Here is a 454914-nt window from a genome sequence, read left to right as displayed (position 1 = left end):
CGATCTGCCGGTCCGCCAGGTCGGCCAGCTCGACGCGCTCGAGCGCGTGGTCGACGGCCGCGCGGTCCGCTGCGCGGGGGCGGCGGGTGAAGCCCTGGAACCCGTACCGCCCGGTCATGACGACGTCGCGCACGCTCAGCGGGAACGCCCAGTCGACGTCCTCGCTCTGCGGCACGTACCCCACGGCCTGGGCGCGCCGGGCGCGGGCGGGCGGGGCGCCGTCGAGCAGCACCGTGCCGTGGTCCGGGCGGAGCATGCCCATGATCGCCTTGAACAGCGTGGACTTCCCGGAGCCGTTCATCCCGACGAGCCCGCACACCGTCCCCGGTCCCCGGGTCGAGCCGACGGTCAGGGTCGCGGCGTCCAGGGCGAGGACCTCACCGTGGTGGACGGTGAGGTCGCGCACCTCGATCGCCGGCACGTCGCTCGTGCCCGACGTCGCGTGGTCGCGCGCCATCAGCCCTCGCCTCCCGGGTTCTCGCCCGTGAGGCCGTCGACGATCGTGCTCGCGTCGTGGCGCAGGAGGTCGAGGTAGGTCGGGACGGGTCCGTCGGGCTCGGACAGGGAGTCGACGTAGAGCACGCCGCCGAACGTCGCGCCGGTCGCTTCGACGACCCGCTGCATGGGCGCGTCGGACACGGTGGACTCGCAGAAGACGGCCGGCACGTCGTCGCGCTCGACGAGCTCGATCGTGCCCGCGACCTGGCGCGGCGTGGCCTGCTGCTCCGCGTTGACGGCCCACAGGTAGTGCTCGGTGAGGCCTGCGTCGCGCGCGAGGTAGGAGAACGCGCCCTCGCACGTGACGAGCGCGCGGTGCTCGTCGGGCAGGGTGTCGAGCGCCGCGGTGAGCTCGTCGTGGACGGCGCCGATCTCGGCGGCGTAGTCGGCGGCGGCGGCGCGGTAGTCGTCGGCGTGCTCGGGGTCGAGCTCGGCGAACGCCTCGGCGATGTTGTGCACGTACAGCTGTCCGTTCACGGGCGACATCCAGGCGTGGGGGTTGGCCGTGCCCTGGTACGCCTCGGCGGTGTCGTCGCCGAGCGGGATCGTGTCGACCCCGTCGCTCACGACGGCGTGCGGCACGTCGAGGTCGCCGACGAACCGGTCGAACCACGCCTCGAGCCCGAGCCCGTTGTCGAGGATCAGGTCGGCGTCCGCCGCGCGCCGCAGGTCGCCCGGGGTGGGCTCGTAGCCGTGGATCTCCGCCCCGACCTTGGTGATCGACTCGACGCGCAGGTGGTCGCCCGCGACGTTGCGTGCCATGTCCGCGAGCACGGTGAACGTGGTGAGGACGACCGGGCGGTCGTCGGCAGCGCTGCCCGACGACCCGGCGTCCGTGCCGGTCAAGCACCCGCCGAGCGTCAACGCGAGCGCGACCAGCCCCGTGGTGGCCACCGCCGGGACGGCGAGCCGGAGAGAAAAGTTCGGCATGCCGAACAATCTAGCGCGGGTGCTCGCTGCTCTCCAGTGCACGCGCGAGGTAGAGCCCTGGTCGCCGAGGTAGAGCCCTGGTGGGCGAGATAGAGCCCTGGTCGGCGAGATAGAGCCCTAGGGCGCGTCTCCCAACGTCTGAGGCACACGGGCGAGGTAGTCGATGAGGAGACGCGACCCCAGCTGGGCCGGCGGGTGCGCTCGGCGGGTCGCGCGCACCGGTCCGGCCGGCTGCTCGGGGCTCAGGTTTCATCAGAGTCGTGGGTACCCGATCTGTGCAAGGTCGTCCGCCAGCGTCTCCATGTCGGCATCGGGGTTGAGGCGCTGCACGAGGTCCTGAGTAAGGGGCTCGAGAGCGAAGATCGCGCTGACGGCGCTCGAGTCGACGTCTGCCTCGTAGTAGTCCTCGGCGAATCGCTCATAGGCCTCGGGGGAGTAGCGCACCAGCATCTCGAGGAGCCAGTTCGCGCCGTCAGGATCGTCGCCGGGTGGGAAACTCATGTCGCCGGCGCGCCAGCCGTCGTCCTCGACTTGGCGCCACAGGCATACCGTGGCCAGCAACGTCGCGCCGTCACAAAACGCCGGCTCGGTGAGATGGGCAGTGAAGACCGGTGGCACCTTATCGACGAGTCCGGGCCACAACTTCCCGTCGTTGGCGTACGGGCTCATGTCCGATTCGTGGTCGAACCCGCGGACGAAGCCCCCGGCTGACGAGAAGACGATCGACCACTCATCGCCCGATCCGTTACGCATGGACGCCATGTCCTCACCCGGCGCCCAGCGCGAGTCGAACGAGAAGTACCGCCAGTCCCACTCCGGGCTCATCACGGCGTCCAGGGTCGCCAACACGCGACACCGGTCACGGAGCAACGAGATCTCCGGCAGGGCGCGGGCTACGTCGTGAGCGGTCATCCGGACATTGAACGCCGAGCCCACGTCCGACTCGGATGAGGACGGTGGTGACACGCGGGGAACGCCGACGAGTGGTGCCCAAGTCCGTTTGGGAGACACGTCCTAGTTCTTGGTGCCCGACGGCGGGTGGTTGCGTTGTGTGGTCGGGGTGGGTGGGGGCGCCGCGTCTCCCATCCGCGCTGCTCGTTCCTCGCGGCGCTCCCGCCAGGCCCGACCCCACGACGCGGCGCCCCCACCCGCCCCTCCCGGCGTCGTCTCGCCGTGTCTGTGGTCACCGCGAGACACAGCCCTGGTCGCCGAAGGAGAGCTCTACGTCACCGACCTCGGTTCTACTTCGCGGACCAGGGCTCTATCGCGGACCACGGCTCTACCTCGCGGACCGCGGTTCTACCTCGGCGGCCAGGGCTCTCTCTCGGCGGGAGCGGGGTGCGGGCGCCGAGGCGGCGGCTGATCTCGCTCGCGGCCCGACCCACCGCGTCGGCGAGCTCCGCGCGCCGGGCCGGCGGGACGTCGTCGGACACGAACGTGAGCGCGATGCCCGCGACGGGCGAGCCCGTGTGGTCCACGGCCGCCCGGGCGACCGACGCGAGACCGGGGGAGACCTCGCCGTCCTCCGTCGCCCAGCCGCGCGCGCGGACCTCGCGCAGCACGTCGCGCAGCGCGCGCAGGGACTGCGGGCCGACGCCGGTCCGGTCGGCGAACGCCGACGGGCCAGGGAACAGGGCACGGACCTGGGCGGCGGGCAGCCGCGCGAGCACGGCGCGCCCGCTCGCGGTGAGGTGCGCGGGCAGGCGGACGTCGACGTCGGTCACGAGCGCGGGCCGGCGCGGTGCCCGCTGCTCCACGAGGTAGAGCACCTCCCGGCCGTTCAGCACCGCGAGGTGGGCGCTCTCGCCGGTCGACTCGACGAGGCGGCCGACCACCGGGCGGGCGAGGCGCGCGAGCGGCGCCTGGCGCGCGTACGCGGACCCGAGGGCGAGAGACGCCGTGCCCAGCCCGTACCGGTGCTCCTCGGGCAGGTGGGTCACGAAACCCTCCTCCACGAGGACCGACAGCAGGTGGTACACCGTCGAGCGGGGCAGCCCGAGGTGCTGCGCCACCGCGGCCGCGGGCGACGGTCCGGCCTGGGCGGCGAGGTAGGCGAGCACGCGCACGGCGCCGCGCGCGGCCGGGACGTCGGCGATGGTCGCCTCCTCGGGGTGTCTGGGATCCCAGACTGAACCTCGTACGGGGCCCTGTCGAGAGCGCAGCGGCCGGTGTGTCCTGGTCGTATGGCAACGACGCACACCCCGCGCCCGGCGCCGCCCGGCGCCTCGGCGGGCGACCGCACCCCGGTGGCAGACCTTGGCGAGCAGCCGGTCGTCGTGGGGGAGCGGCCGCTGTCGGTCGACGACGTCGTCGCGGTCGCGCGGCACGGCGCGGGCGTCCGCGTGGCCGACGTCGCGCTCGACGCGATGGCCGCGAGCCGCGCGGTCGTCGACGCGCTCGCCGACGACGACCGTCCGCACTACGGCGTCTCGACCGGCTTCGGTGCGCTCGCCCGGCGGCACATCCCGGTCGAGCGGCGCGCGCAGCTCCAGACGAGCCTCGTGCGCTCCCACGCCGCCGGTTCGGGCCCGGAGGTCGAGACGGAGGTCGTGCGCGCGCTGCAGCTCCTGCGCCTCGCGACGCTCGCGACGGGTCGCACCGGTGCGCGGCCGGTCGTCGCGACGACGTACGCCGCGATGCTGGACGCCCACGTCACGCCGGTGGTCCGCGAGTTCGGGTCCCTCGGCTGCTCGGGCGACCTCGCGCCGCTCGCGCACGTCGCGCTCGCGGCGCTGGGCGAGGGCGAGGCGCGCGACGCGGGTGGCATGCTGCGGCCGTCGCGCGAGGCCCTCGCGGACGCCGGGATCCTGCCCCTCGTCCTGCGCGAGAAGGAGGGCCTCGCACTCCTCAACGGCACGGACGGCATGCTCGGCATGCTGTGCCTCGCGCTCCACGACCTGCGCTCGCTGCTCCGGACGGCGGACGTCGCGGCCGCCGTGAGCGTCGAGGCGCTCCTCGGTTCCGACGCCCCGTTCGCCGAGGATCTCGTGGCGCTGCGTCCGCACCCGGGCCAGGCGGCGTCGGCCGCGAACCTGCGGTCGATGCTGGCGGGGTCGCCGGTGGTCGCGAGCCACCGAACGCTCGACGCGCACGGCCGGCCCGAGTGCACGCGCGTCCAGGACGCCTACTCGTTGCGCTGCGCGCCGCAGGTCCACGGTGCGGCGCGCGACACGCTCGACCACGCCGCGACCGTCGCGGGTCGCGAGCTCGCCGCGGCGATCGACAACCCCGTCGTCACCGTCGACGGCCGGGTCGAGTCCAACGGCAACTTCCACGGCGCGCCGGTGGGGTACGTGCTCGACTTCCTCGCGGTCGCCGTGGCCGACGTCGCGAGCATCAGCGAGCGCCGCACCGACCGGTTCCTCGACAAGGCCCGCAACGAGGGCCTGCCGCCGTTCCTCGCGGACGACCCGGGCGTCGACTCCGGCCTGATGATCGCGCAGTACACGGCCGCGGGGATCGTGTCGGAGCTCAAGCGGCTCGCGGTGCCGGCGAGCGTGGACTCGATCCCGTCGTCGGCGATGCAGGAGGACCACGTGTCGATGGGCTGGGCCGCGGCGCGCAAGCTGCGGCGCGCGCTCGACGGGCTCGCGCAGGTGCTGGCGATCGAGCTGCTGACGGCGACGCGCGCGCTCGACCTGCGCTGCGCGCCCGAGCTGTCAGCGCCCCACGGGTCCGTAGACCGGCCGGCGGCTGACAGCTCTGGGCGCGGCGCGTTGCCAGCGCCCGACGGGCCCCTGGGCCGGGCCAGTGCTGACAACTCGCGGGGGGTGATCGCGCCCGCTCGCGGCACCGGCGCCGTGCGCGACCTCGTGCGCAGCGTCGCCGACGGCCCGGGCCCCGACCGCTACCTGTCGCCCGAGATCGAGGCCGTCACCCGGCTCGTCACCCGGGGCGACGTGGTCGCGGTGGCGAGCGACGCCGTCGGGCACCTGGCCTGAACCCGCGCAGCGAGAGGAGCGACCCCCGATGAGACCGCCGCAGACCCATCCCCAGACTCAGCGCCCCGCGCACGACCTCGGTACGCCCGTCCCCGTCCGAGCACCGCGCGGCACGACGCTGACCGCGCGCTCGTGGCAGACGGAGGCGCCGCTGCGCATGCTCATGAACAACCTCGACCCCGAGGTCGCGGAGCGTCCGGACGACCTCGTCGTCTACGGCGGGACGGGCCGCGCGGCGCGCGACTGGCCGAGCTACCACGCGATCGTCCGCACGCTCAGGACCCTGGCCGACGACGAGACCCTCCTCGTCCAGTCCGGCAAGCCCGTCGGGGTGCTGCGGACGCACGAGTGGGCGCCGCGCGTGCTGCTCGCGAACAGCAACCTCGTGGGCGACTGGGCGACGTGGCCCGAGTTCCGGCGGCTCGAGGCGATGGGCCTGACGACGTACGGCCAGATGACGGCCGGGTCGTGGATCTACATCGGCGCCCAGGGCATCCTCCAGGGCACGTACGAGACGCTCGCTGCCGTGGCCGCGCAACGGTTCGGCGGCACGCTCGCCGGGACGCTCACGCTCACGGGCGGGTGCGGCGGGATGGGCGGGGCGCAGCCGCTCGCGGTGACGCTCAACGGGGGCGCGTGCCTCGTGGTCGACGTCGACCGGTCGCGCCTCGAGCGCCGGGTCCGGGAGCGGTACCTCGACCAGGTCGCGGACGATCTCGACATCGCGGTGCGGCTCGTCGAGGACGCGCGCCGCGAGCGTCGGGCGTTGTCGGTGGGCGTCGTGGGCAACAGCGCGCACGTCGTGCCCGAGCTGCTGCGCCGGGGCGTGGAGGTCGACGTCGTGACGGACCAGACGTCGGCGCACGACCCGCTCGCGTACCTGCCGCTCGGGGTGCCCGTCGACGAGTGGGCCGACGCCGCCGCACGGGACCCCGAGGGCTTCACCGCGCGGGCGCGGGAGTCGATGGCCCGGCACGTCGAGGGGATGGTGGGGTTCCTCGACGCGGGCGCGGAGGTGTTCGACTACGGCAACTCGATCCGCGACGAGGCGCGCCACGGCGGGTACGACCGGGCGTTCGCGTTCCCCGGCTTCGTGCCCGCGTACATCCGCCCGCTGTTCGCGCAGGGGAAGGGGCCGTTCCGGTGGGCGGCGCTGTCCGGCGACCCGCGCGACATCGCCGCGACCGACGCGGCCGTGCTCGACCTGTTCGACGACGACCACCTGCACCGCTGGATCCGCGCCGCGCAGGAGCGGGTCGCGTTCCAGGGCCTGCCCGCCCGCATCTGCTGGCTCGGGCACGGCGAGCGCGACCGGGCGGGCCTGCGGTTCAACGAGCTCGTCGCGTCGGGCGAGGTCCGCGCGCCCGTCGTCATCGGGCGTGACCACCTCGACGCCGGGTCGGTCGCGTCGCCGTACCGCGAGACGGAGGCGATGGCCGACGGCTCCGACGCGATCGCCGACTGGCCGCTGCTCAACGCGCTGACCGCCGCGTCGTCGGGCGCGACGTGGGTGTCGATCCACCACGGCGGCGGCGTGGGGATGGGCCGGTCGATCCACGCGGGCCAGGTGTCGGTCGCGGACGGCACGCCCCTCGCGGCGGCGAAGCTCGCGCGCGTGCTGGCGAACGACCCGGGCCTCGGCGTCCTGCGGCACGTCGACGCCGGGTACGACGACGCCACGGACGCCGCCGAGCGCGGCGGCCTGCGCGTCCCGATGCGGGAGTCGTGATGGCCCACCCTCCGGCGGGTCGGGCGACGCTCGTCACGGGGGTCGCCGAGCTCACGACCAACGTCCCCGGCGGCCCGGGGACGCGCGACGGCGACCCGACCGGACTAGTGACGGACGCCGTCGTGCTGCTCGCCGGCGACCGCGTCGCCTGGGCGGGGCCCGCGCGCGAGGCGAGGGACGGCGTCGGGCACGCGCTGGCAGGGCGGGAACCGGACCGGACGGTCGACGCGCACGGCCGGGCCGCGATCCCCGGCTTCGTCGACTCGCACACCCACCTCGTGTTCGCCGGGGACCGCGCGGCGGAGTTCGAGGCCCGGATGGCCGGGCGGCCCTACGAGGCCGGGGGGATCCGGTCGACCGTCGCCGCGACGCGCGCGGCGTCCGACGACGCGCTGCGGGCGAACCTCGCACGGCACGTCCGCGAGGCGCTCGGGCAGGGCACGACGACCGTCGAGGTCAAGAGCGGCTACGGCCTCACCGTCGCGGACGAGGAACGGTCGGTCCGCCTCGCGCGCGAGGTCGCCGACGAGGTGACGTTCCTCGGGGCGCACGTCGTCCCGCGCGAGCACGCGGGCCGGCCCGAGGAGTACGTCGACCTGGTGTGCGGTGACATGCTCGCCGCGTGCGCGCCGTACGCCCGGTGGGTCGACGCGTTCTGCGAGACGGGCGCGTTCACGCCCGAGCAGACCCGACGCGTCCTCGAGGCGGGCGCCGCGGCAGGGCTCGGCGTGCGCGTGCACGCCGGCCAGCTCGGTCCCGGCGACGGCGTGCGGCTCGCCGTCGGGCTCGGCGCCGCGGCGGTCGACCACTGCACGTACCTCACCGACGCGGACGTCGAGGCGCTCGCGGGCTCGTGGTCGGGCGGCGCGGCGGCGGCACGCCGAGCGGCCGCAGGGAGCGGCACCGTCGCGACGCTGCTGCCGGGAGTCGAGCTCTCCACGCGCCGGCCCTATCCGGACGCGCGCCGGCTGCTCGACGCGGGCGCCGTCGTCGCGCTCGCGAGCGACTGCAACCCGGGATCGAGCTACACGTCGTCCATGGCGCTGTGCGTGGCGCTCGCGGTGCACGAGACCGGCATGACCGTCGCGGAGGCGGTGTGGGCCGCGACCGCGGGCGGGGCGCTCGCGCTGCGGCGTGACGACGTCGGCGTGCTCGCCCCGGGCGCGCGGGCCGACCTCGTGCTGCTCGACGCGCCGAGCCGGGTCCACCTCGCGTACCGGCCGGGAGTCCCGCTCGTCGCGGCCGTCTGGAAGGACGGCGTCCGCGTCGCGCTCGGAGGGAACCCCGGCACCGCGGGGTAGTTCGCCGGTCCACGACCGGGGTGCTCCGTCGCGGGACCGGGGCACTCCGTCGTGAGGCTGAGGTCGTCCGTACCGCGACGGTGTCAGACGGCGCGGGCTCCCGGAGCGCCGGGGCGCAGCGCGAGACCGGCGAGCGACTCCAGGACGCACAGCGCGGCGAGGCGTACCGTCCGGCCGTCCGGGGCGTCGGCGGTCGCGTCGACCTCGACGACGTCGAGCGACCGCACGCGCTCGTCGCGCACCGCCTCGCGGACGAGCGCCCGCAGCTCCCACGCCGCGAGCCCGCCCGGCACGCTCGCGGGGCACCCGGGCGCGACCGACCGGTCGCACACGTCGACGTCGACGTCCACGTGCACCGGGCCGCCCGCGGCGCCCGCGACGGTCAGCGCGGCGCGCACGACGTCCCACGGCCCGCGCCGGCGCACCTCGTCCACGTGCACGACCGTGATCCCCAGCTCCGCCGCGCGCCGCGCGTACGCGGCGGAGTTCGCGAAGTCCGCGATCCCGACCTGGACGACCCGGGCCGGGTCGAGACCCGCCTCGACGAGCCGCCGCACGGGCGACCCGTTGGAGACGCCGTCGCGCAGGTCGTGGTGGGCGTCGAACGTGACGAGCCCCGCGGTGGCGAGATCGTCGCCCCACGCGCCGAGCGCCGTCGCGACCGTCACGGAGTTGTCGCCGCCGAGAGCGACGAGCAGCCGGGCGTGCGCGAGCGCCGCACCCACCGCGGCACGGGTCCGGGCCTCGCCCTCCGGACCGTCCGGCTCGTCGACGTCCTCGTGATCCGCGAGCGCGAGCTCCGCGAGGTCGACCGGCCCGACCGGGCCCGTTCCGGCCCGCGTCCCGGCCGGACGCACGCGCGCGGAGGGACCGCCGTCCGTCAGGGGGCGGTCGGGGACGAGCGCAGGGCTGAACCGGCGCAGCGCGTCGCGGACCGCGGCGGGCGTGGCGTGCGCGCCCGTGGGGGAGAGCGACGTGCGCCACGCCGGGACGCCGAGCAGCGCGACGTCGACGGCGGCCCCCGTCGGGCCAGGCCAGTCGCCGGCGCGGGGCCACGAGGGGTCGTGCGACGACGGCTGCGCGGCGCTGGTCACAGGTCCGACGCTAGCGCGACCACGACCGTCCCGACCGTCGGGACCCCGACCACGCTCGCCGTCGACCCCGACCCCGCTCGCTGTCGAGCACGACCTGGAGGTCGCCGTCCGCCGGATCACGACCCTCAGGTCGTGCTCGGCAGGGTCAGGGCTTGGCCGCGTGCACGACGGCGACGGGGCCGTCGGCGTGGTGGAGCACGTCCTGGCTCACCGAGCCGAGCAGCATGCCCTGCACGTCGCCGCGCCCGCGGGACCCGACGACCGTGAGCGCCGCGCTCCGGCCGGCCTCGTGGAGCGCGACGCCGGGCCGCCCTTCGACGACGAACGTCTCGACGCCCACGCCGTCGTGCTCGGTGGTGCGCACGCGCGCGAGCGCCGCCTCGACGGTGCGTGCCGCGGCCCGTCGCGCGTCGCGCTCCGCCTGGGTGTCGAACGCGAAGGCCTCGTCGGTCAGCAGGTTCGGGGGCAGGCGCCACGCGGACACCGCCACCACGCGCCCGCCCGTCGCGGCCGCCTCGTCGAGCGCGAAGCGCAGCGCGGCGTCGCCGTGCACGGAACCGTCGACCCCCACCACGACGTCCGCCGTCCGGTGCCGGCACGCGTCGACGGGCGGCACCACGATCACGGGGGCCGGGCTGCGGGCCGCGAGCCGCGTCGAGACGGAGCCGAAGAACGCGGACCCGACGGAGCCGAGGCCGCGCGTCCCGACCACGACGAGGTCGGCGTCCTTCGCGGCGTCGAGCAGCACCTCGCTCGGCGTGCCGGATCGCAGGACCGTCTGCACGCGCACCGCCGGGTCGACGCGCGCGGCGCGGTCCACGGCGGCGTCGAGGATGGGCCGGGCGATGGCGTCGACCTCGTCGACCGTCGGGTAGTAGACGCCGCCCACGAACGGGGACGACACGACGGGTACGTACGCGACGTGCACGACACGCAGCGTCGCGCCGCGGCGGGCAGCCTCACGGACCGCGACGTCGAGCGCCCGCCCGCTCGTCGTGCTGCCGTCGACGCCGACCAGCACCACCGGCCCGCGTCCCACGTCCGTCGCGTCCCTGCTCATCGTCCTCACCTCGCCCTCCGTGACGGGAACGTCCCGTCCTCTCCTGGATATCTCCCGCCGAGCGGCGCCGACGCAGGTCTCCCGGCCCCCGCTCGCGGCCGGACGGCCCCGCGCACGGGGACCAAGGTCCCGACCTCGCGTCGCGGGCCCGCTCCGACGCGAGAACGCGTTCCCGAGCGGCTACGTTGAGGGACATGGGCTCTCCCCACCCGATCCGCGTGTTCCTGCTCGACGACCACGAGGTGGTCCGCCGCGGCGTCGCCGCCCTGCTCGAGGCGGCCGGCGACATCACGGTCGTCGGCGAGGCCGGCACCGCCGCATCCGCGCTGCCCCGCATCCGCGCCACGCGCCCTGACGTCGCGATCCTCGACGTGCGCCTGCCCGACGGCTCGGGCGTCGAGGTGTGCCGCGAGGTGCGCTCGGAGCTCCCGGACATCGGCTGCCTCATGCTCACGTCGTTCGCCGACGACGAGGCGTTGTTCCAGGCCGTGCTCGCCGGAGCCTCGGGCTACGTGCTCAAGCAGATCCACGGCTCCGACCTCGTGGGCGCCGTCCGGACGGTCGCCGCGGGCGGCTCGCTCCTGGACCCGTCGAGCACCGCGCGCGTCCTCGAGCGGCTGCGGCACGCTGCGGACGAGACCCCCGACCGGCTCGAGGGGCTCTCGCAGCAGGAGCGCCAGATCGTCGCGCTCATCGGCGAGGGCCTGACGAACCGGGAGATCGGCCAGCGCCTCTACCTCGCCGAGAAGACGGTGAAGAACTACGTGTCGCACGTGCTCGCGACGCTCGGCCTCCAGCGCCGCACCCAGGTGGCCGTGCTCGCGACGGAGATCCGCACCGACGAGGGGCGTGGTGGCGCCACCGGAGCAGCGGGCTCGGCGGGCGGGGCTCCCGGTGGGCACCGGCCCCGTCCCTGACCGGCCCGGCCCTGAGGGCGCCGGCCCTCACGGCGCCGGACCCGTCGTCCCCGGGGCCGGCGACCGCTCGTCGTCGGGACCTTCGGCACTCACGGATCTGACACCGCGGCGCGACGATGGTGACATGACGATCACCGGTACCCGCGGCGGGCTCGCCTCGGCCGGGCTCACGGAGCTCGCGCCGGAGGAGAGCTACGCCCTCCTCGCGACGGTGCCCGTGGGACGCATCGTCTTCACCGACCACGCCCTGCCCGCGATCCAGCCGGTCAACTTCGTGCTCGACGGCCCCGACATCGTCTTCCGCACGGGCGAGGGGTCGAAGCTCGCGGTCGCGACGAGCCGCGCCGTCGTGGCGTTCGAGGCCGACTGGTTCGACGCCGAGGCCCGCTCGGGCTGGTCCGTCGTCCTCGTCGGCCGCACGTACGAGGTGACGGACCCGGACGAGCGCGCGCGCCTGCTCTCCCTGCCGCTCGTCACGTTCGTGCCGGGGGAGCGCGACCGCGTCATCAAGGTCGTGCCGCGCATCGTCACGGGCCGCCGCATCGCACGATCGGCCTGACGGTCCGGCTAGCCTCGACGGGTGACCAGCACAGCGCGCCCCGTACCGGTCCGCGACGCCACCTCCGCCGACTGGCCCGGGATCTGGCGCGTCCTGGAACCGGCCTTCCGCGCCGGTGAGACGTACACGTACCCGCGCGACATCACCGAGGACGACGCCCGCTCGGCCTGGACGGGGTCGCCCGGCGCGCGGGTCCTCGTCGCGGTCGACGACGCCGGCCAGGTCCTCGGCACCGCGAAGTACCTGCCCAACCACCCGGGCGCGGGCGCCCACGTCGCGAACGCGAGCTTCGTCGTCGGGCCGGACGCCGCGGGTCGCGGCGTCGGGAGAGCGCTGGCCCGCGCGGTGCTCGACGGCGCCCGCGCCGACGGCTATCGCGCGATGCAGTTCAACGCCGTGGTCGAGACCAACGAGCGCGCCGTGCGCCTCTGGGAGTCCGTGGGCTTCACGGTCCTCGCGACCGTCCCCGAGGCGTTCGACCATCCGGCGCACGGGCTCGTGGGCCTGCACGTCATGCACCGCACGCTCTGAGCCCGGCGACTACCCGAGGGGAGCCCACCACTCGAGCCGCGTGCCGCCGTCGGGCAGCGCCGTGACGGTGCAGCCGCCCCCGAGCGCGGACGCCCGCGCGTCCATGTTGCGCAGCCCGGAGCGGCGTCCGCCCTCGCGGATGCCGACGCCGTCGTCGGTGACGGTCAGGCGCGCCTCGTGCGCGGTCACGCCGAGGTGCACGACGACGGCGCTCGCCCCCGCGTGCCGCGCGACGTTGGTCAGCGCCTCGCCCAGCACGACGACGAGCTGGTCGGCGACCTCGGCCGGCATGCTCGGGGCGCCGTCGGTCACGCCGGCGCCGGAGCGCTCGCCCGCGACCTCCACCTGGACGTCGGGCGCGAACCCGAGCACCGTCGTCGCCGCCGCGGCCTGGGCGCGCAGGCGGTCCTCGATGGACGGCGCGTCGGGGTCGGCGGCGGTGTGCAGCGCGAAGATCGTCGAGCGGATCTGCCGGATCGTGTCGTCGAGGTCGGCGACGGTCTCCTCGATGCGCGTGCGCGCCGTCGGGTCGGCGACGAGAGGCTGCACGCTCATGAGCGACATCGCGGACGCGAAGAGGCGCTGGATGACGACGTCGTGCAGGTCGCGCGCGATGCGGTCGCGGTCCTCGAGGACGCCGACCTGCTTCGCCCTCCCGTAGAGGCGCGCGTTCTCGATCGCGACACCCGCCGCCGCGGCGAGCGCCACGACGGCCGCCTCGTCCTGCGCGGTGAACGGCTCCCCGCCCGCCTTGTCGGTGAGGTACAGGTTGCCGAACACCGTGTCCCGCACCCGCACGGGCACGCCGAGGAACGTGTGCATCGGGGGATGGCCCTCGGGGAAGCCGGCCGAGCGCACGTCGTCCGCGATCTCCGGGACGCGGATCGGCTCCGGGTGGTCGATGAGCTCGCCGAGCAGGCCCTCGCCGTGCGGCCAGTGGTCGATCGCCGCGACCTCGTCGTCGGTGAGCCCGAGCGGGACGAACCGCGCGAGCCGCTCGCGCCCCGAGGGGTCCAGCACGCCGAGCGCGCCGTAGCGCGCCCCGGTCAGGTCCATGGTGGCCCGGACGATGCGCTGCAGCACCTGGTCGAGGTCCAGGTCGCTCGTCACCGCGACCACGGCGTCCAGCACGCGCTGCCCGACGGCGGCCGGCAGTTCGGTCTCTCCGCTCACCGGTGCAGTCTCCCAGACGGGCCCGGACGCGCCGCCCGCCCGGCGCGTCGGGTGTGACCCACGCGACAACGTGGTGCGCTAGGGTGCGTCCACGCCGACGCGGGGGGACGGAAGGACGCGCTGCCATGTCCACCCTGCCCTCCACCCGTGAGAGCGCTCTCGCGGACCTGCGTGCCGCGGTCGCCCACCTGCACCCGGACGACCCGGCCGAGCTCGTCGCCATCGCCGACGACCTGTGCGCGCTCGGCACCCCGGACGCCGCGGTCCCGTTCTACGAGGAGGCCGTCGGCCGGGAGGTCCCCGGGGCGCTCTACCGCCTCGGCCTCGCGCGCTACGACGCGGGCGACGACGCCGAGGCGTTCCGCTGCTTCGAGCTCGCCGGCCTCGCGGGCGACGCGCTCGGGGCGTTCATGGCCGCGCAGGTCGCGCAGGAGCGTGGCGACCTCCACGCCGCGCGCCGCTGGTACGAGCAGGCGGAGGGCGTCGACGGCGCGTCGGAGCGCCTCGCACTGGTCCTCGCCGCGCTGGGGGCCGCGTCCGGCGGGCCCTTCGGCGCGAGGACGGCCGGGCCGCCCGGCGGGACGGCCCGCGAGGACTGGGAGATCGCCGTCGAGCAGGCACGGTCCGGTGTGCTCGGACCCGATGCCGCGGTCGCGCTCCTCGAGTCCTGGGCCGAGGCGGGGGAGCCGCGGGTAGCGCCCGCGCTGGCGGACCTGTACGCCCGCGCGGGGCGCGGTCCCGACGCCGAGGACCTGCTGGAGCAGGCAGCGCTCGCGGGGGACGCGGCGTCGGCCACGGCTCTCGGCGTGCTGCACCTGAAGGCTGGGCGGGTGCCGGAGGCCATGGAGCTGTGGCGCGACGCCGCTGCGGGCGGCGACCAGGACGCGACGGAGCTGCTGACCCGGTTCGGCTGACGTCCCTGGGAGGGCGCTCCCAGGGCACGACTCAGGGTGTGCGGGTGGTCTCCCCACCACCCGCACACCCTGTTCCCCCCGGGGCGGCCTGCGCTGCGACGGCCTCAGAATCGTCGCGCGGTCCTGGGTCCTGCCCCCGTGGCCCGCCGTTCGCGGCGGGCGGTCCGGTGCGTCACACGAGCCAGCGGTTGCGGCGGACGACCGGGAGGTTCTTCCAGGCCTTGCCCAGACCGAGCACGTCACCGCCGCCGATGAGGGCGAGCGCGACGATCGTCAGCGCCATCGTGATGTGGTCGTCGATGATCGGGTTCGTGTCCAGCGGGAGCGCCGCGAGGTACATGAAGAGCAGGAGCAGCGCGCCGCTGACCGCGGCGATGCGCATCCCGATGCCCAGGACCAGCGCCAGCCCGATGCCGAGCAGGCCCGCCATGAACAGCCAGTCGGCCCAGGCGGCGCCCGCCATGCCGTGGAAGAACCCGGCGAACGGACCCTCGACGCCCGAGAGGAAGCCGGTCGTCGGGCTCCCGCCGTTGACCCAGGCCCTCTCGGCCGGCGTCGCGAAGCCGAGCCCGAACATCTTGTCGAAGAACGCCCAGAGGAAGTAGAACCCCAGGGCGATGCGCAGCACGCCGAGCACGACCTGCGCAGGCCGGCTCGCACGTGCGGCGAGGCTGAGCGTCTCGGGCGTCGTGCCCGCGACCGTCGAGAGCGGCGCGTTGGTGTTCCGCTCGATCGTCCCCGTCATGGTCGTGCCCTTCTCGTCGACCCGGTCCCTGTGGCCGGGCTCCTCGGTATCCATCTCACTCCGTGAAGGAGCCGTGGACGCCGGGAGAAGGTCGCGCGACGGGGGGACCTTGGTCCCCGCGGGCGCCGCGCGGCCCGTCAGGACGTCGAGGAGTCCAGCCCGGCGCGCAGCTCGTCGACCTGGGCGCTGAGGTCCTCGAGCGACTCGCGCACCGCGGCGTCCGCGTCCGAGAGCGACGACACGACGTCGTCGAGCTGGTCGGACGCCGCGTCCAGACGCTCCTGCGCGTCCGCGAGCCGCTGCTCGGCCTCGGCACGCTCGGCCTCCGTGGCAGACGCCGCGTCGTCCACCGCGGTCCTGGCCTCGTCCGCGGCCTCCTGGGCCGCGGTGACGGCCTCCTCGGCGCGGGCGCGGGCGTCGTCGGGCAGCGAGCCGAGGTCGTCGGTGAGCGAGCGGACGTCGTCGCCGATCGTCTCCGCCTGCGAGCGGGCGTCCTCGAGGAGCTGCTCCAGCCCGTCGCCGGTGAGGGTGAACTCCGGCACGGAGACGGAACCGTCGTCGGCGCACGCCGTGAGCGCGAACGAGCCCGCCACGACGACGGCGGCGACCGCGCCGCGCGACCTTGACCAGGGATGACGCGCAGATGAGCTCATGGATCCGATTCTCGCGCCCGATCGTGACCACATGGTGAGGGCCGTGAGGACGCGGTGTACCGTAATCGGACGAGGCACTGCGGCGGTCCGACATCGCAGCGCCCGGGCGCGACGACGCGCGCGACCGGGCATCACCCTGCACGACCAGGACCGCCACGGTGCGACACGTCCGGCGTACGAGGGAGTCACGGTGAGCACGGAGACGCACAGCGAGGACGCGGGCGACCGCGCGCTGCCCGCCTCGTCGAGCCGCGCCCGCACCGTCTCGCAGGTCCTCATCTCGTCCGCGCTCGGCATCACGCTCGTCGCGGCGCTCGCCGGAAGCGCCCAGCCCCAGCAGGGCGCGTCCTTCTTCGCGACCCCCGTGTCGACCACCGTCGAGCCGGTCACGAGCGTGCTCGGCACCGGGCTCGACGAGTCGCAGCAGCTCGACGGTGCGATCGAGGTCCTCGCGACGGCGAACGCGCTCGAGTCGGGCGTCGTGAGCCCGTCGATCGAGCAGGCGCGGTCCGAGCTCGGGATGCTGCTCGCGACCTACCTCGCGCAGCAGGACGCCGCGCGCCGCGTGCCCGTGCAGGTCGTCCCCGACGACGAGCTCGACCTCGACTCCTCGCTCGACGAGCCCACGCTCCCGAGCCTGCCCGACCCGCTCGCGCCCCCCGCGGACGGCCTGGACGGCGACGCCCCGCTGGAGGAGGCACCACCGGAGGACGCGCCGGTCGGCGACGGCCCCGGGACGACGGTGCCGAAGGACGTCAGACCCGGTACGGACGCACCGGACGACGAGCCGGCGACGCTCGCGTCGTCGACGCCCGCGCCCACGCCCACCGGCACGCCGTCGGCGACGCCGACCGGCGAGCCGACCGACGTGCCGACCGACAGCCCGACCGACCTGCCGAGCGGGCCGTCGGGCGGGCCGTCGGACCGGCCGGACGACACGCCGTCGGGCACGGAGCTGCCGGACGGCTCGGGGGAGCGCGTGCTCCCCGAGGACGCCGTGCCCGCGCCGGACGGCGTCGCGCCCGGCGAGCTCGAGGGTGACGCCGAGGGCGACGACAGCACCGGCGACGCGGACGACGACGCCCACCACGACGAGGACGGACACGACCACGGGGCGGTCTCGCTGGACGACGTCGTGGTCTCCGCGACGCACCTCGCCGACCTGCTCGGCACGACCACCCAGTTCCCCGAGGTCGGTGTCCTCCCCGCGGACGGCATCGACCCGGCGACCGGTGCACCGGCCGGGTCGGCGCTCGCCGACCGCCTCGCCGAGGTCGTCGCGAAGTACGCCGGCTCGACGGCCGACTACGAGAACGGGCGCATCCCCGCGAACGTCCTGTGCGACCTGTCGTTCGCGCCCGGCCAGTCGCTGCGGTGCGACGCCGCGGAGCAGCTCGAGGCCCTGGCCGCCGAGTTCGAGAAGGAGTTCGGGTACGCGCTGCGGATCACGGACTCGTACCGGGCGTACGAGGACCAGGTGCGGCTCAAGGCCATCAAGCCCTACCTCGCCGCGGTGCCCGGCACGTCGCAGCACGGGTGGGGGCTCGCGATCGACGTCGGGGGCAACGTCCCGTCCGGGACGTCCGCCGAGTACGTGTGGCTGCGCATGCACGCGCCCGACTACGGGTGGGACAACCCGTCGTGGGCCCGGCCGAACGGGTCGAAGCCCGAGCCGTGGCACTTCGAGTTCTTCGGTGCCGGCGCGATGCCGGACCGGTACACGCCGGGCGAGACGACCGTGCCGAGCCCGTCCCCGGACCCCGCACCCGGGCCCAAGCCCACCGTTCCTCCGGCGCCCGCGCCGTCGCCGAGCCCGAAGCCGACGCCGACCCCCACCCCGACGCCGACGCCGACGGACCCGCCGACCAAGCCGACCGATCCGCCGACGAAGCCTCCGACGGACCCGCCGACCGATCCGCCCACGGACCCGCCGACCGATCCTCCGACGGACCCGCCGACCGATCCGCCCACGGACCCGCCGACCGATCCGCCCACGGACCCGCCGACCGATCCGCCCACGGACCCGCCCGTCGAGCCGACCCCGGACCCCACGGAGGAGCCCACGTCCTCGCCGACCGCGATCCCGTCGCCGTCGCCGACCGACGCGGTCACCGAGGCGCCCTGAGCCGCCTCGCGCGGAAAATGTCGTGACCTCGTCGTGCGTACCGCGTAGCGTCGTGCCCGATGTGATCCTCACCTGCCCCGACCGGCCCGTCCGTCCCCGCCCGTAGCCGGCCCGCGCCTCGTCGCGCGGAGCCCCGGGCACCCCTTGGCAGGTGATCCCATGAACCCCGTCCTTCGTGCGTCCGACGTCCACATGTCCTACGACGGCCGCGCCGTGCTGCGCGGCGTCGACCTCGCCGTCGACCCCGGCCACCGCGCCGGTCTCGTCGGGGAGAACGGCGCCGGCAAGTCCACGCTCCTGCGCGTCCTCGCCGGCACGACCACCCCGGACTCCGGCACGGTCGAGCGCCCGCCCGACCTCGGGTTCCTCCACCAGGAGTTCCCGTACGCGCCGTCGACGACGGTCCGTGCCGTCGTCGACGACGCGTTGGCGGAGGTGCGGGCGATCGAGGCCGCGCTGGAGGCGGCGGCCACGGCGCTCGCGGACCCGCGAGCGCCCGGTGCGGCGTCGGGCCGTGCGCCCGACCCCGCCGCCGCGTACGACGCCGCCCTCACGCGGGCTCAGCTCGCCGACGTGTGGGACGCCGACGCGCGGGCCGCGCGGACCCTCGCCGGGCTCGGCCTGGACGTCGAGGGCGTCGCGGACCGGCCCGTCGGGACGCTCTCCGGCGGTCAGCGCACGCGTCTCGGGCTGGCAGCCCTGCTCGTGCGCCAGCCCGGCGCGCTCCTGCTCGACGAGCCGACGAACCACCTCGACGACGGCGCCGCCGAGTTCCTCGCGGCCGCGCTGCGCGCCCTGCCCGGTGCCGTCGTGCTCGCGAGCCACGACCGCGTGTTCCTCGACGAGGTGTGCACGGAGATCCTCGACCTCGACCCGTCGGCGGGGCCGCACCGCGAGGCGTCGGGCGACGGCGCGTCGTCGGGCATCACCGCCTACGGAGGGACGTACAGCGACTACCTGGAGGCCAAGCGCGTCGAGCGCGAGCGCTGGGAGCAGCGGTTCGCGGCGGAGCAGGCGGAGCTCGCGGAGCTGCGTCGGGCCGTGGCGGTGACCGCGCGGGACGTGAGCAAGAACCGCGAGCGCGGCAACCAGGCGAAGATCCTCTACGACTTCAAGGGCGAACGGGTCCAGAGCCAGGTCTCGCGGCGCGTGCGCAACGCGCAGCTGCGCCTCGACACGCTCGACCGCGAGCAGGTCCGCAAGCCGCCGCCGCCCCTGCGCTTCGCGCCGCCCGCCGCGGCGTCGCGGTCCGCGCGCGGCGAGGCCCTGGGAGGTGACCTCGCGGTGTGGGCGCGGGACGTCGTCGTGCGCCGGGACGGTCCCGTGCCGCCGGGGGAGCGGGCCGCGCGGCTCGACCTCGTCGCGTCGGGCGCGCCGTCGATCGAGGTCGCGCGCGGCGCGCGCCTGCTGGTCACGGGCGCGAACGGGGCCGGGAAGTCGACCCTGCTGCACGTGCTCGCGGGCGACCTCGTGCCCGACGCCGGGACGGTGGGCCGGGCGCGCGGCGTCCGGGTGGGCCTCCTCGAGCAGGACGTCCACCTGCACGACGACGACCGCACCCCGCGCGAGCTCCTCGCGCTCGTCCAGGGCGTGGGGGAGGGGGAGGACGCGCGCGACGCACGGGTCGACGCGCACGGGCTCGTCGCGCCACGTGACCTGGGCCGTCCGCTCGCGGACCTGTCCGTCGGGCAGCGCCGCCGGGTCGTCATCGCGATGCTCGTGTCCCAGGCGCCCGACGTGCTCCTGCTCGACGAGCCGACGAACCACGTCTCGCTCACGCTCGCGACCGAGCTCCTGGAGGCGGTCGAGGACTGGCCGGGAGCAGTCGTCGTCGCGTCGCACGACCGGTGGCTGCGGCGCCGGTGGACGGGCGACGTCGTGCACCTCGCGTGAGCGCGCGCGTGTCAGCGCTCCACCGGTCCGGGGACCGGTGCGGTGCTGACACGTTCTGGTCCCGGGCGCGTGTCAGCGCTCCACGGGTCCCGGGACCGGTGCGGTGCTGACAGCTCCGTGGCCGCCGTAGGGTCGGGGTCATGGACAGCACGCCCCCGGTCCCGGACAACGCCTGGAAGCAGGTCGTCGCCTCGCTCGCGGACGACGGGCGGCTGCGCCTGTTCGGCCGCGTCGTCGTCGAGTCGCCCGCCGAGGCGGACCTCACGACCGACGACCGGCGCCGGCTCGCGCCGCTGCTCGCGGCGGGGATCGTCGTGCGCGACGACGCCGGGTCGCTGCGGGCGGACCACGGTCGGTTCGCGGCGCTGCTCGCGGGCGGGTCCGCGCCGCAGCAAACGGGACCGGAGCGGTTCCTCAGCGACGGCCGCCTCGTGCGCAGCCCGAAGCGGCTGCGCGACCGACAGCTCGTCGTGCGGTACCTCGCGTCGCAGGTGCTGCCGCTCGACGAGCCGGTCACCGAGCTCACGCTGACGAAGCGCCTCGCGGAGCGGGCGGCCGACCCGGTGTCGCTGCGCCGCTCGATGGTCGACGCGGGCCTCGTGCACCGCACGCGCGACGGCGCCGAGTACTGGCGCACGGTCGTCACCGAGTTCGACGACGTGTGACGTCTCGCGACGGGTAGCGCCTCGCCGGTCGTGGACCGGCAGGCGTGCGGTCAGCCGCGGGGTACCCAGCGCGCCCCGAGCTCGTCCTGCGTCGGAGCGCTCCCGGGGAGCGGGCGCCCCTCCGCGGAGGCCGCGCGCAGCCCGGCGAGGTGCAGCTCGAGGTACCGACGGCGCAGGTCAGCGACGCGGTCGGGGTCGCCCAGGCGGATCGCGGCGAGCTGCTCGTAGACCATCGGCAGGTCGGTGTCGGTGACGTCGGCACGGACGACGCCCGCCTCCTGGGCGCGCCGGAGCACCGTGCCCGCGAGCGCGCCGGCCTCGACGGCGAGCTCGCGGTGCTGCGGCGTCGGCGTGAACCGGCCCGCGAGCTGGACCGTCAGGGAGTGCACGTCGGCGTCGACGATGCCGCGCAGGAAGGTCTCGAACGCCCTCCACGGGTCGTCGACATCGAGCGCGCCGCGCGCGACCTCGACGAACCGGCGCAGGCCGTCGAGGCACAGCGTCGCCAGCAGCGCCTCCTTGCTCGGGTAGCGCCGGTACAGGGCGCTGATGCCGACGCCCGCGGCCTGCGCGACGGCGGCGACCGGCGCGTCCGGCTCGGCGACGAAGACGTCGCGCGCGGCCGTGAGGATCGCGGTGTCGTTGCGTGCCGCCTGCGCGCGGCGGCCGCTGAGCGGCGGGCTGCTCTCGGTCGTCATGAGGACGACGATAGCACTTGTACGGAACGGAACATTCCGCTACTGTAGAGGGAGAACGGAACGATCCATTCCGTTCCTGGCGATCTCTCTCGACCGCCAGCGGTGACGCCACCACGGAGGACCTCATGACCACCTACACGGAACCGACGGCAGTGATCGACCGCGCGCACGCCGCGCTGCGCGAGGTCGTCGCCGGCCTCTCCGGCACCGACCTGACGCTGCCGACGCCGTGCGACGCCTGGACGGTCGCCCAGGTCCTCCAGCACGCCGCGGGGGACCAGCGGGCCTACGTCGCCGCGCTCACCGGGCGGGGTGGGCCGGAGGAGGACCCGTTCACCCCCTCGGGGGAGCTCGCCGAGAGCCCGAGCGGGCTCGTCGAGGCCGCCCTCGCCGCGTCCGCCGCGGCGTTCGCGCTCGTCGACCCGGACGGCGAGGTCTCCACCCCGCTGCCGATCGGCCCCGTGCCCGCTCTGACGGCGGCGGGCGCAGCGGCGATCGACGCGGCAGTCCACGCGTGGGACGTCGCCGTGGCCACCGGGCAGGACTCCCCGCTCGACGACGACCTCGCGGCGTTCCTTCTCACCGTCGCGCCGGGGCTCGTCGAACCGGTCCGCCCCTACGGCGTCTACGCCGCGGCTCTGGACGCCCCCGACGGCGCGGACCCGCGCCCCGCCGACGCGCTCCTGCGCTACCTCGGCCGCGACCCGCGCTGGACCGCGGCCTCCTGACTCCGACAACCGGCCCGGACGTCCCGACGGCCCCGCACCGCAGCACTCGCCCCAGCACCCGCATCACGCAGCACCGACCGAGGAGACGAACCATGGACACGCAGGTCATCCCGACCCGGATCGAGATCCCCCAGGCCGACCTCGACGACGTCCGCGAGCGCCTCGCGCGCACGCGCTTCGCCGACGCGCTCGACCCCGACGAGGGCTACGGCACCACCGTCGCGTCGGTCCGGGAGCTGGTCCGGTACTGGCTCGAGGACTTCGACTGGCGCGCGCTCGAGGTGCGGATCAACGCGTACCCGCAGGTCGAGACCGTGATCGACGGCCAGCGCGTGCACGCGCTGCACGTGCTGTCGGGCCGGCCGGACGCCGTCGGGCTGATCCTCACGCACGGCTGGCCGGGGTCGGTCGTGGAGTACCTCGACGTGATCGAGCCGCTCACGGCGGCGGGGTACGACGTCGTCCTCCCCTCGATCCCCGGCTTCGGCTTCTCCGGCCCCACGACGGAGCGAGGCTGGGACAACCGGCGCGTCGCGCGCGCCTGGGTCGAGCTCATGCGCCGGCTCGGGTACGAGCGGTACGGGGCGGTCGGGAACGACGCCGGGTCGATGATCTCGCCGGAGGTCGGGCGGCTGGACCCGGAGCACGTCGTCGGCGTGCACGTCACGCAGCTCTACTCGTTCCCGTCGGGGGACCCGGCCGAGATGGCCGACCTGAGCGACGAGGAGCAGGCGGCGCTCGCCCACCTCGGCTGGTTCTGGGAGAACATGGGCGGGTTCAACGTGCTGCAGTCGCAGCAGCCGCAGACCCTCGCGCACGCTCTCGCCGACTCCCCGGCCGGGCTGCTCGGCTGGAACTCCCAGCTCATGGGCGACGTCGGCACCGAGTTCGTCGTCGCGAACGCCGCGGTGTACTGGTTCACCGGGACGCAGGGGTCCGCGCTGCGGATGTACCGCGAGAACGCGCTCGCCGAGCAGCGGGCGGCAGCGGGTGAGGGGGCGGGCGCGTCGGGCCCGACGACCGCACCGACCGCGCTCGCCCAGGCCACGGGCGACTTCGCGTCGATCCGCCGCTTCGCGGAGCGGGACCACGCGGACATCCGGCAGTGGACCACGTACGAGCGGGGCGGTCACTTCGCGGCCCACCTCGAGCCGGAGCAGACGGCGGGCGACGTCGTGCGGTTCTTCGACGGGCTCTGAGCCGCCCGGCGCGTAGGGTCGGGTGCCATGAGCAGCGAGCGCGCCGAGGCGGCGCTGGAGGCGTCCGGCATCGACTTCACGATCACGCGGCACGGGGCGGTCTCCTCCTTGGAGGAGGCCGCCGCGGCGCGGGGCGTCGACCCGTCCCAGGTCCTCAAGACGATCGTCGTGCGTCGCGCGGAGGACGACTACCTCTTCGTCCTCGTACCCGGCGACCGCCAGATCTCGTGGCCGAAGCTGCGCGCGCTGCTCGGGGTCTCGCGGCTCTCGATGCCCGACAAGGAGGTCGCGCGCGACGTCACCGGCTACGAGCGCGGCACGATCACGCCCTTCGGCGCGACGCACGCGTGGCCGGTCGTCGCGGACCTGCGCGTCGTCGCGCGCGGGCGAGGTGACGAGATGGACGTGTCCGGGGACTCCGCCGATGCCGGTGCCGGGGACAGCGCGGGCAAGGTGTCGATCGGTGCCGGTGCCCACGGTGTCGCGGCCACCGTCGACGGCGCGGCGCTCGTCCGGGCCCTCGGCGCGCAGGTCGCCGACGTCACCGACCCCGCGTAGCCTTCCGGGGCTGTGGCCGGCGGTGTGCCGCCGGGACCACCGGTGAGCGTCCCGGCCGTCGTCGCTCCGGCGGCTGTGGACGTCTCGCGCAGATCGTCCCGAGGGCCCCGCACGGGGTGGTGCGCTCGGCGCGGCGGGTGCAGACTCGGGGTGCTCCGGCCGCGATCGTCCGTACGGAACGTCGTCCCAGGTGCTCCCTCCGGGGAACAGGGGTCGTTCTCCGGGCGTTGTACGAGGTCGGGACAGGGGCGCGACAGCAGTCGGTTCGAGAGACGGTGGAGCTGGAACGCATGGAGACAGTCAGTGCGATCGACCGCGCGAACGGGATCACGTACGCGCCGCACGAGGACGGCGTCGTCGTGACGATGTGGGGCGAGGTGGACGCCGCGCTCCGTGACCGGGCGAGCGAGGCGATGTCCTACGTCCTGGACACGCGCGGGCCGGTGACGGTCGACGTCGCCGACGTGTCGTTCATCGACTCCTCGGGCATCGCGTTCATCATCCAGCTCTACATGCTGGGCGAGGAGGACGGGCGCCCCGTCACGCTGCGCGACCCGTCGGAGAGCATGGTCGAGCTGCTCGAGATGATCGGCATGGGCGGGCGCATCCCCGTGGTCCGCAGCGGCGCGCCGACCGGACCGATCGAGGTCGTCCGCGTCGGCTGAGACGTCGGGCGCCCCTGCCTCGTGCGTCAGGCCGACCCGTAGGGCGGGTCGTCGGCGCGCGGCACCGGCCGGTCCTGGGGCTCGGTCGTGCCCGGCGCAGGCCGCGGGGGGTTCTGCGGCGCGAGCTTCTGCCGGAACGCCGCCCAGTAGAGACTGACGAGCACGCCGCCGCCCGCCGCGATCGGCACGAGGGCCGACGAGAACCACATCGCCGACGCCCCCACGAGCGCTCCGTAGATGACGGGTACTGCGACGTCGAGGGTGCGCTGGTCCACGGGAGGCTCCGTCCTGGGGGTGGCTGGTCCCGTGGAGCCTAGCGGTCCGTGTGGGCGAGGGCGGCTACGTTTCATGGCATGCGGTTCCTGCACACGTCCGACTGGCACCTCGGGCGCACGCTCCACGGGGTCGACCTCCTGGAGCACCAGGCCGCTTTCGTCGACCACCTGGTGGAGCTCGTCCGCGCGGAGCGCGTCGACGCGGTGCTCGTCGCGGGCGACGTGTACGACCGGGCCATCCCACCCGTCGAGGCGGTCTCGCTCCTGTCCGACGCCGTGTCCCGCCTCGCCGAGCACGCGCACGTCGTCCTCACGCCCGGCAACCACGACTCCGCGATCCGTCTCGGCTTCGCCGAGCAGCTCCTGCGGCCGGGCGTGCACCTGCGCACGCGCGTGCCCGACGTCGGCGCCCCGGTGGTCCTGACGCCTCGCCCGCGGACCGGGGCGGGGGAGGACGACGAGGCGGTGCTCGTGTACGCGCTGCCCTACCTCGACCCCGACGCCGCGCGGTCCGCCCTCGCGGACGACCCGTCGAACCCGCTCGCGCGGTCGCACGAGGCGGTCATGGGGGCGGCGATGCGCCGCGTGGGCGCGGACCTCGCCCGCCGCCGCGCGAGCGGTCTCGCGGGCCCGGCGGTCGTCATGGGGCACGCGTTCGTCGTGGGCGGGCTGGCGTCCGAGTCCGAGCGCGACATCCGCGTCGGCGGTGTCGACGCGGTGCCCGCGGGGACGTTCGGCGGGTGGGGCCTCGACTACGTGGCGCTCGGGCACCTGCACGGGCCGCAGCGCGTCGTCGTGCCCGAGGTCGCGTGCGACGTCCGTGCCGGGGCGGACGCCGTGGGCACCGTGGAGGGTGCGGTCGGGCCGCGGGTCGCGGCGCCCGTCGCGCGGTACTCCGGATCGCCGCTCGCGTTCTCGTTCTCGGAGGCGCGCCAGCACAAGTCGACCGCGCTCGTCGACCTGGCACGGCTGCGGGCGGGGGCCGACGACGCGGTGGAGCTCGTGCCCGCGCCCGTCCCTCGCCGGCTCGCCGACCTCACCGGGACGCTCGACGACCTGCTCGGTGCCGCGGGGGAGGAGCACGTCGAGGACTGGCTGCGCGTCGTCGTCACGGACGCGGTGCGCCCCGCCGAGCTCTACGCGCGCGTCCGGGGGCGGTTCCCGCACGCGCTCCAGGTGACGCACCGTCCGCCGCGCCCGGCGGAGCGCGAGACCGTCACGGCCGTCGGGGCGGGGCACGACCCGCTCGACGTCGCGCGCGACTTCGTCGAGCACGTCTCGGGGCGTGCGCCGTCGGACGCCGAGGTCGTCGTGCTCCGGGGCGCTCTCGAGGGCGCGCTCGCCGCGGACCGGAGCGCCTGATGCACCTGCACTCGTTGACCTTCCAGGCCGTCGGCCCGTTCCCCGGGCGGCACCGGATCGACCTCGCGACGCTCGGCGCGTCGGGGATCTTCCTGCTCGACGGGCCGACGGGTGCGGGCAAGTCGACGATCATCGACACGATCGTGTTCGCCCTGTACGGCAAGGTCGCGTCGGAGGCGACGAGCGACGACCGGCTGCGCTCGGCGTTCGCGGCGGGCGACGTCGAGTCGTACGTCGACCTCGTGCTCGAGGTCCCGGCCGGCGTGTTCCGCGTGCGCCGGACCCCCGAGTACCGCCGGCCCAAGAAGCGCGGCGAGGGCATGACGACGCAGCAGGCGTCGGTGCGTCTGTGGCGGCTCCCGGGGGCTCCGTCCTTCACGGACGAGGACCCGCAGGGCGAGCTCCTGTCCGCGCGGCTCGACGAGGCGGGGGCGGAGATCCAGCGTCTGGTCGGTCTGGACCGGCGCCAGCTCGTGCAGACCGTCGTGCTGCCGCAGGGCGAGTTCGCGAGCTTCCTGCGCGCCGAGCCCGAGAAGCGCCGCGACCTGCTGCAGAAGGTCTTCGGCACCGAGGTCTACGAGCGCGCCGCCGCACGGCTCGGTGAGCTCGCGCGGGCCGCCCGTGCGCGGACGGAGGTCGCGCGGCAGGGTGTCACGGGCGCCGTCGAGCACTTCGCGGGGGCGGCGGGCCTCGCCGCCGACGCCGCGCACGGGCTGCGGGAGGCTGCCCGCGACGACGCGTGCCTGCGCCGCGCCACCACGGACGAGGTCGACGCTCTGCTCGACGCCGACGTGACGGACACCGTCACCGTCGCCCACTCCGCCGACGCCGACGCCGACGCCGACGCCGACGCCGACGACGCCGTGAGCCTGGGCGACGGTCCGGGGTCGACGGACGACCGGGGGCGGAGTGGCACGAGCCCCGGGGTGCACGCGCTCGCGCTGGCGCACGCCCGGCGTCGCGCGACGGAGACGGACGAGCTCCTGGCCGCCGAGCTCGGCACGAACGAGGCGCTCGTCGTCGCACGGGACCGGCTGGAGGCGGAGCGGTCGACGGCCGCGGCGCTCGACCGCCGTGCCGCGCTGCGCGCCGAGCGCGCGCGTCTGGCGGAGGCCGAGCCGCGGGTCGCGGAGCACCGCCGCCGCCTCGATGCGGCCGCACGCGCGGCGGTCGTCGCGCCGGCGGCGCGGGGCGCGGTCGCGGCCGCCCGTGCGCTCGCGGCCGCGCTCGAGCGCGAGGAGCTCGCGCGCGCCGGTGTCCCCGCGGAGCTCGCGGGCGCGGACGAGACGACGCTCGAGGCCGTGCGCTCCGACCTGCTCACGGCGTCCGTGCGGATCGAGCGGCTCCTGCCCGTGGGTGCCGCGCTGCCGGTGCGCGAGCGAGAGCTCGCCGACGGGCGCAAGGACGTGGAGCGCGCCGCCGAGGAGCGGCACCGCGTGCTGGCCGAGCTCGCGCGCCGTCCGGCGGCGCGCGACGCGCTCCGGCAGCGCGTCGTCGTGCTCGCCGACACCGCGGGGCGGCTGGGCGAGCTCCAGGAGCGCGCGCTGCGGGCGCGCGCGGTCTCGACCGCCGCGAGCGAGGCCGAGGCGCTGGAGGTCGAGCTGGCCCGCGCCGTCGCCGACCGGGCAGACGCCGCCGAGCACGCTCGCGGTGCCGTGGAGGTCGAACGGCGCGTGCGCACGGCACGGATCGCCGGGATCGCGGGAGAGCTCGCCTCCGGCCTCGCCGCGGCGGAGCCGTGCCCGGTGTGCGGCTCGCCCGAGCACCCCCGTCCCGCCACGCGGACCGACGACCACGCGACGCCGGCCGACGTCGAGGCAGCCGAGGCGGCGCGCGCCGCGGCCGAGGCCACGCTCTCCGACGTGTCCGGCCGCGTCGTCGCGCTCACCGAACGGCGCGACGCGCTGCGGCACGCGGCGGAAGGTCTCGACGCCCGCGCGGCGCGCAAGCGGGTGGCTGCCGTCGAGGCCGAGGTCCGGGTCGCGCAGGACGCCGCGGTCGCGCGCACGACCGCGGAGCGCGCGCTCGACGAGCACGACGCGGACACGGCCGCGCTCCAGGAGCAGGCGGCAGCGCTGGCCGAGAGCGTCGCGGCGGGCACGTCCCGGCTCGACGAGCTCGCCGCGGCGGTCGACGCCGACCGGGAAGAGATCGCGCGCGAGACCGCTGCCGCGCTGACGCTCGTCGACGGCCCGGACGGCGCTGCCCTCACCGGTGCCCCGGACGCCGACGCTGAACGCGCCGGCGCACCTCAGGGCGGGGCGCGCAACCCCGTCGCGGTGCTCTCCACGCGGCTGGCCGAGCGCGTCCGGTCCGTCGCCGCTCTCGCCGAGGCGCACGCCGCGGTCGCCGTCGCGCGGCGCGACGTCGAGCGACGGGACGCGGAGGTCGCGACGCTCGTGGCCGACGGCGGCTTCTCCGATCCGGCGGACGCGCTCGCCGCGGTCCTCGACGACGCAGAGCGTGCGCGGCTCGAGGACGAGGTGTCCCGGCACACCTCGACGCTCGCGATGCTCCGCGCCGGGCTCGCCGAGCCGTCCGTCGTGGCGCTCGCCGAGGACGCGACGGCGGACGTCGACGCGGCGCGTGCGGCGGTCGTGGCGGCCGAGGACGCAGCACGCACCGCGACACGACGCCACGAGTTCGCCGCGCGCCAGGCGGCGGCCGCGGCCGACGGCGCGGACGCGATCGGCTCTGCCGTCGACGCCTGGCACGCGGCCCGGGGCGAGGCCGCGCCCGTGACCCGGATGGCCGCGCTGGCCTCCGGGACCAGCAGCGACAACGTCCACGCCCTGTCCCTCGCGACGTTCGTCCTGGTCCAGCGGTTCGAGGACGTCGTCGCGGCCGCGAACGACCGCCTCACCGAGATGTCCTCCGGACGGTACGAGCTCGTCCGCAGCGCCACCCGCGAGGACGTGCGGTCGCACCGGACGGGTCTCGCGATGAAGGTCCTCGACCACGTCACGGAGCGCTCGCGCGACCCGCGGACCCTCTCGGGGGGAGAGACGTTCTACGTGTCCTTGTGCCTCGCCCTCGGCCTCGCCGACGTCGTGACCGCGGAGGCGGGGGGCGTCGAGCTCGGGACGCTGTTCGTCGACGAGGGCTTCGGCAGCCTCGACGCGGAGACGCTCGACGTGGTGCTCGGGGCGCTCGGGCGGCTGCGCGCGGGCGGTCGGGTGGTCGGCGTGGTGTCGCACGTCGAGGCGCTCAAGCAGGCCGTCGCGGAGCGCGTCGAGGTCCGCCGCACGCCCGGAGGCGGGAGCACGCTGACCGTCCGAGCGTGACGCGAGGGAGCGTCGTCGAGCGGTCGCGGTGCGGCACCCCTCGGCGTCATCGAGCGGGTCGCGGTGCGCACACCCGCTCGACCAGCTCCGTCACCGCGCGGCGCACCGCGTCGCGACCCGCTCCGTCGCCGTCGTCCGACGCGAGCGCGGCACGGTCGAACGCGGCCGAGAGCAGGAGCGCCAGGGCGTCGAGGTCGACGGGGTCAGGCCCGTCCGCTCGCAACGCCGCCTCCAGACCCTCGCGCAGGGTGCGGCGCGCATGCCGGGCATCGAGGTCGTCGGCCTCTGCGGCGCCGAGGACGGCAGGGGCGTCGACCAGCAGGAGCCGCGTGCGGCCCGGGACGGCCATCGCGTCGAGGTAGGCCGTGGCACCCGCCGCGAGCTGCCGTCGGGCCTCTGCGGCCTGGACGCCCGACGCCTCGGTCGCCGTGATCTCGGCCCCCGGCGCCTCGGTCGCCGCGGTCTCGATCTCCGTCGCGACGGCCTCCGCCTCGGCCTCGACGACGGCGCGGAACAGGGCTTGCTTGTCGGCGAAGTGGTGGTAGAGCGCGCCGCGCGTGACGTGCGCCGCGGTGGCGATCTGGGGCGTCGACGTCGCGGCGTACCCCTTCTCGACGAACAGAGCCCGAGCGGCCGCGACGAGCGCCGCGCGCGTGGTGCGCGTCCGCTCCTCGTTGCTGCGGCGCACGGGCCGACCGACGGTTCCTTCTTGCATACCGACAGACTGTACGTCACGATGAAGAAACAAACAGCCTGTATGTACACGCCCCGGCGCCGGCGAGGCCCAGGGCACGACGCGAGGAGACCCATCGTGCGCATCACGAGCTGGTACCCGGTGATCATGACCGGCGACGTGGCGAGCACCGCCGCGTTCTACGTCGACCACCTGGACTTCCGGCCGCTCTTCACGAGCGACTGGTACGTGCACCTGCAGTCGGTGCACGACCCGTCCGTGAACCTCGCCGTGCTCGACGGCGACCACGAGACGATCCCGGAGAGCGGGCGGGGCCGTGCGGGCGGTCTGCTGCTCAACCTCGAGGTCGAGGACGTCGACACGGTCCACGAGCGCGCCGTCGACGCGGGCCTCCCCGTCCTGAGGTCGCTGCGCGACGAGGCGTTCGGTCAGCGGCACTTCATCACCGCCGACCCGAACGGCGTGCTGATCGACGTCATCACGCCGATCCCGCCGACGGGCGAGTTCGTCGACCAGTACGACGCCTCGGCGCTGCCCACGACGTGACGCTCTCGATGTCACGAACCGGCGCCGCGACCGTCCCTCCCCAAGGGGCGCACAAGCGACACGACGGTCCGGTCGAAGGAGAGCAGCATGGCAGCAGCATCGTCCCCGCTCGAGCGTGAGCTGCGGCGCATGGAGGTCATCGAGCGTCGCGAACAGCTCCGGCTCGTCGGCCGGGTCGCGCCGCGCGTCGCCGAGCGCCGTCGGTGGGCCGACGCCCCCCGGCGCCAGTCCCCGGCGACCGCCGCCCGCTGACCCGGCACCGAGGGCTGCGTCACTCGACCGGGACGTCGGGCGACGGCAGTCCGGCGAGCTCGCGCGCCCGCACCAGGACGCCGTCGAGCATCCCGGGCGTGAGCCGTCCCGTGAAGGTGTTCTGCTGGCTCACGTGGAAGCACCCCAGGAGGGTGAGGGTCTGCTCCTCGGTCGCGCCCGCGCCGTCGGGCACCGGTGCACGACGCCGCAGCGTCACCTCCGCGCCGTGCGCGAACCGGGGGCGCGGGCGGGGCACGCCCCACCCCTGCTCGGCGAGCGTCGCGAGCAGCGCCTGCCAGCCGAACCCGCCGAGCACGACGGCGACCCGGACCGTCGCGCTCAGGAGCTCGACCTCGCGCGCGAGGTAGGGGCCGCACCGCTGCCGCTCGGCGGGCAGAGGCTTGTTGTCGGGCGGCGCGCACCGGACGGGCGCGGTGACGCGGATGCCGGTGAGCCGCAGGCCGTCGTCGGCGCGCACGGACGTGGGCTGGTTCGCGAGGCCGGTGCGGTGCATCGCCGCGAAGAGGAAGTCGCCGCTGCGGTCGCCCGTGAACATGCGCCCCGTGCGGTTCGCCCCGTGCGCGGCGGGCGCGAGCCCGACGACGAGGATCCCCGGGCTGTCGTCGCCGAAGCTCGGGACCGGCCGCGCCCAGTACTCCTCGTCGCGGAACGCCGCGCGCCGGACGTCCGCGACGTGCTCGCGCCACGCCACGAGCCGCGGGCACGCGCGGCACTCCACGAGGTGGGCGTCGAGCACGTCGAGCGACGGTGCGTCGCGCACCGCGCGAGGGTAGGCGTCGTCGTCGGGCGTCACCGTCCCATCCTCCGCCGAGCACGGGACCATCCACGGCCGAACACGGGGTTGCCCACCGAAATCTCCCGAAGGTGGTGGGCAACCCCGTGTTCGGCGGCCGACCGGTCGGGCGTCAGGCGTCGACCCGTGCGACCGCGGGTGCCAGGGCCGCGGGGAGCGCCTCCGCGGTGTCCTCCGTGGTGTCGGGCGGAGCGGCGGCGAACGTCCGCCGCACGGCGAGGAGCACCACCCCGGCGACGGTGACGACGCCGAACATCACGGCCGCCATGGTCACGGCGGGCGACCCGCCGAGCAGGCCGGTGACCGGCGCGACGACCGCCCCGACGCCGAACTGCGCCGCACCGATGAGCGCCGCGGCGCTGCCCGCCTGGTGCGCGTTGCGCTCCAGCGCGATCGCCGGCACGGACGGCATGACGAACCCCGCCGTGCCGAGCGTGAGCACGATGAGCGGGACCAGCACGCCGAGCCCGCCGCCCGCGAGCGCCGCGACCAGGAGCGCGCCCGACAGCACGAAGCCCGCGGCGATCGCCGCCTGGAGGATCCGTTCGGGCCGGACCCGCCCCACGAGCGCGCCGTTGATCTGCGACCCGGCGGTCACGGAGACGGCACCGGCGCCGAACACGATCGCGTACTGCTGCGCGGACATCCCGAACGTCTCCTGGAAGACGAACGTCGACGCGGAGATGTAGGTGAACATGGCCGCCATGTAGAAGCCGGCGATGAGGGCCAGCCCGACGAAGGACCAGTCGGTGAGCAGCGACCCGTACGAGCGCAGCGCCGCGGACGTGCCCCCGGTGCGGCGGCGCTCGACGGGCAGCGACTCGCGCAGGCGCAGCAGCACGACGACGAACAGCACGACCCCGACGACGGCGAGCGCGACGAACATCGACCGCCACGTCCACAGGTGGAGGAACTGCGCGCCGATGGTCGGCGCGAGGATCGGCGCGACGCCGACCACGAGCATGAGACGCGCGATGACCTTGCCGATGCGGTAGCCGTCGAACAGGTCGCGCACGATCGCCATCGACAGGACCATCCCCGCCGCGGCCGACAGGCCCTGGACGAACCGCAGGACTGTCAGTGCCTCGACCGACCCGGCGAACACGATCCCGGCCGACGCGGCGACGTACACCGCGAGCGACACGAGCAGGGGGCGTCGTCGTCCGAGCGCGTCCGACATCGACCCGATGAGCAGCTGCCCGAGGGCGAGGCCGGCGAGCGTCGCGGTGAGCGTGAGCTGGACGCGCGACGCGGTGGTGCCGAGCTCGTCGACGATCTCGGGGAACGCGGCGAGGTAGAGGTCGATCGTCAGCGGGCCGACCGCGGTCAGCGCGGACAGGAGGATCACGAGGCCCGCGGGGATCCGCTGGTCGCGGGGGAGCCGGGTGCGGCGAGCGGGTGCCGTCGCGGCGGCTGCGTCGTGGGTGGTCGACGCGGGGGGTTCGGAGGACATGTGAGCGGCAACCGTGATCGCGTACGGCGTGTTCCCGCACGCCGTACGCGATCACCTGCTGAGACGGCCGCGCGGTCCCGTCAGCCCTGCGCGTCGCGCCAGTTCACCCACTCCTTGGTGAGCGAGAGGTCGTAGTCGGGGCCGTCGGTGTCCGTCGTGAAGAGCGTCGCACCGGCGGCGACGAGCTCGTCCGCGACCTCGCTCGGGGGCCGGGAGACGCCGATCGACCGCTCGACGAGCGCCCCGGTGTCGCGCCCGACCGCCACGCCGTGCTCGTCGAGGATCGCGCTCTTGCGCGCGAGGGACGTCGCGTCGCCGAACGAGTGCCACACGTCGGCGTGCTCGGCGACGAGGCGGAGCATCTTCTTCTCACCGCTCGCGCCGATCAGCACCGGGATGTCGCGGGTCGGCGCGGGGTTCTTCGCGGCCCAGCGGGCGCGGATGCGGGGGAGGGCGTCGGCCAGGTCGGCGATGCGCGACCCGGCGGTCCCGAACTCGTAGCCGTACTCGGTGTAGTCGCGCTCGAACCAGCCCGCGCCGATCCCCAGGAGCAGCCGGCCCCCCGAGATGTGGTCGACGGTGTGCGCCATGTCGGCGAGCAGGTCCGGGTTGCGGTAGCTGTTGCACGTCACGAGCGCGCCGATCTCGACACGCTCGGTCTGCTCGGCCCACGCCGCGAGCATCGTCCAGCACTCGAAGTGCTTGCCGTCCGGGTCGCCGCTGAGCGGGAAGAAGTGGTCCCAGTTGAAGATCACGTCCACGCCGAGGTCCTCCGCGCGCAGCACGGCGTCGCGGATCTGGGCGTAGTCGGCGTGCTGCGGCTGGATCTGGACGCCGATGCGGAAGGGGTGCTGCGAAGAGGTCATGGCGGCAATGTACGTCCCCGTCGAGCACGACGTCGCGCGCGGTCGAGCACGACCTCAAGGACGCGAAGCGGCTCAGAACGACCGTCATGTCGTGCTCGCCGACCTAGGGTGGGCGCATGAAACGCCTCGTGGGTTGGGTCGTCGTCGTGCTCGTCGTGCTCGGGGGAGTCGCCGTGGTCGCGGACCGGCTCGCCGTGCGGTCGGCCGAGCGGGGGGCCGTCACCGCGTTCGAGCAGGAGGCGGACGACGTCACGGGCGCGCAGATCGACATCACGGGCTTCCCGTTCCTCACCCAGGTCGTGCGCGGCGAGCTCGACCACGTGACCGGTTCGGCCGACTCGGCGACCTTCGCCGGTTATGCCGTCTCGGACCTCCGGGTCGACGCGCGCGGCGTCGGCACGTCGGAGCCGTTCACGGTCGCGTCGGGGACCGCGTCGGGCGTGCTCGCGGAGTCGTCGCTCCAGGAGGCGGTCCAGGAGCAGTCCGGCCTCGACGTCACGGTCACCTCCGCCGGCGACGTGCTCGCCCTCGGGGTCGAGGTGCTGGGCCTGCCCGTCACGGTCGACGTCACGCCGCGCGTCTCCGGTCCCGAGACGCTCGCCGTCGACGTCGAGGCGGTCCGGACAGGCCTCGGCGTGGTCTCGGTCGAGGACCTCCCGGCAGGGGTCTCCGACGCGCTCACCGACCTGCAGATCGCCCTCGACCTGCCCCACGGCGTCGCGCTCGACGCCGTCGCCGTCGCGGAGGGCGGTGTCCGGGTCACGGTCACGGGGACCGACGTCGTCGCCACGGACCTCGTCGCGTCATGAGCGCGTCATGAGCCCTGTCCGCGAGCGCCCACCAGCGCCGGGCACACCCCCGGTCGACGGCGACCGGGTGCGCGCCGCGCGCCTCGCCGCGCACCACCTGCGGTCACCCGACCTGCCGGACGTCGCGGGCGCCGTCGGGCACCTCGTGGCCGTGCAGGGCCAGGAGTTCCACCCCGCGCTGTGGGGGCTCGCGCGCCGGCTCGACCCGGCGGCGCGGCCGGGCGCCGGGGGTGCCGTCGCGGCGTGCGACCGGGGCGAGGTCCTGCGCACGCACGTCCTGCGTCCCACGTGGCACCTCGTGGGGCCCGACGACGCGCGCTGGCTGCTCGAGCTCAGCGCGCCGCGCGTGCACGGCACCAACGGGACGATGTACCGGCAGGTCGGCACGGCGGACCACGCGCGTCAGCGCGACCTCGTCGTCGAGGCGGTCCACGACAGCCCGCGCACCCGTCGCGAGCTCGCCGCCCTCCTCGCCGAGCACGACCTGGCGCTCGACGGCATGGCCCTCGGGTACGTCCTCATGGCGGCGGAGCTCGACCGCCAGGTGATCAGCGGCCCGGTGCGGGGCAAGCAGCAGACCTACGCAGCGTTCGACGACCGCGTCCCCGCCGGGTACGGGCCGCTGGGCTCGACGTTCGACCGCGACGCGGCGCTCGTCGAGCTCGCGCGCCGGTACCTCGCAGGCAGGGCGTACGCGACGGTCACGGACGTCGCGCAGTGGTCGGGCCTCACGCTCACGGACGTGCGCCGCGCGCTCGACCTGCTCGGCGAGGGCGTCGTCGCCGTGCCGGGCGCCGGGACGCTCGACGGGCTCGTGCTGTGGCGGCTCGCCGACGACGCCGCGGGGGAGCGCGTGCTCGACCCCGAGCGCCACCTCGTCGTCACGGACCCCGACGGCCACCGGGCGAGCGGCCCCGTCGTCGACCTCCTGCAGAGCTACGACGAGCTGTTCATGTCCTACGGCGAGAGCCGCGGCGTCGTCGTCGCGCCCGGCGTCGACCTGGGCGACCGGCTCGGGTCGTTCATCCACGGGATCGCGGTCGACGGCGTGGTCGTCGGGCGCTGGCGGTGGGTCGTCGGGTCGCGCGACGTCGCGGTCGAGACCCAGTGGCGCCGCGACCCGTCCGCGGCGGAGCGTGCGGCGTTCGCCGCGCAGGCCCGGGAGGTCACGACGCACTGGGGTCTCCCGCTGCGCGACGTCACGTCGTAGGGTTCCGTCGAGCGGTCGGGACACCGGCCGAGGTCAGGGGGACCCGATGACGTGGGAGCGACCGGGAACGCGGCCGACCAGGACCGCCCGGGTCCCGTCGCGAGCCGTGCTCGTCCTTGCCGGCGGGGTCGTCGTGCTGCTCGCGGGCGTCGGGCTCGCGATCGGTCCGGCGCTGGCGCCGGTCCCTGGGGGAGCGACCGTCGAGCACCGCGTAGCAGCGCACGTCCCCGACCCGCCGGTCGAGCCGAGGACCGGCCGCGAGTCCCTCGAACCGCAGCCCGCCGAGCAGGCGCGCCCGGTGCTCCCGACGAACGGCATCCGCGACTGCTCGTCGGCCGACCAGCCGTCGCAGGGCTCCGTGACCGTCCTCGGGGAGGACGGCGTGGAGTACGAGCACAGCGGCATGGAGGGGCCGTGGAGCCGCTTCGCGGCGGACGAGGAGGGGAACGTCCTCCCGGTCGAGCAGTGGCCGCTGTCGGACCTGGAGCACGCGGTGATCGCCCAGGTCGAGACGACCACCCGCACGGTCCTCATGACCTTCGACCGGCGGACGTGCGCACCGGTCCCCGACTACGTCGCGCCCGCGCTCGACCACCTGCCGCCCTCGACCGTCGTGGTGCTCGACGTCGAGACCGGCGAGGTTGTCGCCCAGGAGCCGGTCAGGCTCGTCGGGGCAGGGTCGACGCCGTGACCGCCGGCCGCGTCACGAGGTGGACGAGCACGGCCGTGAGCAGGACGACGCCGACGTACACCGCCATGCCGACCGGCGCGGTGATCGCGAGCAGCCCCAGGGCGGTGTTGCCCGCGAGGTGCAGGAGGACCGCGGCGGGGACGCCGCCGTGCAGCCGCTCGGAGACGAACCAGTAGGCCGACGACATCGGGACCATCGCGACGAGGAACAGCACCGTCTCGACCGGCCCGAGCGTGGACTGCCAGGTCCCGTCGAGCAGGAACAGCGGCAGGTGCCACACGGACCACACCGCTCCCAGCAGGGCCGACGCCCCGAGCGGCGAGAGGTGACGCCGCAGCCGCGGCTGGGCGTACCCGCGCCACCCGAGCTCCTCGGACAGCGGCCCGGCGAGCAGAGAGACCGCCGCGAACGCGAGCAGCCCGCCGGACTCGGCGACGACGCGGGCGGCGTCGGACAGGTCGACGGACGGCCCGCCGAGCAGCGGGGTGACGGCCGCGGTCACGACCGCGGGCGCGATGCCGAGCCCGACGGCGGCGGGGAGACATCGTCCGGCGGCGCCCCACCGCAGCGCGCGCGGGCTGCGTCGCCCGGTGGCGGCGAGGAGCAGGGCGGCGAGGCTCGGTCCGCAGCCGCCGAGCGCGTAGAGCGCGAACGTCAGCGGGTCGTCGATGTCGCCGCCCGTCGCCAGCGCGGCGGCCCACGGCCCCCAGCTCAGCCCGAACGCGAGGAGCCAGAACGCGGGCAGCCCGCCGCGCACGGGGGAGACCGCAGCGGCGGGTCGGGTCGATGTCGTCGTCGTCATGCTCCGATCCAACCGAGCGGCACGGCGCACCGGACCCCGGCACGCACCCGCTCTCGGGTGGGGACAACCCCCGGCGTGCCGGCGCATGGCAGGGTGGGCCCGTGACGACGCCGACGACCCGCACGAGCCACGCCACGAACTGGGCGGGCAACCTCACGTACTCCGCGGCGCGCGTGGTGCGCCCGACGACGCCCGACGAGCTCGCCGACGTCGTCCGGACCTCACCGCGCGTCAAGGCACTCGGCTCGCGCCACTCGTTCGACGACGTCGCCGACACGACCGGGACGCACGTCGTCCTCGACGCGTTCGACGACGGCCGCCCGCCCGTCGTGGTCGACCCGCAGACCGGGGTCGCGTCGGTCGCCGCGGGGCTGCGCTACGGCGACGTGACGCGCCACGTCCAGGGCGCCGGGCGCGCGCTCGCGAACCTCGCGTCGCTCCCGCACATCTCCGTCGCCGGCTCCGTCGCCACCGCGACCCACGGCTCGGGTGACGGCGTCGGGTCGCTCGCGAGCGCCGTCGTCGGGGTCGAGCTCGTCACGGGCGAGGGCGACGTGCGCACGGTGCGGCGCCGCGACCCCGACTTCTCGGGGGTCGTCGTGGCGCTGGGCGCGCTGGGGGTCGTCACGCGGCTCGAGCTCGAGACCGAGCCGACGTTCGACGTCCGCCAGGACGTGCACCTCGGGCTGTCGTGGGACGCGATCACGTCCCATCTCGACGAGATCACCGGCTCCGCCTACTCGGTGAGCCTCTTCACGGACTGGGGGCCCGACGGCGCGCAGCAGGTCTGGCGCAAGACGCGCCTCGTGCCCGGGGACGAGGGGGCGGCGATCGAGGACTTCTTCGGGACGCGGCTCGCGGCGACGCCCGTCCACATGCTCGACGGCATCGACCCCGTGCACTGCACGCCCCAGCTCGGCGAGGCGGGCCCGTGGAACGAGCGCCTGCCGCACTTCCGGCTCGACTTCACGCCGAGCAACGGCGAGGAGCTGCAGTCGGAGTACCTCGTGCCGCGCGAGCACGCGCTCGCGGGGGTGGAGGCGTTGCGCGCGCTCGGCCCCCGGGTCGCGCCCCTGCTCCAGGTCTCCGAGATCCGCACGGTCGCGGCGGACCGCGAGCCGCTGTGGCTCAGCCCCTTCCACGGCCCCACGGTCGGCTTCCACTTCACGTGGAAGCACCTGCCCGACGACGTCGCACGCCTCCTGCCCGACGTCGAGGCCGCGCTCGCGCCCCTCGGCGCGCGCCCGCACTGGGGCAAGCTGTCGCACGCGGTCGCCGCCGGGGTCGACCCGGACGCGCTCGCGCGCCTCGCGGACGCGTACCCGCACCTCGCCGACTTCCGGTCCCTCGCGGAGCGCTACGACCCCTCGGGCCGCTTCCGCGGCGGTTTCGTGGAGCGCCTGCTCGCGCTCTGACGGTCCCGCGGCGCGGAAGGCCCCGGGACTCTCCTCGCGAGGCCGACGCACGGGTGCGTGCGCCGTCCCCGTTCGCGCGCGGCCAGGGCCCTCGGTACGGTCGATGCGGACGATCCGGCCCGCCGTCGTGCCTCCGTGCCGACGCGCGAGCCACCGCACGGCACCGAGGAGACCTGTGACGACGACACCGAGCACAGCGGGCGGGGCAGCCGCCCAGGACGCCCCGCGCGAGGAGTGGACCGGGCAGGTCGGCTTCATCATCGCGGCGATCGGCTCGGCCGTCGGGCTGGGCAACATCTGGCGCTTCCCGGGCGTGGCGTACGAGAACGGTGGCGGCGCGTTCCTCGTGCCGTACCTCGTCGCCCTGCTGACGGCCGGGATCCCCATCCTGTTCCTCGACTACGCGCTCGGGCACCGCTTCCGCGGTTCCGCGCCCACCGCGTTCCGTCGCGTCGCACGCTGGCTCGAGGGCCTGGGCTGGTTCCAGGTGATGATCTGCTTCGTCATCGCGATCTACTACACCGCGGTCATCGCGTGGGCCGTGAGCTTCTTCGTCTTCTCGTTCGACCTGCGCTGGGGCGACGACCCGGCCGCGTTCTTCACCGGCGAGTACCTCCGGCTCGCGGACCCCGGGATCTCCTTCGACTTCGTGCCGGCCGTGCTGATCCCGCTCGTGCTCGTGTGGATCGTGACGATCGTGGTCCTCGCGGCCGGCGTCGCCAAGGGCGTGCAGCGGGCCAACATGGTCTTCCTGCCGCTGCTCGTCGTGGCGTTCCTCGTGCTCGTCGTGCGCTCGCTCTTCCTCGAGGGCGCGACCGACGGCCTCGACGCGCTGTTCACGCCCAACTGGTCCGCGCTCGGCGACGCCAACGTGTGGATCGCGGCGTACAGCCAGATCTTCTTCTCGCTGTCCGTCGCGTTCGGGATCATGATCACCTACGCGTCGTACCGCAAGCGCCGGGCGAACCTCACCTCGCCGGGCCTCGTCGTCGCGTTCTCCAACTCGTCGTTCGAGATCCTCGCGGGCATCGGCGTGTTCGCCACGCTCGGGTTCCTCGCGCACGAGCAGGGCATCGGGGTCGGCGAGCTGGAGGGCATCAGCGGGCCGATCCTGTCGTTCGTCACCTTCCCGGCGATCGTGTCCGAGATGCCCGGCGGCCCCATCTTCGGGGCCCTGTTCTTCGGGTCGCTCGCCATGGCCGGGTTCACGTCGCTGCTGTCGATCCTCCAGGTGGTCTCCGCGGCGTTCCAGGAGAAGTTCGGCTGGACACCCCGCGGGGCGGCGCTGCGCGTCGGCGTCGTGAGCGCCGTCGTGTCCGTCCTGCTGTTCTCCACGACCACCGGCCTCATCGCTCTCGACACCGCGGACCAGTGGGCCAACAACATCGGGATCGTCGCGTCGGCCGTCCTCACGACGATCCTCGTCGTGTGGGTCCAGCGTCGGGGCGAGGAGATGCGGTACCACCTCAACGCGGTGTCGACGTTCCAGGTCGGGCGCTGGTGGGTGTGGCTCGTCGGCCTCCTGGCGCCCGTGGTCCTCGGCTACATGCTCGTGTCCCGCATCGTCACGCTCCTCACCGACGGCTACGAGGGCTACCCGGCGTGGTACCTGGCCGTCTTCGGCTGGGGCGCCGTGCTGCTCATCGTGGTGGGCGCCGCGGTGCTCACCGCCATGCGCTGGCGCCGCAGCCCCGACGACTTCGCGGCCTGGCCGCCCTTCCCGCCCGACCGGGCGACGTCGACCCGCCGCACCGAGCCGGAGGTGACCCGATGAGCCCGGACGCCGTCGTCGTGCTGGTGCTCGCCATCGTCGTCGTGTGGGGCGGGCTCGTGGCGAGCGCGCTCGCCCTGCGGGCCCGGCCCGAGCGGACCGACTTCCCGCCGGGCGGGGAGGACGACCGGCGTGAGGACGCGGCGCCCCTCGAGCGCGACACGTAGGCCACGACGGGTCGGTGCGTCGCGGCGCCGTGCCTCCCGGTTTGGCGTGCGGGGCCCGTCTCCCGCACACTCGTCCCCTGGTGCTGCGCACCGCCGGGTCCTCTGTTCCCCGTACGTCCCCCGCCCCCGGGTGCTGACGTAACACGACGGAGACGATCGGTGCATACGCTGCCCCTGCCCGGCCCACCCCCGATCGGAGACCCTCATGCGTTCGACCCCGCGCAAGCTGTCCCTCACCGGTCTCGTCGCGCTGACCGCGACGAGCGCCCTCCTCCTCACCGCGTGCACCGACGCGTCCCAGTCCGGGACCGACGGCAGCACCGCCAGCACGGACGGCGAGTCCAGCGCCGCACCGTCGTTCGACCCGTCGACCATCGAGGTCGACGAGGCGGCGGCCGCGCTGCTCCCCGAGGACATCGCGTCCGCTGGCGTGCTCACCGTCGGCTCCAACACCGAGTACGCGCCGGCCGAGTTCATCGGCGAGGACGGGCAGACGCCCGTCGGCTTCGACATCGACACGATCAAGGCCGTCGGCGCGACGCTCGGCCTCGAGGTCGAGATCCAGTCGGCCGACTTCCCTGCGATCATCCCCGCGCTCGGGACCAAGTACGACGCCGGCATCTCCTCCTTCACGATCACGGAGGAGCGCATGCAGGAGGCGAACATGATCTCGTTCCTCAACGCCGGCTCGGCGTACGCGGTGGCCTCGGGCAACCCGGACGACATCGACCCGGAGAGCCTGTGCGGCGTCACGGTCGCGGTCCAGACGGGCACGATCCAGGACGAGGACATCGCCGTGCAGAGCGAGGAGTGCGAGGCCGCCGGCGAGGAGGCGGTCGACATCCTCCAGTACGAGTCCCAGGCCGACGCGACGACGAACCTCGTGGGCGGCAAGGCGCAGGTCATGTACGCCGACTCCCCGGTCATCGGCTACGCCGTCGAGCAGACCGGCGGCCAGATCGAGCAGCTCGGCGACGTGTTCGACGCCGCGCCGCAGGGCATCGTGGTCGCCAAGGACGCGACCGACCTCGCCGCGGCGATCCAGGCCGCGCTCCAGACGCTCATGGACGACGGGACCCTCGTCGAGGTCCTCGACGGCTGGGGCTCCGGCGACGCCGCGCTCGAGACCGCCGAGATCAACCCGTCGGTCGGCTGACCCGCGCGGGCCGGCTCGCAACCGGTTCCGAGCCGGCTCCGAACCAGCACGTGAATCAGCCCTGACCCGCCGGTCGCGGCGCCCGACGACGCATCGGGCCCGCGACCGGCACACTGGTCGTCGGCGGGCGCGAGGACGCACCCGCCGCGGTCGCTCGGTGACCCGAGCCCGAACCCCGAGGTGGACCCATGGCCCTGCCCGGACCGAACACCCTGCACCGCGGCGACGACACGTCGACCGACCCGGTGCCCGACCGGATCCACGCCCGACCGGTGCCGCGCCCCGGCCGCTGGATCTCCGCCGTCGTGCTGCTCGTGCTCGCCGCGATGGCGGTGCACGGACTGGTGACCAACGAGAAGTTCCGCTGGGACGTCGTGTGGCTGTACCTGCGCGACGTCAACGTCATCCGCGGCGTCGGGTGGACGCTCGTCCTGACGTTCGGCTCGATGGTGATCGCCATCGTGCTCGCCGTGGGCCTGGCGGTCATGCGGCGCTCCGACAACCCGGTCATGCGGTCCGTGAGCTGGGCGTACATCTGGTTCTTCCGCGGGACGCCGATCTACACGCAGCTCGTGTTCTGGGGCCTGCTCGCGGTGCTCTACCCGCGGCTGAGCCTCGGCATCCCGTTCGGGCCCGAGTTCTTCGAGTTCCGCACCCAGGACGTCATCACGGCGTTCTGGGCCGCGATGCTCGGCCTCGCGCTCAACGAGGCCGCGTACCTCGCGGAGATCGTGCGCGCGGGCCTCGGGTCGGTCGATCCCGGGCAGAGCGAGGCGGCGCGGGCGCTCGGCATGAAGGACCGCAAGATCCTCACGCGCGTCGTGCTGCCGCAGGCGATGCGCGTCATCGTGCCGCCGACGGGCAACGAGACGATCTCCATGCTGAAGACGACGTCCCTCGTGCTCGCCGTGCCGTTCACGCTCGACCTCACGTACGCGACGAACGCGATCGGCAACCGCACGTTCCTGCCCATCCCGCTGCTCATGGTCGCGGCGTTCTGGTACCTGCTCATCACGAGCATCCTCATGGTGGGCCAGTACTACATCGAGCGGTACTACGGCCGCGGGTTCGGCGACCAGACCGGCGCCCGACGACGCGGTGGCGGCCCGGGCGGAGGGCGTCGTCGCGGGAAGCCCAGCAAGCAGGAGCTCATCGCGGCCTCCCGCACGACCAAGGACGACCCCTTCCTGGAGGTGACCCCGTGAGCGGGACGGACGGAACGGCGTCGGGCACGGCAGCCTCGGCTGCGGGGCCGACCGACGGGGCCGACGCGCCCATGGTGCAGGTCGAGGGCCTGCACAAGATGTTCGGCGACCTGCACGTCCTGCGCGGCGTGGACCTCGAGGTGCCGCGCGGGTCGGTGTGCGTCGTGCTCGGGCCCTCGGGCTCCGGCAAGTCCACGCTCCTGCGGTGCGTCAACGAGCTCGAGGAGATCACAGGCGGGCGCATCCGGGTCGCGGGCGAGCTCATGGGCTACCGCGAGGTGACCAAGAACGGGCGGACGGTCCTGCACCGCCTGCACCCGCGGGTGGTCGCGCGACAGCGCGCGCGCATCGGCATGGTGTTCCAGCGCTTCAACCTGTTCCCGCACATGACGGCGCTCGAGAACGTCATGGAGGCGCCCGTCCAGGTGCGTGGGCTCAGCAGGGCGGAGGCGCGGACCCGCGCGAACGAGCTCTTGGACCGCGTCGGTCTCGCGGACCGCGCCGACCACTACCCGGCACAGCTCTCCGGCGGCCAGCAGCAGCGCGTCGCCATCGCGCGGGCCCTCGCGATGGACCCCGACCTCATGCTGTTCGACGAGCCGACGTCCGCGCTCGACCCCGAGCTCGTCGGCGAGGTGCTCGCCGTCATGCGCGACCTCGCGCGCTCCGGCATGACGATGATGGTCGTCACGCACGAGATCGGGTTCGCGCGCGAGGTGGCCGACACGGTCGTCTTCATGGACGAGGGCGCCATCGTCGAGCAGGGCACGCCCGACCAGGTCCTGGGCGACCCGCAGCACGAGCGCACGAAGGGGTTCCTCGCGCACGTGCTGTGAGCGTTGACGCCGAGATCGACCCGAGCGCGCCGAGATCGACCCTCAGAGGGTCGACGCCGCGCCGCTCGGGTCGATCTCGCGTCAGGAGGCGCGACGGCGCGGGAGGACGGGGACGTCCTGCGACGGGACGATCCGGGGCTCGAGGCCGACCGGACGCGCCACCGTCACCATCTCGCCGCTCAGCGCCCTGCCCAGGTGGAGGAGCGGGAGCTGGTTCTCGTGCTCGACGACGAGGGCGTCGAAGATCGGGGTCTCGCTGTCAGTGGTTCTGGTGTCGGTCCTGCGCACCCGACAACTCTCGGCGAAGCGCGTGAAGACCGCGACCGGAAGCGGTGACGTGTCGGTGACGACGTCGTGCGCAGGCGGTCCGGGTGCGCCGTCGTCCGGTGGCGCATCGTGCCGCCCCGCGGTTCGATAGGGCCGTCCCCGCGTCCGGGATCCCGGAGGGTCCGATGAGTCTCGCTCCGATCGTCCACGAGCTGCGCCTCGCGTGCGCCGTCGACACCGCGTTCGACACGTACGCGCGGCGCATGGGCGAGTGGTGGCCGCCGCAGTACACGGCGCACGCCGCGACCTTCTCGGGACTGGCCGTGGAGCCGTCCGTCGGCGGTCGGCTCGTCGCGTCGTACGGGGCGGTCGAGCACGAGTGGGGGCGCGTCACGCTCTGGGAGCCGACGGCGCACCTCGCCCACACCTTCACGCTCGCCCAGCCGTCGGGCCAGGAGTCGCTCGTGCGGGTGGACGTGCACGCGACGCGGCACGGCACTGCCGTGCGAGTGGAGCACGGCGGGTGGGCGCAGGGGACCGAGGGCGTCCGTGCGCGGTTCACGGACTGGCCGCTCATCCTCAGCCGGTACGCGTTCCTCGCGGAGCATCCCGACCCGGAGAAGTGAGGCGCGGAGAGCCGCCGACGACGCGCGGTGCCGAGCGGCGGACGACGACCCCGCGGGCCGGGGCTCAGCCCCAGCCGCCGAGGTCTCCCCAGGACCAGCCGGAGTCGTCGCCCTCCCCGGTCCCCTGGTCCTGGTTCCCGTCCTGGTTCTGGTTGCCGTTCTGGTTGCCGTTCTGGTTCTGGTTCTCGCGGTCGCGCCGCTCCTGCTCCGCCTTCGAGTCGTCGAGCTCCTTCTGGCGTGCGGCGGCGTCCTCCTCGGCCTTCGCGACGGCGGCCTCGCGCTCGGCGAGACCGGCCTGTGCGGCGTCGACCTCCGCGCGCTGGGCCTCCAGGTCGGCGCGCTCCGTCTCGAGCTGCTCCCGCTCCGCCTCGACCTCGGCCTGGACGCGCTCCGCCTCGGCCGTCGCCTCCTGCGCCGCGCCCTGCGCCGACAAGGTGAGGCCGATCCCCACGAGCAGGCCCAGCGCGAGGCCCGCGAGCCCGAACGCGCTCGGCACGAGCCAGCGCCGTCCGCGGTCGGGGGCAGGGTGGTCGTCGTCGGCCGCGGGGAGCGACAGCGGCCCGAGCGGCCCGGCCGCACCGCGCGCGGAGGCACCGGGCGCCGGACCGATCGGGACCACGCCGGGCCGCGGCGTCGGGCCGGAGCGCGGCGGGGTGGCCGGCTGCGGTGCCGGGACCGGTGCTGCGGACGGCGCTCCGGACGTCGCCGGCAGAGCTGACGGTGCCGGCGGTGCTGACGGGCCCGACGCGGCGAGACCCGCGAGGCTCGGCAGGACCATCGTGGAGCCCACGACCGGGTGCGCGGCGTCGTCGGCGACGACGGGCACGGGACCGGACGAGCGTTCCCGCAGCGACCGACGGCTCGGCCCGGCGTCCCCGCGCACCGGCTCCGGGGCGGGCGGCCCGGGGATCTCGTCGACCCAGAACACCCAGCCGGGCGGCGCCGGGGGCCACGACGGGTCCGGGTGCCAGTCGGTCGTCGGCGTGAAGCCGGGCGGGACCGACCAACCGGGGGGCGGCACGAACCGCACGGCCATGGGACCTCCTTCGACGGGCGCCGGTCGGCGCGATCGACGGGAACACTATGCTGCAGGGGGCCTCGACGGGACGAATCGCCCGTTCCGCCGTGGATGCCGTACGGATGCGCTACGAGCGGCCCGAGCCGCCTAATCTTGCGCGATGAGACCCGACTGGTTCGCGCGCGCGACCGCGACCACGAGCACGGGTGCCCTCGCGGGGCAGGTCGACTGGTCCGCCACCCCGCTCGGCCGACCGTCCACGTGGCCCCACGGGCTGCGTGCCGCCTTCGTCCTGTGCTTCAGCACCCGCTTCCCCGTGATGTTCACCTGGGGCCCGGAGTTGACGATGATCTACAACGACGGCTACCGCGAGATGCTGGGGAGCGAGAAGCACCCCGCCGCGATGGGCGCTCCCGCCCGCCAGGTCTGGGACGAGATCTGGGACGACATCGGGCCGCTGTTCGCTCGGGTGCTGGAGTCGGGCCAGCCCACCTGGACCGTCGACGAGAAGCTCTTCATGGAGCGCTCCGGCTACGTCGAGGAGACCTACTTCACCTTCTCCTACAGCCCGCTCGAGGACGACGACGGGGTGGTGCGCGGCGTGCTGGACATCGCCACGGAGACCACGGACCGCGTGGTCGACCGCCGGCGGATGATGCTGTTGAGCCGGCTCTCCCTCGGTCTGCAGGACCGTACGCACCGGGTCGACGAGCTGGCCCGGGCCTTCGTCGACGAGGTGGCCACGAGCGACGACATCGTCGGGGCGGAGGTGTGGGCGCGGCGCGGGAACGAGGTCGTGGTCCTCGCGGCGACGCCCGAGCGGCCCACCGCCTACCGGGCGCAGCCGCCCGGTGCGGTCCCGGAGCTCGCGTCCCGGTTGCACGCCACGGCTCTCGAGGTGCTGGGTGACGGCGTCGCCCGCACGCTCGGGGCGACGCTCGTCGCGCCGCTGCACGGGCCCGGGACCGCAGCCCCGCTGGGCGTCGTCCTCCTGGAGGCGGTCCAGACCCGGCCGGTCGATGCTGCGGCGCTCGACTTCCTGCGACTCGTCGCCGTGACGCTGGCAGCGGTCGTGCGAGAGCGGGTCGGGCACGAGCGCGAGGTGCGCGAGGCGCGGGTGGCGAGCGAGGCCCTCCAGCTCGCGATGCTGCCGCCCCAGCTCACCACGTCGCGCTGGACGACGCGCTACCGGCCCGCCGACGAGCGGTACGCCGTCGGCGGGGACTGGTACGACGTCGTCCCCCTCGGAGGAGGGCGCTGGGGCCTGCTCGTCGGTGACTGCGTCGGGCACGGGCTGCACTCCGCGGCTCTCATGGGCCAGCTCCGCAGCGCGGGGCGCGCTCTGCTCCTCGACGACCAGGGCCCCGCCGCGACCCTGGCGGCGCTCGACCGGTTCGCCGCGGAGCTGCCGGGCGCCGAGTACGCGACGGTGCTGTGCGGCGTCGTCGACGAGACCTCGGGCACGCTCACCTGGTCGACCGCGGGTCACCCGCCCGGCCTCGTCGTGCGCGACGGCGCGGCGCACTGGCTCACCGGGGGGAGGGGGGCTCCGCTGACGTTGGCGACGACCGAGGGCCGGACCGAGACCAGCACCCCGCTCGAGGCGTCCGACGTGCTCGTCCTCTACACCGACGGGCTCGTCGAGCGCCGTGGCGAGAACCTGCGCGACGGTCTCGCGCGGCTCGCGGACGTGGCGACGCGGACTGTGCGCGAGCACACCGCCACCGAGGTCGCCGACGCGCTGCTCGCCGAGCTCGTCGGGTACGCCGCGCGGGACGACGTGGCCGTCGTCGTGTACGCGGTGCCGGATCGCGCGGCGTCCGGCACGGTGGACGGTGCGTCGGACGCCGAGATCACCGTGGGTGGCCGCTGGTAGAACGGGCAGCAGCCGGGTCCACCGGCTCGCCGGCCGCCCAGCGGCGCCGGTGACGTCCGAATGCGGAGGTGCGCGTGTTCCTGGTCGACGAGCCCGTGAGCGCCGCGGTGCCGGGCGGAGAACCGGCGACCGGGGTGACGACGACGGCCGTCGTGCACTCCGCGAGCGACCTGGTCGTCGCCGCAGGGTGCGAGTACCGGCTCCTGAGCCGTCTCGACGAGCAGCTCGGTCGCGCGCCCCGGCGGGAGCACGCCCAGGACGTCATGCAGGACCGCGCCGCGACCCTCGGGCGGCAGCACGAGGACGCCGTCCTCGCCGATCTCGAGGAACGCCACGGCGCGTACGACCCGGTGACCGGCCGCGGGGTGCTGCGGATCGAGCCGCCGCGGCACGGCTCCTGGGACGAGCTCGTCGCGGCGCACGTGCGCACGCTCGCCGCGCTCGAGTCTGGCGCGGACGTCGTGCACCAGGCGGCGTTCTTCGACGGCACGTTCCACGGCCGGGCCGACTTTCTCGTGCGCGTCCCCGAGCCCGACGACGCGGGCGGCCTCGGGCGGCCCGCCGGGGGACCCGCGCGGTACACCGTCATGGACGCCAAGCTCGCGCGCCGCGCGAAGGTGCCCGCCCTCCTTCAGCTCGCCGCCTACGCCGACCAGCTCCTCGCGGCGCACGTCCCCGTGGCGCCCGAGGTCGTGCTCGTCCTCGGCACACGGTCCCGCAGCACGCACCGGCTCGCGGACCTCCTGCCCGTGTACCGGGAGCGCCGGGACCGGTTGCTCCGGCTCACCGAGACGCACCTCGCGCGCGACGACCGCGCCCCGTGGGACGACCCCGACGTCCGCTCCTGCGGGCGCTGCGACGCGTGCCGCGAGCAGGTCGAGGCGCGGCGCGACGTCCTGCTCGTCGGCGGCGTGTACGAGCGCCAGCGCGCGCTCCTCGACGCGGCCGGCATCCGGACCGTCGAGCAGCTCGCCGCCGCGACCGAGCCCCCGGCGGGGATGTCCGCGTCGTCGTTCGCGCGTGTCCGGGACCAGGCGGCCCTCCAGCTCGGCACAGGGGCCGCGGACGGGACCGTGGTGTGGGCGGACGCCTCTGGCCCGCGCGAGCTCTCGTGGCGCATCGACGACCCGTCGCCGGTGCACGCGCTCCCCGCGCCCAGCCCCGGCGACCTCTTCTTCGACTTCGAGGGAGACCCGCTGTGGGTCGACGCCGACGGCGCGAGCTGGGGCCTCGACTACCTCTTCGGCTGGGTCGAGCGGCCCGCCGAGCCGGGCGGCGTCCCACCGTCCCACGCGCTGTGGGCGCACGACCTCGCGTCCGAGCGCGACGCGCTCGTCGCCTTCGTCGACCACGTCAACGCGCGGCGCCGCGAGCACCCCGACCTGCACGTCTACCACTACGCCGACTACGAGAAGTCCCACCTGCTGTCCATCGCCGCCCGGCACGGCGTGTACGAGGAGGAGGTCGACGACCTGCTGCGTGCAGGCGTGCTCGTCGACCTCTACGCCGTCGTGCGGCCGTCCCTGCGCATCTCCGACCCGTCACGGTCGCTCAAGAAGCTCGAGCCGCTGTACATGGGCGACGAGCTCCGCAGCGGCGACGTCAAGGACGCCGCGGCGTCGATCGTCGCGTACGCCGAGTACACCGGGCTGCGCGACGCCGGGCGGCACGAGGAGGCCGACGAGCTGCTCCGCGGGATCGAGGACTACAACCGCTACGACTGCGTGTCGACGCTGCGGCTGCTCGAGTGGTTGCGGTGGGCCGTCGCGTCCGCGTCCGGGTCTGGTGTCGTGGCTGGGTCGGGTGCGGGGTCGGAGGAGGCGCGCGCCGTCTACCCTCCGCGTCCTCGTTCCTCGGACGCTCCCGCCAGACCCGCCACGACGGCGCGCGCCTCCTCCGACCCCGCTGTGGACGTCGCCTCGGTCGGTGCGTCGGTGGGTGCGACGACGGCGGGTGGAGGTCCTGAGGGGGACGTCGCCCCGGTCCGTGGTCCGGCGGGGTCGACCGCGGCCGGTGGTGGGTCCGCGGGTGGGTCTGGGGACGGCGTCAGCTCGGGTGGCGAGCCTGGGGCGAAGGAGGTGGCGCTCGCGCTCGAGGCGGAGATCCGGGGGGTCGTCGGGGAGGACCGGGCAGGGCGGGATGCCGGGGTCCAGGCGCTCGCGATGTACGGGGCCGCCGTCGGGTACCACCGGCGAGAGGCCAAGCCGTTCTGGCAGGAGCACTTCGCGCGCCTCGCGCTCCCCGTGGAGGAGTGGCCCGGTCGGCGCAACGCGTTCCTCGTGGAGCAGGCGGAGGTCGTGAGCGGGTGGGAGGTCGAGCCGGGGCGCCAGACCTGGTCACGGCGGCTGGAGCTCGTCGGGCGGCTGCCCGAGGGGACCGACCTGCGGGTCGGCGTCTCGCCCTATCTGCTGTACGACGCGCCGCTGCCCTCGGGCGCGCAGACGTCCGCCGACGGCGTGCGCGGCTGGGCGGGCGGAGCACTGATCCTCGGCGCGGGTCGGCGCACCACGCCCGCAGGGGACCGGGACGTCCTCGAGGTCCGCGAACGGCTGCGGCGCAAGGCCGACCCGTTCGCCGAGCTGCCGATGGCGCTCACGCCGTCCCCCGGTCCTCAGACGGGGCCGCTCGAGTCGGCCATCGCCGTGGCCGCGCGCCGCGCGCTCGAGACCTGGCGCGAGACCGGAGCTCTGCCACCCGACGCGGCGTCGGACGTCCTGCTGCGCCGCCCACCGCGGCTGGTGGGGTCCGGTGCGCTGCCGCGGCCTGTCGACGACGACCTCGTCGGCGCCGTCACCGCCGCGGTCGAGCGGCTCGACCGGTCGTACGTCGCGGTGCAGGGCCCGCCCGGCACGGGCAAGACGTACGTCGGATCGCACGTGATCGCGCGCCTCGTCGAGCGCGGGTGGCGCGTGGGGGTCGTCGCGCAGTCGCACGCCGTCGTCGAGAACATGCTGCGCGCCGTCGTGGACAAGGCCGGGGTGCCGGCGGGGATCGTCGCGAAGAAGCTCTCGGGTGACGGGCCGTCGCCCACCGCGGTGTGCGCGGAGCTCGACGGCGGCGCGCTCGCGACGTTCGCGGCCGAGCCGGGCCCGCGCGTCGTCGGAGGGACCGCGTGGGACTTCTCCGCCGAGCGGCTGCCCGAGGGCATGCTCGACCTGCTCGTCGTCGACGAGGCGGGGCAGTTCTCGCTCGCCGCGACGGTCGCCGTCGCCCGCGCGGCGCGGAACCTCCTGCTGCTCGGTGATCCGCAACAGCTGCCCCAGGTGAGCCAGGGCACCCATCCGGAGCCCGTCGACCGGTCCGCGCTCGGGTGGCTCGCCGACGGTCACCGCGTCCTGCCCGACGGCCTCGGATACTTCCTGGCCAGCTCGTGGCGCATGCACCCACGGCTCGCGGCGGCGGTCTCGACCCTCTCCTACGAGGACCGGCTGGGCGCGCAGCCGGCCGCTGCACGTCGCCTGCTCGACGGCGTCCCGCCCGGGATCGAGCAGGTGCTGGTCGAGCACGCGGGCAACGGCGTCCAGTCCCGCGAGGAGGCCGCCGAGGTCGTCCGGCAGGTCGAGCGTCTCGTCGGACGGTCGTGGACCACGTCGGTCGACGGGAACGAGGTGGTCTTACCGCTCGGGCAGGCGGACGTGCTCGTGGTCGCCGCCTACAACGCCCAGGTCTGGGCCGTCCGGTCGGCGCTCGCCGCCGCCGGGTACCCCGACGTCCAGGTCGGGACCGTCGACCGCTTCCAGGGCAAGGAGGCGGTGGTCGTCGTCGTGACCCTCGCCGCGTCGTCCGCCCGGGACGCCTCGCGGGGCCTCGGCTTCCTGCTCTCGCGGCACCGGATCAACGTCGCCGTGTCACGGGCGCAGTGGGCGGCGGTCGTCGTCCGGTCACCCGCGCTCACGGACCACGTGCCGAGCTCGCCCCGGGGGCTCGAAGAGCTCGGGGCGTTCCTCGGGCTGGGCGGCGCTCCGCTCGACGGCGCGCAGTCGGACAAAGGCGAGCAGGCGTTCGACGGCGCCCGCGGTGCCAGCGGGCCGGGCGACCAGGACTGACGTCTCGCGGGACGGTCGCCGTCTCGCGGGCACGGCTGCCGTCGCGCGGGGACGGCCGCCCCCGCCGGGTGTCAGAACTCGCCGAATCCGCCGCCGAAGTCGTCGAACCCACCGCCGAAGTCGCCGAAGCCGCCGAAGCCGCCGTCGCCGCCCGCGTCCGCACCGGCGTCGGCGCCCGACGCCTCGACGGCGCCGTCTCCGGCTCCGGCGTCTCCGGCTCCGGCGTCTCCGGCTCCGCCGTCTCCGGCTCCGCCGTCACCGGCCTCGCCGGCGCCCGGGTCCTCGCCGCCCGACGCGGCGGCGTCCTCGGCGACGGGCTGCGACGGGTCACCGAACGCGGGTCCGAACATCGCGTTCGCGACGGCCGACCCGATGACGACGCCCGCGACGGTCCCGAGCAGGCTCGAACCGACCATCGAGCCGAACCCCGGCGCACCGCCGGTCCGGCCGGCGAACGATCGCTCCAGGGTCCCGGGCTGGCGCATCTCCGCACGGGTCGCCATGCGAGCGAGGTCCTGCGGCGTGTCCGTGAGGGCGCGCTCCGCCGGGGGCACGGCCCCGCCGAGCTCGGCGAGGACCTGGCTCCGCTGCTGGGGCGTGAGCCGCGCGAACGCCTCGGCGTGCGCCTGCTCGACGGCGTCCGGCGGCGCGGTGCGCAGCAGGTACCGGTAGCGGTCGATCGCGACCTGGTCCGGCGTGCGCGGCGCACCGGACGCAGCGGGGGCGGCGGGGGCGGCGTCTGGCGTGCCGTAGGCAGGGCTGCCCGGCGGGTACTGCGTGGGGTACCGGTCCGGCTGCTGGGCGGGGGAGCCGTAGCCGCCCTGCGCAGGAGAGCCTGCCTGCGTGTCGCGCGGCTCGCGGCCGAGAAGTCGGTCGAGGAATCCCATGGTCGTCCTCCGGGTCGTCGTCGGCGGGCATCCACCCGCCACTCGGGGAACGAGTGCGGGACGTGACGGGTTCCTCGCCCTGCCGAACCCCGGCTTATCGCCCGTTCAGGCCCGTTCTCGACACATAACCCAGGGTTCGGCAGGGAACTCGCTCGGACCCGGGGTTCGGCACGCACGCCGAGCACCGGACGCACGAGTGCCCCCCGACCCGGAGGTCGAGGGGCACTCGTCAGATCAGCTCACGCGGCCTGACGGCCGGGGGAGATCAGATCGCGCGGATGTTCTCCGCCTGCGGGCCCTTCGGGCCCTGCGTGACGTCGAACTCGACACGCTGGTTCTCCTCCAGCGTGCGGAAGCCCTGCGACTGGATCGCGGAGTAGTGCGCGAACACGTCGGCCGAGCCGTCCTCGGGGGCGATGAAGCCGTAGCCCTTCTCGCTGTTGAACCACTTCACGGTTCCGGTAGCCATGGTTACTCCTTCAAGAGTGTCAACCTTCACCCCCCACGGTCGCGGGGGCGTACATCACAGGTGTTCGTCGTCAACTCTTGGGGTAACAAGGTCCGCCGGGGCTCCACCCGAGGGTGTCACCTCAGCGCGAGGACAAGCGAGGCACTGCAATCTCGCGCACAACCGTACAGCCTTCGTCCGGTCCTGGCTATGGATCCGGACACTTCTCGTGAGAGAGTCCCCGAGCCGCGCGTCGACTCACGTCCGAGGCATCAGCCGGAGCTCGACGACCGGCACGACACGCCTCCAGTCGACCTCGCCGCGCGACCTCGCGAGCGGCTCGGCCCACTCCCGGAGCACCGGTTCGAGCACGGCCCACGCCTGGCCCGAGCGGGTCGCGTAGTCGTCGAGGAGGCGAGCGCCGTCGTCGGGCGGGAGGGTCCGGGCCAGGGCGCGCGCGGCCGGGCGCGCCCCCGTCCGCACGAGGACGCGCGGCTCGGCGACCACGTTGCGATACCACTGCGAGCGCGGACCGAGCCCGGCGACGACGACGAGCCGGCCGGGCGCCGGCCGTCCCGCCACCTCGAGCACCACGTAGCGCGCCTCGCCGCTCGCGCGGCCGCGGTGCACGAGCAGGAGGAGCCGTCCGCCGGTCAGGAGACCGAGCCCGCTCCGGAAGAGGGCGACGGGGGCGCGGACGAACCAGCGGGTGTGGAGCAGCGTCGAGGCGAGGCCCATCGCTCCACCGTACGGGCGCGCTCCGACCGAGGAGCCGAGCGGAGCGGTACATGCGTACCAGCACCGGGCCGAAGCGAGACCCGCGCGTTACGAGTCGGTAACAACTGGAGCCCGTCCGCGAAACCCGACGCGCCTAGGTTCGCCGCACCCAGGTACGCGGAGAGCGCCCCCTCCCGCGGATTTGCCGGGCCGGAGGTCCCTGCCGCAGCGCGGGGACCTCCGCACGGCACGTCTGTCGGTGGGTTTCGGCTGTCGGTGACCTGTGTCACTATTCAGCACGCTATTCAGTGTTGAACTCAGCGATCGACCGCGGAGGACTGCGGCTCAGGCCACCTCGGCGGGGATCTGGACCACGGAGGTTGGCATGCATCGCACAGCACGACGGGCGAGCGGGGGTGCGGCCCTGCTTCTGGCCGCGACCCTCGTCCTGACCGCCTGCGGACCCCAGTCCCAGGGCGGCGACGAGGAGACGACCGGCACCTCGACGGAGACGAGCGACGCGGACTCCGGGGAGCTGAGCATCGTCCCCTCCGTGCAGATCGACATCGACGGCGCGGAGGTCGAGAGCGAGGCCGGTGGCGACGCGGTCGACCCGGCCGGTGACGGAAGCGCCGAGTGCGCCGAGGGCACCTCGATCGCGATGGCCGGTGCCCTCACGGGGCCGAACGCCGCGCTCGGTCTCAACATCCTCTACGGCGCGCAGGTGGCCGTCGACGCCTTCAACGAGGCGAACCCCGGCTGCCAGGTCGAGATCAAGCAGTTCGACACCGAGGGCGACCCGCAGAAGGCGACCCAGGTCGCACCGCAGATCGTCGGCGACGAGAGCGTCATCGGCCTCCTCGGCCCGGCCTTCTCGGGCGAGACGGCGGCGACGGGTGACGTCTTCAACCAGGCGGGCCTGCTCTCGCTCACGGCGTCGGCCACGAACCCGGACCTCACGGCCAACAACTGGACGAACTTCTTCCGCGGTCTCGCCAACGACGCCGTCCAGGGGCCGTCGGTCGCGAAGTACCTGGTCAACACCAAGGAGTTCGCGAGCGTCTGCGTCGTCGCGGACAACTCCGACTACGGCATCGGCCTCGCCGAGCAGATCACGACCGGTCTCGGCGACGCCGCGAACCCGGACTGCGCCGCCGAGGTGAAGACCGGTGACAAGGACTTCTCCGCAGCGGTCCAGATCATCGCGGGCGCCGACGCGGACGCGGTCTTCTACGCGGGCTACTACGCCGAGGCGGCCCCGTTCGTCCAGGGCCTGCGCGACGGTGGCGTCGACCTCCCGTTCGTCTCGGCGGACGGCACGAACGACCCGCAGTTCGTCGAGCAGGCGGGTGCCGCGTCCGAGGGCTCGATCCTCTCGTGCCCGTGCGGTCCGGCCCCCGAGGACTTCGCCGCGACCTACGAGGAGTCGGCCGGCCAGGCGCCGGGCGTCTACTCCGTCGAGGGCTACGACCTCGCGACGATCATGCTCACGGGCATCGCCTCGGGCATCACCGACCGCGCCGGGATGATCGACTACGTCGCGAACTACTCCGGTGACGGCCTCGCCCGCACCTACGAGTGGGACGACAAGGGCGAGCTCGCCTCCGCCCTGATCTGGATCTACGAGGTCCAGTAGTCCGACGACGACGGGCGCCTCGCCCCGCGCCTCGCCACCGGCGGGGGCCGGGCGGGGCGCCCGTCGCGGACCACGACCTCGTACGATCCGAGCCAGAATCCAAGGAGCGACATGCCCGCTCTTGCCGACGCGCTGCTCGCCAGCGCGACCGCCGGTCCCCTCGTCCACCAGTCGCTCATCGACTTCGACCTCGCCGCCCTCGGCCGCAACTTCTGGGGCCTCACCATCGAGGGCCTCACGTACGGCGCGATCTACGCGCTCGTCGCCGTCGGCTACACGCTCGTGTACGGCGTGCTGCGGCTCATCAACTTCGCCCACTCCGAGGTCTTCATGCTCGGGATGTTCGGGCAGTACGCGACCCTCCTGCTCCTCGGCTTCTACCCGAGCGGAGACGCGTACGACAAGGGCGTCGCCCTGACCGTCCTCTACCTCGGGATCGCGATGCTCGGCGGCATGCTCGTCGCGGGCGGCACGGCGGTGGGCCTCGAGCGGGTCGCCTACAGACCGCTGCGCAAGCGCGGTGCGCCCTCGCTGGTCTTCCTCATCACGGCCATCGGCATGTCGTTCATCCTCCAGGAGTTCGTGCACTTCGTGCTGCCGAAGCTCACGGGCGGCACGCTGGGCGGCGTCAACGCGGAGCAGCCGATCCGGCTCGTGCAGCCGGAGGTGCAGTTCACGATCGGCGGCGCTCCCGTCACGAACATCACGCTCGTGATCATCCTGTCGGCGCTGGTCCTCGCGCTGGCGACGGACATGTTCATCAACCGGACGAAGTTCGGGCGCGGCATCCGCGCCGTCGCGCAGGACCCGGTCACCGCGACCCTCATGGGCGTCTCGCGCGAGCGCGTCATCATGCTGACGTTCCTCATCGGCGGCATCCTCGCCGGTGCGGCGGCGCTGCTGTACACGCTGCGCGTCCCGAACGGGATCATCTACTCCGGTGGGTTCATCCTCGGCATCAAGGCGTTCTGCGCCGCGGTCCTGGGCGGCATCGGCAACCTGCGGGGCGCTCTGCTGGGCGGCCTGATCCTCGGCGTCATGGAGAACTACGGCCAGGTCGTGTTCGGCACCGAGTGGCGCGACGTCGTGGCCTTCGTGCTGCTGATCGTCGTCCTGATGTTCCGGCCGACGGGCATCCTCGGCGAGTCGTTGGGGAGGGCCCGCGCATGAGCACGTCGACACCAGCACCCCAGCCGGCCGGCGGCGCGCCGGTGCAGCTGCCGCCCGCCGGTCGCACGGCGACCAAGGACCGTCCGCACGGCGGCGTCGGGGACCGCTTCCGCCTGTGGTGGGACGCGCTCGCGCGACCGACCCAGTGGCTGGTCGGCGTCCCGTTCCTCCTGTTCATCGCGCTCGTGCCCGTCCTCAACATCCCCGTGCTCACGACCGTGGGCACGAACTTCGGCGGCGTCATGGCGCAGTTCGGCATGATCGCGCTCATCGCGATCGGGCTGAACGTCGTCGTGGGGCAGGCGGGTCTGCTCGACCTCGGGTACGTCGGCTTCTACGCGATCGGTGCCTACACGGTCGCGATCCTCACGAGCCCGGACAGCCCGTGGAACCAGACGGACGAGTGGCTCGCGACCGAGTGGGCGTGGCTCGCCGCACTCCCCATCGCGGTCGCGATCACCGCGATCTCCGGCCTGATCCTCGGCTCGCCGACCCTGCGCCTGCGAGGCGACTACCTCGCGATCGTGACGCTCGGCTTCGGCGAGATCGTGCGACTCCTCGCCGACAACCTCGACGAGCTCACCGGCGGCGGCCAGGGCCTGCGCGGCGTGGCCTACCCCCGGCTCGGCGTCACGGAGGACCTGCCCAACGGCGTCTTCTCCGCGGGCAACGCGAGCGGCACGCTCAACTCGGGCGTGTGGTGGTACTGGGTGAGCCTCGTCTTCATCGTCATCTCGCTGCTGTTCGTCGGGAACCTCGAGCGGTCGCGCGTCGGCCGGGCCTGGGTCGCGATCCGCGAGGACGAGGACGCGGCGGAGATCATGGGCGTCCCCACGTTCCGCTTCAAGCTGTGGGCGTTCATCATCGGCGCGTCGATCGGCGGCGTCGCGGGTGCGCTCTACGCGGGACAGGTCCAGTTCGTCATCCCGACGAACTTCAACGTCATCAACTCCGTGCTCTTCCTGTGCGCCGTCGTGCTCGGCGGGCAGGGCAACAAGCTCGGCGTCATCCTCGGTGCGTTCATCATCGTGTACCTGCCGAACTTCTTCCTCGGCCGGACCGAGCTCTTCGGCATCCCGATCAACGGCAACGAGATCGCGAGCTACCGGTACCTGTTCTTCGGCATCGCGCTCGTGGTGCTGATGATCTTCCGACCGCAGGGGCTGATCCCCGTCCGGCAGAAGCTCCTCGCCTACGGTCGTGAGCTCTACGTCGCGGCCCGTCGGCTCGCCCGCGCGGACACCGGCACCGGGTCCGACGGCGCAGCGCGCCCGGGTGCGCCGGCGCCGGCGACCGCGTCGGTCACCGGCGGCAGGGCGAGCGGCACGACGAGCGGCACCGGAACCACGAGCGGGGAGGAGACCCGATGAGCACCCACGACCCGGGCGGCATCGGGGCGGGCGGCGAGCACGGTGACGAGCACCTCGCCGCCTCCGGCCGCGCCGACTCCACCCGGCCCGACACGTACATGCCGGGTGCGGTCCTGGACGAGCCGGTCGTCGTCGGCGTCGAGGCCGTGCGCCCCGAGCTGGCCGACCCGGAGCTGGTCGACGCGATGGTCGCGCCGGACCGGGCCGTCCAGGCGAAGGTCGGCGAGCCGCTCCTGCGGATGGAGAACGTCACCGTCCAGTTCGGAGGTCTCGTCGCGCTCGACGACGTGACCTTCGACATCCGGCGCGGGGAGATCCTCGGCCTCATCGGCCCGAACGGCGCCGGCAAGACGACGGCGTTCAACGCGATGACGGGCGTGTACCGGCCCACCAAGGGCCAGGTCGTGTTCGACGGCGCACCCCTCGGCGCGCTCAAGCGGTACCAGATCACGCAGCGCGGCATCGCCCGGACGTTCCAGAACATCCGGCTGTTCAACGAGATGACGGCGCTGGAGAACGTCGTGGTCGGCACGGACGCGCGGCACCGCACGTCCGTGCCGGGCGCGCTGTTCCGGTTCCCGCGGCACCGCCGCGAGGAGCGCGACGCGATCGACCGCGGCATGGCGCTGCTCGAGTTCGTCGGGGTGGGCGGCCGGGCGACGGAGAAGGCGCGCAACCTCTCCTACGGCGACCAGCGCCGTCTGGAGATCGCCCGCGCGCTCGCGACGGAGCCCAAGCTGTTGTGCCTCGACGAGCCCGCGGCGGGCTTCAACCCGGCGGAGAAGGAGGCCCTCATGGACCTCATCCGCCACATCCGCGACGACGGCTACACGGTGCTGCTCATCGAGCACGACATGCGCCTCGTGCGCGGTGTCACGGACCGGATCGTCGTGCTCGAGTTCGGCCGTGTCATCGCGGACGGCACCCCCGACGAGGTGACGAGCGACCCGAAGGTCATCGCCGCCTACCTGGGGGTCCCGGACGAGGAGCTGGTCGGGGACGCCGCCACCACGGACGAAGGGGGCAGCGGCGATGCCACTGCTTGAGCTGCAGGACGTGACCGTCGCCTACGGGCGCATCGAGGCGGTCCGGGGGATCTCCATCACGGTGGAGGAGGGCGAGCTCGTCACCCTCATCGGCGCGAACGGTGCGGGGAAGACGACGACGATGCGCGCGATCTCGGGCATCCGTCCGGTCGCACGGGGACGGATCCTCTTCGACGGCAAGGACATCACGCGCATGAAGGCGCACCTGCGCGTGCTCGAGGGCATCGTGCAGGCGCCGGAGGGCCGTGGCATCTTCCCGGGCATGACGGTCATCGAGAACCTCGAGATGGGGGCGTACGCCCGCACGTTCGCGTCCAAGGCGGAGCACGACGAGACCGTCGACCGGGTGTTCGAGCTCTTCCCGCGCCTCGCGGAACGCAAGGACCAGGTGGGCGGCACGATGTCGGGCGGCGAGCAGCAGATGCTCGCCATCGGGCGTGCGCTCATGGCGCGTCCGCGGCTCCTGCTCCTGGACGAGCCGTCGATGGGCCTCGCGCCGATGATCATCCAGCAGATCTTCCGGATCGTCTCGGAGATCAACGCGCAGGGCACGACCGTGCTCCTCGTCGAGCAGAACGCGCAGCAGGCCCTCTCGCGGTCCGACCGCGCCTACGTCCTGGAGACGGGCGAGGTCGTGCGCACGGGCGGCGGCAGGGAGCTTCTCGCCGACTCGAGCATCAAGGAGGCGTACCTGGGCGTCGCGTGACGTCCGCGGGCGGCCCCGGGCGCGCCTACGATCGTCTCGTGCCCCTGCGACGCCGCGCGGCCGCTGCCGACCGCCACACGTTCGAGCTCGTCGACGACGGGTTCGACGACGATCTCGATCTCGACGATCCGTCGTCCGTCGGGTCGGCAGGTCGCGTCGGGTGGACGGGTCCCACCGGTCCCGCCCCGGCGTCCGACGACGTCGGCCCGGGCACGCTCGTCGACGGTCTCGACGGTCTCGACGGTCTCGGCGGTCACGGCGGCGCCGGCCCGGACGATGGTGGACAGGACGGCGACGGCGTCCCGGGCGACGTCGGGCCGGACGCCGCGGTGTCCAGGTCGCCGCGGCGCCGGCGTGCGGTCGCGACCGCTGCGGCGGCCGTCGTGCTCGTGCTCGGCGGGATGGCCGCGGTCGACGCGGTCACGCAGCGCGTGCAGACGGCCCGCCTGCGGGAGGCGCCCGGTGGGCTCGCGCCGATCGGCGACGCGCCGCGCGTCGCGTGGGAGCTCGACATCGAGCTCGCGGGCCAGCCGCTCGGCGTGATGCCGGGTGTGCTCGTGGTGAACGACGGGAACGACGTCGTCGGCTACGACCTCGACACGGGCGACGAGGCGTGGCGGACGACGTTCGACGTGCCGACGTACTGCGGCACGCTCGCCCAGTGGTACTCCGCGGTCGCCGCCGACGTCGAGGAGTCGTCGACGTGCGTGCCGAGCGTCGACGAGGCGGTCTCCGCGGCGCGCCCGGCTCAGGACTGGGACGCGGTGCCCGTCGCGGTGCTCGCCGCCGACGGCACGATCGACGCCGACCGAGAGCTCGGCCCGCCCTCGGAGCCGCTCGACGGCGTGGACCCCGAGGTCGTGGTGCGCTGGCTCCGACCGACCGCGGGCCCGGACGGCTCGCTGCTCTGGGTCGGCCGCGTCGGTCCGGAGGGCGAGCAGCAGGGCGAGAAGGTCCCCGTCGACGAGTCCACCGGGGTCGTCTCGATCTCCGGCGAGGCGCCCGACGTCGCCCTCGCGCTCCAGGACGTGGCGAGCGGCGACCTCCGGTGGAGCGCCGTCGTGCCCGCCAGGATGACCGACGACGCGTCGTACGCGTGCGCGCAGTGGGGTGGCTCGGAGGACGGTGGCGAGGTCGCGACCGTGGACCTCGACCAGGCGTGGGGCTTCGGGACCCACCGCGCGGTGCACGTGCAGGGCTGCGGCGTCGCCGCCTCGTTCACCGCCGACGGCGTGCGCTCCGACGACCCGGACGTCGTCGGGGACGTCACCCTCGCGCACGGCGACGGGTACCTGCGGGACCCGTCCGGCGGCTCGGTGATGTACGGCGGCTCGGGCCTGTACGACGAGTCGGGAGATCCCCTGCGGTCGGCGCTGCTCGACGCCGACGGTTCGGTCGTCTGGGAGGCGCCGGGCCTGCTCGTGCCGCCGCTCGCGACCGACGGCCGGTCGGAGCTGCGGTTCGTCAGGACTGGTCTGACGATGGCCGCGTTCGACGCGTCGGGCGCCGAGCTGTGGGAGCCGGACACCGCGGGGACGCCCGACCAGGTCCTCGTCGCGACGACCGACGCCGTCCTCGTGTCTGCGGCGGGCGAGCTCGCCGCGCTCGATCCCACCTCGGGACGGACCCGGTGGAGCATCGAGCCGTCGGCGCTCGGCGGGACGGGGTTCTCGTCCGGCTCGGTGATGCAGGCGTTCACCGACGGCCGCACCGCGCTCCTGGTCCTGAGCACGTCGGCGTCGGCGCCGTACCTCGCGGCGGTCGACCTCGCCGACGGCCGGGTGCTGTGGACCGAGGAGGGCGTGCGGGACGCGTGGTCGTACCTCAGCGTCGACGGCCGGCTCCTGTCCGTCGGCGAGGGCTCCGTCACCTTGCTGCACTGAGAGCACCTTGCTGCACTGAGAGCCTCGTCGAGGCGGGGTCAGCCGCGCAGGTGCAGGTCTGCCGTCCCGGTGCCCGGGGGGACGTGCCAGGTCGTCGTGCGGCGGGTGAGATCCGTCGACCCGAGGCGCCCCGTCGGGGACCAGGTGGTGACGACCGGGCCGGGGCGCACGCGCACGTCGTCGGCGGCCCACAGCGCCTCGAGCTCGCGCTCGGCCGCGAGGTCCCCGGCGTCGGCACGCACCACGAGCCGCGCGACGCGGTCGGCGAGCTCCGCGTCCCGGGGATCGACCGGGGAGCGGAAGAGCCGCGACGTGCCCCACGCGTCCCACAGGAGCAGCTCCGACCGCATCCGGTGGGCGAGGTCGCCGAGCACGTAGCGGTGCACGATCGCCGGCCCGCCGAGCTCCGGGAGGTTTGGCGCGACGCCGTAGGCCGCGAGGTCGGTGCGTCCCGCCCGGTAGGCGAGCCACGCCTCGGCGGCGGTCTCGAAGGGCGAGCCCTCGCCCGTAGGGAGGTCGTGCACGTCGAACGCGCGCGAGCCGGCGGGGAGCTCCGGGTCGAACCGGGCCCAGCGCCCGGGTGCCCGGGTACGCGCGCCGGACGCCGCGTCGTCGGGCACCACGTCACCGGGCACCACGTCACCGGGCATCGCGTCGTCGGGCACCAGATCGTGGGGCACCCAGCGCTCGGCGACCACGTGGTCGGTGCGGAAGCCCTCGTCGAAGTACCCGGCGAACCCGAGCCGCGTGCGCGCGGGCACGCCGTGCTCGCGCAGGATCGCGACCGCGAGCAGCGCGTGGTCGCGGCAGCAGCCCCCGACCTGCCGGGCGGGGTCGCGCGGCTCCGCGAGCGCGCGGCCGGGTGCGCGCCGCGACACGGCGTCGAGGATCGTCTCGACCCACCGGCCGTCGACGTCGGCGAGCTGCTCGGGTGTCGGGGGGTTCGCCCCGGCGCGGTAGTGCACGACGGCGGCGGTCACCGCCGCGTGGAGGCTCGCCGGGTCCGTGGGGACGGCGGCGAGGAGGGCGGCGTGCGGGCCCGGGTCGGAGAAGGCGCTGTGCGTGGCGTAGTCGTCGTGGCTCACGACGGCACGGTGCGGCCTGCCCCTGGGGCAGGGTCAACCGGCACGACGACCTCGGCGACGAGCGCGTCGTCGTCGTCCGACCACGGCACGGGATAGACCTCGCGCGTCGGCCCGGCCGCGCCCCCGCGGTCGCGGGCCGCCCCGAGGACCGCTTCGCTGTACGCGAGGATCCGCGGGTAGCGGCAGTCGACCGCCGGCACGGGGACGACCAGCTCGGTGCGCCCCGGCTCGACCCGCAGGGTGACGCGCTCCGACGGGTCGACGGTGCCGTCGTACGGGACGCAGGTCTCGATCCGGCCGGGCGCGGTCGGCCCCGGCGGCTCGTGGTAGACGACCCAGTGCTCCGTGCCCCACGTGGCGCCCTGCGCCGCGAGATGGGCTCGGACGCCGAGCACGTCCGCGGTGAACCGCGGGACCAGCCCGTCCTGGTCGACGACCGCGGTGACGGTCGCGACCTTGCGCGCGGGGGAGCGGCGCTCGCGCACGGGCCCCGGTCGTCGTCGCGGTGCGGGGTCCGGCAGCGCGCCGATGCGCAGCGCGGCGGCGTGGAGCGTGTCACGGCGTGCCGCGAGCTCGGCCTGGCGCGCGGACCACCACGCGAGGAGGACGTCCCGCGCGCGGTCCGGGCCGGCGTCGAGCACGTCCCGGATCGTGGCGAGCGGCATGTCGAGGCGGCGCAGCAGCGCGATCGTGCGGCCCCGCGTGACCTGCTCGGCGGCGTACGCGCGATAGCCGGTGCGGGGGTCGACGCGCGCGGGGACGAGCAGCCCGTTCGCGTCGTAGAGACGCAGGGCCTTCGGGGACAGGCCCGACGCGCGGGCCATGGCCCCGCTCGTCAGCTCGCCCGCCGCGGGGTCGGGGTCCGTGCGCACGGCTCGAGCGTACGGCGACGGCGCGGCGCGAGATCGGCAGCGCGGCGCGAGACCGGCTCGTCAGAGGACCGATCTCGTGCCGGACGACCGATCTCGCGCTGGACGACCGATCTCAGGCAGTAGCGGGCGTGTACGGCAGGGCGGTCCGGACGAGCGCGAGGCGGTGCTCGGCCTCGCGGACCAGCTCGTCCGGGTCCGCCGCGCCGGCGACGGACCACACGGCGGCGGCGTCGACCGTCGGCCAGGCGGCCGCCGGGACGGCCCCCGACGGTCCGACGAGGCGCCCGAGCACGTCCTGCCGCAGCGCCTCGACCGACGCCGCCGCCTGGATGTCGTCCATGGCGGGCAGGGTGGCGAGGACGGCGAACCGGTCGCCGTCGACCCGGCCGGCCTCGCACCCGCCGGGCACCGCCGCGGCGAGCCGGGCCGCGAGCTCGACGAGCACGGCGTCGCCCGCCTCCAGGCCGAACCGGGCGTTGATCGTCGCCATGCCGTGCACGTCGAGGAGCAGGAGCACGACGCGCGTCCCGCCGCGCGCGACGAGGCGGCAGCGCCGCGTGAGCGAGTGCCAGGTCGTGTTGCGCGTGGACAGGCCCGTCAGCGCGTCGTGCGTCGACCGCTCGGCGAGCGTCCCGACGAGGGACCGCATGAGGTCGGCCGTGCTCGCGCTGCGCCAGGTCGACCCGGCGACGAGGACGTCGTCGTACCGGCGCTCGCCGGGCCGCTCCATGGCGAGGGTCGCGACCTCGGAGACCGACGCGTCGGGGTGCACGGCGAGCGGCGACCAGTCGGTGATGCTCTCGGTCGGTCGACGCTCGAGCACCGCGCGGCCGTACCCGAGGCGACCGGTGAGCGCCGCGGTGATCCCGGCACGGGTCACGATGCCGAACCGCTCCCCGCCCGTGTCCTCCTGCACGACGACGCACGCGACGTCGGCGGGGCGGAAGATCACCTCGAGCTGCCCCACGGGCATCGACGAGCCGACCGTGAGCACGGGGCGCGCGAGCTCGGCGACGACCCCGACCCGGTGCGCGCGCGGGCGGACGGCGACGTGCTGGGCCAGCTCGGCGAGGGTGTCGTGCACACCCGAAGTGTCGCGGCGTCGCAACCCGGGGAGAAGGGGATCGCAGGACTGTTCGGGCACTGTTCAGCGCGGGGACACCGACCGTTCGGCGGGCCGTCGCCCAGCGGTCCACGGGGCGGTCTCCTGGTCGCCTCCCGGTCGTCGCCCGGCGGCCCGGCGGTGCGTCGGCGGGAGCCGCGCCGGGTCCTCGGGACCGGCGCCGACCACTACCCTGGCCAGATGCCCGACGACGTCATCGCGCCCTCGTCCACCCCCGCCGCCCGCACCGGCGCGGCCCCTGCCGGGCCTCCGGCCGCAGCACCCGTCGCGCCCCGCCGCCCGACGTCGCGCACGCACCACGGCGAGACCGTCACCGACGACTACGAGTGGCTGCGCGACAAGGAGTCGCCGGAGGTCGTCGCGCACCTCGAGGCCGAGAACGCGTGGACCGAGCGCGAGCTCGCCCACCTCGCGCCGCTGCGCCGGCGGATCTTCGACGAGATCAAGGGCCGCACGCTCGAGACCGACCTGTCCGTCCCGGTGCGCCAGGGCGACCACTGGTACTACGCCCGCACGGTCGAGGGGCACCAGTACCCCGTCCACGCGCGCGCCCCGATCGCCGCGGGGGAGAGGGACGACGCCGACGCGCCCGGCACGGCGTGGGTCCCGCCCGTCCTGGAGCCCGGTGTCCCCGTCCCGGGCGAGCAGGTGCTGCTCGACGACAATGTCGAGGCCGACGGGCACGACTTCTTCTCGCTCGGCTCGTTCGACGTGTCCGTCGACGGCCGCCTCCTGGCGTACGCGGTCGACGTCGTGGGCGACGAGCGCTACACGCTGCGGGTCCGGGACCTGACGACGGGGGAGGACCTGGCCGACGTCGTGCCGGGGACGTTCCCGGGCGCCGTCTTCTCCCCGGACGGCCGGTACGTGTTCTACCCGACCGTCGACGACGCGTGGCGGCCGTGGCGCGTGTGGCGGCACGAGGTCGGTACCCCGGCCACGGACGACGTCGTGGTCCTCGAGGAGCCGGACGAGCGGTACTGGGTGGGCGTGGGGGTGTCGCGCTCGCAGCGGTTCGTGCAGATCGACGTCGGCTCCAAGATCACGTCCGAGACGTGGCTGATCGACGCCACCGACCCGGCGGGCGAGGCGCGCGTCGTGTGGCCGCGGCGCGAGGGCGTCGAGTACACGGTCGAGCACGCCGTCGTGCCGAGCACGTGGTTGGCGACCCTCGACCACGGGATCGGCGACCGGATCTCGCCGGAACCGGTGGACGACCCCGTGCTCGGCGCGCAGACGACCGACGTGCTGCTCGTCCTGCACAACGACGGCGCGGAGAACTTCGAGCTCGCCGTCGTGGACGTCCCCGGCGCCACCACCGAGTCAGAGGCCACCGAGGCAGAGGCGGCTGAGACGGCGGCGATCGGTCCCGCGGGGGCGCGCGTCGTCGTGCCGCACGACCCGGCGACGCGGCTCGAGGGCGTCGACGCGTTCGCCGGGCACCTCGTGCTGTCCTACCGCCGCGACGCGCTCTCTCGCGTCGGCGTGATCGACCTCGCGGCGCCGGGCGAGCCGTGGCAGGTGCACGAGGTGGAGCTCGACGAGCCGCTGTTCACCGCGGGGCTCGGGCCGAACCCCGAGTGGGACCAGCCGACGGTCCGTCTCTCCTCCACGAGCTTCGTCACGCCCGCGACGGTCTACGACCTGCGCGTCGGGACGAACGAGCTCACGGTCCTCAAGCGGCAGCCCGTGCTGGGCGGCTACGACCCCGCGGACTACGTGCAGCGCCGCGAGTGGGCGACCGCGGAGGACGGGACGCAGGTGCCGATCTCGCTCGTGTGGCGTCGCGACGCGCTCGGCCTGGACGCGACGGGGACGGGTGCGGAGCCCGCGCCGCTGCTGCTGTACGGCTACGGGTCGTACGAGATCAGCATCGACCCGGCGTTCTCGGTCTCCCGGCTGTCGGTGCTCGACCGGGGCGTCGTCTTCGCCGTCGCGCACGTGCGCGGCGGGGGCGAGCTGGGCCGCACCTGGTACGACGACGGCAAGATGCTCGCCAAGACGAACACGTTCACGGACTTCGTCGCCGTGGCCCGTCACCTCGTCGAGACGGGCTGGACGAGCCCGCAGCGGATGGTCGCGCAGGGGGGCTCGGCGGGCGGTCTCCTCATGGGGGCCGTGACGAACCTCGCGCCCGAGCTGTTCGCCGGCGTCCTCGCGCAGGTGCCGTTCGTCGACGCGCTGACCTCGATCCTCGACCCGTCGCTCCCGCTGACCGTGGTCGAGTGGGACGAGTGGGGCGACCCGCTGCACGACCCCGACGTCTACCGCTACATGCGTTCGTACACGCCGTACGAGAACGTGCCCGACGACGCGTCGCACTTCCCGCGGATCCTCGCCGTCACGAGCCTCAACGACACGCGCGTGCTGTACGTCGAGCCCGCGAAGTGGGTCGCGCGGCTGCGCGCGGCCGGTGCCCCGGCGCTGCTGCGCATCGAGATGAACGCCGGCCACGGCGGGGTGTCCGGCCGGTACGACTCGTGGCGAGAGGTCGCGTACGAGGACGCGTGGGTCCTCGACGTGCTCGGCCGGGCGGGCGGGGGCGACGAGTGACCGACGCGCGCCCGTTGGGCGCCGCACGGCTCGTGCTGCGCCCGCTCGGCTACCTGACGATCGGCCTCGTCTGGACGACGATCGCGCTCGTGCCGCTCGCGCTCTACCTGAGCCCGGTCGTGGTCGCGGTGTTCGCCCCGGTGCAGCCGCTCGCCGAGATGCTCCGGCAGGACCCCGACCCCGTGATCGGGACGCTCATCGTGTCCCCCGTCGCGATGGTGCTCGCCGGACCCGTCTTCTGGTACGTGTCGTGCGCGACGTGGCCGCTCGCCGCGCTCTCCTTCGTGTACGCGGGACGGTCGCTGCGGCCGTCGTTCCGCGCCGAGCCGCTGTCGTTCACGGACTACGCCGCGCCGGGCACGACGCTCGGTCCGCCCACGTCCGGGAGCGTCGCGCTGTCGCTGCAGCCCGTGCGGGCGTCACGGCTCACGACCACGCTCATGCGGTTCTACGCCTGCGGGTGGCAGCCGCTGTTCCGGGAGTTCGGCCCGGCGTTCCCGGCCGGCGTCGGCTGGGCCCTGCTGAGCGTCGTGATCATCCCGCTCCTGCCCACCGCGCCGCGTGCCGTGCTCGCGGTCGTGGCGCTCGCGCTCTACGCGTGGTCGGTGGTGCTGCTGCGGCGCCGGTGGGTCTGGCGGTTCCACCGCGAACGGGCCCGTGCGGGGCGCCGCGAGCGCGAGGTCGTCGACGGCGAGTCGGGGGCGGTCCTCCGCGACGGCCCGCGCGTCGTGCGGTCGAGCCCGCAGTCCGCGGCGCACCGCGAGCAGGTCGAGGCGGAGCGGGCGGCGGCACGGCAGGAGACCGAGCCGCTCACCGCGCTGACCAGCGACGCGATCGGCGAGCGGCGCGAGCGCGCGCTGCGGGCTCGCGAGCGGCGGCTGCGCGAGGAGGACGCCCAGCAGGGATGAGGCGGGGGCCTCGGGCCCAGGGGTGCGGCACGTGGTCAGGGCCGGACGAGGCGGAGCGGCTCGGCGGCGGGTCGGACGGTGACGGTCTGGCCCCACGAGGCGACGAGGCGGTCGTCCTCCACGCCGTCGCCGAACACGACGAGGCGGTCGGACGCGACGGTGAGCGCGACGTCGGCGCCGTCGTCGACGTAGCCCTCGGTGAGGCTCGCGCCCGTCGCGGGCGACGGCCACGCCTCGCGCACGAACCAGCCCAGCCGCTGCTCGGTGCGCCCCGGGGCGGGGCGACCGCCGCGGTCGTGCGCGAGCGACGCCCACCAGCCGGTCGCACCGGTCCCCGTCGCGACGAGCACGCCCGACGACGACTGCCGCTCCTCGCCCGCCGCGCACCGCAGGGTGTAGCGCGCGCTCTGGTGGCTCGGGTGCCCGACGAACACCTCGTTCAGGGCGGTGAGGTGCTGACCGTCGTCGAGGTCCGCGCGGACCATGGTGAGCGCGTCGACCGGGAGCACCGCCGCCGGGTCGGGCGCTCCGGCCACCGCGCCCCCGCGCTCGTCGGGCCCGAGGCCGCGCAGCAGCGCGGTCGCCGCCGCGACGGTGTGCCGCACGAGGACCCCGGCGTTGACGCCCGGCTCGGGGTCGACGCCGAGCACCGGCTGGCCGTGCAGGTACTTCGCGACGTTCGCGACGAGGCCGTCCTGCCCGACGACCACCACCACGTCCTCGGGCGCGACGAGGAACCGCGACAGGTCGGCGCGCTCGACGTCCGCGCGCGCCCACCCGGCCGGCAGGGCGGTCACGACGGCGTCGCGCGCCGCCGTGAGCGCGTCGTGCCGCGCCTGGACCTCGCCGAGGGACCGGCCGCGCGAGCGGAGGAAGAACTCCGCCTGGCCGCGCGTGCCGTGCCGGTCGAGGAGGTCGTCGAGCTCGGTGCGCCGGTGCACGACGACGGCGCGTCGCCGCAGCATCGTCAGGCCGCCTTCCCGGCGGTCCCTGCCCCTGCCTGCGAGCCGTCGTCGGGCCCGAGCCCGCGGACGAGGGTCGACAGGACGCCCGTGAGCAGGTCGGGCGTGATGGTGAGGCTCTGGACGGCGGGGAGCGAGCCGGCCGCCTCGCGGACCGCGAGCGCCAGGAGCGTGCCCTGCCCGGCGGTCGCGTAGACGTCCATCCGGGCCTGCTCCGCGGCGGCCTCGGCCGCACCGACGACCCGGACCTGCTCGGCCCGCGCCTCCGTCGTGAGCCGCGCGCGCTCGGCCGTCCCGCGTGCGTCGACGAGCGCGGCGGCCGCCTTCTCCTCGGCCTCGCGCCGGGCGTTCGCGCCCTCCTGGGCGACGAGGCGCTCGCGGCGGGTCGCGAGCTCGATCGTGCTCGCGAGCTCGTTCTCCGCGATGGCGCGCTCGCGCTCGACGGCGAGCGCCCGCCGCTCGTACGTCGCGCGGTCGGCCTCGGCCTGGACGTGCTCGCGGGCCGGCGTCTGGAGCGCGCGCTCGACGTCCTTCTCGGGCCGGACCGCGAGGACCTGGACCCCGACCACGACGATGCCCGTCGCGGTGAGGCGGGCGTCGGTGGTCAGGGCCTCGGTCAGCACGTCGCGCACGCGCGCCACGCCGGTGGTGAGCGCGTCGGCGAGCGGCATCGCGGCGAGCGTGTCGGCGGCCCGGCTCTGCGCGAGGCGACCGACGATGCTCGTCACCTGGTCGCGACCCGCCGTGCTCGTCTCGCCGGTGCGCGGGTCGACGGCGAAGTCGAGCCGCTGCGACACGGTGACCGGCTCGACGAACCGGTAGGTGACGCCGGCCTGCACGGTGACGTCCTGGTGGTCGGCCGTCACGGCGTGGAAGAAGACGGGAAGCTCCTGGTCGTCGACGGGGATCTCCGAGAGCACCGAGGTGGTGGGGCGGAACCAGAACGCCTGCCCGACGCCCTCGTGCACGACGCGACCGAGCCGCAGGTGCACGACGTGCCCGGTAGGGCTGCCGAGGAAGTGCCGGGTCCAGGGGTAGCTGCGGATCGTGGCCATCAGTCTCTCCGTCCGTTGTTATCGTCATAGTGACGATAAGCGCGGTCGACCGTTCTCGTCAACCTGACGCGAAGTATGCGAGCATGGACCGGTGACGACGCGCCCTGCCCTCGTGCCGCCCACCGCCGCGCTGCTCCCGGTGACGGTCGACGTCGTCGCGCTCACGGTCCGCGACGGTGCCCTCCACGTGCTCCTCGTCGAGCGCGGCGTCGAGCCGTTCCGGGGTGCGCTCGCCCTGCCCGGCGGGTTCGTCCTCCCGGGAGAACGCCTCGCGCAGGCCGCGCGCCGCGAGCTCGAGGAGGAGACGGGCGTCCGCCCGCCCGGTCACCTCGAGCAGCTGCGCACCTACGGCCCGCTCGACCGCGACCCGCGGGGGCCGGTGGTATCCGTCGCGTACCTGCTGCTCGCGCCCGAGTTCGGCGTCGTGCACGCCGGGTCCGACGCCGGGGGAGCGGCCTGGCACGCCGTCGAACCTCTCCTGGCGGCACCGGGCGCGGACCTCGCCTTCGACCACGCGCGGATCCTCGCCGACGGTGTCGAGCGTGCCCGCGCCAAGCTCGAGTACTCCGCGCTCGCGACGGCGTTCTGCCCGCCCGAGTTCACGGTCGCGGACCTGCGTCGCGTCTACGAGGCCGTGTGGGGCGTGCGCCTCGACCCGCGCAACTTCTCGCGCAAGGCGACGAGCACCGCGGGGTTCCTCGAGGACACGGGCCGGACGACGTCGGGCGGCACCGGCCGGCCGGCCGCGCTGTATCGCGCCGCGAGCCGGCCGCCGAGCCCGGGTCCACGGGGCGCCGAGCGGCCCGCGACCCCGGGTTCGGCGGCCGAGCCGGACGACGCGCCCGCGAGCGTGCCCGCCGTCCTCGACCCCCCGCTGATGCGGCCTCGACCCTGACCACCCGCCGTGCCGAACCCCGGGTTACCGGTCGATCAGCCACCTGATCGGCCCACAACCCGGGGTTCGGCAGGGGCGCGCGGGGGAGTTCTCCCCCTCGACGCGGTGCCCGACGTGAGTACGCTCGCGCGCATGTCGACCTACAGCTCCTGGCGCTCCGACCACGGCAACATGCAGGCACTGTCCGAGGAGCTGGAGGCGCAGGCGGCGATGGCGCGCTCGCGCGAGGCGTCGCTCAACCGCCGCCTGCGGTCGCTCGAGGGCGACCTGTCGAGCCGCGTGGAGGTCCTCCAGCGCCTCGTCAACGCCCTGATCGAGCTCGGCGAGGTCCGCGAGGAGCTCGCGCTCCTCACTCCTGCGCGCCGCGCGCGCGACGCCGCTCGGGCGCTCGTCCGGGCCGTCGTCTCGGGGGAGGGCGACGTCTCCTACCTGCGGCGCTCGCCCGACCTCGCCGACGTGCACGGCTACTGGCTCGTCCCGGCGGCGCTCGCCGTCGCGGACGTGCGGGAAGGGCGCCTCGACGACGACGCGGCGCAGGAGGCCCTCGTCCGCGACCGCCGGCGCGCGGCCACGTTCCTCGTAGGCGTGTGCGCGCTCGTCGGGCAGCCCGGGCTCGCCGCGCCGTGGCTGTCGTCCGTGCTCGACACGCCCGCCCTGCCCGACGCGGGGTGGGGTACCGCGACCGAGGGGGCGGAGACCGAGCGGGCGGAGACCGACGGCCGGGAGGTCCCGGACGACGTGAGCGTCGCCGTCGCCGAGCGCGCGCTGTGGCTGGCCGCCGCGGCCGGCCTGCTCGGCGACGCGGGCGACCGGACCGTGCGCGACGCGCTCGCGCAGCGCACGGGGCTGCTCGACGCCGGCGCGCACGACCGGTTGCGCGGGGCGCTGCTCGCCGAGCCGCCCGCGCTCGGCGGGGGCGGGGGCGACGACTGGGGGAGCCCGTCGGGCGTCCGCGACGAGCTCGGGGTCCTGCGGGCGTGGGCCGCCTGGGCGCGCGCCGCCGCGGACGGCGCCCTCCTCCCGGCGCCGCCGACGGGGGACGACGTGCCGGTGGCTGCCGACGCGGCGGTCGCCGGGGTCCCGCTCGCGACCGACCCGGCACGTGCCGCGCTGCAGACCGTCGTCTCGTCGGTCGTCGACGAGGGGGCGCCCGTCGAGCGCGACCTCCTCGACCGGGCGGACGAGCTGAACGCCCGGGTCGGCCGCGAGCGCGAGCGCGACCAGCCGGCCTGGGACGCGCCGGCCGCGAGCCTCGTCGACCTCCTCGCGGCCGACGCGCGCGGCGACGACCCGGACCGCGCACGACTCGTGGCACCGATCCTCGCCGAGGACCTGAAGGCCGCCGCGCACGACCTCGCCGCGCGGCTCGCGGCCGAGCCGGCACCGTCGCGCACCCTGCGGCTCGCCGGCCGGACGGTCACCGTCACCCCCACGGACGACGGCGAGCGCCCCGCCGCGACGGCCCGCGCGGAGCTCGTCGCACGACCGGTCGACGGGATCTCGTGGCCGGTCGTCGGCGGCCTGGGCGCGGCCGCCGTCGTCGCGCTCGTCCTGGCCGTCGTGACCGCTCCCGCGTGGTGGCTGGTCGTGGCGGGCGCCGCGGCGGTCGCCGGCTGGCAGTGGTTCGCCGGGACGCGTCGGTCCCGCGACCAGCGCGAGCACGTGCGCCGTCAGGTCGCGCTGTTCGACGCCGAGATCGTGCGGACGCGGCAGGAGGTCGTCGACGACGCGGACCGGGCGCGGAGCCGGCGTGAGGCGGTCGCCGACGTCGTCGTCGAGCTCGACGAGGCGCTCGCGGAGGTCCGTGGCTGACCGGCCCGACCGGGCTTGTCGGCGGCGCTCGTCCGGACCTCCTGCCGGGTCGTTCGAACAGGGCTTCGAACGCTGGGTGAACTGTCGATGAACAGTGGTCGAAGAATCCACAGGATGGTCGAGAGCGCTCCGGGTGCGACCCCACCATGGAGTACGTGACCGAGACGCTCCTGCTGGTGCTCGTCGTCGTGACGGCTCTCGCCTTCGACTTCACCAACGGTTTCCACGACACGGGCAACGCGATGGCCACCTCCATCGCCACACGCGCCCTCAAGCCCAAGACCGCCGTCGCGCTGTCGGCCGTCCTCAACCTCGTCGGCGCCTTCCTGTCGCTGGCCGTCGCCGCGACCATCGCCAAGGGCCTGGTCGACGCGAACGTCATCACGCTCGAGGTGGTGCTCGCCGGTCTGGTGGGCGGCATCACGTGGAACCTGCTGACCTGGCTGCTCGGCCTGCCGTCCAGCTCGTCGCACGCCCTCATCGGCGGCGTCGTGGGCTCGGTGCTCGCGGCCGTCGGCACGTCGGGCGTCATCTGGACCGGCGTCGCCGCGAAGGTGCTGATCCCCGCGCTGCTCGCACCGCTCGTCGCGATCGGCGTCGCGAGCGTCGGCACGTGGCTCGTCGCCCGCCTCACGCGCGACGTCCCCGAGGACACGAGCAACCGCGCGTTCCGCTGGGGCCAGGTCGGCTCCGCGTCGCTCGTCTCGCTCGCGCACGGCACCAACGACGCGCAGAAGTCGATGGGCATCATCCTGCTCGCGCTCATCGCGGGCGGCGCCGTCCCGGCCGACTCGGGCGTGCCGTTCTGGGTGATCCTGTCCTGCGCCCTGTTCATGGCTCTCGGCACCTACCTCGGCGGGTGGCGCATCATCCGCACGCTCGGCAAGGGCCTCGTCGAGATCGACTCGCGCCAGGGCATGGCCGCCGAGACGTCGTCCGCCGCGGTCATCCTCATGTCCGGCTTCTTCGGCTTCTCGCTCTCGACGACGCACGTCGCCACGGGCTCGATCCTCGGCTCGGGCGTCGGCATGCCGGGCGCGAAGGTCCGCTGGGGCGTCGCGGGCCGCATGCTCGCCGCGTGGGGCCTCACGCTCCCCGCCGCCGGGGTCGTCGGTGCGCTGTGCTTCTGGATCCAGTCGGGGATCGGGGGCGTGCTCGGCACCGCGGTCGTGTTCGGCATCCTCATCGCGGTCTCGGTCGCGATCTGGGTGGCATCGCGCCGGAAGCCGGTCGACCACAAGAACGTCAACGACGACTGGGAGGGCGCCGAGCCCGCCGGGGCGGAGCCCGTCGAGCCCGTGCTGGCCGACGTCGCCGCGACCCCGGCCGTCGTCGCGACCGCCGCGCCCGACGCACCCGTCCCGTCGTCCACCGAGCCGCAGGGCGCGCGCCAGCGCGCCGGCGTCTGAGAGGGGCTCTCGTGTCCGAGTTCATCGAGATCGACTCGCTGCTCAAGGTCGTCGTCGCCGGCCTGATCATCGGCGCCGGGCTGCCCGCGCTGTTCGCGCTGGGCGTGCGCCTCGCCGCCGGGCGGACCACCCCGGCCGCCGTGGACGCCGAGGGCGTGCACATGACGCCGTCGGGCGAGGTCGTGACGGTCGCGCGCCCGTCGACCGTCCGCATCATCGCGGCGGGCGTGTGCTTCCTCGTCGTCGTGCTCGCCATCGCCGGCGGGATCGTGTTCCTCGCCAACGGCGGGCACTAGCGACCCGCCCGCGAGAGGTGAGGATCCGCCCCTGATCCGAGCAGATCGGGGGCGGATTCTCACGTCTCGGGCGTCAGCCGCGCCTTCGCGGCCAGGACGCGCTCGACGGCGGCGTCGACCTTCGCCGCGAACGCCGGATCGCTCGACGCACGCTCCACGAGCGCGTCCGCCATCTCCGCGACGACCGACGGGTCCGCGGACGCGAGGACCATGTCGCCGCCCGCCTCGATCGTCAGGACGGCACGCTCGGCCGGCGACCAAGCCTGCACCTGGGCCGCTGCCGAGACGTCGTCGGTGATGACGACGCCGTCGAAGCCGAGGTCGCCGCGCAGCATCCCGTCGACCACGACCGGTGAGAACGCCGCCGGACGCTCGGGATCGATCCGGGTGTAGACCGCGGTCGAGGTCATGACGAACGCCGCGCCCGCCTCGATGCCCGACGCGAAGACCGCGACGGACGGGTCGTCGCGCGTCGTGACGTCGTCGGTCACGCCGGCGTCCGTGTCGGTGTTCGCGGTGACGCGCCCGAGGCCCGGGAAGTGCTTGATCGTCACGTCGACTCCCGACGCCTCCATGCCCGCGCTGAACGCGTTCGCGTGCGACACGACGGAGTCGGCCGTGAACCCGTAGGCCCGGTCGTAGTACCCGATCGGGGGGTTCTGCGCCGCCGACCGCTCGGGCACGAGGTCCATGACGGGGGCGAGGTTGAGGTTGACCCCGGCGGCGGCGAGCTCCGACCCCCACGTCGCCGCCTGGTCCTCGAGCGCGGCCGGCCCGAGTCGCGACTGGTCGAGCGCCGTCGGGATCTGCGAGAACCCGGCCCCGCGCAGCACCTGCACGTACCCGCCCTCCTGGTCCGTCGCGACGAACAGCGGCGTGCCCTGCGTGGTCTCCTCCGACACGAGCACCGTGAAGCCGGCGACGAGGTCGGCCGTCGGGCCCGTCCCCGCCTGCGACCGTCCCGCGAGGAACACGTTCCCGACGTGGCGCCGGGCGACGGCGTCGTAGCTCACCTGCTGCGGCGAGCGCACGTCGACCCCGACCATGAGGAGCTGGCCCACCTTCTGCTCCAGCGTCCAGCCGGCGAGCGGGTCCGGCGCGGGCGTCGTCGGCGTCGGGGCGGTCGGGGTGCCCGACGGCGCGGGCGCGCCCGCGCTCGTGGCGCCGGGCGTCGGGGACGAGGCGCCGGTGTCCGGCCGCAGCACGTACCAGACGACGGCAGCGATCGCGGCCGCCGTCGCGACCAGCGCCACGGCGACCCAGACGGCTCGGGCCCTGCTCGACACGCGACCACCTCCGCCGTCACCGTATCCGGGCGCCGTCCCGTCCTGCGCCGCGCGCAGACCGGTGGCCCGACGTCACGATCGTGGCACGACCGGCGGTCGGTGCCCGGCCCGACGGGCAGTCCCCACCGGATGGCGCCATGATGCGAGCGGGGTCGTCACCACGGGCGAGGAGACCGTCCGGGCCGTGGGCAGGCGGCCCGCCGACCGGACGATCCCTGGAGCTGGACATGACGCGACCACCCGCCCGTGCGGCAGCGCCCGTCTGTGCGCACCGGTACCTGGCGGCGGTGCTCGCCGCGGTGCTGGCGCTCGTCGCGGCGGTCCTCGTCGTGACCGGCCCGCAGGCGCGGCCGGCGGCGGCGGCGATCGGGTTCTGCCCCGACGGCGACTTCCCCGACATCGGCCCGACCCCGCCCCTGTTCACCGACCGGAACGTCACCGTCTACGCCGGCGGGGACTACCACGCGACGGCCAGCGCCGCGGAGTCGGAGGGCCTGCTCGTCGTCGCCGGCGACGCGCTGATCGACCACCAGGGGAACTTCAGCGTGGGCTCGGTCGGCGCGGGTTCGCAGATCACGCCCCCTGACGGCGCGGTCATGCTCGCGGTCGGCGGCGGCCTGGAGATCGCGGACGGGGCCAGCGTCACGGTGGGTTCCACCCTGCCGAGCGGCGGCGCGATGAACGTGGGCGAGTCCGTGACGGGCGGCGGGACGCTGTCCACCGCGGGGACGACGCCGGGAGCCGACGCCCCGGTCACGGAGGACATGGGTGCTGCCGCGGTCGCGGAGTGGGCCGACTTCGCGACGACGATCTCCGACGCGTCCGCCGAGATCGCCGGCTGGCCGGCGGTACCGGGCGTCGTCGCCGGGAACCGGGTCACGTTCACCGGCTCGGGGACGGCCGACCCCCAGGTGTTCACCATCGACGCGGCGGAGCTCTCCGGCCTGACCGAGGTCGTCCTCGCGGGGATCCCCGACGGTGCTGCCGTCGCGATCGACGTCGTCGGCGACGGGCCGGTCGACTTCACGCCCAACTACTGGGAGGGCAACGGCACGCCGTCGATCAACGGGCTGGCGACGCCCGGCTTCGGCGGGTGGGCCGCGCGCATCCTGTGGAACTTCGAGACGGTCACGGACCTCTCGTTCGGGACCGCCGACCAGTTCCTCGGCACGATCCTCGCGCCCGCCGCGGACGCGACGATCGCGACGAGCACCAACGGGCGCGTGCTCGTCGGCGGGAACCTCACGTTCGGCGACCCGGGCGTCGAGGGCGGGCTCGAGATGCACAGCTACCCGTGGATCGGGCCGGGCCCGTTCGACTGCGTCCCGTCGTCGAGCTTCGGGGTGCAGAAGACGGTGACGGGCGAGGCGTCGGCGGACGTCCCGGCGGGGACGACGTTCGACGTCGACTACGCGTACGAGGAGCCGGACGGGACGACCGGGTCCGGCACCCTGACGGTCCCGATCAGCGGTGCGCTCGTCTACGGGCCCGACCTGCCGGTCGGCACCGTCGTCACCGTGAGCGAGCCCGCCCTCCCCGAGGTGCCCGGCGTCGAGTGGGGCACCCCGGTGATCCAGGTGGACGGCGAGCCCCTGGGCGACCCGGCGCAGTTCACCATCGAGGAGGACCGGACCTTCACGGTCACCGTGGTGAACACCGCGAACGCCGGGGGCGGGGACGCCGTCGGCGGTTTCACGGTCCAGAAGGCCGTGACCGGCGACGCCGCGGGCGCCGTCCCGGACGACGCGGTCTTCCTCGTCGACTGGGAGGCCACCATCCCCGACGGCACGGCGTACGACGGCGAGACGTCGGGCACGCTCGAGGTGCTCGCCGACGGGACGGTCACGGACGGCCCGGCCGGCCTGCCGGTGGGCACGACGGTGACGCTCATCGAGCAGGCGCCGCCCGAGATCGACGGTGTCGTGTGGGGCACGCCCACGGTCGACCCGGCGTCGCCGATCACGATCGTCGAGGGTGCGACCGGGGTCGCGGTGACCCTCACGAACACCGCGACCGCGCCGGAGGAGGTCGGCGGGTTCGCGGTGCGGAAGGTCGTCGACGGCGACGCGTCCGGCGCCGTGCCGCCGGGAACGACGTTCGGGGTCGCCTGGACCGCCGACGTCCCGGACGGGTCCGCGTACGACGGGCCCACCGAGGGGACGGTGACGATCCTCGCGGACGGGACGGTGGCCGACGGTCCGCAGGACCTGCCGGTCGGCACGGTCGTGACGTTCGTCGAGCAGCAGATGCCGTCCGTCCCCGGTGTGGACTGGGGGACGCCGACCGTCTCGCCCGCCACCGTGACGATCGGCGAGGGGGACGAGGTCGCGAGCGTCGTCGTGACGAACGAGGCGACCGCCCAGGTGGGCGGCTTCTCGGTGGTCAAGACCGTCGAGGGCGGCGTGGCCGGCACGGTCCCGCCCGGCACGGAGTTCCGGGTCGAGTGGACGGCGACCGTGCCCGAGGGCTTCGCCTACGACGGGGACGTGACGGGGACGGTGACGCTCCTCGCGGACGGGACGGCTGTCGACGGGCCGCAGGACCTGCCGGTGGGCACCGTCGTGACGTTCACGGAGGTCGACCTGCCCGACGTCGACGGCGTCGTCTGGGGAGCGCCGACGTTCTCCCCGGCGTCGGTCACGGTCGGTGCTGACGAGAGCACCCTCGTCACGCTGACGAACACGACCCAGGACGTCGCGGCGGGCGGGTTCTCCGTCGCGAAGGAGGTGACCGGAGCCCGCGCAGACCTCGTGCCCGCCGACACCGTGTTCGTCGTCGCGTACTCCTACGAGCTCGAGGGCGTCCTCGTCGGCGGGTACCTCGACGTCCCCGCGGACGGGACCGTCGTCGACGGGCCGCAGAACCTGCCCGTCGGGACGGTCGTCACCTACACCGAGGCAGACCTGCCGCAGATCCCCGGCGTCACGTGGGGCACCCCGGCGTTCAGCCCGCAGTCCGTGACCGTGGGCGACGGCCAGAGCGTCCTCGTCACGGCGACCAACACCGCGAACCAGGAGGTCGGCGGGTTCTCCGTGGTGAAGGCGGTCGTCGGGGACGCCGCCGACGCCGTCCCCCCGAGCACCGTGCTCACCGTCGCCTACGCGTTCGAGATCGGCGACGAGACGGTCGTCGGCGAGCTCGCGGTGCGGGCGGACGGCGAGGTCGTCGAGGGTCCGCAAGGGCTGCCGGTCGGCACCGTCGTCCGTCTCACCGAGATCGACCTCCCGGTCGTGGACGGCGTCGCCTGGGGGACGCCCACGTTCGCCGTCGACGGCGAACCGGTCACCACGGTGACCGTCGGGGGCGGAGGCCCCGTGGTCGTCACGCTCACCAACACCGCGACGGACGACGGCGACCCGCTCGCGACCACCGGTGACGACAGCGTGCTCGCGGTGGGACTGGCGCTGCTGTTCGTCGCCACGGGGGCGGCCGTCCTCGCCGTCCGCGCCCACCGCCGCCGCGAGGCCTGACGCGCGGGACGCCGTCGGGCCGGTCCGTGGGGGATCGACCGGCCCGACGTCGTGCGTGACGACGGCTCAGTCGTGGCCGGCGAGCGTCGCGAGGGCCTTCGTCCACAGCGCGTGCGCGCGCTCGGCACGGTCTGCCGTCTCGATGTTCTCCTCGACGACGCGCACCTGGGTGCCCGCGTCGTCGGGCTCCAGCGTGATGGCGATGTCGTGGTAGTGCTCCGGGGCGTCGGGGAGCTCCATGGTGGGGGAGAAGTGCGTGAACCGGAGCAGGCGTGGGCGCTCGACCGCGACGACCGTGCCCCAGTCCGCGAACTCGCGGCCCATGTAGTGGCCCTCGAACGTCACAGGGCTGCCGGGCCGGTAGTCCGTCTCGACGTTCATGCCGAGCATCCAGCGCGCGCCGGGGTGGACCAGCTGGGACCACACCACCTCGGGCGGACGGGCGACGTGGATCTCGGCGGTGGTGGAGTGGGGGGACATGCGAACCTCCTGGGACGTGCGTGGAGCGGGGCCGTGAGGGCAGGGCCTGGGAGCGACCGTAGACCGTCCGGGCGAACCCGGCAGCCCGGACGGACGTGCGGCGGACCACGGTCGGTCTGGGTAGGTTCGTCCGCGTGACCCGACTCGTGCTCCTCCACGGCCGCGACAACCAGGGCCTCGACGCCGAGGACCTCGAGCGGACGTGGCGCACGGTCCTGTCCGCTGGCCTCGCGGCCGCGGGCCGGCCGGGGGGCGTGACCGACGACGACGCCGCGTTCGTCTACTTCGGCGACACCCTCGCCGGGCTCGTCCGGGGCGGCGGTGCGCCGCCACCCGTCACCGTGCACGCCGTGCCCGGCTCGCGGTGGGACCGGTTCGACGTGGACGGGAGCGGGATCGCTGCCCTGCCCGAGGACGAGCTGCGGTTCCTCGGGTCCGTCGCGGCCGAGGTGCTGCACGCCGCGGGCGTGGACGAGGCCCGGGTCGCGATCGCCAGGCGGGAGGACGGTGTCGTTCCCCGGGGCGGGGACCTGGGCTCCGTCGCCGCCCTGGGCGGGTGGGTCAACGCGCTGCTGTCCGCGCTCGACGCGTACGTCCCCGGGCTGAGCAGCGCCGTCCTCGTGCTCGTCGTGCGTGACGTCTGGGCGTACCTGCACGACCCGGACGTCCGGCGGGTGATCGACGACGCCGTCGCGAGCGCGATGCCGACCGACGAGCCGGTGGTGGTCGTCGGGCACTCGTTCGGGTCGGTCGTCGCCTACTCGGTGCTGCGCGAGCACCCCGACGCGGCCCGCTGGGAGGTGCCGCTGCTCCTCACGCTCGGGTCCCCGCTCGCGATCCGCGCGATCCGCGACGCCCTCGCGGCGCGCGCACCGCTGCGCGTGCCCGCCGAGGTGGACCGGTGGGTCGCTGCGCGGGACCGGCGCGACCCGCTCGCGCTGCACGGGCTCGGACCCGCGGCGTTCCCCCTCGCACCGGGTTCGCCGCCGATCAAGGAGCTCGAGGTGGACAACCGCGCGCCGGGCCGCCACGCCGCGGCGGTCCTGCTCGACGACGGCCGTGTCCCCGCGGGCTACCTCGCCCTCCCGGAGGTGGCCGGCACGGTCGCCGCGGCGCTCCCCGCGAGATAGAGGCTCCGGTCGCGAGGTAGAGCCCCGCGGCGTCTACCTCGCGACGGGAGGTTCTATCTCGCGAGGGTGGCGTGGACGTCCGCGACGAAGTCGTCCACGTCGGCGGCGGTCGTGTCCCACGCGCACATCCAGCGCACCTCGACGCGGTCGGGCGTCTCGCCCGGTCCCCAGTCGTAGAACCGGTGCCGCTCGCGCAGCGCCGCGGCGACCGCGCGCGGCAGCGTCGCGAACACGGCGTTCGCCTCGGTGGGCTGCGTGAAGGCGACGGGTCGCGCGACGTCCTCCGGGGAGAGGTCCGCGAGGCCGGCGCGCAACCTCGTGGCCATCGCGTTCGCCGACCGGGCGTTGCGCACCCACAGCTCGTCGGCGGCGGCGATCTCGTCGACGTCCGCGACCGGGTCGCCGACCGGCTCGAAGAGGGCCAGGAGCTGTGCCGAGACGTACCGCATCTTCGAGGCGAGCTGCATCGTCGCCTTGCGCACGAACTCCACGCCGTCGACGGCCGAGGGGTCGAGCACGACCACGGCCTCGCCGAGCGCGAGCCCGTTCTTCGTGCCGCCGAACGACAGCACGTCCACGCCGGCGTCGGTCGTGAGCGCACGGAGCGGGACGTCGAGCGCCACGGCGGCGTTCGCGAGGCGCGAGCCGTCGAGGTGCACTCGCATCCCGCGTGCGTGCGCGGCGTCGGAGATCGCGCGGAGCTCCTGCGGCGTGTACACCGTGCCGAGCTCCGTGGTCTGCGTGATCGAGACGACGAGCGGCTGCGCGCGGTGCGGGTCGCCCAGATCGTCCGCGAAGCGCTCCACGGCGTCGGGGGTCAGCCGCCCGTCCGCGGCCGGCACGGTGAGGACCTTGATGCCCCCGACGCGCTCGGGTGCGCCGTTCTCGTCCGTGTTGAGGTGCGCGTGCTCGGTCGCGACCACCGCCCCCCACCGGGGCAGCATCGACATCAGCGCGATGACGTTGGCGCCCGTGCCGGTGAGGACCGGGTAGGCCGTCGCCTCCGCGCCGAACCGCGCCCGGACCACCTCCTGCAGCCGCGCGGTCCACGGGTCCTCGCCGTAGGAGACCTCGTGGCCGGCGCTCGCGGCGGCCAGCGCGGCGAGGACGTCGGGGTGGGCGGGGGCATAGTTGTCGGACGCGAACGAGCTCACGTGCCCAGGGTAGGTCGCCGTGCGCGACGGGTTCGCCTCGTGGTCGAGGTCGCATGCTGGAGGTCACCTGCGCGAGGTGCGCGCGCGAGCGGAGGGACACGGGCCTAGCGTCGAGAGGACGGCGTCGGACCCGGCGTCGAGATCTCGCGGAGGTGCAGCCATGACCACGATCCCCGACCCGGGCTCGGCGCCGGACGACCCGAGCTTCACCGGCCTGCCGCGCGACGAGCGGGACACGTTCGCGAACGAGGCCGAGCCCACCGACCCCGCCGGTCCCGCCGAGCCGGTGGTGGATCCCCCGAAGTCTCCCGGCCCGCCGGCCGACCCCTCGGCGCCCCCGCACGATCCCGGCCCGGGGGAGCCGGTCCCGGGCGAGCCACGTCCGAGCGACCCCGTCCCGGACGACCCGGGCTGGCCGTCGTCGCCCGGACCGCCCGTCGGGCCGGACGAGCCGACCCACGGCTGACCGACCGCGCGCCACCGGACGCGAGGTAGCCCCGGTCGCCGAGATAGAGCCCTGGTCATCAGACCGGGGCTCTATCTCGGGAACCAGGGCTCTACCTCGGCAGCTACGGCTCTCTCTCGGGTCGGCGGGTGCGGCCGGTCAGAGGAGGCGGCGCGCGTGCGGGTGCGTGACGCGCAGCCAGCGGTAGCCGTACCCGTCGAGCCGGATCTCGGCCGTACCGTCCGGCGCGGGCTCGACGTCGTCGTGGTCGAGCAGGTCGACGAGCCGGGCGTCCTCGGGCAGCTCGCCGAGCGCGAGCGGCACGACGGCCGGGTCCGGCGACAGGTTGTGCAGCGTGACCATCGACGCGTCCTGCCACGTCGTGCGCAGCGCCAGCACGGAGGTCTCCGGCTGGTCCAGCACCTCGGCGTCGCCCCAGCCGAGCTCCGGGCACTCGCGATAGCGGTGCGCGAGCAGGCGGACGAACGACAGCAGCGAGTCCGGGTCGCGGCGCTGGTCGGCGACGTTGACGTGCTCGGGTGCGTACCCGTCGTCGGGCAGGGGCGCGGCGAGGCGGCGCGCGGGCGCGCGCGAGAACCCGCCGTTGTCCTGCGACGTCCACTGCATCGGGGTGCGCACCGCCATGCGGCCGGGCACGCGGAGGTTCTCGCCCATCCCGATCTCCTCGCCGTAGAACAGCACCGGCGTGCCGGGCAGCGCGAAGAGCAGCGAGTACACCATGCGCAGCCGTCGAGGGTCGCCTCCGAGCATGGGCGGCAGCCGACGGCGCAGCCCGCGCCCGTAGAGCTGCATCTCCTCCTCGGGGCCGAACGCCGCGAAGACCTCCTGCCGCTCCTCCTCGCTGAGCTTGTCGAGGGTGAGCTCGTCGTGGTTGCGCACGAACGTCGCCCACTGGGTGTCGTGCGGGATGGGCGGTCGTGCCCGCAGCGACGCGGCGAGCGGGCCGGCGTCGTGACGCGCGAAGGCCAGGTACATGGCCTGCATCGCGTTGAAGTCGAACTGCATCGTCAGCTCGGAGCTCGTCGTGCCGCCCGGGTCGCCGTCCGCCGGGTTCCCGTCGCCGAAGAACCGCGCCTGGTCCGCGTACGGCAGGTTGACCTCGCCCATGAGGATCGCGTCGCCCGAGCGGCGGCCGAGGAACGCGCGCAGCACGCGGAGCATGTCGTGCGGGTCGTCGATCTCGTCACCGGGGTTCGCCGCGGCGTCGGTCAGGGCGAACGGGACGGCGTCCACCCGGAACCCGGAGATCCCGAGCTCGAGCCAGAAGCCGATGGTCTTGGCGATGGCGTCGCGCACCTTCGGGTTCGCCGTGTTGAGGTCGGGCTGGTGCCGGTAGAAGCGGTGCCGGTACCACTCGCCCGTCTTGTCGTCGAGGGACCAGATGCCCCCCTCCTGGTCGGGGAAGACGACCTGGTCCTTCGTGGGCGGCGGCTCCTCGGCACGCCACACGTAGAAGTCGCGGAACGGGTCGTCGGTCGAGCGGCGCGCGCTGCGGAACCACGGGTGGCGGTCCGACGTGTGGTTGATGACGAGGTCGACGATGACGCGGATACCGCGGTCCTTCGCGGTGCGGACCAGCTCGACGACGTCGCCCAGGTCGCCCAGGCGCGGGTCGACGCCCAGGAAGTCGGTGATGTCGTAGCCGTCGTCACGCTCCGCCGTCGGGTAGAACGGCATGAGCCACAGGCACGTCACGCCGAGGTCGGCGAGGTGGTCGATGCGCTGCACGAGCCCGGGGAAGTCGCCGACCCCGTCGTCGTTCCAGTCCATGAACGTCTCGACGTCGAGGCAGTAGACGACGGCGTTCTTCCACCACAGGTCGCCGGTGTCGCGGATCCTCATGCGGTCCTCCCCCCGGTGGTGGCCGCCGCGGCCTCGCGGATCCGGGGCAGCAGGGTCTCGCCCGCGGCGTCGAGGAACGCGTCCTGCTCCTGGCCGACGTGGTGCAGGTACACCGCGTCGAAGCCGCACGCGACCATCTCGGCGATCCGGTCGGCGAGGCGCTGGGCGTCGTGCTCGACGAGCACCGTCCCCCGCACCTCCTCGGGCCGCACGAGGTCCGCGACGGCGTCGAACTGCTCGGGCGTCTCCAGGTGCCAGCTCACGCTCGGCGGGAGGAGGTTCGAGCGCCACTGGTCGTGCGCGACGGCGTACGCCGCCTCGTCGTCGTCCGCCCACGCGACGTGGACCTGGAGGGCGAGGTCGCCCCGCCCGCCCGCGTCGCGGTACTCGCCGACGACGCGGCGCAGCGACTCCACGGGCTGGTTGACCGTGACGAGGCCGTCCGCCCAGTCGGCGTGGCGGCGTGCGGTGCGCGGCGTGACGGCCGCGCCGATCAGGCGTGGGGCGACGTCGGGCAGCGACCACACGCGCGCGCGGTCCACGGTGACGTGGCCGTGGTGCGTGACCTCCTCGCCCGCGAGGAGCGCGCGGATGATCCCGGCGCACTCGCGCAGCCGCTCGTCGCGCTCCGCCTTCGTGGGCCAGCGGTCGCCCGTGACGTGCTCGTTCATCGCCTCGCCCGAGCCCAGCGCGGCCCAGAACCGGCCGGGGAACATGGAGCCGAGGGTCGCGATCGCCTGGGCGAGGATCACCGGGTGGTAGCGCTGGCCCGGCGCGGTGACGACGCCGAACGGCAGGTCGGTCGTGGCGAGCGCGGCGCCGAGCCACGACCACGCGAAGCCGGACTCGCCCTGCCGCTCGCTCCACGGCGCGAGGTGGTCGGAGCACATCGCCGCGTCGAAGCCCACGTCCTGCGCGCGCCGGGCGGCGGCGAGGAGCGGGCCGGGCGGGATCTGCTCGTGGGAGGAGTGGAATCCGAGGGTGACCATGTCGCCCAGTGAACCGAGAGTCGCGTCCGCCCGCGCGTCGGGGCGGGAACGGTGGAGGCGGGGTGGCGGTCCGGCGCGCGGGCCGAGCCGGCCCCCTGCCGGTCCCTAGGCTGGGGCGGTGCGCCTGCTGACCTGGACGTTCGCCGCCTACCTCGCCGCCGTCGGGGTCGTCACGCTGTGGCCCTCGCCGCAGTCCACCGCGGCGCCCGGCTGGGCGACGGCGACCCTGGACGTGCTGCACGGGCTCGGCCTCCCGATGACCCTCCCCGTGCTCGAGGCGTCCGCGAACGTCGTGATGTTCCTGCCCTTCGGGGTGCTCGGGCTCCCGCTGCTGCTCGGGGCGGCCGCGCGCCGCGGGGGCCTCGCACCGGGGGTGTGGCGCGCCGTCGGGATCGTGACGCTCGCCGGAGCCGTGCTGTCCGCCGCGATCGAGCTGACGCAGATCCTGCTGCCCGGTCGGGTGCCGACCGTGCAGGACGTCGTGCTCAACACCGCGGGAGCGCTGCTCGGGGCGCTCGCGGTGGCGACCGTGCTCGCCGTCCGCGGTCGACCGCGCGCCGGCCGGTAGGAGGAGGGCGCGCCGTCACGCCGGACGGCCGCGCCCCAGCGCGGTCGACGGCGTGGGGCGGCGCGCGGCGGCGAGGGCGGACGGCGTGTCCCCCGAGCGGCGGACGACGTCGCGCGTGAGGTGGCTCTGGTCGGCGTACCCGTGGCGGGCGGCGATCTCGGCCAGCGGGACCGTGCCGAGGTCGGCGGCGGCGTGCTCGAACCGGACGACGTCTGCGGCCCGCTTGGGCGTGAGGCCGACGTGCCGTGCGAAGACCGTCGCGACGTACCGGTGGCTCCAGCCCGTCTGCTCGACGAGGTCCGCGATGCGGACCTGCCCGCCGCTCGCCCGGATCTGGCGCCACATCCACGCCACCCAGGGCGGGACGACGCCCGTGCCGTGCGCCGCTCGCCGGGTGAGCGCGGCCTCGACGAGCGCGAACCGCTCGTCCCAGCTCGCCGCGGACGCGACGCGGTCGGCGAGACGATCGCCGAGGCCCGGGACGACGTCGTCCACCGCGACGACCCGGCGGGCCACCTCCGTGCCGGGGAGGCCGAGGACGCGGCCGACCCCGAGCGGCGTGAGGTACACCTGCAGGCAGTCCATGGTCCCGGCGAACCGGGTCGTCGCGTGGCCGCCCGAGAAGCCCGCGACGAACGAGCGGTAGGAGCGGCCTGACCCCGACCCGTCGGAGAGGCCGACGATCTCCAGCTCGCCGTCGAACGAGAGCACGAGCGGGAGCAGCGTCCCCGCGGGCTGGCGGCGCTCGACGACGCCCGGGGCCCTCTCCGACATGCCCACCATGCCGGCGACCAGCCCGGCGAGGCTCGGCCCCGGGCGGTGCCGGACGAGCGAGACACGACGGCCGTCGTCCATGGGACGAGTATCGCGGGTCAGGTTTCTTCAAGCCAGCACGGTCGCCGGGGGAGCAGCATCGACGGCATGAGACGACTGGTGATCATCGAGTTCCTGACCGTCGACGGCGTGATGCAGGGTCTTGGCTCGCCCGAGGAGGACACGGACGGCGGCTTCGCCCACGGCGGCTGGGGCGCGCCCTACGCCGGGGCGGTCCACGAGGCCGTCGCCGCGGACGGGATCGGCCGCACGACCGGCTACCTCTTCGGTCGCCGCACCTACGAGAAGATGGCGGCGTTCTGGCCCCACGCGCCCGCCGACGACCCGATGGCACGGCACCTGAACGAGACCCCGAAGCACGTCGCGACCCGCACCCTCACCGACCTCGCCTGGGACGGCGCGCACGTGCTCGACGGCGGGCTGGAGACGGCCGTGCCGCGGCTCAAGGCGGCGGGAGACGGCGACCTCGCGATCCTGGGGAGCGGCGACCTCGTCCGGCAGCTGATGGCGCTGGGCCTCGTCGACGAGCTACGACTCTTCGTCCACCCGCTCCTGCTGGGTACCGGCAAGCGCCTGTTCCGCGAGCTCCCCGCGCCGCGGTCGCTCCGGCTCACGGGGTGCTCCGCGACGAGCCTCGGCACCGTGGCGCTGTCGTACGACGTGCTCGACACGCCCCCCGCCGCGCCGTCCTCGCCGTAGGTCGACGGCAGGACCCCGCACGCGTCCGACGTCGCGCGGGCTACGGCTCGCCGCCGTCGAGATCAACGGGCCGAGCCCTCCGAGAGGTCGCCGTCGACGTAGGTCCAGCGCCCGTCCTCCCGGACGAAGCGGCTCTCCTCGTGCAGCCGGCCGCGCGTCGTCGGGCCGCCGGTGCGCGAGCGGTGGTGCGCGACGAACTCCACGACCCCCGTGGTGTCGAACGGACCGCCCGCCTCGGTCCGCACGACGTCGAGGCGCCGCCACTCGACGTCGTCGTCGAGGTCGAGCATGACGGGCCGGGTCGACGGGTGCCACGTCGCGAGGAGGTAGTCGGCGTCGCCGACCGCGAACGCGCTGTAGCGCGAGCGCATGAGCGCCTCGGCGGTGGGCGCCCCGGCCGCGTGCGGCCCACCGCCCGCCCGCAGCGCGGCGTGGTACCGGCCGCAGCACGCGCCGTAGGTGTCGCCGGACAGGCAGGGGCAGCGGGCGCCGTCGGGCAGGGGACGGCTCCCGCGGGACGCGTTCACGACGCCGTCCCGGTAGGCGCCGCACCACGCGCCGCCCGAGGCGCCGCCTGGCGCGCTGCCGGTGCGCCGGGCCGGTCGGAGCGCTCGACCGCGTCGACGACGCGGTGGGCGATGTCCTCGAGCTGCGCGAGGCCGTCGGGGCCGAGCGGCTCGAACAGGACGTCGCGCAGCAGCTCGGTGTGACCGCGGACCGCCCGGAGGAGTGCGCGGCGTCCGGGGTTGCTCAGCACGATCCAGGTCCCGCGCGCGTCGTCGACGCACTCGGTGCGCTCGAGCAGCCCGCGCTCGGCCATCCGGCGGGACAGGTGGGAGACGCGGCTGCGCTCCCAGTCGAGCGCTGCGGCGAGCTCGCCGGTGCGCAGCGCCCGGTCGTCGGCGGCGTGCAGCACGGAGAGCACCTGGAACTCCGCCGGCGACAGGTCCCCGTCCGTGCGCATGCCGGCCTCCAGCACGCGGTCGAGCGTGCGCCGCATCCTGAGGTAGGCGTCCCACGCGTCGCGCTCGGCCTCGTCGAGGATCGGGTGTCCCGTCATGCGGACGATCCTACCGCCGATGGGTGACACGTCACCGAGATAGCGCTATGGTGACGCATCACCAAGTTCGGTGACACGTCACTTTCCTGGGAGGAACCATGACCTCGACCCCTCGCATCGCGATCCTCGTCGGGAGCACGCGTACCGGCCGCAACAGCGCGGGCGTCGCGCGCTGGGTGCTCGACCGGGCCGCGCGACGCTCCGACGCGACCTTCGAGGTCGTCGACCTCGCCGACCACCCGCTCCCGCACCTCGACGAGGCGCTCCCGCCGCGGATGCAGCAGTACGAGAACCCGCTCGCGTGGGAGTGGTCGCGCCTGATCGACGGCTTCGACGGGTACGTCGTCGTGACCCCCGAGTACAACCACGCGCCGGCCGCCGTGCTGAAGAACGCGATGGACTGGCTCTACCACGAGTGGGCCGACAAGGCCGTGGGCTTCGTCGGCTACGGGGTCCAGGGCGGGTCGCGGGCCGTCGAGCAGCTGCGGCTCGTCGCGGGCGAGCTCCAGCTCGCGGACGTGCGCACGCAGGTCGGCCTGTCGCTCTACGACGACTTCGAGGAGTTCGCGCGGCTCGCGCCGCGTGCGCGGCACGAGGGCGACCTCGACGCCATGCTCGACGAGCTCGTCGCGTGGAGCGTCGCGCTCGCGACCGTGCGCGAGCGCAGGGCTGCCGTCGCCGCGGCGTGACGGGCAGGTGCACGGAGCCGCGCGACGCGCACGGGAGCGCGCGCGACGGCGCCCGCCCACCGAAGGGTGAGCGGGCGCCGTCGGGCTGCTGGTCACCCGGGGCGAGACCCGGGCGGCACGGTCAGTCCTGCGGGTCCCACGGACCCCAGCGGTCGCCGGGCTCCTGGTTCCGCGTCCACCATTTCGCGGTGTACTCGGTGCCCTCGTGCGTCACGGTGTCGCCCCGGACGTACACGCGCGTCGGCTTCCACGCGCCGACGCCAGCTGAGTCGACGCCCGCGATCTCCTCCCACGGGCCCCACGGGTCACCCGGCTTCTGACCCTTGGTCCACCACTGGGCCTTCCAGACGGCGCCCGCGTACGTGACGACTGCACCGCCCTGGTACGCGGTGCCCTTGGCCCAGGCCGCCGGCTCGTCGTACGTCGGCTGCGCCTGCGGGTTGAGCTCGTCCGTGAGGACCGTCTTCGCCGCGTTGGTGATCGGGTCGTCGAGCAGCAGGACGTCGAGGCCCAGCTGGATGTCGTTCGAGATGATCGCGCCGTTGTACCAGTACGCCGACCACGAGCCGCCCAGGATCAGCCGCTCGGTCGAGAGCGGACCCCGGTCGAACCACGCGATCTCGACGGGGTTCGCGGAGTCCGTGAAGTCCCACACCGAGATACCGCCCTGGTACCAGGCCTGGACCATGATGTCGCGGCCCGGGACGGGGATCAGCGAGCCGTTGTGCGCGACGCAGTTCTCCGTCGGCGCCTGCTCGCGGCTGATCTTGAAGTAGCTCTTGAAGACGAGCTGGCCGTCGACGATGTCGTAGATCGCGTCGGCGCCCTTCTCGGGTCCGGTCGCCGCGTCGCACGTGGGTGCGCCGCCGCCGCCGAGCTCGTCGGTGAAGACGACCTTGGTGCCCTCGTTGTTGAACGTCGCCGAGTGCCAGAACGCGAAGTTCTCGGTGTCACGGATCCTCTCGGTGACCACCGGGTTAGCGCGGTCGGAGATGTCCATGAGGATGCCGTCACCCATGCACGCGCCCGCCGCGAGGTCCTTCGACGGGTAGGTGGTGATGTCGTGGCAGCCCGACGTCTCGCGCGAGTAGTTGCCGCTCGGGTTGCCGCCGTCGCCGACCGGCGGGGCCGGGAAGAGGACGGGCGTCGAGACGAGCGCTGCCGAGGCCGGGTCGTCGAGCGGGATCTGCACGACCGAGATGAGGTCGAGCGGCGGCTGGCAGTCGGGGAACGAGGCGCTGGGGCTGTACGACGAGACGTAGACGAACAGCTCCTCCCCGTCCTTCGACGGTGCGAGCGAGTGGGTGTGGGACCCGCACTGCGTCTCGACCGACGACACGTACTGCGGCGACGTCGGCTCGGAGATGTCGAAGACCTTGATGCCCTCCCACGAGTCCTTGATCGTGGCGCTCTGCGCGACGTTCTCGCACGAGTCGTTGCTCCGCGAGGAGTCGGTGCTGAGAACCAGCAGGTCCCCGTACACCGAGATGTCGTTCTGGGAGCCGGGGCACACCACCTGGGCGACCTGTTCGGGCGCGGTCGGGTCCGCGACGTCGTAGACCGTGAACCCGCCGTAGTTGCCGGCGAACGCGTACCGTCCTTGGAACGCGAGGTCGGAGCTGTACTGGCCCTCGGGGGCGAACGCGCCGTTCTTGGGGATGTTCGCGACGTGGGTCAGGTTGGGGCTGCCGGCGACCTCTCCTGGTGCCAGGACGTCTGCGGCCTGGGCGAGAGGGGCGAGGCGCTGCGCGGGCAGCGCGGCGGTGGACTGCTCGACGAGCTCCGCGACGGCCTCGGGCGAGCCGTCGGACGGCTCGGCGAGGGCGGGTGCGGCGACCGCGAGGGAGGAGACGGCGAGTCCTGCGGCGAGTGCTGAGGCGACGATGCCCCGGCGTCGTTGCCTGTGCGTCGGTTGATGCACGGGGGAAACACCTCCTTGGTAGGGTTCCCAGATTCTGTCCGGCGAACGCCCAGTCGGCTACCCATACCGGACGTGTTCTGGCGAGGTTTTACACGGAGGGAACGGGCAGCGTGCAGAATTTTCCTGGCCGAAATGTGCGGCGACGTCGCCGCGCCGGGGCGCTGACCTGCGCCGTCGTCCTGCCGGTGCTCCTCGTCACCGCGGCCTGCACCGGTGACGACGACGCGTCGGCGACGCCCTCGAGCGTCGTCGTGCAGCCCGGTCGGCCCGGCGAGGACGCGACCACGACGGCGCCCGAGGACTTCGACGGCCCCTCGTCGACGGGGCGGTGGAACGAGGCCGACGTCACGTTCGTGACGAGCATGATCGGGCACCACCTCCAGGCGCTCGACATGGCGGCGCTCGCCCCGGAACGGGCCGAGGCGCCCGAGGTCGTCGGCTTCGCCGAGCGCGTCACCGCCGCGCAGGGCCCCGAGATCCACGCGCTCGCGGCGTGGCTCCAGGAGCGCGAGCTCCCCGTCCCGGTCGAGGTCGAGGCGCTCGACGGCACGGGGCCGCGGGTCCCCGGCACCGGGCACGAGCACGACCACGACGCGATGGCGGGCATGCTCAGCGCGGAGCAGCTGGCGGCGCTCGAGGCGGCGACCGGCCCGGAGTTCGACCGGCTGTTCCTGGAGGGCATGATCCAGCACCACCAAGGCGCGCTCGACATGGTCGACGTCGTGCTCGTCGAGGGGCAGGACACCTACGCGCTGGAGATCGCCGCCGAGACCGCGGCGGGTCAGGGCGCCGAGATCGACCGGCTGCGCGGGCTGCTCGACGCGCTCTGACCCCCGCGCGCCGTCAGCGAGCCGGCGAGCGCAGGACCCGGAACCCGGCGGGAGGGATCGTCGCGGCACCGACGACCCGGTCGCCGGACACCAGGTCGACGGTGCCGTCCGGCAGGTCGGGCACCTTCTGCTCGGCGTCCGAGTGGTTGAGCGCGACGACGTACTGCGCGTCGTCCGCGTGGCGGCGGACCACCTCGACGTCCGTCGCCAGGCCCGACGGCGCGAGGCCCGCGTCGTCGTACACCGGCGCCAGGAGCGTCGCGAGCGCGTCGACGTCGAGCCGCGTCGAGACGTACCACCCCGTCCCGGCGCCGAGCCGGTGGCGCGTCACCGCAGGTGCTCCGTCCGCCGGGCCTCCGACGAACCGCCCGACGACGTCCGCGCCCTCGAGCGCGAGGTCGTCCGCCCAGACGTCGCCCCGCACGACAGCACCTGTCCCCGGCGTGTCCACGCGTCCTGCGCCGTCGGTGCCGGGCGCCGCCTCGAAGCGCACGCCGAGGGTCTCGCCGGCGCGCAGCGGCAGGAACTCCTCGACCGCGACGCCCAGGGCGCGGCGCAGCGGACCCAGGAACCCGCCGGGGTGCACGGCGTCGTGCTCGTCGACCACGGCGGAGAAGAACGAGACGAGCAGCGTCCCGCCCGACTCGACGTACCGCGTGAGGTTCGCCGCGGCGTCGGCCGTGAGCAGGTACGACGCCGGGGCGACGACGAGACGGTAGGGCGACAGGTCCTGCTCCGGGTGCGCGAAGTCGGTCGTCAGCCCGTCGCGCCACAGCCGGTCGTAGAACGCGTCGACGCGCTCCCGGTGCCGCGCGTCCACGCTCGGGCGCCACTCGAGGTCCTGCGCCCAGAACGACTCCTGGTCCCACAGGATCGCGACGTCGGCGTGCACGCGCGCACCGCGCACCTCCCGCACGCCCCGCAGGGTCTCTCCCAGCTCGACGACCTCTCGCCACACCCGGCTCGACGTCCCTGCGTGCGGCAGCATCGCCGAGTGGAACTTCTCCGCGCCGGAGCGCGAGGCGCGCCACTGGAAGAACATGATCGCGTCGGCCCCTCTCCCGAGGTGGGAGAGCGCGTTGCGCGCCATCTCGCCGGGGCGCTTCGCGACGTTCCGCTCCTGCCAGTTCACGCCCGACGTCGAGTGCTCGAGCAGCATCCAGGGCTTGCCCCCCGCGACGGAGCGTGTCAGGTCCGCGGCGAGCGCGAGCCCCACCTGGTTCCGCGGGTCCGCGGCGGTCAGGTAGTGGTCGTTCGAGACGATGTCGACCTCCCGGCCCCACTTCCACAGGTCGGTCGCCGGGCACGCCGCGGCCATGAAGTTGGTCGTCACCGGCCGGTCGGAGTGCGCGCGGATCGCGTCCCGCTCGGCGACGAAGCACGCGAGCAGCGCGTCGTCCGTGAAGCGCGCGAAGTCCAGCCGCTGCGCCGGGTTGACGATCGACGGCGCCGCGGCGGGCACCCCGACGTGCTCCCACTCGCCGTAGACCTGGCCCCAGAACCGGGTGCCCCACGCGGCGTTCAGCGCGTCGAGCGACCCGTGGCGCTCGCGCAGCCAGCGGCGGAACGCCGTGGCGCTCGCGGGCGAGTAGTCCTCGGAGACGGGGGCGCCGTACTCGTTGTGCACGTGCCACAGCACGACGGCGGGGTGGTCGCCGTAGCGCTCGGCGAGCGCCGTCGTGATCCGGACCGCGGCCTCGCGGTAGGCGGGGTGGCTCGGGGACGCCATCCCGCGTGAGCCGAAGCCGAGCACCGTCCCGTCGCGCGTGACGACGCGCGCGTCCGGATAGGTGTGGAAGAACCAGGCGGGTGGTGACGCGGTCGGCGTGCCGAGGTCGACCTTGATGCCGTGCCCGTGCAGCAGGTCGAGCAGGCGGTCCAGCCACCCGAGGTCGAGCTCCCCCTCGCGCGGCTCGAGCAGCGCCCAGCTGAAGATGCCGACGCTCACGAGGTTCACGCCGGCCTCGCGCATGAGGGTGACGTCCTGCTCCCAGACCTCTTCCGGCCACTGCTCCGGGTTGTAGTCGCCGCCGTAGCAGAGGTCGTCGACGCCGGGCAGCCAGCCCGTGTAGTCGGGCCCGACCGGGCGGTGGGGGGCAGATCGCATGAGAACTCCTCGAACACGTCACTGTGCACGATCCCAGGTATTTGGACGTGCAACGACTAGGTAACACCAGGAGAACGGAAGTTGACAACCAGGAACGGCCGAGCGGTACTGTGACCGTGCACAGTTGAGGTGCACAGCCACACACTGTCGTGAGCCCCGGAGGGATCGTCCCGTCGGCGGCCGTGCGACGGTCCTTGACGAGGAGGACTCATGCGCCTGACCACAGGCACCCGCGCCGCAGCGCTCGTCGCCGCGACCGCTCTGCTCGCCAGCGCCTGCTCCGGCGGCGACGCGGGCGACAGCCCCCAGGAGACGAGCGACGACGGCGTCGTCTGGGACGCCGAGGCGGGCCAGTACGTCATGGAGGAGGCCGTGGCGTCCGGCGAGGCACCCCTCAAGGTCTGGTTCGAGGAGGAAGGGCTCGCCGAGGCGGTCATCGCCGCGTTCAACGCCGAGTACCCGGACGTCGAGGTCGAGTACGAACTCGTCGCCAAGGTCGACGCCGTCGACAAGATGGCGCTCGCGGGCGAGGCGGGGAACGGCGCCGACGTCTACGTCACGGTGTACGACCAGCTCTCGCGTGCGATCCAGGACGGCACGGCGGCCCCGATCGGGGAGTACCAGGCGGGCCTCGAGGAGCGCATGAGCCCGACGTTCACGGGCGTGGTGAGCGAGGACGACGCCATGTACGGCGTCCCCGTCACGACCGAGTCCATCGCGCTCTTCTACAACAAGACGCTCCTCACGGAGCTCACGGGCTCCGACGAGCCGGCCACGACGTGGGAGGAGATCGCCGACCTCGCGGCGACCTACAACGACCCCGCGTCGAACCGCTGGACGCTGCGGTTCCTGCCGGGCGAGATCTACTACTCCTACCCGGTCCTGTCGTCCGCCGGCTGGCAGGTCTACCCGGACGGCGACACCGAGGACCCGGGCTTCGACGCCCCCGAGCTGACCGAGGGCCTCGAGTACTACCAGACCCTCCGTGACCTCTGGGACGTGCCGAGCGCCGACGGGACGTGGGACACCATCGAGGCCGAGTTCGCCAAGGGCGCGACGCCGTACACGATCACCGGTCCGTGGAGCTTCGCGACGTTCGACCCCGCGGCCGCCGAGCTCGGCTTCGAGTACGGCGTGACGACCCTGCCGACTATCGACGGCGGCGAGCCGGCCAAGTCGTTCGCCGGGATGCAGGTCGCGGCGGTGTCCGGCTACAGCGAGCACCCCGCCGCCGCGCGCGTGTTCGCCAACTTCCTCGCCACCGACGAGGGCGCGGCGGCCATCCACTCCTCGACGGGCATGATCCCCGCGCTGAACCCCGACCTGCTCTCCGGCATCGAGGGCCTCGAGGGCGACGAGCACGTGGCCGGGATCGTCGAGCAGTCCCAGCAGGCCGAGCTGCTGCCGCAGGTCCCCGCGTACTTCTGGGAGACGGGCAACACGCTCACGGTCGACACGTGGGACGACCTCCTGCCGATCGAGGACGCCCAGCGCAAGGCCGTCGACGGTTACGCCGACCTCGGCGCGCTCTGACCGGCATGCGCGCGACACGACGCGGGCTCCCCGCACCGGTGCCGGGCATCGCCTCGGCACTGGTGTGGGGGTCCGGGCAGCTGATCAACCGGCAGCCGGGCAAGGCGGCCTTCTTCTTCGTCTTCTACGCGGCCGCGGTCGTGTGGGAGGTCACGACAGGCACCTACACCGGCGGCGGGTTCACACCCCGCGAGAACGGCGGGTTCTTCGTCAAGGGGCTGTGGGGCCTCGTCACGCTCGGGACCCAGCCCCGCACGATGGGGATCACCGGTCTGTCGGAGGGGGACAACTCGATCGTCCTCATGGCGAACGGGATCATCGCGCTCCTCACGCTGTGCCTCCTCGCGATCGTCGGGGTGTGGGGCGTCGTCGACGCCGTCCGGTACCGGTCCCGGCTGGAGGCGGGACGCACCCCGCAGACGTCCCGCGCGTACTTCCGCGGGCTGTGGGAGTCGGCGTTCGCCTACATCGCGCTGTCACCGGCCCTCGTGCTGCTCGTCTTCATGTCGGTGCTGCCGGTCCTCTTCGGGATCCTCGTCGCGTTCACGAACTACAACCGCGACAACCTGCCCCCGAAGAACCTCGTGAGCTGGGTCGGTCTCGAGAACTTCACCACGCTCTTCGGTGTGCCGACCTGGGCGGCGACGTTCGTCGGCGTCCTCGGCTGGACCATCGTGTGGGCCGTGCTCGCGACCCTGACGACCTACGCCGCGGGGTTCCTCCAGGCGGTCCTGCTCGCCAGCCCGCGGGTGCGCTCCCCCCGGTTCTGGCGCAGCGTGTTCCTCCTGCCCTGGGCGGTGCCGGCGATCGTCTCGGCGCTCGTCTTCCGCTCCCTGTTCAACGGGCAGTTCGGGCCGATCAGCGGGTTCCTCGTCGACATCGGACTCACCGACGAGCGCATCTACTGGTTCACGGACCCGTCCCAGCCGAACCTCGCCCGCGCTGTCGCGCTGCTCGTCAACCTGTGGCTGGGGTTCCCGTTCTTCATGGCGCTCATCGGGGGCGTGCTGACGAACATCTCGCCGAGCTACTACGAGGCGGCGCGGCTCGACGGCGCGAGCGCGGTCCAGCTCTTCCGGCACATCACCTACCCGATCGTGCAGAAGACGGTCGCGCCGCTGATCGTCCTGGCGTTCGTCTCGAACTTCAACAACTTCGGCGTCGTCTACTTCCTCACCGAGGGCGGGCCCGACAACCCCGACTACCGGTTCGCCGGCAGCACGGACCTGCTCATCACGTGGCTCTTCAAGCTGACGCTCGACAACCGTCTCTACAACATCGGCGCCGTGATGAGCATGGTCATCTTCGTCCTCGTCGCCACGATCTCCGTCTGGAACCTCAACCGTTCCAAGGCGATCAGGGAGCTGTGACCATGACTGTCCCGACCCGTGCCGGCTCGACCGGCTCCGTCGACGCCGCCGGAGACGCTGCCCGCACGGCCCCGCCTCCGCGTCGTCGCCGGCGCCAGGGCAGCCGGCTCGCCGGCGTGGCGCTCCACCTCGAGCTCGCCGTCGTGGCGGTGATCGTCGTCTTCCCGCTCGTCTGGGTGGTCGGGGCGTCCCTCGGCCCGGACGGGGGGCTGGGGAACGCGACGCCCATCCCGACCGACGCGACGCTCGACAACTACGTCCGGCTCTTCACCGAGACGAGCTACGGACGCTGGTACGCGAACACGCTGTACGTCGCGGTCGGGACGATGCTGCTCGGCACGGCGCTGGCCGGTCTCAGCGGCTACGTCATGTCGCGCATCCGGTTCCGGGGCCGCAAGGCGGGCCTGCTCTCGATCCTCGTCCTGCAGATGTTCCCGACGTTCCTCACGGCGATCGCCGTCTACATGCTCTTCCTCAACTTCGGGCTCCTCGACTCGCTGACAGGCCTCGTCCTCGTCACCGCGGCCGCCGCGCTGCCGTACAACATCTGGCTCATGAAGGGGTACACGGACAACCTCCCGTCGAGCCTCGACGAGGCCGCGATGCTCGACGGCGCGGGCCGCATGACGATCTTCACGAGGATCGTCCTGCCGCTCATGGTGCCGATGCTGACCTTCGTCGCGATCACGCAGTTCACCGTGCCGTGGATGGACTTCATCCTGCCGAGGCTGCTCCTGCAGAGCGAGTCGAAGAAGACCGTCGCGCTCGGCCTGTTCGAGATGATCCAGGACGAGTACTCGAACGACTTCACGACCTTCGCCGCCGGGGCCGTCGTCCTGGCCGTGCCGATCACGATCCTCTACATCGTCCTGCAGAAGTACCTGATCTCGGGTGCGTCCGCGGGCGCCGAGAAGGAATGACGATGACCCACCCCACCCCCCGCACCCGTCCGACCGTCCACGGCGCGGACGTCTCCATGACCGAGGAGGTCGAGACGCTCGGCGGCGTCTACCGGGACGACGACGGGCGCGAGCGCGACCTGTTCGAGCTGCTCGCGGAGTCTGGTGTCGACACGGTCCGGCTCCGCACGTGGGTCGACCCGTACGACGACGCGGGCGCACCGTACCGCGGCGGAACCAACGACCTGCCCACCACCGCCCGCCTCGCGCGACGCGCGCACGAGCACGGCCTGGACGTGCTGCTCGACCTGCACTACTCCGACTTCTGGACCGACCCGAAGAAGCAGGCGGTGCCCAAGGCCTGGCGCGGGCTCGACCTCGCGGCGCTCGAGACCCGCGTCGCCGACCACACCACCCAGGTCCTGGGGGCGCTCGCCCAGGTCGGCGTCGATCCCACCCTGGTCCAGGTGGGCAACGAGATCACCAACGGCATGCTGTGGCCCGTCGGCCGGACCCCGCGCTTCGACGACGTGCACCGCAGGTTCGAGCGCACCACGCCCGTCACCGACGCCGCTGCGTACGACCGGCTCGCCGCGCTCCTGCGCGCCGGGTCGGCGGCGGTGCGGTCCACGAGCGACGCGGAGGTCGTCCTCCACCTCGACTTCGGCGGCGCCAACGAGCTCTACCGGGGGTGGCTCGACGAGATCACGGCACGCGCCGTCGACTTCGACGTCGTCGGCCTCTCCTACTACCCGTTCTGGCACGGGACGCTCGACGAGCTCGAGGCGAACGTCGACGACGTGGCGACCCGCTACGGCAAGGACGTGCTCGTCGTCGAGACGGCGTACGGGCACACGGTCGACGCGCCGGCCGGCCACCACCCCATCTTCGGACCGGAGCTCGCCGCGAAGGGTGGATATCCCGCCTCACCCGCGGGGCAGACGGCGTTCCTGGCCGACCTGCACGCCGTGCTGACCGGCGTCCCGGACGGACGTGGTCGCGGCGTCGTCTACTGGGAGCCCGCCTGGCTGCCCGTCGACGGGACCACCTGGGCCTCCCCGGCCGGCATGGCCTACGGCGACGACGTCGCACCGGGCGGCAACCCCTGGGCGAACCTGGCCCTCTTCGGCTTCGACGGCCGCGTGCTGCCGTCGATGCGGGCGCTCGGCGAGACCGGTCCGTCCGTCTCCGCGGTGGCGACGCCGTCGGCGTCCGAGGCGGGCTGAGTGTCCCTAGACTCACGTCGTGTGGACGGAACAGCGGACGCACCGGCGAGACCCGGTGGGGCGGGGACCCGGCGGCGACCCACGATCCGCGACGTCGCGGCGGCAGCCGGCGTCTCGCGCGGCACCGTCTCGCGCGTCATCAACGGTGGTCACTGGGTGTCGCCCGACGCGCTCGCCGCGGTGCAGGAGGCCATCCGCACGACGGGGTACCAGGCGAACCAGCACGCACGCTCGCTCGTGACGGGGCGGGCGAACTCGATCGCCTTCCTCCTGACCGAGCCTCAGCACCTGCTGTTCGAGGACCCGAACTTCTCGGTGCTCCTGCGGGGCGCGGCGGAGGCGCTCGCGAGGCGAGAGATGCCCCTGCTGCTCATGGTCGCGGGAACGCCCGAGGAGCGGCGGCGCATCTCGACGTACGTGGCGGCGGGGCACGTCGACGGCGTCCTGCTCATCAGCTCGCACCAGGGCAACCCGATGCTCGCAGAGCTCCTCAAGCACGGGGTGCCGACGGTCGCGTGCGGCGTCCCGCTCGGCTACGAGGACCGGGTGGGCTTCGTCGCGGCCGACGACCGGGCCGGCGCGCGGACGATGACGCAGCACCTGCTCGACGGTGGCCGCTCGCGTGTCGCGACGATCACCGGGCCGCTCGACACCCCCGGTGGCACGCTGCGCCTCGAGGGATACCGCGACGCGCTCGGGGACCGGTTCGACGAGACGCTCGTCGCGCACGGCGACTACTCGCGCGAGCGGGGGCGTCGCGCGATGCTCGAGCTGCTCGAACGCCGACCCGACGTCGACGCGGTCTTCGTCGCGTCCGACCTCATGGCGGCGGGGGCGCTGGTCGCTCTCCAGTCGGCAGGCCGGCGCGTCCCGCAGGACGTCGCCGTCGGCGGTTTCGACGACTCCGGCGTCGCGGCAGCCCTGCACCCGTCGCTCACGACGATGCGCCAGCCGTTCGAGCGCATCAGCGCCGAGATGGTGCGGCTCCTGCTCGAGGTCGTCGACGGCCAGGACCCGGCGGCCGTCACGCTCCCGACGTCGCTCGTCGTACGGTCCTCGACCTGATCTCGCTCGTCGTACGGTCCTCCACCTGACCGGTCAGCCGACGCCGGACGCGCGGGAGAGAGACCAGGTGCCGGGCGTGCCCGCGTCGGGCGGCGGCACCGCGAGCGACGTCCCGCGGTACGGAGCGAGGTCCGCCGCCTGCTGGAAGGGGGCGCCGAAGCCGCTGCGGTCCTCGCCGTCCTCGGTCCGGACGAACGCCGACACCCGGACCGCGGCGTCCTGCGGCGGCACCCCGTCCGCGACGAGCGCGGCGACGACCAGGTCGTGACCGCGCGAGCGCAGGACCCAGCTCTCGGCCGTGCCCTCCGCTCTCGCGCGGTCGACCGCCGTCGTGACGCCGGAGTCGAGGTCGACCAGGTAGCCGTCGACCACCGCGAGCGCGGGCGTCGTCAGCACGGCCGGTCCGGGGGCGACGTCGCCCACCACGCCCATGAGGAACCCGATGTGGGTCTCGTAGCGCTCGGTCGCCTCGACGGCGGAGGCGACGTCCGCACGGTGCATGCTTCCCACGATCACTCCGACGTCGGACATCGCCTTGTCGTGCGCGTCGAGCGCGCGCAGGACGCCGGTGCGCAGCTCCGGGTCCGTCGGGTCCGGTCGCGACGGCGTCGGGCCGAGCGCGTCGACGACGGTCGTGTCGTGGTGCGCGAGCATCGTCGCGTCCCAGAACCGCACGCCGTCGGGCGATGCCATCGTCGCGGACAACGTCCGGGACAGGGCCTCCGGTTCGAGGAGGGGGAGCACGCGGCCGCCGCTCGCGTCCGCGCCCGGCGGCCCCCTGTGCACGCCGACCGCGTCGAACGGCTCCTGCGCGGCGAAGCCCCTGTCGAACGCCTCGACGTAGGGCGCGTAGGCGGCCGCGAGATCCGTCTGGGCGGTGGGTGACAGGGTCGTGCCGGCGAGCCCGTCCGGCGCGTCCCAGGTCACCCGCGACAGCAGCAGCGCCGCACTCTCCCGGTCCGTCGGGACGGGGCTCGCCGCGCCGTGCTCGACGGCGGCCCGCACGACCGCCGCGACGCCCTCGCCCTCGTCGGGCCAGCCACCGAGGGGGACGGCACCGACCCAGAGCGCGGACCGCGCCGCGACGAGGGCCTGGTCCCCGTCACCGGCGAGGAAGCGCAGCGACTCCTCGGGCGACTCGGCGAGCCCGCTCAGCGCGGCACTCATGACGAACCGGGAGTCGCGCTCGAACGGGAGGGTGGCGAGAGGGCCGAGGGACGCGGCGTCGGCCCGCCGCTGCGCGTCGAGGCGTTCCAGCGCGCCGCGGTGCACGCGGGATGCGCCGTGCACCGCGCCGAGCAGAGCCGTGGCCGTCGCCGACCACCCGACGGGGATCGTGACCGTCCCCAGGTCGTCGACGACCGCGGCGCCCAGCGCCTCCTGCTCGTCGGGACCGAGCGAGGCCGCCCACGGGCCGAACGAGCCGGTGATCGCGAGCGTGATCGTGCCGTGGGGCGTCCCCGGGTCGAGGACCGACCCGTCGGGCGTCAGGTGGTCACCCTCCAGCAGCACGTAGAGGTCTTTGGGCGGAGTCGCGGCGTAGAAGGCGGACCAGAACGCGTCGTCCGTCCCTCCTGCCTCGACGAGGCGGACGACCTCCTCGACCGCCGCCGCCTCGGCGGCGTCGTCGAGCCCGCGCCCGACGAGGCGGTCGACGAGAGCGGCGGCCGCCAGACCCGAGATCGTCGAGGTCACGCTCGCCGCCGCCCGGCCGTCCGGCCACGTGGTGCGGAACGCCGACGCCTCCCCGCCCGTGGCGACCCACGCGCTCACGGCGCGCACGTCGGCGAGCGGGCCGAGTAGTGCCGCTGCGCGCCGCGACTCGGCCTGCTTCGCGTCGCGGGCGGCGCGCCAGTCGTCCTCGGCCCGCCGCACCTCGTCGCGTGCCTCGGCCACGCGCCGGGACGCGTCGCCCAGCGAGTGCCCGTGGGCCATCCCGAGGGTCTCGAGGAACGGCGTCCGGTGCAACGCATCGAGCTCGGCCTCCCGCCGCGAGATGCCGTCCAGCGCCGACCCGCGCCGCGCGATCGCGGCGGCCGCCTCGAGCTGCCGGGCGAGGAGCAGGTCGGCCTGGTCGTGCAGGACGCGAGCCGCGGCGTCGAGCACCGCACGATGGGTGGACGCGCGACCGGTGAGGTCGTCCAGGCGTCCGAGGGCGAGCGCCACGGCCGCGCCGCGCTGGGGTGCGACGGCCGCCCGCACGCGCGCCAGCTCGTCGCCCGCGACGCCCAGCGCATCCCGGGCCCGGGCCAGCGCTGCCGCGGTCGCGTGCAGCGCGGCGCTGTCCCCAGTCAGCGGCAGGTGCTCGACGTCGGTCACGTCACGCCACCGGGGCCTGCGCGGGCGGGACGGCCGCGCGCACGGGACCCACCGCTCCCACGGTCTGTACCGCTCCCAGGGTCTGTACCGCTCCCGGCGGGACGAGGATCTCGGCGAGGCGTCGCGCCGTCCCGGCCTCGGCGCCGTCGAGGAGCGCTGCGGTCTCGCGGAGCGCCGCGGCGAGCTGGTCGAGCTCCGTGAGCAGGAGCCGCCGCGCCGGACCCCACGCGGTGAGCAGCCCGGCGACCGCGCCCGCCAGCGCGGGGTCACCCGCCACGGTCGCGTCCGCCGCACCGTCCGCGACCTCCGGACCGCCGACCGCGAGGAGGGCACCGGCCGCCCCCGCCGTCAGCGCCGCCGCGAGCGCCAGCGTCTCGGTGTCCACCGCGAGATGCCCCACCACCGGCCCCCTCCCGCCGTCGGTCGCGAGGGCCGACGTCCCTCGACCCGGTGCGACGCTAGCAACCGCGCACCCGCCGACCGGCGTTGTCCACAGGCCCTGATCGGCGCGTGGACGAGGCCTGATCGCTACGCTGCGGAGCATCAGGGGCGGCTCGGGACCAGGGAGGCGATCGACCGTGAGCACGTCGGGGGAGCGGGGACGCGTCGTCGTCGTGGGCTCCGCGAACGTCGACCTCGTCGTGGACGTGCCGCGGCACCCGGGTGCGGGGGAGACCGTGCTCGGCGGCGACCTGCGCCGGTCGCCGGGCGGGAAGGGCGCGAACCAGGCCGTCGCGGCCGCGCGCGCCGGGGGCGCGGACACGACGTTCGTCGGAGCGGTCGGTCGGGACGACGGCGCGGACCTCCTCCTGGCGTCCCTCGACGCGGCGGGCGTGCGGACCGACCTCGTCGCGCGCGTCGACGCGGCGACGGGCACCGCGCTCATCACCGTCTCGCCCGACGGCGAGAACACGATCGTCGTCGCCCCGGGCGCGAACGCGCACGTCCGCCTGGACGCCGAGGACCTCGCGCGGGTCGCCGCGGCGGACGCCGTGCTGGCCCAGCTCGAGGTGCCGCTCGACGTCGTGCGCGACGCGGCGCGCGCACGACGTCCGGGCGTGCCGATGGTCCTCAACGCCGCCCCGTCCCGGGACCTGCCCGACGACGTGTGGGACGCCGTCGACGTCCTGGTCGTCAACGAGCACGAGGCAGCCGACCTGGCAGGGACCGGCCGCCCCGGCGACGGGGGCGGCGCCCCGGGCGGTGCAGGAGGTGCCCGCGGCTCGCACGACGCCGGACGTGCCGAGGCGCTCGCGGTCTCGCTGCTCGCGCGCGTCCCCGCCGTGGTCGTGACGCTCGGCGGCGACGGGTGCCTCGTCGCCCGGCGCGGACAGGGCGCGCTCGCCGGGCCGGAGGTCGTCGTCGTCCCCGCGTTCCCGGCCGACGTCGTCGACACGACCGGTGCGGGCGACACGTTCTGCGGCGTCCTCGCGGCCGGTCTCGCGCGCGGGGCGGACCTGCCGACGGCCGCGCGGCTCGCGGCGGCGGCCGGCGCGCTCGCGGTCACGCGCCGGGGCGCGCAGGACGCCGTCCCGGACGAGCACGACGTCGTCGCGCTGGCCGCACGCCGCTGACCGCCGAGCACACCCCGACCGCCGAGCACACCCCGACCGCCGAGCACACCCCGACCGCCGAGCACACCCTGACCGCCGAGCACACCCCCGACCGCCGAGCACGGGGTTGGCCACCGGAATCCTCGGGAAACGGTGGCCGACCCCGTGGTCGGCGGTCGCCGAGCACGTGCTCGGCCGGTCAGGCGTCAGCCGGACACCGGCGCGACGTCAGCCGGGCGCTCAGCAGCTCGTCGCCGGGTAGGCCGCGACCTTCACCGTCTGGATGCCCTTCCCGTCGACGTTCTTGTACGCGGTGAGCTTCGCCTCGCCCGCCGCGAGCTCCGCGACCTTCGCCGGGAGGGTGTGCTGCACGGTCTGCCCCGCAGGGATCTTGGTGAACTTGTACCCGCCTGCCGGGCTCTCGACGCGCAGGTCGACAGGCACGGAGTCGGAGTTGGTGATCTCGATCGTCAGCTCGGCCTTCTGGGCCTTGCACGACGGCGTCGCGGTCCCGGAGAACAGCACCGCGGTGCTGCCCGGGGTGGCGCCCACGACGTCGGCCGTCGCCGACTGGTCGAACGACGCGTTGCCGAACGTCGCGAACCAGCCCTGCGCCGTCGCGAAGTCCTCGGTGAACGCGCGCGACAGGAGGAGCAGGAGCCGGGCCTTGACCGCGGTGAGGTCGCCGCCCGCGAGGAGGCCGTTGCCCGACCCGTAGGAGGACCCGGAGCCCGTGCGCGTCGTCGAGACGAACCACACGCCCTTGTCCCGGATCGCCGCGGTGCGGGCCTGGCTCATCGCGGACGAGATGCCGCCCGCGCCGGTGCCTGCCGTCACGATGCCCTTGACGCCCGCGTTCGCGAACGCCGTGACGGCCTCGCCGCCGGCCTGCTGGTACGACATGAGGATCTCGGTGCGGGGCAGGTTCTCGGGCGCGACCTCCGTCAGGTCGAACGGCGTGAACCAGTCCTCGGTGTCGCACGTCATGACGCGGGCCGGGGCGCGGCCGAGCGTGATGTCGTCCCCGTCGATCCAGCCGAGCACGCCGTACTCGCGGGTCTGGAACGTGTCGGTGCGGTACGAGTTCGACTTGGTGACCTCGCGGGCCGCCTGGATCTCGTCGTTGAGCATGAGCACGGTGCCGAAGCAGTAGGTCTGCTGGGACGCCGCGACCTTGATCGCGTTGTACAGGTTGGCCGGCGCGTCGGTGCCGAACACGAGGCTGTCGTCGGGGCCGTCGCCCGAGCCCCACGGGCGCATCGAGCCGGACGTCACCACGGGCTTGCGCGACTGCACGGTGAGGTCGAGCCAGTACGCGAACTCCTCCTGCGTGTCGGTCCCGGTCGTCACGACGACGGCGTCCGCCGTCTCGAGCTGCTTCTCCACCTCGAGCGTCAGGGCGTGGAACTGCGCCATCGAGTACCCGGACGAGCCGGCGTTGCCGAACTGCACGGCGGTGACGTCGGCGACGGCGTCGAGCTCGGGCCGGAGCGTGTCCAGCATGTCCTCCATGAGGTACGTGCCGGCGCGGTAGCTCGTGAACGTGTCGCGGCCGGAGGCCTTGCCGGCCATCGTGCCGCCGGTCGCCACGACGACGACCTTCGGCTTGCCGGTGGCGGCGTTCGCCGTCGCGGTGCTGTACCGGGTGGAGGCGATGCCCAGCGGGTTGCTCGCGGCGCCCGCGGCGAGGACGGCGGGCTGCGCGCCCTCTGCCCGGGCCGCGGCCGCCGTGGCGCGCGAGTCGGCGACGGAGTACGCGACGGTCGCGACGAGCGCGGCCAGCGCGAGCGCGACGGCGACGACGAGCGCGACGACGCGCCCGGAGAGGGTCAGGGTGAGCGTTCTCAAGGGATGGCCTTCCGTCGGGGGCCCCTGCGCGCCCGACGCTAGGCACCGATTGTTGCCTGGGGGTTGCTCCGGTGTAAGAAGCAGGAGCGCGACGGCTGGGGGAGAAGTGCCCATCGCCCGTCGCGTCCCGGGCCCGTAGGCTCACGCCCGGCGAGCGGTCGCCCACCACGAGGTGGCGGCACGGTGGAGGGAGAGCGCGTGGGGCAGGGGATGTGGGGCGCGGACGTCGGGGCGCTGCGGCAGCTCGCGGGCGACATGTCGTCGGCGGCCGACAGGATCCGGTCCATCGGGTCGTCGACGGCGACCGCCGTCCACGCGAACTGCTGGAACGGTCCCGACCAGCAGCGGTTCGTGGGCGACTGGGACTCTTCGCTGCACCCCCAGCTCGTCGCGATCGCCCAGACGCTCTCCGTGAGCGCCGAGTCCGTCCGGCGCAACGCCGACGAGCAGGAGAGCGCGTCCGCCGGCGGGACGGGGACCGGTCCTGGTGCGGGACCCGGGACGGGGCCTGGCGGCTGGCCGGGCGGGGGGCCCGGGACGGGTCCTGGCAACGGGCCGGGGACAGGACCGGATTCCGGCCCCGGCAGCGGTGACGACTCCTGGCTCGGCGTCCTGCCCGGGTGGGTCGGCGACGTCGCCAACATCGCCGGCATGGTGAGCGACTTCGTCGGGTCCGGGCTCGAGGGAGCGGAGCTCCTCAAGCTGCTCAAGCTCCCGGGCGCGGTCTCCGGGGCGTTCACCGGCCTCGGTGTCGGGTTCGGGCTGCTCGGTGCGTTCGAGGGCGGCTTCGAGATGGGACAGGGCATCGTCGACGGCAACGGCTGGGCGATCGGTGACGGGGCGATCACCGCGACCATCGGCGGCGCGGGGGCCATCGCCGCCGTCGCGCTCGCGTCCAACCCCGTAGGCTGGGCGATCGGTGCGGGGATCGCCGTCGTCGGCGCCGGCTGGTGGGGCTTGCAGCAGCTCACACCGGAGGGGATGGAGACCACGGAGTGGCTCGCCTCGATGGGTGAGAGCGCGGTCGCCTCCGTGTCGACCGCCGTCGGGGACGCCGTGGACGCAGGCCGCGAGGTCGTGGACGACGTGGTCGACGGCGCCGCCGAGTTCGTCGACGACGTCACCGCGCCCCTGCGGGACCTCTTCTCGTTCGGGTAGCCCCGGACCTCCTGAGCCCTCCTCATCCATCGACCGAATCCGGAGCTGCCCGTGGCAACGCCCAGCACCTTTCCCCTGACCACCTTCGAGCTCGTCGCGCTGCTCTCCCTGTCGCCCGGGCCCGCGGCGGAGCAGTCGGCCGCGAGCCTGCGCGTCGCCGGGCCGGGAACCGACGCGACCGCGCAGCGCGCGGGTCTCGCGTCGCTCCTCGTCCGCGAGCTCGCGGAGGTGCGGGACGGGCTCATCACGGCGCGCGGGAACGCCGGCGGGGTCGCGGCCGTGCTCACCACCGCCACGCGGTGGGTCGAGGTCGGCGTCGCGCGGTCCGAGTCGGGCGACGGCGCGGTGCTGGTCGAGGCCCCGGGCGGGGCCCTGCTCATCACGCCGCGCGGCCTCGACCTGTGGGACGTGCTCCCCGTCGAGCCCGGCACGGACCTCGTCCGCGCGGGCGTCGACCTCGCCCGGCGTGGTGTCGACGTGACGCCGGCCGAGGCGGCCGTGGCGGTCACGGTCAAGGTCACGACCGCGAGCGGCAGCACCGTCGCGAGCGCCCACCGCGCGCCCGACGGCGCGTGGCAGCTCGCGCTCGAGCCCGCGGACGCGGAGGGTCGCCTCACCGTGCAGGACGACGCCCCCGCCGACGAGGACGAGGCGATGGCGCGGCTCTCCGAGGCGCTGCGATGAGCCACGGTGCGGGCGAGGACCAGGTCGACCGCACCGGGCTCGTCCGCCCGTTCGCGGCGTTCGTCCTCGTCATCACGGTCACGTGCCTGGTGGTCGCGCTCGTCGTCGCGCTGTTCGGGGGCGGCTCGGGCGGGGACCAGACCGCGCGATGGGTCGGCGTCGGCATCCTCACCGCCGGCGGGCTGTTCGGCATCTGGCTGCAGGTCCTGATCCGGCGCTCCGAGCTGTGGAAGCAGGCGAAGGCGCGGCGTCGGTCCTGACGCCGCAGGAGTCGGCGCCCGTCGGGCGGGACGAGGCGGGCGGAGCACGCCCGGCCTGTGGAGCGACGGGAATCACCCGGGCCCGCGGTTGACCCCGGTCCGTGCGCGGACGAGCCTGGAGGCGGCGTCGGCGCGCGACCGACGCGGTCAGGAGCGGTCATGGACGACCGGACCGAGGCGCTGCGCCGCGCCGTCGAGCACGCGGGCGCGTGGCTCGACTCGCTCGCCACCCGACCCGTCCCGCCGCGCGCCACCGTGGAGGAGGTCGTGGCCGCGCTGGGCACGGACCTCCCCGAGAGCCCGACGCCGCCCGCCGACGTCGTCGACCTCCTCGCCTCCGCGTGCGACCCGGGCCTCACGGCGATGCCGTCGGGCCGCTTCTACGGCATGGTCATCGGGGGCAGCCACCCGGCGGCGCTCGCCGCGGACTGGCTCACGAGCGCGTGGGACCAGAACTCCGCGCTGCGCACGGTCACGCCCGCGCACACCGCGGTCGAGGACGTCACGAGCGCGTGGCTGCTCGACCTCCTCGGGCTCCCGCCCGCGAGCGCGGTCGGTTTCGTCACCGGCGCGACCACGGCGAACTTCACGGCGCTCGCGGCGGCGCGCGGCGAGGTCCTGCGCCGTGCGGCGTGGGACGTGCGCCGCGACGGGCTCGCCGGGGCTCCGCGCGTGCGCGTGCTCGTCGGCGCGGAGCGGCACGAGTCGGTCGACCTCGCGCTGTCCTACCTCGGCCTCGGCACGCCGGAGGTCGTGCCCGCGGACGACCAGGGCCGGATCCGGACCGACGCGCTGGCCGCGGCGCTCGACGCGGGCCCGCACCTCGAGGGGCCGCCGCCGATCGTCGTGCTCCAGGCCGGGAACGTGCACTCCGGCGCGTTCGACCCCTTCACGGACGCGATCGACGTCGCGCACCGGCACGGCGCGTGGGTGCACGTCGACGGCGCGTTCGGGCTGTTCGCGGCCGCCTCGCCGACGTACCGGCACCTCGTCGCGGGCTACGAGAGCGCCGACTCGTGGGCGACCGACGCGCACAAGACGCTCAACGTGCCGTACGACTGCGGTCTCGCGATCGTCGCCGACCCCGCGCCGCTGCGCGCGGCGATGGGCATGCACGGCGACTACCTCATCCAGAGCGACGCGGGCGACCCGCTCGACAAGGTCCCCGAGCTGTCGCGCCGGGGCCGCGCGTTCCCGGTGTGGGCCGTGCTGCGGGCGCTCGGGCGCGAGGGGGTCGCCGACCTCGTCGACGGGTTCTGCCGCCACGCGGCCGCGTTCGCCGACGGGCTGCGCGCGCTGGACGGCGTCGCGGTGCTGCACGACGTCGCCTTCACGCAGGTGTGCGCGACCTTCGGCGACGACGAGCGCACGCAGGACGTCGTGCGCCGCGTGCTCGAGGACGGCACGGCCTGGATGTCCGGCTCGCGCTGGCACGACCGCGCCGTGCTGCGCATCTCGGTGAGCAGCTGGGCCACGACCGACGACGACGTCCGCACGAGCCTGGATGCCCTGCGCCGCGCCGCGTCGGTCTGACGGCTCCTCGGGCTGAAGCGACGGTCGCGGCCGGCGCAACCATCGCGCCGAGCACGACATGGCGGTCGTTCTCGGTGTGAGAACGACCGCCATGTCGTGCTCGGTGGTGGGTCAGCGGTCGAACCACCCGCCGAGGCCGTGGCGGTCGCCCCGCCAGTCGTCACGCCAGGAGCCCCAGCCGCCATGACCCCCGTGACCCTTCGTCCTGCCGAGGGTCACGGTGGTGACGCGGCCGTCGGGCGGCACGCCCTCGCCCGGGAGCACGTTGGTCGTCGCGACGAGCCCCTTGCCGGTCCACTCCACGGCACCCGGGAGCGGGACCTCGACGAGCGTGCGCAGGCCGCCGCGCTCGACGACGGAGATCTTGCCGCCGAACATCTCGGCGACGTAGACCGTGCCGGTCGGGGTGACGGCGAGGTCCGTCGCGCCGACGAAGCCGGTCGCGACCTGCCGTACCGTCCCGCGCCACGGGTCCATCCGGTAGACGACCCCGCGGCCACCGAGCGTCGGGTCCTCCGGGCCGCCGGGAAGCACGGACACGTAGAGCTGGCCCCACGGGCCGATCTCGACGTCGGTGGGCACGGACTCGAACCAGTAGGTCTCGCCGACCGTGCACGCCGGCCAGCCGACCTCGGCCGCCAGCGCCTCGGTGATGACGTAGGGCTGGGCGGGCAGCACGCCCACGGTCCGCACCCCGCGCCGGTCCACCGCGAAGATCGCGTTGGCGCCCGCGTCGGCGACGTAGGTCGTGCCGAGGAACGACGTCGTCGCGTAGGGGTGCGCGTCGACGACCCCGGTGTACACGGCCGGGACCGGCTCGGGCGGCACCTGCGCGACGCACGCCGGGTCGGTCTCGAGGAGCCCGTACGAGGTCCCGCCGTCGGGGTTGTTCGCCGTCTCGAACGCGTGGATGTCGGCGAGGACCGTCGGGGCCCCGGTCGGGCGGCCCGAGCGGTCCGTCCGCAGCGTCTTCACCGTGGCGGCCTGCGACGTCGGGTTCTCTCCGTAGAAGGTCTCGGTGAAGACGACCCGGCGGTCGGCGTACGACACGCCCCCGACCTCGTACCCCGGCTCGGCGGTGTGGATGTCGGTGGCGGTCCCGTCGCGCGCGACGGACGTGAGCGCTCCGGCGAAGTCCTGCGAGACGTAGGTGGTGCCGTGCGGGCCGACGGCGAGGCTCAGCGGTCCGAGCAGGCCGCCGGTGACGTCCGTGACGGTCGGTGGGCGGGGTTCGGGCTTGCCGCCGCCGTGCGCGACGGCGGGGGTGGCGGCCAGCAGCAGCGTCGTCGCCGCTGCGGCCAGGACGGTGGGAACGCGTCTCATGGGTGTGCTCCAAGGTCCGGCAGTGCCCGACTCCGCAAAGGGGACGGCCCGCGGTGGCGGGCGCGCGAGGTCCGGGCGTGTTCAGGGATGTCGTCGGGCCGGACGACGGAGGCGCGCGTCGCGGGGGCGACCGTGCCGGGGGCCGGCGGAGCCGGCCGCAGTGGCGGTGAGAGGAGGCTGTGCCTCAGCAGTGAGGACGAGCCCTCACGAGTGTGCACCCCCCGGCCGGGCCCGCGCCAGGGCCCGGACCCGGCCGGAGGGGTGAGATCCCGGGTGAAGATCCCGGGCGAGATCCGGTGCTCACCGCACCGCGACGTCGACCCACACGAGGCGGTGGTCGCTGCTCGGGAACGGGTAGACGCCCGTGAGCCGCGACAGCGGGTCGGCCTGCACGGGCCAGAACACCCCGGCGTCGCGCACGCGCAGGTCGCGCGACGGCAGCACGTAGTCGGCGCGCAGGTTGCCCGGCGCGGTGTCGGCGAAGTCCGCGGTGTCGTACGCCGGGTCGCCCTCGTGGGTCGCGTTCGCGCCACCCTGCAGCGCGGCCGCCTCCGGGCCGCCCGCCGACGTGGGCAGCGGGTCCGTGATGCGCCGGTGGTCGAGGAGCTGGTCGATCGCCGCGTCCACGGAGTCGCCGTCGAGCGGGTCGGCGTTCTGGTCGCCGAGGATCACGAACGACTCGTTCGGTCGCAGCCCGCCGCGACGGCCCTCGTCGTCGTAGACGTAGCGGGACGCCTTCCCGGGCGTGACGTAGTCCGCCCAGAAGCGGATCTCGTCGTGGTTGCGTCGCCCGTTGCGGTCCTCGGGGCCGTCGAACGTCGGCGGGGTCGGGTGCGAGGCGAGGACGTGGACCGTGCGCTTGCCGACCCGGACCGGGACGTCCCAGTGCGACTTGCTCGACAGCCGCACGACCTCGAGCTCCTCGGGAGTGAACCAGTCCGCGGGCGCGGGCGTCGCCGGGTCGTCGGGGAGGAGCGCGCCAGGCATGTCCTTCCAGAGGAACTCCTGGAACGTGCGGACGTCGCGCGTGTCGATCGGGTACCGCGACAGCACCGCCATGCCGTACTGCCCCTCGAACACGCCGAACCCGAGCGCGTCGTCCCCGCCGCCGACCGTCCCGTCGTTGTTCAGGTCGAACCCGCTCGGCACACCCGTGTTCGACGGCGCGACGTACGCGTACCGGTACTCGATCGGCTGCGCGCCGCCCTGCGGAACCTCGAGGTAGTTCTCACGGAACAGGTCGACGGCGCGGTCGTCGGGCACGTAGTCGAACTCGTTGAGGAGCACGACGTCCGGGCGCGTGCGCTGGAGCACCTCGGCGATCGTGGCGGCCTGGGCGTCGTCGGGCGTCGACAGGTCGGCCTCGAGCTCGCCCGCCGCGGCGCGGTTGAGGCTCGCGTTGTAGGTCGCGACGCGCAGCGTCTCGCCCGTCCCGTGCCCGCCACCGTGGCCGTCACCCTGTCCGTGCCCGGAGCCGGGGCGACCGTGCCCGTCGCCGTGCCCGTCGCCGTGCGCGACGGCGACGCTCGCCGACGCGCCGACGGCACCCAGAGCAAGGGTCGCGGCGAGCGCCGCGGCGAGCGCGGAGCGGGTGCGGTGAGTGGTGCGGGTGGGGTGAGCGGTGCGGGCGCGGTGCGTGGTGCGCGGCCGCGGGGTTCTCGTGGACACGGGTGGTCTCCCTCGTCGTCGACGGATCGTCCTCGTCACCGTACGAGGTCCGGGTGACGCCGGGAAGACCGGGAGGTGACGCCCGCGCGTCGGGTCAGAGGAGCCGCTTGGCCTTCTGCGCGAGCCCGTCGACGGAGCGCAGACCGCGCGAGAGCGTCGTCGGGCCGCCGTGCTTCGCCTCCGTCCGGTCCGCGACGAGCCGCGCGACCCGCGTCGCGACGGGGATGAGCACGACCGCGATGACGAGCGTGCGCAGCCGGCGTCCGAAGAATGCCCACATGGTCGTGCCTCCAGGGTGTCGAGGTCGTCGGTCCCCGACCGTAGGGCCGGCGCCCGCCGCTCGCGCGCGGGACGGGCCTCTTGCGGAGTCGGGCTCCCGAGGCCGATGGTGGGCAGGAGCCGTGCCGCGGCGGCCAGGACGGGAGTCGACATGACGGACCAGAGACCAGGAGCGGTCCCGCGCACGTACCCGCACGGCGTGCCGTGCTGGGTGGACACGGAGCAGCCCGACGTCGACGAGGCGCTCGCGTTCTACGGCGCGCTGTTCGGCTGGGCCTTCGAGGACCGGCTCCCGCCCGGTGCGGGCGGCCGGTACGTCGTCGCGTCGCTGGGCGGCCTGCCCGTCGCCGCGATCGCGTCGCGTGCACCGGACGAGGGATCGCCGGAGTGGGTCACGTACGTCGCCGTGGACGACGTCGACGCGGCGGCGCGAGGCGTCGAGGACCTGGAGGGCGAGGTCCTCGACGGGCCGGTGACCGTCGGCGACGCGGGCCGGATGGCCGTGGTGCGGGACCGGCAGGGGGCGACGTGCCGGTTCTGGCAGCCCGACGGGCGCCTCGGCGCGCAGCGCGTCAACGAGCCGGGGGCGTGGAACTTCAGCAACCTGCTCACGCCCGACCCCGAGCGCGCGCTGCACTTCTACGGCCCGCTGCTCGGGTGGGAGGTGAGCCTCGATCTCGGCGCCGGGATGGTGCGCGTGCCGGGCTACGGCGACCACCTCGCGCGGACGTCCGACCCCGGGATCCACGAGAGGCAGGCGAAGCTGCCCCCGGGGTTCGCGGACGTCGCCGCCGGGATCGAGCGCGCCGACGGGCCGGCGCGGTTCGTCGTGACGTTCGCCGTCGCGGACCGCGACGCGTCGGTCGCGACGGCGGAGCGTGCGGGGGCGACGGTGCTGACGTCGGTCGAGACGGACTGGTCGCGCGACGCCGTGATCCGTGACCCGCAGGGCGCGGAGCTCACGCTCTCGCAGTTCGCCCCGAAGCGGCCCGTCTGACGGACCTCGGATCGCCACGTCCAGACGCCGAACCCCGGGTTGCACGGCGATCGGGAGGTCGATCGACGTGCAACCCGGGGTTCGACGAGACGGGCCGACGCTGTATGACCGGCGCAGGCGGCCCTCGTGGTGCGGGTGGGTCAGCGGTGGGTCAGCGTCCCGCGAGGTGGTCGATCTCCGCCGTGAGGCGCTCGACCGTCGCGGCGTCGTCCACGTGCTTCGTCACGGTGCGCGCAAGGCGGTCCCAGTCCTCGTGATTGAGCGCCGAGAGCAGCTGCTGGAGCTGGCCCGTGCTGACGTCGAGCCCGGCGAGCCGGGCGCGCAGACCCTCGGGCGTGACGGTCACGACGACCGTCCGCTCGGCCGTCGCCTCCCCGCCCTCGCCCATGGCCGTCGCGACGACGGTGTGCTCGCCGAGCGCGAGGTCGGCGGCAGGGATCGCCGCGCCGTTCTCGACCGCCTCGCCGTCGAGCGTCAGGACGACCTCGTCGGCGTCCGTCGACGAGGCGGCGACGACGACCGTGCCACCCCGCTCCACCGGGGCGCCCTCAGCGGGGCTCACGATGGTCACGGTCGGCTCGGGTGCCGGAGCGGGCTCGGCGACCTGGCCCTGGGCCTCCTTCCAGCCGACGAACGCACCCGCACGGTCGGTGATGACGCCGTCGACGCCGATCTCCGTGAGCCGCTTCCAGTCCGCCGCCGAGTTCACGGTGTACGGCATGACGGCGATCCCCGCCGCGTTGAGGTCGGCCACGACTCCCGGCCGCGTGAGCAGCGCCGCCGCCGACGGGTTGTACATGACGGCGCCGAGCTCCTGCGCGACGGCGACGGGGTCGGCGTCGAGCGCGCCGCGCAGCAGGCCGCGCGGGATCTGCGGCGCGTGCTCGCGCGCGGACCGGAGCGCGTCCACGTCGAACGACTGGAGGACGACCCGGTCCTCGAGCCCGGCGTCCACGATCATGTCGACGACGCGCTCGACCTCGGCGGACGTCTCGGGGCCCTTGATCTCGAGGAGCATCGTCGAGGAGCCCGTCCCCATGAGCTCCAGCATGTCGGCGAAGGTCGGCAGCGGCTGCCCGGCGAACGCGGGGCTGAACCACGAGCCGGCGTCGAGCCCCGCGAGGTACGACGACTGCAGCCGCGCCACGTCGCCCGACCCGTCCGTCGTGCGGTCCACGGTCTGGTCGTGGCTGACCACGGGGACGCCGTCGGCGGACGTGTGCACGTCGATCTCGACGTACTCGGCCCCGGTGCGCATGCCCGCGGCGTAGGCGGCCAAGGTGTTCTCGGGAGCGACCGACGAGTACCCGCGGTGCGCGACCGTGACCGGCAGCTCGCCGTCGTCGCCGACGTACGAGGCCGGCTCGATCTCGGTGACCGTGACGTCGTCGATGCTCACGGTGGCGCCCGCCACGACGAACCCGAGCGCGCCGCCGTCGGTCCGGTCGATGCGGCCCTCGAGCACCTCCCGCCCGTCGAGCACCCACGTCGCCTGCGCGCCCTGGACCTCGACCGCGAGCGAGACGTCGCGGCCCGTGCCCGCGTCGAACGGCGCCGAGGCGGTGTACGGGACGTTCCACCCGTTCGCGCGCGTGCGCTGCGCGATCTCGACGCCGTTGCTCGCGGTCGACGTGCTGCGCAGCACCGCCTGCCACCACGGCACGGCCCCGTCAGGCGCCACGTCGAGGATCGCCCCCGCCCAGCGCGACGCGTTGTCGACCTGCTCGAAGCGCAGGGTCGCCTCGAGGCGGAAGTTCTCGAGCGACTCGCCGAACGTGATGCGTGCGGGCGAGGAGCCGTCGGGTGCGTCGCCCACGAGCCGGCCGTCCTGCACCTGCCAGTCGCCCAGGACGGGCGTCCAGCGGCGGGGAGGGCGTCGCCGTCGAACGTCTCGGTGAGCACGACGTCGCCGGGCGCGTGCGCGAGGGCGGCGGCCACCTGACCGGCGGCAGGACCGGTGACGGGGCCGGCAGCAGGAGCGGCCGTCGCGGCTCCCGCGAGCCCGGCGGCGGTCGTGGACAGGGCGAGCGTCCCGGCGAGGACGCCGGAGAGCACTCCGGAGCGCCTCGCGGCGGGTCCGCTGCGGGTCGTGCGGGCGGGGACGGTCATCGTCGGGTCCTCCAGGAGTGGTGCGGACGGTTGCCCCGACGACGCTAGGAACGCTGCATGGCGCCCGCACGACGTGCGGACCAACACCGGGCGACGGTCCGGTGACGGCCGGGCGGGTCGGCTCGTCGGTCCGGCGCCGGGTCCGGGGAGTACCGAGCACCGCTCGGCGCGGGCGTAGGGTGCCCGCGTGACACCGCCGTCCGTCCCGCTCACGCACGAGCGCGAGATCACCGAGCCCGTCGACCTGTGCCTGCCCGACGGCACCCTGAACCAGGACGCGGTCGGCTGGACCCGTCGGCCGCTGCACCGCGCGAACCTGCGCGGCTGGGGTCGCACCAAGCGCTGGGAGCACTGGGGCGTCGTCACGCCGCGCCACGTGATCGGCGTGACGATGTCCTCGCTCGACTACGCCGGCGTGCACGGGCTCTACCTCCGCGACCTCGAGACCGGCGAGGAGGTGGTGCGCGACGCCGTCGTGCCGCTCGCGCGCGGCGTGCACCTCCCCGAGCGCAGCGGGGTCGGCACGGCGTGGGCGCGGTCGTCGTCGCTCGCGATCCGGATCGAGGAGCTGCCCGACGGCGGCGCCACCGGGCGCGGACCCGGCACCCGGGTGCGCCTCGCCGCGCGCGACGTGCGGATCGAGCTGTGGGTGCCGCGACCGGCCGGGCACGAGTCGCTCGGCGTCGTCGTGCCGTGGAACGAGCGCCTGTTCCAGTACACGGTCAAGGACGTGGCACGCCCCGTCGAGGGCGAGGTGCGGCTGGGGACCGGGACGGGAGCCGTCGTGCACCGCGTGGACGCCGCGGACTCGTTCGCCGTGCTCGACCACGGTCGCGGCCGCTGGCCCTACCGGAAGACGTGGAACTGGGCCGCGGGCAGCGGGCCCGGCGGAAGTGGCATCCAGCTCGGCGGGCGGTGGACGGCCGGCACGCCGTCCACGGAGAACGCGCTGCTCGTCGGCGGGAGGATCCACAAGCTCGGGGCCGAGGTGGTGTGGCGCTACGACCCGCACGACTGGCTCGCGCCGTGGGCGATCACCGGTCCGCGCGTGCAGGCGACGTTCCACCCGTTCGACGGGGCGCTGCGCGTCGCGCGGACCGAGCTGGGCGTCGTCGGAAGCGCGACGCACCAGTGCTTCGGCGAGTTCCGGGGCCGGGCCCAGGCCGACGACGGCGCGTGGGTCCCGCTCGACGGTCTCGTCGGGTGGGCCGAGGAGGCGCGGCAGCGCTGGTGAGGCGGACCGGTGCCGCCGCGCCTCTCGGGGTCGAGGCCAGGAGGGTCAGCAGGACAGGTTCGCACCCGTCGTCGTCCCGAGGATCTGCGCGAAGCGCTGGAACGCGCTGATGCGCGACTGCACCTGGGCCGGGTTGCCGCCGTTGCACTCGATCGAGCCGTTGATCGAACGGATCGACTCGCCGAAACCTGCGCCCGAGACGATCGCCTGGTGCCCCGACATCGTGCCCGCGCCGGACTGCGTGTTCCAGAACCACAGCCCCGTCTTCCACGCGACGGCCGGGTCGGTCTCCACGAGGTACGGGTTGTTGAGCAGGTCGATCCCGAGAGCGTCGCCCGCGGCCTTGTAGTTGTAGTTCCAGCTCAGCTGGATCGGGCCCTTGCCGTAGTACGCGCTCTGGCCCGCGGGGCAGCCGTACGGCTGCGAGCGGTCGCAGTAGTGCGGGTAGTTCGCGGTGTTGATCTCCTTGACGTAGACGAGACCGCCCGTCTCGTGGTTGACGTTCGCGAGGAACGCGGCGGCCTCGCGCTTCGCGATCTCGGTGCCGCCGGCGCTCGCGAACTGGGGATAGGCGGACAGGGCGGCGACGAGCCCGTCGTACGTGTAGAAGGAGTTCCGGTTCGGGAACATCTGGTCGAACTGGGCCCTGCTGACGACGAAGCCGCCGGGCGTGCCGGGGTCGGTCGGGCCGCCGGGGTCGGTCGTGCCGCCGCACGCGCCCTGGGAGCGCCACACGCCCCACTGGCCGGTGGTCCCGGGCGTCTCGCCCTGGGTCCACCAGCCGGCGCGCCAGTTCTGGCCGCCGTGCGAGACGACCGCGCCGCCGGTGTACACGGCGCCCGCGCTCCACGGCGTGGCGCACGCGGTGGCGGCGTGCGCGGTGGATGTCGGGCCGACCGTCGTCAGGGCGAGCGTGGCCAGGAGCGCCAGGGTGAGCGCGAGGAGAGCGGCGAGCGGCCGGGACAGCGCGGCCGGGTGCCGGGAGACACGGGTCTGAGCGGGGGAGTGCATCGGTGCACCTCTCGTCGGGATCGGGTCACCGACGAGCCTGTGCCGCCTTCCGGGCGATGGACAACCCCCGTACGGGGAACCCCGTAGGCGTTCGTCCGGCGTCGTGGCGGACTGCTTGAGGCGTTCCGTCCGCCCGGCGTCCACGACGGCGCGCACGGGTCTACCATCCGGCCGCTCGTGCCTCGCGGCCTCCCGCCAGACCCGCCACGACCCGCGCGCGCCGTCGTTCCCGCCGGGCTCTCCGGTCCCGCAGGTCTACGACCCGGCCAGACCACGACCCGCGCGCCGTCGTAGCCGCCGGGCTTCTCGCGGGTCCGTGCCCGGATCTCAGCCGGGGACGGTCGCCGAGCGCGCGGCGACCACGGTGGCGTCGACCGGGACGCCGCCCGGGGGGAGCGGGGCCGGGCGTGCCGCGACCGAGCCGTGGCCCGCGACGTCGACGCCGACCGAGACGGCGCGCGCGGTGCCGTCGGTCACCTCGACCGTCGAGACGGACGCGTTCGGCAGCGCCGCGAGGCACGTCGGGTCGAGCGTCGCGAGGTAGGCGCCGAGCGTCAGGCCGTGCCCGACGACGAGCACGTCCCGGTCCTGCGTCGCGCCCGGGCGGGCGGCGTCGTCGTGCGCGGCGACGATGCGGCCGAACACCGCGGCGACGCGGGCCATGAAGTCCGCCCCCGGCTCGCCGCCGCCGACGCCCGGGTGGGTGCCGGCGAGGACGGCGGGGACGAGCTCGGACCACGGCTCGACCGCGTCCAGCTCGTGCTCCGGACGGCGCTCGAACGAGCCGAACGACAGCTCGCGCAGGTCGTGGTCGACCGTCATCGGCAGGTCGGGGTGGTGCCGCAGGATCTCCATCGCCGTGAGGACGGCGCGGCCCTGCGGCGAGGAGTACGCGGCGCGGAAGTCGTGGCGCGCGAGGTGCTGCGCCGTGACGCGCACGCCGGCGCGGCCGGTGCGCGTGAGGGGGGAGTCGCACGCGCCCTGGAGGTGGCGGCGTGCGTTGATGACGGTCTGCCCGTGGCGGACGAGCGTGATCGTGAGGGTCATCGTCGGTGTGCCCTTCCGGTGGTTCCCGGTGTCGCGGTCACCGCGACGCTAGCCGCCCGGGGTGACCGGGCGGCGTCGGGCAGGGGTCCGGGAGGCGTCAGGCAGGGGTCCGCTCGGTGACCGGGCGCTCGTCGCGTGCCGTGCTCGCGTCGTCGTTCTCGGCCGCACGGTCCTGCTCCGCCGGACCGTGCCCGTCCGCCGGACGGCCATCGTCGGCCCGGAGGTCCCGGGCACCCGGCTCGGGAGCCGTGGGCTCCGCCGCGGCCTCGGGCGCCGGTGCGGGCGCGGGCCACGGGTCCTCGACCGGGCCGGGCTCCGGCACGACCGTCCCCGCGTGCCGGTGGACCAGGACCGTCAGCAGCGCGACGACCCAGCCGAGCCCGACGCCCCAGGCCAGGGCGTCCTGCACCGGCGGCAGCACCTGGTTCAGGTCCGGCCCGCTCAGCGACCCGAACACCTCGAACCGGTGCGTGACCTCGCGCACCGCGGCAGCGGTCGCCGCCGCGGCGACGCACGCGAACCACACCGCGAGCCCCAGCGCGACGCGGCCCGTCGCGGGGGGCAGGCGCCGCGTCGCGAGCGCGGTGAGCACACCGACGACGAGCGCGACGACCCCGAGCAGCGCCAGCTCGACCGGCTGGTCGAGGACGTCCTGCAGGCTCTCGCCCCAGCGCATCGCGGGCGGCGGGACACGACCCCCGAGCGGGTGCAGGACGTCGCCCGCCCACGGCGTCGCGGCCAGCACCTGGCGCAGCAGACCGGCGCCCGCCCACACGCCGACCGCCGACACGACGGCCGTGAGCACCGCCGGCAGGATCCGCACGTGCGGCAGCGCACGGGCGTGCCGGGACCCCGCCGGGTCGTCGCGCCGGTCGGTGAGCGCGAGCGTCACGACGACGGCGAGGCCCACCACCCAGCCGTTCACCAGGCCCCAGTACCCGTCGACGAGCGCACCGAGGAGCCCGGACGTGCTCTCCGCCGTCCACGGCAGCGTCATCCCCGAGAACCAGCGGGCCGTCCCCGCGGCGACGGCCGCCGCCACGACGGTGAACCACACCGCGAGGAACGCCGCCCAGCGGCCCGTCCAGAGCGGCAGGCGCCGCACCGCGAGGAACGTGCCGAGCGCGGCGACGACGCCCGCGAGCACCGCGGTGAGGACGGCGCTGCCGGTGAGCGGCTCACCGCCCAGCACGAGGCCGGTCGGGTGCGGCAGGACGGTCCGGACGACCGCGCTGTGGACGAGGTAGGTGGCGTTCGCGTGCACCCAGTCGGCGGCCTGGCCCGTCAGCAGCCACAGCAGCGCGGTGAGCAGTCCGGCGACGACGACGGGTGGGGCGGTCCTCGATGACGGCATCCTGCGAGGGTAGTGGCACCCGGGTGTCACGAGACACGCCCAGCCGGACATATCCCAGTGGGCGGGAACGGCCGGTGTCCCCGACGACAGCAGAGGAGCCGCGATGAGGCCCCCCGGGGTGGAAGAGGCGCGGGAGCGTCTCGACCGGCTGTACCGCGACCATGCGGGCGCCGTGTACCGGTGCGCGCGGGTCCGGCTCGGGCCGCAGGACGCCGAGGACGTCGTGTGCGAGGTGTTCGTCGTCGCGTGGCGGCGGATCACGGAGGTCCCGGAGCACGAGCTCGGGTGGCTGCTGCGCGTCACGCGCAACGTGCTCGCGAACCACCTGCGCGCCGGCACGCGGCGTGCCGCGCTCGCGAACCGGCTGGAGCACGTCGCGGTGGTGTCGTCGCCGGACCACTCGGGGGCCGTCGTCGGGCAGGACGCCGTGGAGCGCATGCTGTCGCGGCTGCCGGCGCGCGACCAGGAGGTGCTGCGGCTGCTCGTGGTCGAGGACCTGGCCCTCCCGGAGCTCGCCGAGGCGCTCGGGTGCCGGCCGAACACCGCGTCGGTCCGGGTCCGGCGGGCCAAGGCGCGCCTCGCGCGCCTGTACGAGCAGGACGACGACGGCGCGGGACCCCTCGCCGTCCAGGGGGAGCCGCGCCCGCTCGTCGGGGCGGGGACGAGGCACGAGGAGGGGACGCGATGAACGACCCGCTGGAGAGGTTGCGCGCGCAGGCGGGCGAGGGGGACGACCGGTTCGACGGCGACGCGGTCCTCGACGAGGTGCGCCGCCGGACGGACGGGGTCGCGCCCGGCGACGTCGCTCGGCGACGTCGGCTCGTGCGGGCGGCGTCGGGGGTCGCCGGGGTCGGTGCGGTCGTGGCCGTCGCGCTCGTCGTGCCCACGCTCGTCGTGCCCGGCGGGCCGTCGCGCGAGGGCGCCGCGCTCGCCCTGCGGGACGGGGTCGTGCGGGACGGTGTCGTGCGCGACGAGGACTTCCCGTCGGGCCCGAGCACCGACGGCCCGACCGCGGGCGGCACGGACGCCACGGGAGGCACGGGCGCGCAGGGGGCCTCCGTGATCCCGGCCGTCGCGTACGCGGAGCGGGCGAGGTCGGCCGTCGAGACCATCGACCTCGCGAGCCTGGTGCTCGAGGTGCGGTCGACCCACGGCGTGCAGCACCCGGGAGACGCCGGCGTCGACCCGGGGACCATCGTCGAGTACGTCGCGGGAGACGGCAGCGTGAGCCGCTGGATCTCGGTGGAGGAACCGGAGTCGTGGATCGGGACGTCGGGGGAGGGGATGGAGGAGGTGCACCACGTCGACCCCGACGGCCCGCCGGGCCAGATGACGTACTGGTGGGTGAGCGCGCCCGCGGGCGTCTACACGCGGTTCACGCTGCCCCCCGAGAACTGGGACGAGATCCAGGAGGGCACGGTCCCGGAGCAGCTCGCCACCCGGCTCGACGAGCTGCGCAGCCTCACCGACGAGATCGAGCAGATCGCCGCGCAGGAGGACGTGACGGTCGGCGCGCCGACCGCGACCACGGTCGCCGGGCGCGACGCGACGTGCTTCGACCTCACGGGGCAGGAGGCGCCCGTCATCGACGGCGTGCCCGACGGCGCGTGGCCGGGCGACGAGCTCGTGGAGTGGACGCGTCACGCGTGCTTCGACGATGCGACAGACCTCCCGATCCTCGACCGGAACGACGTCGTCTACCAGCTGCCCGACCGGACGGAGCCGAGCTTCTCGTCGACGACCACCGAGTACGCCTGGCTCCCGCTCGACGACACGTCCCGGGCACTGCTCCAACCGGGCATCGACGGGCTGCGCGAGGTCGACAAGGACACGTTCGTCGAGCTGACCGGCTGACGGGTCGTAGGGTGGGCGCCGTGCCGACCGCCGCAGACCTCGCCGCCGCCGTCGGGCAGCGGCTCGAGCGGACGCCCTACCGGATCGCCGACCCGCGCCCCGACGGGTTCACGATGCGGCTCGACCTCGCCGACGCGCGCTGGTGGGGCGTGCTGTCCCGCAGCGGGCTGCGCGAGACGCACGAGCTCGTCGTCCGGGTCACCCCGGACGGGCGCTCCTACGCGACGACCGACCGCCGCATGGAGGTCGGCTGGACGGCCGGCCCGTCGGGTCCTGTCCCGCACGTCGGCGCGACCCTCCGCGCCTCGGGGTTCCAGGGCAAGACGTGGACCTACTCCGCGAAGAAGGTCGTCGGGGTGAGCGATGCCGGGCGGGTCGAAACCGTCGTGGACTACGCGTTCTCCACGGCGCTCGGGCACCGCCTCGTCTCGGAGGCCGCGGCGTCGCTCGGTCTGCGGGAGAAGATGTCGACGTCGACGAAGATCGGCGTCGTGGCGGCCGTCATCGGCGGTGCGATGGCGCTGGTCGCCGTGGTCGGCGCCGTCGTCTCGACCGTCTTCATGGGCTGACGTCCGGCACCCACGGGGGCGCACCGGGGCCGGCGAGGCCACCCGGGCCGATCAGTTTCCGCAGGCGCCCGCGTCTACAGTCCACGAGGACACGACCCCGCCGCAGGGCGGGCGGGTCTGGAGGACCGAGACGCGGAGGCTGTCATGAGCGAGCGCACGACCCACACCCTGGACGTGCCGGGTGCCGTCCTGACCTACGACGTGCTGCGGCCCGGGACGCCGAGCGACGAGCCGCCGCTCGTCGTCATGGGCTCCCCGATGGCCGCGTCGGGGTTCACGCAGCTCGTGGAGCACCTCGACGACCGGACGCTCGTGCTCTACGACCCGCGCGGCGCGGAGCGCAGCACCCTCGCGCCGGGTGGCGAGGTGACCATGCCGCTGCACGCGGACGACCTGCACAGGATCGTCGAGGCGCTCGGCATCGGGCCCGTCGACGTCTTCGGGTCGAGCGGCGGCGGGATCGTGGGCCTGTCCTGGATCGAGCAGCACCCGGAGGACCTGCGCACCCTCGTCGCGCACGAGCCGCCGGTCACGGCCGTGCTCGAGGACGGCGAGGTCGCGGACGCGGCCGAGCTCGACATCGTCGCCACCTACCACCGCGACGGGTACGGGCCGGCGATGGCGAAGTTCATCGCCCTCGTCAGCCACGTCGGCCCCCTGCCGGCCGACTACCTCGACCGCCCCGCGCCCGACCCCGCGATGTTCGGGATGCCGACGGAGGACGACGGGTCCCGCGACGACGTGCTGCTGTACGGGAACCTGGCGGCCCAGCCGCTGTACGCCCCGGACGTCGAGGCGCTGCGGTCGTCCGGGGTGCGGATCGCCCCCGCGATCAGCGCGGACGGCGAGGGGACGCTCGCGTGGCGCGGTGGGTTCGCGGTCGCGGAGGCGCTCGGCGTCGAGGCGGTCACGTTCCCCGGCGACCACGGCGGCTTCATGGTGAACGAGTGGTCGCCGGACAACGACCCGGCGGCGTTCGCGAAGACCCTGCGCGAGGTGCTCGCGGGCTGACGCGCGCCACTCCGCCGGTCTCAGGGTTCCGTCGTCCCGTAGACCGGGCGGGCGAACGCGAGGACGATCCCCAGCCCTTGGCGCGCGGCGAGGAGTGCCCGGTCGTCGGGGTGGTCCAGGAGGTGGCGCAGCACGAGCGCGACCGCCTCGGCGTCCACGAGGTCGACGGCGCCCAGGTCCGGCACGGCACCGGGCAGCCGCGCGCGCAGGAGGTCCTCGCCCTCGGCCAGGACGATGCCGGCCGCGGCGTGCAGGTCCACCGCCAGCGCCGGACGACGTTCGCCCGGCACGACGCGCACGCCCGCGACGTCGTCCCAGCGCACGACGACGCGGGTCGTCTCCGTGCGGCCCGTGGGCAGCTCGACCGCGTCCGGCCGCAGGACGATCGCCTGACGCAGCGGGGCACGCACGTAGATGCCGGTCCCGACCGCGAACGCGAGCGCGACGAGCGCCATGAGGGCCGCCGCGAGGCCCTCGCCGGCGCGCAGCGCCACCACGCACAGCCACACGCTGCCCCCGACCAGTGCGACGAGGACGAGCAGGACCGCCAGGAAGTCCAGGAAGGGCGTGAGGCGCTCGCGGCCGCGGACGCCGCCCCGCACGCGCGTCCAGACCATCGTGGGGCGGTGCGCGACGGCGGGGCGAGGGCGGTTCACGCGCCCAGTGTCCCGGACCGAGCGGTCGGGGCGGCCCCGGGGCCGGTAGATCGGGACGTCACGGGTCCGGCACGGTCGATGCCCTCGCCCGTTGACGGTGAGGGCTGGAGTCAGCGGATGCTGACGCCTGCCTCACGGAGCGCGTCGAGCAGCGCGTCGAGGCCGAACGCGTCGACCGGGCCCAGCGCGCCGACGTCGCGCACGCCTCCCTCCGCAGCGCGAAGTGCGCCCCACGCGAGGAGCCGGGCCGTGAGGTCGTAGGGGTCGGGCCCGTCGAGGCGCACGCGGCGCAGGAGCGCGCCATCGGCGCCGCGGGCGTCCGCGAGCACGTGGCTGCGCGAGCGCGCGCGCCGCGCGGCGTCGGGGCCGCCGGACGAGCCGGTCGACCGCGCCTCGACCGCTCGGCGCACGACGGCGCCCACGCCCGGGACGTGCAGCGCCCCGGCGAGGACCGCCGTCGCCGCGGGGACGAGCCGCAGTGCGGGGGTCCTGGCGCCGATCACGACGTCGACGTCGCGCAGTCCCGGCGCGAGGGCCGGGAGGGTGAACGGCTCCGTCCCGCCCGCCGACACGCCGTGGACACGTCGTCCGCGGCCCAGGTCGAAGCTCACGACGCGCGCGCCGACCCGCTCGGCACGCAGGCGCCCACCGCGGAACGCGTACGACGGCTGCAGCACGACGAGCGCGGCGCTCGCCCGCGTCCCCCCGCTGATGCCACCCCCGCCGCTGCCGAAGTAGCCGACGCTCAACCGCGTCGCGGCGTCGCCGGCATCGCGCAGGGCGAGCGCGCCCGCGACGTTGCCCGGCACCCAGTCGTGGCCGAACGCGGTGAGGAGCGCGGTGCCTGCCGCGCGCGCTCGCGGGCCGTACCGCTCGACGACCTCCCGGATGAACGCGGGCTCGCCCGTCGAGTCGAGGTAGACGGCGCCCGCGTCGATCGCGGCCTCGACGGCTGCCGCGCCGTGCCGCACGAACGGCCCGACCGTCGACACGAGCACGTCGCCGCGCTCGACGAGCGCGCGCACCGAGGCGGGGTCGTCCACGTCGGCGACGGCCGTCTCGAGCCGCGGGCCGGTCGAGCCCGCCAGGTCGTCGGCGAGCGACGCCAGGCGGTCGGGCGACCGCCCTGCGAGCAGCGGGCGGGTTCCGCGCCGCACGAGCTCGTGGGCGATGAGCGTGCCGGTGTACCCCGTCGCGCCGAGCAGGACGATCTGTCGCATCCCGCGAGCGTACGAGCGCAGCCGCCTCCTCGCGTGTCCCGGAGGGCCGCTTCGGGGTGGCACCGCTCCCACATGCTGAGCGCTCTGTCGATGGACAGGAGACTTTTGCGCGTTCGCGACAAAACTTCCGTACATCTGTTGACACCGCTGTCTGCGTGGGGTGTGATGAATCGCAGTTGCCCCTGGAATCCACCGGGGGATCCGGAGGTCTGGCCCAGGGGAAGCCGGTCGTCCGGACCGACCGCCGGACCGCACGCATCGCGGCGTGCACCGGCACGGCCCTCGCTGGCCCTGGACCTCCTCGCGGCTCGGGTACCTGCCCGCCGCGCGGTGAGCCCCGCTCGTCCGACAACCTCATCACGCCTCCGACGTACCTCCAGCGCGGGAACGACCCCGCGTTCTCAGTCGTGCCCTCGCGGCCGGGCCTCGGCCCGTGACCGCTCGAACGAAAGACGTGGCACCGATCGCCCCGGCGCGCCGACGCGCCGGGTCGACTCGGCATGCCTCCGTCCGGAAGGAGAACCATGTCCGCACCGACGACAGACGGTGAGTCCCCCACGAAGCCGCTGTCCCGACGTTCCCTGCTCATCGGTGCCGGTGTCGTCGCCGCGAGCCCCGCCGCGGCGCTCGTGCTCGGCTCGGGAGGCAGCGTCGTCGCCGCCACGCCGGCGGCCGCCGCGCCCGCTGCCACCGCCGTGAGCGGCACCGTCCGCAAGATCACGATGTACGCCGAGCGCATCGACGCGAAGACCGTCGGCTACGGGCTCGAGCCCGGGAAGGCCACGGTCCCCGGGCCGATCCTCGAGATGTGGGAGGGCGAGACGCTCGAGATCACGCTGGTCAACACCACCGACCAGCGCCTGTCGATCCACCCCCACGGCGTGAACTACGACGTCAACAGCGACGGCAGCCCGTTCAACGACTCGTTCAACGAGCCGGGGGAGACCCGCACGTACGTCTGGTCGACCGTGCCGATGCGCCGTGACCGGGGCATCTGGATGCCCGGGAGCGCCGGCTACTGGCACTACCACGACCACGCGTGGGGAGAGCACGGGACGCCGGGCATCGCCGCCGGGCTGTACGGCGCGCTCGTCGTGCGCCGGGTCGGGGACGTGCTCCCCGAGAAGCAGTTCACGGTCGTGTTCAACGACATGCTCATCAACAACAAGGCCGCCCCGAACACCCCGATGTTCGAGGCGAACCTCGGGGAGCGCGTCGAGTTCATCTGCATCGGCCACGGCAACACGTTCCACACCTTCCACCTGCACGCGCACCGCTGGGCGAACAACCGCACCGGCCTGCTGTCCGGTCGCGAGGACGTGAGCCAGGTCGTGGACAACCGCGACCTCAACCCCGGCGACGCGTTCGGGTTCCAGGTCGTCGCCGGGCTGGGGGTCGGGGCCGGGGCGTGGATGTACCACTGCCACGTCCAGTTCCACGCCGACGGCGGCATGGCCGGCATCTTCCTCGTCCGCAACGCCGACGGCAGCATGCCGGCCGGCGCCCAGGAGTCCATCGACCGCTTCCACGCCCACGGCGCCCACACGACGTCGGGCACGCCCAGCGGGACGACGGCGGCCCCGGAGGCCGGGGCGGACGCCGCCCACACGGACCACGGCGTCGCGGGTCTGCCGCCCCTGGCGGTGCACACCGACCACTGACCGGACCGCTCACCACGAGCCGTCCCACCCGGCGCCCGGTCCCGTCCGGGTGCACCGCACCGATGACGAAGGAGTTGGAGAGTGCTATCCAGACGTGCAACGTCCCCCACCACGAGAGGGCGCTCCCGACCGGGAGCGCTCCGCTCGGTCGCCGTGGGTCTGACGAGCGTCGCGCTCGTCGCGAGCGCGGCCGTGATCCCGGCGTCCGCGCAGTCGAGCCTGACCACCGGCACCACCTCGACGGCGGCCCAGCCCGCCGCCGTGAAGACGGCGACCGCCGCCGAGCCCGTCCGCGTGCTGGTGTTCCACGGCGCCCCGGACGCGCAGGACGACCCGGTCGTCGAGGCGACGCAGGCCCTCTCGCAGCTCGGTGCCGCGAACGGGTTCGCCGTCGAGGCGTCGTCCGACCCGGCGGTCTTCACCGAGGCGGCGCTGAGCGACTACCGCGGCGTCGTCATGCTGTCCGCAGAGGGCATCGAGCTGAGCGCCGCCCAGGAGGCAGCGCTCCAGGCCTACGTGAACGGCGGCGGAGGGTTCCTCGGTGTGCGTGACGCTGCGCGCGCCCAGGAGGCGTCGCAGTGGTTCACGGGCCTCGTCGGCGCCCGGATCGCCGGCGCGCAGCCGGACGCCGCGGACGTCGCCGAGGTCTCCGCGACCGCGGAGAACCCGCCGAACGAGGACGCACCGAACCTCGTCGACGGCGACCCCGGCACCAAGTGGCTTGCGTTCGAGCCCACCGCGACCATCACGCTGCGGCTCGAGGAGCCGCTCGAGCTCGCGCGCTACACGCTCATCTCGGCCAACGACTCGGCCGGTCGCGACCCGCAGAACTGGACCCTCCAGGGCTCGACGGACGGCCAGACGTGGGAAGACGTCGACGCACGGACCGACGAGGACTTCCCGCAGCGCTTCCAGCCCCGCAACTTCGACGTCGAGAGCGACACCGCGTACGAGTGGTACCGGCTCGACATCACGAAGAACGCCGGCGAGGGGCTGACGCAGCTCGCCGAGATCTCGCTGTTCGACGACGAGGCGGTGAACCAGCCGGAGCCCGAGATCCCGGTCGAGACGCGCACGGTCGACCTGATCGACCGGCAGCACCCCGCGACGGCAGAGCTGCCGCTCACGTGGGAGCGCGACGACAAGTGGCTCGACTGGGCGGACAGCCCGACCGGTCAGGTGCACACCGTCGCGCAGGTCGAGCCGGGCCCCGACGCCGGGCCGACGACCAACCCGTTCCACCCCGTGTCCTGGTGCCGCGACTACGACGGCGGCCGCTCGTTCTACACGGGTCTCGGCGGCACGCCGGAGAGCTGGGCGGACGAGACGTTCCGCGAGCACCTGCTCGGCGCACTCCAGTGGACGACCGGTGTCGTGCGTGGCGACTGCCAGGCGACCATCGCGTCGAACTACAAGGCCGAGCGCCTGTCCAAGGTGAACACGCCCGGCACGCTGGACCAGAACGGCGAGCAGCACGGCCTGACGATCGCGCCCGACGGCACGGTCTTCTACATCGGGCGTGGCGCGTGCACGACCGGCCCGATCGTCCCGTGGAGCGACCCGAACGTGGGCCTCGGCTGCGGCACGATCCACCAGTGGGACCCGGAGACGGGTGAGGCGAAGCTGCTCACGACGCTCGACGTCATGGGCAACCGCGGCAGCGGCGACGAGCTCGTGAAGAACGAGGAGGGGCTGCTCGGCATCGTCCCCGACCCGGACTTCGCGAACAACCACTGGCTCTACGTGTACTGGATGCCGCACGAGAACATCGACCGTGAGCGGCGCGTGGGGTACCGGACCGTCTCGCGGTTCACGTACGACCCCGCGACCCCGACGATCGACCAGAGCACGCGGGTCGACCTGCTCGAGTGGGAGACGCAGATCCACAGCTGCTGCCACGCGGGCGGCGGCATGGCGTTCGACGACGAGGGCAACCTGTACATCGGCTCGGGCGACAACAACTCGTCCGGCGGCTCGAACGGGTACTCCGGCAACAACTGGACGCAGGAGTACGCGGGCATCAGCTTCCAGGACGCCCGCCGTACCTCGGGCAACACGAACGACCTCAACGGCAAGATCCTGCGGATCCACCCCGAGGCCGACGGCACCTACACGATCCCGGACGACAACCTGTTCCCGGTGGGCGAGTACCCCGCGGACAAGACGCGCCCCGAGATCTACGTCATGGGCGTGCGCAACATCTCGCGCCTGCAGATCGACCCCGACACCGACTGGCTGACCGCCGCCTGGGTCGGGCCGGACGCCGGCAGCCCGAACCCCGAGCTCGGCCCGGCCAAGTACGAGACCGCGACGATCATCACGTCCGCGGGCAACCAGGGCTGGCCGTACTGCATGGGCAACAAGCAGCCGTACCGTGACCGGAGCAACGAGGACGCGAGCGTCCTCACCGGCTGGTACGACTGCGACAACCCGAAAAACACGTCGCCGCGCAACACCGGCCTCGTGGACCTCCCGCCCGTGCGGGACAACATGATCTGGTACTCGCCCTCGGGCGGCGGGCCGGTCTTCCCCGACCGCGGCAACGGCATCCCGACGTACGAGGAGGAGGACGCGACCTACACCATCCCGTGGCTGCGGGGTGGCGGCCAGGCCGTCATGTCCGGTCCCACCTTCCGGCAGTCGCAGGTCGACCCGGAGTCCGACGTCGCGTGGCCGTCGTACTGGGAGGGCAAGTGGTTCGTCGGCGACCAGTCGAACTCGAACAACCGCGTCGCGGTGACGGTCGACCCGGAGACCGTGGACGAGGCCGGTGCTCCTGTCTTCATGGAGGACCTGCGCCAGATCATCCCGGGCGGTCGCGGTGACGGGCTGCTGCAGAGCTGGATGGACGCGAAGTTCGGTCCGGACGGCGCGCTGTACATGGTCGACTACGCGGGAGGCTTCTTCAGCCTCGACCCGAACCAGAAGCTCATGCGGATCACGTACCAGGGCGGCGCTCCGACCCCGGCCCCGACCGCGTCCGCGGCGAGCATCCAGGGCGACCCGCTCACGGTGGCCTTCACCGGAGCCCGCTCCGGCGGCGTGTCCTACCACTGGGACTTCGGTGACGGTGCGACGTCGACCAAGGCGAACCCGAAGCACACCTACCCCCGGGTGGGCGAGTACGAGGCGACGCTGACCGTCACGTACGCCGACGGCAGCACGGAGAAGGTCACGGCCGACGCGAGCACCACGTGCACGCTGCCGGACGACCGCGGGACCGTCTTCTTCGGCGACATCGACTCCGGCGTCGCCAACGACGACCTGGGCGGCTGCACCATCGCCGACCTGTTCCAGGACGAGAAGGAGTGGGACACGCACCAGAAGTTCCTGCGTCACGTGCGGGCCGTCGCGAAGAGCCTCTTCGACGACAGCCGCATCACGGGCGCCGAGCGCAACGCGCTGGTCAACGCGGCCGCGCGCTCGCAGATCGGGGTCGACCCGGGCGGTTACCGGACGATCTTCGACGGCACCCAGGAGTCGCTGTTCGACTGGAAGCAGGCTCCCGGCGGCAGGTTCGTGCTGCAGCCCGACGGGTCGCTCCGCTCGCAGGGCGGGCTCGGCATGCTCTGGTACGCGGGCGAAGAGCTCGGGGACTTCTCCGTGAAGCTCCTGTACCGCGACATCTCGCAGGGCAGCACCTTCGCGAACAGCGGCGTCTTCACGCGGTTCCCGAACCCCGACGCACCCGGCGACGCCGAGTGCGCCGAGGGCCAGTCCCCGGCGTGGGTCGCGATCTCGTGCGGTCACGAGATCCAGATCTACGACGGCCCGACGGGCGAGCCGCAGAAGACCGGCTCGGTCTACAACTTCGACCCGCTCGGTCTCGACACCCCGGGGCTGAAGCCGAAGGGCGAGTGGAACGAGTACGAGATCCGGGTGGTCGGCCAGCAGTACACGATCATCCGCAACGGCGAGGTCATCAACGAGTTCGAGAACTCGCCGGGCCAGGAGTCGTCGCGCGCGGGCGACCCGCCGACGGACCTGCGCCAGTTCGAGCGCGGTTTCATCGGGCTCCAGAACCACGGGAACGCGGACCTCATCGAGTTCCGTGACATCCGGGTGGCCGACCTGTAGCACCCGGCCGGGCCGGCGGGGGAGCATCCCCGCCGGCCCGGTACCGCGCCGCCCACGCGGCGCACGAGCCTTCCGGGGCGACGCCCCGGTCCCACACCCTGAACCATCTGCACATCGACGAGGAGTGCACCCCCATGGAACGACACAGCGCGAGAGCGCGCGGCGCACAGCGGCTGGTAGCCGCCGTGGTCGCCGGCCTCACCGCGGCGACGGTCATCTCCGTCGCCCCGGCGACGGCGAGCCCCCTGCCCACGGCGACCGCGCCGTCGGCCGCGGCACCCGCGGCGCCCGACGCCCAGGTCGCGGCCGAGCAGGTCCTGACCTGGACCGGCGACAACAGCGTCAGCGACTACAAGGCGTTCCCCGCGACGGCGACCGCCGGTCCCGCGACGATCGTCTTCGAGAACAGCCTCGCCACCGGCAACACGTTCGGCATGAGCCACACGCTGACGTTCGACACGGCGACCCCCGGCTACAACCACGACGTGAACCTCAACATCCTCGCGAGCCCGTTCGACGCGAACGGCGGTCTGCACGAGGCCGAGGTCGTGCTCACCGAGGGCACGTACCGCTACTTCTGCGCGATCCCGGGCCACGGCGAGATGTGGGGCGAGCTCGTCGTCACGGGTGACGGCGGGGGCGACGACACCACCGCGCCGTCGGTCACCGCGCAGGTGACGGGCGAGCAGGACGGCGACGGCGCGTACGTCGGCGGCGCGACCGTCACGCTGGCCGCGACCGACGACGGGTCGGGCGTCGCGGGCGTCGAGTACGACCTCGACGGCGCGGGCTGGCAGGCCTACGACGAGCCGTTCGTCGTCGACGCGGTCGGGGCGCACACGCTCCAGTTCCGCGCGACCGACACGGCGGGCAACACGTCCGAGCCGCAGACGGCGACGTTCACCGTCGTCGAGGGCGACGTCCAGGAGGACACGACCGCCCCGGTCGTCGAGCCGATGGTCATGGGCGAGCAGGACGAGAACGGCGCGTACGTCGGCTCGGCCGGCTTCATGCTCCACGCGACCGACGAGACCGGCGGCTCGGGCGTCGCGTCGATCGAGTACGCGGTCGACGGTACCTGGCTGCCGTACACGACGACCGTGCAGTTCACCGAGCCCGGCGAGTACGCGGTGCAGTACCGCGCGACGGACGAGGCGGGCAACGTCTCCGAGGTCGGCACGTCGACGTTCACCGTCGTCGCCGACGGCGGCGGCGAGGACACCACGGCGCCGACGGTGGCCGCCGAGGTCACGGGCGAGCTGGACGACAACGGCGCGTTCGTCGGGTCGGCGACCGCGACGCTCACCGCGACCGACGACGCGTCCGGCGTCGAGACCGTCGAGTACGACCTCGACGGCGCGGGCTGGGTTGAGTACACCGAGCCGGTCGTGATCGACGAGCCCGGAGAGCACACGCTCGTCTACCGGGCGACCGACGTCGCGGGCAACGTCTCCGAGGAGACGGTCACCGAGTTCACCGTCGTCGCCGACGGCGGTGAGGACACGACCGCTCCCACGGTGGCCACCGAGCTCAGCGGAACGCAGGACGACGACGGCGCCTACGTGGGCTCCGCGTCCGTCATGATCACCGCCACCGATGACGGCTCCGGTGTCGCGTCCGTCGAGTACGACCTCGACGGCGCGGGCTGGGCCCCGTACACCGAGGCCGTCGTCGTCGACGAGCCCGGCCAGCACACGCTCGCCTACCGCGCGACCGACGAGGCCGGCAACGTCTCCGAGGCCGGCACCGTGACCTTCGTGGTCGTGGAAGGCGACGGGAGCGACACGGTGGCCCCCGAGGTCGACCACCGCGTCTACGGCCAGAAGAACGAAGCCGGCGAGTACGTCGGTCCCGCGTTCGTCCGACTGCGCGGGACCGACGCCGGCTCCGGCGTCGCGTCGATCGAGTACCAGGTCGACGGCGGCGAGTGGCTGCCGTACGCCAAGCAGATCTCGCTGCGCACCCCGGGCGAGCACACCGTCACGTACCGCGCGACGGACGTCGCCGGCAACGTGTCGGCGCCGAAGAGCGTCGTCGTCGACATCGAGGGCGAGGACCCGGGCACGGGCGGTCCCGAGGTCACCGCGGGCATCGGCGGCAGCCGCAACCGCGACGGCGCGTTCGTCGGGCGGGCGACCGTGACGCTCACGGCCGTCGACGAGGAGTCGGGCGTCGACCGCACCGAGTTCCAGGTCGACGGCGGCACGTGGCAGCGCTACGCCGCACCGTTCGTCGTCGCGGCGGACGGCGAGCACGTCGTGCGCTACCGGGCGGTCAACGGTGCCGGTGAGACGTCGCAGACGGGCGAGGTGACGTTCACCGTCGTCCAGCTGCTGCGCGACCGCTGCCCCGGCTCGGACGTGCGGCCGACGGTCGTCATCGACGGCAACGACAGCACGGTCGGGAACTTCGACGACGGCGAGGGCTGCACCGTCAACGACCACATCGCCGAGGACGACGAGTACCCGACGCACCGCGAGTTCGTCCGCCACGTGCGCGAGGTGACGGCGGACCTCGTCGACGCCGGAGTGCTCATCGGCGCCGAGCGGCAGCTGATCATCGCTGCGGCGGAGCTGTCGGACATCGGCCGCTGACGACTGATGGCACGACTGATGTGCTGCCGAGGTGCTGAGGCGATCGACGCCCTGACGCTCTGACGCAGCAAGCACAGGAACGACGGCGGGTCGCGCTCCCTCGGGGCGCGGCCCGCTGCTGTGCCCGCCGAGCCGGGGAGGCTCGCGGGGCGGCCGGGTTGGCTCGCCGAACACGGGATAGGCCACCGTTCTGCGGCAGATTCGGTGGGCAAGCCCGTGGTCGGCGGTGGCTGGTCGCATGGTCGGCGAGAGGGCGGCCGACGGCCCGTGGCATCGTGGCGGCATGACGACGCTCGCCCAGCTCCGCAAGGCCGCGCTCGCGCTGCCCGAGACCGTCGAGAAGCCGCACGTCGGGATGGTCGCGTTCCGGGTCCGCGACAGGGGGTTCGTGTCGGTGACGACGGACGACGTCGTCCGGCTCCACCTCTCGGCCGACGACGTCGAGCGGCTGCTCGCCGAGCACGCCGGTGCGTCGCGGCTGACGCGGGGCGACTCCCTGCTCGGGGCGTGCGTTCCGCTCGCCGACGTGAACGGGCAGCAGCTCAACCACTGGGTGCGCAGGGCGTGGCTGCACCGTGCGCCGAAGCGCCTCGCGGCGTCGGTCGCGGCGGGGGACGCTGCCGAGCCGGGGCAGGTCGGGGACCTGCCCGCGTCGATCGGCGGACCGGCCAGTCGTGCCCTCGCCGGCGTGGGCCTCACGTCGCTGTCCGACGTCGCGCGGCTGAGCAACGCGGAGCTGCTCGCTCTGCACGGGGTCGGGCCCAAGGCGGTGCGGCTGCTGCGGGAGGTGTGCGCAACGCGATGACCGCGGTCAGCGACCGGTGGATCCTGCACCGAACTGGTCGAGGGCGTCGGCGAGCTGGGTCCAGGCATCGTCCGTGCCGATCCGACGAGCGGCCTTCGCCAGGCTTCGCAGATCGGCGACGAGCGACACCGCCTCGTCCCCTCGCTCGTCGGCGTACCGGTCGTCGAGGAGGTACGGAGCGTCGCGCTCCGCGTGCATCGCGACGACGTCGAGGAACACCGTGAGCGCTCGCGCGGCCCGCCGGCGCTCGGCCTCTTCGCGGTCGTACCGCTCCTCGTCCGACGCGGTGGGCTCAGGCGTCGAAGCCCGGTTCCGGTCGTCGGCGTCCAGGGTGGGGACGACGACGTCGAACCGGCCCTTCCACAGGCGGCTGAACGCCGCGTCGTCGGCGAGGTGGACAACCGTACCGATCTCCGGTGCGCTCGGGTCGCGCTTCTCGATGCTCGCGCGGAGACCCGCCACCTCGTAGGCGAAGCGCAGCAGGTTGTCGTCGGTCATCGACGCCCCGACGACGAGCAGGTGCTTCGTCATCATTAGCGACTGGACGAGCGACCCGACGGGCTTCCACCGGGTGTCGTAGTGCACGAACGAGCTGCGGGACAGCACGATCGAGTCCGGGTGCTCCACGTCTCCGTGCATCTTGAGCAGCCACGGCCGGTCGGTGCTCGTGCGGTCCCATGGGAGCCGGTCGATGACGACCCGCTGTTGGTCGGACGGGCGGCCGGCGATCGCGGTGACGGCCTGCTCGTAGAGCTGGTCGTAGTTGGTCGTCGCCGCCTCGCGCACGCGCATGCTCGCGAGGAGGGTGTGGGCGAGGCTTGGCCGGGCGGACGCCGCCCTGATGATGCTCGCGACGCGGCTGCCGAGCGCCTTCTGCGTATCGGCCTTGGCGCGCGCGGACCGGTCGGCGAGCGCGACCTGGATGAGCTCCGCCTGCTCGAGCGGTCCGAGCTCGCTGATACGTTCGCGCACGTCGCGGTCCAGGTCGAGCTTCGCGACAAGCTCGGTGAGCAGGTGGTTCCACGACGGCAGTCCCGCGGCGATGCTCACGCCGGCGCCGAAGAAGAGGGCGAGGTCACCGTCGGAGGCGTGCCGGCCCAGTTCCTGCGCTCGTGTCGTCGTCTCCGGCGGGAGCCCGGTGGGTTGAGCCAGCGCCCGACGGCGGTGCTGCAGCGCCGAGTAGTCCGCCCGGTTCGACGCGACGAGGGCGACGTCGACGCCGTGGTCGCGTGCGGCGTCGTGCAGGGTGGTGAGGAGCGCCGAGATGACCTGGCCGCGCCGCAGGCGATGGCCGCCGTAGCCGGTGCCGATGACCGGGAGCGCGACGAGCGGCAGGTCGCGACCCGCCGTCTCGGCAGCGGTGCGGAGACGGTCGGTCGAGTGCTCGACGATCGCGGCGACGGCCCGGCGAGCGGCGTCGCCGACGCCGTCGGGCGTGGTGGCGATGGTGTCGAGGAACCAGACCTCTGGCTAGTGCTTCGTGCCACGGCGGGATGCCCGCGCGGGGAGGGCGGCGCCCTGCCCCCAGCCGCCCGGCTTGACCTGGCCCCAGGTGGTCGCGGGCTCCAGGCCGGCCGCGTCGCGCCACCAGCGCTCGACGTGGAACGCCGCGTCGGTCGGGATGACGACGGCGTCGGCGCTCAGCGCCTCGAGGCGCCCGTTGACGACGAAGAGGTGTCCCTCGGTCATCAGGCGGCTTCGGCGTCAGTGGTGGGGTCGAGATAGCGGTAGTGCATCCACACGACGACGTCGAAGACACGCAGCGCCGAGATGTCGTCGCCGATGCCGGCCTCGTCACGGAGTGAGAGGAGGTGGCGGTGGAGCGCGCGGTCGTCGGCGCGCAGCGCTGCGCGCAGTGCTTCCCAGAACGAGGCCGTGGGCGTGACCGCCGCCTGCACGACGCTGTCGTAGACCGGGATGAGACGGGGACGCTTGCGTGCCAGCAGCTTGCCCGCGGTGACCCAGCCGATGCCACGGACGTCGCGCAACGCCGCCCACAGGCGGTTCGGGGCCCAGTCGTCGGGGATCGACTCCACGTCGACCAGCTCGAGGTCGTGAGGGATCTCGGCGAGCAGGCGCGCGAGCTCGTCCGCACGAGACTCGAGGAGCTGAATCGCTCCGTGAGGTGGCACGTTCACCGACAGGAGCGAGACGGCGACGAGGTCGTCCGCCGTGAACCGGTCGGCGACGTCCGGGCGGTCACCTCCACCCGCCAGGCGCTCGAACCGTGAGCCCGCCCAGCCAGACGTCCCGTCGACGGGACCGAAGTAACGGCGGAGGTGTTCGACGGCCTGGGCACGGGAACCGGGCGTCAGGATCGTCGGGACGTTCAGCGTCGAGGTCACGCCGCCACAGTAGGTGCGACCTCGTGCCCGTCCGCGTCCACCGTGCGGGTGAAAACTGCGTGCACCTCTTGCGCATGTGCAGTTACTGCACATAGCCTGATCGCATGACCTCGACCCCGGCGCGACAGCCCCGCCCTCGCCTCGACGCCGTCCGTGCGGCGCTCGACGAGGCGACGAAGGCTGCGCCGGGTGAAGCGGTGGAGCCGCTCGCCCGGGCACGTGGCTTCCTCGATGCCGCCCTCGACGAGGCGATGGCCGAGTCGTTGCTCGCCGGGGCGTCGATGCGGTCCGTCGCGGAGGAGGCGGGCGTCGCACCCAACACCGTGCCGCCGCGGCTCGGTCGGACCGAGTCGCTCGGTGGCTACTCCGGTCCGGACGGCCGCGTCTCGGCCGAGGGCGTCACCCGGGCCCGCTACGACCGGGAGCGCGGCACCCCGCCGCCGGCCGCGCCGTCGTCCACCGAACCGCTGCGGTTCCGACGACGCCGCAGCTGAGCCCGCACCACTCTTCAGGACCCAGACCAGCAGCACGACGAAGGGAACCGCCATGCCTGACATCGCCCTCACCCACCTCGCCATGCTGCTCGACCGGTCCGGTTCGATGCAGTCGATCAAGGCGGCCACCGAGCAGGGCTTCGACCTGTTCCTCTCCGAGCAGCGCGAGGCGCCGGGCCGCTGCACGGTCACGCTCGCGCAGTTCGACAACGAGTACGAGGAGGTCTACACCGACCTCGACGTCCGCGAAGTGCCGCCCCTCGACCTGCGACCGCGCGGCATGACGGCGCTGCTCGACTCGATCGGACGGCTCGTCCAGACGACCGCGCTGCGCATCGCGCAGCTGCCGGAGGAGCAGCGCCCGGGCGCGGTGATCGTCGGCATCATGACCGACGGCATGGAGAACGCGTCGAAGGAGTTCACGCACGCCGCGATCAAGGCGCTGGTCACCGAGCGCGAGGAGACGTTCGGCTGGACGTTCCTCTACATGGGCGCGAACCAGGACGCCATCGAGGTCGGCGCGTCGATCGGCGTGAAGCGTGAGCGGTCGCTCACCTACGACACGGCGAACGTCGAGCAGGCCTACACCGCGACGTCGCGCAGCATGGCCGCGATGCGCGGCGCCGTGCGGGCGGGGGCGGCCCCCGCCGCAGCGCGAGACCAGCACGCCGCGTACACGGAGGCCGAGCGCCTCAGCGCCGCCGCCCCCAGCGGCGGGCCGCGCGCGGCGCGTCCCACGGCTCGACCCGAGGCCCGCACCGCAGGCCGGCCCGCCGGCGACGGCATCCAGGCGGCGCCGTTCTCGGAGGCGGAGCTTGTCGCGCAGCTGCGCTCCGTCCTCGCCTCGGGTTCACCGACGCTCGCGGACGTCGCGACGTTCGGCGGGCGCGCCGTCGTGTTCGCGACGGTCCGCGGTGTCCCGGTGTTCCTCAACGCCGACACGACGCGCGCCGCCATCCAGGAGCTCGTCGACGCAGCGCAGCGAGGGCCGGTGCACTGGGCCGTCATCGCGAACCGGAAGGGCGAGCTCAACAAGGTCACCTTCCGGCCCGACGGCGCTCGCGTCCCTGGCTTCTACTGCTACACGCGCGACGTACAGAGGCTGGCCGGTCCGCTGGGCGCGTCGGTTCCCGCCGCGCGCTGAGACGTGTCCGACGGCGCTGGGCGAGTCGCGAGACGGCTCGCCCAGCGCTCGACTCGACGGAGGAGAGCGATGAACGAGAACGAGCTGGTCGACGGCGCCGAGCTCTACCGCACGAAAGGGCGTGGACGACTGCACGTCCTCGGGTGCAGCCACCTGCAGACGACGGACCTGTCGCAGCTGATCGTCGCCGACGCGACCGACCGTGCCGAGCGAGAGCTGTGCAGCGAGTGCGACAAGGAGATCCGCGGTGGCAGGACGGAGTACCCGTCGCTCGCATGCGGGAGATTGCTGCGGACCTCGACTTCGACCTGGTGTGGGCACCGCAAGCGCGAAGCTACGTCGCCGCGGGACACCGAGACAGGCACGCGGCGGCCGCCGCGTACTTCAACCGGGGATTCGTCGACGTCTATCTCGACGAGGGCGGCTATGAGCGGCCCGGTGCTGACGTAGGCAGGCGGTGGCGGAGCAGACGTGCGCCACCGGCACGACGAGCGAGAAGCACCGACATGCCCGTCGCGCTTCATGGAACTGCCAACGAGCCGTGTCTACGACGGCTGCGCCTGAGGCTCCGAGATTCGGTCTGCCGCCTCGTGCCGATCGAGCCGTGGGGTAGACGTGCGGGTCGGAATCTGACGACACTCGGACTCCTACTCCGTTGGCCGCGAGGGAATCGATACCCTGCGCCAAGACATACAGAAGCGCCCCGTCGAGCACCGACGGCCGTCGAACGGAGCGATCACGTGGTCAGCGCCAAGGAGACCAACCTCGAAGGCGTACTGGAAGGGAAGCGGCAGTACCAGGTACCGCTCTACCAACGGGTCTACTCCTGGGCGCAGCGGCAGCTCGACCAGTTGTGGCGTGACATCGTCCAGCTCGCGTCGGACCGGACGAACGAGCCGTCGACGACTCACTTCGTCGGGTCCTTGGTGCTCGCATCGAGCCCTGATTCCGGGCCGGTCGGGGTGCAGCGGTATTTGGTGGTGGACGGACAGCAACGCCTGACGACGCTCACGATTCTCCTCGCGGCGCTGCGCGACCACAGGGTAGCGACAGAGGGCGACGGTCACCGTGCTCGCATCGACGACCAGTACCTCGTGAACCGCTACGAGGACGGACAACCCACGAAACTCCTCCCGACCCAGAAGGACCGCCCGGCGTACCTCGCCGCCATCCGCAGCACGCCGGTGGCCGGAGGGGACGACAACGTCGGTGCTGCTTACAGGTTCTTTCGGTCGCGCATCAGTACGGTCGGTGACTCGGACGACCGGCTGAACCTCGAACGGATCGAGGAAACCGTGCTACGCGGGTTGGCGCTCGTTGTGGTCACCGCCCAGCCGGGCGACAACGCCCACCGGATCTTCGAGTCGCTCAACAACACGGGTCTGCGGCTCACTCAGGGCGACCTCCTGAGGAACTATCTGTTCATGCGCCTGCCCTCGCGTGCGGAGGCCGTCTACGAGTCCATCTGGGTCCCGTTGCAGGACGCCTTGTCACCCGACCGACTCGAGCTCTTGTTCTGGCTCGACCTGGTGCAGAGGGACGAGAACGCGAAGCAGGCTGACACGTACGTTGGTCAACAGGCGCGACTCAACCTGCTCCGGTCGGAGGCCGAGGTCGAGGCCGAGATCCGGCGCATCGCCGAGTTGGGCCATCTGCTCGCGATCGCACTTGAGCCGTCGCGAGAGTCGCACCGAGACGTCAGGAAGCGTCTGAGCCGTATTAAGGCCTGGGGAACGACGACGGTCTATCCGGTCGTGTTGAATCTGCTCGCTCGGAGGGCGGAAGGGGCAGCGAGCAGCGAAGAGGTCGCTGAGGCGCTCACGATACTAGAGAGCTACCTGGTCAGACGTGTGATCATCGGGCGCGCGACCGCGAACCTGAACCGCGCGCTGCTCAGCGCCGTCTCAGATCTGGCAAAGGGCCCGGACGTGGTCGCCGCCCTGCGTGCGTCGCTCTCGTCCGGACGGAAGCACTGGGGCACAGACTCCCAGGTGCGGGACGCCGTGCGTTCCGTGCCGTTCTACTGGCAGGGTCGGAAGGCACAGCAGAAGCTCATCTTGCTCTGGCTCGAGGAGTCCTACGCAGGGAAGGAGTTGGTGAATCCTGGGGGGCTGACCATCGAGCACCTCCTGCCCCAGACGCTCACCCCGGAGTGGCACGATGCGCTCGCCGAGTCCGTAAAGGTTGAAGACCTGGACGTCGAGGCCGCTTTGCACACGATCGGGAACCTGACATTGACCGGGTACAACTCCGAGCTCAGCAATCGCCCCTGGGAGCACAAGCGAGGGTTTCTGCGGGACAGCGGCCTGGCCATGAACCGCGCAGTCGCGCAGTACCCGTCGTGGGCATTGACCGACATCCGACGGCGATCAGATGAACTCGCGGCGCGCATCACCGAACTGTGGCCTGGACCGGACGAGGACGTGGCCGTCGAGCGGGAGTCGGCGGACCGTACGGCCACCATGTGGCGACGTCTCGGAGAGATCCTCGCGGAGATCCCCGCGGGGCGATGGACCACCTACGGCGATATCGCGGTACTCCTCGGGACAGCGCCGGTACCACTGGGCACGCGTCTGGCGACCGGCGCCGAGCCGTTCGCGTATCGCGTACTGCAAGCCGGAGGGACGGTCGCGCCGGGCTTTCGGTGGTCGTCGTCCGGGCGAACGGAGTCCCCTCAGGCGCTCCTGCACTCCGAGGGCGTGCGGTTCGACACGGACGGGCGCGCCGACCCGTCGCAGAGGATCCATGCTGACGAATTTGCGGAGCTCTTGGGCTGGGATGGCGGTGACTCCATCGAATCCGAGCCCTTGGTCGAGGAGGTGCGCGACGACGGCGCAGCGATGTCGCCAGCCAGTGATGGTGCACGGAGAACCCGCGTCTCAAGGGTCCGTACCAACGTAGGCGATCTCATCCAGGCAGGACTCCTCGCCCCCGGCGCGAAGATTTACGCGCGGGCCGGCGCAGTCGTGGCGAATATCAGCGAGGAGGGGCGGATTCACCTCGACGGCAACGTGTACCCGAGCCCTTCAGCGGCAGGTAGCGCCGTAACTGGGCACGCGATCAACGGGTGGTCGTACTGGAGAATCGAACGGAATGGGCGACGTGTACCGCTGGCTGAACTCCGCACCCAGTTCGAAGGAAGAGACACAGAGGTTTAACCGATTCTCGATCCTAGTGCGAGAAAAGTTCCACGCATGCCCCCAAAGAGGCCGTATTCCGACTAGGCCCGGCTGACGATCTTGCCGGGACCGGCCGACGACGCTGCGTATGCGGCTAAAGGGCGCAAGATATCGCTGTCCATCTCCAGTCGGCGCTTCTCTAAATGCAGCTGCACCAGCTCGTACGGATCGGTGGTCGTTTGACCGCGATGTCGCCGCCTTAGATATCGGCCCGACGTACCTCGGCGCCGCATCGACTCCACGGAGATGTCAAACTGGGTAGCGACCTCGGCGATGCGTCACACTGCCGCGATGAGCGACTCGCGGGACGTCACGATCGAACTCAGGTGGGAACTTCGGAGGCACAACCGACATCCTCCCAGCGGAATCGTCCCGCAGATGGAGTGTCAGCCCGCCCCTGCAAGTCGACCTAGAATCTCGACAGGAGCAAGGAGGTACGTACTGCTCGACGGTCCACCACCGTCCAGCGCGAGGCCCTATCGCGGCACATCGTTCCCTATGCCGTTCGGCCCGTCCCTCGGCTGAGCCCGGTGATCGAAGCCGCGCGGTCGCGCGGAGCACCGACCACCCCGCGCGTGACAGTCAGTAGTGTCGGCCGCATCGCGTACCGTGGCACCCATGTCGATCACACTCCCGGATGAGCGAGCTTCGCTAGTCGCAAGCCCGGAGGCGTTTGAACGCCTACTGGCAGACCTCACAGGACTAGATGAGGCACTTTCGCCCGATGTTCTGAATGCCGTCTCCACTGTAATTGAGCATCTTGGCAGTGCGGATACGGTAAGCATAGACGCCATAACTACTGGATTCTATGGGCGCATGAACCAGAAGCTTGGAATCAACAAGGACGGTATCGCCAGTCTCTACGCTGCTTGCGCGGCCGAGGGGGCCACCTTCAACTATCCGACTAAGCGACGGATAGAGTGGGCAATCAACACCGGTAACATCGGCGACCTACAGGCTGAAATGGCACGTGTCGACCTCGCCAAAGCACTTCCGAGCCTTCGCGTGTTGACCACTCCTGCCAGCCACAGCGAAACGCGAGCACGTATTGTTGCTGAGGCGGCGAGTCCGAGTAAGTTGCGCAAGCAACCCGCCCGAATGGTCGCGGGCGACGTTTTCAACGCGGCCGCAGGTCCGCTGGCCTGGTCGATTTGGTCGCCAGCGCGCATGTCTACAGTGTTCAGTACTAGCCCTATGCCGTTCACTGTCGACTATATGACTGATTTGCGTCGGCACCTACCCGACCTTTTCGAGCGACGCCGAAGCCTCGTCGTCCGCCAAGTTCGTCCGGCCGGTCATGTCGAACTCGCTGACCAACGCGCGCAACTCACCACCTGGATTGCCGAGGAGTATGCGGCCCTCGACAACTATGGGTTTCTCGCTGTCATCGTCAATGTCGATGAGGGACGAGAGGCCGAAGCGTGGCAACTCGCATCGGATCTTCCTCTATTTGCGGAGCGCTTCTTGGAGGTTGAACTTAAGCAGATGTTCTTCCGCTGGAGGGACGTAAGGAAGGCGACGTTGGAGCACAACAGAGGAGTCCGGGGAGACGACGCCCGCTTTGAGTTGCTCAACGAGGGCTTCACGTACCGCGACACCTTTGTTCTGTACGACGACTCCGACGCGATCCGCCGTCTCGTCCTGATTCTTCAGAAGAACCAGCGCGACGAAACGCGTGTCCCCTGTCCGGGCTGCCGAAGCGACAACGTCGGTGGAAACTCGTATCCCAGCTTTGGCGTGAAGAGTTGGGAGTGCCTAAACCCTCTCTGCACAGATCGGAGCATCTACAACCGAGGGAAGCGCTACGACTTCAGGGCCCTCATTAAGCAAGAAGCCATTGAGAAGGACGGTAATCAGATCCCTATCGAAAGTGTTCGGAGGTGGCAGCGCGACATCTTGCCCTTCATGGGCGACCCAGAGATCCTTGACACTTTGGTTGCTCATTACTCAATGCTAAATGATGTCGTAGTGTTAATCGATGTAAAGGATTCACCGACTTCTCCGATTGGACGCGACATACAGGTCGGTGCTGAGCCAGTACCTTGCCTGAGCGCGAGCCCGTCGGGCACCTTCTGGTCCAGCGCGTTCTTCGCGCGCTTCATCCCATCGTCGATCGGAGGGGCACCTCGTGCTACCTCTGTCGCAACCGATACGAAAGCCCCATGGAGCGTCATTCACGGTGATGCGCTTGACGTTCTCCGCCGCACGGCTGAGAGTACGTTCGATCGGGCAGTGACGTCGCCTCCATATTACAACGCACGTGAGTACGCCCAGTGGCCAAATCTGTACTGCTACATGCACGACATGTACCTCATTGCGCGGGAAGTATTCCGCACGCTCAAGCCGGGGGCGATTTACGCTTACAATATTTTCGACTATTTCGACAACGAACGAGTCGTGACATTTTCTGATATGGGTAAGAAGAGAATCCTGCTTTCGGCCTTGATGGTTGACTCGTTCCGACGGATTGGATTCGAGTACCTTGGATCGAGCGTGTGGGATAAGGGCGACATACAAGGAAAGCGCGGGTTCAACGCGGGGAACTTCTCGCCTTTCTATCAGGCGCCATTTAATTGTTGGGAACATGTCTTGGTAGTTCGGAAGCCGGGTGACGGGGCCGACCTCTTGGCGCGTGGGCGGATGCCTGCGCTCAACCAGCCACTTCGGATTCACCCAGTGGTTAAGATGATCCGCGGTAAGAACACACTCGGACACACGGCGCCCTATCCTTTGGGCCTCGTGAGTTCTCTGCTGGTGGGGCTCGCACCAGGCTCGCATGTCCTCGACCCGTTTGGAGGTTCGGGAACGACCGCTCGCGCAGCCCTGTCCGCGGGTCATACGTCGCTACTGATTGAGCGGGACTCCACGTACTCCGAGCTCAGCCGAAGGTTGATTGCGGAGCACGAGGAGGCGGCCGCACACCAGGATGTTCCTGATGCCCTCTGAACCGTCACGGGTTTCGTGCCGTCTCCGTGCTGGCTGCGGCTCCGGCCGGAGGCAGGGTTTGTAGCGTAGTAGGCGGTTGCGGCTTCGGCCAGGGTGAGCATCGCGAGACTGGAGTGCAGTCGCCGATGGTTCCACCAGTCGGCCCAGGCCATGGTCGCCATCTCGACATCGGCAAGGTTCTTCAGCGGCCCGGTGGTGAACGGCCCGGGTTTGATGCACTCGTGCTTGACGAGCCCGATGATCGACTCCATCAGGCAGTTGTCGTCGGCGTCGCCGACGGTGCCGATCGAGGCCGCGATGCCCTGCAGCGCGAGGTGTTCGGTAGCGCACCCAGACGTACTGAGACCCGGCGTGCCGTGAGTTCTCCCGCCACTATCGGGTACTGCGGGTGGTCACGTACGACGAACGCGACGTAGACGAACCCGGCCCGCGTGCGCACGTAGGTGAAGTCGGCCACCCAGACGCGCCTCGGCGCCTCGGCGCCTCGGCGAGCAAGCCGCGGCTGAGCAGGTCCCCGGCACGGGTACCGACCTTGCCCGGGATCGTGGTGCGGTGCGCCCGGCCGCGACGTGGCCCGTTCCAGCCGTGCTCGCCCATGAGCCGGTTCACGGTGCAGTGCGCCACCGTCAACCCGCGCCGGCCCAGCAGCGCAGTCATCTTCCCGCGCCCGTACAGCGACTCCGGCGTGGCCCGCCCCTGCTCGTCGACACGCAGCGAGCGGATCGCGTCTACCACGACCGCGTCCGAAACCGTCCGGGCAGCGACCCCGCAGGCCGGGCGGGACCAAGATCGATACGTTGGCGCGGCGACCTGCACACCCTGCTCACGCAGAACGGCACAGACCGACCAGGCCGCGAAGCCCTCGCCTCTCATCTGGTCGATGAACCCCATGATCAGCGGCCGCGGGCGTCGAGCTCTCCCGCGAAGAAAATCGAGGCCGCACGCAGAATCGCGTTCGCCTCGGACATGCGCTTGTTCTCCGCCTCGAGCCGGCGGATCTCTTCCGACTCGCACTTGGTGACACCAGGCCGGGCATCGTCATCGATGTCCGCCTGCGTCACCCAGCGGCGCAACGACTCCCGCGCGATCTCGAGCTGCGCAGCGACCGCGACTGACGCCGCCATCACCGACCCGTAATCCACCACGTGCTCACGCACCAGCCGCACCGCCCGAGCCCTGACCTGAGGGTCATACTTCTTCGACCTCTCGGCAGCCTTCATCACAAGGAAGCGAGCAGATCCCGCGACGGTTCAGGTCGCTCATCGGCTCGCCATGGGCATACCGGTCGGCCCACCGCTTGACCGCGGGGCACGAGCACTGGAACCGCGCCGCGACCACCGCGATCGCGACGAGCGGGTCGACCACCAACCTGGCGACCTCGAACTGGGCGCGTGGGGTCAGGGCGGCATTGTGTGGGACACGAGGGCCTCTTGTGTGCGGAGCGGACACCTAGACAGTTCCACTTTACTGTGGGAGGCCCTCGTGCGCTAACAGCTAGATCGGCACGTTATACCCACCCGACCAACGTCCTCGGTCAGTACTACTAGTGGACGACGAGCGATAGACCATCGAGCGTCCTCATGCGCGCCAGCTTCACACCTTTGAAACTACTCATGGCCGGCGCGGCGGTCTCCAGAACGCCGTTGCGGGCCAAGTGACAACTTTCGTCCGGGGCTCTCAGTTCAAAGACGTGCAGAGACATTTCTCGCGGTGCCAGAGGAGTTCCCCCTGTTTGGAGCGGCCAGATCGCGATATCGGTGGGCTCTCGGTCGCCCAGCTCATATACGAACGGGACCTGGTCGAGCGGAAACTCGTAGTACCGCGCTGTACTCGCGGTTCCATCAACTGAAGCGAGGAAGCAGAGTATTTGGTCGCCCATCGCCGCCTTCGCAAGAATTCTGCCGCCGATCGGCGGCGGGTCGTCCGACGCAAACCTTCGAGTAATCGAACCATCGACCCACCGGATGATGTCATACAGGCGGTTCTCCCGAGCAATCACATACTGGCCCTCGCGCTCCAGCCAGAGCGCCATGGCCCAGGCTTCTTCGAACCGGATCCCTGCCATCGTCATGCCGTAGATCCGGCACAGCCTGGCAAGATCCAGTTTTGTTACGGGTCGGATCTCGAACAGGATCCACATCAGCGCCTGCTGGGCCGGGAGGACAGTCCGGCCGGCGCGCGCGACATGAGATTTCCGCTTCGCGACGTTGTGACGGCGGCAACGCAGCTCGAGGTTGCTCAGCAGATCCGCTTCCGTGGGATCGGCGTAGTTCTCTCGACCGTCGATGTGATCGGCCTGCAGATCTAGACGCGTCCCACAATCGATACATCGGCCCGAGCGCTCATAGAACCATCTCATGACATGAGGCATGAAAGATTCGTTTGGGTGGAGGCGGGCGTGATTGCCCTTGAATCCGAACTTGATCTTGTTGGCGGATGCGATGCTAGTGCCAACCTGTGGGGGATTGAGTTCGCCGAGGATTGTCGTCGTGATCTCGCGCCACGTCACGATGCCGTCACGCACGAGGTGCTCGGCCATTTCGCGCCACCGTGCTTCGTTCCACGTGCTGTCGTAGAGGCCATGGGCGTTCGCCGCGAGGCCCTCGTCATTGTCAGTAGTGCTGATCTTGATGTCGTCGTCCAGTTGCTCCACACGCGTTGTCCCTTCTTCTGCAGTTGCCTTCGCGTCAGCATAGATGCTTCCAGCTGCGTGGGGCCATCGGTTGCTGGTCAAGCTGAGCCCCTGGTAGGGGTGTAGCGCTTGGTAGTCCATCGTGCGTTAGGACCTGAATTCGAGGACCGTGTCGCTGGTCATTCTCGTTGCGGGGTCGGTGATGGTGGTCAATCGGCAGCGGTGAGGAGGTCGAGACTAAGGTTCCGGCGGGCTTCGGCCCATTCGCGAGTCTGCTCGGCCAGCACGGTTCCGACGAGGCGGACGATCGCGGCGACCGCTGGCTGGTCGGCGTTCTGCCGCCGCTGCCAACCGACTGACGGATCCATCACACTGCCGTCGGCACTGGCGTCGGCGTCGGCTCGGGCGGTCGCCAGCCCAGGACACCGTCGAGCGCGCGCGTCCCGAGCGACGCCGCCCACGCCCCGGCCGCTCGCGCCCCGAGGTCGCGGGCGCCGGTCAGCACGGGCGACGTCCATCGCGTCGGCATGGCGACCTGCGCGGACAGCTTCATGATCTTCTCCACCCGCGGCCGGCGTTCCGCCGACCACCCTTGCAGCGCCGTCGCGACGTCGAGCCCTCCGGACCGGCGCCTGGCCGACGCCGGCACCCGCGCGCCCAGCACCGCCGCGTCCTCGAGCGCCTGGCACCCGCCCTGCCCGACGTTCGGCAGCATCGCGTGCGCCGCGTCGCCGACGAGCGCCACCCGCCCGGTCGCGAGGGTCGCCGGAGGAGCGGGCAGGCAGCGGAGCGCGTGCCGCAGCGTCTGCTCCGGGTCGACGGACGCGAGCAGCTCTGGGATCGGGTCGTGCCAGTCGGCGAGGCGCTCGCGCAGCTCGGCGAACGTCTCGGGCACGCCCGCGGCGTCGGCCACGGACACGTAGGCGTACACCCGACCGTCGGCGAGCGGCACGATGCCGACGACGATCCCGCGGCCCCACGTCTCGCTCCCGACGACACCTCCCGTCGGCGCGGGCGCGACGAGCCGCCACGCCGTCGACCCGCCGTGCACGGGCCGCGGCGCGTCCGGCCACCACCGCGTCCTGGTGGGGGAGTCGATGCCGTCCGCTGCGACGACGAGGTCGGCCTCGATCTCCTCGTCCGACCCCGCGACGTCGGGCACGTCTTCTCCCGCGGACGCCGCGGCGTCAGGCACGGCACCTTCCGCAGTCCCCGCGGCGCCGGACACCCGGACCACCGCCGGCCGCCCGCCGTCCCCCGCCTGCACGACGGCGGCGCTCGCCCCGAGCCGCAGCGCGCCGTCGGGCAGGGCGTCCGCGAGCATGCCGACGAGCTGGGCGCGGTGCAGCACGAGCGTCTGGTCGCCGAACCGCGCACCGGCCTGCGCGGTGTCCGCGCGCACGAGCCACCGGCCGTCGGGTCGGCGCATGCCGACCTCGCCCTGGAGCGTCGCCAGATCGCGCAGCGCGTCGCCGAGGCCCAGTGCGACGAGGGCGCGCACCGCGTTCGGCGCGACGGCGATCCCCGCCCCGACGGGCTCGAGCGACGTCGCGCGCTCCAGCACGGAGACGTCCCACCCCGCGCGCGCGAGCGCGACCCCGGACGCGAGCCCGCCGATCCCGCCGCCGACGACGACGGCTCGTGCGGTCATCGTCGTCCGTCCCGGGGTGCAGTCACCCGCCGACCGTACCGTTCACCGCTGCACGACGACGCCGTCCCACCCGAGGCCGGACGTCGGCGTGTTCAGTCCTGCCCGAACTTGTTGACTCCTGTTCGTTCGACGACCAGACTCGAGAGTCCCCAGGGACGCCGCCGCCCCGGGGACCGCCGCTCACCGTCGAGAGGACACCGATGAGGCCACGCACCCGGACCCCCCGTCCACTTCCCGCGCTCGTTGCCCTCGCGACGAGCGCTCTCGTCGCCCTCGGTCTCGTCGCGTCCGCGACGACCGCCAGCGCGGCCGCCCCGACGACCGCGACTGCGGGTCCCGTCGCAGCGCTGACCGCTGCCGACGCGGCGCCCGTGATCGAGCCCGTGATCGACGACAACTTCCCCGACCCCGACATCTTGCTCGTCGACGGCGTCTACCACGCGTACGCGACGAACTCCGACGGCGACAACGTCCAGCACCGCACGTCCACGGACCTCGTGACGTGGACCGAGCAGCCCGACGCCGCGCCCGAGCTCGGCGACTGGGTGGGGGAGTGCAGCTTCAGCCCGGGCGGCGCGACGGACCGGTGCGTCTGGGCGCCCGAGGTCGCCGCGGTCGAGGGCGGCTACGCGCTCTACTACACGGCGCGTGACGCGACGACGGTGCGCCAGTGCATCGGCCTCGCGCTGGCCGACACCCCGGACGGGCCGTTCGTGCCCGTCGGCGACGACCCGATCGTCTGCCCCAACGGCGAGGACGGCACGCAGGACCTCGGTGGTGCGATCGACGCCGGCACGTTCCACGACGGCGACCAGCTGTGGCTGCTGTGGAAGGCCGACGGCAACTGCTGCACCGGCAAGACGGCGATCATCTACGCTCAGCCGCTCTCGGCCGACGGCACGACGCTCACGGGCCCGGCGACGGAGCTCATCCGGGTCGACCGCGCGAACGAGGGTCGCGTCGTCGAGGCGCCGACGATCATCGAGCGCGACGGCACGTACTACCTCATCTACTCGGCGAACGACTTCTACGGCGGCGCCTACCGGACGGCGTACGCGACGTCGGACAGCGTGACCGGCCCGTACACCAAGGCGACCACGGAGCTCATGACGAGCGACCGGTTCCGGGGCGACGTGCGCGGCCCGGGCGGCCAGGACGTCGTGACGACGCCCGACGGCGGCACCGCGATCGTCTTCCACGGCTGGAACGAGGCGTTCACGTACCGCGCGATGTACCTCAGCGACCTCGAGTGGTCGGAGGACGGCGTGCCGTCGGTCGCCGCGGCGTCCGACCGCTACCAGGCCGAGGACGGCGTCGTGACGAACGCGCGCGTCGTGCAGGACGGCAGCGCCTCGGGGCTGGCCAAGGTCGGTGGCCTCGACTTCGCCGACAGCTCCGTCTCCGTCGAGGTCTACGCCGAGGAGGCCGGCCCGGCCCTGCTGGGCGTCCGGTACGCGAACGGCTCGACGGTCGGCGCCGAGCGCGTCCCGTCGACCCACACGATGACGGTCAACGGTGCGGACGCCGGGACCGTGACGTTCGCCCACACGACGTGGGGGAACTGGCAGACGGTCGAGCACGTCGCCGACCTGGACGCCGGCTGGAACACCGTCACGCTGACACGTGCCACGTTCTTCGCCGAGATCGACGCGATCGACGTGTTCCCCGTCCTCGACGAGCCGCGGACCGTCGTCCCGCCGGTGATCCCGGACGACGCGGTGCGGTACGAGTTCGAGGACGGCGTGATCGTGCGCGGTTCCGTGGGCACCGCTGCCGGCGCGTCGGGCGGGGAGAAGGTCGGCGGCCTCGACTTCGCCGACAGCTCCGTGACGCTCCAGGTCCAGGCCGAGGAGGCCGGGCCGTACACGCTCGCGGTCCGCTTCGCGAACGGCTCGGAGCGCGGCGGGTACACGCTGTCGTCGACCGACCGCGTCACCGTCAACGGCGAGGACGCCGGGGTCGTCACCTTCCCGCACACGACGTGGGGCAACTGGCAGAGCGTCGAGCACGACGTCGAGCTCCAGGCCGGCCTCAACACCGTGACCTTCACGCGCGGCACCTGGTACACCGAGCTCGACGCGCTCGACGTCTACCCGCGCGAGGAGCCGCCGACGGAGATCGACGTCGCGGTGACCGCGCAGACCCGCTGCCTCGGCAACGCGGCCTTCGTCGCGGTGCGGGCGACCAACGACGGCGACGAGGCGCTCGCGCTGACACTCTCGACACCGTTCGGCGACAAGACCTTCGCCCAGGTGGAGCCCGGGAAGAACGCGTACCAGTCGTTCAAGGTGCGCGGCACGGCGGCGGCAGGGGAGGCCACGGTCACCGCGACCGCCCCGGACGGGACGTCGCGGACGCTCACCGCGGCCTACGACGCGCCGAGCTGCGGAGCCTGACGGGAGCGGCGCCGGGGGACCGGCACGCGGTCGAGGTCCTGCGCGACGGTGAGGCCGCCGTCGAACACCGACCGTGCCTCGCGCTCGAACTCGCGCGGGTCGGTGTAGCGCTGCGAGAAGTGCGTGAGGACGAGGTGCCGCACCCCGGCCTCGGCCGCGACCTTCGCCGCCTGGAACGCGGTGAGGTGACCCCAGCGCTCGGCCTGGTCGAGGTCGCGGTCGAGGAACGTCGACTCGATGACGAGCAGGTCGACGCCCTCCGCGAGCTCGAGAACGGCGTCGCACAGGCGCGTGTCCATGACGAACGCGAACGACTGGCCGGGGCGGGGCGCGCTCACGTCGTCCAGGGTGACGGTCCGGCCGTCGGGCGCGGTGACGACGCCGTCGCGCTGCAGCTGCCCGACGACCGGCCCCGCCAGACCGTGCCGCGCCAGGAGGGTGGGGTCAAGGCTGTGGCCATCGGGCTCGTCGAGCCGGTACCCGACCGCCTCGAGGGTGTGGTCGAGTCGCCGGTGGCTCAGCGTGAAGCCTGGGTCGGGCCGGTCGGGGGGCGGCGGGATCGTGCCGTCGGTCGTGAGCGGCTGTTCCAGCAGGTGGCCGCGGCGGTGGTGCGCGCTCGCGTCGAGGAGATGGTCGATCCACCGCTGTCCCGACGCCGGGTACGACACCGGGATGGTGTGCCGCACCCCGTCACCGCTGATGCGCTGCGCGACGCCCGCGAGCCCGAGGCTGTGGTCGCCGTGCAGGTGCGTGATCGCGATGCGCGTGAGGTCGGTCGCGGAGACGCCTGCGAACGTCATCTGCCGCTGCGTGCCCTCGCCGGGATCGAAGAGGATCGCCTCGTCGTCCCAGAACAGCACGTAGCCGTTGTGGTTGCGCGTGCGGGTCGGGACCATGCTGGCCGTCCCCAGCACCACGAGCTCCCTGCGCGACATGCCGACAGGGTGCCACGCGGCGTCGTTGTCCACAGACCGAGAACCCGGGTTCCGCGGGGCGTCCGGGTTCGCTAGGTTCTGGGGCAGTTCGTGCGGCGCGGCCCGGACCCGGGCGCGCGCAGGGGGTCTCAGGGGGTTGCATGCGTCTCGTGTCCGGTTCGTCGTCCCGTGCCCGACGACGCGTGCTCGGCCTCGGTGCCGTCGTCACCGTGGGGTTGGTGGTCGGGGGGTGCACGGCCGAGGAGCCCGTCGAGCCCGAACCGTCGACGAACACGGCGGAGTCACCGGAGGTCACTGAGGAGCCCGAGCCCACGCCGACGGAGACGGGCCCGGTGAAACCGGAGCGCCCGGCTGCGATGGAGCAGGAGGACGCCGAGGGCGCAGCCGCCGCCGCGGAGTACTTCATCGAGCTCTACGACTACGTCATGACGACCGGCGACACGACCGAGTGGCGGGCGATGTCGCTCGAATCCTGCACGTTTTGCCAGGGATCCATCGAGCAGGCCAATCAGATCTCCTCGCGAAGCGACGTGTTTGAAGGCGGCGACGCGGTCGTTACCGTGGATGACCCGACCTTCTATGCGCGCGATGAAGCGACGGGCATCTATTCCCTTGATGCTCGGGTCATCCAAGAACCAATCGCAATCCGAAGCGCCAAGGGAGAGGAGTTGTTCGCGCAAGAAAGGACCGACGACTTGTATCGCGCAGAAGTGGGCCGTCGCAACGGTGAATGGGTTGTCGTCGAGATCTCGCTTCTGGAGGCGAGCTGATGATCGCGACGTTGCTACATGGTGGCGTAGCGCTGCTGCTGATGGCCGTCGCCGATGATCCGGCATACGGCGGAATTCGAGGAGAAGCCGCGGGTGCGGACGTCGTCGTCGAAGCGGCTCGTGAAGAGACGCGTGGCGGAAGTGTCTATGTCCCCGCCGTTACCGACGACCCGCCTGACCGCTACTTCTCCGCCACACCGGCGTTGTGCGCACTCGTCAACAACCTCGACGGGCCGACCACGCGCTACGACTTCGCCTGCACCGAGGGCGAGCAGCTCGCCTACGAGGGCATCGAGTGCGGGCCGGACGAGTTCGCCGAGGGTGCGGTCTTCCGGGAGGTCCGGCAGCCCGACGGTTCGTGGGGTCCGCCGGAGCTCGTCGGCGACGAGGGCTGTGTGACGCCGGCGGACCTGCTCGCCGAGGCGGAGCGCGAGTTCGCGACGCTGTCGATCGCGCCGTCGCCGGTCGTGGTGCAGCCGCCGGACGGGTGGACGCTCGTCAACGTCCCGACGATCACGTATACCGACTCCGCGGAGCAGACGTTCGACGCCACGCTGCTCGGCATCCCCGTGCAGATCCGTGCGACGCCCGAGTCGTACGCGTGGGACTACGCGGACGGCAGCGCGCCCCTGGTCACGTCGGATCCTGGCGCGCCGTACCCGGACCACACGGTGCATCACACGTACGAGCAGCCGGTGGAGTCGCTGACGATCGGGCTCACCACGTCGTGGTCCGGTCAGTTCCGCATCGCCGGGTCGCCGACGTGGACGGACGTGCCGGGCACCGCGGCGACCACGAGCGCCGCGGAACCGCTGCAGGTCTACGAGGCACGCTCGCGGCTGGTGACCGACCCGCTCGGGTGAGGGCAGTTCGCCTCGGCGCTCGGCGCTCGGCGCTCAGCTCTCGGCGCTCTGCGCCCAGGTGCCCCACGACGTGCACCGGCGTGCCCTCCGGTCGGTGAGCACCGTCGGCGGGGACCGCGTCGTGGAGCCGGCCTGAGCCGGTGCGAGCACGCGTGCACGGGACTCGGCTCGTAGGGTGGCAGGTACCCCCACGAACCGGAGAACCATGCGCCTGCTGCTCGTCCGTCACGGTCAGACCCCGTCCAACGTCGCCGGCCTGCTCGACACCGGTCACCCCGGCCCCGGGCTCACGGCGCTGGGCGCGCGCCAGGCCGCGGCGATCCCGGACGCACTGTCGGAACGGGTCATCGACGGGATCGCCGTCTCGAACCTCGTCCGCACCCATCAGACCGCCGCGCCGCTGGCCGAGCATCGTCAGTTGGAGCCGGTCGAGCTCGACGGATTCCGCGAGGTGGAGGCGGGCGACCTCGAGATGTCCGACCGGCACGAGGACCACGTCGTCTATCTCGAGACGGTGTTCGCCTGGGGCGGCGGCAACCTGACGCGCCGGATGCCCGGCGGGCCCTACGGGACCGAGTTCGTGGCGCGCTTCGACGACGCCGTCGCGAAGATCGCGTCCAGGGGCTGGCAGACCGCCGTCGTCATCTCCCACGGTGCCGCCATCCGCTCGTGGACCAGCATCCGCGCCGAGGGCGTCGACCTCGACGCCATGGCGTACACGCCGCTCGAGAACACGGGACTTGTCGAGGTCGAGGGCGACCCGGAGAACGGCTGGCACTACGTCGGCATGAGCGCCGGTCCGCTCGGTGGCCACGTCCTCGCGGACGAGCTCGCCGACGACCCGACCGGCGAGTCCGTCGCCGAGGAGCGCGCCGACGCCGAGTCCTGACGGCACCAGTCCTGACAGCACCAGTCCTTGACGACGCCGTGCGCCCCACCGTTCGGCAGTCCGTGTGCTCGTTCGGCACCGCGAGCTGCCGAATGCCGCACGGGCCGCCGAACGTGGCACGAACCGCCGAACCGTCGATCCGGGCTGCCGCACGGGATGCCGAACGTGGCACGAACCGCCGAACCGTCGACCCGAGCTGCCGCCCGACCGTCGGCATAACGGACCGACCGCGTTGCACAAGCATGGCGCCCGTCACGTCAATGTCATACCCTCGGCAGCATGGTTGACGCATCGACGCCCCTCGGCGAGCCCTCGTCCGCGACGTCGAACGAGCGCGCGCTCGAGCCCGACATCGTCACCGACTTGCGGGAGCGCATGACCTACGGCTCCTACCTCCACCTCGACACGCTGCTCGCCGCGCAGGAGCCCATCAGCACCCCGGCGCACCACGACGAGATGCTGTTCATCGTCCAGCACCAGACCACCGAGCTGTGGCTCAAGCTCGTGCTCCACGAGCTCGTCTCGGCCCGCGACCTCCTCGCCGCCGACGAGCTCCAGGCCGCCCTCAAGCGCATCGCCCGCGTGAAGCACATCCAGCGCACGCTGACCGAGCAGTGGTCCGTGCTCGCGACGCTCACCCCGAGCGAGTACGCCGAGTTCCGCGGCTTCCTCGGCAACGCGTCGGGCTTCCAGTCGTGGCAGTACCGCGCGGTCGAGTTCCTGCTCGGCAACAAGAACGCCGGGATGCTCCAGGTCTTCGCGTCCGAGCCCGCCGCGCACGCCGAGCTCTCGCGTCTCCTCGCCGAGCCGAGCGTCTATGACGAGTTCCTCCGCTATCTCGCACGCCACGGTCACGACGTCCCGGCCCGCGTCCTCGACCGCGACGTCACGCACGCGCACGTCCTCGACGACGACCTCGTCGAGGTCTTCCGCCGCATCTACGACGACCCCGACGCCCACTGGTCCGCGTACGAGACGTGCGAGGAGCTCGTCGACCTCGAGGACAACTTCCAGCTCTGGCGCTTCCGCCACATGAAGACGGTCCTGCGCATCATCGGCACCAAGCGCGGCACGGGTGGGTCCAGCGGCGTCGGCTTCCTCCAGAAGGCACTCGACCTCACGTTCTTCCCCGAGCTCTTCGCCGTCCGCACCGAGATCGGCGCCGCGCGGCCGTCCGGCGCATGACGCACCGGCCCGTGCCCGACGGCGCCCGCCTCGTCACCGTCGACGCCTCCTGGTTCCCCGGCCATCCTTCCACGGGCCCGACGGCGTTCCTCGCCACCGCGTCCGGCCTCGCGGACGCCCACGAGTCTCACGAGATCGACCCGAGCGGCCGAGATCGACCTTCCGTGGGTCGACCCGGCGACGCACGGGTCGATCTCACGGATCACAGGTGGCGTGAACCGGTCCATCTCCCCGGCACGCTCCTCCCGCCGTTCACGGACGCGCACGTCCACCTCGGGCTCGTCGACGCGACCGAGCTCGTCCCGCACGGCATCGCCGCCGTGCACGACCTCGGTTGGATCCCCGAGGTCGCCGCCGAGTGGGCACGCGATGGTGACCGGGAGGCACGAGCGGAGGACGCGCGGCCCGTGCGTCCGGGTCGACGCATGCCGCGCGTCACGTTTGCCGGCGCGTTCCTCACCGCGCCCGGCGGCTATCCGTCCGACCGCTCGTGGGCGCCCGACGGCTCCGTCGAGGAGGTGGCGTCGCCCGCCGAGGCCGTCGCCGCCGTCGACCGGCAGCTCGCGGCCGGGGCGTCGTTCGTCAAGGTCGCGCTCAACAGCGCGGCGGGTCCCGTGCCCGACGACGTCACGCTCGCCGCGATCGTCGGGCGCGCCCACGAACGGGGCCGGGGCGTCGTCGCGCACGCGGAAGGGCCGGGCCAGGTGGCGCGCGCGTTCGAGGCCGGCGTCGACCGCCTCGCGCACGCCCCGTTCTCCGAGCGCCTGCCCGACGAGCTGATCACTGCCATGGCCCGCCCCTCCTCGCGTGCCCTCCCCGGCCCGCGCCCGCTGGCCGACGTCGAGCACGACCCTGCGCGCCGTCGAGCACGACCTGGGGGCCGGAACGAGCCCCAGAACGACTCTCACGTCGTGTTCGGCGCGGAGCCGGTGAGCAGGATGACGTGGGTGAGCACGCTCGACATCCACGGGTGGGGCACGCCGACGCCCGCGCAGGACGTCGCGATCGACAACGTCCGGCGCTTCGCGGCCGCCGGCGGCTCGGTCGTGTATGGCACGGACCTCGGCAACGGTCCGCTCCCGGTCGGCGTGAACGTCCGTGAGCTGCGCGCGCTCGCCGCTGCGGGTCTCGGCGGGGACGATCTGTTGCGCGCTCTCACGTCGGACACCGTGAGGCAGCCCCGTGCCGAACGACGCACCGCGGACCGAGTGATGCACTCCGACGTGCATCATTCGGGCGCGAGCGCATCTCTCGGCGCCGTCACGTACGTCCCCGGGCCGCCGGTCGAGAGCCTCGCCGAGCTCGACCGTCTCGACCGCCCCGACGCGCTCGCCGATCTCACGCGCTGGCTCGCCGGCGCCACCACCCTGCACCTGGCCGACGTGCTGCGGCCGGGGTTCACCCCGCCGTCGGGCACGACCACCCGGAAGGACCAGACATGACCCCCACGACCGCATCTCGCGACGACCGCGACGACCGCGACGACCGCGACGATCGTCCCGCCGACCACCCTGCGGACCGGCCGGTTGTCCGACCGGGCGACCAGGCCGCGGTCCGTGCTGCGCGGGCGCGCGAGCTCGACGCCGCCGACCCGCTCGCGCGGTACGTCGACGCGTTCGTCCCGTCCGACGACGTGGTCGCGTACCTCGACGGCAACTCGCTCGGCCGCCCGACGCGCGCGTCCGCGGAGCGCCTCGCCCGGTTCGCGACGGAGCAGTGGGGGGCGCGGCTCATCCGCGGCTGGGACGAGGAGTGGTACGACCTGCCGCTGACGCTCGGCGACCGGATCGGTGCCGCGGCGCTGGGCGCCGCAGCGGGCCAGACGTTCGTCGCCGACTCCACCACGGTGATCCTCTACAAGCTCGTCCGCGCGGCGCTCGCGGCCCCGCAGGTCGCCGGGCGCGACGAGATCGTCCTCGACTCCGGCAACTTCCCGACCGATCGCTATGTGCTCGAGGGCGTCGCGCGCGAGCACGGCGCGACGTTGCGCTGGATCGAGCCCGACCACGATTCCGGCGTCACTCCCGACCAAGTCGGCGCGGTGCTCTCCGACCGCACCGCTCTCGTCGTGCTGAGCCACGTCGCGTACCGGTCGGGGTACGTGAGCGACGCCGCGGAGATCACGCGACGCGCCCACGACGCCGGTGCGCTCGTCCTGTGGGACCTGTGCCACTCCGCGGGCGCGGTGCCCGTCGCGCTCGACGCGTGGGACGTCGACCTCGCCGTCGGCTGCACGTACAAGTACCTCAACGGCGGGCCGGGCGCGCCCGCGGTCGGATACGTGCGCGCCGACCTGCAGGAGACCTTGACGCAGCCGATCCAGGGGTGGATGGGCAGCGCGGCGCCGTTCGAGATGGGGCCGGGCTACGCGCCCCACTCCGGCGCTCGCCGGTTCCTCAGTGGGACGCCCGCGATCGTCGGCATGCTCGCGATGCAGGACATGGTCGACCTGGTCGCCGAGGCGGGCATGGACGCGATCCGCGCGAAGTCGGTCGCTCTGACCGAGCACGCGCTCGAGCTCGTCGACGAGCTGCTCGTGCCGCTCGGCGCCCGGGTCGCCTCGCCGCGCGACGCCGCGCGACGGGGAAGCCACGTCACCGTCGACCACGACGCGTTCGAGGCGACGCTCCCGCTGCTCTGGGCGCGCGGCGTCGTCCCGGACTTCCGGCGTCCGAACGGGCTCCGCCTCGGGCTCTCGCCGCTGTCGACGTCGTTCGACGAGGTGCGGATCGGCGTCGAGGCGGTGCGCGACGCGCTCGTCGAGGTGACCTCCGGCGCGGTGCCCGCCGAGCGGCTGGTCGACGCCGCGCCCGACGCCCCGACGCCGTGACCCCACACCCGGACCCGACCACTGGTCCCGGCACTGGTCCCGGCACTGGTCCCGACACTGGTCCGACGTCGTGATCCCGACCTCGGAGCCGGACACCGTGGTCCTCGACGACCTCGACGCCCGTCCGGGCAGCGCGACGTCCCTGCTGCGTACCGTCGTCGGCCTCTACCTGCGGGACCTCGGCGGCTGGGTCGCGGTCGCGGACCTCGTCGCGCTGCTCGACGCGGTCGGCGTCCCGTCGGCGGCTGCGCGCAGCGCGATCTCGCGCGTCAAGGCCAAGGGGCTGCTCGTCGCGGCGGACGTCGGCGGCCGACCGGGCTACCGCCTCGCGCCGGGTGCGGACGCGATGCTCGCGCGCGGCGACCGGCGCATCTTCGCCTACCGGCAGCAGGCCGACGACGACGCGTGGCTCCTCGTGTCGTTCTCCGTCCCCGAGGACCGGCGGGCCGCGCGCCACCAGCTCCGCCGTCACCTCGCGGGCATCGGGTGCGGGACGGTCGCCGACGCCCTGTGGATCTGCCCCGCGCACCTGGCCGGCGAGGTCGAGCAGATCCTCGACCACCTGGACCTGCGCGACGCCGCGACCCTGTTCGTCACCGGCACGCCGCAGACGCACGGGACCTTCGCCGACGCTGCAGCCCGCTGGTGGGACCTCGACCGGATCGCCGCCCTCCACCGCAGGTTCCTCGCGCGCCACGAGGGCGCGTCGAGCCGGCACGTGCCCGACGGCGCCCGGTCACCCGTGCCCGACGGCGCCCGGTCACCCGTGCCTGACGGCGCCCGGTCTCCGGTGTCCGACGGCGCCCGGTCACCCGTGGCCGCGACCTCCCCGAGCGACGCGTTCGCCCGCTGGGTGCGCGCCGTCGACGACTGGCGGACGGTCCCGTACGTCGACCCCGGCCTGCCGCCGAGTGCGTTGCCCGCCGACTGGCCGGGGACGGCGAGCGTCGCGCTGTTCGACGACCTCAGGACCACGCTCGGCGAGGCCGCGGCCGAGCATGCGCGGACCGTCGCCGGACGAGGGTCGCCCTCGCCGAGGTAGTACCGCGGTCGGCGTGGACAGACCGGCGAGGCCCTTCGATCCGTGCGACGAGCCGCGGCGGCCTCCGGCTCGGCGACCTCAGGCTCCCGCGGCCCCGGTGTCAGACGGCGGTGCCCGGCGCGGCGGCCGGGACGATCCGTGGGCCAGGGCCCGGGAGGTCGAGCGTGCGGGGCGCGCGGTAGGACCATTCCCGGTCGGCGTCGGTGATCTCGCGGAGCACACGCGCCGGCACGCCGCCCACGACCGTCATCGGCGGCACGTTCCCCGCCACGACGGCTCCCGCGGCGACGACGGAACCGCGCCCCACGGTGACGCCCGGCAGGATGACCGCTCCCGTCCCGACCCACACGTCGTTCTCGACGACGACGGGCGCCGAGAACTGGGTGCCGTCGGTGCGCAGGTCGGGGTGCACGGGGTGGCCGGTCGTCGAGATCGTCACGTTCGGCGCGAACATCACGCGGTCACCGATGCTGATCTCGACGTCGTCGACGAGCGTGAGCCCGAAGTTCGCGTACACGCCGTTCCCGAGGCGCGTCGTGCCGCCGTACGCCACCCGCAGCGTCGGCTCGATCCACACCCCGTCGCCGACGGCGGCGAACAGCCCGCAGCAGGCGCTCGCGCTCGCCGGTCTCGGAGGGTCGTGTCGCGTTGAAGTCGTAGGTCAGCTCCGTCGCGCGGGCGCGCTCGGCGGCGAGGCCGACGACGCCGTGGTCCGTGTACAGCTCGTGCGCCGCCATGCGACGCCGGGTCTCACGTTCGTGCTCGTCCACAGGTCTGGCTCCACGAGGTAGGAAGAAGGTCGCGGTCAAGGTTCCGGACCCAGCCTCTCGCATGCTCGCTCGAACGACGCACTCCGGGCCGAGAGATGCACTTCTCCGTGCACCTTTCGAGCGCGAGTGCGTCGTTCGGTCGCGGGTGCATCGTTCGAGCGCACATGCGTCGCGTGCCGGGGAGTGTGTCGCCCGTTGCAGACGCGCTCTCAGCCGACGTCCGGCACGACGATCGTCGTCACGACGTCCGTCACCGCGGGTCGCCGCGGCGTCGACCCGAAGCCGAAACGAACCGGCGGGTCGACGGACGTCATGCTCCCCAGGGACACGCCGTCCCACGAGGACGTGACCGTCTCGAGCGCGTGCACGTCCGTCGCACCGTAGTGCTCGACGCGGCCCGAACCGGCGCTCCCACGCGTCCGGACGCCGTGGAGCAGCGCTCGCGCGACCGGGTCCGTCACGGCGGTGAACCGGCGCGACCCGGCCACCCGGTCGGGCACGGCGCGCAGGGCGTGCCCCAGCCCCGTGCGCTGCCCGACGGCGAGCCGTGCCTCGAGCGGTCCGGCCGCCACGTGCCACGGGGCGGGCGTGCGCCGGTCGCGACCGCCGACGGACGCCGCACCGAGGTCGTCGGCCGGGAGGTCGCGAACCTCGACGGGGACGATCTCGACGCGGTCGAAGGAGTACGTCGAGCCGACGAGCGACGCCACCGCCTCGGACGGTGCGAGCAGGAGACGCTCGCCGTCGGGCCGTTCCACCATGACGTCGGAGAACGCGCCGAAGGGCGAGCGGTCCCAGCGGCCGACGACGACCCGGGTCCCGGACGACGTGCCCCAGCCGGCGATCCGGCCGTGGAAGATCAGGGCGCGCGACATCCGCGAAGCGTATGCGGGGGTGTTCCTCGTCGCCCGGCGGAGGCATGCGGCGTCGGTCGTCGGTGCCGCACCTCCGCGCTGGCGAGCGACGGCGCGCGGCGAGACGCTCGACGGGAGGCGGCGACCGCCGTCGGGCAGCGAGCGGGAAGGAGGCCCACCGTGCCGAAGACGACCCGGAGCGGGGACGCGAAGGAGTCCGAGATCCCGAGCACGTTGCAGCGCTCGGACGAGAAGGCGCAGCGGACGTTCGCCAAGGCCTACGACGCCGCGATGGAGCAGTACGGCTCGGCGGAGCGTGCGAGCCGCGTCGCGTTCGCCGCGCTCAAGCACACGCACGAGAAGATCGGCGACCACTGGGAGCCCAAGGACGAGCCTGGGCCGTCGGACGAGCGCGCCGAGGAGGACGGCCTGGAGTCCTCGGCGGAGACGGCGGGCGGCGTGGACGCGAACGCGTCGAAGGAGCACCTTCTCGACGTCGCGCGGCGGCTCGACGTGGACGGCCGCTCCTCCATGAGCAAGGACGAGCTGGTCGACGCGATCCAGCGCGCGAACGACCGCGCGACCCGCCACGCGCGCGGCGACTGATGGCCGGGCCGCCGGGACCCAGGTCCTCGTCCGGTCAGCGGCCGTCGTCGAGCGGCTGGACGACGATGCCGCCGAAGTAGGCCTCCTGCGCGCGGTGCTCGACGCCCCCGATCCACACGCGCCCGGCGAGGACGTCGGGGGAGGCGAGAGTCCCGTCGGCGGAGAACGCGGTGTAGCCGCCGCCCGTGAAGGTCGTGTTCGACAGTGTCACGGGCCGACCGGCCTCGTCCGTGACCGCGGCCGAGCACCACGCGCACACGTGCCGCGGATACCGCGGGTTCTGGTCGACGAGCGTCCCGCACACCGGGCAGGACTGTGCGGGCCGGTGGGCGCCGTCGGGCAGGGTGAGCCTGCCCGCACGGACGAGGCCGCCCTGCGCGGTGCGGCGTGCGAGCGCCGTGAGCACGCGCGTGCCGATCCCGGGCCAGCCGTGGACGGCCGCCGCCCAGTCGTGGGGTACCCGTCGCGCCCCGTAGCGCGCACCGAGCAGCGCGCCGGCGATCGCCGCCACGGTGTCGGTGTCCCCCCCGATCGCGACCGCGGCCTGCAGCGCGTCCCGGAGGTGGTCGTGCTCGCCCGACGACTGCGCAGGCGTCGTGGTCGCGATCGCGTGCCACGCCGCCTGCAGCGCGGTGACGGTGAAGCCGTTCTGGCGCAGGTCTGCCGTCGGGCGGGGAAGCTCGGCGTCGGCGATCCACGCCGACCAGCTCGCGGCGGCGTCCGGCTCGAGAAGGTCGAGCCCCGCGCGCACGTCGAGGCGCCGCTCGGAAACCGCGACGCGCACGGCCTCCGACCACAGCACGCACGAGTCGGCCGCGAGCGGGTCGGTGTGGGTGAGCTCGGCGACGGCGCGCGCTGCTCGGGCGGTCGTCTCGCGGTCGTCGAGCGCGACGAGCCCGACGACTCCCGTGCGCATCAGCGCGCCGTTGCCGGCCGAGCGTCCCGTCGCGGCGTGCAGCGCCTCGGCCGCAGCCCGCAGCCGCTGTGCGGCGGGCCCTCGGCGTGCTGCAGCGTCTCGCAGCACGGCTGCCGTCTGCGTGCCGATGTCGCTCGCACCCCCGGTGCGCCACTCCTCGAAGGCGGCGGCGACGTCGTCGAGCGGGGTGGCGCCGAACGCGTCGGGGACGGGCGAGAGCACGTCGTGCGACGCGGTCACCCGGGCGACGCACACCGACATCTGCGTGTCGTCGCTCCACTCTCCAGGCGCGTACGGGCCCAGACCGCCGCCCCGCATCACCGCGACCTCGTCGCGTCGCCCCGGGCCTGGAGGTGCCGCGAACTCGTACGGCACGCCGAGCGCGTCACCCGCAGCCTGTGCGAGCAGGGCGCCCGACGCGCGGTCGAGCAGGCCGTGGTCGAGGACGTCGACCGTCGGGCCGGCGGACGGTGCGGCGGTCACCGGGTGCAGCTCCCCGAGCGCATCATCGCCGGCCCTGTGGCGGGTACTCGCCGCTGCGGATCTTGCGCATCATGAGGGCACGGGCCCAGAGCGTGAGGCCGGCGAGGCTCGTCGACGTGACCACGGCGAACCAGCGCGAGACGTTCTTGCCCTCCCCGGCCCAGGCACCCGTGAGCAGCCCGCCGAGGAGCGAGGCCGCGATCACGAGCGCGACGATCGCGTAGACCAGCAGCCAGTACCGCACGAACCGCACGGCACCCTCCGGCGTCCGGCCGCCGCGACGGCGCGGTGCGGGCGGAGGCGGCGGTCCTGGGGGGCCGGCGGGGCGCTGCCAGCTCATCGCAGGGTGCTCACGGGTTCTCCGGCGGTCTCGGGTGCTCGGTCGGGCCGATGGTCGGCCGGACCCGAACAGTGTAGGGACGGACGAGGAATCACCCGCCCCGCTCGTGCCACGATGGCGGCATGACGACGACGCCCGACGACCTCGCCGCGACCATCGCCTCCGTCGAGGCGCAGGAGCACGAGCTCGTGCTCGCCTCGTTCACGCACGACGACGCGTGGCGCCTCGGGTGCCTCCTCGTCGAGCTCGCCGCAGAGCGTGACCTCGCGGTGACGATCGACGTCCGCAAGGGCACGCAGCAGGTGTTCCACGCCGCGCGCGAGGGCACGACGCCCGACAACGACACGTGGGTCGAGCGCAAGGTGCGGGTCGTGCAGCGGTTCGGGGCGTCGTCGTACCTCGTGGGCCTGCGGGCCCGGGCCAAGGGGACGACGTTCACCGAGCAGCACCAGCTCCCGCTCCAGGAGTACGCCGCGCACGGCGGCGCCTTCCCGGTGCGGGTCGAGGGCGCCGGACCCGTGGGGGTGGTGACCGTCTCGGGGCTCCCGCAGGCGGAGGACCACGCGCTCGTCGTCGAGGCGCTGCGCACCTTCCGCGGCTGACCGCCTGCCGAACCCGGGGTCGTGGGTCACCGCCTCCTGCCGAACCCCGGGTTGTGCGGCAGGTGAGGCGCTGATCGCCGCACAACCCGGGGTTCGGCACCTGGCCCGGGCACGACGACGGGCCGGTACCTCGGGAGGTACCGGCCCGTCGGGGGTCCGGCGGCGCCAGGGGCGGAGCGCGGCCGGAGCAGGTGGCGCGGCGTCAGGCCGCGCGCGTGACCTCGATGCGCTGCGGCGCACGGCCGGCGAACACGCCGGCGACGGTCACGGTGAGCACGCCCGCGTCGTAGGACGCGCGGACGGCGTCGGCGTCAGCCGCCTTCGGCAGCGTGACGGTGCGGCGGAACTCGCCGAACCGCACCTCGCGGATGTGGCGGCCGACCGGCTTCTCCGCGGCGGGAGCCTCCACGGGGCCGTCGGTCGCCTCGGAGCCCTCGGCGGCCTCGGGCGCCTCGACGACGCGCTGGTCACGACGCTCGCCGCGCACGACGAGCCGGCGACCCTCGAGCTCGACGGTCACGTCGCGCTCGGGGTCGACGCCCGGCAGGTCGAAGCGGGCGACGAGGTCGTCGCCGTCGCGGTAGACGTCGGCGGCCGGCGCGTAGCCGCTCCGCTGCGCGGGGGCGACGGGACGCGTCCACAGGTCGCGGACGAGACGGTCAGCGGCCAGGGCGCCGAACGGGATCGGGGTGAGGGTGGTGGTCATGGTGACTCCTCCGGGTCTGCTGCCGCGGTGAGCCCGCGGCGTCTGACGGGGTCAACCTTGAGCGATCGGGACTCAATCCCGCGTTCGCGCACGACGAACGGCGGCACTCACCGGATCGGCGTCCGGTCGGGGCGAGCAGGATCAGCGACGCCGTGCGCGAGCCGCAGCGGGGGTCACCGGCGCCGGGCCGCCCGCCGCGCCTTGCGCGCCTCGGCGGCGCGCTCCTCGGCGGCCTCGAGCGCGTCGTCGGCCGCTTCGAGCCCGGACTGCGCCTCGTCCTGCGCGGCACGCGCGGCCTCCAGCCGGGCACGGGCCTCGTCGCGCTCGTCCGCCAGTCGGGCGAGCTCGTCCTCGATGCGACCGAGGTCGTCCTCCACCTGCCCGACGGCGTCGCTCGCCTCGCGCGCCCGGGCGTCCGCCTCGTCGCGGGCGGCCTCGAGCCGGTCCACCTCGGCCGCGGTCTCCTCGACCGCGCGCTCGGCCTCGGCGAGCGGGTCCGGCTCCTCCGCCTCCGGGGGCTCGGGCTCCGCGCCACTGCCGTCGCCGCCGGCCTTCGTACCCCCGCCCGCCTTCCCACTCCCGCTGCCGCGGCGACCCTTCCGCGCCGGGCCGAGCGCGCCGTCGTCGCCCACCACGTGCAGCGTGACGACGTCCGCGGGCTCCCCGCCCTCGTCGACGATCCCGAACCCGACGTGCTGCAGCGCCTGGCTCAGGCGCCCGGCCTGCACGACGGCGCCCGCGTCGGGGTCCATGACGGCCGCCGTCAGCGTCTCGGCGAGGCGGTCGACGGCGCTCGCGGAGACCGCGCGCCCGGCCACCTCCCCGGCCTTCCGGACGGTCCCGACGAGCGCCTCGGCCCGCTCACGCCGCAACCGGTCGAGCGCCGTGATCCGGGACCGGTCGCGGTCCTCGGTCGCGTCGCGCAGCTCGTCGCCGATCGCGACGAGCGCCGCGACCTCCTCGGGGTGCTCGCGCGCCACCTGGTTGACGACCCACGCGGCGACCGTCGGCTTGGGGAGCCGGCCGACCCGCTCGGCACCGACGGCGTCGCCCGACGCCTTGATGCGCTTCGACGCCGCGGTCCGCGCGACGACGAACTGCTCGAGCGGGAGCGCGTACAGCTCGTCGAGCAGGGTGTCGACGTCGACGGGAGCGTCGGGACTCATGGGGACAGCCTCCCCGCTGGCCGCACGTCCCGCAGCGCCGAGCCCGCCCGGCCCGTTGAGTGCTGGGTATTTGTCGTCTGTGCTCTGCCCGGACGACAGATACCCAGCACTCAACGGGTGGGCGCTCAGGCCGAGCGAGCGACCCCTTCCGTGGTGCGCCCGACCTCGTCGAGCAGCCGGGCGAACGCGTCCTCCGTGACGATCGGGATGCCGTAGCGCCGCGCCGTCCGGGCCTTGGTCGACAACGAGTCCGGGTCCGCCGTGACGACGAGCCGCGTCCGGCGCGTCACGTACGCCCACGGCGCGAGGCCCGCCCGGCGCACGGCGTCCTCCCACGCGGGGCGCGTGCGGCGCATCGACCCCGTGAGCACGACCTCGTCCCCGGGAGCCAGGGCGAACCGTTCCCTGGGCCTGACGCCGCCGCTCGCCTCGTCCACGAGCCGCGCCCCGAGCGCGGACTGGGACGCGGCGAGGACGTCGTCCGCGTCGAACCCGAGCTGGCCGGCGACCTCGTGCAGCGTCGGGTCCGCCGCCAGGGCGTCGAGCACGCCGGCATCGTCGACCCGCTCGCCGAGTACCGACGACCCGGCGCCGTCGAGGACGTCGCGCGCGAGCGTCGCGAGGTGGTCGCGGTGCAGCCGCTCGACGTCCGACCGTCCGAGCCCGGCCCGTCGGGCGGCGTCCACCAGAGCGCTGCGCTCCGTGTGCGACACGTACCGGTCGAGCAGCGCGAGGTCGAGCAGCGCGAGGTACTCCTCCGCCGTCCCGGGACTCTCCCGAGCCGTCGGGTCGTCCAGGGCCGCGAGCCAGTGGCCGTGGAGCCGGCTCGCGCCGCGCCGCACGGGCTCGACGTCGAGCGACGGCGGCAGGGTCCAGCACACGCCGTCCGCCGCGGCACGGGCGACGTCCCAGCACTCGTCGTCCCGCGCGACGTCGAGGTAGTGCGCGAGCAGCCCGGCCGTGGCGCGCGCGTCCCCGAGGGCCGAGTGCACGCCGTCGTGCGCGACACCCACGGTCGCGCAGCACGCCGCGAGGCTGCGCGACCCGGTGAGCCAGCGCCCGGCGAGCTGCTGCGTGCACACGCACGCGAGCGGGTCGATCGCCGCGGCGACGCCCGCGCGGCCGAGCTCAGCGCGCAGGAAGCGCGTGTCGAACGACGCGTTGTGCGCGACGAGGACCCGGCCGTCGAGGAGCCGCAGCAACGCCGGGGCGACGCGGTCGAACGCCGGCGCGAGCGCGACGTCGGCGGCCGCGATGCCGTGCACGTGCTGCGGTCCCAGGTCGCGCCCGGGGTTGACCAGGGTGCACCACTCGTCCTCGACCTGGCCCGCGTCGTCGACCAGGACGACGGCGACCTCGGCGACCCGGTCACCGAGACGAGGGGAGAACCCGGTGGTCTCGAGGTCGACGACGGCGAATCCGGGCACGGGCACAGTCTGCCGCACGCCGCCGACGGGACGGCCGGTCCCGCGTGACCGTTTCCGTTCGCTTCCGCCGCGGCCGACGTCGGTCCCGGACGCCTGTGCGAGCCTGGTGCGCGTGCCCGGCCCGCTGACCCCCGACTTCGCCCCCTGGACCTTCGACACCACCGCCTCGCCGGAGCAGCGCGAGGCCAACGACGAGCGCGTCGCGACCCTCCGGGCGGCCGGCCACACGATCGGTGACGGCTGCGTCGTGTCCGGCCTCGCGGACGTCGACGCCGACTCCCTCGCCCTCGGCGACCGCAGCTACGTCGCGGCGCACGCGCACGTCACGGGCGACGTCGCGATCGGGGCGGACTGCTCCGTCAACGTCTCCGCCGCGATCCGCGGCCGCGTGACGATCGGTGACGCCGTGCGCATCGGCAGCCACACGAGCGTCCTCGGCTTCGACCACGCGTTCGACCGCGTGGACGTGCCCGTGTTCCGGCAGGGCCTCACGTCGCGCGGCATCACGATCGGCGACGACGTGTGGGTCGGTGCGCACGTCGTGATCCTCGACGGCGTCACCGTGGGCGACCACGCGGTCATCGGCGCGGGCGCCGTCGTCACGCGCGATGTGCCCGCGGACGCCGTGGCGGTCGGCAACCCCGCGCGCGTCGTCCGTGACCGCCGCACGGGCGAGCGGCCCGCGGCGGGCCCTGTACGCGCGCCGGCGCCTGCCGCCGCACCGGCATCCCGACCCGCCACCTCACCCGACGTCGCGACCGGTCGGCGACCGGACCGTGACGACGAGCGCGCGCGCCGGCTCGAGAGCCTCGGGTCCGAGGTCCTGGCCAACCTGCCCGCGCTCGTCGAGCGCTCCTTCGACGGCGCGCACCACCGCGACGCACCCGGGACCCCGCCGACGGTGCGTGCCCACTGCGACGCCGTCGAGCTCGCGGCGCTCGTGGGCGGCGTCCCCGCCGGCCTCTCGCGCGAGGAGCAGGTCCGGCGCCTCACGGGTCTGGTCGGTGCTGGAGGCACGATCCCCGAGCTCGGGCAGGGAGCCGGTCCTGTGCCCGACGGCGCGCGGCCCGACGGCGTGCGGCCCGACGGCGACGGGCCCGACGGCGCGTGGGCCGGTGGCGCGACCGCCTACCACGTGCTGTGCGTGGGCTACGCGCTCGACCTGCTCGGCGCGTCGCTGCCCGTCGTCCCGTCCGTGGGCGCGAGCGCCGCTGAGGTCGTGCGCAGGCTCGGGGCGCTGCCGTGGGCCACGAACGCGTGGGGCGCGGGCTCGACGGTCGACACCGTCGGGACAGTGCTGACGTTCGCTCGCGAGGCCGGCGTCGAGGTGCCGGCCGGGGTGCGGGAGGCGCTCGTCGGGTGGCTCGTCGAGCACCGCGACCCGATGACCGGGCTGTGGGGCGCCCCGCGCGCGGCCGACGGGTGGCGCGAAGCGGTCAACGGGACGTACCGGCTCGTGCGCGGCACGTTCGCGCAGTGGGGGACGCCCCTCGGGCTCGGGCGCGAGCTCACGGACTCGGTCCTGCGGCACGCGTCCGGCGGGGTGCTCGACGCGCCGCGCGTCACCGCGTGCGACGCGCTCGACGTCGTGCACCTGCTGTGGTGGGCGCGCCGGTGCGGCGCCGACCGCTACCGGACGGGCGAGGCGGACGACGTCGCGCGCCACGTGCTCGACGGGATCGCGGCGCGCTGGACGCCGGAGGGCCTGGCGTTCGCCCCGGAGGGGTTCCGGACGGCTCGGGGCAGCACCGCGTCGGGAGCCCCCGACGGGTTGCCGAGCCTCCAGGGCACCGAGATGTGGCTCGCGACCGCGTGGTACGCGGCGGACCTCCTGGGCCGCTCGGGCGTGCTCGGCTGGGTGCCTCGCGGCATCCACGCCCCCGCGCCGCGCGCCTGAGCGGCCACCCGGGTGGCGGCCGGCGCGCGCCCGGGCCACGGTGGAGCGTCACCCAGCAACCACACGGAAGGACGTCCCATGAAGGTCGCCGTCATCGGAGCGCACGGCAAGGTCGGTCGGCTGCTCCTGCCGATCCTCGCGGACCGCGGTGAGCACGCGGCGGGAGTCGTGCGGCGCGAGGAGCAGGTGCCGCTCGTCCGCTCCCTCGGCGCGGAGCCCGTCCTGCTGGACGTCGAGAACGCGTCGACCGAGCAGATCGCCGCGGCGCTCGGCGGGTTCGACGCCGTCGTCTGGTCGGCCGGAGCGGGGGGCGGTGATCCGGCGCGCACCTATGCCGTCGACCGCGACGCCGCCGTCCGGTCGATGGATGCCGCGGCGTCGGCGGGGGTCCGTCGCTACGTCATGGTGTCGTGGATCGGTTCGGTCCCCGACCATGGAGTCCCGGAGGACAACAGCTTCTTCGCGTACGCCGACGCGAAGCTGGCCGCGGACGACCACCTGCGCAGCACGGGCCTCGACTGGACGATCCTCGGGCCGGGAACGCTGACCGACGACGACCCGACCGGCGCGATCACGGTCCTCGCGGACGACGCCGAGACACCGGAGGGCGCGGCGTCGCAGGTCTCCCGGGCCGACGTCGCGATGGTCGTGTCGCAGGTGCTGCGCTCGCCCGCGACCGTCGGCCGGTTCGTGCGGTTCACCGCCGGCGACTCGCCGATCCTCGAGGTCCTCGCGGAGTAGCGCGCCGATCGCCGGCAGCTCGCCGAGCGGCTCGGCGGGCGTGCTGCGTGCGGTCAGGCGCGCCGGGCGATCCGCTCGCGCAGCGCGAGCGCCGTCGCGCGCCACTGCGCGCCGCGCGCGGCGACGGACCCGATCCGGGTCTCGTCGACGGCGACGTGGACGACGGGCACGCCGCGGTCGGCGGCGGTGCGGAGGATCACGTCGGTCGACTCGGGCAGCGCGAGCTGCAGCAGCACGGAGGTCGCGCTCGCCCGTGTCTCGCCCTGCCCGAAGCGTCGGTGGTAGAGGATCTGGGTCACCGCGCGCACCCGCAGGAGGTCGTGCGGGGCGCCCCACGGCTCCGGGGCCGTCTCGGGTGCGTCGGGGTCGTGCGGTGCGTCGGGTGCGCCCGGTGACGGGTTCGGCGCGTCGAGATCGGGCGGCAGGACGGCGAGGTAGAGGGAGAACAGGAGCTCGCCGAGCTTCCGCACGACCCAGCCCCGGCCCGGCACCGGCGGCAGGAACGTGAGGTACTGCGCGAGGTTCACCTCGAGCGCCTCGGCGGACAGGCTGGTCCAGGCCGGCTCCGTGCGGATCTCGACCACACGGTCCCAGTCGACGTCGGCGCCGTCGAGCCCGACCTGCGACGGACCCACGGTCACGGCCCCGAAGCGGTCCAGCAGCCCGAGCGGGCGGGTCGCGACGCGCGGCACGTACGGGATCGTGCGCACGAGTCCCTGGACGGAGGCGTCCCACTCGTGCGCGACGGGGTGCGTGGGCCGGGGATAGAGCGAGATCGCACGCGCGACCCACGCGGCGACGAGGTCGTCCGCGCCGGGTGACGCCTCGTCCGGTGGCGCAACGCCGTCCGCCGCCGTGCCCGCAGCCGTGCGGTCGTGCCGGTCGCGCGGTGCGAACGGTCCTCTCGCCATCACCGCCGCCTCCCCTGCGCCCCCGGCCCGCGCCGTCGGGCAGCGGTCTCGACCGGGGGTGACCCCGCGACAGCGTAGAGGGCGCAGGCCGAGCACGGGAACACCGGTCCCCGCGCTCGGCCCGCGGCGTCAGCCGCAGCTGATCGCGTCGTACGGCACGTCGTAGTACTGGTGCCGCGGGTCGCCGTCGTTCCAGCGGTAGGCGCTCACCGTGGCGCTGCCCGCCTCGACCGACGCCGAACGGGTGCTGAACGACTGGTACGCGTTCTTCCCCGCCCCGACCTTCGTGAACTTCTTCTGTCCGAAGTCCGTCGCGATCCGCACGTCGGCCCACCCGGTCTCGTCGTTCGTCGCGCGCACCGCGACGACCGCCGTGCCGTTCACGCAGCGGGTCTCCGCGGTGAGCGCGGTGAGCTCGGGGTTGCCCGCGCCGTTGACCGCGAACGTGTCGTCGGCGAGGGACGCGACCGCGTGGGCGATCGCGCGCGACATGATGTCGAGCGCGGTCGGGTCCACGTTGTCGATCGTGTCCTGCGGCGAGTGGTAGTTCGGGTCGTAGTTGATGCCCTCGGTGCCGCCGAACAGGGCGACCTCCTCGGCCGTCTTCTGGCCGTCGGCCCCGGTGAACAGGCCCGACGACGGGACGCCGTTGTTGATGAAGGCCTGGTAGTCGGAGCGGCCGGAGAACTCGGTGTCGACCCACGGCTGGCCGATCTGGTCGAAGTAGTCCGTGAAGACGTCCTCGGTCTCCGGCGAGCCCGCCGGCACCTCGACGGGCGCCTCGTACGTCGACTCGTCCGCGTCGTACACGCCGATGATGTAGTTCGGCGACCCGACCATGTCGAAGTTCAGGTACGTCGCGATGTCGTCGAGCGCCGCGGGGTCGTTCGCGACGAGGTCGTCGACGTAGTGCGTCGACCCCACGAGCCCGACCTCCTCGGCGCCCCACCACGCGAACCGGACCGCGTTGTCCGGCCAGCCGTCGGTCTCCGCGGCGGCGGCGAGCTGCACCGCGACCTCGAGGATCGCCATCGAGCCCGTCCCGTTGTCGTTGATGCCCGGGCCCTCCTCGACGCCGTCGAGATGCGCGCCGGCCATGACGACGTTGTTGGTCCGGCCGCCCGGCGTCTGGGCGAGCACGTTGAACGTCTCGAACTCGTCGACGTGGAACTGGTAGTCGTAGGTCGCCTCGGCGGCGGCGCCCCCCTCGAGCGCGGCGAGGATCGCCTGGCCGTCCGACAGCGAGAGACCGACGGTCGGGACCCACGCGCCCGCGGCCCCGAGCGTCGGGTTCAGCGGTTCGTCGACGTTGTTGTAGAGGATCACGGCGACGGCCCCGTCGGCCATGGCGTTCGTGACCTTGACCGAGAACGCGCACGCGCCGCGGCTGACGAGCGCGACGGAGCCCGTCGCGTCGACGCCGTCCCAGTCGGCGGCCGTGCAGCCCTGACGCAGCTGGTCGACCGGCTGGACGATCGGCCCCGTGACACCGTCGTCCGGGGTGGCGGGGGAGAACTCCGCGGCGTAGAGGTCGTCGGCCGGCGCGACGCCCGCCGCCGTGAGCGACAGCTCGTCCACCACGAGGTCCTCGAACGTGAAGTACTGGCGCTCGGGCGTGTAGCCCGCGGCCGTCAGGGCCTCCTCGACGTACACGGCGCTGGCCTCGTACCCGGGAGTCTCGAGCGCACGGCTGTTGCCGTTCGCGTCGGCGATGGCCTGCAGCTCCTCCAGGCGGTCCATGACCGCGTCGCCGGTGACGAGGTCTTCGAGCGGGAGCGGGTCGGCGGCGGCGCGCAGGGCGTCGGCGGGGGCAGCGCCCACCGGCGCGGCGGACAGGACCGCGAGCACGAGGCTCGCGGCGGCTGCGGACGGGACGAACGTTCGTGGTCTCACGCATCCTCCTCGGCAGTGGCCCTCGCAGGCCGCCCCCGGTCGTGCCGAGGGGTCAGCCGGGTCGCACACGAGACGCGACGGTGCGAGGACTCGTGTGATCGTGAGCGTAGGCGTTGCCGGGAACGCCGTCGAGAGGTCGACGGGTCGTCCTTGGCGCAGGGCGGCTCAGGGCGAGGTCAGGGACACTGGCGAGCGTTCGGCGCCGCGGCGAGCACGACCTCGACGGACTCCAGGGTGAAGCTCCCCGCGGCGGGCTCGTGCCCGCACACGGTCCAGCCGTTCGCCTGGCCCGCGACGGCGTCGCCGCGGCGGGCGTCGACGACGCGCACGGTGGTCGCGCCCTGCTGCTCGAGCGTGCGCCGGGCCTGCTTGAGCGACGACTCGACGAGGTTCGGCATGCTGTAGCCCGGCTCGATCTCGACGCGCACCTCGACGCCGTCGCTGCCCCCCGGGAGGGACGGGTCCGACGGGTCGGTGGTCGGCGTGGTCGTCGGCTCTCCGGTGGGTTCTGCCGACGGGGTGCCGGTCGGGCTCGTCGACGGAGACGGTCCGGGCGTCGGGGTCCCCGGCCAGGCCGGCGCCTTGCAGGCGCCCAGCACGCCGACGGCGACCACGACCGCCGCGACCACCGCGCCACGGCGCACCACGTCCAGCACCACTACCCCCGATCAGCGGGACGACCACGCGGTCGCGCCCTGCGCCTCCGAGGGTACGCGAGGCGCCACACCCGCGAGCGCGCGGCGGGGTGGTTCAGGCGGACCTGTCCGCGATGTCCGGACGATTCCTGCCGGCAGGCTTCTTCGGAGGACGGATCGTCGGCACGTCGCCGACGATGGGGATGGGGCGGCGGTGGAACGGGAACCCGTACCGGGTGACCAGGCCGGCGAGCGTCGTCAGGCGGTTGCGCGGCCCGATGAGACCCATGATGTGCACGAACAACCAGGCGAGCCAGGCGACCCCGCGCGTGAGGCGCACCTTCCCGACGACCTCGGCGATCGCCGCGCGTCGCCCGATGACGGCCATGGTGCCCTTGTCGAAGTAGCGCAGGGGCGTCGTCGGGCGCCCGTCGACGAGCGCCCGGATGTTGCGCCCGACCTGGGTGCCGGACTGGATCGCGGGCTGCGCGAGCTGCGGCAGCCCGGCGGGCGAGACGGCGATGTCGCCCGCGGCGAACACCCCGGACAGGCCCTCGACCTGCAGGTCGTCACCGACGACGACGCGCCCGCCCTCACCGCGCGGCAGGCCCCAGTCGTCGACCTCCTCGTGCGGGCTGACGCCCGCCGACCAGACGGTGAGGTCGGAGTGGATGCGCGTGCCGTCGGTCAGCACGACGGCGTCCGGCAGGACCTCCGCGACGCCGGCCCCGAGGTGCAGGCTCACGTCGCGACGACGCAGCTCGTCGGCCGCGTAGCGGCGCAGCCGCGGGTCGAAGGACTTGAGCACCTCGGCGCCGCGCTGGACGATCTTCACCTCGAACGCGTCGCCGTGGATCTCGGGGTATGCGGGCCGCAGCCCGGCGGTGCGCAGCTCGGCGAGCGCCCCGGCGACCTCGACGCCCGTCGCGCCGCCGCCCACGACCACGACCCGCAGCCCGTCATCGGTGCCGGGCGTCGACGCCGCCTTCTCGAGCCGGACGAAGAGCGTGTCCCGGATCTTCATCGCCTGCGACCGCGAGTACATGGGGAACGAGTTCTCCTTGGCGCCCGGGGTGCCGAAGAAGTTCGCCGTGACGCCGTTGGCGAGCACGAGGTAGTCGTAGCCGACCCACTCGTCGTTGAGGAGCCGGATGCGCCGCCCCTCGTGGTCGATGCCGACGAGGTGCTCGTGCACGACCCGCACGTTCTTCTGCTTGAGCCGCAGCCCGCGCAGGAAGTACGTGACGTCGCCCGGGTTCAGCCCGCCCGTCGCCACCTGGTACAGCAGCGGCTGGAACGTGTTGTAGACCCGGCGGTCGACGAGCGTCACGCGCACCGGGGCCTTCGCGAGCTCCTTGACCACGGCGAGACCGGCGAACCCGGCGCCGACCACCACGACGTGCGGCAGGGCGGTGGGTGGGGCGGACTCGGGCACGGGGCCTCCTCAGGGGCGACGGATGGTAGGGCCCGACGGCGCCCGCCACCTGCGTCGCGGACGTCGCCAACGACGCCAGACAGGTTACGGCGGGTGCGTGCCGGCGGCGAACCGGCGGCACCTCTGCCGGCCAACCGGCGGCCGCCCCGCCGTCAGCCGCGGTGGCGCTCGACGTCGTCGCGGCCGAGGAGGTCCTCGCGCACCACGCGGCGCAGGACCTTGCCGATCTGCGAGCGCGGCAGCTCCGGCACGACGGCGAGCGTCCGCGGCAGCGCGTACCGGGCGAGGCGCTTCTCGCCCCACTCCCGGACCGCGGCGAGGTCGACGCGCGGCGGCGACCCGCCGTCGTCGGCCCCGGCCGGACCACCGGGCGCCTCGTCCAGGACGAGGACCGCGGCGACCTGCTCGTCCGAGCCCGCGCCGGGGAGCCCCACGACGGCGACGTCGCGCACGCCGGGCATCTGCCGCAGGTGCTCCTCGACCTGCGACGGGTACACCTTGAACCCGCCGGTGACGATCATCTCCTTGATGCGGTCGACGAGGGTCACCGTGCCGGCGTCGGGGCCGTCGAGCGGTACCTCCACGACGTCCCCCGTGCGCAGCCAGCCGTCGTCGAGGAGCTGGCCCGCGGTCTCGTCGGGGCGCTGCCAGTAGCCCTGGAAGACCTGCGGGCCGCGGACGAGGAGCTCGCCCCGGACGGTGGGGACGTCACCGTCCACCTGCTCTGGAGCCGTGGGCTCCGCGTCGCGCAGGTCTCCCGCGTCGAGCGCCTCGGCGTCGACGACGCGGATGTCGGTGCTCGGGAACGGCAGGCCGAGGGTCCCGGGGCGGCGGTCGTCGGAGCACGGGTTGCCGAGCGCGATCGGCGACGTCTCCGTCATGCCGTAGCCCTCGATGAGCAGGCCGCCCGTGGCGTCCTCCCAGCGCTGCGCGGTCTCGGCCGTGATCGGCATCGCCCCGGCGAACGCCAGCCGGATCGACGACAGGTCCGTCCGGCGCGTCGCCGCCCGGCCCGTGACGTCCTCACCGGAGGGCGCACCCGAGGCCGCGACGATCCGGTCGAACATCGGCGCGACGCCCGGGAGGAAGGTGGCGGGCCGGCGCGACTGCGCGGCGACGAACGCCTGGGGGTCGAACTTCGGGAACGCGACGAGGGTCGCGCCGATCCGTGCCGGCAGGGTGAGGCAGAACGTCAGGCCGAACGCGTGGAAGAACGGCAGGACGCCGTAGACGACCTCCTCGCCTTCCGTGAACGCGGCCCACGCCTGGCCCTGCACGACGTTCGCGACGAGGTTGCGGTGCGTGAGGACGGCGCCCTTGGGCGTGCCCGTGGTGCCGCCCGTGTACTGGATGAGCGCCACGTCGTCGGCGGTGGGGTGGGGGAGCCCCGGGGGCAGGCGGCGGGCGCGCCGGACGAGGTCGTGCCAGTCGGCCACGCCCGGGGGGACCGGCCCGCGCAGCGCGTCGCGCTGGGCGCGGGCGCGCGCCACGGGCAGGCGCAGGGCGAGCCGCGAGGCGGTGGGCAGGTCGCGCGCGAGGTCGACCGCGACGACCGTGCGGAGCTCCGGCGTCGGGTGCTCGCTGCCCTCCCGCGCCTCCAGGACGGCGGGCACGGCCTTGGTCCACACGAGGGCGACGCTCGCGCCCGAGTCGGCGAGCTGGTGCGCGAGCTCGTCGGCGGTGTAGGTCGGGTTGTGCTCGACGACGACCGCGCCGAGGCGCAGCACCGCGTAGAACGCGACGACGTGCGACGTCGAGTTCGGCAGGACGATCGCGACGCGGTCGCCGCGTCGCACGCCGAGGTCGTGCAGGGCGCCGGCCGCGCGCTCCACCTCGGCGGCGAGGTGCGCGTAGGTGCTCGTCGCGCCGAAGAAGTCGACCGCGACGCGCTCGGGCCACCGGCCCGCGGCCGCGGTGAGGGCAGCGGTGACCGGCTCGTCGGGGATCTCCACGTCGGCCGGGACGCCCGGTGCGTAGCGGGACGTCCAGGGCCTCGTCGCCAGCATGTTCACTACGCCACCGTAACCTACGGTTGCGTAGGTTGTGTGAGGCCCTTGGTCACCCTGCGCGGAGCCGCCTGTCCGCGCGTGCCGACCGCCGACCGGGTCGCGCAGGTCACGCCGGGTACCAGCGCGCGCCCCACCGGCGGGTCAGCCGGCGGCCCGACGTCGCCGCGAGGGCCCGCACACCGGCCTCCACCGCGCGCGCCACCTCGTGCGCCGCCTCGTCGCCGTCGGCGAGGAAGCGGACCGTGATCCGCGCCTCGCCGCGCACGACGCCGACGTCGTACGCCTCGACGGTCGTCCGCCCGCGGCCCGCGGCGACCGCCGCGGGAAGGACCGACTCCGGGTCGGCGCCGGGGCGCAGCAGCCCGACGGCGAGGCTGACGCGGTACGAGGGCACGGTGCGCCGTCAGCCGAGCGCCGGCAGGCCGGCCTCGTCGCACGGGTCGAGCGCGACGGGTCCGGACAGGTCGAGCCGTACGACGTCGCCGTCGACGGCCACGCGGACCGACCACCCGGCCGGGTCCTCGGCCTCGACGTGCGCCGACCCCCCGTGCTCGGGGTGCACGACGTCCGAGGGCTCGCCGAAGCCGTGCTCCGCGAGCGTGGAGGCGATCGCGTCCGGGACGTCCTCGAGGCGGTCGTAGGGCGACGCGCCGGCACGCGTCGCGTGGGCGTCCTGGAGGAAGACGACGCAGCGGCCGTCGTCCTGCTCCGTCGCCGCGGGGCCGTGGCCGTCGGTCCAGCCGTCGGCGCCGAACACGTCCTGGACGTCGGCGCGGAGCGCCTGGCCCGCGTCCGCGTAGGACGCGAGCGCGTCGGGCGCCGGGGCGGGCTCGGACGGTTCGGCGCTGCCGGTGCACGCCACCACCGCCGCGAGCAGGCCCAGGGCGAGGAGCAGGCCGCCGGTGCGTCGTGCGGCGCTCACGACGCGGAGAGCACGGCGACGAGGAAGTCCGCACCGGGGGAGTACGGGCGCAGGTCCCACGTCGCGAGCGCGAGGTCGACGCGCAGGCCCGCGGTCGCGACGTCGGCCAGGAACACGTCGTGCGCGTACCCGCGTCCGGCGCCGAACCCGACGACCGCCCGGCCGCCCGGCGCGAGGTGCGCCCCGAACCGCCGGAGCACCTCGATCTCCGTGCCCGGCGCGAGGAACGTCATGACGTTGCCCGCGCACACGATCGCGTCGAACGGCTCGGCGACGCCCTCCGCGGGCAGGTCGAGCTCCGCGAGGTCCCCGACGCGCCAGTCCGGGCCCGGGTGGTCGGCGCGCGCCGCGTCGACCAGCACCGGGTCGACGTCCACGCCGACCACGGTGTGCCCGCGCGCCGCGAGCTCCGCGCCCACGCGGCCCGGGCCGCAGCCCGCGTCGAGCACGCGCGAGCCGCGGGGCAGCATCGCGTCGACGAGACGCGCCTCGCCGGCGAGGTCGGCGCCCTCGGCGGCCATGCTGCGGAACCTCTCGACGTACCAGGTGGAGTGGGACGGGTCGGCGGCGACCTTCTGCTCCCAGCGGGAGGGACGGGCGGTGCTCATTCCCCGACCGTACCCGGGCTGCGACAATCCGAGGATGAGCACCACGACCACCGACCCCGTGACCGATCTCGCGTCGTCCGCCCCGACCGGCGCGCTGCTCGCCGTGTGCCGCGTGCACGCGCTCCTGCCCGACGCCGGGCCCGTCGGCGTCACGGCGATCGACAAGCGACCCGTCGACGGTCCCGTCAAGGTGCGCCGCCTCGGGCTCTACGCCGACGTGCAGGCCGACCGCGCCGACCACGGCGGCGTGGAGCAGGCCGTGTACGCGTACGGGCAGGACGACGCGCGGTGGTGGGCCGGCGAGCTCGGGCGCGAGGTGACGCCGGGCCTGTTCGGCGAGAACCTGCGCGTCGAGGGCATCCCGGTGAGCGGCGCCGTCGTGGGCGAGCGGTGGTCGGTCGGCACGGCGCTGCTCGAGGTGACCCTGCCGCGCACCCCGTGCTCGACGTTCGCGCGGTACCTGGGCGAGGAGCGGTGGGTCAAGCGGTTCGCGGTGGCGAACCGGACGGGCGCGTACCTGCGGGTCGTGCGCACCGGCGAGCTCCGCGCGGGCGACGCCGTGACCGTCTCCTACCGGCCCGAGCACGGTGTGACGCTCCAGGACTGGTTCGGCGCGTGGACCGGTCGCGGAGCCGACCCGGAGCGCGCCGCCGACGTCGCCCGGCGCCTCCTCGCGGCCCACCTCGGCGGCGACACGACCCTCGCGGACGAGCTGCGCGAGCGCGCCGAGATCGCCGCCGGCCACGGGGTGGACGACTGAGTCCCGGGTGGACTCCCGGGACGGGGTGGCCGGCAGTGACCGGCCGGTGACCGACCACTGACCGGTCACTGACCAGTGCGGTGCGGGCGGGCCGGGTGACGCTACCCTTCGTCACGTGCAGGCCATGTCACCCGCCACCGTCGTCCGTGACCTTCGACCGCTCCTCCGCAAGGAGGTGCGCGGGCGGCTGTCGCTGGCCGCGGAGCGGCTGTGCGCCGTCGTCGCCACCCCCGCTCCGGTGGGCTCCGACGCGTGGTGGGACGAGGTCGCCCGGCTCGGCACGCCGCTGCGCGTCCCCGGGCCGGGGACGACCGACCTCACGCTCTTCCTCCACCGGGACGCGCACGCCACGGCCGTCTACGTCGACGTGCAGCCGTTCGCCGACCGCTCGCGCCTCGCCGACGGGCTCATGGAGCGCGTGCCCGGGACGGACGTGTGGTGGGCGGCGTTCGCGACCGGCCCGGAGTGGGTCTCCGGCTACGGCTTCCTCCCGCTCGACGAGGTGCCCGTCGCCCCGGGCGCCAGGAACGACGCGGTGACGCGCGCGTGGTGGCGCGACCTCCTCGGGCGCTCGGTCCACGACGCGCTCAACCCCTCGCCGTCGTTCCGGGGGCTGCGGGGCGAGGCCCGCTCGGTCGCGCGCGGCCCGCGGGCGCCGCGCCCGCCCGCCCTGCCCGACGGCGCCCCGCGCGGCGTCCTCGAACGGCGTGCCTGGCAGCGACCGGGCACGGGCGGCACCTACCCCGTGTGGACGTACGTACCGCCGGGGGCGGCCCACGCGCCGGTCGGGTCTCCGGTGGCGGGCCGGAGCGAGCTGCCGCTCGTCGTGCTGCACGACGGCGCGGTCTGGGCCGAACAGCTCGACGCCTGCGCGCTGTTCGACGCGCTCGTCCTGCGCCGCTCGGTGACACCGTTCGTCGCCGTGCTCGTGGGCTCGCCGAGCCGGGACGAGCGTGCCCGGGACCTGCCCGGCAGCACGGCGTTCTTCGACGACCTCGCCGACCACCTGCTGCCCGAGGTGACGAGGGACCTCGCCCGCCGCGGGGTGCGCGCGACGGACGACCCCGCCCTGACCGTCGCCGCCGGGCAGAGCTTCGGCGGCCTCGCCGCGCTCCAGGAGGTGCGACACCGTCCCGACCGGTTCGGGAACGCGCTCGCGCAGTCCGGGTCGCTGTGGTGGCCGGACCTCGACGACGAGTCGGCGCGCGACGTCGCCGGCTGGCTCCGGGCCGCACCCCCGCGCACCGGACGGATCGTGCTGCAGGTCGGTGCCCACGAGGGGACGATCACCGACGCGAACCGCGAGGTGCGGGACCTGCTGCGTGGGCGACGCGAGCACGTGGTGCTCACCGAGGTCGACGGCGGCCACGACTGGGCGTGGTGGCACGCGTACCTCGGCAGCGGGCTCGCGGACGTCCTCGGTCCGCCGCGGGGGACGGGCTGGGCGCGCTGAGCGTCAGCCGTGCTCGGCGCGCGGGATGCGCGGCGCGCGGGGACCCCGGGGCCCGCGCGGCGGCTCGTTCGGCGGCCACTCGCCGTCGTCGGAGCCGTCGTCCGCGCTGAAGAGGAGGTCGTGCAGGCGGACCTGGACGTTCTCGACGTCGGGGACGTCGTGCAGCTCGAGGCCGGGCTTGTCGGTGGCGTCGGAGATGACGAGCGTCCCGCACCCGAAGAGCCGGTCGATCGGGCCCTTCTCGTAGTTCACGTCGTTGATGCGGTAGAGCGGGATGTCGCGGCCGGTGCGCGTGATGATGCCGCTGCGCAGCGAGATGCGCTTGTTCGTCACGGTGTACTCGGTGGTGCGCCAGCGCAGCCACGGCACGAACACCCAGACGACAGCCGCGACGAGCGCGGCCCCGGCGACGACCCAGCGCACCACGGGGTCCGGGACGAGGACCACCGCGACGACGACCGCCACGACCAGGACCCCGAGCAGCACGAGCGGCCAGAACAGCGCCTTCGCGTGCTCCTTGAGCTCCATGACGACGTGCTCACCCTCGGTGAGGTGCTTCTCGCTCAGTCCCATGGGCAGCATGGTGCCACCTCGGGACGCCTCGGCCCAGAGGCGTCCCACCCGTGTGGACCGGCCGGGGACAGGGCGGCACGCCGATCAGGTCGCGGGCAGGTTCCAGCCCTCGATCGTGCGCAGTCCGTGGCCGTACCCGAGCAGGCAGATCGTGGCCGTGCCGAGCTCCAGGCGGGCACCCAGCCCGGGGTCGACGCCGAGCCACACGGTCGCGAGGACGCGCAGCACGTGGCCGTGGGCGAAGAGGACGACGTCGCCGCCGTCGCGCAGGGTCGGCTCGACCCGGGCGAGGACCCGGGCGCAGCGGGCGGCCACGTCGTCGAGCGACTCGCCGCGGTGCCGGTCGGGCGAGGAGAGCACGTTGACCCCGTCCCGGAAGACGAGCCACTCGCGCCCGAGCTCGGCGGAGATCTCGCGCGTCGTGCGGCCCTCCACCGGGCCGTAGTCCCACTCGACGAGGTCGTCGTCGGTCGGCACGTCGGCGAACCCGGCGAGGTCGGCGGTGCGCCGCGCACGCTGGCGAGGGCTGGCGAGCACGACGGCGGGGCGTCGCCCGCGCTCGTCGGCCCACCGCTGCAGCCACACGCCGGCCGCGACGGCCTGCTGCTCGCCCGCGACCGTGAGCGGGATGTCGCTGCGTCCGGTGTGCTTGCCGGTCGCGCTCCACTCGGTCTCCCCGTGCCGGACGAGCACGAGCTGCGGGTCGGGTGCGGTGTCGTTCGCGGTCACGGGACGCCTTCCTGCTCGGGGACCGAGGGTCTCGGGCCTCCCTGCAGGATCCCTCGCCGTCCGCGGCGGCGCGCGGCGTGCGGGCCGGTGCGGTGGTCCGGCGTCAGCCGGGCACGCCGTCCACGCCGTTGACCGCCAGGAAGACGACGAGCGCGGCGAGGAGCACGACGGCGACGCCGGTCGCGACGAGCAGGACGGTGCGGGGGCGCAGACGCACGGCAGTTCTCCGGTGGTCTCGGGGGTGGGGAGTCGGGCACCGGGGGCCCGGGTGGGCGGCTGCCGGGTGACGGCGTGCCGGTGTGGGTGCCTCGTCCTAGTGTCGCGCACGTCGGGACGGTGGAGACGATCACGGCGGTCCGAGGGGTGGGAGACGGCGATGGCGCACGGGGACGAGCACGGCACCGGCAGCGGTGGTGGCGGCACCGACGAGCCCGCCTACGGGAGCCCGGAGTTCGACTGGTCGGTGCTCTCCGTGCCGACGGCGTTCGCGGTGGTTCGCGGTCAGCTGGGCTTCTCGTGGCTCGTCCTCGCGGACCGGCTCGCCACGCTGACGCAGGCCGAGCTCGAGTGGGAGCCGGGCCCGGACACGCTGCGGGTCGTGCGGCGCGGCGAGGAGCGCTCGCCGCGCACGCTCGGCCCGGGGGAGTGGGTCATGGAGTGGCCGGCCGGGTCGGAGTCGCCGCAGCCTCGCACGATCGCGTGGCTCGTCGCGCACCTCACGGAGGCGTACTCCGAGCGCTGGGAGTGGACGTTCGGCGGCCACGAGCGACGCCGGGACGCGGTGCTCTTCTCGGGCGAGGTGGGTCCCGCCGTCGCCGGGCTGCGGGACGTGGTCGAGCGGTGGCGCGCCGACGTCGAGGCGCTGCCCGAGGAGGAGGCCTTCACGGTCGGGCTGAGCCAGGCGACGGAGATCGACGCGCAGTCCCCGTTCGCCCACCTCGTCGCGCACATGAACCGCGAGCTGATCCACCACGGCGCGGAGATCATGGTGCTGCAGGACCTCTACCGGGCGTCGCACGTCACAGAGCCGCCAGGGAATCGCTGAGCCTCCTGGACAGTTGAACCGTCACATGACGCAGAACTCCTCGACGGTGAAGATCGACATCTGGTCCGACGTGGCGTGCCCGTGGTGCTACGTGGGCAAGCGACGACTCGAGACGGCCCTCGGTCGCCTCGAGGAGAGCGGCTTCGCGCCGCGCGTCGAGATCGAGTACCACTCGTTCGAGCTGTCCCCGGACACGCCGGTCGACTTCGACGGCACGGAGGTCGACTTCCTCGCGGGCCACAAGGGGATGCCGCGCGAGCAGGTCGAGCAGATGCTCGGGCAGATGACGCAGCTCGCCGCGGCCGAGGGGCTCGCGTACGACTTCGACGCCGTGCAGCACACGAAGACGCTGGCCGCCCACGAGCTGCTCCACCACGCGAAGGCGCACGGCAAGCAGGTCGAGATGAAGGAGCGCCTGCTCAAGGCGTACTTCGAGGAGGGCAAGCACGTCGGCCGTGCCGAGACCCTCGCCGACCTCGCCGCGGAGGTCGGACTGGACCGCGCCGAGACCCTCGCCGCGCTCGAGGACGGCCGCTACGCCGACGACGTGCAGGCCGACATCGACCAGGCTCGTGCCTACGGCATCAACGGCGTCCCGTTCTTCGTCGTCGACGGGCGGTACGGAGTCTCAGGCGCGCAGGACCCGGCTGTTTTCGTCCAGGTGCTGGAGCAGGCCGCTGCCGAGGGCGCCGCGGCCTGATCGGCGACAGCCGGAGCGACGCACGTCACAGCCGGTGCGGTGGAACCGAGACGCGGTATCACTGACACTGGGAAGACGCCCGCACCGCTGCCGGCCCCGCATCGCACGTGCACCGGAGCCCGTGAATCCCACGAGGAGGATCTCCCGATGACCGACACCACGCTCTTCCACTCCATCGCCAACCCGCGCCGCACGACCCTCATGACGGTGTCCGCGGCGGAGGCCGCAGCACCTCACCACGAGGACGCGCAGACGTTCACGATGGTCGGCTCCGACGACGCCGGCGCGTGCGTCGACGGGGTGTGCGCACTGCCCGAGTGACCTGCACCCAGCGGGTCGGCGGCGGTCAGTTCCGCCGATGGTCCTGGATCGACAGCTTCGGTCCACGGCGCGGCGGACGGGCCCTGCCCGAGATCTCCAGCAGCCGCACGACGCGGTAGCGGTGCGGCGCGTAGGGCGCGAGGAGCTCGAGCATGCGGTCGTCGTCCACGCGCTCCCCGACGAGCGCCCACCCCACCGCCTTCGACAGGTGGTAGTCGCCGACCGACACGGAGTCGGCGTCCCCCAGCGCGCGCTGCGCGACCTCGGCCGCCGTCCAGACGCCGACGCCCGGCACGAGCCGGAGCCGCGCGTGCGCGGCGGGCGCGCCCTGGGCGTCGAGCACGTCGGCGCACTCCTCGAGCCGCCGCGCGACCTGGGCCGCCGCCCGCACGGTCCGGGCGCGCCCCGGGTCCACCCCGGCCCGGTGCCAGTCCCAGCTCGGGATGCCCGCCCACGTCGCGGCGTCGGGCACGACGAGCATCCCCACCCCGCCCGCGGGGCCGGGGGCGGGCTCGCCGTAGCGGCGCACCAGCGAGATCCAGGAGCGCCACGCGGCGACGGTCTGCACGCGCTGCTCCAGGATCGCGGGGACCAGCGCCTCGAGGACGCGGCCGGTCCGCGGCACGCGCAGGCCGGCCGCCCGGCGGTGGACGTCGCGGAACGAGGGCGGCGGGACGAAGCCGGACGCGTCGTCGTGCTCGCCCAGGAGGAGCGGGAGCCCGTCGAGCGCCTCCTCGGCGCCAGGGCCCCACGCGTGGCAGACGACGGCGGCGGGCCCCTCCTGCACGAGGCGGCACGTCACCGGGCCGGACGCGAGGCGGCTCGTGCGCCAGACCTCCCCGGTCGCGGACACGCGGAAGGTCGGGTCGTAGGGGCCGCGCACGAGACGGGCGAGCGTGAGGCGCAGGTCGAGGGGCCGGTCGGAGGTCAGGCGCCGCGTGCGGGGCTCGTCCGCCGCGAGAACGGGATCAGCCACCGTTTCCCGGCGAGAACGGTCGACAGACCCGTGCTCGGCGGGCTCCAGGCCCGTGCTCGGCGCGACGGTCACCGTCCCATGGTCGCACCCGCCCCCGACGCCCGAGCACGACACCGCCCCGCCCCGAGCACGACACCGTCCCCGAGCACGCCGCTGCTCCCCGCCGAGCACGACCTGGAGGTCGTTCTCGGCGCGTTGCCGACTCCCAGGTCGTGCTCGGCGGAGTGGCCGGTCAGTCGAAGAGCGTGTCCATGCCCCAGTCCGGCGCCGCCGAGCTCGCCTTGGAGGTGGTCGCGGTGGCGGCGGTGGTCGCGGTCGCTGCGGCGGTCCCGGTGGACGACGGCGCGGCCCGGCCGGGAGCGGTGGTGGGGTCGCCGAGCTCGGGGACGAGCGTCCCGTCGAGGTCGCCACGACCGGCGGCCCAGTCCTGGGCGGCGAGCCCGGCGAGCTGGTCCGCCCGCTCGTTGAACGGGTCGCCCACGTGGCCGCGGACCCACCGGAAGCGCACGGGGCCGGCGCGCTCCGTGATCGCCCGGTCGATGGCCTGCACGAGCTCGAGGTTCTTCACCGGCTGGCCGCCCGCCGTCCGCCAGCCCTTGCGCTTCCACGCCACGACCCACTCCGACGCGCACTTGATCGCGTACTGGGAGTCGGACTCGATGAGCAACGGCTCTGCGCCTGGGTGCGAGCGGACGGCTTGGAGCAGTGCCGTGAGCTCGGCGACCTGGTTCGTGCCGCTCACGGCGCCACCGGAGTCGAAGGTCCCGTCGTGGTTGATCCACGCCCAGCCGATCGCCCCGCCGGGGTTGACCAGGCACGAGCCGTCGGTGCTGACAGTGATCACTGCGCTCCTCGATCCACTGTGCTCCTCGATCACGGACGTCCCCGTCCGCGGGCTTGCGGCGCGGGGAGGCGAATGCGTCGGGGCACATTGTCTCCCGTCCGGGGACGACGTCGTGCACGCGTCCGGCGTCGAGGACGACCCGGCCGGACGGAGCCGTCCTCCGGCCCCGGTCCTGCGCCGCGTACGCGTTCTCACTCAGCCTGGTCGGGGTCGCCTCAGGGGAGAACCGGGGGGATACCCCATGGTGGGAGGTCGGCCCCGTCGTCGAGGCTGGAGGCATGGTCACGTGGGTGGGGGAACTGTGGGGACAGGTCGAGTCGTGGTTGCTCGCGCTCGTCGACTCCGTCTGGGCGCTCCCGGCGCTGTTCGCGACGACCGCGGGCGACGGGTTCTTCCCGCCGATCCCCGGCGAGACCGTCATCGTCATGCTCTCGGTCGGCGCGCAGTCCGGCGGCGGCGTGGCCTGGGGCCTCGTTCTGCTCGTCGCCGCGCTCGGCGCGTGGTGCGGCGACCAGCTCGCCTACGCGCTCGGTCGCGCGCTCGGGACGCGTGCGCTCCCCGTGCTGCGGGGACCCCGCGGGCAGCGGGCCGTGGGCTGGGCGTCGCGAGCGCTCGACCGTCGTGGCGCGTCCGTCGTCCTGGCCGCGCGGTTCGTGCCGGTGGGCCGGACGGCCGTCAACGTCACGGCCGGTGCGGTGGGCTTCTCCCGGCGGCGCTTCATGGGGCTCTCGGCGGTCGCGTCCGTGGTGTGGGCCGCGTACTCGGTCGCGATCGGCACGCTCGCGGGTGCCTGGCTCGGCGACAGCCCGCTCCTGGCGGTGGTCGTCGGGGTCGTCGGGGGCGTGCTCGTGGGCGTCGCCGTCGACGCGGCGGTCCGGTTCCGCGCCGCGCGCCGCGAGCAGTCGGGGCCGACGCCCGGCGTCGCGAACCCGGTCCCGCCGGCCCCGGGGCCCGAGGCGGCGCTCGTCACGTGCTCCGCTCCGGCGAGGTAGCACCTCGGTCGGAAAGACCGGGGCACCACCTCGCCGGACCGCTGTGCTACCTCACGGGACCTCGGTACCACCTCGCGGGAGGCGGAAGGGTCAGGAGACGCCGAGCAGGTCGATGACGAAGATCAGCGTCTTGCCGGACAGGCGGTGGCCGCCGCCGGCGGGGCCGTAGGCGAGCTCGGGCGGCACGACGAGCTTGCGGCGCCCGCCCACCTTCATGCCGGGGATGCCCTGCTGCCAGCCTGCGATGAGGCTGCGGAGCGGGAAGTTGATCGACTGGCCGCGGTTCCACGACGCGTCGAACTCCTCGCCGGTCTCGTACTCGACGCCGAGGTAGTGGACGTCGACGGTCGAGCCGGGGGCGGCCTCCGGTCCGTCGCCGACGACGATGTCCTCGACGACGAGCTCGGTGGGGGCAGGTCCTTCGGGCGCGTCGATCTCGGGGCGTTCAGGCTGTGTGGTCATGCCCTCGATCCAACCACGCGCCGACGGACGGTGTCCGACGGGCGCCCCCGTCCCGGCGTTCGGGGAGGCGAAACACCGCGACGCGAAAGATCGTCATCATGGGAGGCATGGCCACCCCTCCCGAACCCCCGTCCGGCGCGCCCGCGGAGCCGGTCGCCGGCGGCCCCAGCGCCCGGGACGTGCGCCGGTGGCGCCGGTACCTCGCCGACGAGCGCGCGGAGGCGGCGTCGTACCGCGATCTCGCGAGCCGACGCACCGGTGAGGAGCGCGAGATCCTCCTCGCGCTCGCCGACGCCGAGCGGCGCCACGAGCAGCACTGGCTCGACCTCCTCGGCGACGACGTCGGCCGGCCGCTGCGAGGAGACTGGCGCAGCCGGAGCCTGGGATGGCTCGCGCGGCGCTTCGGCGGCGTGTTCGTCCTCGCGCTCGCGCAGCGGGCCGAGGCGCGGTCCTCGTACGAGACCGACGCGGACGCGACGGCGACGATGGCCGCGGACGAGCGCATCCACGAGGAGGTCGTGCGCGGCCTCGCGACGCGCGGACGTCACCGCATGTCGGGAACGTTCCGCGCGGCCGTGTTCGGCGCGAACGACGGCCTCGTCTCGAACCTCGCACTCATCCTCGGCATCGGGGCGTCGGGCGCCTCGAACCAGACGGTCCTGCTCTCCGGGCTCGCCGGGCTCCTCGCCGGGGCGCTGTCGATGGGTGCGGGCGAGTACGTGTCGGTGCGCTCGCAGCGCGAGCTCCTCGACGCGTCGACGCCGAGCCCGCACGCGTCGGCCGCGCTGCCCGACCTCGACGTCGACGCGAACGAGCTCGCGCTGGTCTACCGGGCCCGCGGCATGACGGCGGGCGAGGCCGAGGCGCACGCGTCCGAGGTGCTCTCCACCTACACGGCGCAGACGCAGATCGCGCCCGCTCCGGACGCCGACGAGCACGAGACCCACGGCACCGCCATCGGTGCGGCGGTGTCGTCCTTCCTCTTCTTCGCGTCGGGTGCGCTCATCCCGGTGCTGCCCTACCTGCTCGGCCTCACCGGGGCGGCGGCCGTGGCGGTCGCCGCCGGTCTCGTCGGTATCGCTCTCCTCGCGACCGGTGCGACGGTCGGCCTGCTGTCGGGGACCTCCCCCGTGACGCGCGGGCTGCGGCAGGTCGCCATCGGGTTCGGCGCCGCGCTCGCCACGTACCTGCTCGGACGGGTGTTCGGGGCAACGGTGGGGTGAAATCCGGCCCGTGCGGTGGTGAGCGAGCAGCTGCTCTGCTTACCGTCCTCCCGTGACCGGTGCCTCGCAGGGCCGGTCGTGCAGTGGGCAGCGAGCTCGGGGGACGGTCGTGGACGGTACGCAGGGACAGCAGCGCAGGCGCTCCGGCGCCCGCCGCTGGGCGCTGCGCGGTCTCGTGGCCCTCGGCGGCGTCGGCGTGGGCCTCGGCCTGGCTGTCGCGACCGCCGGTGGTGCGAGCGCCGCCGACCGTGACCCCCTGGGCCTCGGCGCCGCCCTGGATCCGGTGACGTCGACGGTGCAGACCGTCGTCGACCCGGTGGTCCAGCACGTCGTCGAGCCGGTCGTCGCGCCCGTGGTGCGGGACGTCGTGAAGCCCGTCGTGCACGACGCCGTCGCCCCCGTCGCCGCGCCGGTCGCCCCGGTCGTCGAGAGGGTCGTCGAGCCGGTGGCTCCCGTGGTCGAGCAGGTCACGACACCGGTCGCGCCGGTCGTCGAGGCGGTGGTCGACCCGGTGGGTCCGGTGGTGGAGGACGTCGTCGAGCCGGTCGCCCCGGTCGTCGATGCGGTGGTCGAGCCCGTGGCTCCCGCCGTCCGCCCCGTCGTGGACCTCGTCGAGCCGGTGACCACGCCCGTCCTCGACGTCGTGACGCCTGCCGTCACCCCCGTCGTCGAGGCTCTCGCACCCGTCCTCGACCCGGTCCTCGCCGCGACCTCGCCGCTGGCCCCCGTGACCACGCCGGTGCTCGACGTCGTCGCACCGGTGACCGACGAGCTCGCCCCGATCACCGGTCCGGTCCTCGACTCCGTCACGGGCCCCCTCGCACCGGTCGACCCGCTCGCGCCGCTGCTTCCGGAGACGCCGAGTCCCGGCACCCCTGGACCCGGTGGGCCCGGGACAGGAGTGCCGCCCGGCCCGACGACGCTGCCCGACCCGACGACGCCGCCCGGTCCGGCCACGCCGCCTGGCTCCGCCGGGACGTCGGAGCCGTCGGCCCCGCCGGGGACCGATGCCGCGGTCGCGCTCGAGCGCGGTGCGCGCGCGACGGCGCACGAGGCGGTCGCCGCCCACGTCTCCCCGGGGATGAACGGCGACCCGTCCGCTCTCGGGCGAACCACTCTGGAGCTCGCGGTCGCGACCCCGACCGGCGCCGCCGGTGACGTCGGCGGCCTTCCCGGCCCGACCGACGGCACTCTCGGTGCCGTGCCCGGACCGTCGGGCAACCTGTCCCCCCGCACGGCGGGAGGCGGGTCCGACGTCGCGCTCGCCGCCGACGCGATCCTGCCCGCCCCCGGTTCCTGGACCGTCGTCGTCGACGACGCGCGGTCCGCCCACCCCTCGACGTTCTTCGAGGTTCCTGTCTCTCCTGCCTGAGGCGGTCGCCCCGTGCCCCGAGCACGGCACGCGACCCGGCGCCCTGCGCCACCGATCTCAGACCAGGAAAGAGCACACCATGCACATCTTCGTCCGGCGTGCGCTGCGCACAGCGCTCGTCACAGGCGGCCTGCTGGCCGTCGGGGCCGGAGCGGCCCACGCTGCCGAGGGCGACCTCCTCGGCGATCTCGGGATCGACGTCTCGGTCGACGCTCCGCTGAGCGAGGTCGCGGACGTCCTGCCCGACGTCTCGGTCGACGTCCCCGTGGACGTCCCGATCACCGTGTCCGACGTCGCCGTGGGCGTCGTCGGCGACGCGAGCGTCGCCCCGGCCGAGGCACCCGCACCGGCACCGGCGGCGGCACCCGCACCCGCACCGGCGCCTGCACCCGTACCGCCCGCAGAACCTGCTGACATCGACCTCGACGTGCCGGTGACGGTGCCGGTGGACGTGTCGGGTGTCGCCGTGGGTGTCCTCGGTGACGCGGCGGTCGAGACCGCACCGGAGCCCGCGGCGCCTGCCCCGGCTCCCGCGGAGGGGGCGCCGGCGGAGGAGTCCGCCGAGGTGTCCGACGTGGACGTCGACGTGCCGGTGACCGTGCCTGTCGACGTCTCCGGTGTCGCCGTGGGCGTCCTCGGTGACGCGGCGGTGACGTCGCCCGCGAACGGCGGGGGATCGGGCACGCCCGTGACTCCGGCACCTGCCGGGGACGACGCCGATGAGAGCGATGCAGGGACCATCGACGTGGACGCGCCGGTGACCGTGCCGGTGGACGTGTCGGGCGTCGCGGTCGGCGTCCTGGGCGACGCCACGGTGACCTCCCCGGCGGAGAGCGCCGCGGGGGACGCTCCGGCGACGGGTGGCACCGGGACCGGCGACGGCTCGGCCGACGTGGACGTCGACGCACCTGTCGCGATCCCCGTGGACGTGTCCGACGTGGCGGTCGGTGTGGTCGGAGACGCGGTCGTCGGGTCGGCGCCTGGTACCGGGTCTGGTACCGGCTCCGGCTCCGGCTCCGGTGCAGGTGGTGACGGCGCCACGGGCGACGACGGCGGTCTGCTGGACGGTGTCGTCGGTGACGGTGGCCTGGTCGACGACCTGCTCGGTGACGGTGGTCTGGTCGACGACCTGCTCGGCGGTGAAGGCTCGGACGGGCTGCTGGACGGTGTCGTCGGTGACGGCGGCCTGGTCGACGGTCTGCCCGACCTCGACGTCGACCTGCCGGTGACGGTCCCCGTCGACGTCTCCTGCATCGGGGTGGGCCTGCTGGGCGACGCGAGCGCCGCCTGCCCGGCCGCCGTCGTCCCGACGGACCCGACGGACCCGACGGACCCGACGGACCCGACGGATCCCACGGACCCGACCGATCCCACGGACCCGACCGATCCCACGGACCCGACCGATCCCACGGACCCGACCGATCCGGTGGACCCGACCGACCCGACGGACCCGACCGGCCCGACGGACGGCACGGACCCGACCGACCCGATCGGGCCCGGTGAGACGGTGGTGACGGTCGCGAACCCGACCGGAACCTCGGGAGCGGTGGCGTCGTCCGCGGGCTCGCGGACCATGGCGTCCGCTCCGACCGCGCTCGCGACGACGGGTGCGGGCGGCGACCTGGGCCTGCTGGTCATGGCGGGTCTGCTGACGATGCTCGGTCTGACGCTGCGGCGTCGGCGTCCGCAGCGCCGGCTGGCCGACCCTGACGCGTACACGCCGGTCTTCACGGGCGGCGGCCGGGACTAGCCCGGACGCGCGGGCGGCGTCGCGCACGGGGTGCGCGACGCCGCTCCGGCGCGCCCGGCCGCCGGGCGCGCTCCGCCAAGGGCCCTGCCGGGTAGGAGGCGTCCCGGTCAGGCGACCACGAACACCAGCCCCGCGATGGCGAAGCCCATCACGCCGATGGCGGTCTCCATGACGGTCCAGGTCTTCAGGGTCGTCTTGACGTCCATGTCGAAGAACCGGCCGACGAGCCAGAAACCGGAGTCGTTCACATGACTGAGCACCACGGACCCGGCGGCGACCGAGACGACGATCGCCGCGAGCTCCACCGGGTTGAAGTTCCCGGCTTCGACCGCGGGGGCGATGAGCCCCGCCGCCGTGGTGAGGGCCACGGTCGCGGAGCCCTGCGCCACGCGCAGGATCGTGGCGATGAGGAACCCGGCGACGATCACCGGCAGGCCGAGGTCCCCGAGCACGTCGGCGAGCGCGTCGCCGATGCCCGTGGCGCGCAGCACGCCACCGAACATGCCGCCCGCGCCCGTGATGAGGATGACGGAGCAGACGGGGCCGAGCGCGGAGTCGAGGGTCTTCTCCAGCGCGGTCCCGTTCACTCCGCGGCGCTTGCCGAGGACCCAGGCGGCCACGAGCACGGTGATCAGCAGCGCGACGGGCGTCGCACCGATCGCGCGTACCGCTTGGACCGCCGGGTTGTCACGGTCGACGACGCCCGCCGCCCCGAGGGCGTCGAGGCCCGTGTTCGCGAAGATCAGGACGAGCGGCAGCAGCAGGATGCCCACGACCGTGCCGAACGACGGCGGGTTCTCGAGCTGGTCCTCGTCGGCCTTGCCGAGGATCGCGGGGATCGGGAGGTCGATGCGCTTGCCGACGTAGCGGCCGAACAGGTAGCTCGTGACGTACCAGGTGGGGATCGCGACGATCAGGCCGAGGAGGATGACGATGCCGATGTTCGCGCCGAGGAACTCGGTGGCCGCCACCGGGCCGGGGTGCGGCGGCACGTAGATGTGCATGACCGAGAAGGCACCCGCGACGGGCAGGCCGTAGAGCAGGAGCGACCCGCCGAGCTTGCGCCCGACCGAGAAGACGATCGGCAGCATCACGACGAGGCCGGCGTCGAAGAAGATCGGGAACCCGAAGATGAGGGACGCGAGGCCGAGCGCGAACGGTGCCCGCTTCTCGCCGAACTTGTCGATGAGGAAGTCGGCCATGACCTGGGCGCCGCCGCTCGTCTCGACGAGACGACCGAGCATCGCGCCGAGCCCGACGAGCAGGGCGACCGTGGCGAGCGTCGTGCCGAAGCCCGCGGTGAGCACCTCGATGACGGACCCCGTGGGGATGCCGGCGGCGAGCGCGGTGAGCAGGCTGACGACGATCAGCGCGAGGAACGCGTGGAGCTTGAGCTTGATGATGAGGAAGAGCAGGAGCGCGATGGCGCCCGCGGCGATCGCGAGCAGCGGGCCCGCGGTCAGGGTCTGGGTCCAGTCCTCGGGGGGCATGTGGTGTCTCCGTCGACGGTCGGGTGGTGGGCGCTGGGCCCCTGACGTGGTCTCGGTGCGGTCCCGCGAGTCCTGCGGGTCCTGCGGGTCCTGAGGGTCCGGGGGGTCCTGAGGGTTCGGTGGGTGGCGGACGACGCGTCAGCGGGCCTGGGCGGTGCCGCGCAGGTGCGCGCGCGCCAGGATCTCGTCCACGAGCTGCTCGGGCGGCGTCGCGATGTCGAGACGGAAGCCGCGCTCGTCGTCGGTCAGGGGCTCGAGCGTGGCGAGCTGCGACGGCAGGAGCGACGTCGGCATGAAGTGCCCGCTGCGGTGCTGCATGCGCTCGGCGAGCAGCTCGGGCGACCCGTCGAGGTGCACGAAGCACACCTGGCCGCGCGCGGTGCGCAGCAGGTCGCGGTACGTGCGCTTGAGCGCGGAGCACGTCACGACGCCGGACCGTCCGGCGTCGGCCTCGGCGCTCAGCCAGTCGCGGATCGCCTCGAGCCACGGCCAGCGGTCCTCGTCGGTGAGCGGGGTGCCCGCGCGCATCTTGTCGATGTTGGCCTGCGGGTGGAACTCGTCGGCCTCGGCGTAGGTGATGCCGAGGCGCTCGGTGAGGAGCGTCGCGACGGTCGTCTTGCCCGAGCCGGCGACCCCCATGACCACGAGGTGCTCGGGTGCCTTCTCGGGGATGCCGGGCGCCTGCGGCGGCGTGGCGGGTGCGTCGTCGCGGTCCGTGGTGTCGTCCATGCGGGTTCCTGTCGGTCCGGTCTGCTCCGACGTCGTCCGTCGACGTCGGTGTCGTGGCGCATCCGTCGCGCCGTGCGTACGAGGATGCCTGATTGATAACACCATTGGCAAGTGATTGATCACACCAATGGTCACCACTAGGCTCGGCGTCATGGCGACGACGGTCCTGCACACCACCGTGCTCGACTCTCTCGGCCGCCGCATCACCAGCGGCGACGTCCCCGCCGGCACGCCGCTCACGCTCGACGCCATCGGGACCGAGTTCGGCGTCTCGCGCACCGTCGCGCGCGAGGTCATGCGGCTCCTCGAAGGGCTCGGGCTCGTCCGCTCGGGGCGGCGCGTGGGCATCGTCGTGCTCGGCATGGACGCCTGGAACGTGCTCGACCCGCGCGTCATCCGTTGGCGCCTCGAAGGCCCGGGGCGTGACGCCCAGCTCCGCACGCTCACCGAGCTGCGCCACGCCGTCGAGCCGCTCGCCGCGGCCGGCGCCGCGCGGAACGCGACGCAGGAGGTGCGCGACGAGCTCGTCGCGACCGCCGCCCGGATGCGGATGCTCGGCGAGGCGGGAGACCTCGAGGAGTTCCTCGGGCTCGACGTGCGGATGCACGAGCTCCTGCTCCGGTCGAGCGGCAACGAGATGTTCGGGGCGCTCGCGGACGTGGTCGCCGCGGTGCTGTCCGGCCGGACGCACCTCGGGCTCATGCCCGCGTCGCCCGTGCCCGAGGCCCTCGACCAGCACGAGGCCGTCGCGCACGCCGTCGCGGAGGGCGACGCCGAGCGGGCCGAGGCGGCGATGGCCGCGCTCGTCGGCGAGGTGCGCAGCGCGCTCGGAGGCGTCGACCGTCCTTCGGGCCGCTGAGGACCCTGCCGAACCCGGGGTTGTGCGCCCGTCAAGCCGCTGATCGCGGTGCAACCCGGGGTTCGGCTGTCGCCCCGGATGCGGCGCGAGGTTCCCGGGCGGTCCGGTCAGCGCGCGTGGATCCGGACCTCCGCCGCCTTGACGACGAACCAGACGCTCTCGCCGGGCGCGACGCGCAGCTCCGCGACGGCGCGCGGGGTGAGGTCGGCGGCGAGGTGCGGGGCGTCGTCGGGCACGACGGCGGTCGCGGCCCCGGGGGTCCGCGCACCCGGCTCGTCGCTCACCACGCGCGCCCACACGCGCAGCAGCGGGCCGTGCGGCTCGACGCTCGTGACGACCACGCGCCAGGCGTTGCGAGGGCTGCCCTCGGGTGTCGCCCGGTGCACGGCGACCGCCCGCGGCTCGAACACGGCGACGGCCGCGGAGCCGACGGCGAGCGGTTCCCCCGCGGTCCCCAGCACACCGGTCGCGGTGCCGTCGATCGAGAGCGCGGCCTCGTGCTCGACGGCGTCGACCTCCCCGGTGACGTCGGAGACCACACCGGCGAGCAGGTTGACCCCCGCGAGCCTCGCGGCGAACCGCGATCTCGGACGCGTCAGCACCTCGGCGGCCGGACCGTCCTCGACGACGCGCCCGTCCTCGAGCACGACGGCGCGGTCGGCCAGGAGCAGCACGTCCAGCAGGTCGTGGGTGACGAGCAGCGTCGTGCGCGGCCGGGTGCGCTGCGCGTCGTGCAGCACCGTGCGCACACGCTGCGCGACCCCGACGTCGAGGGACGCGAGCGGTTCGTCCAGCAGGAGGACGCGGGGGTCGGTCGCGAGGGCGCGCGCGATCGAGACCCTCTGCGCCTGGCCACCGGAGAGGTCGGTCGCCCGGCGCGCCGCGAGGTCGGCGACGCCGACGTGCGCGAGGACGCCGAGCGCGGTGGCGTTGGCCGAGTCCCGCCCGTCCCCCCGGGCGCGCGGTCCGAACGCGACGTTGCCGACGACGGACAGGTGCTCGAACAGCAGCGGTCGCTGGCTGAGCCACGCGACGCGTCGGCCGCGCGGCGGCTCGCGCGTGACGTCGGCTCCGTCGATGGTGACGCGCGCTGCGCGCATCTCGTGGGGAGGCAGCAACCCGGCGACCGCCTGGAGCAGCGTCGACTTGCCTGAGCCGTTCTCGCCGAGCACGGCCACGACCTCGCCGGGCGCGACGACCAGGTCGACGTCGAGCCCGCGGCTCGGCACGACGGCCCGGACGGCGAGGGATGCGGGCATCTCGACCTCACCCGCGATCACCCGGGTGGCATCGTGCCGGCCGTCCTCAGGGAACGGGCCGAGCAGGCCGACCCGCCCGAGCGTGCCGTGCGCCGTGGTCGCGGGGGCCGCCGAGGCTCGGCGACCGACGAGGGGTCGGGGTGGGGACGCGCGCCCGACCGTGGCGGGTCTGGCGGGAGCGTCGCGAGGAACGAGCGGCGCGGATGGTAGGTCGGGCGCGCGTCCCCACCCTGAGCCCGGAGCCGAGCGACGGTGCGCCGTGGTCCGAGCGCCGACGCCGTCGAGCACGCGCGGACCGTGCACGGCGGCCGTGATGACGACCGCGACGACGACGAGCACGAACGACAGCGCGACCGCGGCGTCCGGGTCGGCGCTGCGCTGGAGGTAGATCTCGAGCGGCAGCGTCTGCGTGACGCCCTGGAGCGCGCCCGCGAACGTGATCGTCGCGCCGAACTCGCCGAGGGCGCGCGCGAAGGCGAGGACGGAGCCTGACAGGAGCGCCGGCAGGACGCGGGGCAGCGTGACGCGGCGCAGCACGGTCGTCGGGCGCGCGCCGAGCGTGGCCGCCACGTCCTCGAACCGGGTGTCCTGCGTGCGCAGCGCGCCCTCGAGGCTCAGCACGAGGAACGGGAGCGCGACGAACGTCTGGGCCAGGACGACCGCCGTCGTCGTGAACGCGATCTCGATCCCGAGAACCTCGAGGTGCTGCCCGATCAGGCCGCGCCGCCCGAACGTGTACAGCAGCGCGATGCCGCCGACCACGGGCGGCAGCACGAGCGGCAGCAGGACCAGCGCCCTCGCGACCTGCTGACCGGGGAACGTCGTGCGCGCGAGGACGAGCGCCATCGGTGCCCCGACGACGACGCAGCACGCCGTGGCGGCGAGCGACGTCCGCAGCGACAGCCAGAGCGCGTCGACGGCTCCGGGCGACGTGACGAGCGACCACAGGCCGCCCGTCCCGTCCGGGTCGGGTGCGACGTCGACGCGCGCGATCATCGCGACGAGCGGCACGACGACGAACAGCGCGCCGAGCACCGCCGGGACGAGGAGCCAGCGGGGGAGCGAGCGCATCAGCCGGGACCTGTCGCCTGGCTGGTCACGGCGCGCCGAAGCCCGCCCCGGCGAGCGCGGCCTGGCCGGTCTCGCCGGTGACGAGGTCGACCCACGCGTGCGCGAGCTCCTCCTGCTCCGCCCCGGCGTCGGCTGCTGCTGCGACCACGGCGATCGGGTAGGTGTTCAGCGCAGCGTCGGTCTCGGGCACGTCGACGACCTCGACGTCGTCGCCCGCGAGCGTCGCGTCCGTGACGTAGACGAGCCCGGCGTCGGCCTCGCCTGTGGTCACCTTTCCGAGCACGTCGGTGACGCTCGCCTCCTCGCTCACGCGGTGGATCGTCACGCCCGCGGCGTCGGCGACCGCGTCCGTGGCGCTCCCGCACGGCACCTCGGGCGCGCACACGACGACCTTGACGTCGTCGCGCGCGAGGTCGGCGAACGACCCGACGCCTCCAGGGTTGCCGGGCGGCACGACGACCGTCAGCGTGTTCGTCGCGAACGCGACCGGGTCGCTCGCGTCGCCGGCGTCGACGATGCGGTCCATGGTCCGCTCGTCGGCGGACGCGAAGACGTCCGCCGGCGCACCCGCGAGGATCTGGTCGCCCAGGTCCGACGACCCCGCGAACGACAGCGACACCGTCACGCCGTCGTGCTCCGCCTCGAAGTCCGCGGCGAGGTCGGTGAACACGTCGCGCAGCGACGCCGCCGCCAGCACGGTGAGCGTGCGCTCCTCCGGAGCCCCCGGCTCCCCGTCCGCGCCGCACGCCGTGAGGCCGACCGCGAGCGCCAACGACCCGAGCGCCGCCGTGACGCGGGCGGCTGCGCTCACGCGGCGCCGCCAGGGGTCTCGACGATGACGGTCGTCGCCTTGACCACCGCGACGGCGAGGCTCCCGGGCTCGAGCCGCAGCTCGCGCACGGCCTCCGTGCTCATGAGCGACACGACGCGCTGCCCGCCGCACAGCATCTCGACCTGGGACATGACCTGGTCGCTCACGACGTCCGTCACGATCCCCACGAACCGGTTGCGGGCCGACCGTGCGACGCCCGACGGATCGGGTGTCGGGTGCGACTGCGCGACGGCGAACCGCGCGAGCTCCGCGCCGTCGACGACCTTGCGCCCGGCGTCGTCGGCGCTCGCGGCGAGGTCCCCGGCGTCGACCCACCGCCGGACGGTGTCGTCACTGACGCCGAGCAGGTTGGCGGCGTCGCGGATCCGAAAATGCGGCATGAAGAGCATTCTATCGCCGCACCTACGGACGCAGCGCGTTGTGGGGTCCGCGGGCGGTGCGGCGCCGGTGCTCGGGCTGTCCGCGCCGTCACCTCGTGCGGTCGGCCGTCCGTCTGAGGAGCGCGGCCTCTACGCCCTTCGCATCCGGCGCCGCACCGCCCGCTCGGCCCTCGTCTCGCCGTGGCCTCGGTGGACGACGCCGCGGCGTCCGTTCGGCCGTCGTCTCGGCGTGGTCTTGGGTCGTGGACAACGCCGCTGCGTCCGTTCGGCCGTCGCCTCGCCGTGGTCTTGGTCGTGCGCGACGCCGCGGCGTTCGTTCCTCCGTCGTCTCGACGAGGGGTTATCGCGCCGGAAGGAGACCTGCCACGAGTGCGTCGATCACGTCGTCGACTGGGATCTCCGGGTCGACCGGTGTCGTCAGCCGGTCGAAGAGGAGCCCGTCGATCGCGTAGTGGAAGAGGGCGATCTCGCGGCGGCCGCCCGGCAGGCCTGCCGACCGGTTGAACTCGACGTCGGCCTCGAACCCGGCGCGCAGCCATGGTTCGAGCACGGCGGCGAGCTCGGGCCGGCGTCCGGAGGCGAGCCGCAGCTCGAACAGGGCCCGGGTGACGTCAGGATCGGCGGACAGTCGTCGCACGATGTCGCGCAGGTAGTCGGCGAACAGTGCGCGACTGGGCTGCTGTGCTGCTCGTCCGGCCAGGTCTTCCGGCGTGGGCGCGAGGCGGGCCCCGATGCGCTCGAACAACCCGGCGACGAGCGCGTCGCGGCTCCTGAAGTAGTTCGACGTGGTGCCCGTCGGGACCCCGGCCTCGTCGTCGATCGCACGGTGCGTCAGGCCGCGCGACCCCTCGCGCGCGAGCACGGCGATCCCGGCATCTGCCAGCGCCGTGCGTCGGGCCGTGTTCTTCACCATGCGCCGACGATAGCCCAACCACTTCACCTGTTGTAGTGTGCAACCACTGCACCCGTAGTGATTGGAGACACGATGCGAGAAGTGACCTACTACGCCGCCGTCAGCCTCGACGGATACATCGCCGGCCCGCACGGTGAGTTCGACGCCTTCCTCGCCGAGGGCGACCACATGGGACCCATCTGGGCGAGGTATCGCGGCACCGCGCCGACGCGGCTGGCCGAGGCGGTCGGCCTCCCGGTCGCCGACGGCCCGTTCGACACCGTGCTCATGGGATGGAACACCTACGCCGTCGGGCTGCCCGACCACCACCTGCCGAACCCGTACGAGCACCTGCGGCAGATCGTCTTCTCCCGGGCGCACGAGGCGCCTGCCGGGAGCGAGGGGGTGCACGTCACGGACTCCGACCCGGTGGAGACGGTCCGCGCGCTGAAGCAGGAGGACGGCAAGGGGATCTGGCTGTGCGGCGGGGGCGTGCTCGCCGCGGTGCTCGCCGACGAGATCGACCGGCTCGCGCTGAAGATCAACCCCGTCATGCTCGGTGGGGGGATCCCGCTGTTCGGCGCGCGCGACTACGCGCCGCAGCGGTGGGAGAACACCAGCACCCAGACCTTCGGCTCCGGTGTGACGCTCGCGGAGTACGCCCGGCCGTAGGGGACGTCGTCGGGGGGAGGGCCGTGCCGCCCGAGAGGCGCGTCGCCCCGCTCGGAGGCGTGTGCGACCCTCGTCCCGTGAACGAGACGACCACCCGCGGCGACGTGCGCGTCGCCGTCGAGGACCCGTCGGCAGCCGACGTCCTCGCGCTGCTGCAGGAGCACCTCGACGACATGTTCGCGACGTCGCCGCCGGAGAGCGTGCACGCGCTCGACGTCGAACGGCTGCGGGTCCCGGAGATCACGTTCGTCACGGCGCGCTCGGCGGACGGGGCGCTGCTCGGGTGCGGTGCGCTGAAGGAGCACGCGGGCGGTCTCGGCGAGCTCAAGTCCATGCGCACGACGGCGGCCGCACGCGGGCGAGGGGTCGCCGCGACGGTGCTGGCGTTCCTGCTCGACGAGGCACGACGCCGCGGGATGCACCGGGTGAGCCTGGAGACCGGTGCGGAGGACTACTTCGGCCCGGCGCGACGGCTCTACGCGCGGCACGGGTTCGTCGGGTGCCCGCCGTTCGCCGACTACACCGACGACCCGAACAGCGTCTTCATGACGCTCGACCTGCGAGCGCGCTGACCCGGCACACCTCCCGCAACCGCCGAGAAGTGAGCCTCCGCCCCGGAATCATCAGGATCTGGGGTGGGAACTCACTTCTCGGCGGCCGGCTCGGGCGGGTGGCTCGGGCGGCTGGCTCGGTGTCGTGCGGTGCGGTCATGCCTCGAGCTTCAGGCGCGCGCCCAGCGCGACGGCCGCGACGACGGACGCCCCGGCGACGAGCACTGCGTCCTTGAGGACGTACTGGCCCATGAGGGTCATGCCGTCGCCGAAGAGCTCGCCGAAGAACAGGACGAGCGGGGACAGGATCCCGGCCAACGCCACGGCGAGGGCGAGCAGGCCGATCTTCAGGAAACGGCCGGTGATGAGGCACAGGCCGATGAACGTCTCCAGCACGGCGGTGAAGAGGACGGCCGTGGTGCCGCCCACGACGCCGAACGTGAGCGTCTCGACCGTGCGGGCGGCGATGGTCTCGGCGGGGCTGCCGCCCGGCACGAACTTCAGGACGCCGAAGCCGAGGAAGATCAGGCCGATCGCGACGCGCAGCGCGGGCACCGACCATCGCGTGAGGAACCGGGCGGTCGCGCCGACGGCGGTGTCGACGTGCCCGGTGACCGTGGCGACGAGCTGGCGCGGCGCCGAGGCGGCGGCCGGAGCGGCGGGGCCGGCGGTCACGCCCGGACGGGGTGCGGCGGCCGGGGTGCCGGGCGTCGCGGCTGCGTGGAACATGGTGAAGCCTCCTCCAGGTGGTGGGAGCAGCCGGTGTGGCCGCCTCTGGAAGGAGGGGGGCGCGGGACGCCTCGGGGCGTCCCTGCGCCGTTTTCACCCGTGATCCGGGAGTGGTTCGGCAGCGGTTCGGTAGGGGACGCCGTCAGCGTCGTCTCGGCGGGGAGGACGGGTCCCAGCCCGGTCGCGGCTCGCGCGACGACGTCGTCGTGTCGCGCGAGCGGTACACGACGTAGGGCCTGAACAGGTACGGGACCGGTGCCGAGAACGCGTGCACGAGGCGCGTGAACGGCCACACGGCGAAGAGGAGCATCGCGGCGACGATGTGCACCTGGAACGCGGCGGGGACACCGGCCATGAGCTCGGGCGTCGGCTGGAGGTACCAGAGCGAGCGGAACCAGGGCGAGATGGTCTCCCGGTAGTCGTAGCCGTGGCCGCCCGCGAGGATCTGCGTCTCCACCGTGGCCCACGCGCCCGACAGGATCGAGGCGGCGAGGAACACGTACATGCCCTTGTCCACGCGCGTCGTCGCGAGGAAGACGGGGCCGGTCGTGCGACGGCGGTAGATGAGGATGAGGAGGCCAGCGACCGCGACGACGGCCGCGACCGTCCCCATCGACGTCGCGATGAAGTGGTAGAACCCCTCGCTGATGCCGACGGCCTCGGTCCACGCCTTCGGCACGACGAGCCCCAGCAGGTGCCCCAGCACGACGAACAGCAGCCCGAAGTGGAACAGCGGCGAGCCGAGGCGCAGGAGCCTCTTCTCGTAGAGCTCGCTCGACCGGGTGGTCCAGCCGAACTTGTCGTACCGGTAGCGCCAGATCGACCCGACGACGAGCACCGCGAACGTCACGTACGGGAGCACGACCCACAGCAGGATCTCTCCTGCGCTCACCCCGCTCATCGCCGCCCACCTCTCTCGTCGGTGTCCGTCGGCCCGAACGGCGCGAGTCCTTCGAGCCCGACCATCTCGCTCGGTGGCCCGGCGGTGACGAGCGCCTCGTAGCGTCGTTCCATGGCCTCGTCGAGCGGTGGCAGGGTGAGGCACACCGCCTCGACGACGGGTGCCCAGGGCGACCCCGCGTCGGCGAGCGCCGCGCGCAGCACCTCGATCCCGTCGCGGTGCGCGCCGAGCAGCCCTGCGGCGATGGTCGCGTCGTCGCCGGTCGTGCGGGCGGAGAACTCGAGCACGGTCGGCAGGTAGTCGGGGAGCTCCGGCCCGCCCGCGGGCGTGCGGGCGGCGAGCTCCCAGCCCGCGGCCCGGTACGCCTCGACGAACCGGACGAGCGCGATCCCGCGACGCCTCGTGTCCCCGGCGGCGTAGTACGACAGGTACATCGAGCACTTGCGCTTGAGGTCGAACGTCGCGACGTAGCGCGCCTGGAGCTCCCGCAGGCCGCCGGGTCCGTCCGTGCCCGACGCCGCGTGGTCCAGCAGGTCGCAGAACCCGCCGAGCCGCTCGGCCACCGGGGCGGGCAGCCCGGCCAGCGCGGGCCGGACGGCGGCAGCGGCGGCGAGCACGTCGTCGTCGGGATAGGCGAGCAGGAGCGAGGCCGCCATGTGCGCGGTCCGGCGCTGCGCGGCCGTCGTGGGGACGGGAGCGAACGCCCGGGCGGCGTCGTCGGCGGTCCCGGCGCCGCGGCGTCGGGCACCGGGCCGCAGGCGGGGCAGCGGCAGCAGCGAGGTCATGGTGCGCCGCCCGTCGAGCCCGGAGCGTCGGGTCTCGGTGGCTCGCCCGCCGACTCCACGCCGTCGACCGCGTCGAAGCGCGCGTCCTGCCGCCCGCCGGGCAGCGTGCCGAGCGCGCCGGGCGGCGTGCCGCCGCCCTGCCCGACGTCGGCCGCGTGACCGGACTCCATCTCGGGCGGGAACAAGCCCGCGGGCCGCCCTCTCCCGTCCCAGTTGAGGAGGTTCACGCGCGACGTGGTCGACGGCTCGTGCGGAGAGTCGCCCGTCTGACGCGCCTGGAGCACGTGGAAGTTCTCGACGGCAACCGGCATCGGCTGCCCCGACGACGAGCCGAACGGCCCACCACCGCCCATGGTCGTGCCGCCGTACCCGCCCATGCCCGGCCCGCCGTCGACGTCGAGCGAGCACGCCATCTCGTCGAGCTCGCGCGCGATCTCCGTGTGGGCGGTGGGGATGACGTAGCGCTCCTCGTACTTCGCGATCGCGAGGAGCCGGTACATCTCCTGCACCTCGCGCCCCGTCATCCCGACGGCGGCCGCGTGCTCCTCGGGGAACGGGTTGCCGAGGTTGACCTCGCGCATCGACGAGCGCATCGCGGCGAGGCGTCGCAGCACGCGCTCGACGGGTGCGGTGTCGCCCGCGGTGAACAGCCCGGCGAGGTACTCGAGCGGGATGCGCAGCTGCGAGATCGCGGCGAACAGCGTGCGCCCGTCCTCGCCGTCGTTGCCTGACGCCGTGACCGTGTCCACGACCGGGGACAGCGGCGGGATGTACCAGACCATCGGGAGCGTCCGGTACTCGGGGTGCAGCGGCAGCGCGACCTCGTACTCGGAGATGAGCTTCCAGATCGGCGACGCCTGCGCCGCGGTGATCCAGTCGTCGGGGATGCCCTCGCGGCGGGCCGCGGCGACGACCTCGGGGTCGTGCGGGTCGAGGAGGATCGAGCGCTGCGCGGCGAGCAGGTCGTGCTCGTCCTCGGCGGCCGCGGCGGTCGAGACGCGGTCGGCGTCGTACAGCACGAGGCCGAGGTAGCGCAGGCGGCCGACGCACGTCTCGGAGCACACCGTCGGCAGCCCGACCTCGAGCCGCGGGTAGCACAGCGTGCACTTCTCGGCCTTGCCGGTCTTGTGGTTGAAGTAGACCTTCTTGTACGGGCAGCCCGTCACGCACATGCGCCAGCCGCGGCACTGGTCCTGGTCGACGAGCACGATGCCGTCCTCGGCCCGTTTGTACATCGCCCCCGACGGGCACGACGCCACGCACGCCGGGTTGAGGCAGTGCTCGCAGATGCGCGGCAGGTAGAACATGAACGTCTTCTCGAGCTCTTCCGCGACGTGCTCGCTCATGTGCTGGAGCACGGGGTCCTGCTGCATCGTCGCCGTGGAGCCGCCGAGGTCGTCGTCCCAGTTCGCCGACCACGAGATCTGCATGTTCTCGCCCGTGAGCAACGACTTCGGGCGGGCCACGGGGGTGTGCTTGCCCTGCGGCGCGGAGAGGAGCATGTCGTACTCGTACGTCCACGGCTCGTAGTAGTCGTGGATCGACGGCAGCTTCGGGTTGGAGAAGATCGTCGCGAGCTTCTTGAGCCGCCCGCCGGCGCGCAGCTTGAGCTTCCCGCTCTTCGTGCGGACCCAGCCGCCCTCCCACTTGTCCTGGTCCTGGTACGTCCGCGGGTAGCCCAGGCCCGGCCGCGTCTCGACGTTGTTGAACCACACGTACTCCACGCCCGTGCGGTTCGTCCACGCCTGCTTGCACGTCACCGAGCACGTGTGGCACCCGATGCACTTGTCGAGGTTCATCACCATCGACATCTGCGCCATGACCTTCATGCCGTCACCCCCACGAGCCGTCGCGCCGTCACTGGTACCGGACCTCCTGCGACCGCCGCCGGATCACCGTCATCTCGTCCCGCTGGTTGCCGGTCGGGCCGAGGTAGTTGAACGCGTACGACAGCTGCGCGTAGCCGCCCGCGAGGTGCGTCGGCTTGAGGAGGATGCGCGTCAGCGAGTTGTGGATCCCACCGCGCAGCCCCGACGTCTCGGCGAGCGGCACGTCGATCGTCCGGTCGGTCGCGTGGTGCATGTAGACCGTGCCCTCCGGCATGCGGTGGCTCACCACCGCCCGCGCGACCACGACGCCGTTGCGGTTGTAGGCCTCGATCCACTCGTTGTCGGCGACGCCGATCTTCGCCGCGTCCGCGGGGCTCATCCACACGTTCGGTCCGCCGCGCGAGAGCGACAGCATGAAGAGGTTGTCCTGGTACTCCGAGTGGATCGACCACTTGTTGTGCGGCGTGAGGTACCGGACCGCGACCTCGGCGTGCCCGTCCGACCCCGGGTAGCCCGACGGCGACGTGTCGCCCACCACGGGCGAGTCGCCGAACAGCCGGTGCATGTCGAGCGGCGGCCGGAAGATCGGCAGGTGCTCGCCCAGCTCGATCATCCAGTCGTGGTCGAGGTAGAAGTGCTGGCGGCCGGTGAGCGTGTGCCACGGCTTGAGCCGCTCGACGTTGACGACGAACGCCGAGTACCGGCGCCCGCCGTGCTCCGAACCGGACCACTCGGGAGACGTGACGACCGGCGTCGGGCGCGACTGCACGTCCGGGAACGTGATCCGCACGCCCTCCTCCTCGCGCGCCAGGTCCGCGAGCGGCGTCCCCGTGCGCTTCTCGAGGTGCTCGAAGCCCTGCACCGCCAACCGGCCGTTGGTCGTCCCGGACAGCGCGAGGATCATCTCGCACGCGTGCGTGTCCTTGTCGAGGCGCGGACGCCCGGCGGCCGGTCCGTCCTGCACGACGCCGTTGCGCTGGCCCAGGCGCCGCACCTCCTCGTCCGGCATGAACGCGACGCCCTTCGTCGCCATCCCGGCGGTGTCGGTGAGCGGCCCGAGCGCCGCCATGCGCGCCGCGAACGCGGGGTAGTCGCGCTCCACGACGACGAGCTTCGGCATGGTCCGGCCCGGGACCAGCTCGCGCTCGGTCATCGGCTGCCCCGAGTCGGTGAGCGCGCCGTGCGGCACCGCCATCTCGTCCGGGGTGTCGTGCTGCAGCGGCACGGCGACGAGGTCCTCGCGCACCCCGAGGTGCTCCACGGACATCTCCGAGACCTTGGCCGCGATCGTGTGGAACGTCGCGAAGTCCGTGCGCGTCTGCCACGGCGGGTCGACCGCCGGGTTGAACGAGTGCACGAACGGGTGCATGTCCGTGCTCGACAGGTCGTGCTTCTCGTACCAGGTCGCGGCCGGGAGCACGACGTCGCTGAACAGCGTCGTCGACGTCATGCGGAAGTCCAGCGTGACGAGCAGGTCGAGCTTGCCCTGCGGCGCCTCGTCGCGCCACGTCATGGTCTGCGGCCGCCGCTCTGGCCCGGACTCCGCCGCGTTGACCGCCGCGTCCGTCCCCAGCAGGTGCTTGAGAAAGTACTCGTTGCCCTTGCCCGACGACCCGAGGATGTTCGCCCGCCACACCGTCACGACGCGCGGGAAGTTCTCCGGCGCGTCCGGGTCCTCGCACGCGAACCGCAGGTTCCCGGCCTTGAGCTCGTCGACCACGTGCGCGGCCGGGTCCTTGCCCGCCGCGCGCGCCTCGCCGACCAGGTCGAGCGGGTTGCGGTCGAACGTCGGGTAGCTCGGCATCCACCCGCGCTGCGCCGACTCGACGAGCGTGTCGGCCGTCGTCCGGCCCGCGAACTGGCCCTGCGCGAGCGGCGACGCGAGCGAGTCCGCCGGCAGCCCGTCGTAGCGCCACTGGTCCGTCGCGAGGTACCAGAACGCCGTCCCGATCATCTGCCGCGGCGGGCGCACCCAGTCCAGCCCGCCCGCGTACTGCGCCCACCCCGTGATCGGGCGGCACTTCTCCTGCCCCACGTAGTGCGCCCAGCCGCCGCCGTTCACGCCCTGGCACCCCGTGAGCGTCGTCAGCGCGAGCATCGCGCGGTAGATCGTGTCCGAGTGGAACCAGTGGTTCGCGCCCGCGCCCATGATGATCATCGAGCGCCCGCCCGAGTCGAGCGCGTTCTGGGCGAACTCGCGGCCGATGCGCTCCGCGGCCGGCGCGGGCACGCCCGTGAACTGCTCCTGCCACGCCGGCGTGCCCGGCGTCGACGGGTCGTCGTAGCCCGTCGGCCACTCGCCCGGCAGGCCCAGCTCGGGCCTGTCGACGCCGTACTGCGCGAGCATGAGGTCGAGGACCGTCGTCACCACGTGGTCCCCGACGCGGCGCACCGGCACACCGCGCACGACGACGCCGGAGCCGCCCGTGTGGGCGGAGGCGTCGTCGCCGGGCGTCGGGTCGACGTCGAACCGGGGGAGCGCGACCTCGACCGTCTCGTACGTCTCGTGCGCGCTGTGTCCGGGTCCGGCGGGGACGGGGGCGGCGTCGGGTCCGGCGGGGACGGGGGCGGCGTCGGGGCTCGGGCTACCATCCGGAGCCCTCGTCCCTCGGGCTCCTCCCGCCAGGCCCGCCACGCCCTTCGCCTCCGACGCCGCCCCCGTCTCCGCCTCCGCTGCCGTCTCGCCACGGGCCGTGGTCGGGGCCGTCGTGCCCGACGGCGTGGGTGCGGCGTGCGCGGTCGGCTCGCCCCGGTCCGTCGCCGAGGTAGAGCCCTGGTCTGCCGAGGTAGAGCCCTGGTCGGCCGAGGTAGAGCCCTGGTCTGCCGAGGTAGTACCTCGGTCGGTCGCGTCTCGGGTCGGGGCGACGCCCGGGGCGCCGAAGAAGGCGCCGTGCGGGTCGGCGACGGAGAGGAGGGGGTCGATGTCGCCCAGGTCGAGGTTCCAGCGGCCCGCGTCGGCGTCGCCGTAGCGGTGGCCGAGGGAGCCGTTCGGGATCCGGGGGGTGCCGTCGGCGTCGAGGACGACCGTCTTGAACGCCGCGTTCGCGGGCGCGGCGCCGTCGGCCATGGGCGTCGCCGCGGCGGCGGCGAGCATGTCGTCCGGCAGGTCCGCGGCGGTGAGGAACTTGGCGGGGAGGTACGTGCCGTCGTCGCGCCGTTCGAGGCGCACGAGGTGCGGGAGGTCCGTGAAGCGGGCGCCGTACTGCGCGAACTCGGGCGTGCGGCGTCGGGCGTAGTGCTCGGTGAGGATCACGTGGCCCATGGCCTGGGCGAGCGCCCCGTCCGTGCCGGGCTGCGGCGCGAGCCACTCGTCCGCGAACTTCGTGTTGTCCGCGTAGTCGGGCGAGACGACGACGACCTTCTGGCCGCGGTAGCGGGCCTCCGTCATGAAGTGGGCGTCGGGCGTGCGGGTCACGGGGACGTTGGATCCCCACATGATGCAGTAGGTCGAGTTCCACCAGTCGGCCGACTCGGGGACGTCGGTCTGGTCGCCGAACACCTGGGGCGACGCGACCGGGAGGTCCGCGTACCAGTCGTAGAACGAGAGCATCGTGCCGCCGAGCATCTGCACGAACCGCGCGCCGACGCCGTGCGACACCATCGACATCGCGGGGATGGGGGAGAACCCGGCGACGCGGTCGGGGCCCCAGCGCTTGATCGTGTGGACGTGCGCCGCGGCGACGATCTCGGCCGCCTCGTCCCACGACGCGCGCACGAGACCGCCCTTGCCGCGGGCCGACTTGTAGGCGCGCGACGCGTCCGGGTCGGACGTGAGGAACTCCCACGCCAGGACCGGGTCACCGCCGACCGTCGCCTTCGCGCGCCGGTACAGGTCGAGCAGGACGCCGCGCACGTACGGGTAGCGCACGCGCGTCGGCGAGTAGGTGTACCAGGAGAACGCGGCCCCGCGCGGGCAGCCGCGCGGCTCGTACTCGGGCGAGTCGGGGCCCACCGACGGGTAGTCGGTCTGCTGCGTCTCCCACGTGATGATGCCGTCCTTGACGTACACCTTCCAGGAGCACGACCCCGTGCAGTTCACGCCGTGGGTTGACCGCACGACCTTGTCGTGCGACCACCGGTCCCGGTAGAAGACGTCGCCCTCGCGACCGCCGCGCAGGAACACCTGGCGCAGGTCCGCGGACACCTCGCCCGGGCGCAGGTGCTTGCCGAGCCGGAGCAACGCGTCCTCGACCGGACCTGCGGGGACGGGCCCGGACGGTGCCTCGGGGGTAGGCAGGGTGGACTGCGACATGCGGCCTCCTGGGCGAGCAGGACGGGCTGGTGCGATCCCTGCCCACTATGCCCAGGAAGGTGGTGGAGCGCGCGGTGAGCGAGGGATCGGACGTGCCGCCCGGCGGGCGGGGTGGGTCAGCCGCAGTCCGCCGCCGCGAACGGCGTCTCGACGACGACGGGGCCGCCGTCGTCCCCGGCGACCGTGAGGGACACGGAACCCGCCGGGACGGACGCCGCACGGGTGTTGAACGCCTGGTAGGCGCTGCGCTGCGGCGCGACGTCGGTGAACTCCCGCTGCCCGGCGGGCGTCGCGAGCGTCAGGTCGACGGCGTCGTCCCCGACGTTCTGCGCGCGCACCGCGACGTAGGCCGTCCCGGCGAGGCAGCGGACGCTCGCCTGCGTCGTCACGGGGGGCAGCTCGCGGACCCGGATGTCGCGGTAGGACACCACGTCCGGCGCGGAGCCGTGCGCCTGCACGCCGACGTACCCGACGAGTCCGCGGCTGCTCGAGTCCGGGTCGAGCGGCCGGCCCGGGAAGGGGACCCCGGGCAGGTTCTCGTACTCGTTGATCACGACGCCGTTGCGGATCACCGTGTAGTGCTGCCCGACGACGCGCACCTCCAGCTCGTTCCACGTCCCCTTGGGCGTCGGCATGGCCCGGTCGAGCCCGATGTCGGCGAAGCCGTAGACCGACCCCGTCTTGCGCGGGTCGTTCGAGCCGCCCTCCGGGGAGTCGTTCACCTGGATCTCGTGGCCGCAGTTGACGGCGATCCAGGAGAGGTTGCCCGTCTCGCTGCCGTTGAAGGTCGTGGGGCAGCCCTCGACGGGGCCGTCCAGAGCGGGGAAGCGCACCTGGACGCCGCTGTTGCCGCGCAGGTCCCCCGGGGCGTCGTCGCGGAACTCGAGCGTGAGGGAGAAGTCGCCGTACTGCAGGACGGGGTACCAGAGCGTGCCGAACCCGCCGTCCTCGCCGACCCGGCTGCGGATCGTGCCGTCGTCGAGCAGGTCGAACCCGCCGTCTCCCGCGTACTCCCACGCGTCGAACGACTCCTGCGTGCCGTCGAAGATCACCTCGTACCCGTCGTCCGCGGCCTGCGGGTCTACGTCGGGGGCGGCGGAGGCGGGCGTCGCGAGGGCGAGCGCCACGACGACCGCGGTGCCGACCGCGAGCCGGGCGGCGTGCCGGGCTCCTCGCGGGGAGGTGCGGCGGGAGGTCACGGACCGGGCGGTGCTCATCGGAACTCCTTCGTCCTGGGGCTGCGAGGGAGCGGCGCCGGTGCCGTCACCCTCGTCCACCCTAGGCACGTGCGTGGCGGTCTCGCGCGACGGCTGCGGCCGGTACGTCGGTACCGTGCCCCCATGAGCGAGCACCCGCGACCGCCCTCCACCGACGTCCACGTCGTCGTCGTCACCGTGTCCGACCGTTGCTCGCGCGGGGAGGCGCAGGACCGGTCCGGCCCGCTCCTGGTGGGGCTCCTCGCGGACGCGGGCTACGGCAGCGTGGGCACCGATCTCGTGCCCGACGGCGCAGCCTCCGTCCGCGACGCCGTCGCCCGGGCCGTCGCCTCCGGGGCGCGTGTCGTGCTCACGACGGGAGGGACCGGCGTCGGGCCGCGCGACCTGACGCCCGAGGGGACGCGGCTGGTCGTGGACCAGGAGGTCCCCGGCATCGCCGAGGAGCTGCGCCGGCGCGGCGCCGCCCACGTGCCCGCCGCGGTGCTGTCGCGCGGCATCGCGGGGACCGCCCCCGGCCCGGACGGTCGCGTGCTCGTCGTGAACCTGCCCGGCTCGACAGGCGGGGTGCGCGACGGCTGGGCCGTGCTCGAACCGCTCGTGCCGCACGTGCTGTCCCAGCTCGGCGGCGGCGACCACTGACCTGTCAGCGCCGAGCGCGCCTCGCCGTCAGCACCGGGCCGGACGGCCTGTCAGCACCGGGCAGGTCTCCGGACCGCTCGCGTGCTGACACCTTCTCGGGGCGGCAACCTGTCAGCGCCGGGCCGGTCCAGGCACCGGTGGGGTGCTGACAGCTCGTGCCTCGGGGTTGGGTCAGCCCCCGGCGAAGGGCGGCAGGACGTCGACGGTCTCGTCCGCGCCGACGGGAGCCGCGTCGTCGGACGCGCGGACGCCGCCGACGAGCAGCGAGCAGCGCGGCAGGACGTCGGTCAGGGCGGGGTGCCGGGAGACGAGCGCCGCGTGCAGCGCGCCGACGGTCGTCGCGGCGACGCTCTCCGACTCGACGCCCGCGGCCTCGCGCGCGCCGGCGAAGTACCGGACGGTGGCCACGGGTCAGGCCCCCGGGGTCTCGGTGCCGGGCAGCTCGGGCTCGGCGGTCCACGCGAGAGCGAGCTCGGTGGCGCGGGCCAGCACGTCCTCGATCGGGTGGTCCGCGCCCTCGCCCGCGGCCATCCCGGCGACGTACCCCGCGATGAACGTCGTGAGCGGGGCCGCAGGGCGCTCGACGCCGTGGGCCGCGTCGCGCGCGAGGTCCAGGACGGCCCCGATGTCGACGACCTCGGGGTCGAGGTCGTACTCGTCGACGAGGGCGTCCACCCAGCGCTCGAGGTTGGTCATCGCGGCCTCCTGTCGGTGGGTGTGCCGTGCGGCGTGCGGTCGTCCGCCGCGCGGCCGGTCCCGGCGCGACGGTCGTGCTCGTGGGCATCCTGCCACGTGTCCACGTCGTCCGTGAGGCCCGCGGCGTCCTCGACCGTCCGCGCGGTGAGGGCTCCGAGCAGGCGGTGCACCGGCGCGCTGTCGACGCCGCCCGCCGCTCGCAGCCGGGCGACCGCGGCGTCGAGCGCGTCCCGGCGGTAGAGCCCCACGAGCCACTGGTCGCGGCCGTCGCGCACGGCGTGGACCGCGTCCACGGGCTCACCGGTCGCGTCGGTGTCCGCGGCCGCCGCGAGCAGGAGCGGGACGGCGTCCGCGGCGCGGGGGACGTCGCACGCGAGCACGAGCACCCAGGGCGCGGGGGCGTCGTCGGGCGCCGCGGTCGCGGCAGACCCGGTCGCAGCGTCGAGCAGCCCGGCGGCGTTCCCGTCGGGTGCCACGGTGCGCAATGCCGCGAGGCCCGCCGCGATCCCGGCCACGGGCCCGCCGAACGGCGGGTCCTCGCGCGTCAGCAGGTAGCGCGCGGGCCCGTCGGTGGCGTCCGTGAGCTCGTCCGGCCCGACGACGACGGTCACCCGTGCGCCCGACGTCGCCGCGAGCGCGTGCTCGAGGAGGGGCCGGCCGGCGACGACGAGGCCCGGCTTCGGCGTCCCGAGCCGCGTCGCGCGCCCTCCGGCGAGGACGAGCGCGTCGAAGGCCGGCAGCCCGGTGCGGGACCGGGGGCCGGGGGACGAGGGCGCGTCGTGGCGGGTCTGCGCGGGGGGTCGGTGCGGCATCATCCGGTTCCCGAGCCCACGACGGCGGAGCCGTCGGACCGCCTCCAGTCGCCGGACTTGCCGCCCGTCTTCGCGACGAGGCGGACGTCGGTGAGCTCGACCGACTTGTCGAGGCCCTTGACCATGTCGACGACGGCGAGCCCCGCGACCGCGACGGCCGTGAGCGCCTCCATCTCGACGCCCGTCCGGTCGGCGGTGCGGACGGTCGCCGTGACGTCGACCCCGTGGTCGCCCACGGTGAGGTCGACGGCCGCGCCGTGCACCCCGATGACGTGCGCGAGCGGCAGGAGCTCGGCAGTGCGCTTGGCGCCGGCGATCCCGGCGATGCGCGCGACGGCGAGCACGTCACCCTTCGGGACGGCGCCGTCGCGCAGCGCCGCGACGACGTGCGGCGGGCACCGCACGACGCCCGTGGCCGTCGCGGACCGGACCGTGGGCTGCTTCTCGGTGACGTCCACCATGCGTGCGTGGCCGCGCTCGTCGAGGTGCGTGAAGCTCATGCGCCCACTCTTCCACGGTCCTCCCGTGGTTCCACGTCCGCCCTCGGTCTCGGCCGCGTCCCCGGCGCGCGACCGTTGCCACCGGGGCCGCCGTGACGCAGGATCGGGGCCATGCGCAGCTCACTCCTCGACCACGCCGAGCGCTCCGTCGAGCCCGGCAGCTTCCAGCTCCAGAACGACCGCATGCTCAAGGTGGACCTGTCCGGCACGGGCGGGTTCTTCTTCGCCAAGCAGGGCTCGATGGTCGCCTACCAGGGCGACGTCGACTTCGCGTACGAGGGCTCGGGCGGCCTCGGCAAGATGTTCAAGAAGGCGTTCACCGGCGAGGGCATGTCCCTCATGAAGGTCTCCGGGAGCGGCGACGTGTTCCTCGCCCAGGACGCCGACCAGGTGTTCGTGCTCCACCTCGAGGACGAGGGCGTCACGGTCAACGGCGCGAACGTGCTCGCGTTCGAGAGCTCGCTGACGTGGGACATCAACCGCGTCGAGGGCGCGTCCATGATGAGCGGCGGGCTGTTCAACACGACCTTCCGCGGCACCGGCTCGATCGCGGTCACGGCGTACGGCACGCCGGTCGTGCTGAGCGTCGACGTGCCGACGTTCGTCGACATGCAGGCCGCCGTCCTGTGGTCGACGTCGCTGCAGTCGTCGGTCCGCAAGACGGCGAAGCTCGGCGCCGCGATCGGGCGCGGGTCGGGCGAGGCGTACCAGCTCGCGCTGTCCGGGCAGGGGATCGTCGTCGTGCAGGCCTCGGAGGGTCACCCGATCCCGACCGCGAAGTAGTCGCCGGCGCGCGGCTCGTCGGTGCGCTAGTCCAGGAGGAGCACGCGGACCGCGTCGCCCGCCGCGACGGCCGTGACGTCGGCCGGCACGACGGCCACCGCGTCGGCGGACGCCAGCGCCGAGAGCCGGTGGGAGCCTGAGCCCTGCGCCCCGACGGCCGCAGCACCCGCGGCGCCGCCGCCGTCGGCGACCCCGCGACCGTGCTCCGGTCGCGCGAGGACGACGTGCGCGTCGTCGGGCCCCGCGTGCCGCATGAGCACGAGCTGCTCCCGGCCGAGGGGCGACGCCCAGCCCTCGCCCGCGACCCGGGTGACGAGCCTGCGGCGCGGGTCGGGACAGCCCCGCAGCCGGTCGACGACGGGGCGGACGAACAGCTCGAACGACACGAACGCGCTCACCGGGTTGCCCGGGAGGGCGAGCCACGGGACGCCCCGCCAGCGCGCGAGGCCCTGGGGCTTGCCGGGCTGCATGCCGACGGCGACGAGCTGCGCGTCGGTGACTGCGTCCTCCCAGGCCGTCCCTGACCGGGTCGCAGGGTCGAGGAGCCCGCGGACGACGTCGAACGCCCCGGCGCTCACGCCGCCCGTGGTGACCACGAGGTCGGGCGGTGCGACGGCGCCGTCGGGCCACGCGCTCGACAGGACCCCGTCGAGCGCCGCTCCGAGGTCCGCCAGCGTGTCGGCCACGGCGCCGCGTCGCACGACGGACGCCCCCAGCGACCGTGCCGCGGCGGCGACGAGCACGGAGTTCGAGTCGGGCAGCATGCCGGCCCCGGGGGCGGTCCCGGCCGGCACGAGCTCGCTGCCCGTCGAGACGACGGCGACGCGCGGCTCGCGGTGGACGGGCAGCGTCGCGTGTCCGGCGGAGGCGGCCACCGAGACGTGACGCGCGCCCAGCCGCGTGCCGGACCCCAGCACGACGTCACCGCGCCGCACGTCCTCTCCTCGCCGGCGGACGTGCGTGCGTCGCGGACCGCCCCGGTCCGCGACGGGGAGCGTCACCGTGCCGACCCACGAGTCACGGGACGGGCCCGAGCCCGGCACGAACCGGCCGGTCGATGTCTCCTCCACGGGCACGACGGCGTCCGCGCCGACCGGGACGACGGCCCCCGTCATGATGCGCGCCGCTTCCCCGGGGCCGATGTGCGGCCCGGACCCGCCCGGTCCGCCGCCCGGGTCGTCGGTCCCGCCCGAGCCGCCGCCCGAGCCGCCGCCCGAGCCGCCGGTCGCCCCGCCAGAGCCGCCCGCCGGGACGTCCGCGACGACGCGCAGGGTCACCGGGGCGGCCGGCGTGGCGCCCTCCACGTCGGCGGTCCGGACGGCGTAGCCGTCCATGGCCGACGCGTCGGCCGCGGGGGAGTCGAGGAGCGAGACGACGTCGGCGGCGAGCACGTGACCGAGCGCGCCGTCGAGGTCGCGCTCCACGACCGGCAGCGGGTCGACGAGCGCGAGCGCGGCGTCGACGTGCTGCACGACGGTCCGCCGGTCCTCGGGAGGGGTCATGGCCGCACGCTACCGAAGTGCGGGTGCCGTCCGCCGACCTCTGGGCTAGGTTGGAGGCGGAGTCAAGAAGCGGCCCGAAACCCCCTGGATCCAGGAGGACCACATGGCCCCGAACTCCGTGACCGCCGTCAGCCCCGCGCAGACCACCCCCGTGCGCCCGGCGTCCCTCGCCGAGGTTCTCGCCCTCGGCACGCACCTCCTCGTCGGGCAGTACCGGGTCGAGATCGGCACCGGCACGTGGTGGTGGTCGGACGAGGTGTACACGATGCACGGCTGGGAGCCCGGCGACATCGAGCCCGGGCTGGACGCGCTGCGTTCGCGCAAGCACCCGGACGACCGCGCCCGCGTCGTGCGCGTCGGGACCGACGCGCTGCGCACCGGGCGTCCGTTCTCGTGCGCCCACCGGATCGTCGACGGCCACGGCCGCGCGCGGACGGTCGTCATCACCGGGCAGGGTCGACGCGACGCGAGGGGCCGCGTCGTCGAGATCGCCGGGTACGTCGTCGACGTGACGCCCGTGCAGCGCGAGGTGCTCGACCGCGAGGCGAACCGTGCGGTGACCCGCGCCTTCGTCACCGCCGCGGCCGTCGAGCAGGCGAAGGGCGTCCTCATGGCCGTCCACGGCGTCGACGACCTGGAGGCGGCCCGCCTGCTCGCGGAAGCCGCGAGCGAGGCTGGGACCCCTGTGCACGACGCGGCGGCCCAGGTGATGGCCGCCCTGTCGAAGGCGGGCGGGGTCGGCCCGACGGCCGAGGCGACGGTCGCCGGAGCGCTCGCCGCGGTCAAGCCGCCGGCCCGGCCGCGCGCTCACGACGCCCAGCTCGCCCGACGCCGCGAGCCGGCTCGCGGCTGAGAAGGAGGACGACATGACGGACGACACCCCCGCGTTCCCTGCCCAGCAGCAGGAGCCGCCCGGACTGACCGGACGGATGGACCCGACGCCGGACCACGGCGAACGCTCGTACCGCGGCACCGGCCGGCTCGAGGGCCGGCGTGCGCTGATCACCGGAGGCGACTCGGGGATCGGCCGGGCCGTCGCGATCGCGTTCGCGCGCGAGGGCGCCGACGTCGCGATCTCCTATCTTGCCGAGGAGCAGGAGGACGCCGAGGAGACGGCACGGTGGGTCCGGGAGGCCGGCCGCACGGTCGCGCTCCTGCCCGGCGACCTCACCGAGGAGGCGACGGCGCGCGCCCTCCCGGGGCGGGCCGTGGCGGAGCTCGGCGGCCTCGACGTGCTCGTCAACAACGCCGGCTTCCAGTACGCCCGGCGCGAGTCGTTCGCGGACGCGACGACGGACGAGTTCGACCGCGTGCTGAAGACGAACCTCTACGCGCTGCTGTGGGTCACGCAGGCGGCGCTCGAGCACCTGGGCGAGGGGGCGAGCGTCATCAACGTCTCCTCTATCCAGGCCTACCAGCCCTCGACGTCGCTGCTCGACTACGCGTCGACGAAGGCCGCGATCAACAACCTCACGGTCAACCTCGCGGCCGAGCTCGGCGCGCAGGGCATCCGGGTGAACGCGGTGGCCCCCGGGCCGATCTGGACGCCGCTCCAGCCGGCCACGCAGCCGGCGGAGAAGATCGAGCAGTTCGGTCAGGACACGCCGCTCGGTCGCGCGGGGCAGCCCGCGGAGGTCGCGCCGGCGTTCGTGTTCCTCGCGTCCGCGTCGGACGCGAGCTACGTGTCGGGAACGGTGCTCGGGGTCACGGGCGGCAAGCCCGTGTTCTGAGCCCCGAGACCTCCCCGGGGCCGCGGCTGCTCGGCCGATCGCCGCAGCCCGCGGGAGGACGGAGGACGAGCCCGCCGTGCTCGTCCGGGAGCGGGTCCTTCGCGAGAGCGACGGCGCCCGTGGTCGGGACACAGCCGCCACGCCTTGTGCGGGCGAGACGGCCACCGCTCCCGCCTCGCCCGGGCCTCGTGCCCGGGCGGGGTTCCGGCGCGGGTCGACGGTCGTGGCCGACGTAGGCTGGTACCGGACTGACCGAGAATGGAGCGCCTCATGACGAGCATCGAGCAGCGGACGGCCGAGCCGAGCACGACGGCCCAGGACGCACCCGGCGCCTCCGGGTCCGCGCCCGGCGCCACCGGAGCGGCACCAGGTGCGCCGATCGTCGTCGACGGACTCACCGTCACGGGCCGCGTCGCCGACGCGGCGCGTGCTCTCGCGGACGAGCCCACGCTCCAGCAGACGCTCGACCGCGTGGTCGAGCTCGCGGTGTCGATGGTCGACGGCTGCGAGTCCGCGGGCATCTCGCTCATCTCGCGGGGCCGCATCGACAGCCCCGCGGTGTCGGACCCGCTCGTCGCGCGCGGGGACGAGCTGCAGTACGAGCTCGGCGAGGGCCCGTGCCTCGACGCGATCCGTGAGGCCCCGCTCGTGGAGTCCGGCGACATCGAGGCCGACGTGCGGTGGCCCCGGTGGTCCCCGAAGGTCGCGGACGAGCTGGGCGTGCGCTCGATGCTCTGCGTCCAGCTCTACACGTCGGAGACCGCGCACGGCGCGCTCAACATGTACGCGACGACGCGCGACGCGTTCGGGCTCGACGACCACCACCTCGCCGCGACGTTCGCCGCAGTCGCCGCCGCGGCGATCTCGGCGGCGCGGACCGAGGAACAGCTCCAGTCCGCCGTGCAGACCCGCACCCTCATCGGCCAGGCCCAGGGCATCCTCATGGAGCGCTTCTCGTTGTCGTCGAGCCGTGCGTTCGCCGTGCTGAGCCGGGTCTCGCAGGACTCGAACGTCAAGCTGGTCGACGTCGCGCGGCAGATCGTCGAGACGCGTCGCGTCCCCGGGATCGACCGTCCCGACGCGCCGACGTCAGGTTCCTGATCCCTCCAGGCGCGCACGGTCGGCTTCCGCGGCGGGATCGCGCTCGGCGTCGGTGAGGAGCGCGTCGACGCGTTCGCGGGCCGCCTCGACGACGTCGCCGGACGTGCCGAGCCCGCCCACGAGCCGCCGCGCCAGCTCGCGCACCGCGACGTTGGCGTCGTTGGACCGCTTGCGCAGCAGCTCGAACGCCTCGTCGGCGTCGACCCCGAACGCGACCATGAGCACCCCCTTCGCCTGTTCGATCACCGACCGGGAGGCGTCCGCGGCACGGATCGAGGCCGTCGCCTCGCGCCGCGCGGCCTCGCGATGGTGCTCCGTGACGTCGACGAAGTAGCCCGAGAGCTCGACGACCTCGCCGCTCGTCCTGCTCCGCCGACCCTGCGCGACGACGGCGAGCGTGCGTGTCCGCCCGGCCGCGTCCACGATGCGGTGCATGGAGCCGAACGGGTGGCCCTCACGGGCCGCGAGGGTGAGCGCACGCACGCCGTGCTCGCGCTCGTCCGGATGGGTGTGCGCGCGAAGTAGCGAGGTCGTCGGGACCACCTCGCCGGGTGCGAACCCGTGCATGGCGAACACCTCGTCGGACCACCACCACCGCTCGGTGGCGAGGTCGACGCGGAAGCGGCCGACGGGTTGAGGTTCTCCCGCGGCGAGGGCGGCGAGCACGGCGACGAGGCGGCTCGGGAGGGTGATCGCGGGTTCTGGGTCGTCGGAGGGCAGGACGGCGTCCATCGATGGGTGTCCCCGGGGGTCGAAGCAGGACGGAGCCGATTCCTGACCCCAGCAGTGGAAGATTAGCCCAGCGCGCGGCCGAAGGCGGTCTGCGGCGGACGAGCGGGTCGAGCGGGTGCAACCCGCTCCGACGGACGGAGGGACGACATGAGTGTGGGCGCCGACGAGGCACGGACCGGAGCGGACGACCGGGGGCGGGACGAGACCCCCGACGAGCGGTCCGACCGCAACTGGGTCGAGCTGCTGCAGGAGCTGCGCGTCATGCAGACGGGCGTGCAGATCCTCACCGGGTTCCTGCTGACGCTGCCGTTCCAGGCACGGTTCGCCGACCTCGACGAGTTCCAGGTGGGGGTCTACCTGACGCTGGTCGGGCTGTCCGTGCTGACGACGGGGCTCTTCGTCACGCCGGTGAGCATCCACCGGGCGCTGTTCCGCAAGCACCGCAAGCCCGAGCTGGTGACGCTGAGCGACCGCGTCACGCGCGCCGGGATCGTCGTGCTCGCCCTGGTCTTCACCGGCACGGTCCTGCTCGTGGTGGACGTCGTCGTCGGACGCACGGCGGCGCTCTGGGCGAGCGGTTCGGTCCTGGTGCTGCTGACGGCGCTGTGGCTCGTGCTGCCGCGGGTCGCGGTGCGCGACGCCTGAGCGAGACCGGCTCGCGGGGCGGTCAGACGGACGCCGCCGCCTCGCGCGCCCGGACGCCCCGGCGGACCGGGCCGAGCGTGAAGAGGAGCGTCGCGAGCGCGGTGAGGGCGAGCAGCCCGAAGCCGAGCCCGTACGTGCCCTCGAGCTGGTAGACGGCGCCCATGAGCAGCGGCGGGATGAACCCGCCGAGGCCGCCCGCGGCGCCGACGAGCCCCGTCACGGCGCCGACCTTGTCCGGCGGCGCGACCTTCGCGACGAGCGCGAACGTCGCGCCGGAGGACGCACCGAGCGCGGCGGCCAGGCCGAGGAACGCGATCGTCCCCACGGGGACGAGCGACGGCTGGAACGCGACGACGGCGGCGAGCGCCGTGACGCCGGCGAAGCACACGACCGACACCGGGACGCCGCCGAACCGGTCCGAGAGCGTGCCGCCGACGGGCCGCATGACCACGGCGAGCACGACGAAGCCCGCTGTGCGCGCCGCGGCGTCGGACACGGTGAGGTCGTAGGCGTTGACGAGGAACGTCGGCAGGTACACGGAGAACGCGACGAAGCCGCCGAAGCCGACGGCGTAGAGCCACGAGAGCTGGAGCGTGACGGGCATCCGGAACGTCGACCACGTCCGGGCCCAGAAGCCCCCGGTGGCACCCGCCGCGCGCCCGGGCGCGTCGCGCAGCAGCAGCCACGACACGACCGCGAACACCGCGAGGATCGCCGCGACGAGCAGGAACGGCGCCGCGTCCCCCCAGGCGTCACGGATGCGCACGGTCGTGAACGCGGAGATCGCCGTCCCGCCCATGCCCATGCCGAAGATCCCGATCGCGGTGCCGCGCCGGGCCGGCGGGTACCAGGCGTTGACGAACGGCACGCCGACCGCGAAGGCCGTGCCGCCGAGGCCGAGGAAGAAGCCGCCGACGAGGAGCGCGACGAAGCTGTCCGCGACGAGCCCGACGAACAGCACGGGCAGGATCGTCGCCGCGCTCACGAGCGGGAACATCACGCGGGCGCCGAACCGGTCCGTGAGGGCGCCGATGGGGATGCGGCCGAGCGAGCCGACGACGACCGGCACCGCCACGAGCACCGAGACCTGGACGTCGGTGAGGTCGTACAGCTGGCCGTACGCGGCGCCGAGCGGGCTGATGAGCGCCCACGCCCAGAAGTTCACCGCGAACCCGATGGTCGCCAGGGCGAGCATGAGGGTCGGTGACGTGCTCGGTGCCGGTGGCCCGGCCGTGGCCTCGGGAGCGAGGTGTCGGGGCGTCGCCGGGTTCTCGTCCTGCCGTGCCATGTCGCTCCTGGGGGGAGGTGCCCGTCCTCGGGCACGGGGAGGGTTCGCCGAGTTCCACGCTATCGGCGTCGTCCCAGGCCCGCGCGGCGAGTCACCCGTAGCGTAGGAGGGTGCTCACCTGGCTCTTCGGCGGCGTCGCGCTGCTCAACGTCTACGCGCTGGCGCTCATCCTGCTGCGGGCCCTCGTGTACCGCACCGCGGTGTACCGGCCCATGCTGCTCAACCTCGGGCTCTCGATCGTTCCCGTCTTCGTGCTCGGGGCGGTCGTGCTCGTCGACGCGACGCTCCTCGCCGCCGGGGTGACACCGTGGGTCGTCACGGCGGTGGCCGTGCTGGGGACGCTCGTCTGGCTGGTCCTGCTGCCGAACGCCGGATACCTCGTCACCGAGCTGAACCTCAACCACCGCAAGGACGGTGAAGGGGTTCCGCTGTGGTACGACATCGTCGCGGTGCTGACGCTCGCGCTGTCCGGTGTGCTCAACACGGTCGTCAACGTGCTGGTCGCGCAGATGCTGTACGCCGTCCTGCGCTACCCCGACGACGACGCGCCGTTCACCCGGCCGGGCACCTGGGTCGCCGTGGCCGTCGTGCTCGTGCTCGTCACCGTGGGCATCTACCTCGGTCGGTACGTGCGCTTCAACAGCTGGGACCTGCTGCACCCGACGCAGTTCGTGCGCAAGCTCGCGCGGCACCTGCGCGAGCCCGGGACGCTCGGGCAGGCGCTGCTGTTCTGCGTCCTGCACTCGGTGCTGCTCGCCCTGGTCTACGTCGTCGTCGTGGGGCCGATCACGACGGTGTTCGTCCGCGGCGCCTGACGGCACCGCCCGCACCACCGTAGGATGCGCGGCGTGATCACGACGTCGCCGAGGGCCGCCCGCGCCGTGCCCGTGGCGCGGGCCGTCGTCGGGACGTGGCAGCGCCGGACGGCCCTGGCGGTCGTGCTCGGTGTCGTGGTGGGCACGACGGCGGCCGGGGGTCTCGCGCAGCACGTCGCCGCCGACGCGGGGCCGGTCCGGGCCGCCGCGGGCGAGCCGGTCCCGACCGGGCCGTTCGACCTCACGGTGCGGTCGTGGTCCGTGACCGACGACGTCCAGGTCTCCGCGCTCGAGGACGCCGGGGCCGACGCGTGGCTGCTCGTGGTCGTGGGCGCGCTCGACACCGATCGTGAGTCGCGTCGCCTCGGCGACGCGGCCGTGACGCTCCCGGCGGAGCTTCCCGGCGGCCTGGCGCTCGCGGGAGAGGCGGAGCCCGACCGTCCGGAGGCGACGCTGCTCGTGCGCGACGCCTCGCCGTTTCCCGTGCTGCAACCGGGCCTGCCGGAGGACGTCGCGCTCCTGTGGCACGTGACGGTCGAGGACCAGGCGGCAGCGGCCGACGCGCCGGCCACGGCCGCCGAGCCGCTCACCGTGACCCTCCCGACGTTCCGCTACCGGGACATGACGATCGGGGGCGGACGGCGGTGGGCCGAGACGGGCGAGGTGGTGCTCGTGGACGTCCCGCCCGGCGACGTCCCGCCGAGCATCGTCGACCCGCCCGAGGACGAGGTGGGCTGGTGAGCGAGCAGAGCACCGCGGCGACCGTCGTCGGGCCGCCACCGCCCGCACCGTCCGGTGCGCCCGTGACCCCGCGCCCGCGCCGGGTCGACCGGGTCGTGACCGTCGTCCTGCTCGTCCTCGCGGTCGTGGTCGGCGCCGCCGTCGCGCGCGTCGACACGTGGTGGCCCACGCTCACGTCGACGACGTCGCGCGGCGCCGTGGGCGAGACGGTCACGGCAGGGCCCGTGCGCGTGCGCGTCGACGACGTCCGGACCGGCACGGTGCTCGAGGACGCCTTCGACACGCTCACGACCGACGGCGTCTGGGTCGCCGTCGACCTCGCGGTGTCCGGCACGACGCGAGAGGCAGGCATCGACGTGCTGGAGCTGCGTGACGCCGAGGGTCGCGACCACGAGGCCTCGCACCGGGTGAGCAACTCGATGATGAGCACGTTCGTGGGACCGGACGTCCCCGAGGCGGGGACCGTCGTGGTCGAGGTCCCGGCCCGGGCGCTCGAGGGAGACCTCGTGCTGCGCGTGCTCACGGAGCACCAGGACGCGGACGTCGACCGCCCGCAGGCCGTCGCCGAGGTCGACCTCGGCCACGTCGAGGCTCCGGCGGACGGCGACGCCGTCGAGGTGCTCGCTCCCGCGCTCGTCCCGGGTGGGTGGGACGGTTGAGCGGCGGCGGCGGCGGCGGCGGCGACGGCGTGGGCGGCGTCGGATGGTGGCGCGCGAACCGCTGGCGGCTGGTCGTGCTCGTGGTCGCGCTCGCGGTGCTCGGCGCGCTCACCTGGCGCTCCGACGCGGTGCAGGGGTGGTGGGCGTCGGAGCCGCACCGCTCCCACGCGGCCGACGCGGAGGGCTGGGCGCAGGTCGGCGACGTGCGGGCCCGTCTCGCCGGGATCGAGATCGTCGACTGGCTCGACGACGGCTTCGACGGCCGCGTCGAGGCCCCGGACGGGTACACGTTGTGGGCCGTCGACCTCTCCGTGCGCTCGGACGTCCTGCCCGGCGCGGCGAGCGCGGAGGAGGCGTACTCCGCGTGCGAGGTCGTGCTGCTCGACACGTCCGGCCGCGAGTTCAGCGCGGGCGCGTCGTCGCTGCCCGGCATGCCGATGACCGACCCGCCCGTGTGCACGGGTGCCGTCTCGAGCCGCGCCACGCAGTACTTCCTCACGCCCGACGACGCCGAGCCCGCCGAGGTGCGCCTCGTCGAGCCGGAGCTCCTCCCGGACTACTGGTCGCTCTCCGTGCGCTGATCGCGAGGTTGAGGTGTCCAGGGTCACCGAGATAGCGATGTACGGGCACAGCACCCAGGTTCTGGGCGCCGTACGTCGCTATCTCGGCCGTACGTCGCTATCTCGGCCGTGCGTCGCTGTCTCGCGGCGCGCGCTGCGCACGACGGGTCCGCAGCGCCGACGGCAGCCCGAGATTCGCGAGCAGGGCGTCGGCCGCGGCGGCGAGGAGCACGGTCGTGAGGACCTGGACGACGACGGTCGCGACGGTCTCGAGCGGCCCGATCACCGCGCGCCACACGACGACCCCGGGCTGACCGAGAACGGCCTGGGCGGCCGTGAAGACGACCTGCTCGGCCAGAGTGAGCAGCGCGAACGCGACGCAGAAGAGCAGCACCGCGCTCCACCGGCTGCGCCACAGCATGCCGAGCGCGCCGACGAGGCCGCCGAAGCGCCGGCCCGGGTCGAGCATGAGCTCCCACGCCTTGCGTGCGCCGCTCGCGCCGAGCGTGCGGTTGAACCGGTCGACGACGCGGGCGGTCCGTCCCCCGGCGTCGGCCGGCGCGTGCACGGGGTCGACGACGTCGATCGCCTCTACGCCGTAGACGATCGTGCCGAGCGTGAGCCACGCGAGCGGGACCACGAGCCCGGTGACGATCCCGGCGAGCAGGAGCGACGTCGTCGGGCCGAGGGCGTCGACCAGCGGCCGGAGGAGGTCCACGCGCGCGACGACGCCGTCCCACCACGTCGTCACCTCGACGACGACGACGCGTGAGGTCCACCAGTCGCGGACCTGCCCCACGACCGCCGTGACGGTGAACGCGCCGACGACGATCCACACGACCTCGCAGTACCCGGCGGCGATGCGCACGGCAGCCGTGCGGGCGCTGCGCCGCGCTTCCCCGCCCGCCTCGACGACGCCCCGCTCCAGGCGCTTCGCGACGCGCTCGAGGAGGGTGCGGGCGAGCAGCGCGCCGGCCACGAGCAGCACGACGGTGAGCCCGAAGCCCTCGGGGACCGGGTTGGCGGTCTCGATCCCGGCACCCGCGGCGAACGCGTGGTCGAGCGCCGCCGAGTCGACGTAGGCCTGCCAGTCGGAGGACAGCCCGCCGTAGAACTCGTAGATGACGAGGTAGGGCACGAGCACCGACGCGATCGACCCGAGCAGCGCGCGCACCTCGATGCGGTCACGGTCGTCGCGCGGCTCGCGCCGCAGCACGTGCAGCATGACGACGATGCCGACGACCGTCGCGAGCGGCGAGAAGCACAGGACGAGCAGCCCCAGCTCGCCCGACGACGGCGCGACGGCGAGCGCGGCCCGCAGCGCGAGCTCGTGGGCGACCTGCGCGAGCACCGCCACCGCCACGAGGGCAGGCCAGTGCCGCGCGAGCAGGCGGCCTGCGTCCGCGAGGACGCGCAGGCCCGCGCGCAGCACCGACTCGTCGGTCGGTCCGGCGGCGTCGCTCGGGTCTGCGTCGGTCGTCGTCGACGCGGGGGGAGTGGTCATGGGGACGGGATCCGTCACGCGCGCCAGGGTACCGGGGCCTGGGTCACGGCGGGCCGGTCCCGGGGCCGGTTCAGGAGAGGAAGCGCGTCACGACGCGCTTGGCCTCCTTGCCGGCGAACCGGCGGGCGAGGACGCCGACCCCTGCGGCGACGGCGGCGAACGTGACGGCCGAGACGATGCCGACCTCCTCGTCGTCGAGGTCCTTCGGGGCGTCGTGCCCGGTGACCTTCGCCCAGACGACCGTGACGAGCTTCTGCGCCGCCCAGCCGGCCGCGAACGTCAGCGCGACGGTCCCTACCTTGACGGCGAGAGTGGCCTTCTCCTCGGTGTCTGCCACGGGTGCTCCTCCATCGGTCGGCGGCCCGGCGGTGCCCGGGTGTGCTGCGACCACCGTAGTAGGAAGTCCGGCGCCGGCGCGCGTGCGCCGTGAGATGCGAGAAGTTGTCCCGCGGGCGACGCCGGCCAGGACCACTTCTCGCATCTCGTCGGGTGGTCCTGCGCACCACGACCCAGGGCGCGTGCACGGCGCTTCCAGGGCCGCTCCCGTCCCGTCCGTGGTGTGGTCGATCCGCCGACCTATGCATCACGCAACAATAGGTAGAGATTCACACTAGCAAGCCCTACGCTTCCCGTATGGCGTCGACGGACACGGTCGAGAACGTGCAGCGGGCGGTGCTCCCGACCGCGGTGCTGTCCGCTCTCCAGGTGTCCCCGAACCACGGGTATGCGCTGGTGGCCCAGCTCCGTTCCGCAGGGTTCACCGGGGTGCAGGGCGGGACGCTCTACCCCCTCCTGCGGGAGCTCGAGCACCACGGGCTGCTGACGTCCCGCTGGGACGTCGACGGCTCGGGCCCGGCACGCAAGGTGGTCGAGCTGACGGAACGCGGCGCCCAGCGGCTGCGCGACGACCACGAGGCGATCCGTACGGTGCTGGCGCAGCTCGACGCGCTGGCGGACAGGGGGGAGAGGGCATGACGTACCAACGGGACCTGGCGTTCGCGCTGCGCCTTCGAGGCGTTGCGGAGAAGGACGTCGCCGACATCGTCGCGGAGGTGGACGCCCACGCGCAGGAGGGCATCGTGCTCGAGGAGTTCTTCGGGGCGCCCGACGAGTACGCCGCACGATTCCCCGAGGGACCCAAGCGGCTGCGCGACGCGGCGTGGTGGACCAAGGTCAGCGCCGTCGTCGCCGTCGTGTGGATCGTCGCCGTCACGGTGGTGGCTGCGCTCGGCGTCGACCTGCCGGTCCGGTTCGGCGTCATCGCCCTGTGGCCGGCGCTCGGCCTGATGGTGCTGGGCATGGTCGTCGACATCGTCTGGGCCCACCGCCGCCCGGTGTAGGCTCCACGGGAACGACAGGGGAGCTCCTGAGGAGCTGAGAGTGCGGACCACCGCAGACCCTCGAACCTGATCCGGTTAGCACCGGTGGAGGAAGTCGGGATCTCGATCACCCGTCCGCGTCGGCACGGCCGTCGCGTGCGGATGGACCCCTCCTGAACGTCCTGGGAGGACACATGCAGCACACCACCCGCCGTCGGGCGCCACGGTCCGGCCGGCACGTCACGACGGCGTCCCTCGCCGTGGTCACGCTCCTCGCGGCCGCCGCGTGCAGCGGGGGCGACGACGCGGCCGGGGGCGACGACGCGTCGTCGGGCACCGTGACCCTCGTGACGCACGACTCCTTCGCCGTGAGCGACGACGTGCTCGCCGCGTTCGAGGAGGAGAGCGGGCTCACCGTCGAGCAGGTCGCGCCCGGCGACGGCGGCGCGCTCGTCAACCAGCTCGTGCTCACGAAGGGATCGCCGCTCGGCGACGTCGTCTTCGGGATCGACAACTCCTTCGCGACGCGGGCGATCGACGAGGGCGTGCTCGACCCGTACACGCCCGCCGACCTGCCGGCGTCGGCCGAGCAGTACGCCGTGGGCGACGGCGAGCTCACGCCGGTCGACCTCGGCGACGTGTGCGTCAACGTCGACCACACCTGGTTCACCGAGCAGGGCGTCCCCGAGCCCGTGACGCTCGATGACCTCACGGAGCCCGAGTACCGCGACCTGCTCGTCGTGACCAACCCCGCGACGTCGTCGCCCGGCCTGGCCTTCCTCCTCGCGACCGTCGGTGCGTTCGGCGAGGACGGGTGGGAGCAGTACTGGGCCGACCTGCGTGCCAACGGCGTCAAGGTCGTCGACGGCTGGTCCGACGCGTACTCCGTCGACTTCTCCGGCGGCGAGGGCGCGGGCGACCGGCCGCTGGTCCTGTCGTACTCCACCTCGCCCGCGTTCACGGTCTCGGAGGACGGGACGTCGTCCACGACGGGCGCGCTGCTCGAGACGTGCTTCCGCCAGGTCGAGTACGCGGGCGTCCTCGCCGGGGCCGAGAACCCCGAGGGCGCGCAGCAGCTCGTCGACTTCCTCGTGAGCGAGACGTTCCAGGCCGACGTCCCGGGCCAGATGTACATGTACCCCGTCGACGACACCGTCGCGCTGCCCGCCGAGTGGGAGCAGTTCGCGCCGCTCTCCGACGATCCGTTCGAGGTGGCACCCGAGGACATCGACGCGCACCGCGACGAGTGGATCAAGGCGTGGACGGCGACGGTCGTCGACTGACCACCGCCCGGCCGCCTGCCGAACACGGGGTTGTCCACCGGTCTCGCCGGAATCCGGTGGGCAACCCCGTGCTCGGGGGTGGATGGTCCCGTGCTCGGCGCGGGGTGCTGTGGGGGGTCGCGGCGGCGGTGCCGCTCGCGTTCCTCGGCGTGTTCTTCGTGTGGCCGGTGGTGTCGCTCGTGGCGCGCGGGTTCGTGGGGTCCGACGGCGGCCTCGACCTCTCGGGGTTCGCGGAGGTGTTTTCCGCTCCCCGGACGTGGCGGATCGTCGGGCTGACGCTGTGGCAGGCCGTGCTCGGCACGACGTTCTCCCTGCTGCTCGGGGTTCCCGGCGCGTACGTGCTGTACCGGTGCCGGTTCCGCGGGCGTCGCGTCCTGCGCGCGCTCGTCACCGTGCCGTTCGTGCTCCCCACGGTCGTCGTGGGCGTCGCGTTCCGCACGCTGCTCGTCGACGGCGGGCCGCTCGGGTTCCTGCGGCTCGACGGGACGTTCGCCGCGATCGTCGTGGCGCTCGTGTTCTTCAACTACTCGGTCGTCGTGCGCACGGTCGGCGGGCTGTGGGAGCACCTCGACCCGCGTGCCGAGCAGGCCGCGCGCGCGCTCGGCGCGACGCCGTGGCGCGCGTTCCGGACCGTCACCCTGCCCGCCCTGGCCCCGGCGATCGCGAGCGCCGCGTCCATCGTGTTCCTCTTCTGCGCGACGGCTTTCGGCGTCGTCCTCGTGCTCGGCGGCATCCGCTACGGCACGATCGAGACGGAGATCTGGATCCAGACGACCCAGTTCCTCGACCTGCGCACCGCCGCGGTCCTGTCGGTCGTGCAGCTCGCTGTGGTCGTCGCGGCGCTCGCGGTCGCGAACCGCACGCGCGCCCGGCGCGAGCGGGCGCTGACGCTCACCGCCGCGTCGAGCGCCGCGCACCCGCTGCGCCTGTGGCAGCGCGGACCGGCTGGCGGGCCGGTTGGCGGACCGGCCGGTGGATCGACGGGTGGCTCGGCAGGCGGCCTTGCGCGCGGCCCGGTGCGCGGACGCCCCGGCGGCGACCTCCTGCCCGCCGCGCTGACCGCCGTCGTGGTCGTGGTGCTCGTCGGGCTGCCGCTCGCGACGCTCGTCGTGCGGTCGCTGCGCGTGCCGGGCGGCGGGTGGGGCCTCGACAACTACGCGAACCTCGGCACGACGGGCGGTCGCAACGCGTTGTCCGTCACCGTGTGGGAGGCGGCGGGGAACTCGCTGCGCACCGCGGCGCTCGCGACGGTGCTCGCGGTCGCGATCGGGGGTCTCGTCGCGCTCGTCGTGTCCCGGCGCCCGCGGTCGCGCACGGGCCGCCGGGCGATCGGGGCGCTCGACTCGGTGTTCATGCTCCCGCTCGGCGTCTCCGCGGTGACCGTCGGGTTCGGGTTCCTCATCACGCTCGACCGGCCGCTGGGGCTCGACGTCGACCTGCGCACCTCGGGTCTCCTGGTCCCGATCGCGCAGGCCGTCGTCGCGATCCCGCTCGTCGTGCGCACCGTGCTGCCGACGCTGCGCGCGATCGATCCCCGGCTGCGGGAGGCCGCCGCGACCCTCGGCGCCGCACCGGGCCGCGTGTTCCGCAGCGTCGACGGGCCGATCGCCGCGCGGTCGCTCGGCCTCGCGGTCGGGTTCGCGTTCGCGGTCTCGCTCGGCGAGTTCGGCGCGACGTCGTTCCTCGCGCGCCCCGACACCGCGACCCTGCCGGTCGTGATCTTCCGGCTCGTCGGCCGTCCCGGCGCCGAGAACCAGGGCATGGCGCTCGCGGCGAGCGTCGTCCTGGCCCTGCTCACCGCCGTCGTCATGCTGCTCGCCGAGCGGTTGCGCGGCGACCGCCCCGGAGGAGAGTTCTGATGGTGCAGACCGACCCGACTGCGCGGACCGTCGCGCAGGGCCCGGCGCCGCGACCCGCGCAGCACGCGGCGGACGGCGCGGGGCTCGAGGTGCGCGACGTCGTCGTGCGCTACGACGGCGCCTCGCGCCGCGACCCGCGCACGACGGCGGTCGCGGGGGTGTCGCTCGACGTCGCGCCCGGCGAGGTGCTCGCGCTGCTCGGGCCGAGCGGGTGCGGCAAGTCCAGCCTGCTGCGCGCCGTCGCGGGACTGGAACCGGTCGCCGCCGGCACGGTGCGCTTCGCGGGCGACGATCTCGCGGGCGTGCCCGTGCACCGGCGCGGGTTCGGGCTCATGTTCCAGGAGGGACAGCTGTTCCCGCACCGCGACGTCGCGGGCAACGTCGCCTACGGGATCGCGGACGTGCCGCGCGCCGAGCGCGACGACCGGGTGCGCGAGCTGCTGGGCGTCGTCGGGCTGGCGGGGTACGAGCGGCGCGCGGTGACGACGCTCAGCGGCGGCGAGCGCCAGCGCGTCGCCCTCGCGCGGTCGCTCGCTCCCCGCCCGCGCCTGCTGCTGCTCGACGAACCGCTCTCGGCGCTCGACCGGGGGCTGCGCGAGCGGCTCGCGCTCGACCTGCGCGCCGCTCTCCAGGCGACGGGCACGACGGCCGTGTTCGTCACGCACGACCACGACGAGGCCTTCACCGTGGCCGACCGCGTCGCGGTCATGGACGCCGGCCGCGTGCTCCAGGTCGCGCCGCCGGAGGAGCTGTGGCGCGAGCCGTCGTCGCGCCGCGTCGCCGAGTTCCTGGGCTACCAGGCGTTCCTCCCGCTCTCCGACCTGGCAGGCCGCGAGCTCACCGGGGTGTCCCCTCACCCTGACGCGCGCGACGGGATGCTGGCGGTCGGGCCGCGGGGGCTGCGCGTCGCCGGGACGCCGGACGTGTCGGGGTCGCCGGTCCACGGGGTGGCCGCTCGCCCTGGCCCGTGGCGCGGGACGGTCGTCGGGAGCGTGTTCCGTCGGGGCGCGACGGAGGTCACGGTCGACGTCGCGCTCCCGGGCAGCGCGGGTAGCGCGGGTAGCGCGGGCGGCGTGGGCGGCGCGGGCACTGTCCGCGTCGTCGCGCTCGCAGGGCGCGAGGCGGGCGAGGCGATCGCCTGGGTGCCGGGCCACGAGGTCGACGTCGCGCTCGACCCCGCCGGGTGCGCCGTCGTGCCGGCCTGAGCACGACGACCCGACCCGTTCGGCGCGCGACGACGCCAGGCTGGTCCTAGCGTCGAGGGATGAGCGACGCATCGATCGGCGAGAACCTGCCCGAGAAGGGTGGCAGCAAGTCTGCGAAGATCCTCTACCGACCCGTCGGGCTCGTGAGCTCGATCGTCGGTGGCCTCGTCGCGGGTCAGGTGTTCAAGCAGGTGTACAAGCGCGTGGCGCCCGGGGACCGCAAGGACGCCCCGAGCCCTCTCCAGTCGGAGTACCCGCTCAAGGAGATCCTGCTCGCCGCCCTCATCCAGGGGGCGATCTACGCCGCGGTCAAGGCGCTCATCGACCGCGGCGGTGCCCGCGCGTTCGAGCGCTGGACGGGCGAGTGGCCCGGCGACTGACCGAGCGAAACCGTGGTCGGCGGGGTGCGCTCGCGCTCAGGTCCGGGCGTCTGCGCCGGCGTCGTGGACGACGAGCGCCACCTGGGTCCGGTTCTCGACGCCCAGCTTGAGCAGCACGTTCGACACGTGGGCCTTGACGGTCGGGACCGAGAGGTAGAGGCGTGCCGCGATCTCGGCGTTGCTCGCTCCGCGCCCGATCTCGACCGCCACGTCCCGCTCGCGCGCGGTGAGACGGCCCAGCGTCGCGAGCGCCCGCTCGCGCGCGCCTCCCGCCGAGGCCGCGGACGTCATGAGCCGCCGCGCGATCGCGGGCGAGAGCACGGGTTCGCCGGCGGCCGCGGCGAGCACCGCGGCGACGATCCGCTCGGGTGCCATGTCCTTGAGCAGGTAGCCCGACGCCCCGGCGTGCAGCGCGCCCGCGACCTCCTCCTCGGAGTCGAAGGTCGTGAGCACGACGACGGCCGGTGCGTCCGACCGTGCCCGCACCCGCCGCGTCGCCTCGATCCCGTCGACGCCGGGCATCCGCAGGTCCATGAGCACGACGTCGGCCGGGTGCGCGTCGAGCACGCCCGCCACCGCGCCGCCGTCTCCGGCCTCGCCCACGACCTCGATGCCGCTCGCCCCGTCGAGCATCATCCGCAGCCCGGAGCGCACGAGCGCGTCGTCGTCGACGACGACGAGGCGTGTGCGCCGGGGCTGCCCCGTCGGCGTGTCGGCGCTCATGCGCCCCACGGTAGCCGGGCGTCGAGGACCCAGCCGGCGTCGTCCAGGCCGTCGCGGGGCCCGGCGTCGAGCCGTCCGCCCAGCAGGTCGACGCGCTCGCGCAGGCCGACGAGGCCCGTCCCCGTGCCTACCCCGACGGCGGGGGGAGCGGCGGGCACGAGGCGAGCGCCGGCGTCGGACACCACGACGCGCACCTCGCCGGGCGACACCGCGACCCGCAGCGCCACCGGGCTGCCGGGCGCATGGCGCCGGGCGTTCGTCAGGCCCTCCTGCGCGACGCGGTACGCCGCGACGGCGACCGCGGGCGGCGGCACGACGTCGCCCGTGCGCTCGTAGGCCACGTCGCCTCCCGCCGCGCGGACCTCGGCGACGAGCCGGTCGACGTCGGGCAGCGTCGGCTGCGGCGCGAGCCGGACCTCGTCCACCGGGCGGCCGTCGTCGGGCAGGTCGCGGAGCACCCGGACGACGTCGCGTAGGTCGTCGAGCGCCGCGCTCACGCCCTCGCGCACGAGCGCCGCGGCGGCCGCGAGCCGCTCGGGCGGGGCGTCGGGACGGTACTCGAGCGCGCCCGCCGTCGAGGCGAGGAGCGACAGGCGGTGGGCGAGCGTGTCGTGCATCTCGCGCGCGATGCGTGTGCGCTCGGCGAGGCGGGCCTCGACGACGCGACGCTCGGCGTCGGCCTCGGCCCGGCGTGCGCGCCCGCGCAGGGACTGCAGAAGCTCGGCGCGTGCCTGCCAGTACGCACCCCAGCCGAGGAGGGCCGCGTGGACGGCGAGATCGCAGAGCAGCCACCAGCCGAGCGGCAGGGCGACGTCACGCCACAGCGCCTGGACGGCGTGGCCCGCGAACCCGGCGAGCGCGACCGGCAGCGCGGTCCGCACCGGGTACCAGCGCGCGACGTGCAGCGTCGCGACGGTCGACGCGGGCGTCGCGGCGCCGGACACCGCGACGAGCGCCGCAAGGGCGACGGCCACCGGGACCGGACGTCGCGTCCACAGCAGAGGGAGCGCAGCGACTGCGGCGACCGCCACGGCGACGTCGAGCGCCGCCGCGGGCGACGCGTCCGCGTCGAGGAGCGGCACGAGCGACAGGAGCGTGAGCACCGCGACAGCGGCCCACGCCGCGACGACCCACGACCACGGCATGACGCGGGCCGTCGGGTCGTGGCGCGCGGAGGAGGTTGCGAGGACCGGGGGACCGGCAAGAGGCGCGCAGTCGAGGGCGGGGGCGGTCGTCGGGGTGATGGTCGGGTCGACGGCCGCGGTGACGGCTGGACCGCGCGGGACCTGGTAGTTCGGACGGGGAGTGCTCATGTCGGTGACGCTAGGCGGCACGGCCCCCGGGCGGACACCGACCAAGGTCGGGGGTCGCTGTCGGCCCGTAGGGGGTCGCCCCCGCCTCCGGGCGGGCCGGCCGCCGACGTCGGACGGGCGCGGCCGCGTCGTATATCGCGGCAGCGTGGGGGCGTCGGCACGAGGCCGGCCGCGGCTCCGGCCGCGTGACGAAGGAGGCCATCATGTCCACGTCGCAGAGCTCGTCCCGCCCGCTCGGGACCTCGCCCACCCGGGCCGACTCGGGTCCGAGCACCGTCGGAGTCCGGCCGGACAGCGGGTCCGCCCCGACCGCGCCCGGCGTCAGTCCGGGCGGCGGGTCCGCCCAGGCCGCACCCGATGCCCGACGACGTGTGCCCCGCTGGTCCGTCCCGCTCGCCGCCGCGGTGGTCGCCGCGGCCGTGTGGCTCGTCGGGACGGCCGCCGGGGTGGACGTCGGGGCGCGGTCGGGCGCGGCGACCCAGGAGGTCGGGTTGGGCGCGGTGGTCGTGGTCACGCTCGTCGTCGGGTGCGCCGGGTGGGGCGTGCGCGCGCTGCTCGGGCGGCTCCGCGCGTCGACCCCGGGGCGCGGTGAGCGGGCCTGGCTCGTGACGTGCGCCGTCGTGCTGCTCATATCGCTGCTGGGCCCGCTCGGCGGCGCGAGCGCGGGGGCGGTCGTCGTCCTGCTCGCCGAGCACCTGGCCGTCGGCGCCGTCGTCGCCCTGGGCCTGCGCCGCTGATCGCGGGTCGCCGAACACGACCTGAGGGTCGATATCCGCCTGATGGCGACCCTCAGGTCGTTCTCGCGGGCGTGCGACGTCGTGTTCGCGAGACGGCGCGGCGTCTCGAGGTCGTCGAAGGCCTCCCGCAGCGAGACGGTCGTCTCGATCGGCCGAACCCCGGGTTATGGGCCGATCCGCGCCCTGAAGGACACGCAATCCGGGGTTCGGCAGGATGGGCTGCTGACCGATGAGTTGTGCGGCCGGGCGTGGTCCATCCCGTGTCCGTGCAGGACCCGTCCGGCCCGACCCGTTCGCACCGACCCGTTCGCACCGACCCGTTCGCACCGACCCGTTCGCACCGACCCGTTCGCACCGACCCGTTCGCACCGACCCGTTCGCACCGACCCGTTCGCACCGACCCGTTCGCACCGACCCGTTCGCACCGACCCGTTCGCACCGACCCGTTCGCACCGACCCGTTCGCACCGACCCGGAGGACTCTCATGGCGACCCTCGTCTCCACCCTGTTCATCTCGCTCGACGGCGTGGCCGAGATCGACCCGGAGTGGCACTTCCCGTACTTCGACGACAACATGGCGTCCGCGGTCGACGACGACTACCAGGAGGTCGACGTCCTGCTGCTCGGCCGTGTCACGTACGACAGCTTCGCCGGCGCGTGGCCGGACCGGGAGGCCGCGGGCGAGGAGGACGCGGAGTTCGCGAAGCGCCTCGGTGACACGCGCAAGGTCGTGGCGACGCGCGGCGACCAGGACCTCGGGTGGCGCCACGTCGAGCGGCTCGACGGCGACCTCGTCGAGGCGGTGCGCACGCTGAAGGACGAGCCCGGAACGCGCCGGATCCTCGTCGCCGGGTCGATCTCGATCGTGCGACAGCTCCTCGCGGCCGGCCTGCTCGACGAGCTGCGCCTCCTCGTCCACCCTGTCGCAGCCCGGGCGGGCGAGCGGCTGTTCGACGAGGGCGCGCCCCGCTACCCGCTGACGCTCCTGCGGTCCGAGGCGTTCCCGACGGGCGTCGTGCGGCTGATCTACGCCCCGGCCGAGGCGCCGGCGGAGACGTCGTACGAGGACGTCAAGGACAAGGTGCCGTCGGGGAACGCGGACTGATCCGTGGCGCACCCGGCCCGACTCCCGTCTCCTCCGTGTCCCGACGATCGCCAGGTGGACGGCGGCGGGGTGCAAGACCGCGGGGCGTCCCGACACGACGTGGGTATGAGGCGGACGATGCGCGTCGCGGTCCTGGTCCAGGTGGCGTCAGGGCTCCTCGTCGTGGCCGGGTGCGCGACGACAGGCGCTCCGGCGGCGTTCGTCGACCGTGCGCCGCTGGTCTCCTGCGGCGATGTGCAGCTCGACCAGGGGGAGTCCGTCCCTGACGACTTGTACCGCTGCCTCGACGACGCCGCCGCGACGGGCGCGGAGCTCGTGGTCACGATGCCGACGACCGAGGGCGACCCGATCGTGCACTACTACCGTGTCGGGCCGCAGATTGACGGGGTCGAGCTCTTCGTCGATGCGACGCGGGACGCGTTCGGGTCGCGGAGATGGGTGCACCTGCTCTGCCCGGAAGCGACGTCGGCCTCAGCGCCCGGGGAGTGCCAGGAGGCCTGAGCCCGGCCGAGCACGACCCTGCTCGCCCGCGAGCACGACCTTGGTGTCGTTATCCGACGGATAGCGACCCCAAGGTCGTGCTCGGCGCGGGCTGCGATCAGTCGCGCAGCTCGAGGTAGCGCGTGATGAGCGCCTCGGTCGAGGGGTCCTGCGCGGCGAGCGCGGCCTCGTCACCGGCGACCGCGGGCGCGATCTCGAGCGCGAGCTTCTTGCCGAGCTCGACGCCCCACTGGTCGAAGCTGTCGATGCCCCACACGATGCCCTGGACGAACGTGATGTGCTCGTACAGCGCGATGAGCTGCCCGAGGACCGACGGCGTGAGCGCCGGCGCGAGGATCGACGTCGTGGGGCGGTTGCCCGGGAAGGTCCGGGCGGAGACGAGCGCCTCGTCCGTGCCCTCGGCCCGCACCTCGTCGGCCGTCTTGCCGAACGCGAGCGCCTTCGTCTGCGCGAAGTAGTTCGCGAGGAACAGCCCGTGCACGTCGGCGCCCGGCTGGACCGCACCCCCGTCGCCGACCTCGTCCGTGAGCGGGTGTGCCGGGTTCGCCACGGCGATGAAGTCCGCCGGGATCAGCCGCGTGCCCTGGTGGATGAGCTGGTAGAACGCGTGCTGGCCGTTCGTGCCGGGCTCGCCCCAGAAGATCTCGCCGGTCTCGGTCGTCACGGGAGAGCCGTCCCAGCGCACGCGCTTGCCGTTCGACTCCATCGTCAGCTGCTGCAGGTACGCCGGGAAGCGGTGCAGGTACTGGGCGTACGGCAGCACGGCGTGCGTGTGCGCGTCGAGGAAGTTCACGTACCAGACGTTGAGCAGACCCATCAGCACGGGGACGTTCCGGTCGAACGGCGTGGTCCGCACGTGCTCGTCGATCGCGTGGAACCCCGCGAGCAGCTCGGCGAAGCGCTCGGGGCCGATCGCGATCGCGAGCGACGTGCCGATCGCCGAGTCCACCGAGTAGCGGCCGCCGACCCAGTCCCAGAAGCCGAACGCGTTCGCCGGGTCGATGCCGAACGCGGCGACCTTGTCGAGCGCCGTGGAGACCGCGACGAAGTGCTTCGCGACGGCGTCGCGCCGCGCCTCGTCGCTGTCGTCGAGCGCGCCGACGTCGGCGAGCGACGTCCACAGCCAGTCGCGCGCGAGGCGCGCGTTCGTCAGCGTCTCGAGCGTGCCGAAGGTCTTGGACGCGACGATGAACAGCGTGGTGCGCGGGTCGAGGCCCGCGGTCTTCTCCGCGACGTCGGTCGGGTCGATGTTCGAGACGAACCGGACCTCGAGGTCCTCGTGCTTGTAGGGCAGCAGCGCCTCGTACGCCATGACCGGCCCGAGGTCGGAGCCACCGATGCCGATGTTCACGACCGTCCGCACGCGCTCGCCCGTCACGCCCGTCCACTCGCCCGACCGGACGCGGTCGGCGAACTCGTACACCTTGTGCAGCTCGGCGTGCACGTCCGCGTCGACGTCCTGCCCGTCGACCACGAGGTGCTCGTCGTCGCCGAGCGGAGCGGGCCGGCGCAGCGCCGTGTGCAGGACGGCGCGGTCCTCCGTGACGTTGATGTGCTCGCCCCGGAACATCGCCTCGAGCCGGCCGCCGAGGTCCACCTCGTCCGCGAGCCGGGTGAGCAGCTCGAGCGTCTCGTCGGTGACGAGGTTCTTCGACAGGTCGACCGTGAGGTCGGCCGCCTGGTGCGTCAGCCGGTCCGCGCGCTGCGGGTCGGCGGCGAACCAGCCGCGCAGGTTCGGGTCCAGCGAGTCGCGGTGGGCGGTCAGCGCGTCCCAGGACGCGGTCGTGGTGGCGTCGACGGGAGGGGGTACGGGCGAGGTGGTCATGCGGGCCACGCTACTGACCGACGACGCCGCACGCCCACCCCGCCCGTCCCGCGAGAGGTCCGCCGCTCGCCTGACGAACGTCCCGGCGGCGGGCACGCGACCGACGCACGGGTGGGGCGGGGGCGAGCGGTGGCCCCGACCGCCGCACGAGCGGCGGGAGGTCGCGTCACGGACCACGATGGGACCGACGGTGCGGCGGCCGCGCCGCGACGAACGACGAGACGGAGGAGACATGGCCGAGGTGCTGCTGTTCCACCACACCCTGGGCGTCACGGAGGGCATCGAGGAGATCGCCGGCATCCTGCGCGACGCGGGGAACGTCGTGCACGTGCCGGATCTCTTCGAGGGCCAGACGTTCGACAGCATCGAGGACGGGATCGGGTACGCCGAGGAGCTGGGGTTCGACACGCTCGTCGACCGGGGTCGGTCGGCGGCCGACGGGTTCGGACCCGGGCTCGTCTACGCGGGCATCTCGTTCGGCGTGCTGCCCGCGCAGATGCTCGCCCAGACGCGCGCGGGCGCGAAGGGCGCCGTGCTGCTCGAGGCGTGCGTGCCCGTGTCCGAGTTCGGCGAGGCGTGGCCCGACGGCGTCCCGGTGCAGGTCCACGGGATGGACGCCGACCCGTTCTTCGTCGGCGAGGGCGACCTGGAGTCGGCGCGCGAGCTCGTGGACTCCACGCCCGACGCCGAGCTGTTCCTCTATCCCGGCGACCAGCACCTGTTCACGGACCCGAGCCTCCCGTCCTACGACCTCGAGGCGGCGGCGCTCGTGGTCGAGCGTGTCGTCCGGTTCCTCGACGGCATCCGCTGAGCGGGCAGCCGCACTGCCGGACGCTCAGTCGGTGGGCGTGTCCTCGGCGCCTGCCAGGCGAAGCTGCCACTCGGCGTCGACGCTCGCCGGGGCGAACCCGAGCGCGACGTTGATCGCGAGCATGTGCTCGTTCTCCTGCGCGTTCCACGTGTGGACGCGCCGCGAGGAGGGGCGCGAGCGGGCGAGCTCGTCGAGCACCGCGACCTTCACGAGCAGGCCGAGGCCGTGGCCGCGGTGCTCGCGCAGCACGAGCGTGTCCTCCTGGAACACGACCTCCGGCTTGTCGTGCGGGTAGGCGACCATCGAGAACCCGGACAGCGTCCCGGTCGCGACGTGCTCCGCCGCCGCGATGACGTAGCCCTGGCCGCGGTCGTGGAACTCCTTCGACGCCGTGCGCACGCGCTGCGCGTCCCACGGGTCCTCCTCGATCTCCAGGCCCGCGCTCGGGGCGTCCGTGCTCATGCGCGTCTCGAGCACGGCGAACTGGTCGATCCAGGCGTCGGGCACCTCGTCCGTCCACACGTGCACGCGGTACCCGTCCGCGCGGCGCCGGGCGTCGTCACGGAGGGCGTCCAGACGCTCCGGGGGCACGGGCAGCTCGAGCGTCGAGTGCCGCATGACCTGCTCGAGCGAGAAGCCGCGGCCGAGCACGAACGTCGTCGCGGCGTCGTGCCGGGGGATGCGGCCGCTGCCGGTCGGCGCCTCGATCGCACCCGGCCCGGGCGCAGGCTCGGGCGCGAAGGTCGAGTCGGCCATGACGACCCGTCTCCCCGCCTCGCGGGCGATCGCGAGCGCGTCCTCCCACAGCGCGCTCCCGACGCCGCGGCCGCGGTGGTCGGGGTGGACCCCCACGTGCACGATCGCGGCGTGGGTGTTCCCCTGCAGCGGCAGGGCGATCATCGACCGGCCGACGACGTCCTCGGGGCGTGGCGCCCCGTCGTCCCCGCTGCCGCCTCCGTCCACGACGGCGACCCGCCGGACCGTGCGGCGGTAGTCCCCGGCGGCCACGCCGGCGACGATCGTGCCGGCGTCGAGCGCGAGGTCGGTATGGCCGTAGACGTCACGGTCGATCGCCTCGCTGACGAGGACCGAGCCGTGCACCGCCCAGGCGTCGGGCGAGTCGAGCGACGCGAGGACGGACTCGATCCGGACCGTCGTCCCCGGACGGGTGGTGCTGCTCATGCGTCCTCCTGTGCCGTGCCGGCGAGGTCGCCGGTGCTGCTGCCGGACTTCTTCTGCCACGCCGCCCAGCCGCCCGCCGGCCGGAAGCCGAGCGCGACGTTGATCGCCAGCATGTGCTCGTTCTCCTCGGCGTTGCCGGTATGGATACGCCGCGTCTCCGGGCGGGCCTCGACCAGCGCCTCGAGGTTCGCGACCTTGACGAGCATCCCGAGCCGGCGGCCGCGGTGCTCGCGCAGGACGAGCGTGTCCTCCTGGTGCGCGAACTGGGGCCGGTCCTTCGGGTGCTCGAAGAGCGTGAAGGCGGCGAGGCCACCGGACGGCACGTGCTCCGCGACCGTCATGAGGAAGCCGTAGCCCTTGCCGCGCAGCTGGTCGACCCACGTCCGGACGCGCTGCGCGTCCCACGGGTCCTCCTCGTAGTCGACGCCGCCGACCGGCGCGTCGGTGCTCATGCGGGTGAACAGGGCGGCGACGTCGTCCACGCGCTCGTCCGGGACGTCGTCCGTCCACGTCGCGAGGCGGTAGTCCGGACCCGCAGCGGCCCGCGACTCGGACCCGAACCGCTCGAGCAGCCCGTCGGGGACGGGGAGCTCGAGGACCGAGTGCCGGTCGACCTGCTCCAGCACGTAGCCGTGCGCCAGGGCGAACCGCGTCCCGGCGGCGTCGGCGTCGACGCGCCCCGCCCCCGTCGTCGCGGCCACGGTGCCCGGGCCCGGTGCAGGCTCGGCGCCCTGCACGGTGTAGCTCAGGAGCGAGGTGCGTCCGGCCTCCGCCGCGAGACGCTCGGCGGCCGCGAGGAGCGCCGTGCCGATGCCCTGGCCGCGGGCGGACGGCCGCACCTGCGGGTACAGCTCGGCGAGCCGCGGGTTGCTCGTGGTGGGGAACGCCACGAACAGGTGCGCGACGACGTCGTCCACGGCGGGCGGCGGAGCGCCGGGCGCGAGGGCGTCCCCCCGGACGACGGCGAAGCGACGCTTCGTCGCGTACTCCTGGTGCCGCATCCCGGAGAGCACGTCGCGCGCCTCGAGCGCCATGTCGTCGTAGCCGTGCGCCGCGAGCTCGAGCTCGCGGTCGATGTCGGCGATCGCCCGGTAGGCCCACGCCTCCGGAGCGTCGGCGGACCGCACGGGCGGGTCGTCGGCGAGCACCTCGACGAGGACGAGCCCCGGGGGGAGGACGACATCGGCGGCGGTCACGGCGGTGGTGCTCGTGCTGCTCGTGCTGCTCATCCCCTCAGGGTCACGCCGACGGGGGAGGGTGTCCACGGCTTTAGTCGTGAGAGGCACGCGGCGGGGGCCCGTCCTGCGGTCGTTCGAGGACGGCGAGACACGACGACGGCCCGACCCCGAGGGGCCGGGCCGTCGCCGTCGCTGCGGGTCGGTCGGTCGACCGGAGCGCGGTCAGGCGCGCTTGCGGTTCGTGAACCAGGACCAGGCGAAGACCACGATGAGCGAGCCGAGGAGCGCGAAGCCCCACGTCCCCAGGTCGAAGAACTCCTCGTTCGCGTCCGTGCCGAAGACCGCTGTCGCGATGAAACCGCCCAGGAGCGCTCCGAGGACACCCAGGATCAGCGTGACGATCCAGCCGCCCTTCTGCTTGCCCGGGACGATCGCGCGGGCGATCGCGCCCATGATGAGCCCGATGAGGATCCAGCCGATGATTCCCATGTCACGTCTCCGTTCCTGTAGGACACATCCGGCCAAAGCGGGGCGGTCACCCCGAATGGCCTCGCTCCCACGGTGGCACGGACGACCGCCTCTCGCACGCGGAGAAGCCGGGCGGACGCGCGTCGTGGCAGGTCACCGGGGCGAGTCCAGCGTCTCGTAGGCTCGGACCATGGCGACGGGCGGTGCGACAGGGGGGGCCACGGGCGGTTCGACGAGCGGCTCGACGGGGAGCGCGCGCGTCGACAGCTGGCTGTGGGCGGTCCGCGTGTACAAGAGCAGGTCGCAGGCGACCGCCGGCGTCAAGGCGGGGCACGTGCGCGTCAACGGCGAGCGCGCCAAGCCGGCGACGAACGTCAAGACGGGGGACCGCGTCGTCGTGCGGGGCGGTCCGGTGGAGAAGGTGCTCGTCGTCGAGAAGGTCCTGGTGAAGCGGGTCTCCGCGGCGCTCGCGGCGGAGGCGCTGACCGACCAGAGCCCGCCTCCGCCGCCGCGCGAGCTGTCCGTCCCCCTCGCCCTGCGGGACCGCGGAGCCGGCCGTCCCACGAAGCGCGAGCGGCGCGAGATCGACCGGCTGCGCGGCCGCGGCTGACGACCGCCCGCCGGACTCGCCGAGCGACGCACTCGCGGCCGAGCGATGCACGTCGACGTGCATCACTCGGGCGCGGGTGCGTCACTCGGCGTGACGGGTGGGGTCAGCAGGCGCCGAGATCCTTCCAGACGCCCCACTGACCGCTCTGGGCGGGGTTCTCGCCCGTCGTCCACCACTTGGCCTCGTAGGTCTTCCCGGCGTGCGAGACGCGCGCCCCTCCGAGGTAGACGCCGCTCGTCGACCAGGCGGGTGCCGTGCAGTCGCCCGGCGGGTCGGTCGGCGGGTCGGTCGGGCCGCCGCCCCCGGTCCCGATCGTCAGGTCGACGCAGTTGTAGAACGCCATCGGCGTGTTGGACACGTTCCAGCGGGCCAGGATCGTGTGGTTGCCCTGCGGCAGCCCGGTCAGCGTGTGGGAGATGTTGCTCGGTGGCTGCGCGCCGCCCTGGCTGAACGTCTTGAACAGCACGCCGTCGACGAAGTACTCCCACGTGCTCGTGTTGTGCGCCGCGGTGAGCTTCCACTGGAAGGTCACCGACGACCCGACCTGGGTGCGCGGCCACGGCTTGCTCGCGTCGTCGAGGATGCTGAAGCCGCTGCCGCCGGAGCACTGCATCGAGCCCTTGGCGGCCTCGACGCTCTGCGGCTCGTACTTGATGGACCCGCAGTCGAAGGACGTGGTGCCCTTCGCGCAGTGGTCCTGGCGGCTCGGTGGCGACGTGATCCAGCCGTGCGCGGACGCGCTCGGCGCGACGGCGACGGGGGCGATGATCGTCAGCGCGCCGATCACGGCGGCCACGAGCGTTGCTCTGAGCTTTCTCATGATGTCTCGCTCTCCTTCCGGTGGTGCGTGGGGTCCTCACGGGGCCCGCCTCGTCGCGGGCCGCACTCGGAGTCGAACCCTTCGACGCTACGAAGAGGGAAGGACCGCGGACAATCCGGTGAAGCACGTAGGTGGTTCCGCGTAGGGCCTCGTCCCGCGCACCCCCTGCCCGCGCGGGACGGTGCACGACGGCGGCCGGGCAGGTCCTCGGGACCGGCCCGGCCGCCGTCGGCGTCAGTGCGTCAGCAGGTGCCCGTGAGCTTCCACGGGCCCCACTCCTCGGTGCCCGGGACGTTGTTCTGGGTCCACCACTTGGCCTCGTAGACGTTGCCGTCGTGGGAGACCTTCGCCCCACCGGTGTAGACGGCGGACGCGGACCACGCGGCGTCGGTGCACTCGCCCGGCTCGGGGTCGGTCGGCGGGTCGGTGGGGTCGGGGTCGGGCTCGCCCGGGTCGGTGCCGCCCGCGGTCACGGTGACGTCGACGCAGTTGTAGAACGCGTTCACGGTGTTCGACACGTTCCAGCGCGCGAGGATCGTGTGGTTGCCCTGGGGCAGCCCCGTCAGCGTGTGCGAGATGTCCTTCGGGGGCTGCACGCCACCGCCGTCGAACGTCTTGAACAGCTTGCCGTCGACGAAGTACTCCCACACGCTCGTGGCGTGGTTCGCGGTGAGGTTCCACTGGAACGTCACCGTGCTGCCCGTGGTCGTCCGCGGCCACGGCTTGCTCGCGTCGTCGAGGATCGTGTAGCCGCTGCCGCCCGAGCACTGCATCGAGCCCTTGGGCGCCTCGACGCTCTGCGGCTCGTACTCGATGGACCCGCAGTCGAAGGACGTGGTGCCCTTCGCGCAGTGGTCCTGGCGGCTGGGGGGTGACGTGATCCAGCCGTGGGCGGAAGCTGACGGGGCGACGACGATCGGGGCGACGATCGCCGTCGCGCCGAGGACGGCGGCGACGAGCGCCGCGCGGAGCCTTCTCATGGGGACTCGCTCTCTGATGTCGGAGGTGCCGGCATTTCGTACGGAGTCCGTACAGTCGGCGCTGACCTGGCCGACGGTAGGCAGCAAGACCGCCCGGATCAACGTGTGCCGACGTCGAAGCCCCTACGTAGGGGATCTCCCGTACCGGAGCCGGTTTCACCGTGAACAGGGGCCTGGCGGGCGACGGCCGGGGCCTCGGCAGGAGCGGCGGGCCCCGTCGGCCGGGTGAAATCGTGTGGGGAACCCGTAGCCGTCCTGGCGACCCGGACGGGCGTCGTCAGCCGGCTGCCGCGGCGGGTTCTCCGGTCACGCCTGCGGCCGCGCGCACGACGACGTCCGGCTCGTCCGGCTCGGGTGGCGTGCGAAGCGTGGAGAACACCGCCCAGCCCACGCCCATCACCGGGATCGCGACGATCGCGCCGACGAGGCCACCGAGGATCGTCCCTGCGCTGACGCCGACGCTCACGACGAACGGGTGCAGGCTCACGTGCCTGCCCATGACGAGCGGGTGCAGGACGTGACCCTCGATCTGGCCCACGAGCGCGATGCCGAGCCCCACGAGCACCGCGTTTTGCCCCGAGCTCAGCGCACGCCGTACGCCGAGGCGACCTCCGCGAGGAGGCGCGCGCCGAAGCCGGTCGCGCCCCGCGTGCGCCACGCGTCGTCCTTCTCGGACCGCATGGGTCCGGCGATGTCGAGGTGGGCCCACGGGGTGTCGCCGACCCACTCGGCGAGGAACAGCGCGGCGACGATGGTCCCCGCGGACTCGCCACCGAGGTTCTTGATGTCGGCGATCTCCGAGTCCAGCCACGAACGGTAGCGGTCGTCGAGCGGCATGCGCCAGACGCGCTCGTCGGTCGCACGCGAAGCGGCCTCGACCTGGGCCTGCAGGTCGTCGTCGTTCCCGAGCAGTCCTGCGGTGAGCGGGCCCAGCGCCATGAGCGCGGCACCGGTGAGGGTCGCGATGTCGACGATCGCGTCGACGCCGTCCTCGTTCGCCAGGGCGATCGCGTCGGCCATGACGAGGCGTCCCTCGGCGTCGGTGTTGACGACCTCGATCGTCCTCCCGGTGCGGGTGGTGAGGACGTCGCCGAGCTTCGTGGCGGAGCCGGACGGCATGTTGTCCGTGCACGCGAGGTACGCGGTGACGCGCGCGGGGACCTCGAGCTCGCGCAGGACGGTCATCGCGGCGAGGATCGCCCCCGCGCCGGTCATGTCCATCTTCATCGCGGCGTGCATCGCGTTGGAGGGCTTGAGACTGATGCCACCGGAGTCGTAGGTGATGCCCTTGCCGACGAGGCCGAGGTGACGTGTCCCGTCGGCACCGGTCGTCGGCGTGTAGGAGATCCGGATCATGCGCGGCTCGACGACCGACCCCGCGTTGACCCCGAGCAGGCCGCCGCAGCCCATCTCCTCGAGCTCGGCACGGTCGTAGACGCGCACGTCGAGCCCGGCGTCCGCGCCGAGCCGCACCGCCACGTCCGCGAGGTCAGGGGCGTTGAGGTAGCCGCCCGGTGCGTTGGCGAGGTCGCGGGACACCGCGGCGGCTCGGGCGAGAAGGTGTCCGCGCGCGGCGCCGCTCGCCGCGCCGTCGACCCGGTCCGGTGCGACGACCAGGACGATCTCCTCGAGCGCCGCCGGGGTGTCGGGCGCGGGAGAGCGCAGCTCGTCGTAGCGGTACCGCCCGAGCAGGACGCCCTCGACCACCGCCTGAGCGGCTTCGGCTGCGTCGAGCGTCCCGGCATCTGCGAGGGTGGTGGCGAGCACCGACTCGTGGGTCGCGGCACGTGCGAACGCCGCCGCGGCGTCGCGCAGGACCGCGGTCGTCGGGTCGTCGCCCATCCCGGCCACGACGACCGCCCCGCCGTCGCGGGGCAGCACGAGCGTCTGGCCGGGCTTCCCGGCGAAGCCCCACGCGGCGAGCGTCTCGCGCGAGAGCCCGACGACGGCCGGCACGTCCCCGGACGCCGTCACCGGGACTCCGAGCACGGACGGCTCCTCGGCGCCGGTGGCGACGACGCGCACCACCACGGCGGGCACGGAGGTCGCGGACGGGACAGGGTCGAACGGTGTCGTGCGCATGGCGGTGTCCTTCCGGGGTGGCGGGTCAGAGGTGGTCATGTGGCGGTCACCGGCAGCGGGCGTCGTGGCTCACAGGTAGATCGTGCTCCCCGGACCGAGCGGGATGCCCAGCAGGTACCAGACGAGGAGCAGCGCGGTCCACACCACGAGGAGCACGACGGTGTACGGGAGCATGAGCGAGATGATCGAGCCGACGCCGACCTTCTTGCGGTAGCGCTCGGCGAAGATGACGATCAGCGCGAAGTACGGCATGAGCGGAGTGACGATGTTGATCGGCGAGTCGCCGACGCGGTACGCCGCCACCGCGACGTCCGGGGAGATCCCGAGCTGGACGAACAGCGGGACGAAGATCGGCGCGAAGATCGCCCACTTGGGCACGACACCGCCGATGAAGATGTCGATCACGGCCGTGACGAGGATCAGCCCGACGATGAGCCAGACGGTGGGCAGGCCGGCGTTCTCGAGCGCGTCGGCCATGTTGACCGCGGCGATGGTGCCGAGCTGGGAATAGGTGAAGTAGGCGATGAACTGGCTGATCACGAGCAGGAGGAAGAACAGCCCGGCGAGCCCGGCGACGGTCTTCGTCATGGGGTTGATGACGTCCATGGACCCCTTGATGGTCCCCGCGCCCTTGCCGTAGCACAGCCCCATCACGAAGAAGTAGAGCAGGATGAGGAAGATGATGCTCCCCATGAGCGGCGAGTCCTCGACGAGGCTCCCCGTCTCGGGGTTCCGCAGCGGACCCCACGACGGGAGCGTCAGGAGCAGCACGAAGGCGGTGACGCCCACTAGGCCCCAGAACGCGAACCGCAGGCCGCGCTGCTCCGCGGCCGTGAGCTGGCCGGACGCGGCCCCGCCGGACGCGGCCCCGCCGGACGCGGCCCCGCCGCCCGTCGCCGGGGCCACCGTGCCGCCGTCGGCTCCCGGGTCGGTGCTCGCCACCGGCTCCGCGCCCACGGGGACGCCCGCGGCCTCGGCGGGGATGCCGTCGGGCAGCTCCTCGTCCTCGCGGTAGACGCCGAGCCGCGGCTCGACGAACTTCTCCGTGAGGATCGTCGCGGTGACAGCCACCACGAGGGTCGAGACGATGGAGAAGTAGAGGTTGCCGGTGATCGACACGTGCTGCGCCGGGTCGGCGATCGCCTCGTTGGTGATCTCCGCCAGCATCCCGTCGACGGGCGTGATGAGGAGGTTCACGCCGAACCCGCCGCCCACGCCGGCGAACGCGGCCGCGAGCCCGGCCAGCGGGTGGCGCCCGAGGGAGTGGAAGACCGCGGCCGCGAGGGGGATGAGGACGAGATACCCGGCGTCGGTCGCGATCGAGGACAGGACGCCGAGCAGCACGATGCTGAACGTGACGAACCGGCGGGGGGTGACCTTGACGAGCCGCTTGATGAAGGCGCCGATGAGGCCGACCTCCTCGGCGAGGCCCACGCCGATCATCGCGACCATGATGAGCCCGACCACGCCGAACCCGTTGAAGTTCGCCACCGGCGACGTGAAGATGAACCGGATCCCGTCGGCCGTGAGCAGGCTCTCGGCCTCGACGGTGACCTGCTCGACCTCCGGGTCGGGGCTCTGGTACTCCTCGTCGCCGATGAGCTCCTCGCCGCTCGGCTCCACCTGCTCGGAGACCGCGGCCTGCTCGAAGGTGACGGACGAGCCGGCGAGGTAGAAGACGTGCGAGAGCACGATGATCAGCGCGATGAGGACGAGGAAGATGATGACGGGGTGGGGGACCTTGTTGCCCGCCCTCTCGATGCCGTCCAGCACGCGCTGGAGCCCGGACCTCTTGACGACCGCCGTCTCGCTCATCCGCTGCTCCCCGTTGCTTGACGGCTTCGGACGCCGTGCCACGGCACGTCGCTGGTCGGGAGCGTAGCCACGTGCACCGGGTTCCGCGCGGGCAGCGTCGCCGCAGGTGCGGTCAGCCGAACGGCCAGACGACGGGGACGAGCAGCACCGCGACGACGAGCCACGCGAGCATGGTCACGAGCCCGAGCTTCCAGTAGTCCCCGAACCGGTACCCGGCAGGCCCCATGACGATCATGTTCGCCGGGGTCGCGATGGGCGTGAGGAACGACGCAGCGCCCGCGACGGCGACGAGCATGAGCACCGGTGCGAGGGAGACGCCCGCCTCCGCCCCCGCCGAGACCGCGATGGGGGTGACGATGAGGACGGTCGCGGTGTTGCTGACGATCTGGCCGAGCACCGCGGTGAGGACGAACAGCGCGACGAGCAGGACGTGCGGGCTCGAGTCCCCGACGAGCCCGACGATGAGGTCCGCGACCAGGTCGGCCGCCCCGCTCGTCTGGATCGCGACCGAGAGGGGGATCAGGCCGCCGACGAGGACGACCGTCTGCCACGAGATCGCGCGGTACGCCTGCGGCACCGAGACGACGCCGGTGAGCACCATCGCGGTCGCCCCGAGCAGCCCGGCGATCGCGGGGGAGACGACGCCGGACGCGAGCAGCGCGACCGTCGCGCCGAGGACGGCGAGGGCGCGCCACGCCGTCGGGCCGAGCGCCACGGTCTGCCGCCGCACGAGCTCGGGGCTGTCGACGACGAGCACGTCGTCGTCGTGCGACAGCGCCTCGACGGCGGGCCACGTGCCGTGCACGAGCAGCGTGTCACCCTCCGCGAGGGTCACCGGGCGAGGCCACTCGTCCCGCCCGAGGCGCCGGATCGCCAGCACCGTCACGCCGGACCGCACGAGGCCGGGGAAGAACGTCTGCCCGATCACGGAGGACCGGGGCGGCACGACGATCTCCGCGACCCCGACCTCCCGGCCGAGCAGGGCGGCCCGCGTCGCGCGGGTCAGGGGCGTGCGCACGACGGCGAGCCCGTCGTCGTCGACGAACTGCGCGATCCCCTCGCTCGGCCCGGTGACGACCAGGACGTCGCCCGGGCGCACGGGCTCGCCGGGGCGCGCGGGGCTGCCGCTCGCGTCCTGGACGCCGATGACGTGGACGTCCTCGGGCAGGTGGAGGGACGCCGGGTCGCGGCCCACGGTGCGCGACGACGGCTCGACGCGCAGCCGGAAGAACCCGTTGTCGAGGCGGTAGTGCTCGACGAGCGTGTCGACGTGCTCGGAGAAGTCCGCGGGCAGGGACTCGGGCGTCCGGACGGGCAGCAGGCGGCGTCCGCCGAGCACCGCGACGAGCACGGTCACGGCGACGAGCGGGACCCCGACGACCGCGAACTCGAAGAAGCCGAAGCCGTCGCCCGTGGCGTCGCGCAACGCGTCGGACACGATGACGTTGACGGTGCTGCCGCTCAGCGCGAGCAGCGCGCCGCCGCTCGCGGCGAACGCGAGCGGCATCGCCATCTGGGACGTGGCGAGCCCCGCGCGCCGGGCTGCGAGCACGAGGACCGGGATGAGGGCCGCGGCCGCACCGTTGGGCGTCACGAGCGCGGCAAGGAGCGCGGCGAGGACCATGACGGCGACGAGCAGCCCGGCGCGCGCCGTCCCGACCCGATCGAGCAGCACCTGGCCGGCCCACGCCGTGACCCCGGAGGACTCGAGGCCCTCGCTGAGCACGAACAGCGTCGCGATGAAGATGACGACGGGGTCGCCGAAGCCGCCCAGCGCCGTGGCAGAGTCGATGACGCCGGTCGCGTAGAGGGCGAGCGCCGTCAGGATCGCGACCGTGCCCACCGGCAGCCGGTTCCACACGAACAGCGCGACGGTGCACGCGAGGACGACGAGGCTCAGTGCGGCGTCCGACATGGCTGGACCCTACTCAGCGATCGGCGGCGCGTCCTCCTCGCGCAGACGCGGCTCGGTGCGCGACGCCGGTCGCAGCCCGGACTTGTCGGCGTAGAACGCGCGCACGACGTCCATGTCGGCGTGCACGTCACCGGTGAGCTCGATCGTCGGGCCGAGGCCGGTGGTCATCGTCGTGCGGTCGACGTACCCGAGCGTCACGGGCAGCCCGGCCTCGCGCGCGATCCGGTAGAAGCCCGACTTCCAGTACGACCCGGCGCCGCGCGTGCCCTCGGGCGTGACGACGAGCGAGAAGACCTCGCCCGCGGCGAGGCGCGCCACGACGTCGGTCACGACCCGGCTGGGGTCGCGCCGGTCGACGGCGATCCCGCCGAGCGCGCGCATGACCGGGCCGGCCGGCCCGGCGAACAACGTGTGCTTGCCGAGCCAGCGGAAGCGGATGCCCGTGCGCCACGCGATGGCGAGCATGAGGACGAAGTCCCAGTTCGACGTGTGCGGAGCGCCGATCAGGAGCGTCGGACGCTGCGTGTCGTAGGGCTGGGAGCGCAAGGTCCAGCGGCTCGTCGCCCAGTAGGCGCGGGCGAGGGCTCGGCGGATCACCCCGTCACGGTACCCGTGCACCGTGCCGGCACCCCCATCGGAGGTCCGGGGGCCGCGCCGGTCCACAGCCGGGGTGGATGCCGTCGACAACCGTCCCGTGGGATCGCTACCCTCCCGAGGAGTCGGCCATCCCGACCGAACGCGTCGGTTCCCGGCGCACCGACCGTCGACGGAGACCAGATGGACACGCTGCCCGCAGGTTCCCCCGCGCACCAGCGCACGCTCGACGCCCGCGCGGTGCTCGACGCCCGCGCGGTCCTCGACGCGCTGGGCCGGGAGGACGCGCCCACCCGGCCGGACGTCGTGACGGCCACAGGGCTCCCGCGGGGCGCGGTCACGCAGACGCTGCGCGCGCTCGTCTCGACGGGCGTCGTGGCCGAGGCAGGCCTCGACCGCGAGCGTCGCGGGCCGGCGGCGACCCGCTACCGGGTCGACCCCGACCACGCGTTCGGGCTCGGCGTCGACGTCGCGCGCGACCGCGTGCGCGTCGCGCTCGTCGACGTCACCGGCGCGGTGCGGGCGCGCGCCGAGCGGCGGGACGTCGCCGCGACCCCGGTCGCGCGGGCGCGAGCCGCCGCCGAGCTCGGTCGCGGCTGCGTGGCCGACGTGGCGACGCGTCTCGGGCGGGAGACGGGCATCGAGGTGAGCCGTGCCGTCGCGGCGATCCCGGCGGTCGTCGGTACCGACCAGGCGACCCTCCGGCGCATCCCGGGCTACGAGAAGGGCGGGACGACGCTGCACGACGCGCTCGTCGACGCCCTGGGCTGCCCGGTCGCGCTCGAGAACGACCTCAACCTCGCCGCGCTCGCCGAGCAGCGCGTCGGGGTCGCCGTCGGCGTGCCGACCTTCGTCGTCCTCGGGCTCGGTGGGGGGTTCGGCGCCGGGCTCGTGATCGACGGGAAGCTGCACCGTGGCGCCGCGGGCGGGGCGGGCGAGGTCTCGTTCCTGCCGCACCCCGAACGGGCCCTCGGGTCGGAGGTCCTCGGTACGACGTCGATCCGTGCCATCGCGGCGGAGCACGGGCTGTCGGAGGACGTGACGGTGCGCGACGTCGTCGACCGCGCCGAGCGGGGCGACGGGGCAGCGTCCGACGTCCTGGACCTCGTGGCGGAGCGGATCGCCGTCGTCGCCAGCACGATCGCTCTCGTCGTCGAGCCCGAGCTGTTCGTCCTCACCGACCAGGCCGCCCGGGCGCCGATCGCGGACCGCGTGACGCGCTTCCTCGCCGACCGGGTCGCCGTCCTCGGTCTGCGCGTCGCGGCGTCCACCCTCGGCCCGGACGCGGTCGTCGTGGGCGCCGCCTGCGCGGCGAGCGACGCCCTGCGCGACGACGTGGTCCGTGCGGCCGTGGCGGTCGACGCCGCGCCCGCCGACGACGCGACCACGGCCGGCGCCGTGGAGACCGCCCGCGCCGCCGACCGGCCCGACGCCGCCGAGGCCGTGTCGTGACCGCGCCGCTGACGTCGCGCCTCGGCCTCGAGCCGGGCGCGCGCGCGGTCATCCTCAACGCCGACGACTACGGCATGTGCCGGGCCGCGAACCGCGCGGTCGAGGAGCTGCTGCTCGCGGGGCACGTCGACTCCGCCTCCCTCATGGTCCCGTGCGCGTGGGCCCCCGACGCGCTCGCGTTCGCCGCCGCGCACCCGCAGGCCGACGTCGGCGTGCACCTCGTCCTCACGAGCGAGTGGACGCGCTACCGGTGGCGCCCGCTCACCGGGACGGGCACGTCGCTGGTCGACGCCGCGGGGTACTTCCCGGCGGACGTCGCCACCGTCGAGCGGCAAGCACGCGACGAGGACGTCGCCGCCGAGCTCTCGGCCCAGGTCGACGCGGCGCTCGCGGCGGGCGTCGACGTCTCGCACCTCGACAACCACATGGGGTCCGTCTACGGCCTCGAGACGGGGCGCACGTTCCTGGCCCCGGTGCTCGAGCTCGCGGCGCGGCACGGGCTGCCGTTCCGGCTCCCGCGGACGACCGATGGGATGGACCTGCCCCCGGGCGACCTCCAGCCGGTCCTCGACGAGGCGACGGCCGCGGCGGACGCCCTCGGCGTCGTCCTGCCCGACCGCCTGTGGACGCACCCCTTCGCGCTCGCGGGCGAGGGGACGCCGGGCGAGGAGGACTACGCGGAGGTCAAGACCGGCTTCCTCGATCTGCTGCGCCGCGTCCCGGCGGGGGTCACCGAGATCTACCTGCACCCCATGCTCGACGACGACGAGCTCGCCGACGTCGCCGACTACGGGGCGCCCAAGCGAGGCTTCGAGCACCGCCTGCTCGCCGACCCGGACGTGGCCGCACTCGTCGCCGCCGAGGGGATCGTGCGGGTGGGCTGGCGCGACCTGCGCGCCGTGCAGCGGGGCGAGCGGTGAGCTACCCCGCGGGCGGATCACCGGAACCCGGCGACCACGCGGCGTCGGGCCCGGGACTGCTCGCCCGGGTGCGCGACCGCAGGCTCGTCGGCGCGCCGTCGCGCGCGCAGGTGATCGCGTACGGGGCGTCGTCGTTCCCGTCGAGCCTGCTCTCGCAGACGTTCTCCGCGTTCGTCGTCTACTTCTACGTCGAGCACCTCGGCGTCTCCGCCGGCTGGGTCGCGGGGGCGATGGTCGCGCACGGGATCCTCAACGCCGTCCTCAACCCGCTCGTCGGTGCGGTCTCGGACCGTCGCCGCACGCGGTGGGGCCGGCGCGTCCCGTGGATCGGGCTCGGCATCGTGCCGCTCGTCGTGGCGTTCTCCCTCGTGTGGATGCCGCCGCCGTTCGGACCGACGGGTCTCGTCGCGTGGTTCCTCGTCGTCGTCGCGGTGTACGACGTGGCGTACGTCGCCGTGGTCCTCAACATCTCGGCGCTGTTCCCCGAGGTCTTCCGCACGACGGCGGAGCGCGCCCGCGGAAACTCTCCGCGCCAGATCTTCGGGCTCGTCGGCATGATCCTCGGCACGGCGGGCGCGCCCCTGCTGTACGGCACGATCGGCTGGACGTGGATGGCCGTGGCGCTCGGCGTCGTGAGCCTCGGGTTCTTCGTGTGGTCGCTCGCGGGCATGGTCGAGCGGCCGGTGGACGAGGCCGCGGTGCGCGAGCGCGAGGCGGGCGTCGGGCTGCGCGACCAGCTGCGGTACACGTTCGCGAACCGCGCGTTCGTCACGTACGTGCTCGGGTCGCTGCTCCTGCAGAGCACGACGTCGGTCGTGCTCGCCGCCGTGCCGTTCTACGTCCGGTACGTGGTCGGCGGTGCGGAGGCCGACGCGACGTTCCTCCTCGCCCCGATCTTCGTCGCAGCGGTGCCGTCGATCCTGGGCTGGTCGTGGGTCGTGCGGCGCGTCGGGCCGCGCACCGCGATGCTCTGGGTGATCGCGGTCTACGGGCTCGCGACGACGCTGTACCTGCTCCCGACCACGGTGCTCGGCGCCGCGCTCGCGGGCCTCGCCGTCGGTGTCGGGGTGGCGGGGCTCATGCAGGTGCTCGAGGTCGCGCTGGCCCAGGTCATCGACGACGACGAGCGCCGGACCGGACTGCGGCGCGAGGGCATGTACTTCGGGGCGAACGGCTTCGTCGTGCGCGGCTCGGTCATCGTGCAGGCGGTGCTCGTCGCGGCCGTCCTCGGCGCGAGCGGGTACGTCGAGGGCGCGGCGAGCTCGGTGGTCCAGCCCGAGAGCGTCGCGACAGGCGTGCGGCTGCTCCTGGGCGCCGTCCCCGTGGGGCTCGCCGTCCTCGCGTTCGGGTGCTTCTGGCTCTACCCGTTGCGCGGACGGGGCGACGGTGACGGCGAGGTACCGGTCGCCGAGGCGATCGCCGACGCCGCCGCGTCGCCCACCGCGTCCGACCCCCTGCCGAGGTAGACCCCTGGTCCCCGAGGTAGACCCCTGGTCCCCGAGGTAGACCCCTGGTCCTGTGACGGGGCTCTACGTCGCGGACCAGGGCTCTATCTCGCGGGGCCGGAGAGCTCGGCCTCCGCGACGACGCACGGGTCCGTGCCGGCGTCGACGTCGCGCAGGTCGCACGCGACCCGGCGCATCAGCTCGCGGAACGTGTGCCGCTCCTCGGGTGAGAGCACCCGCAGGAGCGAGTCCTCGGCGTCGTGCACCTGCGTGGCGAGCTCGGCGAGCCGACGGCGCCCGCTCGCCGTCGCGACGACGCGGCGCGCCCGCCGGTCGGCGGGGTTCTGCTGGCGCTCGACGAGGCCGGCCGCGACGAGGTCGTCGACGAGGTAGGTCATGACCGTGCGGTCGATGCCGTGGTACTCGGCGAGCGCGAGCTGCGTGGGCTGGTCGCCCTGCACGACCGAGACCAGCACCTGGTACCCGCGGGTGCCGTGCGGCACGTCGACGAGAGCGTCCTCGACGGTCGCGCGGTAGGCGCGCAGGAGGACGCCGAGGTGCCAGCCGAGGTCCTCGTGGCGGCGCGGCGTCGCGGCGAGGGGCAGCGCGTCGGGCGTGCCCGGGTGCGTCGTCGGCTCTGTGGACGTGGACATGCGCCCAGGGTACAGCGGGAATGCTGTTGCGCCACCTATCTGTTCCAGATATGTTCTGTTCGACAACACATCTTCGGATCGAGGACCCATGGACTACGGCCACGAGCTCCGCTTCGGCTCCTTCATCACCCCGTCGGCCGCGTCACCCCGTGACGTCGTCGACCTCGCCGTCCTCTCGGAGCAGGTCGGGCTGGACCTCGTGACGTTCCAGGACCACCCGTACCAGCCGGGGTTCCTCGACACCTGGACCCTCATGAGCTGGGTCGCGGCCCGCACCGAGCGGGTACGGATCGCCGGCAACGTCCTCAACCTCCCGCTGCGCCCGCCGAGCGTGCTCGCGCGCTCGGTCGCGAGCCTCGACCGGCTCTCCGGTGGCCGAGTCGAGCTCGGCCTCGGCGCCGGCGGGTTCTGGGACCCGATCGTCGCGATGGGCGGCGAGCGCCTCACGCCGGGGGAGAGCGTCGACGCCCTCGACGAGGCGATCGACGTGATCCGCGCGCTGTGGGACACGTCCACGCGTGACCGGCTCGTCGCCGGCGGCGAGCACCACCGCGTCGACGGCGCGAAGCGCGGCCCGGCACCCGCGCACGACGTCGAGATCTGGGTCGGTGCCCTCAAGCCGCGCATGCTGCGCCTCGTCGGCCGGACGGCGGACGGCTGGCTGCCGTCGCTCGCCTACCTGCAGAGCTTCGAGGCCCTCGCACGCGGCAACGCGACGATCGACGACGCCGCGCGCGACGCCGGCCGCGACCCGTCCACGGTGCGCCGCCTGCTCAACGTCGGCGGCCGCTTCACCCCCGACCGCGGAAGCGGCTTCCTCCAGGGCCCGCCGGAGCAGTGGGCCGAGCAGGTCGCGGCCGTGACGCTCGAGCACGGCGTCTCGACGTTCGTCGTCGCGGGCGACGACCCCACGACGCTCGCCGTCGTCGGTCAGGAGGTCGCGCCCGCGGCGCGCGAGCTCATCGCAGCGGAGCGCGGCACGACCGGTACCGCGGGAACCAGCACCACCAGCAGCACTGCCGAGGAGGCCTGAGGATGACCGACTACGGCCACCCGCTGCGGTTCGGCACCTTCGTCACGCCGCTCGCCGACGACCCCGACGCGACGGTCTCGCGGGCCGTGCTCGCGGAGGACCTCGGCCTCGACCTGGTGACGTTCCAGGACCATCCGTACCAGCCGCGGTTCCTCGACACGTGGACCCTGCTGACCTACGTCGCCTCCGCGACCGAGCGGATCCACGTCGCGCCGAACGTCGTGAACGTGCCGATGCGCCCGCCCGCGGTGCTCGCGCGCGCCGCTGCGAGCCTCGACGTGCTCTCCGACGGCCGCGTGGACCTCGCGCTCGGCGCCGGTGCGTTCTGGGACGCGATGGAGTCGATGGGGGTGCCGCGGCTGTCCGCCGGCGAGAGCGTCGACGCGCTCGCCGAGGCGGTCGACGTGATCCGTGCGATCTGGGGCGAGGACGTCGCGCGCGCCGTCCCTGCGGGTCCGCGCGGCGGCGTCCTGCTGCCGGGGGACCACCACCGCCTCGAGGGAGCCGAGCCCGGCCCGGCGACCACGCGCCGCATCCCCGTGTGGCTCGGCGCCCTCGGGCCGCGCATGCTGCGGCTGACCGGTGCGGTCGCCGACGGCTGGTTGCCGTCGTTCGGGCGCGTCGGGATCGACGGCCTCCGCGCGGGCAACGCCGCGATCGACGCCGCCGCGGCCGCGGCGGGCCGCGACGCGCGCGAGATCACGCGTGTCCTCAACGTGTCCGGCGTCTTCTCGACCGGTGAGGCGACGCCGCGCGGCATGGGCGCGCCGGACCTCGTCGGGCCGCCGGAGGCCTGGGTCGAGCGCCTGGTCCCGCTCGTCGTGGAGGAGGGCGTCTCGACGCTCGTCCTCGCGTCCGACGACGAGGCCACGACCCGTCGCTTCGCCGAAGAGGTCGTCCCGGCCGTCCGGTCCGCGGTCCAGCGCGTGCGCTCGACGACCGGCACGGACACGAGCCGTGTCGTCCCCGCCGCGGTGCGCGCCGCACGCCGGCCGGGCATCGCGTACGGCGCCGTCCCCGCCTCGCTCGCCGAGCGTGCCGTCGAGCCCGGCGACGCGCAGCACGCGGCCGTGCGGTCGACGTACCTGCGCGGCGGGTCGCCCGGCCTCGTGCTGCGTCCGCGGGACACGTCCGAGGTCGTCGCGGCGCTCGCGTTCGCTCGCGAGCAGGAGGTCACGCGGCGGATCCCGCTGTCCGTCCGCTCCGGCGGGCACGGCATCAGCGGGCGGTCCACGAACGACGGCGGGATCGTCGTCGACCTCGGCGCGCTCGACAGCATCGAGGTGCTCGACGAGCGGACCCGGCTCGTCCGGCTCGGGCCCGCCGCGCGCTGGGGCGAGGTCGCGACGGCGCTCGCGCCCCGCGGCTGGGCCATCTCGTCGGGCGACTTCGGGGGCGTCGGAGTCGGCGGGCTCGCGACCGCGGGCGGCATCGGCTTCCTCGGGCGCGCGCACGGGCTGACGATCGACCACGTGCGCGCGGTCGAGATGGTGCTCGCGGACGGCTCGGTGGTCCGCGCGAGCGACACCGAGAACCCGGACCTGTTCTGGGGCGTGCGCGGGGCCGGGGCGAACCTCGGCGTCGTCACGTCGTTCGAGCTCCTCGCCGACGAGGTCGGCGCGGTCGGGTTCGCCCAGATGGTGCACGACGCGTCGGACACCGCAGGGTTCCTCGCGCGGTGGGGAGCGACCGTCGAGGCGTCGCCGCGCGACACGACGAGCTTCCTCATCATGGGCCGTCCGCGGCCGGGCCAGCCGGTCGTCGCGCAGACCATGACGATGGTCGACTCGGACGACCCGGACACCGTGATCGAGCGGCTCCAGCCGTTCGCGGCGATCGCGCCGCTCCTCCAGCAGGCACAGGCGCAGATCCTGCCGTACGACGCCGTCGTGCAGGCGCCGCCGCGCGGGCCGCACGGTGGCTCGGGCGAGCCGGTGGCCCGGTCGGGGCTGCTCGAGCACCTCACGCCGGTCGCGTCGGCGCGGCTCGCAGGGCTCGTCACGAGCGGCGACACGTACTTCTTCCAGATCCGTTCGACGGGCGGCGCGGCGTCGGACGTCCCCGCCGACGCGACGGCCTACGCGCACCGGTCGGTGAACTTCGCCGTGAGCGCGATGGGCGCGAGCCGCGCACGCCTCGACGCCCGGTGGGACGCGCTCGCCGAGATCTTCCAGGGGTCGTACCTGAGCTTCGAGACCGACCCTCGCCCGGAGCGGGTCGAGGACGCCTTCCCGCCGGCCACGCTCGACCGACTGCGCGCGCTCAAGCGTCGCGTGGACCCGGGCAACCTGTTCCGCGACAACTTCTCGGTGCTCGGTCCGGACCCGGTCGACGTCGTCCCCGCCAGGTAGAACCGCCGGTCGCGAGGTAGAGCTCTGCGGGTCCTACTTCGCGACCGGCGGTTCTACCTCGCGACCGGCGGTGCTCCCCTCGGCCGGCAGCGCCCGTGCCCGACGGCGCACGTGCAGCACCGCGTGGACGGCCAGCCCGGCGAGGATCGCCCAGAACGCGGCCCCCACGCCACCGACGCTCACCCCTGCGGCGGCGACGAGCAGCGTGACGACGGCGGCCTCGCGACCCTGCGGCTCGGCGAACGCTCCCGCGAGCGCACCACCGAGCGCCCCGACGAGCGCGAGCCCCGCCGCCGCCTCGACGAGTCCCGCGGGCGCGGCGGCGACGAGCGACGCGAGCCCTGCGGACGCGACGGCGAGCACGAGGTAGGCCCAGCCGGCGGTGTGGGCGGCGACCCAGCGGCGTCGGGCGTCGGGGTGGGCCTCCGGCCCGGCGGCGAGCGCGGCGCTGATCGCCGCGAGATTGATCGCGTGACCGCCCGCGGGCGCGCCGACGAGGGTACCGAGGCCCGTCACGGTCATGGCCTCGCGCCACGGCACGCGGTAGCCGAACGACGCCATCACGGCGACGCCCGGCACGTTCTGCGACGCCATCGTCACGACGTAGAGCGGCACGGCGAGCCCGACGACGGCCTGCCACGAGAGTGCCGGGGCCGTGAGGTCGAGGCGAGGGACGGCGTCGGACCACGCGAGCGACCCGGAAGCGGTGGCGGTCACCGCGACGATCACGAGCGCCACGACGAGCGCGGCCGGCGCCGCCCACCGGGGCGCGAGGCGCAGGAGCACGAGCCACACCACGACGACGGGTGCGACGAGGAGCGGCAGGTCGACGAGCGCCCGTACGGGCGCGAGGCACAGCGTGAGCAGGACCCCGGCGAGCATGGCCTGCGCGACGGGTCTCGGGATGGCGCTCACGAGCTCGCCGAGCCGGGGCCACAGGGCGGTGAGGAGCACGAGCGCGGCCACGAGGCAGAACGCGCCCACCGCCGCCGGCCAGCCGCCCGCGACGGCGCCGGTCGAGACGAGCAGCGCCGCACCCGGCGTGGACCAGGCGAGCGTGATCGGCGTGCGGTGGCGCCACGTGAGCCACAGGATGCCGACGCCCTGCGTGACGCACAGGGCGAGCAGCCCCGAGGCGGCCTGCTCCGGCGTCGCGCCCACGGCCCGCAGCCCGGCGAGCACGACGGCGAACGCGCTCGTGAACCCCACGAGCGCGGTGACGACCCCGGCGAGGACGGGCTGCGTGCGGTCGGACGACATGGACGCTCCTTGCACCGTTCTGTTCGTGGAACGGTATCAGCAGGCGTTCCGTCAACGGAACGATAGGCTCGACGCCGTGAGCCACGACGACGCGTCACCCGACATGGACGACGTCGCGCACGCCGTCGCGCGCCAGCTCCGGACGCTGCGCACCGAGCGGGGCCTGTCGATCTCCGGTCTCGCCGCCGCGGCCGGTATCGGCAAGGGCTCGCTCTCGGAGATCGAGCAGGGGTCGCGCAACCCGACGCTCGCGACGCTCTACGCCCTGGCCGGTGCTCTCCACGTCCCGCTCGCGGTGGTCCTCGCGGAGCGTGCCGGCACCCAGGTCACCTCGGAGGGCGTCTCCGCACGCCTGCTCGACGTGCACCACGTGCCCGACGGGACCGGCAGGACCGTGGTGGAGGTCTACCACCTGCACCTCGACGCGGGCTCCCGCCGCACGTCACCCGCGCACGGGCCGGGCGTCGTCGAGCACCTGCTCGTGACGGGCGGGACGTTGCGCGCCGGGCGCGTCGGTGCCGAGGCGGAGATCGGCGTAGGCGACGAGCTGCGATGGGTGTCCGACGTCGAGCACTCCTACCAGGCGCTGGGCGGCCGGTCGGTGGACGTGGTCCTCGTCATCAGGACGCCGCCCGGCCCGGTCGCCTGAGGGGCGCGCGCGAGGAACGCCGCGCGCGTCGTCGCCATGAGCGTGAGCAGCGCGCGCCGCTGGCCCTCCACGCGCGCCGGCTCGACGATCCCGCGCGCCACGCGCTCGTGCAGCAGGGCGAGCTCGGTCGCCGCCTGCTGGTAGTCGCGCATGGCGCGAGCGGCACCCGCTCCGGCGGTGCGGCGCGCCCACTCGCGAGCCTGGCGCCGCGCGGCGAGCGTCGAGAGCATCGCGAGGTCGGGAGGCCCGACGAGACCCGTCGCCTGGTACGGCGCGAGGTTGCGCGCGATGGTCGCGACCGTGCGTCGGCGGTCCGCGACGAGCACGGCGACGAGCGTCGCGAGGACGCCGAGGCCCACGAGGTACGCGAACCCGAGACCGAGGTACCCGAAGCCGGTCGACCCGTTCCACAGGGCGTGCAGCGCGATGGCCGCGAGGAGCCCTCCGATCGGCGCGAGGACCCGGCGCGGACCGCGCGCGGTCATGGCTGCGCTGGCGACGCCCAGGCCGGTGAGGGCCGTGCAGAGGGGGTGGAGCAGCGGCGAGACGACGGCGCGCAGCACGAACGTCGGGCCCAGCGTGTCCGTCTGCACGGCGGTGATGAAGTAGGAGACGTTCTCGACCGCCGCGAACCCCAGCGCGACGACCGTCGCGTAGATGATGCCGTCGGTCCACCCGTCGAGCTCGTGGCGCCGGAACCACAGCATCCCGAACAGCACCGCGCCCTTGAGGATCTCCTCGATCACGGGCGCGACGACGGTCGCGACCGCGTACCAGCCGGTCTGCGCGCCGAGGAGCGGGCTCGCGACGAGCTCTAGCCCGAGCGTGTTGACGATCCCCGCGAGGAGCGTGGCGACGCCTGCGCCCCACAGGAACGCGGCGACGAGCGCGCTCGGCGGCTCGGGCTCGAGGCGGTCGAGCGCGAGCACGACGGGCAGCCAGATCCCGAGCGGCAGCAGGGCGAGGACGAGGCTCAGGCCGAACGACGCGCCGTCGAGCAGGGCGAGGGGCACGAGGCCGAGCAGCAGGCACACGCTCGACACGGCGATCGCGACGATGAGGCCGACGGGCGCCTTGCCGGGCAGCCGCCCGTCGAGCACGGCACGCGGGTCGAGAGGCTGCGGGCCGGGCCCGTGCTGCGGGTGTCCCGGGACGTGGCCGGGCAGCGGGTGCGTCACCCGCGGGATCGTACGCACCTGGCGCCGATCCGGACAGGGCTGTCCAGACGGGTCCGGTGCCGAACCCCGGCCTGTGCCGCCATCAGCCGCGAGAGGGGCGCACAAGCCGGGGTTCGGCAGGCGAGCCCGCCACGGCTACGCGGGGCAGGCGAGCCCGCCACGGCTACGCGGAGGCGGGCGAGCCCGGTACCGCTACGCGGCCTGGGACCACGCAGCCCGGCCGGCGGCCCGACGGCGCACGGTCGCGTCCTCCTCGACCACCGCGTCGGGCAGGACGACCGCGCCCGCCTCGACGACCACGCGGCCTCCGACGCGCGCACCGCTCCCGACCCGGGCGCCGTCGCCGACGCGACAGCCCGGACCGAGGCGGACGTTGTCGCCGACGGTGACGTCACGACCGACGTGGCAGTCCTCGTCGAGCCAGCTCCCGACGCCGACCCGGCACCCCGGACCGACCCTCGCCCCGGCCTCGACGTACGTGCCGTCGCCGACAGGGACCTCTTCGGGCACGTGCGCGCGCGGTGAGACGAGCCCGCCTCCGGTGTGGCGGACGTAGTGGACGATCTCGCCGAAGTCGTTCTCGACCTGGACGCGACGGGCGACGCGGCGACGGGTTCCGCGGGCAGCCTGGACCATGTGACCTCCTCGGGTCGGCTCGACAGGTTTCTGCCTGACATAACGCCGATCCAGGGCGCAAGATTCCGGCGCGCGACGCCGGGTGGGTCACACGGCGCGGGTGCTCGCGCGGATCACGAGGTCGGTGGGAAGCCGCAGGTGGGCGTCGCGCGGGCGCCCTTCGAGGAGGTCGACGAGCATGCGCAGCGCCGCGGCGCCCATCTCGTGGATGGGCTGGCTGACCGTGGTCAGGGGAGGGTTGGCGAGCACCGACTCGGGCACGTTGTCGAAGCCGACCACGGAGACGTCGTCGGGCACGCGCAGTCCCAGCTCGGTCGCGACCTCCATCGTGCGGATGGCCGAGAGGTCGTTGGCCGCGAAGACGGCGGTCGGTCGCTGGGGCAGCGACAGCAGCTCGTGCGCGGGGGAGTCGGCGAGGTCGGGACGGTAGCCTCCGACCCGCATCAGGGCGGGGTCCACCGCGATCCCCGCGTCCTCGAGCGCCTCGCGGTAGCCCTGCTCGCGCAGGCGTGCGGACTCGAGGTCGGTGCGCCCCCCGAGGAACCCGATGCGGCGGTGGCCGAGGGCGAGGAGGTGCTCGGTCGCGGCGCGTGCGCCCGCGAGGTTGTCGGAGTCCACCGTGGGGGCGCCGGACGGGCCGCGGTGCGGGTCGACGGCGACGACCGGGACCGTGTCGCTCGGCGCGACCACGGTCGGGGTCACGATGATCGCGCCGTCGATGAGCGTGCCGGCGAGGCGCGACAGGTAGCGCTGCTCCCACCCGACGCGGTCGTCACGACGCAGCCCGCCGGAGTAGGCGAGGAGCTCGTACCCGGTGTCCTCGACGGCCTCGGAGATGCCCTTGAGGAGCTCGGTGGAGAACGGCTCGAACTCGGCGACCAGGATGCCGATGACGTTGGTGCGGCGGCTGCGCAGGCTGCGCGCGACGATCGACGACTCGTACCCGAGGTTGGCGATGACCTCGTGGACGCGCGCCGACGTCTCGGGTGCCACGCCGTACCGGTCGTTGATCACCTTGGAGACGGTGGCGACGGACACGCCGGCGGTGCGCGCGACGTCGCCGATGGTGACCCGCCCGGACGCTCGCATGGCATGACCCTAACGCCTGGGCGACGAGGCGGACTGCCGCGACACCAGGTGGCCGACAGTGTTTCGAAACCGTTATCGACAACGATTGACACGACGCTGTGCCACCTGCCAGTCTCGGATGCACCCGCTGCCGACTACGTGTGGCGGAGCGGTCCCCCGACCATGCAGGGACGGCCCTGCAGTCTCGACTCGACGAAGAGGACGGATCTCATGAAGGCAAGGAAGCTCCTGGCGGTCTCGACCGCCGTGGTCGTCGCAGGGCTCGCCCTCGGCGCGTGCGGCGGGGGAGACGGCGGCGGCGCGGACGACGGCTCGACGGCCATGACGTTCTGGCACAACTCGACCACCGGTCCCGGCAAGGCGTACTGGGAGGACACCGTCGCCGCGTTCGAGGAGGCCAACCCGGGCGTGACGATCGAGATCCAGGCCATCCAGAACGAGGACATGGACGGCAAGCTCCAGACGGCCCTCAACTCGGGCGACGCGCCCGACATCTTCATGGCCCGTGGCGGCGGCAAGCTCGCCGACGTCGTCGAGGCGGGGCAGGTCAAGGACCTCACCGAGCTCGTCGACGCCGACGTCGAGGCCGCCGTCGGCGGTTCGCTGGCCGCGATGTCGGTGGACGACAAGGTCTACGGCCTCCCGGTGTCGATCCTGCCGGGCGGCATGTTCTACAGCGGGGACCTGTTCGAGCAGGCGGGCGTCAGCGAGACGCCGACGACGATCGAGGAGCTCGAGGCGGCCAACGACCAGCTCAAGGCGGCCGGCATCGCGCCCATCGCCCTGGGTGCCAAGGACGCGTGGCCCGCCGCGCACTGGTACTACTTCTTCGCCCTGCGGTACTGCTCGCAGGACACCATGAACGAGGCGGCCGAGACGCGCACGTTCGACGCGCCGTGCTGGACCGAGGCGGGCGAGGCGCTCGCCGACTTCGCCGCGACCGAGCCGTTCAACGAGGGCTTCCTCACCACGTCGGCCCAGCAGGGTGCCGGTTCCTCCGCGGGCATGATCGCCAACCACCAGGCGGCGATGGAGCTCATGGGTGCGTGGAACCCGGGCCAGATCGCGTCGCTCACGCCGGACGAGCAGCCGCTGCCCGACCTGCAGTGGTTCCCCTTCCCCGCCGTGGACGGCGGCGAGGGCGAGCCCGGCGCGATGATGGGCGGCGTCGACGGGTACTCGTGCTCGGTCGACGCGCCGGACGCGTGCGCGGACTTCCTCAACTTCGCGCTGTCGAAGGAGTCGCAGGAGGCCTACGCCGACGCGTTCCAGACGCTCCCGGCCAGCACCGAGGCGCAGTCCGTGGTGACCGACCCGGCGCTCGTGTCGATCCTCGAGGCGTACAACGAGGCCCCGTACGTGTCGGTCTGGCTCGACACGCTCTACGGCCAGAACATCGGCAACGCGCTCAACACGGCCGTGGTCAACCTGCTCGCAGGCCAGGGCACCGCCGAGGACATCGTCACGGCGGTCAACGACGCGGCCGCCAAGGAGTAACCAGCACCATGACCGTGTCCCAGGGCATGTCTCAGGAGGCAGCCTCGTCGAGCGGCTCGACACGCGGGGAGAACGCCCAGGACCGGGCCGGGGACGGGGGCGGTGCGCAGGCACCGACCCCGCCCCCGGCGGCCCGGACCCGGCGGGACCGGACCGGTCGCTGGGCACAGCGCACCGAGATCGCCGTGCTCGTCGGGCCGGCGCTGGTCGTCTTCCTCACGTTCGTGATCGTCCCCGTCCTCATGGCGGCGTACTACGGCTTCTTCAAGTGGAAGGGCTTCGGGCCGCCGACGGAGTTCGTCGGGTTCGAGAACTACCTCATCATCTTCCGGGACGCCGAGTTCCTCGCGGCGCTGCGCCACAACGCGTTCATCGTCGTGATGTCGCTCGTGGTGCAGGGCCCGGTCGCGGTCGCGGTCGCGCTCATGCTGAACCGCCGCATCCGCGGGCGCTCGATCATCCGCGTGCTCGTGTTCGTCCCGTACGTGGTGTCCGAGGTGATCGTCGGGACGGGCTTCAGCCTCATGCTCGCGACCAACGGCGCCGTGAACGACCTGCTCGACAAGATCGGCCTGTCGTTCCTCACGGCCGACTGGCTCGCCGACCCGGACATCGCGATCTGGACGCTGCTCCTGATCATCTCGTGGAAGTACATCGGCTTCGCCGTGATCCTCTTCCTCGCCGGGCTCCAGGGCGTCCCCGACGAGCTCTCGGAGGCGTCGGCGATCGACGGCGCGTCGTACTGGAAGACGCAGCGGTACATCACGCTCCCGCTGCTCGGCCCGACGCTGCGCATCTGGGCGTTCCTGTCGATCATCGGCTCGCTCCAGCTCTTCGACCTCGTCTACATCATCTGGGGCCAGTACGTGGCCTCCACCGCGGGGACGTCGACCATGGCGACCTACATGGTGGGCAGCGGCCGGCTCGCCGGGAACTACGGCTACGGCAGCGCGGTCGCGGTCGTGCTGTTCCTCATCTCCCTCGCGGTGGCGCTCGTCTACCAGCGGTTCGTCCTGCGCCGTGACACCGAGGGCGCGCTCACGGAAGGGAAGAAGTGATGGCCACCGTCACCGCAGCACCCACGCCCGCGCGCGCCCCGGGCGCCTCGGCCCCGAAGCCCTCCCGCGGCTCCGGCCTGGGCAAGGGCGGCCCGCTCACGTACGTCGTGGCGTACCTGTTCGTCGGGCTGTGCCTCGCGCCGATCGCCTACATCGTCATCGGTGGTTTCCGCACGAACGCGCAGATCACGGCCGACCCGTCCGGGCTCCCGTCGCCCTGGCAGGTCTCGAACTACGTCGACGTCCTCACGGGGTCGCTGTTCTGGCAGCAGCTCGGCAACTCGGTCGTCGCGGGCCTGCTCACGACGCTCGGCGTCGTGGTGCTCGGGCTCATGGCGAGCTACGTCCTGGCGCGGTACACGTTCCTCGGGCGCGGCGCGATGTACGCGCTCTTCGCCGCGGGCCTCATGTTCCCCATGACGGTCGCGATCACGCCGCTGTACATCATGATCCGCAGCCTGGGGCTCATGAACAGCATCGGCGGGCTCGTGCTGCCGCAGATCGCGTTCGCGCTCCCGACGACCGTCATCATCCTCGTGCCGTTCCTGCGCGCCATCCCCCGGGAGCTCGAGGAGGCCGCGTCGATCGACGGCGCGAGCCGGCTCGGGTTCTTCTTCCGGATGGTCGTGCCGCTGTCGGTGCCCGGCGTCGTGACCGTCGGCATCCTCGCGTTCGTCGCGAGCTGGAACAGCTACATGCTGCCCCTCTTCATCATCAACGACGAGACGTCGTACACGCTGCCCCTCGGCGTGCAGGCGTTCGCGTCCCAGTACTCCGTGGACACGGCCCGCGTGCTCGCCTTCACGTCCTTGTCGATGATCCCTGCGCTCGTCTTCTTCTCGTTGTTCGAGCGACGCATCGTCGGCGGCCTCACCGGCGCCGTGAAGGGCTGACACCCCGCCCCACCTCGCGCACGACCACGCGCACCATCGAAGGAGAACGGTCCCGTGACCGACGTCGTCCCCGCCGTCCCGACGGCACCCGCACCGTCCGCAGCCCGCGCCGCGGCCGTCGCGACCAGCCCGTCCGCAGCACCCCCGGCGCCCGTGGCGCCACCGGTCTCGGAGCGCGTGCGCGCGCTGCACGCCCGCATGACGCTCGAGGAGAAGCTCGCCCAGCTCGTGGGCTACTGGATCGACCAGAACGGCACGGTCGCCCCGATGCAGTCGGAGATGACGGCGGGCCAGAAGGAATCGGGTCTGCTGGCCGAGATCACGCGGGACGGCGTCGGCCACTACACGCGGGTCTACGGCACGCGGCCGGTCGAGCCCACGGAGCGCGCGGCCTGGCTGTGGGCCGAGCAGCGCAGGCTCCTGCGCGAGACGCGCCTCGGCATCCCCGCGCTCGTCCACGAGGAGGCCCTGCTGGGGCTGGCCGCGTGGAAGGCCGCCACGTACCCGACGCCGCTCGCGTGGGGCGCGTCGTTCGACCCGGCGCTCGTCGAGGAGATGGCGGCGCAGGCGGGCGCGTCCATGCGCCGGCTCGGCGTCCACCAGGCGCTCGCGCCCGTGCTCGACGTCGTGCGCGACCCGCGCTGGGGCCGCGTGGACGAGTGCATCGGCGAGGACCCGTACCTCGTCGGCACGGTGGGCACCGCGTACGTCCGCGGCCTGCAGGGAGCCGGCGTGCACGCGACCCTCAAGCACTTCGCGGGCTACTCCGGGTCGCACGCCGGGCGCAACCACGCGCCCGTGAGCGCCGGTCCCCGCGAGGTCGCCGACGTGTTCCTCCCGCCGTTCGAGATGGCCGTGCGCGACGGCGGTGCGCGCTCGGTGATGAACTCGTACACCGAGGTCGACGGCGTCCCCGTCGCGGCGAACCCCGAGCTCCTCACCGACGTGCTGCGCGGGCGGTGGGGGTTCGACGGCGTCGTGGTCGCCGACTACTTCGCGGTCGCGTTCCTCGAGGTCATGCACCGCGTCGCGGCGGACCGCGGCGAGGCGGCAGCGCTCGCCCTCGCGGCGGGCATCGACGTCGAGCTGCCGTCGGGCGACGCCTACCTCGAGCCGCTCGCGGAGCGCGTGCGCGCGGGGCTCGTGGACGAGGCGCTCGTCGACCGCTCCGTGCTGCGCGTGCTCGCGCAGAAGGAGGAGCTCGGTCTCCTCGACCCCGACGCGTTCGCGGACGGCCCGCCGGAGAGCATCGACCTCGACCCGCCCCAGCACCGCGCGACGGCCCGCCGGCTCGCGCAGGAGTCGCTCGTGCTGCTCTCGAACGACGGCGTCCTGCCGCTCGGCGCCGGCGGGACGACGTCCGACGCGCCGGCCGGCGCGTCGACCGGCACGGCCCCGGCGCGGGTCGCGGTCGTCGGCCCGAACGCCGACCGTGCCGAGGCCCTCATGGGCTGCTACTCGTTCGTCAACCACGTGCTCGCGCACCACCCCGGCACGCCGCAGGGCATCGAGCTGCCCACGGTGCTCGACGCGCTGCGCGAGGCGCTGCCCGGGACGGACGTCGTGCACGCGCCGGGCTGCGCCGTCGACGGCGACGACACGTCGGGCTTCTCGGCCGCGGTCGACGCCGTGCGGGGGGCGGACGTCGCCGTCGTCGTCCTCGGCGACGACGCGGGCCTGTTCGGGCGCGGGACCGTCGGCGAGGGCAACGACGTCGAGACGCTCGAGCTCCCGGGCGTGCAGCGCGCGCTCGTCACCGAGCTCGTGGCGACGGGCACGCCCGTCGTGCTCGTGCTGCTCACGGGGCGTCCGTACGCGATCGGCTGGGCGCTCGACGACGCGGCGCCCGGCGCTGCGTCACCGGCAGGGGTGGGGCTCGCCGGGCGGCGACCGGCCGCCGTCGTGCAGGGGTTCTTCCCCGGCGAGGAGGGTGGCCGCGCGGTCGCGGACGTGCTCACCGGCGCCGTGAACCCCTCGGGGCGCCTGCCCGTCTCCCTCCCGCGCGCCGCGGGCGCGCAGCCGTACACGTACCTGCACCCGGTGCTCGGCGGCCCGTCCGACGTCACGTCGACCGACCCGACGCCCGTGCGCCCGTTCGGGTTCGGGCTCTCGTACACGACGTTCGCGTACACGGACCTCGAGGTGGACGCGTCCGCGCCCACCGACGGGGCCTTCGACGCCGCCGTGACCGTGACGAACACGGGCGACGTCGCGGGGACGGACGTCGTCCAGCTCTACGGGCGCGACGTGCTCGGGTCCCTCCCGCGGCCGGTCGTGCAGCTTCTCGGCTACGCGCGCGTCGACCTCGCGGCAGGGGAGTCGCGGCGCGTGCGCTTCCGCGTCCCGACGGCGCGCCTCGCGTTCTCCGACCGGCGCCTCGTGCGCGTGGTCGAGCCGGGCGACGTCGAGGTGTGGGTCGCCGCGCACGCGGGCGTCGCACCGGCGGCGCCGCTCGGCGACCTCACGGGCGGCGCGATCGTCGCGCAGGGCGCGACCGCACGCCGGGCGGTCGCGGGCGAGGCCACGCCGCGCGCCGTCGTGACGCTCACGGGCGGCGTGCACGAGGTGACGGCCGCCGACGCGCGGATCGTCGGCGTCGAGGTGGAGCGGTCGGCCAGCACGCGCTGACCGACCACCGCCTCACCGCCGAGACGTGAGCCTCCGCCCCTGATCCGCCCCGATCGGGGGCGGAGGCTCACCTCTCGGCGCGTGCCGCACGCAGGGCGGCGATACCGTCGGGGCATGTCGCCGAGTGCCCGGACGCGGATCGAAGAGGACCTGCTCGGCCGGACGGAGGTGCCGGCAGACGCCTACTACGGCATCCACACCGTCCGCGCGACGCGGAACTTCCGCATCTCGGGCACGACCATCGGCGACGTGCCCGAGATGGTCCGCGGCATGGTCATGGTGAAGAAGGCCGCGGCGCTCGCGAACCGCGAGCTGCGCACGATCCAGCGCGACATCGCGGACGCGATCGTCGCGGCGTGCGACGCGATCCTCGTCGACGGGCGCTGCCTCGACCAGTTCCCCGTCGACGTGTTCCAGGGCGGCGCCGGGACGAGCGTCAACATGAACACGAACGAGGTCGTCGCGAACCTCGCGCTCGAGCTCGCCGGGTTCGACAAGGGGCGCTACGACGTCATCAACCCCAACGACCACGTCAACCGGTCGCAGTCGACGAACGACGCCTACCCGACGGGTTTCCGGCTCGCGGTGCACGTGCTCGTCGGCCGGCTCCAGGGCGAGGTGCGGCTGCTGGAGCGCGCGTTCGACGAGAAGGCGTCGGAGTTCGCCGACGTGCTGAAGATGGGCCGGACGCAGCTCCAGGACGCCGTGCCGATGAGCCTGGGCCAGGAGTTCGCAGGGTTCTCCGTGAACGTCGGCGAGGAGGTCAAGCGCCTCGCCGCCGCGGCCGACCTGCTGCTGGAGGTCAACCTCGGCGCGACGGCGATCGGCACGGGCCTCAACACGCCGCCCGGGTACCCGAAGGTCGCGACGCGCCGCCTCGCCGAGGTGAGCGGGCTCGCGACCGTCCCGGCGGAGAACCTCGTCGAGGCGACCTACGACAACGGCGCCTACCTCGCCGTGCACTCCGCGCTGAAGCGGCTCGCGGCCAAGCTCTCGAAGATCTGCAACGACCTGCGGCTGCTGTCGTCGGGTCCGCGCGCGGGCCTCGGCGAGATCAACCTGCCCGAGCTCCAGGCCGGGTCGTCGATCATGCCCGCCAAGGTGAACCCGGTGATCCCAGAGGTCGTCAACCAGGTGTGCTTCAAGGTCATGGGCAACGACGTGACCATCACGCATGCGGCCGAGGCCGGGCAACTCCAGCTCAACGTCATGGAACCCGTGCTCGCGCAGGCGATGTTCGAGTCGCTGCGGCTCCTGACGAACGCGTGCGAGGCGCTGCGCACCACGTGCGTCACGGGCATCACGGCGAACGTCGAGGTGTGCCGGCGGCACGTGCTCGACTCGATCGGCATCGTCACGTACCTCAACGAGATCATCGGGCACCGCAACGGCGACCTCGTCGGGGCGGAGGCGGCGCGCACGGGCGCGTCGGTGCGGGACGTGGTCGTGGCGAAGGGGCTGCTCACCGCGGCGGAGGTCGACGCCGTCCTCACCACGGAGAACTTCCTGCGACCGCGGTACACGGGCCGCTACTTCGAGCCCGACGAGCGCGGGCTCCCGGCAGCGGGGGAGGAGGGCGAGTCGTCGCGGATCGTCGAGTCCGACGACGCGGCCGGCGCCCCGAGCGACCCGGAGCCCGAGGGCGTCTGAACGGCGGGCCGCCGAGATCGACCCGCCCGTCGTGAGATCGACCTTCGGTGGGTCGATCTCACGACGGACGGGTCGATCTCGCGGGTAGCCGGCGCCTCATCCGCCGACGAGCGCCTCGCCCAGCGGCGTGCGGACGTGCATGACCCGGTTGCCCTCGCGCCGGGCGTCGACGAGGCGCGAGGCGCGAAGAACGGCGAGGTGGTGGGAGGCGGTCGAGACCCCGACGCCGCCGGCGCCGGCCACCTCGCTCGTGGACATCGGCCCGTGCAGGGCGAGGAGAAGACGCGCGCGTCCCTCGCCGAGCAGCGCGGCGAGGGACGCGGAGAGGTCCGCGCCCGCCGTCGTCCACGTCTCCGAGACGCCGAGGGCGGGGTAGAAGAGCGTGGGCTGGGCCGGCGGCTCGGTGAGCGCGGCACAGCGCCGGGACATCACCGAGGGGACCAGGACGAGGCCGCTGCCCGCGCAGTCGAGCACCTCCTCGTGCTTCGCGAGACGGACCCGGACCGCGTCCGAGCCCCACGTCACCGCCTCGTTGAGCGTCGCGACCATCGCGCCCAGGCCGTGCGTCGTGACACGCCGGGACCGCAGGCCGATGTCGGCGCGCAGCAGTCGCTCGACCTGCGGCCAGAACGGCGCGAGGGCGGCGTCCCAGAACGCCTCCCAGGCGTCCGCGACGGCGGCCCTCGTCCCGGCGGGATCGTCGGCCATGGCCTGGAGGGCGTGCCGCTCGGCGCCCGACGTCCGGAGCACCCGCTTGCCGAGGTCCACGCGCATCGGCCCGACGTCGGCGCGGCGCAGGCGGTCGAGCTCGTCGCCGGGGCTCAGGTCCCAGTCGGGGGCGGAGGTGAGGAAGTCCGGGAGGTAGCCCTCCGCGCCCACGACGAGCCGGAGGAGCTCGAACGGCGCCCGAGGAACCCGCGGACGCGTGCTCCGCAACCAGCCCCACTGGAGCGGGTGGTGCTCGGGGCGTGCCAGCACGCGGACGGCGTGCGCGAGCTCGTGACCGGGCGACAGGCCGAACCGGATCGCCGACAGGTCGTCGGGGGCGAGCCGGAACTCCACCATCTTTCGATGCACGTCGAAACAGTAGCGGAGGCGTTTCCCCGCGCGGCACCGTGGGCGCACGCACACCGACAGAGGAGGCCACCACCATGGCAGGCGTCATCCCCGCCGAGGACATCCGCGTCACCGGCTCGCGCACCCTGCGCTTCGAAGGGGCCGACCACGACTCCGGTATCTCGTTCTTCCTCGTGACCAACGAGCCCGGTCAGGGGCCGGGTCTGCACCGGCACCCCTACTCCGAGAGGTGGACCGTGCTCGAGGGCCAGGCCACGATCACCGTCGGCGACGAGCAGGTCGTCGCCCGCGCGGGGGACACCGCGGTCGTCGGTCCGCACGTCTGGCACGGCTTCACCAACACCGGCACCAGCACGCTGCGCATCATGTGCGTCCACGCGTCCGCCACGATGATCCAGGAGAACCGCTGATGTCCTTCCAGGCCTACCTCGACGCCGTCGAGACGAAGACCGGTCTCACGCCCCGCGAGCTCGTCGAGCGCGCGCACGAGCAGGGGTTCGGCCCCGGTACCAAGGCGACGCCGATCGTGGAGTGGCTCGCCGCCGACTACGGGCTCGGTCGCGGGCACGCGATGGCGATGGTGCACGTCATCACGAAGGGCGACCGCATCAGCTCGAAGCACGTGGGCACCGACGGCGCGCACAGCGACGCGAGCGACCGGCTCTGGCTCGACGGCAAGGCCACCAAGCCAGCGGACTGGTGAGCAGGCGGGCCGGCCGGCCCGCCGGCTCAGCGTGAGCGCAGGAGCGCGATGAGCTCGTCGGCCCACTCGAGCTTGCGGGCCAGGTCGGCACGACGCTCCTCCGCGGCACGCACGTAGGCCGCGAGCCGGTCGCGCAGCGCGTCGTCGGGTGACCCGTCCTTGGAGGTGGCCGATGCGTCGTCGTGCGCGGCGAGCTGGTCCGCGACGTCGAGCAGGTCGGCCATCTCCTCGAGCGAGAACCCGAGCGGCTTCATGCGGCGCACGAGGAGCAGGCGCTCGACGTCGTCCTCGGTGTACAGACGGAAGCCGCCGTCGGACCGCCCTGACGGCCGCACGAGCCCGACCTCGTCGTAGTGGCGCAGCGTCCGCAGCGACAGGCCCGTGCGCTCGGCGACCGCACCGATGTGCATCGTGGGTCGCGTGGCGGGTGCGCCGGTACGACGGGAATCGCTCATGGGGACAGTCTTCCGGATCGACGGGCTCCGAACTCTACCCTCACGTAAGGGTAGAGTTCTCGCTCGTGCCACACGACGCCCCCCTCCCGCCCGGTGCGGACCGCGCCACCGCTGTCGCCGCTGTGCCCGAGGCCGACGAGTCCTACTCCGTCCTCGCCGCGCTGCGGTCGCCGCGCCGGCTCAAGACGGAGGTGCTCGGGGGGCTCGTCGTCGCGCTCGCGCTCATCCCCGAGGCGATCGCGTTCTCGATCATCGCCGGCGTCGACCCGCGCCTCGGGCTGTTCGCGTCGTTCACGATGGCCGTGACGATCGCGTTCGTCGGCGGTCGCCCCGCGATGATCTCCGCCGCGACCGGCGCGGTCGCTCTCGTCGTCGCGCCGGTCGCGCGCGAGCACGGCGTGGACTACCTCGTCGCGACCGTGATCCTCGCCGGCGTCATCCAGGTGGCGCTGGGGCTGCTCGGCGTCGCGCGGCTCATGCGGTTCATCCCGCGGTCCGTCATGGTCGGGTTCGTCAACGCGCTGGCGATCCTCGTCTTCCTGTCGCAGCTCCCGCACCTCGTCGGCGTGCCGTGGCAGGTCTACCCGCTGGTCGCCGCGGGCATCGCGATCCTCGTGCTCCTGCCCCGCTGGACGACCGTCGTGCCCGCGCCGCTCGTCGCCATCGTGCTGCTCACCGCGGCCACGGTCCTGGGCGCGATCGCGGTGCCGACCGTGGGCGACGAGGGCGCCCTGCCCGAGTCCCTGCCGTCCCTGCTGTTCCCCGACGTCCCGCTCACGCTCGAGACGCTGCAGATCATCGCGCCCTTCGCGCTCGCCATGGCGCTGGTCGGCCTCCTCGAGTCGCTCATGACCGCCAAGCTCGTCGACGACGTCACCGACACCCACTCGAACAAGACCCGCGAGGCGTGGGGGCAGGGCGTGGCGAACGTCGTCACCGGCTTCTTCGGCGGCATGGGCGGCTGCGCGATGATCGGCCAGACGATGATCAACGTGAAGGCGTCGGGTGCGCGCACCCGGATCTCGACGTTCCTCGCCGGGGTGTTCCTGCTCGGCCTCGTCGTGGGGCTCGGCGACGTCGTGGCGATCATGCCGATGGCGGCGCTCGTCGCGGTGATGGTCATGGTGTCGGTCGGCACGTTCGACTGGCACTCGGTCCGGCCGTCCACGCTCCGCCGCATGCCGCGCTCGGAGACGACCGTCATGCTCACGACCGTCGTCGTGACGGTGTGGACGCACAACCTCGCCTACGGCGTCGTCGTCGGCGTGCTCGTCGCCACGGTGCTCTTCGCCCGCCGCGTCGCGCACTTCACCACCGTCACGCGCCTGGACGCCCAGCAGGGGTCGGGGGCCGACGACGACACCCGCACCTACGCCGTCGAGGGGGAGCTCTTCTTCGCGTCGTCCAACGACCTCGTGTACCAGTTCGACTACGCCGGTGACCCGGAGAACATCGTCATCGACATGACGAAGGCCCACGTGTGGGACGCCTCGACGGTCGCGACCCTCGACGCGATCCGCACCAGGTACGCCGCGAAGGGCAAGACGGTGACGATCGTGGGCGCCAACCCGGACACCGCCGAGCGACTCGACCGCCTCGCAGGGAGGCTCGGCGCGGGGCACTGACCGAGGATCGGCCCCCACATCTCTCTTGCCGATGCGGCAAGTCATCCATAGACTTGCCGACATGGAAAATGACTCGTGGGGCGACGACGCCTCCCAGCGCCCCGTGCCCGGTCCCCCTGCCGCACCCACCGCGGCCGAGGCGCGCGCGGCGCTCGCCGGCCTCGGAGCCGACGACGCGCGGCTCGCCGAGCGCCTGGTCACGCCGGGGTGGTACCACCCGGTGCTCGGCGCGATCGTGGCCGTGATCGTCTGCACGCAGGCCCTGCCGTCCCCGGCGTCCGTCGCCTTCGTACCCGTCGGGATCTTCGCGCTGCCGGCGCTCGTCCTCGTCTACCGCCGGCGCTACGGCCTCTGGATCGGCCAGCCGGCAGGTCCCCGGTCGAAGCGCCTCCTCGGGACGATGGTCGTGCTGTTCCTGCTCTGCCTCGGCGCCGCGCTGGTCGTCAAGTTCACCGCGGTCGGCTACTGGTGGGTGCTGCTGCCTGCGACCGTCGGGTTCGTGGCGTCCGTGGTGCTCGGCCGCCGGTACGACGACGCCCTGCGCCGCGAGCTGGCGGCAGGGAGCCCGGCATGAGCGCCGGCACTGCGCCCGCCTTCAGCGAGGTCATCCACTCGCCGGTGCGGCTGCGCATCTGCGGGGTGCTCCGTCGCGGCGCGGAGCTCGAGTTCGCGCTGCTGCGCGACACGCTCGGCCTGACCGACGCCAACCTCTCGAAGAACCTCCGGGTGCTCGCCGACGTGGGCTTCCTCACCGTGCGCAAGGAGAGCTCGCCCTCGCGCGCGGACGCCCGCCGCCTCACGTGGGTCACGCTCACCCCGGAGGGACGGCGCGCCGTCGAGGCCCACCTCGCCGCCCTCGCCCAGATCGCCGAGGGCTGAGGACGTCACGGCCGTCGCACGCGCCACCATCGCAGCACGACGCCGACGGCGAGCACGCCGGCTCCCGTGACGACGGCGGGCACGGGCAGCGTCAGGACGAGCGCGACGCAGCCCACGGCCCCCAGCACCTGGAGGGCGCGCGGGTACAGGCGGTCGTCGCCGGTCTGCCGGAGCGCCGACAGGTTCGCGACGAGGTAGTACACGAGCACCCCGAAGGACGAGAACCCGATCGCCCCGCGCAGGTCCGTCGTCAGCACCAGGACCACGACCACCGCGCCGACCAGCAGCTCGGCGTGGTGCGGCACCGCGAACCGGGGGTGCACCGCGCCGAGCCACCTCGGGAGGTCGCCGGCGCGCGCCATCGCGAGGGTCGTGCGGCTCACCCCGGCGAGCAGGGCGAGGAGCGCACCGACGCTCGCGGCGACCGCGCCCACCGCGACGACGGCGGGCGCCCAGTCCCACCCGCCGGCCGCCGCGGCGTCGGACACGGGTGCGGTCGACCGTGCGAGCGCCTCCGGGCCCAGGACCGCGAGGAGCGTCGCCGCGACGACGCCGTAGAGCACGACGACGACGCCCAGGGCGAGGAGGATCGCGCGCGGGATGGTGCGCCGCGGGTCGCGCACCTCCTCGCCGAGGGTCGCGACGCGCGCGTAGCCGGCGAACGCGAAGAACAGCAGCCCGGCGGACTGCAGCACGCCGTACCAGCCGCCGTGCGCGCCGTCGGCGTCGAGGACGGTGGACCAGCGCGCCTGCCCGCCCGCGGCACCGGCCGCGACGGTGACCGCGAGCACGACGAGCGTCACCGCGACGAGCACGCGGGCCGCCTGGGCCGTGCGCGTCACCCCGCGGTAGCCCACGGCCGTGAGCACCACGACGACGGCCGCCGCGACGGGCCGCTCCCACCCGGCCGGGGCCGCGTACGCGGCGACGACGAGCGCCATCGCCGCACAGCTCGCCGTCTTCCCGACGACGAACCCCCACCCCGCGACGTAGCCCCACCACGGGCCGAGGTGCTCGCGCCCGTACACGTACGTGCCGCCCGAGGTCGGGTGCTGCGCCGCGAGCTGCGCGGACGACGTCGCGTTGGCGAGCGCCACGAGGGCGGCGAGGGCGAGCCCCACGAGCAGCCCCGTCCCAGCGGCAGCCGCGGCGGGTGCGAAGGCCGAGAAGACGCCCGCCCCGATCATCGACCCGAGCCCGATCGTCACGGCGTCGGCGGTGCCGAGGCGGCGGGCGAGGCGTGGTCCGTCGGAGTGCTGCACGCGCACAGGGTGACAGACGCAGGTGGCCCGCCGGTGAACGCCCCGAGTTGTGGGTGCCGGGGACCGACCTAGGTTCGGGGAAGGACGTCGGCGACGTGAGCCGACCACATCGACGAAGGGGACCGTCATGAGCGAGACCGAGCCGACGGGCGGCCACGGCGCCGACGAGCAGCAGCAGTGGGACGAGCCGCAGGGCGAGCCCGACATCGGCACCGCGGGCGCCTTCCCGGCGCTCGCGAACGACGCCCTGCCGAAGGACCCGGACGTCCCGACCGACGTCGACCCGGGCGACCCGCGCCGTCCTGCGGACGGTGGCGAGCTCGACGACGACGGCGGCCCCCGATCCGACGTGCCGTCCGGCACCGGCGACTGAAGAGGCTGGACATGACCGACAGCGACCGCGCGGGACAGAAGACGGACGTCCCCGCACCGGACGACAGCCGCAAGCCCGACGACCCGACCGACCTGCACGCGCCGTCGTGGAAGTACTCGCTGAAGAGCACGGTGAGCCAGTTCTCCCGTGACCAGTGCCTGGACCTGGCCGCGGGGCTGACCTACTACGCGGTCCTGGCCGCGGCGCCCGCGCTGCTGGCGCTCGTCTCGCTCCTCGGCCTCCTGGGCGACGCGGAGCGCATGGTCGACCGGGTGATGGGCTTCCTCGAAGGACTCGTCCCGGAGGAGACCCTGACCACCATCGAGCCGCTCGTGGAGAACGCCGCCGGGGGCGGCGGGCGGGCGGGGGTTGCTCTGATCGTCGGTGTCGCGCTCGCGCTGTGGTCGGCGTCGGGATACGTCGGCGCGTTCGGCCGGGCGATGAACCGCATCTACGAGGTCGACGAGGGGCGTCCGATCTGGAAGCTGCGCCCCGTGATGCTGCTCGTCACCGTGGTCACCGTGGTCCTCGCCGCGCTCGTCATCGCGGCGCTCGTGCTCACCGGGCCCATCGCGCGCTCGGTCGGGGACGCGATCGGCCTCGGCTCGACGGCGGTCACCGTGTGGAACATCCTCAAGTGGCCCGTCGTCGTCGCGCTGGTCGTGGTGCTCCTCGCCGTCCTCTTCCACGCGACGCCGAACGTGCGGCAGCCGAAGTTCCGCTGGATCAGCGTCGGCGCGGTCGTGGCGCTGCTCGTGTGGGCGATCGCGTCGGCCGGCTTCGGGTTCTACGTGGGGAACTTCGGGAACTACGGCGCGACGTACGGCTCGCTCGCAGGCATCATCGTGTTCCTCCTGTGGCTGTGGATCACGAACCTGGCGCTGCTGTTCGGTGCGGAGCTCGACGCGGAGCTCGAGCGGAGCCGGGAGCTGCAGGCCGGGATCGCCGCCGAGGAGAGCATCCAGCTTCCGCCGAAGGACACGAAGGCGAGCGACACGCGCGAGGCGAAGCGGCAGGAGGCCATCGAGCAGGGCCGCGGCATCCGCGAGTCCGCGTCGGAGAAGACGACCGAGCCCTGAGACGCCGAACCCCGGGTTGTGCGTCCTTCACCGACGTGAAGGGCGCGCAACCCGGGGTTCGGCCGTCTCCGCGGGACGGGCCGGGGCTCAGGGAGTGACGATCGCGAAACCCGTGTCGCCCGGGTCGAGGACGGACCCGAGCCGGGTGAGGGCCGACGCGTCGCCGGTGAGCTCGATGCCCGCCTGCGCGAGGCCCTCGGGCGTCAGACCGCCGAAGGCGATCACGGGCAGCTGGCGCTTCGTCGTGGTGAGCGTGAGGTCGGCGTCGCCCTGCTGCGGCGCGGCGCTGTAGGTGAGGACGCCGTTGGCGAGCCGGAGGCGGTAGCGCTCATCGGCGTCGGTGAGCACGACGTCGATCGAGAGGTTCTCGTCCCACGCGCGAGGGCCGTCCACCTGGACCGCGATGGCGTCGAACAGCATCGACGGCGTGAGCTGACCGAGCATGTCGGGCGAGCTCGTGACGGTCGGCGTCCCGAAGCTGCCGTCGCGCAGCTCGGTCGCGCCGGACAGGTAGAAGTTGCGCCACGGCCCGTTCTCCGAGCCGTACCCGAGCTGCTCGTACGTGTCGGCGAGCAGCTCGCGCGCGCCCGCGTGGTCGGGCTGGGCGAAGACCACGTGGTTGACCACCTCGGCGACCCACCGGAAGTCGCCCGCGTCGAACGCCGCGCGCGCCTTCTCGACGACGGCGTCCGCGCCGCCCATGTAGTCGACGTAGCGCTTCGCCCGCTCGACCGGGACGTGCTCCCACAGCGTCGCCGGGTTGCCGTTGAACCAGCCCATGTACCGCTGGTAGATCGCCTTGACGTTGTGGCTCACCGAGCCGTAGTAGCCGCGCGTGCTCCACGCGTTCTCGAGCGCGGGCGGGAGCGTGATCTGCTCCGCGATCTCCGGCCCGTTGAGGCCCTGGTTGAGCAGGCGCAGCGTCTGGTCGTGCAGGTACCCGTACAGGTCGCGCTGCAGCGAGAGGAACCCGACCACGCGCTCGTTGCCCCACGTCGGCCAGTGGTGGGACGCGAACACGACCTCGACGTCGCCGCCCCACAGGTCGATCGTCTCGGTGAGGTAGCGGGACCAGACGTGGGGGTCGCGCACGACGGCGCCGCGCAGCGTCAGCAGGTTGTGCAGGTTGTGCGTCGCGTCCTCCGCGGCGCACAGCGCCTTGTGGTCGGGGAAGTAGAACAGCATCTCCGAGGGAGCCTCGGTGTCCGGGGCCATCTGGAAGACGATCCGGACGCCGTCGACGACCTCCTCCTGGCCCGTCGTCGTGATCTCGAGCGTCGGCGGGACGAGCGTCACCGTGCCGGTCGACGTGGTCTGGCCCAGCCCGGCACCGACCTGGCCCTGCGGCCCACGGGCCAGCGCGGCGCCGTACATGTACCCGGCGCGGCGCGCCATCGCGGTGCCCGCGTAGACGTTCTCCGCGACGGCGTGCTCGACGAAGCCCGCGGGCGCGAGGATCGGGACGCGGCCGGAGTCGACGTCCTCCTGCGTGACGACGCCCTTGACCCCGCCGAAGTGGTCGACGTGCGAGTGCGTGTAGATCACGCCCGAGACGGGCCGGTCGCCGCGGTGCTCGCGGTACAGGCCGAGGGCGGCCGCTGCGGTCTCCGTCGAGATCAGCGGGTCGATGACGACGACGCCGGTCTCGCCCTCGACGAACGTGATGTTCGACAGGTCAAGACCGCGCACCTGGTAGATGCCCTCCACCACCTCGTAGAGACCCTGCTGGGCGACGAGCGTGGACTGTCGCCAGAGGCTCGGGTTCACGGTGTCGGGGGCGTCGCCCGTGAGGAAGTCGTACGTGTCCCCGTCCCACGCGGGGCTGCCGTCGGAACGGGTGACGACACCGGGCTCGAGCTTGCCGAGGAACCCGCGGCTCGCGTCGTCGAAGTCCTGGGTGTCGGAGAAGGGCAGGCTCTCGAGCAGCGCTCGCTGCTGCTGGACGATGGTGTCGGATGCTGGCTTCGGTGTCGACATGTTCGGAGCATCCCAGCGCGCTCCGCATCGTGCATCCGGAAGTCCTGACCCGCCAGCGGGTGGGGTCGGGAGGGTTCCGGGCGGTGCCGGCTACCGCCCCGAGGGCTCCCCGCGATAGCTGCCGACGGACCACAGGTTCCCCTCGGGGTCGGCGCACGCGAAGGTGCGGCCGCCGTAGTCGGGACTGCCGAGCGGCTGGATGATCCGGACCCCCGCGGCGACCGCGCGATCGTGGATCTCGTCGACCCGGTCGGTCACCACGTAGGCGCCGCCCGTGCCCGGCTGCTGCGTCCACGGGGTGCCGGGCCGGTCGCTCCCGAGCATGACCCCGCCGCCCTCGGGCCACTCCAGCTGGGCGTGCTCGACGACGTCCCCGTCGGCGTCCACCACCGTGACGGTGAAGCCGAGGACCGTCGTGAGGAAGTCAATCAGGGCGTGCGCGTCGCGGGCGCGGAGCGTCGGCCAGACGCGCGGGGCCGGGACCTGGTCTGCTGTGCTCGTGTCTGTGCTCATGGCACGACCCTGCCGTGCGGGCCGCCGCGGGGGATTGAAGGTTTCGGCGGACCGGTCTCGGTGGCGTGGGGCTCCCGGTACGCCTTGGCGGAGAGCGTGCCGAGCTCCTCGGCCAGCCAGCGCGCGGGGCTGGTCCCGACCAGGGACGCGAAGTCGCGCGTCAGGTGGGCCTGGTCGGCATACCCGCACCGGGCCGCGACGTCGGCGAGACCGACCGCCGTGCCCTGCGCGACGCGACCCCCGATCACCTGCTTCGCCCGCTGGAGGCGCAGGAGGCGGTTGAACCGCTTCGGCCCGACGCCGAGCTCCGCGGTGAAGACGGCGTGCAGCTGGCGAGGGCTGAGCAGCACGTGGTCCGCGAGGTCCGAGATCCGGCCCGTGCCTCGGCGTCGCACGAGCCACCGCCAGGCCTCCTCGACGTCGGCCCGTGCCGGTGGCCTGTCGTCGGCCCGTTCCACCTGGTCCCGGAGGAAGCCGCGCACCAGGGCGAAACGTTCGGGCCAGTCGCGGGTCTCGATCAGCCGGTCGCGGAGGTGACTGACAGCAGGACCCGCCACGTCGCTGCCCTCGAACGTCCGGTGGCTCAGCGCCGCGGCCGGGACGCCGAAGACGGCGCGCGCGGCCGTCGGGTGCACGGCCATCTGGATCCCGGACTGCGTCGGCGGCTGCCACACGTACGCCGGCTGCGTGTGCAGCCCGGCCGCGACGACGTCGACGCGCGTGGCCGACGGCCCGGACGCCTCCTCGACGGACCACCCCGTGACCACGGGCTCGTCGAAGGTCACGACGAAGGTCAGGTGGGGTGACGGCAGCCCGCGGTGGATCGACGGGCCGGTGCCGATCCCCTGGGCGGCGTACCCGACGACGGAGGCGACCACCCCGGGCATCAGCCCGTCGGCGCGCCGGAATCCCCACGCAGGAACCTCGTCGACCGGGCGAGCCATGCCTTCCATCCTGGCACCGTCGGCCGGATCGGTCCCCTGGTCGAGGACCGGCTCGCTGGACGGGTCGTCCGTGGGCGCTCAGGTGGCGTTGGCCTCGAAGCCGGTCGCGCGGACGGGCCGGGCCGGGACTCCCGCGACGATCGTGTCGGCGGGCACGTCCTTGGTGACGACCGCACCGGCGCCGACGATCGCGCCGTCGCCGATCGTCACACCGGGGAGGATCGTCACGGCCGCGCCGATCCAGACCTTCCGCCCGATCATCACGGGCGCCGGGATCATGTCGGCGCGCCGGGCCGGGTCGACGGCGTGGTTGAGGGTGACCACCGTGGTGCCGTGGCCGATCAGCGTGCCCTCCCCGACGGTGATGCCGCCGGCGTCCTGGAAGCGGCAGCCCATGTTGAGGAACACGTCGCGCCCGAGGACGAGGTTCTTGCCGAACTCGCAGTGGAACGGCGGGAAGACCGTCACCGACTCGTCGAGGGTCCGCCCGGTCAGCCGGGACATCAGGTCGCGGACCTCCTGCGGCGTGCGGTAGCCGCCGTTCAGCTCGGCGGTGATCCGCAGCGCCTCCTGCGCGGTCTCGTGGAGGAACGCGTGCTGCGCGGAGCCGCCCTCGATGACGTCTCCGCGCCCGACGTGGTCGAGGAAGTCCTGCAGCTGCATCGTGCGGTCCTGTCGTCAGGGGTTGGGGGTGTGGTCCTGCGGCGGCCGTCGGTCGCTCATCGGTCGTTCGTCGGGACGGCGTGGCCGGAGCCGACGGGGTCGACGGTGTCGGCCGCCCAGGACGCCAGCAGGCGCAGGCGTTCGGCCGACGCCGAGCCCGGCTCGGCCGTGTAGACCAGCAGCACCTGGCCCGGCTCCGCGGTGATCGCGAGCTCCTCGTACGCGAGCGTGAGCTCGCCGACCACCGGGTGGTGGAACCGCTTGGTCCCGGACCCGTGGGTGCGCACGTCGTGCGCGCCCCACAGGCGGCGGAACGTCTCGCTGCGCGTCGACAGCTCGCCGACGAGGTCCTGCAGACCCTTGTCGTGCGGGTCCCGCCCGGCCTCCGCGCGCATGATCGCGACGCACATCTCGGCGAACAGGTCCCAGTCCGGGTAGAAGTCGCGTGCTGCGGGGTCGAGGAACTGGAACCGGGCGAGGTTCGGCGTACGGCCGCCGTCGCCGATCACGGGGGAGTAGAAGGCGCGGCCGAGCGCGTTGGTCGCCAGCAGGTCCTGGCGCTGGTCGCGCACGAACGCGACGCCGTCGGTGATCGCGGCCAGCGCCCACTGCAGGCTCGGCCGGGGTGCCGACGACCGGGTCGCACGCCGGCGCGCCCTGCCCGACGACGGGACGCCGTCGGCGGCGCGCGCGAGGTCGAACAGGTGCGCGCGCTCGGTGTCGTCGAGCTGCAGAGCGCGCGCCACGGCGTCGAGCACGGAGGCCGAGGCGCCGCCGACCGCGCCGCGCTCCAGCTTGGCGTAGTACTCCACGCTCACGCCGGCGAGGCTCGCGACCTCGCTGCGCCGCAGGCCGGGGACGCGCCGGTTCGCACCCGCGACGACGCCCGCCGCCTCGGGCGAGACCTTCGCGCGCCGCGACACGAGGAACTCCCGCACGTCCGCCCTGTTGTCCATGGTTCGAGGGTAGGCCGGGCCGGGTGGGCTCGCGGGAGTCCCTGTCGTGGGGTGCACTGCGGGTACACCCCATCACAGGAACTCCCACCAGGCCGAGACCCGGCGCACGCTGGTGTCCACCGAACAGAAGGAGAACCCCCATGCGTGGCGTCATCATGCACGGTCCCGGCGACGTCCGGGTCGAGGACCGCGAGGACCCGACGATCGTCGACCCCACCGACGCGATCATCCGCCTGGCCGCGACGTGCATCTGCGGGTCCGACCTGTGGCCCTACCGCGGCGCGGACCAGGTGGACCACGCGGCGATGGGCCACGAGCACGTCGGCGTGGTCGAGGAGGTCGGCACCGAGGTCACCACGGTCAGGCCCGGTGACTTCGTCGTCGGCTCGTTCGTCATCTCCGACGGTACGTGCGAGATCTGCCGCTCCGGCTTCCCGTCCAGCTGCGTGCACCGCATCTTCGTCGACGGCGCGATCGGCACCCAGGCGGAGAAGGCCCGCATCCCCTTCGCCGACGGCACGCTCGTCGCCACCCCGGGCCTGCCCGACGCGGACCTCGTCCCGCACCTGCTGGCCGCGTCCGACGTCCTGGGGACCGGCTGGTTCGCCGCCGTCGCCGCGCAGGCCGGCCCCGGGAAGACGGTCGCGGTGGTGGGCGACGGCGCTGTCGGTCTCATGGGCGTCCTCGCCGCGAAGCAGCTCGGCGCGGAGCGCATCATCGCGATGTCCCGGCACACCGACCGCCAGGACCTCGCGCGCCACTTCGGCGCGACCGACATCGTGGAGGAGCGCGGCGAGGCGGGCGTCGCACGGATCAAGGAGCTCACCGGGGGCCTCGGCGCCCACTCGGTGATCGAGGCGGTCGGCACGCAGGAGTCGATGGTCCAGGCGATCGGCGCGACCCGCCCGGGCGGGAACGTCGGCTTCACCCACGACGTCCAGCTTCCCGGCGAGCTGCTGTTCTTCTCCCAGGTGCAGATCCTCGGCGGCCCCGCCCCGGTCCGCCGCTTCCTGCCCGAGCTGATCCAGCTCATCTGGGACCGCAAGATCGACCCGGGCAAGGTCTTCGACCTGACCCTCCCGCTCGAGCAGGCCGCCGACGGGTACCGGGCCATGGACGAGCGACGCGCCACCAAGGTGCTCCTCACCGTCTGACCAGCAAGGGCCGACGCCCTCGACGACGAAAGGACGAGCAGCATGAAGATCACGACGAGCGGCGGCAAGACCGCCCCCGGGCCGGGTGACTGGTTCACCGGCACCGTGTACATCGACGGCATCCGCGACCCCGACGACCAGTCCGCCGTCGGCGCCGCCCACGTACGGTTCGCCCCGGGGGCTCGCACGGCCTGGCACCGCCACCCCCGGGGGCAGACGCTGTACGTCACCGACGGGATCGGGTATGTCGCGACCCGCGGTGGTGAGGTCCAGGAGATCCGGCCCGGCGACGTCGTCTACGTCGAGCCCGGTGAGGAGCACTGGCACGGCGCGACGGCGGACCGGTTCATGGCTCACGTCGCGATGCAGGAGGCCGACGACGAGGGCCAGGTCGTCACGTGGCTGGAGCACGTGACCGACGACGACTACGGTCGCCGCTGACCTGCGGAATCCTGTCCCAGGTGCTCGAGACCATTCCCGGATGCATCCTGGGACAGGGACCGGCGCGGCGCCCGGCCCCGCCGGGCCGACCGACAGGGGGACGCCATGTGCACGGGCATCAGGTTCTCGGACGGCCACGACAACCTCTATCTCGCACGGAACCTCGACTGGACGAGCGGCTACGGGCAGCAGGTCGTCGTGACTCCCACGGGGTACGCGCCCCGGTCGCCGTTCGGCGCGGTCCCCGGCATCCGCCACGCGACCATCGGCATGGGCATCGTGGAGGACGGCACGCCGCTCTACTTCGACTGCGGCAACGACGCGGGGCTCGCCGTCGCCGGGCTCAACTTCCCGGGATACGCCGTCTACGCGCCCGGGCCGGTGGAGGGCGCGACCAACGTCGCCGCGTTCGAGCTCCCGCTGTGGGTGTGCTCGCAGTTCGCGAGCGTCGACGAGGTCGAGGCCGCGCTGGCGGACGTGGTGATCGTCGACAGGCCGATCAACGACAAGTACCCGAGCTCCTTGCTCCACTGGATCATCGGCGACGCGAGACGTGCCATCGTGGTGGAGCACACGACCGACGGCATGCACGTGTTCGACGACGACGTCGACGTCCTGGCGAACCAGCCCGGGTTCGCGTGGCACCACGAGAACCTGCGCAACTACCTCAACACCTCGCCGGAGTTCCCCGAGGAGGTCGAGCTCGGCAGGGCACAGCTCGCGCCGTTCGGCTCGGGCTCGCACATGCGGGGCATCCCGGGCGACTACTACTCGCCGTCGAGGTTCGTCCGTGCGGCGTACGTCAACGACCACTACCCGACCAAGGAGAGCGAGGAGGAGAACGTCAGCCGCGCGTTCCACACGCTTCAGCAGGTCGCGATGGTGGACGGCTGCGCCGCGATGGGCTCGGGCGAGTTCGAGATGACCATCTACACCGGGCTCTTCTCGTCCCGGACGCAGACCTACTACTGGAACACCTACGACGACCCGGCGATCCGCAGCGTCGCGCTTGCCGACCGCTCGCCCGGCGGGACGGAGCTCGTCGTCGCCTAGGGTGCGCGTATGAGCAACCTCAGCACGGTCGGAGACCGGGACGCGTGGCGCTGCTGGCTGTGCGACGAGCCGGTGGATCCCGACGCCTCGGTGAACTCCGACCTCGGGCCCAGCGTCGACCTCGGCGCTACAGCGTCGAAGAAGGCGAAGAAGCCCGCGGCGGGCACCGAGCGGCTCGCCCACCGCGCGTGCAACACGCGCAAGGGAGCGGTGGCGCCGGTCGTGCCGTGGTCGCCGGACCTGTTCGTCGTCGACCCCGCGCCCATCGTGCCGACCGTCGAGCGCCTCGGGCGCAAGGGCGGTCGCGAGGTCGTGGCCCGCTGCCCGAGCCGCGCGGACGCCGACCAGGCCGCGGCCTGGCTCGTGGACCGGTTGTCGCGCCTGGCTCCGGACCTCGCCGTCACGACGCAGGTCGAGCCGGGCGGCGGCCAGTTCCTCCTGGTCCTGCGCGCCGCTTGAGGCGACGACAGTCGTCGGCACCGGGTGATCCTCCGGCGGTCCATCGACGCGAGCGTTCTGCCCGAGGAGGTCGCGATCAGCGCTGTGACGCTCGCCGAGCTCGCGGCCGGGGTCCACCTGGTGGCCGGGGACGACTCCGCCGCACGGGCCGAGCGGGCGCGGCGCACCGACGTCCTGCAGCGGGCGGAGCACGAGTTCGACCCGATCCCGTTCGACGCCGAGGCAACCCGCGCCTTCGGCCGGATCTGCGCAGCCGTCCGCGGTACGGGCAGGACGCCCCGTCGTCGCGTGGCCGACCTGATGATCGCCGCCGTCGCGGTGGTCAACGGCCTCCCGCTCTGCACGACGAGTCCCGACGACTTCGCGGGGCTCGAGGAGCTGCTCCAGGTCGTGGAGGTCGCTCGTCCGGTCGACGGGGACCGGGACGGCTGATCCCTCCGCTGTTCGTCGGGGACACTGGTGACAGCACCATCTGCCGAAACAAGGAGTCGCAGTGCCCCAGGGAACAGTCCGATGGTTCGACGCCGACCGAGGGTTCGGCTTCATCGACCTCGGGAACGAGGCCGAGGACCTGTTCGTCCACGCGTCCGAGATCGTCGGCGACGACGGACCGAAGCAGCTCCGCGAGGGGCAGGTCGTGGAGTTCGAGGTGGGCGAGGGTGACCGAGGCCCGCAGGCGCGCCGCGTCCGTGTCACGGGCGACAGGCCGGCCGACGCGGCCCTCGGCGTGCTCGGCATCGTCGCCTGGTACGAGCCGACCAAGGGGTACGGCTTCGTGACGCCCGACGACGGTCGCGGCGAGATCTTCGTCCACAGCTCGGCCATCGTCGGGGGCGGCGTGATCTCGGAGGGTCAGCGGGTGGCGTTCCTCGTCGTCGAGGGGGAGAAGGGTCCGCAGGCGGACCACCTGCTGCCGCTCGGGGCCCAGGCCGCGGGGCAGGCCGTGCCCTCCGACGGCGCGGACGGCACCGTGCGGTGGTACGACGACACGAAGGGCTTCGGGTTCGTCGCTCCCGACGGGGGTGGCGACGACATCTTCGTCCACGTCAGCGCGCTCGGCGGGGGCCTGACCGAGCTCGTCGAGGGCGCTCGCGTCACGTACGACGTCGTCGCCGGCGACAAGGGGCCGAACGCCCGCAACGTGCAGCTCGTGCGCGGTTCCGGGAGTGCGCGCGCGGCCACGGACCGCGGTCGGCCGAGCCGTCCCTCGGCATCCGGTGCGCCGGTGCGCGGAGGCGAGGGCGTCGTCGCGCGCTACGACGCGGACCGCGGTTTCGGCTTCATCACGCCCGACGCCGGGGGCGCGGACCTGTTCGTGCACGTGTCGGTCGTGCGGGGAGCCGAGGTCCTGGAGGAGGGCGACCGCGTCCGGTTCAAGATCCGTCAGAGCGACCGGGGGCCGCAGGCCGACAGCGTCGAGCTGATCTGAGCGAGCCGGCCCTCCGACTTCGCGTCGTGAGGAGCGTCGCCGACCGCAGGGAATTGCCCTGGAGGTCCGCCCGCGCGGTCCCTAGGGTCGACGAGATGGACGCCCAGGAGATCCGCTCGGCCTACCTCGAGTTCTTCGTCGAGCGAGGGCACGCCGTGATCGAGCGAGCGCCCCTGGTGCTGCGCGAGGACCCGACGACGTTGTTCACCGGTGCGGGGATGCAGCCGTTGATGCCCTACCTGCTGGGCGTGCGGGAGCACGGTGCCGGGCCGCTCCTGGTCGACTCGCAGCCGTGCGTGCGGGCGCAGGACATCGACGAGGTCGGGGACCGACGGCACACGACCTTCTTCGAGATGCTGGGGAACTGGAGCCTGGGAACCGCTGACGTGGAGCAGCAGGTCCGGTGGTTCGCCGAGTTCCTCACGACGGTCGGTGTCGACCTCGGGCGCCTGTACGTGACGTGCTTCCGCGGGTCGCCCGAGCACGGGATCCCGCGTGACGACGCGGCGGCTCGGGCCTGGGTCACGGTCTTCACCGAGCATGGCGTCGCGGCACCGCTCGTGGACGTGGGCTCCCGTGCGGACGGCGACCGTGAGGGGATGCGCGGCGGTCGGGTCTTCCTCTACGACGCCGAGGAGAACTGGTGGAGCCGCGGCGGCGGCCTGGAGGGCACGCCGGTGGGCGACCCCTGCGGACCGGACTCGGAGGTGTTCTACGACCTCGGGCCCGAGCACCACGACCCGTCGGTCGGCGAGCCCCACCCCGCGAGCGAGGGCGGACGGTTCGTCGAGATCGGCAACCAGGTGTTCATGCGCTACCGCCGCACCAGCGAGGGCTTCGTCGCGCTCGACGAGCCGAGCATCGACTTCGGGGGCGGGCTCGAGCGCATCGCCGCGGCCGCCGCGGGGACCCCCGACGTGTTCGACGTGAGCCTCCTGCGCCCCCTCGTCGACCGTCTCGAGGAGCTCAGCGGTCGCACGTACGCGGAGGACCCGCGTCCGTTCCGCGTGATCGCGGACCACGTCCGTGCCGCGACGTTCCTCGCCGCCGACGGGGTGCGCCCGAGCAACAAGACCCACGGGTACGTCCTGCGGCGGCTCGTCCGTCGGGCCGTGGTGCACGCTCTCCACCTCGGCCTGGAGGAGAGGTTCGCCGACGACCTCGTGGCCGTCGTGGCCGAGACGTACGGCGAGAGCTACGCGAGCCTGGTCGAGCAGCGCGAGGAGCTGAGTGCGGTCCTCCACGACGAGGAGGCACGCTTCCGTCGCACCGTGCACCGGGGGCTACGAGAGCTCGACAAGCTCCAGGGAGCGACCGTCACCGGCGAGGACCTGTTCGTGCTCGCGGACACGTGGGGATTCCCCGTGGAGCTGTCGGTCGACGAGGTCCGCCGCCGCGGCATGGCTCTCGCCACGGACTGGCGAGAGGTCTACGGGCTGCACCGTGAGCGCCAGCGCACGCGGTCGCGCGCAGCGGCCCGCTAGGGGAACCCGGCCCGTCGGGCGCGCGGGGGGTGCGGACGTCGCCGTGCCCGGCCCTCGCGTCCCGTCGACGGGGCGAGCCCTGCCGGGAATGAACGGCTCGCGACCAAGGTTGAGCCAGGTGGACTCAAGTCTGGCGCCGCGAACTTGCGTGAGCAGTCATCCGGTGCCTACCTTGAGTGAAGCAGACTCAACCCGGCTCGCCCGGGCCGCCGAGCGCCGTCGCGCGCCGGGGACCGAGGCGACCACAGCACAACGGAGGCAGCACACATGGCACGAGCAGTCGGGATCGACCTCGGAACCACCAACTCGGTCGTCGCCGTCCTGGAGGGCGGCGAGCCCACCGTCATCGCGAACGCCGAGGGCTCGCGCACGACGCCGTCGGTCGTCGCGTTCTCCAAGACCGGCGAGGTCCTCGTCGGCGAGGTCGCCAAGCGTCAGGCCGTCACGAACGTCGACCGCACCATCAGCTCGGTCAAGCGCCACATGGGCACCGACTGGGACGTCGAGATCGACGACAAGAAGTACACCGCGCAGGAGATCTCCGCGCGCATCCTCGGCAAGCTCAAGCGCGACGCCGAGGAGTACCTGGGCGAGCCCGTCACCGACGCGGTCGTCACGGTCCCCGCGTACTTCAACGACGCCGAGCGCCAGGCGACCAAGGACGCCGGTCAGATCGCGGGCCTCAACGTGACCCGCATCGTCAACGAGCCCACCGCGGCCGCGCTCGCCTACGGCCTGGAGAAGGGCAAGGAGGACGAGCTCATCCTCGTCTTCGACCTGGGCGGCGGCACGTTCGACGTCTCGCTCCTCGAGGTCGGCAAGGACGAGGACGACTTCTCCACGATCCAGGTCCGCGCGACGTCGGGCGACAACCGCCTCGGCGGCGACGACTGGGACCAGCGCATCGTCGAGCACCTCATCAAGCAGGTGAAGAACAGCTCGGGCGTCGACCTGTCCAAGGACAAGATCGCCCTGCAGCGTCTGCGCGAGGCCGCCGAGCAGGCGAAGAAGGAGCTGTCGTCCGCGACGAGCACCAACGTCTCGATGCAGTACCTCTCGATGAGCGAGAACGGCCCGATCCACCTGGACGAGAAGCTCACGCGCGCGCAGTTCCAGCAGATGACGCAGGACCTGCTCGACCGGACCAAGGCCCCGTTCCACAAGGTCATCTCCGACGCGGGCGTCTCGGTCTCCGACATCGACCACGTCGTTCTCGTGGGTGGCTCCACCCGCATGCCGGCCGTGACCGACGTCGTGCGCGAGCTCACCGGCGGCAAGGAGCCCAACAAGGGCGTCAACCCGGACGAGGTCGTGGCCGTCGGCGCCGCGCTGCAGGCCGGCGTCATCTCGGGCGACCGCAAGGACGTCCTGCTCATCGACGTGACCCCGCTGTCCCTCGGCATCGAGACCAAGGGCGGCGTGATGACCAAGCTCATCGAGCGCAACACGGCCATCCCGACCAAGCGCAGCGAGATCTTCTCGACGGCCGAGGACAACCAGCCGTCGGTGCTCATCCAGGTCTTCCAGGGCGAGCGCGAGTTCGCGCGCGACAACAAGCCGCTCGGCACGTTCGAGCTCACCGGCATCGCGCCGGCCCCGCGCGGCGTGCCGCAGATCGAGGTCACCTTCGACATCGACGCGAACGGCATCGTCCACGTCGGCGCCAAGGACCGCGGCACCGGCAAGGAGCAGAAGATGACCATCACGGGCGGCTCGGCGCTGCCCAAGGACGACATCGACCGCATGGTCAAGGAGGCCGAGGAGCACGCGGCCGAGGACAAGAAGCGTCGCGAGGAGGCGGAGACCCGCAACCAGGCCGAGGCGTTCGTGTACTCGACCGAGAAGCTCGTCTCCGAGAACAAGGAGAAGCTCCCGGCCGACGTCGTCACCGAGGTCGAGGCCGACATCGCGTCGGTGAAGTCCGCGCTCGAGGGCGAGGACGCCGCCGCCGTGAAGACGGCGCACGAGAAGCTCGTCACGTCCTCGCAGAAGATCGGCCAGGCGCTGTACGCGTCGGCCGAGCAGGAGCAGGCGGCAGGCAACCCCGGGGCGGCGCAGGACGACGCGACCGCCGCGGCGGGTGCCGGCTCGGCGCCTGACGAGGACGTCGTCGACGCCGAGATCGTGGACGACGAGGACGACAAGAAGTGACGTCGGACGACGCACGGGGCCCCGAGGAGCAGGCCGGCGAGACCGGTCAGGGCCCCGAGGAGAAGCCGTTCCAGTTCACCGACAAGCGCAAGGTCGACCCGGAGACCGCCCGGCCGCGCGAGAGCGCGGCCGGGGCGGGCCCCTCGGCCGAGCCTGCGGCCGGTGCGCCGGCCGAGGCCGGCGACGAGGCGGGTACCGACCCGCTCGCCGGGCTCGACTTCGAGCCCTCGGGCGAGGCCGAGGTCGACGCCGCCGTCCTGGCGGCGAAGGCCGAGGCGGCGCAGCACCTCGACTCGCTCCAGCGCGAGCGCGCGAGCTTCACGAACTACCGCAACCGGGCGCTGCGCGACCAGGAGGCCGCGCGCACCAAGGGCGTGGAGGACGTGCTGACCGCGCTCCTGCCCGTGCTCGACGACGTGGACCGCGCCCGCCAGCACGGCGAGCTCACGGGCCCGTTCGCCGCGATCGCGGACAAGCTCGACGCGAGCCTCGAGCGGTTCGGGGTGCAGCGGTACGGGACGGTCGGCGAGGAGTTCGACCCGAACGTCCACGAGGCGCTCATGCACCAGACCGACCCCGAGGCCACCGCGTCCACGGTGAACCTCGTCATCGAGCCGGGCTACCGGATCGGCGAGCGCGTCGTGCGCGCCGCGCGCGTCTCCGTCGTCGGCCCGGAGTAGCACCACCCCCGTGCCCGACGGCGCGGGCGCACCTTCCGCGCGAAGGTGCGCTCCGCCGTCGGGCACGGGACGATCACCACCGGGAGCGCCGCAGCGCCCCGGTCGAGCACCGCGAGGACAGACCCACGAGCACACGAGACACGACCCGGAGGGAGGCGCCATGACCGGCCAGGACTGGATGGAGAAGGACTTCTACGCCGCGCTCGGCGTCCCCAAGGACGCCGACGACGCCGCGATCAAGAAGGCGTACCGCAAGCTCGCCCGCCAGTACCACCCGGACCAGAACCCGGGTGACGACGCGGCGGAGGCGAAGTTCAAGGAGATCGGCGAGGCCTACGCCGTGCTGTCCGACCCGAAGGAGCGCGAGCAGTACGACGCGATCCGGGCGATGGCGGGCGGCGGCGCGCGGTTCTCCGCGGGTCCGGGCGGCGCCGGCGGCGCGGGCTTCGAGGACCTGTTCGGCGGGATGTTCGGCGGCGGCGCCCCGGGCGGGGCGCGCGTGCGCTACTCGACCGGTGGCCAGGGCGGCGCGGGGTTCGAGGACATCCTCGGGTCGATGTTCGGGGGCGGGGCCGGTGGTCAGCGGTTCGCGGGCCAGGGCTTCGGCGGCCCGCAGGCCGGCGCCGACGTCGCCGCAGCCACGACCCTGCCCTTCCGCCAGGCGGTCGAGGGCTCGACCGTCACGTTCACCGTCGACGGCCGCCAGGTGACCACGCGCATCCCTCCGGGCGTGCGGGACGGCCAGAAGATCCGGCTGCGCGGCAAGGGTCGCCCGGGCAGCGGGGGCGGTCCGGCCGGCGACCTCGTCGTCACGGTCCACGTCACGCCGCACCCCGTGTTCGCGCTCGACGGGACCAACCTGCGCGTGAGCGTCCCCGTGACGTTCGCCGAGGCGGCGCTGGGCGCCACGATCTCCGTGCCGACGCTCGACGGGTCCACGGTCAAGGTCAAGGTGCCCGCGGGCACGCCGTCGGGCCGGACGCTGCGCGTCAAGGGCCGCGGCGTGACGGCCGCCAAGGGCACGGGCGACCTCCTCGTGACGGTCCAGGTGGCCGTCCCGCAGAAGCTGTCGAAGGCCGCGCGCGAGGCGGTCGAGGCGTTCGCCGCCGAGACGGACGGGCAGGACGTGCGCGCGGACCTCGCCCGCCAGGCGGCCCAGTGACGGAGGTGGCGTCGTGAGCCAGGACGTCCCCGAGGACGCGCCCGTCCTCGTCATCTCCCAGGCGGCGGCGCTCGCGGGCATGCACCCGCAGACGCTGCGCCAGTACGACCGCCTCGGGCTCGTCGTGCCGCGTCGCGCCGCAGGGCGCGGGCGCCGCTACTCGCTGCGCGACGTCGCGAAGCTGCGCGAGGTGCAGCGGCTCAGCCACGACGAGGGCATCAACCTCGCCGGGATCCAGCGCATCCTGGCGCTGGAGTCGCAGGTCGAGCGGCTCGAGCGCCGGCTCGAGGCCCTCTCGGCGCGCGTCGAGCCGGGCGGTCGCGTGTTCGCCGCTGCGGCGAGCGGCGACGTCGTCGTGGTCCCGCGCGGTCGCAGCGTCCGGCGCGGCGTCGACGACGCGCTGCGCGAGACGTTCGCCGAGCACGCCGAGGCGCGTGCGCTCGTCATCTGGCGGCCGTCCGCCCGGTCGCACGACGAGGGCTGAGCCTGTCGAGGCGGACGGGCCGCAGTCCCGAGAGACCGCCTGCGGTGCATTTTCGAAAGAATGATGTGCGCTATTGAAATGCGCGCGCGGCAATTGTTAGCCAGGCCTTGCTTGCTATACACGAGGGAATTCCGGGAATACCGTGGAGAACGGAAGCCCGGCCCCCCGGGTCCTCGGAGCGAGGAGACAACGATGAGCAGCCTCATGGAGATGCCCCAGGTCGTCGAGTGTTCCATCGACGGGTGCGGGTACAACCACGACCACGGGTGCCACGCCGGCGCCGTGACGATCGCCGGCCACGTCGGCGACGCGGAGTGCGCGACCTTCATCCCGCTCGGGACCAAGGGCGGGCTGGAGAAGGTCCTCGCGCACGTCGGTGCGTGCCAGCGCACGGAGTGCGTCCACAACGAGTCGCTCGAGTGCTCGGCGCCGTCCATCCGCGTCGGTGCGGGCCCGTCGAGCGAGATCAGCGCGGACTGCCTGACGTTCACCCCGCGCTGACGCGCGGGCTCCTCGGAAGGCGGTCCGGTAACCCACCGGACCGCAGGGACGCCCCGCCCCCTGACGCCCCGGAACGAGCGCTCGCCCGCTCGGCCGGGGCGTCGTCGTGCCCGGCCTGGAGCGGACTGCTCAGCGTTGGAGCGTGTCGAGGAGCGCGACGGCGGCGGCGTGGGTCCCCGGCAGCGGCTCGGTCCACAGGCGCGGCGGACGGCGCAGGATCGCCGAGACGCCGAGCGAGAGCCCGGTGCGCTCGATACGACGGCGCAGCTCGACCCGGACGGCCTCGCCGTCGACCAGACGCTCGCCCAGGACGACGAAGAGCCCGTTGCCGAGCGACGCCATCGGGTGCCCGTCGCCGAAGGTCTGCGTGAGCGCCCGACCCATCGCGGCCGACCGGGCGAAGCGTTGCCAGCCCGTCAGGTCGTCGACGGCCACGTCCACCACGAGCAGCCCGTGGGTGTCGCCGACGGGCACGCCCGAGCGCTGTGCCGCGCCGTACGTCTCGCGGAGGCGATGGGTCAGGTACTGGGGCGTCGCGAGCCCGGACTCGGGGTCGAGGACCTCCGGGGAGACCGGCGTCGCGGCGTAGCCCTCGGCCCACCCGACCGCGACGGCGCGCAGGAGCTCGAGATCGGGCTCGCGGTCGTGCGAGCGGTACAGGCACGCCACGTCGTCGATCGCCTCGCCGATGCCGACGCCGGCCTCGCCTCGAGCGTGCCCCAGCCGCTCCGCGGCGGGGGTGACGTCCTGCCGGTCGACGACGGCCTCGGCCAGCGCGTCGACGGCGGGGTGGTACCAGTCGCCCGGGCGCAGCCAGACCGTCTCGGCGCTCCTCTCGCGCCAGGCCTCGCGCAGCTGCTCGGGGGCAGGCGCGGCGTACCCCTGGATGTGGTCCATGTACATGAGACGCGCGGGAGCCGCCCTCATGACGCGGGTTCGACGAGAATCTTCGGCACGGTGCTGCAGCGGGTGAAAAGAACCGCCGGTAGCGGGTAAAGACGGGACGAACGGGGACGGTTCACCCCTTCCCGAGACGGATGTCCTGGACCCCCTCCCGGGAACTTGGACAGGCGTCTACCATAGGGCGCGTCGTACGTCTTGCTGCAGCAGGACGATGTCCGGGGCGGTGGCATGACTGAGGCGCGAACAGAGGTGTCCAGCGAGGCGTTGAGCGACGCCGAGCTCATCACCGCTGTGCGCGGAGGAGATCCGGCCGCCTACGGTGCGCTGTACGAGCGGCACGCCGCCGCGGCGCACACCGTCGCTCGCCAGTACGTGCGCTCGACGATGGACGCCGACGACGTCGTCTCCGACGCCTTCGCCCGCACGCTGTCGGTCCTGCAGAACGGCGGCGGACCGGACGTCACGTTCCGCGCGTACCTCTTCACCGTCGTCCGGCGGCTCTCCTACGACCTCGTCAACGGTGCCCGGCGCACCGAGCCCACGGACGACGAGCGCACCTTCGAGTCCGCGTTCGGGCCCATGGCCTCGACGGAGGACCCCACGCTCGAGGGCTTCGAGCGCTCCATCGTCGCGAAGGCCTATGCCGAGCTTCCCGAGCGGTGGCGCGCCGTCCTCTGGTACACGGAGGTCGAGAACCTCGCGCCCGCCGAGATCGCGCCGATCCTCGGGCTCACCGCGAACGGTGTCTCCGCCCTGTCCTACCGGGCGCGCGAAGGGCTGCGCCAGGCCTACCTCCAGCAGCACCTGACGTCGGTCCCCGCCGAGGAGTGCCAGGGCGTCAACCCGCTGCTGGGCTCGTACGTGCGCGGCGGGCTCGCGAAGCGCGAGACGGCGCGCGTCGAGGGCCACCTCGACGGCTGCGGCGAGTGCCGTGGGCTCGTGCTCGAGCTCGGCGACGTCTCGCACGGGATGCGCGCGGTCATCGCGCCCCTGGTCCTCGGGATCGGGGCGCTGGGGCTCGTCGGGACGGCGCTGCCCGTGTCCGGCGGGGCCGCGGTCGCGGGCGGCGCGGCCGCTGCACTGGCAGGCGCCGGGGCCGGGCAGGGCGCCTCCGGCGGCGCGGCCGGCTCCGGCGGGGCAGGCTCCGGAGGTGCGGCCGGCTCGGGAGGTGCTGCGGGCTCCGGAGGTGCGGCGTCCGGTGGGGCTGGTGGTGCGGCGTCCGGCGGGGTGGCGGGAACCGGTGGGGCCGGCGCGGTCGGCGCCGGCAGCGCGGGCAGCGCGGGCGGTGCGGCAGCAGGTTCCGGGGCGGCCGGGAGCGTGGTCGCGGGCAGCGGCGCGGCGGGGGGTGTCGCGGCCACGGGTGCCGCGGTGGTGGGAACCGCGGCAGCCGGCGGTGCGGGGGCCGCCGCAGCGGCCGGCGGCCTCGCCGCGCTCGTCGCCTCCGCACCCCTCGCTGCCGCAGCCGTGGGCGTCGGGGTGCTCGCCGTGGCGGGTCTCGGCGTCGCGGGCGCTCTGGGCGTCTTCACACCGGACGACACCCCGACACCTGAGCCCACCGCCGCGACGAGCTCGTCGCCCAGCGCCTCGCCGGAACTCTCCGGCTCCGCGACGACCGAGCCGTCCGCCGCGCCGACGGACCCGTCGACGGACCCCACGTCGCCGGCGAACATCCCGACCACGGACCCCGCGACCTCCGCCGAGGGCGCCGTGGTCGACGATCCCGCACCGGACACCGGCGCCCCGGTCACCTCGCCCGTCGACCCGGGCACGACCCCGGTGGACGCCGGGCCCCCGCCTGTCGACCCCGCGCCCGGTCCGGTGGAGCCCACGCCGGGGCCGACCGAACCGCCGCCGCCCGCACCGCCCGCGCTCGAGCTGTCCCTCGGGACGGTCACGCTCGCCGCACGCCAGCCCGCCGACCTCACCGTCATCGCGGCCAACACCGGTGGCCGCGCGGCCGAGGAGGTGCTCGTCGAGGTGACCCTCCCGGAGGGCGTCACGACCGGCAGCTCAGCGCTCGTCCCGGGCGGCGCGTCGGTCGCGCCAGCGCTCCGGGCCGCGGCGCTGCCGTGCGGCGCCGCCGTCGCGCAGGAGGACGGGACGAGCGTCGTCACGTGCTCCGTCGGCGTGCTGTCGCCCGGTGCGAGCCAGGACCTCGTGGTCCAGGTGACGGCGCAGTCCGGCGGCGAGTACTTCTTCCACGGCGTCGCGCGGGCCAAGGGCATCGAGCCCGTCCGCAAGGCGTTCCGGCCGACGTCCGTCGGCTACTACGGGGCCGAGGTGCGCGTCGCGCCCGTGTACGCCGAGGGGCGGGCGTTCGCGCTGACGAACCCCGGGACCGTGGACATGGCGCTCGAGGTGCGCAACGCGGGCGACAAGGTGGCGCTCCAGCCCTCGGTCGAGTTCGCGCTCCCGGACGGTGTGGTCCTCGTGACGGACGGCGACGGCGTGCAGCGCGCGGACGGTTGGGTGTGCGAGCCCGGCGACCGTTCCCAGGTGTCGTGCTCCACCGAGACCGAGCTGGCGCCCAAGCAGCGGGCGCGCTTCGCCGTCGACCTGCTCGCCGACGCCGAGGACGCCGACGGCGCGCGGCACACGCTGACGGTCAGCGGCGACGCGGTGGACGCGCACGACGGCGCGACGACCGTCGTGCTCGACGTCGCCGAGGCCTGGGCCGGCGCCGAGGACGGGCTGACCCGGCCGGTCGTGCCGCAGTGCGGCGTGCCCGGCGATCCCGAGCGCGCGTCGATCCACGCGCAGTACACGAACACGACGGCGTACGACGACCTCACGGTGACGGCGGAGGCGGCCGGGTCGAGCGCGACGTCCACGGTGGCGCGCGGGGAGACCCGCGAGCTGCGCGTCGACGACGGCGTGCGGTTCCCCGCCGGGGCCGCCGCCGTGGTGCTCTCGACCACGATCGCCGGCCAGCCGTTCGACCACCGGCTCGACGCCGGGCCCTTCGACGCCCTCGACTGCTGGGACCCGACGTGGCTCACCGCGGCCGACGTCGGCGTCACGGCGCAGAACGTGGACGGCACGGTCCGGTACACGGCTGACGTCGTCAACGACACCGACGTCGCGATGGACGTGCGCCTGCTCGCCCCGTCCGGCGGCACGTGGGATGCCGTCGGCGACTCGGACGCGGCCAGGCTCCCTGCCGAGGGTGGCGCCGGCGCCATGGTGCTGGAGACCGGCCTGCGCGAGACCCCGCGCGGGAACGCGGTCCTGCGCCAGTACCGCTGGCACGCGGACGCGGACGGCGACGCGAAGGGGTACCAGAGCCTCCTGCCGATCCTCCTGGACGAGCAGCGGATCGCGCCGACCGTGTCCGAGCCGAGCGTCGGCCGGTGCGTGTTCGACCCGGCGACGGACACGTCGTCCGCGCCCGTCACGCTGCGCTACGACAACTCCGCGTCGACGCTGCCCGTGGTGTTCTCGGTCGCCGACCACGCGGACCTGACGCGCACCGTCCCGGCCGGGACGGTGCTCGACGTCGACCTGCCGCGCGCCGGTGCCGCGGCGGTCTCCTACACGGTGCGGACCGACGGCGCACGGTCCGTCGCCCGCGGGGTCCCGGCCGTGGACTGCTTCGTGTGGTCGGTCACGGGCACTGCCTCGTCGCGCTGGTCGGCGGAGTCGGGATCCGTCGTCGTGGACGGCACATTCCGCAACGGGCACGCGGCGGCGCCGCTGAGCGTGGTGATGGACGCGGGCGAGCTGGGTGTCACGGAGCGGGTGGAGGTGGCGCCCGGCGCGGAGGTGTCGCTCTCGGTCGACACGGGGTCGCACGACGTGGCAGCCGGTGCGGTGACGTTCCGGGTGACCCGGCTGGACGGGTCCGAGGGGACGCGTGAGGTGGCGGCGACGTTCGACGCGGCGCGGTACGCGCCGTCGGCGGCCGCAGCGCCGAGCGTGGGGGAGTGCGTGTTCGACCCGGCGACGGACACGTCGTCCGCGCCGGTGTCGCTGCGGTACGACAACGCGGCATCGACGGTCCCCGTCGTGTTCTCGGTCCAGGGTCGCGACGACGCGACGGTGACGGTCGAGGGCGGCGCGGCGCAGGACGTCGAGCTGCCGGGCGGCGTGGGCCAGCAGGACGCGACCGTCGTGGTGCTCGCCGACGGCGCCGTGATCGCGACGCACACGATCCCCGCCGTGGACTGCTTCCGCTGGTCCGTCGACGGCGCGGTGACCTCCGGCTGGGTCGTCGACGCCGGGACCGGCTCGGCCGTGCTGACGGGCACGTTCCGCAACGACCACCGGGCCGCGACGCTCCGGGTCGTCATGGACGCGGGCGCGCTGGGCAGCACCGAGCCCGTCGACGTCGCGCCCGGCGCTACCGCGACGCTGACGCTCGGGACGCGGCTGCGTGACCTCCCGGCCGGGTCGGTGACCTTCCGCGCGGAGCGGACCGACGCGACCGGCGGCTCGCACGACCTCGCGCGGTCGTACGACGCGTTCTCGTACGTGCCCGCCTGGGCCACGGCCGCGACCGTCGAGACGCGCTGGCAGGACGGCTCGGTGAAGATCGTCGGCACGCTGACCAACGACTCGCCCGAGACGATCGACGCGCGCATGCTGGGCGGCCGGTTCGGGGACTCGGCGCCCGTGCAGAAGCTGGCCCCGGGGCAGAGCGCGACGTTCACGATCGACACGCGCTCGCTCGAGGTGAAGCCCGGCGACGTCTCCTTCCGCCAGTACCGCTGGGTGCACGGCAAGGGCTTCGAGGACAAGGGCCTCACCGTGCGGTACGGTCGCGCGGCGTACGAGCCGGACTGGACCGCGACGGCGACCGTGAACGCTCGGTGCGAGGCGGACACGGTCCGGCTCACGGCGAGCCTGCACAACGACTCGGCGGAGACCGTGCACGTCGTCGCCACGACGCCGTGGGGCACGCATGACCTCGGGGACGTGGCACCCGGCCAGGCGTCGAGCGTCGACGTCGACTCGGGCGCCTTGTCGGTGAAGCCCGGCACGGTGACCTTCGACCTCTCCCGCACCCACCTGGGTCGCACGTTCACGCAGTCGCTCGCGGTGCACGTCGACGCCGTCGACTGCGCGGTCGCGGAACCGACGGCGCAGCTCGTCCTCGGGGACGCGTACTACGACGAGAGCCGGGGGCACTCCTACCGTGCGGTGTCGGCACTGCTCGACAACTCGGGCTCGAACGTCCCGGTGACGTTCCGGGTCACGGGCCAGGCCAAGGGGTCCTGGGACCTCGCGCCGCGCGAGGTCCGCACCGTGGAGCTCGGCGAGGCGCCGTGGTCCGGCGGGACGTACGTCGTCCACACGCAGGGCAGCCCGCTGCGGCTGACCGTCGAGCCGTTCAGCGTCGCGCCGCAGTGTGCCACCGGCTGGCAGCGCGACGTGTGGTACTCCCACTCGGCCACGGTGTCGTACGGGGGACTCAACTATGCGGCGCGCAACGGCAGCATCGGCCTCAGGCCCGACCGGGACCTGCTCCACGTGTTCTGGGAGCGCGGGACGCCGTGCGGTGAGAGCGGGCGGGGCAAGGGCTGACCGCCTGTTGGCGCGTGCCCGGGCGGTCCCCGCGGCGCGCCTGCTACGAGAGGATGCCGTCGAGCGCCTCGTCCACCGGGCGGTCGCCGCCGACGAGGTCGATCACCAGGCCGGCGGTGCGCGGTTCGTGGAGCACCGCCGCGATCACGAGGGCGACGTCGTCGCGCGTGACCTCCTCCCGACCGGCGCCGGCCTTGCGCCGCTTACCCCGAGGACGGCCCCCGTCGTCCTCCACGGGTGCGAGCGCGACGAGGCCCACGCCGGGTTCGTCGGTGAGGCGTCCGGGCCGCACGACGGTCCACCGCAGCGCGTCACGCGCGCGCAGGTCGTCCTCCGCGGCAGCCTTGGCCCGCAGGTAGGCCCAGAAGGTGTCGTCGATCTCGTCGGGTCTCTCGTCCGACCGTGCCGCCTCCGTGCCGCGCGACGAGAGGAGGACGTAGCGCTCCACCCCGGCACGCTCCGCGGCGTCGGCGAGCAGGGCGGCACCGGCACGGTCGACGGTGTCCTTGCGCTCGGCTCCGCTGCCCGGACCGGCACCGGCGGCGAACACGACGGCGTCCGCCCCGTCCAGCTCGAACGAGACGGCGACGGCGTCGTCCTCCTCCAGGTCGACGAGGGCGACGTGCGCGCCGATCTCCGTGAGGTCCGTGATCTGCGAGGCGGAGCGGACGAAGGCCACCACGTCGTCGCCGCGCTCCACGAGGGTCCGGGCCAGGCGACGGCCGACCTGGCCGTGACCTCCCGCGATGACTGTGCGCATGGGCCGAACGTAGCGCCGTCGAGCGGCACCTGCCCGTCGAGCAGCGTCGTGACGGGCGCGGCAGGAGAGCGCGACGAGAGAGCGCTGCCGGGCCTGCGGGTCCCCACGTACCCCCACGTCGTCCCGCGGCCCGGCAGCGCGAGGTCCTCAGGCAGCGTCCCCCGAGCTGCCGAGGACGACGGGGGTCTGCGGGTCGAACCGGTAGCCCAGGCCGCGCACGGTCGTGATGACGTGCTCCAGGCCGAGCTTCTCCCGCAGACGGCGGACGTGGACGTCGATGGTGCGGCTGCCCGCCGCGACGGCGTGGTCGCCCCACACGGTGTCGAGCAGCTCCGCCCGCGTGACGACGCGGTGGGAGGAGCGCGCGAGGTAGGAGAGCAGCTCGAGCTCGCGGTGCGTGAGGCGGGTGCGGCGGCCCTCGACCGTGACGGACCGGTCGGCGGGGTCGACGACCACGCGCGGCACGGGTGACAGGGTCGCGAGCCGCTCGCGGAACGCGGCGATGTCCTGGACCGGCGAACGCTGCCCGGCGACGGGGTCCTGGCTCGGCTCGGCGAGCGCGAGGGCGGTGTACGTCTCGGCGCTCGGCAGCCAGTCGCGGGCGAGCTCGCCGAGGGCCTCCGCCAGCTCGACGAGCTCGGCGGCCGGGGTCTCGCCCGGTGCGGCGTCGACGCCGACGTACAGCACGAACCCGGGGTTGCGACGGGGAGCGGTCGGCTCGGCGACCCCCGCCTGCGCGACGGGTGCGGTGCGGGACGGGGTGCCGTGCGGCGTCGGGACGGCGGCCGCGCGGGAGCGGCGGTGCGTGGGGCGGGGTGCGGTGAGGGTGGTCATGGTGGCTCCGGGTGCGTCGGGCCGACGGTGGCACCGGAGGTCCGGCGGGTCGGCAGGGTCAGGGTCTGAACGGGGAAGGTGAGGCGTTCAGGCCTGACAACAGACGCACGCGACCGCGCCCGGGAGCACGCCGGACGGCGTGCTGGCGGGACGGGTCGAGGTGCTCACGAGAGGCAGCATGACAGGGCACGGGAGAGTGCGCCAAGACATACGGCGCAAAGTCTCACGATCCGGGACGGTAGCGTCTCGCGTGACGAACCGCGGGGGCCCCGGGGACCGGGTCAGACGACGCCGTACAGGCGGTCGCCCGCGTCGCCCAGGCCCGGGACGATGTACGCCTTCTCGTTGAGACGTTCGTCGACGGACGCCACGACCACGTGCACGTCCACCCGGTCGCCCACCGCCTCCTGGAGCACCTGGAGGCCCTCGGGAGCGGCGAGCAGGCACACCGCCGTGACGTCGCGAGCACCGCGCGCGAAGACGTAGTCGATGGCGGCGACGAGCGTCCCACCCGTCGCGAGCATGGGGTCGAGCAGGAACACGTGCCGGCCCGTGAGGTCCTCGGGCAGCCGGTTCGCGTACGTGACCGCCTCGAGCGTCTCCTCGTCGCGCTGCATCCCGAGGAACCCGACCTCGGCGGTCGGCAGGAGCCGCGTCATGCCCTCGAGCATCCCGAGCCCCGCGCGCAGGATCGGGACGACGAGCGGACGCGGCTCGGCGAGCCGCACGCCCACGGTCGTCGTGACCGGGGTCTCGATCTCGTGCGGCTCGACGCGGACGTCGCGCGTCGCCTCGTACGCGAGGAGCGTGACGAGCTCGTCGACGAGGAGCCGGAACGTCGGCGACGCCGTGTCCTTGTTCCGCAGGACGGTGAGCTTGTGGGCCACGAGAGGGTGGTCGGCGACGTGCAGGCGCATGGCCTCCACGGTACTGGACGCCCGGCGCGGGTTGTCAGCGTCCCGCCGGTCTATAGCCTGGTGAGCGGCTGACACGTCCGGGACCGCTCCGGCCTGTCAGCACGCTGCCGCTCCCTGGGGCGGCGTTCCGCTGACAGCTCCGGAGGTCCCGTGCCCGACGACGTCCCGCACCTCGGCGACACGTCGCGCCCCGGTCTCGCCCTCCCGTGGCCCGAGGGCGACTTCCCGCCCGTCGCGCTCTCCGCGCGCCGCCAGGTGTGGGACGCGCTCATGGGACTCGCGCTGCACGAGGCGACCCACGCCCTCGCGAGCGACGACGTGCCCGTGGGGGCGCTCGTCGTCGGGCCGGACGGGCGCCTGCTGGGAGTGGGTCGCAACCGCCGCGAGGAGATCGGCGACCCCACCGCGCACGCCGAGGTGCTCGCGCTGCGACAGGCCGCGGCGACGCTCGGGACGTGGCGGCTCGAGGGCTGCACGCTCGTCGTGACGCTCGAGCCGTGCGTCATGTGTGCCGGGGCCCTCGTCCTGGCGCGCGTCGAGCGGCTCGTGCTCGGCGCGTGGGACCCCAAGGCCGGCGCGACCGGCTCGGTGTGGGACCTCGTGCGGGACCAGGCCGCGAACCACGCGGTGGAGGTCGTGCCCGGAGTGCGGGCGGACGAGTGCGGGCAGCTCTTGCGGGACTTCTTCTCGACACAGCGCTGAGGTTGTCCGGTGTGGCGCCCGCGTGGTCGGGGTGCGGCCGGGAGGGACGACGACGCCGGGTCTACCATCCGCGGGCCTCGTTCCTCGGCCCGCTCCCGCCAGACCCGCCACGACCCGGCGTCGTCGTCCCTCCCGGCCGCTTCGCTGTCTTCTCGCCTCAGCCCGTGCGTGCGTCTGCGTCCTCGCCCAGCCCGTGAGCGCGTCAGAGCTTCTCGGCTCAGCGCGTGAGAGCGTCGGCGAGGGCGGTGAGGGTCTCGGAGACGCCCGCCTCGATCTTGAGCGTCGCGAGGGGGTCGCCGCGGGTGGCGCCGCGGTTGACGATGACGACCGGCTTGCCGGCCTTCGCCGCGTGGCGGACGAACCGTAGGCCGCTCATCACCGTGAGCGACGAGCCGGCCACGAGCAGCGCGTCGCCCGCGTCGACCATCGCGTACGCGCGCTCGACGCGCTCGCGCGGCACGTTCTCGCCGAAGTAGACGATCTCCGGCTTGAGGACGCCGCCGCAGAACTCGCACGGCGCGGGGCGGAAGTGGGACGTGCGCTCGATGACGGCGTCGGCATCGGGGGCGATCTCGACGTCGCCCACGTCGCCGATCGACTCGAGGAAGCCCGGGTTGAGCGCGGAGAGCCGCTCCGCGAGGTGCTCGCGCGAGACCACGCGCCCGCACTGCAGGCAGATCACGCGGTCGTAGCGGCCGTGCAGGTCGATGACGTGGCGGCTGCCCGCGTCCTCGTGCAGCAGGTCGACGTTCTGGGTGATCAGCCCGACGAGCACGCCCGCGTCCTCGAGGCGGACGAGCGCCCGGTGACCCGCGTTGGGGTGCGTGCGGCGCACGTGCTGCCAGCCGACGTGGTTGCGCGCCCAGTAGTGGCGTCGGAACGCCTCGTCCTGGACGAACTGCTGGTACGTCATGGGGTTGCGCGGGGGAGAGTCGGGCCCGCGGTAGTCCGGGATGCCGGAGTCCGTCGACACGCCCGCGCCCGTGAGCGCCGTGACCCGCAGGCCGCGCAGCAGCTCCACGGCGTCCTCGACGGTCCCCGTGCGCGGCGCCGGACCCGTGCCCGACGGCGGCGGCTGGCTCGGCCGCCAGGCCAGCCTCGACGAGACGGTCGGGACGGGCGAGGGCGGCGACGTCGGCACGTCGGCGGCGGAGGTCGCGACGTGCGCGGGGGAGGTGGTCGGGTCGGGCACCCATCCACGGTACGACGGTCCGACGGAGCGGGTCGTTCGGTGGGCTGGGTGGGGGCGCCCCCACCGCCCCTCCTCGGCTCGTCTCACCCGCGTCCGTGGGCGCCGCCGTGGCGTGGACCGCCTTTCCGCCCAGCGCGGCGGTGATGTTAGCCTCACCTAAGAATCGACGGCCATCGACGAGAGGCAGGCATGTCGACCACCCCCACGCAGGCTCCGCGGCGCGCGCGCCCGCAGACCGTCCTCGACGTCCTCGAGACGACGTGGATCGCGCCGCACATGGTGCGCGTCGTCGCCGGCGGACCCGGGTTCGCCGCGTTCCAGAGCAACGAGTACACCGACAAGTACGTCAAGGTGCTGTTCGCGAAGCCGGAGCTCGGCCTCGAGCCGCCGTACGACGTCCCGGCGCTCCGCGAGACGCTCGCTCCCGAGGACCTGCCCGTCACGCGCACGTACACGGTCCGCTGGGTCGACGACGTCACGCAGCGCCTCGCGATCGACTTCGTCGTCCACGGCGACGAGGGCATCGCGGGGCCGTGGGCCGCGAGCGCTCGACCGGGCGACAGGATCGTCCTCTCCGGCCCCGGCGGGCTCTACGCGCCGGACCCGAGCGCCGACTGGCACCTCCTCGTCGGCGACGACTCGGCGATCCCGGCGATCTCGTCCGCGCTCGAGGCGTTGCCGCGCGACGCCGTCGGGCTGGCCTGGCTCGAGGTCGCGACCGAGGCGGACGTCCAGGCGGTCGACGCGCCCCCGGGCGTCGACGTCACGTGGCTCGTGCGCGGCGACGCGCCCGCCGGGACGACGACGCTCCTGCCCGACGCCGTCCGCGCGGCACCGTGGCGCGACGGTCGCGCGCACGTCTTCGCGCACGGCGAGCGCGAGGCGATGAAGGCGCTCCGCCGCCTCTTCGCCGAGCGCGGCGTCCCGCGTCAGGACCTTTCGCTGTCCGGCTACTGGGCGTACGGACGCGCCGAGGACCGGTTCCAGGCCGAGAAGCGCGAGCCCATCGGTCAGATCTTCGAGGACTGAGAGAGACCATGAACGCACTGACCCTCCGCGGCACCGCCGCGTCCCGCCGCGCCGCCCTCGCGGGCGTCTCGGCCCTCGCGCTGCTGGCCCTCGCCGCCTGCTCCGCCGACTCCGGTGACGGCACCGGGGACGGCGACGCCGCGACGTCGGGCACGGAGAGCGGGGCCGGCGCAGCGTTCCCGGTGACGGTCGACACGGCCTTCGGCGAGGTCGAGATCCCCGAGGAGCCGACGCGCGTCGTCGCGCTCGGGTGGGGTGACGCGGAGACGGCGCTCGCCCTCGGTGTCGAGCCCGTCGGCGCGAGCGACTGGCTCGCGTTCGGCGGCGACGGCGTCGGCCCCTGGCTCGAGGACGCGTACACCGAGTCCCCGGAGATCATCGGCACGCTCGAGCCGTCCTACGAGCAGATCGCGCTGCTGGACCCGGACGTCATCCTCGACGTGAAGTCCTCGGGCGACGCCGAGCGGTACGAGCGCCTGTCGGAGATCGCGCCGACCGTCGGCGTCCCCGAGGGCGGAGAGTCGTATCTCGCGTCGCTCGACGACCAGGTCTCGATGATCGCCGCGGCGCTCGGTCGTGCCGACGCGGGTGAGGACCTCCTCGCGGAGGTCGACGACGCGTTCGCCGGCGCGCGCGAGGAGAACCCCGACTTCGAGGGCAAGACCGCCGTCATCGGGTCCTACTGGGCCGAGGGCTTCGGCGCGTACGTGTCGTCGTCGAGCCGCGGCGAGTTCATGCAGAAGCTCGGGTTCGTCACCAAGCCCGAGATCGACGAGGCCGCGGGCGAGGAGTTCTCCGCGAATCTCGGCACCGAGAACGTCGCGCTGCTCGACGCCGACCTCACCGTGATCCAGCCCATCGGCTTCACCGCGGCCGACGTCGAGGCGCAGCCCGCGTTCCAGACCGTGCCGTCCGTGGTCGACGGGCGCTACGTCGTGTTCGACGACCCCGACCTGTCCAGCGCGTTCTCGCTCGGCACGCCGACGGCGATGATCTACGCGATCGACAACGTCGTGCCGCTGTTCGCGGAGGCGCTCGCGGGAAGCTGACCGGGTCGTCGATCGGTCGGCTGACTGGACAGCTAGGAGGCCGATTCGGTGTCCGGGGCCGGGACCAGGTATCCTTCCTGGGCCGGTGTCCCCGGCGAAGGTAGCGTGTCCGAGCGGCCTAAGGAGCACGCCTCGAAAGCGTGTGTGGGTGAAAGTCCACCGTGAGTTCGAATCTCACCGCTACCGCCACCCGAAGGGCCCCACCCGCAATCCTGCGGCTGTGGGGCCCTTCGTCGCGCCAGGCCCTCCGTTTTCACTCCGTCTTGCTCCGTGGACTGGACGAGCGGACGACGTCGGGCGCCTGTTCTGGCAAGGTGTCGACGGTGGAGATCCTGCACGTGGCCCATCAGGAGGACTGGGAGGCGGCTCTCCGCAGCGGCGACGCCTATCAGGTCTCGACGCGCGGGGCGAGCCTGGATGAGGTGGGCTTCATCCACGCGTCCTACCCTCACCAGCTCGCCGCGGTGGCCGAGTTCGTGCACGCGGGCGACGAGGCCGACCTGTGCGTCCTCGTCCTGGACATGGACGTGATCCAGGCAGCAGGGACCCGCGTCGTCGTCGAGGACGGCGGGAGGGGCCAGCTGTACCCGCACATCTACGGTCCGATCGAGCCGCGATTCGTCACCGCCGTGCGCCCGGCGGGATTCGATGAAGCCGGCCGGTTCCGGTGGTGACCGCCGCCGTGGAGACTTCACGCCCGCCGAGCTCCACGCCGTCGCGGACGCCTTCAGCGCGAAGGTGCTCGATCTCGTGTAGTCGAGATCAACTCCCAGTCGCCGAGGCTCGCGGCACGGGCTCGTCCCGTACCGCGGCCTCGGCCGGAGAGAAGCCAAGACTTGACGCCCTTGAGGACCACTCAGCCTCCAATCGGGCGCCGTCCGCCGGGTCAACGGGCCACAGACCGATCTGCACCCCAGGGGGAGACGCCTCCTCAGATCCGGCGATGCTGAGCGAGACCCACTCGAGGCCGCTGCCGTCTCCTCGAACTGCCGCGTCGTAGAGCAAGGCCCCGACCGCATCGGCGTGCTCGGGTTCCCTGCAGGTGACGCCAGCCCCTGCCGACTCGAATCTCATGGACCCGCGAACGTAATCGCGAGAGGCCAGGCCCGCCCGTGACGCTCTGCAAAGCTCCAGGGTGAGGGCGGTCAGATCGTCTCTGGACACGTCGTCACGAACGACGATGTCCAGAGGAACGCTGATCGTCGCCTCCAGGAGGTCGCGGCGAACCCGCTCCGGACCTGAGACGGCCTCGACCCCTGGCCAGTCCGCTGCCTCATCGACGAGCGATGCCACCCGCAGTTCATCAGCCTCCGCGACTCCTCGGGCGGCACGTAGCGCGTCCTCAGTCGCCGGCACCGCACGATCCGCGACACCGGAGAGCCAAACTCCCACCAAGCTGGCGGCCGCGGCGGTCAAGACCAGCAGGACGATGCTGGGGATTACGACGCTCCGAACACGGCTCGCGCTTCCGTCGCCTGTCCCACCTCGACTACGCACGTCGCGACGCTACCGGCGTTTGGTGAAGGCAGTGGGCATCAAGACGTGCGGATAGTCGTGCGGAGCTGGTCGAGATGCTCCGCGACGTGCTGAGCACCTCAGCCGTCGGACGACGCGGCGCCGGCGTAGCGCCACTCGAGCAGCTCGACTCCGGCGCGGGCCAGTTCATCTGATAGGTGACCGCCTCAAGAGTTATCACTTATCGGCCACATGATCAGGGCACCGTCGCCGCGGTGATCAGTTGCCAGACCGACGGCCGGATCAAGACCGTGCGCCCCGGAGTCCTGACGCGCGCACCGCACGAGCCGCGTCGACCGGCGCGGTGTCGCGGGTGCCGAGTACGACACATGCTCGACATCCATCCGTGACCAGATGGTTTCGTTCGGACTCTGGCCTAAAGCACCCGGGCCCGCTAGTGTGCAGGAGACCGAACAAACCCCGGATCCCCAGTCCGGCGCACGAAGAGCAACGAGGCCTTCATGTCGTATCGATCATCCCCAGCACCCCGACTCTCGAGGCGTGATCCCGTGAACACTGCACCCAGCCGGTCCCGTTCCCGCGCGGCAGGGGTGGCGCTCGTCGCCGCCACCGCCCTCGCTGCCGGGGCGCTCGCGGCCCCCGCCGCCGCGGCAGCCCCCCTTCCCACCGCGAAGCCCGCGTCGGTCGACGGCCCCGCCGACATCAACGGCTACCGCAGCGTCGGCTACGTCATGTCCGACTCGCGCGTCACCCGTGACTTCCAGGTGGCCGACCTCGTCCGCACCGGCGCGATCGAGGACCTGACCCACATCAACTACGCGTTCGGCAACGTCACGACCGACCTCGTGTGCGACATCGCCGACGTCCCGGGCGAGGGCGACCCGCTCAACGACTTCGTCGCGGAGGTCGCCGCGAAGGACTCGGTCGACGGCAAGGCCGACAAGCCCGGCCAGGCGCTCGCGGGCAACTTCAACCAGCTCCGCAAGCTCAAGGCCGTTAGCCCTGAGACGAAGATCCTCATCTCCCTGGGCGGCTGGACCTGGTCGGACAACTTCTCCGAGGCGGCCTCGACACCCGAGGGTCGCACCGCGCTCGTCGACTCGTGCCTCGACCTCTACATCGACGGCGACCTGCCGGAGATCGACGGGAAGGGCGGCCCGGGCACGGCGGCCGGCATCTTCGACGGCATCGACATCGACTGGGAGTGGCCCGTCACCGGCGGCGAGACGGCGAACGCCCGCCCCGAGGACAAGGAGAACTTCCTGCTCCTCATGGAGGAGTTCCGGGCGGAGCTCGACGCGCGCGGCGCGGAGGACGGCGAGGACTACCTCCTCACCGCGTTCGCCCCGGCGGGCGGCTGGAACGCCGGGCAGGGCGGCTGGCTCGACCCGCGCCTGTTCGCCGTCGTGGACTTCCTCAACGTGCAGGGCTACGACTTCCACGGCGGCTGGGTGCCGAACCAGACCGGCCACCAGGGCAACCTGCACCCCGACGGCACGCAGAACTGGGGCCTCGGCCTCGACGGCGCGCTGGCCATGTACGTGAACGCCGGGGCGGACCCGTCGCAGGTCAACGCGGGCCTCGCGGCGTACGGGCACGGCTGGTTCGGCGTCGAGGACGGCTCGCAGGGCTGGCAGCCGGCCGCAGGGTACGTGGGCACGAAGACGTACGCGGAGCTGCGGTCGTTCGGCGAGGCCTTCTTCGACCCCGAGATCGGCGCGAGCTGGCGCTACGACGGCGACCAGTGGTGGAGCTTCGACGACCCGACGTCGGTCACCGCCAAGGCCGAGTTCGTCGCGACGCAGGGCTACGGCGGCGCGATGTGGTGGGACCTCTCGGGCGACTACCGCAACGAGCTCGGCGACGCGCTCGGCTCGACGCTGCGCGCGGCGACTCCCGGCCCCGGCGTGGCCGACGAGTGCGCGGTCCCCTGGTACGGCACCGGCGTGTACACGGGTGGCGAGGTCGTCTCGCACGAGGGCTCGGAGTACAAGGCCCAGTGGTGGACCCGCAACCAGGAGCCGGGCGCGAGCACCGCGTGGAAGAACATCGGCCCCTGCGGCACGGCGCCCGAGGTCGAGGTGGGCGAGTGCTCGGCGGAGTGGTCCCGCGAGACCGTCTACACCGGTGGGCAGAAGGTCTCCCGCGCCGGCGTCACCTACGTGGCCCAGTGGTGGACGAAGGGCGAGCTGCCCGGGTCCGTGACGTGGGGCTCGTGGGACCCGGTGGGTCTCTGCGCGTGAGCTGACCGCACGACGACGGCGGGCCCGGTCTCAGGACCGGGCCCGCCGTCGTCGTGCGGGCGCCATGGACCGGAGCCCTCCCGCGTGCGTCTCGGTGCCGAGCCGGCTCGGCGTGGCTCAGCGCGCCGTCCGGACGTCGCGCCGCAGGTAGTTCCACGCGAGGACGCAGCAGACGACGCCGTTGACGAGCCCGACGACGACGTCCGCCAGGCCGTGGGCCCCGCGGTAGAGGCGGGAGAACCCGATCGCCAGCGGCACCAGGCAGCACAGCACGGTCACCACGGCGCGCAGCGCCGGGTTCGGGATGCGCTGCGCGATCAGGGCGAGCGTCAGATAGAACGCCGCGGAGGCGCCGGTGTGCCCCGACGGGAAGCTCGACGTCGGGGGCGCCTCGTCGAGGCGCGAGACGTCGGGCCGCTCCCGGCCCACGACGATCGAGGATGTGAGGAAGATCAGCGCCTGCAGCGCGACGGCGAGCGCTGGCACGATCGCGAACCACCACTGCCGGGTACGCCACCAGACGAGCGCGACCGCGAGCAGCGTCCCGCCGATGATGAACTCGGTCGTGCCGATCAGCGACAGGACGTCGGTGATCGTGTCCCACAGGGGGGTGCGGCGCTCCTCCAGCCACCGGTTGACCGCCACCTCACCCGGGAGGTCGCCGAGCGGACCCGTGACGAGGAAGCCCGTCGCGACGATGAGGAGCCAGAGCAGCGCGCCGGGCAGGAACGCCCGGAGCCCGACGTCGCGCAGCACCTCCTTCGCGGTCGGCCGGGTCGTGTCGATCTCGTAGCGGTGCACGAAGGGGTGCATCAGACCTCGTTCCTGGGAGCGGCACCGGGGGTGCCGGGGGAGCGGGTGGTCGTCCACCCGTGGTAGCCGACGGCGGACGCCCCCGCGACGGCGCCGCCGAAGAGGAGGCCGCCCACGACGTCGGACGGGAAGTGCGCACCGAGGAGCACCCGGTCCGCAGCGGTGAGCAGGGCGAGTGCCGTCGCGCCGGTGACGACGGCGACGCGACCGCGCCGGCGGAGCAGCGGCCACACGAGCACGGTGAGGCTCACGCCGACGGCCGCCGCGTTCATCGCGTGGCCGGAGGGGAAGCTGCTGCCGGGCACGGTCGTCACGGCGTCCTCGACGACCGGCCGGGCGCGGTCGACGAGCTCCTTCGCGCCGAGGCCGAGGGCCCACGCGCCCCAGATGGTCCCGGCGGCCCACGCCGCGCGGGTGCCGAGACCGTGCCGTCGCCAGGCCCACAGGCACACGCCCATGGCCGCGACGTTCATCCACCGCGCCGCGAGCACCTCCTGGCCGACGAGCAGCCCGCGCTCGAACGCCGGACGCTCACCCGTGAACCGCGTCGCGGCCGCGACCGCCTCGCGGTCGGCGTCGACGACGAGTCCGGACTCCGCGCGCACCAGCCACGCGAGCACCAGCACCGGGACGGACGCCGCGGCCCCGTACACCGCGGCGCGCGCGAGGGCGCGTCGTCGCGGCGTGTCGGCAGGCACCCCCGGACAGTAGCGGCAGGAAGGTCGGCTCGCGCGAGGTCCGTCCCCTGAGTGCTGGGTATCTGTCGTCCACGAGGCGCAGCGACGACAGATACCCAGCACTCAGCGGGCCGGGGTGGCGTCGGCTGTGTAGGAAGGAGGGGTGAAGCAGTCATCGGGGCTCCTCCTCTACCGTGTGCGCGACGGCGTCGTCGAGGTGCTGCTCGGGCACATGGGCGGGCCGCTGTGGGCACGCAAGGACGCGGGAGGGTGGACGATCCCGAAGGGGGAGGTCGAGCCCGGCGAGGAGGGGCTGGCCGCGGCGCTGCGCGAGTTCGCCGAGGAGCTCGGCGTGCCGGCCCCGCCGCCCGACGTGCCGGACCTCGACCTGGGGACCGTCCGGCAGCGAGCCGGGAAGCTCGTGTCGGCGTGGGCCCGCGAGGCCGAGCTCGACGTCACGACGATCTCGAGCAACACGTTCGCCCTGGAGTGGCCGCCGCGCTCGGGCCGGATGCAGGAGTTCCCCGAGCTGGACCGCGCCGGGTGGTTCTCCCTCGCCCGGGCGCGGGGCCTCGTCGTCGCGGGACAGGTCCCTCTGCTCGACCGGCTGGAAGAGCTAGTGGGCGTCGGGGACGGCGCCGAGACGTAGGGTCCCAGCATGGCGCTGTACCACTACGGGCTGTCGAGGCCACCCAAGAACCAGCGACGACGCCGTGGGTACGCCGTCGGGGTGCTGCTGCTCTGCGTCCCGCTCGCGCCGTTCGTCGTCCTGGGCGCCGTCCAGGGGTGGGCGGACGGGGACGTGCCGGGAGCTGCCGTGCTGACGCTGCTCGCCGCGCTGTGCCTCGTCGGCGTCGGCAGCGCCGTCTGGGCGCTCGTCGACTCGTTCCGCGGTGGCGGGAGCAGAGGTCGGGAGCGCGTCGACGGCGGTACGGATCAGCCCAGCAGGTAGGGGGCGGCGACGAATCCCGCGGCCAGGCCGACGAGCACGACGGCGACGGCGGACAGGTGCGAACGGCGCGCCCGTGCGGTCGCGCGGCGGGCGGTGTGGCCCAGTGTCTCGGTGACAGTGGTCATGACGGTCCTCTCGTCGTGGACGTTCTCCAGGAGGAGAGACCGCGCTCGGCGCGATCCATGACGCGGTTTCCGCATGCTGTGACGCGATCTGCGTCACAGCACGGCGTCAGAACCGCGCCGGCCCTGGTGCATCATCGTGCACCAGGGCTCGGCGGTTCGCTCGGGCAATCGGGTCAGCGGTTCACCACGCCACGGGTCCGCTCGCGCTGAGGAACGTGCCCGACGGCGCGTCGTCGGGCAGGCGGGCGGCCCGCACCACGGACTCGGCCGCCTCCGCGGGCGTGGTCGGGGCGTGCTCGCGGTTGCCGGGCGCGAGGTCCGTCTGGACCCAGCCGGGGCAGACCGACGTCACCTTCACCCGGGTCCCGGCGAGGTGCTTCGCGAGCGAGACCGTGACCGCGTTGAGCGCCGCCTTCGACGCCTGGTAGGCGGGGACGACCAGGCCGTAGTACGGCGAGTCGGGGTTCTGCTGCTCGGTGAGCGATCCCATGGTCGTCGACACGTTGACGACGCGGCCCGCGGGCGAGCGCTCGAGCAGGGGGAGGAGCTCCTCGATCACCGACACGGGGCCGAAGACGTTCGTCCGGAACGTCCGCTCGAGCACGTCCGCGTCGACGAAGCGCGGTCCGTCCTCCCCGCCCCCGGACGTGGCCTCGGGCAGGATCCCGGCGTTGTTGACGAGGATGTCGAGGCGGTCGTGACGGGTCGCGACCTCGGCGGCCGCCGCACGGACGCTCGCCGGGTCGTCGACGTCGAGCGTCACGCCGCTCACGTCGAGCCCCCGGGCGCGCAGCGCCTCGACCTGGGACCGGACCGCGTCCGCGCGACGTCCGGCGAGGATCACGGTCGCGCCCTCGGCCGCGAGCGCCTCCACGACGGCGAGACCCAGCCCGCGCGTGCCGCCGGTGACCAGTGCGATGGACTCCATGTGTGCTCCCTCGGAAGTGGTGGTGCCGGCGGTCGGCCGGCTCCACCACTCTCGTCGCGCACGTGCAGGATGTCCGGCGGGGATCGGACGTCGCATCGTCGGCCCGGTCGCCCGGTCGCCCGGCCCGGTCCGAGCCCGTCAGGCGCGCAGGATCAGGGCGTCGCCCTGGCCGCCTCCGCCGCACAGCGCGGCGGCACCGACGCCGCCGCCGCGTCGCCGCAGCGCGAGCGCGAGGTGCAGCGCGAGGCGCGCGCCCGAGGCGCCGACGGGGTGGCCGAGCGCGATCGCGCCGCCGTCGGTGTTGACGACGTCCTCGTCGATCCCGAGGTCGGCGACCGACTGCAGCGCCACGGCCGCGAACGCCTCGTTGATCTCGACGAGGTCGAGGTCCGACGCCGCGAGCCCCTCGCGCTTCAGCGCCGCCTCGATCGCACGCGACGGCTGGGAGTGCAGGGAGCTGTCCGGCCCGGCGACCTGACCCGCCGCGCCGATCTCGGCGAGCCACGACAGCCCGTTGCGCTTGGCGAAGGCGCGGCTCGCGACGACGACCGCCGCGGCGCCGTCGGACAGCGGGGAGCTCGACCCCGCGGTGATGGTCCCGTCCGCGACGAACGCGGGGCGCAGGCGCTCGAGCGCCTCGAGGGTCGTGTCCGCCCGGACGCCCTCGTCGTGCTCGACGACGACCGGCTCGCCGCGGCGCTGCGGCACGGTCACCGGCGCGATCTCCTCGGCCAGGTGGCCGGCGTCGCGCGCGGCGGCGGCCCGCTGGTGCGAGCGCAGCGCGAACGCGTCCTGCTCGGGGCGGCCGATGCCGCGCGTCGCGCACCCGCGGTCGGTGAGCTCGCCCATGACCTCGCCGCTGAACGGGTCGTCCAGGCCGTCGTGCGTGAGGGAGTCGGCCATCGTCACGTCGCCGAACGCGAAGCCCGCGCGCGAACCGAGGACGAGGTGCGGCGCGTTCGTCATGGACTCCTGGCCGCCGGCCACGACGACGCTCGCCTCGCCCGTGCGGACCAGGCGCGCGGCGTCGATGATCGCCGTGAGCCCGGAAAGGCACAGCTTGTTGACCGTCACGGTCGGCACGTCCCAGCCGATGCCCGCGTGGATCGCGGCCTGGCGGGCGGGCCCCTGCTTGGCGCCCGCCTGGACGACCTGCCCGACGATCACCGTGTCCACCTGCTCCGGCGAGACCCCCGCCGCGTCGAGCGCCCCGCGGATCGCGTGGGCTCCCAGCTCCGCGGCGGACAACGACGCGAGCGCGCCGCGGAAGCGCGCGAACGGCGTGCGGGCGCCGTGCAGGAGGACCGGGGTGACCTCGTCCTCGGGGGTGACGGCTGCGCCGTCGGGCAGGGTGGTGGCGTCGTTGCTCATGGGGTTCCGTCCGGGGGTGCGAGGAGGTGCCGGGAGAGGGGCCCCGGCGCCGCGAGGAGGGGCGGAGCGGCGCCGGGGAGCGTGGGGGCGTGCGCGCGGGCGCACGGCCCGGTCAGGCGAAGGCCGAGACGCCCGTGATGTCGCGACCGACGATGAGCGCCTGCACGGACTCGGTGCCCTCGTAGGTGTGCAGGGCCTCGACATCGGCGAAGTGCCGCGCGACGCGGTTGCGCAGCAGGATCCCGTTGCCGCCGAGCAGGTCGCGCGCGCTCGCCGCGATCTCGCGGGCGCCGCGCGTGCACGTGTACTTCGCGAGCGACGCCTGCGGGCCGGTGAGCTCGCCGGCCTCGTCGCGGCGCGTCATCTGCGCCACGAGGAGCTGCATCTGCGTGAGCGTCGACAGCATCTTCGTCAGGCGCTCCTGGATCATCTGGTTCGCCGCGAGCGGTCGACCGAACTGCACGCGCTGCGTGGCGTACGCGACCGCGGTCTCGTAGCACGCGACCGCGTGCCCGACGGCGGCCCACGCCACCCCGAGGCGCGTCGCGAAGAGCACGCGCGACGTGTCCTTGAACGACCGCGCGCCGGGGAGGGCGTTCTCGGCGGGGACGAACACGTCGTCGAGCACGACGTGCGCCTGCCAGATCGCGCGGAGCGACACCTTGCCGGTGATCGTCGTGCCGGTGTAGCCGGGGGAGTCCTGCGGGACGACGAAGCCGTGGACCTGGTTGTCGCCCTCCCCGCCCTCGCCGTCGACGAGGCGCGCCCACACGACCGTGATGTGCCCGGACGACCCGTTGCCGATCCACTTCTTCTCGCCGTTCAGCACGTAGCCGTCGACACCGTCGCGGGTCTCGCGGCGCGCCGTGGTCTCCAGCGAGACGGAGTCGGAGCCGTGCGTGGGCTCGGTGAGCGCGAACGCGCCGATGATCTCGCCGCGCGCCATGGGCTCGGCGTACCGGGCGCGCTGCTCGTCCGACCCGAGCATCTGGATCGAGCGGAGCGCGAGACCGCCCTGGACGCCGCAGATCGTCGCGACCGAGCCGTCCCCGCGAGACATCTCCATCGCGGCGAGGCCGGCGCCCATGAGGCTGACGTGCTCGCGGCCCTCGACGTCGACGCCGTCGCGCAGGAGGTCCAGCTCGCCGAGGCGCTTGACGAGGTCGAGCGGCACCTCGGCGCGCTCCCAGTACTCGTCGATGACGGGCAGCACCTCGTCCTGGACGAACTGGCGCACGCGCTGCTGGTGCGCGCGGTCGGCGTCGGTGGCGTCCGCGAACGCCCCGGCGTAGTCCACGTCGAGGGGCGTCGTGAGGTCGTAGGCGGGTTCGGTGACACCGGGCATGATCGGCGTGGCGGGCATCGGTGCTCCAGCTGGCTGCGTGCGGTCGGTCGTCCTCCCATCGTGCGTCGATACTGCGTATCGGTCAAGTGAGATCAAGTATCAGTCGTAGCCTGGGGAGATGGCTCTCGACCTGTTCGTGACGCTCCATGTCCGTGACCACGACGGCGCTCGCGACTGGTACGTGCGCTTCCTCGGCGCCGAGCCGACGTTCGTCGCGACCCCGACCGAGTCCGTGTGGCAGCTCGCGGAGCACCGGTGGCTCGTCGTCGAGCAGGTCCCCGAGCACGCCGGGCACGGCGTCGTGACGATCTTCCGCGACGACCTCGACGCGTTCGTCGCCGCGGCCGGAGAGCGAGGGGTCGCGCCCGACCGGCGCGAGACCTACGAGGGCGGGGTCACCAAGACGGTCTTCCGGGACCCGGACGGCAACGAGGTCGGCCTCGGCGGGCCGCTCCCCGCGTAGGGTGCCGGGCGTGGCTGCGCACGGACAGGTGACCTGGAACGACGACGCGTCGGCCGGGGGGTGGATCGCGGAACGCCTCGGACCGTTCGGCCCGCGCGTGGACGGCACGGTCCCGCGGGGCTACGCGGCGTACGCGTGCGTGCCGCACCCCGACGGCTACGGCTCCCTCGTGCGCACCACCGACGACGACGGCGCACCCTCCGCGCTCGACGTCCTCACCGCGGTCCTCGCGTCGTTCACGGGGGACCAGCCCGTGCACGCCGGGCTGTGGACGGGGTTCTCGTTCCTCTACGACCACGGCACGGACCCGCGCGACACCTCGGGCATCGGGGTGCTCGTCGGCTGGGCCGAGGACGAGCCGCCTCCGAGCGAGGAGGAGGTGGCGGCCGCGCAGGCCGAGGCGTGGGACCAGCTCGCCCCGACGCTCGTCGAGAGACCCGCGGCGCCGATGCTCCTGCTCCCGCACCGCGAGTACCACCTGTGGACGGGCACGCTGGCCGACGTCGCGGCGTTCCGCCACCACGACCAGTCGCCGAACCTGTGGTGGCCCGAGGACCGCTCGTGGTTCGTCGGGTCGGAGATCGACGCGGCGGCGACCTACCTCGGCGGGAGCGACGCGCTCGTCGACGCCGTGTGCGCCGAGGCGACGCTCGGCGCGCACCGGGTCGCGCCGTCCGACGAGATGCTGTTCGAGGACGACTGAGGCGGTCCGAGGACGACTGAGGCGCGGTCCGAGGGCGACCGGGGCCTCACCCGCTCGCCGCGGTGCCACGGGGCCTCAGGGCTGCGGGTCCGCGAAGGGGTTGCGTGCCTCGCGGATGCGCCGCGCGGCGTCGTGCAGCACGGCCTCGCCGTGGCCGAACCCGGCGATGCCCGCACCCGTGCCGGCGATCCGCCGCGCCGAGCGTCGTGTCTTGTCGCGGTCGACGTCGAACACCCCGAGGATCACCTCCCCGTCGAGCTCCGCCACGGTGTCCCCGGTCAGGACGGCGTCCAGGTGGCGCAGGTGCAGCGCGAGGCTGCCGGGGGTGTGGCCCGGGAGCAGGAGCACGTGAGCGCCTCCACCGACGGCGAGGTGGTCGCCGTCGGACACCTCCAGGTCGACCCGGCAGGGCGGCCCGGCGGGCGGCTCCGACGGCTCCGGGTGGATGGCCCGCTCCGCCGTCGTGAGCCGGGGGAGCAGTCCGGCGACCGTCCCGCGGACGACGTCCGCCTCGGGTGCCCCGGCGATCACCTGGACGTCGCCCCACGTCGCGATCTCGGCGGCCGCGCCGGCGTGGTCCTCGTGGAAGTGGGTCAGGACGACGCGGCGGACGTCGTCGCGTCCGCGGTCGAGCGCGCGCAGCGCCGACTCGACGACGGGCGCGCTGTCGGCCCATCCCGTGTCGACGAGCGTCACGCCGTCGTCATCGAGCACGAGGTAGCTGTTGAGCAGGTGCGCCGGGCCGCCGTCGATCCGCAGGCGGAACAGCGTCGGGGCGAGAGGCTGGAGGTCGGGCCGCATGGCACGAGGCTAGGAAACCGGCGACCCGGACGGGACGTCGTTCTTCTCGCAGGAGAACGCGGTCCGCCCGAAAGACGTACCCGTCCGGTCAGGCGGGCGCGCCCGCGGCCAGCGCCTCGGCCGTCGCGCGCCGGTTGATGCGCCACCACACGAAGAACCCGACGAGCGTGAACGCGCCGTAGAACACGTACATGAACGCGGACGCGTAGTACCCGGCGGACACGAGCAGCGGCACGCCGACGATGTCCACGGCGACCCAGATCAGCCAGAACTCCACCCAGCCCTTCGCCATGCCGTACGTCGCGAGGAGCGAGCCCATGAAGATCCAGGCGTCGGCCCACACCGGCTCGAACGAGCCGAGCGCGCGGAAGACGGGCGTGAGCACCGCCGTGCCGACGAGGAGGGCGACCACGAGGCCGATCCGCTGCCGCGCCGTCGCCCACCGCGGGACCACAGAGACCCCGTGGCTGTCGGCGTCCGCGTCACCGAGCCGCTGCTGCGTGCGGCGCCACTGCACCCACCCGTAGACCGACACGATGACGAACATGACCTGGCGGCCGGCCTGCCCGAGCAGGTTGACGGGGTTGGGCGTCGCGAACACCGCGCCGAGGAACACCGTGAGCAGCAGCAGGTTGCCGACGATGCCGACCGGCCACGCCCACACCTTGCGCCGCATGCCGCCCAGCGCCGATGCCAGGCCGAACCCGTTGCCGACGATCTCGCGCCACAGCAGGTGCTGGTCGCCGATCGTGAGCTGCGCGTCGAACAGCGCCATCAGGTCCATCGTTCGTCCCTCGTCCGTCCCGGGCACGGGGGCTCCGGGGTGAGGGCGGGCTCGGCGTCGTCGGCCCGTGGGGGCCGCCGACGCCGTCGCTCACCACGGCGAGGATCGTCCCCCAGGAGCGGGCTCGCCGATCTCTCGGCGGCCGCGCGCCGTCGGGACGGCCGCGCCGCACGTGCTTCCTCCCATCCGGACTGTCACCGTCGGTCCTGGAGTTCCACCAGGTCAACCGCGCGTAGGGCGCGGGTCGCGGACTGTCACCGCCGGCTCGGAATTGCACCGACCCCGGAGCACGTTCGTGCGTACTGCGTTCTGCAACGGTGGATGCTACCCGCACATTCCCTGCGACTGCGGCGCCTTAGCCCCACGGCTGACCACGACGGCGCGGACCTGGCCCTGAGGAGAGGGCATGTCTCGCCCCCGGGACGAAGCGACCGCGCCCGCGCGGCCAGGAGGCTCGGTGCGTGACCAGCACCGACGCGATCTCCGCCCCGAGCCGACGAACGGCCGGAGCCGACCCCCTTTCTCCGGATGCCCTGCCAGGGCGGTTGGCGGCGCCAGGGCGGCTCGCAGCGCTCGACGCGCTCCGGCTCCTGGCGGCCCTGGCGGTCGTCGTCTACCACTTCGTGGGGCTCGGCCATCAGGCCTGGGGCCGCGCGACGAGCGACGCCTTCCCGGTCGCCCATCTCTGGGCCGCCCGCGGCGCCTACGGGGTGCAGCTGTTCTTCGTGATCAGCGGCTTCGTCATCTTCATGACCGCACGTCACGGCAAGGGCGTGGTGCATTTCGTCGCCTCGCGGGTCGGGCGCCTGTACCCCGCGTACTGGGTCGCCGTCGTGCTGGCGTTCCTCTTCTTCGCCGTGGTCGCTCCCGGCCGGAGGGACGTCAGCGGCTCGCAGCTCGTCGCGAACCTCACGATGTTCCAGCGGGCGTTCGACGTGGCGGATCTGGACGGCGCCTACTGGACGCTGTGGGCGGAGCTGCGGTTCTACGTCCTGATCGCCGTGCTGCTCGCCCTCGGAGCCCTGCGGGGAAGGCGGCTCGTGGTCTTCGTCGTCGCCTGGCCCGTGGTCGGGGCGGCGGCCCAGGTGCTGGGGAGCGACCTGGTCGCGCAGGTCCTCATCGGCACCGACGCCTCGCTGTTCGCCTGCGGGATGGCGCTCTACCTGCTGGCCGAGGACCTGCGGAGCCGAGGCGCCTGGGTCGCTCTGGCCGTCAACGTCACGCTCGCCCTCGGGTACGCCAGCGGTGTCCAGGCGGCCCGCGTGGCCTCGAACGCGGGCGTGCACCTGGACCGCGTGGAGTCGGCGGCCGTCGTCGCGGCGTGCGTGGCGGCCGTGGCGATCTGTGTGCTGACGCCGGTCCGGCACGTCTCGTGGCGCGGCTTCGTCGCCGCGGGCACGCTGAGCTACCCCTTGTACCTCCTCCACTCCCTCTGGGGCCGCTGGATGATCGAGCACCTCCACCCGGGCCTGGGGCGCGCGACGACGTTCGTGCTGGTGCTCGGAACCTGCCTGCTCGCCGCGTGGGCTCTCCACCGCGGCGTCGAGCGGCCTGTGGGCCCGAGGCTCCGGCGTCAGGTCCTCCGGCTGCTCCGGCGCCCCGCGGGACAGGATCGCGGGATCCGGCCGGGGGACGTGCTGCGCGTCCGACCCGGGTCAGCCCAGGGCGTCGCGGACGGCGCGCGCGACGTCGTCGGCGACGTCCGCGGCGTTCGCGCCCGCGTCGACGACCGTCACGACGACGCGGCGGCGGTCCGCCGTGCCTGCGCCGCGAGCCGGGGCCCCGGCGGGGTCGTCGGCGGTGAACCGTCCGGCCGCGGCGCGGCGCAGCTCGGCGAACGCCTCCTCGAGCTGCGGGCGCAGGTCCTGCTCGGGGTCGCGCAGCCAGCGGCGCAGGAGCGCGTTGTGCACGGCGACCACGGACGCGGCGAACGCGATGGACGCGGTGGAGCGCCGCGCGTCGGGCGGCAGGGCGTCGCGCAGGTAGGCCGTGAAGGCGCGTTCGTAGCGGTGGGTGGTCACCAGCTCGCGGTCCCGGAGCGCGGGCACCTGCTGGAGCAGGCCGTGGCGCGCGAGCGACGTCTCGCGCTGGCCGACGTGGTGGTCGAACACGAGGCGCGCCGCGCGGCAGACCTCGAGGTACGGGTCGACGGACGGGTCCGGGACGAGGTTCCCCGCGGCGTCGGGCACGGGCCGGGTCGCGGCGAGCATGACCACGACCTCGTCGAGGAGCAGCTCGTGGTCCGCGAAGACCACGTCCTCCTTCGAGCGGAAACGGCGGAAGAAGGTGGCGCGGCTGACCTGGGCGGCGTCGGCGATCTCCTCGACGGTGGTCTGCTCGTACCCCTTGCGGGTGAAGAGCTCGATCGCTGCGTCGACGGCCTGGGCATGGGTGCGGCTGCGGACGTCGGTCATGGACGGGACGGTACACCGGTACCGGGTCCCCGCTCGGGGGAGCGCTGATGGTGACCGGCCGGGCGAGGTGGCACGCTGGTCCGGTGACCGAACCGCCCCGCGTGCACTCGATCCACGTCGCCAAGGCGCGACGGCTGCCCACCCGCACCGTCCCCCAGGTCGAGGCGGAGGAAGGCCGCGGGCTCGTCGGCGACCGGTACCACGGGTCCAAGCACCGGCACGTGACCGTCCAGACCCTCGCGGACCTCGCCGCCGCCTCCTCAGAGCTCGGGCAGGAGATCGACCCCGGCCTCACGCGGCGCAACGTGACCCTCACGCACGGCCACCTCCCCACGAAGCCCGGGTCGTTCCTCACGCTGGGCGACGTCGAGCTCCAGGTGCTGCGCATCGCCGCACCGTGCCGGCTGCTCGACGACTGGATCGCACCCGGAGCCATGCGCTCGATGCACGCGCGCGGCGGGGTGGTGTGCCGCCTGCTGTCGTCCGGGACGATCCACGTCGGCGACGAGGCCCGGTGGCCGGACCCGGCCGACCAGGCCGACCCGGCGAGCCCCGGCGGGACCGGTCAGAGCACGAGCCGGTAGAACCGGAAGAACGAGAAGTCGTCGACGGGCAGCACCTCGACGCCCGAGTACCCCGCCTCCAGCGCGTAGCGCCGCAGCGTCGCGGGTCGCATGACGGTCCCCGTCCCGGCGGACGGCTGCGTCGACAGCCCGTCGGGCAGGCACACGAAGAGGCTGTAGCCGTACATGATCCGGTCGACGTCGTCGGCCGGGGCGCTGAACTCGTCGGCGACGGCCTCGTCCATGACGACCACCACGCCGTCGGGCCGCACCGCGCGACGTACCGCGTCGAGCACAGCGACGGGGCGCGGCAGGTCGTGCACGCACTCGAACGCGAACGCGGCGTCGAACGGCTCGGCGAGCGCGAGCTCCGCGGCGTCGGCGCGGTGGAACGTCACGCGGTCCCCGAGCCCGGCCGCGTCCGCGGCGGTCCGGGCCGCCTCGACCGACGGCCGGTCCACGTCGATCCCGTGCACGACGGCGCCCGGGTACGCCCGCGCGATCGCGAGCGTCGACCAGCCGAACCCGCACCCGACGTCGACGACGCGCGCACCCGGCCGCGACAGCACGTCGTGAACCTCGGGCAGGCGCGTGAGCGCGGGCCCCAGCTCGCGCTCGAACCACGGCCGGTTGACGTCCGCCTGCGCCTCGCGCGCGTCGTCGCCGAGCTGGTCCCACGACACCCCGCCGCCCGTCCGGTAGGCGTCGAGGAGGTGGGGGAGCTGCGGGCCGATCGCCCCGACGAACCGCGCGAGCGGCGCGGAGTACGCGAGCGACGTCGTGTCCGTGAGGACCTCGGCGTGCGCGGCGGGCAGGGCGTAGCGGCGCTCGCGGGCGACGTCCTGCGGGTCCGCGACGAGCGCGGGTGCCGCACCGGGGTCCTCGGCGGCGAGGATGCCCGACGCCGCCTGCTGCTCGAGCCACTCGCGCGCGTAGCGCTCGTGCGTGCCGGTCGCCTCGGCGAGCGCCGTGGAGGTCAGCGGTCCGGCGTCGGCGAGGGCGCGGTACCAGCCGAGCCGGTCCCCGACGTGCACCGCGAGCACGTCGATCGCGCCGAGCGTCGCGGTGAACAGGCGCTCCGCGAAGGCGTCGACGGGCGCGGCGTCGTGCGGTCCCTCGCCAGGGTCGCGCGGCTGCGCGCTCGTCCGTTCCTCGGTCGTCACGACGGTCCCGTCCACGGTGGCCGGGCGTGCCGTGAGCGGCGCCGCCCGTCCCCCGACGGTAGACCTGCGAGACGCCCCGCGTCGATGGTCCGACCGGCTGAATCTCGACCGGTTCTCGGTGCTCGACCGGAGACGGCCCCCGGCGGTCCCACCCGCGCGCCGGGCCCCCGCCGAGCCCCACCGAGTCTCCGACGAGTCCTGCGGTGAATCCTGGTGCCCGGTCGGCCGACGGGATGACAGCATGTCGGCCATGCTCGTGACCCTGACCGCGACGGCGGCGCACGACCTCGGCCTCGACGACGCGACCGACCTCGGCTTCCTGCTGCACAAGCACCCCGGTCGTGCGCAGTCGTTCGACCTCCCGGTGGGTCGGGCGCACGTCTTCTACCCCGAGGCGACGCCCGAGCGCTGCACGGCGGCGCTGCTGCTGGAGGTCGACCCGGTGGGGATCGTCCGGGACAAGCGGTTCGGGGGCTCCGGAGGCGGGTTCGCCCTCGCGCAGTACGTCAACGACCGGCCGTACGCGGCGTCGTCCCTGGTCGCCGTCGCGCTCGGCAAGGTCTTCTCCACCGCGGCGGCGGGCCGGTGCGACGCGCGCCCGGACCTCGCGGCGACCGCGATCCCCCTGGAGATCCATGTCCCGTCGCTCCCGTGCCGCGGCGGCGCCGGTCTCGCGCGCCGCTTCTTCGAGCCGCTCGGCTGGGTGGTCGAGGCGACGGCCGAGCCGCTCGACCCGACGGTCCCGGCGTGGGGGGACGCGCACGTCGTCGACCTCCGCCTGCGGGGGACGGTGCGGCTGGCCGACGCGCTGACGCAGCTCTACGTCCTCCTCCCGGTGCTCGACGACGCGAAGCACTACTGGGTGTCGACCGACGAGGTCGACAAGCTCGTGCGCGCGGGCGGCGGCTGGCTCGCCGACCACCCCGAGCGCGAGCAGATCGCCCGCCGGTATCTCGCGCACCAGCAGCGCTACGTCGACGACGCCGTCGCACGCCTCAGCGCTCTCGACGACACCTCGGGCGCTCCCGCCCACGCTGCCGAACCCCGGGTTGTCCCCCGATCAGGGGCCGTATCAGGGGACAACCCGGGGTTCGGCGACGTGCCGGCGGACGACACGCCCCCGCCGCTCGCCCGGCAGCGCGCGGACGCGGTGCTCGCCGCGCTGCACGACGCCGGCGCCCGGACGGTCGTCGACCTCGGGTGCGGGGAGGGGGCGCTGCTCCGGCGTCTCGCGGCCGACAGGTCCTTCACGCGCATCCTCGGCACCGACGTCTCGGCGGGAGAGCTCGATCGGGCCGCGACGCGACTGCGCCTCCACGACGCGAGCGACGCCGAGCGCGAGCGCGTGCAGCTCGTGCAGTCGTCGCTCACCTACGCCGACGACCGCCTGGCGGGCTTCGACGCGGCGGTGCTCATGGAGGTCGTCGAGCACGTCGACCCGTCGCGCCTGGACGCGCTCGAACGGGCCGTGCTCGGGCGCGCGCGGCCGCGGACCGTCGTCGTCACGACGCCGAACGCGGAGTACAACGTGCACTACTCCAATCTGCTGCCCGGCCCGGACGGCACGGCCGCCGGTGGGCTGCGCCACCCCGACCACCGGTTCGAGTGGACCCGCGCGGAGCTGCGCGCGTGGGCGGAGGCGGCGGCCGAACGGTTCGGGTACACGGTGGCGTACCGCGACGTCGGGCCGGTCGACGCAGGGACCGCGGAGGCAGGCTCCACCGAGCCGCGCGGCGCGGGGCCGTCGACGCAGATGGCGGTCTTCACCCTCGGAGGTGCGGCATGACGGAGCAGGTCGCCCACGAGCAGCAGGAACAGGAGACGCGGGAGCTGCGGGTCCCCGCGTCGAGCCTCGTCGTGCTCGTCGGTGTCTCCGGGTCCGGCAAGTCGACGTTCGCACGCGAGCGGTTCGGCCCGTACGAGACGGTGTCGTCGGACGTGTGCCGCGGGCTCGTGTCGAACGACGAGAACGACCAGAGCGCCACGACGGCCGCGTTCGAGGTGCTCGAGACGATCGTCGCGAAGCGCCTTCAGGCGAACCTCCTCACCGTCGTCGACGCGACGAACGTGCAGCGCGAGGCGCGCAAGGGCCTCGTCGCGCTCGCGCGTGCCCACGACGTCCTGCCCGTCGCGATCGTGCTCGACGTCCCCGAGCAGGTCGCCGTCGAGCGCAACGTCGCGCGCGCCGACCGCGACTTCGGCGCGCACGTCGTGAAGCGCCAGCGCGCGGCGCTGCGGTCGTCGCTCAAGAGCCTGTCGCGCGAGGGCTTCCGCACGGTCCACGTGCTGCGCGGCACGGACGAGATCGACGCGGCGCGGATCGTCCGCACGCCGCTGCTCACCGACCGACGGGACGAGACGGGTCCGTTCGACGCGATCGGCGACGTCCACGGCTGCCTCGACGAGCTGCTCACGCTCCTCGACCGTCTCGGCTACGTCGTCGAGCACGACGACGCCGGCCGCCCCGTCGACGCCGCCCACCCCGAGGGGCGGCGCGCGATCTTCCTCGGCGACCTGGTCGACCGCGGTCCCGACTCGCCCGGCGTCCTGCGCCTCGCGATGGGCATGGTCCGCGCGGGGCACGCGCTCGCCGTCCCGGGCAACCACGAGCACAAGCTCGTGCGGGCGCTCGCCGGTCGCGACGTGCAGGTCTCCCACGGGCTCGAGACGACGCTCGCGCAGCTCGCCGCCGAGCCCGAGGAGTTCCGGCGCGACGTCGAGACCTTCTGCCGCGACCTCGTCTCGCACCTCGTGCTCGACGGCGGCGCGCTCGTCGTCGCGCACGCCGGCCTCAAAGAGTCGTACCAGGGCCGCGCGTCGGGGCGCGTGCGGAGCTTCGCGATGTACGGCGACACGACGGGCGAGACCGACGAGTTCGGCCTGCCCGTGCGCTATCCGTGGGCGCGGGACTACCGCGGCCGCGCCATGGTCCTCTACGGGCACACGCCCACGCCCGACGCCGAGTGGGTCAACGGCACGATGTGCCTCGACACCGGGTGCGTGTTCGGCGGGAAGCTGTCGGCGCTGCGGTATCCGGAGAGGGAGGTCGTCCAGGTCCCGGCTGCGCGGGTGTCCTACGAGCCCGCGCGGCCGTTCCTCCCCGAGACCGCGCCCGGCACCGTGCCCGACGGCGCACGCGGGGCGGGGTCTCCCGGCTCGCCCGAGGTGCGTGGCACGGTGGCCCGCGAGCCCGACCTGCTCGACGTCGCCGACGTCCTCGGCCGCCGCGTGGTCGAGACCGCGCACCACGGTCGCGTGACGATCGGCGAGGAGAACGCGGCGGGGGCGCTCGAGGTCATGAGCCGCTTCGCGGTCGACCCGCGCCTCCTGACGTACCTGCCGCCGACCATGAGCCCTGTCGCGACGTCGACCCGGCCGGGACTGCTCGAGCACCCCGACGGCGCGTTCGCGGCCTACGCGCGCGACGGCGTCGGGCGGGTCGTGTGCGAGGAGAAGCACATGGGCTCGCGCGCGGTCCTGCTCGTCGCGCGGGACTCGGGCGTGCCCGGAGGGTCGCGGGTCGTCGCCGAGAGGTTCGGCATCGACGCTCCCGGCGCCGTGCACACCCGCACGGGCCGGTCGTTCCTCGACGAGCCGACGACGGCCCTGCTGCTCGGTCGTGCCGCCGCGGCGCTCGACGCGGCCGGGACGTGGGACGCGCTCGGCGCGGACTGGGTGCTGCTCGACGCCGAGATCCTCCCGTGGTCGCTCAAGGCCGACCAGCTCCTGCGCGACCGGTACGCGAGCGTCGGTGCCGCCGCGCGCGCCGTCATGCCCGCTGCCCTCGGTGCGCTCGCCGCGGCCGAGGCGCGCGGGGTCGACGTCGGTGAGCTGCGGCGTCGGACGGCGGAGCGCGCGACCGACGCCGAGCTGTTCGTCGAGGCCTACCGGCGCTACCGCTGGGACACCGGGGCGGACGCCGCGCCGACCGGTCCGGCACCCGAGGGCACGCCCGTGAACCCGCTGCCCGGCGAACTGGTGCCCGCCGACCCGTTGCGCGGCGTCCAGGTCGCGCCGTTCCAGGTGCTCGCGAGCGGGACGGCCGTCGGTCTGGGGACGCCCGGGGCGGCCGGGGCGACGTACGCCGACCGCGACCACCTGTGGCATCTGGACGTCGCCGACGCGCTCGTCGCGGCGGACCCGGCGCTGTTCCGCACGACCCGCCGCGTCGTCGTCGACCTCGCCGACGACGCGTCGCGCGCCGCGGGCACCGCGTGGTGGGAGGAGCTCACCGCGGGCGGGGGAGAGGGCATGGTCGTCAAGCCGCTCGACAACCTCGTGCGCCGCGCGGGCGGCAAGGGCGGCGGGGGGCTCGTGCAGCCCGGTCTCAAGGTCCGCGGTCGCGAGTACCTGCGCATCATCTACGGGCCCGAGTACACGCAGGAGCGCAACCTCGAGCGTCTGCGCGACCGGTCGCTCGGCCGCAAGCGCTCGCTCGCGCTGCGCGAGTACGCGCTGGGGCTCGAGGCCCTCGACCGCGTGGCGCGGGGAGAACCGCTGTGGCGGGTCCACGAGGCGGTGTTCGCCGTCCTCGCGCTCGAGTCGGAGCCCGTCGACCCGCGCCTCTGACCTCGGCCGGTCTGCGATCTCGGCACTCGTCGCCACGCTCACGAACGGCACCCTGACGACCAGCACGCGACAGGGTCTCGTCACGCGGCTTAGGTTCGCCTATCCTGTGCTGCGTGCACCGGGACGAGACACCGACCGGCGCGTCCCCGGACGTGCCGACGCTCGCCGTGCGCGCCGTGAGCATCCGGCACCACGTCCACCACGACGACGTCGCGCCGGGCTCGCCGGGCTCGCCGCGCCACGTGCCGAGCCCTCCGGCGCCGACGCCCAGCGGCGTGACGTTCGAGGTCCGCGCGGGCGAGGCGGTGCTCCTGCTCGGGCCGTCGGGCTGCGGCAAGTCGACCCTCGCGCTGGCGACGAACGGGCTGGTGCCGCACGTCGTCGGCGCCGACCTGGAGGGTTCCGTCCGGGTGCGCGGACGGTCGACGGCGGAGCACACCCCGCCCGAGCTGTCGCGCGACGTCGCGATGGTCTTCCAGGACCCCGACGCGCAGGTGGTCACCGGCACGGTGCTCGACGAGGTGTGCTTCGGCCCCGAGAACCTGCTGCTGGACGTCGACGAGGTCCTCGCACGCGCCGAGGCGGCGCTGCGCACGGTGGGCCTCTGGGACCGTCGCACCCACGACCCCGCGACGCTATCCGGCGGCGGCCGGCAGCGTCTCGCCATCGCGTGCGCGCTCGCGCTCGGCTCCCCGCTCCTCGTGCTCGACGAGCCGACGGCGAACCTCGACCCCGTCGGCACGGAGGAGGTCTACGCGGTGCTGCGCGGCGTCGTGGCGCGCGGTGACCGTGCCGTCCTGCTCGTGGAGCACGACCTCGACGCCGCGGTGTCCCTCGTCGACCGCGTCGTGGTGCTCGACGCCGCGGGCCGCCTCGTGCTCGACGGCCCGGCGCGCGACGTGCTCGCCGGCCACGCGGAGGAGCTCTCCGACCTTGGGGTGTGGCTGCCCACCGCGACGCTCGCCGCGCTGCGCCTGCGTGCGGTGGGGGTCCACCTCGACCCGGTCCCGCTCACGCCGGCCGAGCTGACGACGGCGCTCGACGCCGTCCCCGTGCTGCCCGACCCGCTCTCTGCTGACCCACGCCCGCCCCGCCCCCGGACGGTGACGGCGAGGGACGGCGTCGAACATCCCGACGGGATGGCGTCGCAGGCGCCGGACGGCACGGGCACCGCGGCCCCCGTGCTGGTCGTCGACCGCCTGACGTTCCGCCGTGGCCGCGCGCGGGCGGCCACGACCGTGCTGCGCGACGTGTCGCTCGCCGTCGCGCCCGGAGAGCTCGTCGCCGTCGTCGGGGCCAACGGCGCGGGCAAGACGACGCTCGCGCAGCTCGCCGCGGGAGTGCTCCGCCCCCGGCGCGGTGCTCTCGACGGGAGCGTCGCGGTGGCCGGTCTCGACCCGACGACCGCCGACCCGCGCGAGCTCGCGCAGCGCGTCGGGTTCGTGTTCCAGAACCCGGAGCACCAGATCGTCACGACCCGCGTCGACGACGAGCTCGCCCTCGGACTGCGCGTGCGCGGCGTGGCGGAGGACGAGATCGCCGCACGCGTCGACGACGTGCTGCGACGCTTCGGGCTCGCCGACCTGCGCGACCGCCACCCCTTCCTCCTGTCCGGCGGGCAGAAGCGGCGGCTCTCGGTCGGGACGGCGATCGTGTGCCGGCCCGACGTCCTCGTCCTCGACGAGCCGACCTACGGGCAGGACCGCGAGCGGGCGGCCGAGCTGCTCGACCTCCTCACCGCGCTGCACCGCGAGGGGACGGCGGTCGTCGTCGTGAGCCACGACATGCAGCTCGTCGCGGAGCACGCGACCCGCGTCGTCGCGCTCGCGGACGGTGCCGTGCTCGCCGACGGCGCGCCCGCCGACGTCCTCGCGGACGACGCCGTGCTGCGCGCGGCCGGGCTGCGCCCGCCGGCGCTCGCGCGCGCGACGCGGCACCTCGCGCACCCCGCGTGGCGGACCGTCACGCGCCTCGCGGACCTGCCCGTCGCGGCCCCGGTGGGGGTCACGGCATGACCGCCGCCGCCGTCACGAGCCGGGCGGGGACCGCGCGGCTGGGGCCCTTCGCGGGACCGGCGTGGGACCTGCGCACCTACGACCCGCTCGTCACCGCCCTGGGACCGCTGCCCGTCGTGGTCTACGTCTTCACGACGCGCGACGTGCTCACCCCCGCGCTGATCGGGCTCGCCGCGCTCGCGGTCATCCTCGTGATGGTCCGGCCGCCCGGCCGCGTCGTGGCGGCGCTGCTGCTCGGGCTGCCCGCGCTCGCCGCCGTCATGACGGTGTCCTTCGGCGTGCTCACCGACCCGCGCGGCGTCGACGACACGACGCTGCTCCTGACGGTCGGGCGCTTCGAGCTGTGGTCCGGGGCGCTCACCGTCGGGCTCGCGACCAGCCTGCGCACGTGCGCGCTGCTGCTGCTCGTGCTGATCGGCGGGCTGTCCACCACCGGGCAGGACGTCGTGCGCGCGATGGTCCAGCAGCTGCGCGTGCCCTACCGCGTCGGCTACGCGGCGCTCGCGGCCCTGCGGTTCGTCCCGCGGTTCGGTCACGAGCTCGAGGTCATCCGCGCGGCGCACCGCGTGCGCGGCGTCGACCACGGCCGCGGCCCGCTCGCCAGCGCACGACGCCAGGTCGGCTACGCCGTGCCGCTGCTCGCGGGCGGGATCCGGCACGGCGAGCGCGTGTCGCTCGCGATGGAGGCGCGCGCCTTCGGGGCCCACCCGACCCGCACCGAGCGCGTCGTCGTGCCGTTCCGCGTGCGCGACGTCGTGTTCCTCCTCGCGACGTGGGGTGTCGCCGCCGCGATCGCCCTCGTCGTCGCCCCCGCGCTCTCCGGCTGACCCGGACGGCGTCCCGGCACCGGTCCGAGCCGCCGCTCGTGCCCTCCCTCTCGATCCTCTGAAGCGCCCTCCCCGAACACTCCTCTGATCCCCTTCGACACTCCCGGAGCCACGATGCCCTCCGCACCTCGCCGCCAGTCCCTGACCACGCGGTACCTCATGACCTGTGCCGCGATCGGTGCCGCGACGGGCGTGCTGCTCGTCCCGGCGAACTTCGTGGCGGCGGCGCTCTCCGCGACCGTGCCCGTGCTGTACGCCGCGATGCTCGGCCTGTGGATCGTCGGGCCGGTGCTCGCCCTCGCGCTCGTGCGGCGTCCGGGGGCGGCGGTGCTGACGATGCTCGTCGCCGGGGTGATCAGCTCGGCGTCGCCGCTCGGGGCGTCGTCGATCCTCACGTGCCTCATGGTCGGCGCGGCGCTCGAGATCGCGTTCCTCGTGACCCTCTACCGCGTGTGGGCCCCGTGGCTCTTCTACACGGCGACGTTCGTGTTCGCCGCGCTGTACACCTGGTCGGCCTTCGTCGCGTTCGACGCCGCGTCGATGTCGCCGGTCGTGCAGGTGCTCATCGTCGTGCTCATGATCGCGAGCTCGCTCGTCGGGACCTGGGCGGGCCTGCTGCTCGCGCGCCGTCTCGAGCGGGCGGGCGTGGCACGCGGGCTCGCGCCCGCGCGTCGTCCTGCGGGGACCGTGCCCGTCGTGGCGCCGGCCGAGCAGGTCTGACGATCCGGTCTGACGGGCCGGGCGCGCGGGACCCGTCAGCCGCCGAGGAACGCCTTCATCGCGAGGACGGAGAACAGCACCGCCCCTGCGGCGACGGCCAGGGCGACGACCCAGCCGTTGGCCCGCTCGACGGGTGGGACGGCCGGCCGGGCCGGAGCGGACGTGCGGCGGCCCCGGCGAGCGGTGAAGCGCAGGCCGCGCGCCGCGGCGTGCGTGGGCCGCGTCGTGGTGGGTGGGGTCGTCGAGCGGGCGGGGGGCTGGCTCGTCACGGGCGCCTCCGGGGTTGTCGGCGCCGCTGCCCGACGCCGTACCCCAGTCTTCGTGGTCGGGCACCCTCCGCGCGTCGCCCGTTCGGTGGATCCTTCCCGTCGCCGCTGTGCGACCTGCGGATGACGTCCCGGTCGGCCGCTCAGCGCGGTGCGTTCTCCTGATAGCGGGGACCGCGTCGTCCGCCGCGGGCGACGCGCTGGAGGTAGCGGACCTCGCGGAACGTGACCGCGGCGGCGAGGACGCACGGGATCCACGCCCACGCCCGCCCCCGCAGGACGAGCGCCAGGCACAGGACGGCGACGACGACGCCGCCGAGCACCGTCGCGACGCTCGCCCACCGCGTCCCGGTGCGCACGTCGTCGGCGCGCTGCCACCAGCGGCGCACGCGGTCGCCGAGACCGCGGTGCTGCCCCCCCGCGGGGGGAGGTCCGCCGGCCGTCGTCACGACGGGCTCCCCGCGGTCCGGGCGAGGGCCACGCCCTCGATGCTGCGCAGGGCCATCCGCAGGGCGTCGGCGCGGGACACCTCGCCCTCGGCGGCCATCGACCAGGCGTTGAAGAGCATCCACCACAGGGTCCGCACGAGCCACGAGACGCTGAGCTGGTCGTCGACCACGCCGTCGGCCTGGCCGCGCCTCAGGAGCGCGCGGACCGGTTCCTCGGCCTCCTCGGCTTCCGCCCAGAACTCGGGCTCGCCGTCCGACATCTCGTTGAAGAGCACCATGTACCAGGGGCCGAGGTCGAAGTACTCGAACGCCAGTCGCCGCAGCGCTGCGGCGGGGTCGCCGTCGTCGAGCCGCGCGGCGGTGATCGCCGCGCGCGTCCGGTCGACGGCCTCCGCGCCGATCGCCTCGACGAGGTCCGCGCGCTCGGGGAAGTAGCGGTGGAGCGTCGTGCGCCCGACGTGCGCCGCCTGGGCGACGTCGGCGAGCGACGCCGACTTGTCCGCGCTCAGCAACGCCGTCGCCGCCTCGAGGATCGCCCGGCGCGTGCGCGCGCGGGCGGCCGACTCCGTGGTCTCCGGGACCGCCGTGCCCGTTCCCAGTGTGCCGCGGGTCCGTGCCCCACCGCTCGTCCGTGCCGTCACGAGCCTCACCCTAGCGACCGCGGCGGTGGTACACACCTTGCCGAGAATGGAACGGCCGTGTTCCACTGAGGAGCACGGCTCCTCCGCCGATACCTCGAAGGCCGTCAACCACAGTTGACAGCAGATGGGATGTCAACCATGGTTGACGGCATGGCCGCCCCTGACACGCTGACGCGTCCCGAACCCGCCGTCCCTGACGCCGAGGCGAAGGGACCGTTCCTCCCGCGCCTCACGGTGCTCTGGGAGTTCGTCCGCCCGCACCGCCGCACGCTCGCGCTGGGGCTCGTCCTGGGCCTCGGGACCACCGCGGCGACCCTGGCCACGCCGATGGTGACGAAGTGGGTGCTCGACACGCTCGGCACCGGGGCGTCGCTGACACCGGCCGTCCTGACCCTCGTGGGCCTGCTGCTCGTCGGGCTCGTGCTCGGGCTCTGGCAGTGGGTGCTGCTCGGGACGCTCGCCGAGCGTGTCGTGCTCGACGCGCGGTCCTCCATGGTGCGCCGCTACTTCGCCGCGAAGATCGGCGCGCTCACGGGACGGCCAACGGGCGAGCTCGTCACGCGCGTCACCTCCGACACGGTCCTGCTCCGCGAGGCCGCGTCGTCGAGCCTCGTCAACCTCGTGAACTTCGCCGTGTCGCTCGTCGGGACGATCGTGCTCATGGGCGTCCTCGACATGGTCCTGCTCGGCACGACCCTCGCCGCGATCGTCGTCATCGGCGTGCTCGTCGGAGCGCTCATGCCGCGCATCGCCAAGGCGCAGGAGAAGGCACAGGAGTCGCTCGGCAGCCTCGGCGGGACGCTCGAGGGCGGGCTGCGCGCCGTCCGGACCATCAAGGCGAGCCGCGCGGAGGGTCGCCAGGTGGACCGCGTGCTCGACGACGCGCAGGCGTCCGCGCGGCACAGCGTCCGCGCCGTGCGGACCGAGGCGGTCGCGTGGACCATCGCGGGCGGCGGCATCCAGCTCGCGATCATCGTCGTCCTCGCGCTCGGGGCGTGGCGCGTCGACCAGGGGCTGCTCGCGGTGTCGGGCCTCGTCGCGTTCCTGCTCTACGCGTTCCAGATCGTCGAGCCCGTCACCGGGCTGACGATGAACGTCACGCAGCTCCAGGCGGGCATCGCGGCCGCGGGCCGCATCCGCGACGTCCAGGCGATCGAGGTCGAGGAGGACGAGCCGGGCGCGGGCACGCACCAGACGGCCGCGTCGCCGCTCGCGCACCCCGTCGCCCAGGTGGGCGACGTGCGGGAGGAGGGCACGGCGTCGGGCACGGCCCTGGTGCCCGACGACGTCCCGCGCCTCGCGCTGCGCGGCGTCACCGCGCGGTACCTGCCCGGCGGCGAGCCGGTCGTCCGCGACCTCGACCTCGACGTGCCCCGCCGCGGTCAGGTCGCGATCGTCGGGCCGTCGGGCGCGGGCAAGACGACGACGTTCTCCCTCCTGCTCCGGTTCCTCCAGCCGGAGTCGGGGCAGATCCTCCTCGACGGCGTCCCGTACGACGCGCTGTCGTTCGACGACGTGCGCCGCCGGTTCGCGTACGTCGAGCAGGAGACCCCGGTCGTGCCGGGCACGATCCGCGAGAACCTCCAGCTCTCCGACCCGGGCGCGAGCGAGGACGCGATGTGGGACGCGCTCGAGAAGGTCCGCCTCGCCGCGAAGGTGCGCTCGCTGGAGGACGGCCTCGACACGTCGCTCGTCGGCACGACCGTCTCCGGGGGCGAGCGCCAGCGCGTGGCCCTCGCGCGCGCCGTCCTGCACGCGCCGGACGTGCTCCTCCTCGACGAGGCGACGGCTCAGGTGGACGGGCTCACCGAGGCGGCGGTGCACGCCGTGATCGAGGACCTCGCGCGCGACCGCGCCGTCGTGACCATCGCGCACCGGCTCTCGACCGTCATCGACGCGGACCTCATCCTCGTCATGGAGGCGGGCCGGGTCCGCGCGCGCGGCACGCACGCCGAGCTGCTCGCGACCGACGAGCTCTACCGCGAGCTCGTCGCGGCGCTGCGCATCGCGACCCAGGAGGCACCCGCCACCGCCTGATCGCGAGGTGGTACCCCGGTCCCGCGAGGGAGTGCCCCGTCCTCGCTCCGGGGCCGGGTCCGCGATGAGTTCGCCGGCTCGGCCCGGTCGGAGCAGCGTCAGGGATGACGGCGGCCCGTCCGGGCCGCGGAGAGCGAGGGTGTCATGGGACGTGTGACGTTCGACGTGGCGGTGTCGGTCGACGGGATCTCGTCCCGTCCGGACCAGACGGCCGAGCACCCGTTCGGCGAGGGGGTGGACCTGCACGCGTGGATGTTCGAGACGGCGGACGAGAACGCCGAGGAGCTCGCGGCCATCCTGTCCGCCGGCGCCTACGTCATGGGACGCAACATGTTCGGCCCCGACCGCGGCGAGCCCGACCTCGGCTGGTCGGGCTGGTGGGGGCCCGAGCCGCCGTACCACGCGCCGGTGTTCGTCCTGTCCCACCACGAGCGCGAGCCTCTGGTGATGGAGGGCGGCACGACGTTCACGTTCGTCACGGACGGTATCGAGTCGGCGCTGCGTCAGGCACGCGAGGCAGCGGGGGAGAAGGACGTCTCGATCGCGGGCGGTGCCGCGACCGTCAACCAGTTCCTCGCGGCCGGGCTCGTCGACGAGATCCGGCTGCACGTCGTGCCGCAGGTCCTGGGACACGGGGACCGGGTGTTCGACGGTGTCCCGCCCCAGCACCTCGAGATCGTGTCGGTGCGTGCCGCGTCGCGGGTCACGCACCTGGTCTACCGTCCCGTGGGCCGGCTCGGCTGACCGCGCGCGGTCACCGGGTGAGGTGCCGAACCCCGGGTTGTGTGGCGCTGCGGAGCCTGATCGACGCGTAACCGGGGGTTCGGCGGGTCGCCGTCGCCGCGCCGTCGTACCGGCGTTCGCTCGACGACGTCGTCAGAGACCGGCGACCTGGGGAGCGCCCTCCGTGGCGATGCGCTCGAAGACGGACTGCTCGCCCTCGAACTGCGTGCCGGGGATAGGCCGGTGCACGACGATCTCCGTGATCCCGACCTCCGCGTACCCCGCCGCGGTCTCGACGAACGCGTCGACGGACTCCAGCGCGCGGTCGGGGGTGAACCCCGTGAGCAGGACCCGCTCGACGCCGGACGGGTCGCGCCCGGCGTCGTCGCACGCCGCCTCGAGGCGCTCCACCTGAGCGCGTACCGCCGCACGGGACTGCGCGGGCGTCGCGTCGTCACCGAGGCGACCGTCTCCGGTCGTCACCCACGCCTGACCGAAGCGGGCCGTGAGCCGCAGCCCGCGCGGTCCCGTGGCGGCGATCGCGAAGGGCACGCGCGGCGTCTGCACCGAGCCCGGGATCGTGCGGGCCTCGCGCGCCCGGTAGTGGCCCTCCTCGTGCGTCACCGCGGGCTCGGTGAGCAGGCGGTCCAGCAGCACCGTGAAGTCGCGCAGGCGGTCGGCCCGCTCGCGCGCCGACCACGGCTCACCACCCAGCACGCTCGCGTCGAACCCGGTCGTCCCCGCGCCGAGACCGACCGTGACCCGGCCCCCCGACACGTCGTCGAGCGTCATGACGTCCTTCGCGAACGTCACCGGCTCGCGGAAGTTCGGCGACGTCACGAGCGTCCCGAGGCGCACGCGATCCGTCACGACCGCCGCCGCGGCGAGCGTCGGCACGGTGCCGAACCACGGGCCGTCGCGAAACGTGCGCCACGACAGGTGGTCGTACGTGTACGCGGTGTGGAACCCGAGGTCGTCGGCCTCGCGCCACACCTCCCGCGCTTCTCGCCACGGGTACACGGGCAGGATCACAGTGCTCACGCGCATGCCCCGACCCTACGGGGGTGGGCCGTCCCGGCGCCTGCGCGCCGTCGCCGCCGTCGGGAGGTGGACGCCTAGGGTGGCGTGCGTGATCCAGCACACCGTCGCCTTCCGCCTCGTCCACGCCGCCGACAGCCCCGAGGAGGCCGAGTTCCTCACGACGGCACGGAGCACCCTCACGGCGATCCCCGGCGTCCGGGACTTCACCGTCTCGCGCCAGGTCAGCGCGAAGAGCCCGCTCGCGTTCCAGTTCTCCATGGTGTTCGACGACGACGCCGCGTACGCCGCGTACGACGCCCACCCCGCGCACCGGGCGTTCGTCGCCGACCGCTGGGTACCCGAGGTCGCCGAGTTCCAGGAGCTGGACCTCGTGCCGCTCGACTGAACGGGTCGACGGCGGACCCGCGTCACGCGCGGGCGGCGTGCCGACCGCGCCGCGCGGCGACGGGTGGGTCCGCGTCCTGCGACGCCCCGTCCTCCGCTGCCGAAGCCTCTTTCGGCTCGTCGCGTCGGCCGCTCGGGACGAAGGCGATCGCGACGAGCGCCGCGACGGCCACCAGGCCGGGGATCGCGACGGAGGGCCGCTGCACGGCCGCGACGAGCGGTCCGACGCCCGGGACGCGGACCACCGGGACGAGCGCCTCCTCCACGACGTACGGCGCGGCGTCGGGCGCGTCGTTGGCGTCGCCCTGCATGACGACGCTCACCGCCTCCGCCGACACCGCCGTGCTGGCAGCATCCACCCCGGCGGGGTTCTCGGCGGCGGCGTCCGGCGCTGCGACGTCGGTCACCGCGACGACGCGGTGCGTGATGAGCCGACCGGTCGCGTCCCGCAGGGTGGCGACGTCCCCGGGCGCGAGCCGCTCGGCGTCGATTGCGCGGCTGATGACGACGTCCCCGACGTCGTACGTCGGGCGCATGGACCCCGACGTCACGACGAGCGTCTGCACGACGCCCGCCTGCACGAGCGCGAAGAGCACCAGGCCGAGCACTCCGGCCACCGCCGCGACCGTCAGCGCGACGTCGGCGAGGCGTCTCAGGGCGCTCACGGAGCCGCCGCCCAGGTCTGCGTGACCGGGACCTCGGGGCGGGGGGCGAGCGCCTGACCGGCCCCGGTGCCGAGCGTCCTCCCGGCCCCCCAGCAGTACACCTCGTCGTCGCTCGCGGTCGCGCACGCGTGCGACGCGCCGACGACGACGGACGTGAACGTCACGCCCTCCGGCAGCAGGGACCGGTCCACCTCGACCGGGGTGTCCGTCGAGCCTCCGATCCCCACCGCGGGGTTCCCGAGCTGGCCGTCCGTGTTGCTGCCCCAGCAGTAGACCGCGCCGTCGGCCGTCAGCGCGCACGCGGTGCCGCCGCCGGCCGCGACGTCGGTGACCGAGACGCCCGGAGGGAGCGCGACCCGGGCCGGCACGTCCTGGGTGCCGCTGATGCCGCCACCGTCCCCGATCTGCCCGGTGGCCCGAAGACCCCAGCAGTAGGCCGAGCCACCGGCCGCGGCGCACGTGTGGAAGCTCCCGCCGTCGACGTCCGTGACCGGCCGCGCGGTCATCGCGCCCGGCAGCACGGCGGTGGGGGCGAGAACGGCGGTCCCGTTCTCCCCGTCGCCGACCTGTCCCTCCTGGTTGCGGCCCCAGCAGTACGGCTCGCCGGCGGCGATCACGCACGCGTTCTGGAAGTCCGTGGTCACGTGGTCGATCGGCGCCCCGGCCGGGAGCTGGCTCACGGGGTCGTCCGCGCTCGTCGGCACGGCGATGGGAGCGTTGGCCCGGCTCTGCGGGTCGGACGGGTCCGTGGGACGGGGGAAGCCGACGTTGAGGCCCCAGCAGGCCGCCGACGTGTCGTCCGCGACCGCGCAGCTGGCGAACTCCCCGGCCCCGACGATCGTGACCGTGCGGCCGTACAGCGGGGACTCGTACTCGTTGGGCCCTGTACCCGCGGGCTGCGCGTAGACCGCGACGGGGACCGAGGACGGGGGACCTTGCCAGGGCTCCGCCGTGTCGAAGTCGCCCAGGTCCCCGACGCCCCAGCAGTACGCCGCGCCGCCCGCGACGGCGCAGGTGCGCGCGTTGCCCGTGTCGATGTCCGTGACGACGGCGTCGCCCATCGCGCCCGGGGCGACCGCGACGGGCACGTCCGACGTCGTCGCGGTGCCGTCGCCCAGCTGTCCGCTGCCCCCCTCGCCCCAGCACCAGCCGTCGCCCCGGACCACCGCGCACGTGAAGCCCTGCCCTGCCGCGATCATCTCCGGCGCGACGGTCGCGTCGACCACGACGGTCGCGCGGGCGTGCACGGGATCGGTCCAGGCGGCCGACGTCGGGCGCACCACCGGGCCGAGGAGCCCGACCACGAGCACGGCCGCCACCACGGCGAGCGCCGCGAGCAGCGGGCGCAGGGCGGGGCGTGCCACGCGGTTCCCCGCGGCTCGGTTCACGCGGTCTCCCTCCGTTCGGGGCACGCGGCCTCCATCCGCCCGGGTCACGCCGTCTCCTCGCGGTCCGTGCGCCGTCGGGCACGGTGCAGCGCCGTCCCCAGCGCGACGAGCGCGAGCGCCGCCGCACCGACGGCGGCGACGTCAGCTCCCGTGGTCGCGAGCGGTGGTCCTCCACCGGCACCCTCTCCGCGGTCGTCCCCGGAGCCTTCCCCGCCCTCGTCCGCGTCGTCGCCCACCAGGTCGAGCCGGTAGACGACCGTCCCGCTCGAGCCCGGCGGCGCGTCGTCGGCCAGCGTCATCCCCACGCGCACGTGCACGACGCCCGTCGCCGGGACCGGGACCTGGAGCTCGGAGTCCGAGACGGCGACGGGCCCCTCGACGAGCAGCGTCGCCCCCGTCAGGCAGCCCGCCGACGTCCAGGGGGCGTCGCAGGACTCGACGACGGTCGTCAGGTGCGGCACGAGCTCGCCCGTCGCGCTCACCTCGGACCGCACGATCGCCGCAGCAGACGGCGCGTCCACACGGAGCGTCGTGACCGCGGACGAGGTCTCGCCAGGGGCGAGCGCGTCGAACACGAGAAGCTCCGGGTCCACGACGGCCTCGGCGCCGGAGGCGGGCAGCGCCACGCCGACGTGCACCACGACGGCGAGGAGGAGGCCGCCGAGCGCACGTCGCGCGGCGCGGGACGAGCGGGAGGGCACGTGGTCGACGAGGGTCAGGGCGTGGCGGGGGCGACGGACACGCCGTCGACGGTGACCGCGAGCTCGCCGGCCGCGCCCTGCGCCACGGTGGCGTCCGCCTCGACGGTGACCGTGAAGGCCACGGAGTCGCCCGGGGCGAGGTCGGCCGGGTCGTTGCCTCCGGTGACGTAGGCGACGGATGCCGTGACGCCGTCCGGCAGGAAAGGCGTGACCGTGATCGCGCTGACGTCGGCCGTCCACGTGCTCGTGGGGTCGTTGCGCACGTAGCCCGTCAGCGTCGTGGTCTCCTCGGGTGCGACCTGTGCGCTGCCGAGGTCGAGCTCGATCGTCGCGATGCCGGCCTCGGTGCCGTCCCACGTGTCCGACTCGACCCAGGTGGCCGGTTCGACCGGTGCGCTCTGGTCGTCGGGCACCGCGCCCTGGATGTTGAACGTCCCCGTCGAGACGTCGGCCTGGAAGAACACCTGGTCGGTCCACTGTGCGCTCGTGAGCGCTGCGCCCAGTCCGAGGACGGCCAGCCCGGCCAGCCCGATCTTGATCTTGCGCGCTCTCGTCGCCTGCATGGGTGCCTCCGTCGGTCGTGGGTCATCGGGTGAAACGTTTCGGCCCGCCTCCGCACGCTCTCCGATGTGAGGCGGCTCTGCAACCGGAAGGCGTGCTCGACCGGCGAACTCGGCCGACGAGGCGTGTGACAGGCTGAGCGGCATGACTCAGATCGACCTGCGCATCTTCACCGAGCCCCAGCAGGGCGCCTCCTACGACGACGTCCTCGCCGTGGCGAAGGCGACCGAGGACCTCGGTTTCGACGCCTTCTTCCGCTCCGACCACTACCTCGTCATGGGCGACGGCGACGGCCTGCCCGGCCCGACCGACGCCTGGACGACGCTCGCCGGGCTGGCCCGCGAGACGAGCCGCATCCGCCTCGGCACGCTCGTGTCGTCGGCGACGTTCCGCCACCCCGGCGTCCTCGCGATCCAGGTCGCGCAGGTCGACCAGATGTCGGGCGGCCGCGTGGAGCTCGGCCTCGGCGCCGGCTGGTTCGCGCGCGAGCACGAGGCGTACGGCATCCCGTTCCCGGAGAAGCGGTTCGGGATCCTCGAGGAGCAGCTCGCGGTGATCACCGGCCTGTGGGAGACGCCGGTCGGCGAGACGTTCTCCTTCAGCGGCGAGCACTACACGCTCAAGGACTCCCCGGCGCTGCCGAAGCCCGCGCAGGAGCGCATCCCGGTGATCGTGGGCGGTCACGGCCCGCGCCGCACGCCGGCGCTCGCGGCGCGGTACGCGAGCGAGTACAACGCCGCGTTCCCGGACCCCGGCGTGCTGCCCGAGCGGTTCGAGAACGTGCGCGCGGCGTGCCTCGACGCCGACCGCGACCCCGACTCGCTCGCCTACTCGGCGGCGTTCGTCGTCGCCGTCGGCAAGGACGAGGCGGAGTTCGCGCGCCGCGCCGCGGCGATCGGGCGTGAGCCCGAGGAGCTGCGCCGCAACGGGATCGCCGGGACGGTCTCGGAGGCGGCGGACAAGCTCGCGACCGCGGCCGAGCAGGGCGCGACGCGCTTCTACCTCCAGGTGCTCGACCTGCACGACCTCGACCACCTGCAGCTGATCGCCGACGAGGTCCGCCCCCAGCTCGGCTGAGCACGGCGGCACGACCACGGTGCCGCGTCGCGCGTCCGAGGGGTGGACACGCGGCGCGGCACCCCGGTGAAATCTCGGTTTCGCCCCGTGAACGGGCTGTTTCGGGACCGTGGCGTCGTGACGTCCCCGCGGTCCGCCGCGCGACGGCGCGCGACTCTCCGGATGCAAGCGCTCCCAACGGCCCGCGGGCCGGCCGGGCACCCGGGTGCACGGCCCCCACGACCTCCACGACCGGCACCGGCGTACCAGGACACGCCCCGGCGCCGTCGCCCCTCACCCGTGACACCACCCGAGGTGCCGGTTAGGTTCGCCGCAGACGACGAGGTGGCCCGCTCCCGAGCGGGTCACCTCGACCCGTCTCCGGCTGGTCCTCGCGGACGAGCCGGCAGGGGGCTCGACCGCACGCACGCTGTTGAATCCACGACGCCGACGAGGTCGCCGCACCCCGGGCGCAGAGGGCCCGGCGTGGGCTCGCACCCGCGTCGACCCCCGGCACCCGTCTCTCGAGCCCACCGAGACCCGAGGACACGCGATGGCCGTCTCCGAGTTCGACCGTCTGGTCGTCACCCCCCGCCGCACCGAGTACGTGCGGCCCGAGCCCTTCGGTCCGCGCACCGAGCCCGAGCGCCCGACCGGACCGCCCCGCGACGAGAACTCCGCGGCGCGCTCGCCGTCGCTCGTCATGATCATGCTGCTCGCGACGCTGGGCGTCGTCGCGTACGCGCTCTTCCTCCTCAACCCCGCCAACCGCGGCGACGCCCTCCCGTACGCCATGGTCATCACCGCCGAGACGGTGCTCGTCGCGCAGGCGCTCCTCGCGATGTGGACCGTCCTGTCCAGCGGGCACGACCCGCGCGGCTTCTCCTTCCACCACGCCAAGGACCGGCTGTTCGACGTGCCCGAGATCATCCGCGACGGCGCCGAGGACGACCCGACACGCTGGAACCTGTACCTGCACGACCAGCCCGTCACGGTCGACGTCCTCATCACCACGTACGGCGAGGACCTCGACACCATCGCGCGCACCGTACGCGCCGCGCTCGCGATCCGGGGAACGCACCGCACGTGGGTGCTCGACGACGGCCGGTCCGACGACGTGCGCGACCTCGCCGCCCAGCTCGGCGCCCGCTACGTGCGGCGCCTGTCGAGCAACGGCGCGAAGGCCGGCAACGTCAACCACGCCCTCGCGATCGCGAAGGGCGACCTGTTCGTCATCCTCGACGCCGACTTCGTGGCCAAGCCGGAGTTCCTCGTCGAGACCGTGCCGTTCTTCGTCAAGGACGACGTCGCGTTCGTCCAGACACCGCAGACCTACGGCAACCTCGACAACCTCATCTCACGCGGCGCCGGGTACATGCAGGCCGTGTTCTACCGGTTCGTCCAGCCCGGCCGGAACCGGTTCAACGCCGCGTTCTGCGTCGGCACCAACGTCATCTTCCGCCGCGCCGCGATCGACGACATCGGCGGCATGCACACGGACTCCAAGTCCGAGGACGTGTGGACCTCGCTCATGCTCCACGAGCGTGGCTGGAGGACCGTCTACATCCCCACGACGCTCGCCGTCGGCGACACCCCCGAGACCGTCGAGGCCTACACCAAGCAGCAGCTGCGCTGGGCGACCGGCGGGTTCGAGATCATGCTCCAGCACAACCCGCTGAGCCCACGCCGCCACCTCACGCTCGACCAGCGCCTGCAGTACACCGTCACCGCGACGCACTACCTCGCCGGCATCGCGCCGCTCGTGCTGCTCCTCGTGCCCCCGCTGCAGATCTACCTGGACCTCACCCCGATGAACCTCACGATCTCGTGGGGCACGTGGCTCCTGTACTACGCCGGGTTCTACGTCCTCCAGATCGCCATCGCGTTCTTCACGCTCGGCTCGTTCCGGTGGGAGGTGCTCATGCTCGCGTCCGTGTCGTTCCCCATCTACACCCGAGCACTGTGGAACGCGATGACGGGCAAGGAGCAGGCGTGGCACGTCACCGGGAGCAAGGGGAAGGTGTCCTCACCGTTCAACTACATGATGCCGCAGGTGCTGTTCTTCGCGTTCCTGCTCATCACGTCGGCGGTGGCGGTGTGGAAGGAGTGGGGCGACCCGATGCCGAGCCTGGCGCTCGCATGGAACGTCACCAACACGTTCATCCTCGGCGCGTTCGTCGTCACGGCGTTCCGCGAGTCGTCGGCGGCGAAGCGGGCTGCCCGTGGTGGTCGTCGCGGTCGTGGGCCCCGGGGGCGGGGAGGGGCGGCCGTGCCGGGTCTACCATCCGGCGCCTCGTCCCTCGGCGCCTCCCGCCAGACCCGCCACGACCCGGCACGGCCGCCCCTCCCCACCCCCTCGTCCCTCGCGGGCTCCCGCCAGACCCACCACGACCCGGCGTCGTCGTCCCTCCCCGCCGCCTTGCGGTCGGCTCGCCCTGACGAGGGTCCGGAAGCCCTTGCCTCGCCGGACTCGCGCGCGGCTCGTCGCCGTGAGTCGTCCGTGCCCGACGGCGCGCCCGCGCCGACCGCCGTTCGTCCTGCCGGAGGTGTCGCATGACCTGGTCCAACCGATTGCGCCTCGTCGCGGGGCTGCTCGCCGTCGTGCTCGTGTGCGCTGCGCTGACGCTCGTCATGAACCGGCGGCTCAGCCAGGCGACGAGCGAGACGGCCACGATCCGGGCCGAGTCCCTCGGGATCGGGACCGACTACGCCGGGACCGTGACGGAGTCGCTGGTCGACGAGGGCGACGAGGTCGCCGAGGGTGACCCGTTGTTCACCGTGAGCAGCCTGACGCTGCAGCACGACCTGTCCATCGGGCTCGTGAGCGCCGACACGCAGGCCTACCAGGTGGGCGAGGACGGGACGATCACGCTCGTCGCGCCCTACGACGCCGTCGTGACCGAGGTGTCCGCGCGCGAGGGAGCGTTCGTGGAAGCGGGGTCGACGATCGCGACGCTCGACCGCGCGGGATCGCTGTTCGTCGACGCCGAGGTGTCGCTCGACCCGAGCGACTACGCGCGCGTGCGGCAGGGCGCCCCCGTGACGATCGTGCTGCCCGACCAGAGCGAGATCCCCGGGGAGGTCGCGTCGGTGTCCGTGACGAACGCGGACGACACCGCGGAGGCGACCGTCGAGATCACGAGCGACGCGCTCGCCGACGCCGGGGAGGACGGCGACGGGCAGTCCGGCCTCCTGACGCCCGGCACGCCGGTGACCGCCAGCATCGAGCTGCACGACGACGGCGTGCTCGCCGGTGTCAACGAGAGCTTCGGGCAGTTCCTGCGGAAGGTCGGGCTGTGACGCCCCGCCGCGGTGCGTCGCGAGATCGACCTGTGCGTCGCGACGTCGACCGTCTGAGGGTCGATCTCGGCCGCTCGGGTCGATCTCGCGGGCGGCGGGCGCTCGTCGGTCGCGCCGCGGGGGCCGCCGCCCTGGCCGGCGTGCTGGCGCTCGGCGGCTGTGCCCTGTTCACGTCCGACGCCACGCCTGGCGCGACGGGCACGCCGGGGGCGAGCGACGCCGTCGGGCTGCCGACCGCGGACCGGACGGGGACGGCGCCCGACGTGGACCCCACGATCCTGCCGCAGGAGTCCGTCGGGCCCCCGCCGGCGATGCGCCTCGCGGACGGGCTCGTGCCGCCGACGAACCGCTGGTTCTCGGGGCTGGTGTTCGGCGAGGAGCCGCTGCCCGTCTTCCCGGTGCCGCTCGCCTTCGGGGTGACCGACGGGGGGTTCGCCGTCGGCCTGCCGGAGGTCCAGGTGACCGAGACGTCGATCCTCGGACCGTTCGTGCCGCAGGTCGGGGTGGACGTCGGCGCCGCGGCCTCGCGCGTGACGGCGTACGACACCGCCTCGGTGACGCTCGAGCTGCAGGACGCGTCCGGTGCCGCTCGGGGGAGCGTGACCCTCGTCGAGGGCTCACCCGTGCTCCGCTACACCGCCGCGACGGACCAGACGGCGGACCTCACGCAGGCGTTCGCCGCGTCGGAAGGGCTCGTGACGGCCGACGTCGACGGGCGCGACTGGCTGCTCGTCGGTCCGGACGGTCCGTCGGACGGCTCGGTGCTCGGGCCGGACGGGCGCTCGCTCGACCTCGCCGCGGGGGAGTCGGTCGCGTTCCTCCCCGTCCCGGACGGACTGCCCGACGACGCGTCCGCCGGCGCCGCCGACGACGGCGCGCTGAGGGCGCTCGCCGAGGCGGCGACCGCCCCCGTCACGGGCACGACGCTCGCCTACGGCGTGGCCGACGACGCCGTGACGACGGCGATCACGTACGAGACCGACGCCGGTGCCGACGGGCCGGGGACCGTCGTCGTGCGCCTGCCGCACCAGCGCGAGAGCGGCAGCGTCGAGACCGCGACGTGCGGCCTCGGGACGTACGCGACCGTGCGCGGGACCGTCGACGTGTGCACGGCGACCACCCTCGCGTGGGCTAGCCCCGCCGTCGAACCCGCCGGGACGCTCGATCTCTCGGTCCTCGACGAGGACGCGCGGGGCGAGATCGCGGACCAGGTGCGCGCCGACTGGGCCGCGCACGAGCCGCTGCCGTCGGACACGTACTTCGGTGGCAAGTCGCTCGCGCGCGACGCCAACCTGCTCTCGCTCGCCGAGCAGCTCGGCGTCGACGCGGTGTCCGGGCCGCTGCGCGAGGAGCTGACCGCGGCGCTGCGCGAGTGGGCGGAACCGGACGGGTGCTCGGTGCGCGACGCGCGGTGCTTCGTCTACGACCCCGCCGTGCGGGGTGTCGTCGGGAAGACCCCGTCGTTCGGGTCGGAGGAGTTCAACGACCACCACTTCCACTACGGCTACTTCCTCTACGCCGCCGGTGTGGTGGCGGCGGACGACCCGGCGCTCGCGGCCGACCTCGCCCCTGTCCTCGACCTCCTCGCGGCGGACGTCGCCGCGGGGGCCGGGTCCGAGGACTTCCCTGCGCTGCGCGTGTTCGACGCCTACGCCGGCCACTCGTGGGCGTCGGGATTCTCGCCGTTCGCGGACGGCAACAACCAGGAGTCGGCGTCGGAGGCCGTGTCCGCGTGGAACGGGCTCGCGCTGTGGGCGGCGGCGTCCGGGGACACGTCGGAGGACTCAGGGCTCGAAGCGCAGGCGCGCTGGCTCCTGTCCGCCGAGGCGGCGTCGGCCAAGGCCTACTGGACCGACTTCGACCGCGACGACCCCGCGATCGAAGGATTCACGCCGAGCGTGACGTCGCTCGTGTGGGGCGGCAAGCGGGACTACGCGACGTGGTTCAGCGCCGAGCCGGGCGCCATGCTCGGCATCCTCGTGCTGCCCTCGCAGCCCGTCGCGGACTACCTCGCGGGCGACCCCGAGCGCATCCGGGCGAACCTCGACGCCGAGCTCGCCGGACCGCGCGACGACCCGGCGTCGTGGGACGTGATGTTCGGGGACCAGCTCCTCATGTACGCGTCGCTCGCCGAGCCCGACGACGCGGCCTCGGCCCTGGAGGTCGCGCGCTCGCTCCCGGACGAACGCATCGACGACGGCAGCACCCGCTCGTACCTCCTGGCGTTCCTCCTGACGCACGCCGTGGGCTGAGCTTCCTGCCGAACCCCGGGTTGCGCAGCGATCGTCGGCTTGATCGGGGCACAACCCGGGGTTCGGCGTGCTGTCGGCGAGGGGCTGTACCCGGGAAACGACGCCGTGACGTGAGGGCACTACCCTGCTCCGGGGGTCTTCACACGAACTTCACGGACGGAGAGTCATGAGCGCCATCGGCTGGCGGGTGCACGGGAACGGCAGGACGGTCGCACCGGGGGACGTCGTCGATCCCGACGAGCGGCTGTCGTGGCCGCGGACGATCGGCATCGGCATGCAGCACGTCGTCGCGATGTTCGGCGCGACGTTCCTCGTGCCGCTCATCACCGGGTTCTCCCCGGCGACGACACTGTTCTTCTCCGCGATCGGGACCGTCGGGTTCCTGCTCATCACGCGGAACCGGCTGCCGAGCTACCTGGGGTCGAGCTTCGCGTTCATCGCGCCGATCGGCGCCGCGACCGCGTCGCAGGGCCAGTCGGTCGCGGTCGGCGGCATCCTCGTCACCGGCCTCGTGCTCGCGCTGATCGGCCTGGTGGTGCACCTCGCGGGTGCCCGCTGGATCGACATCGTCATGCCGCCGATCGTCACCGGGACGATCGTCGCGCTCATCGGCCTCAACCTCGCGCCGGTGGCGTGGGGCACGTGCACGCAGGCGGTGGTCGACGGCGAGATCGTCCAGTCGTGCACCAACGGCTTCCGCGCCGCGCCCGTGACGGGGTTCATCACGCTCGCGTCGATCATCCTCGTGACCGTCCTCTTCAAGGGCATCCTCGGGCGCCTGTCGATCCTCGTCGGTGTCGTGATCGGGTACGTGGCCGCCATGATCCAGGGCGAGGTCGACTTCACGGCCGTGCGGGAGGCGGGGTGGTTCGGCCTGCCCGAGTTCGTCACGCCGACGTTCGACGTCGCGGTGCTCGGCCTGTTCGTCCCCGTCGTGCTCGTGCTCATCGCGGAGAACGTCGGTCACGTGAAGTCCGTCGCCGCGATGACGGGCCGGAACCTCGACGACCTCACGGGCCGCGCGCTGTTCGCGGACGGGCTCGCGACGACGTTCGCCGGCATCGGCGGCGGGTCGGGCACCACGACGTACGCCGAGAACATCGGGGTCATGGCCGCGACGCGCGTCTACTCGACCGCGGCGTACTGGGTCGCCGCGGCGACCGCCCTCGTGCTGTCGCTGTCGCCGAAGTTCGGCGCGCTCATCGCGACGATCCCCGCAGGGGTGCTCGGCGGCGCGACGACGATGCTCTACGGCATGATCGGCATCCTCGGCGCGCGGATCTGGGTGCAGAACCGTGTCGACTTCTCCGACCCGGTGAACCTGACGACCGCCGCGGTGCCGCTCGTGATCGGCATCGCGAACTTCTCCTGGGTCCTCGGCGACCTGTCGTTCGAGGGTATCGCGCTCGGCACGGCCGCCGCGCTGGTGATCTACCACCTCATGCGGGCGATCTCGCGGTGGCGCGGGACGAGCCAGGAGCCCGCCAGCCCGGCGTCGGCCCCGGGCGGTGACGAGCCCGCGGTCCACGACGCCCACTGATCCTGCCGAGCCCCGGGTTGCGCCCCGCTCAGCCGGGCGAGGACGACGTAGCCCGGGGTTCGGCGCCGGCCGACGCCGAACCCCGGTCTGTGCCGCGCTCAGAGGCGTGAGGGCGACACAACCCCGGGTTCGGCCCCCAACGGGGACGTCGGGGACGTCGTCTCCCGCTCAGGCGGCCCGACGACGCGCGGCCGACCCCAGCGCGCGGCGCACCGTGCCGTGCGTGCGGCCCGGGACCGTGACGTCGTGCCACGTGAAGCGGAGCACCGCGGCGACGTCTCCGGTGACCAGGTCGTTGTGACGTTCCCGGTCCGCGAACGCGGCGACGGGCGTGTCGTGGACCTCCGCGCCGTCGACCTCGGCGAGGAGCCACCGCCCGTCGTCGAGCCGCCAGCCGAGGTCGCCGCGGCGGGCCGCGCCGCTCGCACCCACCAAGGGCACCTGCAGCGCGTCGGGTGGGACGCCGCCGTCGGTGCAGTCGAGGCGGGCCCATGTCTCGAGCGGCGACTCCGAGCGTCCGTCCGCGAGCTCCCACCACGCGTGCGTGCGGGCGACGCCGCGTCGACCGCGCGCGTGGTCGTGCGCCCGGTCCAGGCCGGCCGGGTCGAGGAGCCCGAGGTGGAGCGACGAGTCCATCACGGACACCGCCGGTCCGCGGTCCAGCTCCGGTACCGCCTGCGCGAGCGCCCACTCCGGGCTGGCGACGTACCGGTCGCCGACCCGCACGACCGTCATCCCGTCGTCGAACATGCGCAGGACGACGCCGTCTCGCGACTCCAGCGCACGCCCCCCGGGCAGAGCTGCCTGCGGGGTCACGCGGGTCGGGAGGCCGGTCACGCCGAGCAGCGCCAGTGCGCACGGTCCGACGGCGACCGCGTCCGGCCCGAAGGCGAGGAGCGCCGCCCAGGCGGCGCGTCGGCGTCGATGGTCGTGCGGCCGCTGTGCGACGGGAGTCGCGTCGGTGTCGTACACGCCACGGGTGATGCGCGACCACGTCTCCGCGCGGAGCAGGCGACCGACGACCGCGGGGCCGAGCCCGGCGTCGCGACACTGAGCGGTGCTGACGAGACTCTCCTGGCGGGCGGCGACGACCCGAAGATCGTCGGGGACGGCGCGAGTCGGCGTGGGCATGGACGCATTCCAGCCGTCCGGACGGAGCCGAGGCCGTCGCGACGAGCACGGCTGTGGACGGGGACGTCGAATCCGGGCCTGTGGACGCCCAGGATCGGCCCCCTCGCCGTCGGGCCCGAACGAGGCGCGCCGCCCCACCGGCCGCCGAACCCCGGGTTGGCCCGCGATCAGGTCAGCGATGGCGACGTAACCCGGGGTTCGGCACCCAGCGACGCCGAACACCGGGTTGTGTCGCGATCAGGTCCGCGACAGCCACACAACCCGGGGTTCGGCCGTGGGGTGGCCACATGACCAGGAGTTCGGCCGCGGGTGAGCGGACGTCAGAGCCGCAGGCCCAGCGTCATGCCTCCGCCGTCGCGGGTCAGCTCGGTGAAGCCGAGGTGCCGGTAGAACCCGACGGCGCCGATGTTCGCGTGCGCCACGCCCAGGTGGACGCCCGGGACGCCGTCGGCCCGCAGCGCGTCGAACAGGGTCTCGAGCAGCCGGCGACCGTTGCCCCCGCCCTGCGCGGCGGGCAGGAGGTCGACGTGCAGGTGCGCGGGGAACTCGCCGACCACGTCGGGCTCGGGGCGGTGCGGCGCGTGGATCTGCCGCACGAGCCCCTCGTCCGGCGAGCCGTCGGGGAACGAGCCCACCGGGTACCGCTCGCGCAGCGGGGGCCACCAGTCACGCTCGCACGCGGCGTCGAACGCGACCGTGTCCCGCGCGCCGACGACGTAGCCCACGGCGTCCCCGCCGTCGTCGAGCACGAACGCGAGCCCCGGTTCGAGCGCGAGGTACGCGCCGAGGTAGACCTCGCCCAGCAGGCGCGGGTCGACGTAGAGGTCGCTCGCGTCGGTGCCCGAAGCACCGGTGCGCAGGCAGATGTCGTAGAGGCGGTCGACCTCCGCACGGTCGTCGACGCGCGCGGGGCGCAGGGGCAGGGGGTTCATCGGGCAGCCGTTCGCAGGGGCATCGCCGGGTCGGCGGGCCGTCAGCCCTCGGCGGGCGGGACAGGGAGCGGGCGCGGCGTGATCTGGTCGGCCGGCACGCAGCCCTCCAGGTTCTCCAGCGGGACGTCCGCGGCGATCCCGATCAGCTCGAGGTCCACGAGGTCCTCGAAGTCCGCGCCGATGTACAGGGTCACGGTGGTGTCCTGGCGGGTGTCGAGGACGAGCCCGGGTTCCGGGTAGTGCGCCGCGAGCGTGTAAGCGGGGGCGATGCCTCCCGCCCCGAAGTGGATCTGCGTGCGCGCGAGGGCGTCCGGCTCGTCGTCGCCGTCCAGGTCCTCGGCGTTCGCGACGCCGTCGATCGTGAACCCGCGCTCGGTGAGGACGTCCTTGTTGATGCCCGCGAGCGGCTCGTCCCGGCCGGACGCGTTGACGATCGTCACGTGCACGTCCGCCGCCGCCGCGGGAAGCGCGCCCTCGGGCACGCACGGCACCTCGACGTCCGCGAGGGCGTCGACCACCTCCGGCGTGGAGAACGGCCGGGAGAACGGCGCCTCGATCGCGCCCGTGTACACCGCGAGCGCGCCCAGTCCGGTGACCGCCAGGGCGGCGATGAGCAGCCCGAACACGACGGCCTGGCGCTCGTGGATGCGCCGGCGGCGCACGGAGCGGGCGCGGTCGGGCTCGGTGGTCACGCCAGAAACCTACCCGACCGCGCGCTCATCGGAGCGTCAGGACGCGAGCGTGCAGGATCGCGCGCTGCTGGAGCGCCGCACGGACCGCCCGGTGCAGCCCGTCCTCGAGGTAGAGGACGCCGTCGTACTCGACGACGTGCGCGAAGAGGTCCCCGTAGAACGTCGAGTCCTCGGCGAGCAGCGCGTCGAGGTCGAGCGTGCGTTTGGTCGTCACGAGCTCGTCGAGACGCACCTGCCGGGGCGGCACGTCCGTCCAGTCCTTGACGCTCACCTTGCCGTGGTCCGGGTAGGGGCGCCCGTCTCCGACGGCCTTGAAGATCATGCGGCACATCCTAGGTGCCCGACGACGCCCCGCACCCGGCGCTTCCGCGCGCGGTCACGCGGTCGTCACGTTCTCCCCACGAAGCATCCGGCAGACCCGGGTAGGCCACGCACGGTCAGGATGCCGTCAGGGACCGACGGCGGGGCGTCAGGGTTCCGTCAGGACGCACCCGGGGCGCGCGCTCGCGGACGTAGAACGGCATCGAGCGCGGTCGTCGCGCTCCGGCCGTCGCGCCGAGCGCGACCGGCCGCCCGTCGTCGTGAAGGCGTCCTGCTCATGGCCGACCTGGCCTACCTCCTCCTCACCGTCGCGTTCTTCGCCGCGGTCGCGCTCGTCGCGCGCCGGCACGGATCGTCGCGAGGGTCCCGATGATGGCCCTCGACTGGATCGCGCTGGCCGCGATCGTCGGCACCCTCGGCTACCTCTTCGTCGCGCTGCTGCGCAGCGACCGGGCCCGGTGAGCGCGCCGTGCCCATCGATGTGACCACCGCTGTGACCACCGGGACGGACCCCGCGGTCGTGTGGGCCGCCGTCGGGCAGGTGGCCCTGCTCGTCGTCGCGCTCGCCGCCGTGCACGCCCCGCTCGGCGCGTACATGGCGCGCGTCTTCACGTCGCCGCGCCACCTCGCCGTCGAGCGCGCCGGCTACCGCGCCGCACGCGTCGACCCCGACGCCGAGCAGACGTGGAGCACCTACCTCTTCTCCCTGCTCGGCTTCTCGCTCGTCTCCGTGCTCGTGCTCTACGCGCTCGGTCGCCTGCAGGAGCACCTCCCGCTCGACCTCGGGTTCACCGGGCTCGACCCCGCCGGCGCGTGGAACTCCGCCGTCTCGTTCGTGACGAACACGAACTGGCAGTGGTACTCCGGGGAGGCGGCGGCCGGGCACCTGCTCCAGATGGCCGGGTTCGCCGTGCAGAACTTCGTCTCCGCGGCGGTCGGGATGTCGGTGGCGATCGCGCTCGTCCGCGGGTTCGCACGCTCCGGCACCGACGCGCGGATCGGCAACTTCTGGACCGACCTCACGCGGTCCGTCGTCCGGATCCTCCTGCCCATCGCGTTCGTCGCGGCCGTGGTCCTCGTCGCGAACGGCGTGATCCAGAACCTGAACCCCCACACCGCCGTCGAGACGCTCGCGGGCGGGACCCAGCACGTGCTCGGCGGTCCGGTGGCGTCCCAGGAGGCGATCAAGGAGCTCGGCACCAACGGCGGCGGGTTCTTCAACGCCAACTCCGCCCACCCGCTCGAGAACCCGAACCCCTTCACCAACCTGCTGGAGATCTTCCTGCTCCTCCTGATCCCCGTCACGCTGCCCCGCACGTTCGGGCTCATGGTCGGCGACCGGCGCCAGGGCTGGGCGATCCTGGGCGCGATGGGCGCGCTGTTCACCGTCGCCCTGGCCCTCACGACGTGGGCCGAGCTCGCCGGCCCGGGCGCCGCGCCGCAGGCCGCGGGAGCGGCGATGGAGGGCAAGGAGACCCGGTTCGGGCTCGCGGCGAGCGCCTTGTTCGCCACCGCCACGACCGGCACGTCGACCGGCGCGGTGAACTCCATGCACGACTCGCTCACCGCACCGGGCGGGGGAGTGGTCCTGTTCAACATGCTGCTCGGCGAGATCGCGCCGGGCGGCGTGGGCGCCGGCCTCTACGGGATGCTCGTCCTCGCGATCGTCGCCGTGTTCGTCGCCGGGCTCATGGTCGGCAGGACCCCGGAGTACCTCGGCAAGAAGATCGGGCGCCCCGAGATCACCCTCGTCGCGCTGTACATCCTCACGACGCCCGCCGTCGTCCTCGTCGGCACCGCGCTGTCCGTCACGCTGCCCGCCGGCCTCGCCGGCCAGCAGGAGACCGGTCCGCACGGCCTGACCGAGGTGCTCTACGCGTTCGCGTCCGCCGGGAACAACAACGGGTCCGCGTTCGGCGGGCTGACCACCGGCACGCCGTACTACGACACGCTGCTCGGCCTCGCGATGCTCGTCGGCCGCTTCGTGCCCATCGCGCTCGTCCTCGCCCTCGCCGGCCGGCTCGCGAGCCAGAAGGCCGTCCCCGCGTCGGCCGGGACGCTCCCGACGCACCAGCCCCTGTTCGTCGGCCTGCTCGGGACCGTCGCGCTCGTCGTCGTCGGCCTCACCTTCATCCCCGTCCTGTCCCTCGGTCCTGTCGTGGAGTCCTTGTCATGAGCACGTCGTCATCGTCTGATCGTCCTGCGGTGGGGTCGCCTTCGGCGGTCCCGGTCGCCTCCGCGTCCGCCTCCTCCGGTGGGTCGCTCACCTCCGCGGCCGCCTCCCCGGGAGGGGCGGCGGGTCTACCATCCGCGCCGCTCGTCCCTCGCGGCGCTCCCGCCAGACCCGCCACGACCCGCCGCCCCTCCCGGTCCGGCGGCCGCTCGTCCGTCGCCGCCGGTGTCCTCGTGGCCGACGGCGGTGGGTCGGGGTCGGCGGGTGCCGTGCCCGACGGCGGTGAGTCGGGTGCCGCTGGTTCTGCGCCCGACGGCGGTGGGTCGCCCTCCGGCGGTCCCGTGGCCGACGGCGGGCGGTCGCGGCCGGCGCGGGCGCTCACCGGGGCGCAGGTGCGGGCGGCGCTGCCGGCCGCGGTGCGCAAGCTCGACCCGCGGGTGCTGTACCGGTCGCCCGTGCTGTTCGTCGTCGAGCTCGGGGCCGTCGCGACGACGGCGCTCGCGGTCGTCGAGCCGACGGCGTTCGCCTGGTGGATCACCGCGTGGCTGTGGGCGACGGTGCTGTTCGCGACGCTCGCCGAGTCGGTCGCGGAGGCGCGCGGCAAGGCGCAGGCGTCCAGCCTGCGCGCGACCCAGCGCGGCACGACGGCACGGCGCGTCGTGTCGGCGAGCGCCGCCGCCGGTGTGGCGACGGGGCCCGCGGTCGACGCGACCGTCATGGACGCACGCCTGCACACGCTGCCCGTGACGGAGGTCGCGTCGTCGGAGCTGCGCGTGGGCGACCTGGTCGTGGTCGAGGCGGGAGAGACGATCCCCGGGGACGGCGACGTCGTCGAGGGCGTCGCGTCGGTCGACGAGTCCGCGATCACCGGGGAGTCCGCGCCCGTGATCCGCGAGTCGGGCGGTGACCGGTCGGCGGTGACCGGCGGGACGGTCGTCCTGTCCGACCGGATCGTCGTGCGCATCACGGCTCCGGCGGGGCAGACGTTCGTCGACCGGATGATCGCGCTCGTCGAGGGCAGCGAGCGGCAGCGCACACCGAACGAGATCGCGCTGAACATCCTCCTGACGTCGCTGACGATCGTGTTCGTGCTCGCCGTGGCGACGCTCCAGCCGTTCGCCGCGTACTCGGGGGCGAAGCAGTCGCTGGTCGTGCTCGTCGCGCTGCTGGTGTGCCTCATCCCGACGACGATCGGCGCGCTGCTCTCCGCGATCGGCATCGCGGGCATGGACCGGCTCGTGCGGCGCAACGTGCTCGCGATGTCCGGCCGTGCGGTCGAGGCCGCGGGCGACGTCGACGTGCTCCTGCTCGACAAGACCGGCACGATCACGCACGGCAACCGGTTCGCGACCGAGCTCCTGCCCGTCGGCGACGTCTCGGTGGACGAGCTCGCGGCGGCGGCGCGGCTCGCGTCGCTCGCCGACGAGACGCCGGAGGGTCGCAGCATCGTCGACCTCGTGGAGCGCACGTGCCCGGGTGGCCTGCCCGACGACGCGGGCGACCTCGCCCGGGCGGGCGACCCCGCGCCGTCGGGCACGAGCGGCAGGCGGGACGAGCTGGCGGGCGCGACGCTCGTCGCGTTCACCGCGCAGACGCGCATGTCCGGGGTGGACCTGCCTGTGGACCCGCCTGTGGACATCTCTCGTGCGGGCGGTACGCGGCGCCTGCGCAAGGGGGCGGGCAGCGCCGTCGAGCGGTGGGTGCTGTCGACCGGCGGCACGCTCGCCGGGCGCGAGGCCGACGCGCTGGCCGCCCACGTCGACGCCGTGAGCTCGCAGGGCGGCACGCCGCTCGTCGTCGCGGAGCAGGTCGGCGACGGGCCCGCCCGCGTGCTGGGTGTCGTCCGCCTCAAGGACGTCGTCAAGGACGGGCTGCGCGAGCGGTTCGACCAGCTGCGCGCGATGGGCATCCGCAGCGTCATGGTCACGGGCGACAACGCGGTGACCGCGCGCGCGATCGCCGCCGAGGCGGGCGTCGACGACGTCCTGGCCGAGGCGACGCCCGAGGACAAGCTCGCGCTCATCCGGCGCGAGCAGGAGGGCGGACGGCTCGTCGCGATGGCCGGCGACGGGACGAACGACGCGCCCGCGCTCGCGCAGGCGGACGTCGGGGTCGCGATGAACACCGGGACGACCGCCGCCAAGGAGGCGGGGAACATGGTCGACCTCGACTCGAACCCCACCAAGCTCCTCGAGATCGTCGAGATCGGCAAGCAGCTGCTCATCACGCGCGGGGCGCTGACCACGTTCTCCGTGGCGAACGACGTGGCGAAGTACTTCGCGATCCTGCCCGCCATGTTCCTGGGCGTGTTCCCCGCGCTCGGCGTGCTCAACGTCATGCGCCTGTCGAGCCCCGAGTCGGCGATCCTCTCGGCGGTGATCTTCAACGCGCTGATCATCGTCGCGCTCGTCCCGCTCGCGCTGCGCGGCGTGCGGTACCGGCCCGCGTCCGCGTCGTCGATGCTGCGCCGCAACCTTCTGGTCTACGGCGTCGGCGGGCTCGTCGCCCCGTTCGTCGGCATCAAGCTCGTCGACCTGCTCGTCTCGCTCCTGCCGGGCTTCTGACCGCGCCCCCGAGCCGCTACGGCCGGCTCGGCGGCACCCCCACCACCCACGACGCACCACACGACATCGAAGGATCCTCATGCCCAGCACCTCGCCCACCCGCCCCGACCGCGGCCCCGCGGGAACGCCCCGCGCGTCGGTCGGTGGCGGCGTCGTCTCGCTCACCCGGCAGTCGTTCGCCGGGCTCCGCGTCCTCCTCCTCATGACCCTGCTGCTCGGCGGCCTCTACCCGCTCGCGGTGCTCGGTGTCGGACAGCTCGGGTTCGGATGGCAGGCGAACGGCTCGCTCGTGCGGGCCGACGGCTCGCGCGCGTCCGGGGTCGACGACGCCGGTCCCGACGGCGCGCCGGTCGTCGGGTCGGCACTCGTCGGCCAGGAGTTCGGCGCGCCGGGCGCCGACCCGCAGTGGTTCCACGGGCGCCCGTCCGCCGCGGGCGACGGGTACGACACCCTCGCGTCGGCGGGCTCGAACCTCGGTCCGAACAACCCCGACCTCGTCGCCGCGATCGGGGAGCGCCGGGCCGCGGTCGCCGCGGAGGACGGCGTCGACCCGTCGGACGTCCCGCCGGACGCGCTCACGGCGTCGGCCTCGGGGCTCGACCCGCACGTCTCCCCGGCGTACGCCGAGCAGCAGGTCGAGCGGGTCGCGGCGGCGCGCGGGCTGGACGTCGCCCAGGTCCGCGCGCTGGTCGAGGCCGAGGCGGCCGGGCGCGTGCTCGGCGTGCTCGGCGACCCGCGCGTGAACGTCCTGTCGCTCAACCTCGCGCTCGACCGGCTCGACACGTCGGGCGCCGCGGGCACCCCGTGATCGCCCCACCCGTCCGCACCGTGGTGGACTGCACGCATGGACGCTGAGCAGCCGCGCCGAGGTCGCCTCTCGGTCTACCTCGGCGCGGCGCCGGGCGTCGGCAAGACGTTCGCGATGCTCGACGAGGCGCACCGCCGCCGCGCCCGCGGCACGGACGTCGTCGTGGGCCTCGTCGAGACCCACGGGCGGGACGCGACCGCCGCCAAGATCGGGGACCTGGAGGTCGTGCCGCGCCGTGTCGTCGGGCACCGGGGCGTGGAGCTCAGCGAGCTCGACGTCGACGCGGTGCTCGCGCGCCGCCCCGATGTCGCGCTCGTCGACGAGCTCGCCCACACGAACGCCCCCGGGTCTCGTCACCCCAAGCGGTGGCAGGACGTCGACGACCTGCTCGCCGCGGGGATCGACGTCGTGACGACCGTCAACGTCCAGCACCTCGAGTCGCTCACCGAGGACGTCGAGGCGATCACCGGCGTGCGGCAGCGCGAGACGGTGCCCGACCACGTGGTCCGCGAGGCCGACCAGATCCAGCTCGTCGACCTCTCGCCGCAGGCGCTGCGGCGACGCCTCGCGCACGGCAACGTGTACCGGGCCGAGCAGATCGACGCGTCGCTGTCGTCGTACTTCCGCGAGGGCAACCTCACGGCCCTGCGCGAGCTCGCGCTGCTGTGGCTCGCCGACCGCGTCGACGACGCCCTCACGCGCTACCGGGCCGACCACGCGATCTCCGGGACGTGGCCCGCGCGCGAGCGGGTCGTCGTCGCCCTCACGGGCGGTCCCGAGAGCGCGACGCTGCTGCGTCGCGGCGCCCGGATCGCCGAGCGTGCCGCGGGTTCCGAGCTGCTCGCCGTCCACGTCCTCGCGACCGACGGGCTGGCCGCGGCGTCGCCCGCGGCGCTCGCGGCGGACCGCGAGCTCGTCGAGTCCCTCGGCGGGACGTTCCACACCGTCGTGGGGGAGGACGTGCCGTCCGCGGTCGTCGACTTCGCGCGCGGGGTCAACGCGACGATGGTCGTCGTCGGGGTCTCGCGGCACTCGCGGTGGCGCGAGGCGCTGCTCGGTTCGACGAGCGCCGAGATCGCTCGCCTCGCCGGATCGCTCGACGTGCACCTCGTGACGCACGAGCGCGCGCGGGCGGGACGGGTCTCGCGGCGCGCCCTCAGCCCGCTCTCGGCCCGACGCCGCGTGGCCGGCTGGGTGCTCGCCCCGACGGCGCCCGCGCTGCTCACCGCGCTGTTCGTCGGCACCGGCGAGCTCGTCGACCTGTCCACGCAGGTGCTCGTGTTCCTCGCGCTCACCGTCGCGGTCGCGCTCGTCGGCGGGATGTGGCCGGCGCTCGCGTGCGCCGTCGTGTCGTTCCTGTGCATCAACTGGTTCTTCACGCCGCCCACGGGGCTGCTCACCGTCGCCGACCCGGAGAACCTGCTCGCGCTCCTTCTGTTCGTGCTCGTCGCGGTCGCCGTCGCGTCGGTCGTCGACCTGTCGGCGCGTCGGTCGGTCCAGGCGTCGCGCGCCCGGGCCGAGGCGTCGACGCTCGCCGCGCTGTCCCGCTCCGTGCTGTCGGGGGAGGACACGGCCGACGCCGTCGTCTCGCGCCTCGCGGAGACGTTCGCCCTGCGCCGGGTCGCCCTGGAGGAGCGGGCGGGCACGGGGGCCGGCGGCGGCGGTGCGGCCTCCGGGTGGTCGACGATCGCCGAGGCCTCGCGTCCGGTCGACGAGCCGGGGCGCGACGTCGGGAGCCGCGCCCGGCAGCGCAGGCCTGTTGCCCGCGGCGACGACGACCGCACGCTCGTCCGGGTCGACGACGACCGTCGCCTCGTGCTCGACGGGCGAGCCCTGCCCGCCGGCGACCGCCAGGTGCTCGACGCGTTCGGCGCCCAGGCGGGGATCGTCCTGGAGTACCGGCGGCTGCGCGAGCAGGCGGCCCGAGCGGCGGTGCTCGCCGAGGCGGACGCGACGCGCACGGCCCTGCTCGCCGCGGTGTCGCACGACCTGCGGACGCCGCTCGCCGCGATCCGCACCGCCGTGGACGGGCTGCGCCTCCCGGACGTCGACCTCGCGCCCGAGGACGAGGACGCGCTCGTCGAGACCGTCGCCACCGCGACCGGCCGCCTGGAGCAGCTCATCGACAACCTGCTCGACCTGTCGCGGCTCCAGACGGGCGCCGTCGTGCCGGTGCTGCGGGCCGTGTCGCTCGACGAGGTCGTGCCGCTCGCCGTCGAGCCCGTGACCGACCGCGTCGAGCTCGCCGTGCCCGACGACCTGCCCCTCGTGCGTACCGACCCGGGCCTGCTCGAACGCGTGGTCGCGAACGTCGTCGCGAACGCGGTGCGCTTCTCGCCGGGCGACGTGCGCGTCACGGCGTCGGCGTCGCGGGACGGCGTCGAGCTGCGCGTCGTCGACCGGGGTCCGGGGCTGGACGACGCCGCGAAGCAGCGCATGTTCGAGCCGTTCCAGCGGCTCGGGGACACGAGCGGGAGCGGCGTCGGGCTCGGGCTCGCCGTGGCGCAGGGCTTCGCGCGGGCCGTGGGTGCGACGATCCTCCCCGAGGACACCCCGGGCGGCGGCCTGACCATGGTCGTCACGGTCCCGGTGGCGGACCCCGGGCCGTGGGGAGCGCGTGCGGCCGGGACGGCGGCCGAGGACGAGGCCGAGGACCAGGCTGAGGACGAGGAGGGGCGATGAGCGCGGAGCGCGACGGCGTCGGCAACCGGGTGCTCGTGGTCGACGACGACCCGGGCCTGCTGCGCGCCATGGAGATCACGCTGCGCGTGCACGGCTGGGACGTCACGACGGCGGCGACCGGCCGCGGAGGGATCGACGCCGCGGCGACGACCCACCCCGACGTCGTCCTGCTGGACCTCGGCCTGCCCGACGTCAGCGGGGTCGAGGTCATCACGGCGGTCCGGGGCTGGAGCCGGGTGCCGATCATCGTGCTCTCGGCGCGTCAGCTCGGCGACGACAAGGTCGACGCGCTCGACGCCGGCGCGGACGACTACGTGACGAAGCCGTTCGCCATGCCCGAGCTCATGGCGCGGCTGCGGGCGGCGGTGCGCCGCGCGTCGAGCGAGCCGGTTCCCGACGACCCGGTCGTCGAGGCCGGCGACCTGCACATCGACCTCGCGCGCCGCCAGGTGCAGCGCCACGGCGAGGACGTGCGCCTCACCCCGACCGAGTGGGCGCTGCTCGAGCTGCTCGTGCAGCACCGGGGACGCGTCGTCGGGCGCGAGCAGATGCTGCGCGAGGTGTGGGGGCCCGCGGCGACGCGCGACACGCACTACCTGCGCGTGTACGTCGCGCAGCTGCGGCGCAAGCTCGAGGAGGACCCGGCGTCGCCGCGCCACCTCCTCACGACGCCGGGCATGGGCTACCGGTTCGAGGTCTGAGCCCTCACCCGATCACCGCCGCGCTCTCCGGGTGCCGGAAGAGCCGTGGACGCGACCGCAGCGCCAGGGCCGAACCGAGGGTGATCGGGCCGAGCCGGCCGAGGAACATGAGGCCGACGAGGATCAGCTGGTGCGGAGCGGCGAGGTCCGCCGTGATGCCGGCGGACAGGCCCGTCGTCGAGAACGCCGACGTCACCTCGAAGAGGATGCGGTCGAGGCCGAACGGCGACGTCGCGGTGATGACGAGCGTCGAGAGCAGGACGGCGGCGACGCCGAGCAGGGCCACGCTCACGGCCTGGCGCTGCGTCGCCGCGGCGACGCGCCGGTCGAACGCCGTGACGTCGGGGTCGCCGCGCAGCTCGGACCAGATGACGAACGCGAGCACCGCGAACGTCACGACCTTGATGCCTCCTGCCGTGCTCGCGCTGCCACCACCGATGAACATCAGCACGTCGGTGCCGAGCCACGTCCCGCTGTTCATCGCGGAGGTGTCGAGCGAGTTGTAGCCGGCGGTCCGCGCCATGACGGACTGCGTCAACGCGGCGAGGACCCGGTCGCCGACCCCGAGCGCGCCGAGCGTGCGAGGGTTCGCCCACTCCGCGACGAGGAAAAAGAGGGTCCCGCCGGCGAGCAGCACGCCGCTCGTCAGGAGCGTGAGCTTGGTGTGCAGGCTCCAGCGCGACGCGCCGGTCCGGCGTCGGCGGGCGCGGTAGAGCTCGAACAGCACGGGGAACCCGATGCCGCCGAGGACCACGGCGAGGCACAGCGGCACGCACATCCACGGGTCGCCGACGAAGCCGACGAGCGAGTCCGCGTACAGCGCGAACCCGGCGTTGTTGAACGCCGAGACGGCGTGGAAGAGGCCGTGCCACAGCGCCTCGCCCGGCGTCATCCCGTACCCGACGACGAGGCGTGCGGCCACGAGGAGAGCGACCGCGCCCTCGACGACGGCGGTGACCCGCAGGACCCCGATCAGCACCGAGCGCACGTCGCCGAGCCCGACGCTGCGGGTCGACGCCGCGGCGACGAGCCGAGTGCGCAGGTCCAGACGCCGGGACACGAGCAGCCCGAGCAGCGACGCCGCCGTCATGACGCCGAAGCCGCCGAGCTGGATGAGCACGAGGATCACGACCTGGCCGAACGGGGTCCAGAACGACCCCGTGTCGACCACCGCGAGCCCCGTGACGCACACGGCCGACGTCGCGGTGAACAGCGCCTCGAGCGGCGTCGCGAGCCGGTCCGTCGTCGAGACCGGGAGCAGGAGCAGCACGGTCCCGACGGCGATCGCCGCGGCGAACCCGCCCACGACCAGGCGCCCGGGACGGCTCGCGTCCGACCGGGGCGGCGTGCCGGGTCGTGAGGGTCGTCGGAGGGGGAGGTGCACCCACCCGGTCTACCGGACCGCGGTGGCCCTCACGCCGATCTTGACGGGATCTTGATACCTGGGAGCGAGCGGGCGGTCAGCGGCCCGTCAGCTCCGCCCGGTCCCACCACCACGCCGTCGCGAGCCAGGCGGCCGCGGCGACGAGCGGCGCCGTCGCGAGCTGTACGGCTGACACGGTGACGCCGGCTCCGCCCATGCCGAGCCAGAGTCCGGGGACGGCCCAGGGAAACCACGGACCGGCACCGGTCAGCGTCACCACCTGCGTCACGACGACGACGCCGAGGACTCCGCCGACCCCGGCGAGCGCGCCGCGACCCCAGGTCGCGACGAGGCCGAACGGCAGCGCGGTGAGCGCGACCAGGACGCCGCCCAGCGCGGCACGAGCCGCGCCGGGCCACGGTGTGCCGGCCCCTGGGGATGTCGCGGCACCGAGGACCAGCGCTGCGGCGACCGAGGCGAGGCACGCCACGACGGCCCAGGACACGACCGCGAGGAGCTTGGCCGACGCGAGCTCCGCCCGGGACGCGCGACCCATGAGCAGCGGCTCCACCGTGCCGTCGGTGAGCTCGCGCCCGAACGACCAGCTGACGACGAAGCCCGTCGCGAGCAGCGCCGCCACCGCGAGCACCTGCCCGCTCAGCCCCGTCACGGCGTCCCAGCCGGTTCCCGGGACCATCGGGCGCACCTTGAGGGCGAGCGTGCTGTCGCCGCCGTGCTCGGCCGCGGCGGCGAAGCCGACCGCGAGCAGCGGCACCACGAGCACGAGGACGGCCGTCGCGACGCGCACGACCGTCGAGCGGACGAGCTGGAGGAGCTCCGCGCCGAGAGCCGCGCTGAAGGTCGCGGCGCGGGCGTCGACCCGAGCCGCGCTCACGGCGTCCTCCCGCGGACGGCGTCGGCGCTCGACGCGGCGTGCACGACGTCGAAGAACTGGCGCTCGAGGTCGACGCCGTCCGGAGGGAGCGTGCCGGCCACGCGCCCGTCGTGGACGACCGTGATCGTCGAGGCGGTGCGAGCCATCTCGTCCAGGTGGTGGCTCGACACGAGCACGGCCGTGCCGCCAGCGGCCCGCCGCAGGAGCGACTCACGGACCTCGATGACACCGGCCGGGTCGAGCGCGCTCGTGGGCTCGTCGAGCACGAGGAGAGCCGGGTCGTGGACGAGCGCTGCCGCGAGGGCGAGTCGCTGGCGGTTGCCGTCCGAGAGGGTCGCGGCCCGCCGGTCCGCCCAGCGGTCCAGCGCGAGGGACGCGATCAGCTCTGCGGTCCGGCGGTCCGCGTCGTCGCGCGCGCAGCCGTGCAGACGTGCTGCCGCGCGGAGGTTCTCGCGCACGGTCAGCTCTCCGTAGGCGCGACCGCTGCCGACGTGGCCCACCCGGGCCCGCACGTGCGCGGGTGCACGCCATGCCGGCACTCCCCAGAGCTCCGCGGTGCCGGCTCCCGGTCGCAGCAGCCCGACGAGCAGCCGCAGCAGCGTCGACTTGCCGGCGCCGTTGAGGCCGACGAGCGCGTGGATCTCGCCGCGGCGCACCTCGAGCTCGACGCCCCGCACGGCGGGCACGTCGCCGAACGACCGCCGGAGGCCGACGGCGCGGACGACCGGGGTGGTCGCGTCACGCATCGAGATCGGGCCCGGCGTCGGCGCCGCGGCCGTGTCCGTCGACCAGCACGGCGAGGGCGCGGTCCAGGACCGCGCCCAGGTCGTCGCCGTCCGCGTCCGCCCAGTGCAGGAGTGCGGCAGTCAGTGCGGCGAGGGTCGCGCCGACGGCGGCACGCGCCTCGAGCGCGTCGCAGCCGTCGGCGACGAGCCGGTCGACCACGGCGTCCTCCGTGCGGGCGTTGTTGTGCCAGACGGCGCCCCGCAGCGTGGGCGTCCGCGCCACGACGCGGGTGCGCCGCCGGACGACGTCGACGGCCTCCGTGGGGATCTCCCGCCACGCGGACCGCAGGCCACGGACGGTGTGCTCGAGCGGCGTGCTCGACCGGGGCTGTGCGGCCACGGCCGCCACGAGCAGCGGGTCGTACGGGTCGTCCAGCACGACGCGCTCCTTCGCGCCGAAGTGCCGGAAGAACGTCATCTCGGTGACGCCGGCCGCTGCCGCGACCTCGGCGACGGAGGTGGCGTCGTAGCCCTGGCGCTCGAACAGGTCCAGCGCGCAGGCGACCAGCGCGTCGCGCGTGCGCTCCCGTCGGCGGCCGGGCAGCGGTCGAGCAGGCTTCATGGGAACGATGTTAGTCACTAACATGTGCGGGTCAAGGTCACCACGTCCGAGCCTGTCGCTCGGGCAGCCGTCGAGCGGCGTCGAGCGGCATCGCGGCGACGACACCATCGCGTTCCAGGCCCCGCCTTCGCCGCGACGGGGTGGAGACCGTGTGGCAATGTCGTGATGACGGCGGGGTACGACGACGTGCGCCGAGGTGGGCTGTGTGGGCGGAGGACAGCGCGATGGGGGATCGTCGAACGACGACCGGCGGCACGACTCGGGTGGGCCGGGCGAGGCAGGAACGGCGCGAACGTCGGCTCCGCCGCGCCTGGGCCACGGCCGGGACGGCGCTGCTCACGCTCCCGCTCGTCCTCGCGCCGGCGCTGCCGGCGGCCGCGGCGGAGTGGGGGATCCAGAAGCAGGTCACGAGCGGCCCGGGGCCGTACGCGCCCGGTCAGAACGTGACCTACGCGATCCAGATCTCCTGCTCGGACCCGAACCTCGACCCGTGCGTCAACGCCGTGATGACCGACGAGCTGCCGGACGAGCTCGAGCTCGTGTCCGCGACGGTCAGCAGCGGTGGGGGTGCGGTCGTGGCGGACCCCGAGACCGACACCGTGACCTACACCAACCCCTCGGTCCCCAACGGTCAGCAGGCCCTCATCACCGTCACCGCCCAGGTCGACCCCGACCTGCCCTACAGCCAGAACGGCGTCCCCATCCCGAACACGGCGACGGTCGACGCGGACAACGCGGACCCGGTCTCGGACGACGCGGAGATCACCCCCGTCGTCGAGCTGGTTCTCGACTCGGAGACCACCAAGTCGATCGTTCCCGAGGGGGCGCTGGCCGCGCCCGGGACGACGGCGACGATGACGATCGGCGCGACCAACACCTCCAACGACGCGGTCGACACCCTCGTCGTCCAGGACCCGGTGGACCCGACGGCGGACCCGAACCCCTTCACCTATCTCGAGTACGTGAGCACCGGTGACGTCACCCTGCCGCCGAACGCGACCGACGTCACCGAGGAGTACTGGGACGGCGACTCGTGGGAGCCGCTGGACGACTCGGTCGACCCGAGCACCGTGCAGGGGGTGCGCTACACGTTCAGCGGCGACATCCAGCCCGGTGCCACGGCGACCATCCCGGTGAACGTGCAGCAGAGCGACGCGGTCGAAGACCTCGAGGACCCGACGACGGTCACCAACGACACGTCGTCGTTCGTCACGGACGGGGACGCGCAGTCCGACCCGACCACGGCGAGCGACACCTACCTCATCACGCCGCCGAACACCAGCGTGACGGCGTCCAAGACGTTCGACCCGGCCCAGGTGAGCGCCGGCGACCCGACGACGGTCACGCTGGGCGCGACCAACACCGGCACGCCGGTGGACACCCTGACGATCACCGAGCCGGCACCCGGGACGGACAGCCCGTTCGAGGGCGAGGACCCGATCACCTTCACCGGCTGGGGGACGGACGGTGCCGGGGCCGGGGTGGTATGGCCCAACGACGCCACGGCCGCGAGCGTCACGTTCACGTGCGCGGACGGGACCACGACCGACCCGATCCCCGCGGCCGCGGAGGACACCCTGCCTGATCCGCCGTCCGGCTGCGTCGTCGTCGGCTTCACCGTCGTGTACACCGGGAACATCCTCAACGGGGCCAGCGCGACCGTGCCGTTCACCGCGGACACCGACCCCGACCAGGTGCCGGACGACGTCACGCACCCGAACCAGATCGAGGCCGACGTGCCGAGCGCGGACCCGGCGACGGCGGATGCCGAGCTGGTCACGCTGGTGGATCGCCTGGCGACCGACATCGAGAAGATCGTCACGCCGTCGACCATCCCCGCCGTGCCGGGGCAGAGCGTGGTCGTGCAGCTGCCGAGCTCGCTCCTGCCGTTCGGGCCGGACGGCTCGACCACGGACGCGAACACGTTCGTCGTCCAGGAGCCGGTGGACCCGGCCGCGCCCGGCGAGTTCTGGGCGAACTTCGAGGCGACGGGCGTGCGGAGCACCGACGTGCCCGCGAACGCGACCCTGACCGTCAACTACTGGGACGGCGACTCCTGGGAGCCTGCTCCCGGGTGTGGCCCGACGGACGGCCCTGCCACCGTCGACTGCGAGCTGCCCGCGGGTGCCGCGGGCGTCCAGTTCGTCTACACGTCCGACGACGGCTTCCCGCCCGGCACGGAGTTCCAGCCGAACTTCACCGCGGACTACACGGGTCCCACGGACCGCGACGACCCGATCGAGAACTGCGGCTACTCCGCGGCCTCGGCCGACGACATCGACCTCACCGACCCGGTCGAGGGCTGCGACACCGTCGACCCGTTCCCGGTGGACGGCGACGGGCCGGGCGACTTCATCGACAAGACCATGCTGGGTGATCCGGCGACCGTCCGGGCCCGCACGGACGACCAGGTGACCGCACAGATCACCTGGTCCACCGGCGGCTTCGACGAGGTGGACCCGATGGTCGTCTCGGACATCCAGGACCCCGAGACCACCGCGGTCGCGGACTCGTTCTACGACGCGTTCGACCTGGTCGCCGTGGACCCCATCGACGTGAGCGTGGACCCGTTCATCCCGTACGACCAGGTGGAGAGCGTCGAGCTCTTCATCGACGGAGCCTGGGCCGAGGCGTCAGGCGACCCGTGCCCGGACGCCTGTGACGGCACGTTCCCCGGCTACACGCTGACGGCCGACGAGCAGGAGTCCGCGACGTCGGTGCGGCTCACGTACACCGAGTCGCCGTCACGGTCGGCGACACCCGCGGACCCGACCGCGCCGGCCGCGGGGGAGGGCGTGGCCCGCTCGACCCAGGCGGACGGCCGCCACCTCGTCCTCACGTTCCAGGTGCGCGACTTCAAGCGCAGCGACCCGGCCGTGGCGGTGCTCGGCGCGACGAGCGGCACGCTCTACAACACCGACACCGCAGGCGTCGTCAACGACACCGCGGAGGGCACCGCGACGTACGACGGCGAGGAGTTCACCGACGCCGACGCCGACACCGCCGAGATCCTCGACGTGCCGCTCAACGTCACGGTGGACAAGGAGTGGTCGGGCGGGCCGCTGTCGGTGCCACCGCCCGGCACCCCGGACGAGTTCTACCCGTCCACCACGGTGACGGTGACCGGGACCAACAACTCGGCCGCCAAGATCGAGGAGCTGCGGCTCGCCGACCCGGGTGCGGTGGACTCGGGCGACGTGCAGACGGCGCCCGGCACGCCGCCGTTCAACGCCTTCACGCTGACCGCCATCGCCCTCACCCCGCCGGCCGGCGCGACGTCGACGACGGTGACCCTGACGAACGCCGCAGGTGAGACGGCGACGTTCACCGAGGAGGAGGCGGAAGCCCTGGCGCCCAGCGTTCTCGCCGAGGTCGTTGGTGTCGAGGTCGCCTACGACGGTCTTGTCGAGCCGGGTGCGTCCGGTTCGATGGACCTCGCGCTCCAGCTTCGGGAGACCGACCGGTACACCGAGGCCCCGGTCACCGTCGCGGACTACAGCCCGGTGCCGAACGGCGCCGTCGCGACCCTCGACGACCCGGGCGGCACGGGCGGCGACGTCCGGCAGGCCTTCGACGACGCGACGATGGTGCTGCAGGACGCTGCCATCGCGCTCGACGTCACGAAGGCGTTCAACCCCGACACGATCGTCGAGCCGAACAACGGGACGGGCGAGAACGGCGATCTGCCCGTCATCATGACGCTCACCGGACGACCGCTGGGGCCGTCGCGCAGCGTCGAGATGGTGCTGACCGACGACGACCCCCAGTTCTGGAACCAGTACGACTTCGTCGGCATCGACCCGAGCGCCGTGCTGGCCACCCCGATCGACCAGGTGCAGGTCGACGTCTTCACCGGCGGCACGTTCGTCGGCGAGCCCGGCTCGCCCGACCCGGTCACGGTCACCGGCGGCGACTGGGAGCTCGGCGTGCCGGGAGCGACGTTCGCCCTGCCGGCCGGCGTGGACCCCGCCGAGGTGCAGGGCCTGCGCTTCACCTTCACGCGGGCCGACGGCGACATCTGGGAGAACCCGGCCACTCCGACCCAGACGGTGCCGATCCAGGTCCTGCGTCGCGACGAGATGCGCTCCGGCGGCGAGGTGCAGCACGACCTCGCGTCCAACCCGGCGGCACCGGGCGAGCCCGCGCCGGGCATCGCGAGCAACTCCGTCGACGGGACGACGACGGGCGCCGACCTCGTCATCGACCCGGGCACGGGCGAACTCGTCCCGGTCTCCGGGTCCGACGACGCCGCGGCGCAGATGCTGTACCAGCACGCGACGAACGGCGTGGCGATCGTCAAGGACTTCAAGGGCGTGATCACCGGCGGGACCGCGGGCCCCGACGACACGTTCGCGATGAACATCAGGGTCACGAACACGGGCGATCGCCCGATCGTCGACCCGGTCGTCACAGACGCGATGCCGCTGGACGACGAAGGCCCGCAGCTCGCGCTGGCCGACGTCGAGGAACCGTTCAGCTACGCGCTCACGGGCGACGACCCGGACGAGGAGACCCCGGACCTGCCGACCGACGCGGCCGAGGTGACGGTCGACCAGACCGGCGACATCGAGAGCCTCGGGTTCGCGTTCCCCGCGGGGTCGGTGCTCGAGGTGGGCCAGGTGTACACCATCACGGTGCAGGTGAGCTTCCGGTTCGCCATCGAGCCGCAGACTCTCGTGGCCAACACCGCCGGAGTCACCGGTGACCGGCCGTGGGACGTGTGCCAGACCCGCACCGGCAGTCCGACCACCGGGGACCTGGTCGCCGGGCGGATCAACACCGACACCGGCGCGTGCGAGGCGGATGCGGACATCACCCCCACCGGCACTGCCGTGCTGCAGCAGCAGAAGTTCGTCAAGGCCACGGACGACGACGAGCTCGACGTCATCATCGACCCCGCGTACGAGGGTCCGATCACCGAGTGCACGGTCAACGACTTCGGCTTCTACGCCTACCCCTGCACGCCGGTCATCGCCCCGGGCCACGACGAGACGTGGCGCATCCGCGTGGACAACGTCGGCAACCTGCCGATGAACAAGGTGGTCCTCTACGACCGGTTCCCGACGCCTGGCGACACCGGCTCCCTGCCGACCTCGACGACCCAGCGCGACTCGCAGTGGACCCCGATCTTCACCGACGACCCGCTGCCGCAGGTCGTCAACGCCCCAGCAGGCAGCGAGATCGAGTACTTCTACACCACCGTCGACGACTACTGCGGCGAGGACATCAACGATCCGCTGAACGAACCGATCTGCCCGACCGACCCGGAGACGGGCTGGGCGCCGCTCACAGCAGACCTCAGCGACGAGGTGCTCGAGTCGATCACGGCGATCAAGAACGTCATCACGTTCCCCGAGGATGACCTGTTCCAGCCCGGGCAGTTCATCGCGCTCGAGGCGACGTCGACCACGCCGCCGGTCGCCCCGGAAGCCGGGGACCGGTCGATCGCCTGGAACTCGGCCGCGGCGTCCGGGGTCGTGGTGTCCAACCAGGGCAACTTCAACCTGCTCCCCACGGAGGGCGTCAAGGTCGGTGTCGCGACGGCGACCGGCCCGCTCGAGGTGAACAAGGTCGTGGAGGGTGAGGGTGCGGACAACGCACCCGCGTCGTTCGACCTGACCGTCGAGTGCACGTCCGCCGTCGGGACGTGGGTCGAGACGGAGCTGGACCCGATCCCGATCACCGTCACACCGGGGACCCCGGTCGTCGTGCCGAACCTCCCGTACGGCGCCGAGTGCACCCTCACGGAGGACGGGAGCGCCGGACAGACCCGCGTGGTGCTCGAGCCGAGCAGTGTGACGATCGACAGCGAGGACCCGGACGACCCGACGTCCATCACGGCGATCAACGTGTACGACCTGTCGAGCATCGAGCTCTCCAAGGAGGTCGTGACCGATGCCGTCGACCAGGACGGCGAGCCGGTCCCGTTCGGCCCGTTCGAGGCCACGGTGGAGTGCGCGTTCCTCGGCGAGGACGTGTACGCCGAGGGCTACGGGCCCGAGGACCCGATGGTCGTGACCATCGAGGACGGCGAGACCGTCGAGCTCGCCGGCCTGCCCGTCGGGTCGGAGTGCACCGTCACGGAGACGGGCACGGGTAACGCGTCGTCGGTGACGATCACCGTCGACCAGGGCCTGCCGGGGCACCCGGTGACGACGGACGGCCCGTCGACCGACCTCACGCTCGTCGGTGACGTCCTCGGCGCGAGCACGAACGACGTCACGCTGACGAACACGTACGACGTCGGCGCGATCGCGCTCCAGAAGGTCGTCGACGGCGAGGGCGGCCCCGCCTACGGCCAGGGACCGTTCCCGATCGACGTGACGTGCACCTACGACGACGACGGCGACGGCCCGGGGGAGCCGCGCACGGTCTACGACAGCACCCTCGTGCTCGGTGGTGCCGGCCCGCTCGACGCGCAGGTGGCGAACCTGCCCGCGGGCGCGGAGTGCAGCATCGTGGAGACCGACGACGCCGGTGCGACCGGCTCGGTCGTCGTGCCGGACACGGTGACCGTCGGCAGCGGCGACATCGCCGAGGTCGTCATCACCAACACGTTCGACGTGGGCACGGTCCAGGTCGACAAGGAGCTGGCCGGGCTCGGAGCGCTCTACGGACCCGGGCCGTTCGAGGTGACGCTCGCGTGCACGTACGAGGGCGTCGACCTCACCATCCCTGACGGTGACGTCCGCGAGCTCGTGCCGGGTGAGCCGGTCGTCTACGACGGCCTGCCCGTCGGCTCCGAGTGCACCGTGACCGAGACCGACACGTTCGGCGCGTCGTCGACGACGGTGAGCGTCGACGGCGGCGAGCCGGTCGACGGGACGACGGCCGCCGTCGTGGTGCCCCCCGCGGACGACGGCGAGCCGGCGACGGTGACCGTCGCGATGACGAACACGTTCCTCACCGCCCCGCTCGTGGTGACCAAGGTCGTCGACGGCGACGGAGCGGCGTTCGCTCCGCCCATGCCGGAGCTGTCGCCGTTCCCCGAGATCCCCGACGGGCCGATCGACCCGGAGACGCTCGTCCGGCTCCTCGAGGAGCTCGTGGAGTTCCTCGGAGCCGTGCCGTACGAGGAGTTCCCGTACGCGGTGTCGCTGGAGTGCACCACGTCGCAGGGCGTGCCGGTGGAGACCATCCCCGGCGGCCCGGACCGGCGCTTCGGCCCCGGGTTCCCGGCCCTCTACTTCGGGCTCCAGGACGGTGACTCGTGCACCGTCACCGAGACCGAGACCGCGGGCGCCACATCGGTGACGGTGGACCCGAACCCGGTGACGATCGTCGGCGCCGAGCTCCCCGCGGAGCCCGTCGAGGTCGTCGTGACCAACACCTACGACGTGGGCGCGATCGAGGTCACCAAGGTCGTGGACGGGGAGGGCGCGGACGCGTTCGGCGCCGGGCCGTTCACGGTGAGCGCGGCGTGCACGTTCCAGGGCCAGGACGTCGAGGTGCCGGGCGGGGCGGACCGGCAGATCACGGGTGGCGAGGTCGCGGTCTTCGACGGACTGCCGATCGGTGCCGAGTGCGCCGTGACCGAGACCGCGACGGGCGGCGCGTCGTCGTCGAGCGTCTCCGCGGTCGAGGGTGGCGAGCCCGGCGTCGTGACCATCGCGGCGGACCCCGCCGCGGTGACCGTGACGAACACGTTCGACGTGGGGCAGGTCGTCGTGACCAAGGAGCTCGACGGCCCGGGCGCGGCGGAGCACGAGGGCGACGAGTTCGTCGTGACGCTCGCCTGCACGTGGGACGTGGACGGCGTCGAGACCGACGTGGTCCTGCCGGGCGGCGCGGAGCGCACGCTCTCCGCGGCGGACGACTGGACCGCCGTCTACGAGGTCCCGCAGGGCGCGACGTGCACGGTCGCGGAGACCGACTCCGGTGACGCGGAGAGCGTCGCGATCGTCGTCGAGGGCGCGGAGGTCACGACCGACCCCGCGGACGGCGTCCCGACGTCCGACCCGTTCGGCGTCCCCGTCGGGGACGACGCGCAGGTCGACGCGAGCGTGACGAACACGTTCCCGAGCAGCGAGGGCAGCCTCCCGCGGACGGGTTCGACGGTGCTCGCCGCGACCGCTCTGTCGATCCTCCTCCTGGCGACCGGCGCGGTCTTCGTCGCCGCCCGCAAGCGTGAGGACGCTTGACAGGTCACGGCTCGCCAGGGCTCGCAGGGGCCGCCTGGGGGCTCGTCGGCACGGTCCGGCGGGCCCTGGCGGCGCCCTGCACGCGATGATCACGGACGGAAGCGGCCAGCCCCCTGCCGTTGCGACGCTCGGGGCCGTAGGCTGGGGGGAGCCGTCGGCGGCACCGCCGGCGCTCATGTCCCGGCGCGTCGGACCGTCGGGACGTCCGAGAGGCCCGTCGCACGCTGTGCGACGGGCCTCTGCGGTGCTGGCGGTCGGGTGCGATGGAATGAGGGCACCTCGCATTGGCCACCGTTCTCGTGTCCGGTTTCGGCGGGTCGGCCCCAGTCATGAAACGATCAGCGGATGACGGTGCGACACGGCGTGATGGGCTGGGGTTACGAGGGTCGATCGGTGGACGAGCTCGTCAGCGATGCTCGCCTAGGTGCCGTCGTGGCCGTCGTGGACGTTCGCCTGAACCCGATCTCGCGCAAGCGCGGCTTCTCGAAGACGGCGCTTTCGACGGCGCTCACGGCTGGTGGTGTCGAATACGTCCACCTGCGCGCGCTGGGCAATCCGAAGGACAACCGCGCCGGGTTCGCAGAGACGACCACGAGTGGGGGTCGGGAGGCTCGCGAGCGGTTCGCCGACGAGGTGCTCTCGACGGAGGGTGCTCGGGAAGCGCTCGAGACGATCGAGGAGCTGCAGGGAAGGGGGTCGGTCATGCTCCTCTGCTTCGAGTCAGAGGAGCGGTGCTGCCACCGGTCGCTCGTGCTCGAAGCGCTGCGCGCTCGTGCAGACCGCGAACAGTCGGAACTCGTACTGGCTTAGAAGAGCTGGGGTTCTGGCCGGCTCCCGGTCGGAGGCCAAAAGACGCCGAGCACCATGAAGGTGCCCGGGTGCTGGTGCTGGTTCCCGAGGTAGAAGTGCGTGTCCTTCGTCGGGCTGGCCATCTCGTCGAAGAACTTTGAGCGCATCTCGGCCCGTGCCTGCTCGTTCGTCCTGCGTTCACGTAGCAGGCGGCGTCCGAGCTGGCCGGCCTCCCAATCGATGATCGACTGCTGGTGACCGTTTCCCGTGCAGTTCTCGCAGCGGTAGCGGTACTTGGCGATGAACGGAGATGCTTCGAGAGGCCTGAGGGTGTTGCCGAACAGGTCCGCCTCGGCCAGCTCGGCGAGTCCGGTGGAGGGCTTGTAGTGCTCGTTGTCGGTGACGACGACGTCGAGGACCTCGGTCGGGCGGATGAGGCCCAGAGATGGGGCGGCCTGGCCTGCGGTGCGTGCTGCCGTGGCGAGGTCGCACGCCGTGGTGGCGCCGACGAGCGGCGCGATGAGCGACCATCTGTCGCGCCATCCTCGTGTAGACGGTATACGCGTACCGACGCGGAGCGTCGATAGGTCGGGACGCATGCTCTCGGGTCGCCGGTCCTGCCCGTCGGATCGTCGTGCTCGGACCTGGACGATGGTGTACTTCCCGAACTGGACGTCTTCCGGCAGGTCTCGGAACGGGACCGGGAACAGCCGGATCCACCTCGGTTCCCCTCCGTCGAGACGTACGCCGGCGACACACACTGACTCTCCCGTTCTGCGCCCGATCACCGGGTATGCCTTGACCGTGACGAGCGCAGTAACAACCTCCCAACCGGGGCGTTCTTCGACGCCGAGGTCAAGGACCCCGGGCGGAAGCGCATAGTCCCTGCTCACGTGCTCCCCCTGCTCGTCTGCTCGTCATCGGGGCGTGCCGTCCGACGTCGTTTGCGAGTGGATACTGCCGGATTCGGCTCGCACCCGCCAGTCTCCGTCGGTGCAGGTGGTGTACCGGGACAAGGAGCAAGGGGTTCGGCGACTGGTGGTTGAAGAGGGACGTCCTCGAGGCCAGGCGAATGGTGGGCGCGGCCGGTACGACAACGGCCCCTGACCTGTGTTCGTGCAGGTCAGGGGCCATTTCGGTCCTGCGGAGGATGGGGGATTCGAACCCCCGAGGGCTTTTAACCCAACACGCTTTCCAAGCGTGCGCCATAGGCCACTAGGCGAATCCTCCTGGTGCACTCCGGTCGCAGCAGGATCCTGAGAACGGACCGGGGTAGCGCAACGAGGATACCGGACCGCGGTGCCAGGGCCGAATCGCGCCCACTACCGGTGCCGTCGCGTGCTGCCTCGCACAGCCCTGTGGTGCCCGACGACGGTCAGCCGGCCCGGTTTCTGGCGCGGCCCGGTCCTGGGCTAGGCTGGGTCCAGACCCCTCGTGCGGCACTATCTCGCCGAACTCCCCCAGGGCCGGAAGGCAGCAAGGGTAGGTGAGCTCTGGTGGGTGTGCGAGGGGTCCTTCACGTCTCCGGGGTGTTCCCCGCCCCCGCATCTCCACGATGTGACCAGAACCGCGTCCACATCATGGACGAACCGACTCTGGGATTGGCGCGCACGCGCCTCGCGTGCCCATGATGAACGACATGAGCTCGTTCCCCGTCGCCGCACCGGTCCCGCACGCAGCGTCCTGCGTCGCGATGCCGTGTTGTCGCCGCGCACGGGGCGCCGGGCGAATGTGCGGCTGCTGACACCCGCGCCGTCGTCCCCCGCAGGCATCGCCTGCACCTGACCGACCCGTCCCCGCCGCCTCGCGCGGCGGACCGGTCCACCCGCTCGCCACGTGGCTGATGGCCCGTCGGAAGCACCCCGCACCCGATCCCCGCAGGCACCCCTGCACCCTGTCGCGCCGACCTCGCGCGACCCCGTCGAAGGGCATCCCATGTCGTTCTCCACCCCGTCGTCCCGCACCGCCCGCAAGCGTCTGACCTGGACCGCGGTCGCCGTCGCCTCCACCCTGGCCCTGACGGCGTGCTCGTCCGCCGACGACTCCGCGGGCACCTCCTCCGGTGACGCGGACGACCCGATCCGCATCGGCGTCGTCGGGGCGTCCGACGACAAGTGGGCGGTGTACCAGGAGCAGGCCGAGGCCGAGGGCATCGAGATCGAGCTCGTCGACCTCCAGGACTACACGCAGGCCAACCCAGCGCTGTCCCAGGGCGAGCTGGACGCCAACCAGTTCCAGCACCTGCAGTTCCTCGCGGGCTACAACGTGGACGCCGGCGACGACCTCCAGCCGATCGGTGCGACGGCCGTCTACCCCCTCGCGCTGTACTCGACCAAGCACACGTCGCTCGAGCAGATCCCCGACGGTGGCCAGGTGGCCGTCCCGAACGACCCGACCAACCTCGCCCGCGCGCTCCTCGTGCTGCAGGAGGCGGGCCTGGTCGAGCTCGAGGACGGCGGAAGCTCGATCTCCACGGAGGCGGACGTCCTCCCGTCCTCCAAGGTCACCGTCACCCCCGTCGACGCGGCGCAGACCCCGATCCAGCTCCAGTCCGTCGACGCGTCGATCATCAACAACGACTACGTCGAGGACGCGGGGCTCACCCCCGAGGACGCCCTCTTCGAGGACGACCCCGACTCCGACGCCGCCAAGCCCTACATCAACGTGTGGGTCGTGCGGGCCGAGGACAAGGACGACGAGACGCTCCTGAAGCTCGCGGAGCTGTCCCACTCGCCCGAGGTCGTCGAGGCGGAGAAGACGGCGTCCGGCGGCACCGCGGTCATCAAGGAGAACTCGCCCGCCGAGCTGCAGGAGATCCTCGCGGGCATCGAGGACGACATCCGCTCCGCGTCCTGACCCGTCCTGACCGGTCCTGACCCGTCGGGAGCGAGGGGTGGGCGCGCGAACGCGCCCGCCCCTCGCGCGCCGTCGTGCCTCGCGGAGGACGATGGCAGGCGGGTCACCACCCGACCAGGGGCTCCCACGAGGCGCCCCAGCACACGCCCAGCACAGGCACCCGGAGGCGCGTCCTCCGACGAGAGGACCCGACCGTGACCGACGGCCCCCGAACCCAGGGCGGTGACGAGCAGCCCGCGATCGAGCTGCGCCACGTGAGCAAGACGTTCGGCGAGGGAGACGCCGCCGTGCACGCCGTAGACGACGTCTCCCTGACCGTCCGACGCGGCGAGATCTTCGGCGTCATCGGTTACTCCGGAGCCGGCAAGTCGACGCTCGTGCGGCTCGTCAACGCGCTCGAGACCGTGACGAGCGGCGAGGTCGTCGTCGACGGCCAGGTGATCACGGGCCTGCCCGAGCGGCGCGTGCGCGACGTGCGCTCACGCATCGGCATGGTGTTCCAGCAGTTCAACCTGCTGTCGTCGCGCACCGTGGCCGGGAACGTCGCCTACCCGCTCAAGGTCGCCGGGTGGTCGCGCGAGGACCGGGCGGCGCGCGTCGCCGAGATGCTGGCGTTCGTCGGCCTCTCCGACAAGGCGAAGGCCTACCCGCGCCAGCTCTCCGGCGGCCAGAAGCAGCGCGTGGGCATCGCCCGTGCGCTCGCGGCGTCGCCCACGATCCTGCTCGCCGACGAGGCGACGTCCGCGCTGGACCCGGAGACGACGCGCGAGGTGCTGGCGCTCCTGCGGCGCGTCAACGCCGAGCTCGGCATCACGATCGTCGTCATCACCCACGAGATGGAGGTCGTGCGCTCGACGTGCCACCGCGTCGCGGTGATGGAGCACGGCAAGGTCGTCGAGACGGGCGACGTGTACGACGTGTTCTCCGCACCCAGCGCTGACGCCGCCCAGCGGTTCGTCGGCACGGCCCTGCACGACCGGCCGTCGCGCGAGACGCTCGCGCGTCTGCGCGAGCGCCACCCCGGTCGTCTCGTCACGGTCGGCGTCCGCGAGGGCGCGAGCACGGGGACCGACCTGTTCCGCCTCCTGCGCGAGCACGACGTCGACGGCTCGGTCGTCTACGGCGGCATCTCCGAGGTGGGGGAGCGGCCGTTCGGCTCGCTGACGGTCGAGCTCGACGCCCCGGAGGACCGCGTCGCGCCGTTCCTCACCGCGCTCGCCGAGCGGGCCGACGTCGTGGACCTCGGCACGGCGGCGCACCCGCTCGAGGACCCGCGCGTCGCGCGGCTCGCCGCCGGCCCTCGCGGGTCGGGCATCGATGTGCCGGGTGACGAGCCCGGCGACCAGCCGGGCGCCTCGCACACGACGTCGTACCGACACGGCATGCCGGGAGGTCTGTGATGAACCGCGACTGGTCGCAGCTGTGGCCGATCCTCGTCGAGTCGTTCGGCCAGACGCTGCAGATGGTCTCCGTGGCGCTGCTCACGGGCGGCCTGGCGGGGCTCGCGCTCGGCATCGCGCTGTACGTGACCCGGCAGGGCAACCTGCTCGAGAACCGCTGGGTGTTCGGCGTGCTCAACGTCGTGGTCAACGTCGTGCGGCCCATCCCGTTCATCATCTTCGTCACGCTGCTCGGGCCCGTGACGCTCCAGGTGGTCGGGACGACGCTCGGCACCGAGGCGTTCATCTTCCCGCTGTCGGTGATGACGGCGTTCGGCACGAGCCGCATCGTCGAGCAGAACCTCGTGGGCATCGACCCGGGCGTCGTCGAGGCGGCGCGCGCGATGGGCGCGTCGTCGTGGCGCATCATCACGACGGTGCTCGTCCCCGAGGCGCTCGCACCGCTCATCCTCGGGTACACGTTCCTCTTCATCGCGGTGCTCGACATGTCGGCGATCGCGGGGATCATCGGCGGCGGCGGGCTGGGCAACTTCGCGATCGTGTACGGCTACCAGCGCTACAACTGGGGCGTCGTGGTCGTGACCGTGATCGTGATCATCGCGATCGTGCAGCTCGCGCAGCTGCTCGGCAACTGGCTCGCGCGCAAGGCGCTGCACCGCTGACGAGCCCGCGAGATCGACCCCTGCGTCGCGAGATCGACCCTCTGAAGGCCGATCTCGCGACGTACGGGTCGCTCTCGGGGCAGAGCACCCGGAGCGGCCTCGTGCCTGTCGGCGCCGACGTCTAGAGTGACCGGGGTGAGCACCGCCCTGTACCGCCGCTACCGGCCCGAGACCTTCGCCGAGGTGATCGGTCAGGACCACGTGACCGCGCCGCTCATGCAGGCGCTGCGGAGCGGCAGGGTGAACCACGCGTACCTCTTCTCCGGCCCGCGCGGCTGCGGCAAGACGACCAGCGCGCGCATCCTCGCGCGCACGCTCAACTGCGCGCAGAACACGCCCGAGAACCCGATCGACACCCCGTGCGGGCAGTGCCCCTCGTGCGTCGACCTCGCGCGCGGCGGCCCGGGGAGCCTCGACGTCGTCGAGATCGACGCCGCGTCGCACGGTGGCGTGGACGACGCGCGCGACCTGCGCGAGCGCGCGACGTTCGCGCCGACGCGCGACCGGTACAAGATCTTCATCATCGACGAGGCCCACATGGTCTCGCCCGCGGGCTTCAACGCGCTGCTCAAGATCGTCGAGGAGCCGCCGGAGCACATCAAGTTCGTCTTCGCGACGACGGAGCCGGACAAGGTCATCGGCACCATCCGCTCGCGCACGCACCACTACCCGTTCCGGCTCGTCCCGCCGGACGTGCTCGGCCCGTACCTCGAGGAGCTCTGCACCGCGGAGGGCGTCGGGGTCGGCTCGGGCGTCTTCCCGCTCGTCACGCGTGCGGGCGGCGGCAGCGTCCGCGACTCGCTGTCCGTCATGGACCAGCTCATCGCGGGCGCGGAGAACGGGCAGGTCGACTACGAGCGCGCCGTCGCCCTGCTCGGCTACACGCACGCGACGCTGCTCGACGACGTCGTGGACGCCCTCGCGGCCCGCGACGGCGCGAGCATCTTCCGCGTCGTCGACCAGGTGATCGCGACGGGCCACGAGCCGCGCCGCTTCGTCGAGGACGTCCTCGAGCGCCTGCGCGACCTCATCGTCATCGCCGTCTCGGGCGAGGAGGCGCAGGCGGTCCTGCGCGACCACCCCGCCGACCAGCTCGCCCGCATGCGCACGCAGGCGCAGAACCTCGGCATGTCCGAGCTCTCGCGCGCCGCCGACCTCGTCAACGCGGCGCTCACGGAGATGGCCGGGGCGACGTCGCCGCGGCTGCACCTCGAGCTGCTCGTCGCGCGGCTGCTCCTGCCCGGCGCCGACGACGGCGCCGCGGGCTTCGCCGCCCGCCTCGACCGCCTGGAACGCGGCGGCCTCGGCGTAGCACCCGCAGGTCCTGTCCCCGCTGCGCCGGGTCCCGTCGTGACCGGGCCGGTCGTGTCCGGGCCCGTAGCCACCGTGCGTCCGGTGCCCGACGCCGCGGCCTCCGGACCCGTGGTCTCCTCGCCCGAGCCCGGGCTCACCGGCGCCGCCGCGGTCCGTGCGGCACTGCGCCCGGCCCGGGGGACCCTGCCGCCGCCTGCCGGCTCGACGCCCGCTCCGGCTCCCGCCGCCCCGACGCAGGCCGCCACCGCCGAGCCGACGGCCGCCGTCGAGCAGGCCGTCGTCGAGCCGGCCACCACGCCGTCGCAGACCGCCGGTCCGAAGCCGGCTGCCGCTGTCGCGCAGGCGTCCGCGCCCTCCCGACCGACGGGCGAGGACACGGGAACGGTGCGCGCGACGGAGGAGGACGACGCCGCGAGCGCCCGGGCCCAGCGCGCACCGGGTGATGGGGCGGCTCTCGCCACGCCCGTCGTGGAGCCGGCCGTCCGCGCCGTGCCGGGTGCGGAGCCGACGGAGGAGCCGACCGGCGGGCAGGCGGGCGCACGGGCCGCGGCGCCGACCGAGGACCGGTCCGGGGAGCGCGTGCACGCACCCGCCGAGGAGTCGACCGGAGGGTCGACGGAGAGCCGCGCCGAGGAGTCGGCGGCGGCGCCGACCGACGAGCGCGCCGAGGAGTCTGCGGCGGCGCCGAGCGAGGCGCAGGCAGCAGGCGCCGGGCAGAGCGTGGAGACCCCCGCCGCGGCGGCCGCGCCGAACGGCGCGACGGCGGCGATGACGACGGAGGAGCTGCGGCGGCGCTGGCCCGAGGTGCTCGAGACGCTGAGCTCGAGCCGCGCCACGTGGTCGCTCGTCAGCATGAACGCCCAGGTCGCGGAGCTGCACCCGGACGTGCTGTTCCTGGCGTTCCCGTCGCCCGGCCTCGCCCGGACGTTCTCCTCCTCGCGGCACACCGCGGCCGTCCAGGACGCCGTCTACCAGACGCTCGGTCTCCAGCTGAGGGTCGAGGCGCGCCTCGCCGAGGACGGCCACGGCGGGGGCGGCTCGGTCCCCACCGCCGGTCCGGGGGGTCAGGGAGGCGCGGCGCCGGACCCGGGCGTGGACGTCGAGCCCGGGTCGTGGGGCACGGTGGAGGCGGTCCCCGCGAGCGCCTCGCCCGGCGGCGAGGCCGCCCGACAGTCCGGCGACGACGTCTCTCCGCCGCCCGGCGCGACGTCTCCCGCGCGGGCGAGCGCGATCCCGGCGCGGTCGAGCGCGCCGGTCGGCTCGGCCACCGCGGTGCTGGACGCCTCGCGCGGCGGCGCCGTCGCGCTGCAGGAGCGACCCCTCCAGCAGGACCCTGCGCCGGCACCTCAGGACGCGGTGGTCGATGCGGCCGACGCGGCGTGGCTCGCGGGCGCACCGGTGACGGTCGCGGTGACGACGCCGTCGGGTGCCGCGGGTCCCGGTGGCCCGTCGTCGCTCGGCACGTCGCCGTCCCGCGCGTCCTCGTCCGGGACGACGGCGGGCAGCGCCGTCGCGGACCAGGGACCGAGCCCCTCGGGCGGTGCGGTCGACGCGGCGGACGAGGCGTGGCTCGCCGGCGCGTCGCTCTCCGAGCCGCCGGCGGACCTCGACGACGGGCCGGAGCCGGAGCCGGTCGTCGAGCAAGACCGCCAGCGGCCCGCGCCGTCACCGGCGACCGCCGCCGAGACACCCCGCCAGGCGGCGGAGCGTCGCGAGGCCGAGCGCCGGGCGGCGACGCGCGCGCCGGCACCCGTGCGCGTCGCGCCGGAGGACGACGCGCCCTCCGCCGACGACCCGGACATCGTGTCGACCGGCCTCGTCGGTGCCCAGCTCGTCGTGCGCCTCCTCGACGGGAAGATCGTCGAGGAGATCCAGGACCCGGGCGTCTGACGTGCCGAGGGGTGCGCTGCACCACGTCGAGCTGTGGGTTCCCGACGTCTCCCGCGCGGAGCGGTCCTGGGGCTGGCTGCTGACCGAGCTCGGCTACGCGCCGCACCAGCGCTGGGACGGCGGCCGGAGCTGGCGGCTCGGCCCGACGTACGTGGTCGTCGAGCAGAGCCCCGCCCTGGCGGCGGACGAGCACGACCGCACGCTGCCGGGCCTCAACCACCTGGCGTTCGACGGCGGCTCGCGCAGCGACGTCGACGCGCTCGTGGCGGCGGCGGGCCAGCACGGGTGGGCGCTCCTCTTCGGCGACCGGCACCCGTTCGCGGGCGGTCCCGACCACTACGCGGCGTATCTCGAGGACGCCGACGGCTTCGAGGTCGAGCTCGTCGCGTCGTCCGGAGCGGCGGCGGCCGGGCACGTCGGCGACGCCCCGTAGGCTGGGGGAGTGTACGAAGGCGCAGTCCAGGACCTGATCGACGAGCTCGGCCGACTCCCCGGCGTCGGGCCCAAGAGCGCGCAGCGCATCGCGTTCCACCTCCTCGCGACCGACGCCGTGGACGTGCGGCGGCTCGTCGACGCGCTCACCGAGGTCAAGGCGCGCGTCCGGTTCTGCGACACGTGCGGGAACGTCGCCGAGTCCGAGCAGTGCCGCATCTGCGCGGACCCGCGGCGCTCGGTCGACGTGATCTGCGTCGTCGAGGAGCCGAAGGACGTCGTGGCGATCGAGCGCACGCGCGAGTTCCGCGGGAAGTACCACGTGCTCGGCGGCGCCATCAACCCGATCGAGAACGTCGGTCCGGGCGACCTGCGGATCGCGCAGCTCATGACCCGCCTCGCGGACGGGCAGGTCACGGAGGTCATCCTCGCGACCGACCCGAACGTCGAGGGCGAGGCCACCGCGACGTACCTCGCGCGCATGCTGGGCCCGATGGGCCTGCGCGTGACTCGCCTCGCCTCCGGGCTACCTGTCGGGGGAGACTTGGAGTACGCGGACGAGGTGACCCTCGGGCGGGCGTTCGAGGGACGACGCCTGGTCGGCGGCTGACGGAAGGGGCACGGCATGGCGGAGATCCAGCACGACCCGGAGCTGCGCGAGATCGCCGAGGAGACGGCCGCGGAGGCCCGCGCGTACCTGACGACCACGGCGCAGGTCGCCGCCGGCGCGACGCCGGGGGCCGTGCTGCCGCTGCTGCTCCTCGCGCTGTCCGACGTCCTGGCCGTCGGCGCACGGCTCGGTGCGATGGGCGACGTCGTGCCCGTCGAGCGGTTCGAGCCGGACGCCGGCCCGGACACCGACCTCGACCCGCTGCGCACCGCGCTGTCCCGGCTGTTCGACGGCTTCGACGACTACGTCGAGATCACCGACCCGCTCGTCGGCGCCGAGATCGGTGCGGCGTCGTTGTCCGGCGACCTGTCGTGCGTCGCCGAGTGTCTCGCGAAAGGGCTGCAGCACTACGAGGCGGGCCGCGAGCTCGAAGGTCTGTGGTGGTGGCAGTTCTCGTACGTGTCCCTGTGGGGCGAGCGTGCCGCGAGCGGCCTGCGCGTCCTGCAGAGCGCCCTCGCCCACCTGCGGCTCGACGTCGACGACGACGTCGCGGCCGAGGCGGAGTACGACGCCCTGCAGTCCTGACCGACCCAGTCAGGAGGCGTTCGCCTGGGCCTGCTCGTAGTGGTCGGCCAGGCCAGCGAGGTAGGGCTCCCACTCGACGGTCGCGACGTCCCGCCCCTCGCGCACGGCGACGAGCCGCTCGAGGTAGTACTCCCAACCCGGGCCGATGTTCCGGGCGTCGTCGGACGGGCCGAGCACCTGGCGGAAGGTCAGCGTCGTGACGCCGTCCTCCTCCGCGAGGTCGAACGCGAGGTGCCAGGCCTGGTCGCCCACGGACGTGTCTCCGGCGAAACGGTGCGGGGGCTCGCACCGGGTGATGCGGTACTCCTCCGGCTCCGGTTCGTCGCTCTCCGCGGTCATGAAGAACTGGATGCGACCGGTCGAGGGATCGCCCTCCCAGTAGCCGATCCACCGCGCGAGCCGCTCCGGCTCGGTGAGGCTCGCCCACACGTCGGCGGCGGCCGCGCGGAACGTGCGCGTGACGACGAGCTCGGCGCCGGCCGGTCCGTGCTCGACCGTCCCGTGCGGGACGGGTCCCGTGACGGCGGAAGGAACGGGGGTCGTCGGGTCGCTCATGCGATCTCCTCGTGTCGGCCCGCGCGCGGCTCGGCGCGGCGCTCTCGGGTGGTGCGGCGGACCTCGAGGTCGAGGCCGTCGAGGGCTCGGGCGGGGACGGGGGGTGCTGGCCGGTCGAGGGCTGCGACCAGCTCCCGGACGGGGGAGAGGGCGTCGGGCCGCAGCGAGTACACGCGACGCCTCCCCTCCGCGACGGCGGCGACGAGCCCCGCCTCGCGCAGGACCCGCAGGTGCCTGCTCACACCGGGGCGGGAGACGTCGTCGCGCGTGGCCGCGAGGTCGCCGGCCGACAGGTCCCCGCGGCGCAGCGCGAGGAGCAGGTCCCTGCGGACCGGGTCGGCGAGGGCTTCGAACACGTCCACACCTGAAGCGTAACCGAACGGTTACGTGTTGTCGTCGGGAACGGCCACGGCGCGGAGGAGCGGCCGAGCCGTGGTACCACTGGGGAGTGCTGCCCGCCTTCGTCCTCCCGTCCACGGGCGGTCTCGAGATCGACGGCCTGACGGTCGTCCTCCTCGTGCTCGCCGCGCTCACGGCGGGATGGATCGACGCCGTGGTCGGTGGCGGCGGGCTGATCCAGCTCCCCGCGCTGCTGCTCGTCCCGGGGATCAGCCCGGTCCAGGCCCTCGCGACGAACAAGCTCGCGAGCATCATGGGGACGTCGGTCAGCGCGGCGACGTTCTACCGGCGCGTGGGACCAGACCTGCGCACCGCCGGCCCGATGGCGCTCGCCGCGCTCGTCGGCGCGATCGGGGGAGCGGCGCTCGCGTCACGCATCCCGGCGGACCTGTTCACGCCGATCATCCTCGTCGTCCTCGTGGCGGTCGCCACCTACACGATCGCGAAGCCGAAGCTGGGGCACGCGACGAACCTGCGCTGGGAGGGCAACGGGCACCGGTGGGCGGCGGCGGGGATCGGCCTCGTCATCGGGACGTACGACGGCCTGCTGGGTCCCGGGACGGGCACGTTCTTCGTCATCTCGCTCGTGAGCATCCTCGGCTACGCGTTCCTGCCGGCGTCAGCGCTCGCCAAGATCGCCAACTTCGCGACCAACGCCGGCGCGCTGATCTTCTTCGTCCCGTACGGCGCGGTCCTGTGGGGGCTCGGGCTGATCATGGGCGCGGCCAACCTGCTCGGCGCGTACGTCGGCGCGCGCATGGCCGTGGCGAAGGGCAGCGGGTTCGTGCGCGTGGTGTTCGTCGTCGTGGTCGGCGCGCTGATCCTCAAGCTCGGGTCCGACGTCGTCCGCGACCTCGTCTGAGCCGGTCACCCGGGCCGTGGTCACCTGCCCGGCCCGGGAACCGCGGGCGGGGTGCTGAGCGGCCCCCGCCTGCTGTCGCACGGGGCGGTCACACCGAGCGGTGCGGCCATCCCGTGGCGACGGTCTCGTCGTCCTCCCCGTCGATCGCGGTCTGCGAGGTGTCGGCGCCGTCGGGCGCGGGGGCGTCCGGCGGTGGCGGCGCCACGCTGCGCTCGAGCAGGTCGGGCCGGTCGCTCACGGTCGTGACGCCGCTCGTGACCGTGTAGCCCTTCTTGCGCATCGCGCGGGCGCGCTCGCCGGCCGAGCGCAGGCGCGGGTTCACGTACTCGTCGATGCCGAAGTTGACGAGCGACAGCGCCATGCCGAGCAGCGCGATGCACAGGCCGGCGGGGACGTACCACCACCAGTAGTCCGGGAACGCGCCGTTCTGCTGCGCCCAGAAGAGGATGGTGCCCCAGTTGAGGTTCGTGATCGGGATGACGCCGATGAACGCGAGCGTCGTGAGACCCAGCACCGCGGCGGTCACCGTGCCGACGAAGCTCGACGCGATGATGGCCGTGAGGTTCGGGAGCATCTCGACGGCGATGATGCGGTGGAGCGGTTCGCCGTTGGCCCGTGCCGCCTGGATGAAGTCCCGGTTGCGCAGCGACATGGTCTGGGCGCGCAGCACGCGCCCGCCCCACGCCCAGCCCGTGATCGCGAGCACCGTCGAGATGAGCAGGAGGCTCGGGTTCTCGTACTGGGACGCGACGATGATCATGAGCGGCAGGCCCGGGAGCACGAGGAAGACGTTCGTCAGCGCGGACAGCGACTCGGAGCGCCAGCCCGAGACGTACCCGGCCGTGACGCCGACGATCACGGCGACCAGCGTCGCGATGATCCCGGACACGAAGCCGACCACGAGCACGCCGCGCGTGCCGTAGATGATCTGGCTCAGGACGTCCTCGCCCATGTGGGTCGTGCCGAGCCAGTGCTGCCCCGACGGCGGCTGCTTGAGCGCCGTGAAGTCCTTGTCGAGCGGCCCGTACGGCGCGAGGAGGTCCCCGAAGACCGCCAGCACGGTGAAGAACCCGAGGATGGCGAGCCCGGTGAGCGACTTGCCGTTGCGGAACATCGCGAACCCCCGCCCGAGGCGGGTCGAGCGCGAGCGGGCGCGCGTCGCGCCGCCGGAGGGTCCCGGGGCTGACGAGGCGGGACCGGACGGCGTCGGGCCGGACGTGGCGGATCCGGGCGCCGTCGGGCCCGAGGATGGTGTGCCCGGGGCGGACGGCGTGCCGTTCGTGGAGGTCGAGGTGGACGTCATGGCTCATGCCTCCGTCGCGCGGGTGCGGGGGTCGAGGGCGGCGTGCGCGACGTCCGCCAGGATGTTCGCCACGAGGACGGACAGCGTGATGACGAGGAACAGGCCCTGCATGAGCGGGTAGTCCTTCGCGTTCGTGGCGTCGAGGAGCAGCTTGCCGACGCCGGGGTAGGAGAAGACGAGCTCCATGACGAGCGTGCCGCCGACGATGAAGCCGAGGGACAGCGCGAAGCTCGACAGCTGCGGGAGCACGGCGTTGCGCGACGCGTAGCCCGACAGCACGCGGCGCGGGCTCAGGCCCTTGGCCTGCGCGACGGTCACGTAGTCCTCGTCGAGCACCGTGATGAGCATGTTGCGCATGCCGAGGACCCAGCCGCCGAGCGACGCGACGACGATCGTCAGCGCGGGCAGCGTGCCGTGCTGGATCACGTCCCACGCGAACTCGAACGACCACTCCGGGCTGGCGCCCTTGCTGTACGCGTGCGAGGCGGGGAACCAGCCGAGCGCGCTGGAGAAGACCGCGATCGCGATGAGGCCCATCCAGAAGTACGGGACGGTCGACATGAACGTCGCGACGGGGACGATCGCGTCGGCGCGGCTGCCGCGGCGCCAGCCGACGACCGCGCCCAGCGCGCTGCCCAGGAAGAAGCTGATGATGGTCGCGATGCCGACCAGGCCGAGCGTCCAGGGCAGGGCGACCGCGATGACGTCCCCGACCGGGGCGAGGCCCTTGGAGAACGACCGCCCGAGGTCGCCGGAGAGCATGAGCCCCCAGTAGTCGACGTACTGCTGGAACAGCGACCTGTCCTCGTCGAGACCGAACAGCGTGCGCAGGGAGGCCGCGGCCTCCGGGCTGACCTTGCCCTGGTTCTTCGCCAGGTAGGCCGAGACCGGGTCGCCCTTCATCATGCGGGGCAGGAAGAAGTTGATGGTGATGGCCGCCCAGGCGGTGAACAGGTAGAAGGCGGTGCGGCGCAGGAAGAATCTCACGGTCGGCTCCTCGACGCGTCGGTGCCCGCCCCGGCACCGGAGAAGTGGACCTCCGGGTTCGGCGAGGCGTCGCGCAGCGCGCGGGTGTAGGGGTGCTGGGGGTCGAGGATCACGTCGTCGGCGGGGCCGTGCTCCACGACGACGCCGTGGTGCAGGACCATGATCTCGTCGCTGAAGTGCCGGGCGGTCGCGAGGTCGTGCGTGATGTAGAGGACCCCGAGGTTCGACGCGCGCTGGAGCTCGGCGAGCAGGTTGAGCACCCCGAGGCGGATCGAGACGTCGAGCATCGAGACGGGCTCGTCGGCGACGAGCAGCGACGGTCGAGACGCCAGGGCGCGCGCGATGGCGACGCGCTGGCGCTGACCGCCGGACAGCTCGTGCGGGCGGCGCTCGACCACCCCGGCGTCGAGGTGCACGCGCTCGAGGAGGCGGTGCACCTCGTCGTCGACCTGGTCCCTCGGGACCACGTGGTCGAGGAGCAGCGGCCGCTCGAGGTGGTGCCGGATCGTGTGCGACGGGTTGAGCGACGCGAACGGGTCCTGGAAGACCATGCGGACCTGCTGCCGGTAGCGGCGCAGCGCCCGTCCCCGCCGGGGGATCGGGGCGCCGTCGAGCAGGATGTCGCCCGACGTCGCGCGCTCGAGCTGCGTGAGGATCTTCGCGATCGTCGACTTGCCGCTCCCGCTCTGGCCGACGAGCGCGATCGTGCGCCCGGACGTGAGCGTGAAGCTCACGTCGTCGAGCGCGAGCAGGTCGCCCGCGCCGCGGACGCGGTAGCGCTTGCTGACGTGGGAGAGCTCGAGCGTGGTCATGCGACCGCACCTCCTGCCGCGCCGGCGCGCTGCCCGCGCACGAACCCGCCGCGCTCACCCGTGAGGCTGGGGAACGAGCCGAGGAGCGTGCGCGTGTACTCGTGCTGCGCGTGGTGGTAGATGTTCGACGCCGTGTCCAGCTCGACGATGCGCCCTTGCCGCATGACGGCGATGCGGTCGGAGATCTCGAGCAGCAGCGGCAGGTCGTGCGTGATGAAGATGACGGAGAACCCGAACTGCTTCCGCAGGTCCGAGATCTGCTGGAGGATCTCGCGCTGCACGAGCACGTCGAGCGCGGTCGTCGGCTCGTCCATGATCATGAGCTGCGGCTTGAGGGCGAGCGCCATCGCGATCATCACGCGCTGGCGCATGCCGCCCGAGAGCTCGTGCGGGTAGGAGCGCAGGCGCTCGCGGCCCACGCCGACGAGGTCGAGCAGGTCACCGCACTCGCGCGTCCGCTCGACGCGGCTCATCCCGGGGCGGTGGGTCTCGAAGACGTCGCCGAGCTGCCTGCCGATCTTCGTGACCGGGTTGAGCGCGTTCATCGCGCCCTGGAAGACCATCGACGCCTTGTCCCAGCGGAACCGGCGCAGCTCGGCCTCGGACAGCGCGGCGATGTCGACGTCCTCGCCGGACTCGTCATGGAAGACCGCGTGGCCCGACGGGATGACGGCGGGCGGCTTGAGGAGACGCTGCACGCCGTACGCGAGCGAGGTCTTGCCGCAGCCGGACTCGCCGGCGAGACCGAGGATCTCGCCGCGGTGCAGCGTGAAGGAGACGTCGGACACGGCCTCGACCGGGGGGTCGACGTCGTAGACCACGCTGAAGTGCGAGACGGTCAGCAGGGGATCGGTGTTCACTCGTCCAACCTGTTCGTGGGGTGCGGGCTGTGCGGGGTGCGGCACGCGTGCGTGCTGCGCCGGGACGCGGCGGGTGCGCCGAGGACCGGGGTCCTGGGCACGCCCGCCGCGCGACGGTCACGACGGGTCGTGCGTCACTCCACCGGCTCGAGCTCGGTGAGGATGAGCACGGCCGACGGCTGCGTCGGGTCCGCGTTGGTGTACGGGTCGGCGTCGCTCGGCCAGCCCGTGTAGCTGCGCGTGTTGAACTCGCTGATGAACGGGCGCGTGCCGATCGGCATCGCCGGGACGTCCTCGACGAAGATCTTCTGGACCTTCTCGATCGCGGCGGTGCGGGTCGCGTCGTCCGTCGCGTTGGCGAACTCGTCGAGCGCGGCGGTCGCCTCCGGGTTGTCGTAGCGGCCGAAGTTGTAGTCCGCGGCCTCGCCGACCGGCTTGAGCCAGCGGCCGTCCATCATGTCGCTGTAGAGGTCGTACGGCGTGGCCCCGGTCTCGGTCCAGTGCAGGATCGCGTCGAAGTCACCGGTGCCCTTCGCGGCCCACCAGGTGTCGGAGTCGGGCGTCGTGACGGTGGCCTCGACGCCGAGCGCCTTGACCGACTCGGCGATGAGGCTGATGCCGGTGACGTAGTCGTTCCAGCCCTGCGGCACCTGGAGGTCGAACGTGACGGGCTCGCCGTCCGGGTCGACGAGCGTCTCGCCGTCGAGCGTGTAGCCGGCGTCCTCGAGGACCTTCTTCGCACCGTCCACGTCGACCGCGTACTCCTCGCCCTGGAACTCCTCGGCGATGTACGGGTCGCCCGCGGGCTGGGGCAGGCCGGTGACCGAGGTGAGCAGCGGCACGCCGTCCTCGCGCGCGATCTGCTGGTGCTGGGTCCGGTCGATCACCATGTTCACGGCCTGGCGGAACGCCACGTCGCTGAACGGCTTCTTCGTGGTGTTGACGAACATCGCGTCGACCCCCAGGCCGGCAGGGGCCCAGTAGACGTTGTGCTCGGGGTCCTTCTCGACGTAGGCCGACTGAACGTTGGGCAGGAACGCCTGGGCCCAGTCCGCGTCGCCGTTGGCGAGCGCGGTCGTCAGGGCGCTGTTGTCGTTGTACGACACGTAGTACAGCGTCGGCACGGCGAGCTCGCCGCCCCAGTAGTCGTCGCGTGCCGTGAGCTCGACGCTCTCCGTGCTGAAGCTCTCCAGCGTGTACGGGCCGGTGCCGACGGGCTCGGGGTTGGTCTCCGTCGTCGGGTCGGCCACGCCCTCCCACACGTGCTTCGGCACGACGTAGCGGTGCAGCACCTTGTCCTGCTTCGCGTACATCGAGCTCGTGAACGTCAGCGTGACGACGTCGCCGTCGACCGTGACGCTCTCGAGCGGCAGCGCGGCGGTGTTGAGCTCGGGTGTGTCGAGGAGGATCTGGTACGAGAACGCGATGTCCTCGGCGGTGAGCGGCTCGCCGTCGTTCCACGTCACGTCGCTCTGTGTGGTGAGCTGGACGGACGTGTAGTCGTCGGACCACACGATCTCCGACGCGAGCCACGGCTTGATCGGGTCGCTCGGGCTCACGACGTTGACGAAGCCCACGGGCTCGTAGATCGCGTTGACGTAGCCGAGCTTGAGCGCCGACGAGTCCCCGATCCACGGGTTGTTCGACTCGGTCGCGATCGCGCCGTCGGGCTTGGCGATCGTCAGGGCGGCGCCGCTGGCGCCGGTGGTCGTGTCGGTGTCGCCGTCGCCGGACGACGCCGAGCAGCCGGTGAGCACGAGGGCAGTCGCGACGCCGAGCGCGATCGCGGAGGCCTTCAACCTCATGAGTCTCTCCTTCGAGAACGTCGGCCCGGCGGGTGCCGGGACGAGAGGGGGCGGTGCAGGGGTACCGCGGTCCGGTGGTGGTGCTACTCCCGTCCGGTGGTGCTCTCCAGCGCCCGGACCGCGGTGTCCAGGCGGAGGTCGTCGATCGAGCGCCCGACCCGGAGCCGGTACGTCCCGGCGGGCAGGTCCCAGCGCTCGCCGTCGGTGTCCCACACCTCGAACCTCCGGCGGGGGACGGTCAGGGTGACGTCGGCGGACTCGCCCGCCGCGACGTCGACGGAGGCGAACCCGCCGAGCCAGCGCGCCGGCCGGTCGCGGTGGGCGACCGGTGCGGCGGCGGGCGCGTCGGGCGCCTCGAGGTAGACCTGGACGGTCTCGCGGCCGTCCCGGGACCCGGTGTTGGTGACCCGGACGGTGACGGCGGCGTCGCCGTCGGGCGTCCGGCTCGCAGGCCCGACCTCGTCGTAGGACCACGTGGTCCAGCCGAGGCCGTGCCCGAAGGGCGCGGCGGGCACGCGGCCCGAGCGCACCCACGCGCGGTGGCCGACGTGGACGCCGTCGGTGTACTCGACCACGCCGTCCACGGGGACGGCGTGGGGGACCGGGACGTCGGCCTCGTCGGCGGGGAGGGTCCACGGCAGGCGTCCGGCGGGCTCGACGGCGCCCGCGAGGACGTCGGCGATCGAGTGCCCGGCCTCCTGGCCCGGGAACCAGACCCACAGGACGGTCCGCGCGCGGTCGAGCCACGGGAGGAGGACCGGAGCGCCGGCGTTGACGACGACGACCGCGTCCGGGTCGGCGTCGAGCACGCGCTCGACGAGCTCGTCCTGGCGGCCGGGCAGCGCGAGCGAGGTCCGGTCCCAGCCCTCCGACTCGACCTCCTCGTTCGTCCCGACGACGACGACCGTGAGGTCCGCCGCGCCCGCGGCGGCGACCGCCTCGGCGATCTCCTCGTCGACGGACGGGGCCGGGACGCGGTGCCGCAGCTCGGCGCGGACCAGGTTGCCGTAACCCTGGGCGCGCGTGACGAGGAGCGACGCGGTGACGTGGACGCGGCGCGGGGCGTCGACGTGCACGAGCGCAGGGACGCCGACCGGGTTGTTGATCGAGGAGTCGAGGATGACCTCGACGCCCGAGCGGCGCGGGTCGTGCGCGACGACGACGCCGTCGACCTCGATCATGTGACCGGGCACCGTGCCGACCTCGAGCGTGTGGTCGCCGGGCTCGTCGAGCAGGACGTCCGCCTCGAGCACGACGGTGTCGACGGCGTCGGGCAGGTCGCGCAGGAAGCCGTCCCAGTGCGCGAGCACCTCCTTGCGCAGCGTCGCGCCCTCGGCGTCGAGCCACGTCACCTGGAGGGCCTGGTCGGGGAGCGAGCGAGCGGCCAGGTCGAGGCGCGGGGCCAGACGGCGCGCGTCGCCACCGCGCGCCACGGTGAGGACCGCGTCCGGCCAGCGGGCGGCGAGGCCCTCGGCCGGGGTGACGACGTGCGCCGGCGCCACGGTCGAGCTGCCCCCGCCGAGCACGTGCGGGCGGACCGCGTTGGGGCCGACGAGCGCGATCGAGCGCGGCGCCGGCCGGTCCCAGACGGGGTTCGCGGCATCGGAGCGCAGGACGACCGTGCCGCGCGCGGCGGTGCGGCGCACGAGCTCGCGCAGGTCGCCCTCGTCCGTGAGGGGACGGGCCGGCTCGTCGAGCGCGCCGACGCGACGGGCGAGGAGCAGGAGGCGCGCGACCTTGTCGTCGATCTCCGCCTCGGGCACGAGGCCGTCCTCGACGGCCCGCACGAGCCGGTCCTCCCAGGGGCCGCCAGGCCCCGGCATGACGAGGTCGAGGCCGCCGTTCGCCGACTCCGCGGTCGTGTGGGTCGCGACCCAGTCCGACACGACGGCGCCGTCGAACCCGAGCTCGTGCTTGAGGACGTCGGTGACGAGGTGCCGGTGGGCCGTCATCGGCGCCGTCTCCGTGTCGTCGTCCACCTGGTTGTAGGCGGCCATGACCGACCACGCGCCGGCGGCGACCGCCGCCTCGAACGGCGCGAGGTAGACCTCGCGCAGCGTGCGGGGGTCGACGTGAGCGACGTAGCTCGTGCGGTCGGTCTCGGAGTCGTTGGCGACATAGTGCTTGACGCACGCCGCGACGCCCTCGTCCTGGAGCCCCCGCACGACGGCCGTGCCGATCTCCGCCGTGAGGTACGGGTCCTCGGCGTAGCACTCGAAGTGGCGCCCGCCGACGGGCGTTCGCTGGATGTTGACCTGCGGTGCGAGCACGACGTCGACGCCGTGGTCGCGGGCCTCACGGGCGAAGGCCCGTCCGGTCTCGTGCGCGACGTCGCGGTCCCACGTCGCGCCGATGGCGCTGGGGGAGGGGAAGAGGACGGAGGTCTCGCCCTCGACCTCGCTCGTGCCGCGGACGCCGACGGGGCCGTCGGAGAGGACGACGGGACGCAGCCCGAGGGCGTCGTGGCCGTGCGTGCGCCACATCGACTGCCCGGTGAGGAGCCGGACCTTGTCGCGGAGCGGCAGACGCTGCGCACGGGTGCGCAGGTCGTCGAGCTCCTGGGAGGTGTCGGCTCCCGGGCGGGACTGCGGTGTCACGAAGGCTCCTCGTCGTCGAGCGGCTGTGGCGATGAACTTACCGTGCAGTTAGTAAGTTGGCAAGAATCTGCATCGCCGCAGGTCAGGCGGGATTTGTTCGATGGTTCGCGCCGACAGCGGGCTGCAGGAGGTGTCCGGGCGTGCGTAGGATCACCCCGGCGACGACGACGGCGACGAAGGGAGGCGACGATGCCCGGCAGCACGAGCGAGAGGCGTCCGCGGATGCGTGCGGCGACCGCGCGGCGTCGTGAGGACATCCTCCGCGCCGCGATGGTGACGTTCGGCAGCAGGGGCTACCACAACGGCCCGCTCGCCGAGATCGCCGAGCAGGTGGGCATGACCCACGCCGGGATCCTCCACCACTTCGGGTCCAAGGACGACCTGCTGCTCGAGGTCCTGCGGTTCCGCGACGAGACCGACGTCGCCGAGCTCGAGCCCCAGCACATCCCCGGCGGGCTGGAGATGTTCCGCCACCTCGTGCGGACCGCGTTCCTCAACGCCCAGCGCGCCGGCATCGTCCAGGCGTACGCGGTGCTGTCCGCCGAGTCCGTCACCGACGGCCACCCGGCGCGCGAGTTCTTCGAGATCCGCTACCGCACGCTGCGCGCCGAGGCCGTCGAGGCGTTCGAGGAGCTGTGCGCCGAGCGCGGCGTCGAGGCGCCGGCGAGCGTGCGCCACGCCGCCGCCGCGATCCTCGCCGTCATGGACGGCCTCCAGGTCCAGTGGCTCCTCGACCCCACGCTCGTCGAGCTCGGGGAGGTGAGCGAGTTCGCCATCGAGGCGATCGTGGCAGCCGTCGTCGAGCCGAGGCCGTCGCCGCTCTGACGCGACCTCGGTCCCTTCCCCGACCGACCAGAGGCCCTGTCGGACGGTGCCGCCTGCCCGCGAGGATCGTGACGTGCAGACACTCGTCCAGGCGTTGGCCCTCCAGTCCGACGCCGCACGGGCGAAGGTCGCCGCCGCGCGGCACCCGGGTCGCTACCTCGTCGCGTCGGCGCTCGCGGGCGCCTACATCGGGGTCGGCGTCGTGCTCATGGCCGCCACGGCCGGACCGTTCCTCGCCGCCGGCGCGCCGGCCGAGCGGCTGGTCGCGGGCTCCGTCTTCGCCGCGGCGCTGACGCTCGTCGTGCTCGCCGGCGCCGAGCTCGCGACGTCGGCGATGATGATCCTCGCCCAGGGAGTCGCGACGCGGGCGGTCCGGGTCGGGCCCGCGGTCCGGACGCTCGCGTCCTGCCTCGCCGGGAACCTCGTCGGCTCGATGGCGTTCGCGTGGCTCGTCGTCCAGTCGGGCGTCCTGCGCACGAACGCCGCGGCGGGCGAGATGGTCGCGTCGATGCTCGCCGCCAAGGCGCACGAGACCGGACCCGAGCTCCTCGCGCGCGGCATCCTGTGCAACGTCCTCGTGTGCGCGGCGATCTGGGCGTGCGGGCGGCTGACGTCCGAGGCGGGCAAGGCCATCGTGATCCTCTGGGCCGTCCTGGCGTTCATCGCGTCGGGATTCGAGCACGTGGTCGCCAACATGACGACCTACTCGCTCGGCCTCTTCACGGGCGAGGGCTGGACGACGTGGGCCGAGTTCTCGCGCAACGTCGCCTGGGTGGGCCTCGGCAACCTCGTCGGCGGCGCAGTCGTCGTCGGCCTGGGCTACGCGGTCGTCGCGGGCGGCGACCGGGCCGGGAGAGCGGATCCTCGCGAACCGTCGCCCGGTGCGGTGCCGACCTCCCCGGTCCGTCCTGCGCGCAGCGCACGGGTGTAGTGTCGAGAACGTGGTTGATCGTCCGATCGGCCCACGCGAGGTCGACCCGAGCAGGTCTCGCCCGGAGGGCGACGTCCCCGGCGCGCAGGACGACGGGTCGGGCGCGCGGTGGGACGACGACGGCGGTTCCGAACCCGACCTGGAGGACGAGTCCCCGATCTCCTTGACTGGGACGCCTGGCGCCTCACCGCCCGCTGAGACAGCGGCGGATGCGAGCCGGCGAGCCGGCTCCGACGATCGGACGTCGCCATGACCACCACGACCGCCCTGTCCTTCGACCAGGTCGACGAGAGCACGCTGCACCTGCGCGGCGTCCTCGACACCATGCTGCCGCGCGAGCTCGGCACCGACGACGCACCCGACGTCTACACCGTCTCGGCCGTCTTCTCGCGCCGGGTCTCGGTGCAGGAGCAGGGGCTCATCGAGCTGCCCGCCGTCTCCGAGCTGTTGGCCGACCGGGGCTACCCCGGGATCCGGCTCACGGTCGAGGACCGCCGTCTGGTCATCGCGAACACGAACCTGGCGATGCTCGAAGGCGGGCTCGCCCGGGAGATCGCGGCGGTCCTCCGCGACGTCGTGACGACGATCGCGACCGAGCGCACCCGCCGGGCCGACGAGCTCGCCGGGTGGCGTGTCACCGAGGTCCAGCGCGCCGCCGCGGTCAAGACCGCGTCCGATCGTGTCCGCTTCGAGTGACCGGCCGCTGACGACCGGTGGGTCCCTGCCCGCGAGAGCCGGGCCCCACCGGGCAGCGCGCGACTACTCGGTCCTCGCCAAGATCGTGCGCGAGTCCGGGCTGCTCCGGCGCCGGTACGCCTACTACTGGGTGCGGATGATCCTCACGCTCGCTGCTCTCGCCGGCGTCTGGACCGCGGTCGTGGTGGTGGGGGACTCGTGGTGGCAGCTCGCGCTCGCCGCCGCGCTCGCGCTCGTCCTCGCCCAGCTCGCGTTCCTCGGGCACGACAGCGCGCACCGGCAGATCTTCCGCTCGCGGGCGTGGAACGACTGGACGGCGCGCGTGCTGGCGAACGGGCTCGTCGGGCTGAGCCACGCGTGGTGGACGGCCAAGCACGACGCGCATCACGCGGCCCCCAACCAGGAGGGGCACGACCCGGACATCAAGCCCGGCGTCATCGCGTTCACCCCGGCGGTCCTGGCGAGCCGCCACGGCTGGCGCGGGTGGCTCGCCCGCCGGCAGGGCTGGTACTTCTTCCCCCTGCTCGCCCTCGAGGGCCTCCACCTGCACGTGTCGAGCGTGCGGGCCGCTCTCAGACGCGGCCACGTGCCTCGCCGCGGCGTGGAGGTCCCGGTCCTGCTGGCCCGGCTCGTCCTGTATGTGGTGGCCCTCGGCCTGCTCCTGCCGCCGGCGATCGCCGGCGCGTTCCTCGCGGTGCAGCTCGTCGTGTTCGGGATCCTCCTCGGTGGCGCGTTCGCACCGAACCACAAGGGGATGCCCATCGTCCCGGCCACCGCGGAGGTCGACTTCCTGCGCCGGCAGGTGCTCATGTCGCGCAACATCCGCGGGAACGCGGTCGTGGACCTTCTCATGGGCGGGCTCAACCGGCAGGTCGAGCACCACCTGTTCCCCAGCATGCCGCGCCCCAACCTCAAGCGGGTCCAGCCGCTCGTCCGCGAGTACTGCTCCCAGCTCGGTGTGACGTACACGGAGGTGGGGTTCTTCGCGTCCTACCGGATCGTCGTCGGCTATCTCAACGACGTGCAGGGCCGCGCGCGCGACCCGTTCACGTGCCCTCTCGCCGCCGACCTCGGCCGGTAGCGGGTCGCGCCGGTGGCCGCGCCGGGCGCGAGCCGGGACCGGATGGCGGGACGGACTTGGCCCGAGCCCGGGCCGCGTGCCTATCATCGAGCGTCCCACTAGCACCCGGCGGGCCGTTGAGAGAGACGGAGGCCGGCGACAGACGGAGCAGCACGTGGCACTTGTCGTGCAGAAGTACGGCGGATCGTCGGTATCCGACGCCGAGAGCATCAAGCGGGTGGCCAAGCGCATCGCGGAGGCGAAGCGGGCCGGGAACGACGTCGTGGTCGTCGTCTCCGCCATGGGAGACACGACGGACGAGCTCATCGACCTCGCGCAGCAGGTCACCCCCCTCCCGCCGCAGCGCGAGATGGACATCCTCCTCACCGCCGGCGAGCGCATCTCCATGTCGCTGCTCGCGATGGCGATCAACAGCCTGGGCGTCAGGGCGAAGTCGTTCACCGGGCAGCAGGCGGGCGTCATCACCGACGCCGTGCACGGCAAGGCGCGCATCGTCGACGTCGTGCCGCACCGGATCCGCGAGACGATCGAGAAGGGCCAGGTCGCGATCGTCGCGGGCTTCCAGGGCGTCACGGAGTCGACGAACGACGTCACGACGCTCGGCCGCGGCGGCTCCGACACGACCGCCGTCGCGCTCGCCGCGGGCCTCGACGCCGACGTGTGCGAGATCTACACGGACGTCGACGGCGTGTTCACCGCGGACCCGCGGATCGTCCCGAGCGCGCGCAAGATCGACCGCATCACGTACGAGGAGATGCTCGAGATGGCGGCGAGCGGGGCCAAGGTCCTCGCGCTGCGCTGCGTCGAGTACGGCCGCCGGTACGGCGTGCCGATCCACGTCCGCTCGTCGTTCTCCGGCAAGGAGGGCACGTTCGTCAGCGCGGACGCCTACACCGCGCGCCACCCCGCACGCACACCCGGAACCAGCTCTGCTGACATCCCCGAGGAGACCGTCATGGAAGCCCCGATCATCTCCGGCGTCGCGCACGACCGCAGCGAGGCCAAGATCACGGTCGTCGGGGTGCCCGACGTGCCTGGCACGGCCGCGCGGATCTTCGAGGTCGTCGCGGGCTCGGGCGTGAACATCGACATGATCGTGCAGAACGTCTCGGCCGCCCGGACCGGCCTGACGGACATCTCCTTCAGCCTGCCCGAGGGCGACGGACCGGCCGCGATGTCGGCGCTCAGCGCGCTGCAGGCCGAGATCGGGTTCGACTCCCTCCAGTTCGACGACCAGATCGGCAAGCTCTCGCTCGTCGGCGCGGGCATGAAGTCGCACCCCGGCGTCTCGGCGAAGCTGTTCGGCGCGCTGCGCGACGCGGGCGTCAACATCGAGATGATCTCGACCTCGGAGATCCGGATCTCCGTCGTCACGCGCGAGGACTCGCTCGACGACGCCGTGCGCGCCGTGCACACCGCGTTCGAGCTCGACACCGCCGACGGCGAGGCCGTCGTCTACGCCGGCACCGGCCGCTGACCCGACGCACGAGAGGAACCCCAACATGAGCACCGAGAACCTCCCGGGCCTGCACGTCGCCGTCGTCGGCGCGACCGGCCAGGTCGGCGCCGTCATGCGCCGCCTGCTCGACGAGCGTGACGTCCCCGTCGCGAGCGTCCGCTACTTCGCGTCCGCGCGCTCGGCGGGCTCGACCCTGCCGTGGCGCGGGGGGAACGTCGTCGTGGAGGACGTCGCTGCGACCCCGACCGAGGACCTGCGCGGGATCGACGTCGCGCTGTTCTCCGCGGGCGGCGCGACGTCGAAGGCGCACGCCGAGCGCTTCGCCGAGGCGGGCGCCGTCGTCATCGACAACTCGTCCGCGTGGCGCATGGACCCCGACGTGCCGCTGGTCGTGTCGGAGGTCAACCCCGGCGCGCTGCGCGAGGCGCGCAAGGGCATCGTCGCGAACCCGAACTGCACGACGATGGCCGCGATGCCCGTCCTCAAGCCGCTCGCGGACGAGGCAGGTCTCGAGCGGCTGATCGTCGCGACGTACCAGGCCGTGTCCGGCGCCGGGCTCGCGGGCGCCGAGGAGCTGCGGGCGCAGGCCGTCGCGGGTGCGGCGGCTGAGGGCGAGGGCGCCGGGCTCGGCGGGCTGGTGCACGACGGCGGAGCGGTCGCCCTCCCGGCGCCGTCGGTGTTCCCCCGCAACGTCGCGTTCAACGTCGTCCCGCTCGCCGGGTCGATCGTCGACGACGGCCTCGAGGAGACGGACGAGGAGAAGAAGCTCCGCAACGAGTCGCGCAAGATCCTCGGCCTGCCGGAGCTGGCCGTCGCCGGGACCTGCGTGCGCGTGCCGGTGTTCACCGGCCACTCGCTCGCGATCCACGCCGAGTTCGGCGCGTCGATCACCCCCGACCGGGCCCGCGAGATCCTCGCCGCCGCGCCGGGTGTCGCGCTGTCCGACGTGCCGAACCCGCTCGAGGCCGCCGGGAAGGACCCGTCGTTCGTCGGCCGTATCCGCACGGACCAGTCGGTCCCGGGTGGCCGCGGGCTCGTGCTGTTCGTGTCGAACGACAACCTCCGCAAGGGCGCCGCGCTCAACGCGGTCCAGCTCGCCGAGCTGGTGGCGGCCGACCTCGACGCCGTCCGCGCGGCGTTCGCCCCCGCCGCGGCGACGGCCTGACCGCACTCCTGCACACGACCCGAGGGACGTCGTCCGTGCGACGACGTCCCTCGGGTCGTGTTCGACGGCTACGGTGTCGCGCGGCTCAGCACCTCGAGGACGCGGGGCGCGAAGAAGCGACGCGTGTACGTGTCCGGGTCGACGACGTCGAGGATCCCCAGGTCGACCAGCTGACCGACGAGCTTGTTCGCCCTCCCGTACGAGACGCCGAGCTCTCCCTCGACCTTGCGTACGGTGAACGTCGGGTTGGCCACGGCGAGGTCCACGAGGGCGTGCGCCGAGTCGGCGCGAAGCGGCGATGCGCGGATCACGTCCTTCAGCTCGGCCTGGACGGCGACGAGCGCGACCATCTCGTGTCGTGTGACCTCTGCGGCCTGCCGTAGTCCCTCGGCGAAGAACCGGAGGTAGGAGTCCCAGTCGTTGCGGGTGCTCACACCGAGCAGGTGGTCGTAGTACTGGCTCCGGCGCGTCTCGAACCATGGCGAGACGGTGAGCGTGGGTTCGGCGAGGACGCCCGTGCTCTGGAGGTGGACGACGATCAAGAACCGACCGATTCGCCCGTTGCCGTCCCGGAAGGGGTGGAGCGTCTCGAACTGGTAGTGCGACATCCCGGCCGCCACCACGGGGTCGATCACACCGCGGTGGTCGGCACGCATCCAGTCCACGAGATCACGCATGCCCACCTCGAGCTGGTGCCCACCGGGCGACGGGACGAAGCGCGCGGCCTCGACGGGGACCCGGACCGAGGCGGCGTCGTCGCGGCGGCCGATGACGACCTGCCCGTCCCGGAGCCGTCCGGACTGCGCCTCGAGCGGCGTGCCGGCCATCAGGATCCCCTGAAGCTCGCTGAGCATCGTGACGGACAGGGGCCAGCCGTCGGAGACGCTGGCGAATCCGGCGTTCGCCATGCGGACATAGTTGAGGATCTCGACGAGCTCGGCGGTCGCGGGAGCGTCGTCGTCGGCGGTGAACACCTCGGCGAGCGGTGCATACGTCCCCTCGAGGGCCGAGGTGCTCTGTGCCTCCCGGCGAAGGGTCGGCAGGCGCAGCAGCGTGGGGTTGGGTAGCTGGCGGCCGGTGCTGTCGAGCGCGGCCAGGGCAGCGCGAGCCTCCGCGACAGCCAGGTACGTCGTCGGCGTGAGGTCCGGCATCGTCGTCGGCAGCGGCTCCGGGATGAACGCCTTGTGCTCCCACGAGCCCAGGACGGGGTCGCCCCCGCGGATCGTGACAAGTTCTCCCGGGGCGCTGTTGAGGAACATTCCGAGGTCCATCATGTCACTCTATGGCCATTTGAGTGACATGACGAGGGAGAGCATGTCCCTTGTGGACTACGGCCCCGGCTCAGCCACCGCCGTCGAACAGGCCCCGGACGTCGTCGGCGCTGAGGCCGCGGGAGAAGAGGTCCTCGTCGTCGCCGAGGACGGCGCCGATCATGCGCGCCTTGCGGTCCTTGAGCTCCATGACCTTCTCCTCGATGGTGCCGGACGCCACGAGCCGGAACACCATGACGCTGCGCATCTGGCCGATGCGGTGGGTGCGGTCGACGGCCTGCGCCTCGGTCGCGGGGTTCCACCACGGGTCCAGCAGGTAGACGTAGTCGGCCTCGGTGAGGTTGAGCCCGAACCCGCCGGCCTTGAGGCTGACGAGGAACAACGGAGCGGTGCCCTCCTTGAACCCGCGCACGACGTCGGCGCGGTTCCTCGTCGAGCCGTCGAGACGCGCGTACTCGACACCTAGCGCGCGGCACCGTTCCTCGACGAGGTCCAGATAGCTCGTGAACTGCGAGAACACCAGCGCGCGGTGGCCCTCCGCGACGACCTCGACGAGCTGCTCGAACAGCACGTCGAGCTTGCTCGACGGGACCCCGGCATACGCCTTCGCGTCGACGAGCGTCGCGTCGAGCGCCATGCGCCGCAGCGTCGTCAGGGACCGGAAGATCGCGATGCGGTTGCTGTCGAAGTCGTCGAGCAGCCCCAGCACGCGGGTGCGCTCGCGCTGCAGGCGGGCGTCGTACGCGCGGCGGTGCTTCGGCGCGAGCTGGACGGACAGAACCTGCTCCTGGCGGTCGGGCAGCTCGGGCGCGACCTGCGCCTTGGTGCGCCGCAGCAGGAGCGGTCGGACCCGACGCCGCAGTCGGGCCACCCGGTCGCGGGCCAGCGCGCGGACGTCGTCGTCGGCGTTCGGCCGGGACGCGGCCTCCACCGGCTTCGCGTAGTCCTCGCGGAAACGTTGCAACGACGGGTACAGCCCGGGCGCGACGACGGCGAGCAGCGCCCACAGCTCGGTCACGTCGTTCTCCATCGGCGTGCCGGTGACCGCGATCTTGAACGGTGCGCGCAGCGCGCGGGCGCAGGCGTTGCCCCGGCTGGCGTGGTTCTTGAGGAACTGGGCCTCGTCCAGCACCAGCCCGGCCCACCCGAGCTCGCCGAACTCCTCGTGGTCGAGCCGGAAGATCGCGTACGACGTCACGACGAGGTCGGCCTCGGCCACCTCCTGGGCCAGCGGCGCCGCGGCGCGCGCCCCCGTCGTCGCCCGGACCGCCACGCGCAGCCCCGGCGCGAACCGCTGAGCCTCGGCGGCCCAGTTGCCCACCACCGATGCGGGCGCGACCACGAGGAACGGCTCGCTCGCACCTCGCTCTCGCGCGTGCGCGACCAGTGCGAGCGTCTGCAACGTCTTGCCGAGCCCCATGTCGTCGGCGAGGATGCCGCCCAGCCCGTGGTCGTAGCAGAACGCGAGCCACTCGAAGCCCTTCTGCTGGTACGGGCGCAGCTCGGCCTTCAGGCCCGACGGCGCGGGCAGCGGCCGAGGGGGAGCCGGGGCGTCGTCGAGGCTCTCGTTCGTGGCGAGAGCGAGGAGACCACCGACCGACTGCCGCCACCGCTCGGACTGGTCGACGACGTCGGCCAGCTCCTCCAGCTCGCCCCACAGGCTCGCCTGGTGGCGGCTGATGCGCGCCTTGCCTGGCCGGTCGCTGAGCCGGGAGGCCTCGTCGAGGAGCTCGCGGAGACGGTCGAGGGCGGAGTGGTTCAGACGCAGCCACGAGCCGTCGCCGAGCAGGAGCCGGTCGTCTCCGGCGGTCAGAGCCTTGAGCAGGTTCGGCAGCGGGACCTGGCGGCCGTCGACCTCCACCGCGACGGCGAGGTCGAACCAGTCGGTCTCGGCGGTCTCCGTCGCGCCGAGGCGGACCGTGGGCGCCATGCCGAGCTCGGTGTACTCGGGGACGTCGCCGGCATCCACCCGCACGTGATCGACGGCCGCGAGCGCCGGCAGCAGCAGGTCCGCGGCGTCCATCGCCTCCAGCCCGGTCAGCAGGTGCTGGTCCTGCGGGCGCACGTGCGCGAGCGCGGGCAGGTCGCGCAGCGCCGCGTCGACGTCGGCGAGGATGCGTTCCTCCGCGGAGAGGTCGCGCAGGTCGACGTCGAGCGCGCTGGCCCGCACCGGGCGACCTACCGGGCCGCGCGGGGTGTCGTACTCCCAGCACCAGGTCAGACGCAGCCGGGTGGGGGACTCGAAGTCGGCCCGCACGACCAGGGTCGGCACAGCCGGCTCGGGCAGCTCCACGCTCGCGTCCGCGCTGACCATCTCGATCTGGCGCGCGAGGCGCGGGTGGTAGTCCGCCCAGTACTGCTCGGCGTCCGCGGAGGGCACCTCGAGCTCGTCGCCCGCGAGCAGGTCCGCCGTCAGGTCGGTGACCGGGGTGGTGCTCGGGCCGAGGACGAGAACGCGTCCCTCGTCGCTCTCGTCGAGCGCGAACAACCCGTGCTCCCCGACGAGGCCACGGACCGCGCCGACGGCCAGGACGCCGTCGAACGCCAGGCGCGGGGCGAGCCGCAGACCGTCCCCGGTGGTCCTGACGTCGAGCATCGCCCGGGCCTCGCCCGCGACCCGCACCACGTCCTTCTTCACGTCGCCGACGAGCGGGATCCCCAGCTCGACGGCCCGCGCCAGGTGCGGCCACAGCAGCCGTGGCGGGAACGAGTCCAGCGACTCCCAGGCAGCCGTCTCGTACCGGTGCGGCTGCGTGCCGCGCATCCCGCCGAGCTCGAGCAGCCACTGGTGGGCCTGCGGCTCCCACGGGGTGCCGCGATGGCCGTACCGGAGCGTCTCCCAGGAGAGCTGCCCGGCCGACCACGCCCCGTTGCGGCCCTGCGCCGCCGGGCGGACCGACACCGTGCGTGGCCCGGGTGCTCGCCGCCCGAGCCGTTGTCGTTCCAGGCCGTCGACCCGGAGCTGCAGCCCGAGCGGCGCCGTGACCCGCGGCGCGGCGGTCTGGGTGGTGGCGAGGGGCAGCCGGTCGAGCACCCGCCTCCAGGTGGGCACGACGCCGGCCCGCGGGTCCCGGCCCTGCGCGGCGGCCGGCGCAGCGCCGGCGAGCGCTCCGCCCGCGGCCAGCTCCGCGGCCTCGAGCAGCAGAGCGGCCGCGTGCTTGCACGCGACGCCGACCGGGCACGTGCAGTCCGCGTCGTCGAGCTCGATCCCCCGCCCGGTGCTCGCGAAGTACGCGGCGCACTCGTACACGTTGCGGCCGCTGCCGCGCACCGCCCCCTCGAGACTGAGCTGCTGGGCGTCCCAGTTGACGTCCAGGACCATGCCCTGCGCCTGGTAGGCCGAGCCGCGCTGGAAAGCGGCCTGCCCTACCAGCGCAGCGACGTCGGAGTCGCTCGGAGCGACGAACAGCACGGCCACTTGGCGATGATTGCACGCGGCGAGCAGCGCGCTGCCCTCGACTGCGTCCTGATGGTCGGTATCGACCTTGAGGACGTCGTCGCGGATGGGGCCACCCACGACGACGTCGTCGCACCGGACGCCCGGTCGCGGTCAGCCCGCGACGAGCCGCGCCATGTTGTCGCCGTCCGCGAGGCCGATGATGTTGCCCGCCGGGTCGGTGAACCAGGCCCCGTCGCCGCCCTCCATGAACCCGCGGACGATGCCCTTCTCGTCCTGGTCGAACCCTTCGTAGTGCTCGAACGTCACGCCCTTGGCGGCGAGCTCGTCGACGACCTGGTCGACGTCGTCGACCGTGAGGTGCATGACCGTGAAGGCGGCCGGCCGGTGGTCCTCCTTCGGGTAGACGAACACGTCGGAGCCGCCACCGAGGTGCAGCACCAGACCGTTGCCCCCGTCGAGGGCCGTGACGCGGAGCCCGAGGGTGTCCGTGTAGAACGCGCGCGCCGCGTCGAGGTCGTCCGCCGAGAAGCTGGAGAACCCGCGCCGAATGGTGACCATCGCTGCCTCACTCCTTCGTGACGCCGGCGACCGTACGGCGTGACCCGCCGTGGGCGCCGGATCCTTCCAGGCTCCCACCGTCTGTCGTCGCTGGACACCCTCCTGGTGGATGAACTCGGGGCCTGGTGCGCCCACCGAGGATCAGGTCCGTCCTCGGCCAGGGCTTGCGCGACCGGCGAGTGATGTGGTTCATTAGTCAAGTAATGAACCACAGAACACGAGCACCGCGGGAGGATGGGCGTCATGTTCGACGGACCTGAACCCATCTACCTCCAGATCGCGCAGATGATCCGCGCGCAGGTGCTCGCGGGCGAGACGGCGGATGAGGAGCAGGTCATGTCGACGACGGAGTTCGCGACGACGTTCCGCATCAACCCCGCGACGGCGGCCAAGGCGTTCGCGCTCCTCGTCGACGAGGGCGTGCTCTACAAGCGGCGCGGCCTGGGGATGTTCGTCGCCCCGGGGGCGCGTGAGCGACTGCTGGCGAGCCACCGCGAGAGCTTCTTCGCCGAGGTCCTCGACCCGGCGCTCGTCCAGGCCGACCTGCTCGACATCCCCACGGCCGAGATCGTGGCGCACGTGCTCGGCCGCCCGCGCCGCGGCGACGGCCCCGCACCCACCGACCACCCGACCGACGACCCCGAGGTGACCCCGTGACCGCCCGGCCCAGCACAACCCCGAGCGTCGACCCGACCGCTCCCGAGCCCTTCGGCGTCGAGCTGCGCGACGTCGTCGTCCGCTACGGGCGGTCCGACGAGCTCGCGCTCGACGGCGCCACCCTGACCGTCCGGCCCGGCACCATCACCGGGCTCCTGGGCCGCAACGGAGCCGGCAAGACGACGCTCGCCGCGCTGCTCGCCGCGCTGCGCCGGCCGACCTCCGGCAGCGTGCGCGTCGGCCCGGACGCCGAGCTCGAGGACCCGTTCGAGAACCCCTGGACCATGATGCACACCCAGCTCGTCCGGGAGAGCGGCGACGTGTGGGGCGACAGCAAGGCGAAGGACACGCTCGACTACTACGCCGCGCTGCGGCCGCACTGGGACGCGGACCTCGCCACCCGGCTCCTCGACGAGTTCGAGATCGCGCCGCGCAAGCACCCCGACCAGATGTCGCGCGGCAAGCGGTCGGCGCTCGGCGCGATCATCGGGCTCGCGTCGCGAGCGCCGCTGACCATCTTCGACGAGGTGTACCTCGGCATGGACGCGCCGAGCCGGTACGCGTTCTACGACGCGCTGCTCGCCGACTACGCCGAGCACCCCCGGACGATCATCCTCTCGAGCCACCTGATCGACGAGGTCGAGCGGCTCTTCGAGGACGTCGTCGTCATCGACCGCGGGAAGGTGCTGCTCGCCGAGCCGGCGGAGGACGTCCGCTCGCGCGGCGTGAGCCTCACGGGTCCGGTGGAGCTCGTCGACCGGTTCGTCGACGGTCGCGAGGTGCTCGCCCGGCAGCGCCTCGGCGGCACCGCGCAGGTCACGCTCTTCGGCGCGTTCGGTGCCGACGAGCGCGCCGCCGCGGCGGGCTCGGGCCTCGAGGTCGGCAGCGTGCCGGTGCAGGACCTGTTCGTCCACCTGACCCGACGACCCGGGTCCGACCGGGAGGAGGCACGATGAGCACCGAGACCTCTCCGACGACGTCGGACCGCGCGGCGCAGCGCGCCGCTCTCGTGACGGCAGCGCACCGTCGTGGCGTCCGCGCGACGGCCGAGTACGCGGTCGGCGCGACCTGGGTCATCGGCCTGTGGTTCTGGGTGATCGCGCTCGTCGTCGGCGGCATCATCCTGTTCGTCATGCAACGGGCGGGCGACGTGGAGATCACGGCGGTCGGAGGCCCGGCGGAGTCGGCGCCCTACTTCCTGCTCGTCATGGGGATCGTCATGCCGCTGGCCATGATCGCGCTGCACGTCGCGGCGGGCGGGACCCGCCGGTCGTTCATCCACGGCCTCGTCCTCTCCGGCGTGGTGGTCGGCGTGACGTTCGGCGCCGCAGCTGCCCTCGTCGCCTGGGTCACGTGGTGGGCGGCGAACCGCTACGGGTGGCCGACGGAGCCGGAGGTCGACCGTCTCTACACCGACGGGTCGCAGTTCGGGCTCGTGCTCCTCGTGCAGTCCGTGTTCTGCGCCGTCTACTTCCTCGTGGGAGCGGTGATCGCGCTCGGGTACTACCGAGCGGGGTTCTGGCGCGGCACGGGGATCGCGCTCGTCACGCTCGTCCCGCTCGCGGTCGCCGAGCTCTCTCTCCAGTCCGGGTGGTTCGGTCGGGCCTTCGCCGGCGCGGTCGGACTGCCCGTGCTCCCCGTCTGGGGTGCGGCACTGGGCGGCCTCGCCGCCGTCGCGCTCGCTGCGCTCCTTCTCCGCGCCGTCCTGCGGGACGTCGCCATCCGGCCGGTCGAGTTCGCCCGGAGCGTCTCGACCGGCTGAACCGTCCTCCAGCACGCCCGCGACTCCCCGCACACCCCCGCACGACCTGGTCCGACGGCGCTCGCGCCGCTCGGCGGGTCCCGCACACCCTCCAGGAGGTTCGCATGACCACCGCACCACGCCCAGCGGCCACCCTCGCCGTGGACCACGCCTCGACCTCGCCCGACGCCGTCGCTCCCGTCATCGAGGTCCGGCACCTGCGCAAGACCTACCCCGGCCCGAAGGGCTCGAGCGCGCCCAAGGTCGCCGTCGAGGACGTGAGCTTCTCCGTCGCGCCGGGGGAGATCTTCGGCATCCTCGGCCCGAACGGTGCCGGCAAGACCACGACCGTCGAGTGCCTCGCGGGACTGCGCGAGGCCGACGGCGGCTCCGTGCGCGTCCTCGGCGTCGACCCGCAGAGCCATCCGGAGCGCGTCCGTGACGCCCTCGGGATCCAGCTCCAGGAGTCGGCGCTCAACGAGAAGATCAGCGTCGAGGAGGCGATGCGCCTGTTCGCGTCGTTCTACGCGACGCCGGCCGACATCGAGGAGCTGCTCGACCTGCTCGACCTCGCGGAGCACCGCGGCGTCGCGTACGCGAAGCTGTCGGGCGGGCAGAAGCAGCGCCTGTCCATCGCGCTCGCGCTCGTGGGCAACCCGCGCGTCGCGATCCTCGACGAGCTGACGACGGGCCTCGACCCGCAGGCGCGCCGCACCACCTGGGACCTGGTGGAGCGCGTGCGCGAGCGCGGCGTGACGGTCCTGCTCGTCACGCACTTCATGGACGAGGCGGAGCGGCTGTGCGACCGGCTCGTCGTCATCGACCGCGGTCGTGTCGTCGCCTCGGGCAGCCCCGCGGAGCTGATCGACGCGCTCGACGACTCGCGGACCATGCGGCTCCGCGTGCCGGCCGCCGACCACGACGTCACGCTGCACACGCTCGCCGGCCTCGCCGACGTCGAGCACATCGAGGTGATCGACGCCGTGCGCCCGGCGGACCGCGAGATCGAGGTGCGCGGCTCGCGCCGGGTGCTGCCCGCCGTCGTGCTCGCGCTCGCGGAGCACGACGTCGTGCCCGACGACGTCCGCACCGTCTCCCGGTCCCTCGAGGACGTCTTCGTGGCCGTCACCGGCCGCACGTACGACCCCACCGCGGCGGCCGACCCGAGCGCTGCCGACCCTGCCGAACCCACCCCCGCCGCCCACCGCGCCGGTGCCCGCCGTGAAGGAGCCTCCCGATGACCTCCGCGACCCTCTCCCCGTCGCTCCCGAGCACCCGGGTCGCCGGGTGGCGCGGCTTCGGCACGCTCCTGACGACCGAGGCGCGGCTGTGGCTGCGCGACCCCGGGAGCGTGTTCTTCTCGCTCGTGTTCCCCACGGTCCTGCTCGTGGGTGTCGGCTTCGCCATCCCCGGCATGCGCGAGCCGATCGAGGGCATGGGTGCACCGTGGGACGGCCTCATGGCGATCGCCACCTACGTCCCCGTGGTCCTCGCGGCAGCGGTCGCGACACCCGCCCTCACGACGATGCCGGTCTACTTCGCGACGTTCCGCGAGAAGGGCCTGCTGCGACGGCTGTCCACGACGCCGATGCGCCCGCAGGGCATCGTCGTGGCGCACCTGCTCATCAACCTCGTCGCGATCGCGGTGGCGTCCGCGATCGCGCTCGTCGTCTGCCGGCTCGCGTTCGGCCTCGCCGAGCCCCGCCACCTTGGGACCGTGCTGCTGGCCTTCCTGCTCACCGTCCTATCGATGCTCTCGCTCGGGACGCTCGTGGCGGCGCGGGCACCCAAGGCGAGCACCGCCTCGGCGATCGGGACGCTGATCTACTTCCCGATGCTGTTCCTCTCGGGCATGTGGACGCCGGGCCCGATCATGCCGGACGCCCTGCGCGAGGTCGGGCAGTACACACCTCTCGGGGCGGCGTCCCAGGCGCTGACCGCAGGCTGGTTCGCCGACGGGTTCCCCATGCTGCAGATGGTCGTCATGGCGGTGTGGACCGCCGTCCTGCTCCCGCTCGCGATCAAGCTCTTCCGCTGGAGCTGACGCCCGGGCAGCCTGCCGAACCCCGGGGTGTGTCCCGATCGAGGAGCTGATCGGGGCACAACCCGGGGTTCGGCACCGTGCCTGGCCCCTCACGGGGCGAGCGCCGCCGGCCGTGCCTAGCGTGGCGGCATGCGGCCCTTCCTCCTCCTCGCGTCCCGGGCCGAGGACGTCGCGGCGGACGGTGAGCACGACGCCGTGCTCCGCTTCTCGGGCCTGCGCCCCCGGGACCTGCACCGTGTCCGGATGGAGGCAGGGCCGCTCCCGCCCATCGACCTCGACGACTACTCGGGCGTGATCGTCGGCGGGAGTCCGTTCGACTCCTCCCGGCCCGAGGCGGAGAAGTCGGACGCCCAGCGCCGCGTCGAGCGGGAGCTCGCGCCGCTGCTCGACGAGATCGTCGACCAGGACGTGCCGTTCCTCGGCGCGTGCTACGGCGTCGGGACACTCGGTCTGCACGAGGGCGCGGTGCTCGACGGCACGTTCGCCGAGCCCATCTCGCCGGTGACGGTCCGGCTGACGCCGGAGGGTCGCGCGGACCCGCTGCTCGTGGATCTGCCGGACACGTTCGAGGCGTACGTCGGGCACAAGGAGGCCGTCCGGGAGCTGCCGCCGCACGCGGTGCTGCTCGCGTCGTCGGACACGTGCCCCGTGCAGATGTTCCGGGTCAAGGAGAACCTCTACGCGACCCAGTTCCACCCGGAGCTGGACCTCGACGGCATCCTCACGCGCATCGGCGTGTACCAGGGCTACGGCTACTTCCCACCGGGCGCGGCCGGCGAGGTCGAGGCGACGGTGCGCCGGGGCGACGTGCGCTACCCGGGCCGGATCCTCGCGGCGTTCGTCCGGCGCTACGCCCGGGACTGAGCCGGCGCGGGCAGAGCGCGCGGCCTCCCGGCGACGGGATCAGCGGGCGGTGCCATGCTCCACGCCGGCGAGCGTCTCCGCGCCGACGGCGTCGTCGTCGACGAGCGCCTCGGCCTCCGTGGCGAGGGCCTTCGCGCGGCGGTGCTCACGGACCGACCAGGCGACGGCCGCGGCCCAGACGACGGCGACCAGGCCGAGCACGACGCCCTGCACCGCGCCGCTCGCGTCGACCCAGTCGGAGCGCAGGAGCGTGCGGACGTTCGTCAGGACGATGACGCCGCCGACGGCCGAGCCGAGGATCCGCGGCGGGAGGTGCCGGACGAGCCACGCGGCGATCGGGGCCGCGACGAGGCCGCCGGCGAGGAGCGCGACGACCCACTGCAGGTCGATCCCCTGGGAGCCCAGCGAGACGAGGAAGCCGAGCGACGCGGCGACGGCCACCAGGAACTCGCTCGTGTCGATCGAGCCGATGACCTTGCGCGGCTCGATACGCCCGGACGCGAGCAGGGCGGGCGTCCCGACCGGGCCCCACCCGCCGCCGCCGGTCGCGTCGACGAATCCCGCGACGAGCCCGAGCGGGCCGAGGAAACGCTTGCGCAGCGGCAGCCCGAGGCGGCCCGTGGGGAGCCCCGCGACGGTGAACCGCGTGAGCACGTAGATCCCGAGGGCGAGGAGGAGCAGCGACATCACCGGCGCCGCGACCTCGCTCGACAAGTTCGACAGGAAGGTCGCGCCGATGAACGCACCGACCGCGCCGGGCACCCCGATGCGCAGGACGACCTTCCAGTCGACGTTGCCGAAGCGCCAGTGCGCCGCGCCCGAGGCGAGCGTCGTGCCGATCTCGGCCAGGTGGATCGTCGCGGAGGCGGCGGCGGGGTTGGTGCCGATCGCGAGGAGGAGGGTCGTGGACGTCACGCCATAGGCCATCCCGAGGCTGCCGTCGACGAGCTGCGCGCCGAGGCCGACGAGGGCCAGCAGGATGAGGGTCCGCACCGTGGGTCCTCCGTGGTCGGTCGGCCGGGCAGCACCCGAGGTCTCCGACAAGGTTGACCGAGGAGGTCCAGTATGTGAAGCGCCGACCACATCGTGGGCGAGTGTTAACGGCTCACGGGTTCTCCCACGCGTCGGCCCTCGCCGCGAGCGCGTGGACGTCGTCCGGCAGGTCGCGGCGCACGACGTCCGCGATCGTGACGCGGTCGAGGACGTCGCGCACGCTCGCGCGCAGCGCCACCCAGACCTCGAGCAGCGCCGCCGCCGACCCCTCGTACTCGAGGCTCGGCGGCCGCTCGTCCCGCACGGTGACGAGAGGGCCGTCGACCGCGCGGAACACGTCCGCGAGCGTGATCTCCGTCGCGGGCCGGGCGAGGCGGTGCCCGCCGGAACGGCCGCGGACGCTCGCGACGATGCCGGCGCGTCGCAGGTCGCCGAGGATCCGTTCGAGGAAGCTCACGGGCAGGCCCTGACCGGCCGCGAGATCCTCCGCCCGCACGGGGTCGCCGTGCGGGGACGCCGCGAGCTCGGCGCACGCCCGCACCGCATAGTCTGCCTTCGCCGAGACACGCATGAGGCCATTGTGCCGTGGGTCGCGCCGCTCCCGGGCGGGCGCGTCGACGATCTGCCGGTCCGTCGCGGTCCGGCGTCCGATCTCACCCGGTCCGGCCGCTGCTCCGGGCACCGCGGACGGCCTACGCTGTCATCCGTGGACGTGCGCGAACGCAACAACGTGCGGGTCGTGGGCACGCCGGGCGCGCCCACGATCGTGTTCGCGCACGGGTTCGGGTGCGACCAGTCGATGTGGCGCTTCGTGGCGCCGGTCTTCGCGGCCGACCACCGCGTCGTCCTCTTCGACCACTCGGGCTGCGGCGCGTCCCACCCGACCTCCTTCGATCCCGTGCGCCACGCCGATCTGCGGGGCTATGCGGCCGACCTCGTCGAGGTCGTCGAGGACGTCGCGGACGCCCCGGTGATCTTCGTCGGCCACTCGGTGAGCTCGATGATCGGGCTGCTCGCCGCGGCGGAGCGGCCGGACCTGTTCGACCGTCTCGTGCTCGTCGGCCCGAGCCCGCGCTACGTCGACGAGGAGGGCTACCGCGGCGGCTTCAGCGCCGCCGAGATCGACGAGCTGCTCGAGACGATGGACGCGAACTACCTCGACTGGACCCAGGCGATGGCGCCCGTGATCGTGGGCAACCCGGAGCGTCCGGCCCTCGGCGACGAGCTCGCGGAGGTGTTCCGCCGCAACGACCCGGCCGTCGCACGCCAGTTCGCCCGCGTGACGTTCCTCGGCGACAACCGCGCCGACCTCGCGAGGGTGCACACGCGGAGCCTCGTCGTGCAGAGCCGCGAGGACGCCATCGCGCCGCCCGAGGTCGGGCGCTACGTGCACGAGCACCTCCCCGACAGCGACCTCGTCGTCATCGACGCCGTCGGGCACTGCCCCAACCTCTCGCACCCGGCCGTGCTCGTGGGCGCGATGCGGGACTGGCTCGGGACCTCCTGATGCCGAGGTCGCGGGCCGAGCGCTGGGTGCTCGCGCCTGTCGCCCTGGCGCTCCTCGACGCCGACGCCCGGATCCTCGACGCGAACGACGAGCTGCTCCGCCTCCTGGACGTGCCCGACGTCGGCGCCGTCGCCGGGCGGCGCGTGGGCGACCTGCTCACCGTCGGCGGCCGCATCTACTGGGAGACGCACCTCGAGCCCCGCCTGCACGAGTCGGGCAGGGTCGACGAGGTCGCCGTCGAGCTGCGCACCCCGGGCGGGCGGGAGCCCGTCCTGCTCACCGCGATCGAGCGGGACTGCCACGGCGAGCGCCTCGTCGACGTGGCGATGCTCGGCGCCCGCGAGCGTTCGCGCTTCGAGCACGAGCTCGTCGGTGCGCGACGCGCGGCCGAGGCGGCGGAGCGCCAGGTGCGGCTGCTGCACGGCACGGCCGCCGAGCTCGCGAGCGCCGCAGGGGTCGACGGCGTCGCCCGGGTCCTCCTGCGGGTGGCGGGAACGCTGCTCGGGGCGAGGAGCGGGGCGCTGTGGCTCGCGCGCGACGGCGGACCGCTGCGACGCTGGGGGGAGGGCGACGACGTCGCTCCACCGGGCGTGGACGAGATCACTGCGACCACCACGCGCCCGGACGGGGACGTCGTCGTGCCCCTGCGCACTGCCGGGGCCCTGCTCGGGGTGCTCGTCCTGTCGCCTCGTGAGGCGCCCGGCGCAGAGCCCCTGGACCCCGCGACGCTCGCCGCGGCGGGTCAGGTCGCGGCCCTCGCGCTCGCGCGGGCGCACATGCACGAGCAGAGCGTCTCGGTCGCGTCGGAGCTGCAGCGCGCGATGCTCGCGGACGGGATCGTGCACGACGCGCGCGTCCAGGTCCTCGCGCGCTACCGACCGGGCGTCGACGACCTCCAGGTCGGTGGCGACTGGTACGACACGTTCCGCGTCACGCCCGACATCCTGGCGCTCACGGTGGGAGACGTCGTCGGCCGCGGGCTCGGCGCGGCGACCGCCATGGGACAGCTCCGCACCGCCGCCCGCGCGGCCGCGGACGCGGAGCTGGGGCCGGTGCAGGTCGTCGAGCGGCTCGACCGGTTCGTCGACCGCACGGGCACCGGCTTCATGACGAGCCTCGTGTACGCGGAGCTGGACCTGGTCGAGGGGACCCTGCGGTACTCGTGCGCCGGTCACCTGCCCCCGCTGCACGTGGGGCCCGGCGGCGACGCGACCTACCTGTGGAACGCGCGGTCGACGCCGCTCGGCGTGCGCGCCCCGACCTCGCGGGCGGCGGACACCCTGCGCCTGGAGCCCGGCGACCTCGTCCTGCTCTACACCGACGGCGTGGTCGAGCGGCGTGACCGCTCGCTCGAGAGCGGGCTGGACGAGCTCGCCGAGATCGTGACCAACGCGCTCGCCGCCGGGCTGACCGGCGAGCAGGTCCTGGCGGCTCTCGTCGCCCAGGCCCCGGAGCACGACGACGCGTGCCTCCTCGCGGTGCGCTGGCTCGGCCCCGGCGCGGGCTCAGCGGACGAAGAACGGTCCTTCTGACGGCTTCGCGAGCCAGTCCGTCGCGTGCCCGAGGCGCTGGACCGACGAGCGGGCGACGTCGGCGGGAAGGGCGTCCGGCGCGAACCACCCGACGGCGAGCGACTCGTCGTCGGCGACGTGCGCGGCGGCGACGGCCGCGGGAGAGACCGGCCGGCACACGAACGCGAGGTCGAGGTACTGCGACCGGTCACCGTTCGGGTACTCGACCGGTTCCGTCACGGTCACGGAGACGAGCGCCTCGACGACGACCTCGACCCCCGTCTCCTCGAGCACCTCGCGAGCCAGCCCGACGGCGGGATCCTCCCCGGGCTCGAGGATCCCGCTGATGACGGCCCACTGCCCGCTGTCCGCGCGCTGCCCGAGCAGGACCCGTCCGTCGTCGTCCACGACGACCGCCGACACCCCCGGCATCCACAGGAGGTCGGTCCCGACACGGGACCGGAGGGCGGCGACGAACTCGGGGATCGGCATGGCCCCGAGCCTAGGCGCTGCTCCCGTCGGCATCCCGAACCCGCCCCTGACGTCGCGGCGTCGATTCCCCAGCCACGGTCGCGCTGCAGGGTCATCGCGCCGTCCCCGGCGCCGAGGCGTCTGGGGCACTGACCTGTTCCGCTCGCAGGTTGCCGTGGACGTCCCGCACCCAGCGGTGGCCCGCGCTGTCACGAAAGCGGATCTCGGTCACGTGGCGTTCCTTGCGGCGCATCACGGGCCGGACGATCCCGACGACGGCATCCTTCGGGTCCGGGAGTCCCCAGAACCACGGGTCGTCCGTCGTCGGTGCGTAGTACTCGCCGGGCGGAAGGACGGCGAGGGTCAGGGTCCGCTGCGGTGCACCGTCGTATCCGGTCGTCTCGAGGGCGACGTCGAACACCGGCGCATGGGACGCGTTGCGGATCACGAGGCCGTACTCCTCGAGCACCTCCTCGCCGCCCGTGAGCCGGACCCGGCAGGCGATCCAGGCGCCGACCAGGTCCGCCTGCGCGCGTCTCTCCTGCCTGCGACGCGCCATCTCACGTTCCTGTGTCAGCTCGTCGCGATCTGCTTCCCTCCGGAGGAGGCCTCTCGTGTGTGCGGCGGCCAGCCACGCGAAGACCACCGCGACGAGCGCAGCGAGCGCAGCGATCCAGTTCGGAACGTCCCCCCAGGCGATCACGGCGCCGACGCTAGCCGCCGCCGCGGCGGTCCGCTCGTCGGGGCACGTTCCCTCGGTCACGGGACGAGTCGGCGTCCGGCGGGAGAACCGTGCTACGGTCCCCTCGTGACTTCTCAGTGGTATTGGCGCTTTACGCAGGCTCCCGGTGGGGCCGTGCGGGCGTTCGCCTGACCACAGATCACACCACCCGGAGCCAGCACAGGGCCTTGGACGCGGACCGCGTCCGGGCCCTTCGTCGTCCAGACGGGCCGCTCCGGGGATCACGGGCGGCAGCAGGCCGGTTGGCTCCGTCTCGACGGCGGTCCCCGACCTTCCCCAGCACGACACCAGGAGCCTCCCGTGACCAGCACGACCGCCCAGCCCGCGAACGTCGGCCTCGATGCCGATACCGTCGACCCCGTGGACAGCCCCGAGCTGCAGGCCCGCACGAGCGACCTGCGCGTCCGTGCGCTCGACGCGCTCCCGGCGCCTCGCGCGCTGCTCGCCGACCTGCCGCTCGGCGCGACGCGCAGCGACCTCGTCACGACGTCGCGCCGCGAGGTCCGCGACGTCCTCGCCGGCGACGACGACCGTCTCCTCGTGATCGTCGGGCCGTGCTCGGTCCACGACCCGGACGCGGCGCTCGAGTACGCGGGGCGTCTCGCCGCCGTCGCGCGCGAGCTGTCCGACGACCTCATGGTCGTCATGCGCGTGTACTTCGAGAAGCCGCGCACGACCGTCGGGTGGAAGGGCCTCATCAACGACCCGCACCTCGACGGCTCGCACGACGTGCACCACGGCCTGCGCCTGGCGCGCGAGGTGCTGCTGGGCGTGCTCGACGCGGGGGTCCCGGCGGCGTGCGAGTTCCTCGAGCCGACGAGCCCGCAGTACATCGCCGACGCGGTCTCCTGGGGCGCGATCGGTGCGCGCAACGCGGAGTCGCAGGTGCACCGCCAGCTCGCGTCGGGCCTGTCGATGCCGGTCGGCTTCAAGAACGCGACGGACGGCGACGTGCAGATCGCCGTCGACGGCTGCATCACCGCGGCGAGCGAGCACACGTTCTTCGGCATGGACTCGCTCGGCCGCGCCGCGGCCGTGGAGACCGCCGGCAACCCCGACTGCCACGTCATCCTGCGCGGCGGGCGCTCGGGCCCCAACTACGGGGCCGACGACGTCGCGGCGGCGCTCGCGGTGGCGCGCACCTCGGGCCTCGGCGGGGTCGTGGAGCACGGCCTCGTCGTCGACGCGTCGCACGGCAACTCGGGCAAGAGCCACGTGCGGCAGGCCGAGGTCGTGCGCGAGGTCGCCGGTCGCCTGGCCGAGGGGGAGCAGGGCATCACGGGGCTGATGATGGAGAGCTTCCTCGTCGCGGGCGCGCAGAAGCCGGCGTCGTCGGGGCTCGTCTACGGGCAGTCGGTCACCGACGCGTGCATCGACTGGGACACGACGGCGGACCTCCTGCGTGAGCTCGCCGGCGCCGTCCGCGCGCGGCGCGAGGCCTGACGCCCAGCCCCGACCCATCCGGGAGCGGCTCCGCGCCGAACCCAGGTCGTCCCGGGAGGTCCGGGACCGTGCACGCGTGAGGGGACCGGTGCTGCGGCAGACTGTCCGGGTGCCACGCTCCGTGACGACGAGCTCGTCGGGTGCCGTCGACGCCGCGCTCTCCGCGTGCGCCGGCGGCGACCCCGACGCGTTCGCGCCCGTGTACGACGCGCTCGCGCCCGTCGCGTACGGCACGTGCCTGGGTGTTCTGCGGGACCCGGACCACGCGGCGGAGGTGATGCAGGAGGTGATGGTCGAGGTGTGGCAGACGGCGACGCGGTTCGACGCCTCGCGCGGCTCCGCGCGCACCTGGGTCGCGACCCTCGCGCGCCGCCGCGCGGTCGACCGGGTGCGCGCCGAGCAGTCCCGCCGCGACCGCGACCAGCGCGACCTCGACTCGACGATGGCGACCGTGCCGCGGGACGTCGTCGCGGACGACGTCGAGCGCCTTCTCGAGGGGGCGGCGGTGCGCCGCTGCCTCGGGTCGCTCACCGCGACGCAGCGCGAGGCCGTGGTCGACGCGTACTACGGCGGGTACACCTACCGCGAGGTGGCCGAGCGTCTGGACGCCCCGCTACCGACGGTGAAGTCCCGCATCCGGGACGGCCTGATCCGCCTGCGGGACTGCCTGGGGGTGCGCCGTGGCTGACGAGACCTTCGGACCGGGGAGCGCGGGGCAGGACGACCGACGCCCGGACGACGGCCGCGGCGACGCGTGGGACCTCCTGCCCGCGTACGCGCTCGACGCGGTCGACGACCTCGACCGGCGCGCCGTCGAGCGCCTGCTCGCCGCCGACCCCGCTGCGCGGCAGGCGCTCGACGAGTACCGCGACGTCGTCGCGGCGTTCGTCGTGGAGCACGAGCCTCCGGCGGCGGCACGCGACGCGGTGCTCGCGCGGGTCGCGACCACGCCGCAGGCCGAACGCGCGAGCGCGACCGGTCCGGCGCCGTCGTCCACGGACCCGCTCGCCCGGCCCGAGGGCACCGTGCCGAGCGGCGGTGGCCCCGCCGCCGCGCGTGCTCGCGTGCGCTGGGGGCTCGTCGCGGCGGCCGCCGCCGCGGTCGTCGCGGTCGCGGTGCCGACCACGGTCGCGGTCCGGGCCACGCAGGAGCAGTCGCGGCTGCAGGCCGAGGCTGACGTCGTCGCGCAGATGCTCGCCGACCCGACGGCCACGATCCTGCGCGGGGACGTCGCCGGGGGCGGCGAGGCGTCGGTCCTCGTGGCGGGCGACGACTACCTGTTCCGCGCGACGGACCTCCCGGCCGTCGGCGCCGACGAGGACTACCAGCTGTGGGTCGTGGGCGACGACGGCGGGGTCACCTCGGCGGGCGTCCTCGCCGACCGGGACGGGACCGTCCAGCAGCTCGTGCGGGACGCCCCGGGCGTGGGTGTCGCGGTGACGGTCGAGCCGGAGGGCGGTTCCGAGCAGCCGACCACGGACCCGGTCGTCGCACTCGTCACCTGACGGTCGGCGCCCGCGGAGTGCCCGCGAGCGCCACCCCCGAGCAGCACGACGACCGGCCCGGCCGCGAGGAGCGGCCGGGCCGGTCGTGGGGAACGTCCGTCACATGCTGGGCATGAGGACCGAGTCGACGAGGTAGACGGTCGCGTTCTGCGTCATGACGCCGCCGCACACGACCTTCGCGTCGTTGACCATCAGCTCGTCGCCCTCGCCCGTGACCTCGACGGTGCCGCCCTGGACGGTCGTCTGCTCGCCGACGACCTGGTCCGGCGTGAGCTGCCCGGGCACCACGTGGTAGGTGAGGATCGACGTGAGCATGTCGGAGTCGGTCTTGAGCGTCTCCAGGGTCGCGGCGTCGATCTTCGCGAACGCGTCGTCGACAGGTGCGAACACCGTGAACTCGTCGCCGTTGAGGGTGTCGACCAGGTCGACCTCGGGGTTCAGCTCCCCCGACACGGCGGAGACGAGCGTCGTGAGCAGCGGGTTGTTCGACGCGGCGACCGCGACCGGGTCGGTCGACATGCCCGTGATCGAGCCGGCGCCGTCGGGCACCTGCTCGGCGTAGGCCTCGCAGCCCGCGCCGACGAGGTTCGCGGCGGGGTCCATCGCCATGTCGTCGGACGTCCCGGTGTCCTCGGCCATGTCCTCGGAGTCCGTGGAGTCGTCGGTCATGGTGTCCTCGCTCGACTGCGACTCGGTGGTCTCGGCGCCGGAGCCCGAGTCCGAGCTGCAGGCGGACAGGCCGAGGACGGCGAGCGTGGCGATGCCGGCCACGGCGTACGACGTGCGGGTTCGAGCGTTCATCGGTCTCTCCTCGGGTCGTGCCCCGCGGTCTGCGGGGCGTCTCGAGGGGTGTTCGGAACCCACGGCCGACCGGATGGGTCCGGATGCCGGACCCATCCGGACCCCGCGACGCGCCGAACACCCGACATGGAGACGCTGATCATCATCGGACTGCTCGGGGGCCTCATCACGGGCATCTCGCCGTGCATCCTGCCCATGCTCCCCGTGATCTTCTTCGCGGGCGGCGTGCAGGGCGCCCGCCCACGGGACGACGGCGCGAGCTCGCCGCCGACCGTCTCGCCCGCGCTCTTCGCCGGCGCGCCGCGGGCCGTCACCGTCGGCGGTGGTGCGCGCCGCTCCGCCGGCACGGGCACCCTCACGCTGGACGTCTCCCCGGACCCGGAGCGGGGCGAGCGCGTCGCCGCGGCGGGCGGCGGTCCGGTGGGCGGCGCGTCAGGCAGCGAGGCGGCGGGAAGCCGCCGGCGGACGCGGGAGCGGAAGCGCTCGTGGCGCCCGTACCTCGTCATCGCAGGTCTCGTGCTGAGCTTCAGCGTCTTCACCCTGCTCGGCTCCCTGCTCCTCACCGCGCTCGGGCTCCCGCAGGACCTGCTCCGCTGGGCCGGCATCGTCCTGCTCGTCCTCCTCGGCATCGGCATGATCGTGCCCCGCGTCGAGGAGGTGCTCGAGCGCCCCTTCCAGCGCATCGCCGCGCTCGGCGCACGGCGCGGGGCCGCCCGGCAGGACCGTGGGGCGTTCGTGCTCGGCCTCGGGCTCGGCGTGCTCTACGTGCCGTGCGCCGGTCCGGTGCTCGCGGCGATCACGGTCGCGGGCGCGACGGGGAACATCGGCCCCGGCACGGTCGCGCTCACCGTGTCGTTCGCCGTCGGTGCCGCGATCCCGCTCCTGGTCTTCGCGCTCGCGGGCCGCCGCGTCGCCGAGCGGGTCAAGGGCTTCCAGCGCCACACGCGCGGCATCCGCATCACGGGGGGCGTCGTGATGATCGCGCTCGCCGGGGCGCTCGCCCTGAACCTGCCCGCGGCGCTGCAGCGGGCGCTGCCCGACTACACGGGAGCGCTCCAGCAGCAGGTCGACGAGAACGAGACGGTCCGGGAGGCGCTCGACCTCGGTGGCCTCGTCACGGACGAGAACCGCGAGCTGTCGAACTGTTCGAACGGTGCCCCGGAGCTGGAGGACTGCGGCCCGGCGCCCGAGATCCGCGGCATCGACACGTGGCTCAACACGCCGGGCGGCGAGGCGCTCGCGCTCGACGAGCTGCGCGGGAAGGTCGTGCTCGTCGACTTCTGGACGTACTCGTGCATCAACTGCCAGCGCGCGATCCCGCACGTCAACGCCTGGTACGAGCGGTACCGGGACGTGGGCGAGGGCTTCGAGGTCATCGGCGTGCACACGCCCGAGTTCGCGTTCGAGCGCGAGACGCGCAACGTCGTCGCGGGCGCGGAGGACCTCGGTGTCACCTACCCGGTCGCCCAGGACAACTCCTACGCGACGTGGACCGCGTACCGGAACCGCTACTGGCCCGCGCAGTACCTCGTCGACGCCGACGGGACCGTGCGGCACATCCGCTTCGGGGAGGGAGGCTACGAGGAGACGGAGAACCTCGTGCGCGAGCTTCTCGCCGACGCGAACCCGGGCGTCGAGCTGCCCGAGGCGACGTCCGTCGGCGACTCCACGCCGCAGGACGAGACGACGCCCGAGACCTACTTCTCGATCAAGCGCGTCGTGAACTACGCCGGCGAGCCGCGGTACGCGGCGGGCGAGCAGGACTTCTCGCTCACGGACGACCAGCCGCGGGACACGTTCTCGCTCGGCGGCACGTGGGACGTCGACTTCCAGGGCGCCACGGCGGCGTCCGACGGCGCCCAGGTCCGCCTCGCGTACCGGTCCACCGACGTGTTCGCCGTCCTGGGCGGCGAGGGCACCGTCACGGCGCGCGTGACGACGGACGGGACGACGACGGAGCGCGAGATCGACGTGTCGGGGAACCCGACGCTCTACCCCGTGCTCGAGGGCGACGGGCCGAGCGAGGGCCTCGTGGAGCTCGACGTCCCCGCGGGCGTCCAGGTGTTCACGGCGACCTTCGGATGAGCCGGCCGGTCCTCGGACCGGCCCCACGACGGGACGCGCGGCGGCTGATGTCGAGAACAGGCGTACGGCCGCCGCGCGTCCTCCCGCACCGGCTCACGGCTCACCGGGCGGGACCCACGTCGTCCACGGGGTGACGGTGGCGGTCGCGCCGTCGAGCAGGTCGAGGCCGTGCTCGGCGCCGGGGACGTCCGCGAACGGGACCACGCTCTCGGTCGCGCCCGCCACCGCGGCGACGAGCAGGCTCGTCACGAGCGCCGGGCCGTCGGCCGTGGGGCCACCGCGCCACGACAGCGTCGACTGCGCGAGCTCACCGGGCGCGAGCGTGACCGGTGAGCCGACGGCGATCGCGTCGGGCTCGACGAGCACGTCCTGCTCGCCGCCGTCCGAGGCGACGAACCGCAGCCCCGGGCTGCCCGCGAGGACGCACGGGGCGTCGTCGTCGTTGCGCGCCGTGACGGCGAGGAAGCGCCGGCCCAGCGCGGCGTCGAACCACGCGGCGTCGAGCGTCAGGAGGTCGGTGTCGCACGTCGTCCCGTCGGCAGGGAGGCCGGGTACGACGCCGCCGACGTAGCCGGAGGTGACGCTCGCGGCGCCGTCCGACGCGGTGCCGTGCACCTGGTAGCCGAGCGGGCCGGCGTCGTACGTCGCCGCGTCGAGCCACCGTGCGACGGGCGCGAGGTCGCCGGAGCCGAACGCGGACAGCAGCCGGGTGCCCGGCAGCACCGGTCGGCGCGCCTCGTAGAGGACGGTGTCGACGCCCGGCTGCGCCGACGTGCCCGCGACGAGGGCGAGCAGCGCGTCGTCGGGCACGGTCGTGCCGTCCGGCCCCAGGGAGAGGTTCACGCCGTAGCCCGAGGTGCCCATCGCCGTCAGCCCGCGGCCCTCGGCGCGGACCGCCCCCGCCACCGGGACGAGGTCGGCGGGAGCCGCGACCTCCACGGACGCGTGCCCCGGTTCGAGCGCGACGCCGCGCACGCCGTCGACCGCGACGAGCCGGACCGCGTACGCCACGGGGTCGTCGCCGAGGAGGTCCGGCAGCGGGTCACCGGTCGTCTGGTCCGTCCCGCGCGTGCCGCGGGCGCCCGTGCCGTCGACGACCAGGAGCGTCGCGCCCGAGGCCGCGGTCCCGGAGAGGCGCAGCGACCACTCCGCGCCGCCGCGCGAGGCCGCGAGGATCTCGCGGGCCTCGTCGACGGTGCGCTGCGCCGCCTCGGGCGCGGGGAGCGGGGTGTCGAGCGTGATCTCGGCCGAGGCCCCGCTGTACCCGTTGAGCCGCGCGTCCGCGACGCCGGGCAGCGCCGCGAGCAGCGCCGTGGTGTCCTCGACCCAGCGCGTCGGGTCCTGCCCCTGCGGGACGAACCCGGTCGACGTCTCGGTCGACGTCTCGGTCGACGTCGCGGTCGGCGGCGCCTCGCCCGCGGTCGACGTGGCGTGCAGGAGCCCGGGTCCCAGCACGGCGGCCGTGACGGCGAGGCCGAGGCCGACGAGCCCGGCGACGACGGCGACGGTGCCGCGGGTGCCGCGGGGTCCGCGCGGGGGAGGAGGTGCTCCGGCGACGGCGTCGGTGCCGGTCGGGGGAGGCGGGGTGCGCTCGTCGTCCACGGCGCCGACGGTACCGGCGACGGCGGGCCGCGGACGGCCGGGTGACAGGTCTGCGCAGGTCGCGCGCGGAGCCTTCACGGGGCACGGGTGCCCCGGGGAGTTTCAGGGCACGGGCGGACCTCTCGGACACAACGACCAAGATTTCCCATACCAGGATTCACGCACTGCGGCAACACGTGGCATGATCCGGCCATGACAGTGAGGACGGCTGCGGAGCTCGCCGCTGTCGACGACCCCGCGTGGCCGACCCTCGCCCGGATGCTCGGGCGTGCCGGGGTCGACATCGTCCCCGCGCCCGCGTGGTCGCTGGAGGTCCTCTTCCGGCTCCAGGTCACCGTCCGCTCGACCTTGGGAGCGCTCGCACTGCACACCGGGGGAGTCCTGGTGGACGGCGGGTGGCTGCGCATCCTCGGCGGCGGGGGCGCGGGCCTGCCCGACCTCGCGAGCGTCAACGGGCTGGGCGAGCCCGGCGAGGAGAGCGCCGTGCCGTCGGTCCTCGTCGTCGCGTACGACGTCCTGGGCGGGACGTTCGCCATCAACGGCGGCGGTCTCGCCGGTCCGCTGGGGAACGTGCACTGGTTCGCGCCCGACGCCCTCGACTGGGTCGACCTCGGCTTCGGGCAGGCCGCGTTCCTCGAGTGGGCCGTGAGCGGCGGGACGGCCGACTTCTACGGCCGTCTGCGCTGGCCCGGGTGGTATCACGAGATCGGTGCCGTCGGCCTGGACGAAGGGCTGAGCATCTACCCGCCGCTGTGGTCGGAGGAGGGCCGTGACGTCGCGCGCGCCTCCCGGACGGCCGTCCCGCTCGGAGAGCTCGTGAACTGGCACTTCGAGATGGCCGAGCGCATGGCTCCGGTCGACGACGAGATCGACGACATCCCCGCCGGCGGCTACACGGGCTGGACCACGGGCCCCTAGCACCCGTACGCGAGCGTCCGACGCACGACGCCGGTCACTTGTATACAAGTGCGCAACGGTGTGTCACGATGGCGAGGTGACGACGACGCCCGCTCCCGTCGGCCTCGCGGCCGAGCCGCTCGGCGGCGCCCGACGGCAGTCCGGGGCCCGCGCCGTCTACGACCTGCTCCGCACCCGCATCATCGACGGGACCCTCGTCCCCGGCGAGCGGCTCACCGAACCCGTGCTCTCCGCACGGCTCGGCGTCTCCCGGACGCCGGTCCGCGAAGCCGTGCGCATGCTCCAGGCCGAGGCGCTCGTCGTCGAGCTCCCGACCGGAGGCGTGCGCGTCGCGCCGCTCGACCTCGCCGACGCGCGCCGCGTGTACGAGGTCCGCGCGCGGCTCGAGGGTCTGCTCGCCCGGGACGCGTGCCAACGGGCGCGGCCCGGCGACGTCGCCCGCCTCGAGCGCCTCGTGAGCCTCATGGACGCGGTCCGCGACCACGAGGACGAGGTGCTGCGCGTCGGTGCGCAGTTCCACGGCGAGATCGAGGCGCTCGCGGACAACCGCTGGTGCTCCGCCCTGCTGCGGCAGATCCGCGGCCATGTCGACCGGTACCGCACGCTCGCCGCGCGCGGACGCGTGGGCACGACCGACCACGTGGACGAGCACCGCGCCGTCGCCGCAGCCTTCGCCGCCGGCGACCCCGCCGCGGCCGAGGCCGCGATGATCGCCCACATCGACCGCAGCGCCGCCCTCGCCGAGCACGCGCTGCGCGCCACCAACGACACCACCACCGGTCCGGCCACGGACCATCCCGCCACGACCGACGAGAGCTGAGCCAGCGATGCCGTACACCCACCACCTGCGCGTCTACCCCAGCGCCGAGCCGCTCGACCGCACGGACCAGCTCGCGTGGAAGCTCGCCGAGCTCGCGACCGACCCCGTCGAGGTCACGCCCGAGGTCGAGGACATGGTGATCAACCGTGTCCTCGACAACGCCGCGGTCGCGGCCGCGAGCCTGACGCGCGGCCCCGCGGTCGCCGCACGCGGCCAGGCGCTCGCCCACCCCTACACGCCGGGCGCCACCGTCTTCGGGTGCGACCTGACCACCCGCACGAGCCCCGAGTGGGCGGCGTGGGCCAACGGCGTCGCCGTGCGCGAGCTCGACTTCCACGACACCTTCCTCGCCGCGGAGTACTCGCACCCGGGCGACAACATCCCGCCGATCCTCGCGGTGGCGCAGCATGTCGGCGCCACGGGGGCACAGGTCCTGCGCGGCATCGTCACCGGGTACGAGATCCAGGTCGACCTCGTCCGGGCCGTCTCCCTGCACCGGCACAAGATCGACCACGTCGCACACCTCGGGCCGTCCGCCGCGGCGGGGATCGGGACCATGCTCGGCCTGGACACCACCACGGTCTTCCAGGCGATCGGCCAGGCCCTGCACACGACGACCGCCACGCGGCAGTCGCGCAAGGGCCAGATCTCCACGTGGAAGGCGCACGCCCCCGCGTTCGCGGGCAAGGTCGCCGTCGAGGCGGTGGACCGTGCGATGCGCGGCCAGACGTCGCCCGAGCCGATCTACGAGGGCGAGGACGGCGTGGTCGCCTGGCTGCTCGACGGCCCGGACGCGGCGTACGACGTCGTGCTCCCGAGCCCCGGCGAGCCACGCACCGCGATCCTCGACACGTACACCAAGGAGCACTCCGCGGAGTACCAGTCCCAGGCGCTCATCGACCTCGCGCGAGCGCTGCACGACGAGCACCCGTGGCTCGCCGACCCCGCGAACGTCGCGAGCGTCGTCATCCACACGAGCCACCACACCCACTACGTCATCGGCTCCGGCGCGAACGACCCCCAGAAGTACGACCCGACGGCGTCGCGCGAGACGCTCGACCACTCGATCCCGTACATCTTCGCCGTCGCGCTGCAGGACGGCGGCTGGCACCACGTCGACTCGTACGCGCCCGAGCGAGCCGCCCGCCCCGACACGGTCGAGCTGTGGTCGAAGGTCACCACGGCCGAGGACCCCGAGTGGACGCGCCGCTACCACGCGACCGACCCCGCGGAGAAGGCGTTCGGCGGTCGGGTCGAGATCGAGCTGGCCGACGGCGGCCGCCTCGTCCGGGAGATCGCCGTCGCCGACGCGCACCCCCTCGGCGCCCGGCCGTTCGGCCGCGCGCAGTACGTGAAGAAGTTCCGCACGCTCGCCGCCGGTGTCCTCGACGACGCCGAGATCGAGCGCTTCCTCGCCCTCGCCGAGCGGCTGCCCTCGCTCACGGCGGCCGAGGTGCGGGAGCTGACGGTCGTCGCCCGTCCCGGCCTGCTCGACTCCGTGCCCACGCCGACCGGTCTCTTCGAGCTCGGCCGGCCCGACGCCGCGGCGTCGGGCGAGGACGGGCCGTCGCCCGAGGTCCAGGGCGAGGGATTCACGATGCACGACGCGCCCGAGGCCACGGCGCGCCCGGGTGCACCCGGCGAGCCCGCGACGTCGGGCACCGAGACGACCGACGCAGGAGGCGAGTGATGCTGTACAGCCAGGTGACGCCGTCGGACAAGCGACAGGCGTTCCGCGCGGCGCTCGCGGGGGCCCGGAGCACAGGGGAGCCGCTGCGGCTGCCTGGCGCGTTCAACCCGCTCTCCGCGCGGCTGATCCAGGACAAGGGCTTCGAGGGGGTCTACGTCTCCGGGGCCGTCCTGTCCGCCGACCTCGGGCTGCCCGACATCGGCCTCACGACGCTCACCGAGGTCGCCGGGCGCTCGCAGCAGATCGCGCGCGTCACCGACCTGCCCGCGCTCGTCGACGCCGACACGGGCTTCGGCGAGCCGATGAACGTGGCCCGCACGGTCCAGACGCTCGAGGACGCCGGGGTGGCGGGCGCGCACGTCGAGGACCAGGTCAACCCGAAGCGGTGCGGCCACCTCGACGGCAAGGAGGTGGTGGGGCTCGACGAGGCGGCGAAGCGCGTGCGCGCCGCGGTCGACGCGCGGCGCGACCCCGGCTTCCTCGTCATGGCGCGCACCGACGTGCGGGGGACCGTCCCGGGCGACGCCGGGCTGCGCGTCGCGATCGACCGCGCGAAGGCGCTCGTCGACGCCGGGGCGGACGCGATCTTCCCCGAGGCGATGAAGGACCTCGGGGAGTTCGAGGCCGTGGCGTCGGCGGTGGACGTGCCGGTGCTCGCCAACATGACGGAGTTCGGCAAGTCCGAGCTCTTCACGCGGCGACAGCTCGGTGACGCGGGCGTCGCGCTGGTCATCTACCCGGTGACGCTCCTGCGGGTCGCGATGGGCGCGGCCGAGCGCGCGCTCGACGAGATCGCCGAGACCGGGACCCAGGCCGGCCAGGTCGAGGGCATGCAGACGCGCGCTCGCCTCTACGAGCTCCTCGACTACGCCGCCTACAACCAGTTCGACGAGGGCATCTTCACCTACCGACCCTGACGACCACCCGAGCTGCACCACGAAGGAGTGAGCGCATGAGCACCCCCGCCAGCACCATCCCCGCCGACGGGCCCGAGATCCGCAAGGGTCTCGCGGGCGTCGTCGTCGATGTCACGGCCGTCTCGAAGGTCAACCCCGAGACGAACTCCCTGCTGTACCGGGGGTACCCCGTGCAGGACCTCGCCGCGCGCCGCTCCTTCGAGGAGGTCGCGTACCTCCTGTGGCACGGCGACCTCCCGACGCCCGAGCAGCTCGCCGAGCAGACCGCCGTCGAGCGGGCGCACCGCGCCCTCCCGGGCAACGTGCGCAACGCGGTCCTCGAGCTGCCGACGTCGTGCCACCCCATGGACGTGTGCCGCACCGCGGTGTCTCAGCTCGGCGCGCACGACCCCGACGCCGAGGACTCCTCGCCGGAGGCCGAGCAGGCCAAGGCGCTGCGCCTGTGGGCGGCGCTGCCCGCCGTCGTCGCGCTCGACCAGCGCCGACGCCGCGGCCTGCAGCTCGTCGAGCCGCGCGACGACCTGGGCTACGCCGAGAACTTCCTCTGGATGACGTTCGGCGAGGAACCCGACCCCGCCGTGGTGCGCGCGTTCGAGGTGTCGATGGTCCTGTACGCCGAGCACTCGTTCAACGCCTCGACGTTCGCGGCACGTGTCATCACGTCCACCCTCTCCGACCTGCACTCCGCCGTCACGGGCGCGATCGGCGCGCTCAAGGGCCCGCTGCACGGCGGCGCGAACGAGGCCGTCATGGCGACGTTCGCGGAGATCGGTACCGCCGACCGCGCCGCGGCCTGGCTCGACGACGCCCTCGCGAGCAAGCGCAAGATCATGGGGTTCGGCCACCGCGTCTACAAGCACGGCGACTCTCGGGTACCGACGATGCGCGCGACGCTCGACGCGCTCGTCGAGCACTACGACCGGCCCGACCTGCTCGAGCTGTACACCGCGCTGGAGTCCGCGATGACCGAGCGCAAGAACATCCTGCCCAACCTCGACTACCCGGCCGGCCCGGCCTACCACCTCATGGGCTTCGACACCCCGATGTTCACGCCGCTGTTCGTCGCGTCGCGCGTCGTCGGCTGGACCGCGCACGTCATGGAGCAGCGCGCCGCGAACGCGCTCATCCGCCCGCTCAGCGAGTACGTCGGCGAGCCGCAGCGCGACGTGCCCTGAGGCGACCGCCCGACGGCGCGTGGTCACCTCGGGTGTCCGGGTGAGGGGGCGCAGCATCTGGTCGCCCTAGGTGTCGGGGTGGGCGGGGGCGCCGCGTCTACCATCCGCCGCTCGTTCCTCGCGGCTCCCGCCAGACCCACCACGACGCGGCGCCCCCGCCCACCCCTCCCGGCGCCGTCCCACCCTGGTCCTGGCTCGCCGACTCACCCGCCCGTTCCTGCCGGCGCCATCCCTACCGCGCCGCGCCGCGCTACGGCGAGGCACGGGCATGCGTACCCACGGGCCGGGGGAGGACGACCGGAGAGCGGGTGGGGCGACGTCGGATGCGAAGGGCGTCAAGCCGCGCGCGCGAACCTCCGCCCGGACGACCACGGTGACGGCGCGGCAGCCCGAGCACCGACGTCGCCCCTCCCGCGGTCGGGACCAGCGCACCTCCGCACCGACGTCGCGGCTCCCGCGGTCGGGACCGAGGCACCGACCGGACCAGGTGCGGGGCGTCAGCCGACGAACGACTCCAGCTCGGCGCGGTCGACCGGGCCGTCGCGGTGGATGAGGGCCTTGACGTCCTCCATGCGGTCCCACACGTTCACGGCCATACCGGCCTCGACGCGGCCGTCCTTGACCCAGAACGCGACGAGCTCGCGGTCGGCGACCGAGCCGCTGACGACGACGTCGTCGTAGGCGTCGGGGCCCGCGACGAACCCGAGGTACTCCATGCTGACGTCGTACTGGTCGGAGAAGAAGTAGGGCAGCTCGGGGTACGGGTCGGTCGCGCCGAGCATCGCGCGCGCGGCGTGCGGGCCCTGGTTGAGGGCCGTCGCCCAGTGCTCGACCCGGATCGACCGGCCGTACCGGGCGTACGGCACGCTGGCGACGTCTCCGGCGACGAACACGTCCGGGTCGGTGGTCTGGAGGGTCGCCGAGGCGACGACGCCGCCTGTCGCGGAGTCGATCGCGAGGCCCGCGGCCTCCGCCAGCCCGACGTTGGGGACCGCGCCGACGGCGACGAGCACCACGTCGGCGTCGACGTGCGTCCCGTCGGCGAGCGCGACGCCGGTCACGGCGCCCTCGCTGCCCGTGATCGCCGACGCCTGGGCGCGCCGGTGCAGGTGCACCCCGTGCTCGACGTGGAGCTGCCCGTAGAGCTCGCCCATCTCCGGTCCGAGGACCCGCTCGAGCGGGTGTGCCCCGAGGCCGACGACGCTCACGTCCATCCCCGCCGAGCGCGCCGACGCCGCGACCTCCAGGCCGATCCACCCGTCGCCGACGATCGCGAGCCGGCCGGCGCCCTCGCGCGCGGACGCCTCGAACGTCGCGGCGAGCCGCTCGCTGTCCTCGAGCGTGCGCAGCTGGTGCACGCCGTCGAGGTCGATGCCGGGTACGGGGAGGCGTCGCGGCTCGGAGCCCGTGGCGAGCAGCAGCGTGCCGTAGGCGAACGAGCGCCCGTCGGCGAGGGTCACCGTCCGTGCGGCCACATCGACGGCCGTCGCGCTCGCACCCGTGAGCAGCTCGACGTCGTGGTCGGCGTACCACGCCTCGTCGAGCGGGAAGACGGTGTCCCGCCCGACCTCGCCGCGCAGGTAGTCCTTCGAGAGCGGCGGGCGCTCGTACGGCCGGTGCGGCTCGCGCGCGACGATCCGCACCTCGCCGTCGAACCCCTCGTCGCGCAGCGTCTCGACGGCCTTGGCGGCGGCGAGACCACCCCCGACGACGACGATCGTGCCTGCGGCCACGACGACCTCCCTCTCGCGGGCTTCCCGGACGTCCTCAGTCTCTCGCGCGCGTCGCCGGACCGCCCGGCGCACGAGGCGCTGCCGTCACGACCACCGCGCGCCACCGGTCGAGCAGGCGCGCGACGGTGCGTGTGTGCTCCCACGGCATCTCGGGCGCCTCGGTCCTGCCGTCGGCGAGCGCGAGCGACACGGCGTCCGCCTCCGCGGCGAACGGGTCCACGGGCGGTGCGTCGACCACGCGCTCGCGACCTCCGGCCCGCACGACGAAGGATGCCGCCGAGTCGGCCCGGCTGCCGAACGCGTCGTCGAGCCGCAGGGCCCCGGCCGGACCCTCGACGACGGCGGACCGCGGCAGGTCGGCGACGATCGAGCACTCCACGGCGGCCGTGAGCCCGTCGGCAGCGATGGTCGCCGACGCGTGCTCGTCGACGCCCGTCGGGCCGACAGTGCCCGCGACGTCCGTGACGGTGAGCGCGGAGAGGTCTACGCCGGCTGCCGCGGCCACGGCGACGGCGAGCGACACCGGGTAGCCGCCGACGTCGAGGATCGCGCCACCCGCGAGAGCAGGGTCGAACAGCCGCCCCGTCCGCTCCGCGGCCTCGAACCCGAACGCCGAGGTGACGTGGAGGGGAGTGCCGAGCGCGCCGTCGGCGACGGTAGCGTGCAGAGCACGGGCCAAGGGGCCGAACTGGTGCTTGTACGCCTCGACGAACGGCATGCCGGACGCCGCTGCTGCGTCGAGGACGCGGTCGGTCTCGGCGGCGGTCGGCGCCACGGGCTTCTCGCAGAGGACCGCCTTGCCCGCGACGAGCGCTGCCACGGCGAGGTCGGCGTGGGTCGTGTGCACGGTGGAGACGTAGACCGCGTCCACGTCCTCGCGCGCGAGGATCTCCGCGTAGGTGCCGGTCACCGAGGCGCCGTGGGCTCGCGCGAACGCCGCGGCCCTGTCGCGGTCGCTGCTCGCCACGGCGTGGAGCGTCCCGTGCTCCGAGCGCGGCAGCGCCCGGGCGAACCAGCCGCCGATCTGTCCCGGGCCGAGGACCGCCCACCGTGTCGTCCGCATGCGGCGAACGTAGCAGGGGGCCGCACCACGCCCGACGACTGTCCAGCACACATGACGAGAGGCCCTCCGTCCAGCGTTTCCGCTGGCCAGAGGGCCTCTCGACTGGTCGGGGTGACAGGATTTGAACCTGCGACCTCTTCGTCCCGAACGAAGCGCGCTACCAAGCTGCGCCACACCCCGGTTGCCCACCACGCGTCGTCGGGCACTGGGACCAGTGCTCGATGGTCAGGACGGATCCTGACCTTCCGCGGGGGAAGCCTGCCCAGAATAGCCGACGAAGTGCCGTGCGACGAAACCGGGTCCGGGTGACGTGCCCGACGCCGGTCGCTCGCCCGAGGGAGCGGGGCGAGACCTCAGCGGGAGGTCAGCGTGAGGAGCGTCGCCTCGGGCCGGCACGCGAAGCGGAACGGGGCGTACGGGGACGTCCCGGCACCGGCCGACACGTGCAGCCACGTCGACGACTCGCCGCCGTCCTCGTCCGGCCGTGCCCCCGGCCAGCCGTGCAGGCCCTTGGCCCGACCGCGGTCGAGGTCGCAGTTCGTGACGAGGGCGCCGAAGCCCGGGACGCACAGCTGGCCGCCGTGCGTGTGGCCGGCGATGATCACGTCGGACCCGTCGGCGTGCATCTGGTCGAGGACCCGGCGGTAGGGCGCGTGCGTGACGCCCAGGCGCAGGTCGGCGGTCACCGTCCGGGAGAGCTCGGCCTCCGGGAACACGTCTCGGTCCAGGTGCGGGTCGTCGACCCCGACGAGGTCGAGCCGTAACCCGCCGACCTCGACGACGTCGCGCCGGTTCGTGAGGTCCACCCAGCCGGCGTCCCGGAACGCCGCGGACATCTCCGCGGCCGGGAGCGCGCGAGGTGGCTCCGTCCGAGACACCCGCGCGTCCGGGAGGAGGTAGCGCGCCGGGTTCTTCGGGGACGGGGCGTAGTAGTCGTTCGACCCGAGGACGAACAGGCCCGGCGTGGAGTCCAGCAGCGGCGCGAGCGCGTGCAGTAGCGGGTCCAGGGCGTCGACGTGCGCCAGGTTGTCACCCGTGTCGACCACGAGGTCCGGCTCGAGCTCGGCCAGCGACCTGATCCAGTCGATCTTGCGCTGCTGCGTCGGGACCAGGTGCAGGTCGGAGACGTGCAGCACCCGGAGGTCGCGCGCGCTGGGGGGCAGGACCGGGACGGTCACCTCACGCAGCGCGAAGAGCTTCGTCTCGACGTGGGCGTAGGCCAGCGCGCCGACGCCCGCGACGGCGAGAGCCCCGAGTGCTCGCCCGGCGGAGCGCCCGCGGGCGCTCAGTCGTTCCCTCCGCCGCCACCGAGGTCGTCGAGGAAGTCCTCGAGGGTGCCGCGACCCTCGTCGTTCCCGCGGTCACCACGATCATCGCCCCGGTCGCCGCCGTTGCCGTTGCCGCCGTCGGCGTTCGCCGGCGGCTGAGCGCCCTCCTGGGCGGGAGGCGGGGTGTCGCCGCCCTCCGGGGTGGTCGGGGCCGTCGGCGGCGGTGTGGGGGCGTTGACCCGGCCCCAGTCGGGCGCGGCGAACTCGACGGCAGGCTTCCCGGCGAGCGCCTGGTCCATGTAGGCCTTCCAGGTGGGCGCCGCGAGGTCGGAGCCGAACCACCAGCGACGCGAGACGCCGTTGATCGTGAACCCGTCGCGCATCTCGACGTCCGACTCGGCGTTGCCGATCCAGACGGCCGTCGCCACCTGGGGCGTGTAGCCGATGAACCACGTGTGCTTGTTGAGGTTCGCCGTCCCCGTCTTCCCGGCCGACGTCCGGCCCTCGAGCTGCGCCTTCTTGCCCGAGCCCTGCGTCATGACGGACTGGAGGGCGTACGTCACGGTGTTCGCGACCGCGGGGTCGAGCGCGTTCGGGTTGCAGTTCGAGGCCGGCACGGGCAGCTCCGCGCCGTCCGCACCGACGACCTTCGTGATCGCGACGGGGTCGCAGTACGTGCCGCCGCTCGCGAACGTCGCGTACGCGGCCGCCATCTGCAGCGGCGAGGAGTTCTGCGTGCCGATGACCATCGAGGGGTACATCGACACGCCGCCCTCCTGCTCCGCGAGGCGCGACGGCTTGTAGCCGATGGACTCGGCCGTCGCCTTGATGTCGCACAGGCGCAGCTGGCTCTCCATCGACGCGTACGCCGTGTTGATGGAGTTGTACGTCGCCTGCAGGACGGAGATCGTGCCCTTGTTGTCGATGCCGTCGGAGTTGCCGGGACGCCACGGCTTCGTCTCGTTGCGCACGTTGGCGCCGCAGAAGTCGAAGTCGGAGTTGTTCCACGACCGGCTGTTCGCGTTGACGGGCTGGTACAGGCTCCGGCCGCTCTTGAGCCACTCCGCGAGCACGAAGACCTTCCACGTCGACCCGGGCGAGAAGCCGCTCGACGAGCCGTGCGCCTGGTCCACGTTGTAGTTCACCGCGGTCGTGTTCGGTGCCGGCTGCTCCGCGACGTCGTAGTCACGGTTCTGCGCCATCGCGAGGATCTTGCCCGTCCCCGGCTCGACGGACACGATCGCGTCCTCGATGCCGGACGGGTCCTCGGGCGGCACGGCCGCCTTCGCCTGCTGCTCGGCCGCGACCTGCATCGCGGGGTCGAGCGTCGTGTAGATGTCCAGGCCACCCCGGTACAGCAGCGCCTTGCGGTCGTCCTCGGTCTCGCCGAACGCCGGGTCGGAGATCATCACCTTCGTGACGTAGTCGCAGAAGAACGCCGCCCCGCCCGCCGCCTGGCAGCCGACCTCGACCGGCTTCACCTTGAGCGTGTCGGCGAGCGGCGTGGCGCGCGCGGTGTCGTACTCCTCCTTGGAGATGAACCCCTGCTGGTACATCGTCAGCAGCACCGTGTTGCGACGGCTCTGCGACACCTCGGGGTTGCGCGTCGGGTCGTACAGCGACGGCGCCTTCGTGACGCCCGCGATCGTCGCGGCCTCGACCGGGGTCAGGTCCTTCGCGCTCTTGCTGAAGTAGTGCTGTGCCGCGGTCTCGACGCCGTACAGCGACGCGGCGCCGAACTGCGCGATGTTCAGGTACCCCTGGAGGATCTCCTCCTTGGTCATCCGCTTCTCGAGCGAGATCGCGAGCTTCGCCTCCCGGGCCTTGCGGCCGAGCGAGTTCTCCTTCGCCTCCCAGATCCCCATCGTGTCGTCCTCGCGGACCGCCTTCTCGATGAGGACGTTCTTCACGTACTGCTGCGTCAGCGTCGACGCACCCTGCGTGTCCTTCTGCAGGACGTTGTTCACCGCCGCGCGCGGGATGCCCTCGAGGTCGACGCCCCCGTGCTGCCAGAACCGCTTGTCCTCGATCGCGATGACCGCGTTCTGCATCGCCTCCGACACCTGGTCCAGCGGGACGACGATCCGGTTCTCCGTGTAGAACGTCGCGAGCTGGGTCGTGCCGTCGTTGGCGTACACGCGCGACTGCTCCGCCAGCGGCCCGGGCTCGAGGTCTGCGGGCAGCTCGTCGAACACCTCGAGCGCGCTGTCCGTCGCGGTGTTGGCGCCCGCGGCGAGCGGGACCACCAGTCCGGCTGCCAGCACTCCGCCGACGCCGGACACCAGCACGAACGCCAGGAAGAGCGCCACGAGCTGGTACGCGTTGATCTGTCGACCGCGAGGGCGCACAGGGGAAGCCATGGTGCCAACCCTACGGGAGCCCCCGGACCAGAACCCGGCGAGCCGGATCCGGGCGGTGTGCGAGTTGTGTGAGCATCCCGAGGAACCGCCCGCGACGCGACCGTGGGGGCTCCGGGAGGCCCCGCGAGCGGCTCGGCGAGGTGGCGTGGGACACCCCGCGGGCACGACGGCGGGCCGCTACGCTCGCCCCATGGCAACCACCTGGGAGTACGCGACCATCCCCCTGATCATCCACAACACGAAGGCCGTCCTCGACCAGTGGGGCTCCGACGGCTGGGAGCTCGTCCAGGTCGTCACCGGCCCCGACGGCAACGGCCTCGTCGCCTACCTCAAGCGCCCGACCGGGGAGAAGTAGTGGCGGACGGCGCTCCCGCCGCACCCGGCGCCGTCGCCGCACGCCTCGCCGAGTTCGGCATCACGCTGCCCGCCGTCGCAGCGCCCGTCGCGGCCTACGTGCCCGCCGTGCGAACGGGACGGTACGTCTACACGTCCGGGCAGCTCCCGTTCGTCGACGGCGCCCTGCCCGCGACCGGCAAGGTCGGCGACGGCGAGGGCCTCGTCCCGCCCGACGACGCCGCGCACCTCGCGCGCGTCTGCGCGCTCAACGCACTGGCGGCCGTCCACGCTCTCGTCGGGAACCTCGACCAGGTCGTCCGGGTCGTCAAGGTCGTGGGCTTCGTCGCGAGCGACCCGTCGTTCACCGGCCAGCCCGCCGTCATCAACGGCGCGAGCACCGTCCTCGCCGACGTCCTCGGCGACGCGGGCGTCCACGCGCGCAGCGCCGTCGGCGTGACGGTCCTCCCGCTCGACTCCCCGGTCGAGGTCGAGCTGGTCGTGGAGCTCGCGGAGTAGTCGTTCGCCGGTCTCCGGCGTGCGTTCGCGGGGTCCGCGGTGGCGGCGTGCGTTCGCGGGATGGACCGGTGGCGGCGGCGGGTCTACCATCCGCGTCGCTCGTTCCTCGCGCCGCTCCCGCCAGACCCACCACGACCCGCCGCCGCCACCGGTCCACCCCGCTCGGCGTTCGTCTCACCCTCCGCGTCCCCGCATCCGGTCCTTGCGCGCGGTGCCCGACGGCGACGCCCGGCCGGTCCTGTGTCGCGCCACGAGATGCGGGGCGTTGTCGTCAGACCCCGCCCGTGGACGGCAACGAGTCGCATCTCGCGTGACGGCGACGGGTGACACGCTGTGCCGCTATCGAGGCGGCCGGCCGTCGCGCCGTCGACGGGCGCGGCCATGTCAGAAGGTGACGTTCCGACCGGCTTTCGCCCGGCGTCGTGCAGGGTCACGAGGGATGGTGACGTTCCCGACCGACTTTCGCCCCGGCGTCGTGCCTGACCACGGAGCGAAGGCGGGACGGCACCGGAGGGCGCCCCCACCCGCAGCCTCACCCAAGGTGACCGCAAGGACACCAACCAGGACGCTCAGCGCGCGCGGCGCTCCAGGCGGTCCAGGTCGAGCAGGACGACGGCGCGGCCCTCGCGGCGGACCCAGCCTCGCGTCGCGAAGTCGGCGAGGGCCTTGTTGACGGTCTCGCGCGACGCACCGACGAGCTGAGCGAGCTCTTCCTGCGTGAGGTCGTGCGCGACGCGGACGCCCTCGTCGGTGTCCTCGCCGAAGCGGGTGGACAGGTCGAGGAGGGCCTTGGCGACCCGGCCGGGGACGTCGGAGAAGACGAGGTCCGCGAGCGTCTCGTTGGTGCGGCGCAGGCGGCGCGCGAGCGCGTTGAGGAGGTGCTTCGCGACGCTGGGGTGCTTCTCGATCCACTCGACGAGCTGGTCGTGGCCGAGCTCGTAGATCACGGAGTCGGCGACGGAGCTCGCGGTGGCGGTGCGGGGGCCCGGGTCGAACAGGGACAGCTCGCCGAACATCTCGCCGGGGCCGAGGATCGACAGCAGGTTCTCGCGCCCGTCGTTGGAGCGGCGGCCCAGCTTGATCTTGCCGCTCGCGATCACGTACAGGCGGTCGCCCGGCTCGCCCTCGCGGAAGAGCACGTCACCCCGGGAGAGCTCGATCTGCTGCATCGACTCGAAGAGGGTGCGCGTCTCGTCCGGGTCCATCGTCGCGAACAGGGGTGCGGAGAGCACAACGTCGTCGTCCACGCGGGGTGTCCTTCGTCTCGTCCTCGTCATCTTTCAGGCCCAAGTCTGCCCTACCGTGGCAACTCGGGTGTCGGAGGAGCGCGCTACCGTGGCCGTGTGACCGACGCCGAGCAGGTTCCCGTGACAGGTCCGAGCACGTCGTCGCGGACGAGGGCGAGGGGACCGGCGGGCGACGGCGAGTCGCACCTGGGTCTCGTGCGGCGCGCGCGGCGGACCAACCGGGAGCTCGCGCTGACGTACCCCGACGCGCACTGCGAGCTCGACTTCACGACGCCGCTCGAGCTGCTGATCGCCACCGTGCTGTCCGCGCAGACCACGGACAAGCGGGTGAACCTCACGACGCCCGAGCTGTTCGAGACGTACCCGGACGCGGCGGCCTACGCGGCGGCGGACCGGATCGAGCTCGAGGAGATCCTGCGGCCGACGGGCTTCTTCCGGGCGAAGGCACAGTCGGTGATCGGGATCGGGCAGGCGCTCGTCGAGCGGTTCGACGGCGAGGTGCCCGCCCGCCTCGACGACCTCGTGACGCTCCCCGGCGTGGGGCGCAAGACGGCGAACGTCGTGCTGGGCAACGCCTTCGGCATCCCCGGTCTGACGGTCGACACGCACTTCGGGCGGCTCGTGCGTCGCCTCGGCTGGACGGCCGAGGAGGACCCGGTCAAGGTCGAGCAGGTCGTCGACGGGCTGATCGAGAAGTCCGAGTGGACCATGCTGTCGCACCGGCTGATCTTCCACGGCCGGCGCGTGTGCTTCGCGCGCAAGCCGGCGTGCGGGGCGTGCAGCATCGCGCAGTGGTGCCCGTCCTACGGCGTCGGCGAGACGGACCCCGAGAAGGCCGCGGCGCTCGTCAAGACGAGCTGAGGTTCGCACAGCCCCGCCTCGGAGCCTGGGCCGCGACCGGCGTCTGCCTCAGTCGCGTGCGACGCGCGGGAGCCAGTCGAGCAGGAGGTCCGTGACGTCGCCGGGCGCCTCCTCGGGGAGGTAGTGCCCGGCGTCGGGCAGCACCTCGAACCGGAAGTCGCGGGCGAGGGCGGCGCCGTCGGCGTCGGCGAGCTCGCGGCGCAGCAGCCCGTCGCGGCCGCCGTGCACCTGGAGGGTCGGGACGTCGACGGGGCGGCGCAGCGCGTTGAGGAACCGCCGGCCGTCGGGGCGCGGGGTCGAGCGCACCGCCCAGCGCAGGGACTCCATGGCGGTGTGCGCGGCGAACGGGATGCGCATGACGGTGCGGTAGGTGGCGACGACGTCGTCGTCGAAGGCGCGCGCGGCGCCGTCGGCGAGGACGCGGTCCACGAGGTCGCCGGACGTGAGAGCGCGCTCGGGCAGGGTCGGGACCTGGAAGAACGCGAGGTGGCGCCGCGCTGCGGACGTGAGCAGGCGGCGCGAGGACGCGTGCAGGCGCGCGGGGTGCGGTGCGGAGAACGCCGCGACGCCCGCGGTCACGGCGGGCTGGAGAGACGCCATGGCCCACGCGAGGCTCCCGCCGGTGCCGTGGCCCACGACGACGGCGCGACCCGCGCCGAGCGAGCGGATCACGCCGGCGATGTCGCGGGTCCGGGTGGGCGCGTCGTACCCGATCGGCGGCTTGTCAGAGGCGCCGACGCCGCGCAGGTCCATCGCGGCGACGCGGTACCCGGCGGCCGCGAGCGGCTCGACCTGGTCCCGCCACGCCCACCAGAACTGGGGGAACGAGTGGAGGAGGACGACGAGGGGCGGCCCGGGGTCGCGGACCCCGCGGTCCTCGGGCCCGGCGAGCGCGACGTGGAACCGCGCCCCGTTCGCGGGCACGAACTCGTGCCGCCAGGGTCCGTCAGGAAGGGCTGCCCGTGAAGTCGGAGGTGTCAGCCGTCACCCGGACGAACCTACCGGTGCGCCGGCGCCTCCGTCCCGCGAGGTCCCGACCCCGCGGGGCCCGCGAGCCTCGGTGCCCGGGGCGTCGTCGTCGGCCGCCGGGCGGCGGTCCTTGGGCGGGTCGAACCGGTAGCCGACGTTGCGGACCGTCCCGATGAGCTGCTCGTGCTCGGGGCCGAGCTTGGCGCGCAGACGCCGGACGTGGACGTCCACCGTGCGGGTGCCGCCGTAGTAGTCGTAGCCCCACACCTCCTGCAGCAGCTGGGCGCGCGTGAACACACGGCCCGGGTGCTGCACGAGGTACTTGAGGAGCTCGAACTCCTTGTACGTGAGGTCGATGGGGCGGCCGCGCAGGCGTGCGGTGTACCCGCTCGCGTCGATCGCGAGCTCGCCCGCGGAGATCTCCTGCGGCCCGTCGTCCGACGGGCCCTTCGCCGAGCGCTCGATGACGAGCCGCAGCCGCGCCTCGACCTCGGCGGGGTTCGCCGTCTCGAGCAGCAGGTCGTCGGCGCCCCACTCGGCCGTGACCACCGTCAGCCCGCCCTCGGTGAGGACGAGGATCAGCGGCACCGTGAGGCCCGTGGCGTGCAGGAGCCGGCACGTCGTGCGTGCGGCCACGAGGTCGCGCCGCGCGTCGAGCAGGACGACGTCCGAGTCGGGCGCGTCCACGAGCGCGGACGGCTCCATCGGCAGGACGCGGATGCGGTGGGAGAGCAGGCCCAGCGCAGGAAGGACCTCGACGGAACCTCCGGTGGCAGGGGTGAGGATCAGCAGGTCGGCCACTGCTGGCACCTCCTTCCGGGGACGGGACGCGCGTGGCGCCCGCCTCGTCGCGTCTCGTGGTCTCGCAGCCCACCGGCCGGCGCGCTGTCTCGTCTGGTGGCAGGACGTGCTCGGTCCGTGGATGGTTACCGTATCGCGAGGTGGCCCGACGGACGGCGGCGTCTCACCGCGGCGCACCGTGGGAACGCGTGGAACGGCTCGCTCCTCCACGGCCGCGCCCCTCGTCGCGAGCGCTCGTCTGCGACACTCTGAGGCGTGCTGTGCGACTCGACGACCTCTTCGACCCCCCGAGCGGGGCGCTGACCGCTCGTGGACCTCTCGACCCGTGCCGTCGTCACGGCCTGTCTCGCCGCCGGCATCGCCGTCGCGGCCTTCTTCGGACCGCTGCCGCTCGCCGCGGCGGCCGGCGCCCTCGCGCTCGTCGTCGCGATCGGCTGGCCGCGGCTCCTCGACATCCCGGTCCACGGCGGCACCCGGATCGTCATCGCGGTGGCCGGGCTGGGAGCCGTCGCCGCGACGGTGGCCACCCAGGGCGAGCCCGCGCTGCGCCACCTCCCGGTGGTCCTGGCGCTGTCCGTCGTCCTCGCGTTCGTCGCGGAGCTGCTCCGGCGCGACGGCCGCCCGCGGCTCGTCGAGTCCCTCATCGGCACGGTGAGCGGGATCGTCGTCGCGGTGTCGTGCGCAGGGTGGATCGCGACGGGCCGCACCGACGCGGGCGCGTCGCTCGTCGTGACGTGCGCGGTGGCGCTCGCCGTCGCGTCCGCCGTGTCCGCGCTCCCGCTCGGCGGGTGGGCGAACGCGGGTCTCACCCTCGCCCTCGCCGTCGTGTCCGGTGGTGCCGTCGGGTTCGTCATGCCGGACCTCGACCTGATCGACGGCGTGTGGTCGGGGGTCGTCGCCGGGCTGCTCGTCGCGTCGCTGCACGCGCTGTTCGACCAGCTGCCCGAGCTGCGGGGCCGGTGGGGCGCGTTCTCGGCGACCGCGCTCCCCGTCGCCGTGGGCGGGACGCTGATCTTCGTGGTGGGCCGGGTGATCGTGGGATGACCGGGCTCGCGGCGCCCGCGCCCGCGCTCGCGCTCCTCGGGGTCCTGCTCGTCAGCGTCGGGCTCGGCGTGTGGTGGCAGCGGCGCCAGGGCGTGGTCCGTACGGGTGCCCGACGCCGCGTGCCCGGCCCCGCGACCGGTGACGGCCGGGGCGGCGGGACGGGCGACGGGGGCGCCCCGTTCGACTGGGCCGCGCACGGCGTGGACCTCGGTGCCCGTCGGACGTTCCTCCAGCTCTCCGCCGCGGTGTGCGCGCCGTGCCGGTCGACGGCGCGCGTGCTCGCGGAGGTGGCGGAGAGCCACGACGGGGTGCTGCACCGTGAGCTCGACGTGGACGAGCACCTCGACCTCGTGCTCAGGTTCGGCATACTGCGCACCCCGACCGTCCTCGTCCTCGACGCGGACGGACGGGAGACGGCCCGCGCGAGCGGCGCGATGAACCGCCGCCAGGCGATCGCGGCGCTGGCGGCCGGGGATCCCACGCCGGTCGTCCGCACAGGCTGATCGACCCGGCCCGGCGTCGGGCTCCTCGGACGACCCGGGACCGCACCAGGAGCACCGCGCACCTGGTGCTCTGGGACCGCAGCGGCCCAGAATCTCACGAACGACCTCTACCCGAACCATGCACCCACCCGAGGAGACCTCGATGACCGAACCCGTCGAACCCCCGGCGTCGCCGGGACGAGCCGGGGCTGCCGGTATCGACCCGCGGGGACCACGCGCCGCTGCCGGGATCACGGCGCTGCTGCTCGCGGTGACGATCCTCCTGTGGACGTCGACGGCGGCGCTCGTCCTGCTGGCCGTCGTGGCCGCGAGCTTCGCGGTCGGGGCCGTCGGTGGCGCGCAGCGCACGTGGCAGGCGTGGGTCTACCGGGTCGTCATCCTGCCGCGCATCGGTCCGACGGACGAGCGCGAGGACCCGGCGCCGCCGCGCTTCGCCCAGCTCGTGGGGTTCGTCATCACCGCGGCGGGCGTCGTCCTCGGCCTGGTGGGAGTGCTGGAGGCCGTGCCGATCGCCGCAGCGCTCGCGCTCGCGGCGGCCGTCCTCAACGCGGCCTTCGGCCTGTGCCTGGGCTGCGAGATGTACCTGCTGCTGCGCCGGCTCCGCGCAGGCTCGGCCGCCGCGCACTGACCTCCGGACCACCCGGAGGCGCGCGGTGCCGAACCCGGGGTTGTGCGGCAGATGCGGTGCTGAACGGGGCACAACCCGGGGTTCGGCACGGTGCGGGGCGCCACGAACCGTCAGCGAGCGCATGATCGGTTCGGCGGACGGCGGACGGCGGACGGCGGACGGCGGACGGCGGACGGCGGACGGCGGACGGCGGACGGCGGACGGCGGACGGCGGACGGGCCGTGGCCGCGCGCGTGTGCGTCGGGGCGGATCAGTACACGAGCGCCTGGGCGCCGTCGCGCAGGGCTTCCTCGACGAAGACCGCGGCACCGGCGATGCGTACGCCCGGCAGGACGTCGTCGGGCGTGATGCCGCGCCGCGCGGCGCACTGCGTGCACACCGTCACGGTGCCGGCGGCGAGGATCGCCTCGAGGAGGTCCGGCAGCGGGGCGGCGTGCTCGAGCTCGAGCTCGGCCGCGCGACCCGGGAGGCCGAACCACGCGGCCTCGCCCGTGAGCCACACGCTCACCTCGACACCCGCGGCGACTGCCGCCGCCGCGACGGTGAACGCCTGGTTGGCGGCCTCGGGGCGGTCGAGGCCCGAGGTGGCCTTGACGACGAGCGAGCGGGCGGGTGCGGCGGACGGGTCCGCCGAGGGCACGGTGGTCACCCGGCCGAGCGTAGCGGGCGCCTCCTGCCCTGCGATCGGCGACCCGGCGGCGACCCGGCGGTGACCCGGCGACGACCCGTGCGGTGACCGGCAGCACGTCGCCGCACGGTCCTGCGGCGGGGGACGGCTTGTAGGATCGGGCCCATGAGCCCGCACACTCTCGAGCTGATCTTCCTCGGCCTGCTCATCGCGGCCACCGTGACCATCACGTGGTTCGCCGGGTACGTCGTCTACAAGCTCTACAAGGGTCAGCGCTGACCTCCCCGCTGACCCGGTCCTGACGTCCCGACCCCGGAGGTAGTCGCTCATGCCGTTCGAGTTCCCGGAGGGGCTCGCGCCCGAGGTGTACCCGCTCGCGTGGCTCGTGGGCCGCTGGCGTGGCGAGGGTGTCATCAAGTACCCCGGCGTCGACGAGACGCCGTTCGTGCAGGACCTCGTCTTCGACCACGACGGCGGCCCCTACCTGCGCTACGAGTCGACGCTGCGCGTCCTCGAGGCCGAGGTGCCGTCGACGGTCCCCGGCGAGGGCGAGTGGCCGGAGCGCGACCCCGCGGCGCTCGACGCCGCGGTCGCCGACTCCACCGTGTGGTCGACGGAGACCGGCTACTGGCGCGTGTCGACCGACCGCCCGGAGGGCCTCGAGGACGACCGGCACCCGCTCGAGGTGCTCCTCGCCGACCCGGCGGGTCGTGTCGCGGTGTACCTCGGAGCGGTGGGCAACGGGCGCGTCGACCTCGCGAGCGACCTCATCGCGCGCACCGGGACGGCTGCCGAGATCTCGGCGTCCAAGCGGCTGTTCGGCCTCGTCGAGGGCCAGCTCCTGTGGGTCTGGGAATTGGCGGCCTTCGGTGAGCCGTTGCAGTCGTACGCGTCCGCGAAGCTGGACCGCCGCCCGGCGGTCTGAATCGTCGGCGGGCTCGCACGCCCGTCGAGCCGCGGGCGACGACCAAGGAGGACCCTGTGACCACCGGCTACACCAGCCCCCTGCTCTCCCGGCACGGCGCCGTCGAGGCCTCCGGCCCCGACGCGGGCGTCGCGTGGCACTACGGCGACCCCACCGGTGAGCAGCGCGCGCTGCAGACCGGGGGCGCCGTCGTCGACCAGTCGCACCTGGGCGTCGTCCGGGTGGCGGGCCCGGACCGCCTCTCGTGGCTGCACTCGATCACGTCCCAGGACCTGACGAACCTCGCCCCGCGCACGTCGACGGAGCTCCTCGTCCTGTCGCCGCAGGGGCACGTCGAGCACGCCGCCGCCGTCGTCGACGACGGCGAGGCGACGTGGCTCGTCACCGAGCGGTCGCACGCGCCCGACCTCGCGGCGTGGCTCGACCGCATGAAGTTCATGCTGCGCGTCGAGATCACTGACGCCACCGACGAGTACGCCGCCCTCGGCGAGCCGGTCGACGCCGAGGGCGTCGAGGGTGAGCCCGTGACGTGGCGCGACCCCTGGCCGCACGTCACGGGCGGCGGCACGCGCTACGGGCCGCCGGAGGGCGAGCACCCCGGGAGCGAGCGCCCGTGGCGCCTCGTCCTCGTCCCGCGTGCCGGGCTCACGGAGGCCGTCGAGGCGCGCGAGGCCGCCGGCTGGCGCCTCGTGGGGACGTGGGCGAGCGAGGCCCTGCGCGTCGAGGCGTGGCGCCCGCGGCTGGCGACGGAGGTCGACCACCGGTCCATCCCGCACGAGACCGACTGGCTGCGCACCGCGGTGCACCTGCACAAGGGCTGCTACCGCGGGCAGGAGACCATCGCCCGCGTGCACAACCTCGGTCGCCCGCCGCGCCGGCTCGTCATGCTGCACCTCGACGGCTCGGGGCACCTGCTGCCCGTCCCGGGCGCGGAGGTGACGCTCGACGGCCGTGCCGTCGGGGCCGTGACCTCGGTCGCGCGGCACCACGAGCTCGGTCCGGTCGCGCTCGCCGTGCTCAAGCGCAGCGTGCCCGACGACGCCGTCCTGCTCGTCGACTGCGACGGCGGCGCGATCACCGCGGCGCAGGAGATCGTGGTGCCCGGCGAGGGCGTCTCGGTCGACCGGCCGGGGCCGCGGGGTCCCGTGGCCCGGGGCCTGACGCCCCGGGGCGAGGGCGCGCCGTCGAGCATGCTGTGACCCCGGACGCGCCATGACCCCGGACGCGCCATGACCCCGGACGCGCCATGACCCCCGACGCGCCATGACACCGGAGGCCCCGTGACGCCGGACCCGTCGAGCGACGCCGACGACCGTCCGGGCGCCGTCGACCTGGCGCGGACGGCGTGGCGCCGCCTCCTGCTCCGCGCGCGCATCCGTCAGGGTGCGTCGCGCGTCCGGGGGGCGTTCTGGCCGATCCTCCAGGCGGCCGCTGCCGCGGGTCTCGCGTTCGGCATCGCCCGGTACGGGCTCGGGCACACCGCTCCGTTCTTCGCGCCCGTCGCGGCGTGGATCTGTCTCGGGTTCAGCCAGGACCGCCAGCTCCGGCGCGTCCTCGAGGTGGCCGTGGGCGTCGCGATCGGGGTCGGGCTGGGCGACCTCGTCGTGCACGTCATCGGGTCGGGGTGGTGGCAGGTCGCGGTCGTCCTCGCGGTGTCGGCGCTCGCGGCGCGGTTCATCGACCGCGGCGCGATGCTCACGACGCAGGCGGGCGTCCAGGCGATCGTCATCGTCGGGCTGCCCGCGGCGCAGGCCGGGGGTCCGCTGGGCCGCTGGACGGACGCGCTCGTGGGCGGCGGGGTCGCGCTCGCCGTCGCGGCGCTCACGCCGGGCGACCCGCGGCGTCGGACCCGGCGGCTGGGCGCCGAGGCGACGACCGAGCTCGCCCAGGTCCTCGAGGCCCTGACACGCGGGCTGCGCAGCCGCGAGCGCTCCGACCTCGACGCCGCGCTGGTGCGTGGCCGCGCGTCGGAGGGGTCGCTCGAGGAGTGGCAGTCCGCCGCGTCGTCGGCCCGTGAGCTCGCGCGCGTCAGCGCTGCCGGGCGCCGGCACCGCGACGAGCTCGGGGACCACGAGCGCCAGTCGGTGCTCGTCGACCGCGCGATGCGCAGCGTGCGCGTCCTGGCTCGGCGCGCGCGGCCCGTCGCCGACGGGCCGGACGAGCACGACCTCGCCCCCGTCGCCGATCTCGTCGCGCGCTTCGCCGTCGGCACCCGCGTGCTGGCGGAGGCGATCGGTGCGGGCCGCGACCCCGCGGTGGCGCGCGAGGTGCTCGTGGAGGTCGCGCGGACGGCGGACCCGCACGCCGTCGGGGAGGGGGACTGGCAGGTCCAGTCGCTCGTCATGCTCCTGCGCTCGCCGCTGGTCGACGTGCTCGAGGCGGCCGGCGCGACACCCGAGCAGGCACGGAGCGCTCTCCCGGAGCTGTGACGTGCCATGGGGACGGATCGGACGTTCTTCACCCTGCACCGGGTGCCTCGCGGACGGTACGGTCGGGGGATGGAGGTCCCCGTCAGCGCGTTGCGCGCCGAGCTCAGGTCGTGGATAGAGCGGGCCCGCTCGGGCGAGGAGATCGTCGTGACGGAGCGCGGCGTCCCGGTCGCCCGGCTGACGGGCGTGGCCACGGCGGACCTCGTGACCGAGCTGACGCGCGACGGCGTCCTCAGCCCGCCGTCCGTGGAGCGTCCGGCCCACGCGGTGACCGCGCCCGACGACGTGCCGTCCGCCCGACCGGTCGGGGCACCGGCGGTCGCGGCGCGCGCGACGCGTCCGTCCGGCGTCGCGGCGCTCGTGCGGCGCATCAGGCGCTGACCGCCCGTGGCCCTCGTCTACTTCGACGCGAGCGCGCTCGTGAAGCTCTGCCTGCCCGAGCCGGGATCGGTCCTCGCGAGCCGGCTGTGGAACCGAGCGGACCTCGTCGTGACCAGCCGCCTCACCGACACCGAGCTGCGCTCCGTGCTCGCGGCCGGGCTCCGGGCCGGTGCGCTCGGCCCGCGCGACCACGCGGACGCGCTGGGCACGTGGGAATCGCTGTGGCCGGCGCTGCACGTCGTCGAGGTCTCGAGCGCCGTGGCGTCCCGTGCGTCGTCGCTGCTCGGCGGCACGTCGCTGCGGGCGAACGACGCCGTGCACGTCGCGAGCGCGCTCACCGTCGCGCACGACGACGCGATCGTCGCGGCCTGGGACCCGTTCGTGGCGGCAGCGGCACGGGGTCACGGACTGCGTGTCGTGCCCTGAGCCGTCGCCTGAGCCGGTTCGCGAGCCGTCGCGCGGGCCGGTGGACGAGGCGGCGCATGGTGCCGCACGGGCCGACCAGACCGTAGGCTCGTCGTCGTGACCGGACTCGTCGGATCCCTCCAGTGGATCATCTACCTGCTTCTCACCCTCCTGGTGTTCGGGGTGCAGCTGTTCGCGCTGATCGACGCGGCCCGGCGCCCCGCGAGCGCCTTCACCGCCGAGGGCAAGCTGACGAAGCCGATCTGGCTCGGCATCCTCGGGGTCGCCGCGCTGCTCGGGTTCCTCTCCCTGCCGTTCGGCGGACCGAACCTCGGGTTCTTCGGGCTCATCGCGGTCGTCGCGGCGATCGTGTACCTCGTCGACGTGCGCCCGCGCCTGCAGCCGTACGGCAACGGTCGCCGTGGCGGGCAGGGTGGCGGACGCCCGAACGGGTGGTGACGGCCGTGCCGGTGACCCCGAGCGCGGCGGACGTGGCGCACGGAGCGGTCCCGCTCGCCGAGGTCGTGCGCGGCGACCTCGTGGAGTCGGTGCACCTGGGGCACCTCGTGCTCCTCGACGAAGCGCCCGCCGCCGAGCCGGACCTCGTGCTCGGCGACGCGGACGTAGTGATCTGGCCGCGGTCGAGCGTCAAGCCGTTCCAGGCGGTCGCGATGCTGCGCCACGGGCTCGCGCTGCCTCCGCGCCTGCTCGCGCTCGCGGCCGCGAGCCACGACGGCGAGGCGTCGCACGTCGCGGGCGTGCGCGAGATCCTCGCCGGGGCCGGGCTGGACGAGTCGGCGCTGCGCAACACCCCTGACATGCCGCTGCACGCGCCTGCGGCGTTCGCGTGGCAGGTCGAGCACGGCGGGCCGTCGTCGGTCACGCAGAACTGCTCGGGCAAGCACGCGGCGATGCTCGCGACGTGCGTCGCGGCGGGCTGGGACACGGAGACCTACCTGGCGGTGGACCACCCGCTGCAGGTCGCGGTGCGCGAGGTCGTCGGCGAGCTGACGGGCGTCCCGGTCGACCACGTCACCGTCGACGGGTGCGGCGCGCCGCTGTTCTCGACGACGGTGCTCGGTCTCGCGCGCGGGTTCGGGCGCCTCGCGGGGGCTCCCGCGCGCGACCCGGGCTCGGCGGAGGCCGAGGTCGCGCGAGCGATGGCGACGTTCCCCGAGATGGTCGCCGGGTCGCACCGCGACGCGACGCGCGCGATGCGCGCCGTCCCCGGGCTCGTCGCGAAGGACGGTGCCGACGGCGTGTACGGGGTCGGTCTGCCCGACGGCCGCGCCCTCGCGTTCAAGGTGCTCGACGGCGCGGCGCGCCCCCGGCCCGCGGTCCTCGCCGCGGCGCTCCGGCGTCTCGGCGCAGCCGCCGTGCCCGGCACGGACGCTGCCGCGCTGGACGCGCTCGGAGACGTCCCCGTGCTCGGCGGTGGCCGACCGGTCGGATCCGTGCGCGCGGTCGGGATCGAGGCGGCATCGTGAGGGCCGTGCTGCAGCGCGCGACGCGCGCGAGCGTCACCGTGGTCCGCGACGACGGGACGCGCGAGGTCGTCGGGGCGATCGACCGGCCCGGTATCGTCGCGCTCGTCGGGGCCACCCACGACGACGGCCCGGCCCAGGTCGAGATCGTGGCGCGCAAGATCGCCGACCTGCGCATCCTCGACGGCGAGCGGTCCGTGCTCGACACCGGGGCGCCGGTCCTCGTGGTCAGCCAGTTCACGCTCTACGCGGACGTGCGCAAGGGACGACGGCCGTCGTGGAACGGCGCCGCGCCCGGCGACGTCGCGCGCCCCCTCGTCGACGCGGTGGTCGAGGCGCTGCGTGCGCGCGACGTCGAGGTCGCGACCGGGGAGTTCGGAGCGCACATGGAGGTCGAGCTCGTCAACGACGGCCCCGTGACGATCCTCGTCGACACGTCGACGGCCTGAGTCCCGAGCACCCTCTCCCGGGCGTCGAGCCCGGGCGCGGCCCGGGCTGCGAGGGCCCGCCTTCTGCTCGTAGGGTCGTGGGCATGAGCATGCCGACGCTGGAAGAGATGCTCGCCGCCGAGCACGCCGGCTGGGCCGCGCTGTGCTCGTCCCGGGGCGCCGCGTACTACGGCGGCCTCATGACGCCCGACGCCGTGATGGTCGTCGCGGACGGCACGGTCCTGGACCGGCCGACGATCGCGGCGACGCTCGACGACGCGCCGCCCTGGGACCGCTACGAGATCACCGACGCCCGCGTCGTCGGCCTCGGTGACGACGGCGCCGCGCTCGTCTACCGCGCGTCGTCGGTCCGCGGAGACGCAGCGCCCTTCACCGCGCTCATGACGAGCGTCTACCGGCGGGTCGACGGCGCGCTGCGGCTGGCGCTCTACCAGCAGACGCCGACGGACGGCTGACGCGCCGTCACCGGAGCCAGCCGCGCCGCTTGATGTACGCGAGCGGGATGACGGCGGCGACGAGCGTGAGCAGCAGCGTGAGGGTGAACCCGTATGGCCGGTCGAGCTCGGGCATGTGCGTGAAGTTCATGCCGTAGAACGAGGCGATGAGCGTCGGCGGCAGGAACACGGCCGTGATGATCGTGAAAACCTTGACGATCTGCGCCTGCTTGACGTCGAGCGACGTCATGATGGCCTGCTGCAGGTAGCGGACCTTCTCGTGCTCGAACCCGGCGTGCTCCTTGACGCCCTCGACGTCGGCGACGAGCGTCTCGACGAGCCCCGCGAGCACCGGGTCGGAGTCCGCGATCTCGCTGCGCAGGTGCCGGACCGCGCGCGCGAGCGAGAGCTGCGACTCCTGGGCGCGCGAGACGATCTCCTCGGCACGGTTCATGCGCGTGATGGTCTCCTGCATGTCCCGGACCCCGATCTCGCGGCCCCGCGCGTCGACGCCGCGCGTGGCCTCGTCGATCTCGTCCGACATCTCCTCGAGCAGGTCGCTCGCGTGCGCGACGACACGGTCGGCCGCCTCGTTGAGCGCGTAGAGCAGCGCGTACGCGACCCCGTACGCCGAGCCGACGAGCCACGGCGTGCGTCGCATGCGCGCGATCGCCTTGTCGAACACGGGGTAGTGGCGCACGGGCTGCGCGGTCGCGACGACGTCCGCGGAGAGGGCGAGCACGATCTGCTCGTGCAGCACCTCGTCGCCGTGGCGCCGGGTCGCGGCGACCGGGAGGTAGACGTGCACGTCGGTCTCCCACACGCGGCCGCCGGCCGTCGCGAAGTCGACGCCGTGCTCCGCGGCGCGCGCGACGGCGTCCGCGTCGCCCGCGGGGACCTGGATCCAGCGGGTTCGGAGCACGGCGGGGTCGAACCGCGGCGGCGCCACGGTGGCCGCGGGGGCGGTGGCCGCCGGTCGGCTCGTCGTGCCCTCGGGACGCGTCGCGCGGTCGGGCAGCAGGATCGTCATCGGGCACCTCCGGCGGTGACGTGCGCGAGGAGCAGCGCGACGACGATGAACAGGTAGAGGCCGACCGTGAAGGAGATCGACTGGCGCTCGAGGTCGGGACCGCGCCGGGTGCGGTGCACGGGGCGGACCCGGGCCGGGGTCCGCCGGTCTGTCGTGGTGGTACGTGACGTCATGGGTCGTCCTTCTCGACGGCCGCGCGGGCGGTCGTCCGTGCGACGACAGGTCGGGGTGCGACGACGGGTGCCCGGGCGGGGAGGGGTGCGGGGCGCGCGCACGGGGCGGGCGCTCGGAGCGCACTGGCGGCCTCCCCGCGCGCGGCCGGACCCGCGGCCGGAGGGCCGCGGGGCGGTGCCGTCGACGACCGGTCAGCGTGCCGGTCGAGGACCACGAGGGGTGAGCGCGCAGTGCGCGGATCTATGACTGCTGCCGTCCGGCACGGTGCTCACCTCGCTCTCGTGGCGGCGCCTCCGCCGTACGGAGGCGCACCCTCTTCCCGGTGCGCACGGCGCGGCGCGACGGGGTAGGACCGGGTCAGGCTAGACCTCCTCGTCGTCCCGGGCAAGGTCCCTCGCTCGGGTGGCCCTGGGTCGTCTCCCGGGGACCGGCTCCGGTGGCGTGCCCGTAACGCCCGGGAAACGATGAGACCGCCTCCCGTTTACGGAGGGTTGTTAACATTTCACCCGGTCGTCGGGCAACGGTGCCCTCGGACGGAAGGGCCGCCATGTCGGACAGCACGCTGGACCTCGTGATCCCCGGTCGCGCACGCAGCGCGGACGCCCGCGCCGCACGGCGGCTCGAGCGCCTGTCGTCACGGGCGCAGGAGACCGAGCTCGCCCTCGCCGCCGTGGTGGAGGGTCGCGGCGCGTTCGTGTGGACGGCCGAGCCCGGGATGGGCGCGAGCGCGACCCTCGAGCTCGTGTGCGAGGCCGTGGTCGCCGCGACGGTGGCGCACCCGCCCGTCGTCGTGCACTGCCGGCCACCGGCGGGCGCCCCGGTGCCCGGCGCGGCGGTCGCGGCCCTCGTCTCCCAGGTCGTCCAGCTCTCCGGCCGCACGGTGCCGCCCCGGCTCGAGCGAGCGCTCGACCTCACCGAACCGGCCTATGCCTACCCCCCGGAGGTCGCCGCCGTCGCGCTCGCCGAACTGTTCGTCGAGGCGTTCGAGACGACGACGGTCGTGCTCGTGGCCGACGACCTCCACCTCCTCGACGAGCGCAGCCGCGCGGTGCTCGTCGCGCTCGTCGGGCACCGGCGCGCGCCCGTCGTCCTCCTCGCGACCGCGGCGGACGGCGCGCTGGACGCGTCGTCGACACCGTTCGAGCTCCGCAAGGTCCCGCCGCTCGCCGCGGCCGACGCGCTGCACCTCCTGCTCGTGGAGCGCCGGCTCGCCGTCGCGCCGCACGTCGCCGCGCACCTCGCGCGGCGCCTCGTCGGCAACGCGGCCGCGATCGTCCAGACCGCCGACCTCCTCACGCCCGAGCAGCTCGCCGGCGGCGCGATCCTCCCCGACCCGCTGCCGGTCGTCCCGGCGGTGCGTCGTCTGCTCGGGGACCGGCTGGCCCTCCTGACGACCGAGCAGCGGCACGCGCTCCTCGTGGCGGCGGTCGCCGTCGTCGACCGGACCGAGCTGCTGCTCGCCGCCGTCGACCAGACGATGGACGAGGTGCTCGACGGCCCCCTCGCGGAGCACCTCGTGCTCGTCGGGGGCCGGTTCGCGTTCGTCGACCCCCGCGTGCGCGCCCTCGTGCACGGTGACGCCCGCCTCGCCGAGCGCACCGCGGCGCACGCCGCCCTCGCCGAGGCCCACCGCAGGGCGGGGGAGGACGACGTCGCCGTCTGGCACGGCGCGCTCGCGACCCTCGCCGGCGACCCGGGGCTCGTCCCGGGACTGCTGCGCATCGCCGCGCGTCATCTCGACCGGGGCGACGTCGTCTGGGCCCACGAGGTCGCCCGCGAGGCGGCGAGCCAGGCGGACGGCGCCCACCGCGCCGAGGCCTTCGCCGTGGCGGGGATCGCGGCGCTCAAGTCCGGGCACGTCCAGGACGCCGCCGACTGGTTGCGCAAGGCGTCGCGGAGCGGGGACGACGCCCTGCGCGCCCGGACCCTCGGCCCGCTCGTCGCCGCCCTCACGCTCGCCGAGGGACAGGTGCCCGACGACGTCCTCACGCCCTACCTCCGCCCGGCGGGCGCCGGGCCCGCGGCGGCGGCGCGCCCCGGCATCACGTGCGGCGTCGTCACGGCGGCCCGGCTGCACGCCGAGCGCGGCGACGGGGTGAGCGCGAGCCAGCTCCTCGACACGGCCGCCTACCTGTGCCCGTCCGGCGGGGACGCGGACCCGCGGACGCTCGCCGAGCTGGCCCTCGGCCGGACGTGGGCTGCGACGTTCGGCGTGGGGGAGCGCCCGGCCCACGTGCCCGACGACGGCCTGGGACCCGACCACGAGGCGTACGTCCAGGTGTGCCGGGCCCTCGCCGTCGCCGCCGACGACCACCCCGAGGCCGCCGCCCAGACGCTCGCGAGCGCCGTCGCGTCGCTCGCGCCCGTCCGGGACGAGGCGCGCTGGTTCGACGGGCCGGCGACCGCGCTCACGCCGCTCGCCGAGGCCCACGTGCGCCTCGCCCAGGTGCTCGTCGACGTGTGGCGCGGCAACCTCACGCGAGCGGCCGACGAGATCGCCGACGCCGCGTTCCGGCTCCCGCTCGGCCTGCCGTTCGCCGGGCTCGGCGTCGCGGTGGCGCGCCGCGTCGACATGATGACCGCCGGCGTCGTGGGGAGCGTCGCGACGGCGCTCGAGGAGACGTGCGCGAGCCCGACGGCGCGTCCCGTGCGGCTCGGCCTCCTGGTCGACCGCGCGATGGGGGCGGCGTTCGCGCACCACGTCACGCAGGCGGCGACGCTCCTCGAGCTCGCCGCGGAGCGCGAGCGCCCGGACAGCTCGCGCATGCTCCCCCTGCCCGGCCTCGACGACGTCGAGGCGTGGGTCGTCGCCGGTCGCGTCGACGCGGCGCACCGGGCGCTCTCGAGACGGCGCGTCGACGCCAAGGAGCTGCCGCCCTCGTTGCGCGCGGCGTCCCTCGTGCGCGCCGAGCTCGCGCTCGCGGCGCCCGAGGAGCTCGCCCAGCCCGTCGAGCGGGCGACGCGCGTCAACCGGACGACGGCCTCGCCGTACGAGCACGCGCGCACCGACCTGTGCGCGGCGCGAGCCCTCGTCCGGGCCGGCGAGCTGTCGCGCGCGCACGGGCTGTTCCTCTCGGCCATCGAGCTCTTCGCCGAGTCCGGCGCCGACGCCTGGGCGAACGCGGCCCGGGAGGAGCTCGTCGACGTGGTGCGTCACCTGGGCGGGCACCCCGACGACGCCACCGCCGACCGGTCACCGGAGGCCGCGGGTGGAACTGGCGCCCAGGTCCGTGCGGGCGAGGTCCGTGCGGGCGAGGTTCGCGCGGGCGTCGGGCCCGGGGTGCGTACGAGCGTCGTCGGGGGTGCGGTCGTCGGGGGGCACGGCGCGGTGGCGAGGGCGTGGCACCGGCCGGGGGCGGCGGTGACGGGCCCGGCCGTCGTGCGCGTGCCCGACCGGTGCCGTCTCGCCGCGCGCGAGAGCGAGGTCTCCGACGACGCGCTCGCCGAGCTGCGCGTGCGGTGGGCGGACGAGCTCACGGAGCGCGAGCTCGACGTCGCGCTGCTCGTCGTGCAGGGCGGGTCGAACCGCGAGGCGGCCGACCAGCTCTTCCTGTCCGTCCGCACGGTCGAGGTGCACCTCGGCCGGGTGTTCCGCAAGCTCGGCGTCCGGTCGCGCGTCGAGCTCACGGTCCTGGCGCACCGGGTGGGTCGCTGACCCTGGCGGGTCGTCGCGTGCCGAACCCGGGGTTGTGCGTCGATCAGCGGCCGGATCGGCTGCTAACCCGGGGTTCGGCACCGTTGCCTGCCGAACCCGGGGTTGTGTGGCGATCAGTGGCCGGATCGGGTGCTCACCCCGGGTTCGGCGGTGGCCGGGTGCCGGTCCCTCGCCCGACGCCGCGGCCTCGGGGGCGGCTGAACGCGCCGGTTCGGCCCGTTTCGGGATGGTACGGCCTACGGGTTCTCCCCTACATCGCGCGTAAGTTCAGATCGCGAACAATGTGGAGAGCGCGGATGTCGGACGGGCGCGGTCGCGCCTACGTTCGTGACGACCCCGGCGACGACGCCGGCCGCGGAGGCCGCGCCGTCGCCCACGACACCACGTGAGGCAGGACCCATGGACGTGTTCACCCGCACCAGACGGACGGGACGCCGACGCGGCGGTCCCGCGGTCGCGCTCGCCGCGACCGTCGCCCTCGTCGCCGGGCTGATCGGCGGCGTCGCACCGGCGAGCGCCGCTCCGGCAGCCGTCCCCGCCGCTCCGTCCGATCCCGTCACCCATCCCGGCGACAGCGACGTCAACGGCTACCGGAACGTCGGCTACTTCACGCAGTGGGGCGTGTACGGCCGGAACTTCCAGCTCAAGAAGGTGCAGGACTCCGGGGCCGCCGCGGACCTGACCCACATCAACTACTCGTTCGGCAACATCCACCATCAGAACCTCACCTGCTTCATCGCGAACAAGGCGCAGGGGACCGGCCCGAACGGGTCCGACGGTGCGGGCGACGCGTGGGCCGACTTCGGCATGGGCTACACCGCGGCGAACTCCGTCGCCGGGGTCGCCGACGCCTGGGACCAGCCGCTCGCGGGATCGTTCAACCAGCTCAAGCAGCTCAAGGCCAAGAACCCGCACC

The 454914-nt window shown here is 73.8% G+C and carries 410 protein-coding genes, 3 tRNA genes, 1 other RNA gene, 5 pseudogenes and 2 riboswitches (2 of these 421 running past the window's edge); of the genes and pseudogenes, 232 read left to right on the top strand and 187 right to left on the bottom strand.

Annotation, left to right across the window (positions count from 1 at the left end; translation table 11 throughout):
• From V5D56_RS02530 to V5D56_RS02515, 4 genes are all read right to left on the bottom strand, one after another.
• Nucleotides 1–457 carry the 5' portion of a metal ABC transporter ATP-binding protein gene (locus V5D56_RS02530; RefSeq protein ID WP_435737495.1) on the bottom strand. It extends 314 nt beyond the left edge of the window, so 457 of the gene's 771 nt are visible here — the first part of the coding sequence; the start codon lies at nt 455–457; its stop codon lies off the left edge, out of view.
• Nucleotides 457–1428, bottom strand: coding sequence for a metal ABC transporter substrate-binding protein (locus tag V5D56_RS02525; RefSeq protein ID WP_435737494.1), 972 nt, complete (start codon nt 1426–1428; stop codon nt 457–459). Before V5D56_RS02525 ends, V5D56_RS02530 begins: the two co-directional genes overlap by 1 nt.
• 252 nt (nt 1429–1680) lie before the next feature.
• On the bottom strand, nt 1681–2340 hold the full coding sequence (locus tag V5D56_RS02520) for a hypothetical protein (protein WP_435737493.1): 660 nt from the start codon (nt 2338–2340) through the stop codon (nt 1681–1683).
• 329 nt (nt 2341–2669) lie between these two features.
• Nucleotides 2670–3494, bottom strand: coding sequence for an IclR family transcriptional regulator (locus tag V5D56_RS02515; RefSeq protein WP_435737492.1), 825 nt, complete (start codon nt 3492–3494; stop codon nt 2670–2672).
• A 117-nt stretch (nt 3495–3611) separates the two neighbouring features.
• Between V5D56_RS02515 and hutH the strand changes: the two genes are divergently transcribed.
• From hutH to hutI, 3 genes are read left to right on the top strand one after another with little or no spacing between them, the layout of a single operon-like run.
• Nucleotides 3612–5369: a histidine ammonia-lyase gene (hutH, locus tag V5D56_RS02510; RefSeq protein ID WP_435737491.1), complete on the top strand. Its 1758-nt coding sequence runs from the start codon at nt 3612–3614 to the stop codon at nt 5367–5369.
• Between the two features lie 28 nt (nt 5370–5397).
• Nucleotides 5398–7098, top strand: a complete 1701-nt coding sequence (locus V5D56_RS02505; protein ID WP_435737490.1) for a urocanate hydratase — start codon at nt 5398–5400, stop codon at nt 7096–7098.
• Nucleotides 7098–8399, top strand: coding sequence for an imidazolonepropionase (gene hutI, locus V5D56_RS02500; protein ID WP_435737489.1), 1302 nt, complete (start codon nt 7098–7100; stop codon nt 8397–8399). Before V5D56_RS02505 ends, hutI begins: the two co-directional genes overlap by 1 nt.
• Before the next feature lie 83 nt (nt 8400–8482).
• On the opposite strand, the gene V5D56_RS02495 is transcribed toward hutI, so the two are convergent.
• A complete protein-coding gene (locus tag V5D56_RS02495; protein ID WP_435737488.1) occupies nt 8483–9493 on the bottom strand; it encodes an arginase family protein in 1011 nt (336 codons plus the stop codon).
• Nucleotides 9494–9638: 145 nt separating this feature from the next.
• Nucleotides 9639–10553 (bottom strand): universal stress protein, encoded by a 915-nt coding sequence (locus V5D56_RS02490; RefSeq protein ID WP_435737487.1) that lies wholly within the window; start codon nt 10551–10553, stop codon nt 9639–9641.
• A gap of 194 nt (nt 10554–10747) precedes the next feature.
• On the opposite strand from V5D56_RS02490, the gene V5D56_RS02485 reads away from it, so the two are divergent.
• The 3 genes from V5D56_RS02485 (at nt 10748) to V5D56_RS02475 (ending at nt 12560) form a co-directional block, all read left to right on the top strand.
• The gene (locus V5D56_RS02485; RefSeq protein ID WP_435737486.1) at nt 10748–11470 is read left to right on the top strand and encodes a response regulator transcription factor; all 723 of its coding nucleotides are present in this window, start codon (nt 10748–10750) and stop codon (nt 11468–11470) included.
• A gap of 124 nt (nt 11471–11594) precedes the next feature.
• On the top strand, nt 11595–12029 hold the full coding sequence (locus V5D56_RS02480) for a pyridoxamine 5'-phosphate oxidase family protein (RefSeq protein WP_435737485.1): 435 nt from the start codon (nt 11595–11597) through the stop codon (nt 12027–12029).
• Between the two features lie 21 nt (nt 12030–12050).
• Nucleotides 12051–12560: an N-acetyltransferase family protein gene (locus V5D56_RS02475; protein ID WP_435737484.1), complete on the top strand. Its 510-nt coding sequence runs from the start codon at nt 12051–12053 to the stop codon at nt 12558–12560.
• Between the two features lie 9 nt (nt 12561–12569).
• Here the strand turns inward: V5D56_RS02475 and V5D56_RS02470 are convergent, their stop codons facing one another.
• Nucleotides 12570–13733, bottom strand: a complete 1164-nt coding sequence (locus V5D56_RS02470; protein WP_435737483.1) for a GAF domain-containing sensor histidine kinase — start codon at nt 13731–13733, stop codon at nt 12570–12572.
• Nucleotides 13734–13858: 125 nt separating this feature from the next.
• Between V5D56_RS02470 and V5D56_RS02465 the strand changes: the two genes are divergently transcribed.
• Nucleotides 13859–14647, top strand: a complete 789-nt coding sequence (locus V5D56_RS02465) for a tetratricopeptide repeat protein (RefSeq protein WP_435737482.1) — start codon at nt 13859–13861, stop codon at nt 14645–14647.
• Nucleotides 14648–14819: 172 nt separating this feature from the next.
• Here V5D56_RS02465 and V5D56_RS02460 read toward each other — a convergent pair whose 3' ends face one another.
• Both V5D56_RS02460 and V5D56_RS02455 read right to left on the bottom strand, forming a co-directional pair.
• Complete coding sequence (locus V5D56_RS02460; RefSeq protein ID WP_435737481.1) at nt 14820–15446, bottom strand: DoxX family protein; 627 nt, start codon at nt 15444–15446, stop codon at nt 14820–14822.
• A gap of 83 nt (nt 15447–15529) precedes the next feature.
• Entirely contained in the window at nt 15530–16045 is a 516-nt protein-coding gene (locus V5D56_RS02455) for a hypothetical protein (RefSeq protein ID WP_435737480.1), read from the bottom strand.
• A gap of 190 nt (nt 16046–16235) precedes the next feature.
• On the opposite strand from V5D56_RS02455, the gene V5D56_RS02450 reads away from it, so the two are divergent.
• The 3 genes from V5D56_RS02450 to V5D56_RS02440 all read left to right on the top strand — a co-directional run bounded on the left by V5D56_RS02450 (nt 16236) and on the right by V5D56_RS02440 (nt 20728).
• Nucleotides 16236–18170, top strand: a complete 1935-nt coding sequence (locus tag V5D56_RS02450; RefSeq protein ID WP_435737479.1) for a D-alanyl-D-alanine carboxypeptidase family protein — start codon at nt 16236–16238, stop codon at nt 18168–18170.
• 159 nt (nt 18171–18329) lie between these two features.
• The gene (locus V5D56_RS02445) at nt 18330–20063 is read left to right on the top strand and encodes an ABC-F family ATP-binding cassette domain-containing protein (protein WP_435737478.1); all 1734 of its coding nucleotides are present in this window, start codon (nt 18330–18332) and stop codon (nt 20061–20063) included.
• 140 nt (nt 20064–20203) lie between these two features.
• The gene (locus tag V5D56_RS02440) at nt 20204–20728 is read left to right on the top strand and encodes a DUF2087 domain-containing protein (RefSeq protein WP_435737477.1); all 525 of its coding nucleotides are present in this window, start codon (nt 20204–20206) and stop codon (nt 20726–20728) included.
• Between the two features lie 50 nt (nt 20729–20778).
• Here the strand turns inward: V5D56_RS02440 and V5D56_RS02435 are convergent, their stop codons facing one another.
• Nucleotides 20779–21426 (bottom strand): TetR/AcrR family transcriptional regulator, encoded by a 648-nt coding sequence (locus V5D56_RS02435; RefSeq protein ID WP_435737476.1) that lies wholly within the window; start codon nt 21424–21426, stop codon nt 20779–20781.
• Nucleotides 21427–21551: 125 nt separating this feature from the next.
• Here V5D56_RS02435 and V5D56_RS02430 point away from each other — a divergent pair, with 125 nt between their 5' ends.
• The 4 genes from V5D56_RS02430 to V5D56_RS02415 all read left to right on the top strand — a co-directional run bounded on the left by V5D56_RS02430 (nt 21552) and on the right by V5D56_RS02415 (nt 24576).
• Nucleotides 21552–22154 (top strand): TIGR03086 family metal-binding protein, encoded by a 603-nt coding sequence (locus V5D56_RS02430; protein ID WP_435737475.1) that lies wholly within the window; start codon nt 21552–21554, stop codon nt 22152–22154.
• A gap of 92 nt (nt 22155–22246) precedes the next feature.
• Nucleotides 22247–23353 carry an epoxide hydrolase family protein gene (locus tag V5D56_RS02425; RefSeq protein ID WP_435737474.1) on the top strand — a complete coding sequence of 369 codons (1107 nt, stop codon included), beginning with the start codon at nt 22247–22249 and terminating at the stop codon, nt 23351–23353.
• A gap of 27 nt (nt 23354–23380) precedes the next feature.
• On the top strand, nt 23381–23911 hold the full coding sequence (locus tag V5D56_RS02420) for an aminoacyl-tRNA deacylase (RefSeq protein ID WP_435737473.1): 531 nt from the start codon (nt 23381–23383) through the stop codon (nt 23909–23911).
• Nucleotides 23912–24201: 290 nt separating this feature from the next.
• Complete coding sequence (locus tag V5D56_RS02415; RefSeq protein WP_435737472.1) at nt 24202–24576, top strand: STAS domain-containing protein; 375 nt, start codon at nt 24202–24204, stop codon at nt 24574–24576.
• Between the two features lie 26 nt (nt 24577–24602).
• Here V5D56_RS02415 and V5D56_RS02410 read toward each other — a convergent pair whose 3' ends face one another.
• Nucleotides 24603–24851 (bottom strand): hypothetical protein, encoded by a 249-nt coding sequence (locus tag V5D56_RS02410; protein WP_435737471.1) that lies wholly within the window; start codon nt 24849–24851, stop codon nt 24603–24605.
• A 78-nt stretch (nt 24852–24929) separates the two neighbouring features.
• Here V5D56_RS02410 and V5D56_RS02405 point away from each other — a divergent pair, with 78 nt between their 5' ends.
• Both V5D56_RS02405 and V5D56_RS02400 read left to right on the top strand, forming a co-directional pair.
• Nucleotides 24930–26213 carry an exonuclease SbcCD subunit D gene (locus V5D56_RS02405; protein ID WP_435737470.1) on the top strand — a complete coding sequence of 428 codons (1284 nt, stop codon included), beginning with the start codon at nt 24930–24932 and terminating at the stop codon, nt 26211–26213.
• Entirely contained in the window at nt 26213–29497 is a 3285-nt protein-coding gene (locus V5D56_RS02400) for an AAA family ATPase (RefSeq protein ID WP_435737469.1), read from the top strand. The genes V5D56_RS02405 and V5D56_RS02400 overlap by 1 nt, the downstream gene beginning before the upstream one ends.
• A gap of 46 nt (nt 29498–29543) precedes the next feature.
• Here the strand turns inward: V5D56_RS02400 and V5D56_RS02395 are convergent, their stop codons facing one another.
• Nucleotides 29544–30212 carry a helix-turn-helix domain-containing protein gene (locus V5D56_RS02395; RefSeq protein WP_435737468.1) on the bottom strand — a complete coding sequence of 223 codons (669 nt, stop codon included), beginning with the start codon at nt 30210–30212 and terminating at the stop codon, nt 29544–29546.
• 96 nt (nt 30213–30308) lie between these two features.
• On the opposite strand from V5D56_RS02395, the gene V5D56_RS02390 reads away from it, so the two are divergent.
• Complete coding sequence (locus V5D56_RS02390; RefSeq protein WP_435737467.1) at nt 30309–30737, top strand: VOC family protein; 429 nt, start codon at nt 30309–30311, stop codon at nt 30735–30737.
• 87 nt (nt 30738–30824) lie between these two features.
• Nucleotides 30825–30989 (top strand): hypothetical protein, encoded by a 165-nt coding sequence (locus V5D56_RS02385; protein ID WP_435737466.1) that lies wholly within the window; start codon nt 30825–30827, stop codon nt 30987–30989.
• Between the two features lie 19 nt (nt 30990–31008).
• Here V5D56_RS02385 and V5D56_RS02380 read toward each other — a convergent pair whose 3' ends face one another.
• The 3 genes from V5D56_RS02380 to V5D56_RS02370 form a co-directional block, all read right to left on the bottom strand.
• On the bottom strand, nt 31009–31833 hold the full coding sequence (locus V5D56_RS02380) for a uracil-DNA glycosylase (RefSeq protein WP_435737465.1): 825 nt from the start codon (nt 31831–31833) through the stop codon (nt 31009–31011).
• A gap of 82 nt (nt 31834–31915) precedes the next feature.
• Entirely contained in the window at nt 31916–33256 is a 1341-nt protein-coding gene (locus V5D56_RS02375; RefSeq protein WP_435737464.1) for a multidrug effflux MFS transporter, read from the bottom strand.
• An 80-nt stretch (nt 33257–33336) separates the two neighbouring features.
• The gene (locus V5D56_RS02370; RefSeq protein ID WP_435737463.1) at nt 33337–34122 is read right to left on the bottom strand and encodes an LLM class F420-dependent oxidoreductase; all 786 of its coding nucleotides are present in this window, start codon (nt 34120–34122) and stop codon (nt 33337–33339) included.
• A gap of 116 nt (nt 34123–34238) precedes the next feature.
• Here V5D56_RS02370 and V5D56_RS02365 point away from each other — a divergent pair, with 116 nt between their 5' ends.
• The 3 genes from V5D56_RS02365 (at nt 34239) to V5D56_RS02355 (ending at nt 36832) form a co-directional block, all read left to right on the top strand.
• Nucleotides 34239–34931: an LmeA family phospholipid-binding protein gene (locus V5D56_RS02365; RefSeq protein WP_435737462.1), complete on the top strand. Its 693-nt coding sequence runs from the start codon at nt 34239–34241 to the stop codon at nt 34929–34931.
• 7 nt (nt 34932–34938) lie between these two features.
• Nucleotides 34939–36141, top strand: coding sequence for a DNA glycosylase AlkZ-like family protein (locus tag V5D56_RS02360; protein WP_435737461.1), 1203 nt, complete (start codon nt 34939–34941; stop codon nt 36139–36141).
• Nucleotides 36142–36247: 106 nt separating this feature from the next.
• Nucleotides 36248–36832: a hypothetical protein gene (locus V5D56_RS02355; RefSeq protein ID WP_435737460.1), complete on the top strand. Its 585-nt coding sequence runs from the start codon at nt 36248–36250 to the stop codon at nt 36830–36832.
• On the opposite strand, the gene V5D56_RS02350 is transcribed toward V5D56_RS02355, so the two are convergent.
• The gene (locus tag V5D56_RS02350) at nt 36801–37634 is read right to left on the bottom strand and encodes a CPBP family glutamic-type intramembrane protease (RefSeq protein ID WP_435737459.1); all 834 of its coding nucleotides are present in this window, start codon (nt 37632–37634) and stop codon (nt 36801–36803) included. The two genes, V5D56_RS02355 and V5D56_RS02350, sit on opposite strands and share 32 nt — an antisense overlap.
• A 101-nt stretch (nt 37635–37735) precedes the next feature.
• Between V5D56_RS02350 and V5D56_RS02345 the strand changes: the two genes are divergently transcribed.
• The 6 genes from V5D56_RS02345 to V5D56_RS02320 all read left to right on the top strand — a co-directional run bounded on the left by V5D56_RS02345 (nt 37736) and on the right by V5D56_RS02320 (nt 44184).
• Nucleotides 37736–39049 carry an FAD-binding protein gene (locus V5D56_RS02345; protein WP_435737458.1) on the top strand — a complete coding sequence of 438 codons (1314 nt, stop codon included), beginning with the start codon at nt 37736–37738 and terminating at the stop codon, nt 39047–39049.
• 175 nt (nt 39050–39224) lie between these two features.
• Nucleotides 39225–40823: a sodium-dependent transporter gene (locus V5D56_RS02340; protein ID WP_435737457.1), complete on the top strand. Its 1599-nt coding sequence runs from the start codon at nt 39225–39227 to the stop codon at nt 40821–40823.
• A complete protein-coding gene (locus tag V5D56_RS02335; RefSeq protein WP_435737456.1) occupies nt 40820–40987 on the top strand; it encodes a methionine/alanine import family NSS transporter small subunit in 168 nt (55 codons plus the stop codon). The genes V5D56_RS02340 and V5D56_RS02335 overlap by 4 nt, the downstream gene beginning before the upstream one ends.
• Nucleotides 40988–41192: 205 nt before the next feature.
• The gene (locus V5D56_RS02330; protein ID WP_435737455.1) at nt 41193–42143 is read left to right on the top strand and encodes an ABC transporter substrate-binding protein; all 951 of its coding nucleotides are present in this window, start codon (nt 41193–41195) and stop codon (nt 42141–42143) included.
• 188 nt (nt 42144–42331) lie between these two features.
• A complete protein-coding gene (locus V5D56_RS02325; RefSeq protein ID WP_435737454.1) occupies nt 42332–43348 on the top strand; it encodes an amino acid ABC transporter permease in 1017 nt (338 codons plus the stop codon).
• A gap of 71 nt (nt 43349–43419) precedes the next feature.
• A complete protein-coding gene (locus tag V5D56_RS02320; protein WP_435738938.1) occupies nt 43420–44184 on the top strand; it encodes an amino acid ABC transporter ATP-binding protein in 765 nt (254 codons plus the stop codon).
• An 81-nt stretch (nt 44185–44265) separates the two neighbouring features.
• Here V5D56_RS02320 and V5D56_RS02315 read toward each other — a convergent pair whose 3' ends face one another.
• Nucleotides 44266–44472 (bottom strand): hypothetical protein, encoded by a 207-nt coding sequence (locus V5D56_RS02315; protein ID WP_435737453.1) that lies wholly within the window; start codon nt 44470–44472, stop codon nt 44266–44268.
• A gap of 164 nt (nt 44473–44636) precedes the next feature.
• Between V5D56_RS02315 and V5D56_RS02310 the strand changes: the two genes are divergently transcribed.
• On the top strand, nt 44637–45077 hold the full coding sequence (locus tag V5D56_RS02310) for a hypothetical protein (RefSeq protein ID WP_435737452.1): 441 nt from the start codon (nt 44637–44639) through the stop codon (nt 45075–45077).
• Nucleotides 45078–45141: 64 nt separating this feature from the next.
• Here V5D56_RS02310 and V5D56_RS02305 read toward each other — a convergent pair whose 3' ends face one another.
• Nucleotides 45142–46113: a hypothetical protein gene (locus V5D56_RS02305; protein ID WP_435737451.1), complete on the bottom strand. Its 972-nt coding sequence runs from the start codon at nt 46111–46113 to the stop codon at nt 45142–45144.
• A gap of 142 nt (nt 46114–46255) precedes the next feature.
• On the opposite strand from V5D56_RS02305, the gene V5D56_RS02300 reads away from it, so the two are divergent.
• On the top strand, nt 46256–47971 hold the full coding sequence (locus tag V5D56_RS02300; protein WP_435737450.1) for a SpoIIE family protein phosphatase: 1716 nt from the start codon (nt 46256–46258) through the stop codon (nt 47969–47971).
• A 74-nt stretch (nt 47972–48045) separates the two neighbouring features.
• Nucleotides 48046–52017 carry a TM0106 family RecB-like putative nuclease gene (locus tag V5D56_RS02295; protein ID WP_435737449.1) on the top strand — a complete coding sequence of 1324 codons (3972 nt, stop codon included), beginning with the start codon at nt 48046–48048 and terminating at the stop codon, nt 52015–52017.
• 71 nt (nt 52018–52088) lie between these two features.
• Here V5D56_RS02295 and V5D56_RS02290 read toward each other — a convergent pair whose 3' ends face one another.
• The 3 genes from V5D56_RS02290 to V5D56_RS02280 all read right to left on the bottom strand — a co-directional run bounded on the left by V5D56_RS02290 (nt 52089) and on the right by V5D56_RS02280 (nt 54090).
• Nucleotides 52089–52904, bottom strand: a complete 816-nt coding sequence (locus tag V5D56_RS02290; RefSeq protein WP_435737448.1) for a hypothetical protein — start codon at nt 52902–52904, stop codon at nt 52089–52091.
• Between the two features lie 265 nt (nt 52905–53169).
• Nucleotides 53170–53373 carry a transcription antiterminator/RNA stability regulator CspE gene (cspE, locus tag V5D56_RS02285; protein ID WP_047231069.1) on the bottom strand — a complete coding sequence of 68 codons (204 nt, stop codon included), beginning with the start codon at nt 53371–53373 and terminating at the stop codon, nt 53170–53172.
• 237 nt (nt 53374–53610) lie between these two features.
• On the bottom strand, nt 53611–54090 hold the full coding sequence (locus V5D56_RS02280; protein ID WP_435737447.1) for a nitroreductase family deazaflavin-dependent oxidoreductase: 480 nt from the start codon (nt 54088–54090) through the stop codon (nt 53611–53613).
• Nucleotides 54091–54454: 364 nt separating this feature from the next.
• On the opposite strand from V5D56_RS02280, the gene V5D56_RS02275 reads away from it, so the two are divergent.
• The 6 genes from V5D56_RS02275 (at nt 54455) to V5D56_RS02250 (ending at nt 61880) form a co-directional block, all read left to right on the top strand.
• Nucleotides 54455–55705, top strand: coding sequence for a branched-chain amino acid ABC transporter substrate-binding protein (locus V5D56_RS02275; RefSeq protein WP_435737446.1), 1251 nt, complete (start codon nt 54455–54457; stop codon nt 55703–55705).
• A gap of 111 nt (nt 55706–55816) precedes the next feature.
• On the top strand, nt 55817–56875 hold the full coding sequence (locus V5D56_RS02270) for a branched-chain amino acid ABC transporter permease (RefSeq protein ID WP_435737445.1): 1059 nt from the start codon (nt 55817–55819) through the stop codon (nt 56873–56875).
• Nucleotides 56872–58245: a branched-chain amino acid ABC transporter permease gene (locus V5D56_RS02265; protein ID WP_435737444.1), complete on the top strand. Its 1374-nt coding sequence runs from the start codon at nt 56872–56874 to the stop codon at nt 58243–58245. Before V5D56_RS02270 ends, V5D56_RS02265 begins: the two co-directional genes overlap by 4 nt.
• Nucleotides 58242–59291 carry an ABC transporter ATP-binding protein gene (locus tag V5D56_RS02260; protein ID WP_435737443.1) on the top strand — a complete coding sequence of 350 codons (1050 nt, stop codon included), beginning with the start codon at nt 58242–58244 and terminating at the stop codon, nt 59289–59291. Before V5D56_RS02265 ends, V5D56_RS02260 begins: the two co-directional genes overlap by 4 nt.
• Nucleotides 59278–59997 carry an ABC transporter ATP-binding protein gene (locus V5D56_RS02255; protein ID WP_435737442.1) on the top strand — a complete coding sequence of 240 codons (720 nt, stop codon included), beginning with the start codon at nt 59278–59280 and terminating at the stop codon, nt 59995–59997. Before V5D56_RS02260 ends, V5D56_RS02255 begins: the two co-directional genes overlap by 14 nt.
• A 38-nt stretch (nt 59998–60035) precedes the next feature.
• Nucleotides 60036–61880, top strand: coding sequence for a PQQ-binding-like beta-propeller repeat protein (locus V5D56_RS02250; RefSeq protein WP_435737441.1), 1845 nt, complete (start codon nt 60036–60038; stop codon nt 61878–61880).
• A 38-nt stretch (nt 61881–61918) separates the two neighbouring features.
• Here the strand turns inward: V5D56_RS02250 and V5D56_RS02245 are convergent, their stop codons facing one another.
• The 3 genes from V5D56_RS02245 to V5D56_RS02235 form a co-directional block, all read right to left on the bottom strand.
• Entirely contained in the window at nt 61919–62965 is a 1047-nt protein-coding gene (locus tag V5D56_RS02245; protein WP_435737440.1) for a transglutaminase-like domain-containing protein, read from the bottom strand.
• Entirely contained in the window at nt 62962–63837 is an 876-nt protein-coding gene (locus V5D56_RS02240) for a MerR family transcriptional regulator (protein ID WP_435737439.1), read from the bottom strand. Before V5D56_RS02240 ends, V5D56_RS02245 begins: the two co-directional genes overlap by 4 nt.
• Nucleotides 63838–63949: 112 nt before the next feature.
• A complete protein-coding gene (locus tag V5D56_RS02235; RefSeq protein ID WP_435737438.1) occupies nt 63950–64921 on the bottom strand; it encodes a diguanylate cyclase domain-containing protein in 972 nt (323 codons plus the stop codon).
• Between the two features lie 219 nt (nt 64922–65140).
• On the opposite strand from V5D56_RS02235, the gene V5D56_RS02230 reads away from it, so the two are divergent.
• Together V5D56_RS02230 and V5D56_RS02225 are read left to right on the top strand one after the other, a co-directional pair.
• Nucleotides 65141–67513, top strand: a complete 2373-nt coding sequence (locus V5D56_RS02230; protein WP_435737437.1) for a S9 family peptidase — start codon at nt 65141–65143, stop codon at nt 67511–67513.
• Nucleotides 67510–68421 carry a hypothetical protein gene (locus V5D56_RS02225; RefSeq protein WP_435737436.1) on the top strand — a complete coding sequence of 304 codons (912 nt, stop codon included), beginning with the start codon at nt 67510–67512 and terminating at the stop codon, nt 68419–68421. Before V5D56_RS02230 ends, V5D56_RS02225 begins: the two co-directional genes overlap by 4 nt.
• A 35-nt stretch (nt 68422–68456) precedes the next feature.
• Here V5D56_RS02225 and V5D56_RS02220 read toward each other — a convergent pair whose 3' ends face one another.
• Together V5D56_RS02220 and V5D56_RS02215 are read right to left on the bottom strand one after the other, a co-directional pair.
• Nucleotides 68457–69386 (bottom strand): hypothetical protein, encoded by a 930-nt coding sequence (locus V5D56_RS02220; RefSeq protein ID WP_435737435.1) that lies wholly within the window; start codon nt 69384–69386, stop codon nt 68457–68459.
• A gap of 2 nt (nt 69387–69388) precedes the next feature.
• Nucleotides 69389–70438: an SPFH domain-containing protein gene (locus V5D56_RS02215; protein ID WP_435737434.1), complete on the bottom strand. Its 1050-nt coding sequence runs from the start codon at nt 70436–70438 to the stop codon at nt 69389–69391.
• A gap of 91 nt (nt 70439–70529) precedes the next feature.
• On the opposite strand from V5D56_RS02215, the gene V5D56_RS02210 reads away from it, so the two are divergent.
• From V5D56_RS02210 to V5D56_RS02195, 4 genes are all read left to right on the top strand, one after another.
• Nucleotides 70530–71333 carry an NUDIX hydrolase gene (locus V5D56_RS02210; protein ID WP_435737433.1) on the top strand — a complete coding sequence of 268 codons (804 nt, stop codon included), beginning with the start codon at nt 70530–70532 and terminating at the stop codon, nt 71331–71333.
• A gap of 132 nt (nt 71334–71465) precedes the next feature.
• Nucleotides 71466–73145 carry a hypothetical protein gene (locus tag V5D56_RS02205; protein WP_435737432.1) on the top strand — a complete coding sequence of 560 codons (1680 nt, stop codon included), beginning with the start codon at nt 71466–71468 and terminating at the stop codon, nt 73143–73145.
• Between the two features lie 146 nt (nt 73146–73291).
• Complete coding sequence (locus tag V5D56_RS02200) at nt 73292–74554, top strand: inorganic phosphate transporter (RefSeq protein WP_435737431.1); 1263 nt, start codon at nt 73292–73294, stop codon at nt 74552–74554.
• Nucleotides 74555–74565: 11 nt separating this feature from the next.
• Nucleotides 74566–74850 (top strand): hypothetical protein, encoded by a 285-nt coding sequence (locus V5D56_RS02195; RefSeq protein ID WP_435737430.1) that lies wholly within the window; start codon nt 74566–74568, stop codon nt 74848–74850.
• A 59-nt stretch (nt 74851–74909) separates the two neighbouring features.
• Here the strand turns inward: V5D56_RS02195 and V5D56_RS02190 are convergent, their stop codons facing one another.
• The gene (locus V5D56_RS02190; RefSeq protein WP_435737429.1) at nt 74910–76136 is read right to left on the bottom strand and encodes a glycoside hydrolase family 3 N-terminal domain-containing protein; all 1227 of its coding nucleotides are present in this window, start codon (nt 76134–76136) and stop codon (nt 74910–74912) included.
• 227 nt (nt 76137–76363) lie between these two features.
• Here V5D56_RS02190 and V5D56_RS02185 point away from each other — a divergent pair, with 227 nt between their 5' ends.
• Entirely contained in the window at nt 76364–79606 is a 3243-nt protein-coding gene (locus tag V5D56_RS02185) for a DUF5979 domain-containing protein (protein ID WP_435737428.1), read from the top strand.
• A 66-nt stretch (nt 79607–79672) separates the two neighbouring features.
• Here the strand turns inward: V5D56_RS02185 and V5D56_RS02180 are convergent, their stop codons facing one another.
• Nucleotides 79673–80086 carry an SRPBCC family protein gene (locus tag V5D56_RS02180; RefSeq protein WP_435737427.1) on the bottom strand — a complete coding sequence of 138 codons (414 nt, stop codon included), beginning with the start codon at nt 80084–80086 and terminating at the stop codon, nt 79673–79675.
• A 134-nt stretch (nt 80087–80220) separates the two neighbouring features.
• Between V5D56_RS02180 and V5D56_RS02175 the strand changes: the two genes are divergently transcribed.
• Nucleotides 80221–81216: a hypothetical protein gene (locus V5D56_RS02175; RefSeq protein ID WP_435737426.1), complete on the top strand. Its 996-nt coding sequence runs from the start codon at nt 80221–80223 to the stop codon at nt 81214–81216.
• Between the two features lie 53 nt (nt 81217–81269).
• Here V5D56_RS02175 and V5D56_RS02170 read toward each other — a convergent pair whose 3' ends face one another.
• The gene (locus tag V5D56_RS02170; protein WP_435737425.1) at nt 81270–82370 is read right to left on the bottom strand and encodes a threonine aldolase family protein; all 1101 of its coding nucleotides are present in this window, start codon (nt 82368–82370) and stop codon (nt 81270–81272) included.
• 160 nt (nt 82371–82530) lie between these two features.
• On the opposite strand from V5D56_RS02170, the gene V5D56_RS02165 reads away from it, so the two are divergent.
• Nucleotides 82531–82836 carry a hypothetical protein gene (locus tag V5D56_RS02165; RefSeq protein WP_435737424.1) on the top strand — a complete coding sequence of 102 codons (306 nt, stop codon included), beginning with the start codon at nt 82531–82533 and terminating at the stop codon, nt 82834–82836.
• A 138-nt stretch (nt 82837–82974) separates the two neighbouring features.
• Here the strand turns inward: V5D56_RS02165 and V5D56_RS02160 are convergent, their stop codons facing one another.
• The gene (locus tag V5D56_RS02160; RefSeq protein WP_435737423.1) at nt 82975–84678 is read right to left on the bottom strand and encodes an alpha-amylase family protein; all 1704 of its coding nucleotides are present in this window, start codon (nt 84676–84678) and stop codon (nt 82975–82977) included.
• Nucleotides 84675–85667 (bottom strand): TIGR03885 family FMN-dependent LLM class oxidoreductase, encoded by a 993-nt coding sequence (locus V5D56_RS02155; RefSeq protein WP_435737422.1) that lies wholly within the window; start codon nt 85665–85667, stop codon nt 84675–84677. The genes V5D56_RS02160 and V5D56_RS02155 overlap by 4 nt, the downstream gene beginning before the upstream one ends.
• A 118-nt stretch (nt 85668–85785) precedes the next feature.
• Here V5D56_RS02155 and V5D56_RS02150 point away from each other — a divergent pair, with 118 nt between their 5' ends.
• Nucleotides 85786–86235 (top strand): VanZ family protein, encoded by a 450-nt coding sequence (locus V5D56_RS02150; RefSeq protein ID WP_435737421.1) that lies wholly within the window; start codon nt 85786–85788, stop codon nt 86233–86235.
• A 15-nt stretch (nt 86236–86250) separates the two neighbouring features.
• Here the strand turns inward: V5D56_RS02150 and V5D56_RS02145 are convergent, their stop codons facing one another.
• Entirely contained in the window at nt 86251–87090 is an 840-nt protein-coding gene (locus V5D56_RS02145) for a helix-turn-helix domain-containing protein (RefSeq protein ID WP_435737420.1), read from the bottom strand.
• A gap of 66 nt (nt 87091–87156) precedes the next feature.
• Between V5D56_RS02145 and V5D56_RS02140 the strand changes: the two genes are divergently transcribed.
• The gene (locus V5D56_RS02140; protein ID WP_435737419.1) at nt 87157–87768 is read left to right on the top strand and encodes a dihydrofolate reductase family protein; all 612 of its coding nucleotides are present in this window, start codon (nt 87157–87159) and stop codon (nt 87766–87768) included.
• Nucleotides 87769–87830: 62 nt separating this feature from the next.
• On the opposite strand, the gene V5D56_RS02135 is transcribed toward V5D56_RS02140, so the two are convergent.
• On the bottom strand, nt 87831–88295 hold the full coding sequence (locus tag V5D56_RS02135; RefSeq protein WP_435737418.1) for a YchJ family protein: 465 nt from the start codon (nt 88293–88295) through the stop codon (nt 87831–87833).
• Complete coding sequence (locus V5D56_RS02130) at nt 88292–88828, bottom strand: MarR family winged helix-turn-helix transcriptional regulator (protein ID WP_435737417.1); 537 nt, start codon at nt 88826–88828, stop codon at nt 88292–88294. Before V5D56_RS02130 ends, V5D56_RS02135 begins: the two co-directional genes overlap by 4 nt.
• Before the next feature lie 98 nt (nt 88829–88926).
• Between V5D56_RS02130 and V5D56_RS02125 the strand changes: the two genes are divergently transcribed.
• The gene (locus V5D56_RS02125; RefSeq protein WP_435737416.1) at nt 88927–89517 is read left to right on the top strand and encodes an NADPH-dependent FMN reductase; all 591 of its coding nucleotides are present in this window, start codon (nt 88927–88929) and stop codon (nt 89515–89517) included.
• Nucleotides 89518–89638: 121 nt separating this feature from the next.
• Here the strand turns inward: V5D56_RS02125 and V5D56_RS02120 are convergent, their stop codons facing one another.
• A complete protein-coding gene (locus V5D56_RS02120; RefSeq protein ID WP_435737415.1) occupies nt 89639–91438 on the bottom strand; it encodes a carbohydrate-binding protein in 1800 nt (599 codons plus the stop codon).
• Between the two features lie 134 nt (nt 91439–91572).
• Between V5D56_RS02120 and V5D56_RS02115 the strand changes: the two genes are divergently transcribed.
• Complete coding sequence (locus tag V5D56_RS02115; RefSeq protein ID WP_435737414.1) at nt 91573–92268, top strand: DUF305 domain-containing protein; 696 nt, start codon at nt 91573–91575, stop codon at nt 92266–92268.
• A 13-nt stretch (nt 92269–92281) separates the two neighbouring features.
• Here the strand turns inward: V5D56_RS02115 and V5D56_RS02110 are convergent, their stop codons facing one another.
• On the bottom strand, nt 92282–94375 hold the full coding sequence (locus V5D56_RS02110) for a beta-galactosidase (RefSeq protein WP_435737413.1): 2094 nt from the start codon (nt 94373–94375) through the stop codon (nt 92282–92284).
• A gap of 210 nt (nt 94376–94585) precedes the next feature.
• On the opposite strand from V5D56_RS02110, the gene V5D56_RS02105 reads away from it, so the two are divergent.
• Genes V5D56_RS02105 through V5D56_RS02085 form a run of 5 tightly spaced genes read left to right on the top strand, consistent with a single transcriptional unit; the run spans nt 94586 to nt 100468 of the window.
• Nucleotides 94586–95908: an extracellular solute-binding protein gene (locus V5D56_RS02105; RefSeq protein WP_435737412.1), complete on the top strand. Its 1323-nt coding sequence runs from the start codon at nt 94586–94588 to the stop codon at nt 95906–95908.
• A 5-nt stretch (nt 95909–95913) separates the two neighbouring features.
• Complete coding sequence (locus V5D56_RS02100) at nt 95914–97278, top strand: carbohydrate ABC transporter permease (RefSeq protein ID WP_435737411.1); 1365 nt, start codon at nt 95914–95916, stop codon at nt 97276–97278.
• Between the two features lie 2 nt (nt 97279–97280).
• A complete protein-coding gene (locus V5D56_RS02095) occupies nt 97281–98198 on the top strand; it encodes a sugar ABC transporter permease (RefSeq protein ID WP_435737410.1) in 918 nt (305 codons plus the stop codon).
• A 2-nt stretch (nt 98199–98200) separates the two neighbouring features.
• On the top strand, nt 98201–99403 hold the full coding sequence (locus V5D56_RS02090) for a glycoside hydrolase family 53 protein (RefSeq protein ID WP_435737409.1): 1203 nt from the start codon (nt 98201–98203) through the stop codon (nt 99401–99403).
• 21 nt (nt 99404–99424) lie between these two features.
• On the top strand, nt 99425–100468 hold the full coding sequence (locus V5D56_RS02085) for a LacI family DNA-binding transcriptional regulator (RefSeq protein WP_435737408.1): 1044 nt from the start codon (nt 99425–99427) through the stop codon (nt 100466–100468).
• A gap of 33 nt (nt 100469–100501) precedes the next feature.
• On the opposite strand, the gene V5D56_RS02080 is transcribed toward V5D56_RS02085, so the two are convergent.
• Both V5D56_RS02080 and V5D56_RS02075 read right to left on the bottom strand, forming a co-directional pair.
• Nucleotides 100502–102787 carry a hypothetical protein gene (locus tag V5D56_RS02080; RefSeq protein ID WP_435737407.1) on the bottom strand — a complete coding sequence of 762 codons (2286 nt, stop codon included), beginning with the start codon at nt 102785–102787 and terminating at the stop codon, nt 100502–100504.
• A 1-nt stretch (nt 102788) separates the two neighbouring features.
• Nucleotides 102789–103172, bottom strand: coding sequence for a hypothetical protein (locus tag V5D56_RS02075; RefSeq protein ID WP_435737406.1), 384 nt, complete (start codon nt 103170–103172; stop codon nt 102789–102791).
• 193 nt (nt 103173–103365) lie between these two features.
• Here V5D56_RS02075 and V5D56_RS02070 point away from each other — a divergent pair, with 193 nt between their 5' ends.
• Nucleotides 103366–104361, top strand: a complete 996-nt coding sequence (locus V5D56_RS02070; RefSeq protein ID WP_435737405.1) for a ribokinase — start codon at nt 103366–103368, stop codon at nt 104359–104361.
• A gap of 219 nt (nt 104362–104580) precedes the next feature.
• Here the strand turns inward: V5D56_RS02070 and V5D56_RS02065 are convergent, their stop codons facing one another.
• Nucleotides 104581–106188, bottom strand: coding sequence for an asparaginase (locus tag V5D56_RS02065; RefSeq protein ID WP_435737404.1), 1608 nt, complete (start codon nt 106186–106188; stop codon nt 104581–104583).
• A gap of 198 nt (nt 106189–106386) precedes the next feature.
• Here V5D56_RS02065 and V5D56_RS02060 point away from each other — a divergent pair, with 198 nt between their 5' ends.
• The 4 genes from V5D56_RS02060 to V5D56_RS02045 all read left to right on the top strand — a co-directional run bounded on the left by V5D56_RS02060 (nt 106387) and on the right by V5D56_RS02045 (nt 109823).
• Entirely contained in the window at nt 106387–107346 is a 960-nt protein-coding gene (locus tag V5D56_RS02060; protein ID WP_435737403.1) for a WXG100 family type VII secretion target, read from the top strand.
• A 51-nt stretch (nt 107347–107397) separates the two neighbouring features.
• Nucleotides 107398–108030, top strand: coding sequence for a hypothetical protein (locus V5D56_RS02055; RefSeq protein WP_435737402.1), 633 nt, complete (start codon nt 107398–107400; stop codon nt 108028–108030).
• On the top strand, nt 108027–108290 hold the full coding sequence (locus V5D56_RS02050; protein ID WP_435737401.1) for a hypothetical protein: 264 nt from the start codon (nt 108027–108029) through the stop codon (nt 108288–108290). The genes V5D56_RS02055 and V5D56_RS02050 overlap by 4 nt, the downstream gene beginning before the upstream one ends.
• A 159-nt stretch (nt 108291–108449) precedes the next feature.
• A complete protein-coding gene (locus V5D56_RS02045; RefSeq protein WP_435737400.1) occupies nt 108450–109823 on the top strand; it encodes a pyridoxal phosphate-dependent decarboxylase family protein in 1374 nt (457 codons plus the stop codon).
• A gap of 111 nt (nt 109824–109934) precedes the next feature.
• On the opposite strand, the gene V5D56_RS02040 is transcribed toward V5D56_RS02045, so the two are convergent.
• The 3 genes from V5D56_RS02040 to V5D56_RS02030 all read right to left on the bottom strand — a co-directional run bounded on the left by V5D56_RS02040 (nt 109935) and on the right by V5D56_RS02030 (nt 113094).
• Nucleotides 109935–111146, bottom strand: coding sequence for a ScyD/ScyE family protein (locus V5D56_RS02040; protein WP_435737399.1), 1212 nt, complete (start codon nt 111144–111146; stop codon nt 109935–109937).
• Nucleotides 111147–111446: 300 nt separating this feature from the next.
• Complete coding sequence (locus V5D56_RS02035; RefSeq protein ID WP_435738937.1) at nt 111447–112565, bottom strand: endonuclease/exonuclease/phosphatase family protein; 1119 nt, start codon at nt 112563–112565, stop codon at nt 111447–111449.
• Between the two features lie 343 nt (nt 112566–112908).
• Nucleotides 112909–113094 carry a hypothetical protein gene (locus V5D56_RS02030; protein ID WP_435737398.1) on the bottom strand — a complete coding sequence of 62 codons (186 nt, stop codon included), beginning with the start codon at nt 113092–113094 and terminating at the stop codon, nt 112909–112911.
• A gap of 150 nt (nt 113095–113244) precedes the next feature.
• Here V5D56_RS02030 and V5D56_RS02025 point away from each other — a divergent pair, with 150 nt between their 5' ends.
• Nucleotides 113245–114090, top strand: a complete 846-nt coding sequence (locus tag V5D56_RS02025) for a VOC family protein (protein ID WP_435737397.1) — start codon at nt 113245–113247, stop codon at nt 114088–114090.
• Nucleotides 114091–114241: 151 nt separating this feature from the next.
• Here V5D56_RS02025 and V5D56_RS02020 read toward each other — a convergent pair whose 3' ends face one another.
• Nucleotides 114242–115906, bottom strand: coding sequence for a glycerophosphodiester phosphodiesterase family protein (locus tag V5D56_RS02020; protein WP_435737396.1), 1665 nt, complete (start codon nt 115904–115906; stop codon nt 114242–114244).
• 480 nt (nt 115907–116386) lie between these two features.
• On the opposite strand from V5D56_RS02020, the gene V5D56_RS02015 reads away from it, so the two are divergent.
• Nucleotides 116387–117433 (top strand): DUF2804 domain-containing protein, encoded by a 1047-nt coding sequence (locus V5D56_RS02015; protein WP_435737395.1) that lies wholly within the window; start codon nt 116387–116389, stop codon nt 117431–117433.
• 45 nt (nt 117434–117478) lie between these two features.
• Here V5D56_RS02015 and V5D56_RS02010 read toward each other — a convergent pair whose 3' ends face one another.
• From V5D56_RS02010 to V5D56_RS02000, 3 genes are all read right to left on the bottom strand, one after another.
• Nucleotides 117479–118444 (bottom strand): glycoside hydrolase family 19 protein, encoded by a 966-nt coding sequence (locus V5D56_RS02010; protein WP_435737394.1) that lies wholly within the window; start codon nt 118442–118444, stop codon nt 117479–117481.
• 327 nt (nt 118445–118771) lie between these two features.
• Nucleotides 118772–119491 (bottom strand): histidine phosphatase family protein, encoded by a 720-nt coding sequence (locus tag V5D56_RS02005; RefSeq protein WP_435737393.1) that lies wholly within the window; start codon nt 119489–119491, stop codon nt 118772–118774.
• Nucleotides 119492–119588: 97 nt separating this feature from the next.
• The gene (locus V5D56_RS02000) at nt 119589–120845 is read right to left on the bottom strand and encodes a hypothetical protein (RefSeq protein ID WP_435737392.1); all 1257 of its coding nucleotides are present in this window, start codon (nt 120843–120845) and stop codon (nt 119589–119591) included.
• A gap of 103 nt (nt 120846–120948) precedes the next feature.
• Between V5D56_RS02000 and V5D56_RS01995 the strand changes: the two genes are divergently transcribed.
• From V5D56_RS01995 to V5D56_RS01980, 4 genes are all read left to right on the top strand, one after another.
• A complete protein-coding gene (locus tag V5D56_RS01995) occupies nt 120949–121533 on the top strand; it encodes an RNA polymerase sigma factor (protein WP_435737391.1) in 585 nt (194 codons plus the stop codon).
• The gene (locus V5D56_RS01990) at nt 121530–122699 is read left to right on the top strand and encodes a hypothetical protein (protein ID WP_435737390.1); all 1170 of its coding nucleotides are present in this window, start codon (nt 121530–121532) and stop codon (nt 122697–122699) included. The genes V5D56_RS01995 and V5D56_RS01990 overlap by 4 nt, the downstream gene beginning before the upstream one ends.
• 20 nt (nt 122700–122719) lie before the next feature.
• Nucleotides 122720–123268, top strand: coding sequence for a hypothetical protein (locus V5D56_RS01985; protein WP_435737389.1), 549 nt, complete (start codon nt 122720–122722; stop codon nt 123266–123268).
• 144 nt (nt 123269–123412) lie between these two features.
• Nucleotides 123413–124279 (top strand): alpha/beta fold hydrolase, encoded by an 867-nt coding sequence (locus V5D56_RS01980; RefSeq protein WP_435737388.1) that lies wholly within the window; start codon nt 123413–123415, stop codon nt 124277–124279.
• A 20-nt stretch (nt 124280–124299) separates the two neighbouring features.
• On the opposite strand, the gene V5D56_RS01975 is transcribed toward V5D56_RS01980, so the two are convergent.
• Nucleotides 124300–124935, bottom strand: a complete 636-nt coding sequence (locus V5D56_RS01975; protein ID WP_435737387.1) for a hypothetical protein — start codon at nt 124933–124935, stop codon at nt 124300–124302.
• A gap of 110 nt (nt 124936–125045) precedes the next feature.
• Nucleotides 125046–126155, bottom strand: a complete 1110-nt coding sequence (locus tag V5D56_RS01970; RefSeq protein ID WP_435737386.1) for a saccharopine dehydrogenase family protein — start codon at nt 126153–126155, stop codon at nt 125046–125048.
• Nucleotides 126156–126679: 524 nt separating this feature from the next.
• On the opposite strand from V5D56_RS01970, the gene V5D56_RS01965 reads away from it, so the two are divergent.
• From V5D56_RS01965 to V5D56_RS01950, 4 genes are all read left to right on the top strand, one after another.
• Nucleotides 126680–127816 carry a multicopper oxidase domain-containing protein gene (locus V5D56_RS01965; RefSeq protein WP_435737385.1) on the top strand — a complete coding sequence of 379 codons (1137 nt, stop codon included), beginning with the start codon at nt 126680–126682 and terminating at the stop codon, nt 127814–127816.
• Between the two features lie 153 nt (nt 127817–127969).
• The gene (locus tag V5D56_RS01960; RefSeq protein WP_435737384.1) at nt 127970–131893 is read left to right on the top strand and encodes a ThuA domain-containing protein; all 3924 of its coding nucleotides are present in this window, start codon (nt 127970–127972) and stop codon (nt 131891–131893) included.
• Between the two features lie 134 nt (nt 131894–132027).
• Nucleotides 132028–134487: an OmpL47-type beta-barrel domain-containing protein gene (locus V5D56_RS01955; RefSeq protein ID WP_435737383.1), complete on the top strand. Its 2460-nt coding sequence runs from the start codon at nt 132028–132030 to the stop codon at nt 134485–134487.
• A 283-nt stretch (nt 134488–134770) separates the two neighbouring features.
• Nucleotides 134771–135292 (top strand): hypothetical protein, encoded by a 522-nt coding sequence (locus V5D56_RS01950; protein WP_435737382.1) that lies wholly within the window; start codon nt 134771–134773, stop codon nt 135290–135292.
• Nucleotides 135293–135298: 6 nt separating this feature from the next.
• On the opposite strand, the gene V5D56_RS01945 is transcribed toward V5D56_RS01950, so the two are convergent.
• The 3 genes from V5D56_RS01945 to V5D56_RS01935 form a co-directional block, all read right to left on the bottom strand.
• Nucleotides 135299–136342 carry an SIR2 family protein gene (locus tag V5D56_RS01945; protein ID WP_435737381.1) on the bottom strand — a complete coding sequence of 348 codons (1044 nt, stop codon included), beginning with the start codon at nt 136340–136342 and terminating at the stop codon, nt 135299–135301.
• Between the two features lie 420 nt (nt 136343–136762).
• Nucleotides 136763–136981: a hypothetical protein gene (locus V5D56_RS01940; RefSeq protein WP_435737380.1), complete on the bottom strand. Its 219-nt coding sequence runs from the start codon at nt 136979–136981 to the stop codon at nt 136763–136765.
• On the bottom strand, nt 136981–137637 hold the full coding sequence (locus V5D56_RS01935) for a DUF6308 family protein (protein WP_435737379.1): 657 nt from the start codon (nt 137635–137637) through the stop codon (nt 136981–136983). The genes V5D56_RS01940 and V5D56_RS01935 overlap by 1 nt, the downstream gene beginning before the upstream one ends.
• A 104-nt stretch (nt 137638–137741) precedes the next feature.
• On the opposite strand from V5D56_RS01935, the gene V5D56_RS01930 reads away from it, so the two are divergent.
• The 5 genes from V5D56_RS01930 (at nt 137742) to V5D56_RS01910 (ending at nt 145400) form a co-directional block, all read left to right on the top strand.
• Nucleotides 137742–138131: a hypothetical protein gene (locus V5D56_RS01930; RefSeq protein ID WP_435737378.1), complete on the top strand. Its 390-nt coding sequence runs from the start codon at nt 137742–137744 to the stop codon at nt 138129–138131.
• Nucleotides 138132–138183: 52 nt separating this feature from the next.
• Nucleotides 138184–139275: a hypothetical protein gene (locus V5D56_RS01925; protein ID WP_435737377.1), complete on the top strand. Its 1092-nt coding sequence runs from the start codon at nt 138184–138186 to the stop codon at nt 139273–139275.
• A 69-nt stretch (nt 139276–139344) separates the two neighbouring features.
• Nucleotides 139345–139725, top strand: a complete 381-nt coding sequence (locus tag V5D56_RS01920) for a hypothetical protein (RefSeq protein ID WP_435737376.1) — start codon at nt 139345–139347, stop codon at nt 139723–139725.
• 290 nt (nt 139726–140015) lie between these two features.
• Entirely contained in the window at nt 140016–142433 is a 2418-nt protein-coding gene (locus tag V5D56_RS01915; protein ID WP_435737375.1) for a GmrSD restriction endonuclease domain-containing protein, read from the top strand.
• A 639-nt stretch (nt 142434–143072) separates the two neighbouring features.
• Entirely contained in the window at nt 143073–145400 is a 2328-nt protein-coding gene (locus tag V5D56_RS01910; protein ID WP_435737374.1) for a DNA-methyltransferase, read from the top strand.
• A gap of 53 nt (nt 145401–145453) precedes the next feature.
• Here the strand turns inward: V5D56_RS01910 and V5D56_RS01905 are convergent.
• From V5D56_RS01905 to V5D56_RS01885, 5 genes and pseudogenes are all read right to left on the bottom strand, one after another.
• Nucleotides 145454–146620 (bottom strand): annotated as a pseudogene (locus V5D56_RS01905) (integrase core domain-containing protein); the annotation flags it as partial.
• A 22-nt stretch (nt 146621–146642) separates the two neighbouring features.
• Nucleotides 146643–146849, bottom strand: a pseudogene (locus V5D56_RS01900) (hypothetical protein); the annotation flags it as partial.
• 94 nt (nt 146850–146943) lie between these two features.
• Nucleotides 146944–148053 carry an HNH endonuclease signature motif containing protein gene (locus tag V5D56_RS01895; RefSeq protein WP_435737373.1) on the bottom strand — a complete coding sequence of 370 codons (1110 nt, stop codon included), beginning with the start codon at nt 148051–148053 and terminating at the stop codon, nt 146944–146946.
• Between the two features lie 126 nt (nt 148054–148179).
• Nucleotides 148180–148355, bottom strand: a pseudogene (locus V5D56_RS01890) (IS256 family transposase); the annotation flags it as partial.
• Between the two features lie 44 nt (nt 148356–148399).
• Nucleotides 148400–149683: an FAD-dependent monooxygenase gene (locus V5D56_RS01885; RefSeq protein WP_435737372.1), complete on the bottom strand. Its 1284-nt coding sequence runs from the start codon at nt 149681–149683 to the stop codon at nt 148400–148402.
• Between the two features lie 200 nt (nt 149684–149883).
• On the opposite strand from V5D56_RS01885, the gene V5D56_RS01880 reads away from it, so the two are divergent.
• A complete protein-coding gene (locus V5D56_RS01880; protein WP_435737371.1) occupies nt 149884–152079 on the top strand; it encodes a family 43 glycosylhydrolase in 2196 nt (731 codons plus the stop codon).
• Here the strand turns inward: V5D56_RS01880 and V5D56_RS01875 are convergent.
• Entirely contained in the window at nt 152052–153014 is a 963-nt protein-coding gene (locus V5D56_RS01875) for a ribonuclease Z (RefSeq protein ID WP_435737370.1), read from the bottom strand. The two genes, V5D56_RS01880 and V5D56_RS01875, sit on opposite strands and share 28 nt — an antisense overlap.
• 140 nt (nt 153015–153154) lie before the next feature.
• Here V5D56_RS01875 and V5D56_RS01870 point away from each other — a divergent pair, with 140 nt between their 5' ends.
• The 7 genes from V5D56_RS01870 to V5D56_RS01840 all read left to right on the top strand — a co-directional run bounded on the left by V5D56_RS01870 (nt 153155) and on the right by V5D56_RS01840 (nt 160593).
• Entirely contained in the window at nt 153155–153784 is a 630-nt protein-coding gene (locus V5D56_RS01870) for a DUF6318 family protein (RefSeq protein ID WP_435737369.1), read from the top strand.
• Nucleotides 153784–154647 carry a hypothetical protein gene (locus tag V5D56_RS01865; protein WP_435737368.1) on the top strand — a complete coding sequence of 288 codons (864 nt, stop codon included), beginning with the start codon at nt 153784–153786 and terminating at the stop codon, nt 154645–154647. Before V5D56_RS01870 ends, V5D56_RS01865 begins: the two co-directional genes overlap by 1 nt.
• Nucleotides 154648–154822: 175 nt before the next feature.
• Entirely contained in the window at nt 154823–155536 is a 714-nt protein-coding gene (locus V5D56_RS01860; protein ID WP_435737367.1) for a histidine phosphatase family protein, read from the top strand.
• 279 nt (nt 155537–155815) lie between these two features.
• Nucleotides 155816–156721 (top strand): tryptophan 2,3-dioxygenase, encoded by a 906-nt coding sequence (gene kynA, locus V5D56_RS01855; RefSeq protein ID WP_435737366.1) that lies wholly within the window; start codon nt 155816–155818, stop codon nt 156719–156721.
• Nucleotides 156718–158163, top strand: coding sequence for an amidohydrolase family protein (locus V5D56_RS01850; protein ID WP_435737365.1), 1446 nt, complete (start codon nt 156718–156720; stop codon nt 158161–158163). The genes kynA and V5D56_RS01850 overlap by 4 nt, the downstream gene beginning before the upstream one ends.
• Nucleotides 158160–159551 carry a kynureninase gene (locus tag V5D56_RS01845; RefSeq protein WP_435737364.1) on the top strand — a complete coding sequence of 464 codons (1392 nt, stop codon included), beginning with the start codon at nt 158160–158162 and terminating at the stop codon, nt 159549–159551. The genes V5D56_RS01850 and V5D56_RS01845 overlap by 4 nt, the downstream gene beginning before the upstream one ends.
• A gap of 70 nt (nt 159552–159621) precedes the next feature.
• Nucleotides 159622–160593, top strand: a complete 972-nt coding sequence (locus tag V5D56_RS01840) for a PaaX family transcriptional regulator (protein WP_435737363.1) — start codon at nt 159622–159624, stop codon at nt 160591–160593.
• Between the two features lie 100 nt (nt 160594–160693).
• On the opposite strand, the gene V5D56_RS01835 is transcribed toward V5D56_RS01840, so the two are convergent.
• The 3 genes from V5D56_RS01835 to V5D56_RS01825 all read right to left on the bottom strand — a co-directional run bounded on the left by V5D56_RS01835 (nt 160694) and on the right by V5D56_RS01825 (nt 162238).
• Nucleotides 160694–161170 carry a DapH/DapD/GlmU-related protein gene (locus V5D56_RS01835; RefSeq protein WP_435737362.1) on the bottom strand — a complete coding sequence of 159 codons (477 nt, stop codon included), beginning with the start codon at nt 161168–161170 and terminating at the stop codon, nt 160694–160696.
• Nucleotides 161055–161330 (bottom strand): maltose acetyltransferase domain-containing protein, encoded by a 276-nt coding sequence (locus V5D56_RS01830; RefSeq protein ID WP_435738936.1) that lies wholly within the window; start codon nt 161328–161330, stop codon nt 161055–161057. Before V5D56_RS01830 ends, V5D56_RS01835 begins: the two co-directional genes overlap by 116 nt.
• Before the next feature lie 242 nt (nt 161331–161572).
• The gene (locus V5D56_RS01825; protein WP_435737361.1) at nt 161573–162238 is read right to left on the bottom strand and encodes a hypothetical protein; all 666 of its coding nucleotides are present in this window, start codon (nt 162236–162238) and stop codon (nt 161573–161575) included.
• Between the two features lie 159 nt (nt 162239–162397).
• Between V5D56_RS01825 and V5D56_RS01820 the strand changes: the two genes are divergently transcribed.
• Nucleotides 162398–162823, top strand: a complete 426-nt coding sequence (locus tag V5D56_RS01820) for a ChaB family protein (RefSeq protein ID WP_435737360.1) — start codon at nt 162398–162400, stop codon at nt 162821–162823.
• A 34-nt stretch (nt 162824–162857) separates the two neighbouring features.
• Here V5D56_RS01820 and V5D56_RS01815 read toward each other — a convergent pair whose 3' ends face one another.
• Entirely contained in the window at nt 162858–164222 is a 1365-nt protein-coding gene (locus tag V5D56_RS01815; protein ID WP_435737359.1) for an ADP-ribosylglycohydrolase family protein, read from the bottom strand.
• Between the two features lie 22 nt (nt 164223–164244).
• Complete coding sequence (locus V5D56_RS01810; RefSeq protein ID WP_435737358.1) at nt 164245–164562, bottom strand: hypothetical protein; 318 nt, start codon at nt 164560–164562, stop codon at nt 164245–164247.
• A gap of 122 nt (nt 164563–164684) precedes the next feature.
• Between V5D56_RS01810 and V5D56_RS01805 the strand changes: the two genes are divergently transcribed.
• On the top strand, nt 164685–165164 hold the full coding sequence (locus tag V5D56_RS01805) for a heme-degrading domain-containing protein (protein WP_435737357.1): 480 nt from the start codon (nt 164685–164687) through the stop codon (nt 165162–165164).
• Between the two features lie 202 nt (nt 165165–165366).
• Here V5D56_RS01805 and V5D56_RS01800 read toward each other — a convergent pair whose 3' ends face one another.
• The 3 genes from V5D56_RS01800 to V5D56_RS01790 form a co-directional block, all read right to left on the bottom strand.
• Nucleotides 165367–165870, bottom strand: a complete 504-nt coding sequence (locus V5D56_RS01800) for an Hsp20/alpha crystallin family protein (RefSeq protein ID WP_435737356.1) — start codon at nt 165868–165870, stop codon at nt 165367–165369.
• A gap of 173 nt (nt 165871–166043) precedes the next feature.
• On the bottom strand, nt 166044–167036 hold the full coding sequence (locus V5D56_RS01795) for a hypothetical protein (RefSeq protein ID WP_435737355.1): 993 nt from the start codon (nt 167034–167036) through the stop codon (nt 166044–166046).
• Between the two features lie 125 nt (nt 167037–167161).
• Complete coding sequence (locus V5D56_RS01790) at nt 167162–168463, bottom strand: exonuclease domain-containing protein (RefSeq protein ID WP_435737354.1); 1302 nt, start codon at nt 168461–168463, stop codon at nt 167162–167164.
• 112 nt (nt 168464–168575) lie between these two features.
• Between V5D56_RS01790 and V5D56_RS01785 the strand changes: the two genes are divergently transcribed.
• Nucleotides 168576–170360, top strand: a complete 1785-nt coding sequence (locus tag V5D56_RS01785) for an acyltransferase (protein WP_435737353.1) — start codon at nt 168576–168578, stop codon at nt 170358–170360.
• Between the two features lie 78 nt (nt 170361–170438).
• A complete protein-coding gene (locus V5D56_RS01780) occupies nt 170439–171101 on the top strand; it encodes an SDR family oxidoreductase (protein ID WP_435737352.1) in 663 nt (220 codons plus the stop codon).
• A 53-nt stretch (nt 171102–171154) separates the two neighbouring features.
• Here the strand turns inward: V5D56_RS01780 and V5D56_RS01775 are convergent, their stop codons facing one another.
• The 8 genes from V5D56_RS01775 to V5D56_RS01740 all read right to left on the bottom strand — a co-directional run bounded on the left by V5D56_RS01775 (nt 171155) and on the right by V5D56_RS01740 (nt 179514).
• A complete protein-coding gene (locus V5D56_RS01775) occupies nt 171155–172012 on the bottom strand; it encodes a hypothetical protein (protein WP_435737351.1) in 858 nt (285 codons plus the stop codon).
• 129 nt (nt 172013–172141) lie between these two features.
• Nucleotides 172142–173905 carry a M20/M25/M40 family metallo-hydrolase gene (locus V5D56_RS01770; RefSeq protein WP_435737350.1) on the bottom strand — a complete coding sequence of 588 codons (1764 nt, stop codon included), beginning with the start codon at nt 173903–173905 and terminating at the stop codon, nt 172142–172144.
• Nucleotides 173906–174081: 176 nt separating this feature from the next.
• A complete protein-coding gene (locus V5D56_RS01765; RefSeq protein WP_435737349.1) occupies nt 174082–174552 on the bottom strand; it encodes a hypothetical protein in 471 nt (156 codons plus the stop codon).
• A 103-nt stretch (nt 174553–174655) separates the two neighbouring features.
• A complete protein-coding gene (locus V5D56_RS01760) occupies nt 174656–175975 on the bottom strand; it encodes an NAD(P)/FAD-dependent oxidoreductase (protein WP_435737348.1) in 1320 nt (439 codons plus the stop codon).
• Between the two features lie 152 nt (nt 175976–176127).
• Complete coding sequence (locus V5D56_RS01755; RefSeq protein ID WP_435737347.1) at nt 176128–177981, bottom strand: AMP-binding protein; 1854 nt, start codon at nt 177979–177981, stop codon at nt 176128–176130.
• Between the two features lie 109 nt (nt 177982–178090).
• Nucleotides 178091–178378 (bottom strand): hypothetical protein, encoded by a 288-nt coding sequence (locus tag V5D56_RS01750; RefSeq protein ID WP_435737346.1) that lies wholly within the window; start codon nt 178376–178378, stop codon nt 178091–178093.
• 9 nt (nt 178379–178387) lie between these two features.
• Nucleotides 178388–178906 (bottom strand): hypothetical protein, encoded by a 519-nt coding sequence (locus V5D56_RS01745; RefSeq protein ID WP_435737345.1) that lies wholly within the window; start codon nt 178904–178906, stop codon nt 178388–178390.
• Nucleotides 178903–179514, bottom strand: a complete 612-nt coding sequence (locus tag V5D56_RS01740; RefSeq protein ID WP_435737344.1) for a class I SAM-dependent methyltransferase — start codon at nt 179512–179514, stop codon at nt 178903–178905. Before V5D56_RS01740 ends, V5D56_RS01745 begins: the two co-directional genes overlap by 4 nt.
• A gap of 34 nt (nt 179515–179548) precedes the next feature.
• Here V5D56_RS01740 and V5D56_RS01735 point away from each other — a divergent pair, with 34 nt between their 5' ends.
• Nucleotides 179549–180274, top strand: a complete 726-nt coding sequence (locus tag V5D56_RS01735) for an MOSC domain-containing protein (protein ID WP_435737343.1) — start codon at nt 179549–179551, stop codon at nt 180272–180274.
• A 124-nt stretch (nt 180275–180398) separates the two neighbouring features.
• The gene (fes, locus tag V5D56_RS01730) at nt 180399–181727 is read left to right on the top strand and encodes an enterochelin esterase (protein WP_435738935.1); all 1329 of its coding nucleotides are present in this window, start codon (nt 180399–180401) and stop codon (nt 181725–181727) included.
• A 3-nt stretch (nt 181728–181730) separates the two neighbouring features.
• Here the strand turns inward: fes and V5D56_RS01725 are convergent, their stop codons facing one another.
• Both V5D56_RS01725 and V5D56_RS01720 read right to left on the bottom strand, forming a co-directional pair.
• On the bottom strand, nt 181731–182300 hold the full coding sequence (locus tag V5D56_RS01725; protein WP_435737342.1) for a PH domain-containing protein: 570 nt from the start codon (nt 182298–182300) through the stop codon (nt 181731–181733).
• 84 nt (nt 182301–182384) lie between these two features.
• Nucleotides 182385–183029, bottom strand: a complete 645-nt coding sequence (locus tag V5D56_RS01720) for a histidine phosphatase family protein (RefSeq protein ID WP_435737341.1) — start codon at nt 183027–183029, stop codon at nt 182385–182387.
• A gap of 376 nt (nt 183030–183405) precedes the next feature.
• Here V5D56_RS01720 and V5D56_RS01715 point away from each other — a divergent pair, with 376 nt between their 5' ends.
• From V5D56_RS01715 to V5D56_RS01705, 3 genes are all read left to right on the top strand, one after another.
• Nucleotides 183406–184074, top strand: a complete 669-nt coding sequence (locus V5D56_RS01715) for a DinB family protein (protein ID WP_435737340.1) — start codon at nt 183406–183408, stop codon at nt 184072–184074.
• A 25-nt stretch (nt 184075–184099) separates the two neighbouring features.
• The gene (locus V5D56_RS01710; protein ID WP_435737339.1) at nt 184100–184774 is read left to right on the top strand and encodes a DsbA family oxidoreductase; all 675 of its coding nucleotides are present in this window, start codon (nt 184100–184102) and stop codon (nt 184772–184774) included.
• 147 nt (nt 184775–184921) lie between these two features.
• Complete coding sequence (locus tag V5D56_RS01705) at nt 184922–185095, top strand: hypothetical protein (protein WP_251149830.1); 174 nt, start codon at nt 184922–184924, stop codon at nt 185093–185095.
• Between the two features lie 25 nt (nt 185096–185120).
• Here V5D56_RS01705 and V5D56_RS01700 read toward each other — a convergent pair whose 3' ends face one another.
• Nucleotides 185121–186071: a DNA-3-methyladenine glycosylase family protein gene (locus tag V5D56_RS01700; protein WP_435737338.1), complete on the bottom strand. Its 951-nt coding sequence runs from the start codon at nt 186069–186071 to the stop codon at nt 185121–185123.
• A 232-nt stretch (nt 186072–186303) separates the two neighbouring features.
• Entirely contained in the window at nt 186304–186915 is a 612-nt protein-coding gene (locus tag V5D56_RS01695; RefSeq protein WP_435737337.1) for a ribonuclease H family protein, read from the bottom strand.
• A 278-nt stretch (nt 186916–187193) separates the two neighbouring features.
• Here V5D56_RS01695 and V5D56_RS01690 point away from each other — a divergent pair, with 278 nt between their 5' ends.
• Nucleotides 187194–187907 (top strand): DedA family protein, encoded by a 714-nt coding sequence (locus V5D56_RS01690; protein WP_435737336.1) that lies wholly within the window; start codon nt 187194–187196, stop codon nt 187905–187907.
• A 90-nt stretch (nt 187908–187997) separates the two neighbouring features.
• Here V5D56_RS01690 and V5D56_RS01685 read toward each other — a convergent pair whose 3' ends face one another.
• A complete protein-coding gene (locus tag V5D56_RS01685) occupies nt 187998–188369 on the bottom strand; it encodes an FKBP-type peptidyl-prolyl cis-trans isomerase (RefSeq protein WP_435737335.1) in 372 nt (123 codons plus the stop codon).
• Between the two features lie 107 nt (nt 188370–188476).
• On the opposite strand from V5D56_RS01685, the gene V5D56_RS01680 reads away from it, so the two are divergent.
• The 3 genes from V5D56_RS01680 to V5D56_RS01670 all read left to right on the top strand — a co-directional run bounded on the left by V5D56_RS01680 (nt 188477) and on the right by V5D56_RS01670 (nt 192714).
• Nucleotides 188477–189592: a VIT1/CCC1 transporter family protein gene (locus V5D56_RS01680; RefSeq protein ID WP_435737334.1), complete on the top strand. Its 1116-nt coding sequence runs from the start codon at nt 188477–188479 to the stop codon at nt 189590–189592.
• A 109-nt stretch (nt 189593–189701) separates the two neighbouring features.
• Nucleotides 189702–190964 carry a hypothetical protein gene (locus V5D56_RS01675; RefSeq protein ID WP_435737333.1) on the top strand — a complete coding sequence of 421 codons (1263 nt, stop codon included), beginning with the start codon at nt 189702–189704 and terminating at the stop codon, nt 190962–190964.
• 79 nt (nt 190965–191043) lie between these two features.
• Complete coding sequence (locus V5D56_RS01670) at nt 191044–192714, top strand: hypothetical protein (protein WP_435737332.1); 1671 nt, start codon at nt 191044–191046, stop codon at nt 192712–192714.
• Nucleotides 192715–192821: 107 nt separating this feature from the next.
• Here the strand turns inward: V5D56_RS01670 and V5D56_RS01665 are convergent, their stop codons facing one another.
• Entirely contained in the window at nt 192822–194204 is a 1383-nt protein-coding gene (locus V5D56_RS01665; RefSeq protein ID WP_435737331.1) for a GntP family permease, read from the bottom strand.
• 138 nt (nt 194205–194342) lie between these two features.
• Nucleotides 194343–194843 (bottom strand): gluconokinase, encoded by a 501-nt coding sequence (locus tag V5D56_RS01660; protein ID WP_435738934.1) that lies wholly within the window; start codon nt 194841–194843, stop codon nt 194343–194345.
• 241 nt (nt 194844–195084) lie between these two features.
• On the opposite strand from V5D56_RS01660, the gene V5D56_RS01655 reads away from it, so the two are divergent.
• On the top strand, nt 195085–195792 hold the full coding sequence (locus tag V5D56_RS01655; RefSeq protein ID WP_435737330.1) for a FadR/GntR family transcriptional regulator: 708 nt from the start codon (nt 195085–195087) through the stop codon (nt 195790–195792).
• A gap of 107 nt (nt 195793–195899) precedes the next feature.
• Here V5D56_RS01655 and V5D56_RS01650 read toward each other — a convergent pair whose 3' ends face one another.
• The 4 genes from V5D56_RS01650 to V5D56_RS01635 all read right to left on the bottom strand — a co-directional run bounded on the left by V5D56_RS01650 (nt 195900) and on the right by V5D56_RS01635 (nt 200247).
• Nucleotides 195900–198122, bottom strand: a complete 2223-nt coding sequence (locus V5D56_RS01650) for an ABC transporter permease (RefSeq protein WP_435737329.1) — start codon at nt 198120–198122, stop codon at nt 195900–195902.
• 25 nt (nt 198123–198147) lie between these two features.
• On the bottom strand, nt 198148–198933 hold the full coding sequence (modA, locus tag V5D56_RS01645; RefSeq protein WP_435737328.1) for a molybdate ABC transporter substrate-binding protein: 786 nt from the start codon (nt 198931–198933) through the stop codon (nt 198148–198150).
• Nucleotides 198930–199334, bottom strand: a complete 405-nt coding sequence (locus V5D56_RS01640; protein WP_435737327.1) for a TOBE domain-containing protein — start codon at nt 199332–199334, stop codon at nt 198930–198932. The genes modA and V5D56_RS01640 overlap by 4 nt, the downstream gene beginning before the upstream one ends.
• Nucleotides 199335–199674: 340 nt before the next feature.
• Nucleotides 199675–200247, bottom strand: a complete 573-nt coding sequence (locus V5D56_RS01635; RefSeq protein ID WP_435737326.1) for a TetR/AcrR family transcriptional regulator — start codon at nt 200245–200247, stop codon at nt 199675–199677.
• Between the two features lie 72 nt (nt 200248–200319).
• Between V5D56_RS01635 and V5D56_RS01630 the strand changes: the two genes are divergently transcribed.
• Complete coding sequence (locus V5D56_RS01630) at nt 200320–200898, top strand: dihydrofolate reductase family protein (RefSeq protein WP_435737325.1); 579 nt, start codon at nt 200320–200322, stop codon at nt 200896–200898.
• A gap of 77 nt (nt 200899–200975) precedes the next feature.
• On the top strand, nt 200976–201470 hold the full coding sequence (locus V5D56_RS01625; protein ID WP_435737324.1) for a GNAT family N-acetyltransferase: 495 nt from the start codon (nt 200976–200978) through the stop codon (nt 201468–201470).
• Nucleotides 201471–201605: 135 nt separating this feature from the next.
• Here the strand turns inward: V5D56_RS01625 and V5D56_RS01620 are convergent, their stop codons facing one another.
• From V5D56_RS01620 to V5D56_RS01595, 6 genes are all read right to left on the bottom strand, one after another.
• Nucleotides 201606–202178, bottom strand: coding sequence for a DoxX family protein (locus tag V5D56_RS01620; protein ID WP_435737323.1), 573 nt, complete (start codon nt 202176–202178; stop codon nt 201606–201608).
• Nucleotides 202179–202320: 142 nt separating this feature from the next.
• Nucleotides 202321–203079: a respiratory nitrate reductase subunit gamma gene (narI, locus tag V5D56_RS01615; RefSeq protein ID WP_435737322.1), complete on the bottom strand. Its 759-nt coding sequence runs from the start codon at nt 203077–203079 to the stop codon at nt 202321–202323.
• The gene (narJ, locus tag V5D56_RS01610; RefSeq protein WP_435737321.1) at nt 203076–203864 is read right to left on the bottom strand and encodes a nitrate reductase molybdenum cofactor assembly chaperone; all 789 of its coding nucleotides are present in this window, start codon (nt 203862–203864) and stop codon (nt 203076–203078) included. Before narJ ends, narI begins: the two co-directional genes overlap by 4 nt.
• A complete protein-coding gene (narH, locus tag V5D56_RS01605; RefSeq protein ID WP_435737320.1) occupies nt 203861–205693 on the bottom strand; it encodes a nitrate reductase subunit beta in 1833 nt (610 codons plus the stop codon). Before narH ends, narJ begins: the two co-directional genes overlap by 4 nt.
• 28 nt (nt 205694–205721) lie before the next feature.
• A complete protein-coding gene (locus V5D56_RS01600) occupies nt 205722–209945 on the bottom strand; it encodes a molybdopterin-dependent oxidoreductase (RefSeq protein WP_435737319.1) in 4224 nt (1407 codons plus the stop codon).
• A 116-nt stretch (nt 209946–210061) separates the two neighbouring features.
• Entirely contained in the window at nt 210062–211162 is a 1101-nt protein-coding gene (locus V5D56_RS01595) for a 3-keto-disaccharide hydrolase (protein ID WP_435737318.1), read from the bottom strand.
• A 123-nt stretch (nt 211163–211285) separates the two neighbouring features.
• Here V5D56_RS01595 and V5D56_RS01590 point away from each other — a divergent pair, with 123 nt between their 5' ends.
• Nucleotides 211286–211801: a MogA/MoaB family molybdenum cofactor biosynthesis protein gene (locus tag V5D56_RS01590; protein WP_435737317.1), complete on the top strand. Its 516-nt coding sequence runs from the start codon at nt 211286–211288 to the stop codon at nt 211799–211801.
• A gap of 171 nt (nt 211802–211972) precedes the next feature.
• Here V5D56_RS01590 and V5D56_RS01585 read toward each other — a convergent pair whose 3' ends face one another.
• Genes V5D56_RS01585 through moaC form a run of 4 tightly spaced genes read right to left on the bottom strand, consistent with a single transcriptional unit; the run spans nt 211973 to nt 213809 of the window.
• On the bottom strand, nt 211973–212209 hold the full coding sequence (locus V5D56_RS01585) for a MoaD/ThiS family protein (RefSeq protein WP_435737316.1): 237 nt from the start codon (nt 212207–212209) through the stop codon (nt 211973–211975).
• Nucleotides 212210–212212: 3 nt separating this feature from the next.
• Nucleotides 212213–212497, bottom strand: a complete 285-nt coding sequence (locus V5D56_RS01580; protein ID WP_435737315.1) for a DUF6457 domain-containing protein — start codon at nt 212495–212497, stop codon at nt 212213–212215.
• Entirely contained in the window at nt 212494–213309 is an 816-nt protein-coding gene (mobA, locus tag V5D56_RS01575; RefSeq protein WP_435737314.1) for a molybdenum cofactor guanylyltransferase, read from the bottom strand. The genes V5D56_RS01580 and mobA overlap by 4 nt, the downstream gene beginning before the upstream one ends.
• Nucleotides 213309–213809: a cyclic pyranopterin monophosphate synthase MoaC gene (moaC, locus tag V5D56_RS01570; protein WP_435737313.1), complete on the bottom strand. Its 501-nt coding sequence runs from the start codon at nt 213807–213809 to the stop codon at nt 213309–213311. The genes mobA and moaC overlap by 1 nt, the downstream gene beginning before the upstream one ends.
• A 111-nt stretch (nt 213810–213920) precedes the next feature.
• On the opposite strand from moaC, the gene V5D56_RS01565 reads away from it, so the two are divergent.
• Entirely contained in the window at nt 213921–214592 is a 672-nt protein-coding gene (locus V5D56_RS01565; RefSeq protein ID WP_435737312.1) for an AIM24 family protein, read from the top strand.
• 26 nt (nt 214593–214618) lie between these two features.
• On the opposite strand, the gene V5D56_RS01560 is transcribed toward V5D56_RS01565, so the two are convergent.
• Complete coding sequence (locus V5D56_RS01560; protein ID WP_435737311.1) at nt 214619–216094, bottom strand: molybdopterin molybdotransferase MoeA; 1476 nt, start codon at nt 216092–216094, stop codon at nt 214619–214621.
• 103 nt (nt 216095–216197) lie between these two features.
• Between V5D56_RS01560 and V5D56_RS01555 the strand changes: the two genes are divergently transcribed.
• From V5D56_RS01555 to V5D56_RS01545, 3 genes are all read left to right on the top strand, one after another.
• On the top strand, nt 216198–216947 hold the full coding sequence (locus tag V5D56_RS01555; RefSeq protein ID WP_435737310.1) for a PAS domain-containing protein: 750 nt from the start codon (nt 216198–216200) through the stop codon (nt 216945–216947).
• A gap of 13 nt (nt 216948–216960) precedes the next feature.
• Complete coding sequence (locus V5D56_RS01550; RefSeq protein ID WP_435737309.1) at nt 216961–217824, top strand: SDR family oxidoreductase; 864 nt, start codon at nt 216961–216963, stop codon at nt 217822–217824.
• 270 nt (nt 217825–218094) lie between these two features.
• Complete coding sequence (locus tag V5D56_RS01545; RefSeq protein ID WP_435737308.1) at nt 218095–218925, top strand: GAF and ANTAR domain-containing protein; 831 nt, start codon at nt 218095–218097, stop codon at nt 218923–218925.
• On the opposite strand, the gene V5D56_RS01540 is transcribed toward V5D56_RS01545, so the two are convergent.
• The gene (locus V5D56_RS01540; RefSeq protein ID WP_435737307.1) at nt 218914–219657 is read right to left on the bottom strand and encodes a PAS and ANTAR domain-containing protein; all 744 of its coding nucleotides are present in this window, start codon (nt 219655–219657) and stop codon (nt 218914–218916) included. The two genes, V5D56_RS01545 and V5D56_RS01540, sit on opposite strands and share 12 nt — an antisense overlap.
• 147 nt (nt 219658–219804) lie before the next feature.
• Between V5D56_RS01540 and V5D56_RS01535 the strand changes: the two genes are divergently transcribed.
• Nucleotides 219805–220302, top strand: coding sequence for a DUF6328 family protein (locus V5D56_RS01535; protein ID WP_435737306.1), 498 nt, complete (start codon nt 219805–219807; stop codon nt 220300–220302).
• A 22-nt stretch (nt 220303–220324) separates the two neighbouring features.
• Here the strand turns inward: V5D56_RS01535 and V5D56_RS01530 are convergent, their stop codons facing one another.
• Nucleotides 220325–221590, bottom strand: a complete 1266-nt coding sequence (locus V5D56_RS01530; protein ID WP_435737305.1) for an MFS transporter — start codon at nt 221588–221590, stop codon at nt 220325–220327.
• Between the two features lie 110 nt (nt 221591–221700).
• Between V5D56_RS01530 and V5D56_RS01525 the strand changes: the two genes are divergently transcribed.
• The 4 genes from V5D56_RS01525 to V5D56_RS01510 are packed head-to-tail and all read left to right on the top strand — an operon-like array spanning nt 221701 to nt 224386.
• On the top strand, nt 221701–222405 hold the full coding sequence (locus tag V5D56_RS01525) for a DUF1361 domain-containing protein (protein ID WP_435737304.1): 705 nt from the start codon (nt 221701–221703) through the stop codon (nt 222403–222405).
• Between the two features lie 33 nt (nt 222406–222438).
• Complete coding sequence (locus V5D56_RS01520) at nt 222439–223146, top strand: hypothetical protein (protein WP_435737303.1); 708 nt, start codon at nt 222439–222441, stop codon at nt 223144–223146.
• On the top strand, nt 223143–223805 hold the full coding sequence (locus V5D56_RS01515) for a hypothetical protein (protein WP_435737302.1): 663 nt from the start codon (nt 223143–223145) through the stop codon (nt 223803–223805). Before V5D56_RS01520 ends, V5D56_RS01515 begins: the two co-directional genes overlap by 4 nt.
• The gene (locus V5D56_RS01510; protein ID WP_435737301.1) at nt 223802–224386 is read left to right on the top strand and encodes a hypothetical protein; all 585 of its coding nucleotides are present in this window, start codon (nt 223802–223804) and stop codon (nt 224384–224386) included. Before V5D56_RS01515 ends, V5D56_RS01510 begins: the two co-directional genes overlap by 4 nt.
• 97 nt (nt 224387–224483) lie before the next feature.
• Here the strand turns inward: V5D56_RS01510 and V5D56_RS01505 are convergent, their stop codons facing one another.
• Nucleotides 224484–225887: a hypothetical protein gene (locus tag V5D56_RS01505; RefSeq protein ID WP_435737300.1), complete on the bottom strand. Its 1404-nt coding sequence runs from the start codon at nt 225885–225887 to the stop codon at nt 224484–224486.
• A 52-nt stretch (nt 225888–225939) separates the two neighbouring features.
• Nucleotides 225940–226206 carry a DUF4235 domain-containing protein gene (locus V5D56_RS01500; RefSeq protein WP_435737299.1) on the bottom strand — a complete coding sequence of 89 codons (267 nt, stop codon included), beginning with the start codon at nt 226204–226206 and terminating at the stop codon, nt 225940–225942.
• A 296-nt stretch (nt 226207–226502) separates the two neighbouring features.
• Here V5D56_RS01500 and V5D56_RS01495 point away from each other — a divergent pair, with 296 nt between their 5' ends.
• The 6 genes from V5D56_RS01495 (at nt 226503) to V5D56_RS01470 (ending at nt 231915) form a co-directional block, all read left to right on the top strand.
• Nucleotides 226503–226844, top strand: a complete 342-nt coding sequence (locus V5D56_RS01495; protein ID WP_435737298.1) for a PadR family transcriptional regulator — start codon at nt 226503–226505, stop codon at nt 226842–226844.
• Nucleotides 226841–227209, top strand: a complete 369-nt coding sequence (locus tag V5D56_RS01490; RefSeq protein ID WP_435737297.1) for a hypothetical protein — start codon at nt 226841–226843, stop codon at nt 227207–227209. Before V5D56_RS01495 ends, V5D56_RS01490 begins: the two co-directional genes overlap by 4 nt.
• A gap of 6 nt (nt 227210–227215) precedes the next feature.
• A riboswitch (TPP riboswitch) is annotated at nt 227216–227319 on the top strand.
• 63 nt (nt 227320–227382) lie between these two features.
• Complete coding sequence (locus tag V5D56_RS01485) at nt 227383–228471, top strand: thiamine ABC transporter substrate-binding protein (RefSeq protein ID WP_435737296.1); 1089 nt, start codon at nt 227383–227385, stop codon at nt 228469–228471.
• A gap of 104 nt (nt 228472–228575) precedes the next feature.
• Entirely contained in the window at nt 228576–230330 is a 1755-nt protein-coding gene (locus V5D56_RS01480) for an ABC transporter permease (RefSeq protein WP_435737295.1), read from the top strand.
• Nucleotides 230330–231535 (top strand): ABC transporter ATP-binding protein, encoded by a 1206-nt coding sequence (locus V5D56_RS01475; RefSeq protein WP_435737294.1) that lies wholly within the window; start codon nt 230330–230332, stop codon nt 231533–231535. Before V5D56_RS01480 ends, V5D56_RS01475 begins: the two co-directional genes overlap by 1 nt.
• A gap of 59 nt (nt 231536–231594) precedes the next feature.
• Nucleotides 231595–231915, top strand: a complete 321-nt coding sequence (locus V5D56_RS01470; protein ID WP_435737293.1) for a DUF4235 domain-containing protein — start codon at nt 231595–231597, stop codon at nt 231913–231915.
• Between the two features lie 36 nt (nt 231916–231951).
• On the opposite strand, the gene V5D56_RS01465 is transcribed toward V5D56_RS01470, so the two are convergent.
• Together V5D56_RS01465 and V5D56_RS01460 are read right to left on the bottom strand one after the other, a co-directional pair.
• The gene (locus V5D56_RS01465) at nt 231952–232638 is read right to left on the bottom strand and encodes a response regulator (RefSeq protein WP_435737292.1); all 687 of its coding nucleotides are present in this window, start codon (nt 232636–232638) and stop codon (nt 231952–231954) included.
• Nucleotides 232635–233951, bottom strand: a complete 1317-nt coding sequence (locus tag V5D56_RS01460; RefSeq protein WP_435737291.1) for a sensor histidine kinase — start codon at nt 233949–233951, stop codon at nt 232635–232637. The genes V5D56_RS01465 and V5D56_RS01460 overlap by 4 nt, the downstream gene beginning before the upstream one ends.
• Before the next feature lie 203 nt (nt 233952–234154).
• Between V5D56_RS01460 and V5D56_RS01455 the strand changes: the two genes are divergently transcribed.
• The 3 genes from V5D56_RS01455 (at nt 234155) to V5D56_RS01445 (ending at nt 236294) form a co-directional block, all read left to right on the top strand.
• Nucleotides 234155–234688 (top strand): DUF6069 family protein, encoded by a 534-nt coding sequence (locus V5D56_RS01455; RefSeq protein WP_435737290.1) that lies wholly within the window; start codon nt 234155–234157, stop codon nt 234686–234688.
• Between the two features lie 484 nt (nt 234689–235172).
• On the top strand, nt 235173–235793 hold the full coding sequence (locus V5D56_RS01450; RefSeq protein WP_435737289.1) for a dihydrofolate reductase family protein: 621 nt from the start codon (nt 235173–235175) through the stop codon (nt 235791–235793).
• 105 nt (nt 235794–235898) lie between these two features.
• Nucleotides 235899–236294, top strand: a complete 396-nt coding sequence (locus V5D56_RS01445) for a hypothetical protein (protein WP_435737288.1) — start codon at nt 235899–235901, stop codon at nt 236292–236294.
• Nucleotides 236295–236391: 97 nt separating this feature from the next.
• Here V5D56_RS01445 and pgi read toward each other — a convergent pair whose 3' ends face one another.
• Entirely contained in the window at nt 236392–238119 is a 1728-nt protein-coding gene (gene pgi / locus V5D56_RS01440; RefSeq protein WP_435737287.1) for a glucose-6-phosphate isomerase, read from the bottom strand.
• 232 nt (nt 238120–238351) lie between these two features.
• On the opposite strand from pgi, the gene V5D56_RS01435 reads away from it, so the two are divergent.
• Nucleotides 238352–238930, top strand: coding sequence for a dienelactone hydrolase family protein (locus tag V5D56_RS01435; protein WP_435737286.1), 579 nt, complete (start codon nt 238352–238354; stop codon nt 238928–238930).
• A 24-nt stretch (nt 238931–238954) separates the two neighbouring features.
• Here the strand turns inward: V5D56_RS01435 and V5D56_RS01430 are convergent, their stop codons facing one another.
• The 3 genes from V5D56_RS01430 to V5D56_RS01420 all read right to left on the bottom strand — a co-directional run bounded on the left by V5D56_RS01430 (nt 238955) and on the right by V5D56_RS01420 (nt 241779).
• The gene (locus V5D56_RS01430; protein WP_435737285.1) at nt 238955–240112 is read right to left on the bottom strand and encodes a GNAT family N-acetyltransferase; all 1158 of its coding nucleotides are present in this window, start codon (nt 240110–240112) and stop codon (nt 238955–238957) included.
• Complete coding sequence (locus V5D56_RS01425; RefSeq protein WP_435737284.1) at nt 240109–241341, bottom strand: N-acetyltransferase family protein; 1233 nt, start codon at nt 241339–241341, stop codon at nt 240109–240111. The genes V5D56_RS01430 and V5D56_RS01425 overlap by 4 nt, the downstream gene beginning before the upstream one ends.
• Before the next feature lie 171 nt (nt 241342–241512).
• A complete protein-coding gene (locus tag V5D56_RS01420) occupies nt 241513–241779 on the bottom strand; it encodes a GlsB/YeaQ/YmgE family stress response membrane protein (protein ID WP_435737283.1) in 267 nt (88 codons plus the stop codon).
• A 169-nt stretch (nt 241780–241948) separates the two neighbouring features.
• On the opposite strand from V5D56_RS01420, the gene V5D56_RS01415 reads away from it, so the two are divergent.
• Entirely contained in the window at nt 241949–242368 is a 420-nt protein-coding gene (locus V5D56_RS01415; RefSeq protein ID WP_435737282.1) for an RNA-binding S4 domain-containing protein, read from the top strand.
• A gap of 103 nt (nt 242369–242471) precedes the next feature.
• On the opposite strand, the gene V5D56_RS01410 is transcribed toward V5D56_RS01415, so the two are convergent.
• The 7 genes from V5D56_RS01410 to V5D56_RS01380 form a co-directional block, all read right to left on the bottom strand.
• Entirely contained in the window at nt 242472–243188 is a 717-nt protein-coding gene (locus V5D56_RS01410; protein ID WP_435737281.1) for a lytic polysaccharide monooxygenase, read from the bottom strand.
• Between the two features lie 242 nt (nt 243189–243430).
• On the bottom strand, nt 243431–244168 hold the full coding sequence (locus V5D56_RS01405) for a lytic polysaccharide monooxygenase (RefSeq protein ID WP_435737280.1): 738 nt from the start codon (nt 244166–244168) through the stop codon (nt 243431–243433).
• A 277-nt stretch (nt 244169–244445) separates the two neighbouring features.
• Nucleotides 244446–244727, bottom strand: coding sequence for an AI-2E family transporter (locus tag V5D56_RS01400; RefSeq protein WP_435737279.1), 282 nt, complete (start codon nt 244725–244727; stop codon nt 244446–244448).
• Nucleotides 244728–244750: 23 nt separating this feature from the next.
• On the bottom strand, nt 244751–246250 hold the full coding sequence (locus V5D56_RS01395; protein ID WP_435737278.1) for a leucyl aminopeptidase: 1500 nt from the start codon (nt 246248–246250) through the stop codon (nt 244751–244753).
• 69 nt (nt 246251–246319) lie between these two features.
• Nucleotides 246320–248065 (bottom strand): AbgT family transporter, encoded by a 1746-nt coding sequence (locus V5D56_RS01390; RefSeq protein WP_435737277.1) that lies wholly within the window; start codon nt 248063–248065, stop codon nt 246320–246322.
• A gap of 112 nt (nt 248066–248177) precedes the next feature.
• Nucleotides 248178–249980, bottom strand: coding sequence for an SLC13 family permease (locus V5D56_RS01385; protein WP_435737276.1), 1803 nt, complete (start codon nt 249978–249980; stop codon nt 248178–248180).
• A gap of 9 nt (nt 249981–249989) precedes the next feature.
• Nucleotides 249990–250577, bottom strand: coding sequence for a 1-acyl-sn-glycerol-3-phosphate acyltransferase (locus V5D56_RS01380; protein ID WP_435737275.1), 588 nt, complete (start codon nt 250575–250577; stop codon nt 249990–249992).
• 180 nt (nt 250578–250757) lie between these two features.
• On the opposite strand from V5D56_RS01380, the gene V5D56_RS01375 reads away from it, so the two are divergent.
• Genes V5D56_RS01375 through V5D56_RS01365 form a run of 3 tightly spaced genes read left to right on the top strand, consistent with a single transcriptional unit; the run spans nt 250758 to nt 254412 of the window.
• Entirely contained in the window at nt 250758–252026 is a 1269-nt protein-coding gene (locus V5D56_RS01375) for an ROK family protein (protein WP_435737274.1), read from the top strand.
• Complete coding sequence (locus tag V5D56_RS01370) at nt 252023–252946, top strand: polysaccharide deacetylase family protein (protein ID WP_435737273.1); 924 nt, start codon at nt 252023–252025, stop codon at nt 252944–252946. Before V5D56_RS01375 ends, V5D56_RS01370 begins: the two co-directional genes overlap by 4 nt.
• Complete coding sequence (locus V5D56_RS01365) at nt 252943–254412, top strand: MFS transporter (RefSeq protein ID WP_435737272.1); 1470 nt, start codon at nt 252943–252945, stop codon at nt 254410–254412. Before V5D56_RS01370 ends, V5D56_RS01365 begins: the two co-directional genes overlap by 4 nt.
• 83 nt (nt 254413–254495) lie before the next feature.
• Here the strand turns inward: V5D56_RS01365 and V5D56_RS01360 are convergent, their stop codons facing one another.
• Nucleotides 254496–255044, bottom strand: a complete 549-nt coding sequence (locus V5D56_RS01360; RefSeq protein WP_435737271.1) for a MarR family winged helix-turn-helix transcriptional regulator — start codon at nt 255042–255044, stop codon at nt 254496–254498.
• Nucleotides 255045–255132: 88 nt separating this feature from the next.
• Between V5D56_RS01360 and V5D56_RS01355 the strand changes: the two genes are divergently transcribed.
• Both V5D56_RS01355 and V5D56_RS01350 read left to right on the top strand, forming a co-directional pair.
• Nucleotides 255133–256077, top strand: a complete 945-nt coding sequence (locus V5D56_RS01355; RefSeq protein WP_435737270.1) for an LLM class flavin-dependent oxidoreductase — start codon at nt 255133–255135, stop codon at nt 256075–256077.
• A 2-nt stretch (nt 256078–256079) separates the two neighbouring features.
• Complete coding sequence (locus V5D56_RS01350) at nt 256080–258428, top strand: LLM class flavin-dependent oxidoreductase (RefSeq protein ID WP_435737269.1); 2349 nt, start codon at nt 256080–256082, stop codon at nt 258426–258428.
• Nucleotides 258429–258461: 33 nt separating this feature from the next.
• Here the strand turns inward: V5D56_RS01350 and V5D56_RS01345 are convergent, their stop codons facing one another.
• The gene (locus V5D56_RS01345; RefSeq protein ID WP_435737268.1) at nt 258462–259688 is read right to left on the bottom strand and encodes a benzoate/H(+) symporter BenE family transporter; all 1227 of its coding nucleotides are present in this window, start codon (nt 259686–259688) and stop codon (nt 258462–258464) included.
• A gap of 76 nt (nt 259689–259764) precedes the next feature.
• Here V5D56_RS01345 and V5D56_RS01340 point away from each other — a divergent pair, with 76 nt between their 5' ends.
• A complete protein-coding gene (locus V5D56_RS01340) occupies nt 259765–260337 on the top strand; it encodes a helix-turn-helix domain-containing protein (RefSeq protein ID WP_435737267.1) in 573 nt (190 codons plus the stop codon).
• Here V5D56_RS01340 and V5D56_RS01335 read toward each other — a convergent pair.
• The 3 genes from V5D56_RS01335 to V5D56_RS01325 form a co-directional block, all read right to left on the bottom strand.
• On the bottom strand, nt 260265–261515 hold the full coding sequence (locus V5D56_RS01335; protein WP_435737266.1) for a PrsW family intramembrane metalloprotease: 1251 nt from the start codon (nt 261513–261515) through the stop codon (nt 260265–260267). The genes V5D56_RS01340 and V5D56_RS01335 overlap by 73 nt on opposite strands.
• A gap of 192 nt (nt 261516–261707) precedes the next feature.
• The gene (locus V5D56_RS01330) at nt 261708–262151 is read right to left on the bottom strand and encodes a transferase (RefSeq protein ID WP_435737265.1); all 444 of its coding nucleotides are present in this window, start codon (nt 262149–262151) and stop codon (nt 261708–261710) included.
• 87 nt (nt 262152–262238) lie between these two features.
• Nucleotides 262239–263240, bottom strand: a complete 1002-nt coding sequence (locus V5D56_RS01325) for a LacI family DNA-binding transcriptional regulator (protein ID WP_435737264.1) — start codon at nt 263238–263240, stop codon at nt 262239–262241.
• A 210-nt stretch (nt 263241–263450) separates the two neighbouring features.
• Between V5D56_RS01325 and V5D56_RS01320 the strand changes: the two genes are divergently transcribed.
• From V5D56_RS01320 to aspA, 5 genes are all read left to right on the top strand, one after another.
• Entirely contained in the window at nt 263451–264737 is a 1287-nt protein-coding gene (locus V5D56_RS01320; protein ID WP_435737263.1) for an extracellular solute-binding protein, read from the top strand.
• A gap of 8 nt (nt 264738–264745) precedes the next feature.
• Nucleotides 264746–265795, top strand: a complete 1050-nt coding sequence (locus V5D56_RS01315) for a carbohydrate ABC transporter permease (protein WP_435737262.1) — start codon at nt 264746–264748, stop codon at nt 265793–265795.
• Entirely contained in the window at nt 265795–266688 is an 894-nt protein-coding gene (locus V5D56_RS01310) for a carbohydrate ABC transporter permease (RefSeq protein ID WP_435737261.1), read from the top strand. The genes V5D56_RS01315 and V5D56_RS01310 overlap by 1 nt, the downstream gene beginning before the upstream one ends.
• Before the next feature lie 153 nt (nt 266689–266841).
• Nucleotides 266842–269316, top strand: a complete 2475-nt coding sequence (locus V5D56_RS01305; protein ID WP_435738933.1) for a glycoside hydrolase family 3 N-terminal domain-containing protein — start codon at nt 266842–266844, stop codon at nt 269314–269316.
• Nucleotides 269317–269430: 114 nt separating this feature from the next.
• Nucleotides 269431–270966: an aspartate ammonia-lyase gene (gene aspA, locus V5D56_RS01300; RefSeq protein ID WP_435737260.1), complete on the top strand. Its 1536-nt coding sequence runs from the start codon at nt 269431–269433 to the stop codon at nt 270964–270966.
• 96 nt (nt 270967–271062) lie between these two features.
• Here the strand turns inward: aspA and V5D56_RS01295 are convergent, their stop codons facing one another.
• Nucleotides 271063–272043, bottom strand: coding sequence for a DUF5937 family protein (locus tag V5D56_RS01295; RefSeq protein ID WP_435737259.1), 981 nt, complete (start codon nt 272041–272043; stop codon nt 271063–271065).
• Nucleotides 272044–272117: 74 nt separating this feature from the next.
• Between V5D56_RS01295 and V5D56_RS01290 the strand changes: the two genes are divergently transcribed.
• Nucleotides 272118–272453 carry a cupin domain-containing protein gene (locus V5D56_RS01290; protein WP_435737258.1) on the top strand — a complete coding sequence of 112 codons (336 nt, stop codon included), beginning with the start codon at nt 272118–272120 and terminating at the stop codon, nt 272451–272453.
• Nucleotides 272453–272746 (top strand): DUF4287 domain-containing protein, encoded by a 294-nt coding sequence (locus tag V5D56_RS01285; RefSeq protein WP_435737257.1) that lies wholly within the window; start codon nt 272453–272455, stop codon nt 272744–272746. The genes V5D56_RS01290 and V5D56_RS01285 overlap by 1 nt, the downstream gene beginning before the upstream one ends.
• Nucleotides 272747–272772: 26 nt before the next feature.
• On the opposite strand, the gene V5D56_RS01280 is transcribed toward V5D56_RS01285, so the two are convergent.
• A complete protein-coding gene (locus V5D56_RS01280; protein ID WP_435737256.1) occupies nt 272773–273201 on the bottom strand; it encodes a MerR family transcriptional regulator in 429 nt (142 codons plus the stop codon).
• Between the two features lie 65 nt (nt 273202–273266).
• On the opposite strand from V5D56_RS01280, the gene V5D56_RS01275 reads away from it, so the two are divergent.
• From V5D56_RS01275 to V5D56_RS01265, 3 genes are all read left to right on the top strand, one after another.
• Entirely contained in the window at nt 273267–274826 is a 1560-nt protein-coding gene (locus V5D56_RS01275; protein ID WP_435737255.1) for a SulP family inorganic anion transporter, read from the top strand.
• Between the two features lie 61 nt (nt 274827–274887).
• Nucleotides 274888–275400 carry a hypothetical protein gene (locus V5D56_RS01270; protein WP_435737254.1) on the top strand — a complete coding sequence of 171 codons (513 nt, stop codon included), beginning with the start codon at nt 274888–274890 and terminating at the stop codon, nt 275398–275400.
• A complete protein-coding gene (locus V5D56_RS01265; RefSeq protein ID WP_435737253.1) occupies nt 275397–275705 on the top strand; it encodes a transcriptional regulator in 309 nt (102 codons plus the stop codon). Before V5D56_RS01270 ends, V5D56_RS01265 begins: the two co-directional genes overlap by 4 nt.
• A 5-nt stretch (nt 275706–275710) precedes the next feature.
• Here V5D56_RS01265 and V5D56_RS01260 read toward each other — a convergent pair whose 3' ends face one another.
• Nucleotides 275711–276892 carry an APC family permease gene (locus tag V5D56_RS01260; RefSeq protein WP_435738932.1) on the bottom strand — a complete coding sequence of 394 codons (1182 nt, stop codon included), beginning with the start codon at nt 276890–276892 and terminating at the stop codon, nt 275711–275713.
• 202 nt (nt 276893–277094) lie between these two features.
• On the opposite strand from V5D56_RS01260, the gene V5D56_RS01255 reads away from it, so the two are divergent.
• Together V5D56_RS01255 and V5D56_RS01250 are read left to right on the top strand one after the other, a co-directional pair.
• Nucleotides 277095–277340, top strand: a complete 246-nt coding sequence (locus V5D56_RS01255) for a hypothetical protein (protein ID WP_435737252.1) — start codon at nt 277095–277097, stop codon at nt 277338–277340.
• A gap of 11 nt (nt 277341–277351) precedes the next feature.
• On the top strand, nt 277352–278419 hold the full coding sequence (locus V5D56_RS01250) for a YihY/virulence factor BrkB family protein (protein WP_435737251.1): 1068 nt from the start codon (nt 277352–277354) through the stop codon (nt 278417–278419).
• A gap of 87 nt (nt 278420–278506) precedes the next feature.
• Here V5D56_RS01250 and V5D56_RS01245 read toward each other — a convergent pair whose 3' ends face one another.
• The 5 genes from V5D56_RS01245 to V5D56_RS01225 form a co-directional block, all read right to left on the bottom strand.
• On the bottom strand, nt 278507–280396 hold the full coding sequence (locus V5D56_RS01245; protein WP_435737250.1) for an alkyl/aryl-sulfatase: 1890 nt from the start codon (nt 280394–280396) through the stop codon (nt 278507–278509).
• A gap of 90 nt (nt 280397–280486) precedes the next feature.
• Nucleotides 280487–280909 (bottom strand): VOC family protein, encoded by a 423-nt coding sequence (locus V5D56_RS01240; RefSeq protein ID WP_435737249.1) that lies wholly within the window; start codon nt 280907–280909, stop codon nt 280487–280489.
• Nucleotides 280906–281853, bottom strand: a complete 948-nt coding sequence (locus V5D56_RS01235; protein ID WP_435737248.1) for a helix-turn-helix domain-containing protein — start codon at nt 281851–281853, stop codon at nt 280906–280908. Before V5D56_RS01235 ends, V5D56_RS01240 begins: the two co-directional genes overlap by 4 nt.
• Before the next feature lie 78 nt (nt 281854–281931).
• A complete protein-coding gene (locus tag V5D56_RS01230; RefSeq protein WP_435737247.1) occupies nt 281932–282516 on the bottom strand; it encodes a DapH/DapD/GlmU-related protein in 585 nt (194 codons plus the stop codon).
• Between the two features lie 56 nt (nt 282517–282572).
• Complete coding sequence (locus V5D56_RS01225) at nt 282573–283472, bottom strand: helix-turn-helix transcriptional regulator (RefSeq protein ID WP_435737246.1); 900 nt, start codon at nt 283470–283472, stop codon at nt 282573–282575.
• Between the two features lie 140 nt (nt 283473–283612).
• Here V5D56_RS01225 and V5D56_RS01220 point away from each other — a divergent pair, with 140 nt between their 5' ends.
• The 12 genes from V5D56_RS01220 to V5D56_RS01165 all read left to right on the top strand — a co-directional run bounded on the left by V5D56_RS01220 (nt 283613) and on the right by V5D56_RS01165 (nt 294470).
• Nucleotides 283613–284626 (top strand): zinc-dependent alcohol dehydrogenase family protein, encoded by a 1014-nt coding sequence (locus V5D56_RS01220; protein ID WP_435737245.1) that lies wholly within the window; start codon nt 283613–283615, stop codon nt 284624–284626.
• 42 nt (nt 284627–284668) lie between these two features.
• The gene (locus tag V5D56_RS01215) at nt 284669–285067 is read left to right on the top strand and encodes a (R)-mandelonitrile lyase (protein WP_435737244.1); all 399 of its coding nucleotides are present in this window, start codon (nt 284669–284671) and stop codon (nt 285065–285067) included.
• A gap of 105 nt (nt 285068–285172) precedes the next feature.
• A complete protein-coding gene (bsh, locus tag V5D56_RS01210) occupies nt 285173–286120 on the top strand; it encodes a choloylglycine hydrolase (protein ID WP_435737243.1) in 948 nt (315 codons plus the stop codon).
• 9 nt (nt 286121–286129) lie between these two features.
• Complete coding sequence (locus tag V5D56_RS01205) at nt 286130–286579, top strand: hypothetical protein (RefSeq protein WP_435737242.1); 450 nt, start codon at nt 286130–286132, stop codon at nt 286577–286579.
• Nucleotides 286580–286603: 24 nt separating this feature from the next.
• Nucleotides 286604–287011, top strand: a complete 408-nt coding sequence (locus V5D56_RS01200; protein ID WP_435737241.1) for a PIN domain-containing protein — start codon at nt 286604–286606, stop codon at nt 287009–287011.
• A gap of 61 nt (nt 287012–287072) precedes the next feature.
• Nucleotides 287073–288008, top strand: a complete 936-nt coding sequence (locus V5D56_RS01195; RefSeq protein ID WP_435737240.1) for a cold-shock protein — start codon at nt 287073–287075, stop codon at nt 288006–288008.
• Nucleotides 288009–288103: 95 nt separating this feature from the next.
• Nucleotides 288104–289492: an alanine--tRNA ligase-related protein gene (locus V5D56_RS01190; protein ID WP_435737239.1), complete on the top strand. Its 1389-nt coding sequence runs from the start codon at nt 288104–288106 to the stop codon at nt 289490–289492.
• A gap of 267 nt (nt 289493–289759) precedes the next feature.
• Nucleotides 289760–291643 carry a molecular chaperone DnaK gene (gene dnaK / locus V5D56_RS01185; RefSeq protein WP_435737238.1) on the top strand — a complete coding sequence of 628 codons (1884 nt, stop codon included), beginning with the start codon at nt 289760–289762 and terminating at the stop codon, nt 291641–291643.
• Nucleotides 291640–292323, top strand: a complete 684-nt coding sequence (gene grpE, locus V5D56_RS01180; RefSeq protein ID WP_435737237.1) for a nucleotide exchange factor GrpE — start codon at nt 291640–291642, stop codon at nt 292321–292323. The genes dnaK and grpE overlap by 4 nt, the downstream gene beginning before the upstream one ends.
• A 160-nt stretch (nt 292324–292483) precedes the next feature.
• Nucleotides 292484–293485, top strand: coding sequence for a DnaJ C-terminal domain-containing protein (locus tag V5D56_RS01175; RefSeq protein ID WP_435737236.1), 1002 nt, complete (start codon nt 292484–292486; stop codon nt 293483–293485).
• Between the two features lie 13 nt (nt 293486–293498).
• On the top strand, nt 293499–293969 hold the full coding sequence (locus V5D56_RS01170; protein WP_435737235.1) for a heat shock protein transcriptional repressor HspR: 471 nt from the start codon (nt 293499–293501) through the stop codon (nt 293967–293969).
• 192 nt (nt 293970–294161) lie between these two features.
• The gene (locus V5D56_RS01165; protein WP_251149935.1) at nt 294162–294470 is read left to right on the top strand and encodes a DUF1540 domain-containing protein; all 309 of its coding nucleotides are present in this window, start codon (nt 294162–294164) and stop codon (nt 294468–294470) included.
• A gap of 129 nt (nt 294471–294599) precedes the next feature.
• Here V5D56_RS01165 and V5D56_RS01160 read toward each other — a convergent pair whose 3' ends face one another.
• Nucleotides 294600–295397, bottom strand: coding sequence for a hypothetical protein (locus V5D56_RS01160; RefSeq protein WP_435737234.1), 798 nt, complete (start codon nt 295395–295397; stop codon nt 294600–294602).
• A 204-nt stretch (nt 295398–295601) separates the two neighbouring features.
• On the opposite strand from V5D56_RS01160, the gene V5D56_RS01155 reads away from it, so the two are divergent.
• The gene (locus V5D56_RS01155; RefSeq protein ID WP_435737233.1) at nt 295602–300896 is read left to right on the top strand and encodes a sigma-70 family RNA polymerase sigma factor; all 5295 of its coding nucleotides are present in this window, start codon (nt 295602–295604) and stop codon (nt 300894–300896) included.
• 43 nt (nt 300897–300939) lie between these two features.
• On the opposite strand, the gene V5D56_RS01150 is transcribed toward V5D56_RS01155, so the two are convergent.
• The 3 genes from V5D56_RS01150 to upp form a co-directional block, all read right to left on the bottom strand.
• Nucleotides 300940–301656: an NAD(P)-binding oxidoreductase gene (locus tag V5D56_RS01150; protein ID WP_435737232.1), complete on the bottom strand. Its 717-nt coding sequence runs from the start codon at nt 301654–301656 to the stop codon at nt 300940–300942.
• 147 nt (nt 301657–301803) lie between these two features.
• Nucleotides 301804–302490, bottom strand: a complete 687-nt coding sequence (locus V5D56_RS01145) for a winged helix-turn-helix domain-containing protein (protein ID WP_435737231.1) — start codon at nt 302488–302490, stop codon at nt 301804–301806.
• A 281-nt stretch (nt 302491–302771) separates the two neighbouring features.
• Nucleotides 302772–303407 carry a uracil phosphoribosyltransferase gene (upp, locus tag V5D56_RS01140; protein ID WP_435737230.1) on the bottom strand — a complete coding sequence of 212 codons (636 nt, stop codon included), beginning with the start codon at nt 303405–303407 and terminating at the stop codon, nt 302772–302774.
• A 270-nt stretch (nt 303408–303677) separates the two neighbouring features.
• Between upp and V5D56_RS01135 the strand changes: the two genes are divergently transcribed.
• Nucleotides 303678–304109 (top strand): nucleoside deaminase, encoded by a 432-nt coding sequence (locus tag V5D56_RS01135; protein ID WP_435738931.1) that lies wholly within the window; start codon nt 303678–303680, stop codon nt 304107–304109.
• Between the two features lie 217 nt (nt 304110–304326).
• Here the strand turns inward: V5D56_RS01135 and V5D56_RS01130 are convergent, their stop codons facing one another.
• A complete protein-coding gene (locus tag V5D56_RS01130) occupies nt 304327–305130 on the bottom strand; it encodes an NAD-dependent protein deacetylase (protein WP_435738930.1) in 804 nt (267 codons plus the stop codon).
• 360 nt (nt 305131–305490) lie between these two features.
• Between V5D56_RS01130 and V5D56_RS01125 the strand changes: the two genes are divergently transcribed.
• From V5D56_RS01125 to V5D56_RS01110, 4 genes are all read left to right on the top strand, one after another.
• The gene (locus tag V5D56_RS01125) at nt 305491–306330 is read left to right on the top strand and encodes a siderophore-interacting protein (RefSeq protein ID WP_435737229.1); all 840 of its coding nucleotides are present in this window, start codon (nt 305491–305493) and stop codon (nt 306328–306330) included.
• Nucleotides 306331–306338: 8 nt separating this feature from the next.
• On the top strand, nt 306339–307379 hold the full coding sequence (locus tag V5D56_RS01120; protein WP_435737228.1) for an iron-siderophore ABC transporter substrate-binding protein: 1041 nt from the start codon (nt 306339–306341) through the stop codon (nt 307377–307379).
• A gap of 99 nt (nt 307380–307478) precedes the next feature.
• Nucleotides 307479–307568, top strand: a tRNA-Ser gene (locus tag V5D56_RS01115).
• A gap of 134 nt (nt 307569–307702) precedes the next feature.
• Entirely contained in the window at nt 307703–308053 is a 351-nt protein-coding gene (locus tag V5D56_RS01110; protein ID WP_435737227.1) for a DUF952 domain-containing protein, read from the top strand.
• An 88-nt stretch (nt 308054–308141) separates the two neighbouring features.
• Here the strand turns inward: V5D56_RS01110 and V5D56_RS01105 are convergent, their stop codons facing one another.
• The gene (locus V5D56_RS01105; RefSeq protein ID WP_435737226.1) at nt 308142–308672 is read right to left on the bottom strand and encodes a hypothetical protein; all 531 of its coding nucleotides are present in this window, start codon (nt 308670–308672) and stop codon (nt 308142–308144) included.
• Nucleotides 308673–309403: 731 nt separating this feature from the next.
• On the opposite strand from V5D56_RS01105, the gene V5D56_RS01100 reads away from it, so the two are divergent.
• Complete coding sequence (locus V5D56_RS01100; protein ID WP_435737225.1) at nt 309404–311098, top strand: glycosyl hydrolase family 18 protein; 1695 nt, start codon at nt 309404–309406, stop codon at nt 311096–311098.
• 117 nt (nt 311099–311215) lie between these two features.
• Here the strand turns inward: V5D56_RS01100 and V5D56_RS01095 are convergent, their stop codons facing one another.
• Both V5D56_RS01095 and V5D56_RS01090 read right to left on the bottom strand, forming a co-directional pair.
• Nucleotides 311216–311911: a phosphatase PAP2 family protein gene (locus V5D56_RS01095; protein ID WP_435737224.1), complete on the bottom strand. Its 696-nt coding sequence runs from the start codon at nt 311909–311911 to the stop codon at nt 311216–311218.
• Entirely contained in the window at nt 311911–312609 is a 699-nt protein-coding gene (locus V5D56_RS01090) for a phosphatase PAP2 family protein (protein ID WP_435737223.1), read from the bottom strand. The genes V5D56_RS01095 and V5D56_RS01090 overlap by 1 nt, the downstream gene beginning before the upstream one ends.
• Before the next feature lie 142 nt (nt 312610–312751).
• Between V5D56_RS01090 and V5D56_RS01085 the strand changes: the two genes are divergently transcribed.
• Complete coding sequence (locus V5D56_RS01085) at nt 312752–313237, top strand: NUDIX domain-containing protein (protein ID WP_435737222.1); 486 nt, start codon at nt 312752–312754, stop codon at nt 313235–313237.
• 9 nt (nt 313238–313246) lie between these two features.
• Complete coding sequence (locus tag V5D56_RS01080) at nt 313247–313540, top strand: hypothetical protein (protein WP_435737221.1); 294 nt, start codon at nt 313247–313249, stop codon at nt 313538–313540.
• Here the strand turns inward: V5D56_RS01080 and V5D56_RS01075 are convergent.
• From V5D56_RS01075 to V5D56_RS01060, 4 genes are all read right to left on the bottom strand, one after another.
• A complete protein-coding gene (locus tag V5D56_RS01075) occupies nt 313525–313665 on the bottom strand; it encodes a hypothetical protein (protein WP_435737220.1) in 141 nt (46 codons plus the stop codon). The two genes, V5D56_RS01080 and V5D56_RS01075, sit on opposite strands and share 16 nt — an antisense overlap.
• 181 nt (nt 313666–313846) lie before the next feature.
• Nucleotides 313847–314593, bottom strand: coding sequence for an SDR family oxidoreductase (locus V5D56_RS01070; RefSeq protein ID WP_435737219.1), 747 nt, complete (start codon nt 314591–314593; stop codon nt 313847–313849).
• A 138-nt stretch (nt 314594–314731) separates the two neighbouring features.
• Nucleotides 314732–315964 (bottom strand): acetyl-CoA C-acyltransferase, encoded by a 1233-nt coding sequence (locus V5D56_RS01065; RefSeq protein ID WP_435737218.1) that lies wholly within the window; start codon nt 315962–315964, stop codon nt 314732–314734.
• A 112-nt stretch (nt 315965–316076) separates the two neighbouring features.
• On the bottom strand, nt 316077–317327 hold the full coding sequence (locus tag V5D56_RS01060) for an acyl-CoA dehydrogenase family protein (RefSeq protein ID WP_435737217.1): 1251 nt from the start codon (nt 317325–317327) through the stop codon (nt 316077–316079).
• A 100-nt stretch (nt 317328–317427) separates the two neighbouring features.
• Between V5D56_RS01060 and V5D56_RS01055 the strand changes: the two genes are divergently transcribed.
• Entirely contained in the window at nt 317428–317772 is a 345-nt protein-coding gene (locus V5D56_RS01055; RefSeq protein ID WP_435737216.1) for a VOC family protein, read from the top strand.
• A gap of 10 nt (nt 317773–317782) precedes the next feature.
• Nucleotides 317783–318475, top strand: a complete 693-nt coding sequence (locus V5D56_RS01050) for a hypothetical protein (RefSeq protein ID WP_435737215.1) — start codon at nt 317783–317785, stop codon at nt 318473–318475.
• A 75-nt stretch (nt 318476–318550) separates the two neighbouring features.
• Here V5D56_RS01050 and V5D56_RS01045 read toward each other — a convergent pair whose 3' ends face one another.
• Complete coding sequence (locus V5D56_RS01045; RefSeq protein ID WP_435737214.1) at nt 318551–319276, bottom strand: MBL fold metallo-hydrolase; 726 nt, start codon at nt 319274–319276, stop codon at nt 318551–318553.
• An 88-nt stretch (nt 319277–319364) separates the two neighbouring features.
• A complete protein-coding gene (gene pnuC, locus V5D56_RS01040; protein WP_435737213.1) occupies nt 319365–320060 on the bottom strand; it encodes a nicotinamide riboside transporter PnuC in 696 nt (231 codons plus the stop codon).
• A 168-nt stretch (nt 320061–320228) separates the two neighbouring features.
• Nucleotides 320229–320355, bottom strand: a riboswitch (FMN riboswitch).
• A gap of 166 nt (nt 320356–320521) precedes the next feature.
• Here pnuC and V5D56_RS01035 point away from each other — a divergent pair.
• Nucleotides 320522–321583, top strand: a pseudogene (locus V5D56_RS01035) (acyltransferase family protein); the annotation flags it as partial.
• 132 nt (nt 321584–321715) lie between these two features.
• Here the strand turns inward: V5D56_RS01035 and V5D56_RS01030 are convergent.
• Nucleotides 321716–322474 carry a TetR family transcriptional regulator gene (locus V5D56_RS01030; RefSeq protein WP_435738929.1) on the bottom strand — a complete coding sequence of 253 codons (759 nt, stop codon included), beginning with the start codon at nt 322472–322474 and terminating at the stop codon, nt 321716–321718.
• Nucleotides 322475–322557: 83 nt separating this feature from the next.
• On the opposite strand from V5D56_RS01030, the gene V5D56_RS01025 reads away from it, so the two are divergent.
• Complete coding sequence (locus V5D56_RS01025) at nt 322558–323058, top strand: MOSC domain-containing protein (protein WP_435737212.1); 501 nt, start codon at nt 322558–322560, stop codon at nt 323056–323058.
• Here the strand turns inward: V5D56_RS01025 and V5D56_RS01020 are convergent.
• Entirely contained in the window at nt 323040–324200 is a 1161-nt protein-coding gene (locus V5D56_RS01020; RefSeq protein ID WP_435737211.1) for a class I SAM-dependent methyltransferase, read from the bottom strand. The genes V5D56_RS01025 and V5D56_RS01020 overlap by 19 nt on opposite strands.
• Before the next feature lie 250 nt (nt 324201–324450).
• On the opposite strand from V5D56_RS01020, the gene V5D56_RS01015 reads away from it, so the two are divergent.
• The 5 genes from V5D56_RS01015 (at nt 324451) to V5D56_RS00995 (ending at nt 332331) form a co-directional block, all read left to right on the top strand.
• A complete protein-coding gene (locus V5D56_RS01015; RefSeq protein ID WP_435737210.1) occupies nt 324451–325986 on the top strand; it encodes a 3' terminal RNA ribose 2'-O-methyltransferase Hen1 in 1536 nt (511 codons plus the stop codon).
• Nucleotides 325983–328769: a polynucleotide kinase-phosphatase gene (locus tag V5D56_RS01010; protein ID WP_435737209.1), complete on the top strand. Its 2787-nt coding sequence runs from the start codon at nt 325983–325985 to the stop codon at nt 328767–328769. The genes V5D56_RS01015 and V5D56_RS01010 overlap by 4 nt, the downstream gene beginning before the upstream one ends.
• A gap of 113 nt (nt 328770–328882) precedes the next feature.
• Nucleotides 328883–330784: an ABC transporter ATP-binding protein gene (locus V5D56_RS01005; RefSeq protein ID WP_435737208.1), complete on the top strand. Its 1902-nt coding sequence runs from the start codon at nt 328883–328885 to the stop codon at nt 330782–330784.
• Nucleotides 330781–331611, top strand: coding sequence for an energy-coupling factor transporter transmembrane component T (locus V5D56_RS01000; protein WP_435737207.1), 831 nt, complete (start codon nt 330781–330783; stop codon nt 331609–331611). Before V5D56_RS01005 ends, V5D56_RS01000 begins: the two co-directional genes overlap by 4 nt.
• A 114-nt stretch (nt 331612–331725) precedes the next feature.
• Entirely contained in the window at nt 331726–332331 is a 606-nt protein-coding gene (locus V5D56_RS00995; RefSeq protein ID WP_435737206.1) for an ECF transporter S component, read from the top strand.
• 35 nt (nt 332332–332366) lie between these two features.
• On the opposite strand, the gene V5D56_RS00990 is transcribed toward V5D56_RS00995, so the two are convergent.
• The 3 genes from V5D56_RS00990 to V5D56_RS00980 all read right to left on the bottom strand — a co-directional run bounded on the left by V5D56_RS00990 (nt 332367) and on the right by V5D56_RS00980 (nt 333687).
• Nucleotides 332367–332600: a hypothetical protein gene (locus tag V5D56_RS00990; protein ID WP_435737205.1), complete on the bottom strand. Its 234-nt coding sequence runs from the start codon at nt 332598–332600 to the stop codon at nt 332367–332369.
• Nucleotides 332601–332740: 140 nt separating this feature from the next.
• Nucleotides 332741–333046, bottom strand: a complete 306-nt coding sequence (locus V5D56_RS00985) for a hypothetical protein (RefSeq protein WP_435737204.1) — start codon at nt 333044–333046, stop codon at nt 332741–332743.
• Nucleotides 333043–333687, bottom strand: coding sequence for a TetR/AcrR family transcriptional regulator (locus tag V5D56_RS00980; protein WP_435737203.1), 645 nt, complete (start codon nt 333685–333687; stop codon nt 333043–333045). The genes V5D56_RS00985 and V5D56_RS00980 overlap by 4 nt, the downstream gene beginning before the upstream one ends.
• Nucleotides 333688–333837: 150 nt before the next feature.
• Between V5D56_RS00980 and V5D56_RS00975 the strand changes: the two genes are divergently transcribed.
• Nucleotides 333838–335724 carry an ABC transporter ATP-binding protein gene (locus V5D56_RS00975; protein WP_435737202.1) on the top strand — a complete coding sequence of 629 codons (1887 nt, stop codon included), beginning with the start codon at nt 333838–333840 and terminating at the stop codon, nt 335722–335724.
• A 144-nt stretch (nt 335725–335868) separates the two neighbouring features.
• The gene (locus tag V5D56_RS00970; RefSeq protein ID WP_435737201.1) at nt 335869–336468 is read left to right on the top strand and encodes a dihydrofolate reductase family protein; all 600 of its coding nucleotides are present in this window, start codon (nt 335869–335871) and stop codon (nt 336466–336468) included.
• Nucleotides 336469–336600: 132 nt separating this feature from the next.
• Here V5D56_RS00970 and V5D56_RS00965 read toward each other — a convergent pair whose 3' ends face one another.
• The gene (locus V5D56_RS00965; RefSeq protein WP_435737200.1) at nt 336601–337494 is read right to left on the bottom strand and encodes an LLM class flavin-dependent oxidoreductase; all 894 of its coding nucleotides are present in this window, start codon (nt 337492–337494) and stop codon (nt 336601–336603) included.
• Nucleotides 337495–337576: 82 nt separating this feature from the next.
• Between V5D56_RS00965 and V5D56_RS00960 the strand changes: the two genes are divergently transcribed.
• On the top strand, nt 337577–337873 hold the full coding sequence (locus V5D56_RS00960; protein ID WP_435737199.1) for a Dabb family protein: 297 nt from the start codon (nt 337577–337579) through the stop codon (nt 337871–337873).
• Nucleotides 337874–337895: 22 nt separating this feature from the next.
• Here V5D56_RS00960 and V5D56_RS00955 read toward each other — a convergent pair whose 3' ends face one another.
• From V5D56_RS00955 to V5D56_RS00940, 4 genes are read right to left on the bottom strand one after another with little or no spacing between them, the layout of a single operon-like run.
• Nucleotides 337896–338537, bottom strand: coding sequence for a hypothetical protein (locus V5D56_RS00955; RefSeq protein ID WP_435737198.1), 642 nt, complete (start codon nt 338535–338537; stop codon nt 337896–337898).
• Nucleotides 338534–339925 (bottom strand): RCC1 domain-containing protein, encoded by a 1392-nt coding sequence (locus V5D56_RS00950; protein ID WP_435737197.1) that lies wholly within the window; start codon nt 339923–339925, stop codon nt 338534–338536. The genes V5D56_RS00955 and V5D56_RS00950 overlap by 4 nt, the downstream gene beginning before the upstream one ends.
• A gap of 44 nt (nt 339926–339969) precedes the next feature.
• Nucleotides 339970–340626: a hypothetical protein gene (locus V5D56_RS00945; protein ID WP_435737196.1), complete on the bottom strand. Its 657-nt coding sequence runs from the start codon at nt 340624–340626 to the stop codon at nt 339970–339972.
• Between the two features lie 14 nt (nt 340627–340640).
• Entirely contained in the window at nt 340641–341189 is a 549-nt protein-coding gene (locus tag V5D56_RS00940; protein ID WP_435737195.1) for a hypothetical protein, read from the bottom strand.
• Between the two features lie 151 nt (nt 341190–341340).
• Here V5D56_RS00940 and V5D56_RS00935 point away from each other — a divergent pair, with 151 nt between their 5' ends.
• From V5D56_RS00935 to V5D56_RS00915, 5 genes are all read left to right on the top strand, one after another.
• On the top strand, nt 341341–342264 hold the full coding sequence (locus tag V5D56_RS00935) for an LLM class F420-dependent oxidoreductase (RefSeq protein ID WP_435738928.1): 924 nt from the start codon (nt 341341–341343) through the stop codon (nt 342262–342264).
• Nucleotides 342265–342796: 532 nt separating this feature from the next.
• Nucleotides 342797–344800 carry a glycosyltransferase gene (locus V5D56_RS00930; protein ID WP_435737194.1) on the top strand — a complete coding sequence of 668 codons (2004 nt, stop codon included), beginning with the start codon at nt 342797–342799 and terminating at the stop codon, nt 344798–344800.
• On the top strand, nt 344797–345543 hold the full coding sequence (locus tag V5D56_RS00925) for an HlyD family efflux transporter periplasmic adaptor subunit (protein WP_435737193.1): 747 nt from the start codon (nt 344797–344799) through the stop codon (nt 345541–345543). Before V5D56_RS00930 ends, V5D56_RS00925 begins: the two co-directional genes overlap by 4 nt.
• Nucleotides 345544–345575: 32 nt before the next feature.
• Nucleotides 345576–347795, top strand: coding sequence for a glycosyl hydrolase (locus V5D56_RS00920; RefSeq protein WP_435737192.1), 2220 nt, complete (start codon nt 345576–345578; stop codon nt 347793–347795).
• A 166-nt stretch (nt 347796–347961) separates the two neighbouring features.
• Nucleotides 347962–349335 carry a uracil-xanthine permease family protein gene (locus V5D56_RS00915; protein WP_435737191.1) on the top strand — a complete coding sequence of 458 codons (1374 nt, stop codon included), beginning with the start codon at nt 347962–347964 and terminating at the stop codon, nt 349333–349335.
• Between the two features lie 168 nt (nt 349336–349503).
• Here the strand turns inward: V5D56_RS00915 and V5D56_RS00910 are convergent, their stop codons facing one another.
• The 4 genes from V5D56_RS00910 to V5D56_RS00895 all read right to left on the bottom strand — a co-directional run bounded on the left by V5D56_RS00910 (nt 349504) and on the right by V5D56_RS00895 (nt 352412).
• On the bottom strand, nt 349504–350466 hold the full coding sequence (locus V5D56_RS00910; protein WP_435737190.1) for a type IV toxin-antitoxin system AbiEi family antitoxin domain-containing protein: 963 nt from the start codon (nt 350464–350466) through the stop codon (nt 349504–349506).
• A gap of 320 nt (nt 350467–350786) precedes the next feature.
• Nucleotides 350787–351398, bottom strand: coding sequence for a GNAT family N-acetyltransferase (locus V5D56_RS00905; RefSeq protein ID WP_435737189.1), 612 nt, complete (start codon nt 351396–351398; stop codon nt 350787–350789).
• Nucleotides 351399–351439: 41 nt separating this feature from the next.
• On the bottom strand, nt 351440–352090 hold the full coding sequence (locus V5D56_RS00900) for a LytR C-terminal domain-containing protein (protein WP_435737188.1): 651 nt from the start codon (nt 352088–352090) through the stop codon (nt 351440–351442).
• A 25-nt stretch (nt 352091–352115) separates the two neighbouring features.
• Nucleotides 352116–352412, bottom strand: a complete 297-nt coding sequence (locus V5D56_RS00895; protein WP_251149990.1) for a type II toxin-antitoxin system VapB family antitoxin — start codon at nt 352410–352412, stop codon at nt 352116–352118.
• A 371-nt stretch (nt 352413–352783) separates the two neighbouring features.
• Here V5D56_RS00895 and V5D56_RS00890 point away from each other — a divergent pair, with 371 nt between their 5' ends.
• From V5D56_RS00890 to V5D56_RS00865, 6 genes are all read left to right on the top strand, one after another.
• On the top strand, nt 352784–352873 hold the full coding sequence (locus V5D56_RS00890) for a potassium-transporting ATPase subunit F (protein ID WP_435737187.1): 90 nt from the start codon (nt 352784–352786) through the stop codon (nt 352871–352873).
• 31 nt (nt 352874–352904) lie between these two features.
• Entirely contained in the window at nt 352905–354587 is a 1683-nt protein-coding gene (gene kdpA / locus V5D56_RS00885) for a potassium-transporting ATPase subunit KdpA (RefSeq protein ID WP_435737186.1), read from the top strand.
• A 338-nt stretch (nt 354588–354925) separates the two neighbouring features.
• Nucleotides 354926–357148: a potassium-transporting ATPase subunit KdpB gene (gene kdpB / locus V5D56_RS00880; protein WP_435738927.1), complete on the top strand. Its 2223-nt coding sequence runs from the start codon at nt 354926–354928 to the stop codon at nt 357146–357148.
• Between the two features lie 79 nt (nt 357149–357227).
• On the top strand, nt 357228–357956 hold the full coding sequence (kdpC, locus tag V5D56_RS00875; protein WP_435737185.1) for a K(+)-transporting ATPase subunit C: 729 nt from the start codon (nt 357228–357230) through the stop codon (nt 357954–357956).
• A 36-nt stretch (nt 357957–357992) separates the two neighbouring features.
• The gene (locus V5D56_RS00870; protein ID WP_435737184.1) at nt 357993–360638 is read left to right on the top strand and encodes a DUF4118 domain-containing protein; all 2646 of its coding nucleotides are present in this window, start codon (nt 357993–357995) and stop codon (nt 360636–360638) included.
• Nucleotides 360635–361339 (top strand): response regulator, encoded by a 705-nt coding sequence (locus V5D56_RS00865; protein ID WP_435737183.1) that lies wholly within the window; start codon nt 360635–360637, stop codon nt 361337–361339. Before V5D56_RS00870 ends, V5D56_RS00865 begins: the two co-directional genes overlap by 4 nt.
• A 4-nt stretch (nt 361340–361343) precedes the next feature.
• Here V5D56_RS00865 and V5D56_RS00860 read toward each other — a convergent pair whose 3' ends face one another.
• The 4 genes from V5D56_RS00860 to V5D56_RS00845 all read right to left on the bottom strand — a co-directional run bounded on the left by V5D56_RS00860 (nt 361344) and on the right by V5D56_RS00845 (nt 364944).
• Nucleotides 361344–362723 (bottom strand): TrkH family potassium uptake protein, encoded by a 1380-nt coding sequence (locus V5D56_RS00860; protein ID WP_435737182.1) that lies wholly within the window; start codon nt 362721–362723, stop codon nt 361344–361346.
• Between the two features lie 76 nt (nt 362724–362799).
• On the bottom strand, nt 362800–363597 hold the full coding sequence (locus tag V5D56_RS00855; protein ID WP_435737181.1) for an ABC transporter permease: 798 nt from the start codon (nt 363595–363597) through the stop codon (nt 362800–362802).
• The gene (locus V5D56_RS00850) at nt 363594–364343 is read right to left on the bottom strand and encodes an ABC transporter ATP-binding protein (RefSeq protein WP_435737180.1); all 750 of its coding nucleotides are present in this window, start codon (nt 364341–364343) and stop codon (nt 363594–363596) included. Before V5D56_RS00850 ends, V5D56_RS00855 begins: the two co-directional genes overlap by 4 nt.
• Nucleotides 364336–364944, bottom strand: a complete 609-nt coding sequence (locus V5D56_RS00845; RefSeq protein WP_435737179.1) for a TetR/AcrR family transcriptional regulator — start codon at nt 364942–364944, stop codon at nt 364336–364338. The genes V5D56_RS00850 and V5D56_RS00845 overlap by 8 nt, the downstream gene beginning before the upstream one ends.
• A gap of 224 nt (nt 364945–365168) precedes the next feature.
• Here V5D56_RS00845 and V5D56_RS00840 point away from each other — a divergent pair, with 224 nt between their 5' ends.
• The gene (locus V5D56_RS00840) at nt 365169–373085 is read left to right on the top strand and encodes a DUF5979 domain-containing protein (RefSeq protein ID WP_435737178.1); all 7917 of its coding nucleotides are present in this window, start codon (nt 365169–365171) and stop codon (nt 373083–373085) included.
• Between the two features lie 393 nt (nt 373086–373478).
• The gene (locus tag V5D56_RS00835) at nt 373479–373895 is read left to right on the top strand and encodes a DUF488 domain-containing protein (protein ID WP_435737177.1); all 417 of its coding nucleotides are present in this window, start codon (nt 373479–373481) and stop codon (nt 373893–373895) included.
• Here V5D56_RS00835 and V5D56_RS00830 read toward each other — a convergent pair.
• Both V5D56_RS00830 and V5D56_RS00825 read right to left on the bottom strand, forming a co-directional pair.
• A complete protein-coding gene (locus V5D56_RS00830) occupies nt 373892–374767 on the bottom strand; it encodes a hypothetical protein (RefSeq protein WP_435737176.1) in 876 nt (291 codons plus the stop codon). The genes V5D56_RS00835 and V5D56_RS00830 overlap by 4 nt on opposite strands.
• Before the next feature lie 251 nt (nt 374768–375018).
• Nucleotides 375019–375104, bottom strand: a tRNA-Ser gene (locus V5D56_RS00825).
• Nucleotides 375105–375297: 193 nt separating this feature from the next.
• Here V5D56_RS00825 and ffs point away from each other — a divergent pair.
• The 8 genes from ffs to V5D56_RS00785 all read left to right on the top strand — a co-directional run bounded on the left by ffs (nt 375298) and on the right by V5D56_RS00785 (nt 383623).
• Nucleotides 375298–375394: signal recognition particle sRNA small type (gene ffs / locus V5D56_RS00820), an RNA gene on the top strand.
• Nucleotides 375395–375809: 415 nt separating this feature from the next.
• Nucleotides 375810–376730 (top strand): MetQ/NlpA family ABC transporter substrate-binding protein, encoded by a 921-nt coding sequence (locus V5D56_RS00815; protein ID WP_435737175.1) that lies wholly within the window; start codon nt 375810–375812, stop codon nt 376728–376730.
• Nucleotides 376731–376924: 194 nt separating this feature from the next.
• Entirely contained in the window at nt 376925–378130 is a 1206-nt protein-coding gene (locus tag V5D56_RS00810; protein WP_435737174.1) for a methionine ABC transporter ATP-binding protein, read from the top strand.
• A complete protein-coding gene (locus tag V5D56_RS00805) occupies nt 378130–378792 on the top strand; it encodes a methionine ABC transporter permease (protein WP_435737173.1) in 663 nt (220 codons plus the stop codon). Before V5D56_RS00810 ends, V5D56_RS00805 begins: the two co-directional genes overlap by 1 nt.
• A gap of 135 nt (nt 378793–378927) precedes the next feature.
• A complete protein-coding gene (locus V5D56_RS00800) occupies nt 378928–381996 on the top strand; it encodes a DNA polymerase III subunit gamma and tau (protein WP_435737172.1) in 3069 nt (1022 codons plus the stop codon).
• Nucleotide 381997: 1 nt separating this feature from the next.
• Nucleotides 381998–382429, top strand: a complete 432-nt coding sequence (locus V5D56_RS00795; protein WP_435737171.1) for a VOC family protein — start codon at nt 381998–382000, stop codon at nt 382427–382429.
• Nucleotides 382430–382438: 9 nt separating this feature from the next.
• Nucleotides 382439–383038, top strand: coding sequence for a recombination mediator RecR (gene recR / locus V5D56_RS00790; RefSeq protein ID WP_435737170.1), 600 nt, complete (start codon nt 382439–382441; stop codon nt 383036–383038).
• 15 nt (nt 383039–383053) lie between these two features.
• Entirely contained in the window at nt 383054–383623 is a 570-nt protein-coding gene (locus tag V5D56_RS00785; RefSeq protein WP_435737169.1) for a DUF5063 domain-containing protein, read from the top strand.
• 9 nt (nt 383624–383632) lie between these two features.
• Here the strand turns inward: V5D56_RS00785 and V5D56_RS00780 are convergent, their stop codons facing one another.
• Nucleotides 383633–384178: an SRPBCC family protein gene (locus tag V5D56_RS00780; RefSeq protein ID WP_435737168.1), complete on the bottom strand. Its 546-nt coding sequence runs from the start codon at nt 384176–384178 to the stop codon at nt 383633–383635.
• Nucleotides 384175–384540: an ArsR/SmtB family transcription factor gene (locus tag V5D56_RS00775; protein ID WP_435737167.1), complete on the bottom strand. Its 366-nt coding sequence runs from the start codon at nt 384538–384540 to the stop codon at nt 384175–384177. Before V5D56_RS00775 ends, V5D56_RS00780 begins: the two co-directional genes overlap by 4 nt.
• 86 nt (nt 384541–384626) lie before the next feature.
• Between V5D56_RS00775 and V5D56_RS00770 the strand changes: the two genes are divergently transcribed.
• Nucleotides 384627–385439 (top strand): TSUP family transporter, encoded by an 813-nt coding sequence (locus V5D56_RS00770; protein ID WP_435737166.1) that lies wholly within the window; start codon nt 384627–384629, stop codon nt 385437–385439.
• Nucleotides 385440–385527: 88 nt separating this feature from the next.
• On the opposite strand, the gene V5D56_RS00765 is transcribed toward V5D56_RS00770, so the two are convergent.
• The 6 genes from V5D56_RS00765 to V5D56_RS00740 all read right to left on the bottom strand — a co-directional run bounded on the left by V5D56_RS00765 (nt 385528) and on the right by V5D56_RS00740 (nt 393803).
• Nucleotides 385528–386742: an ABC transporter permease gene (locus tag V5D56_RS00765; RefSeq protein WP_435737165.1), complete on the bottom strand. Its 1215-nt coding sequence runs from the start codon at nt 386740–386742 to the stop codon at nt 385528–385530.
• A gap of 3 nt (nt 386743–386745) precedes the next feature.
• Nucleotides 386746–387729 carry an ABC transporter permease gene (locus V5D56_RS00760; protein WP_435737164.1) on the bottom strand — a complete coding sequence of 328 codons (984 nt, stop codon included), beginning with the start codon at nt 387727–387729 and terminating at the stop codon, nt 386746–386748.
• Entirely contained in the window at nt 387726–388541 is an 816-nt protein-coding gene (locus V5D56_RS00755) for an ABC transporter ATP-binding protein (protein WP_435737163.1), read from the bottom strand. Before V5D56_RS00755 ends, V5D56_RS00760 begins: the two co-directional genes overlap by 4 nt.
• Nucleotides 388538–389401 (bottom strand): ABC transporter ATP-binding protein, encoded by an 864-nt coding sequence (locus V5D56_RS00750; protein ID WP_435737162.1) that lies wholly within the window; start codon nt 389399–389401, stop codon nt 388538–388540. Before V5D56_RS00750 ends, V5D56_RS00755 begins: the two co-directional genes overlap by 4 nt.
• A gap of 134 nt (nt 389402–389535) precedes the next feature.
• The gene (locus V5D56_RS00745; RefSeq protein WP_435737161.1) at nt 389536–391206 is read right to left on the bottom strand and encodes an ABC transporter substrate-binding protein; all 1671 of its coding nucleotides are present in this window, start codon (nt 391204–391206) and stop codon (nt 389536–389538) included.
• Between the two features lie 83 nt (nt 391207–391289).
• Complete coding sequence (locus tag V5D56_RS00740; RefSeq protein ID WP_435737160.1) at nt 391290–393803, bottom strand: beta-glucosidase family protein; 2514 nt, start codon at nt 393801–393803, stop codon at nt 391290–391292.
• 189 nt (nt 393804–393992) lie between these two features.
• On the opposite strand from V5D56_RS00740, the gene V5D56_RS00735 reads away from it, so the two are divergent.
• The 6 genes from V5D56_RS00735 (at nt 393993) to V5D56_RS00710 (ending at nt 399960) form a co-directional block, all read left to right on the top strand.
• The gene (locus V5D56_RS00735; RefSeq protein ID WP_435737159.1) at nt 393993–394628 is read left to right on the top strand and encodes a TetR/AcrR family transcriptional regulator; all 636 of its coding nucleotides are present in this window, start codon (nt 393993–393995) and stop codon (nt 394626–394628) included.
• 73 nt (nt 394629–394701) lie between these two features.
• Nucleotides 394702–395559, top strand: a complete 858-nt coding sequence (locus V5D56_RS00730) for a formate/nitrite transporter family protein (protein WP_435737158.1) — start codon at nt 394702–394704, stop codon at nt 395557–395559.
• 249 nt (nt 395560–395808) lie between these two features.
• Nucleotides 395809–396255 (top strand): hypothetical protein, encoded by a 447-nt coding sequence (locus tag V5D56_RS00725; RefSeq protein WP_435737157.1) that lies wholly within the window; start codon nt 395809–395811, stop codon nt 396253–396255.
• Nucleotides 396239–397336 (top strand): fatty acid desaturase family protein, encoded by a 1098-nt coding sequence (locus V5D56_RS00720; RefSeq protein WP_435737156.1) that lies wholly within the window; start codon nt 396239–396241, stop codon nt 397334–397336. Before V5D56_RS00725 ends, V5D56_RS00720 begins: the two co-directional genes overlap by 17 nt.
• A gap of 154 nt (nt 397337–397490) precedes the next feature.
• Nucleotides 397491–398813 (top strand): aspartate kinase, encoded by a 1323-nt coding sequence (locus tag V5D56_RS00715; RefSeq protein ID WP_435737155.1) that lies wholly within the window; start codon nt 397491–397493, stop codon nt 398811–398813.
• Nucleotides 398814–398838: 25 nt separating this feature from the next.
• A complete protein-coding gene (locus tag V5D56_RS00710) occupies nt 398839–399960 on the top strand; it encodes an aspartate-semialdehyde dehydrogenase (RefSeq protein WP_435737154.1) in 1122 nt (373 codons plus the stop codon).
• 68 nt (nt 399961–400028) lie between these two features.
• Here the strand turns inward: V5D56_RS00710 and V5D56_RS00705 are convergent, their stop codons facing one another.
• The 3 genes from V5D56_RS00705 to V5D56_RS00695 all read right to left on the bottom strand — a co-directional run bounded on the left by V5D56_RS00705 (nt 400029) and on the right by V5D56_RS00695 (nt 405189).
• Nucleotides 400029–401231 carry a Fic family protein gene (locus V5D56_RS00705; RefSeq protein ID WP_435737153.1) on the bottom strand — a complete coding sequence of 401 codons (1203 nt, stop codon included), beginning with the start codon at nt 401229–401231 and terminating at the stop codon, nt 400029–400031.
• A gap of 70 nt (nt 401232–401301) precedes the next feature.
• Nucleotides 401302–404748 (bottom strand): SNF2-related protein, encoded by a 3447-nt coding sequence (locus tag V5D56_RS00700; protein ID WP_435737152.1) that lies wholly within the window; start codon nt 404746–404748, stop codon nt 401302–401304.
• Between the two features lie 33 nt (nt 404749–404781).
• The gene (locus V5D56_RS00695) at nt 404782–405189 is read right to left on the bottom strand and encodes a VOC family protein (protein WP_435737151.1); all 408 of its coding nucleotides are present in this window, start codon (nt 405187–405189) and stop codon (nt 404782–404784) included.
• A 243-nt stretch (nt 405190–405432) separates the two neighbouring features.
• On the opposite strand from V5D56_RS00695, the gene V5D56_RS00690 reads away from it, so the two are divergent.
• The 6 genes from V5D56_RS00690 to V5D56_RS00665 all read left to right on the top strand — a co-directional run bounded on the left by V5D56_RS00690 (nt 405433) and on the right by V5D56_RS00665 (nt 410495).
• Nucleotides 405433–405846, top strand: coding sequence for a GntR family transcriptional regulator (locus V5D56_RS00690; RefSeq protein WP_435737150.1), 414 nt, complete (start codon nt 405433–405435; stop codon nt 405844–405846).
• Nucleotides 405843–406802: an ATP-binding cassette domain-containing protein gene (locus tag V5D56_RS00685; RefSeq protein WP_435737149.1), complete on the top strand. Its 960-nt coding sequence runs from the start codon at nt 405843–405845 to the stop codon at nt 406800–406802. The genes V5D56_RS00690 and V5D56_RS00685 overlap by 4 nt, the downstream gene beginning before the upstream one ends.
• Nucleotides 406799–407608 carry a hypothetical protein gene (locus V5D56_RS00680; protein ID WP_435737148.1) on the top strand — a complete coding sequence of 270 codons (810 nt, stop codon included), beginning with the start codon at nt 406799–406801 and terminating at the stop codon, nt 407606–407608. The genes V5D56_RS00685 and V5D56_RS00680 overlap by 4 nt, the downstream gene beginning before the upstream one ends.
• A 104-nt stretch (nt 407609–407712) precedes the next feature.
• Nucleotides 407713–408828 (top strand): ABC transporter ATP-binding protein, encoded by a 1116-nt coding sequence (locus V5D56_RS00675; protein ID WP_435737147.1) that lies wholly within the window; start codon nt 407713–407715, stop codon nt 408826–408828.
• A complete protein-coding gene (locus V5D56_RS00670; protein WP_435737146.1) occupies nt 408825–409631 on the top strand; it encodes an ABC transporter permease in 807 nt (268 codons plus the stop codon). The genes V5D56_RS00675 and V5D56_RS00670 overlap by 4 nt, the downstream gene beginning before the upstream one ends.
• A gap of 129 nt (nt 409632–409760) precedes the next feature.
• Complete coding sequence (locus tag V5D56_RS00665) at nt 409761–410495, top strand: glutamine amidotransferase (protein ID WP_435737145.1); 735 nt, start codon at nt 409761–409763, stop codon at nt 410493–410495.
• Between the two features lie 39 nt (nt 410496–410534).
• Here V5D56_RS00665 and V5D56_RS00660 read toward each other — a convergent pair whose 3' ends face one another.
• Together V5D56_RS00660 and V5D56_RS00655 are read right to left on the bottom strand one after the other, a co-directional pair.
• Nucleotides 410535–411488: a sulfite exporter TauE/SafE family protein gene (locus V5D56_RS00660; RefSeq protein ID WP_435737144.1), complete on the bottom strand. Its 954-nt coding sequence runs from the start codon at nt 411486–411488 to the stop codon at nt 410535–410537.
• Nucleotides 411489–411600: 112 nt separating this feature from the next.
• On the bottom strand, nt 411601–412059 hold the full coding sequence (locus V5D56_RS00655) for an RrF2 family transcriptional regulator (protein ID WP_435737143.1): 459 nt from the start codon (nt 412057–412059) through the stop codon (nt 411601–411603).
• Between the two features lie 135 nt (nt 412060–412194).
• Between V5D56_RS00655 and V5D56_RS00650 the strand changes: the two genes are divergently transcribed.
• A complete protein-coding gene (locus V5D56_RS00650; protein WP_435737142.1) occupies nt 412195–412995 on the top strand; it encodes an alpha/beta fold hydrolase in 801 nt (266 codons plus the stop codon).
• Nucleotides 412995–414527 (top strand): SpoIIE family protein phosphatase, encoded by a 1533-nt coding sequence (locus tag V5D56_RS00645; RefSeq protein ID WP_435737141.1) that lies wholly within the window; start codon nt 412995–412997, stop codon nt 414525–414527. The genes V5D56_RS00650 and V5D56_RS00645 overlap by 1 nt, the downstream gene beginning before the upstream one ends.
• Here the strand turns inward: V5D56_RS00645 and V5D56_RS00640 are convergent.
• Together V5D56_RS00640 and V5D56_RS00635 are read right to left on the bottom strand one after the other, a co-directional pair.
• Entirely contained in the window at nt 414501–414998 is a 498-nt protein-coding gene (locus V5D56_RS00640) for an NUDIX domain-containing protein (protein ID WP_435737140.1), read from the bottom strand. The genes V5D56_RS00645 and V5D56_RS00640 overlap by 27 nt on opposite strands.
• Before the next feature lie 91 nt (nt 414999–415089).
• A complete protein-coding gene (locus V5D56_RS00635) occupies nt 415090–415740 on the bottom strand; it encodes a hypothetical protein (protein ID WP_435737139.1) in 651 nt (216 codons plus the stop codon).
• Between the two features lie 339 nt (nt 415741–416079).
• On the opposite strand from V5D56_RS00635, the gene V5D56_RS00630 reads away from it, so the two are divergent.
• The 3 genes from V5D56_RS00630 (at nt 416080) to V5D56_RS00620 (ending at nt 418667) form a co-directional block, all read left to right on the top strand.
• The gene (locus tag V5D56_RS00630; protein ID WP_435738926.1) at nt 416080–417162 is read left to right on the top strand and encodes a 3-deoxy-7-phosphoheptulonate synthase; all 1083 of its coding nucleotides are present in this window, start codon (nt 416080–416082) and stop codon (nt 417160–417162) included.
• A 109-nt stretch (nt 417163–417271) separates the two neighbouring features.
• On the top strand, nt 417272–417850 hold the full coding sequence (gene sigK / locus V5D56_RS00625) for an ECF RNA polymerase sigma factor SigK (protein ID WP_435737138.1): 579 nt from the start codon (nt 417272–417274) through the stop codon (nt 417848–417850).
• On the top strand, nt 417843–418667 hold the full coding sequence (locus V5D56_RS00620) for an anti-sigma factor domain-containing protein (protein ID WP_435737137.1): 825 nt from the start codon (nt 417843–417845) through the stop codon (nt 418665–418667). The genes sigK and V5D56_RS00620 overlap by 8 nt, the downstream gene beginning before the upstream one ends.
• Nucleotides 418668–418766: 99 nt before the next feature.
• Here V5D56_RS00620 and V5D56_RS00615 read toward each other — a convergent pair whose 3' ends face one another.
• A complete protein-coding gene (locus tag V5D56_RS00615; RefSeq protein WP_435737136.1) occupies nt 418767–419468 on the bottom strand; it encodes a fasciclin domain-containing protein in 702 nt (233 codons plus the stop codon).
• Nucleotides 419469–419594: 126 nt separating this feature from the next.
• On the opposite strand from V5D56_RS00615, the gene V5D56_RS00610 reads away from it, so the two are divergent.
• A complete protein-coding gene (locus V5D56_RS00610) occupies nt 419595–421553 on the top strand; it encodes a cytochrome c biogenesis protein DipZ (RefSeq protein ID WP_435737135.1) in 1959 nt (652 codons plus the stop codon).
• Between the two features lie 93 nt (nt 421554–421646).
• Here the strand turns inward: V5D56_RS00610 and V5D56_RS00605 are convergent, their stop codons facing one another.
• Complete coding sequence (locus V5D56_RS00605; RefSeq protein ID WP_435737134.1) at nt 421647–423155, bottom strand: DUF4232 domain-containing protein; 1509 nt, start codon at nt 423153–423155, stop codon at nt 421647–421649.
• Nucleotides 423156–423347: 192 nt separating this feature from the next.
• Between V5D56_RS00605 and V5D56_RS00600 the strand changes: the two genes are divergently transcribed.
• The 5 genes and pseudogenes from V5D56_RS00600 (at nt 423348) to V5D56_RS00580 (ending at nt 428675) form a co-directional block, all read left to right on the top strand.
• The gene (locus V5D56_RS00600; protein ID WP_435737133.1) at nt 423348–424073 is read left to right on the top strand and encodes a DUF2625 family protein; all 726 of its coding nucleotides are present in this window, start codon (nt 423348–423350) and stop codon (nt 424071–424073) included.
• A 76-nt stretch (nt 424074–424149) separates the two neighbouring features.
• A complete protein-coding gene (locus V5D56_RS00595) occupies nt 424150–424893 on the top strand; it encodes a GntR family transcriptional regulator (RefSeq protein WP_435737132.1) in 744 nt (247 codons plus the stop codon).
• A 7-nt stretch (nt 424894–424900) separates the two neighbouring features.
• A pseudogene (locus tag V5D56_RS00590) lies at nt 424901–426415 on the top strand (MmgE/PrpD family protein); the annotation flags it as partial.
• A 167-nt stretch (nt 426416–426582) separates the two neighbouring features.
• Complete coding sequence (prpB, locus tag V5D56_RS00585) at nt 426583–427500, top strand: methylisocitrate lyase (protein WP_435737131.1); 918 nt, start codon at nt 426583–426585, stop codon at nt 427498–427500.
• A gap of 35 nt (nt 427501–427535) precedes the next feature.
• Entirely contained in the window at nt 427536–428675 is a 1140-nt protein-coding gene (locus V5D56_RS00580; protein WP_435737130.1) for a bifunctional 2-methylcitrate synthase/citrate synthase, read from the top strand.
• Nucleotides 428676–429172: 497 nt separating this feature from the next.
• On the opposite strand, the gene V5D56_RS00575 is transcribed toward V5D56_RS00580, so the two are convergent.
• From V5D56_RS00575 to V5D56_RS00555, 5 genes are all read right to left on the bottom strand, one after another.
• Nucleotides 429173–430408 (bottom strand): NAD(P)/FAD-dependent oxidoreductase, encoded by a 1236-nt coding sequence (locus V5D56_RS00575; protein ID WP_435737129.1) that lies wholly within the window; start codon nt 430406–430408, stop codon nt 429173–429175.
• A gap of 34 nt (nt 430409–430442) precedes the next feature.
• On the bottom strand, nt 430443–431471 hold the full coding sequence (locus V5D56_RS00570; protein WP_435737128.1) for a Gfo/Idh/MocA family protein: 1029 nt from the start codon (nt 431469–431471) through the stop codon (nt 430443–430445).
• Nucleotides 431472–431574: 103 nt separating this feature from the next.
• Nucleotides 431575–431651: transfer RNA gene (locus V5D56_RS00565), tRNA-Pro, on the bottom strand.
• Nucleotides 431652–431824: 173 nt separating this feature from the next.
• The gene (locus V5D56_RS00560) at nt 431825–432760 is read right to left on the bottom strand and encodes a metallophosphoesterase (RefSeq protein WP_435738925.1); all 936 of its coding nucleotides are present in this window, start codon (nt 432758–432760) and stop codon (nt 431825–431827) included.
• A complete protein-coding gene (locus V5D56_RS00555; RefSeq protein WP_435737127.1) occupies nt 432757–435099 on the bottom strand; it encodes a transglycosylase domain-containing protein in 2343 nt (780 codons plus the stop codon). Before V5D56_RS00555 ends, V5D56_RS00560 begins: the two co-directional genes overlap by 4 nt.
• Before the next feature lie 190 nt (nt 435100–435289).
• Here V5D56_RS00555 and V5D56_RS00550 point away from each other — a divergent pair, with 190 nt between their 5' ends.
• Nucleotides 435290–435454, top strand: a complete 165-nt coding sequence (locus V5D56_RS00550) for a hypothetical protein (protein ID WP_021481786.1) — start codon at nt 435290–435292, stop codon at nt 435452–435454.
• A complete protein-coding gene (locus tag V5D56_RS00545; protein ID WP_435737126.1) occupies nt 435454–435951 on the top strand; it encodes a RidA family protein in 498 nt (165 codons plus the stop codon). The genes V5D56_RS00550 and V5D56_RS00545 overlap by 1 nt, the downstream gene beginning before the upstream one ends.
• A gap of 569 nt (nt 435952–436520) precedes the next feature.
• On the opposite strand, the gene V5D56_RS00540 is transcribed toward V5D56_RS00545, so the two are convergent.
• Nucleotides 436521–437198 carry a Crp/Fnr family transcriptional regulator gene (locus V5D56_RS00540; RefSeq protein ID WP_435737125.1) on the bottom strand — a complete coding sequence of 226 codons (678 nt, stop codon included), beginning with the start codon at nt 437196–437198 and terminating at the stop codon, nt 436521–436523.
• 186 nt (nt 437199–437384) lie between these two features.
• Between V5D56_RS00540 and nth the strand changes: the two genes are divergently transcribed.
• Nucleotides 437385–438059 (top strand): endonuclease III, encoded by a 675-nt coding sequence (nth, locus tag V5D56_RS00535; protein WP_435738924.1) that lies wholly within the window; start codon nt 437385–437387, stop codon nt 438057–438059.
• A 48-nt stretch (nt 438060–438107) separates the two neighbouring features.
• Here the strand turns inward: nth and V5D56_RS00530 are convergent, their stop codons facing one another.
• Both V5D56_RS00530 and V5D56_RS00525 read right to left on the bottom strand, forming a co-directional pair.
• The gene (locus V5D56_RS00530; RefSeq protein ID WP_435737124.1) at nt 438108–438983 is read right to left on the bottom strand and encodes an alpha/beta fold hydrolase; all 876 of its coding nucleotides are present in this window, start codon (nt 438981–438983) and stop codon (nt 438108–438110) included.
• Nucleotides 438984–439043: 60 nt separating this feature from the next.
• The gene (locus V5D56_RS00525; protein WP_435737123.1) at nt 439044–439829 is read right to left on the bottom strand and encodes a winged helix-turn-helix transcriptional regulator; all 786 of its coding nucleotides are present in this window, start codon (nt 439827–439829) and stop codon (nt 439044–439046) included.
• A 309-nt stretch (nt 439830–440138) separates the two neighbouring features.
• Between V5D56_RS00525 and V5D56_RS00520 the strand changes: the two genes are divergently transcribed.
• The 3 genes from V5D56_RS00520 (at nt 440139) to V5D56_RS00510 (ending at nt 442004) form a co-directional block, all read left to right on the top strand.
• Nucleotides 440139–440873 carry a hypothetical protein gene (locus V5D56_RS00520; RefSeq protein ID WP_435737122.1) on the top strand — a complete coding sequence of 245 codons (735 nt, stop codon included), beginning with the start codon at nt 440139–440141 and terminating at the stop codon, nt 440871–440873.
• A complete protein-coding gene (locus V5D56_RS00515) occupies nt 440870–441376 on the top strand; it encodes a thioredoxin family protein (protein ID WP_435737121.1) in 507 nt (168 codons plus the stop codon). Before V5D56_RS00520 ends, V5D56_RS00515 begins: the two co-directional genes overlap by 4 nt.
• 142 nt (nt 441377–441518) lie before the next feature.
• Complete coding sequence (locus V5D56_RS00510) at nt 441519–442004, top strand: DUF4395 domain-containing protein (protein ID WP_435737120.1); 486 nt, start codon at nt 441519–441521, stop codon at nt 442002–442004.
• A gap of 250 nt (nt 442005–442254) precedes the next feature.
• Here the strand turns inward: V5D56_RS00510 and V5D56_RS00505 are convergent, their stop codons facing one another.
• Entirely contained in the window at nt 442255–442653 is a 399-nt protein-coding gene (locus V5D56_RS00505) for a DsrE family protein (RefSeq protein WP_435737119.1), read from the bottom strand.
• Nucleotides 442654–442960: 307 nt separating this feature from the next.
• Here V5D56_RS00505 and V5D56_RS00500 point away from each other — a divergent pair, with 307 nt between their 5' ends.
• From V5D56_RS00500 to V5D56_RS00460, 9 genes are all read left to right on the top strand, one after another.
• Entirely contained in the window at nt 442961–443557 is a 597-nt protein-coding gene (locus V5D56_RS00500) for an FABP family protein (protein ID WP_435737118.1), read from the top strand.
• 56 nt (nt 443558–443613) lie between these two features.
• A complete protein-coding gene (ygfZ, locus tag V5D56_RS00495) occupies nt 443614–444756 on the top strand; it encodes a CAF17-like 4Fe-4S cluster assembly/insertion protein YgfZ (RefSeq protein WP_435737117.1) in 1143 nt (380 codons plus the stop codon).
• Between the two features lie 81 nt (nt 444757–444837).
• Entirely contained in the window at nt 444838–445986 is a 1149-nt protein-coding gene (locus V5D56_RS00490) for an FUSC family protein (RefSeq protein ID WP_435737116.1), read from the top strand.
• A gap of 69 nt (nt 445987–446055) precedes the next feature.
• Nucleotides 446056–446367, top strand: coding sequence for a type II toxin-antitoxin system Phd/YefM family antitoxin (locus V5D56_RS00485; RefSeq protein ID WP_435737115.1), 312 nt, complete (start codon nt 446056–446058; stop codon nt 446365–446367).
• A gap of 6 nt (nt 446368–446373) precedes the next feature.
• On the top strand, nt 446374–446793 hold the full coding sequence (locus tag V5D56_RS00480) for a type II toxin-antitoxin system VapC family toxin (RefSeq protein ID WP_435737114.1): 420 nt from the start codon (nt 446374–446376) through the stop codon (nt 446791–446793).
• Between the two features lie 96 nt (nt 446794–446889).
• Nucleotides 446890–447231 carry a DUF2516 family protein gene (locus V5D56_RS00475; RefSeq protein ID WP_435737113.1) on the top strand — a complete coding sequence of 114 codons (342 nt, stop codon included), beginning with the start codon at nt 446890–446892 and terminating at the stop codon, nt 447229–447231.
• Nucleotides 447232–447242: 11 nt separating this feature from the next.
• Nucleotides 447243–448259, top strand: coding sequence for an asparaginase (locus V5D56_RS00470; protein ID WP_435738923.1), 1017 nt, complete (start codon nt 447243–447245; stop codon nt 448257–448259).
• The gene (gene dtd / locus V5D56_RS00465; protein ID WP_435737112.1) at nt 448256–448705 is read left to right on the top strand and encodes a D-aminoacyl-tRNA deacylase; all 450 of its coding nucleotides are present in this window, start codon (nt 448256–448258) and stop codon (nt 448703–448705) included. The genes V5D56_RS00470 and dtd overlap by 4 nt, the downstream gene beginning before the upstream one ends.
• Nucleotides 448706–448788: 83 nt before the next feature.
• On the top strand, nt 448789–449160 hold the full coding sequence (locus V5D56_RS00460) for a nuclear transport factor 2 family protein (protein ID WP_435737111.1): 372 nt from the start codon (nt 448789–448791) through the stop codon (nt 449158–449160).
• A gap of 7 nt (nt 449161–449167) precedes the next feature.
• On the opposite strand, the gene V5D56_RS00455 is transcribed toward V5D56_RS00460, so the two are convergent.
• Together V5D56_RS00455 and V5D56_RS00450 are read right to left on the bottom strand one after the other, a co-directional pair.
• Nucleotides 449168–450169: a CorA family divalent cation transporter gene (locus V5D56_RS00455; protein ID WP_435737110.1), complete on the bottom strand. Its 1002-nt coding sequence runs from the start codon at nt 450167–450169 to the stop codon at nt 449168–449170.
• Nucleotides 450166–450342, bottom strand: a complete 177-nt coding sequence (locus tag V5D56_RS00450; protein WP_435737109.1) for a hypothetical protein — start codon at nt 450340–450342, stop codon at nt 450166–450168. The genes V5D56_RS00455 and V5D56_RS00450 overlap by 4 nt, the downstream gene beginning before the upstream one ends.
• A 548-nt stretch (nt 450343–450890) precedes the next feature.
• Here V5D56_RS00450 and V5D56_RS00445 point away from each other — a divergent pair.
• Together V5D56_RS00445 and V5D56_RS00440 are read left to right on the top strand one after the other, a co-directional pair.
• Nucleotides 450891–453998, top strand: coding sequence for a LuxR C-terminal-related transcriptional regulator (locus V5D56_RS00445; RefSeq protein WP_435737108.1), 3108 nt, complete (start codon nt 450891–450893; stop codon nt 453996–453998).
• 399 nt (nt 453999–454397) lie between these two features.
• A protein-coding gene (locus V5D56_RS00440) for a glycosyl hydrolase family 18 protein (protein WP_435737107.1) crosses the window boundary here: on the top strand, nt 454398–454914 show its beginning. Its footprint extends 1409 nt past the window's final position; the window shows 517 of its 1926 coding nt (coding positions 1–517); the start codon lies at nt 454398–454400; its stop codon lies off the right edge, out of view.

This window comes from Cellulosimicrobium sp. PMB13 (genome assembly GCF_051294865.1).
Taxonomy (GTDB): domain Bacteria; phylum Actinomycetota; class Actinomycetes; order Actinomycetales; family Cellulomonadaceae; genus Cellulosimicrobium.
Note: the sequence above shows the minus strand (reverse complement) of the source record. Positions and strands in the feature narration are given on the sequence as shown.

What these genes read in the sequence shown, in the direction of transcription:
- V5D56_RS02525 (WP_435737494.1), bottom strand. Translation starts at nt 1,428, where the DNA reads ATGCCGAACTTTTCTCTCCGGCTCGCCGTCCCGGCGGTGGCCACCACG.
- V5D56_RS02520 (WP_435737493.1), bottom strand. Translation starts at nt 2,340, where the DNA reads ATGACCGCTCACGACGTAGCCCGCGCCCTGCCGGAGATCTCGTTGCTC.
- hutH (WP_435737491.1), top strand. Translation starts at nt 3,612, where the DNA reads ATGGCAACGACGCACACCCCGCGCCCGGCGCCGCCCGGCGCCTCGGCG.
- V5D56_RS02505 (WP_435737490.1), top strand. Translation starts at nt 5,398, where the DNA reads ATGAGACCGCCGCAGACCCATCCCCAGACTCAGCGCCCCGCGCACGAC.
- hutI (WP_435737489.1), top strand. Translation starts at nt 7,098, where the DNA reads ATGGCCCACCCTCCGGCGGGTCGGGCGACGCTCGTCACGGGGGTCGCC.
- V5D56_RS02490 (WP_435737487.1), bottom strand. Translation starts at nt 10,553, where the DNA reads ATGAGCAGGGACGCGACGGACGTGGGACGCGGGCCGGTGGTGCTGGTC.
- V5D56_RS02485 (WP_435737486.1), top strand. Translation starts at nt 10,748, where the DNA reads ATGGGCTCTCCCCACCCGATCCGCGTGTTCCTGCTCGACGACCACGAG.
- V5D56_RS02480 (WP_435737485.1), top strand. Translation starts at nt 11,595, where the DNA reads ATGACGATCACCGGTACCCGCGGCGGGCTCGCCTCGGCCGGGCTCACG.
- V5D56_RS02465 (WP_435737482.1), top strand. Translation starts at nt 13,859, where the DNA reads ATGTCCACCCTGCCCTCCACCCGTGAGAGCGCTCTCGCGGACCTGCGT.
- V5D56_RS02460 (WP_435737481.1), bottom strand. Translation starts at nt 15,446, where the DNA reads ATGGATACCGAGGAGCCCGGCCACAGGGACCGGGTCGACGAGAAGGGC.
- V5D56_RS02455 (WP_435737480.1), bottom strand. Translation starts at nt 16,045, where the DNA reads ATGAGCTCATCTGCGCGTCATCCCTGGTCAAGGTCGCGCGGCGCGGTC.
- V5D56_RS02445 (WP_435737478.1), top strand. Translation starts at nt 18,330, where the DNA reads ATGAACCCCGTCCTTCGTGCGTCCGACGTCCACATGTCCTACGACGGC.
- V5D56_RS02440 (WP_435737477.1), top strand. Translation starts at nt 20,204, where the DNA reads ATGGACAGCACGCCCCCGGTCCCGGACAACGCCTGGAAGCAGGTCGTC.
- V5D56_RS02435 (WP_435737476.1), bottom strand. Translation starts at nt 21,426, where the DNA reads ATGACGACCGAGAGCAGCCCGCCGCTCAGCGGCCGCCGCGCGCAGGCG.
- V5D56_RS02430 (WP_435737475.1), top strand. Translation starts at nt 21,552, where the DNA reads ATGACCACCTACACGGAACCGACGGCAGTGATCGACCGCGCGCACGCC.
- V5D56_RS02425 (WP_435737474.1), top strand. Translation starts at nt 22,247, where the DNA reads ATGGACACGCAGGTCATCCCGACCCGGATCGAGATCCCCCAGGCCGAC.
- V5D56_RS02420 (WP_435737473.1), top strand. Translation starts at nt 23,381, where the DNA reads ATGAGCAGCGAGCGCGCCGAGGCGGCGCTGGAGGCGTCCGGCATCGAC.
- V5D56_RS02415 (WP_435737472.1), top strand. Translation starts at nt 24,202, where the DNA reads ATGGAGACAGTCAGTGCGATCGACCGCGCGAACGGGATCACGTACGCG.
- V5D56_RS02405 (WP_435737470.1), top strand. Translation starts at nt 24,930, where the DNA reads ATGCGGTTCCTGCACACGTCCGACTGGCACCTCGGGCGCACGCTCCAC.
- V5D56_RS02400 (WP_435737469.1), top strand. Translation starts at nt 26,213, where the DNA reads ATGCACCTGCACTCGTTGACCTTCCAGGCCGTCGGCCCGTTCCCCGGG.
- V5D56_RS02395 (WP_435737468.1), bottom strand. Translation starts at nt 30,212, where the DNA reads ATGCAAGAAGGAACCGTCGGTCGGCCCGTGCGCCGCAGCAACGAGGAG.
- V5D56_RS02385 (WP_435737466.1), top strand. Translation starts at nt 30,825, where the DNA reads ATGGCAGCAGCATCGTCCCCGCTCGAGCGTGAGCTGCGGCGCATGGAG.
- V5D56_RS02380 (WP_435737465.1), bottom strand. Translation starts at nt 31,833, where the DNA reads ATGGTCCCGTGCTCGGCGGAGGATGGGACGGTGACGCCCGACGACGAC.
- V5D56_RS02375 (WP_435737464.1), bottom strand. Translation starts at nt 33,256, where the DNA reads ATGTCCTCCGAACCCCCCGCGTCGACCACCCACGACGCAGCCGCCGCG.
- V5D56_RS02370 (WP_435737463.1), bottom strand. Translation starts at nt 34,122, where the DNA reads ATGACCTCTTCGCAGCACCCCTTCCGCATCGGCGTCCAGATCCAGCCG.
- V5D56_RS02365 (WP_435737462.1), top strand. Translation starts at nt 34,239, where the DNA reads ATGAAACGCCTCGTGGGTTGGGTCGTCGTCGTGCTCGTCGTGCTCGGG.
- V5D56_RS02360 (WP_435737461.1), top strand. Translation starts at nt 34,939, where the DNA reads ATGAGCCCTGTCCGCGAGCGCCCACCAGCGCCGGGCACACCCCCGGTC.
- V5D56_RS02350 (WP_435737459.1), bottom strand. Translation starts at nt 37,634, where the DNA reads ATGACGACGACGACATCGACCCGACCCGCCGCTGCGGTCTCCCCCGTG.
- V5D56_RS02335 (WP_435737456.1), top strand. Translation starts at nt 40,820, where the DNA reads ATGAGCCCGGACGCCGTCGTCGTGCTGGTGCTCGCCATCGTCGTCGTG.
- V5D56_RS02330 (WP_435737455.1), top strand. Translation starts at nt 41,193, where the DNA reads ATGCGTTCGACCCCGCGCAAGCTGTCCCTCACCGGTCTCGTCGCGCTG.
- V5D56_RS02325 (WP_435737454.1), top strand. Translation starts at nt 42,332, where the DNA reads ATGGCCCTGCCCGGACCGAACACCCTGCACCGCGGCGACGACACGTCG.
- V5D56_RS02320 (WP_435738938.1), top strand. Translation starts at nt 43,420, where the DNA reads ATGGTGCAGGTCGAGGGCCTGCACAAGATGTTCGGCGACCTGCACGTC.
- V5D56_RS02310 (WP_435737452.1), top strand. Translation starts at nt 44,637, where the DNA reads ATGAGTCTCGCTCCGATCGTCCACGAGCTGCGCCTCGCGTGCGCCGTC.
- V5D56_RS02305 (WP_435737451.1), bottom strand. Translation starts at nt 46,113, where the DNA reads ATGGCCGTGCGGTTCGTGCCGCCCCCCGGTTGGTCGGTCCCGCCCGGC.
- V5D56_RS02300 (WP_435737450.1), top strand. Translation starts at nt 46,256, where the DNA reads ATGAGACCCGACTGGTTCGCGCGCGCGACCGCGACCACGAGCACGGGT.
- V5D56_RS02290 (WP_435737448.1), bottom strand. Translation starts at nt 52,904, where the DNA reads ATGGGATTCCTCGACCGACTTCTCGGCCGCGAGCCGCGCGACACGCAG.
- cspE (WP_047231069.1), bottom strand. Translation starts at nt 53,373, where the DNA reads ATGGCTACCGGAACCGTGAAGTGGTTCAACAGCGAGAAGGGCTACGGC.
- V5D56_RS02280 (WP_435737447.1), bottom strand. Translation starts at nt 54,090, where the DNA reads ATGGGCCTCGCCTCGACGCTGCTCCACACCCGCTGGTTCGTCCGCGCC.
- V5D56_RS02275 (WP_435737446.1), top strand. Translation starts at nt 54,455, where the DNA reads ATGCATCGCACAGCACGACGGGCGAGCGGGGGTGCGGCCCTGCTTCTG.
- V5D56_RS02270 (WP_435737445.1), top strand. Translation starts at nt 55,817, where the DNA reads ATGCCCGCTCTTGCCGACGCGCTGCTCGCCAGCGCGACCGCCGGTCCC.
- V5D56_RS02265 (WP_435737444.1), top strand. Translation starts at nt 56,872, where the DNA reads ATGAGCACGTCGACACCAGCACCCCAGCCGGCCGGCGGCGCGCCGGTG.
- V5D56_RS02260 (WP_435737443.1), top strand. Translation starts at nt 58,242, where the DNA reads ATGAGCACCCACGACCCGGGCGGCATCGGGGCGGGCGGCGAGCACGGT.
- V5D56_RS02255 (WP_435737442.1), top strand. Translation starts at nt 59,278, where the DNA reads ATGCCACTGCTTGAGCTGCAGGACGTGACCGTCGCCTACGGGCGCATC.
- V5D56_RS02230 (WP_435737437.1), top strand. Translation starts at nt 65,141, where the DNA reads ATGCCCGACGACGTCATCGCGCCCTCGTCCACCCCCGCCGCCCGCACC.
- V5D56_RS02220 (WP_435737435.1), bottom strand. Translation starts at nt 69,386, where the DNA reads ATGCTGCGGCGACGCGCCGTCGTCGTGCACCGGCGCACCGAGCTCGAC.
- V5D56_RS02215 (WP_435737434.1), bottom strand. Translation starts at nt 70,438, where the DNA reads ATGGCCACGATCCGCAGCTACCCCTGGACCCGGCACTTCCTCGGCAGC.
- V5D56_RS02205 (WP_435737432.1), top strand. Translation starts at nt 71,466, where the DNA reads ATGTCGACCTACAGCTCCTGGCGCTCCGACCACGGCAACATGCAGGCA.
- V5D56_RS02200 (WP_435737431.1), top strand. Translation starts at nt 73,292, where the DNA reads ATGGAGTACGTGACCGAGACGCTCCTGCTGGTGCTCGTCGTCGTGACG.
- V5D56_RS02185 (WP_435737428.1), top strand. Translation starts at nt 76,364, where the DNA reads ATGACGCGACCACCCGCCCGTGCGGCAGCGCCCGTCTGTGCGCACCGG.
- V5D56_RS02180 (WP_435737427.1), bottom strand. Translation starts at nt 80,086, where the DNA reads ATGTCCCCCCACTCCACCACCGCCGAGATCCACGTCGCCCGTCCGCCC.
- V5D56_RS02165 (WP_435737424.1), top strand. Translation starts at nt 82,531, where the DNA reads ATGACCACGATCCCCGACCCGGGCTCGGCGCCGGACGACCCGAGCTTC.
- V5D56_RS02160 (WP_435737423.1), bottom strand. Translation starts at nt 84,678, where the DNA reads ATGAGGATCCGCGACACCGGCGACCTGTGGTGGAAGAACGCCGTCGTC.
- V5D56_RS02155 (WP_435737422.1), bottom strand. Translation starts at nt 85,667, where the DNA reads ATGGTCACCCTCGGATTCCACTCCTCCCACGAGCAGATCCCGCCCGGC.
- V5D56_RS02145 (WP_435737420.1), bottom strand. Translation starts at nt 87,090, where the DNA reads ATGGACGACGGCCGTCGTGTCTCGCTCGTCCGGCACCGCCCGGGGCCG.
- V5D56_RS02140 (WP_435737419.1), top strand. Translation starts at nt 87,157, where the DNA reads ATGAGACGACTGGTGATCATCGAGTTCCTGACCGTCGACGGCGTGATG.
- V5D56_RS02130 (WP_435737417.1), bottom strand. Translation starts at nt 88,828, where the DNA reads ATGACGGGACACCCGATCCTCGACGAGGCCGAGCGCGACGCGTGGGAC.
- V5D56_RS02125 (WP_435737416.1), top strand. Translation starts at nt 88,927, where the DNA reads ATGACCTCGACCCCTCGCATCGCGATCCTCGTCGGGAGCACGCGTACC.
- V5D56_RS02110 (WP_435737413.1), bottom strand. Translation starts at nt 94,375, where the DNA reads ATGCGATCTGCCCCCCACCGCCCGGTCGGGCCCGACTACACGGGCTGG.
- V5D56_RS02105 (WP_435737412.1), top strand. Translation starts at nt 94,586, where the DNA reads ATGCGCCTGACCACAGGCACCCGCGCCGCAGCGCTCGTCGCCGCGACC.
- V5D56_RS02100 (WP_435737411.1), top strand. Translation starts at nt 95,914, where the DNA reads ATGCGCGCGACACGACGCGGGCTCCCCGCACCGGTGCCGGGCATCGCC.
- V5D56_RS02095 (WP_435737410.1), top strand. Translation starts at nt 97,281, where the DNA reads ATGACTGTCCCGACCCGTGCCGGCTCGACCGGCTCCGTCGACGCCGCC.
- V5D56_RS02090 (WP_435737409.1), top strand. Translation starts at nt 98,201, where the DNA reads ATGACCCACCCCACCCCCCGCACCCGTCCGACCGTCCACGGCGCGGAC.
- V5D56_RS02050 (WP_435737401.1), top strand. Translation starts at nt 108,027, where the DNA reads ATGAGCCACGGTGCGGGCGAGGACCAGGTCGACCGCACCGGGCTCGTC.
- V5D56_RS02045 (WP_435737400.1), top strand. Translation starts at nt 108,450, where the DNA reads ATGGACGACCGGACCGAGGCGCTGCGCCGCGCCGTCGAGCACGCGGGC.
- V5D56_RS02040 (WP_435737399.1), bottom strand. Translation starts at nt 111,146, where the DNA reads ATGAGACGCGTTCCCACCGTCCTGGCCGCAGCGGCGACGACGCTGCTG.
- V5D56_RS02030 (WP_435737398.1), bottom strand. Translation starts at nt 113,094, where the DNA reads ATGTGGGCATTCTTCGGACGCCGGCTGCGCACGCTCGTCATCGCGGTC.
- V5D56_RS02025 (WP_435737397.1), top strand. Translation starts at nt 113,245, where the DNA reads ATGACGGACCAGAGACCAGGAGCGGTCCCGCGCACGTACCCGCACGGC.
- V5D56_RS02010 (WP_435737394.1), bottom strand. Translation starts at nt 118,444, where the DNA reads ATGCACTCCCCCGCTCAGACCCGTGTCTCCCGGCACCCGGCCGCGCTG.
- V5D56_RS02005 (WP_435737393.1), bottom strand. Translation starts at nt 119,491, where the DNA reads ATGACCCTCACGATCACGCTCGTCCGCCACGGGCAGACCGTCATCAAC.
- V5D56_RS02000 (WP_435737392.1), bottom strand. Translation starts at nt 120,845, where the DNA reads ATGCCGTCATCGAGGACCGCCCCACCCGTCGTCGTCGCCGGACTGCTC.
- V5D56_RS01995 (WP_435737391.1), top strand. Translation starts at nt 120,949, where the DNA reads ATGAGGCCCCCCGGGGTGGAAGAGGCGCGGGAGCGTCTCGACCGGCTG.
- V5D56_RS01990 (WP_435737390.1), top strand. Translation starts at nt 121,530, where the DNA reads ATGAACGACCCGCTGGAGAGGTTGCGCGCGCAGGCGGGCGAGGGGGAC.
- V5D56_RS01980 (WP_435737388.1), top strand. Translation starts at nt 123,413, where the DNA reads ATGAGCGAGCGCACGACCCACACCCTGGACGTGCCGGGTGCCGTCCTG.
- V5D56_RS01970 (WP_435737386.1), bottom strand. Translation starts at nt 126,155, where the DNA reads ATGCGACAGATCGTCCTGCTCGGCGCGACGGGGTACACCGGCACGCTC.
- V5D56_RS01965 (WP_435737385.1), top strand. Translation starts at nt 126,680, where the DNA reads ATGTCCGCACCGACGACAGACGGTGAGTCCCCCACGAAGCCGCTGTCC.
- V5D56_RS01955 (WP_435737383.1), top strand. Translation starts at nt 132,028, where the DNA reads ATGGAACGACACAGCGCGAGAGCGCGCGGCGCACAGCGGCTGGTAGCC.
- V5D56_RS01950 (WP_435737382.1), top strand. Translation starts at nt 134,771, where the DNA reads ATGACGACGCTCGCCCAGCTCCGCAAGGCCGCGCTCGCGCTGCCCGAG.
- V5D56_RS01940 (WP_435737380.1), bottom strand. Translation starts at nt 136,981, where the DNA reads ATGACCGAGGGACACCTCTTCGTCGTCAACGGGCGCCTCGAGGCGCTG.
- V5D56_RS01930 (WP_435737378.1), top strand. Translation starts at nt 137,742, where the DNA reads ATGACCTCGACCCCGGCGCGACAGCCCCGCCCTCGCCTCGACGCCGTC.
- V5D56_RS01925 (WP_435737377.1), top strand. Translation starts at nt 138,184, where the DNA reads ATGCCTGACATCGCCCTCACCCACCTCGCCATGCTGCTCGACCGGTCC.
- V5D56_RS01920 (WP_435737376.1), top strand. Translation starts at nt 139,345, where the DNA reads ATGAACGAGAACGAGCTGGTCGACGGCGCCGAGCTCTACCGCACGAAA.
- V5D56_RS01910 (WP_435737374.1), top strand. Translation starts at nt 143,073, where the DNA reads ATGTCGATCACACTCCCGGATGAGCGAGCTTCGCTAGTCGCAAGCCCG.
- V5D56_RS01885 (WP_435737372.1), bottom strand. Translation starts at nt 149,683, where the DNA reads ATGACCGCACGAGCCGTCGTCGTCGGCGGCGGGATCGGCGGGCTCGCG.
- V5D56_RS01880 (WP_435737371.1), top strand. Translation starts at nt 149,884, where the DNA reads ATGAGGCCACGCACCCGGACCCCCCGTCCACTTCCCGCGCTCGTTGCC.
- V5D56_RS01875 (WP_435737370.1), bottom strand. Translation starts at nt 153,014, where the DNA reads ATGTCGCGCAGGGAGCTCGTGGTGCTGGGGACGGCCAGCATGGTCCCG.
- V5D56_RS01870 (WP_435737369.1), top strand. Translation starts at nt 153,155, where the DNA reads ATGCGTCTCGTGTCCGGTTCGTCGTCCCGTGCCCGACGACGCGTGCTC.
- V5D56_RS01865 (WP_435737368.1), top strand. Translation starts at nt 153,784, where the DNA reads ATGATCGCGACGTTGCTACATGGTGGCGTAGCGCTGCTGCTGATGGCC.
- kynA (WP_435737366.1), top strand. Translation starts at nt 155,816, where the DNA reads ATGGTTGACGCATCGACGCCCCTCGGCGAGCCCTCGTCCGCGACGTCG.
- V5D56_RS01850 (WP_435737365.1), top strand. Translation starts at nt 156,718, where the DNA reads ATGACGCACCGGCCCGTGCCCGACGGCGCCCGCCTCGTCACCGTCGAC.
- V5D56_RS01845 (WP_435737364.1), top strand. Translation starts at nt 158,160, where the DNA reads ATGACCCCCACGACCGCATCTCGCGACGACCGCGACGACCGCGACGAC.
- V5D56_RS01830 (WP_435738936.1), bottom strand. Translation starts at nt 161,330, where the DNA reads ATGGCGGCGCACGAGCTGTACACGGACCACGGCGTCGTCGGCCTCGCC.
- V5D56_RS01825 (WP_435737361.1), bottom strand. Translation starts at nt 162,238, where the DNA reads ATGTCGCGCGCCCTGATCTTCCACGGCCGGATCGCCGGCTGGGGCACG.
- V5D56_RS01810 (WP_435737358.1), bottom strand. Translation starts at nt 164,562, where the DNA reads ATGAGCTGGCAGCGCCCCGCCGGCCCCCCAGGACCGCCGCCTCCGCCC.
- V5D56_RS01805 (WP_435737357.1), top strand. Translation starts at nt 164,685, where the DNA reads ATGACGACGACGCCCGACGACCTCGCCGCGACCATCGCCTCCGTCGAG.
- V5D56_RS01800 (WP_435737356.1), bottom strand. Translation starts at nt 165,870, where the DNA reads ATGACCACCACCCTCACCCCGATCCCGTTCGGCGCCCTGGCCGCTGAC.
- V5D56_RS01795 (WP_435737355.1), bottom strand. Translation starts at nt 167,036, where the DNA reads ATGAGTCCCGACGCTCCCGTCGACGTCGACACCCTGCTCGACGAGCTG.
- V5D56_RS01780 (WP_435737352.1), top strand. Translation starts at nt 170,439, where the DNA reads ATGAAGGTCGCCGTCATCGGAGCGCACGGCAAGGTCGGTCGGCTGCTC.
- V5D56_RS01775 (WP_435737351.1), bottom strand. Translation starts at nt 172,012, where the DNA reads ATGGCGAGAGGACCGTTCGCACCGCGCGACCGGCACGACCGCACGGCT.
- V5D56_RS01755 (WP_435737347.1), bottom strand. Translation starts at nt 177,981, where the DNA reads ATGCTGGCGACGAGGCCCTGGACGTCCCGCTACGCACCGGGCGTCCCG.
- V5D56_RS01740 (WP_435737344.1), bottom strand. Translation starts at nt 179,514, where the DNA reads ATGAGCACCGCCCGTCCCTCCCGCTGGGAGCAGAAGGTCGCCGCCGAC.
- V5D56_RS01735 (WP_435737343.1), top strand. Translation starts at nt 179,549, where the DNA reads ATGAGCACCACGACCACCGACCCCGTGACCGATCTCGCGTCGTCCGCC.
- fes (WP_435738935.1), top strand. Translation starts at nt 180,399, where the DNA reads ATGTCACCCGCCACCGTCGTCCGTGACCTTCGACCGCTCCTCCGCAAG.
- V5D56_RS01725 (WP_435737342.1), bottom strand. Translation starts at nt 182,300, where the DNA reads ATGGGACTGAGCGAGAAGCACCTCACCGAGGGTGAGCACGTCGTCATG.
- V5D56_RS01715 (WP_435737340.1), top strand. Translation starts at nt 183,406, where the DNA reads ATGGCGCACGGGGACGAGCACGGCACCGGCAGCGGTGGTGGCGGCACC.
- V5D56_RS01710 (WP_435737339.1), top strand. Translation starts at nt 184,100, where the DNA reads ATGACGCAGAACTCCTCGACGGTGAAGATCGACATCTGGTCCGACGTG.
- V5D56_RS01705 (WP_251149830.1), top strand. Translation starts at nt 184,922, where the DNA reads ATGACCGACACCACGCTCTTCCACTCCATCGCCAACCCGCGCCGCACG.
- V5D56_RS01690 (WP_435737336.1), top strand. Translation starts at nt 187,194, where the DNA reads ATGGTCACGTGGGTGGGGGAACTGTGGGGACAGGTCGAGTCGTGGTTG.
- V5D56_RS01685 (WP_435737335.1), bottom strand. Translation starts at nt 188,369, where the DNA reads ATGACCACACAGCCTGAACGCCCCGAGATCGACGCGCCCGAAGGACCT.
- V5D56_RS01680 (WP_435737334.1), top strand. Translation starts at nt 188,477, where the DNA reads ATGGCCACCCCTCCCGAACCCCCGTCCGGCGCGCCCGCGGAGCCGGTC.
- V5D56_RS01670 (WP_435737332.1), top strand. Translation starts at nt 191,044, where the DNA reads ATGCACATCTTCGTCCGGCGTGCGCTGCGCACAGCGCTCGTCACAGGC.
- V5D56_RS01665 (WP_435737331.1), bottom strand. Translation starts at nt 194,204, where the DNA reads ATGCCCCCCGAGGACTGGACCCAGACCCTGACCGCGGGCCCGCTGCTC.
- V5D56_RS01660 (WP_435738934.1), bottom strand. Translation starts at nt 194,843, where the DNA reads ATGGGGGTCGCCGGCTCGGGCAAGACGACCGTCGCGACGCTCCTCACC.
- V5D56_RS01655 (WP_435737330.1), top strand. Translation starts at nt 195,085, where the DNA reads ATGGCGACGACGGTCCTGCACACCACCGTGCTCGACTCTCTCGGCCGC.
- V5D56_RS01650 (WP_435737329.1), bottom strand. Translation starts at nt 198,122, where the DNA reads ATGCGCTCGCTCCCCCGCTGGCTCCTCGTCCCGGCGGTGCTCGGCGCG.
- V5D56_RS01640 (WP_435737327.1), bottom strand. Translation starts at nt 199,334, where the DNA reads ATGCCGCATTTTCGGATCCGCGACGCCGCCAACCTGCTCGGCGTCAGT.
- V5D56_RS01635 (WP_435737326.1), bottom strand. Translation starts at nt 200,247, where the DNA reads ATGGTGAAGAACACGGCCCGACGCACGGCGCTGGCAGATGCCGGGATC.
- V5D56_RS01630 (WP_435737325.1), top strand. Translation starts at nt 200,320, where the DNA reads ATGCGAGAAGTGACCTACTACGCCGCCGTCAGCCTCGACGGATACATC.
- V5D56_RS01620 (WP_435737323.1), bottom strand. Translation starts at nt 202,178, where the DNA reads ATGTTCCACGCAGCCGCGACGCCCGGCACCCCGGCCGCCGCACCCCGT.
- narI (WP_435737322.1), bottom strand. Translation starts at nt 203,079, where the DNA reads ATGAGCGGGGTGAGCGCAGGAGAGATCCTGCTGTGGGTCGTGCTCCCG.
- narJ (WP_435737321.1), bottom strand. Translation starts at nt 203,864, where the DNA reads ATGACCTCGCTGCTGCCGCTGCCCCGCCTGCGGCCCGGTGCCCGACGC.
- narH (WP_435737320.1), bottom strand. Translation starts at nt 205,693, where the DNA reads ATGAAGGTCATGGCGCAGATGTCGATGGTGATGAACCTCGACAAGTGC.
- V5D56_RS01600 (WP_435737319.1), bottom strand. Translation starts at nt 209,945, where the DNA reads ATGTCGCAGTCCACCCTGCCTACCCCCGAGGCACCGTCCGGGCCCGTC.
- V5D56_RS01595 (WP_435737318.1), bottom strand. Translation starts at nt 211,162, where the DNA reads ATGAGCACCGCCCGGTCCGTGACCTCCCGCCGCACCTCCCCGCGAGGA.
- V5D56_RS01590 (WP_435737317.1), top strand. Translation starts at nt 211,286, where the DNA reads ATGAGCGAGCACCCGCGACCGCCCTCCACCGACGTCCACGTCGTCGTC.
- V5D56_RS01580 (WP_435737315.1), bottom strand. Translation starts at nt 212,497, where the DNA reads ATGACCAACCTCGAGCGCTGGGTGGACGCCCTCGTCGACGAGTACGAC.
- mobA (WP_435737314.1), bottom strand. Translation starts at nt 213,309, where the DNA reads ATGCCGCACCGACCCCCCGCGCAGACCCGCCACGACGCGCCCTCGTCC.
- moaC (WP_435737313.1), bottom strand. Translation starts at nt 213,809, where the DNA reads ATGAGCTTCACGCACCTCGACGAGCGCGGCCACGCACGCATGGTGGAC.
- V5D56_RS01565 (WP_435737312.1), top strand. Translation starts at nt 213,921, where the DNA reads ATGCGCAGCTCACTCCTCGACCACGCCGAGCGCTCCGTCGAGCCCGGC.
- V5D56_RS01560 (WP_435737311.1), bottom strand. Translation starts at nt 216,094, where the DNA reads ATGACCCCTCCCGAGGACCGGCGGACCGTCGTGCAGCACGTCGACGCC.
- V5D56_RS01555 (WP_435737310.1), top strand. Translation starts at nt 216,198, where the DNA reads ATGGCCCCGAACTCCGTGACCGCCGTCAGCCCCGCGCAGACCACCCCC.
- V5D56_RS01550 (WP_435737309.1), top strand. Translation starts at nt 216,961, where the DNA reads ATGACGGACGACACCCCCGCGTTCCCTGCCCAGCAGCAGGAGCCGCCC.
- V5D56_RS01545 (WP_435737308.1), top strand. Translation starts at nt 218,095, where the DNA reads ATGACGAGCATCGAGCAGCGGACGGCCGAGCCGAGCACGACGGCCCAG.
- V5D56_RS01540 (WP_435737307.1), bottom strand. Translation starts at nt 219,657, where the DNA reads ATGGACGCCGTCCTGCCCTCCGACGACCCAGAACCCGCGATCACCCTC.
- V5D56_RS01535 (WP_435737306.1), top strand. Translation starts at nt 219,805, where the DNA reads ATGAGTGTGGGCGCCGACGAGGCACGGACCGGAGCGGACGACCGGGGG.
- V5D56_RS01530 (WP_435737305.1), bottom strand. Translation starts at nt 221,590, where the DNA reads ATGGCACGGCAGGACGAGAACCCGGCGACGCCCCGACACCTCGCTCCC.
- V5D56_RS01495 (WP_435737298.1), top strand. Translation starts at nt 226,503, where the DNA reads ATGGCGTCGACGGACACGGTCGAGAACGTGCAGCGGGCGGTGCTCCCG.
- V5D56_RS01490 (WP_435737297.1), top strand. Translation starts at nt 226,841, where the DNA reads ATGACGTACCAACGGGACCTGGCGTTCGCGCTGCGCCTTCGAGGCGTT.
- V5D56_RS01485 (WP_435737296.1), top strand. Translation starts at nt 227,383, where the DNA reads ATGCAGCACACCACCCGCCGTCGGGCGCCACGGTCCGGCCGGCACGTC.
- V5D56_RS01475 (WP_435737294.1), top strand. Translation starts at nt 230,330, where the DNA reads ATGGTGCAGACCGACCCGACTGCGCGGACCGTCGCGCAGGGCCCGGCG.
- V5D56_RS01470 (WP_435737293.1), top strand. Translation starts at nt 231,595, where the DNA reads ATGAGCGACGCATCGATCGGCGAGAACCTGCCCGAGAAGGGTGGCAGC.
- V5D56_RS01465 (WP_435737292.1), bottom strand. Translation starts at nt 232,638, where the DNA reads ATGAGCGCCGACACGCCGACGGGGCAGCCCCGGCGCACACGCCTCGTC.
- V5D56_RS01460 (WP_435737291.1), bottom strand. Translation starts at nt 233,951, where the DNA reads ATGAGCACTCCCCGTCCGAACTACCAGGTCCCGCGCGGTCCAGCCGTC.
- V5D56_RS01455 (WP_435737290.1), top strand. Translation starts at nt 234,155, where the DNA reads ATGTCCACGTCGCAGAGCTCGTCCCGCCCGCTCGGGACCTCGCCCACC.
- V5D56_RS01450 (WP_435737289.1), top strand. Translation starts at nt 235,173, where the DNA reads ATGGCGACCCTCGTCTCCACCCTGTTCATCTCGCTCGACGGCGTGGCC.
- V5D56_RS01445 (WP_435737288.1), top strand. Translation starts at nt 235,899, where the DNA reads ATGAGGCGGACGATGCGCGTCGCGGTCCTGGTCCAGGTGGCGTCAGGG.
- pgi (WP_435737287.1), bottom strand. Translation starts at nt 238,119, where the DNA reads ATGACCACCTCGCCCGTACCCCCTCCCGTCGACGCCACCACGACCGCG.
- V5D56_RS01435 (WP_435737286.1), top strand. Translation starts at nt 238,352, where the DNA reads ATGGCCGAGGTGCTGCTGTTCCACCACACCCTGGGCGTCACGGAGGGC.
- V5D56_RS01430 (WP_435737285.1), bottom strand. Translation starts at nt 240,112, where the DNA reads ATGAGCAGCACCACCCGTCCGGGGACGACGGTCCGGATCGAGTCCGTC.
- V5D56_RS01425 (WP_435737284.1), bottom strand. Translation starts at nt 241,341, where the DNA reads ATGAGCAGCACGAGCAGCACGAGCACCACCGCCGTGACCGCCGCCGAT.
- V5D56_RS01420 (WP_435737283.1), bottom strand. Translation starts at nt 241,779, where the DNA reads ATGGGAATCATCGGCTGGATCCTCATCGGGCTCATCATGGGCGCGATC.
- V5D56_RS01415 (WP_435737282.1), top strand. Translation starts at nt 241,949, where the DNA reads ATGGCGACGGGCGGTGCGACAGGGGGGGCCACGGGCGGTTCGACGAGC.
- V5D56_RS01410 (WP_435737281.1), bottom strand. Translation starts at nt 243,188, where the DNA reads ATGAGAAAGCTCAGAGCAACGCTCGTGGCCGCCGTGATCGGCGCGCTG.
- V5D56_RS01405 (WP_435737280.1), bottom strand. Translation starts at nt 244,168, where the DNA reads ATGAGAAGGCTCCGCGCGGCGCTCGTCGCCGCCGTCCTCGGCGCGACG.
- V5D56_RS01395 (WP_435737278.1), bottom strand. Translation starts at nt 246,250, where the DNA reads ATGCGCACGACACCGTTCGACCCTGTCCCGTCCGCGACCTCCGTGCCC.
- V5D56_RS01390 (WP_435737277.1), bottom strand. Translation starts at nt 248,065, where the DNA reads ATGAGCGAGACGGCGGTCGTCAAGAGGTCCGGGCTCCAGCGCGTGCTG.
- V5D56_RS01385 (WP_435737276.1), bottom strand. Translation starts at nt 249,980, where the DNA reads ATGTCGGACGCCGCACTGAGCCTCGTCGTCCTCGCGTGCACCGTCGCG.
- V5D56_RS01375 (WP_435737274.1), top strand. Translation starts at nt 250,758, where the DNA reads ATGGACACGCTGCCCGCAGGTTCCCCCGCGCACCAGCGCACGCTCGAC.
- V5D56_RS01360 (WP_435737271.1), bottom strand. Translation starts at nt 255,044, where the DNA reads ATGTCCACGTCCACAGAGCCGACGACGCACCCGGGCACGCCCGACGCG.
- V5D56_RS01355 (WP_435737270.1), top strand. Translation starts at nt 255,133, where the DNA reads ATGGACTACGGCCACGAGCTCCGCTTCGGCTCCTTCATCACCCCGTCG.
- V5D56_RS01350 (WP_435737269.1), top strand. Translation starts at nt 256,080, where the DNA reads ATGACCGACTACGGCCACCCGCTGCGGTTCGGCACCTTCGTCACGCCG.
- V5D56_RS01345 (WP_435737268.1), bottom strand. Translation starts at nt 259,688, where the DNA reads ATGTCGTCCGACCGCACGCAGCCCGTCCTCGCCGGGGTCGTCACCGCG.
- V5D56_RS01330 (WP_435737265.1), bottom strand. Translation starts at nt 262,151, where the DNA reads ATGGTCCAGGCTGCCCGCGGAACCCGTCGCCGCGTCGCCCGTCGCGTC.
- V5D56_RS01325 (WP_435737264.1), bottom strand. Translation starts at nt 263,240, where the DNA reads ATGCGAGCGTCCGGGCGGGTCACCATCGGCGACGTCGCGCGCACCGCC.
- V5D56_RS01320 (WP_435737263.1), top strand. Translation starts at nt 263,451, where the DNA reads ATGAAGGCAAGGAAGCTCCTGGCGGTCTCGACCGCCGTGGTCGTCGCA.
- V5D56_RS01315 (WP_435737262.1), top strand. Translation starts at nt 264,746, where the DNA reads ATGACCGTGTCCCAGGGCATGTCTCAGGAGGCAGCCTCGTCGAGCGGC.
- V5D56_RS01310 (WP_435737261.1), top strand. Translation starts at nt 265,795, where the DNA reads ATGGCCACCGTCACCGCAGCACCCACGCCCGCGCGCGCCCCGGGCGCC.
- aspA (WP_435737260.1), top strand. Translation starts at nt 269,431, where the DNA reads ATGTCGCCGAGTGCCCGGACGCGGATCGAAGAGGACCTGCTCGGCCGG.
- V5D56_RS01290 (WP_435737258.1), top strand. Translation starts at nt 272,118, where the DNA reads ATGGCAGGCGTCATCCCCGCCGAGGACATCCGCGTCACCGGCTCGCGC.
- V5D56_RS01285 (WP_435737257.1), top strand. Translation starts at nt 272,453, where the DNA reads ATGTCCTTCCAGGCCTACCTCGACGCCGTCGAGACGAAGACCGGTCTC.
- V5D56_RS01280 (WP_435737256.1), bottom strand. Translation starts at nt 273,201, where the DNA reads ATGAGCGATTCCCGTCGTACCGGCGCACCCGCCACGCGACCCACGATG.
- V5D56_RS01270 (WP_435737254.1), top strand. Translation starts at nt 274,888, where the DNA reads ATGGAAAATGACTCGTGGGGCGACGACGCCTCCCAGCGCCCCGTGCCC.
- V5D56_RS01265 (WP_435737253.1), top strand. Translation starts at nt 275,397, where the DNA reads ATGAGCGCCGGCACTGCGCCCGCCTTCAGCGAGGTCATCCACTCGCCG.
- V5D56_RS01260 (WP_435738932.1), bottom strand. Translation starts at nt 276,892, where the DNA reads ATGATCGGGGCGGGCGTCTTCTCGGCCTTCGCACCCGCCGCGGCTGCC.
- V5D56_RS01255 (WP_435737252.1), top strand. Translation starts at nt 277,095, where the DNA reads ATGAGCGAGACCGAGCCGACGGGCGGCCACGGCGCCGACGAGCAGCAG.
- V5D56_RS01250 (WP_435737251.1), top strand. Translation starts at nt 277,352, where the DNA reads ATGACCGACAGCGACCGCGCGGGACAGAAGACGGACGTCCCCGCACCG.
- V5D56_RS01245 (WP_435737250.1), bottom strand. Translation starts at nt 280,396, where the DNA reads ATGTCGACACCGAAGCCAGCATCCGACACCATCGTCCAGCAGCAGCGA.
- V5D56_RS01240 (WP_435737249.1), bottom strand. Translation starts at nt 280,909, where the DNA reads ATGAGCACAGACACGAGCACAGCAGACCAGGTCCCGGCCCCGCGCGTC.
- V5D56_RS01235 (WP_435737248.1), bottom strand. Translation starts at nt 281,853, where the DNA reads ATGGCTCGCCCGGTCGACGAGGTTCCTGCGTGGGGATTCCGGCGCGCC.
- V5D56_RS01230 (WP_435737247.1), bottom strand. Translation starts at nt 282,516, where the DNA reads ATGCAGCTGCAGGACTTCCTCGACCACGTCGGGCGCGGAGACGTCATC.
- V5D56_RS01225 (WP_435737246.1), bottom strand. Translation starts at nt 283,472, where the DNA reads ATGGACAACAGGGCGGACGTGCGGGAGTTCCTCGTGTCGCGGCGCGCG.
- V5D56_RS01220 (WP_435737245.1), top strand. Translation starts at nt 283,613, where the DNA reads ATGCGTGGCGTCATCATGCACGGTCCCGGCGACGTCCGGGTCGAGGAC.
- V5D56_RS01215 (WP_435737244.1), top strand. Translation starts at nt 284,669, where the DNA reads ATGAAGATCACGACGAGCGGCGGCAAGACCGCCCCCGGGCCGGGTGAC.
- bsh (WP_435737243.1), top strand. Translation starts at nt 285,173, where the DNA reads ATGTGCACGGGCATCAGGTTCTCGGACGGCCACGACAACCTCTATCTC.
- V5D56_RS01205 (WP_435737242.1), top strand. Translation starts at nt 286,130, where the DNA reads ATGAGCAACCTCAGCACGGTCGGAGACCGGGACGCGTGGCGCTGCTGG.
- V5D56_RS01190 (WP_435737239.1), top strand. Translation starts at nt 288,104, where the DNA reads ATGGACGCCCAGGAGATCCGCTCGGCCTACCTCGAGTTCTTCGTCGAG.
- dnaK (WP_435737238.1), top strand. Translation starts at nt 289,760, where the DNA reads ATGGCACGAGCAGTCGGGATCGACCTCGGAACCACCAACTCGGTCGTC.
- V5D56_RS01175 (WP_435737236.1), top strand. Translation starts at nt 292,484, where the DNA reads ATGACCGGCCAGGACTGGATGGAGAAGGACTTCTACGCCGCGCTCGGC.
- V5D56_RS01165 (WP_251149935.1), top strand. Translation starts at nt 294,162, where the DNA reads ATGAGCAGCCTCATGGAGATGCCCCAGGTCGTCGAGTGTTCCATCGAC.
- V5D56_RS01160 (WP_435737234.1), bottom strand. Translation starts at nt 295,397, where the DNA reads ATGAGGGCGGCTCCCGCGCGTCTCATGTACATGGACCACATCCAGGGG.
- V5D56_RS01155 (WP_435737233.1), top strand. Translation starts at nt 295,602, where the DNA reads ATGACTGAGGCGCGAACAGAGGTGTCCAGCGAGGCGTTGAGCGACGCC.
- V5D56_RS01150 (WP_435737232.1), bottom strand. Translation starts at nt 301,656, where the DNA reads ATGCGCACAGTCATCGCGGGAGGTCACGGCCAGGTCGGCCGTCGCCTG.
- V5D56_RS01145 (WP_435737231.1), bottom strand. Translation starts at nt 302,490, where the DNA reads ATGACCACCCTCACCGCACCCCGCCCCACGCACCGCCGCTCCCGCGCG.
- upp (WP_435737230.1), bottom strand. Translation starts at nt 303,407, where the DNA reads ATGCGCCTGCACGTCGCCGACCACCCTCTCGTGGCCCACAAGCTCACC.
- V5D56_RS01135 (WP_435738931.1), top strand. Translation starts at nt 303,678, where the DNA reads ATGGGACTCGCGCTGCACGAGGCGACCCACGCCCTCGCGAGCGACGAC.
- V5D56_RS01125 (WP_435737229.1), top strand. Translation starts at nt 305,491, where the DNA reads ATGTCGACCACCCCCACGCAGGCTCCGCGGCGCGCGCGCCCGCAGACC.
- V5D56_RS01120 (WP_435737228.1), top strand. Translation starts at nt 306,339, where the DNA reads ATGAACGCACTGACCCTCCGCGGCACCGCCGCGTCCCGCCGCGCCGCC.
- V5D56_RS01095 (WP_435737224.1), bottom strand. Translation starts at nt 311,911, where the DNA reads ATGCACCCCTTCGTGCACCGCTACGAGATCGACACGACCCGGCCGACC.
- V5D56_RS01080 (WP_435737221.1), top strand. Translation starts at nt 313,247, where the DNA reads ATGGCGCTGTACCACTACGGGCTGTCGAGGCCACCCAAGAACCAGCGA.
- V5D56_RS01075 (WP_435737220.1), bottom strand. Translation starts at nt 313,665, where the DNA reads ATGACCACTGTCACCGAGACACTGGGCCACACCGCCCGCCGCGCGACC.
- V5D56_RS01070 (WP_435737219.1), bottom strand. Translation starts at nt 314,593, where the DNA reads ATGGAGTCCATCGCACTGGTCACCGGCGGCACGCGCGGGCTGGGTCTC.
- V5D56_RS01065 (WP_435737218.1), bottom strand. Translation starts at nt 315,964, where the DNA reads ATGAGCAACGACGCCACCACCCTGCCCGACGGCGCAGCCGTCACCCCC.
- V5D56_RS01060 (WP_435737217.1), bottom strand. Translation starts at nt 317,327, where the DNA reads ATGCCCGCCACGCCGATCATGCCCGGTGTCACCGAACCCGCCTACGAC.
- V5D56_RS01055 (WP_435737216.1), top strand. Translation starts at nt 317,428, where the DNA reads ATGGCTCTCGACCTGTTCGTGACGCTCCATGTCCGTGACCACGACGGC.
- V5D56_RS01045 (WP_435737214.1), bottom strand. Translation starts at nt 319,276, where the DNA reads ATGCGGCCCGACCTCCAGCCTCTCGCCCCGACGCTGTTCCGCCTGCGG.
- pnuC (WP_435737213.1), bottom strand. Translation starts at nt 320,060, where the DNA reads ATGGACCTGATGGCGCTGTTCGACGCGCAGCTCACGATCGGCGACCAG.
- V5D56_RS01030 (WP_435738929.1), bottom strand. Translation starts at nt 322,474, where the DNA reads ATGACCGACGTCCGCAGCCGCACCCATGCCCAGGCCGTCGACGCAGCG.
- V5D56_RS01015 (WP_435737210.1), top strand. Translation starts at nt 324,451, where the DNA reads ATGCTCGTGACCCTGACCGCGACGGCGGCGCACGACCTCGGCCTCGAC.
- V5D56_RS01010 (WP_435737209.1), top strand. Translation starts at nt 325,983, where the DNA reads ATGACGGAGCAGGTCGCCCACGAGCAGCAGGAACAGGAGACGCGGGAG.
- V5D56_RS01000 (WP_435737207.1), top strand. Translation starts at nt 330,781, where the DNA reads ATGACCGCCGCCGCCGTCACGAGCCGGGCGGGGACCGCGCGGCTGGGG.
- V5D56_RS00995 (WP_435737206.1), top strand. Translation starts at nt 331,726, where the DNA reads ATGCCCTCCGCACCTCGCCGCCAGTCCCTGACCACGCGGTACCTCATG.
- V5D56_RS00975 (WP_435737202.1), top strand. Translation starts at nt 333,838, where the DNA reads ATGGCCGCCCCTGACACGCTGACGCGTCCCGAACCCGCCGTCCCTGAC.
- V5D56_RS00970 (WP_435737201.1), top strand. Translation starts at nt 335,869, where the DNA reads ATGGGACGTGTGACGTTCGACGTGGCGGTGTCGGTCGACGGGATCTCG.
- V5D56_RS00965 (WP_435737200.1), bottom strand. Translation starts at nt 337,494, where the DNA reads ATGCGCGTGAGCACTGTGATCCTGCCCGTGTACCCGTGGCGAGAAGCG.
- V5D56_RS00940 (WP_435737195.1), bottom strand. Translation starts at nt 341,189, where the DNA reads ATGCAGGCGACGAGAGCGCGCAAGATCAAGATCGGGCTGGCCGGGCTG.
- V5D56_RS00930 (WP_435737194.1), top strand. Translation starts at nt 342,797, where the DNA reads ATGGCCGTCTCCGAGTTCGACCGTCTGGTCGTCACCCCCCGCCGCACC.
- V5D56_RS00925 (WP_435737193.1), top strand. Translation starts at nt 344,797, where the DNA reads ATGACCTGGTCCAACCGATTGCGCCTCGTCGCGGGGCTGCTCGCCGTC.
- V5D56_RS00915 (WP_435737191.1), top strand. Translation starts at nt 347,962, where the DNA reads ATGAGCGCCATCGGCTGGCGGGTGCACGGGAACGGCAGGACGGTCGCA.
- V5D56_RS00910 (WP_435737190.1), bottom strand. Translation starts at nt 350,466, where the DNA reads ATGCCCACGCCGACTCGCGCCGTCCCCGACGATCTTCGGGTCGTCGCC.
- V5D56_RS00905 (WP_435737189.1), bottom strand. Translation starts at nt 351,398, where the DNA reads ATGAACCCCCTGCCCCTGCGCCCCGCGCGCGTCGACGACCGTGCGGAG.
- V5D56_RS00895 (WP_251149990.1), bottom strand. Translation starts at nt 352,412, where the DNA reads ATGATCTTCAAGGCCGTCGGAGACGGGCGCCCCTACCCGGACCACGGC.
- V5D56_RS00890 (WP_435737187.1), top strand. Translation starts at nt 352,784, where the DNA reads ATGGCCCTCGACTGGATCGCGCTGGCCGCGATCGTCGGCACCCTCGGC.
- kdpC (WP_435737185.1), top strand. Translation starts at nt 357,228, where the DNA reads ATGCCCAGCACCTCGCCCACCCGCCCCGACCGCGGCCCCGCGGGAACG.
- V5D56_RS00870 (WP_435737184.1), top strand. Translation starts at nt 357,993, where the DNA reads ATGGACGCTGAGCAGCCGCGCCGAGGTCGCCTCTCGGTCTACCTCGGC.
- V5D56_RS00865 (WP_435737183.1), top strand. Translation starts at nt 360,635, where the DNA reads ATGAGCGCGGAGCGCGACGGCGTCGGCAACCGGGTGCTCGTGGTCGAC.
- V5D56_RS00850 (WP_435737180.1), bottom strand. Translation starts at nt 364,343, where the DNA reads ATGCGTGACGCGACCACCCCGGTCGTCCGCGCCGTCGGCCTCCGGCGG.
- V5D56_RS00845 (WP_435737179.1), bottom strand. Translation starts at nt 364,944, where the DNA reads ATGAAGCCTGCTCGACCGCTGCCCGGCCGCCGACGGGAGCGCACGCGC.
- V5D56_RS00840 (WP_435737178.1), top strand. Translation starts at nt 365,169, where the DNA reads ATGGGGGATCGTCGAACGACGACCGGCGGCACGACTCGGGTGGGCCGG.
- V5D56_RS00815 (WP_435737175.1), top strand. Translation starts at nt 375,810, where the DNA reads ATGTCGTTCTCCACCCCGTCGTCCCGCACCGCCCGCAAGCGTCTGACC.
- V5D56_RS00805 (WP_435737173.1), top strand. Translation starts at nt 378,130, where the DNA reads ATGAACCGCGACTGGTCGCAGCTGTGGCCGATCCTCGTCGAGTCGTTC.
- V5D56_RS00785 (WP_435737169.1), top strand. Translation starts at nt 383,054, where the DNA reads ATGGCGGAGATCCAGCACGACCCGGAGCTGCGCGAGATCGCCGAGGAG.
- V5D56_RS00780 (WP_435737168.1), bottom strand. Translation starts at nt 384,178, where the DNA reads ATGAGCGACCCGACGACCCCCGTTCCTTCCGCCGTCACGGGACCCGTC.
- V5D56_RS00765 (WP_435737165.1), bottom strand. Translation starts at nt 386,742, where the DNA reads ATGACGTCCACCTCGACCTCCACGAACGGCACGCCGTCCGCCCCGGGC.
- V5D56_RS00755 (WP_435737163.1), bottom strand. Translation starts at nt 388,541, where the DNA reads ATGACCACGCTCGAGCTCTCCCACGTCAGCAAGCGCTACCGCGTCCGC.
- V5D56_RS00745 (WP_435737161.1), bottom strand. Translation starts at nt 391,206, where the DNA reads ATGAGGTTGAAGGCCTCCGCGATCGCGCTCGGCGTCGCGACTGCCCTC.
- V5D56_RS00735 (WP_435737159.1), top strand. Translation starts at nt 393,993, where the DNA reads ATGCCCGGCAGCACGAGCGAGAGGCGTCCGCGGATGCGTGCGGCGACC.
- V5D56_RS00725 (WP_435737157.1), top strand. Translation starts at nt 395,809, where the DNA reads ATGACCACCACGACCGCCCTGTCCTTCGACCAGGTCGACGAGAGCACG.
- V5D56_RS00710 (WP_435737154.1), top strand. Translation starts at nt 398,839, where the DNA reads ATGAGCACCGAGAACCTCCCGGGCCTGCACGTCGCCGTCGTCGGCGCG.
- V5D56_RS00705 (WP_435737153.1), bottom strand. Translation starts at nt 401,231, where the DNA reads ATGGACCTCGGAATGTTCCTCAACAGCGCCCCGGGAGAACTTGTCACG.
- V5D56_RS00695 (WP_435737151.1), bottom strand. Translation starts at nt 405,189, where the DNA reads ATGGTCACCATTCGGCGCGGGTTCTCCAGCTTCTCGGCGGACGACCTC.
- V5D56_RS00690 (WP_435737150.1), top strand. Translation starts at nt 405,433, where the DNA reads ATGTTCGACGGACCTGAACCCATCTACCTCCAGATCGCGCAGATGATC.
- V5D56_RS00680 (WP_435737148.1), top strand. Translation starts at nt 406,799, where the DNA reads ATGAGCACCGAGACCTCTCCGACGACGTCGGACCGCGCGGCGCAGCGC.
- V5D56_RS00675 (WP_435737147.1), top strand. Translation starts at nt 407,713, where the DNA reads ATGACCACCGCACCACGCCCAGCGGCCACCCTCGCCGTGGACCACGCC.
- V5D56_RS00670 (WP_435737146.1), top strand. Translation starts at nt 408,825, where the DNA reads ATGACCTCCGCGACCCTCTCCCCGTCGCTCCCGAGCACCCGGGTCGCC.
- V5D56_RS00665 (WP_435737145.1), top strand. Translation starts at nt 409,761, where the DNA reads ATGCGGCCCTTCCTCCTCCTCGCGTCCCGGGCCGAGGACGTCGCGGCG.
- V5D56_RS00655 (WP_435737143.1), bottom strand. Translation starts at nt 412,059, where the DNA reads ATGCGTGTCTCGGCGAAGGCAGACTATGCGGTGCGGGCGTGCGCCGAG.
- V5D56_RS00645 (WP_435737141.1), top strand. Translation starts at nt 412,995, where the DNA reads ATGCCGAGGTCGCGGGCCGAGCGCTGGGTGCTCGCGCCTGTCGCCCTG.
- V5D56_RS00640 (WP_435737140.1), bottom strand. Translation starts at nt 414,998, where the DNA reads ATGCCGATCCCCGAGTTCGTCGCCGCCCTCCGGTCCCGTGTCGGGACC.
- V5D56_RS00615 (WP_435737136.1), bottom strand. Translation starts at nt 419,468, where the DNA reads ATGAACGCTCGAACCCGCACGTCGTACGCCGTGGCCGGCATCGCCACG.
- V5D56_RS00610 (WP_435737135.1), top strand. Translation starts at nt 419,595, where the DNA reads ATGGAGACGCTGATCATCATCGGACTGCTCGGGGGCCTCATCACGGGC.
- V5D56_RS00600 (WP_435737133.1), top strand. Translation starts at nt 423,348, where the DNA reads ATGACAGTGAGGACGGCTGCGGAGCTCGCCGCTGTCGACGACCCCGCG.
- prpB (WP_435737131.1), top strand. Translation starts at nt 426,583, where the DNA reads ATGCTGTACAGCCAGGTGACGCCGTCGGACAAGCGACAGGCGTTCCGC.
- V5D56_RS00580 (WP_435737130.1), top strand. Translation starts at nt 427,536, where the DNA reads ATGAGCACCCCCGCCAGCACCATCCCCGCCGACGGGCCCGAGATCCGC.
- V5D56_RS00570 (WP_435737128.1), bottom strand. Translation starts at nt 431,471, where the DNA reads ATGCGGACGACACGGTGGGCGGTCCTCGGCCCGGGACAGATCGGCGGC.
- V5D56_RS00555 (WP_435737127.1), bottom strand. Translation starts at nt 435,099, where the DNA reads ATGGCTTCCCCTGTGCGCCCTCGCGGTCGACAGATCAACGCGTACCAG.
- V5D56_RS00550 (WP_021481786.1), top strand. Translation starts at nt 435,290, where the DNA reads ATGGCAACCACCTGGGAGTACGCGACCATCCCCCTGATCATCCACAAC.
- V5D56_RS00515 (WP_435737121.1), top strand. Translation starts at nt 440,870, where the DNA reads ATGACCGGGCTCGCGGCGCCCGCGCCCGCGCTCGCGCTCCTCGGGGTC.
- V5D56_RS00510 (WP_435737120.1), top strand. Translation starts at nt 441,519, where the DNA reads ATGACCGAACCCGTCGAACCCCCGGCGTCGCCGGGACGAGCCGGGGCT.
- V5D56_RS00500 (WP_435737118.1), top strand. Translation starts at nt 442,961, where the DNA reads ATGCCGTTCGAGTTCCCGGAGGGGCTCGCGCCCGAGGTGTACCCGCTC.
- V5D56_RS00485 (WP_435737115.1), top strand. Translation starts at nt 446,056, where the DNA reads ATGGAGGTCCCCGTCAGCGCGTTGCGCGCCGAGCTCAGGTCGTGGATA.
- V5D56_RS00460 (WP_435737111.1), top strand. Translation starts at nt 448,789, where the DNA reads ATGAGCATGCCGACGCTGGAAGAGATGCTCGCCGCCGAGCACGCCGGC.
- V5D56_RS00455 (WP_435737110.1), bottom strand. Translation starts at nt 450,169, where the DNA reads ATGACGATCCTGCTGCCCGACCGCGCGACGCGTCCCGAGGGCACGACG.
- V5D56_RS00450 (WP_435737109.1), bottom strand. Translation starts at nt 450,342, where the DNA reads ATGACGTCACGTACCACCACGACAGACCGGCGGACCCCGGCCCGGGTC.
- V5D56_RS00445 (WP_435737108.1), top strand. Translation starts at nt 450,891, where the DNA reads ATGTCGGACAGCACGCTGGACCTCGTGATCCCCGGTCGCGCACGCAGC.